This window comes from Mesorhizobium sp. W067 (genome assembly GCF_054719525.1).
Map to the genome: position 1 here is coordinate 2,195,574 of NZ_JBTTII010000001.1, position 450,838 is coordinate 2,646,411.

Sequence of the window (450,838 nt, forward strand, 5' to 3'; positions counted from 1 at the left end):
TCGCCGAGCTTCTCGCAGCCGCCAACCTGGCTGCCCTTGATCACTCGCGGCAGATCCGGGCGCTAGCTGAGGAGTTTCGGGTCGGTCGCAAACCCGTAAAGGAGATTAGCGAGTTCCTTGCCAATGCAACACAAGGCCAGGAGTGGAGCAATTCCGCCAAAGACGAGGAGATCGCGACACTGCGAACTCTCCTCCAGGCGCGCGATGATGGTATCGCCTGGCTGCAGGGCGAGATACAAGTCCTAGCCGGCGAGTACGAGCGGCGACGTACCAGCTTCCGCATTCTCCTGGCTGACCTGATCATCCTGATCCGGCGTAGATGGCCCTGGCTCCGGGGCATCGGAAAGGTCCTCCTTCCGCGTCGTCTACGTTTCAGGATATTATCCCGGGCGAATTCCTCGCCACTCCTGACGCTCGTAAATCGCGCCGGTGGTCAACCGCGGGCCGTCATGGCTCCAAGTGTTGCCAGGGCCGGGACACCGGGCGCGCCCGCGCCAGGAGCGGAGCACGCCGGTCTCCTAGACATAGTATGCTTCGCCAACATCGCTTGGTCAGCGCGTTACCAGCGTCCTCAGCAGCTAATGTCGAACCTCGCTGCCCGCGGCTACCGCGTGTTCTATATCGTACCCTCGCGCACGCCTCCATCGGGCCGGGATTACGACCTCATGGAGGTTGCGAACGGCGTCTTCGAGGTCTCATTGCGAGCCGACGGAGTGCAGGATTTCTACAGCAAATCTATGAGCCGTGGGAATCAGACAGCCTTCGGGGAAGCGATGTCGGCGCTCGCGCGCGATCTCAGGATTAAAACTGCGGTCACCGTCGTCCACCTCACATACTGGACGCCGCTAGCACTTGCGTTGCGGACGTCCCGCGGGTGGCACGTGCAGTACGATTGCATGGACGAGTGGGACAATTTCCCGAACATCGGCCGCGACCTCCTCCATGACGAGGAGACGCTGGTTCGTGAAGCCGACCTCGTGACCGTCACAGCCGCCCTGCTACAGGATAAGTGGCAAGCCAAGGCGCGCCGTTGCGCCGTCGTTCGCAATGGGGTGGACTACGCGTTCTTCCAAGAGCGGTGCGTTCCGAATGATCTCTTGGCAAGCATGAAGGCTCCGATCATCGGCTACTATGGTGCGCTCGCCGAATGGCTCGATTTCGAGCTAATCGCTGCCGTGGCCCGCCAGCGTCCCGATTGGTCCTTCGTTTTGATCGGCGATGATTTCTCCACTGACCTGGCCGGCCTCGACAGCCTTCCAAATGTGCATCTGCTTGGACTGCGTCCCTATAGTGAGATGCCTCAATACCTCTACTGGTTCGACGCATGTTTGATTCCGTTCCGGGTTTACAACGTCACGCATGCGGTCGACCCGGTGAAGTTCTATGAATACATGAGCGCCGGAAAGCCTGTAATCGCGACGCCGACTGCTGAACTCCAAGTCTACAAGGACTATCTCTCATTCGCGGCCACTCCTGATGAGACAGTGCAGGCCATAGAAGCAGCGCTTGCCGATAGTGACCAGGCACTGTCCCGCCGCCGACGGGAACTGGCGAAAGCTAATGACTGGTCCGAGCGGGTGGACGCCACGCTCACGGCCCTCCGTCACGGCTTTCCAGTGGTGTCAATCATTGTTGTTGCGTACAACAACATCGATCTCACTAAGGCCTGCATCGACAGCCTGATCCGGAATACCACTTACCCGAATTACGAGATCATCGTGGTCGACAACGCATCGGAAGACGGAACGCAGTCTTACCTACGACAACTATCCGGCTTGGAGCTGCCCGTCAGGATCGAGCTCAATCGGGATAACCGCGGGTTCGCTGCCGCAAACAATCAAGGCCTACGTATAGCGACTGGCGACGTACTCGTTCTTCTGAATAACGACACCCTCGTGCCGAAGGGATGGCTCGACCCCCTCATTCGTCACCTGGAAAATCCATCTGTCGGCCTTGTCGGTCCTGTCACCAACGAGATCGGCAACGAAGCGAAAATCTCGGTGGATTATGTAGACACGGAAGGCATGGAGGCGTTTGCAGATAAGAATGCGGCTCGTCACGCCGGTCAATCCTTCGACATTCCAATGTTAGCGATGTTCTGCGTCGCGATGCGTCGTGACACGATGGAGGCTGTGGGACCACTCGACGAGGCATTCGGGCTGGGGCTATTCGAGGACGACGATTATTCACGCCGCATTCATGAAAAGGGCTTGCGCACAATCTGTGCCGAAGACGCCTTCGTTCACCATATTGGTGGGGCAAGCTTCACCAAGCTCCCACAGGCGGAATACGCCGAGCTCTGGCAGCGCAATCAAGCCCAGTTTGAAAGTAAATGGGGCGGGTGGACGCCTCACCGCCACCGTGATGTTTAAGAAAATAATTGGCGGGGTGTGGCGGCAAGAACAAATGGCCAAGATTTTATGCGTTATCGGGTCTCAGGACTGGCAATCTCCAGCACCCATTTCCGGAGGAGTAACCGAATGGCCACTTCGATAGTGGCGACTGTGCATTTCGCACCAACTGAGAAGGCTCAACGTCGCGCTACTGAACCAAGGGGTTGGGAGTTCGGCCATCAGCTTCCTGTTGCTGACGTCGGTCGCCTTATTGAGAAGGGGTATTGCTTGGCTGTCAGGCGCCTCGGCCTATTCGCGCTAGGGCTTTGCACCCCCCTTCCGGACACTAAGAATAGCTCGTACAGTCTAGCATTCCTCAGCCCATCGACTGTGGGACCGGTATGGTGGAACAGCAGACGACCCGCCGGCTTTCGGCCATTCTAGCAGCCGACGTTGTCGGGTACTCCAGCATGATCGGAACCGACGAGGCCGGAACAGTGGCGGCGCTGCGGGAGGTTTGGCGAGAAACTTTCAACCCCGCTGTCACCGCGCGTCACGGCCGCATTGTAAAGATGATGGGCGACGGAGCGCTGGTCGAATTTCCAAGTGTAGTGGGTGCGGTCGAATGCGCAGCGGCGATCCAGCGAGCGATGGTTGAGCGAAATCTCGTCTCCACTCCCTCAATTCAATTTCGCATCGGCATTAATCTTGGCGACGTCATAGTAGAGGGCGATGACATTTTCGGTGACGGCGTGAACATCGCCGCGCGGATCGAGGCTATCGCCAAGCCCGGTGGCGTGTCGGTGTCCGCTTCTGTTCGGGAAAATGTCGGCAACAAGCTCGAATTGGCATTCGAAGATACCGGCGAGCACAGCCTTAAGAATATCGAGCAACCGATACAGGTCTACAATGTCCTTTTGGACAGCACGTTGCCCAAGGGCGCCGCCAGCGCGCGCGCTTCGGAAACGCGGACCAAAGGCAGCATAGCCGTGCTGCCTTTCTCCAACATGGGAGGAGATCCGGAGCAGGATTATTTTGCTGAAGGCATCGCGGAAGACATTCTGACCGAACTTTCGCGCTTCAGAAACCTGTTCGTGATTGCCCGGAATTCATCGTTCTCGTTCAAGGGTAAGGACGTTGGTACTCAGGAGATCGGAAAGGCACTGAATGTCGAATATATCGTAGCTGGCGGCGTGAGGCGCATCGGCAAACGGGTCCGCGTGGCGGCACAACTTATCCACAGCACTACTGGTCAGGAACTTTGGGCCGAACGCTATGATCGCGAAGTTGAAGATATCTTCGTCGTCCAAGACGAAGTTGTCCGAACCATCGTTGTCACGCTCGAATCGCGCCTTCAATTGGCCATTGCCAATGATGCGAGCAAGCGGAATCTCCCGAGCCTGGCGGCCTATGAATGCGTTCAATTGGCAAAAAAGTATGTTGCCCTGCATGATGCTGCACGAGCAATGCCATTTGTAGAGAGGGCTCTCCAGCTAGATGCTGAATACGCCGTTGCTTATGCTATGCGAGCCGCGACGTTCTACGTGCAGTACCTCGAAAACGCGCAAGCGAATACGCTCGACGAAATGGCGGCGGCCTCTCGAACCGCCATCGCTTTGGATGAAGGTGATTCCATAGGGCATGCGCTACTCGGAATGGCCCTGATTCTCAAAGGGCAATACGAGTTGGCAGCGTCTCATCTGGAACGGGCCATCAGCCTAAATCCGGCCAATTCTGTCGCCGTCGCGTATCAGGCAGAGTTGCTCTTGCGAAACGGTGACTTCGCCATAGCGCTCAAGACGATGGATGAGTTGCTTCAGCGCGATCCAATTCCGGCTACATGGCATTGGGAAATCAAGGGCATGGCTCTACTAATGCTGCGACGATATCAAGAAGCGATCTTGGCATTTTCTCGGCAGATCCATCCATTTTGGTACATTCATGGCGACCTAGCGATGTGCCATGCGCGCCTCGGTCACCTGGGTGAGGCGAAGGCGGAGGTTGAGAAGCTCATATCGGCAATGCCCGATATAACGATCAGCCGGTATGTCGAAATCGACCCATATAGAAATCAGCAGGATCGCGACTTCATCGTAGAGAGCCTTCGGCTGGCTGGGCTGCCCGAGTAGCGATGCCAGATTAGCGCTCGCGCGCTGGATTGCCGACCGCCCCGCAACCCTTGACGGGCGCAACCGGCCCCACAGGACCGACAGGAGCTACCGGTCCCGTCGGCGTGACGTTTGTGGCGACGCGGACGGCACTGAAGGCCGTCAACACCGGCACCACGATTCAGGTCTATCTGACCGAAGTCGGCCGCGAGGGTCGATTGAGGACGCTCTGCGCACCCACGGCCTCATCAACTAGGCCATTCCAACCAACGACAGGGCCTTTCGCTTGACGCGGCTTGCCAGAAGCAGCGCCACAGCTTTTGTTGACAGGATCGGTGGATGCACGGGTACCTCGATATGGACGGGTACCTCGATATAGACGGGTACCTCGATATAGATGGTCCTCGCCGGCATAGGCGGATTGCCGCTGCCAAACAGTTCTTGAGCCACCTCCGCGATCTGCCGTTGCGACAGTTCCAACCGCTTGGCATCGAAATCAGCCGATGACATCTTCGCAACCGGCGCGACCTTAAGCTGGACGATGAACTCGGATCCGTGGCTTTCCTCGAGACTTGTAATAGCCAGGCTGATCAGGCCCATTTGGCGCAGTTCAAGGACCAGCAATTCGAATGAAGCCGGAGTGAAGAACCAGGCGTGAGCATCGACATAGGGGCCATCGAGATTGGCGATGTCGGCCTGATAACATCCCCACGCATGGTCAAAATTCCCGGTAAAGCTCAGCGGCGCCTTCGACCCTGCAAGCCAAGAGCCGACGCTGTTTCTGTTAACGGAGCAGGCGCGGGCCTCAAAGAGAGTTTCCGGTGTGTGGCGGGTCCGCTTCTCTCGGTAGGCCGTCAGCACTTCGCGGATGCCGGTCGCCGGCTTCAGGACATCGAAGCACTTGCGCATGTCAGGTACGGCGAGAGAGACAATGCCCCCTGGCCGCAGAAGGCGTGATACCTGTTGCAAGAAGCTGACCAAATCGGGCGTGTGTTCAATGACGTGGCTGGCAATGAAAAAGTCGTAGCCGCCCGGCTTTCTAGAGAGTGCTAATGTATCTAGCGGCTCGCCTGACCAGACGATGTCGACATCTTCAATTTGATCGGCTCGCTTGCGTATGGCTTCGACTTTGTGATTGCGGGCCGCTGCGCGCAACGCTTCCCCATCCTGAAAATCGATTACCGTTGTTTTCCAGCCGTGGGCCTTCGGCGCAACGGGACTATAGAAAGGGCCGATCTCGACGCCGACCATAGTGCTCTTGTCGAGATTCCGCAGAAGCTCATCAAATCTCATCATGTTATCGCCACAACCTGATTGGTGTGGCGTTCTGTTCTCGTCATGATCAACCGTCGCGCCGGCTTTTCGATGCCGTAGTAGGTCAATGTAGCTGCCACGAGCGTACCGGCGAGGACCAATGAAGTGTAGAGGGCAGGATGTTCCGCGTAGCTGATCCAGCGTGTCAACTGCGCCATGACAGGCCAGTGCAGCAGATAGATCGAATAGGATATTTCGCCTAAGTAACGCGCGGGGCGGCTGCCAAGCGTCCTGGTTGCCAAGGGGGCCGAGATTGCGGTTTGTACGAGAAGGGCGACTGCAGCGAAATTCAGAGGGGATTTCCAGAAATCGAAAAAGTCTATGCCGAGTCGTTTCGACACTGCTGGCATTGCGGCAAAAAATAGGGCGACGGCTACGGCAAAGCTGGCGTTTGATGACGTGCGCGGCAGCAGCGAAACGCCAAGCCCGACCATAAAGTACGAGACGAAAAAGAGCCGCCCGCCGAAGGTATCGGACATTATCACCAGCAGGGGGATCGCCGTTAGCAGCATTAGGATCGATGCTAGCCTGTTGATCGAGAACATCAGCCAGATGAGGCCGAAAAGAGCGTAGAATTGAACCTCGATCGGGACCGTCCACAAGACGCTCGTCGCCTGAAAGAAGGTCAGGTGGGCTGCCAGGTTGGAGTGGTCGACGGCATAAAGAACAGGGGTTCCCGTGAAGTTCATTAGGACGAACGAAGCCAAAACTACCGCGAGATACATCGGAAACACCCGAGCGATCCGACGTCTGTAAAAGCCAGTCACTTCCGCCCCGCTGAACGGCAAGTTCAGGTACAGCATTCCCATAAGAAAACCGGAAAGGCAGAAGAAAAGTTGAACCCCGACCTGCGCACCACCGTCGCCGAAAACTCCAGGAAGGAAGCCGAGCACATTGCACACGTGGCCGGCGACCACCAACAGCGCAGCAAAGCCGCGCAGACCGTCAAGATTTTCTAGCCTTCCCATGCGGATTACGTGCCCTGAACGGCGGTAACATGCTACAGGGTATCAGAATTACTTCGCTGATTTCAGGTTAGGGCGGCAAAAAGGTCACACAGAAGCTGACTAGGTAAGCCGAGTAACCGGCTTCGTCGCTGACCGTCTTGCTCTTGCCCAAACCGGCCATCGGCACACCGTCAAAGCCTTGTAGCCAGGCATCGGCATGCTCCTGCCAGTAAGGCGGCACCGCGCGCTCCTTGCCATCCTTCTGCGCCTGCGCGCCATACATCCAGGCATAGGTGGCGCGCTCCTGATCCTTCTTAGCCACGGGCATCTGTGTCATCCTCCCGCAAATCCTGCAGAGAAGCGTGCCGCAAATCTTCCTCGCCGCGCAAGTGCTTCACTCGTCCGATGATGCCGGGCTTAACCCACTGTGTCGCCGGCCGCTTCATCCCCTTCGGTGCCGGCCCGGCGTGCTCCTGGACGCGCTTCCATAGCCGTTCGCGGATTGCCCGGCTGGAGTTGATGAACGCTGAGCCGACATACTCCCCGGTCTTCCGATCGGCCATCAGCGCAAAGGCCGGCTTACCGGGTTCCCGCTCGACTCCGAGCAAGTCGTATTCTTCCACCATGTAGCTCTTGATCTTCAGCCAGGCTGTCGACCGGCCGCTGCGGTATTTGCTGTCACGTCGCTTCGATACCATGCCCTCAAGGCCGGCTTCATCGATCAGGTGGAATATGGCTTTAGCGTCTCCGGGCAGCGCTTGGCTGAACTGGATGCGGTCATCAGGCAAGATGAGGCCTTCCAGGATTTCGCGTCGGTCTTCGAGATCCATGTCCCGCAGATCGTGACCGTTCAAGTGGAGGAGATCGAAGGCGACGAAGTAGAGATCATGCTGGCGGCTGGTGATGGCTTTGCGCAGCGCCTGATAGTCCGAAAGGCCGGCTTCGTTGAGTACGACTATTTCGCCGTCAATGATGGCATTCTCGACGCCAAGGCGTTTTGCGGCACCGGCCAGATCCCTGTATTTTGCCGTCCAATTGTGGCCGTTGCGCGTGAAGATGCGCACGTCATGATCGATGATGATTTGACTGCGGTAGCCGTCGAACTTGACTTCGTGAATCCATTCGTCGCCTTCGGGAGGCTTCTCGACCAGGGTCGGCAGCAAAGGCTCGACGAACTTTAGACGCATGAACTCACCCGCACCCCGCGATTCAATTAGCTTGTGCTGAAATGGTTCCGAAACCGGAAATCGGCTTTTGGTGCAACAAAACACGTCAACTCGACGTTGCGGGATGAGCGAAGGAGGAAACGATATGGCCGATGACAAGAGCAAGCGGGATTTCCGCGATCGGGACCGTGTCTCAGCCGACGAGGATTATGAAGTTGAATATTTCGCAACAAAGACCGGCATCACACCCCAGCAGGTCAAAGAGTTGATTGCGAAGCACGGCAATCAACGCGAGACGTTCGAGCGGGAAGCCAAGGCGCTGCGGAAACAATGACCAGGCTTTCGGATCTCGGCAGACCAATAATCGGTCACCGACATGACGGCCCGCTTGCGAGCGAGCTCGATCATTTCATCCTTGCCCTGTTTGCGGCCAACAGATCGACATGCGCGATTTTCGCCAAGTCGCGTATCATTCCGATCCGGATCACGATCAGCCTATCGAGCTAGACGCTTAGGAACACAAGTGCCGAAATACCACGTTGAGGAAATGGACGGCGATACCGTGACGGCTACCCACATCGGCCACGCGACAATGCCGATCAGGGCGGCGCGGGAAGCGACAGAGCGCGAGGTCACTATGCGCACCAGCGAGCCCATCTGATCAGGGTTGCCGATGAAAAGCGCGGCCAAAGATGCAATTAGAATTTAACTGTAAAAACCTACGACGCACTTATTGCACGAACGAAGAGGTTCGGAAGTTAACTTAAAGCAGTGGGGGGTTGACGGCACCGGGCTCCGGCCAAAACACAAAAAGCCCGTCACTGTGAGGCAGCGGGCCAGTAATTCTAGGCGGGATCAGCCACCTTCCCGTTCCTTCATGTTCTGCCGCTTTCCACGGACCCAACCGCAGCTTCTAAGGCGTTCGACAGAAGGGACGACGACCGTTTTCGCGCGGCTTCGACTGGATCTCTGCTTCCGACATCCGCAAACCATACGCGGATCGCTTCAGAATGGACCGGGTTATTGGGGTATGCTGCATCTGCCAATGAAGGCGCTGCGGCTGCGGAGAGCGGTTGTGTGCGTCAAGCCCGGGCCGCCGGTGAAAGAGATAGGCGTCCCGGGCGATCGGTCGCGATTACGCCCGCCTCGTCGCGCAAGATCTCGTCGGGCAGTTGAGGGCTGACCTGGCGGGGGTTCGGCACGCTTTGGGAACCAACCGCATTAGCTTGTAAGATTTTATTGACAAGGTCCCATGTACGAATATTTTCGATATTTTCAAATACTAGACCTCCGTTAGTATAAGTTTTGCTAACGTAAGTATTAGTCTTAGATCTGCCTATTTTTTGCGGAGCTGAGAGTGTCTTGATGACCAAATTTCCGCCGATCGGCTGTCGAAAAATCAGAAAAATGGTCTTTATATTACTGTGGTCCATTCAAATTTATAGCCCAATTCTCAGCTTTATGCGGCTGCGCTGCCGCCCCGCGATTAACCACTCCCGAATGAACACGGTTAACGATTCGCTAATTTAGTTGACTATGTTTTGCACAGGTATATTTTCGAAACGTTGGGATGTGCAATTTGGGCGAGCAATGGGCGATGGTGGCATCAGGCGCGTGACCGCGGTTTCGGGGCGTATCGGATGCTGAACGGCAGCTAATAGCCGCGTAGCACCGCCCAGCAACTCAAAAAGCAATCGACAGACAACAGGAGTGGACGATTCCGCGGGAGCGGAAGGTTTGTGACGTTCTCAGGAACGTCGCCCGGCAACGCTATGGCCGGCAGTAGTGTGCGCAGTGCGTAAGGGCGAAGGGGTGGAGTATGGGTAGAACTGTCAATGTTCTGAAACTCGGGGCCGGGAACACCCGAAGGGGCGCGAATTCCAATCGGGGTCGCGCGCTGGTTGCCGGTGGGGCAGGATTCCTGGGTTCGCATCTGTGCGAGCGTCTTTTGCGGGATGGTTACGACGTTGTCGTGTTGGACAATTTCCACACCGGCAAAAGATACAATCTCAACGCCCTCATGCGCGATCCGCGATTTACGTGCATCGAGCACGACATCGTCGACCCACTGCCCTTGGATCTCCAGGTCGATGAAATCTACAATCTCGCCTGTCCGGCGTCCCCGCCGCATTACCAGGCAAATCCGATCCATACGTTCAAGACAAGCGTGCTTGGTTCGCTGAACCTGCTCGAACTCGCGCGGCGGAACAATGCGAAGATATTTCAGGCTTCGACGTCCGAAGTCTACGGCGACCCCCTGGTACATCCGCAGCCGGAAGGCTACTTCGGCAACGTCAACCCGCACGGTCCGCGATCCTGCTATGATGAGGGCAAGCGTTCGGCCGAGACGCTGTTCTTTGATTATTCGAGAACGTATAGCCTCGATGTCCGCGTCGCACGGATCTTCAACACCTATGGCCGCCGCATGCAACCAGACGATGGCCGCGTCGTGTCGAACTTCATCGTCCAGGCTTTGCGCGGTGACGACCTGACCGTCTACGGCAGCGGCCGGCAGACCCGTTCATTCTGCTACGCGGACGACCTCATCGAAGGTTTTATCCAGTTGATGAACGCACCGAGCGCACCGCAGCACCCGGTCAATCTCGGCAACCCTGCCGAATTCACCATTCTGGAACTGGCGACACAGGTGCTCGAATACACCAACTCACGTTCGAAGATCGTGCATCGGCCGCTGCCGGTCGACGATCCCAAGCAGCGTCGGCCGGACATCTCATTTGCCCGGGAAAATCTTGGCTGGGAGCCAAAGATCAGCCTGAGCCAGGGGCTCGCGCACACCACGGCGTATTTTGACGCCCTTCTCTACCCGAACCGGCGCGTCAAAGAAGCTGCGATGTAATGAGCCGCCCGGCAATCCTGGTGACGGGTGGGGCCGGTTACATCGGCAGCCACACCTGCAAGCTGTTGTCAGCTGCCGGCTACCTGCCCGTCGTTTTTGACAATCTGAGCCGTGGCAATGAGAGATCCGTTGCCTGGGGGCCGCTTGTTGTCGGCGATATCCGGGACCGGGAGGCGCTACAGCAGGCGATCAGCACCTACCAGCCGCAAGCGATCATCCACTTTGCTGCGCTGGCTTATGTGGGCGAGTCTGTTCACGAGCCCGCAGAGTATTATTCGACCAATGTGTCGGGTACCATCGCGGTGCTTGATGCGGCACGCTCGAGTTCTATCGAAAACATTATCTTTTCAAGCAGCTGCGCGACATACGGCGTGCCCGAAACACTGCCCATTCGAGAGACCTCGGCGCAAAATCCAATCAGCCCCTATGGGCGAACCAAGCTGATGGGCGAGCAGATCATCAGCGACTACGCCAGCGCCTACGGAATGAAATATGCGATCCTGCGTTATTTCAACGCCTGCGGCGCCGATCCCGACGGCGAGCTCGGTGAGTGGCACTCGCCTGAAACGCACCTGATCCCGCGAGTGCTTATGGCCGCATCCGGCATCATCGACGAGATCGAGGTTTTCGGCGCGGATTATGACACGGCGGATGGCACTTGTGTGCGCGACTACATCCATGTCAGCGATCTCGCCCGCGCGCATCTGAGGGCTCTCATGTATCTGGAGGCGGGTGGCGAAAACCTGTCCGTCAATCTCGGCACCGGACGCGGGGTATCGATCAAGGAGATTCTCCAGGCGGTGACCCGGATGACGTCAAAATCGGTTCCGGCCGTCTTCAGGCCCGGGCGCCCGGGAGACCCGGCGGAGCTCTATGCCGACCCGATCAAAGCGCGCGAACACCTGGGCTTCGTGCCGGAACTTTCCGACATCGATACCATCGTCAGGACAGCCGCCCCGTTCTTCGGACTGGAGGCCACCGCGTTCACAATTCCGATGCCGATGGCGAGGCGCCGCCGGTCCACTGCGCCAGGAATGCCAAATGCATCGGAGGACATCACCAGCTCTCAAAGCTGGTAGTCGTCCCTCTTTGTCGCTTATCGGGGACGTGGCTCATTGAGGTGGGTGACAGCTTCTCAGCGAGCCTCAACTTTTGGAATCGATCGAGGTACGGATCTTGTCGAACTGCCCGCCCTTTGTATCGCCTTCCTCGAATTTTCGTTGCTCGTCGGAAGGGTCTCCCGGAGAGTGCCGGAAACTGTACCAGAGACCGTCCGGATCCTTGCGCTGTTCGAGGATCCCACTCCGGAAGCGGTGGCTGAAACACGTGCGGATCGGCGCTGCGGCGTAGGTCTTGGACCGCCAGACGAGATCCATGCACATCTTGCCATCGTTGCTCAGATGCCATCTGCCTTCGCCGACAGAAGCCGTGTCTTGCTCGGAGGTCCAGGCCCGGACCGGTCGATCCTTCTGTCCGAAATAGGCCGCTCCGTTTTCCCATATCCACGTGCGGTCAGCATAAACAAGCTGAAGTTGGAAAGCCGTGGGAACGGCAACGGCATCTGCAGGGCCGCTGTCTTTGGGACCAGCTGCGTGCGCGGCTCCGCAAAGCGCCATCTGGCACCAAATGGCCAGGACGGGCGCAAGCGAGATGGCAAGTCGATGGCGCCTCGCCCAGCTCGCTGACTCAAATGGCAATCCGGTCCTGTTCGTCATGCTGAGCGGTCGCATTCAATGTTCGCTTCCCAAGCGGGCGTCGACCGGCCGAGCATACCGCAAGAACGGGCCCGGTCCGTCCTGCGCTGACAAGTGGCTTCACGCTGGAACCGTCAGTATTTCGCATGCTAGTGAGTACCCCGCGAAGATGTCAACCGGTAGGACCGGGCAGTGTCTGTCGCGGCGCGCACGGGCTGCAAATCGAGGACGACGGTCTGCCACGCGGCACGCTATAGACATCCCTCGACGAACGGGCCGCTAACCCATAGCGAGCCGTTGCTGTACATGGCGGTCCCGTTGTCGTCGGTGTAGCCATGCGATTGCTCGTCGACATGCAGCCTGGTGGTTGGCACCAACTGACCGTTCACCTTGACGCTCTTGATGTACAGATTGCGATCACCTGCCTTGCCGTCTCCGCCCCACAGGTCGTTGGTGTAGCGAAGCTCGATCGTCTTCGGGTTAGGCACGCTGCTGAGATCGATGTGGAACGGCTTGGCCACGGTTGACGCCTGCATCAGCTCCGCCATGGCGGCTTCGGGCGTCGATGCGACGCTTTCATTCCCCGGGACGTCGATCTCGGCGATGGTCTTTCCGTCGACCACGACGTCGAACCGAGGTGCGCCCCGGAGATTAATGCCGGCAGCGTCGACCTCCAGACTGGTGATGGAGCACCGTCCTGTATCTTTCGCCGCGGCGGTCACCAGGTCGGCCATACGCTGCCTCTGCGACTGCACCCATCCGGCGATGGGCTGCAGCAGTGCGTTTCGGTCGCCGGTATCGACCTTGAAGAGGTTGGTTCGTTCGTCGGCATCGGCCTTGAGGTCGTATTCCTCCACCTTGCCGGTGGTCGCGTTGAAGATGATCTTTCGGTCGTTCTCACGATAGCCGAACAGGAAACCGGACCAGGGATTGAAGAAGAAGGTCTTGTTTGGCCGTTGCTCGCTGAACAGGCTGCGCCCCTGCCACTGCTTGGGCAGCGGAAGTCCGAGTATGTCGAAGATCGTCGGGGCGATATCGATGATGCCGCCGACCGGGTGCGCAACCTCGTCATGAAAGAGATACTTGTTGATCATGATGAGCGGGATGTGGATGTTTTCCTCGTAGATGGCGCTGGCATGAATGTAGTCGCCATGCTCCCCGAACGCCTCGCCATGATCGCCCAATATCACCACGAGCGTCGAATCGAGCTTGCCGGACTGCTTTAGCGATTCAAGGATCTCGCCAAGCGCTGCATCGCCGACCTTCAGGGCGTTGAGATAGGCATTGAATTTCTGGTCGTCCGAGTAGTGGACCAGCGTGTTGCCATCGGAGGAAGGCGCCATCTTCGAAAACATCGGGCTGTCGGTGATGTAGGGATAATGGGTCATCGCGGTGAACATGATGCCGAAGAAGGGTTTTCCCGCGTCCTTGTTCATCCAGTCGATGATCGACTGCGCCGTGCAAAGATCGCTGTTGTAATCCATGTTCTTCCATTGCTCGGAGCTGAGCTTGAAGGTCGGGGTGCCGCATTTCTGCCCCCGGTAGTCCTGGACCACATCCAGTCCCTTGTTGAGGAAAAACTCATCGACCCGTTGGAATCGGGAATCCGCGCTCCAGAAAAACCCTGTGCGGAAATTGTTCTTGGACAAGGTGTTGGAGATCGAGTCCAGCGGCAGATAGGGAAACCTTGCCGTCATGCCATAATATGAAATGTCGTTGTACATCGAGGTGAGCAGAGAAAATATCGAGTAATGCGTGGACGGTGCGTGCGCATATATGTTGTCGAATCGTATCGAGTCCTTTGCATACCTCTTCATATTCGGCGTGACCGGATACTTGCCGCCAAACGTCTCGATGTATTTGGATGGCACCGACTCCATCATGAAAATCAGCACGTTCTTGATTGGGTTTGGCGTCGGCGCCTTGAAGGTCGACGTTTCCGGCGGTCGCTCGCCGACGCTGGCGACATCCGGGTCATTGGTGCTGGCATTCATCGTCAGCACGACCGGCGTTGGATTGAGCAGGGCCGATTTAACAAAATACAGGATCGGATTGTCGATCTCGGCCGCCGGCAGCGCTTCCGCACGTACGTGGTGTCCACTACCGGCGATGGCAGCGCCGACACACACAACGAGCACGCCCAGGAAGGCCCCGTAGCCAGCGGCGCTCAGCCGCTGGCACAAACTGGCCGCGGCATAGCCAAGAATGAGCACCAGGATGACGGACCCGGAAAGGGTAGCGAAGTCCTTGATGTTGAGCGCGTCGCCCATCGCGTTCCTGGCATCGGCATTCTGCAGGAAGTCGCCATAGACCAGCCACTGGAACGTGAACGGTTCGCCCAGCATTTTGACGAGATTGATGTTGGCAAATCCCCAGCCCAGAGAGACCACGATAGCAACATAGAAGAGCAAGACGACGATTGCTGAGCCGAGACGGCTCGCCTTTGCCAGGAACAGCAGGATCAAAGTCGTCACAGTCAGGGACGTAACGACAATCAGGTCATAGTAGCTCGATGCCAATCCCTTGGGGACGGCCGCCAAAAGGCCTAAAACCGTGGTTTGCGGATCAATGATTGCGCCGCGGTAGACACCCAAAAACAGCCACGACAACAGGCCCGTGCAGATGACCCGCAGGCTCCTGCGCCGGAAGCGCACATTCTTCGCCGAAGCGGTCCCCGCCTTCGACTGCGTAAGGCCGCTCTCAGGTCGGCTCGCCGACCCCCTACTGCCGCCGATGCTCATACAAACTACCCGCCGCCAGTTTGCGCTTCGGCCCCAAACAATGGCCGACAGCCTTCAAACCCCCACCCGCAGAATCGGCTTGCGCTAAAAAAGAGTCAATGAAATGGAGCTTGCGTTAACCACGTCTCTTGAGAACTGGTTAATCCACGCGATAATCGGCGAGGCGTTGTGCCCAGGTGAGCTGTTCCATCAACTGGGCACCCGCCATATGAATTGACGAACGGCGGGCGCCGTCGACCGCCCGCCGTCATGACGTTTCAGTACTGCGCAGGCAATCAGCCGCCGCGCAGACGCGTTGGGCTCAGGCTCGCGACGGTCATGCCCTGCTGTTGGGAAGGACACGTCGGCAGAAAGCGGCTCGCATCCGCGTATGTCATGGTCGCGATGGAGCTCTTTAGCCCCCCACGCTTGGCGATCCAGCCGCGAACCCAGCCAGGGTAGTTTTTCATCATGAAATTTGCGGCCACCTGATTGCCGCGCGCAGAAACGCCATACGGCAGGTGAAAGCCGAACGACGCGCTCTGCGTAATGCACACCTTGCTCTTGGGCATCGACAGATAAAGCGTGCAGGCCGAGTCGCACGAACCGTTGAACCGCACAAAAGTGCCACTGCGACGCATTTTTAGCGCACGAATGGCATAGTCGATCACATAGCCGCCGCGATCGCCACTGATGGTCTTGACGTTGGCCGTGCCAAGGCTGATGCGCGGACGCAGCAATTCTCCTGCGGAGCTTGCCGAGACCAGTGCGCCGATCAAACCGAGCGCACCGAGAAACTTCATTGTCGTTTTCATTTGCGCCTCCTGCTATGCCGTCAATGACTAGCTGGGAGGCGTAAAAATTGAATATTCCGTGTCGCTAAATTTGAATCAGTCGATCGATTATGCAGTCGTTTTAGAACCTGATTGACGATTTGGTTTACCAATGACGCAGAAGCATGATCACTGAAAAGTAAACCTGTCGCAGGCATCATTGCAGATGACTGTGCTGCGTAGCGCAATCGGCGGATTTGGATCAGAGGAAGTCGGATGGCCGTTGGTGGCAAGGAGCGGAGGAGGTCAAAGGAAGGCAAGCCTCGCCGCGTCTGCGTCGTGACGAATGCGATCGACCATGGCGGCGAAGATGGCGCCATGGTCGAGTTGGCCAGGCTTTTTGCCGAAGAGGGGGACGACGTCACCCTGCTATGGGTTCCAGGCAGGGATGCTCCAACGGAGGAGGCCCCGCGCCACCGCGAGCTGGAGGCGGCATCGGTGCGGCTGGTGATTCTCGACAAGTCCGATCAGCTGCTTCCTTCGCTGACGACACCCGAGAGCCGGTCCGCCGCTGTGCTGCATTATCTCGAACGGTCCGGCCACGATTTGGTCTACGCGCCCCTTGAGGGCGGGCTGCCTTACTACACGCTGCTGGCTGTCGAGACTGCGGCTTTTGCCGCGCCGCCGATCGTGGTCGTCGCTCACGCTCCGGAAGAATGGGAACATGAAGCCGACAAGGCGTTCTTCGACAGCACGGAGGTGATTGCCGTCGCCTATATGGAGAAATACTGCGCCGAGATGGCGAACCGGACCATCTGTGTGTCCGCAGCCTTGCGACACTGGATGTTGTCGAAGGGTTGGAAGGTGAAGAAGGCGATCGTGACGCCGATGTTGCCGTTGCAGGATCGTCTCGCTCCAGCCGGTGCGCGATCGTCGACGGGCGGAGAACTTGCCGTCTTGGGCGGATGGCGCTTCCGCGATGGCCTGACGCTGCTTTGCGACGCGCTCGACATCATAGCGCCAATGGCGCCAAAAGGGCTGACGGTCACCGCATTCGGTCCATTTGGAAAGATCATGGGCGAGCACAGCGGTGGACTGCTGCTGAGACGCGCCGAGCGGTGGCCGTTCAAGGTCAACCTGTTGGCGCACGCAAGCCCCGCCGCAAAGCTCGACTACGTCGCGCGGGCCGGCGCGATTGCCGTCATCCCCGCCCGCGCCGCATCGACGGGCGGCACCGTTGCCGCATGCATCGAGGCGGGATTGCCTTTCGTTGCGACCAATGTCGACGCGAACGCCGAGCGCTGGAGTGCGCAGGCGAGGCAGCCGCGGCTGGTCGATCCTGACGCCGCCGCGTTGGCGCAGGCCATTTCGGCGGCGCTCGACGACCCGCCTCGCCCACTGCCTGTCGACAGCCTGAGCCAATGGCGGCAGTCCTGGCTGGATACGCGCAACTTGCCGACGCCAACTAGGCGCTGGCGCGTCGACAAAAGTGCCGGGTCGTCACCCCTGGTCTCTATTGTCATGGCCCATCGCAACCGGCCGCTCTATCTTAAACAGGCAATCGCTGCGATCGAAGCGCAAACCTATGATCACCTGGAACTGGTTCTGGTCGACGACGGAAGCGACCTGGATGAAGTCAGGCGATTGCTGGATACGCTGGAACCGACCTTCCGTCAGCGCGGGTGGAAGATTCTGCGCCGACCGCACAAGCACCTCGGTGCGGCGCGAAATGCCGGCATCCGCGCTTCGCATGGCGAGCTGATCCTGTTCGTCGACGACGACAACGCGCTGTTTGCGGAGGCCGTCGATCATTTCGTGCGTGCGATGGCTACATCGGGTGCCGACATCTGCACTGCGTTCCAACTGATCTTCTACGAGGATTTCGTGCCCGAAGATCGCGCCGACGGGCTGATCCAGTACCTGCCTCTGGGTGGTCCCGACGCGCTCGGCCTGATCCATAACGTCTACGGTGACGCGAATGCGATGATGCGCCGGTCTGCCTTCTCGCGGATCGGGTTCTTGATCGAAAAGCCGGGCTACGCCATGCACGACTGGGAATTCTTTGCTCGAGCCTCTCTCGCCGGTCTCAAGATCAGGACGATTCCAAAGCCGCTATACTGGTATCGCTCGAAACCGGATGGCATGTTTCGGACGTCGAACTGGTACGACAACCGGCTTCCCATCCTGGAGGCGTTCAGGTCGAGCCTGCCCGATGGCGCCCGCCTGCTGCATCATTTGGCCATTGCCCAGAACGCGCACCGGTCTGAAATTGAAAGTGCCCGCGAAAACCTGAAATATACCCCCGGCAATCGGAAGTATCTGGAGCTTTGCGACATCGAGCCGAACAGCGATGCGGCCATAGAGAAGCTTGCCAGCATTGCTGGGTCGATCGGCCGCCCCGATACGGCTGCCACTTTGCTTGGGCGCCCCGCCACAGACCACAATGCCGCCGACCGTCCTGATGTCGGCGGCGGCTCTATCATTCTCGACTACGACATGCTGCGGAGTGCGCGGTTGCTTACACCCCGCGTCTCGGCTCTCCCGCTGCTGCTTGTCGCACCGGACGACGGCGGGGTGTTCTTGCGTCCGCATGCGGACGGCCCAGTCGCTGCATCGCTTGATCATCATTTTCCAGCCTTCTTCCGGAAGGTTGAAGCATCCGTCGAAATCGCTCATGCCGATGCGCCGGCGATGGATTTTGCTCTCGCCCTTGCTCGACCCGACCAGCCCATAGATTGGCAACAGGACATCGGCAAGCAAACGATCGCCTTCTCAGGCTGGATGAGCATCGAAGACAGATTTGTGCGTCATCACTTGGTGGCAACGCTTCGCACACGAAGGAAGATGCTGCTTTCAATCGTTCTCGCCGTTCGTTTCACCGCAACGTCCAACGGTTTTCCCACGAATGCGTTCTTCCGCACGCTGACACTGTTCAGCGACTAAACGTCGATCCAACCAGGCAAGGGAGATCCGAGCGCAAGCCAAGCCCGTTCATCGGTCGTGCGCGTTAACCACGTTGGTGGAACCTTCCAAGAATGGTTGACAAAACGTTAACAGACGCTAATGTTTCAGTGGGTTGAGTAGGTGGGGTGCGTTATGCGTAGGATTCATTCTCTACTGTTGGGTGGACTTAGTCTGCTGGGGTTGAGCGTCGCTTTTTCTGACGCGGCGCAGGCCAAGACCGAAGTTGGCGTCAAGGAAGCCGAGCTTGCCTGCGAGCAGGCCCTTAAAACCGGCACCATCGAGGCACTTGAGGATTATCTGCACCGGTACCCGAACGCTCCGACAGCCTGCAAGGCGCTTGCTCTCAACAGTTTGGGCCAGTTTGCGGGCGGTGAAGAGGGCAAAGGCCACGGTGAAGGCGGCGGCCGCTACGGCGGATAAGCATCAGCCGGATTTTCCCTCAGTAGTTCGAGCACATCAGGTGGCGTAGTCGCTGCGCTGGTGTTGCATGGCCAGGGTCGAAACGAAACCGGCGAAGGGCTCCGAGGTCTTCATCCAGCCGAGTTCGACGAGTTGCGCGCCGTCACCCCGATAGCAGACGGAGCTTTGGTTCCGAAGCGCGAGTTTTGGATTGCGCTCCAAGGCCTCCATGTAGGCAGCGCGCTCCTCAAGCGTCTTTTCCTTGAGCTGCGCATTTTCACTCAGAGACGACGCTGATTTCTGGCGGAATCCCCAGACGAATTTGAAGTGCAGCAATGCGACGCGCAGTTCGCTGAATCGGACCTTGCTGATCGTGTGCTGTGCGACGTGATAACGCGTGCCGCGCCCCCATTTCACGATCGGCACCTTTGTCAGGCACGGGGGAAAAGTTTGCTTGAACCGGCCGTGCCAGAAGACCCGTTCCCTCACGCCACCGAACATCTGCTCGGGTGGGTACATACCGTCGCGCGGGCGCAGCCATCCCGGCTCCGGGTCGAAGTAGGGTGAAGCTTCAACAAGCGGGATCTTGCCATCATAGCTGTATTCGGCCAACGGGCCATCGGCGTACATGTCGATCATGGAGCCTATGACAGCGTCGACGCCGGTCGAATCGAGGTAGCTGCAAAGCTGCTGGAGATTTGCCCGCTCAAAATCGGGATAGACGAGAAGTTCGTCGGCGTCGATCGAAAGGCACCAATGGCCGGTGCCGAACACATTCATGAGCGTGTTGATCCATCGCGGCGGATCGATGTTTTCAGCGAAATGCGATCCTTCCGTGTGGAAGCAGTGGCTGTCCGGCTGCTCCAGGATCAATTCGCGGGTCCCATCCGTGGAGCCATTGTCCAGGAAGAAGAACCGATCGACGCCCAGGCCGCGGTAGTGGTCGAGAAGTTGCCGCAGCAATTGGGCTTCGTTGCGCAGTCCGACAAAGCACAAGATCTCGCCATCGGTCACGTCAATGGGCCGGTCGTCCAGTCGCGCGAGATGTTTTGGGGATCGAAGTTCAACCATCCGAGGTCATCAACCAGTTTACGCGAAAGGCAGGTACGCTGCTGAGAGTCCCGCGAAACGATTATCAAAGTGTTATCCAACTGTTGGCAAGACTGTTTCGAACGAAGCGGGCTGACAAGGGGGGGTCATTGAGCATTGGTTCCAAGGCAGGCGCCATGCCCACGGGCAAGCGACAGGCAAGCCAGAAGCCTCGCAATGTGTGTGTCGTTTCGGAGGTTGAGTTCGGCTCGACGGCGACTGGCGATCACGGGTCGGTAACCTACGCGCTGGCGCAGCATCTGGCCGGAACCGGCGATACCGTGACGCTGCTTTGGGCGCCGAGCCCGCTCGGCAGCCAGCCCGATGATCAGGAAATAGTCAGGCTGGGCAAATGGTGCTTCGACAATTTCCTGGTGCGGCTCGAATTGTTGCCGCCCTCGCCCGAGTTGCTGCGCGGCACGGAGTCCTGCGACAAGAACTCATTGGCCGTCTACCACTACCTCAAGCAGAATGCATTCGACGTCGTCTATTTTGCGCTTGAAGGCGGACTGGCGCATTTCTCCACCCTTGCGAAGCGCACAGGTGTCTTTCCCGATCCTCCTATGATCATCGTGCTCGCACATGAGCCCCTTGTGTGGAAGCTGGAAGCCAATTCACGGGCGGTCGAACGCAAGGAGCAGATGACCATCGCGCACATGGAAAAGAGGTCGGCCGAGACGTGCGACCATCTTGTCATCGCTGGCCAGTCGCTGCTCGACTGGATGGCCAAGGCGGGATGGAAGCTGCCCACCAGCCATCACATTGCTGCGCCCCTCGAGCCGGAGGAGTGGCGTTCCAACTTCGCTGTCGATCACTACAGGCCGCGGGATCGGCCAACCGCCGAAGTGATTCATTTTTCAGGCACAGAGGCGCGCGATGGGCTGACGCTGTTCTGCGATGCGCTCGATCGTCTGGCCGACAGCGGCGTCACCGATCTGACAGTGACGGTAGTCGGCGCGTTTGGTCATGTCCTGGGCGAGCATTCGGGTGGCATGATCGTTCGGCGTGCGCGGCAATGGCCGTTCAAATTGAAGCTCCTGCCCATTCGAGATGAGCCTGACATCTATAGATACCTGCGGCAGAGTCATGCTCTGGTGGCGATGACGCACTCAGCGGCTCAGCTGCCGCTGGAAGTGATGACGTGCCTTAACGAAGAGATCCCGTTCATTGCGACAGATGTCGGCAGCATTCGTGACGTGCTCCATCCGAAGTCGGCCGATGCCGTCCTGATGGATGCGTCGGCCTCCGCCATCGCGGCCAAAATTGCGTCTGTGCTGGAAAGCCGATCGTTTCGTCCGGCAAAGCCCCTGCAAAAGCGGGAAGCGCTCGAGAAAGCCTGGAGCGGGCTGCACGCGAAATTCTCCCGCGAACCCGGCAAGGTCTCCAGTCGCAGGCGGAGCCAACGGCCGCTCGTTTCGATCATCACTGCGCACTACAACCGGGTGCACCTGTTGCCGCAGGCGATTGCCTCGGTTCGACGCCAGGACTACCCCAACATCGAATTGATTGTCGTCGATGACGGCAGCACCGATCCCGATGCAATCAACCTGTTGGCGGAACTCGAACCGGAGTTCGAGCAGCGAGGATGGCGGATCATCCAGCAGAAGAACGGCTTCCTCGGCAAGGCGCGCAACACCGGTATCCGCGCCGCCAGGGGTTCGCTGATCCTGTTCCTGGACGACGACAACGTGCTGTTCCCAAACGCCGTCAGTACGTTCGTCGCCGGCATGCAAAATTCCGGCGCCGATATCTGCACGACCTTCGCCAAGTGGCTCAACGAGCCCTTCGTGCCGCCGGACACCAGGAGCGGCTATGTGCTCTACTTCCCGGTCGGCGGGCCGACGGACATCGCCATGCTCAACAATCCGTATGGCGATGCCAATGCGATGTTCCGGCGTGAGGTGTTCGACAAGATAGGTTACCTCAACGAAGAGCGGGGGTTTTCCGCAAGCGACTGGGAGTTTTTCCTTCGGGCGGATCTGGCAGGCCTGGAGATCGTCCCTGTCCCGGAGCCGCTCTATTGGTACCGGTCGGCACCGACGGGCATGAATCGAAATGCCGAGTGGCTAAGGAATCGCAAGCCGATCATCGCTGTCTTTCGAAAGCATCGATTCGCGAAAACGGAAATGTTCGTGCAACTGGCCATCAGCTCGAACACCGACAATCATGAGAAGGAGCTCAATCTCTGGAATCTGGAGCTGCGGGTTAACGACGAGCGGTATCTCAGGTTGAGTACAGGTCCCGCCAATACCGCGGACGCCATGCAGTTGCTGGCCGAGATCGCGGCACGCGAAGGCAGGGCGGATACCGCAATTTCGCTTCTCGCCCGTGCAGGGCGAAGCGACTTTGCTGTGGGTGTGGTTGAAATACTCAACGCTGCGACCGGAGAGACGGTGCCCGAGTTGAATTCCTCGCTGTACCGCGAGCAGTATCTTTCCGCCGAGCCCATGCGCCTGGCTCATGTCGGTTCGTATCCGGATGCCGATCCGGACCTGCTGAGCTATGTCGAACAGTCTCCAGACCAGTTGTTCCTCGAAGCAAGGGGCAGCAATGTCACCATGGCTTTGCTGAAGGGAGTCTGCCCGCCGGGCACCGTAGGCGCGACGTGTTGGGTTTACCTCGACGAGGAACTGACGGGCTCTGCGCAGTTTCAGCTCGCGATCGTAGACGCAGAAAACCAGACCTTCAGCAATCTCGCCCGGCTGCTTGAGGTTGGCAGCGGGAGCGGTTGGGCTGATGTCAGCCGACGGCACGAGGCGCGTGAGATAGGGGCGATGGTCAGTTCGCCGGCAACCGGCCGACGCGATTTGTTGTTGGCAGTCAAATGCGGCGGCAGCCGCCCGGAGGCGCGCGTCCTCGGCGGCTTTTCCAGCGTCCATATCCGCCATGTCGTTTCGAACGATGCCAGGCGCCCGCGCCTCAACGCACCCCAACAGCGCCAACGCACGCGCCGAATGACCAATGATGATCTGAAGCGTGCGGCGCTTGTGACGGATTATCCCTCCGAGCTGCCGACGCTGCTCATCGCGGGCGACAATGGGGGTATATTCCTGCGGCCGAACACGCACGGTCCGGTTGTTGCCGCCCTCAATTCGGCGTTCCCGGCCTTTGCCAGAAGTGTCATCGCGACAGTGGAGATCGCCCACGATGAAGCATCCCCATTCGAGTTCGCCATGGCGCTCGGCAGGCAAGAAGAAAAACTTGTGTGGAAACACGATGCACCTGTCGGCGCGCTGTCATTCTCGGGATGGACGCGCGTCTCGAGACCGTTCGAACTGCATGACCTGAAAGTTTCGACCCGGGAGGTCGATCGCAAGTGGCTGACGATCTACCTGGCAATCCGGCTGCCATCCGGCTCGAAGCCGATGCCGTCCAATGCTTTCTGGCGCAAGCTGTTGCTGGTGTGGGACTGAGGGGCGCGGGTTGTCGGGACGCGGTCGCGCCTTGTCGACGTTTAAGTGCGGTAGTAGATTAAGTCCGCGTGGAGGCGCCAAGACAATGAAGAAATCGCTGGGCCTTGTTCTGGCATTTATTGTCATTACCGGATGCGCAATGTCTTTCGGCGCGGCCGCCCAGGAACGCGACGTGGGGTCTAAATGCACGCAGTGGAATGCACATCGCGTCCTCTTCAAAAAAGGTGACGGCAAGATATCCGAGGAATCCGCGAAGGCCCTTGCGGCTTTCGTCAAGGATGCTGGGCACGATTGCGGCTACCGCCTTTACGCAACGGCGAGCAAGGAAGGCAACTACAAAAAAGCCTACGACATCGCTGGTCTCAGGCTCGATGCAACCGGCGATTTTCTCAAGGCGCAAGGCGTCAAGCCCGAAATGGTGCTGGTGCTTTCGCATTGGGTTGACGACGGCGCCGCCGACACCAATACGGCGCGGAGCGCGATACTGTACACGCTGCCAAAGCAAGGCATATCTTGCCGGCAATATGAGAAGCGCAGCCCTGTGCAGGTCGACCTGTTTTTCTATAGCCAGTCCTATGTGATCTCACCGAGGGTCAAGGCCGACCTCGAGAAGTTCGCCGCCAGGATCCGCAACTCACGTTGCAATGTCGAACTGACGGCTCTCGCGGCTACGGAATTCACCGGCGCCGACGCTGCAAAGACAAACAAGGAACTGGCCAAGCAGCGCCTGAAGGCGGTCGAGGATATCTTAACCGCAGCCGGGATCGAAAGCGATCGTCTGGTAGACACGAAAGTGGAGTACGTTGGCGACCAGAAGCCGAACGGCGTTCGCAATCGTCTGGCGACCGCATCCCTGATGTAAGCTTGCCAGATTAGCTGACCCGCGACGGACCCGCAACGATGTGGGCTACGGCGCACCACACCCGACGCTGGACGGCTGGAAGGCCCTCCTCGACCAGTTACTCGCGATCGGCACGGGCAAGGTCTATGTCGGGCGTGGGGATTTCCTCCGGGTGGCCGAGGCGGCCCAGCAGATCGCCTATGTCGACAAGCCGACGAGATCGTCACCGCCTATCACCCACGGCGTCAATGACGGCCCAGGGATCTGGTGGGCTTTTCTGCTGGTCAGGTGTTGAATGTGGGCCGATCGTACGTCCGCGATCAATCCGCCGCAGCTCGGCGGCCTTGACCACCCGTTGCAGCCCGCCGACGTCACGAAATGACGGGCGGGCACCAGGAAGTCCCACGGGTTGCCTCTTCACGCCAGCACGCCTGTGCCACCGTCGCTGCCTAAGAGGCGGCGACGGTGGCCGCTTGAAGCAGAACCCGCGCGCCGGTAACCGCGTGGGCAGGCTCCACATATTCCGCCTCGTTGTGGCTCAGCCCGTCACGGCACGGCACAAAGATCATCACGGCAGGCGCCACCCGGGCGAGGAACAGCGCGTCATGAAATGCACCCGAGATCATCTGTTTGTGCGGCAGCTTTAGGCTATTGGCGGCCTCCTCGACGGTTTTGACCATATCGGGAGAGAATGCCGCCCCCGGCATGTCGAGCGACCGACTGATCGTAACCGTGCAATGCTGAGCTTCTGCCTCCGCCGCGCACACCTGGCGCAGTTCTGCTTCGATGGCATCGAGCCGCTCTACCCGCGGATGCCTGATATCGACGGCGAAGACCACAGACTGCGGTATGGCGTTGATCGATCCCGGTTGGGCGGGAGCGGAACCTCTTTCCAGCCTTGGCCCGGCTGTCTGTGCACCCTGATGTTGGGCAGCCGGGCCGACGCCCTTCTGAATTCAATTATCGCCGGCGTCGCGGCTAACAGACGAAACCGTTATTTAGTCTGGTCCTCCCTGCCTTGGTGATCTCGCCTTTACAGATTCCAATCCTGGACGCTAAGCCAGCAGCGGCCACTCGCTGCTGTCAAATCAACAAGCCCCAAACATCAGGTCGCGGTTATATACAAAAAAGCCGGCCACCTTTCGGCAGCCGGCCAGTGCAAACAAGGAAGGGAACGTTGCACTGATGGGGCAGTGCACCGTCCGAAGCGTTTCCAGGCGACAATGTTCCACCGATCAGAGAACAAAGAAGGCTTCACCGCCAGCGCACATTCCCCTTAGCCGCGCTGTGTTGCCGTCGCCTGGTGTCTAAAGGCCTTTAACCAGCCACGGATCGGTGTCGTATCCGAGGCGCGGCTTTTCCGGCGTTCCATCGGCCGGCAATTTGGCGGTTCCGGTCGGCCTGCAGTCCAGCTCGAGCACCTGCTTCTTGGCCGAGTGCTTCGTAGAGCAAAGGTCCGTGGCGTGACTCACCACCACCTTCTTCTCCTTGGCAACAGCGACACCAGTCCCAGCGATCACGATCGCCGCGCAAAACACAGCTAATCTCATCATACTCCCCACCGTTGCTCCTCCCCAAAAACGCTGAGCATGACGTTACGGCACATTTAAATTAGCGCAAGCGAATATTAGCTGCCTAGTCCCTTCACATCGGCTCTGGTCGCCTCCCCCTTGCTGCCGGCGCCTTGCGATACCGGCAGCGCGATATGGTAGGATGGGCGCATGCCTGCTCATGATCGGAGGGCCGATGTACATGACTTGACCTACATCGCAGAGGGCTGCAACCGTCAAGTTTCCCAAGTCGTCGTGGCGATGAACGATCGCGTCGAGGATCGCTAGGTTCCGCTAGTCTAGCCCTACGCGATCACACCATAACCACGTGATGACAAATCAGCCATGTGTGTGGCGCGGCGGGCCTGTTCCGCTTGTGGCCGGCGCCTACCCACCCGGGTTCCCCAACCATGGCGTCGGCCATTTTCGTTCTCTCAGCTATTATAGGCCTTTGCTATCGGCCTATGTGTTGGCCTTGGATGGCGAGATCGCGGTTAGATCGCCTCGTTCGTTTGGATGTTTCGCTGGCGTTGGCAGGAGGCGCATATGTTCGCCAGCCGGCGGATACCACACCGCCCCACCGGTCAGGCCCAGCGCGTCCGCTGCAAAGTCCCCGCAGACCGCTGCTGGGCCGCTGGCGGGCAGCGGCTACTTGCTGACCATCCAATTTGAATGGGTCGAGCACACCTAGCTGTTCCTTGAAGAACGAAGGGAACGCCACCGGGAACTGGGTTCTAGCTAGCATGGCTAGGCTGAAGCGGCCCGCGCTACCCCACGAGGAAAGCGCGGGCCTGACCATTGCCGTCGGTCGGCAGCGGGAAGGCATCCACACCGAGCGCTGCGATGGACGAACTTTTCCATTTACGCGTCAGTTCAATAACAAATACTTGTTCAGAATCGGACGAGCCATCCTGGATGGGCAGTACCGAGGCTGGTTGAATGGCTAACTTGTCATGCCACCTTAGTCAGGCGAACCCTCCGGGGAACCTCCCATGAGATAGCCTCTGCTTCAGGTCGTTGGCATTCAGGATGGCTGCCAGCTCTTCGGCATACTCCATGTCGGGAAGGTCGATAGCCTCGCGGCCGCCGCCGTACTAGCAGCGGCTGGAACGGTGGCGCGGCGAATCGGTTGAGACGGCGAACAGCGGCTGCCGTGCCGAGGTTTCCCTCGGCGCCTGCTCGCGGCAATCTCCGGCCACTCACCCTTGGTCGTGGGCTACCTGCGGCCAGCGCTGCAACGCCGCATGGCCGCCTTCGGTCAGCGCGTAGACGCCGCGCTCGGCCCTCGCGAACCAGCCATAGACATTGTCCAAGAGGATGCTGGGCGCGCGTGGCGAAATCGCTTTCAGATCGCGCGGGCGTTTCGGCCCGTCGGTCATGGCTGCGGCGCAGGCCAGCGCATCCTGCCGGTAGGCCGTCATGATCGGGGCTCGCGAGCCACCGCCGACCACCGGATCGCCGCGCCGGCGCCGGTGTTCCTCCATCAGCCGCGAGCGCCGCTTCGGATCGCGACGCGGCGGCAGAGCGGCCGGGCTGAGCAGCAATTCGACCTCCCCCTTGCCGCTGACAGCCAGAAGCCCGAAGCCGAGCCGCCGGCACAGCGCGCGAAAACGGCGGTCGTGCTCGCGGCCTTTGCCACGCGCCGACATGCGCGCGGCCAGCCACACTTCGTCGCATGCCGCCGCGCGATCGACACCTTGCAGCACCAGTTCGAGGTTGAACTGCAATTTCAGTTCGCAGATGACCAGCACAGGCGGCTCGCCGTCGCGCACCGCCACGATATCGCAGTGGCCGACTTCGCCCTTCACCGTGAATTCCAGGCTCTCGAGAAACCGCTTCACCGGGATGTAGAGAGACGTTTCCTGCATCGCGCAGGCATAGCCGATTCGGATCGGGTCGGCACAGGGATCGCCGAGAGGCCGACGCCTTGCGCTAAACCGCGTCGATCCCACCATCTGCAAAAGCCATCCGTCAGGCAGGTTCTCCGGCGTGATGGGTCCCGCCATAGCGCTCGACGATTCCTTGGCGATGACCGACGTCGCCAGGGCCGAGCGCGACCAGTATTTCATCGCCTGTCTCGCGTTCAACAAGGCGCTCGCCGTGACTGGGACGGCATGATCGACAGCGCAAGGCCCGAGATCGTCGACGCCAAGACGGGTCCACGGTTGGCCACACAATGATGAGCGCGTGTGTGGTCTGTTTGAGGCTAGGGGCGGGTGCGCGTCCGGCGCTGCCCTGGTGCGGCATCGTCCGCCTTGAAATGCATCTCGTCCTGGACCGCGGCAAAAAACCGGCGGACATCGTTGGCCGCCGAAGCCGCATCGCAGCCGGCCGCGACCGCCTTGTCGAGGAGTTCGCGCGCCGTGGCCTTCCAGAACGACGTGGCCGTGTCGCCGTGTAGTCTGCCCAGCCTTGCGGCGACCTCGCGCACCAGCACGGTCTGCCGATCTAGCGGGAAGGTACGCACATTGGCTGAAGACATGTTCTGCACCATGAAACCGACGCAACGAATCAGACGCTGCTCTATGGCTCATGCCTAGCTGTGAAGTCGGAAACGGAACCTTAACGCCGCGGAGTCCGCGCCGATTGGAACGAGTCGGTTGGCCGGCCTCCAGACCAAGCAGAACTCTAGACCCTCAGGCCCCTCGCCTCGCCGGCGCGCTTGGCCGTAACCATCATGTCCCTGGCCAGCAGGCCACTGACCCGGCAAAACGCCATGAAGGCGCGCCAGGCGTCCTCAGTCCTGACCACATCCACCGTGGCCCCGAAACAGGCATTGAACGCCGCTTCATAGACCTTGCCCTGTCGCTTCTTTGGCCAGTCATGCAGGATATCCAGCGCCTGTTCGACGCTGTATATTTCCTCTACCGGCAGCCCGGGCGCGGGCGCGATGCGCACCGGCACCTCGAATTGCAATCTGTCCATTCTATATCTCCCGAACTGGCGTCGACCACAGCAACGCCGTTCGTCGTCAAAAGTTGCTTTGGCTGCTTTTGCGCGAAAATGTGTCGTCAGTGCGATCTCGGCATTCGGAGGAGATCGCGCACCTGGATGTCATCTGAGCGGCCGCGCAAGCCAGGAATATCGCCAGTATCAGTCCATTGCCGGCAGTTCTTCCTTGAACCTTGCGGCTTGCAGTGCCAAATCTGGGGAAATTTTCTAACGGGCTGATATGCGCCGCCCGCTTACAGGCAAACGGACACTATGGTCACCTATCTCGACGCCACCACGGCACCCCTCAGGAACACCGGCCAGATCCGCCTCTATGGCGAAGAAGGATTTGCCGGCATGCGCAAGGCCTGCGATCTCACCGCGCGCTGCCTTGATGAACTGGTGCCGATGGTCCAGCCGGGTGTCACCACCGAGACCATCGACCGTTTCGTCTTCGAATTCGGCATGGACCAAGGCGCGCTACCGGCGACGCTCAACTACCGCGGCTACACCAAATCGTCCTGCACCTCGATCAACCACGTCGTCTGCCACGGCATTCCAGACAACAAGCCGTTGAAGGATGGCGACATCGTCAACATCGACGTCACCTACATCCTCGACGGCTGGCACGGCGATTCCTCGCGCATGTATCCCGTCGGCACCATCAAGCGCGCCGCCGAACGCCTGCTCGAAGTCACCCACGAGTGCCTGATGCGCGGCATCGCGGCGGTCCGGCCCGGCGCCCGCACCGGCGCCATCGGCGCCGCCATCCAGACCTATGCCGAGGCCGAGCGCTGCTCGGTGGTGCGCGATTTCTGCGGCCACGGCGTTGGCCAGCTGTTCCACGACGCACCCAACATCCTGCACTATGGCACCGCCTCGGAAGGCGTCGAGATGCGGCCGGGCATGATCTTCACCATCGAGCCCATGATCAATCTTGGCCGGCCGCATGTGAAAGTGCTGTCGGACGGCTGGACGGCGGTGACGCGCGACCGCTCGCTGTCGGCGCAGTACGAACACACGATCGGCGTCACCGAAACTGGCTGCGAGATTTTCACCCTGTCGCCAAACAAGCTCGACCGCCCCGGCCTGCCAGCGGTCAGCTGAAAACAAGATCGCCTCAAGCCGCGGCTTTGAGGCGCCGTCGCCGAAAAAACTCGACCGCGCGCTGCTTACCGCTCTAATCTGCCGTCGAAGCCTTCGGGGAGTGTGGGGGGTCGATGGGGAAGAGCGGTGACGACGAACGGGGGTTCTTCTCCGAGCGGTGGCTTGAACCGCCGGCGAAGGACAAGGCACCAAGAGACAAATCGACGGAGAAGCCACACTATCACGGCCATCGCGACCGTTTGCGCGAGCGCTTCGTTGCCGGCGGCGCAGACGCCCTGCCCGACTACGAACTTCTCGAACTGCTGCTGTTTCGCCTGATCCCGCGCGTCGACACCAAGCCGATCGCCAAGGCGCTTTTGGCGCGCTTCGGCACTTTTGGCGAAGTGCTTGGCGCACCGGTGGCGCTGCTGCAGGAGGTGAAGGGCATCGGCCCCGCCGTGGCGGTCGACCTGAAGGTGATTGCCGCTGCCGCGCAGCGCATGGCGCGGACCGAGGTCCGCGACCGCGAGGTGCTTTCCAACTGGACGCAGCTTCTTGCGTACTGCCGCTCGGCGATGGCGTTCGAGAACCGCGAACATTTCCGCGGTCTTATGTAGCAAACGCACCAAGCCCGATGGGCGGGTAGGTGCGCGATGATCATTGGCGCTTTTCTGGGAGCGGTGCTCTGCGCTTCAATCGGCGTTGAAGTCTCCGTCGATTCCCTTTTGGAAACCAAGTTTGTTCGCCGGTGTATCTCCGTAACCGGGGCCGTAGGCCATGTTGCCCGGCATATCCGCTCTGACAAGCTCGATAATACCGCCGGTTTGGTGGCGCTCATCGGATACGACCAGCCAATAGTGAACGCAGATCGCCAGCCGGATAGGCGTTGGCGTCTGATCTTCCCAAACGTCTCGCTGGAAATTTTTCGAGATGGCGTCTGTTATGGATTTCTCGATTGTAAGATGGTGGACTTGCGTGATGTTTTTGCCGGGGAAAATGCTGGCGCCGAGGCTCTTCGGCATATGCTTATTCTGGCCGTAGATTTCGGCCAGAAGAGTGTCCCGGCGGTCGAGAAACGACACAAACGTGGCATTTATCCATACGCCTTTGGCCAACGTCCTGCCGATGTTTTTGACGGTGAATTTCACCGACACTTTCCCCTGCCTCTTTTCATGGTCCCACTTAAGCGGGGAAATAATCTCAATCCCTTCTATTTCGATCCAGGCTCTTTGATCGGCAATGAACGTCTGCCGGGAAAGTTGGTTCGCCTCGACGGCGGCGGCGGTAGCTTGCCGGTTCAATTCAAGGGTGCTTCTGACCAGCCACACAGCCCAAGTGCTAACGCCTACGCTGAAGAGAGCGGAGAAAGCTGCGATCCACTGTGCGTACGTATCAGACGGCGTAGTGTAGGCTTTCCAGAAGCCGGGAGGCTCGACTGGCTTTTCGTCCCCGCCGGTTGTCTGTTCGGCGTGTTGCTGTCCGTCCTTGCTATTGGTTGGATCACGAAACCCCGGAACCGCCCAGACAAGAACCAAAAGGGAAATGCCAAGGCCAACGACTAGGCCAAGTGCAACGTCTGCGAACCTATTGCGGTTAGACATTGCAGCAAGAACGCAGCACTAAAGCCCCCCCGGCTTATTTTGTTGTTCAAGTTACGCTCGGTTTCGTGAATGTCCATAGCCGCCAGCTTTTCGGCAAGTTGGGCATAGGTGACACCCTTCCGCTTCAACTCTGACTTCAAAAGGTTCTTGGCTTTCGTCTCGTACTCGACAGTCTGCGGGTCGTCCTTGCGTGCCATATCCTCGCCTCAAAAAATATCATCACATTCGATGATATAAGACCTTGTATTTGGCGATACAAGTCCGCATATACGGTGAACAATATCACCGGATATGATGACAATGGCCCAACACTTCCTCCTTTCCGCCGAAAGCCGCACCCTCTCTCTGAAGGAGATTTACAAGGGTGGCGAGGAAAAGGCTTACGACACGTTCAAGCGCCTTCGTTGGGCTTCGACGCAAGGCGAGCCTGTTTGCCCGAAATGCGGGTGCCTGGATCATTACGACATTCCGACCCGTCGCAAGTTCAAGTGCGCCGCTTGCGGTGCGCAGTTCTCGGTTACGAGCGGCACGATCTTCGCCTCGCGCAAGCTGTCGTTTGTCGATCTGCTTGCCGCGATCTGCCTGTTCGTCAACGGCGCGAAGGGCATGTCGGCGGTCCAGTTCTCTCGCGATCTGGACGTGCAGTACAAGACCGCCTTCGTGCTGGCTCACAAGCTGCGCGAAGCCCTGTCGGCTGAAACCAAGAACGAAACCCTCGAAGGCGAGGTCGAAATCGACGGCGCATACTTCGGTGGCGTGGTGCGCCCTGAGAACCGCATAGAGGACCGCAAGGACCGTCGCATGAAGCAGAACCAGTCAGACCGCCGCCGCGTTGTGATCGCCCTGCGCGAGCGCGCTGGCCGCACTTTGACGTTCGTCCGCAATCGCGAAGCCGAAGGCGTCGATATTGCCCGCGCTCGCATGTTGGCTGGGACCAAGCTGTTTGCGGATGAGGCGAGCCATTGGGACGTGCTGGAAGGCGAGTTCGCTTCGACCCGCATCAACCACTCGGAAAGCTACAGCGACGGCCACGGCAAGCACACCAACATGGTGGAGAGCTATTTCAGCCGCCTTCGCCGGATGGTTGCCGGTCAGCACCACCACGTCTCGCACCGCTACCTCTACCAGTACGCCAATCACGCCGCTTGGCTTGAAGATCACCGTCGCCGGTCGAACGGCGGCAACGCCTTCGCCCTGCTTGGTGGCGCGCTCAATCATTCGGTGAGCCGAGTTTGGGCCGGCTACTGGCAGAGAACCGCTGCTTAATTAATGATCGTTTGGAACAAGTCTCGTAGCTGGCGGTTCCCCCTTGACTATCTCGTGATCGTCAAGGGCTTGTTGGCGCCACAATCGGCCCCTATTTTAGGTCAGCACAGCTGACATTTAATTAACCGGAAACGTTGCGGCCGTAAGGGTTTCGCAACGAAACGAGTTGACATGTTGTCAACCTTTTGTTGTCTGTGCGGTATACAAGAGCAACCAACGCAACTGGGGTGATGGACATGACGAAGGACAAAAAGAGCCATTCGTTCTACACCGGAGAGACCGATCAGGGCGAGTTCCTGACGATCTCGACCGAGTCGCCCTACTTTTGCTTTCTCTCGGAAGCGGAAGATGAGGGCATAGCCAAGGCCAAGCGGGCACTCGATTTTTACCACAGCGTGGAAGCGTCTGAGGTGAAAAGAAAACACATCAGCCCGTCGAGGCGAATAACAACTTTTATCCCGAGCAGGCGTGAAGAACTGCTCGTTGCATGAGCGGATTTTACGTCTCCATAAATCATCTCTCGGACGCCCAGCTGGAATTCTATGGTTGGTTTTTCGTCCGAGAGAACGGTGAATTCAAGATATACGGTCGCCCCTACGATGGGGAGGAGCAGATCGTCTCGAAGGACAATCCGTTTTTGCTGGTCGATGATTACAATGATGCGATCTACATGAAGGCAGACACTATCATCGAGGTCCCGGAGCATCACGCCGACTAGCCCGCCTACGCCGCACCTTCGCGGTATTGACGCACTGCCTGACCCGCTCGACAAGCGACGGCTCCCAGCCCTTCATTGCGACAATGCGCTGGGCTGTCTCCTTGTTGGCCTTGCTGCCTTCCGCCTCGCACTTCAAAATCAGCCGGTAAAGCTCGCCCTTGCGGAAGCGGCTGGGCTGGCGTCGCAGCGGCGTGATCTCCGACGGTTCGCCCTTGTAGCCAAGGATCAGCAGCACCGCGTCTATGTGCTGTAGCTGGTCAGCCAGGTTCGCACCGTTGAACCGGATTGCGCCGGATATCTCCGCGCGCTTCGCGACCAGCGTATTGATGGCGTGTTCGTATCGGGTGGAGCGGACGATAGGGGCAACTCTGGGCATCCCCGGATTTTAGGGGAACGAGCTGCCGCGTGCTTGGTCTATCTTGGTGCGTTTGCTACATAAGACCGCATTTCCGCATCCTGTTCCTCGACAAGAAGAACGTGCTGATCGCCGACGAGGTGCAGCAGGTCGGCACCGTCGACCACACGCCGGTCTATCCGCGCGAAGTGATCAAGCGCGCGCTGGAACTGTCGGCCAGCGCCGTCATCCTGGTGCATAACCACCCTTCCGGCGATCCGACACCATCGCGTGCGGACATCGAAATGACCAAGCAGATCATCGACAGCGCCAAGCCGCTCGGCATCGCCGTCCACGACCACATCATCATCGGCAAGAAAGGCAATGCCTCGATGAAGGGCCTGCTGCTGATCTGAGCCCGACGCTCGCCGGCGCCGTCAACCCAAACGCACCGCTCGCGAGCCAATCAGCAACATTCCGCTTTGGCTCAAATGCCCACGGTTGCGGTGTAGAAGTGATATTGCGACGGAAGCGCCCGCTTCGGCGACAATGTGGTAGACCCGCGAATACGAAGCAGCCAGTTCCCGACAGCCATTGCAGGAGATCTATTCAATGACGCTCGAATGCATAAATCCAAATGATCTGCCGATTCCGGAAATGTACTCCCAGGTCGTCGTGGCGACAGGAAGCAAGCTGGTGTTCGTCTCGGGCCAGCAGCCAGAAGACATACACGGCAAGCTCGTTGGCCATGGTGATTTCGCAGTCCAGGCGCGCCTGGCGTTCGGGAATCTTGGCCGTGCGCTTGCTGCCGCCGGCGCTCGGCCCGAGCAAGTCTGCAAGATCACGATCTACATCGTCGATTACAAACGCGACGAACACGTGCCGATCATCGAAGCGGCCCAGATCGAGCTGTTCGGCGATCACAAGCCAGCAAACGTGGTGGTCGGGATAGCTGTAATGTCTCCTGGCTACTTGATAGAGATCGATGCGATCGCGGTGATCGACCCCGTAGGCTAGGCAAGGACGCCCAAAGGCCTGCTGCTCACCTGATCAACGTCGGAAACAGGAAACACGCAATGCCCCAGCCCGGCGACGAACCATGGCCGTTCGACAAGCCACGCGCAGCCCTCCTAGTCATCGACATGCAAAGCGACTTCGTCGATGAGGGCGCCGTCATGGAAGTGGCCATGGCCCGCCATCGCATTCCGGCGATGCGGCAGGTGGTCGAGCTTTGCCGCGCGCAAGGCGTCCCGGTGATCTACACCCAGCATGTGCTCAGCGACCATTTCGATATCTCGCCGCTGGAAACCAGCTATCAGCCGAAGCTGAAAACCAAAGGCATGCGGGAAGGCAGCGCCGGCGCCGAAATCGTCGCCGCGCTTGCGCCCTTGCCTGGGGATGTCGTCATCAAAAAGCACCGCTACGATGCCTTCCACAACACGCAGCTCGAGACCGTGTTGCGCAACATCCGTGGCGCAGGCCGGGTCGACACGGTGATCATCATCGGCACCGTGACCAGCATCTGCTGCGAATCCACCGCGCGGAGCGCCTTCATGCGCGACTACAAGGTGGCTTTCATCAGCGACGCCAATGGCGGACTGGACGAGGCATCGCACAATGCAACCCTCGACATCATAGGCAAGGTGTTCGGGCGCGTGATGACGGTTGCCGAGCTTGGGAACCTGTTGCGGAGCTGAGCCCGCGCGTCAGCTGGCGTGCGTCTCAAGCTCCGGCGACGAGCCTGCCCTCAAGAAGGTCGCGCCGCTGCTGCAATTCGCCGGAGACGAATTTGGTGAAGGCGTGGACGCGCGCCGTGCGGCGCAAATCGTCGTGCACCAGCACCCACAGCGCCGAGCCGATCTCCTCGATCAGCCCTCCGACCCTTACAAGCCCGGGCAGGCTGTCGCCGAGATAACAGGGCAGCGCCGCAACCCCGATTCCGGCGCCCGCCGCATACGACATCGTCACCAGGGAATCGGCGCGCATGGCGATCTCGACATCGGGCAGCGACGACCGCATCCAGCGGGCGACGCCGGTGTTGGCCAGGCTGTCGTCGGGCGCGATCCAGCGCAGCGCACCCAATCTCGGCTCCGGGGGTAGCGTTTCGGCGTAGGAACGTGTCGCGTAGGCGGCGAAGGCGACGCCCGAAATGCGCCGGCCCACCAGGATTTCCTGCGGTTGCGACACCGGCCTGATCGCCACGTCTGCATCCCTTTGCGTCAGGTTGGCGATGGAATTCTGCGTCATCGCCTCGACCCGTATGCCGGGATGGAGCTTATGAAACGCCGCCAGGATCGGCGGCAGCACCGACGCCATCAGCGTATCGGTGGTGGTGACCCGCAACCTGCCTTCGAACCTGAGATCCTGCCCCGACAGTTTGCGCGCCAGTTCATTGACCGTCTCGGCCATTGTGCGTGCCGCGCCCAGCAGTTCCTCGCCGCCCGCGGTGAGGGCATAGCCAGTCGGCAGCCGATCGAAAAGGCGGATACCCAGCCGCGCCTCGAAGGCGTTGACGCGCCGCAGCACAGTCGTGTGGTTCACGCCCAGGATCCGAGCCGCCGCCGCCAGCGAAGCGCCATCGGCGACGGCCAGCACCATGCGCAGATCTTCCCAGTCGATATCGCGTGAGCTGTGCATTCTTGCAGAAAGATAAAAGAAAGCGCTGCGCTCTGCGAGTCAAAATCACGCTTCGCTGTGCAAAAACGCAGAGCAAGCGGGCGAATCGGCATGTCGATCTGCGCATGCACGCACGCCATATGGACCGACGACAAAAGAAACAGTCGCGGAGAGAGCCATGACGCCGATAGAACTCTACACCTGCCAGACACCCAACGGGCACAAGGCCTCGATCATGCTGGAAGAGGTCGGCCTGCCCTACTCGGTCCGCTTGGTCGACATCGAAAGGGGCGACCAGACCAAGCCTGATTTCCTGGCGCTCAATCCCAACAACAAGATCCCGGTGATCGTCGACCGGGACGCCGGCCGCACGGTCTTCGAATCCGGCGCCATCCTACACTACCTGGCGCGACGGTCGGGCAAGCTTCAGCCGGTGGGCGCGCAGGAGGCGGACGATACGCTGACCTGGACCTTGTTCCAGGCGGCCCATGTCGGCCCGACGCTTGGCCAATTGTGGAATTACAAAATCTTCGCGCCGGAAAAAATCCCTTACGTGATCGAGCGTTTTGAGCGCGAAACCGGACGTGTCTTCCGCGTTCTCGATAGCCGGCTAAAGCACCATGAGCACATTGTCGGCAAAAGCTACGGCATCGCCGATGTGATGACATGGCCATGGATCAACGCGGCCGTCACCAGGCTCGGCCTCAGCCTCGATGACGCGCCAGACCTGGCGCGTTGGTATGCCGCCATAGGCCGACGCTCCGCAGTTGTCAGAGGCATTGCCGTTCCCGCCCTGCCCGAAGCATCGGCTGCCGCTTAGATCATGATGAGATTTGGTTGAAATCTCATCATGATCTAACCCTTTGTTGGAGCATGATCTTTTCCAAAAACCGGCCCCCACTTTTTGGGATCATGCCCTAGCCGCCGCACCCCGCATTCAAGGAATACGATCGTGGAAATCCTCTTCATCCCTCTGGCGCTTGCCGCCGGTGGCCTGCTCGCAGTGCAGGCTGGCGCCAACGCCCAACTTTCAAAGGCGGTCGGCTCACCCTTTGCCGCGACCACGCTTCAGCTCGCGGTCGGCGCCATCGTGCTGTTGTCGATCACGGCCCTCACCGGAACGACACCGGCTCTGCTTGCCGTTCGGCAAGCCGAATGGTGGCATGCGATCGGCGGCATGGCTTCGGCCTTCTACGTCGTTTCGACCATTCTTCTGTTCCCTCGCCTTGGCGCCGTCGTGTCCGTCGGGCTCTTCATCGCTGGGCAGATGCTTGCATCCTTCGCCCTCGACACGTTCGGCTGGCTCGGGATCCCCGAAGCCGGACTGCGAGCCGGGCCTGCCTTCGGCATGCTCGTCTTGCTTGCCGGGGCTGCCCTCATCGTTCTGGGACAGAAGGGCGCGGCCGACAATACCGCATCCTCAAGACCAGGGTGGATCGGACTGGCGCTGCTGGCAGGCGCCGTGCTTCCGGTGCAAGGCGCTGTAAACGCCTTGCTTCGGCACGACCTTGGCGGCGCGCCGTTTGCGGTCGGCACCATCTCGTTCCTGGTGGCGATGCTGGCCATGGCCGCGGTGCTTCTGATCGCGCTTGCCCTGACGAAGACGCCCCGCCCTCGCCTCGCCGGCCTGTCGTCGATGCCTTGGTGGGGCTGGCTCGGAGGTTTTGCCGGCGCCACCTATGTCACGACCGTGTTCACCGCCATCCCCGTCATCGGAGCGGCAGCTGCCGTCAGCCTGACGGTGGCCGGCCAGCAGGTCGCCGGCATCTTCGTCGACACCTTCGGCTGGTTCCGCCTGCCGCAGCGGCTTGTCTCCGGCATACGGCTCGCCGGCGTCGTGCTGCTTTTGGCCGGCTGCATCATCATCAAGGCGCTTTGATCCCGCTGGAACAAGGCAAGCCGAATCAAACCAGCCCCTGCCCTCCCTGATTTGGGAGGTCGGGTGTCGCTCCGGCGTCACCAACGAAGCAAGGTCCGGCGCCGCAGAAGCAATTTTTCGCTCCTTCCACAACCGGCTCTAGAATTTCGATCGCAAATCACGCATGATGCACTTGGTATTTTCCCGGGACGGCTTCGCGCCCCCTGAAATACCGGGAGGAACGGGACATGCCCATAGTGGTTGTACTCGTTTTGATCGTCGTGGGCTCGGTGTTGTTCCACTTCCTGAGCCCATGGTGGTGGACTCCGATTGCCTCGAATTGGGACTATATCGACAACACCATCATCATCACCTTTTGGATCACCGGCGTCGTCTTCGCCGCGGTCGTCCTATTCATGGCCTATTGCGTCTTCCGCTTCCGTCACGGCGAAGGCAACCAGGCGGCCTACGAACCGGAGAACAAGCGGCTCGAATGGTGGCTGACGATCGTCACCGGAGTGGGTGTTACCGCCATGCTGGTTCCCGGCCTGTTTGTCTGGAGCCGGTTCGTCAATGTTCCAAGCGACGCAACCGTGGTCGAAGTCGTCGGCCAGCAATGGCAGTGGAGTTTCCGCTTGCCCGGCAAGGACGGCAAACTCGGCACATCCGACACCCGCGACGTCACCGCTGAAAATCCGCTGGGCGTGATCGCCAAGGATCCCAGCGGCCAGGACGACGTCGTGGTCGAAGCGGCCGACCTGCATCTGCCGGTCGGCAAGCCGGTCAAGATGCTGCTGCGCTCGATCGATGTGTTGCACGATTTCTACGTTCCGGAATTCCGCGCCAAGATGGACATGATACCGGGCTCGGTCACCTATTTCTGGTTCACCCCCACCAAGACCGGGACCTTCCAGGTTCTGTGCGCCGAACTGTGCGGCCAGGGGCATCCGATGATGCATGGCATCGTCATGGTCGATACCGAGCAGGATTATGTGGCCTGGCTCGACCAGCAGCAGACGTTCGCGCAGTTGTCGGCGCCGCAGCAGACGGGCTCGGTGGAACAGGCGCCGGGCAACGCGACGGCGTCAGCTCTAGAAGTTGCGGCAAAACTCGAAACTGTCGGGTCCCGCTGAAGGGCACGGAGGTGCTCCGCCTATGGTCGATATCACGCCTGCAGATGCCGTCCCGCCCGCCGAAGTCGCGGAAATGGAGCTTTACCATCCGCACAGCTGGTGGACGAAGTATGTGTTCTCGCAGGACGCCAAGGTCATCGCCATCCAGTATTCGGCGACCGCAACGGCCATCGGCCTGGTCGCGCTGGTGCTGTCCTGGCTGATGCGGCTGCAGCTCGGCTTCCACGGCACGTTCGATTTCATCACCCCCGAGGCCTACTACCAGTTCATCACCATGCACGGCATGATCATGGTGATCTACCTGCTCACGGCACTCTTCCTCGGCGGCTTCGGCAACTACCTGATCCCGCTGATGGTCGGAGCCCGCGACATGGTCTTTCCCTATGTCAACATGTTGAGCTACTGGATCTACCTCCTTGCCGTGCTGGTGCTGGTGTCGAGCTTCTTTGCGCCCGGCGGACCGACCGGCGCCGGCTGGACGCTCTATCCGCCGCAAGCCATCATGACCGGCACACCTGGCGGCCAGGAATGGGGCATCATCCTGATGCTCGTCTCGCTGATCCTGTTCATCATCGGCTTCACCATGGGCGGTCTGAACTATGTCGTGACGGTGCTGCAGGCCCGCACGCGCGGCATGACGATGATGCGCCTGCCGCTGACCGTCTGGGGCATCTTCACCGCCACCGTCATGGCGCTGCTCGCCTTTCCGGCGCTGTTCGTCGCCTGCGTGATGATGCTGCTTGACCGCGCGCTTGGAACCTCCTTTTTCATGCCCGCGGTCGTCGAGATGGGGGAACAGCTACAGCACAATGGCGGCAGCCCGATCCTGTTCCAGCATCTGTTCTGGTTCTTCGGCCACCCGGAAGTCTACATCGTGGCGCTGCCGGCCTTCGGCATCGTCTCCGATCTGATCAGCACGCATGCGCGCAAGAACATTTTTGGCTACCGGATGATGGTCTGGGCCATCGTTGGCATCGGCGCGCTGAGCTTCGTGGTCTGGGCGCACCACATGTATGTCAGCGGCATGCACCCCTATTTCGGCTTCTTCTTCGCCACCACGACACTGATCATCGCCATCCCGACGGCGATCAAGGTCTACAATTGGGTGCTGACGCTGTGGCGGGGCGACATCCATCTCACCATACCGATGCTGTTTGCCATGGCTTTCATCGTCACCTTCGTCAATGGCGGGTTGACCGGGCTGTTTCTCGGCAACGTCGTCGTCGACGTCCCGCTGTCGGACACGATGTTCGTCGTCGCTCACTTCCATATGGTCATGGGTGTTGCTCCGATCGTCGTCATCTTCGGCGCGATCTACCACTGGTACCCGAAGGTCACCGGCCGGATGCTGAACGAGACGCTCGGCCGATTCCATTTCTGGGTTACATTTCTCGGCGCCTACCTGATCTTCTTTCCCATGCATTACATCGGCCTGATGGGCGTGCCGCGGCGCTATGCCGAACTGACCGACGTGACGGTCATGACGGAGTCGGCGCATCACCTGAACTCGTTCATCAGCATCATGGCGTTTATCGTCGGCTTCGCCCAGATCGTTTTCCTGTTCAATCTTATCTGGAGCATCCGCCATGGGCGCGAGGCCGGTGGCAATCCATGGCGAGCCACGACACTCGAATGGCAAACGCCGCAGACGCCACCGGCGCATGGCAATTTCGGCAAGGATCTGCCGATTGTCTATCGCTGGGCCTATGACTACAGCGTGCCGGGCGCCAAGGAGGACTTCATTCCGCAAAACATGCCGGGCACGTTCGGCCCCTCCAGGGAGCCGGCATGAGCGTCATCCTGGTCTTCCTTCTCGTGATCGCCGGCTTTGCCGGCTGGTGGCTCTCGCATCAGCGGCTGATGGCGAAACCATGGCTCGAGCAAGGTGTGGCAGGAGATTTTGTCGCCTTCGACCGATCGAGCCTGCCGACCGCCAAGATTGGCCTCGGTGTCTTCCTCGCCGTGGTCGGCTGCCTGTTTGCGCTGTTCACCAGCGCCTACTTCATGCGTATGGCGCTGTCGGACTGGCAGCCGCTGCCCATCCCACGCCTGCTCTGGCTCAACACCGGCATGCTGGTGCTGAGCAGCGTTGCCCTGCAATGCGCCTCGATCGCGGCGCGCAAGCGCCAGATGGACACGGTCAGGCTCGGCCTTGCCGCGGCTGGGCTCACCGCAATCGCCTTCCTCATCGGGCAGCTCATGGCATGGCGGGACCTGACCGCCGATGGCTATTTTCTGGCCTCCAATCCGGCCAACAGTTTTTTCTACCTGATAACCGGGATGCACGGCCTGCATATAGTGGGAGGGCTGGTGGGCCTGGGCAGGACAACCGCCGGCGCCTGGAACGGGGCACGGCCGGAACGGCTTCGCCTCAGCGTCGAATTATGCGCCATGTACTGGCATTTCCTGCTTTTCGTCTGGCTCGCCATCTTCGCTCTTTTAGCCGGCTGGGCCGCGACGTTCATCGATATTTGCCGGCAGTTGCTGACCTAGGAGGTCGAGGAGCATGGCAGAAACGACACTGACGCATACCGGCCAAACGGAGACGCGGCCCGCAGGCTGGCAAGGGATCGCCGCCGATTGGTCCTCGGATCAGCGCGCGTTCAAGAACGTGTCCTGGGGCAAGGCCATGATGTGGATCTTCCTGCTCAGCGACACCTTCATCTTCGGCTGCTTCCTGCTCTCCTACATGACCGCGCGCGTCTCCACACGTGTGCCGTGGCCCAATCCGAGCGAGGTCTTTGCGCTTCGCATCGGCGGTTCGGACATTCCACTGATCCTGATCGCCATCATGACCTTCGTGCTGATATCGAGCAGCGGAACGATGGCCATGGCGGTCAATTTTGGCTATCGCCGCGACCGCCGCAAAACCGCAATCCTCATGCTTCTGACGGCAGCGCTAGGAGCCACCTTCGTCGGCATGCAAGCCTTCGAATGGACCAAGCTGATTACCGAAGGCGTACGGCCGTGGGGCAATCCCTGGGGCGCGGCACAATTCGGCTCGACTTTCTTCATGATCACCGGCTTCCACGGCACGCATGTGACGATCGGGGTGATCTTCCTCATCATCGTGGCGCGAAAGGTCTGGCGTGGAGACTACGACGTCGGTCGTCCCGGCTTCTTCACCAGCCGCAGGGGTCGCTACGAGAACGTCGAAATCATGGGGCTCTACTGGCATTTCGTCGACCTGGTCTGGGTGTTTATTTTCGCATTCTTCTATCTTTGGTGAGAGGCTGACATGGCTGAAGCAACCGCAAACGGCCTCGGGCAACACGCGCTGCACTCTGATCATGCGCATGAAGGGCCACCGACCGGCGTCGCGGAGGTTCATCAGGAACATCCGATCAAGCTCTATCTGGTGGTCTGGGCATGGCTGTTCATCCTCAGCGCCTGCTCCTACATGGTCGATTATCTCGGCATCCACGGCTATCTCAGATGGTCTCTGATCCTGATCTTCATGATCCTCAAGGCCGGGCTGATCGTCGCCGTGTTCATGCACATGGCTTGGGAGCGGCTGGCGCTGACCTATGCGATCATCCTGCCGCCGCTTCTGATATTGGTGTTCGTGGCGATGATGCTCTTCGAAGCGGACTACACGCTTCTCACCCGGTTGTCCTTCTTCGGACCGGGGCCCTGACGCACAGCTTCATCTCCGGTCAAAGACCGGAGATGAAGCTTCCCATCAGCTGATCTGCAGGGTCAGAGGCCGACCCGCGTCGGGGACGATGGCGGCTCCACAACCTTGCGGTAGACATGCCAGGTGGCGTGACCCAGGATCGGCAGCACGACCGCCAGCCCGGCAAACACCGGCAGCGAGCCTATGATCAGGGCAACGGCGACAATCAGTCCCCAGACAGCCATGGGGATCGGGTTCGCCAGCACCGCTCGCACCGATGTGTGGATGGCTTCGTAGGCGCCGACGTCGCGGTCGAGCAGCAATGGGAAGGCGACAACCGTCGTGCACAACACCACCGCGGCGAAGACGAAGCCGATGGCGTGCCCCAGGACAATCAGAGACCAGCCGCGTCCGGTGGCAAATATTTCATTGATGAAGCCCGAAATCGATACAGGCGGAGCCGGGCCGAAGAGATATTCGTAGAACACCTGCGCCGCCAAAAGCCAGGCGATGAAGATTGCAACCAGCATGATCCCGACTGCGGCGATGGCTGGCAGGGCCGGAGAATTCCTGACCTCGAAAGCGTGCGTCCAGGAGGTGTCGAGCCCGGCTTCTCGTCTGCGGCTGATCTCATAGAGGCCGATCGCCGCGAATGGACCTATCAGCGCAAAGCCGGACACCAGCGGAAACAACATCGGCAACGCATTGGCGCCCGAAGTCCAGGCAGCGAGCACCACGCCGACAAGCGGATAGATCAGGCAGAGAAAGACGATGTGCGACGGTTTGACCATAAAATCGTCAACACCGCGCTTGAGCGCATCGAATAGATCGGAAACGCTGATTTTTCGGATTTTGGTGTGTTCCAGCGTTTCGCTGGCGCCTGCAATCACGTGAAAACTTGTCATGCCCGTTCCTCCAGACCAGGTCCGGCAAGGTCGCGGTTTCACGGTGCTGCCGTTCTGCATGACTGGCCACGCGAACCGCGACCTGCACCGCAATCAATATACTCCATTGACTGGAGCTTGTCGCCCGTTCTTACAAAAGGCTCCCGGAAGGCGAGGTTTCCGAACACAGCGTCATGCCGTCACCCTCCGGCTGACATGAACGCGCGTATCGCGATGGTATCGGCAAGCAGCACGGCAAAGATCGCGAAAAGATAGAAGATCGAATAGGCAAACAGCGCCTTGGCCGGCTTCATCTCCTTGTCGAGGACGACCAGGGCGTTCCAGGCATGCCAGATGAAACCCGAGCCCAATGCAGCCGAAACAATCCCATAGACCCCGCTCGTGAATCCGAACGCCCAGGGCAGCACGCCGATTGGTGCCAGGAGCAGTGAATAGGCGAAGATCTGCCTTCTGGTCGAGGCCTGGCCGGCCACGTTCGGCATCATCGGGATGCCGGCAGCGGCATAGTCGCCGGCCTTGAACAGTGCGAGCGCCCAGAAATGCGGCGGCGTCCACAGGAAAATGATCAGGAACAGGATCAGGCTTTCAATGCCGATGGCGCCGGTGGCCGCTGCCAGCCGATCATCGGAGGAAGCGCACCCGCCGCGCCGCCGATGACGATGTTCTGCGGCGTCGAGCGCTTCAGCCACATCGTATAGATGACGACGTAGAAAAAGATGGTGAAGGCCAGCAGTGACGCGGCAAGCCAGCCCACCAGCACGCCGAGCGTCATGACCGAAAGTGCGGAAAGCACCAGGCCGAAGCCGAGGGCTTCGCCCGCCGTGACGCGGCCCGACGGAACCGGCCGCTTTGACGTGCGCGACATCAGCGCGTCGATGTCGGCGTCGTACCACATGTTGAGCGCGCCGGCCGCTCCCGCTCCAACCGCAATCGCACCTATGGCGATCACGGCGATGACCGGGTTCATCGCGCCGGGCGCCACCATCAGACCGACGAAGGCGGTAAAGACGGCAAGGGCCATGACCCGAGGCTTCAAGAGCGCAAAGAAATCACTGGCCGTCGCTTCCGAGAGGCGGACGCCGGTATCCTTGAGGCTTTCCTTGACCGACATTTGAGACGACCATCGATGGAAACCGGGCAGCCTAGAGCAATTCCAGGAAAAGTGTATGCGGTTTTCCGTCCGGAATTGCGTAAGAACAAAGAGATCGAGCGGATCGCCGTTTCCGTGAAACGGTGAAACGCTCTGGCCGGCCGAAGAGCCAGGTTACGGGGAAAATTGCTTCAGATAGGCGATGACGTTGGCGACGTCCTCGTCCTTCTTGAGGCCGGGAAACGCCATCTTCGTCCCTTTGACCATTGCCTTGGGGTCGTAAAGATACGTCGTCAGTGTCGGCTCATCCCATTTGACGCCGGATGTGCCGGCCGCGATCATGGCTTCGGAATATTTAAAATCCGGATGCGTGCCGGCCGTCCGGCCGATAACGCCATGCAAAGAAGGGCCTATCTTGTTGGTGTCTTGGTCTGCGACGTGGCAGACCTTGCATTTGGTGAAGACCTTCTCGCCCGCCGCGGCGTCCTGTGCCCGCGATGGATTGGCGATGAAAGTTGCAACGGAAACGACGGCGAAAAACGCAACCAAGCGCATGGCATTCCTCCCTGATCGTCAAATTTGCCTGAGACGGTCTGCACATGCCGGTAGCACCAGCATGCGCCCTGCACGGCAGAATAGATTCTCCGCTCCTCCCCAGATGGAATTGCGGCACTTGTGTACCACAGAATCTGGCCGGTAGGTAGAACAGGTCGACCGTACAAAGGTTCAGGTGGGCTGCGGTGGCTCAAGGCACATCCGCCACAACGAAAAAGGCCGCCTCGAGGGCGGCCTTTTCTGATCTTGTCGTCAGGCGCTTATTCGGCGTCCTTGGCGGCCTTCTTTTTCGGGGCTGCCTTCTTCTTCGGCTCTTCCGCGTCGTCGGCCTTTTCAGCCTTGTCGGCCTTCTTGGCAGCGGCCTTCTTCGCCGGCTTGGCCTTGGCTGTATCGCCCTCTTCGTCGTCAGCCATCAGCTCTTCCTTGCTGACCTTGACGTCGGTGACCGAGATCTGGCTGAGCAGATGGTCGACGACCTTCTCCTCGAACATCGGCGCGCGCAGCGTGTTCAGGGCTTCCGGATTGCTGCGATAGAACTCGAAGGCTTCCTGCTGCTGGTTGGCCGGGTAGCGGCGCACCTGCTCGAACAGGCCGCGCTGCAGTTCCTCGTCGGAAACGGTGACGCCGGCCTTCTCGCCGATCTCGGCCAAAACCAGGCCGAGACGCACGCGGCGCTCGGCAAGCCGCAGATATTCGGCGCGTGCCTCTTCTTCCGTCGTCTCCTCGTCGGCGAAGGTACGGCCGGCGGCTTCGAGATCGCGGTTGACCTGGGTCCAGATGTTGTTGAACTCGGCATCGACGAGCTTCGACGGCGCCTCGAACGAATAGGCCGCGTCAAGCTGGTCAAGCAGCTGGCGCTTGACCTTCTGGCGGGTCATCGAACCGAACTGGTTCTCGATCTGGCCGCGCACCACGTCGCGCAGGCGCTCCAGCGATTCCAGGCCGAGGTTCTTGGCCATTTCGTCGTTGATTTCCAGCGCGCCGGGCTTGGACACTTCCTTGACGGTGACGTCGAAGGTGGCTTCCTTGCCGGCCAGATGCGCTGCCTGGTAGTTTTCCGGGAAAGTGACCGTGACCTGCTTCTCGTCGCCGGCCTTGGCGCCGATCAGTTGGTCCTCGAAGCCCGGAATGAATTCCTTGGACCCCAGAACCAGCGGCTGGTCGGTGCCGGCGCCGCCGGAAAAGGCCTCGCCGTCGATCTTGCCGACATAGTCGATCGAAACGCGGTCGCCTTCGGCGGCCTTGCCGGTCTTCGGCTCGAAGCTGCGCGCCGATTCGGCAACGCGCTGGACCTGCTCGTCGATCTCGCTGTCCGGCACTTCGAATACCTGGCGCGTCACCTTGATGTCGGAGAAATCCTTGATCTCGATCGCCGGGATGACCTCGTAGTTGAGGCGGAATTCGAAGTCGGCGCCGCCGGCCAGGATCTTCTCGGCCTCTTTCTCATCTTCCGTCATGATCACTTCAGGCTGCATGGCGGCCTTTTCGCCGCGCCCTGTGATGATCGAACGGGTCGAATCGTTGAGGATCTCGTTGACCACTTCGGCCATGAACGACTTGCCGTAGACCTTGCGCAAATGCTGCACAGGCACCTTGCCGGGACGGAAGCCGTTGATGCGGACCTTGTTCCTGGCGTCGGACAGCCGCGCCATCAGCTTGGCTTCCATATCACCGGCCGGCACGGTGATCTTGATCTCGCGCTTGAGACCGGAGTTGAGCGTTTCGGTGACCTGCATCGTAAAACCTTTATCTTCACCAAAGAGGCTGCCACGGCGTCTTGCCGTTCACAGCCTGCCGGTACAATCTTGCCGGGAATGGCTTTTGGTACGGAACCTGGCGATTTGACCGAAATTACGGCTCAAATTGTTCCAAACTGCGTTCCAAGATGTGAATAAGTTCTTGTTTTTCCTACTTCTTATCACATTCTGCAGAAGCGGATCGGCGCGTCCCGTCACATTTGACACGCCTTTTGTCACAGGCGAGGCCAATTTTCAACCATCTTCGCGTTGCAGCGAATGACCGCCCCAACGGCAGACATTTTCGCCCCGACATTGACAGAATGATGGCTACATGGGATTGCCGACAAATGCGGATGTGGCGGAACTGGTAGACGCCCTGGATTTAGGTTCCAGTGCCGAAAGGCGTGGGGGTTCGAGTCCCTTCATCCGCACCACCCTTCGCTCTATCGAGCTTCGGGTGGCAGGCCACCCAGGAGCTTGATAAAGCGAAGGGTGTCCTCCGAAGCCGTGGCGTAGGAGGACTGGCGGCGACGGCCTACACTTCAAACACTTGACCGGTAAACCACTCCGCCAATTTCGCCAGCTCCGGCCCCAGCACCCGGTCGGCGTCGACCGGCGGCACGATCTTCCTGATATCCGCCACAAAATCCTGCAATGCCGGCGGCGCGGCGCGTTCAGTCACGTACAGGGCCTGCGAGGCGATCATCGCCAGCATCGCCATTGCCGCATCGAGGCAGCGGCCGGCCGTCGCTTCCTTGGTCCAGGCGAAGAATGCGGTGGTGGCGACGTCGTCCTGGCCGGCGCCGGCCGATTCGGTGCCCGGAATGAAGGTGCGCTGCGCCGCGAGCTTGGCCTGTTCGAGATAGCCGGTGATCGCCATCGGGACATAGCCGACATTGCCATGGCCATCGCTGTCGGCCCAATGCCGCCCGGTCATCAACAGATCGGGCAGCAGCGACACCTTGCCGTTCAGCAGCTTTGAGGCGTGGCGGTCGCAAAGCAGGCAGAGATCGGCCCAGATCGCCGCCAGATCGTCCAATGCCGGTGTCGCCATGGCATTGTGGTAGCCGCCGGTGGAGATGCAGCGTCCCAGCGGATGCGCATCGTCGGGCGGGATATAGACCGGATTGTCCGAGATCGAGGCCAGCGACACGGTCGCCGCCTGCTCGGCGCCCGCCAGCGCCCGATGCGCATGGCCGAGCACGCGCGGCATGATGCGGTAGCTGACCGGCGCCTGATAGTTGCGCCGGCCGTCGCCGGCGCCAACCAGGTATTGCCGCAACCCTTGCAAGGCGGCCGCTTCGTGCGCGTCGCCCCACAGCCCGTCGAGCGCGGCATCATAATGCTCGAGCGGCGCACGAAAGGCTTCGATCGACAGCGCAAACACCTTGTGCGCCATCGCGACGCGACGGCGTGCGGCAAGTGCTGCGTCCGCCACAAGGGCGGCAGCGCAGGGCGAGCCGTTGATCAGCGAGCCCCGCTCCTTCACTTCGAGCTCCAGGCCAGCGGTAAGCGCGGCAAACAGCGGATAGAGCGCCAGGATCTCGCCGGCGCCGCCCTGCCCCTGCGACGACACCACCGGCATCGGTCCACCGTCGAGCATCGCCGCAACGGCTAGCGCGATGACCGGCGTGGTGGCGGCATTGCCTTCGATGAAATTGGTCAGCCGTGCCAGCACGATCGCCCTGACCACGCGCTCGGGCAACGGCTCCCCGAAGGATGTGGCGGCGGCAAAAGCCTTGATGCGCGCATGGCGGTCGCGCTCGTCAAGTTCGAGCTTGCGGCTTGCCAGCTCGCCCATGGCGGTGGTGACGCCGTAGATGACCGGCGGCGGATCGGACTCAATGAGTTTCAGGAACGAGGCGCGGCATTCGGCAATGCGTTGCAAGGCCTTGTCGCCGATTTCGACCGTGTCGTTTCTCCAGGCGACGCGCAAAACGGCATGGAGATTGATATCTTCGCGCGTCGTCACCGTAATCGGCATTGTCTTCGCCCGTCTGGTTTGCATGAGGGCGGAGCGATCGATCGTTGCCGAAATCCATGCCCTGGGTAATGTCTTCTAGTAGAGCGGTTCCTCAAACAATGTCTTGTCGCCGTCCATCAGCCCCTTGATCTGCGCCTGGCCACTGGCGGCGAGCGCGACGCGCACGCCGAATGGCCGCACCCGCATGTCGTTCTGGATCGCCATGCCCTGGCCCTCAGGTAGGTAGAAGCGGTCGATGCCGTATTGCGGTGCGATCGTGGATTCAGGATCAAGCGTCCAGCCCGGCGCGACCTGGCCGACAATATCGGCTTCATCGGCGGTCGCCGGCGTCGGAGCCCTGCCGAACCAGGCCGTGGTCGCATGCCAATAGCCGTCGGCGCCCGGCTTCAGCCGGACCACGATCGGCGTGTTCTCGCTCACGAGCTGGCCGGCCGGGATGTTGGCGATCAGCTTCACCGGCAAGCGCGATATTTCATAGCCGAGGATAATATAGTCGCCGCGCAGCAGATCGCGCGGATCGACCGGCTCGACTTTCAGCAAGACCTCCTTGCCGTTGCGCAGGATCGCCGCGCGGCCGGCGATGATCCAGCTCAGGAAGCCGATCTGGACGAGCGCCAGGACCAGCGCCGAGATGACAAGTTTCTTTCCCGACATCATGCTGCCGCTCCTTCCGGGGCCTTCATGCGTTTTTCCACACGGATGATGACGAGAGCCAGGATGCCGAACAGCACTGCGGCAGCCAGGAAGAAGCCGGCCGTGCCGAGCATCGTCTGCAAGGTCACGACATAGATAATGGCGAGCTCGAAGGCAAAGCCGGCATAGGCAACCCAGCGCAGCCCCCTGCTCTCGCGCCCGCCCAGCATGATCGCCGCGGCAATGCCGGCCAGTGCGATGACCGACGCAATGGCAAAGCCGTTGCTGAAGGCGTTGTCATCGCCCAGTTCGATCTGCATCATCGCCAGCCCGGTGAGAAAGCCGATCAAGGCGTGCAAAGGCAACCGCCCGCCGAGTTGCAAGATCCGGTCGGCCGGCCCAGCGGCGAAGATCGAAACCGCAAACAGCAGCGCCGACACCGCGACCAGAGGAATAGCCAGGGCGAGCGTGTTCTGGTCCAGGCCGCGCACCGCGATATAGAAAATGACCGAGAGAATGATCAAGTGGCGTGCCGGCTGGCTACGCGTCCAGAATGAGACGACAAAAAGCACCGGCGCCATCACGACGAAGAAATCCGGAAATACGGGGCGGTCATAAAAGTCGAACGCGCGCACGAACAGCCAGGCAATGGATATGCCGACGGCAGCGACCGTCAGCGGGTTCGAGCGCAACGCCACCGCGGCAAGTGCCGTGCCGATGCCCCAGGTGACGATGGCCGAGGCCTCGTCGCCCGTGAGATGGTACATCTGGCCGATCAGCGCGATCGATCCGCCGAAGGCCGCGGCGGCCACGATCCACAGCGCCTCGCCGATCGCCGCATGGTCGCGCATCTTCAACACCGCGCCGCCGACATAGCCGGCGAGAATGACGGCAAACAGTGCCGCGACCCGCACCAGCCGCGGGATGGCGTCCCAGTTGGCGGCGACGAAGAGCAGGATCGCGGCGCCGAACAGCAGCGCCGCCATCATGGCCAATATAGTGCCGAAGCTCAGCGATTTGCGCTCGTTTGCGTCGATGTCGCACTTAAGCGCATCGGCCGTCTTCGCGTCGATCAGGCCGGCCTGCAGCCACCGCCCGATATCGGCCCTCGCCCGTGACGAATAACTCGCCATGTCGCTTCTCCCCCAGCTTGGTCTTTCTGACAGCCGATCCGCTCAAATCGTTGACGCAACGTCATTTTCCGATTCGGGTCTCTTCATGACGAAGCCGTGAACGCGCGTTAATGTTGCATTGCACAATTTGCATTGCTGCCATGCGCCAACAGCACTTTTAAATCGATATTACCCAGCCTATTTACTGTTCGTACACAAACGGAATGATCCGAAGAAAGACGAAACGAGCACTACCATGAACCTGATCCGCAACTACCGCAACTGGCGCCGCTACCGGGACACCGTCTCCGAGCTGAGCCGCCTATCGAACCGTGAACTGACCGACCTCGGCATCAGCCGCAGCGACATCCACTACGTCGCCCGCAAGGCGGTCTAATCCTCTTCGGATCGCAAATGGTCCGAACCAGTTTTGAAAAAGAGAACGACAATGAACCTGATCCGCAACTATCGTAACTGGCGCGTTTACCGCGACACCGTTACCGAGCTGGGTCGCCTTTCGAACCGTCAGCTCCATGATCTCGGCATCGTCCGTGACGAGATCAAGATCATCGCCCGCAGGGCGACGATCTAGCCAGAATTTCGCCAGGGTCGACCTCCTCCCCGACCCTGACGGATACGGTCAGCCTTCACCTCCTCCCGAGGGTTGACCACCAAAACGGCGCCCGCCGCACCTCCTCCCGCGGCGGGCGCTGTTTCCAAAGCGAACGCAGTTCGTCTTTCCGAAGCGAACGCTAGTTCGTCTTCAAAGTGAACGCAGTTCGTCTTCCAGGGATTTCGCCTCCCTCGATCCGGCGAAAAGAATTTCGTCAAAGCCGACCTCCTCCCCGGCGATGGCGAATACGGCCGATCCCCACCTCCTCCCGAGGATCGGCCCCAAAAACGACACCCGCCGCACCTCCTCCCGCGGCGGGTGTTGTTGTTTTTGGGCAGGCTTTTCAATTGCGCATGCAGTCGATCGAGGCGCTTTACGCCGCCATCAGACCGTCGCCGCGGACATAAGAAAGTCGAGCTCCGTCGCTGCACGACAATGACCCACGCTCGCACCGGCCAATTGCAAACGGCGCGCCAAGCGATTATTCCGGCGCTCATGAGCAAAAATCCTATCCACGTCGTCGGCGGCGGCCTCGCCGGCTCCGAAGCCGCATGGCAGGCAGCGCAAGCCGGCGTTCCCGTCGTCCTGCATGAGATGCGCCCGGTGCGCGGCACCGATGCGCACAAGACCGATGGGCTTGCCGAACTCGTCTGTTCCAATTCCTTCCGCTCCGACGATGCCGAGAACAATGCCGTCGGCCTGCTGCATGCCGAAATGCGGTTGGCCGGCTCGCTGATCATGAGTGCCGGCGACGCCAACCAGGTGCCGGCCGGCGGCGCGCTGGCCGTCGATCGCGACGGCTTCTCCGACGCGGTGACGAAAAGGCTCGAAGCGCACCCGCTGATCACCATCGAGCGGGAGGAAGTGCCGGGCTTGCCGCCGGCGGAATGGGACCAGGCGATCATCGCCACCGGCCCGTTGACCGCGCCGTCGCTCGCCCAGTCGATCGCCGAGGCAACCGGCGCCGACGCGCTGGCCTTCTTCGACGCCATCGCCCCGATCATCCATTTCGACACGATCGACATGGACATTTGCTGGTTCCAGTCGCGCTACGACAAGGTTGGGCCCGGCGGCACCGGCAAGGACTACATCAATTGCCCGATGGACAAGGACCAGTATCTCGCCTTCGTACAGGCGCTGGTCGACGGCCAGAAGACCGAATTCAAGCAGTGGGAAGGCACGCCCTATTTCGACGGCTGCCTGCCGATCGAAATCATGGCCGAGCGCGGCGTTGAGACGCTGCGCTACGGGCCGATGAAGCCGATGGGGCTGACCAATGCCCACAATCCGACGGTAAAAGCCTATGCCGTGGTGCAGCTGCGCCAGGACAATGCGCTGGGCACGCTCTACAACATGGTCGGTTTCCAGACCAAGCTGAAGCATGCCGAGCAGGTGCGCGTCTTCCGCACCATTCCGGGCCTGGAAAACGCCGAGTTCGCCCGTCTCGGCGGCCTGCACCGCAACACCTACATCAATTCGCCGACCTTGCTCGACGCCTCGCTGCAGCTGAAGTCGCGGCCGGGCCTGCGCTTTGCCGGCCAGATCACCGGCTGCGAGGGCTATGTCGAGAGCGCGGCGATCGGCCTGCTCGCCGGCCGCTTCGCCGCCGCCGAGCGGCTCGGCCACGCGCCATCGCTGCCACCGCTCACCACCGCCTTCGGCGCCTTGCTCAACCACATCACCGGCGGCCACATCGTTTCCGACGACGAGCCGGGCAAACGCTCGTTCCAGCCGATGAACGTCAATTTCGGCCTGTTCCCGCCGGTGGAAGCACCGAAGACCGAAGGCAAACGCCTGCGCGGCAAGGACAAGACGGTGGCCAAGCGCCACGCGATCACCTCACGCGCGCGGGCAGATTGTCGGGAGTGGCTAGGGCTGCCGGCGCAAACATCGGAAGCTGCTGAATAGCCAAGTCTCAGAGTCCTAACGCGATTGACGTTAACGTCAACTCGCTGGCCAACCCCGCGTTGCGCGCCTGAGCAACAGCCAATGCCGGCGCAGAGCCGAAAGCCGGGCTGCGCCACCAAGCGGCGAGCGGCCATTGGCCATCTTGCCGAGATAGGCGCTGGTCAGCGCCAGCGGCAGGAACGCCGGACGCAGCGTTTCCGGAAGTGCGGACGCCCCTTGCTCGAAAGCGCGGAGATGCTCCTGCGCCAATGCAATCATCGCAGCCACCGCGCGCTGAGCGCCGGGGCCGTCGTCGCCGCCGACGAACTCTTCCGGCGATGAGCCTACCGCGGCAAGGATATCCGCCGGCACGAAGCATTGCCCGCGCCGGCGATGCAGCGGCAACAGCAGCAACAGGCCGGTCATCGCCTGGGCGCAGCCGGCCCTGCCCGCCAGTTCGGCAAAGGGCGGCGCCTGATTGGGATCGAGCACCATCGCCGCCAGCTGGATCAGCGCGGCCGCCGTCTCGCCGCAATATCCCTCGAGATCGGTGCGCGACGGCATCGGATCGTCATAGAGGTCGAAGATGCGGGCCTCGAGCATGTTGTCGAAGGCAGTTTTGGGCAGGCCATGGGCAGAAATCGTCGCCTTCAGCGCATCGGCGAGCGGGTTGCCTGTGGCTGCGGCTTCAGCAGCGATGACATCGCGCCACCATTGCAGCCTCACTTCGCCCGGCAATGCCTCGTGGATGCGGTCTCGGACAGACGCAATCTCGGCATTGAAGGCGTAAAGCGAAAACAGCGCCGCGCGCTTGTTGGCCGGTGCATAGAGTGCGCTGACATAGCGGTCATGGTCGCCGGCGCGCACCGTCTCCATGACGATGTCAGCTGTATCGGTCACGTCAGTCGACGGCGATCAGCGCCGCGGCCACGGCGCGGTCTTCGGCAAGCAGAACATTGTAGGTCCGCACCGCTGCCCCCGTCGACATCGGGTCGGAGCCAATGCCAGCCGCTTTCAGCGCCGCCCGAAGTGCTGTCGGCAAGGGCCGCAAATCCTTGCCTGTGCCGACCAGCAGGATCTCGACCTTGCCGGCCTCAGCCAGCAGCAGGTCGAAATCCGCCGCCGTCAGGGCCAGCGGATCGGCCGGCTCCCAGCCATGGATGCCGGAGGGCAGGCAAAGAAGCGAGCCGCGATGCGACATGTCGGCGAAGCGGAAGCCGCCATTGCCGTAGGCTTCGATCGGCGCCCGTCCGGGGAAATGCGCCTCGCGGATGACGATGCCTTTTGCCACCAGCGCAGCCGTCAGGTCGCCATGGCCTTGCCGCCACCAACCGGCTTCTCCTCATCGGCGCTCGCTCCCTGCGGCCTGAGCCTGAACAGGATCAGCAAGGGCGCTGCGATGAAGATCGACGAATAGGTGCCGAAGACGACGCCGAACAGCATCGCCATGGTGAACGAGCGGATCACCTCGCCGCCGAACAACACGAGCGCCAGCAGCGCCAGGATGGTCGTCACCGAAGTCAGCGTCGTTCTCGACAGCGTCTCGTTGATGGCGTTGTTCAACAATTGTGGGAGCGGCATTCGTTTGTATTTTCGCAAATCTTCTCGAACACGGTCATAGACGACGATCGTGTCGTTGAGCGAATAGCCGATAATGGTCAGGATCGCCGCCAGCGAAGACTGGTTGAACTCGAGCCCGGTGATGACGAAGAAGCCCAGCGTCATCACCACATCGTGCACCGTCGCCACGATTGCGCCGACCGCGAACTGCCATTCGAAGCGGAACCAGACATAGACCAGGATGCCGATCAGCGCGATGATCATCGCAATCGTGCCTTGCTTGGCCAGTTCGCCCGAAACGGTGGGACCCACCACCTCGACGCGGCGGAAATCGTAATTGTCCTGCAGCTCGCCGCGCACCTTGTCGATGACGGTCTGCTCGGCGTTCTCACCGCCATCCTGGGTGCCAACGCGGATCAGCACGTCATTCGGCGCGCCGAATTGCTGGACCTGCACTTCACCGATATTGAGCTCCGACAGCCGGCTTCTGATATCGCCAATATCGGCGTCGCCTTGCTTGGACTGCACCTCGATGATCGAGCCGCCCTTGAAGTCGATGCCGTAGTTGATGTCGATGGTCAGGAATCCGATAACCGACGCGATCGACAGCAGGCTGGACAGTGCGAACGTCCAGCGGCGGATGCCCATGAACGGGATTTTCGTGCCGGCCGGAACGAAGGTCACCGGCGCACGCGGCAATTCCTTCGGACGCGCACGGCGCAGCCAGATCGACACCAGCAGACGGGTGAAGGTGAAGGCGGTGAACACCGTGGTCAAAATGCCGATGGCATAGGTGATGGCGAAGCCCTTGACCGGTCCGGTGCCGAGATAGAACAGCACGACCGTGGCAATCAGCGACGTCACGTTGGAATCCACGATGGTCGCCAACGCCTTGGTGAAGCCTGTGTCGATCGACTGGATGACCGAACGGCCGGCCCGTCGCTCCTCTCGGATACGCTCATAGATCAGCACGTTGGAATCGACCGCCATGCCGATGGTCAGCACGATACCGGCAATGCCGGGCAAGGTCAGTGTCGCGCCAAGCAGCGACAAGACCCCGACGATCATCGCCACGTGCACGGCGAGCGCAATGTTGGCGAGGAAGCCGAGAAGTCCGTAGGCGACGAACATGAAGGCGACGACGAGAATGGAGCCGATGATGCCGGCGACCTTGCCGGCATGGATCGAATCCTGGCCGAGGCCCGGGCCGACGGTGCGTTCTTCGATCACGGTCAGCTTTGCCGGCAGCGCGCCGGCGCGCAGCAGCACGGCGAGGTCGTTGGCGCTTTCGGCGGTGAAATTGCCTGAGATCTGGCCGCTGCCGCCGAGGATCGGTTCGCGGATCACCGGCGCCGAAATCACCTGATTGTCGAGGATGATGGCGAACGGCTTGCCGACATTCTGCTGCGTCGCCTGGCCGAATCGTGTCGCACCGCGCGAGTTGAAGACGAACGAAACCACCGGCTCGTTGTTTCGGGAATCATAGGTTGCCGTCGCCTTGGCAAGATCTTCACCGGACACGATGACGCGATTTTCCACCAGATACGGAACCGGCGGATCGTCCTGCGAATAAAGCACCGAGGAGCCTGCCGGCGGGCGGCCGTTCAGCGCATCCTGCACCGACATCGAGGTATCGACCATCTGGAAGGTCATCTTGGCGGTCTGGCCGATGATCTCCTTCAGCCTTTGCGGATCCTGCAGGCCCGGCACCTGGACGAGTACACGGTCGTCGCCCTGCCGCTGCACGATCGGCTCGGTGGTGCCGAGTTCGTTGACGCGACGCTCGACGACTTCGATCGACTGCGCCAATGCGGCCGAGGTGCGGTATTTGATGCCGGCGTCGGTGACGGTGAATTTGAGCAGCCCGGCTTCGGAATCATCCAGGGACATCTCCTGGATGGAGCCACCGGTGAACAGGCCGGCGGCGACCGGATCGGTCAGCGGCTTAAGCGCCGCCTTGGCGGCATCGATCTGGGTTGGATCGGTGATGCGCACTTGTACGGTCCTGCCGGTGCCGCCAAGGCCGGTATAGCCCACCTTGGCATCGCGCAGCAGCGTGCGGATCTCGTCGCGCGTCGTTTCCAGCTGCGCCTTGACCAGGTCGTTCTGGTCCATCTGCAAGAGGATGTGCGAACCGCCCTGCAGATCGAGACCAAGCGTCATCTGCCGCTTCGGCACCCAGTTGGGCAATTGCGCCAATGTGCTGGCCGGGAAGAGATTTGGCGCGGCAAGGATGAATGTGACGGCCACGGCGATCCAGATCAGGATCATCTTCAGGCGCGAAAAATACAGCATATGGCGTTGTCCGTCAGGGCGTACTGGCGGATCGTTCCGCCGACAATTCGGTTATTTCTTGGCGTTCTTATTTGCCACCGGCTCGCCCTTAACCCGCACTTCGCCGATTGTCGAGCGCGCTGAGGTCAATTTGGCGCTGCCGCCGGCAGCGGTTTCGGCGTCAATCGCCTCTGTCGGTTCCATTCTAATTCTGATCACCGCCGGGCGCTATCGTGCGCTACTCGACTATTTTCAATTGTGCAGGCATCGGTCCGGAACGCAAAAGCAAGGCCAGATCATCGGCGTTCTCCTTTGTAAGGTTGCCCGATATCTGGCCGCGGCCGTTAAGAATTGGCTCGCGGACGACTGGCACCGAAAGCACTTGGTTGTCGAGGATCATCGCAAATAGCTTGCCGACATTCTGCGAGGTCGCCTGCGCAACGCGTGCCGTTGCCCTGGAATCGAAGGTGAACGAAACCGCCGGCTCATTTGTGACGGAGTTGGGAGTCGCCTGAGCATTGACAATGTCGTCACTGGAAACGATCGTTCGGCTCTCAACCAGATAGGGAACCGGTGGATCGTCCTTCGAATAAACCACCACCGAGCCAGCGGGCGTCCGGCCATTGATCGCATCAGCGACCGGCATCGACTCATCAACCCACTGAAAAGTCAGCATTCCGGTTCGGGTGAGAATTCTCCTCAGCCTTTGCAAATCCGCAACGCCCGAGGTCCGGACCAGCATACCGTCTTCGCCCTCTGGCCGCACTACTGGGTCGGCTACACCAAGATCACGCAGGCGATTCTTAATGACCACGATCGACTGCGCAAGCGCGATCGACATCCGATACTTGATACCTGTGTCTGTTACCGTGAACTTGAGCAACGCTGCTCCGGTATCATCCAGGATCACTTCCTGGACCGGACCAGCGCTGCCAAGGACAGGATCAGTCACCGCCTCCAATGCCATCTTGGCCGCGCCGACCTGAGCGGCGTCGGTGATATGCACCTGAACGGCCCGACCCGACTTAGCAAGACCAGTATAGCCGATCCTTGCATCGCGCAGCAGCGTCCTGATTTCGTCACGCGTCGCCTCCAACCGGCGATCGATCACATCGGTCGCGTCCAATCGAAGCAGCACGTCCGCGCCGGCAGCGTGAAGACTGGGCGCGTCGACGAGCATTGTGGCCATAGCAAGCCAGATCAGGATCATTTTCAGGCGCGAAAAATGGACCATACGCCGTCTTTTGTCAGAGCTCTGCCCGCGGATCGCTCCGCTTGGGAAACTGGCTTACTTCTTGGCGTTCTGGTTGGCCACCGGCTCGCCCTTGACCCGAACATCGGCGATCGTCGAGCGCAGCGCCGTCACCTTGGTGCCGCCGCCAAGGTCGATCTCAAGCTCATTGTCGTCGATCACCTTGGTCACCTTGCCGACGAAGCCGCCGCCGGTGATGACCGTGTCGCCACGGCGCACGGCCGAGATCATCTCCTGGCGCTTCTTCAACTGGGCGCGCTGCGGCCGGATGATGAGGAAATACATGATCACGAAGATCAGAACGAACGGGAGTATCATGCCGATATCCCCGAACGGACCAAGCGGAGTTCCGGTAGCTTGGGCGTATGCCGGTGTGACGAACATCAAGAACTCCTGGTTACGAAGAAGGCCGTAGGGCGGCCTCGCCAAATTTGGCCGGAATATAGTGGGTAAAGTTACCAATGCAACTGCGCGGCCGGGCTTTCAGCTGCTTTTCCGGCCGGTTGACCCGTGTTAGAGCATGCTCCCGGAATACGGGCGTGGTTTTCGCAAAAGATCATGCCCAAACAAAAGCTTGGAACCAGTTTCTATCTCGCCCGGATCAAGACGATTTCGGCCCCTACGCACGTTCGTGCGGAAACATAAAAGACGAGACATGACCGACAGCACCATCGAGGCCCTGAACCAAAAGCTCGACCGCCTGATCGAGGCGGTCACCCGCCTCGCCCCGCCGCCGGTGCCGCAAACCGATCTTGCGGTTGCCGATTGCTTCGTCTGGCAGGCCGACCCCGGCTATCTCGAGCCGGTGCGCAAGGTCAACCGCGTCGACATCGGCCTGATCCGCGGCGTCGACCGCGTGCGCGACATTCTGGTCGAAAACACGGAACGCTTCGCCGCCGGCCATGCCGCCAACAATGTGTTGTTGTGGGGTGCGCGCGGCATGGGCAAATCCTCGCTGGTCAAGGCCGTGCATGCGCAGATCAACGCCCAGGCCAAATCCGACCTGCCGCTCAAGCTGATCGAGATCCATCGCGAGGATATCGACACGCTGCCCAGGTTGATGGGCCTGCTGAAGGCGGCGCCGTTTCGCTTCATCCTGTTTTGCGACGACCTCTCCTTCGACCATGACGACACCTCCTACAAGTCGCTGAAGGCAGCCCTTGAAGGCGGCGTCGAGGGCCGCCCGGCCAATGTCATCTTCTACGCCACGTCGAACCGCCGGCACCTGTTGCCGCGCGACATGATCGACAATGAGCGCTCGACCGCCATCAACCCGTCCGAGGCGGTCGAGGAAAAGGTTTCGCTGTCCGACCGTTTCGGCCTGTGGCTCGGCTTCCACAAATGTTCGCAGGACGAATATCTCGACATGGTCAACAGCTATGCCAGCCATCACGGGCTCACTATCGACCCGGAGCAGCTGCGCGCCGAGGCGCTGGAATGGGCAACGACGCGCGGCAGCCGCTCGGGCCGCGTCGCCTGGCAGTTCACCCAGGATCTGGCCGGCCGGCTCGGCAAGCCGCTGAACGACTGATTGATTTCCGTCAGGTCACTGAAAAAGCCCGCCCCTTGCGGAGCGGGCTGAGCCGGCGGGCCGGACTGGAGGTCAGACGGCCTGCAAAACGTTTATTGTTCTATTCGAGATAGCCAGAGGGGTCGACCGGGGCCGAGTTCTTGCGCACTTCGAAGTGCAGTTTCGGCGAGTCGGTGGTCCCGCTCATGCCCGACAGCGCGATTTCCTGGCCGCGCTTGACCTTCTGGCCGCGCTGCACCTCGATCGACCTGGCGTGACCATAGACGGTGACCAGCCCGTTTTCGTGGCGCACCAGAACCGTATTGCCGAATTCCTTGAGGCCGTCGCCGGCATAGATGACCACGCCGTTTTCGGCCGCCTTGACCGGCGTCCCCTCAGGCACGGCGATGTCGACACCATCCTTGCCGCCACCAAAATTGGAGATGACGCGGCCACGCACCGGCCAACGCATCTTGCCGATGCCGGTGGCATCGGGCGCAACAGCATCGTCGTCCTCGGCCTGCTGGATAACCTTGGCGTCCTTCTTCGGCGGCGTGTAGGTGGCGAGTGTCTCCGTCGGCTTTGCCGCCGGTTGGGTGGTCGCGGTCGTCACCGGATCAACTTTGGCCGGCTTGGCGCTGGCGACCGTTGCGGTGCCACCTGCCGGAACCTTCAGCGTCTGGCCGATCTTGAGCAGGCCGTCCTGCATGCCGTTCGCCTGCTTCAGCACCACGACGCCAACGCCGGTCTTCCTGGCGATGGAGGACATGGTGTCGCCTGACTGGACCGTGTAGGTGCCCGCGCCGGCCTTTGGCGCGGCCGAGGCCGTCTGCGCCGGCTTGTCGGTCTTCGGCTTGTTCGCTGCCGAAGCGTCAACCTGCGCGGCGGACTTGCCGTCCTTGAGTTTCGGCTGCTGCGGCAGCACGGCGACCTTTTCCGGCGCCGGCGCCTTGGGGCTGTTTGCCGGCTTGCCGTCGGCAAGTTTCGGCTCTGTCCCCTTGCTTGAATAGGCATAGGCCGGGATGACCAGTTTCTGACCGGTCTTCAGCCCCTTGGTGGCGCTCAAGCCGTTGACCTTCATGATCACGTCGGCGGGCACATGATAGCGATGAGCGATGCCGGAAATGGTCTCGCCGTCGCTGACCACGATCTCGGTCGCATGCGGCGTACCAGCCGCAACTGGTTTCGGATCGGAGTCACCGGCATTCTTGAACGGCCTCGCCGGCTGGACGGTGCCGGTAGTCGTTCTGTCGACATGCGGTGCCGGTGCAAGCGCCGGCGCGGAAGCGGTACGCATCGGAGCAGCTTTGGGCGCGCTCGGCGGCGGCAGCTGCTGGACGGTGACCGGCTCCAGGCTGGAGCGGCTGACCGACTGGTTATGGCTGCCATCGACAGGTGCCGCAGCGATCGGCTCGGCCGCCACATCGCCCGGATAGGGCTGAGCGGTGCTCTGCTTGTCGATGATGGCGCGCTGATTGTTGGTCGAGGAGGTGAAGACGTCGTCGACACCATTGAACCGCGAGACTTGGGAGCTACACCCCGCCGCCACTCCGGCTAGCATGAGGACAGCGCAGCCCCGCGACAGAGTACGCCCGTTTGCCTTCAAAACACTGAATTGCATCGCACTAACCCGCACAGACCCGGTACACACTGGTCATGATTAAAGCGCGTTAATGTTACTGGCGGGTTAACCCCATAGAATCAGACGCAAATTTTCTTAAAACATTTTCGAACGCGCCGAAGGTGCGTTGAGATTCAGGTCAGGCCGAGTCGAAAATGACAGGTTCTGAGAACCGGCCTACGCCGGCCGTAGCCTTCATAGAGCGGAGGCATTTATGACGGCTTCGACCGGCGAAGGCCGGAGCGGAGCGTACTCAAACATGTGAGCACCGGAAGCGCAGGAACCTGCCATTTGCAGGCCGGCCTCACATGAATATCAGCGCACCTAAATAACCGCCGCGACGCTGCGCAGGATCGGCTGCAGGCGCACGGTGCCGATATCCTCGCGCTCGAAGCGGCTGCCGACCTTGGTCAGCTTGGCCAGCACCTGCTCGCCCTCCTCCGGCCCGATCGGGGCAATGACGATGCCGCCGCTCGACAATTGGTCGAGCAGGAAGCGCGGCAGGCTGTCGAAAGCCGCCCAGGCTACGATGCGGTCGAACGGCGCTTCATTGGCAAGCCCGTTGGAACCGTCGGCCTGGCGCACGATGACATTGCCGATGCCGAGCGCCTCGAAGCGTTGCCTGGCCTGCTCGGCCAGCGTTTTGTAGCGGTCGACGCTGACGATGCGCGCCGCGAGCCGCGACATCACCGCTGCCGTGTAGCCCGAGCCGGTGCCGATCTCCAGCACCCGGTTGCCGGGCTCTATTGCCAGGGCCGCAATCACCGCCGCCTGCAGATCGGCGCCCTCGATCGCCTCGCCGCATTCGATCGGCAGCATGCCGTCCGACCAGGCGATGGAATGGAACTGGCCGTTGAGGAAGCCGCGCCGCGGCGTCGCCTCGAAGGCTGCGATCAGCGCCTTCGGCACCGCGCCTTGGCCGCGCAGGCGCAGCAGGAAAGCGGCAAAACCCTCGCGATCGTCGAGCGGCAAGTTCATGCCAGAACCTTCTTCATGCGAACACCTTATTCAGACAGCGCCTTGGTCAGTTGGTCACGGATTTCATGCGCGGTGAGGTCAAGCTGCAGCGGCGTCACAGACACGAGCCGGTTGCGCAGAGCATGGAGATCGGTGCCCTGCTTGCCCTCGACCGGCTCGCGGCCGAAGCGCAGCCAGTAATAAGGCAGGCCGCGCCCGTCGCGGCGCTCGTCGACCCAAAGGCTGTGCACCAGCTTGCCCTGCGACGTCACGACGGTGCCGGCAACCTCGTCAGGGAGGCAGTTGGGAAAGTTGACGTTGAGCAGCACGCCGTCCGGCAGCGGCATGGCGACGAGCTTTTTCAGCAACGCCGGCGCCAGCGCCTCGGTGGTCTCATAGGGAACGACGCGGTCCTCGCCGACATAGGAATAACCCTGGCTGAGTGCGATCGAGCGGATGCCGAGCAGCGCGCCTTCCATGGCGCCGGCGACGGTGCCGGAATAGGTGACGTCGTCAGCGATGTTGGCGCCGGAATTGACACCGGACAGGATCAGGTCCGGCGCGCCAGGCAGGATCTTCTTGACGCCCATGATGACGCAGTCGGTCGGCGTGCCGCGCACGGCGTAGTGTTTCTCGCCGATCTTGCGCAGCCGGAGCGGCTCCGAGATCGACAGCGAGTGCGCGTAGCCGGACTGGTCCTGCTCCGGCGCCACGACCCAGACATCGTCCGACAGCGTGCGGGCGATGCGTTCGAGCGACGCCAGGCCCTCGGCATGAATGCCGTCATCATTGGTCAGAAGGATGCGCATTACTTCGATTCGATCTTCGCCAGACCGCCCATATAAGGCCGCAGCACTTCAGGAATGGTTACGCTGCCATCCTCATTCTGGTAGTTTTCGATGACGGCAATCAGCGCACGGCCGACAGCGGTGCCCGAACCGTTCAGCGTGTGCACAAAGCGGTTGCCGTTGCCGTCCCTGTCCTTGTAGCGGGCATCCATGCGCCTGGCCTGGAAGTCGCCGCACACTGAACAGGACGAGATCTCGCGATAGGCGTTCTGTCCAGGCAGCCAGACCTCGATGTCGTAGGTCTTGCGCGCGCCAAACCCCATGTCGCCCGTGCACAGGACCATGGTGCGGAACGGCAGCTCCAGTCGCTTCAGCACCTCTTCGGCGCACTGCGTCATCCGCTCGTGCTCGGCGAGCGAAGACTCCTGGTCGGTGACCGAGACCAGCTCGACCTTGTAGAACTGGTGCTGGCGCAACATGCCGCGCGTGTCGCGGCCGGCGGAGCCCGCTTCCGAGCGGAAGCACGGCGTCAGCGCCGTATAGCGCAGCGGCAGCTTTTCATGGGCCGTGATTTCTTCGCGCACCAGGTTGGTGAGCGGGACCTCGGCGGTTGGAATCAACCCGAGCCGGCCATCGCCATGCTGCACGAAGAACAGGTCGTCCTCGAATTTCGGCAGCTGGTTGGTCCCGAAAAGCACTTCGTCGCGCACCATCAGTGGCGGGATGACTTCTTCATAGCCATGCTCGGTCGTGTGCAGATCGAGCATGAACTGGCCGATGGCGCGCTCCATCCGCGCCAGCCCGCTCTTCAGCACGGTGAAGCGTGATCCCGACAGCTTTGCCGCCCGCTCGAAATCCATCATGCCGAGCGCTTCGCCGATCTCGAAATGCTCCTTCACCCAGTTCGGCCGAGTCGGCACCTCGCCGACGATATGCTTGACGACATTGTCGTGCTCGTCCTTGCCGACCGGCACGTCGTCGAGCGGCACATTCGGCAGCACCGCCAGCGCATCGTTCAGCGTCTTGTCGAGCTCGCGCTCGCGCGCCTCGCCATTCTGGATGAAGGTCTTGATATCGCCGACTTCGGCCTTGAGCTTTTCGGCAAGTGCCGTGTCGCCCGAACGCATGGCGTTGCCGATCTCCTTCGAGGCGGCGTTGCGGCGTTCCTGCTTGGTCTGCAGCTCGGTGACGTGCTCGCGCCGCGCTTCGTCCTTCTTGATCAGCTCATCGACCGTGGACTGCGCCTCGTCAGCCGACCACGAGCGCTTGGCCAGCGCCTCGACAAGGGCCTTCGGGTTGTCGCGAATCCATTTGATATCAAGCATGGTTGGTTCGTCCTCAGAATAAGGCTGAGGGGGTAAACCGCATCCTTCATCGATGCAAGATGAGGGTCAGCGGCTGTCGCGTTTTTCCGCTAACGCGGATACCCGAACGCGACAGCCTATGAACGAGCCTGCTTTGAGGACGCGTCCGCCGCCTTTTCGGCCACGGCTTCGGCGGCTTCCTGCTTCTCGCGCGCCAGCTTCTGTTTGACCTGATCGCGCTCGATCAGCCGGGCCGCCCAGATCGACACCTCGTAGAGCAGGATGGTCGGGATGGCCAAACCGATCTGGCTCATCGGATCAGGCGGCGTCAGCACCGCCGCGACGACGAAGGCGATGACGATCGCCCATTTGCGCTTCTCGGCCAGCGCCTTCGACGACAGCATGCCGACGCGCGTCATCAGGCTGGTCACCACCGGCAGCTGGAACACCAGGCCGAAAGAGAAGATCAGCGTCATGATCAGGCTGAGATATTCCGACACTTTCGGCAGCAGCGAAATCTGCACCTGGTCGTCGGTGCCGGCCTGCTGCATGGCGAGGAAGAACCACATCACCATCGGCGTGAAGAAGAAATAGACCAGCGACGCTCCCATCAGGAACAGGATCGGCGATGCGATCAGGAACGGCAGGAAGGCGTTGCGTTCGTTCTTGTAGAGGCCTGGCGCGATGAATTTGTAGATCTGCGTGGCGATCAGCGGAAAGGCGATGACCATGCCGCCGAACATGGCGAGCTTGACCTGGGTGAAGAAGAATTCCTGCGGCGCCGTATAGATCAGCTCGACCTTGTGCGGATCGAGCCCGGCCCACTGCGTGGCCCACTTGAACGGAACGACCAAAAGATTGAACAGCTTCTTGGCAAAGAAGAAGCAGACGAGGAAGGCGACGAAGAAACCGCCGATCGACCAGATCAGCCGCCGGCGCAGTTCGATCAGATGCTCCATCAGCGGAGCCGACGACTTCTCGATCTCGTCCTTTTCGCTGTCCGTAATGCTCACTTGGCGGCCCCCGCCGTCTTCTTGGACGCGGGCTTCGTGGCCGGCGCAGGCTTCGGCTCAGCCTTTGTGACTGCCTTCGGTGCAGCAGCCGGCTTGGTGGCGGCTTTTCCGGGTGCAGCCTTGGCGGGCGCCGCTGACGGCTTGGCCGCAACCTTCGCCGCAGGCGCCGGCTTTGCCGGTGCTGCCTTGGCTGCCGCTGTTTTGGTTGCCGGGGCCTTTGATATCGCAGCCCCCTTGGCGCGCGCGTTTCGTGGCGCTGCTGTTGCTGCAGCCGGTGTCACCACCGCCTCGTCGGTCATCGCCGGAAGGATCGGCGCCGCCGGCGCTGTTTCCGGTCCGTTGACGCCGGGCATCACCGTCGCGCCGTTCTTGAGCGGCTCGGCCGCCTGTGGTGTTTCTGCCGCCGGCGTTGCGGGGTCGACGGCGGGCTTCGGCTTCATCACCGCATCGACGCCGGAGCGAACCTCTGCTGCCGCCTGTTCGAACGGATTGAGCTGCTTGCGGATCTCGGCCGCCGGATTGAGGCCGCGCAGCGTATCGACCGACTTCTTGACGTCGTCGAGCTCGGCTTCCTTCAACGCCTCGTTGAACTGCTTCTGGAAGTCAGAGGCCATGGCACGCAGTTTCGCCGTCGTGCGGCCGAAGGTGCGCAGCATATTGGGCAAATCCTTGGGTCCGACGACCACGATCATGACGATCGCGATCACCAGCATTTCGGTCCAGCCGACTTCAAACATGGCAATCAGTTCCGACTAGTGCTTGTCGCCCAAAAGTGCGAAGCGGTTTTGGGACAACGACTTGCACAAAAGCAACAACCTTCGGCTCAGCTCTTGCTGGCCTTTTCCTTCACTGCCGAAACGGTCTCGTCCGGGCGGTGCTCGACGGTGCGCTTGTCTTCGGCGGTATCGTCATCGGCCATGCCCTTCTTGAAGCTCTTGATGCCCTTGGCCATGTCGCCCATCAGCTCGGGTATCTTGCCGCGGCCGAACACCAGCAGCACGATCACCAGCACGATCATCCAGTGCCAAATCGAAAATGAACCCATTGTAACTCTCTCTCGAATGTTTTCCCTGGCGATGATCTATGCGTTTTCGCGTTGGGATTCAAACACAACAGCGACAAAGTTTATGAAGGCGCGGCTTATGTCACGCATTTTCGGCAAAGCTGCCCGCTACCAATCGGCGCATCTACCGCAGCAATGCAGCTTTTTGACAGCGGCTTGCGGTCAATCTTCCGTGACGCGCGGCGTCAGCAGGCCGAGTTCCTCGAGATCGATGTCGGTCAACGCATCCTCGTCCTCGGTCAGCGCGTCCGGATCGGCCGGCGGCAACGGGATGGCGAAATTCGACGGCATGCGGCCGGAGAGCAGCCCTGCCCCCTTCAGTTCGTCCATCCCGGGAAGATCGCGGATCTCCTCCAGTGCGAAATGGTCGAGGAAAGTGTCTGTCGTGCCGTAGGTGACGGGACGGCCGGGCGTGCGGCGGCGGCCGCGCATGCGCACCCATTCCGTTTCGAGCAGCGTATCCAGCGTGCCCTTCGAGGTCTCGACGCCTCTGATGTCCTCGATCTCGGCGCGCGTCACCGGCTGGTGGTAGGCGATGATCGCCAGCACTTCGAGCGCGGCGCGCGACAGCTTGCGCTGCTGCACCGTGTCGCGGCTCATCAGGAAGGCGAGATCGCCGGCGGTACGGAACGCCCAGGCATCGCCGACCCGAACCAGATTGACGCCGCGCCGCGCATAGATCTGCTGCAGCTCAGCCATGGCAGCGGCAATGCTGATGCCATCGGGCAATCTGGCTGCGAGCTGCTTTTCGCTGACCGGCTCGGCGCTGGCGAACACGATCGCCTCGGCCATGCGTATGGCTTCGGCCATATGCAGCCGTTCGCCAGGATTCAGAAGCAGGGTATCAGTCGGGTCCTGGGCGATAATGCCCTCCTCGGTCTCTTCTTCGACCTTGAACGGAATGACCGAAGCGTTGGCGCGTTCGCTCATGATGCCACCTCGACTGCCTTGATTGGTTGCGCGCGGCCGCGCAGATAGAGCGGCGCGAACACCTGGTCCTGTCGCATCTCGATGCTGCCTTCGCGCACCAGTTCCAGCGACGCCGCGAACGAGCTGGCAATCGCGGTACGCCGTTCGTCCGGGCTGGTCAGGTAATTGATCAGATAGCTGTCCAGCGCCGTCCAGTCGCGCAGCGAGCCGATCAGCCGGGTCAGGATATCGCGCGCATCCTTGAGCGACCACACGCCACGCCGGGCAATTGTCACATTGGTGATCGCCTGTTTCTGGCGCTGCTGCGCATAGGCGGTGAGCAAATCGTAGAGCGAGGCCGAATAGGCGTTACGCTTCTCGACGATGACCATTTCAGGCATGCCGCGTGCAAACACGTCGCGGCCGAGCCGGTTGCGGTTGACCAGCCTTGCCGAGGCGTCGCGCATGGCCTCCAGACGCTTCAGCCGGAACTGCAGCACCGCGGCCAGTTCCTCGCCGCTTTCGCCTTCCTCGCCGGGCTGCTTGGGGATGAGGAGCTTCGACTTGAGGAAGGCCAGCCACGCCGCCATCACCAGGTAGTCGGCGGCAAGCTCAAGCCTTAGCGCCCTCGCCGTCTCGACGAAGGTCAGATACTGCTCGACCAGCGCCAAGATGGAAATCCGCGACAGATCGACCTTTTGGTTGCGGGCGAGATGCAGCAAGAGGTCGAGCGGACCTTCGAACCCGGCGACGTCGACGACAAGCGACGGGTCGCCGGTGACCCGTGAATCGTCGTTCTCGGCCCACAGACGGTCCATCGGTGCGGCCTTCGCAGCCTTGCTGTCCAATGTCTCCGCCACTTGTTCCTTTACCTCTGGTTAGAGCATGATGCCGAAAAGTGTGAAGCGGTTTTCGGACGACATCATGCTCTCTCTATCTAATTTAGAGACGGATTCAGATTTCAGGTCGAACAGACCTGAAATCATCCGTCTCTAGGCCACCGCATCGAAATAGGTGGCAAACTCGGCGCGTATCTCGGTTTCGTCGGCCCGGTCGCGATCCCTTATATAGGTCAGCGCCCGCTTGGCGCGCTCCAGCGATGTCCCTTCAAGTCCCGTGGTTCGCGATGCGATGCCCGCCATCTCCTCGAAAACGCCATTGCAGTGAAGGACCAGATCGCAGCCCGCCGCAAGGATCGAGGCCGCCTTTGTCGGGAAATCCCCAGAAAGTGCCTTCATCGAGGTGTCGTCGCTCATCAACAGCCCGTCGAAGCCGATCTCGCGGCGGATGATCTCGTCGATGACCTTGCCTGACGTGGTCGCCGGGTTGTTCGGATCGATGGCGCTATAGACGACATGCGCCGTCATCGCCATCGGCAGATGGCTAAGCTCGCGGAAAGGGGCGAAATCATGCCGCTGCAGGTCGCTCAGCGAGGCATCCACCACAGGCAGTTCGAAATGCGTGTCGGCAAAGGCGCGCCCGTGACCCGGAATGTGCTTCATGACCGGCAGCACGCCGCCCGACATCAGCCCTTCCGCCGCCGCGCGGCCGAGTTCGATGACCGGGCGCGGCTCCTTGCCATAGGCGCGCGCGCCGATGACGTCGCTGGCGCCCTCGATCGGCACGTCCAGCACCGGCAGGCAATCGGCAGAGATACCGTAGCGTAACAGGTCGAAGGCGTGCAGCCGCGCCATCAGCCAGGCAGCGCGGGTGCCGGCATCATGGTCCTTGCGCCACAATGCACCGAGCGCGCCGCCGGCGGGATAGTTCGGCGCCAGCGGCGGCCGCAGGCGCTGCACCCGGCCACCTTCCTGGTCGATGAACACCAGCGCATCGGGGCGCCCGATACAGTCGCGCATTTCGGCGACCAGATCGCGGATCTGCTCGGTTTCGCCGATGTTGCGCGCAAACAGGATGAAGCCCCACGGGCATTCATTGCGATAGAAACGGATTTCTTCGCGGGTCAGCGATTTCCCGGCACAGCCGAGGATCATGGATTTTGATTCGGTCATTCCACCAGTTTAGGGCTTCGCGCCGGCAAAGGGAATCTCCCCGGACGGCAAGCGCCTCAACCTCTCGCCCATCCACATGAAAAAGCCGGCGCGACCCTTGGGAACGCACCGGCTCTGATAATTGGATCCGGCCTTACCGCGAAACGAAGCAGTTGCCGCCGGCAGCCTTGTAGCTGGTGCACAGATTGATCGCATCGTTGCGCGATTGCGCAGGCACCCGGACACGGTAGAAGGTGCCCTTGCCGGCGATCTCCGCCTTGACGATGTTGGCGGTGCGACCGGCGAGCACATTTCCATAGCGGCGCTGCAGGTCGGCGTAGTTGGCCTGGGCGCTTTCGACCGTCGGCTGCGAAGCGATCTGCATCGACCACGAACCGCCCGATGTCGAAGCCGTCGCCGGGATGGAGGCAACCTGGTCGGGCTTGACCTCGCCGACCACGTCGACCGGCTGGTCGGACGGGCGCTGCGGCGCCACGGCAACCGTCTGCGGCGTGTTGGCGGACTGGGTCTCAGCCTTCGGCGTGGCCGCCGGCTTCACCGGCTTGACCGGCTTGGCGGTCTCGGCACTTGCCTGGTCGCTATTTGCCTGATCGGCAGGCGCCACGGTGCCGGTCTGCTCGGCATCGGCCGAAGGGGCGACGTGCTGCGGCGCCGGGTCAAGCGGCTCAGTCGCCGCAACCTGTGGCGCGGCCGGCGTCGAGTCCTCGCGGGCCACCAACGAGCCGTCGGGCTTGACCACCATGGTCCGCACCTTGCGCGGGGCAACGGCGACCGTATCGGGGTTCTTGTCGGCTTCCTGCAGCACCTGAGCGATGCGGTCCTCGGACTTTGGCGCCGGCGCGACAGCCGCGTCGGGGTTGACGGCAGCTTCGGGGTTGACGGCAGCTTCGGGGTTGCCGGCAGCGTTGGGGCCTGGGGCAGTATCGTCGGGCGACAGATCGACGACGCGGCTTTCAGGCTCCTGCGCCTTCACATCGACCGGCTCTTCGGTGTTGGTGACCAGCTTCTCCTGAACCGGCTCGGCCGGCTTGGTGCCCTTGGCGACCGCATCATAAACCTTGTTGTCCTGGTTCGGCACCACGGCGCCGCCCGGATTTTCGGGCTTGACCTTGATCGGCCTGTTGTCGGCTTTGACAATGACCGGCGCATCGCTGCCGCCCTTTCCGCCGAACGACAAGGCGAAGGCGCCAAGGCCGCCGGCAATCGCAACCGCAGCAACGACCCCCGCGACCAGCAGGCCGCTCCTGCGCGGCCGTGCGGCTTCCTGCTCGGCGAGGCCCGGCACCGCCATTGCCTCGTCCAGATCCGGATCGTAGTCGAGTTCGTCGACCGCGAAATCGTCGGCCTGCGAAACCGGCTGGCTGCCGGGCAGATCGTCCATGTCGAAGCCGCCGGCGGCATCGGCGTGGTGAGCTTGCGTGGCTGCAAGCACTTCGGCTGGCCGCGCCGCATAGGCGCGCTGGTCGAGCTCGTGGCCCGAACTGAAGCCGGAACTGTAGGAATCGTCATCATAGCCGGCACTGCGTGCGGCAGTGGGCGGCGCCACTTCCACCGCGTTCATCTCGTTGAGCATGCCGGCGAATTCGCCGTCGATGTCGTCATAGGCGGCCGGCTCGTCTTGCTCGAAGCTGAGTTCTGGAATGTCGAGGTCGTCGGCAATCGCCACCACACGCTCCGGCACATCGACCGTCTCGACATCCGGCATCTCGTCATAGGCCTGAGGCGGCGCCTGGCGCGATGGCGTCGGCGCCACATAGGCAGCAGCTGCAACCGGCTGGTCGCGATAGCTTGGCGCTGCCGCCGGCGGCATGGACGGCTTTTCTGCAAAAGAAGGTTGCGGCTGCGCTGCAAAGGAAGGCTGGGCCGGGGTGGGAGTCACGCGGCTCCACGAACGCGCCGGCTCCGGCGGCGTCGAGCGCCAATCGCCAGCGACCGGTGCTGCCGTGTCATTACCGAGATCGATGCCCTTGGCGAGCGCCGCATCGAAGGCATGATCATCGAACTCGATCTCGGGCTCATGGCCCTCGAGTTCGCCGGCAAGCAGATCGTCGAAATCGGCATCGTCCGCCCGGGCCTCCTGAGGAGCCGGCGCGTGTTCGTCCAGGTCCCAGTCGAGATTATCGACCGGAGCGACCGGCGTTGCGACGGACCGCTGCACCGGGGCAACCGGCTCATAAGTCCTGGCGGGCTCGATGGCGGCAGCCCTGGTGGGCTCGGTGACGACCGGAATCGGCGCGACTGGCGCCGGGCGTGGTGTGGTCATGGCGCCAAGCAGCGCGTTGAGTTCATCTTCCAACGTCCGTTCGTCAGCGACCGGAGCGGCCGGGGTCGCCATATTGGTAGGCGCCACATAGGCTGGTGCGACCGGAGTTGGCTGAACCGGAGTGGGTGCGATCTCGGCAACCGGCTCGTGATCGGCAAGCGCATCATCGATGCTCAGATCGAAATCGTCGAATGCTTCGTGCGCAGTCTCATGAGAGGGGCTGGCCTCCACAGTCCAGGCCGGCGTCTCGTTCACTTCCGGCGCATCCATCTCAACCGGCGCGCTGGCCTGCAGATCGCTGACATCCAGATCGCGCTCTTCCGGATCCTCGGCCTCAACAGGCTGAGCCTCGAAAGCCTGAGGCTCGAAATGCTCGGCCGCAAAATCCTGGGCTGCAAAATCCTGGGCCGCAAAGTCCATGTCGACATCGGCCATCGCGTCATCGAAATGACCCGCAAAATCCTCGTCGGCAACAGTGTGGTCGGCGACTCCGACGACCGGCGCCTCGGCTACTGGCGCGGCATACTGGTCCTGCGCCGGCGCAGGACCGTCCAGCGTCAGCTCGTCTTCCAGCGACATCGAGACGGCATTGTCGAAATCATCGTCGAACGCGACATCGTCGGCGGGCGCAGCAGCAACCTGGGCTACATCTGCGGCATGGGCGACGGTCGCATCGTCATCGAGCAGCAACCCCTGCTCGAGCGAAGCGGCAAGCTCGTCATCAATCGGCAGGTCGTCTTCGAGCGGCGATACGTTTTCCAGTGAACTGGCCACGGCATTGTCGAAATCGTCATCGAATGCAGCTTCGTCGAATGCGGGCTCGGCAAACCAAGGTTCGGCAACCGAGGGTTCAACGGGAGCAGCCGCAGCCTGCGGGGCAGCGCCGAAATCCAGATCGGCGGCATCGTCGAAGACGAAATCATATTCCAGCGAAGCAGCCAGCGCATCGTCCATCGCGGCATCGGTGGTTTCGAAAGCCGGCTCGCGAATCTCGGCAGCAGGTTCGTAGGGCTCAGCGGCAGGCTGGTGAACCTCGGGAGCTGGCTGGCTGGCCTCCATGGAACCGACTTCATCGCCGAATTCGCCCATCAACTCCTTCTCGAGGTCGATGTCGAAATCGCCCTCGTCCGCAGCCGTCTCGACGGCTGGCGCCTGCGGCTTGACCGGCTGGCGCGGATCGAAACCCATGATCCTGGTCAGTTCAGCGAACGGATCATCTTCGGCGATGTCGTTGTTGTCGGCTACTCTCAGCTGGGTTCTGTCTGCCATTATTGTTCCCGAACTCGCACTCATTCGGACGCCATGGACGTCGCGTAGGGTTGGCCCTTACCAGCGCAATGTGGGCAAATGGTGACAGGTGTTTTAGTTAAACCTAACGCATCTCAGTGGGCGCATCAGCCCCAATCAGCGTCAGGCCGGAGGTCAAAACATCCGAAACAGCCTGCACCAGCCCTAGTCTGGCATGAGTCAATTGTCGGTCGTTAACCTTAACAAAACGTAAGTCGGCATTCTCGGTGCCCCGATTCCAGTGTCCATGGAAGCTGGAAGCCAGATCGTAGAGGTAGAATGCCAGCCGGTGCGGCTCCAGCGCAAGGGCCGCAGATTCGACCAGCCGGGGATATTCAGCCAGCTTCCGGATCAGGCCGATCTCGCCCTCGTCGGTGAGCGACGCCGAGGCCGCGGCCAGGCTGTTGCGGTCGAAATTGGCCTCGCCCAGTTGCTCGCTCGCCTGCCGGAACACCGAATAACAGCGCGCCGAAGCGTACTGCACGTAGAACACGGGATTGTCCTTGGACTGTTCGGTGACCTTGGCGAAATCGAAGTCGAGCGGCGCGTCGCTCTTGCGGTAGAGCATCATGAAGCGGATCGCATCGCGGCCCACCTCCTCCACCGCTTCGCGCAAGGTCACGAAGTCGCCCGACCGCTTCGACATCCGAACCGGTTCGCCATCGCGAAACAGCTTCACCAGATTGCACAGCAGCACCGTGAGTTGCAGCTTCAGATCATCGCCTGCAATCGCCCGCGCCAGCGCTTCCAGCCGCTTGACGTAGCCGCCATGGTCGGCGCCCAGCACATAGATCAGGCCGACGAAACCGCGGTCGACCTTGTCCTTGAGATAGGCGACGTCGGCGGCGAAATAGGTGAACGAGCCGTCGGACTTGACCAGCGCCCTGTCCATGTCGTCGCCGACCGCCGTCGAGCGAAACAGCGTCTGCTCGCGGTCTTCCCAGTCGTCCGGCTTCTCGCCCTTGGGCGGCGGTAGCTTGCCCTTGTAGATATGGCCTTTCAGCGTCAGATCGTTGATCGCCGAGCGGATTTTTTTGGCATTGTCGGCATGCAGCGTGCGCTCGGAGAAGAAAACGTCGTGATGCACATTGAGCAACGCCAGATCCTCGCGGATCATCACCATCATGGCGTCGATCGTGCGGTCCTTGACGATTGCCAGCGACTCATCGTCGGGCATCTGCAAGAGCTTGCGGCCAAATTCGGCAGCCAGCGCCTGACCGACCGGCACAAGGTAATCGCCGGGATAGAGGCCGGCCGGTATCTCGCCAATGTCGTCGCCCAGCGCTTCGCGGTAGCGCAGGAAGGCCGAACGCCCGAGCACGTCGATCTGCGCGCCGGCGTCGTTGATGATGTATTCCTTGGTGACGTCATAGCCGGCGAAGGCCATCAGATTGGCGAGCGTGTCGCCGACAACCGCGCCCCGGCAATGGCCGACATGCATCGGCCCGGTCGGATTGGCCGAGACATATTCGACATTGGTCTTCTTGCCGCCACCAATGGTCGAGCGGCCGTAGTTTTGCCCCTCGCCGAGCACCGCGGTCAGATGTGCCTGCCAGAAAGCGTCCTTGAGCCGGAGATTGACGAAGCCGGGACCGGCGACGTCGGCTTCGGCAACATCGGCGTCGCTGCGCAGCACTTCCACCAGCCGCTCGGCCAGCGCCCGCGGGTTGTGCCCTGTCGGCTTGGCCAGTACCATCGCCGCATTGGTGGCGAGATCGCCATGGCTGGCGTCGCGCGGCGGCTCGACGGCGATGCGCGACAGGTCGGGCGAAACGCCATTACTGTCTTTCAAATCAAGCGCTTCGACGGCTTTTGTGATTCGCGCGCTGAAATCGGCGAAGATGTTCATGGGTCTTGCTCTGGCGGACTGTGCAGGGGAACCGGCTCATTGGCCGGCAAATCGCGCCCGCCCTAGCTTAAATCGGGCGTATGGTCAAACAGACGGCGGTGTTCCTTCAAGGCGTAGGTATCCGTCATCCCCGCGAGGAAATCGGCGACGCTGCGCGCCTTGATGCGGTCCTCCGCCCGGTCGAGCCCCTCCCGCCAGCCGTCCGGCATGGCGCGCGGATCGGCGTAATAGACATCGAACAGGTCGCGCACGATCTGCTCGGCCTGAGTGCGCACGCGCATCACCTCGTCATGCCGGTAGAGATGCTTGTAGAGAAAGGTCTTCAATTCCTTCTCGGTCGCCGCCACGTCAGCGGAAAAGGTCACCATCGTTTCGCCCGCCGCCCGCACCGCTTCGGCGCTGTCAGGCTTGATGCGCTCAAGATTGGCGGTGGTGGAAACAATGACGTCCTCGACCATCATCGTGATCTGCCGGCGCATCAGCTCATGGCCGGTGCGCACATCGTCCAGGCCCGGATAGCGCGCGCGCACGCTTGCCAGGATCGATCCCGGCAGCGCCACCGTTTCCAGCATGTCCAAGGTCAGGAAGCCGGAGCGCAGGCCGTCGTCGATGTCATGGGTGTTGTAGGCGATATCGTCGGCGATCGCAGCACATTGCGCCTCGATGCCGGCGAAATGGTCGAGTTCGAGGTCGTGCAGCTCGGAATAGTCGCGGATCGCCTGCGGCACCGGGCCTTTGAGCCCTTTTCCCTTGGCATCTGTCAGCGGCCCATTGTGCTTGACCAGCCCTTCCAGCGTTTCCCAGGTCAGGTTTAGCCCGTCGAACTCGGCATAGCGCCGCTCCAGCCGCGTCACCACGCGCAGCGACTGCGCATTGTGGTCGAAGCCGCCCCATTGGGCCATCCGCTCGTTCAGCGCGTCCTCGCCGGTATGGCCGAACGGCGTGTGACCGAAATCGTGCACCAAGGCGACCGCCTCGGCCAGATCCTCGTCGCCGCGCAGCGCTCGCGCCAGAGCCCGCGCAATCTGCGCCACCTCGATCGAATGCGTCAGCCGGGTGCGATAGTGGTCGCCTTCATGGGCGACGAACACCTGCGTCTTGTGCTTCAGGCGGCGGAAGGCAGTCGAATGAATGATACGGTCGCGGTCGCGCTGGAATGGCGTGCGAGTCGGGCTCTCGACCTCGTCATAGAGCCGCCCGCGCGACCTGGCTGGGTCGCTGGCATAGGCCGCGCGCGGCCGATAGCCGAACCCAATGTCGCCAAGCTCATTTGTCATGGCTGATGCCGCCGCAGTTGACTTGCCCCTTCCCGCTTCATACCTATCATGTGAAACTGAAAGCAAGGTGACGCCCATGGGCGCTGATGCCAAGACTGCCATGAAAGTCGAGATGACCGAGTCCGCCGCCAGGCGGATCGCGAAAATCGTCTCTGGCGAGGCCGGCAAGACGGCGCTGCGCGTCTCCGTAGAGGGCGGCGGCTGCTCCGGCTTTTCCTACAAGTTCGACCTGGTCAATACGCGCAACGACGACGACGTCGCCATCGAAAAGGACGGCGCCACCGTGCTGATCGACGATTTGTCGCTGGTCTATATGGGCGGCTCGGTGATCGACTTCGTCGACGATCTGATGGGCCAATCGTTCCAGATCCGCAACCCCAATGCAGTCGCCTCCTGCGGCTGCGGCACCAGTTTCTCCATCTAGGCAGATGTCCGGCGTCGGCGCGGTCCGTCAGGTCGCACTGTCGGCCGGGCGCGATCTCGACGTGACGCTGGCCTTCTGGCGCGATGTGCTCGGCCTCAACGTTCACGCCCGCTACGATCCGCCGGGCATCGCCTTCATCATGGCCGGTGATATCAGGTTGCTGTTCACCGATGGCGTTCCGGCCGGCACCGTCTATCTCGATATAGCCGGGCTCGAAGCCTTCCACGCCGAGGCGAAAGCGTCCGGCGTTCCCTTCACCGCACCGCCGGCGCTCGTCCACAACGACACCGAAGGCACGTTCGGAACGGCGGGGGAAAGCGAGTGGATGGCCTTTCTAAAGGACCCGGCAGGCAATACGATCGGGCTTGTCGAACGTCTTTCGCCCGAACATCCCTGAGGCCGCCCATGAAAATCGTTACCTGGAACATAAACGGCATTCGCGCCCGCATCGGCAACCTCACCCACTGGCTGAGCGAAAGCCAGCCCGACATCGTCTGCCTGCAGGAGATCAAGTCGGTCGACGAGCAGTTCCCGCGCGCCGAGATCGAGGCGCTTGGCTACAACGTGGAAACCCATGGCCAGAAGGGCTTTAACGGCGTCGCCCTACTGTCGAAACTTCCGTTCGACGAGGTTATCAGAGGCCTGCCCGGTGATGACGCCGACGAGCAGGCGCGCTTCATCGAGGGCGTGTTCTCGACCGACCAGGGCGCGCTACGCGTCGCCTCGCTCTATCTGCCCAACGGCAATCCCATCGATGACGAGAAGAAATTTCCTTACAAGCTGGCCTGGATGGAGCGGCTGCATCGCTGGGCCGAGCAGCGGCTGCTTCTGGAGGAGGCGCTGGTGCTGGCCGGCGACTACAATGTCATCCCCGAGCCGGTCGATGCGCGCTTCCCCGAGAACTGGCTTGGCGATGCGCTGTTCCAGCCGCAGACCCGGCAGGCCTTCCGGCGACTGAAGAATCTCGGCTTTACCGAGGCGGTGCGCGCCGTCACCGATGCCGCCGACGTCTACACCTTCTGGGATTACCAGGCCGGCGCCTGGCAGAAGAACAACGGCATCCGCATCGACCATCTGCTGTTGTCACCCGAAGCGGCCAACCGCTTTTCCTCGGCCTCGATCGAAAAGCATGTGCGCGCCTGGGAAAAGCCTTCCGACCACGTGCCGGTGGCGATCGATCTGGCGCTGCTGCCGGCTTGATATCAGCCGAAACCCTGATGTCGCCACAATCGCGCCATTCAGTCAGAGATCAGCATGGCGGCTGGGGTTCCATGGCACTACGATTCCTCCTTTGTCCAATCGGCCTGGCATTTGCCATGGCCTCCCCTGCAGCGGCACTTGCCGACCAGCAGTGCCTGGCCAATGGCAAGTCCTACCAGGTCGGCCAGGTCACCTGCCTGACGGTTTCAGACAAGAGCCATATGGCCCGCTGCGACCTGGTGCTCAACAACACCTCATGGACCAAGATCGGCGACAGCTGCCCCGACAGCACGATGAAGCCGCATCTGCACGTCACGCCGATCTCGATGCCGGTACACAGAGCGGCGCCGGCGGAACTCACCGAGAACTGATGGATGTGAGCTAATCTCCCCCCTTGAGGGGGAGATGGCCGGCAAGCCAGAGGGGGGCGCGAAGAAACGCGACCTTTCGGTCAAACAAGCTCACCCTCTCAGTCCAACCCGGGCAAACTTTAGTCAACTGAAATGCCAGCGGGACAGCGCCCCCCTCTGCCCTGCCGGGCATCTCCCCCTCAAGGGGGAGATTGGCAATTTCACTGGTCGCCGCCGCCCTTGGTCAGGATGTCGTCGGCAAGCGAAATGGCAGTGCGACGGTCGGCTTCGCCGGCGGCGGCAAATGCCTCTTCCTGCATGCCGCGGATCCACGGCTGGTCGCTCGGCGAGGCGCGTTCGAGCGCGGCGGTCATCATGGCCAGCCCGCGCACGATCTTGCCGCTCTGGAACAGAAGATTGCCGAGCGTCGCCTGGGCGCCGGCATGGCCTTTTTCGGCGGCGAGCTGGAACCAGCGGCCGGCCTGCTTGACGCTGGCCTTGACGCCGCCCTCGCCCTTCAAAAACATCTGGCCCATCTCGAACTGAGCGTTCGGGTTGCGGTAATTGGCGGCCGCGCGCATGTAATATTCCTGCGCCGCGACCTCGTTTTCCTCGACCGGGCTGCCGGGGATGCCTGTCCGGAGATAGTCGCCCAGCGCCACCAGCGCGTCGGAGACATAGCTTTCCTCCGGCGATCCCGGCTCGACATCCTGATCGACGATCTCGGAGAAGAATTTGAAGGCCGCATAGTCGTCGCGCGTCACGCCGTCGCCTTCGGCGTACATGCGCGCGAGCTTCCAGGTGGCGCCGATCTGGCCGTTCTCGGCGGCGTATTTATAGGCCTCGACCGCCTGTTCCTTATGGCCGCTCTTGTAGGCGGAGAAGCCGAACTGGAACACGGCCCATGGGCTCGATTGCGGCTTCACGCCGGTCTTGTCGTCGAACACCTTGTCGTCGAAGGCCATGGCCTGGCCCACGGCGCCAAAGATCGCAACAGCGACCAGTGCCGGAAGGACAGACGACCTCAACAACTCAGATATCCGCATAGCAATGTGTTTCTTTGGCACCGCCCGGATGGGTGACCGCGCCGTGGCGGGCAGGCCCTACCGTCTGTGCGTATTTCCAGATCGCGCCCGACTGATAGTCGGTCGTGCGCGCCTTCCAGGCCTTCGCCCTCGTTGCCAGTTCAGCCTCGGACAGGTCGACCTCGATCGTGCCTTTGGTTGCGTCGATCGAGATCACGTCGCCATCCTTCAACAGTCCGATCGGGCCGCCAACGGCAGCTTCTGGCCCGACATGGCCGATGCAGAAACCGCGCGTTGCGCCCGAAAAGCGGCCGTCGGTGATGAGGGCTACCTTGCCGCCCATGCCCTGGCCGTAGAGAGCCGCCGTCGTCGACAGCATCTCGCGCATGCCCGGGCCGCCACGCGGACCTTCATAGCGGATGACGAGAACCTCGCCTTCCCGGTAGTTGCGGTGCGTGACCGCCTCGAAACATTCCTCTTCCGAATCGAAACAACGTGCCGGGCCTGAGAATTTCAGCTCCGTCATGCCTGCGACCTTCACGATCGCGCCTTCGGGGGCAAGGTTGCCCTTCAAGCCCACGACACCGCCGGTTTGGGTGATTGGTCGGTTGGCGGGACGGACCACATCCTGGCTATCATTCCAGGCAACATGCTCCATGTTTTCGGCCAAAGTACGGCCAGTCACGGTCATGCAGTCGCCATGGAGATAGCCGTGGTCGAGCAGCGTCTTCATCAACAGCGGAATGCCGCCGGCCTCGAACATGTCCTTGGCGACATATTTGCCGCCCGGCTTGAGGTCGGCGATGTAGGGCGTCTTCTCGAAAATCGCGGCAACGTCGAACAGGTCGAACTTGATGCCTGCCTCATGCGCGATCGCCGGCAGGTGCAAAGCCGCATTGGTCGAGCCGCCGGTGGCCGAAACCACGGTCGCCGCGTTCTCCAGCGCCTTCAGCGTGACGATGTCGCGCGGCCGGATGTTCTTCGCGACAAGCTCCATGATCTTTTCGCCAGAGGCGAAATTGAAGCGGTCGCGCATCTCGTAGGGCGCCGGCGCGCCGCAGGAATAGGGCAGCGCCAAGCCAATCGCCTCGGCGACGGTGGCCATGGTGTTGGCGGTGAACTGGGCACCGCAGGAGCCGGCCGAAGGACAGGCGACCTGTTCGATCTCGAGCAGCTCGGCGTCGCTGATCGTGCCGACCGAATGCTGGCCGACAGCCTCGAACACATCCTGCACGGTGATCTGGCGGCCGCGATAGCTGCCGGGCAGGATCGAGCCGCCATAGATGAAGATCGACGGCACGTTGAGCCGCACCATGGCCATCATCATGCCGGGCAGCGACTTGTCACAGCCGGCAAGGCCGACCAATGCATCGTAGCAATGGCCGCGCATGGTGAGTTCGACCGAATCGGCGATGACATCGCGCGACACCAGCGACGACTTCATGCCCTGGTGACCCATCGCGATGCCGTCGGTGACAGTGATTGTGCAGAATTCGCGCGGCGTGCCGTTGGCTGCGGCGACGCCCTTCTTGACCACTTGCGCCTGGCGCATCAGCGAGATGTTGCAAGGCGCCGCTTCGTTCCAGCAGGAGGCGACGCCGACCAGCGGCTGTGCGATCTCGGCGGCAGACAGGCCCATGGCATAGAGATACGAACGGTGCGGCGCACGCGCCGGACCGACGGTCACATGGCGGCTCGGCAGCTTGGCCTTGGAAATGACTCTGGCGTCCATACTCTTCCTTGCCGCGGGCGGTGCGGCCTGCCCCATCGCCGAGCCTTCTGGCGCGTGTCCCGAGACAAATTCGAGGTGCGCCGGGTTTATGGCGGGAAATGGGCAATTTGGTCTGGCGGAGTTGTAGCGCGGGGGTTGTTCAGAAACTGTTGCCAAAACGTCACAATCGCGAGAGGCGACGCCAGTGCGGCGATCTGCAACGCTGGCGCGCCCGCCAGCGCAGGGCCAACTCTGTCCGAAAAACGTAAAAGGCCGGGCAACGCCCGGCCTTTTACCTGTATTTTCAGAAGCTTAGAACCTAATTTTAACACCGCCCGAAATGGCCGTGATCAGATCGTTGCCAAAGTCGTAGGTTGCGTCTGCACCAACGACTTTGCCGTTCTCGCCAATCATTATGCCGGAGTGACCGCTGGTCAGCACGCCGATTGCACCGCCCAACCGAACCTCGATGTTGGGCTGTGGCGTATAAGCGACGCCGCCACCCAGCGTCCAGGTATCGGACTGCGAACCATAGCCATGCGAGGTGCCGCGATCCCAGGAAATCTGGGCCGCACCGCTCCACTGATCGTTGAACTTGTGGCCGACGCCACCTGAAACGGTCCAGCCGTCGCGATACATCAGGTCAAGCGAGGTGACCTCTCCCGGACCATTGGTGTAGCAAAGTGACGATGGAGCAATCGTCGGGCAGATCGGAACGCTCTGCAGCACACTCCAGTTCACCCACTTGATCGAACCGAAGGCTAGCCATCCTGGAGCGATACCCGACTGCAATTTCAACTCCACGGTATCAGGCATGTACTGCGTTGAGCCGTAGATCGGGATAACGCCTTGGCCGACACTGGTGAGATCGAGTTCACCTGAGAGATTGTCGAGCTTGACTTTCGAATTGTAGACGAGGCTCGCGCGCAACGCGATGTCGGGGATTTCGTAGGCAACGCCGGCGCGCCAGCCCCAGCCGTTAGCCTCCAGATCGACACGACCTGTCAATACCGGGAAAACGCTTACCAAGCTTTCTTTGAAGCCCCCTATGTCCTGGTAAAACAACCCGCCGATAAAACGAAGCTGGCCCTTACCAGCATCAAATTTATATGAGCATGTACCGGCGTAGTTGTTGCTTTTGATATCGGTTTCCGTGTTGGAAAGCGCACCGTTCCATATACCAGGTGCTGTATGCGCACCCCAAGGCTGCGAATAGTCGACCATGCAGTCGACGCCCTGCACAACCTGAACCTTCATTCCTATGTGCGGTATCCAGTAACCCTCGGCTCCGTCGGCCGTCGTGCCAAGACCTAGGTTGGCGCCGTTCGGACCGGCCGCATTCTTGAACTTGCGATCCGGCATGACATAGGTCGCTTCAGCTTCCGTCGCAAACGGCGCTGGGTCGAAAAGCAGGTCGATGTCGTAGCCACCACGCTCCAGACCGCCGGCACGCGCCGGATGCATCGCGGAACCAATCAAAGCCAGCGAAAAACACCCCGCCCCCAGCAGTGTTTTCAAACGCAAATTGTTCATGGATGTCCTCCCCGAAATACAGTGCATCAAGCTAGAACCAATTCGGGTTAACGGTGCAACAATGAATTCACATAGCGTACATGTACACTCTTGCGGACCGCATTTCGAACACAGTGGCGGCTTGGCCGGCAGGTTCGAAAATGACCATTTGGGCGGCAGACTGGGGAACAAATCAGAAAAAACCGCTCAAAACGGCACCAAAACCGGCTATTTTGCCGGCATTCGGCCCCATTGTTACATTATGGCAACAATGGGGTCGAAACTTTCCGTTTACGTCAATATTAACGCAACGGAACGCCTATTTTTCGAGCAAAAGAACCTTCGCGAAGCGCTGCAAGCGTCTCGCGAATCCGGCGCTCAACCGGCGTCGCGCACCCTGGTCAGCGCCACCGAAAGCTTCTCCTGCTGATCACGGTATTCCGCGAGTTTTTCGCGCTCGGCTGCGACGATCTCTTCCGGCGCGCTGGCGACGAATCTCTCGTTGGACAGCTTCTTGTGCAACCGCGCGATCTCCTCGGTCACCTTGGCCAGTTCCTTCTGCAGCCGCGCCGCCTCGGCGGAGAGATCGATCAGGCTGCCGAGCGGCAGGCAGATCGTCGCCTCGTTGAGCACGATCTGGGCCGAGCCCTTGGGTGCGGCGTCCTGCAGCGAGATGTCGCCGGCCCGCGCCAGCCGCTGGATGGCGGAAGAATGGCGTTCCAGCCTCTGGTGGGTCTCGGCCCTGGCGCCGACCACCACCAGCGGCGCGATCGCCGCCGGCGGCACGTTCATTTCCGAGCGCACCGAGCGGATGCCGGAGACCAGATCGACCAGCCAATTGATGTCGGCGGCGGCGTCTGCGTCCTCGAAATCGGGTGATGGCCAGGCGGCGTGGCAAAGCAGCGTACCACGCGTCCTGCCCTCGCCTGCCGTCTGCGCCCACAATTCCTCGGTCATGAACGGCATCATCGGGTGCAGCAGCTTGTAGATCTCGTCGAGCACGAAAGCGACGCAGGCGCGGCTTTCGGCCTTGGCCGCTTCGTCGGAGCCCATGAACACCGGCTTCAAGAGTTCCAGATACCAGTCGCAGAAGAGGTTCCAGACGAAACGGTAGGCAGCGCCCGCCGCTTCGTTGAAGCGGTAAGAGGTGATGCCCTCGGTGATCGCGTGCGACGCCCTGGTCAGCTCGGTCAGGATCCAGCGGTTGACCGGCAGCCTGGCGTCGTTCAGCCAGAAATCATCATTGCGCGCGACCTCGTTCATCTCGGCAAAGCGTGTCGCGTTCCACAGCTTGGTACCGAAATTGCGGTAGCCGGCGATGCGCGCCGGATCGAGCTTCACGTCGCGCCCCTGCGCCGCCATCACCGTCAGCGTGAAGCGCAGTGCATCGGCGCCAAACTCGTCGATGAGGTCGAGCGGATCGATGACGTTGCCTTTCGACTTCGACATCTTCTGCCCGTTCTTGTCGCGCACCAGCGCATGCACATAGACGGTGTGGAACGGCTCCTCGTGCATGAGATGCAGGCCCATCATCATCATCCGGGCGACCCAGAAGAAGATGATGTCGAAACCGGTCACCAGCACGTCGGTCTGGTAATAGGTCTTCAGCTCCGGCGTGTGATCCGGCCAGCCCAGTGTCGAGAACGGCCACAGTGCGGACGAGAACCAGGTGTCGAGCACGTCCTCGTCGCGGCTCAGGATTTCGCCCGGCTTGAAGGTCTCGAGCTTGTCCTCGACCCAGGCCTTCCACGGGCCTTCCAGCGCCAGATAATATTCAATCGCGGCGCCCAGCGCCTCTTCCTCGGTCTTCTCGACGAAGACGCGGCCGTCCGGCCCGTACCAGGCCGGGATCTGATGACCCCACCACAGCTGGCGTGAAATACACCAAGGCTGGATGTTCTCCATCCAGTCGAAATAGGTCTTCTCCCAGTTCTTCGGCACGAAGTTGGTACGGCCTTCACGCACCGATGCGATCGCCGGCTTGGCGAGTTCCGCGGCGTTTGCATACCACTGCTCGGTCAGAAACGGCTCGATCGGCACGCCGCCGCGGTCGCCATGCGGCACGGCGTGGCGATGCGGCTCGATCTTGTCGAGGAAGCCGCCGGTCTCCATCAGCTCGACGATTTTCTTGCGCGCGACGAAACGGTCGAGACCGTCGAGCTCGTCCCAGACGGCCTGACGCTCCGGCGTCACGTCGAGCCCGGCGAGAAAATCCTCATTATCCCTGAGCGTTATTGCCGCCTCGATGGTCAGGATGTTGATCGCCGGCAGCTTGTGGCGCTTGCCGACCTCGAAATCGTTGAAGTCGTGCGCCGGCGTGATCTTGACCGCGCCGGAACCCTTTTCCGGGTCGGAATACTCGTCAGCCACAACCGGGATTTTCCGGCCGACGATCGGCAGCACGACATTTTTCCCGACCAGCTGCCGGTAGCGCTCGTCGTCCGGGTGCACGGCGACCGCCGTATCGCCAAGCATCGTCTCGGGCCGTGTCGTGGCCACGGTAATGAAGGTCGCCGAATTTTCCGGATCGAAAATCTCGCCCTCGATCGGATAGCGGAAGTGCCAGAGATTGCCGTTGATCTCCTGCGGCTCGACCTCCAGGTCGGAGATCGCCGTCAACAGCTTCGGGTCCCAGTTCACAAGGCGCTTGTCCTTGTAGATCAGCCCTTCCTTGTAGAGGCTGACGAATACTTCGAGCACGGCCTTGGACAGGCCTTCATCCATGGTAAAACGTTCACGCGACCAGTCGGCCGAGGCGCCGAGCCGCTTCAGCTGGTTGAAGATGGCGCCGCCGGACTCGGCCTTCCACTCCCAGACCTTCTCGATGAACTCCTCGCGGGTGAGATCGCGGCGATGGATCTGTTTCTCCATCAGCTGGCGCTCGACCACCATCTGCGTGGCGATGCCGGCATGGTCCATGCCCGGCTGCCACAGCACGTTCTTGCCGCGCATGCGCTCGAAGCGCACGAGTATGTCCTGCAGCGTGTTGTTGAGTGCGTGGCCCATATGCAGCGAGCCGGTGACGTTGGGCGGCGGGATGACGATGGTAAAGGCCTCGGCCCCCTCTTCCGCACCTGCGCCGGCGCGAAATGCGTCCGCCTCTTCCCAGATTTTGGCGATCTTGGGTTCGACGGTCTTGGCGTCGTAGGTCTTTTCAAGCATGGGAAAGTGGTCCGCGCGGTCGGGAGTTTTGCTGACCCGGTGTAAATCGGAAGGTTTTGGCCAAGTCAACCGCGAGGGCTGCCTCAGTCCTTCAACGCAAATAGGCGGGGCCCTGGTCATTTCAACGGGAAGGCCATGCCCGCACCTTCATCGTCAGCGATCCCGACGGGAAGCTGATCGCATTCGCGACATCAGCCGGACGCTGGCCTGCAGCGAGAAAGCGCCGCCCGAAGGCGGCGCTTTAATCCGGAACGGGCTGTGGTGATGCCTATTGCGCGCCGCGCGCGACGCGCTCGATTTCTTCGCGTACCAGGCGCTCGACCAGCGTCGGCAGGTTGTTGTCCAGCCAATCCTGCAGCATCGGCCGCAGCATCTCCTCGGCCATCTCGTCGAAGGTCTTCTTGCTGCGGCTGGCGAAGGCGTCGGAGAGCTCGCCGAAGGCGGCTGCGACCTGCCGTCCCGTATGTTCCGAAACGATCGCCGGACGGGCCGGGGTTGTATCGGCCGGGCGCGCGTGCTCGCTGCGCGAAGGACGAGGCTCGAAAGCCGGCTCGGCAGCGAGATCGTCTTCGAAAGCCTCGACCTCCGCGATTGCTGCCTGCCGATTTTCAGTCTCCGGCTGCCTGATCTCGGGCCGCCGTACTGTGTCAGCCGGTTTTGCCTGATTGCCAACGGCCGCGATTTCGCGGCGCCAATCCGTGACGATCGAGTCGGTGGTTTCCGTCTTTGCCCGCACTGCAGCTTCTGCCCCGACGGCGGGGGCAGGTTCACTGGCTATCCTGGCGCTCACTTCCGCCAGGGTCATTGGAGCATGCGCGGGTGGCGCGGCGGTCGTGGCATTTGCCGCAATGGCCGGCTTCACTGGCGACGGCTCGGAGCGCGGCTCCAGCCGCGCAACCACCGGCTCGGCCAGTTGGGCCTGCACCTCGGCCAGCGTCACCGGCTTCTTGCTTTCGGTCGAGCTGTGCAATTCGCTGCGGAAGGCCTCGACATCCGAAACAGGCCCGGCGGCCGGCACAAGGTCCTGCCGCAACTCATCGGCGTCGCCCTTGCGGCCGGTGTCGCTGTCTTCGATGATCCTCCTGATGGAAGCCAGTATTTCTTCCATGGAAGGTTCGCGCTGTGCGCTGCTTGCCGTCGCCATCGTCACATCCGCCGCCCCCGCGCATGATCCCGAAAATCGATCTTCGATTTTCGAAGAGGATCAGGCGCAAAATCAAAGTTCTACAGCCTCCTTTGCGCATCCATCGGACGCGTGGCGCTGTAGTGACCCGTTCCTGGATTCCTGTCCGGCAAAGCCGGATACGAATCATGGCGACAGCGTAGCCGACGGATCGCCATCCGAGAATCCCCAATCTCGGAAGACGCCGGATTTCAACAATTTAGGCTACAAAAGACAAACGCCGCGCATCCTTGGGAAGCGCGGCGCTACGATACTTTCAATCTTGGCGGGATTTGAACCGCTCAGTCGCGATCAACGACCGTCCGGCGTACGCAGCCCGATCCATTTGTCCTTGACGGCTCTGTAGTGCTCTTCAGGCTTGTACTTCACCACATTCAACGCCAGGCGATCGGCCGACAGGCGGCCCATGGCCGACAGGATGGCGTAGCTCGCTACAACCACATCGCGCTCGGAGCTGGCGAGGTCGATCTTTGCCGAGATGACGGCGTTCTGGGCATTCAACACGTCGAGCGTGGTGCGCTGTCCGACATTGCGCTCCTCGATGACGCCGTTGAGCGCCAACTGTGCGGCCGCGATCACCTGCCGATTAGCGTCGACGCTTTCACGCGCTGCGATGTATTGCGTCCATGCCGAGGTCACGGCCTGGCGCACCGAGTCACGGCTGACATCCACCTCGATGCGAGCCTGGCTGAGCGATTCCTTCGACTGACGAACGAGTGCGGAGGTACGGCCGCCCGAATAGATCGGAACGGTCAGCGTCGCGCCGACGGTGGCGGCATTGGAATCGCCGTCCGAATCCCCCGCGCCAGGTACGGTATTTTGATAGACATGGGAAAGGCCGGCACTGGCAGTCAACTGCGGCAGCAACGCACCCTCCTGCGTCTTTACATCAAATCCGGCTGCATCGACGGAATGTAGGGCGGCCAGGATGGCCGGATGCTCGTTCGATGCAATGCCGATCGCCGCCTCGAGACTCCTCGGCAACAGCTTCGCCAACGGCGACGCGGCCTTGAGCTTGCCCGGCTCGTCACCGACGATCTGATGATAGGTTGCCGCACTGGCCAGAGCCTGCGCACGGGCAGCACTCAATTGCGCCACCGCGGCCGAACGCGACGCGTCGGCCTGCGCCACATCGGTGCGCGTGCCCTCGCCGACCTCGAAGCGCGAGCGTGCCGCGCGCGCCTGCTCGGTCAGGAACTGCAGATTCTGTTCGGTCAGCACCGCCACCTGGCGGTCGCGAATCACGTCCATATAGGCGCTCGCCGCGTTGAACAGCGTGTTCTCTTCGGTGTTGCGCAGGCCCTCGACCGAGGCCCTCACCTGTGCAGCGGCCGACGCGACCCTGTTCTTGGTCTGGAAGCCGTCGAACAGCGTCTGATCAATCCGAACGCCGAAGCTGCCGGTGGTCAATGCCAGGCTCGCGTTCCTGCCGTTTAGGTGCCTGGAGGTGTAATCGATATCAGCCGAACCAGTGATCACCGGGCGATAGCCCGACTTGGCGATCGCCACGCCCTCATCGGTGACGCGCACGCCGGCACGGGCCGAATTCAGCGAGGAATTGTTCTGGTAGGCCTTGGAAAGCGCGCCGAGAATGGTTTCCGCCGAGGCGGCTATCGGCGAAAGCGCTGTCGCGGAAATGAGGACAGTAACAAACAAACTCTTGGCTAAGGACGGCACTTTATATCCCTCATTCGTTTTGCACGGGAACCACGCCACGCCAGCCCATCCCTAGGGATCGGCCAGCGCCGCGTCGATGTATCGTTCCCCCGCTGACAGCCTCCCGAAACCCCGGTTAACCAATCAGCAACGATTGTTCAATCGCAAGCCAACATGACAGAGTCTTTGCTGCAAGGCAAAATCACTTAGAACTCGAAGGCATGAATGCGTTCAAATCCGGGTAGTGGCTTAATTGCCGCATTAAATGCCCGTCTTCCGGTTACAACCCCCCCTGCATTGAAAAAGAGCCGGGCTACGCCCGCATTGCCCTGCCCTTCCACAGCCACCAGCCGGCCGCCTTCGGCAAGCTGGTCAAGCAGCGCCGCAGGCACTTTCTCGACGCTGCCGCCGATGAGAATCACATTGTAGGGCGCCTTGGCGGCATGACCTTGCGGCAGTGGGCCGGTGACCACGGTGACGTTATCGCAGCCCTGCGCCGAAAGCGCCGCTTTGGCTGCTTCCGCCAGTGTGGTATCGCTTTCCAGCGCCACGACGGATTTGGCCAGCTTGGACAGCAGCGCCGCGGAATAACCGGTGCCGCAGCCGACATCGAGCACCGAATCGCCGGCGTCGATCTCGGCCAACTGCAAAAGCTTGGCCAGTGGCGACGGCTCCATGAGGTAGCGCGCACCGCTGCCATCGGCGCCGTCGGAGATGCGGATATCCTCGTCGATATAGGCGAGAGCCTGTTGGCCGGCCCCGACAAAGGCCTCGCGCGGCACGGCAAGCATGGCATCGAGCAATGCTGCGTCGGTCACATCGGTGGTGCGGACCTGGCCGTCGACCATCTTGACGCGAAGTTCGGAGAAATCAGCGCTCATGTCCCAACCAATCCGTCAAAGCCAATGCGCTGAAATGCGCTTGTCGCGCCGACACTGCGGCGCATTCGACCGGAACTCAAGCCCCCGGCATGCGGGAGTTGAAGCGATTGGAGGCCTCGCCCGGAATCGAACCGGGGTGCAAGGATTTGCAGTCCTCTGCGTAACCACTCCGCCACGAGGCCTCATCGCTCCCGGCGAGCGAACTCAATATGGTGGCAGCGAAAGGTCGTCAAGCGTCCGCGCGGCATTCCGGCGCGCTTTCCTCATCAGCCGCCGCAACGTGGTTCCCGAGCGGTTTCAGCGCTTGGCGCACCGGCATATTGGCCGCTCCTCAAGCATGGCTGCGCGACCGGCGAAACTCGAACCCGCGGCTTTACGCAGCGGGTGCAAACTGGCTTCCACCGTAAACGCGCGGCTGACACCAGGGCTGCCGTTCTCAAGGAGATATTCGAGGGGAAGGTCTGCGAGGGGCTGGAAGCGAAGCGTCCGCTGAACCGGGACCGCGCGCCATCGCTTTCAATTTGGCCGGCGACGCCGTTCCCACCAGACGACGAACCGGCGCCGCAGGCGGCGCACCGCGGCAAATTCGTAGGAAAGCACCAAAAGGCCGAGCGGAATCATCCAGAAGCCGAGAATCGGCAGGAAACCGAGAAGGCCGAAAAACACCAGCACGATACCGATGGCGATCCTCAGCCCGCGCGAGCGCGGCATGGTGAACTCGCGCCCGAACACCGAGATTTTCCGCGCCGGTGCCTGGTTTTCGTCTGCTGCAGTCATGTCGAAAGTCGATCCGGTTGCCTTCGATAAAGCCATATGCGCTAAAGGCTGCAATCGCCTTTCAGGTTCCGCCGACCAAGGTCCGACGGCGCCCAAGACGGCTCATATGTGGTGTCATCCGGCGATTGCCAGAAACCATTGGGTGAAAATGCGCTAAAAAAATGCGAAATGCTTCTTTGCAAAGCCGAAAAGGGTTTGCTATAGGCTGCGCCACTCACATGAGAGCCTCTATTCCCCGGTAGCTCAGTGGTAGAGCAACCGGCTGTTAACCGGTTGGTCGCTGGTTCGAATCCGGCCCGGGGAGCCACCGCCTTATCTAAGCCGTGGTGCGATCTTGTACACTACAGTGCCATTGTCCGTGCACGTCGGTCCGCTTCGGTTCTGCCAGAACGGCTGGTAAACAGCTACGAAGCCGATCGAAGGCAGTTTGGTGGGCATCGCGCCCCTGCCCCCGCCCGAGGCAGCCTGATACGCCCTGTATCATCTATGAAAATACCCAAATCGGGAGGATGCCGGTGCAAACCAAGAAGATCATCAATGACGGCAATCGCGCCGTCGACGAGATGCTGGAAGGCATCCTGGCAGCGCATCCCCGCCATCTCAAAGCCGTTGACGGAAGCCCGCGCTCGATCATCGGCCGCGATGGACCGCGCCAAGGCAAGGTAGGCCTCGTCATTGGTGGCGGCTCGGGCCACGAGCCGAGTTTTCTCGGCTTCGTCGGCAAGGGGCTGGCCGACGCGGCGGCGATCGGCAATGTCTTCGCCTCTCCGCCGCCCGACCCGATCCTCGAATGCGCCAAGGCGGCGAGCGGCGGCGCCGGTGTGCTGTTCATGTACGGCAACTATGCCGGCGACGTCATGAATTTCGACATGGCGGCCGAGATGGCCGCGATGGACGACATCGAGGTGCGCACGGTGCTGAGCACCGACGACGTCGCTTCCGCGCCCGTTGGCGACAGGCACAAGCGGCGCGGTGTCGCAGGGAACTTCTTCATCTTCAAGGCGGCAGGCGCCGCTTGCGACCGCATGTTGTCTTTCGATGAATGCCAACGCATTGCCGGGAAAGCCAACGACCACACCTTTACCATGGGCGTCGCATTGGCGCCCTGTTCGTTGCCGCAAACCCGCCGGCCGAATTTCGAGATCGGACCCGACGAGATGGAGATCGGCATGGGCATCCATGGCGAACCCGGCATCGCACGCGGAAAACTCAAAACGGCCGACGAGATCACTGACGAAATGCTGGACAGGATTCTCGCCGAGATGGCGCCGGCACGCGGCGAGAAGGTCGCCGTGCTGGTCAATTCGCTGGGTTCGACGCCGCTGATGGAACTCTACATCATGAACCGGCGCGTGAAGCAGAGGCTTGACGATATCGGTGTATCCATTCACGCAAGCTGGGTCGGCAATTACTGCACCTCGCTCGAAATGGCCGGCGCTTCGATTACGCTGCACCACCTCGACGACGAGTTGCAAACGATGCTCGACCACCCTTGCGACTGCGCCATGTTTCGCGCCGGGTAAACTTGGTGAACGGCAAGGAACAAGAGATGACGACAATCGACACCACCCGCCTTGCCGCGATGTTCGCGGCCATCGCCGACGCCATGTCAGCCGACCGGGATCGGTTGTGCGCGCTTGACGGGGTGATCGGCGATGCCGACCACGGCATTGCCATGGAGCTTGGATTTTCCGCGGCACGCGATGCGGTGGCCGCATTGGATACCGGCACCACCGATCCGACCATCTTGCTGAACACGGCGGCGAAGTCGTTCCTCAATGCCGTCGGCGCCTCCTCGGGCCCGCTCTATGCCACGGCATTCATGCGCGGCGCGGCCGCCGTCAAGGGCAAGGCGACGCTCGACGACGCCGACGCGGTCGCTATGTTCCAAGCGATGGCCAGAGGCATTCAGGATCGCGGCAAGGCCGAGCCTGGCGAAAAGACGATGATCGATGCGTGGGCGCCGGCCGCGAGGGCTGCGGGCGAGGCACTGGCCGCCGGCAAGGGGCTGGCCGGCAGCCTCGCGGCTGCAGCCGAGGCGGCAAAGGCCGGCGCGGAGGCGACCAAGGCGATGATCGCCACCAAGGGCCGGGCCTCCCGCCTCGGCGAACGCTCGCTTGGCCATATGGATCCAGGCGCGGCGTCCGCCGTAACCGTCATCGAGGCGATGCGGATCGCCTTGACCGGCTAGGTCGGGAGCGAATCCTCAGCGCTTCGCGTCGAGCCTGTCGACAGCCTGCACATTGGCGGCAGAGGGACCGTTCGGATCGAACTCCGAGGCCAGCCAGGCGTCGGCGATCGATTTGGCCAGTTCGGGGCCGATGACGCGCGCACCCATGGTGATGATCTGGGCATTGTTGGATTTCGCAGCGCGTTCCGCCGAATAGGTGTCGTGGGTTAGCGCGGCACGGATTCCGGGCACCTTGTTGGCCGAGATGCTGACGCCGATGCCGGTGCCGCAAAACAGGATGGCGCGGTCGTAATTGCCGTCGACAATTTCGTGGCCGACCGCAGCGGCAATATCGGCGTAGAATCCGGCCTGGCTGAGATCGACGACCTGCAGTTCTGGCTTGGTGGCGAGATGCTTGGCGATGACATCGAGCAGCGGCTTGCCGGCGCTGTCGGCTCCGAGTGCGATCTTCATGGCAATGAACTCCTTCGTTTTCGTGGTCAGCGCGCGATGGCGGCCGCCGCCTTTTTGAGAATGTCGATATAGCCTTCCGCTTGCCATGCCGAGCGGCCGATGAACAGCCCATCGATATGCGGCTGGCCAATCAGTTCGGCCGCGTTGCCGGGATTGACGCTGCCGCCGTAGAGCACAAGCGGGGCGGTCGGCAACCGGGTTGCTGCGATCTGCTTGATCAGCGCCTGCTGCTTGTCGGCATAGTCGGCGCTGGCCGGAATGCCTTTCTCGCCGATCGCCCACACCGGTTCATAGGCAAAGAGTATCTCTGCCGACAACTCATTGTTTGCGAGACCCTGCAGCGCGCCCAAAACCTGCGCGGTCAGGATTTCGTCGGCGCGGCCGCCCTCGCGCTCGGCCAGCGTCTCGCCGACACAGATCAGCGGCACAAAGCCGTGCCTGACCGCCGCCGCCGTTTTCAGTCCTACGGTCCTGTCCGTCTCACCAAAATGCTCGCGGCGTTCGCTATGGCCTAGTTCGATCAGGTCGAGCCCGCAATCCCTCAGCATCACCGGCGAAATCTCGCCCGTCCAGGCACCGGCATCGGCCCAATGCATGTTCTGGGCGCCAACCTTGACGCGGGTGTTGGCGAGCGCCGCCTTGACCTGCCGCACCGCGGTGAAGGGCGGAATGACGAAAGGCTGTATCGCCGGATCGAAGCCGGGCGCGAAGGCAGCCAATGCCTCGGCGAACTGCAGCGCCTCCGCCAGCGTCTTGTTCATCTTCCAGCTGGTGCCGACCCAATATGGGGTCATTCTTTTCTCCTTCGATCCGAATTCGGATGATGCGTATTTCCCGACTTGTGCGCCGGCGTTTTGCGTCAGGCGCGAGGCTTGAGATCGTTGCGGCCGCTGTCGATGTAAGGCGCCCAGAAATCCACCGACTCGCGGATCATGGCAATAACTTGATGATCGACCGGTTCCCTCTCCCGGAAGGAAAGTTCAAGGCAGATCTCATTGTCGGTTCCGCCACCCGCCCGCACGGCATCGAGCAGCTTCTGCGGGATGATGCGGCCATCCTTGTTGTAGGCGGCGGTGAACGGCCAATGCCCGCCCTTGTTCATCGACGATTGCTTGATGTGGATGATCGGCGATTGCAACGGGAACGCTTTCGCCCAGGCATAGGGATCAGTGTCGTCAGGATTGGGCGAGGTCACGTCGCCATGGTCGATGTCGACCATCATCTGCATCGGGATCGGCAGCTTGGCCGCATCGATGGCGCCCTGCAATTCGACGCAGCTTTCGATCGTGTGGCCAAACTCGCGGCCGACCGACATCGGTTCCCAGAAAAGGTAGGTCAGGCCCGCCGCCTTGGCGTGCTCGGCCACTTCGCGCCAGCATTCGAGCGCGATGTTGAGAAGTGCTGCGCGCCGGGTTGGATCGTCAAAATCCTTGTAGGTGAATATGGCGAACTGCGTGCCCATGCCCGACGCGCCGAGTTCGGCGGAGATGTCGGCGAAGGTCTTGAACCAATCGACATAATAGCGGCGCACATCCGCGTCCGGATGGCCGAAATGATTGAGCCGGCCATAGGGACCGGTCATACCCGAAGTGATCCGCACGCCGGTCCGCGCCAGGGCGCTGTTGAACAGGCGAACGAACTTGGCGATCGTTGCCGCCGGCCAGCCCGGATTGACGAATTCATGCGTCAGCTGCACGTCGCGGATGCCGATGCCATAGGCAATGGCGTCGATCAGATCGTCGGGATCGGCGAAGCGATTGACCAGCGGGTTGGTGTTCAGCGAAAGCGTGAAGGCCATCAGTTCACCGCCGCCATTGTCTTTGTGCACCAGTCTTGGAATGTTTTCCGCTCGGCCGCATTGATATGCAGCCCGTGTTTGGTCCGGCGTTCGAGAACGTCGGCGGCGGTCATCGCCCATTCGGTCTCGAACAGGAAGACAGCTTCGAGCTCATAGAAATCCGGGCCGAAACGACGTCCGAGATCGGCTTCGCCTTTTACGCCTTTCAGCAAGGCGCGCGTGCGCGTGCCGTAGCTGCGGGCATAGTGCTTCACCAGCGACGGGCTAAGCCACGAAAACTCGGCGTGCAGATCGCCCAGGAACTGCTCGAAATCCGCGTTGGGCAGGTCGCCTCCCGGCAGGGGAATTTTGGCTGTCCAGGCCTTCTTCATGGTCGGAAAGAAGGGCTGGATCTTTTCCAGCGCATGTTCGGACAGTTTGCGGAAGGTGGTGATCTTGCCGCCGAACACAGAAAGCAGCGGCGCGCCACCGTTCGGGGCGTCGAGTTCGAAGATGTAGTCGCGCGTCACCGCGCTCGGGTTGTCGGCATTGTCGTCATAGAGCGGACGCACGCCCGAGAAACTGTAAACCACGTCTTTCGCGGTCAGCTGTCGCTTGAAATAGCGATTGACCACCTTGATCAGATAATCGATTTCGCTGGCCTCGGCCGCCACTTCTTCGGGCCGGCCCTCGTAGGGAATGTCCGTCGTGCCGATCAGCGCCAGATCGTTCTCATACGGGTTGACGAAGATCACCCGCTTGTCGTTGTTCTGGATCAGATAGGCCTGCCGCCCCTCCCAGAATTTCGGCACGACGATATGGCTGCCCTTCACCAGGCGAACGTTGCGGGTGGAATTCTGCCCGGCGACGCGGCTGACGATGTCATTCACCCACGGCCCAGCCGCATTGACCAGCCCGCGTGCGCGGACCTTCGTCACCGCACCGGTGCGGCCATCCTGCATGTCGATGGACCACATGCCGCCTTCGCGCCGGGCAGCAATACAGGCGGTGCGGGTGAAGACTTTTGCGCCGCGCTGACTGGCGTCGAGCGCATTGAGCAGCACCAGCCTGGCGTCATCGACCCAGCAGTCGGAATATTCGAAGCCGCGCTTGAATTCGTCCTTGATCGGCTCCCCTTCCGGCGCGGTCCTCAGGTTCAGCGTCCTCGTTCCCGGCAACCGCTTGCGGCCGCCAAGATGGTCGTAGAGAAACAGCCCGAGCCGAACCAGCCATGCCGGCCTGTCTTCGGGGCTGTGCGGCAGCACGAAGCGCATCGGCCAGATGATGTGCGGCGCCGCCTCAAGCAGCACCTCGCGTTCGATCAGCGCTTCGCGCACCAGCCGGAACTCGTAATATTCGAGATAGCGCAGACCGCCATGCACCAGCTTGCCGGAGCGCGAGCTGGTGCCTTGTGCAAGATCGTCCTTCTCGCACAGGATGACCGACAGCCCGCGACCGGCAGCATCACGCGCTATGCCGGCGCCGTTGACGCCGCCGCCGATCACGAAGAGATCGACAATATCTGACGTATCACTCAAGACTTTGCTCCTGTGCGGTGCGCCATGCCCTTCCACACCGGCCGCAGCGCCTGGCGCGCCGCGACGAAGGATGGAAACAGCGCATCGTAGGTTTGGGAAAGCGCCTCGTCATAGGCGTCGCATTCGCCCAGAAGCGGCGTCACCCATTCGGCGCAGCAATCATCCATGGAGCGATAGACGCCGAGCCCGACCGCGGCCATCATCGCCGCACCCGCGGCGCCGGCTTCCTGGCGGCTGCTGGTCCTGACTTGCGCGCGGGTCGCCGCAGCGATGATACGGCGCAGCGACGGGCTGCGCGCGGCGCCGCCAGACAGGCGGATTTCGCCGGGCACGCTGCCCATTGCCTGGTAGCAATCGCGGGCCGCGAAGGCCAATCCTTCGAGAACTGCGCGCGCCAGATCGCCAAAACCGTGCTTGACGGAAAGCCCGATGAAGCCCGCGCGCGCGTCTGGATCGACGAACGGTCCGCGTTCGCCGGCAAGCGAGATGTAGGGCTGATAGACCAGCGACCCCGGTTCCGATCCTTCGACCCAGACATCGAGCGCTTTCAGCAATTCGTCGCGCGAAGGCTTGGCGCCGCTGGCGGTCAGCACGTCGCGCGCCAGGCCGAGCAGCCAGTCGATGTTGAGCGTCGCCGCCATGTTGGATTGCAGTTGCGCATAGGCGCCGGGAACCGGCATGGCGATCGTGTAGCCGGACGCGTTGTCGTTGAGGATGACATCGTCGGCTGTGCGCGCCAGGCGCGTGTGGATGCCGGTCGAGCCGATGACCGTGCAGCCAACATTGCCGCTTGGATCATAGAGGCCGGCGCCGAGCGCGGTGCTGACCATGTCGACATAGCCCAGCACCACCGGCGTGCCCGCAAGCAGGCCGGTCTCGCCTGCTGCCGACGCAGAAAGCGGATGATGGTCGGTCGTGCCTTCGAGCATGGGGGGCAGCAGGCGGCGGTGCGACGTCAGATCGAGAATGTCGAGCACCTCGTCGGAATAGCTGCGCGCGCGGAAATCGCCGAAGGTGAATGTTCCCTCCGAAGGATCGGTGGCGCGCTCGCCGGTCATCTTGAAATAGAGCCAGTCCTTGCAGTGAAAGGCAGTGGCGGCGCGCTCCAGGATTTCCGGGCTGTTTTTCTTCAGCCAGCTGAGCTGAGCGCCCTGCTGGCAGGCGTTGAGCCCGGTGCCGGTGATCTCGAACCGCGTGCGATCCCGGGGATCGCCGCGCATCTCGTCCACCAGATGTCCGGCGCGCGCATCGAGCCAGAGCCACGCGCGCCCGACCGGCATGCCGTCGCCATCGATCAGCCAGGTGCCGTCGCCCTGCCCGGTGACCGCGACGGCCGCGGTTCGCCGCGCGAGGTCTGGAATTTTCGTCGCCAGATCGAGAACGGTCAGCACCATGTCGCGCCAGGTCTGATTAAGGTCCTGTTCGGCGCCGCCGCCTTCCAGCGTGACGAAGCTGTTGGTCACCGATGCCATGGCGAGCTGCCGCCCCGATAGATCGAAAGCGACCGATTTGATCACGGACGTTCCCGCGTCGATCCCGATCAGCAGGTCTTTCATGCCGCAAGTTCCGGATGGTTATGAAGGCAAGTCACAAGGAGCAGTCTTTGTTGTCTCGAAGCCATGGAAGAGCCAGGGAGTGTCCGCGAAGGACACCCCCTGAGCAGGTTTTTATTCCGACAGCACGAAGGGTGCGGTGTACTTGTCCACATTGTCCTTGGTGATGAGCAGGCAATCGAACAGCTGCTTCTCGCTGGTGGCGCCAGTAGCGCCCGACTTGATGAACGAGTCGGCCTGCTGCACAGCCTTGGCCGAGAAGATGGCCACCGGCTGAAGCACGGTGTACTGCAGTTCGCCGGACTTGATGGCCGCAACCGCATCCGGGGAACCGTCAAAGCCGCCGACCTTGATGCCGGCGAGCTTGCCAGCTTCCTTCAGCGCCGCAACCGCGCCAAGCGCCATTTCATCGTTGCCGCTGATCACGGCGATGATGTCGGGATTGGCCTGCAGCATGCTCTGCATCTTGTCATGGCCCTGGGTACGATCCCAGTTGGCGACCTGCGAAGCGGCCTTTTCGAGATCCGGATACTGGCTGAGCACAGTCGCGTAGCCGTTCGAGCGCGTGGCGGCGTTGTTGTCCGACGGGGCGCCGAGCAGTTCGACATACTTGCCCTTTTCACCGACCGCCTGCACCCACTGCTGGGCACCGAGAGCCGCACCCTGGGCGTTGTTGGAGACGAGCTGTCCCTTGGCAAGACCTTCCTGGTTGATCTCGGCATTGACGAGGAAAACCGGGATGTTGGCGGCAATCGCCTTCTTCACCGCGCCGACCGAACCATCGGCATTGGCCGGGTCGAGGATGATCGCCACCGACTTGTTGGTGATGGCGGTGTCGATCAGATTGCTTTCGGTATTGGTGTCGCCCTTGTGGGCGGCGACGTTGGCTGTATAGCCAAGCTTTTCGGCTTCGGCCTTGGCAACGTTGCCTTCGGTCAGCCAGTAGGGGTTGGCCGGATCGTTGACGATGATCGAGATCAGGCCCGCGGCCGATGCGGCTGCGCTAAACCCGACCACCATCGCGGCGGCAAGCAAACTTCTAAGCACGATTTTCATGTACATTCCTCCAATGATTTTACGCGGTCCTGCTGCCAGTCAGCTGGCAGTCTTCCCTTGGGCAGGATTGGCCGGTTCGGCCTTCCCCCGTTTCTGAGAAGTCGGTTGGCCGCCCGTCGAAGCTGGAAGCTTGCTACGGCGGCGATACTGAACGGCATTGAGGAGCACGGCGAGCACGATGACGGCGCCGGTGAACACTGTCTGCCAGTAGGATGAGATGCCGATGATCACCAGACCGTCGGACAGGAAGCCGATGACGAAGGCTCCGAGCAGGGTGCCGCGAATGTTGCCGCGCCCGCCGGTGAGTGCGGCGCCGCCGATGACGACGGCGGCGATGGCCGTCAGTTCGTAAGTGGTGCCAGCGGTCGGTCCGGCCGAGGTCAACTGCGAGGACAGGATCAGGCCGGCAATGGCGGCACAGATGCCTGAAAGCACATAGACCGAAATCTGCACAGTCTTGACCGGAACGCCGGACAGTTCGGCGGCGCGCTCATTGCCGCCCGAGGCGTAGAGCCAGCGCCCGAACGCGGTGCGGTTCAACACGATGCTGCCGATCAGCGCGATGACCGCCAGCACCACCACGCCGGTCGGCACGCCGAACAGACGGTTGAAGCCAAGCGCGTCGAAACCGGTGTTGCCCAACTCCGGCTTGCCGCCGAGATTGTTGTAGGTCAGGCCGCTGGTCATCAGCAGTGCCAGGCCGCGCGCCATGTACATGACGCCGAGCGTGGCGACAAAGGCCGGAACCTTGAACCGCGCGATCAGCACGCCGTTGATCAGCCCGACAGCGGCGCCCAGCATGCAGGCCAGCACCGCGACCACCCAGACCGGCGGATAGAGAACGACGCCGAGCCAGGTCAGCGTCACGCCTTGCATCAGAAAACCGGCGACGACGCCGGCAAGCCCGAGCGTCGACCCCACCGACAGGTCGATGCCGCCATTGAGGATGACGAGCAGCATGCCGATGGCGAGAATCCCGAAGATGGCGACATGCGAAGCCATGGTCAGGAAATTCGCCACCGAGAGGTAGTAGGGCGACAGGATCGAGAAGACGACAATGATGACGATCAGGGCAAAGAAGGCCCGGCCTTCGAGCAGCAGCTTGGCCACGTCGAAGCCCTCTCCGCCCGCATTGGGGCTGGACTGTTTGCTGGCCTGGCTGACATCGCTCATGGGTCGGGGCTCCGGAAATTCTGTGGTCAGGCGACCACGGCTTCGCCGGAGGCGGCCATGATCTGCTCTTTGGTGGCGTTGGCGCCGAATTCGGCTGAAATCTTGCCGCGCCGCATGACGACGATGCGGTGGGCGATGCTGAGGCACTCATTGACCTCCGAGGTCGAGAAGACGACCGCCAGGCCTTGCGCGGCACGCTCGCTGAGCAAGCGAAAGACTTCGGCCTTCGCGCCGACGTCGATGCCGCGGCTCGGCTCGTCGAGAAGGATGACCTTGGGATTCGTCGTCAGCATCTTGCCGATGACGACCTTCTGCTGGTTGCCGCCCGACAGCGATCCGATCATGGCGTTGCCGCCCGCGGTCTTGATGGTCACCTTGCGGATCGAATCGTCGATCAGTGCGCGCTCCCTCTGCCGGGAGAGGAAGAGCCCCTTGGCGAATGCCTCGATGCTGGCAAGCGACAGGTTGCGGCCGACGGTCATGGTCTGAACCAGGCCATCGCGCTGGCGATCCTCGGGGACCAGAACCAGACCTCGGGCGATGCGCTGCGCAATGGTCAGTCCCGAAACGTCCTCACCCTCCAGCAGCGCCCGCCCGCCCGCCATGGGCACACGGCCGGCGACGGCCTCCAGCAATTCCGTGCGGCCCGCGCCCATCAGCCCATAGATGCAGACGATCTCGCCCGCTTTGACATCCAGCGACAGATGATCGACGACGTAGCCTGAACCCGAAGCGTCGGTGACGCTGACATCCTCGATCGACAGCGCGACCTCACCAAACGCATGGCCGGTCGGCGGCGAGCCGAGGTCGAAATTCTCACCCACCATGTTGCGGACGATCCATTCGAGGTCGATGTCCTTGGCTTCGGCCGTCGCCGTGATCGCCCCGTCACGCAGCACGACGGCGTAGTCGGTGATCTGCAGCGCCTCTTCGAGGTGATGCGAGATGTAGACGATGGAGACACCGCGGCTGGTCAGATCGCGGATCACCTTGAACAGCACTTCGACCTCCGTGGCGCTCAGCGCGGAGGTCGGCTCGTCCATGATCAGGATGCGGCTGTCGACCGATAGCGCGCGTGCGATCTCGACGATCTGCTGCTGCCCCAGGCGCAGGTCCTCCACCAAGGTCATCGGATCGATGTCTTCTTCGAGGTCGGCCATCAGCGCCCGCGCTTGGCGCGACTCCTCGGCGAAGTCGAGGCCGGTTCTGGTGCGCAGTTCGCGGCCCATGAAGATGTTGTCGCGAACGCTCAGATTCGGCGCCAGGCTGAGCTCCTGGTGGATGATCGAAATGCCGCGGTCGCGCGCGTCCGAAGACGAGGAAAAGCTGACGAGATTGCCGTCGAGCACGATGTCGCCGGATGTCGGCGTGACCACGCCGGACAGGATCTTCATCAGCGTCGACTTGCCGGCGCCATTCTCTCCGAACAGGGTGGTGACCTTGCCGCGATGGATGTCGAAGTTGACGCCCTTGAGGGCGTGAACGCCGCCATACGACATGACGACATTGCGCGCCGACAGCACGGCGTCGCCAGTCGCGGGTTCTGTGCCGGAAGCCGAATTCATTTGACCTCCAGCCTCACCGGCGTAACCAGCCAGCTCTTCGGATTGACCAGCTTGAAGGCACCGACCACCGCTATGGTCTTGCCGGTCAAGGCGCTGGTGTCGACTTTCGCCAGCACCTCCTTCTTCATCTCGTTGTTCAGCGCCGAGCCGGCGTCCTGATACTCGATCTGGTTGGTGAACTGACCGAAGGTGATCTTGCCGGTGGCGTCGCGAAGCTCGGTTCCGTTGATCGCCGGCCCTGTCTGCACGCGGACCGTCAACGTGTCGGGCAAACCATCGACGGCGACCTTGTAGATGCCCGACTTTCCCTCACCGACGACGCCGGTGAACTTGACCGACATGACCGGTCCGACACCCGCAGGTACGCCATATTCCTTTTCGGCGGTCGCCCTGTCCTTGGCGATCGCAGTCGCGATCGTCGCGGCGTCGGCGGCACGCGCCTCGACATCGGCCTGCACCTTGGGAAACTCCGACTTGCCATAGTCGGCGGCGGAAAAGACGGCGTTGCGGACATCGCCGGCGGAGCCGATCTTGATCACCTTGGTGTCGAGCGCCATGGCGCCAAGCAGAACCACAACCGCGGCGCCGGCAAGTGCGCGGCGCAGGCCGGGCGAAGCTTGCCGGGCGGAGGCAGCGTTCGCGCTCATGATGCAACCGCCAGCGATGCGGATTGTCCGTTGTCACGCATTCGAAGATCCTCCGTTCACGCGGCGCTTCGTGGCACCGGCTGCATCATCGAGCCGGCTGAGTTCGACGAGCGCGCGCGCCGTGCATTCATCGGTGATCAGGCCGCTGAGATAACGGCTTTCGAGCACCGCCTTGATGGCGCGTACCTTCACCTTGCCGCCGGCGACGGCAACGATCCTGCGGCCCTTCAACTGGTCTCGCGGAAGCGCCAGGATTCTTTCCGACAGCGCTGTTTCGACCGGGCGCCCCTTGTCGTCGAAGAAATGCGCCAGCAACTCGCCAACGCCGCCGTCCCGTTTGACATCGTCGATTTCGGACGGCTCGATCATGCCTGTGGCAACCAGCGACGCCTCCCGCTCGGCCGTGCCTATTCCGACGAACATCAGGTCGGAGCGGCTAGCGAGAGCGAAGACATCGCTGATGCCGCGCTGACCAAGCAGCACCTCGCGGTCCTCGGCGGTGTTGGCGACAAAAGGCACCGGCATGACAAAGGCCTGCGCGCCGGTGCGCTCGGCCAGGCGATGCATGACGTCGTGCGGGTTGGCGGCGAATTTGCGCGTCACGCCGCCAAGCAGCGAGACGAAACGGATGTGGGCAGCAGTGGTGCGCGTCAGATACTCGACGCTGGCCGCTAGCGTGCGGCCGTGGCCGACGCCGATCAGCATGTCTTCGCCGCGATCGATTTCGCGCTTCAGGAACTGGGCGCCGGCGATGCCCAGCCCCTTCAACGGCAGTTCGTCCTGATCGAGATCGGGAACCACCTCGCAATAATCGAGCCCGTAGGCGGCGATCAGGCGCTGTTCAAGGTCGACGCATTCGGCGACCTCGCCGTCGATGAAGACCCTGACCAGACCTTCCTGGTTGGCCTTGGTGATCAGCCTATGCGCCTTGAGGCTGGTCAGGCCAAGCCGCTTGGCCACCTGGGCCTGGGTCAGACCACCGGCATAGTGGAGCCAGGCCGCGCGCGTGGCGAGGCTGGACTCATGGTCGCGGTTCGCGGATCCGCCGGAATTCAAGCCATTCCCTCCCCAGGGTGATAATATTATCTTTGTGTGCAAAAATTTTCATACCTTTGCATCGCTGTCAATCCCTCCGCAGATGGTAGCCTTCAGCCGACGTTCGGCGGCCAACGCGGCTATTAGAAGGTAAGCATATAATATGACCATATGGCGGCGTTATTTTCACGTCAATTTGTGTTATCTCATCCCAGTGGTGGCAAGAACCCGTAGGCGCGGGCAAAATCGTGGGTGTAAGATGGGAAGTTTGGAGCAACACGGCCCAACGAGGGCAAACCGATGGGTTGCCTCAGGAAAAGCTATCGGCGTCGGCAATGGAGCGATCAGTCCAGCCGCATCAGATTCCTGCCCTCGAGCTCGACAACAGCGGCTTCAACCTCCCGCGCGAGGCGCTCGGTGCTCCACCCCAACGCCCGCCCCGCGATCGCGGCAATCTCCTGCAGGTCGCGGCTCGTCAGCGAGCCGCCTATCGCCAACGTGCTGCGGCGCATAACGACATCGGCCAGATGTTCGACGAACTCGTTGCGCGCGATGTAGTCGATTTCCGCCTTGCCGTAGCCGCCGGAGTCCGGCAGGCAACCCTCATCATCCGACCCGTGCCTGGCGATCTCAACGGCTCTGGTCCCGTAGCGCGACAGCAATTGATCAAGGCGCCCTTCCCCGGCGCCCGTCGCCTGCTGTGCCTCAGCCAGCCAGTCCGCCCGCGCGGCGGCATTGGCCGGAAAATCCCGCCCACCGCCGATCGGCATGGCTCGCGTCGTCACCTTGCGGCTGCGCTGCAAGCGCTTGAGTACGGTATCAGTGACTTCCTCGGCAAAGCCGCGGAACGTCGTCCATTTGCCGCCGACCAGCGAAATGACTGCAAAGGGCCTGTTGCCGTCCGGCTCGGCAACGGGCGCTGAATGATCGCGGCTGATCAGTCCGGGCGTCGCTGCTTCAGACGTCGGCAGCGGCCGGATGCCGCTATAGGCGTAGACGATCTGGTCGCGCTCGAACGCCATGCCCGGCAGCAGCGTTCGCACGCTGTCGAGCAGATAGTCGACTTCTTCGGGTTCGCAGCGGACCGCGTCCGGATTGTCGGCCTTGATGTCGGTCGAGCCGACCAGCGCCAGGCCGAGATAGTCGTAGACCAGGCAGATGCGGCCGTCATCGGCCTCGAAATAGAGCATGCGCCCGGCGAGGCTTTTGACCAGTTCGTCATGCCTTAACAGGATATGCGAGCCCTTGGTGCCGCCGATCATCTTCGATGGAGCACCAAGCAGCGCGTTGACGTCGTCGATCCACGGACCGGCGGCGTTCACCACCAGCTTCGGCCGCACCGAAAAGGCCGCGCCGTTTTCCGGCTGGAATGTGAGCACGCCATTGGCTGAAGCCGCCAGTGTCGTGTAGTTGGCACCGGCAGACGCCGCGTGAGCCTGCAAGCCGTCGAGGATCAGTTCCAGCACCAGCCTTTCCGGGTGACTTATCTTGGCGTCGTAGTAGGTGCCGGTGGCGACGATCGCCGGATTGAGCGCCGGCATCTCAACAAGCGCCTGCCGCCGCCCGACCATGCGGTGGCGCGGCATGACCTGGTTTCGTGAACCGTAGAAATCGTAGATCATCAAGCCGATCTTGATCAGTATGGCGCCGCGGCTGCGCGGCGCGCTGGTCGAGCCGAACAGCGTTCGCAACGCCGCGAGCATGCCCTTGCTCCACGAGAAGATCGGGATGACGGTCGGCAGCGGGCTGACATAGTGCGGCGCGTTTTGAAGAAGCAGATTGCGTTCGAGCGTCGACTGCGCCACCAGCCCGAACTCGCCGGTCTCGAGATATTTCAAGCCGCCGTGGATGAGCCTCGACGGCGCGGCACTGGTGCCCGAGCCGAAATCCGCCTTTTCGACGATCAGGCAGCTGACACCTTGCGCGCACAGATCGCGAAACAGCCCAGCCCCGTTGATGCCGGCGCCAAGAATGACGACGTCGACTTCGCCGGTCCCGGCCATCGCGGCGAGACGCCCGGCGGGATTGTCCGCCCCGGCTCCATCTGCTGGGTTCATGGCGCCTTCGTCTTGACGATGCGCAACTTCACCCCCGCCCGTTCGAGGCTCTGCGCCTGCGCATCGCCCAGGCCCTCGGTCACCAGCACGGCGTCGAAACTGGTCAGATCGTCGAAGACATGCAGCGCGATCCGGTCGAATTTTGCGTGGTCGACCAAAAGGATGCGCTTCACGGAGGCGGTCATCATCGCCTGCTTGACCCGCACGACATTCGGATCCTGGATGAAAGCCGTGGTTCCGGTGACGGCCGAAGCCGAACAGATCAGCACATTGGCGCGCAACTGCGCCACGGCGTTCTCGCAGACAATGCCGATATAGGCATTGTAAGTGGGATGATACTGGCCGCCGAGGCAGATGAAATCCATATCGTCCACATTGATCAATTGGCCCGCCGTCGAGACGCTGTTGGAAATGACGGTCAGCGGCTTGACGTCGAGCAGCAGCGTCGCGACCGCGTTTGCCGTCGATGAATCGTCCAGCATCACCACCTGGCCGGCCTCGATATAATCCAGTGCCGCTCGCGCCAGTGCATCCTTCTCGGCTCGATTGACGGTCACCCGGTAGCGGAAAGCGCTCTCGTAGAGGCCGGAAGGCTGGACCGTCACCGCACCGTGCAGCTTGCGCAGCACGCCCTGCTGCGCCAGCCGGTCGATATGCCGGTGGATGGTCATGCGCGACACGCCGAAATGCTCGACCAGATCATCGATGCGCACCTGGCCGAGCTTGATCACATAATCGGCGATCTCTTCGCGTCGTTCGTCGGCCTTGATCATGCGTTTACCCCCGCCAGCCTTTCGATATCAGGCCAATGCCACTTCAGCTGCTCGGCTATGCGGCAGTAGAGCGAAAACCGCTCATTGAACACAGCACTGGAGGCGGGCACGGTTTGGTACGTCCGCTCCGTCATGCCGACCTGCCTGGCGCCCTCTTGCGGCGTCTTGAACAAGCCGACCGCAGCACCTGCGCAAAGCGCGGCACCGAGGGCCGCGGTCTCATCCGTCGAGGTGACGGTGACCGGGGCGTTCAGCACGTCGGCAAACATCTGGACGAAAGCAGGATTACGCGAGCCGCCCCCGGTCAGGCGGATCTCGCTGACGGCAAAGCCGTCGCGCAAGGCCTCGACATGGGTGCGGTGATTGAAGGCGATGCCTTCCAGAACCGCCTTCAGCATGTCGCCGCGATTGTGCCAGCCATGCAGGCCGACAAAGCTGCCGCTGGCCAAATCGCCATAGGGAGAGCCGAACAGATAGGGATGAAACAGGATGGTCGAAGGCTTCTTCAACGCCGCATCGATCTCTCCCGCCAGCAATTCGTGGAGGGAGCCGCGATCCGCGTTTGTCCTGTCTTGCTCCAAGCGACAGAAGGTGTCGAGAAACCAGTCGTAGTTCGCTGTCGAGGCCGGCGAGATCGACATGTTGTTCCAACGGCCCGCATCGATGGCGTTGCGGCAGAACCAACGTCGGTCGACGCGCGGTTGCGAAGAGACGACTTCGTTGATGGAATACGTGCCGGCCACGATGGCGAGCACGCCCTCCTCATGGCCGCCCATGCCAAGCGCCGAGGCGGCCACGTCGTGCAGGCCGCAGGCGACCGGTGTTCCCTTGGGAAGGCCGGTCTTTTCGGCGGCATCGGCGGTGACTTGACCGGCGACGTCAGCCGAATGCCCCACCGGCGGCAGCGCGTCGAACAGATCCTCCAACCCGAAGATGCGCAGCGCTTCAGGCGCATAGGCTTGCGTGCGAAAATCCGTGAATGAGGTGCTTGCCTCCGTGCGGTCGGTCCCGATCGTGCCGCTCAGGCAAAAGCGCAGCCAGTCCTTGCAGGCCAGCACATGGCCGATGCGGCCATAGCGATCAGGATCGTTCTGCTTGAGCCATGCCAGCAGCGCCGACGGTGCCGAAACATGCGGCGTCTGGCCTGTCGTCGCCAGCGCATCGGTGGAAACGGTAGCGGCGGACCACCTGTCGACAATGTCGCCGGCGCGGCTGTCGAGCGACAGGATGCCTGGTCCCAAAGGCTGACGATCATGATCGAGCAGATAGAGACCATCGCCATGCGCGGTCGCCGCCACCGCCTTGATGTCTTCCGCCGGCCTGCCGGAGAGCGCGATCGCCTCCTTGATGGCGTCGGCGGTTGCTTGCCACAGGCCTGACATGTCGCGCTCCACCCAGCGCGCGTGGGGCATCGATTGCGGCACCCGGCGACGCGCCACGGACAATTGCGTGCCGTCGGCATCGAAGATGACCGCCTTGGTGACCGTGAGGCCGTTATCGATTCCGAGCAGGCTGGGCATGATCACCGCCTCTTTCAGCAACTGGCGATTGCTACAGGGCGATCCTGCAGTCTGATGCAAGGGCGAAACACATGGCGACAACCCCGATTGAGCAAGGGGAAAAACGGCAAAAGCACCTCGCCGCAACAAAGAACTCATATCTTTATGTGAATTTAACGTCAACATACGCGACAAAAAGGCTTCGGCGCCAGGGAGCCACGGATGGATCTCGCGGTTGCCGGAGCGACGCGTTGTCAGCTGCTAAGGCCGTCGCGGATGGCGCTGAAATAGCGGTCGGTTCCAACCTGCCCGCCCTTGAGCGCCACCTCCAGCCCATCGATCGCCTCAATACGCGAGTGAGCGACGCAAAGCGGCGAGCCCGGCGACGCCGGCAACGGCATCCGCACGGTCAGCGCATCGACACCCATCTGGCCGAGCGCGTGGCTCGACGTATCGCCGCCGGCAACGACCACGCGCTGCAACTTCTGCTCGATGGTCAGCGCGCGAAGCAGTTCGCCGAGGCCCCGCCCGAGCTTGTGGCGGGCGCCTTCCTGGCGGTCGATTTCGCCCCCCCTATCGGCCGCGGGTCCAAGGGCCGTGTAGAGAACGACGCTGCGCCCGGCTTCCAGGCTGGCGCGACCGGCTGCCGTCGCGCGTGCGATCGCATCTCCGGAAGCTTCGGAGATCAGTTCGACGGGATCGACCTCGATGCCATCGAAGCCGTCGGTCAAAGCGTGCCGGATCTGTCGTTCGGTCGTCGGCGAACAACTGCCCGAGACGACCGCGATCCGGTCGGCAGCACCCGGCGGTGAAAATTTTGGTTCAGCTCTGACGGTCCCGTTCGACACCCATTCGGCCAGCAGCGCATATTCGATCCCGGACGAGCCGACGACGAACGAACCGCCCGGCTTGCGGGCGCGCCATATCTCCTTGCCGGCAAGCGCCTGCGTCTCGCGGCTGTCGACATCGACAAGTACGATGTTGGTCCCCTCGGCGAGCAAGCGGTCGAAGGCTTCCGAGCGCGACACCGACTGCAACGTCGCGAGATCGACCAGCCCCGACGTGAGCTCCGTCTGCCGCGACAGATGGATCAGCAGGTCGGATTCATCCATCGGCGTCGTCGGATGGCGGCTCATCACCGGATGGCGGTCGATGCGGAAATACTTTTCACGATAGGCGGCGAACAGATGGCCGAAGGCAGTGTAACGCTTGAGCTGCGGCGCCCCGACCAGCAGCGGCACGCTGTCCTGCGCGAAGACCGAGCGGCCGATCTCGATCGCCCGGCCGATGCTGCCGATCGCCGGGCTGGAATCGAAGGTCGAGCAGACCTTGTAGTGGCAGATTTGGGCATTCAGCGCCTTCAGCCAGGCGAAAGCGTCGGTGAGATGCGTGTCCATCCATTGCGGGGTTTCGCTGCGGCTGGTGCCGGCCAGGCCAATGGCTCGGCAATGTGCGAACTGCGCAAGCATGGCCGCGTCCGGCTGGCGCATAAACAGCACGGTCGGCACGCCGCCGAGTTCGAGCGCTTCCATGACGTCGGTCGAGCCGGTGAGGTCGTCGCCATAATAGCTGAGAAGCAGGTCTTGCATTGCTTCAGGCCGCTTTGCCGTCGCCGAATTTTTCGATCGACCGCGCCAGTTCGGGATGGCTCAAGGCGAACTCCGCCAGCGGAATGCCGTCGACCGCCGCCTGCCAGGCTTGCTGCACGGCACGCACCCCGGCGCCCGGTCCATCCGGATGGCTGACGATGCCGCCGCCGCACAGATAGAGCAGATCGACCGTCCGGCCGGTCCGTTCATAGGTCTCGGGCGCTTGCCCGCCCCATTGGCCGGAGCCCGCCACAGGCAAGGCGCAATCCTCAGGGGCAAAAATCGGCGTCGTCACCGCCTTGAAGGACTCGACGAAAGACGCGTCCGGCTCCCAGTATTTCGATTGGATGCCGTTGATCTGGAACTGGTCGACGCCGAGCAGCCGCCAGAACTGTTGCCAGACCTTGAAGTCCATGCCGAGGCCGGGATGGCGGGTGAGGATGTCCCAGCCGTTGCGATGGGCATGCAGCACCAGGCTGGAGCGTTTTCTAAGAAACGCCATGCCACCGAAGCCTATCGAATTGATGTTGACCACCGCGCAATTGCCGCCCGCCTTGGCCACCAGATCGTGGTTGCGCATCATCTCGTCCGGGTCGGCATGCGAGATGCCGAAGGCATACATCACCTTCTTGCCGGTCCTCTGCTCGTGGTCGAGGATCAGCGGCATGATTGCCTTCACCCGCTCCGCCAGCGGCGAATAGGCCGGGCTCATCAGCTTCTCGTCGTCCTTGATGAAATCGACGCCGGCGGCGATCAGCTCCCCCACCATTGCGGCGGTCTCGTGTGGCCGAAGCCCCAGCGCCGGCTTGACGATGGTGCCGATGATCGGTCGGTCCGTGACACCTGTCAGCCTGCGGCTGCCGGCGACGCCGAATTGCGGCCCTGGATGCGCGCCGCGGAATTGCTCCGGCAGCTTCATGTCGACAACGCGAATGCCGGACAGGCCCTTGATCGAATAGGCGCCGCCGATGGCAATGGTCATCAGAGCCGACAGGTCGTGGCCGATGGCATCGAATGGAAAGGCGATGTCGACATCCGCGCGCTTGAACGGCCCGTTACCGGCCTCGGGAATGGAGGGGCGAAGTGCGTCCGGCAGGTGCCGGATGGCCAGGACGCGCGCGGCCACCCGGGCCTTTAGTTCCTCGGTTTCGCCGGGCAGCGCGACGAAGGTTCCAGTCGACTGGTCGCTGGCGATCTTGGTCGCCAGCGCCTCGATGCTACCTGACGTTTCGATGCGGTAGGTGAGCGTGATCATGGTTCGTTGTCTGAGGCCGCGGAGGTTCGAAATGAGTTCCTTGATCGTCAGAATCTGGTATAATGAGTACATAAGCTTTGCAAGCAATATCCTGTCTTGCGGCTATGGCCGATCGGGGCGACGGCCATTCCGGGAATGGCTGTGGCAATGCTAGATAGAGACAGGTCAAGGGAGTGATTCGCGACGATGAACCGTTCGGAGCCGATCATCCGGCGCAAACTTTCCGACGAAGTGTTTTTGCGGCTGAAGCGCCTGATCACCAGCGGAGAATTGACGCCGGGCGACGACATGCCGTCGGAGCGCGAGTTGATGGAGCGCTTCGAGGTCGGCCGTCCCGCGATCCGCGAGGCGATGCAGGCGCTGAGCAATATGGGCCTCGTCGCGATCTCGCATGGGGAACGCGCCAAGGTGCTGCAGCTGACCGCCAAGTCGATCATCAAGCAGGTCGATGGCGCAGCCAAGATCATCCTGTCGTCGTCGAAGGACACGTTGGAACACCTGAAAACGGCGCGCATCTTCTTCGAGCGCGGTATGGTCAGGGAAGCCGCCGAAAACGCCACTGCCGAGGACGTTGAGCAACTGCGGGCCACAATTGCCGAACAGCGTGGCTTTCGCGGCGATTCCGAGGCTTTCATTTCAGCCGACATGAAGTTTCACACCCAGATCGCGGCCATTTCAGGCAACCCGATCTATATCGCCGTCAGCGAGGCGATGCTCGGTTGGCTGAAGGAATATCATACCGAAATGCTGATCTGGACCGGCAAGGAACAGTTCACGCTGACCGAGCATGAAGAGATCATCGGCCGCATCGAGAAGAAGGATGCCGACGGCGCCGAGAAGGCGATGATCAAGCATCTCGAGCGCTCGCGCGCGCTCTATGTGATGAATACCGAAAAATAGTTCAGCCGAACCGGGCAATCGCATAGGGCGCCATCACCAGTTGGCCTCGGCCAAACGCTGAGATGTCGACCGTCACGTCGTTCGCTGTCAGGTTCGCCAGCCACGCGAAGGTCTTGCCCGAAGCGGAGCGGCCGGCCAGCGCCAGCACCTTGGTCTCGTCGCTCGTCCTTGCCGCCACATACGCAAGGCCGGCCATTTCGCAAAGCCCCTTGATGGCATCGAAGATCGGCCGGGGCGATCCTTCCGCGACGGGTTCGCCGGATGCTGCCAGCACGCCGAACGGCCCGGCGAAGCCGGAGAGCGTGAGCAGTTCCAGCCCAGCCGGCGCCACGCGCGCGGCATAGCCGATCCATGCGGCAGCGAACAGGCCGGCATGACGAGGGTCGCGATCGGCCATGGCGATGCGCTGTCCCCCGGGATTGCCCTTCGTCGCGCCGCCATAGGGGTTCTGGCGCATGGCGATCGTCGACGGACCGATGCGGTAGGGCTTTGCCCCGAAGATCGCCCGCGTCGACGGGGTGATGAAGGGCAGCGCCTCCAGCGACTGCATGACGCTGAGATCGTCGGCAGCGTGCACGATCGGGCACGTGCAGTGGGTGACGAAATCGAGCAGGCCCGCCGGCACGCGCTTGCGGTTGAGCTCGGTGAAATAGCTGAACATGCCGCCGCCGAGCCGGATATCGGGAAAGGCGCGACGGGCCGCGGCATAGACGTCTTCGAGCGGCGGACAGTCCGGCCACGCGCTGCCCGGCGGTGTCGACTGCCGGTCAACCGAAGGCGAGACGGCAATGGCCGAAAGCTTCAACCCGGCTTGACGCACCATGTCGGCAACGCCTGACAGCTCGGCATCGAGGTCGCCCGCGCAGGCAACGACGCATTCCAGCGTCGTCTGCACCGGATAGGCGGCGGTGAGCCTTGCATAAGACTGCAATGCTTCGAGACCGTGGCCGCGCGTCGGATCGTAGTGGAAGACAAGTTGCTGCGGGCCGAGCTCGGTCAATGTCGAAAGATTTGCGAGCGCTGCTTCGACCTCATCCGGGTAGATGATCACGCCGAGATCCGGCAGCCTCTGCCCGGTCTCGCCGAGTTCGACGCTGACCGGTTCGGCGGCAGATGCTGCGGCCGGCATTCCCCCCTCGCCGGTGATGCGCAGGCTGACCGTCTGGCTTACAGTTTGGCCGGCCGGCAGCACATAGGGCCAAGGCAGCGCCAGTGGCCGCACATAGGTCTTGTAGGACGCGTCCGACCAGTTGCGCTGGTCCTCCATCTCGAAAGTGTCGCCCTCCATCCGGCATTCGGCAGTGATGCCCGGCCGGACCTCATGGGTGATCGCGCGCAAATCCTTGAAAGGCTGCCAGGGATCGATCAACAGCGGCAGTTTCGTCGCCACCACGCTGCCGTCGGTATGCTCGACCGTGACCGGGCTGCCGGCGAGGCCGGCGATCGGATGCAGGACGCAAAAACCGCAGCGATTGGTCTCGAAATCGCTTTCAGGGACCGCGCTGACGTCGAACACCAGGTGACCGTTGGCGGAGCCCTTGATCGTAGCGCGAAAGTCGAGCCGGCTTCCGCCCGGTGCTAAGCAAGTTGCGGAGTAGCTGACGGAGAAGCTGTCGGCGTCCTGATCGACGGCAAGGTCCGTCAGCGCCGGTTCATAGGTGCCCCAGTCGCGGTCGCGCACGATGTAGGCGATGGCGCGCAACACTTCGATGCCACCGTAACGGATGGTGCGCAGGTTGCCGTTGACAAAGTCGGCGCTGAGCAGACCGGCATTCAGCCTGACCGGCTCCGCCTCGACGGCATGCGTACCGTAGAGGAGGAAGGCGTCGGCTGTCATGTCAGCAAGCCATCCAGGTGGACAGGTTCGTGGCTCGCGGCGCCCAGATAGGCCGCCTCGACCAGCGCGAATGTCTTGAGGTTGTCGGCGCCCGAGGTCGCCGGCTCGGTTCCCTTTGCCAGGCAGTCGACCCAGTGCTGCTGGATGGCGACGACGCTCTCCTGGATGTTGTGCCATGGGCGCGATGCCCAGGCGAGTAAGGGCGGCGAAACGTCGGTGATCTTCGTGCCGCTCCTGCCGGTGACGGTGAGCCGATATCCCTGCGCCAAGCGGATCGTGCCGTCGCTGCCGTCGATCTCGATCAGCGTTTCGGGAAACGGTTCGGTGGCGAGCTTCGTCGCGTAGCTACAGTCGACCACTGACGTCGCCCCGCTCTTGTGGTCCATCAGCATCGTCGCGACATCTTCGCCCGCGATGCCGGGGTTGATGCGCGCGGTTCGCGTCGTGATCGTCGACACGTCGCCCAGTAGAAAACGGGCGATGTCGAGACTGTGGATACCGAGATCCTCGATGATGAAGCGCTTTCCCTTGGCGAGATAGGGCTGGCCGGAAAACACGTCATAGGCGGAGCGGAAGGAGATGCGCCCGAAGAACGGCGTGCCGATCTCGCCGCTGTCGAGCACGGCGCGCACCGCCTGGATCGCCGACTGCCAGCGAAAATTCTCATGCACCATCAGCGGTACGCCGGCTTCCACGCAGGCCCTCACCATCGCCTTGGCGTCGGCAAGCGTCGGCGCGAACGGCTTTTGGCAAATCACCGGCACACGGTGCAGCGCCGCCATCTCGACCAGCGGACGATGGCTGGGAACGGTGGTGGCGATATCGACGAAGTCGAGGCTTTCGCTTGCAAACATCTCTGCCGCGTCGGTGTAGCGCTTCGCAATACCGAACTGGTCGCCGATGATGCGCAGCCGCTCCGGGTCGCGGTCGCAAATGGCGACCATCGCGGCGCCTTCAATGTCGCGCCAGGCATGCATCTGGTTGATGGCAAAGAAGCCGCAGCCGATGAGCCCTCCCCGCAACTCCGCCATGCTCAGCCTGCCTTTGCCATCTGCATCAGCGTCACCCGGCTCTGCAGCCGGCGCTGCGCTTGGTCGACGACGACGGCGACGATGATGACAAGGCCCTTGATCACCATCTGCCAGAAGGAACTCACGCCCATCATCACCAACCCGTCCGAAAGAATGCCGATGACGAAGGCGCCGACAATGGTGCCGCCGATCGTGCCGCGCCCACCCGACATCGAGGTGCCGCCGAGCACTGCCGCCGCGATGGCGTTGAGCTCGAAACTTTCGCCCGTTGCCGGGTGCGAGGCCATCAGTTCCGACGAGATGATCAGGCCGACGATCGCCGCGCAGAAGCCGGAGAACATGTAGACAAACATTTTCACCATGTTGACACGAACGCCCGAAATTCGCGACGCCCGCTCATTGCCGCCGACGGCGAAGATGTGGCGGCCGAGCGGCGTGTATTTGGCGAGATAGGCCGCAGCCAGCGCGACGACGATCAGGATCCAGATCGCCACAGGCAGGCCAAGCAGCCGCCCGGCGCCGAGGAAACCAAACCCGGTGGTGCCGAGCTCCGGCTTGCCGACCAGGTTGGGGAAGGTGCGGCCATCCGACGACAGCAACGCCAGGCCGCGCGCGACATAGAGCACGCCGAGCGTGGCGATGAACGGCGCGACGTTCAGCCTGGTGATCAGCAGTCCGTTGACAGCGCCGATCAATATGCCGACCGCCAGCGTGATCAGCGCGATCTCGACGACGTTGAAATAGATGGTGTAGCCGAATTGCAGGTCGATGCCGTTCAGCACGAGGTAGCCGGCGACCATGCCACACAGACCGACGATCGAGCCGACCGACAGGTCGATGCCGCCGGTGATGATGACGAAGGTCATGCCCATGGCGAGGAAGGCGTTCAGCGCCACATGTTTCGACATCAGGATCAGGTTGGCGGTCGACAGGAAATTCGGCGCCGCGATCGAAAAGAAGATCAAGACGGCGATCAGCGCGATGAACGTCCTCGCCTTCATCAGCGTCAGCAGCAGCGAGCCGCTCGAGACGGAGGAGACAGCCGCCTTGGCCGGGATGTCAGTCATGGGCGCTTTTCTCCGTGTGCGGGGTCGGTCCGTGGCCAAGTGCCGAGGCGGCGACAAGGGCTGCCTCCGTCGCCTCGGAGCGATCGAACATGCCCGTCAGTTTTCCATTGCTCATCACCGCGATGCGATCGGACAGCGCCATCACCTCATCGAGATCCGAGGTGGCGAACAGAATACCGAGCCCATCGCGCGATAGTTTGCGCATGGTGCGGAAGACGTCGGCCTTGGCGCCGACATCGATGCCACGGCTGGGCTCATCCATCAGCAGCACCTTCGGCCCGGTGAGCAGCGCCTTGCCGATCACCACCTTTTGCTGGTTGCCGCCCGACAGCGATGAGACTTCCTGCGCCGGGTCGGCGACCTTGATCGCCAGTTCCCGCACCATCTGCGTCACCGCCTGCTTCTCGTGGCCGCCGCGAATGTGAAACAGGCGGACAAAACGCGACAGGCTGGCCAGTGTCAGATTGCTCGCGACGGACAGGATCGAGACTAGCCCTTCGCGTTGGCGGTCTTCGGGGATCAGCGCCAGCCCGCGCCGGATACGCCGCGTCGTGTCGCGCTCCTTGACCTTTTTGCCGGCGATGAAGATCGCGCCGGTAGCCTGGCCATGGCGGCCCATGATGCAGTCGAACAGCTCGCTGCGCCCAGCGCCCATCAGGCCGTATATGCCGAGGATCTCGCCGGCGCGCAGCGACAGCGAGACGTGATCGACCGCCAGTCCGCCGGTCGCGCGCGGCAGGCAGATGTCCTCGGCGCGGAATATCTCTTCGCCGGGAACATGGCCGTCGGCCTTGGCGAAATCCTTGGCGTCGGAGCCGATCATCTGCCGCACGATCCACCGGGTGTCGACGTTTTTCATCTCTTCCTGGCCGGTGATGTGTCCATCGCGCAGCACGGTGATGTAGTCGCCGATGCGGATCAGCTCTTCCAGCCGGTGCGAGATATAGACGATGGCCACGCCGCGCGCCTTGAGGTCGGCGATCACCTTGAACAGGATCTCGACTTCCGCCGCACTCAGCGCCGAGGTCGGCTCGTCCATGATCAGGATGCGTGCATCGAGCGAGACCGCCTTGGCGATCTCGACCAGCTGCTGCTGGCCGATGCGCAGATCCTCGACCAGCATGTCCGGCCTTATCCCGGCCTGCAGCCGTTCGAGAAATTGCGCCGCGCGACGCTCCTGTTCCTTGCGGTCGATCTTGCGGAACCGGTTGGTGATCTCGCGCGTGGCGAAGATGTTCTCGGCGACGGTCATATTGCCAAACAGGTTCAGCTCCTGGAACACCATGCCGATGCCGCGGTTCACCGCGTCGCCCGATGACGAGAAGGAGACCTCCTCCCCTTCCAGGAGGATCCGGCCGAGCGTCGGCTGTTCGACGCCGGCGATAATCTTCATCAGCGTCGATTTGCCGGCGCCGTTTTCGCCGACCAGCACATTGACCGCCCCCTTGCGTACCTCGAAATTCGCGCGCTTGACCGCGACGGTGCCGGAATAGACCTTCGAGACGTCTTCCAGCTTCAGGATGACATCGTGAGCGGCGGCGGCACTCATGGATTCGGCCCGATCTCTGCCTCCGCCGGTGTCACCAGCGGCAGGTCCTGGCCGCTTTCGAGCGTATAGGCACCGAGAACCTTGGCGGTCCGGCCTTCCAGGGCGTCACGCGGCAGTTTGGCAAGCACGGCCTTGACGGCATAGGCGTTGAACGCCTTGCCGAACTGGGCAAAGTCGATCTGGTTGGTAAAATCGTTGAACTGGATGAAATCGAGGCTGTCGCGCAGCGCGGTTCCCCGCATCGCCGGTCCGATCTGCACCCGCGCATCGGCCTTGCCGTCGCCGTCGACATCGACATCCATGGTCGCTGCCCGCGACTGCGTGTTGGCGGCGATGATCTTGCCCTCGACGCGAACCGCGAAGGTCCATGGCGAATTCGCCTGCTTGTTCGGATTGCCATATTTGGCGCCGGCGGAAGCAGGATCGGTTTTCGCCAGAGCGTGGACCTGGGCAAACGGCCCGGCTTTCTGCTGGAGGTAAGGTACGACCTTCGCGGCCCAGATCTCCTCGACCATCCTGTCAGGATTGAAGACGACGGCATTGCCGCTGTCCCCCGAAGCGGTCGGGAGGATCTTGCAGGCGGTCAGGCTGATGCCGACTGCAACGACAAGGATCGGCCAGTTCGGCTTGTTGTTCAGCATGATGGTTTGTTGTTCAGCATGGTGGTCGGCACCCACGGAAAATGGCGGCGAGGGACGACCCTTGGGTCGCCCCTCGCTATTCATGTCACGCCGGCTCAGTTGGTCAGCGCAAACGTTTCCAGCTTGGCAGCATTGTCGCCATTGACCAGGACGCAGTCCATCAGTTGCTTCTCCTTCTCGGGCGACTTCTTGTTCTTGATGAAGTCGTTGGCCTGCTCGACCGCCATCTGCGCCTGCGCATAGGCCGGCTGCAGCACGGTTGCCTTGATGCCGCCCGCGGTGATCGAATCGCGCACGTCGTTGGATCCGTCGAAACCGACGACGATGACGTCCTTGCGGTTCGCCGCAACCAGCGCCGCATACGCGCCCATGGCCATCGTGTCGTTGCCGGAGATGACGCCCTTGATATCCGGGTTGGCCTGCAGGATCGATTCCATCTTGGAATAGGCTTCCGTCTGGCTCCAGTTGGCCGATTGCTGGGCGACCATCTTCAGGTCCGGATAATCGTCGATGACGTCATGATAGCCCTTCGAGCGAATGCCGGCATTGGTATCGGATTCCTTGCCGACCAGCTCGACGAAATTGCCCTTCTCGCCCATCAGCTTGACGAACTCCTGCGCGCCGAGCTGGGCGCCCTGGTAGTTGTTGGAGACGATCTGAGCCACGGCGACGCCGGTGGCGTTGATCTCGCGATCGATCAGGAACGACGGCACGCCTGCGTCCTTGGCCTTCTGCACGGCAGCGACAGTGGCGTCGGCGCCGGCATTGTCGAGGATGATCGCCTTGGCGCCGCGACCGATCGCCGTATCGATCAATTCGGATTGCTTGTTGGCGTCGTCATCATGGACGAGCACAAGCGCTTCGTAGCCGAGTTCCTTGGCCTTGGCTTCGGCGCCGACGGCTTCCGCCTTGAAGAACGGATTGTCGTGCGAGGGCGTGATGATGGCAATGAGGTCGGCCGCATAGGCGGGTACCGCCGTGCCAAGCGCCAGCATGCCGGCGAACGCCGCAAGTGTCATTCTGCGTGTGAGTTTCATGATGTCCTCCCGTTTGAAAAATTGCCTTGATAAATCAAGGCCTCTGCATTCGAATTCATCGCGCAACGCGGGCCGCCGATCGGTTCAGGCTGAATGCCGGTGCCGGCTTCCAAACGATCGCTGCTCCCCCGCCGTCCCTCCACTCGCCCAGGCTTCGTACTTCCCGCGAACCCTTGCCCAAGCCATCAACAGCTAAGCCAACTGGTATGATGAGTCAATCACTAATTGAGGTGACATGTTCCCACTGAGCAAAACATCTGTTCGTAGTGGCGGGTGTGTCGAGCCATCGAGGCGCTCCGGCAAGCGCCCGACTCGGCCTGTCTCAGGTAATGCGCCGAATGCTCGCGGCGATCTCTTCGGGCTCGAACACCCGCTTCCAGTCGTCGCGCATCAGCACCGGCTTGCCGAATTCGATCGCCTTGTTGCAGGCATCCGAGAATACGCCCTTGGTCTCGCCGAAAATCACGGCGCCGAGCACGTTCATGTGGCCGAGCAGGAAGTCGAGCGCCGCCTGTTGGTCGACGCCTCGCGCGACGACCTCGTCGACGGCTTCCTTCATGACGACAAGCAGTGACGCGCACACCGTCTCCGATAGACCGGGCTCCAGCAGCGCCATCTGTTCGACAGTGACACGGTGCGAGCGCATGACCGGCGCCCAGATGATTTTCGCGACCGCCTCGCCCTTGGCGTAATCCGCTTCCGGTCCCTGCATCAGCGCGCTGACCATATGCTGCTTGGCCTTGACGCCACCAAAATAGTCCTTCTTGGCCGCTATGTCGGTCTCGTCGTTGAAGATCGGCGGATGACAGGGATGGGTGACGAAATAGGTCAGGTCCGGCCGGTTGGGCAGGTGGCCGGCGAAGGGTGCGGCCGCATCGAGCACTATCACCATTGTGCCTGGCGCCAGTTTGCTCTCGATATCAGCCGCCACCTTGCCGATATGCGTGTCGGGAACGGCCAGGATGACAATATCCGCCCCGTCGAGCGCCGCATCGGCACTGACCGCGTCGAAGCCCAGTCCGGTCTTCAGCCGCTCGCGGCCGGCCTCGCTGACCTCGACATGGCGTACCGTGTAGGGCGATCCGCGAAAATTGGTCGACAGGCGGTAACCCATTTTGCCGCCGGCACCGAACAGCGCAATCGTCGTCATCTATCCCTACTCCCGCATTAAACGACGGCCGCGCCGATCGTCATGTTATTAACTGGTATAATCACCTTACCACGAATTGAGGAGTTGAACAGGGCTTTGATGAGGCCATGCGGTCGTCTGTTTGGCATTCCGCTCGCACGTGGCGGGCCTATAGCTGCCTGGGTCCCTGGTCTTCCCAGCCCGAAAACGATCCCTGCGCTGCGACTCCTGGTAGCGCCTTCAGGATCCAGTCACGCGCCGGCGTCGTTCTTCAACCAAATGAAACCGGTAGCGATCGCGTATGAACTCGTTGAAAAATTGCCCTTTCGAGAAGGCGGCGCGGAACGCCGCGTAGGTCTCGGGCTCGACCTCCTCGTAGTCGTAGCGGGCTCCGCTCGGGACGAACCAGACCGAGAGGATTTTCGTCGACGGGTCGTAGTGGGTATTGCGGATGGCAGTGGACGGCATGTCGAAAATCCCGCTTCGTCCCCAAATCTTCTCCAAATCCTGCTTCGAACATGCGTAATGCCGCAACCATGCGGAGGTTCCGACAGGGAGGCGCACCACAACGCCGAAAATCTTGCCCGGGTGGCGAGGCTTCCTATCTCTCCGTCAGATGGCACAGACGAAATCCAGTACAACAGCGTATGCCAGCCAGGGCGATCTCTTCGGCGCGGCCGACACGCTGCCGGAAGGATTTTCTTACCGGCCTAGCCTGATCACAACGGACGAAGAGGCGGAACTGGTCCGTCACCTCAATGAACTGTCCTTCAAGCCCTTCGATTTCCACGGCCACCTTGCCAACCGGCAGGTCGCCGGCTTCGGCTGGCGCTACGACTACGACCGGCGCCAGGTCGTCGAAGCGCCGCCCATCCCGAAATTCCTGCTGCCGCTTCGCGACAAGGTCGCGGATTTTGCCGGCAGGCAGGCCACGGAATTCGCGCAAGTGCTCATCAACGAGTATCGGCCGGGCGCGGGCATAGGTTGGCATCGCGACAAGCCGCATTTCGATCTCGTCGCCGGCGTCTCGCTGCTGGCGCCCTGCAGCTTTCGGCTGCGCCGAAAAAACGGCTCGAAATGGGATCGCGAGACGATCGAGGTTCAGCCGAGATCTGTCTATCTCATTGACGGCCCGGCGCGCCACGAGTGGGAGCACAGCATTCCGCCGGTCGCCGGGCACCGCTATTCGATCACGCTGCGCACTCTGAAATAGGCCACACTCCAAGCCACGCAGCAGCCGCTCTGGAAGGCCGAGCGCAGTTGTGCTTGGATCGCACATGAGCGTGGATCGCAGCAGAGTTTTGGTTACCCGCGTGGCGCTCTTTCTGTGGGCATGCCTGTCCTGCGTTCTGGCTCTGCAGTGGCTCGTCGACCTTGGCATGGTCGGCTTTCCCGACGGATACATAACGCCCTATGCCCGAGCAACGAGCACGCTGTTACATGGCCTTGTCTGGGCATGCCTGGCTCAAAGTCTCTACTTCGCTTGCCGAGCCTTGTTTGGCAAACGCTTCGAGCCTGCTCCTCTCTTCCTGCAAATCCTGATCGCCGCCGCACTGACTGTCGTGCCGGTATTCATCGTAAAACACTGTCCGCGGTCCCAGGTATGCAGCAACATCTATGAAGCGCTCACGAATACGATGATGGACGACGGCACCGGCGGATGACGTTGTGTCTCCAGTAACTGACGAGAGTTAGAACCTTGGCGTCGCGCCGCGCGGTGGCGGTAAAACCTGGAGGAACCATGCGAAAGATCCTGGCATCGATGCTGCTGTTCGCGGCAGCGCTATCTGCAAACCCCGCTCGGGCGCTGGACAGTACCATCCCGCCGGTTGTCGTCACGCCGCTTGCCGATCGCAGCCAGACGGCGTCCGGTCAGCCGATCGTGCTGCCGCAGAAAAATGTCCAGGTCCTGGTTTCAACCTATGACATTGCGGTCGGCGCCACTCTGCCGGTGCACAAGCACCCGTTTGCCCGCTACGCCTATGTCGAGGCCGGGACACTCAAAGTGACGAATGTCGAGACCGGCAACAGCAACACCTACAAGACGGGCGATTTCATCATCGAGATGATCGGCCAATGGCACCAGGCCACCAACATCGGCGACGCCCCGGTCAAGCTGCTGGTCATCGACCAGGCCGAACAAGGCGCCAAGAACACGGTGCTGCAGAAACAATAGATCTCTCGCTACGGACCTAGGCAGGGTTGCCGGGCTGGCCCAAGCAGCGACGGGCTGTTCCGGCTTCCCCACCAACCGAGCCGATGCTAGGGCTGGCCGTCATGCAATCGTGAAGGATCGCCCCTTGGCCGGAAATGCTCGCCCCCTGATCGAAATCTGCGTCGAAGGCATCGATGGACTGCTGGCCGCGCAGGCCGCCGGCGCCGACCGGGTCGAGCTCTGCGCCAGCCTGGTCGAAGGCGGCATCACGCCCAGCCTCGGCACGGTGCGCGCCGCACTCGAGAGCGCGACCATTCCCTTCCATGTCATCGTGCGCCCGCGCGGCGGCGATTTCCTCTACAGCGAGGCCGAATACAGCTCGATGCTCGCCGATGTCGCAGCGCTTCGTGACCTCGGCGTCGCCGGTGTCGTCGTCGGTTGCCTCAATGCCGACGGCACCATCGATGAAACCCGCATGGGCGCGCTGGTCGATGCCGCCTGTCCGCTCGCCGTCACCTGCCACCGCGCCTTCGACATGACGCGCGACCCGGCCGAGGCGCTGGAAGCGCTGATCCGCTGCAAGGTCGGCCGCGTGCTGACCAGCGGCCAGAGGGACACCGCGGTGGAAGGCGCCGGCCTGTTGGCGGATCTCGTCCGCCAGGCCGACGGCCGCATCATCATCCTCGGCTGCGGCGCGCTGGACCCCGAAAACATCGCCGGGGTGCTGGCATCAACCGGGCTGAGGGAACTGCATTTCGCCGCGCTCAAGGACGTACCGAGCGCTATGGCCTACCGCAACCCGCAAGTCGGCATGGGCGGCGCCGATCTCGACCGCGAGTATCGCACCACAGTCACCGATGGGGCGCTGGTTGCGGCGACGATTGCGGCGGCCAGAGCATGATGAGCAAAGCCGTGACTGGGCCGTCGCCGATCAGCCGTGTCTCGCCTCAGGACGAAGCGGCCATCCTCGCACTCAACAACGAGCACGCCGCCGAACTGTCATGGCTTGAGCCGGAACGGCTCTCCTTCCTGCTTGGCGAAGCGTTTTACATCAGGCGCATCGGCGCGCTCGAAGCCTTCATCATGACCTTCGACCAAAATGCGCGCTACGACAGCCCGAATTTCCTCTGGTTCCGCGAGCGCTATCCACGCTTCGTCTATGTCGACCGCGTCGTCGTCGCGGCGCAAGCGCGCGGCCGCGGCCATGCCCGCCGGCTCTACGAGGATCTGTTCGGGGAAGTCACCCGCGCGGGCCACAGCATCGTCACCTGCGAGGTGAATGCCGAACCGCCCAATCCGGCTTCGGACGCCTTCCATGCGGCGCTTGGCTTCGGCGAGGTCGGCGAAGCGGCGATCCATGGCGGCCAGAAGACCGTGCGCTACTACCTCAGGCAGATCGCGGGCTGACACATCGCTGGGCGCCACAGGCCCTTGTGGCCCGCCTGTCACCAATTCCGGTTCAGCCAGGCCCGCGCGGGCTTCTCGACCAGATAGTAGCTGCATAATGCACAGGCGAAGACAGCCGCCAGCATCGGGATCGGTGCACTGCCCTGCTCGGCGACGAATTTGTAGAAGGGCTGTTGCCAGAGATAGAGCGAGTACGACCATAGCCCGATCATCACCATCGGCCTGGATGAAAGCAGGCCGGTAAGATGCCAGTTGCTGGTGTCCAGCGTATTGACGGCAAGCGCCAGCAACGGCACCGCCAGTAGGTAATGGATCGGCGTCGGCACCGGATCGAGGAACAGCAATATAGCCGCCGCCGACACGAGGCTGACATAGGGGCTCGTCAGGAATGCCGGCAGCCGGTCATCGTGCTTGAGCAGGCAGATCGATGCCGACAGCAGGATCGAGGCGATATGCACATCGGTGCGCCAATAGCTGTGCTCGTAATCCATGCCGAGTGCCCAGTACGAAATGGCGCCATTGGCCATCGCCAGCAGCGACAGCGTCACCAGCAGCCGAACGACATTACCCCGCCCGGTCACCACCACGCTGATCAGCGCCAGGATGATGTAGGCATGCTCTTCCACGCATAGCGACCAGATGTGGTCGAGCGCGCCGGCGCGGGTGATGAGAATTCCGGCATAGTTGTAGGTGAATGTCAGCGCCGTCAGCGCCGCCTTCCATTTGAAGCCGATAAAGGTGCCGGAGAGCCCGATCATGGCTGATGTCACGAACACCAGCAGCGCGGGATAGATGCGCGAAAAGCGGCGCTTGAAGAATTTTTTCAGCGGAAAGCGTTCGATGAACAGGATCTCGCCCATCAGCCGGCCTGAAAGCACGAAGAAGAACTCGACGCCGAGCACGCCGAGATTGATCCCGGGAACGGGGAAGAAATGGCCGATCAGCACCAGTGCGATCGAAAGCCCGCGCCAGCCATCGAGATAGGCCAGTCTTGCTCTGGCTGCTTTGTCGGCTGTGGCCCGCGGCAGGGCAACAGACGCTGCGGAGATGTCGGCCATGCCGATCCTCTACGACGCAAGATCTTGGCGCAGCTCACACCGCCGCGCGCAGAATCCACCCCGTGTTCCGCCAAGCTATACATATTGCAGTGCAATATCAGATTGTGCAAGTGCGAGAATGGGGCTGGGCAGTCCCTTGGGAAGTATGCGCCTGTTCTTGCACGGGAATTACCTGAAACAACGGATTTGCGCGTGGCAGCGAACCCGCAAGGACTGGGCAGTTACAGCCCGCCGCAGACGAACAAAGGGGCCGCGATGGCCCCTTTCCTTGTCAGTAGCTTTATGATGTCAGGCATTGGCTGCCGCCACCGCGCGCTTGGCCATCACGGCGATCAAATTGGCGCGGTATTCGGCCGAAGCGTGGAGGTCGGTCATCAAATTCTTAGCCGGCACTTTCACGCCGTCGAGCGCCGATGCGGCAAAATTCTTCGCCAGTGCGGCTTCGATCTCCTTCGAGCGGAACACACCGTCATCGCCGGCACCGGTGACGGCAACGCTGACCCCGTCCTTGCCCTTGGCCACGAACACGCCGACGATCGCATAGCGCGAGGCCGGGTTGCGGAATTTTTCGTAAGCAGCCTTGGCCGGCGCGGTAAAACTCACCGCGGTGATGATCTCGCCTTCTTTCAGCGCCGTTTCGAACAGGCCGGTGAAGAATTTCGCGGCTGAAACCTCGCGCTTGTTGGTGACGATGGTGGCGCCCAGCGCCAAGAGCGCCGCCGGATAATCGGCGGCTGGGTCGTTGTTGGCGACCGAGCCGCCGATCGTGCCCTTGTGGCGCACCGCCGGATCGCCAATCAGCGACGCAAGGTGCGCAAGCGCCGGACAGGCCTTCCGCAGCTTCTCGTCATTGGCGACGTCGTAATGGGTTGTGGCGGCGCCGATGGTGACGGTCTTGCCCGACACCTTGACGCCTTGCAACTCCCTGATCCGCGACAGGTCGATCAGGTCGGACGGTGCGGCGAGCCGCGTCTTCATCGCCGGGATCAGCGTCATGCCGCCTGACAAAAGCCTGGCGTCGCCGCTCTTCACCAGCTTGGCGGCGTCGACGACCGAGGCGGCGCGGTGGTAGTTGACTGCGTACATGGGATCCTCCCTTGAAGTGGTTAGGCAGTAGTGAGTAGGGAATAGGGACGCTGTCATCTCCGGCGATGCCCATTCCCTACTCACTACTCCCTACTCACTCATTTCTTCGCCCGTATCGCCGCCCACACCGTCGACGGCGAGGCCGGCATGGCGATGTCCACAATCCCCAAAGCGTCGGTGATGGCGTTGATGACCGCCGGCGGCGAGCCGATGGCGCCGGCCTCGCCACAGCCCTTGATGCCGAGCGGATTGCTCGGACACGGCGTGTTCGAGGTCGACACCTTGAATGACGGCAGGTCGTCCGCGCGCGGCATGGTGTAGTCCATGTAGCTCGCCGTCAGCAGCTGCCCGCTATCGTCATAGTGCGCGCCTTCCAGCAGCGCCTGGCCGATGCCCTGGGCGATGCCGCCATGCACCTGACCCTCGACGATCATCGGGTTGATGATGTTGCCGAAATCGTCCGCCGCGACGAACTGGACGATCTCGGTCGTGCCGGTTTCCGGATCGATCTCGACCTCGCAGATGTAGCAGCCCGCCGGGAAAGTGAAGTTCGCCGGATCGTAGAAGGCTGTTTCCTTCAGTCCCGGCTCCATGCCTGCCGGCAGATTGTGAGCGGTGTAGGCGGCAAGCGCCACCTGGAACCAGGGCAGGCTCTTGTCGGTGCCGGCAACCTTGACCTCGCCATTCTCGATGACGATGTCGCCCTCGTCGGCCTCGAGCAGATGGGCGGCGATTTTCTTGGCCTTGGCCTCGACCTTGTCGAGCGCCTTGGCAATTGCCGACATGCCGACCGCGCCCGAGCGCGAGCCGTAGGTGCCCATGCCCATCTGCACCTTGTCGGTGTCGCCATGGACGATCGACACCGAGTCGAGCGGCACGCCGAAGCGCTGGGTGACCAGTTGCGCGAAGGTCGTCTCATGGCCCTGGCCGTGGCTGTGCGAGCCGGTCAGCACCTCGATCGTGCCGACGGCATTGACCCGCACCTCGGCCGATTCCCACAGACCGACGCCGGCGCCGAGCGAACCGACCGCCGCCGACGGCGCGATGCCGCAGGCCTCGATATAGCAGCTCATGCCGATGCCGCGCAGCCTGCCCTGGCTGGCGGCCGCCGCTTTGCGCTTGGCAAAGCCGGCATAGTCGGACGCCTGTGTCGCCGCATCGAGTGAAGCTCCATAGTCGCCGGCGTCATAGTTCATGATGACCGGCGTCTGATGCGGAAACTCGGTGATGAAATTGGCGCGCCGAAGCTCCGCCGGAGACACGCCGAGTTCGCGTGCGGCGGTCTCCATTGTGCGTTCGAGCAAATAGGTCGCTTCCGGCCGCCCTGCCCCACGATAGGCATCGACGGGTGCCGTGTTGGTGTAGACGGTGCGCACATTGGCGTGGATCGTCGGGATGTTGTACTGGCCCGACAGCAGCGTCGCGTAGAGATAGGTCGGCACGCAAGACGAGAACAGCGACATGTAGGCGCCGAGATTGGCGATGGTGTCGACTTTGAAGCCGGTGATCTTGTTGTTCTTGTCGAACGCCATTTCGACCGTCGAGACATGGTCGCGGCCATGTGCGTCGGTGAGAAAGCTTTCGGTACGGTCGGCAACCCATTTGACCGGCACGCCGGTCTTCTTCGACGCCCACAGGCAGACGATCTCTTCGGGATAGATGTAGATCTTCGAGCCGAAGCCGCCGCCGACATCGGGCGCAATGACGCGCAGCTTGTTTTCCGGCGCGACATTGTAGAAGGCGCTCATCACTAGCCGCGCGACATGCGGGTTCTGCGACGTCGTCCAGCAGGTAAAATGGTCCTCGGCCTTGTCGTAATGGCCAAGCGCAGCGCGCGGCTCCATGGCGTTGGGAACCAGCCGGTTGTTGACGATCTTCATGCGGGTGACATGGGCCGCCGCCTGGATCGCCGCGTCGGTCGCCTTGGCATCGCCGATCTCCCAGTCGAAGATAAGATTGTCCTCGGCTTCGGCATGGACCTGCGGCGCACCTTTTTGCAGCGCCTTAGTGGCATCGACCACCGCCTTCAATTCCTTGTAGGTGATCTCGACCGCTTCGGCCGCGTCGCGGGCCTGGCCCTTGGTTTCCGCCACCACGATGACGACCGCGTCGCCGACATAGCGCACCTTGTCGACGGCCAGCGGCGACCACGCGCCCATCTTCATCGGCGAGCCGTCCTTGGAATGGATCATCCAGCCGCAGATCAGGTTGCCGATGCCGTCGGCCTTGAGCTCCTTGCCGGTCAAGACGCCGATGACGCCGGGCATCGCCTGCGCTCGTCTGACGTCGATCTTCTTGATCTGAGCATGCGCGTGCGGGCTGCGCACGAAAGCGGCATGCTTCATGCCGGAAACCACCATGTCGTCGACATAGCGGCCGGCGCCGGTGATGAAGCGTTTGTCTTCCTTGCGCACGACCCGAGCGCCGATGCCTTCAATGCCCATAGGAATTCCTCCGGAATAGCGAATAGTGAGTGGCGAATAGTGATTAGTGAGTAGGGAATTGTGCTCGGAGCGGTTCGGCTAAACCGACTACTCGCTACTCCCTATTCGCTACTCGCTTCTTTCTTACGCTGCCTGTTTCGCCCTGCCCTTCGGCACCTTCGCCATAGTCTGCGATGCGGCGAGGATCGCCTTGACGATGTTGTGGTAGCCGGTGCAGCGGCAGATGTTGCCTTCGAGCTCGGCGCGCACCGTCGCCTCATCGAGGCCTTCGGGATGGCGCGCGATCATGTCGGTCGCGGTCATGATCATGCCCGGCGTGCAGAAGCCACATTGCAGCCCATGATGTTCCTTGAACGCGGCCTGCATCGGATGCAGGTCGCCGCCATTGGCAAGCCCTTCGATCGTCACCACGGTCGACCCGGAGGCCTGCACGGCCAGCATCGAACAGGACTTCACCGCCTTGCCGTCGACATGCACGACGCAGGCGCCGCATTGAGAGGTGTCACAACCGACATGCGTTCCGGTGAGACCAAGATTTTCGCGCAGGAAATGAACCAGAAGCGTTCGGTCCTCGGCAGCGCCGCTGATCCGTTTTCCGTTCACGACAAACGAAACGTCCGACATGCATCCTCCCTGGGTATGACCTTGGTAGTCATGCTGCCGATGCGGCTTTGGCGCTCGGCCATGCGCTATTGGTACACTGCACAAAGCGCAAAAAACACACGGCGCTCATTGTACTTTCGGTCATGGAGAAAACGAAAATCATGGGCCTGTCCGCCCCATTGCCAAAGAGCGAATAGGGGGCAACAATGCCCTCGACGCCAGCGCGCCGAGAGACATAAAACGGGCGCGCGCAGGAAGCGTCGGAGGATATCGGGAGGAAGCCTCTGGCCAGTTCACGGACGAGCTATGCATCCGGTCTGTCGGCGCTCACCACCGACGAGCCCGACGCCGATGCATTCGCCCTGGCGGTCGCCGTCGAGGCCGCAGCCATCGATGCCGGCTTTGCCCTGCTGTTCTTCTCCCAGAGCCTGTTTGACGCGAGCGTCCTTTCGCAAGGGCTGAAGACCCACGCGCCGACGCTGGCCTACGCCGCCTGCTCGACCGCCGGCGAGATTACCCCCCAGGGCCTGGAGGAAGGCCATGTGCTGGCGCTGCTCTTTCCCTCCGCGTCGTTTTCGGCGGTCAGCACCATGGTCGACAATCTCTCCTCGTCGGGCATGGACAGGATCACTGATGAAGTCGAGGCCCTGCGGCGCCTACTGCGCGGGCGCCTCGGCTGTTGCCATACCAAAAGCACCTTCGCGCTCTGCTTCATCGACGGCCTGTCCTTTGCCGAGGAAGCGGTGACCTCGGCCATCCATTGGGGGCTGGACGACATCCCGCTGCTCGGCGGTTCGGCGGGCGACGACCTCAAATTCGAAACCACCAGTCTGATTTCGAACGGCAAGGTGGCGTCAGACAGCGCCATCATCGTGTTGATTGCTACCGAAATTCCCTTCCACGTCTTCAAGACCGACAATTTCATCCCCACCGACGAAAAGCTGGTGGTGACGGCATCCGACCCGGACCACCGCACCGTGCGCGAGTTCAACGCCACCAATGCGGCCGAGGAATATGCAGCCTCGGTCGGCATCGTTGCGCAGAACCTGACGCCGCTGAGCTTCGCCTCTCACCCCGTTGTGGTGAAGGTGGGCGGCGAATACTACTGCCGCTCGATCCAGAAGATGCATCCCGACGGCTCGCTGTCGTTCTTCTGCGCCATCGACGACGGCGTCGTGCTGTCCATCGCCCAGCCCAAGGACATGGTGGAATCGACGCGCGCCGCACTGCGCGACGTCGAGGAGCGGCTCGGCGGCATCGACATGATCCTCGGCTTCGATTGCGTGCTGCGCCGGCTCGACGCCCGCAACCGCCAGGTGTTCCGCGACATTTCGGAGCTTTACCGGGTCAACAATGTCATCGGCTTCGGCACCTATGGCGAACAGTATCGTTCGATGCACCTCAACCAGACTTTCACCGGCATCGCCTTCGGCGAACGCCAGGCGGCGGAATAGCCCATGCCGCTCAGGGACATCGACGACGTCGACAGGCTGAAGAAGATCAACGCCGCTCTGGTCAGCCGCGTCGAGCGCTCGATGGACCAGCAGGGCAATGCCTTCTCGCTGTTCCAGACTGCAATTTCACTGGAAAACCGGGTGCGCATGCGCACCGAGGAACTGCACTCGACCTTGCGCCGGCTGGAACAGTCGAACATCGACCTCAGCGCCGCCAAGGAAAACGCCGAGCTGGCGAACCTGTCCAAGACCAGGTTCCTGGCCGCCGCCAGCCATGACGTGCTGCAGCCGCTGAACGCCGCCCACCTCTCGGTCTCGGCACTGGCCGAAGTGCAGACCAGCGACGAGGGCAAGAAACTCGTCCGTCAGGTCGAGCGCTCGCTGGAGACGATGGAAGACCTGTTGCGCACGCTGCTCGACATTTCCAAGCTCGACGCCGGCGTGGTCCAGCCCGACATTGGCGACGTCAATCTGGAGACGTTGTTTTCGTCGCTGCGCTCGGATTTCAAGCCGGTTGCCAAGCTGAAGGGGCTGACACTGAAATTCCGCCCGGTCAGCGCCGTGGTGCGTTCGGACCGCACGCTTTTGCGCCGCATCCTGCAGAACATCCTGTCCAATGCGCTGCGCTATACCCGCTCGGGCGGCGTGCTGGTCGGCACCAGGCATCGCGGCGACACCATCCGCATCGATGTCGCCGACACCGGCTGCGGCATTCCCGACGACCAGCGCGAGGCGGTGTTCGAGGAATTCCATCGCGGCTCCGCCATTCCGGCCGATACCGGAATTTCCGGCGGCGGGCTGGGGCTGGGCCTTGCCATCGTGCGGCGCATGGCCGCCGCGCTCGGCCACCCCGTGACGTTTTCGTCGAAAGTCGGGCGCGGCACCATCTTCCACATCGATGTGCCGGTCGGCATCGGCGCCAGCGCCGACGCCATCGCCAGCCTTGCCGAGATGGAGCGGCCGCGCGGCTACGGCCTGTTCGGCACCAAGGTGCTGCTGGTCGAAAACGACGCCGATGTGTTGCAGGCGATGACCTTCCTGCTCGAGCGCTGGCAGTGCCTGGTGCGTGCCGCGACCTCGACCGAGGATGCGCTCAGCCTGCTCGGCGACACCGACTGGGTGCCCGACATCGTCATTGCCGACCAGCATCTCGACGACGGCGACCTCGGCACCGCAACAATAGCCGAAGTGCGCGATTATCTCGGCCGCGCCGTGCCGGCGCTGATCGTCACCGCCGACGGATCGGAGGCCGTCGCCAAAGCCGCCCGCGCCGCCGGCATCGAACTGATGCGCAAGCCGCTGAAACCGGCGCAGCTAAGGGCGCTGCTGGCGCATTTGCTGGCTTGAGCCCCATACCCTCCCCTCGATGGGGAGGGTCGGCGCGCAGCGCCGGGGCGGGGTGCAGCGCCAAGCTCCCCCACCCCGCTCCGCTTCGCGGATCGACCCTCCCCACAAGGGGGAGGGTAAAGATCAAAACCCGGCCTGATCGCGAAACAGCTCCGCATTGTCCAGCTTCGACACCTCAATCACCGCTTGCGTGCGGCTGTAGACGTTGAGCTTGCGCAGGATCTCCGAGACATGCGCCTTGACCGTGGTCTCGCCGACCTGCAGCTCGTAGGCGATCTGCTTGTTCAGCAGGCCCTGGCGCAGCATCTGCAGCACGCGCAGCTGCTGCGGCGTCAGTTTGGCCAGCCGCTGCACCATATCGGCGCGGTCGGCGCTGTCGGCGTCGGGTGGCTGTCCCTCATAGGTCTCCGGCACATAGATCGCGCCCTCCATCACCGAACGGATGGCGGCGGCGAGATCGCTCTTGCGCGCCGATTTCGGGATAAAGCCGGCCGCGCCATAGGACAGCGCCTCGGAGATGATCTTCGGCTCCTCATAACCCGACACGACGACCACCGGCAGCCGCGGATGGCGGGTCCTGAGCTGCAGCAGCCCGTCGAAACCATGGACATCGGGCATGTTGAGATCGAGCAGCGCCAGATCGAACGGTTTTATCCCACCCAGAAGATCGAGTGCCTCGGCGATCGAGCGCGCCTCCACCGTGTCGACTTCCGGATAGGCCATCTGCACGGCGCTGTGCAGCGCCTCGCGAAACAGCGGATGGTCGTCGATGATCAGAAACCGGGCGCGATCGTTGATTGCGGTCATGGTGTTCGTTTCAGTTCTCCGTGGGCACGATACTCCCGCTGGTATGGCCAGCTTATTGGCAAATAGTCTATCGCCATCTTAACCCCCGGAGGCGAAGCCGACTTTATCCGACAATCAAGGCGCAGCCGATGCTTTTGCTGGCGCTGACGCCTTGCCCGGCCGTCCAAATCGGTCGAATGTGCCGGCAACAACCCAGGCAGAGACCCCGCATGACAGACTTCGTCCTTCCCTTGCCCGCAACACCATCGGTCGCCATTGCAGGCTCGCCGGCACGCTTTGCGGTGCGCCGCATCTTCTGCGTCGGCCGCAACTACGCCGCCCACGCCCGCGAACTCGGCAATGACGAGCGCGACCCGCCCTTCTTCTTCACCAAGCCGGCCGATGCGGTGGTCGATAGCGGCACGACGATCCCCTACCCGCTTTTGACCAAGAACCTGCATCACGAGATCGAACTGGTCGCGGCGATCGGCAAGGCCGGCTTCCGCATTCCCCGCGCGCAAGCGCTCGACCATGTCTGGGGCTACGGCGTCGGCATCGACCTCACCCGCCGCGACCTGCAGGACGAGGCCAAGAAAGCAGCGCGGCCCTGGGACTGGTCGAAAGCCTTCGACCGCTCGGCGCCCTGCGGTCCACTGGTCCCTGCCGCACAATCCGGCCACCCGCAAAAAGGCCGCATCTGGCTCGCCGTCGACGGCGCGGTGAAACAGGATGGCGATCTCGCCGAGCTGATCTGGCCGATATCCGACATCGTCTCGATCTGCAGCGAGTCGGTTGCACTACAACCGGGCGACCTGATCTTCACCGGCACGCCGGCCGGCGTCGGCGCGGTCGCAGCCGGCCAGACGATGACCGGCGGCGTCGACGGCATCGGCGCCATCGAGATCACCATCGGCCAAGATCCCATCGGCCAAGATCCCATTGGCAAGTCGTGATCCAATGAGCGATCTCGTCCTCCACAATTATTACCGCTCCTCCACCTCCTACAGGGTGCGCATCGCGCTCGAGATGAAGGGCCTGACCTACGACTACGTGCCGCATCATCTGCGTCATGGCGACCATCTGGAGCCGGCCTACCGCGCGGTCAATCCGCAGGCGCTGGTGCCGGCGCTGATCCTCAGCGACGGCACGCTTTTGACGCAATCGCTGGCGATCATCGAATATCTCGACGAGACCAATCCCGAACCGCCGCTGCTGCCGAAGGACGCGCTCGACCGCGCCCGCGTGCGAATGCTGGCGCAGATGATTGCCTGCGACATCCATCCGGTGAACAATCTGCGCGTGCTGACCTCGCTGCGCACTTTGTTCGGCGCCGGCGATCAGGACGTCGTCAACTGGTTCCGCCACTGGGTGAACGAAGGTTTTCAGCCGCTTGAAAAGATTCTGGCTTCATCGGCGCAGACAGGCACCTTCTGCCACGGCGACTCACCGGGGCTGGCCGATATCTGCCTGGTCGCCCAGATCGCTAGCAACGCCCGCTTCGGCGTCGACCTGACGCCCTACCCCGAGATATCGCGCATCCACGCCGCCTGCATGGCGCTGCCGGCTTTCCGGAAGGCGGCGCCGGAGAATCAGATCGATGCGGAATAGGGAAGCCAAGGACGCGGATGAAGCCAGGACGCTTGCCGACATCGAGGAATATGGCTGCCATATCCTGTATGTGCTGGAAGAAGAGGAGCTTGCGCCCTTTGCCTATTCCGTCGGTATCGAACACAACTTCAAGGCACCCGAACTGATCGTGATCGGCCTGAAGCCGGAAATCTCCAAGTTCATCATCAACGAGTATTGCAGGCGCATCCGTGCGGGCGAGGTTTTCCAGCCGGGACAACGATCGTCGGGCTTTGTCGAAGGTTTCGAATGCCAGTTTGGCTCCGTGCACATCGACCACTACCGCGAGCACTTCGGCTGGGATATCTGGTTCTATGACGGGTTGGATTTTCGTGTCATGCAGCTGATCTATCCCACGGTCGAGGGCATCTGGCCCTGGGACGCCGAGGCAAGCGACTGGTTTCGGGCGTGGCAGCGGCTTCTCGAACGGCCGCCTGGCAACGCTGGGCACAATTGAACAAACCACAGTAAGGACCTGCCGATGAAAGCCGTCGTCTTCGAAAAATTCGGCGAAGCGCCGACGATCCAGACCGTGCCCGATCCGAAGCCGGCGCCGGAAGGCGTCGTTATCAAGGTTGAGGCGACGGGGCTGTGCCGCAGCGACTGGCATGGCTGGATGGGTCATGATGACGGCATCACGCTGCCGCATGTGCCGGGCCACGAACTGGCGGGCATCGTCGTTGCCGCCGGCAAGCGGGTGACCCGCTGGAAGGCCGGCGAGCGTGTCACCGTGCCGTTCTGCGTCGGCTGCGGCCGCTGTTTCGAATGCACCTCAGGCAACCATCAGGTCTGCGAGCATCAGTCCCAGCCGGGCTTCACCGCCTGGGGCTCGTTTGCCGAATATGTCGCTATCGACCATGCCGACACCAATCTCGTGCGCCTGCCCGGGGAGATGGAATTCGCCACCGCCGCCAGCCTCGGCTGCCGCTTCGTCACCTCGTTTCGCGCCATTGTCGACCAGGGCCGGGTGACGCCAGGCGAATGGGTGGCGGTGCATGGCTGCGGCGGCGTCGGCCTGTCGGCGATCATGATCGCCAGCTCGATGGGCGCCAATGTCATCGCCATCGACCTCACCGACGAGAAGCTGGAATTCGCCAAAAAGATTGGCGCCGTGGCGACCATCAACGCCTCGACGACGCCGAACGTGGTCAAGGCGGTCAAGCAGATCACCAATGGCGGCGCGCATATGTCGATGGACGCCCTCGGTCACCCCACCACATCGTTCAATTCGATTGCGAACCTGCGCCGGCGCGGCCGTCACGTGCAGGTCGGCCTGATGCTGGGCGAACATGCACGACCACAAGTGCCGATGGACAAGGTGATTGCCTTCGAACTCGAAATCCTCGGCAGCCACGGCATGCAGGCCTACCGCTACCCCGCAATGATGGAGATGATCCGCACCGGCAAGCTCAGGCCCGAGCTGCTGGTCGGCAAGAAGCTCAGCCTCGACGAGGCGCCCGCCGCGCTGATGGCGATGGGCGGGTTTGAGGGTATTGGTATTGGCGTGGTGACTAAGTTTTAGGAGCGGCAGCGCTGTCCGTCACTGGAAACTACCGCGCAAACTTTTTCGCCCCGAACACACAGGCCACCACGCCGAGCGTGACAACCACCATCAGCGGGCTGACCTGCTCGTGCAGCAGCGTCGCCGCCAGCGCCAGGCCGAAGAAAGGCTGCAGCAACTGCAATTGGCTGACTGCTGCGATGCCGCCTTGCGCCAGGCCGCGATACCAGAACACGAAGCCGATCAGCATGCTGAACAGCGAGACATAGGCCAGACCGATCCAGGCGTGGGAACCGACGGCGGCAAAGGATGGCGGCAGCGTCGCGAACGTCAGCACCAGCATGATCGGCAGCGAGATCGCCAGCGCCCAGCAGATCACCTGCCAACCGCCGAGCCCGCGCGATAGTGCGGCCCCCTCGGCGTAGCCCAGGCCGCAGACGATGATGGCGGCCAGCATCAGGCCGTCGCCGACCGGTGACGCCGTCACGCCTTGCATCAGGGCAAAGCCCGCGACCAGCGCGCTGCCGATGCAGGAAAACAGCCAGAAGGCTGGCCGCGGACGCTCGCCGCCGCGCAGCACGCCGAAGATCGCGGTGGCCAGCGGCAGCAGGCCGACGAAGATGATGGAATGAGCAGAGGTGACGTGCTTGAGCGCCAGAGCGGTGAGCAGAGGAAAGCCGACAACCACGCCAAGGGCGACGATCACCAGCGATACAAAATCGCTCCGCTCCGGGCGTTTCTGCCGGAACAGGATGAGCATCGCCAGACCGAGCAGTCCGGCAATCGCCGCGCGGGCAGAGGTCAGGAAGGTCGGATCGAAATCCGCCACCGCCACGCGCGTCGCCGGCAGCGAGCCTGAGAAGATCAACACGCCGATGAATCCGTTCACCCAGCCGCTCGCAGTCTTGTCCATTCCAGGCTCCATTGCTTTCGCCCTCTATCGGGCCGGCGCGTATGGCGGAGCCAGAGACAATGCGGTACAATTCGATCAAACTGTAATGGCCGATCGAGCAGTACGGATGACGGAACCCGCTTTGAAAACCGACGGCACACACAGCCTTGTCGCGACCACTTTGGTCGAGACTGTCATGGCGACCATCCGCCAGCGCATCGCCGCGCGCAGCCTGACGCCGGGCGCGCGGCTGCCCTCGATCCGCGCCTTCGCCAAAGCCATGCAGGTGTCCAAATCGACCGTGGTCGAGGCCTATGAGCGGCTTGCCGCCGAAGGCGCGATCCGCTCCCGGCCTGGCTCGGGATTTTATGCCGCCGGCTCACTGGCGCCATTGTCGCTGGCCGAGATCGGCCCGCGGCTCGACCGCGCCATCGATCCACTGTGGGTCTCGCGCCAGTCGCTGGAAGCTGGCGGCGAGATGCTGAAACCCGGCTGCGGCTGGATGCCGGCCTCATGGATGCCGCAATCCGCTCTGCGCCGGGCGCTGCGCACGGTGGCGCGCGCCGACGATGTCGACCTCGCCGACTACGGCACGCCGCTCGGCCTGCCACCGCTGCGGCAGTTGCTGGCGCGGCGCATGGCGGGGCACGGCATCGAAGTCTCGCCCGAACAGATCATGCTGACGGAATCGGGCACGCAGGCCATCGATCTTCTCTGCCGCTTCCTGATCGAGCCGGGCGATACCGTGCTGGTCGACGACCCCTGCTATTTCAATTTCCACGCGCTGCTGCGCGCCCACCGCGCCAAGGTCGTTAGCGTGCCCTACACTCAATCGGGCCCGGATATCGAGCTGTTCGCGCAGGCGCTGGCCGAGCACAGGCCGCGCCTCTACATCACCAATTCCGCCATCCATAATCCGACCGGCGCGATCCTGTCGCCGGTCACCGCGCATCGGCTGCTGAAGCTCGCCGACCAGTCGGACCTGACCATCGTCGAGGACGATATTTTCGCCGATTTCGAGCACAGCCCCGCGCCGAGGTTGGCCGCGTTCGACGGCCTCAACCGCGTCGTCCATATCGGCAGCTTCTCCAAGACACTGTCGGCCTCGGTGCGCTGCGGCTTCATCGCAGCACCCCGCGACTGGATCGAGCAACTCACCGACCTCAAGATCGCCACCACCTTCGGCGGCGGGCGGCTGGCGGCCGAGCTGGTGCTGGCGCTGCTCAGGGACGGCAGCTATCGCAAGCACATGGATCTGCTGCGGGCGCGCCTTTCCCGCGCCATGGGCGAGACGGGCGCGCGCCTGAAAACGATCGGCATCACGCCCTGGATCGACCAGCCGGCCGGCCTGTTTTTATGGTGCAGCCTGCCCGATGGCGTAGATGCGGCCGAAATTGCCCGCCGTGCACTGGCCGATAACATCGTGCTGGCGCCCGGCAATGCGTTCAGCCTGTCGGGAACCGCCAGCCGCTTCCTGCGCTTCAACGTTGCCCAGTGCGGAGACGAGCGGATTTTCAAGGTGCTTGAGGCGGCAATGGCGCATTGACGCCGCCAGTCACCGCGCAGACCTCCCGCACGCAGTCGCGCAACCAGCGTTGCGCCGGATCGGCGTCGAGCCGCGGATGCCAGAGCATCGAGATGGTCACCTCGACCGTGGGGACCGGCAGGGGAAAGCTGACCATGCCGGCCCGTCCGCTCTCTGTATGCCGTTCGGGCACGCTGGCGATCAGGTCCGACGCACGCGCCATGGCAAGGGCGGCCGAGAAGCCGGAGACCATGCACACGACGGTCCGCTGCAGGCCGAGCCCGCTTAAAGCCTCGTCGATCGGCCCCTTCTCGCGGCCACTCCTGGAAACGCTGATGTGGCGGCCGGCCGCATAGCGCTCCGGCGTCACCGCACCTTCGCCCAATGGATGGCCAGATCGCACCGCGCCGACGAAGCGGTCGCGAAACAGCGCCTGGATGCGCACCTCCGGTCCGGTTTCGCCGGCAACGCCGATTTCCAGATCGATCGCCGCGTCGCGCAGCGAGGCGACGTCCTTGTCGGATTTGGAGGCAAAGCGCAGCCGCACGCCTGATGCCTCGGCCTGGATGCGGGCGACCAGACGCGGCCCAAATTCCTCGACGAACCCTTCATTGGTGCGCAGTGTGAATATCTGGTCCAGCTTCGCGAGATCGAGCAGCCTTGCCGGGCGCAGCAACGTTTCTGCCTCCTGGACAACGCGGCCGGCCTGCTGCCGCAGTTCCTCCGCGCGTGGCGTCGGCACCAGACCACGGCCGGCGCGAACCAGCAGCGGATCGCCGGTCGCCTCCCGCAGCCGCGCCAGTGTGCGGCTCATCGCCGAAGGGCTGAGCCGCAGCCGCGTCGCGGCGCGCGCCACACTGCCTTCGGCCAGCAGGACGTCTAGAGCGAACAACAGATTGAGATCAGGCGAGGTCATCGTCGCACTATAGCATGACATGGCGTTTCATGCATGAATAACATGCAAATGCTGCGCCTTTCGCTATGCCACCTTAACGACTAGATCTCCGACAGATCCGGTTTCCGGGTCGACAAGAAGGAGATCGCCATGGCAATTGCTGAACAGACTGGAAACGAACGCGCATTGGCGCCGCAACAGGTCCAATCCCCAGTTCTGGCATTGGCCAGCCTGTCGCTCGCCACGCTGCTCTCCTCGCTCGGAACCAGCATCGCCAGCGTCGGCCTGCCTTCCCTGATGCAGGCCTTCGGCGCGTCGTTCCAGTCGGTGCAATGGGTGGTTCTTGCCTATCTGCTCGCCATCACCGCCCTGATCATCAGCGCCGGACGGCTGGCCGACATGTTCGGCCGCCGGCCATTGCTGCTCGGCGGCATCGCACTGTTCACGCTGGCCTCGGTGCTCTGCGGCCTTGCGCCGACGCTGTGGCTGCTGATCGCGGCGCGCGCGGTGCAAGGACTGGGCGCGGCGCTGATGATGGCGCTGACGCTGGCCTTTGTCGCTGAGACCGTAGCCAAGGAACGAACCGGCAGCGCCATGGGCCTGCTCGGCGCCATGTCGGCGATCGGCACGACGCTCGGCCCCTCGCTCGGCGGCTTGCTGATCGCCGGCTTCGGCTGGCGGGCGATCTTCCTCGTCAATGTGCCGCTCGGCCTCCTGACCTTTGCCCTCGCCTGGCTGGCCCTGCCTGCCCGCGGCAAGGCTGCGGGCGTTCAAGGCGGGTTCGACGCGATCGGGACGGTCTTGCTAGGCCTGACGCTCGCCGCCTATGCACTGGCCATGACGCTCGGCCACGGCCATTTCGGCGCCCTCAACACCGGCCTGCTGGTTGCCGCCGGCATCGGCGTCGTTCTGTTCGGCGTCGCGCAGAAGAGGGCGAAGAATCCCTTGATCCGGCTTGCCCGGTTGTACGACATCCGGCTCAGCGCCAGCCTCGCCACGAACCTCGTTGTCGCCACAGTGATGATGGCGACCCTGGTGGTCGCTCCATTCTATCTGTCGCGAGCGCTGGGGCTCAATGCTGCGATGGTCGGCGTGGTCCTGTCGACAGGTCCGCTGGTCTCCGCGCTCTCGGCGCTCGTCGCCGGCCGCCTCACCGATCGCTTCGGCGCGCACAGGATGATGGTCGTCGGACTGTTCAGTCTTGCCGTCGGAACCTCATTGTTGTCGCTCGCCGCAACAAAACTCGGCATTGCCAGCTATATCGTGCCGATCGCCGTCACCTGCTTCGGGTACGCCCTGTTCCAGACATCCAACAATGCCGCCGTCATGAGCGGTGTCGCTGCCGCCGAGCGCGGCGTGGTGTCCGGCCTGCTCAATCTGTCGCGCAATCTCGGCCTGATCACCGGCGCATCGCTTATGGGCGCCATTTTTGCGGCTGCCTCGACGGGAGAACGGCAAAGCCAGGACATGCTGACCTCAGCGGCAGCCGCGCACGGCATGCAGGTTACCTTTCAGACGGCAACGGTCCTGGCGGTGGCTGCGCTGTTGCTGGCACTGCTCTCGACCCGCGCCGGCGGCAGGGTGTCGGTGCGGCAACAGCCATCATGACCGAAGATAGGGAGCTTACGCTCCCGCCCGCTTGCGCCGCTCATAAAGCATGACCAGCGTTTCGGCGGTCAGCGCCGGCCTCTGTTCGCCCTCGATCTCGACCGTATTGGCGGCCTTCATCAGATACTGGCCCGGCCCCTTGTCCTCCACCGACAACAGCGTCGTGCGCAGCCGGATGCGTGCGCCGACCCTGACGGGCGCCAGGAACCGCACCTTGTCGAAGCCGTAATTGAAGGCGGCTTGCGTGTTTTCGGGTACGATGCCCATGCCCAGCGCCAGCGCGCCGATGATCGACAGCGTCAGATAGCCATGCGCGATCGTGGTGCGAAATGGGCTCTGCCGCTTCGCCCGCTCCGGATCGACGTGGATCCACTGATGGTCGCCTGTGCATTCGGCAAACTGGTTGATGCGGTTCTGGTCGACGGTCGTCCATTCCGACACGCCGAGCTCCTGCCCGGCCATCGCCCTTAACTGCTCGAAGGTCGGCGGCGTTTTCGGCCGTAGTTCCGTCATTCCTGCTTTCCCGGTGGCTCCCAGTGCCTCGGACCACGAACGGACGGCTCCTGTCAATTCGCCCGTTGCGATTCCGTTCCGCCATTTTCCGCCAAACAGCGTCCCTCGTCCATGCTCATGCGCCGCAACCGGCCCACTCCTCTCATGGTTGCGTTGAGAGTCACTTCTTGTCATAGCCCGAGCGGATTTCCTCCATCGCTTCCTTGATGCGGCTGCGCAGGATTTCGATCGATTCGGTGCCGGATTTCTTGACCAGCTCGGCCACTTCGCCGGCATTTTTCAGGGCGGCTTCGAAGGATTTCCTGGCGAACTCCGCCTGTTTTGTCATCAGTTCCTGGGGATTGCCCGGCGCCTTGTAGCTCTGCGCCATGTCGCTGACTTCACGCAGCGTGTCCTGCAGCATCTCGCGCTGTCTGGACAACAATGAGGTCGCGCCGGCAGCTCCCGCCCGCGCCGATCTTTCCAGGGCCTCGAGGTTCTTGCGATGATGCGCAAGGATCGCCTCGACATTCGGCACCTTCAGGTCACGGCCGAACCGGCTGAACATGTCCAGGAATGAATCCGAGTCGGGTTGTTTGGCCATTGCTCGTGCTCCCCAGTTGTCGCAAATGCTGAACCCTGTTCTGGACAATAGCACTCGCGCGCCGTGTGTCCATTCGGACGCCCAAGCAATTCAGCGGCAAATGCAGCATCAGCCAGCGAGAAACAGCCTCTCCGCCGTGTAGAGCACGAGACCGGCCAGGCCGCCAATAATCATGCCATTGAAGCGGATATATTGCAGGTCCCTGCCGATGTTCATCTCGATCAGCCTCGTCAGCTGGGCAAGGTCCCAGCGCTTGACCTGATCGGCGATGAACGTCGACACACCGCTCTTCTGGCTCTCGACGAATGACGACAGCGCCACGACAAAGCCCTGGTTCATGTCGGCCCTGATCTGCGGATCGCCTGAGAGATGGCGGCCGACCTCGACGAACATGTTGGCGAGATGCGCGCGAACAATCGAATTCTCCGCCTTGGCGTCCTGTTCGATGAACAGGCTGAGGCTCTGCCACATGTCGCCGGCGAGCGACTTCACTTCCGGCCGCGCCAGGAAATCGCGTTTCAGCTTCTCGGCCCGTTTGGCGTATTGCTTCGAGGTTCTGAGCCGCTCGATGAAGCTGTGCGCGAAACGGTCGAATTCGGCGCGCATCGGATGGTCGGGGTCGGCCCGCACCTCGTCAAGCAGCGAACCGGCGGAAGCGACTATCTTCTTCAGCAGATAGGCGTCGGCTCTGAACAGGTTGAACAGCGACGGCAATTCCTCGCGGATTTTCTCGCGCATGGTCGCCAGCGCCTCTTCATCGTTCAGGAACCGGCCGATCACCCTGGTGAATTCGTCGAAGAGTTTCTGGTGGCGGCGGTCGTCGGTCAGTGCCGACAGCAATTCGGCCGCGAGCGGCGCCAGCGGCACCTTGTCGATCTGCTCCAGCATGCGGCTGGTGACGAAGCCGCGCAGGCCGGATTGCTCGATCGCCGCAAGCGTCTGCGGGACCAGCCGTACGACGAAGCGTGACAGGCCGGCAGAGCGTTCGGCGTCAGTCAGCCAGTCGGCGACGAGTGCTGCAAAATCGACCTCGGCCAGCTTTTCCCGCACCGGCTCCGGCGCCAGAAAATTGACCTCGATGAAGCGGCCCAGATTATCGGCGATGCGGTTCTGGTTCGCTGGGATGATGGCGGTGTGCGGGATCGGCAGGCCCAGCGGCCGCTTGAACAGCGCCACCACCGCGTACCAGTCGGCCAGGCCGCCAATGGTCGCCGCCTCGGCGAAGGCCGCCACGAAGCCCAGCCACGGATACTTGGCCTCGGACGATTTGGCCACGGCAAAAACCACGACGCAAAGCACCAGCGCAGCCGTGGCGAGGAACTTTGTCCGCCGCAACGCGAAAAGCTTGGCGCCCGTCTCGGCATCAAAACCGCCAGGCGCCAGGGACGAAGCCGATTGGGACATGATACGCCGCTCCTCATCGATCTCTTGGCTATCTGGCATGGGCTATTTAGGGGGTGTTTGGGCCCGTAGCATGATCGGATGGGCCGATTTCGTCCGGGGATTGCCGGTTTCGCACGCAAAGTTGACAAGAATGTTCATCTATCATGCAATCCCAGTCTGGAATTGTTCCAAGGTATAGGCCATATTCCGATCAGGCCAGTGTGGGCGAATCCGAAACTCCGGGTGAGAAAGCCGCACCAGCACAATCTAAAATCTGGTGCAGTTCCAGCGCGCCAGCACTCGGGTGAGGAATTAAATGCGGCTGACGCGCCAGACCAACTACGCCATGCGCATCCTGATGTATTGCGCCGCCAACAACGATCGCCTGAGCCGCATCCCCGAGATTGCGGCCGCCTATTCGGTGTCGGAGCTTTTCCTGTTCAAGATCCTGCAGCCGCTGGTCGAGCATGGCCTGGTCGAGACGGTGCGCGGCAGGAATGGCGGCGTGAGGATCGGCCGCCCCGCCGAGCAGATCAGCCTGTTCGACGTCGTACGGGTGACCGAAGAGAGCTTCGCCATGGCCGAGTGCTTCGAAAACGACGCCGCCGAATGCCCGCTGGTCGACAGCTGCCAGCTGAATTCGGCGCTGCGCGAGGCGCTCAACGCCTTCTTTGCCGTACTCTCCCGCTACACCATCGCCGATATGGTGGCGGCGCGCCCGAATGTGCGTCATTTGCTCGGCATCGACATGCTGGTCCAGCGAGCTCCGGCCGCCTGAGTTTTCTAGTGCATGTCGCTCAAAAGTGGCCCCGGTTTTGAGACAACGACATGCATAAAAACAAAGACCTAAAGCGCGTCGCCTGAGTCCGTTCAAACGCGACGCGCTTTTAGGCGGCTGACTGCGGCAAGACGAACGGCATGCTCGCCGCCGGCAACACACCGACCCTTAGCCGACAATCGAACACCTTTTCGATCAGATCGTCGCTCAGCACCTCCTGCGGTGAACCGTCGGCGGCGAGCCGGCCGCGATGCATCACGAAAATCCGGTCGGCATACATGGCCGTCAGATTGAGGTCGTGCAGGATGGCGATCACACCGCCGCCGCGCCGGGCGAAATCGCGGGCGATGTTCATGATGATCAGCTGGTGCTTGATATCGAGGCTGGAGACCGGCTCGTCGAGATAGAGATAGCGCGGCTTGCCGTCGAGCACCGGCGCCCAGACCTGGCACAGCACGCGCGCCAGTTGCACACGCTGTTGTTCGCCGCCCGAAAGCTCCTGATAGAAGCGGCCGGCAAAGCCGTCGAGGTCGACCCGCACCAGCGCCCGCTCGGGCAGACGATCATCTTCGCCCGGCAGAACGCCGGAACGGCCGCCGATAAGGCCGAGCCTGACCACTTCGTGCACGGTGAAGGGAAAGGACAGCGTCGCGGCCTGCGGCAGCACGGCACGCACAGTCGCGGCCTCCACCGGCTTCATCGCGGAGAGGTCGCGCCCGTTGACGGCCACTGTCCCCGCAAACGCCAGATCGCCCGACAACGCCTTCAAAAACGTCGTCTTGCCCGAGCCGTTGGGTCCGACGATTGCCGCAATTTCGCCCGGCCGCGCGACGAAATCGACATTGGCAACAATGCGCTTGCCGCCGATCGCCACCGAGACATCGCGTGCTTCGATCATGCCGCCTCACAAGTCGATTACGCCGCGCTTGCGCAGCAGGATCCAGAGGAAGAACGGCGCGCCGGCGATCGCCGTGACGATGCCGATTGGCAATTCGGCCGGCGCCACGATGACGCGGGCAACTGCGTCGGCAAGAAGCAGCATCGAGGCGCCGAGCAGCGCCGATGCGAGCAAAAGATAGCGATTGTCCGGACCGATCAGCAGCCGCAGCAGATGCGGCACGACGATGCCGACAAAACCGATGCCTCCGCTGACTGCGACAGAGGCGCCGACCGCTGCCGAGACGCCGACGATCGCGGTGTATTTCAGCCGCTGTACCGGGATGCCGAGATGTCCGGCCGTCGCCTCGCCGAGCGCCAGGGCGTTGAGGCCTTTGGCCAGGAACGGCATTGCCGCAAGCGCCAGGATGATGATCGGACCGACGGAAGCGATCTTCGGCCAGGTCGCGCCGCCCAGCGAGCCCAGTTGCCAGAAGGTCAGGTCGCGCAACTGCCGGTCGTCGGCCATGAAAATCAGGATACCGGTCAGCGCCATGGCAAGGGCTGCGAGCGCATTGCCGGCAAGCAGCATGGTAGCGACCGATGTGCGCCCCTGCCGCGTGGCGACGCGGTAGAGCACCAGCGTGACCGCAAGGCCGCCGCAGAAAGCGGCGAGCGGCAAGGCCAGCCCGCCGAGCGCCAGAGTGAGCGGCGCCAGCCACGTCGTGCCGAGCACGATGACGGCGACCGCGCCGAGGCTCGACCCGGCGGAAACGCCAATCAGGCCGGGATCGGCGAGCGGGTTGCGAAACAGGCCTTGCATGACCGCACCCGATACGGCCAGTGCCGCCCCGATGAGCACACCGAGCAGTACGCGCGGCATGCGGATATCGTAGACGATCAACCGGTCGCGGGCACCAAGCGCGGCGTCGTCCGGCGTGGCGCCGGTCAGCCAGTCACGAATGACACCAACGGCCGATGCATCGGAAGCGCCCGACCTCAGCGACAGGAACATCGAAAGGGCAAGCGCCACACACAGGAGCACAATAACCAGGCGAGCGCGCCCGGAACGATCGCCCTCGGCCACCTTGCCCGCCGCGCCGGCGATCGACTGATCCACCATCGGCTCAGTCCGTGACCTGGCTGCCATAGAGCGAGGCGGCCAGATCGTGGATGGCATCGGCCGTGCGCGGCCCGAAGCCGAGGAGATAGCTGCCATCCATCAGGGTCAGCTTGCGGCCTTCGCCCGCCGGCGTCGAGGTGATCGACGGGATGGCGAACAGCTCGGCCTCCGCAATCGGCGGGCCGGCATTCTTCATGGCCAGGATCACGTCCGGCCTGGCAGTGACGATCGCCTCGTCGGACATCTGCTTGTAGCCGGAAAAACCTTCGACGGCGTTGACCGCACCGGCGAGCTTGATGATGCCGTCGCCGGCGGTGTCGGTGCCGGCGGCCAGGATCTTGCCGCCCTGGATCGACAGCACGAACAGGATGCGCTTGCGCTGCTTGATCGACGCCGTCTGCTTCTCGGCCGCCTTCAGCTTGGCGTCGGTCTCAGCCACCAGCGTCTCGGCCTTGGCGTCGACGCCAAGCGCCTTGCCGACGATGCGGATCTTTTCCAGGATGCCGTCATGGCTGTAATGCTCGGGCACGTCGATGAACGGAACGCTCGACTTTTTCAGCACATCGACCGCTTCCTTCGGCCCACTGCCATGCAGCGCCAGAATGCCCGAAGGATTGACCGACAACACGCCTTCCGGCGACAGCTGGCGCATATAGCCGACGTCGGGCAGCGCGACCGCGGCGGCGGGGTAGCGGCTGGTCGAATCGCGGGCGACGAGATGACCTTCCTCGCCAAGCGCGTAGACGATCTCGGTGATCGAACCGCCGATCGCCACGATCCGCGACGTGTCGGCCAACACGGCCACGTTCTCGCTGGCCGGCACTGGGGCGGCAATAAACAGCGACAGGCCCATGGCCGCGGCAAGCGTCCTGAACAGTGAAATCATCGTCGTTTCCTCAGGCTGCGGTCGGGCTTGGAATGCGCGGCAGGTTCTCGGCAAGGAACCGCCAGTCGTCGCGCTCGCCCTCGCCTTCACGGCGCTTGCCGAAGAACTGGATGATCATCTTGCCGTCGGCGCCATAGGCTTCGAGCGAGGTGACATGACCGTCCTTGGTCGGTTTGCGCACCGCCCACACCTCCTGGATGTGGTCGGTGCGCAGATGCAAATGGAAGGTCTCGTCCATGACGTTGATCCACGGCCCCATCGGCTTGATCGACTTGACCGGGCCGGAATGGATCTGGATGCAGCCTCGGTTTCCGACAAAACACATGATCGGCATGCCGTCGGCGGCGGCATGGTGGAACATGGCGCCGATGGCGTCATTGTCGAGCAGCCAGGCATAGTCCTGGCCGACCATGCGCACGGCCTGGCGGCGGCTGAGCTTCAGCGCTTTCAACATGCCAAAGAACTGGTGGACGTCGGTCAGCCGGCTCCAGCGGTCGCGCAGATCATCGATGTCTGCGGCAATGCCCGACGTCTCCGCGTCGTCGTCGGCCAGGCCTGCGATAGACACGGTCGCCTCCTGGTTCGGCGATTCGAGTGCGGCCACGAGCTTCTGGTAGGCATAGAGATTGGACGCCGGCCGCAGATGCACCTTGTGCACCGCATCGCCGGCCGCGTCGAAGAATTGCAGGCTGCGGCGGATGTCGCCACCGTCGCGCTTTTCCACGGCAAAGCCATGCGCCCAGACCTTTGGAAAGATACGCAGGTCGATGTTTTCGCCCAGCACCATGGCATTGTGCGCGCCTGTGACAACCTTGTCGTAGACGCCGATCTTCTCGTGCACCGCGCTTTCGTTGCGGGTCAGCGCCATCACTTCGCCGACGGCGTCGAGGCCGGTCAGAAGATCGTTGACCCTGGGCTCGACGCGCACGACACCGTCGCCGCAATGCGCGGCCACCAGCTCGGCTTCGGAAATACCGAGCTCGGCGGCAAGATCGCGCTCGCGCGCTTTCGGATTGTCTGCCCGCGCTCGCCGGATTTCATGCGGTGCGGGTTTTACGCGCTGGTCCATGTCCTGCTTACCTGTCCTGCCTGGCGTTTTGGCCTGCCTGGCTGTTTCGTCACTTGTTGAGGATGAGCTTGCCCTGGCGGGTGATCTTCAGCCGATAGAGCGCCCCATGGTGCTCGATGCCGATCTCGTGCTCGCCCTGGAACAGCGTGTTGGAGGACAGCGTCCGCACCGCCAGCGGCACCCGGTCGAAGCGGGTCGGCGTCTCCTCGGAACGGCGGACGCGGTAACGGAAGTCGTTGGGATTGTGGGTGTTCATCTCTTTCGATCCCTTTCCTGTGCCGGGCAACTGGCTAGCGTTGTAAAAATGCCGATTCATTTCTTGACTCGAATAATCATGTTTATTAGTCAGTGCAATACCGGACAAAATGAGTCAACATTTAAGACGCCGGACAGAATGAAAAATGCCAGCGAGCACCAAGCCAGCCAGCATCGAACCTGGAATTTTGGAGTTGGGGCATGGGCTTGGGAAATTGTGGACGACTGGGTCTGGCGAACGCCGATCCGGTGCATCGGCCTATGGCAAAGGCAATGGCAGCCTTGCTTGCGGGGGCAGCGACGATCGCGCTGCTGACATCGCCGGCCAGCGCTCAGCAGGCTGCTCAGCCGGCCGCTGACCAGGCCGACCAGACCAGGAAAACCGAAGACACCAAGCCGGCGCCCGCCGGCGCGACCCTGCTGGACAAGATCCTCGTCATCAGCCGCACCGGCGAGACGGCAATCGAATCGCTGGCCTCAGCCAGCCATGTCGACCAGGAACAGCTCGACCGCCGCATGGCGACGACGCCGAACGAAATGCTGCTCGGTGTGCCTGGTGTCGCCGTGCAGGCCGATGCGCGACGCGTCAGCTCCAGCATCAACATCCGCGGCCTGCAGGATTTCGGTCGCGTCGCCGTCATCGTCGACGGCGCCAGGCAGAATTTCCAGCGCTCAGACCACGGCACGCAGTCGACCTTCTATGTCGATCCCGAGCTCATCAAATCCGTTGACGTCATTCGCGGACCGACCGCCAACACCTACGGCTCCGGCGCCATTGGCGGCGTCGTCTTCTTCGACACCAAGGATGCGGTGGATTTCCTCAGATCGGGCGAAACCTGGGCCGGCTCCGTCACCGGGCGCTATGAAAGCAACGGCAAGGGCTGGACCGCCAGCGCCAGCGGCGCCTACAAATTCAACGACGATTTGGATGTGCTGGGCAACATCGTCTACCGCGACTACGGCGACTACAAGAATGGCAGCGGCGACACCGTCGCCGGTACCGGTTTCGACGTGCTGAGCGGCCTGCTCAAGACCACAATCCGCCCGAGCGAGAACAGCGAATTGAAGCTCGGCTGGGTCGGCTCGAGCGACGGCTGGACGGAAACCAGCGGCGGCGTGCCGGCCAACGACGTCGACCTGAAGTCGAACACCTTCACCGCCCGCTACAACATCACTGACGACGCCAAGAGCTGGCTCGACCTCCACATCAACGCCTCCTACAACAAGACCAATCTCGACCTCACCACGCTGGTCCCGCAGAACCGCTTCGATCCGTCGACCGGCCTTCCCGTGCTGCTGCCCGTCGGTTCGACCTCGACCTTCGACGTTGGCACGGCCGGCGTCGACATCTGGAACACGTCGCGCTTCGAAACAGCCGGTGTTGCGCACGAATTGACCTATGGCGGCGACTGGGTGGGTGACGATGTCGAGACCGGCGGCACCGCCGGCGGCGACAGCTTCTACACCCCATCGGGCAAACGTAGTGTTTCGGGCGCCTACATCCAGGACAAGCTCACCTGGGACTGGCTCGAGGTCATTGCCGGGCTGCGTTACGACAATTACAGCCTCGAAGACAGCACCCACGAAACGTCAGGTGATCGTCTGTCGCCGCGCATCACCGTTGGTGTCACGCCCTTCGAAAGCGCCAGCCTGGCGGGCCTGCAGTTCTATGGCACCTACGCGGAAGGCTACCGCTCGCCGTCGCTGACCGAAACGCTGATCAGCGGCAACCATCCGGCGGGCGTCACCTTCCCGTTCCTGCCCAATCCGAACCTGCGGCCAGAAACCGGCAAGACCACTGAATTCGGCGTCAACTACAAGCTGAACGACCTTATCGAGGCCGGCGACGCGTTCCGGCTCAAGGCCGGCTACTTCCACAACGATGTCGACGACTACATCGAAGGCGTCACGTTGTCGGCATTCGACCCGACCAGCGGTTGCCCGTTCGGCCCCGGCATCCCGATCTGCTTCCAGTACCAGAACGTCGCCCAGGCCAAGATCAACGGCTTCGAACTGGAAAGCGTCTACGATGCCGGCTGGGGCTATGCTGGCCTCTCAGCCTCGATCATCAACGGCCACACCATCTCCGATGAAGGCGAGCGGGCCGACCTTGCCACCATCCCGTCCTCGCAGGTCACCGGGCAGCTCGGCTTCCGCTTCCTTCAGGACAAGCTGACCGTCGGCGGCGAGGTGCAGTACAACGGCAAGCCGAAGGGCAACCCCGTGGCCAAGGATTATACTCTGGTCAACGCCTTCGCCAGTTACCAGGCCACCGACAATCTGAAGGTGGACTTCCGCGCCGACAATTTGTTCGACGTCAAATACACCAACCCGCTGAACGGCGGCACCACCGCCGTCATCTATGAACCCGGCATCACGCTGAAGCTGGCCGCAACCATGCGCTTTGGAGGCTGACACCCATGACAAGTTTGACGGCATCGCTTCGGCTCCTGACCTCGACGCTGGCGATGTCGCTTGACTTGATGCCGGCGTGGGCTCAGTCCGCGCCGGCTCCGCAACTCAGCCTCGAGCTCAATGCCGCGCAGCCCTCCGAAAAGGGTTGCCGCCTGACCTTCGTCGTCAACAATGCGCTCGGCGCCGATCTTTCCAAGGCGGCATTCGAAATCGCGCTGTTCAACGAGGCCGGCATTGTCGACCGCCTGAGCGTGCTCGACTTCAAGGACCTGCCGGCCGGCAAGACCAAGGTGATCCGCTTCGACCTCGCCGGCACCGACTGCACCAAACTCAGCCGCGTGCTGATCAACAGCGCCACCGAATGCGCCGGCGTCGAACCGGGCGCCTGCATGCGCGGCCTGAAGACGCAGACCAAGACCGGTATCGCATTCGGCGTTTGAGGTGGGTCTGCATCCCGCCTTCCTGCACGACAATGCGACACGACCCGTCGCAGCTCCGCCGTTATGGCCGGCAACCGATCTTGATTTGACAATCCCGCCGCGCTCGCGGCAGGTCTCGCCGCGAACCATGCAGGACATCACCCCCCTCCCCGACGCCGGCAACGAACCGGCGATAACAATGGACGAGCTCGTACAGCCGGCGGCCGCGGACCGCAAATGGACTGTGGCGATCGTCGCGTCCTGCCTGCTCCATGCCGCTGCCGCAGCGGCGTTCATGGTCGCACCCGCCGGGACATTCGATACCGGAAAGGCAATACAGGCCGAAGGCGCCGATCGATCAGGCGCAGACGTCCTCGGCACCGCTTTGCAAAACCCGGTACCCGACGCAGTGGATGTTACCCTGGTAACCGATCCTCAGCCGGCCAACCCCGTCCAACCCACGCCGCAAACCGAGGCGCCTCAAGCCGTAGAGGAGCCGGCGGCGCCCAAATCTGCGCCGGAAGCTGCCAAGCAGGTAGTCGTCGCTCCGGATGCACCGACGGCTGCCATCCCGGATGATCAAAGTGTCGCCCCGGAGGGTGAGACGCCTGCACCGTCACCGGTTCAAACGCAGAGTTCGGAGGCGTCTCCCGCCAATGAGCCTGCCGTTGAATTGCCTACCGCGAGGCCACCAGTCCCAAGCCCGAGGCCAAGTACATCAATATCAGGCGCACCAATACCGGGAGAGACTGGCGGCACGGCAGATGGCGAGGAGCGCGAGGCAACGGCGGTTGCCAGCAAAGGCGGAAAACAGGGCGCGGCGGGCAATTCGATGGAATCCGGCTACAGCGTTGAAGTTCAGAACAAGCTTGTCCGCGCCAACCGCCACGTTTCGAAGGCGGTTCAAGCCAAGGCTCGCAACAATGCCAGGGTCTATTTCGTCGTCATGGCCGACGGCAGCGTCAGCGACTTGCAGCTTGTCGAAAGTTCAGGGTCTGCCGAGCTAGACCAATTCGCTTTGAAACTGGTGCGCCAGCAAGCCCCGTTCCCGCCCATTCCACCCGAGACCGGATTATCAAGTTGGGTGTTCAGGGCGCGGATCGGTCCGTTTTAACCAGCTCGCAGACCTTCGCCAAATGTCGTCGTCCACCAATTCAAGAGGAAGCCCAATGTACATCGCCATGAACCGCTTCAAGGTCCAGAACGGCTCGGAGACTGCCTTCGAGGATGTCTGGAAGAACCGCGATTCCAGCCTTTCGAAGATGGAAGGCTTCAGGGAATTCCACTTGCTGCGCGGCCCGGTCAACGAGGCCGAGGGTTACACGCTGTTTGCCTCGCACACGGTGTGGGCAAGCCATGAGGATTTCGTCGCCTGGACCAAATCCGAGAATTTTCGCGCCGCCCATCGCAACACCGGCACCTCGAAGGTGCATTATCTCGGCCATCCGCAGTTCGAAGGCTTTTCGGTTGTCGAAGGCGCCTGATTGAGATTTCACCCGTCGACGAGATCTGACGACCTGCAGATGCCGTCATGTTCCGGTTGAATTCCGGCCGCCCAGTCGCCGAAGCCACTGGGCAATGTGCAGGCGCAGCCGCCGCCAGGGCTGTCCGCGTGTCAGGTAGCGCGCCAACCGCGGATCACCGGCCAGCTCCGGGAACTGGCGCACATGCTGCATCAGGAATGCAGGTATGAAATTTCGCCCGTTGAGATCGCTGAGCCAGGCAGAATTCGCCAGCAAATAGTCTGCGGCATCCGCCGCCAACACGCTCCTGTAGCTCCTGTATGCAGGCGTTTGCCGCACATTGCCGCCGGCAAAGGCAGTTCCGGTGGACAGGTTGGAGCCATGCAGGCGATAGAGGCCGAGACCTTCTGACAGGATGAGGCTGCCGCCGGCCTGGTGCGCGAGTGTCGCCGTCAGATAATCCGTCCCGACCTTGGCCTTGAACGGGAAGGACAATACCGGTTCCAGCGCGCCACGCCGGTACATGATCGCCGAGCATGGCGACCACAGCCAGCCCGTCACCGCAGGTGCGAAATAGGTTACCGGATGCTCCGATGCGTAGGCGATCCCGGGCGCCATGCCGGCAAGCCGGCCACCGGGCGCGATGGCGACGCCACTGCGATCCGCTCCGGACCGCGGTTTGCGCAAGGCAAGGAAGGTACCGCCCAGCAAGGTGCCGTCGCCATCGACAAGGAACACATCGGAACTCGACAGTGCGGCCGAATGCGTCGTGTTGAGGTGGGCGGACAGATGCGCCAGGAGAAAATCCGGCAGCCACACGTCATCGGAATCCAGAAACGCGACGAAAGGCGCGGCGGTTGCGGCAAAGCCGTCGCGGAATCCCGCGATCTGCCCACCATTCTCCGTGCGCGCCATCAGGCGCAGGCGCGGGTCGTCTATATCCCTTAGGAGCTGGCGGACTTGGTCGGCCGAGCCGTCCGTCGAGGCATCGTCGACGATGACGCATTCCCAATTCCGGTAGGTCTGCGCAAGCACCGAGCGGATCGCCTGTTCGACGTACGGCCGATAGTTGAAGCAGGTGATGACCACCGCCACCCGCGGCAGCTCAAACGGTCGGGACGTGTCTTCCATCTTTTCCGCTGCCCGCTCGAGTTGCTGTCTATCCCTTGCGCATACCCTTGCAAGTCGACGCAGGCAAGCGAGCCGCGAAAAGTCGCCTAGGCCGCCGCAAGCAGGCTGGCATTGCCGCCGGCAGCCGTGGTGTCGACGCAGACAGCGCGTTCATGCGCATAGGCCGCCGGGTTGAGCACCTCGCTGACCAGCGGCACGATCGGCCCGCTGCGGTCGGCAATGACCTTGCGCACGATCCGCGCCGCCTCGGGCCTGCCCGAGAAGGCGACGACATCGACGCGCAGCGAACGCGCTTCGACTGGGTCTGGCCGACCGTCTATGGCCGCCAGCGGCAGTCCCTTGCCGGTCAGTGCCGACAGTGCCGCCGGCGCGCCCGGCGCCACGGCCAGCACTGCATTGCCGGCGGCCAGCGCCTGGATCGTCTGGGCAAGCAGCGTTTCGGCGTCCGGACCGAGGCACAGCACCCGGCCGCGCGGCGACAGCGACAGCGTGTTGGCCTCGCCGGTCGGTCCGGGCAGGTCGACCTGGCCGAAATCAATGGCGGCTGCAGCGCCGATCGCTGCAGCGCCCTTGCCGCGCAGATGCTTTCTCAAGATGGCGATGCGGTCCGGCCGCGTCGACCAGCCGCCAAGCGTCGGATCGGGCAGATTGTCGGCCAGTTCGGTCGCCGTCACCTTGTGGCCCTCGGCAATCTCCGTGCCCGCCTCCGGCCCCTTGCGGAACCGCCGGAGATAATGCGGCCCGCCGGCCTTCGGCCCGGTGCCCGAAAGCCCCTCGCCGCCAAAGGGCTGCGAGCCGACGACGGCGCCGATCTGGTTGCGGTTGACATAGATGTTGCCGGCATGGATGCCGTCGACGAAATGCTGGACGCGGCCTTCGATGCGGGTGTGCAGGCCGAAGGTCAGGCCATAGCCCTTGCGGTTGATGGCGGCGATGACGGCGTCGATCCCGTCGGCGTCGAAGCTGGCGACATGCAGCACCGGACCGAACACTTCGCGCTCCATCTCCTCGATGCCTTTGACCCGGAACACATGCGGCGCAACGAAGCGGCCATCTTTGGGTGCTTCGAGCTTGGCGATCAGCCGGCCCTGCAGCCCCATCTTGGTGCAATACTCGCGGATCGATTCCTGCGCCTCGTCATCGATGACCGGCCCAACATCGGTCGAAATCTGCCAGGGATCGCCGATGGTGAGCGCTTCCATGGCGCCTTTCAGCATCTCCAGCATCTTCTTCTCGACATCCTTTTGCACGTAGAGCACGCGAAGCGCCGAACAGCGCTGGCCTGCACTCTGGAAAGCCGATGCCAGTATGTCGCGCACCGCCTGTTCGGGCAGTGCTGTGGAATCGACGATCATGGCATTGAGACCGCCGGTCTCGGCGATCAGCATGGCGTCCGGCGCGGCCGTCTCGGCCAGTTGCTTCTCGATCAGCTTTGCAACCTCGGTCGAGCCGGTGAAGCAGACGCCGGCAATGCGCGGATCCGCGGTCAGCGGTCCGCCGACCGCCGGACCGTCGCCCGGCAGAAGCTGGATGACATCTTCCGGAACGCCGGCCCCGCGCAGCAGCTCGACGGCGCGGAAGGCGATCAGCGGCGTCTGTTCGGCCGGCTTGGCAATGACCGAATTGCCGGTGACGAGCGCTGCCGCGATCTGGCCGGTGAAGATGGCGAGCGGGAAATTCCACGGCGAAATGCACACGATCGCGCCGCGCGCCTCGGTGCCCGCTTCGTTGTTGGCCGCTTCGGCAGCGTAGTAGCGCAGGAAGTCGACGGCTTCGCGCACTTCGGCCACGCCGTCGGCCAGCGACTTGCCGGCTTCCCTGGTGGCGAGCGCGAAAAACTCGACCGCGTTGGCCTCATAGAGGTCGGCCGCGCGGTTGATGATGGCGGCGCGCTCGGCGACGGGGCGTTTTGCCCAGGCCGGCTGCGCCTCCACCGCGAAGCGCACCGCGGTCGCGACCTGCTTGGCAGCGGCTTCGGCGACCGTGCCGACGATCTCGGCAGGCTTGGCCGGATTGACCACCGGGCGCTGCTTGCCGTAGCCGGCGGCGCGCGTGATCGGCTTGGCATGCCAGCGCTCGGGTCCGGCAAAGGCCGCCTTGGCATTGTCGATCGCCGCCAGCGTCACCGGATCGGTAATGTCGAACCCCTTCGAATTGCGCCGCCCAGTGCCGAAGATCGTCGCCGGACGAGCGATTGCCGGATTGGCGGCGGAGCCCTGGCTCTCGACCGTCTCGAGCGGATCGCGCGCAATATCCTCCGGCTCGACATCCTCATCGGTGAGCTGATGAACGAAGGAGGAGTTGGCGCCATTCTCCAGCAGACGTCGCACCAGATAGGCCAAGAGGTCGGAGTGCGCGCCGACCGGCGCATAGATGCGGCAGCGCGTGCCTTCGGCCCGGCGCACCGTCTCATGCAGCGCTTCGCCCATGCCGTGCAGGCGCTGGAATTCGAAAACGTCACGGTTGTCAGCCATCGACAGGATGGCGGCGACGGTATGGGCATTGTGCGTGGCGAATTGCGGATAGATGCGGTCGGTCATCGACAGCAACTTCCTGGCGCAGGCCATGTAGGAAACATCGGTGTTGGCCTTGCGGGTGAAGACAGGGTAGCCGGAAAGCCCGAGCGTCTGTGCCCGCTTGATCTCGGTGTCCCAATAGGCGCCCTTGACCAGCCGCACCATGATGTTGCGGTCGTACTTTTTCGCCAGCGCATAGAGCCAGTCGATGGTGAAGGCCGCGCGCGGGCCGTAGGCCTGGACGACGACGCCAAAGCCATTCCAGCCGGCAAGCTCCGGCTCGGACAACACACGCTCGATCACATCGAGCGACAGGTCGAGCCGGTCGGCCTCCTCGGCGTCGATGTTGAGGCCCATGCGCGAATGGCGTGCGGCCAGCGCCAGCGACAGCAGCCGCTCCGCCATCACCGGCAGCATCTTTTCCTTCTGTGCCTCTTCGTAGCGCGGATGCAGCGCCGACAGTTTGACCGAGATGCCGTGGTTCTGGCGGATATCGGGACCGTTGGAGCCTGAATCGAGCGAGGAGATCGCATCGGCATAGGCCTTATGGTAGCGCAGCGCGTCGGCCTCGGTGCGGGCCGCCTCGCCCAGCATGTCGAAGGAATAGAGATAACCTTTCTGGATCATCGACTTGCCGCGCTTGATGGCTTCCGCAATGGTGCGGCCGAGCACGAACTGCTCGCCCATTTCGCGCATGGCGGCGGCGACCGCCTTGCGGATCACCGGTTCGCCCAGTCGGCGAACCATCGAGCGCAGCGTGCCTTCAATGCCGCCCTCGCCTTCGTCGAGCACACGGCCGGTCAGCATCAGCGCCCAGGTCGAGGCGTTGACGAAGATCGAGCTCGAACCGCCCGAATGCGCCGACCAGTCATGCGGTGCGATCTTGTCGGCGATCAGGTCGTCCATGGTCTCGGTGTCGGGCACGCGCAGCAGTGCCTCGGCCAGGCACATCAGCGCCACGCCTTCCTTGGTGGAGAGGCCGTAGGCCGAGAGAAAAACCTCCATCAGCCGCGGGTCGGACGAGCCGCGCACCGCGCGCACCAGATCCGCGGCACGGGCCGAGACGGCTTTGCGGTCATCGGCCGAAAGTTCTGTCGCGGCAGCCAGGCGCTTCACAGCCGCTTCTTCGTCGGGCAGGTAGTTGGCGCGGATCTGCTGGCGGATGGTGTCGAGCGGCATGGCGGTCCTGCGGAGCAAGCATCTGGGAGCGGGCCGGCGGTCGCCGGACCGAATGGCGCAAGCTAGCACAGAGCCGCATTTTCGGCCGGTCCAAAGAAATCGACATGGCAGGCCGAATGATCTATCATTGCGGCTCAATTGTTATCAGATGGGCTGTGATATCCGTGACAGAAGACCAATTGGACCGCATCGACAGAAACATCCTGTCGGCGCTGGCGCGCGACGGGCGGCTGTCCATGTCGGAACTGGCCGGCAAGGTCGGCCTGTCGAAGACGCCGGTGCAGGCGCGGGTGAAGCGCCTGGAGAAGGACGGCTATATCAGGGGCTATCAGGCGATCATCGATCGCGAGCGCATGGGCGAAGGCCATGTCGCCTTCGTCCAGGTCAAACTGTCGGACACACGCTCGGCCGCGCTCGATGCTTTCAATCGCGCGGTGCAGGCCGTGCCGGAGATCGAGCAGTGCCACATGATGGCGTCGAGCTTCGATTATCTCCTGAAAGTCCGTACCACCGACATCGCCGCCTATCGCCGCGTGCTCGGCGAGCGCATCTCGGCACTGCCGCATGTTGCGCAGACCTCGACCTTCGTGGCTATGGAGACGGTGAAGGATCGCTAGCTCACTCCGACAGCGTCTTCAAAAATGCCACCAGCGCCGCGCGTTCGCGGTCCGACAGTTGCAACGGGTGCACTTCGGAGGTGCCTTCAACGGCCGCCTCCGCCTTCGCGTAGTGCGCCACCACCTCCTCCAGCGTGGAGAACTGTCCGGCATGCATATAGGGCGGCCGTGTCGCCGCGCCCCGCAGCGACGGCGTCTTGTAGGCACGCATCAGTTCGGGTGCTGCCTTGACGATGAAGCGCAGTTCTCCGCAGGCGCCGGCGTCGCCATCGCGGAAGGCGCCGAAGCAGTTGAATGGGTCGGCCTGAACCTGGGCCACCGCATCGAAACGGCCGCGATCCAATGGCAAATCCCTGACCGGCCGCACGCCGGTGTTGTGGAAAGCGTTGTCGGTGAAGCGCGGGCCGTTATGGCAGGTGACGCAATTGGCCTTGCCGATGAACAGTTTCAGCCCGAGCATCTCCTCCTGCGAAAAGGCATCGTCGGCTTTCGGCTTGGCGCCTGACGCAAGATCGATGGCAAAGCGGTCAAAGCGCGTCTGTGCCGGTTCGATCGACCGTTCGAAGGCGGCGATCGCCTTGCCGATGTTGGAAAAGACGCGGTTGACGTCGTCCATTTGGGCCGCGGTCATTGCCTTCCACGCCGCCTGCTCGGCCTCATTGCCGAGCGGGCTGGCGTTGGCCGGCACGGCGGAAAGATCCGGCAGTGGCCCGAAGATGCGCTCATAGCGCTCGCCGAACCGCTTCTGGATGTAATGCGCGAAGGCCGCGCGGTTCCCCGCCTGCTCAAGCGGGTTTTCCAGCGGCGTCAGCGCCTGCGCCCACAGGCTGTCGCGCCGTCCATCCCAGAAGAACCACGGATTGCGGGCAATGCCGGCCAGCGGCATCGAGCGCCTGTTGGTTCGGCCAACGCCGACGGATTGCGGCAGGTCATCCTGGAATTGCCGGTCGATCTTGTGGCAGGTCGAGCAGGATACGTTCCCGTCACGGCTCATCCCCTGATCGAAGAACAGAGTGGAGCCCAGGGCGGCGGCGGCCGGCACGTCGGCGAAGCGGTTGGTGGTGTCGGGTTTGAGCGCCGGCAAGGTGTTCAGCGCCAGCGAAGCGATGGTCTTCTTCTCGGCATCGGAAAAGTCCGGCTTGCCGCAGCCGGCAACGAGCAAAACCGCAGCCAGGGCCAGAAGGCGCAACAGGCGGTTCATCCGCTCACAGCACCACGTTGAAGACGACCGTGTCGGAACCGGCCGCGGCCGAAATGGCGAACCGCAACTGCCACACGCCGCTCATGGTGAATTTCAGCCCTTCGATCCGGTAGCGCCCCTCGCCAAGATAGTCGGTCGCCTGCGGACTGGTCGGCAAGCCGTGATTGTGCTGCGGCATGCCGCCGGACACCGAGATCGCCGCACCTTCCACGGAATCGCCCTTGACCGTCTTCAGGGTCAGCAACCAGGATTGCAGTTCGCCTTGCCGGATAACGCCGCGTTCCGGCTGAATGCTGGCGACAAACAAGCCGTTCGCCGTCTTCTTCGAGCGCGAAATATCCGGGCTCGGCGCCGACTGCGGCGCGGTCAGATAGACGATCGCCAATATGCCAGCCAGCAAGGCGGCCAGACCAACGCCCGCAAGAAGATAACGCCATATCGATGCCAAACCGGTTCCTCTTCTGGGCATAACGTCTCGGGAAGCAATTCGCGTCCCGCCGCTTCTGTGGGAAAACGCTTCTGGCGCAAAAAACCGCCGCCGCCAAGCATGGCGCTGCCGGCCGCAAAAAGCTACAGCAGCGAACTGATCCGGAGACAGATACATGGCAGCAGACGGCGTCGCTTCGATCGGTGAATGCATGCTCGAACTGTCGGGCCAGGCCGGGCCGAACTGGCGCATGGGCTTTGCCGGCGACACGTTCAACACGCTGTGGGCGCTGCATGCGCTGAGCGGCGAGCGGCCGGCGACCTATGTCTCCGCCTTTGGCGACGATCCCTTCTCGCAGGGCCAGATTTCGTTCTTCGCCGAAAACGGCATCGGCATCGGCGCCAGCCCGGTCATCCCAGGCGCGCGGCCCGGCCTCTACGCCATCACCTTGACCGGCGCCGAACGCGCCTTCACCTATTGGCGCAGCGACGCGGCGGCCAGGCGGCTTGCCTCGGACCCGGCCGCCTTGGCAAAAAGCCTTGAAAGCCAGGCGCTTGTGTATTTTTCCGGAATCACTTTAGCAATTCTGGATGCCGCCGCGCGCAAGACGTTGCTGGCAGAAGTGGCCAAGGCGCGGGCTGCCGGTTCGCTCGTCGCCTTCGACCCCAACTACCGGCCGCGCCTGTGGCAGAGCCGCGAGGAGGCGCAAGCCGCGATACTCGACGCGCTTGCCGTCGCCGACATCGCGCTGCCGACCTTTCCCGACGAGCAGATGCTGTTTGGCGACTCGGCACCGCAAGCGACCGCCGAACGGTTCGGAAAACTCGTCGGCGAAGTCGTCGTCAAGAATGGCGAGAAGCCCGCGCTGATCGCCACTGGCGGAGCCCTGCAGCCGGTTCCGGCCCAGCATGTCGCCACCCCGGTCGACACCACCGGCGCCGGCGATTCCTTCAATGGCGGCTATCTCGCCGCCCGGCTTGCCGGCCATGCCCCGGCGGATGCCGTGCAGCGCGCGCATCGCGTCGCCGCCGCTGTCGTGCAGGTGCGAGGCGCGCTGGCGCCGTTCGAGGTTCTAAGAACCGCTTTCGAGGGCTAGTCTAAGACCTTAGGGAAGCCTGAAACGATATTCCGTCACCTGATGATAGATCTGGCCCGGCCACAGCGTGGCCTGCGGGAAATAGGGCCGGTTCGGCGCGTCGGGCCAGGTCTGCGCTTCCAGGCAAAAGCCGGAAAACGCCTTGTAGCGCCGTCCGTCCAGGCCGCCCGAGGTCGGCGCGACATACTGGCCGGTGTAAAGCTGCAGGCCCGGCTCGGTGGTCCAGACTTCCATCTCGACGCCGGAATTGGCGCCTTGCGCCCACGCCACCTGGTGAAGCGGGCCCCGGGCTGACGCCAGGCAGAAATTGACGTCGTAGGGAAGCTGCTCGCCTTCCGTTTCCATCCGCAGCGGCCGCGCCTGGCGGAAGTCGAAGGGCGTGCCGTCGACAGGTTTGACGACGCCGGTCGGGATCATCTCGCCATCGACAGGCGTATAGGCGCCGGCGTTCAGCATCAGCCGGTGGTCGAGAATGTCGCCGGCGCCGCCATCGTCGAGATTGAAATAGGAATGCTGCGCCAGATTGCACAGCGTCGGCTCCTCGCAGGTGGCGGTCAGTTCCATCGAGAGCGTGCCGGGGATCTTCAGCCGGTAGGTGCAGGTGACGTCGAGCGCGCCGGGAAAGCCCATCGTGCCCTCGGGATCGTGCAGGGTCAGGGTGACAAAATCCCGGCCGTGCAGCGAAACCGTCCACGGCCGATGGAAGAAGCCCTCCGAGCCGCCATGCAGCGTGTGCTTGCCGAGGAAATTGCGCTCGGTCTGGTAGCGCTGGCCGGCAATGGTGAAGCGGCCGTCGCGGATGCGGTTGGCATAGCGGCCGACGACCGCGCCGAAGAAGGCCCGGTCAGTCTCGTAAGGCTCGAAGCGATCGTAGCCCAGCACCAGCGGCGCGTCGTGCCCGGCGAGCCGCAGATCCTGGATGATTGCGCCGAGCCCGATGATGTTGGCGCTGACGCCGCCGCCCCGGATGGTGAAACGGCGAACGGGTTCGCCTGCCTGCGTCGTGCCGAAGACTTCGCCGTCCTTCATCGCTAGGTCCAAATGCTAATTCGTCGATCTGTCGACTTAGGCCGGCTGAATGTCGTCTGGCAAGGGCAGGCGCGCGGCCTGCCCTGCCCGTCAATGATTTAGAGGCCGAGACCCCCGATGCAGACATATTTGGTGTCGAGATAGTCCTCGATGCCCTGATGTCCGCCTTCCTTGCCGAGGCCCGATTCCTTGACGCCGCCGAACGGCGCTTCCGGCGTGGTGATCAGGCCTTCATTGACGCCGACCATGCCGTATTTCAGGCCTTCCATGACCCGGAAGGCGCGGCCGAGATCGCCGGTGTAGAAATAGGCGGCAAGGCCGAACTCAGTGTCGTTGGCAAGCGCAATGGCTTCCTCCTCGGTCTCGAACTTGAACACCGGGGCGATCGGGCCAAAAATCTCTTCCTTCATGAAGCGCATGTCAGGCTTCGCGTCGGCGATGACGGTCGGCTGGAAGAATGAGCCGCCAAGCGCGTGGCGCTTGCCGCCGGCAACGACCTTGCCGCCCTTCGACGTGGCGTCGGCGATGAATTCCTCGACCTTCTCGACCGCCTTCACGTCGATCAGCGGTCCCTGCTGCACGCCCTCTTCCAGGCCCGAGCCAACTTTCAGCGCATTGCTGGCAGCGGCCAGCTTCTCGACAAACTTGTCGTAGATGCCGGCCTGCACCAGGAAGCGGTTGGTGCACACGCAGGTCTGGCCTGAATTGCGGTATTTGGCGGTGATGGCGCCGGCGACGGCGCGATCGAGGTCGGCATCGTCGAAGACCAGGAACGGCGCATTGCCGCCGAGTTCCATCGAGACCTTCTTGACGGTGACGGACGACTTCTGGATCAGCAGCTTGCCGATCTCGGTCGAGCCGGTGAAGGTGATCTTCGACACCAGCGGATTGGCGCAGATCTCGTCGCCGATTTCGCCGGCAGCACCCGTCAGGATGTTGATGACGCCCTTTGGGAAGCCGACTTCCTCGGCGAGCGCGCCCCATGCAAGGCCGGAATACGGCGTCTGCGAGGCCGGCTTGACCACGGCGGTGCAGCCGGCGGCAAGCGCGGGGCCAAGCTTGCGGGCAAGCATCGAGGAGGGGAAATTCCACGGCGTGATGGCGGCAATGACGCCGACCGGCTCCTTGGTCACCAGGATGCGGCGATCGCCCCATGGCGATGGCACGACATCGCCATAGGTGCGGCGGCCTTCCTCGGCAAACCACATGATGTAGGCGGCAGCCGAACCGATCTCGCCCTTGGATTCGGCGAGCGACTTGCCCTGCTCGATGGTGAGCAGTTCGGCCAGCACATCCTGATTATCCATCATCGCGTCATGCAGCTTGCGCAACAGCTTCGAGCGCTCCAGCGCGGTCGTCTTGCGCCAGGTCTTGAAGGCTTCGCTTGCGGCTTCGATGGCGCGGCGGGTTTCCGCCTTGCCCGACTTCGGCACGGTGCCGATCTTGAGACCGGTGGCCGGGTTGTTGACGTCGACCGTCTGGCCGCTGTCGGCCTGCACCCATTCGCCATTGATGAGATTGGCCTGGCGCATGAAATGGCTGGTTTTCTGCAGCATGGTCTAGCCTCCGTTCGGCGCACTGACGGGCCGGTTTCCTGGATCTCTTGAACGAGCGTGCACAATGGCGGCGGAGCCGACACGCTGAAGCCACTGCTCTTTACCTAGGGCAAGCCCGGCAAGCAATTGCAAGATGGCATATAGGCTTTGGGCCAGCCCAACGCCAGAGAAAATTCACATGTAAATTAGTTTGGGCCGCAGCCTTGCCAAAGACCAGCCTTGCCAAAGACCAGCCTTACAGAAGACCAAGCCTACCCAAAGACATGCACCACCACCGTCAGCCAAAAGGCGGTTGTAACAACCGCGCTTGCCGTGGCGATGGTCATCTGGTTCGACGCCAGCGCCTGGCCGGTGTTGAACTGCACGGCGATGAGATAGGAATTGATGCCGGACGGCAGCGCCGCCACCACGACCGCCACTTTGGCCGTCAAGGGCGGCAGGCCAAACAGCCAGACCAGGCCGAGCACCAGCGCCGGCATCAGGAACAGTTTCAGCGTCGACAGCGCCAGCGCCGGTCGGATGTTACCGGAAATGCCGAAACGGCGCAGGCTGAGCCCCATGGCGAACAGCGCCACCGGCCCGGCGGTGTTAGCCAGCGCATCGGCCAGTCGCATGGCAAGGTTCGGCAGCGGCGCGCCGGTGAGGCGCCATGCCAGCCCGGCCAGGATGCCGATGATCAACGGATTGGTGAACAGTCTTCTCAGAAAGCTCTGGATGATGCGCAGCGGGTGTACGGGCTCGCTGCCGCCGCGGCCAAATATCTCGAACATGATGATCGAAGCCATCATCATGGTCGGCAGATGCACGGAAACGAGCAGCGACAGCACTTCGAATCCGCTGGACCCGAATACGCCGAGAACGAAGGGAATGCCCAGCAACACCACATTCGAGAAGGATGACGACACTCCACCGACGATGCCGGTGCGCGCGTCCCGCCCAAAGATCCGTGTCGTCACCAGATGGCCGGCGGCCCATGTCATTGCAACCGCCGCGAAATAAGCACCCCACAGCGACCAGGGCGCCACGCCGTGGAAATCCGAATTCACCATCGTCCGAAACAGCAGCAGCGGCATCGCGACGTTGATGGCGAATTCGGAGATGCCGTCCCCGCTGGCCGGTTTCAGATAGCCGGTGAGCCCGGTGACATAGCCGAGCGCGACGAGGCTGAAGACGAAAAGAACGGTTTCGGTGAGCGGAGACATTTTTCAGGGATAGGCGAGCCCGGATTCCAGCGCAATCGCCATGATCTTCAGAAACTGATCCTCGATCCGCTCGGCGCCTGAATTTGATCATGGTCGGGTGGCAGCGCTATACAGGCTTGGGATCATCAGGGCGGACACACAGCGAATGGTTGCGACGCCGAAACAGCGTCATTTCAGACAGGCGTGGCTGACGGCTTTCGTCGCCGGGCTGTTTTGCCTTGCCGCGACGGTGCTTGCGGTTGCGGAGACCAAGAGCCTCAAGGGCGTGGCGCTGATCATCGGCCAGTCGAAATACGAGCACATCGCAGCCCTTGCCAACCCGGCCAACGACGCCCGCGACATGTCCAAGATGCTGACCGACCTCGGCTTCGACGCCCGCAACGTCACCGATCGCGATGCCGCCAAGCTGAAGCGCGATATCGATCGGTTTGTCGAGGACGCCGAAGGCGCCGACGTCGCCTTCATCTATTATTCCGGCCACGGCATCGAGGCGGGCGGCGAGAATTATCTGGTGCCGGTCGATGCCGACGTCTCGTCGTTGAAAAATGCTGGTGAGGCGCTGGTGCCGATTTCAGCCGTCATGGACGAGCTGAAAAAGACCGTGCCGGTGACGATCGTGCTGCTTGACGCCTGCCGCACCAACCCGTTTCCGCCGGACGCGGTCGTGCGACGCGGGCCGACGGCTTCCGCCGAGCCTGTCGGCGCCGGCGGGCTGGAACCGGTGCGCGGCGCAAAAGCCCTCGCCGATGCCTCATTGGATGATGCCAGCCTGGGAACCGTGGTCGGCTTCGCCGCCGAGCCGGGCCGACCCGCACTTGATGGCGCCGCCGGCGAAAACAGCCCTTACGCCGCCGCCCTGCTGCGCCACCTCACCGCGATGAAAGGCACGGAATTCGGCTCGGTCATGCGCATGGTCACCGAGGAGGTCTATCTCGACACCAAGGCAAAGCAGCGACCTTGGGTCAGCGAGAGCCTGCGTCGCCTGCTCTATTTCGGCGTCGCGCCGCCGGAACCGACCGACGACGACGGGCTGATCACCGGTGAGCGGCGGCAATTGCTGCTGACCATTTCCGACCTGCCCGATCCCAAACGGGCTCAGGTGGAGTTGGCTTCTCTCCAGGACGGCGTGCCCCTTGACGCGCTCTACGGCGTGCTCAAGGCGCTCGGCACGGAAAAGATCCCTGAGGATCCCAACGACCTGCAGAAGGTGCTGGACAGCCAGGCTGAGCGTCTGAAGAAGATGATGGCCGAGCGCGCCGCATTACGCACCGACGATCCCGAGATCAGTCGCCTGGTCGCATCCGCCGACAAGGCCATAGGCCAGGGCGCCATGGTGACGGCGCGCAAATTCCTCGACGACGCGGTCGGCCGGATCGAGGAAAACAGCGGTGCGGTCGACGAGGCCGAGGACCTGCTACGGCAAAAGCGCATCGCCGACGCCGCCATCTATGCCAAACGCGCCGACGCCGCCGCGCTGGTCTTCGACTACAAATCCGCCGCCAACGACTATGCCAAGGCGTATTCGCTGGTCGAGAAGTGGGACGAAAAGCTGCGCTGGAACTACAAGAACCAGGAGGCCGAGGCGTTGAACGCTCATGGCTACGCCACCGGCGACCTCGATGTGCTGCAGCACTCCATCGAGGCCTATCGCACCATCTTGAACTTCATCCCCAACGGCGAACAGAATCGCGACTGGGCAATCACCCGCAACAACATGGCGGTGGTGCTGCAGACCATTGGAGAGCGCGAAACCGAGACTGCGCATCTCGAAGAAGCGGCGGTGATTTTCCGCGATTCGCTGGTGGTGTTCGAGCGCGAGAAGGACGACCGCAACTGGGCCGCGGCGCAGAACAACCTGGCCAACGTGCTTCTGAAGATCGGCGAACGCGAGAGCGACCCGAAGCGTCTCAATGAAGCGGTGGCGGCGACGCGCGCCACCCTTGAGAAGCGTCCGCGCGACAAGCTGCCGTTGGACTGGGCCGGTTCGCAGAACAATCTAGGCCTCGCGCTCTATGCACTCTCCGAGCGTGAGCCTGCCGGCGAGCATCTCACCCAGGCGGAAGCAGCCTACCGGCTGGCGCTTGAGGAATACACACGCGAGAAAGCACCCGTGGAATGGGCGATGGTCGAGAACAATCTCGGCAACACGCTTGTAACGCTTGGCATCCAGCTCAACGACAAGGCGAAGATCAACGAGGCGGCCGACGCGTTTCGCGCCGCGCTGGAAGTGCGAACCCGCGAAACTTTCCCGGTGTCCTGGGCGACCAGCCGCCTCAACCTGGGCAATGCGCTGAGCGGTATCGCCCGCTTCGATATGGGCACGGCTACGCTCGAAGAAGCTGCTGCTGCCTATGACGACGCTCTGACGGTGTTTACCCGCAAGCGCTTCCCGATGGACTGGGCGTCAGCCCAGAACAATCTCGGCTCGATCTATCAGACGCTGGGCCAGCGCACGCGTGATGCGGCCAAGCTGGAACAGTCGGCGGCAGCCTTCCAGGCGGCACGGCAGGTCTATGTCAGGCGGAAGTTCCCGCAGGACTGGGCGATGAGCTACTACAATCTCGGCAACACGCTGCAGCTTCTCGGCGGCGTCACCGACAAGCCCGAGCATTACAGCGAGGCGGTCGACGCCTACGGCAATGCGTTGCGCGAGTACAAGCGCGAGACCAACCCGCGGCAATGGGCAATGGCCCAGGCCGACCTGGGCTCGACGCTGCACTGGTTGAGCATGAGCAATGGCGATGCCAAGACGCTGCAGGATTCGATTGCGGCGCGGCGGGCAGCGCTCGAAATACTCACCATCGAGGCCGCGCCGGTCGACTGGGCCAACGCTCAAAATGGCATCGGTATGAGCCTGCTCAATCTCGGCAATCTCCAGCGGACCGACAAATATCTCAACGACGCCGAAGCGGCGTTCACGGCGGCGCTGAAGGTGTTTACGCGCGAAAGTCAGCCGCTGCAGTGGGCCTTCGAGCAGAACAATATCGGCGACGTCCACTGGAACCGCGCCAGCTATGGCGCGGGCAAGCCGGAATATCTCAAGGCAATCGAATTCTTCGAGAACGCCAAGCAGGGCTTCACCGAAGCCGGCTACACGATCCCTATCCCGCTCACCGATCAGAAGATCGAGCTGGCGAAGAAGCAAATGGCGAAAATGTGAAGCGAACCGAGGGTTCGCCTTTCGCTTGTCTTTGTGCCGGCTTTCCGATCCCTATATCAGAATGACCGGAGCGGCATCCGGCTCCCGGAAAGGTTTCGATGATTCGATTTGTGCTGTCGCTGTTCCTGCTTGCTGTTCCCGCCGTCGCCCACGCGACCGACGCCGGCTGGGCGCTGCTGCGTGACGGCGGCCATGTCGTGCTGCTTCGCCACGCACTGGTCACCGGCACCACCGACCCCGCCAATTTCGACATCGACAACTGCGCCACCCAGGTCAACCTATCGGCGCGCGGCAAGCAGCAGGCGAGCAAGATCGGCGCGCTGTTCGGCGCCCGCGCCGCCCCCATCGAGCGGGTGCTGTCCAGCCGCTATTGCCGCTGCCTCGACACTGCCCGCATCGCCTTCGAAGCGGAGCCGAAGCTCTTTGCGCCGCTAGACCTCCTGAGGAGCGATCCGACCGAGAAGGCCGCGCAGCTCGACGCGGTGATGAAGGAAATCCGCGCCTACACCGGTTCCGACAATCTGGTCATGGTCACGCATCTCGAAAACATCGTCGCGCTGACCGGCGTCTCGCCGCGCGAGGGCGAAGCGGTGGTGGTCGAGCCGCAGGGCGATGGCTTGCGCGTGCTCGGCCGCGTCACGTTCTGAGAGAGCCAGTGGTCAAGCTCCGTGAAAACTAAGCTGACGTAACGTCAACTGGAAGGGCCACCGGCTTGTCGGGCGGCCCTTCTTGTCTTCACGGGAGGGCCATCCCACCTGCGCCCCGCGCATCAGGCCTTTTCCTGCCGGGAAAAACCGATTAGACAGCGCCCAAACCAGATGCGGACAGATTCCGCCCGCAACCGAAGGAAGAGCCCTTGTCCACCACGTTCGACAAAGTCGCCAAGATCATTGCCGACACCAGCGAGATCGATATCGACACCATCACTCCCGAGAGCCACACGATCGACGATCTCGGCATCGACAGTCTCGATTTCCTCGATATCGTCTTTGCCATTGACAAGGAATTCGGCATCAAGGTGCCGCTGGAAAAGTGGACCCAGGAAGTCAATGACGGCAAGGCTTCGACCGACGATTACTTCGTCATGAAGAACCTGTGCGCCAAGATCGACGCGCTGGTCGCCGCCAAGACCGCCTGATATCGGCTGGCGCGCGGCCTTGACGGGCTGCGCCGCCTGACCCACAAAGCCGCTCATGAGCAGCCGTCGCGACGTCGTCATCACCGGTATCGGCCTTGTCTCCTCGCTGGGAGAGGGTCCGGATACCCACTGGCAGAAGCTGGCGCAGCCCGGCTTGCAGCCGGTGCTCGAAGCCGCGCGCTTTGCGCCCTACACCGTGCATCCCATGCCGGAGATCGACTGGAACCTGCAGATCGCCAAGCGCGGCGACCAGCGGCAGATGGAAACATGGCAGCGGCTCGGCACCTATGCGGCCGGCATGGCGCTGGACGACGCCGGCATCAAGGGCAATGACGAGCTCTGCACGACCATGGACATGGTTGTCGCTGCCGGCGGCGGCGAGCGAGACGAGGCGGTCGATGCCGCCATCCTCGCCGCGTCCGAGAGCCGCAACGACCGCGACGTGCTGCTCAACGAGAAGCTGACCACCGAATTGCGGCCGACGCTTTTCCTGGCCCAGCTCTCCAATCTGCTCGCCGGCAACATCTCCATCGTCCACAAGGTGACGGGATCGTCGAGGACCTTCATGGGCGAGGAAGGTGCCGGCGTCGCCGCCGTCGAGACCGCCGCGGCGCGCATCCGCTCCGGACAGTCGACCCACATACTGGTAGGTGGCGCCTTCCAGACCGAACATTCCGACATGCTGCTCGGCTATGAATTGGCCGGCTATCTGCATCGCGGCCCATGGAAGCCGGTCTGGCAGAGACAGGGCGCCGAGGGCGGCGGCCTGGTCTCCGGCTCCGGTGGCGCCTTCCTGGTGCTGGAGCAGCGCGAACACGCGCAAAGCCGTGGGCGGAAAATCTATGCCGAGCTCGGACCGGTCGTCTCAGGCCGCGCCCGGCGCTCGCGCGGCGAGCTTGACGCGGAGATCGCGGCATTGCTCAAACAGGCGGCTCTCCCGAACGGCAAGTTGCTGGCCCTGTCGGGCGCCTCCGGGGCGCATACCGCAACGTCAGCCGAAAAGTCAGCGCTGGATGCCAATCCGGCGATATCGGCGCGCGGCTTCGCCACGCTGACCGGGCATATGAAGGAAGCGCAGTTTCCATTCGCGGTCGCCCTCGCCGCCCTGGCCGTCGACCGCAAGGCCGCCTACCCCGTTTTCGACGCCGCGGCCGAGAAGCCGTTCGAAGGCATTCCCGAAACCGTGCTCGCAACGGCGATCGGCTATCACCAATTCGAGGGCATGGCGCTGGTCAACGCTGCTTGAAGCAGCGCTGCGCGATCATGCTGCAAAGTTAAGAGGTTCCGGATGGCCAATCTCAGAGATCACATGGGCAGGCCGATCGTCGCCGTCACCGGCATCGGCGTGGTAACGTCGCTCGGCATCGGCAAGGCCGATAACTGGGCGGCACTGACCTCCGGCAAATCGGGCATCCACCCGATCACCCGCTTTCCCGTCGACCACCTCAACACTCGCATCTCCGGCATGGTCGATTTCCTCGACTCAAGCTCGAAAGGCGCCAGCCTGCTGACCTACGAACTGGCCGAAAGCGCCGCGAATGAGGCGGTGGCCGAATCCGGCCTCGATTCCTCTGATTTCGGTGGCCCGCTCTTCCTCGCCTCGCCGCCGGTCGAACTCGACTGGCACGACCGCTTCGCGCTTTACAATTCCGACGGCAAAGGCGCCGGCGCCGAAAGGCTGCTCAGGGTGGCGCGCGGGCTGAAGGAAACAGATACGTTCGCAAGCACGCAGTTCGGCGCGATCGCCGACCGGCTGGCCGACCGCTTTGGCACGCGCGGCCTGCCGATCACGCTGTCGACGGCCTGCGCTTCGGGCGCCACCGCCATCCAGCTCGGGGTCGAGGCGATCCGCCGCGGCGAATGCGACCGGGCGCTGTCGATCGGCGCCGACGGTTCGGCAACTGCCGAGGCGCTGATCCGCTTTTCGCTGCTCTCGGCGCTGTCGACCCACAACGACATCCCGGAAAAGGCGTCAAAACCCTTCTCCAAGGACCGCGACGGCTTTGTGCTGGCCGAAGGCTCCGGCGCTCTGGTGCTGGAATCGCTTGAGGCGGCCCTTGCACGGGGCGCGAGCGTTCTCGGCATCCTGCGCGGCTGCGGTGAAAAGGCCGACGATTTCCACCGCACCCGTTCCAAGCCCGACGGTTCCCCGGCGATCGCAGCAGTGCGCGCCGCTCTTGCCGATGCCGGCCTGAGCAAGGACGAGATCGACTACGTCAACGCTCACGGCACCTCGACGCCGGAAAACGACAAGATGGAGCATCTGTCGCTGTCGACCGTGTTCGGCGATCGCATCGGCTCGATGCCGGTCTCGTCCAACAAGTCGATGATCGGCCACACGCTGTCGGCGGCCGGCGCCGTCGAAGCGGCGTTTTCGCTGATGACCATGCGCGAAAGCGTCATTCCGCCGACCATCAACTACGACAATCCCGACCCGGCAATCGTGCTCGACGTGGTGCCCAACAAGAAGCGCAATGCCGAGGTTCGTAGCGTTCTGTCGAACTCGTTCGGCTTCGGCGGCCAGAACACTTGCCTTGTCATGGCGCGGGAACCGGTCTAAGCGACCTTTTTCAGCCAGACTGAACTGACAGGCCCCATGCGCGCACTGCAACTTATCGAGGACCGCCGTCTTGAAACGGTGGACCTGCCGCCCCCGCCGCCCCCCGCATTGGGCGAAGTCACGCTGCGCATCAAGGCGGTGGCGCTGAACCATATCGACGTCTGGGGCTGGCGCGGCATGGCCTTCGCCAAGCGCAAGCTGCCGCTGGTCGTCGGCGCCGAAGCCTCCGGCGAGGTCGAGGCTGTCGGCCCCGGCGTCTCCAGCCTGCTGCCCGGACAATTGGTGTCGATCTACGGCGCGCGCACCTGCGGCCTTTGCCGCGCCTGCCGCGAAGGCCGTGACAATCTCTGCGAACATGTCTCGGGCGTCCACGGCTTCCATCTCGACGGCTTTGCCCAGGAGAAGATCAACCTGCCGGCGCGCCTGCTGGTCCCTGCTCCTCCCGGCGTGACCGATGTCGGCGCGGCTGTCGCCCCCGTCACCTTCGGCACCGTCGAGCACATGCTGTTCGACAATGCCAAGCTGCAGCCCGGCGAAACCATCCTCATCCATGCCGGCGGCTCCGGCATCGGCTCGGCGGCGATCCAGCTGGCCAAGCGCATGGGTTGCACCATCATCACCACGGTCGGTTCCAACGACAAGATCGACAAGGCCAAGGCGCTCGGCGCCGACCATGTCATCAACTACCGCGACGATCGTTTCGAAGGCGTCGTGCGCAAGCTCACCAGGAAGAAGGGCGTCGACGTCGTCTTCGAACATGTCGGCGCCGACACCTTTGCCGCCTCGATGCTGTGCCTCAAGCGCGGCGGCCGCCTGGTCACCTGCGGCTCGACCTCCGGCGTGTCGACGCAGATCAATCTGATGCAGCTGTTCCAGCAGCAGCTGAAGCTGCTTGGGTCCTTCGGCTGCCGCATGGAGAACATGGCCAACGCCATGCAGAAGATGGCGGCGGGACAGGTCGCACCTGTCATCGACACCGAAGTCGGCTTCGACGGCATCGACGCCGCGTTGAAGCGCATGGAAGGCCGCGACGTGTTCGGCAAGATCATCCTGCGCGTTTCTTAGGACTATGGTCGGCAAGGTGTTCAAGAAAGCCCGCCGGGACTTCATGTTCCGCTATGGCCGAAGACTGCGCCAGATGGAGCACTGGCTGGTGGCGCGCGTGGCGATGACGATCATCTCGCTGCTGCGCCTCTTGCCCGCGGACAGGGCGCTCAATTTCGCCGACCGGGCGGCACGGCGCATCGGTCCGTGGGTCGGGCGCCACCGTGTCGCCATCAACAATCTGCGCCTTGCCTATCCCGAAAAGAGCGATGTCGAGATCGAGGCCATCGCCTCCGACATGTGGGGCAACATGGCCCGGCTCGCCGCCGAATACATCTTTCTTGACGCCCTCTTCGACTATGATCCGAACGCAGCGACGCCCGGCCGCGTCGAAGTCGGTGGCGCCGATCATTTCCATCAGATAGCTGGCGAGGACAAACCGCATATCCTGTTCACCGGCCATCTCGGCAATTTCGAGCTGCTGCCCGTGGCAGCCGCGACGTTCGGCATGAAGATCACGGCGCTGTTTCGTCCCCCGAACAATCCTTACCTCGCCGATTATATCCATTCGACGCGGCGTTCGAGCATGGGCGCCTTGCTGCCGTCTTCGACCGGCGCCTCCTTCGCGCTGGCGTCGATTCTGGAGAAAGGCGGCAATATCGGCGTTTTGGTCGACCAGAAATTCTCCAGCGGGCTGGAGACGATCTTCTTCGGTCGACCGTGCCAGAGCAATCCGGTTCTGGGCATGCTCGCCCGTCACTATGATTGCGACGTCTATCCGGCGCGATGTGTGCGGCTGCCAGGCAACCGCTTCCGCCTCGAGATCGAGGACAAGCTGACCTTGCCGCGCAATGAAAGCGGCAGCGTCGATGTCGCGGCCACCACCCAACTGCTCGCCGACGTGGTCGAGCGCTGGGTGCGCGAGGATCCGGGACAGTGGATGTGGTTCCACAAAAGGTGGGAAATCTCGGGCCGGCGTCGGCGCCGGCGCGGACAGGCCAACGCCACCGGCCAGCGGCAGCGTCAATCTTAAGTCGTCCATAGCCTCAGTTCGTAACAACGATCCGCGTATTGCCGAAGCCGACTTCGCGCACCATCGCATAGAACATCGCGGCATTGGCGGTGTGCAGCCGCACGCAGCCATGCGATGCCGGACGCCCTAGCTGCCTGACCGCGCCGGTGCCGTGGATGGCGTAGCCGCCATGGAAGAACACCGAGTAAGGCATTGGCGACATGTGGTATTTTTTCGAATACCACATCCGCGCCGTCCGCTGTGGCCGATAGGTGCCACGCGGCGTGAAATAGCCGCTGCGCGCGGTCGACACGCTCCAGCGATAAAGCACCTGGCCGTATTGGCTGACGGTCATGGTCTGCGACGAGACGTCGATGCTGGCCACCAGCGAGGCAGCCCTGCTTTCGATGGACGTGCCGAACAGCATCGCAGCAAAAGCAGCTGCCATGAGAACGATTTTAGTCATGAGATCAAACCCCTTTGATGCCCCTTGCCTGCCCTGTCATCACGCGGTTTTTCATCTTTTTAACGACAGGTGAGTGATCTAACACACACTCCTTGATAAATTCGCCAATCTAAAGCAGCGAATTTGAACGATTTTCCCGCCATAGTTGCCGCTGCGACACGAAGTTTCGGCGCCAGTGGCGCGATGCTTGCAAAACCACCCCCTTGCCTGCTCAAATCCGGGAATGAACGAACGACTCTTCAAAGCGATAGACGCCCGTGTTGATGACTTGGTCGCACTGACCGCCGACCTGATCCGCTTCCCGACCATCAACCCGCCTGGCGAAGCCTATCGCCCCTGCGCCGAATATATCGGTGCGCGCCTAGCCAGGCTTGGCTTCGAAACCGAATTCATCCGCGCCGAAGGCACGCCCGGCGACACCGACCGCTATCCCCGCGTCAATGTCGTCAACCGCTTCGACGGCCGCTCGCCTGGGGCCTGTGTCCATTTCAACTCGCACATCGATGTGGTCGAAGCCGGCGAAGGCTGGAGCGTCGATCCCTTTGCAGGCGTGGTGAAGGACGGCAAGGTCTACGGCCGCGGCGCCTGCGACATGAAAGGGGGCATGGCCGCCTCGATCATCGCGGCGGAAGCCTTCATGGAGGTTTTCCCCGACTTTCCCGGCGCCATCGAAATTTCGGGCACGGTCGATGAGGAGTCCGGCGGCTTCGGCGGCGTCGCGCATCTGGCGAAGCTTGGCTATTTCTCGAAACCCAAGGTCGACCACGTCATCATCCCCGAGCCGCTGAACAAGGACCGCATCTGTCTTGGCCATCGCGGCGTCTGGTGGGCGGAGATCGAGACCAAGGGCGAGATCGCGCATGGCTCGATGCCGTTCCTCGGCGACAATGCGGTGCGCCATATGGGCGCCGTGCTGCAGGCCTTCGAGGACAAACTGTTTCCGGCGCTCGACCGCAAGGTGACGCGCATGCCTGTCGTGCCCGAAGGCGCAAAGCGCTCGACCATGAACATCAACTCGATCCATGGCGGCCAGACCGAGGATTTCCGCCCCGGCCTGCCCTCACCCAACGTGCCCGACGCCTGCCGGCTGACCATCGACCGCCGCTTCTTGCTCGAGGAGGACCTTGCCACGGTCAAGAGCGAGGTGACCGATATCCTCGACCGGCTGAAGCGCGAGCGCAAAAAGTTCGACTACGAGATTCGCGACCTGATGGAGGTGCTGCCGCTGATGACCGAGCGCGACGCGCCGGTGGTCAAGGCGGTGGCGCAAGGCATCATGGCGATCTTCGACCGCGAGCCGGAATATGTCATTTCACCAGGCACTTACGACCAGAAGCACATCGCCCGCATCGGCCACATCTATGATTGCATCGCCTATGGCCCGGGCATTTTGGACCTCGCCCACCGGCCCGACGAATGGGTCGGTATCTCTGATATGGTGGAGTCGGCCAAGGTGATGGCGATCGGGCTGAATGTGCTGCTCAGGGGCACGGCCGCGGACTGAACCATCGACTTCGCTGAAAAAACATTCCTCCCCGCGCCGCTGCAGAGCACGAAACGCAATTTACTCCACCTCGAAATCACGCTTCTATCGCACCAGGGTTCGAGCATTTGGGAGTTGCACGATGAAATTGTGGAAAACCATTCTTGCCGCCGCGGTGCTGGCACTGGCCGGCAGTCAGGCATTTGCCGCACGCACCGACCTGGTGATCGGCATTACGCTCGAGCCGCCACATCTCGATCCGACCGCCGGTGCTGCCGCGGCGATCGACGAAGTGCTCTACGCCAACGTCTTCGAGGGCCTGACCCGCATCGGCCCGAATGGCGAAGTGCTGCCCGACCTTGCCGAGAGCTGGGCCATTTCCGACGACGGCAAGGTCTACACCTTCAAGCTGCGCACCGGCGTCAAATTCCATGACGGCAGCGATTTCGACGCCGGCGACGTGAAGTTCTCGCTCGACCGCGCCCGTGCCGACAATTCCGTAAACGCGCAAAAGGCCCTGTTCGCCGCCATCGATACGGTCGAAGTCGTCGATCCGACAACGGTCAAGGTGACGCTGAAGAACCCGCAAGGGTCGTTCCTTTACAATCTGGGCTGGGGCGACGCCGTGATCGTGGCGCCCGAGAGCGCCGACACCAACAAGGAAAAGCCCATCGGCACCGGCCCGTTCAAATTCCAGAGCTGGGCCAAGGGCTCGTCGATCACGCTGGTGAAATCGGACACTTACTGGGGCGCCCCGGTGTTCCTCGACAAGGCCGAGTTCCGCATCGTTCCCGACGCCGCTGCCGCCGTGCCGGCGCTGCTCTCCGGCGACATCCAGGCTTTCCCTTTCTTCGATCCCGACAGCGTCGCGCAGGTCAAGGACGATCCGCGCTTCAAGGTGGTGATCGGCTCGACTGAGGGCGAGACCATTCTGGCGATCAACAACAAGAAGCCGCCTTTCGACAAGCTCGAGGTGCGGCAGGCAATTGCCTTCGCGCTCGACCGCAAGGCGATCATCGACGGCGCCTCGGCCGGCCTCGGCGTGCCGATCGGCTCGCACATGTCGCCCGCCAGCAAGGCCTATGTCGACCTCACCGGCCTGTACCCGCACAATGTCGACAAGGCCAAGGAGCTGCTGAAGCAAGCCGGCTTCGAAAACGGCATCAATGCGACGCTGAAACTGCCGCCGCCTTCCTATGCGCGGCTTGGCGGCGAGATCATCGCCTCGCAGCTGCGCGATGTCGGCATCGACCTGGAAATCATTCCGGTCGAATGGGCGCAGTGGCTGGACCAGGTGTTCACCAAGAAGGATTACGACCTGACCATCGTCGCTCACACGGAGCCCAACGACATCGATATCTACTCGCGCAAGGATTATTACTTCAACTACGACAATCCGGCCTTCGACAAGATCATCGCCGAGCTGAACCTCACCTCCGACGACGCCAAGCGCAACACGCTGCTCGGCGAAGCGCAGAAGATCCTGGCCGACGACGCCGTGGTGGGGTTCCTCTATGAACTGCCGAAGGTCGGCGTCTGGGACGCCAAGCTGCAGGGCCTGTGGGAAAACGCGCCGATCCAGGCGAATGACCTGACCAAGGTGAAGTGGGCGGATTGAGGCGGCGGGCCAAAGGGCGGCGTTTGCGCTCCGTCACACCCCCCTCTGCCCTGCCGGGCATCTCCCCCGCAAGGGGGGAGATCGGGCTATCATCTCCGCTTTCGCCTATCGCGAACGTTGAACGCTGGTCGACGACACGGAAACTGCTGATCTGCCCCCTTGCGGGGGGTGAGGAGTGGTCCGCGCAGCGGACGGAAAGCCAACTGCTTGGCTTTCCGAACAACGAACGCCCGAAGCGACAGCGAAGGGCCGGGTCCGGTAGGACAGAGGGGGGTGTGACAGAACGCTGCCTTTGCTCAGTCATCGCACTTGGCAACGCACCATTCCCGCCGCAATGACCGCCTACCTCCTCAAACGCCTCGCCATCGCGATCGCAACCTTGATCCTGGCGTCGATGGTCGTCTTCGCCGTGCTCGAAGTCCTGCCCGGCGATCCGGCGCGGCTGATGCTTGGCCTCAACGCCAGCGCCGAGCAGGTCGAACTCCTGCGCAACCAGATGGGCCTCAACGCGCCGCTTCTCCTGCGCTACCTCCACTGGGTCGGCGGTCTGCTCAGCCTCGATTTCGGCCGCTCCTACACTTATTCGGTGCCGGTCATCGACCTTGTCCGCGAGCGCATGGCGGTTTCCCTGCCGCTGGCGCTGATCGCGCTGACGCTGTCCACCATCATTGCCATTCCGGTCGGGCTCTATTCCGCCAGTCGGCGCGGCCGCGCCGGTGACACGATTGCCATGGGCGCCGCGCAGCTCGGCGTCGCCGTGCCGAACTTCTGGTTCGCGCTGATGCTGATCTACCTCTTTGCCGTCTGGTTGCGGCTGGTGCCGGCCGGCGGCTTTCCCGGCTGGAGCGCCGGCGCCTGGCCGGCGCTGAAATCGCTGCTGCTGCCGGCCATCGCCCTCGCTCTGCCGCAGGCCGCGATCCTGGCGCGCGTTGCCCGCTCCGCGCTGCTCGAGGTGCTGAACGAGGATTATATCCGCACCGCCCGCGCCAAGGGCCTGCCCTATCGCGCCGTACTATGGCGGCACGCGCTGCGCAACGCGATGATCCCGGTTCTGACCATTCTGGGCCTGCAATTCGCCTTCCTGCTCGCCGGCACCATCATCATCGAGAACGTCTTTTATCTGCCTGGTCTGGGACGGCTGGTGTTCCAGGCGATCACTCAGCGCGACCTGATCGTGGTGGAAAGCATCGTCATGCTGCTGGTCGTCGCCGTCATTGCCGTTAACCTCGTCGTCGACGTCTCCTATGCCATCGTCGATCCGCGCCTTCGAGGCCGGCAATGACGCTGCACATCGACATCCCGCAGGAGACGTTGGGCAGCATTCTGGCCAAGGCCTTCCGCAACCGCTCCTTCCTCATCGGCTTCGCCATCACGGTGCTGGTGGCTGCAATAGCGGTCATCTCCTATGTCTGGACGCCCTACGACGTGACCAAACTGGTGATCTCGGACAAGACGCTGGCGCCCTCTGCGGCGCACTGGTTCGGCACCGATCATTTCGGCCGCGACATCCTGTCGATGATCATGGTCGGCGCCCGCAACTCGATTGCCGTGGCGCTGGTCGCGGTCGGCATCGGCATGGGCGTCGGCGTGCCGCTCGGCGCCTTCGCCGCGGCGCGCGGCGGGTTGGTCGACGAGGCGCTGATGCGGCTGAACGACCTCGTCTTCGCCTTCCCGGCGCTGCTGTCGGCGATCATGATCACCGCCATCTTCGGACCGGGCGCAATCAACGCCATCATCGCCATCGGCATCTTCAACATCCCGGTGTTTGCGCGCGTCGCCCGGGCCGGTGCGCTGGCGATCTGGCCGCGCGAATTCATCCTCGCCGCGCGCGCCGCCGGCAAGAGCAAGACGCAGATTACAATCGAGCACGTGCTGCCCAACATCGCCACGCTGCTTCTGGTGCAAGGCACCATCCAGTTCGCGCTCGGCATTTTGGCCGAAGCCGGCCTCTCCTATGTCGGACTCGGCGCCCAGCCGCCAATGCCGAGCTGGGGCCGCATGCTGTTCGACGCTCAGACGCGCATGGTGGTGGCGCCTTGGATGGCCATCTTCCCCGGCATGGCCATCGTCGTCACGGTGCTTGGGCTCAATCTGCTCGGCGACGGCATCGCCGACATACTCGACCCGAAATCGCGGCGGCAGCGATGAGCCTGCTGCAGATGGAGAACCTGTCGCTGGCCATCGGCGACACGCCGATCCTGAAAGGGGTCGACCTCTCCGTCGCGCCCGGCGAGGTGATGGGGCTGGTCGGCGAATCCGGCTCGGGCAAATCGATGACGGCGCTGACCATCATGCAGCTTCTGCCGCATGCTGCGCGCGCCACCGGCCGCGTGACCTTCGACGGCATCGATATTCTGGCCGCAACCGAGGACCAGATGTGCGCGCTGCGCGGCGACGACATCGGCATGGTGTTCCAGGAACCTATGACGGCGCTTAACCCGGTCAAGACGATCGGCGAGCAGGTCGCTGAAGGCATACGCTGGCACACCAGGGCAAGCCGCGCGGAAGCCGAAGACCGGGCGCGCAAAATGCTCGACCGCGTCGGCCTGCCCGAGGCCAAATTCCCGCTGTCGCGCTATCCGCACGAACTGTCGGGCGGCCAGCGCCAGCGCGTCGTCATCGCCATTGCCTGCGCATTGAAACCCAAGCTGCTCATCGCCGACGAGCCGACCACGGCGCTCGACGTGGTGCTGCAGGCGCAGATCCTCGACCTCTTGCGCGGCCTTGTCAGCGAAAACCGCATGGGCCTGCTGTTGATCTCGCACGATCTCGCGGTCGTCACCGAAATGACCGACCGCATCACCATTCTGCGCCATGGCGAGGTGATGGAAGCCGGCGACACCGCACGCACGCTGTCGGAACAGCTGCATCCCTACACGCGCCAGCTGGCGCTGGCCTCCATGCACGTGCCCGCCCGCGCCAAGGTTCACGCCGCCGGCCAGGGCAAACCGCTGCTTGAGGTCGAAGGCGTGACACGGGACTATCCGGGCCGGCGCACCTCCCTGTTCAAGTCAGCGTCTCCGATCCGCGCCGTCGACGACGTGTCCTTGTCGCTGGCGCCGGGCCAATCGGTGGCGCTGGTCGGCCGCTCCGGCTGCGGCAAGTCAACGCTTGCCCGCATGATCCTGGCGCTCGACAAATCGACATCGGGAACGATCCGCTTTCGCGGCGAGACCATCACCGGCAAAAGCGAGGCGGAGCTCAAAGCCGCGCGGCGCGACATGCAGGTGGTGTTCCAGGATCCCTACGGCTCTTTCGACCCGCGCCAGAAGGTCGAGAAACTGGTCGCCGAGCCGCTGCATGTACTGGAAAAGAAGCCGACACCGGCCGAGCGGCGCGAGATGGTGGCGCATGCGCTGCACGAGGTCGGCCTCGGCGTCAGCGACATGGACAAATATCCGCATGAGTTTTCCGGCGGCCAGCGCCAGCGCCTGTCGATCGCCCGCGCCATCATCACAAGGCCGAAGCTGGTCGTCGCCGACGAGCCGGTCTCGGCGCTCGACGTGTCGATCCGCGCCCAGATCCTCGATCTGTTCGCAGAGCTCAACCAGAAGCTCGGCATCGGCTATCTCTTCATCACTCACGATTTGACCGTCGCCCGCGCCATCACCGATGAGGTGCTGGTCATGCATGACGGCAGGATCGTCGAGCGCGGCAAGACCGGCGACGTGCTCGATCATCCGCAGTCGGAGGCGGCCAGGGCGCTGGTCGCGGCTGCGCCCGATCTGCATCGGGCGATCGCTCACCGTATGCAGGAACAGGGGTGAGTGACCGGTTCGCGCAGCGAATTCATCGTGCCAGTGGCACGATGAAAGGTCACGAACGCTGGGACGCTGCGAAGCAGCGGGGACCCGGCCGGGCGGCCGTTGCCCCTGGTCTGCCTCACTCCTCCGGCTTCACCACATCGACCGGGCTGATGTCGAGCAAATCGAGCGTGCGGCGCAACAGCCGCACTTCGCTCTCGGCCAGTTTGGAATCGGCTTTGGCGATCTCCGCCATGTGGAGCGCCAGCAACTTGCGCCGTTCGACATCGAGATCGCGGAACAGCGCCATGGCTTGCGAACCGTTGGTCTCGTAGCCGAAATCATTGAGATATTCGATGACCGCGTCGATGCTGGTTTCCGGGATGCCGAAGGCGTCCTTGCAGATGCGCCGGAAGGCGACCATTTCGCTCTCCGAAACCGAGCCGTCGGCCAGGATCATGCGAAACAGCATCAAGAGTTCCGCCGACAGCACGGGGTCGTCGGCAACCTTGCGCACGCCGGGGTCACCATCGAAGATCGAGCGTATCTGGTCGAGCAATGCCATCGCCAACAGTATCCCTTTTCCGAGTCCGCCCAGTGCATATGACCCAAAATTGCCCAGCGGTATTGGGATAATGACATGCACCACAGGAAATCCAAGCGCAACGCGCTTGGATGGACGTAGCGCGGAATCGGCCTTGCGCAAACCAGATGGCCATGAGAAGGCGCGGCATCACCTTTCCCGCCGGAATGTTCAGAAATCCCGATGCTCGACCTCGCTACCCACACCGTCATCATGCTTGCCTTGGCCGCCTTTGCAGCCGGCTTTGTCGATTCGATAGCCGGCGGCGGCGGGCTGATCACCATCCCGGCCCTGCTGCTTGCCGGATTCCCGCCGGTCGCAGCACTTGGAACCAACAAGCTGCAGGGCATTTTCGGCACCGCTTCGGCGACCATCCACTATGCCAGGAATGGCCGTGTCGATCTGCGTCGACAGCTGCCATCGGCGCTTCTGGCCCTTACCGGCAGTGCCGTCGGCGCCTTGCTGGCGGCATTCGTGCCAGGTGATCTCCTGCGGGCGCTGCTGCCGCTGCTTTTGATCGCCATCGCGATCTACTTCGCCGTGAAACCCAACATGAACGATGTCGACCGCGCCGAGCGCCTGTCGCCCTTCCTGTTCGGGCTGATCATCGCCCCTTTGGTCGGCTTCTATGACGGGCTGTTCGGGCCGGGAGCCGGCTCCTTCTATATGCTGGCCTTCGTCAGCCTTGCCGGCTTCGGCGTGCTCAAGGCTACGGCACACACCAAGCTGCTCAATTTCGCCTCCAACATCGGCGGCTTCATCGTCTTTGCCGTCGCCGGCGTCGTCTACTGGAAGATCGGGCTGATGATGGGCGTCGCCCAGTTCCTCGGCGCCCGGCTCGGCGCCAGCCTTGCCATCCGCATCGGCGCCCGGCTGATCAAGCCGCTGCTGGTGATCATCTGCCTGGCTCTGGCGGTGAAGCTGCTGGCCGACCCGGCGAACCCATTGCGCCAGCTGATTGGTGTATAAGCCTCACGCCTGATAGAGTGCCGTTGTACGAATCATGTTGGAGGGACCACACATGAATCTTAGTGCACCCACTCAGCTTGTTTTCATCATATCCCTTGTCATCGCCATCATCGGCGTGCTCGCCGCGCTTGGCGTTCTTGCGTTCATTCCTCTGGCTGCGGTGTGGATTGTCCTCATCGCATACATCGTGCTTGCCGCCGCCTGCCTGATGCGCGGCGCCTAGGCGCCCGCGACTTCTGCAATTCGAAGCGCCCGGTCAAAAGCCGGGCGCTTTTGCTTTGGATGCATGGTCCGTTAGGCTCTTCCGCGCGGAAGGATGACCATGTCCGGCGAGACGGAGCGCCACGATCAACAGCACCGCCCGGTAGCCGACCGGTTCGAGATGGTGCGGCGCGCGCCGGGCCTGCGGCTGCAGAACGCGGTCACCGACATTTGTGGCTATCGCGAAACGGCGCCCGGCCATTTTCGCAATGTCGAATACGCCTCGCTCACCGTCCCGCTGGTGATCAGTTTCGCAGAATCCTTCGCCATCGGCCTTGGTCCTTCAGCGCCGCGTCGAAGGGGGTCGGCGAAAGCGCCCGAACTTCGACATCCACGGAGTGGAAACGAAGCGGACGCGCAGACCCGAGGATGACGAAACGGTGGATGGTCCTACCTTGCTAACCCAAAAATCGCATCGCACTCAAGATGGCGCTCCATCTCGGTGGCGATCTCGTCCAGCGCTTTTTCCACCTCCGCGCGATAGTCGATGCCGCCGCCTTTCACGCCGAGGCTTTCCAGGAATCTCGCCCGGAAAGCGTCGGCGGAAAACAGGCCGTGCAGATAGGTGCCAAAAACCTTGCCATCGGCGGAAATGGCACCGTCGTCGGTCCCGTTGATCACAGCCGACGGCCGCGCCATGTCCGGCCCGGTGGTGCGGCCGAGATGAATTTCGTAGCCCTCGAGCGCGAGGCCGAACGGCACCGAGCGGGCGCTGACATTGCGCACCGTCTTTTCCGGCTCCATCACCGTCTCGATGTCGAGCAGACCAAGACCTTCGGCCTCGGTGACGCTGCCCTCGATGCCATCGGGATCGCGCACCAGGCGGCCGAGCATCTGGAAACCGCCGCAAATGCCGACGATATGGCTGCCGCGTTTGCGGTGGGCGAGGAGATCGCGATCCCAGCCATTCTCGCGGAACTTCATGAGATCGCCGATCGTCGATTTGGAACCGGGAATGACCACCAGGCCGGCATCCTCCGGCAAGCGCTGCCCCGGCGGCACAAACACCACTTCGACCTGCGGTTCGGCCTTGAGCGGGTCGAGGTCGTCGAAATTGGCGATGCGGCCAAGCATCGGCACGGCGACCTTCAACGCCCGCTTCTCGCCCGACGTCAGGCGTTCGAGCACGACCGAATCCTCGGACGGCAATCGCGCCGCCGCCTTCAGCCACGGCACGACGCCAAAGCAGCGCCAGCCGGTGAAGCTTTCGATCGACCGGATGCCGTCGTCGAACAGCGAGACATCGCCGCGGAACTTGTTGATGAGGTAGCCGACGATCATGCGCCTGTCTTCCTCCGGTAGGATCAGATGCGTGCCGGCGACCGAAGCGATGACGCCACCGCGGTCGATGTCGCCGACCAGAATCACCGGCACGTCGGCGCGTGTGGCAAAGCCCATATTGGCGATGTCGCGGCTGCGCAGGTTGATTTCGGCCGGCGATCCGGCGCCCTCGACGATGACCAGATCGGCGCCCTCACCGACCTTCGTCCAGGACTCCAGCACGGCGTCCATCAGCCCCGCTTTCATTGTCTGGTAGTCGCGCGCTCGCGCGTCGCCGAACACCTTGCCTTGCACGATCACCTGCGAACCGATATCGCTCTGGGGTTTGAGCAGCACCGGATTCATATGCACGGTCGGCTGAACACCACACGCCAGCGCTTGCAGCCATTGCCCACGGCCAATCTCGCCGCCGCCGGGGCGGTTGTCGCCCGGAATGTCGGCGACGGCGGCATTGTTCGACATGTTCTGCGGCTTGAACGGCCTGACTTTCAGCCCGCGATTCCTGGCCGCGCGGCAGAGCCCCGCTACCAGCACCGTCTTGCCGACATCCGAACCCGTGCCTTGCAGCATGATCGCCTTGGCCATGCTCAGCCCCTGCCCTGCGCGCCGGAAACGGTCGACTTCTGCGACAGCGGCCCGCCGCGCCAGATGTAGAGCGCCAGCAACGGTTCGCTGCCGGTGCGCATGGCATGGCTGACATTGGAGGCGTGATGGATAATTTCGCCCGCCTGGCGGATGTGAAAGCCGCCCTCGCCCATGCGCCATTCGGTGCCGCCGGTCAGCGGAATGTAGATCTCCTCGGCAATGTGATGATGGTCGGGATAGGTGATGCCGGGTCCCAGGATCAGCAATCCGGCCGCGACCTCTTCATTGGCGAAATGGCCGCGCGTGCCAAACACCTCCAGCCAGCCGTATTTCTGCAAGAACGCTTCACCAAAATCGCTCGCGTTGTAGGTCTGCCCCCAGCACAGATCGTCACGACGCTCCGCCAGCAGTTGCACCAGAGGCTGCGGGTCCGGCGGCGCCAGTTCGACAATGCGGTCGAGCAGACCAAGGCAAGGCAGCGGATGCGCTTCGAGCACGCGCACCGTCATATTCCAGCCGATCCGGGTCACGGCGTCCCGCACCAGCGCGTTGTCCACGCCCCGGAGATAGGCATGGAAGCGGTCGAGCAATTCGTCGAAATATGTCGGCACGCAATGCTCCGTTGATCCCATGCACAGCGGCTGCGCGGCGAGCCGGGTTGCGCGGCGGCATCATTGGTCTAGATTGAGCGGCGCGCAAAGCCAAAAACAACAGGCCAGCAAGCCAACCCCAGCTGGGGAACCACAGGGAGCACGCCATGGACGCCGCGGTCGATGCGAGCACCAGTCAGTTCGAGCTCAACGAGGAACAGCGCGCCATCCAGGAGATGGCACAGGCCTTCGCCGCCGATCGCGTTGCGCCCAATGCGCTCGAATGGGACCGGGCAAGACACTTTCCCGCCGATGTAATCCGCGAGACCGGCCCGCTTGGCCTTGGCGGCATCTATGTCAGGGATGATGTCGGCGGCTCGGCGCTCGGCCGGCTCGACGCCGTGCTGATCTTCGAGGCACTGTCGCACGCCGATCCGGCGTTTTCCTCCTTCATCTCGATCCACAATATGGCGGCGTCGATGATCGACCGCTTCGGCGACGACGAGCAGCGCCAACGCTTCCTGCCGAAGCTGACCTCGATGGAATGGCTGGCGAGCTATTGCCTGACCGAGCCGGGCTCAGGCTCGGATGCCGCGGCTCTGAAGACGCGCGCGGTGAAGAGCGGCGACGACTATGTGCTTAACGGCGCCAAGCAGTTCATCTCCGGGGCCGGCGACAGCGACCTCTATGTCGTCATGGCGCGCACCGGCGCCGACGGGCCGAAAGGCATTTCCACCTTCGTTGTATCAAAGGATGCGCCCGGCCTGTCCTTCGGCGCCAACGAGCACAAGATGGGCTGGCACATGCAGTCGACCCGCCAGGTGATCTTCGAGGACTGCAAGGTGCCGGCCGCAAACCTGCTGTCGGGCGAAGGCGCCGGTTTCGGCATCGCAATGGCCGGGCTTGATGGCGGCCGCCTCAACATCGCTGCCTGTTCGCTCGGCGGCGCGCAATCTGCGCTCGACAAGGCGCTGTCCTATACCGCCGAGCGCAAGGCTTTCGGCTCGAAGATCAACCAGTTCCAGGCGCTGCAGTTCAGGTTGGCCGACATGGAGACCGAATTGCAGGCAGCGCGGATCTTTCTCTACGCCGCCGCCTCGAAGCTAGACCGCAAGGCGCCGGACGCCGGCAAATGGTCGGCCATGGCCAAGCGCTTCGTCACCGACATCGGCTTCAACGTCGCCAACGAGGCGCTGCAGCTGCATGGCGGCTACGGCTATCTCCATGATTGCGGCATCGAAAAACTGGTGCGCGACCTGCGCGTCCACCAGATCCTCGAAGGCACCAACGAGATCATGCGCGTGATCATCGCGCGGGCGTTGATCGGACGCTGACGGCAACAATTCAGGAGAGATTGATGACCACCATCGCCTTCATTGGTCTCGGCAATATGGGCAACCCGATGGCTGCCAATCTCGTCAAGGCGGGGCATGCGGTGCACGGCTTTGACCTGATGCCGGAAAACCTCACCGTCGCCCACGAGCATGGCGTCATTGTCATGGCGAATGCCGTGGCGGCGGTGAAAGACGCCGATGTCGTGATCACCATGCTTCCCGCCGGCAAGCACGTGCTCTCGGTCTACGAGGACATCGCATCCAAGGCCAAACCAGGCGCCCTGTTCATTGATTCCTCGACCATCGATGTCGAGTCGGCCCGCAAGGCGCATGCCGTAGCAAGGAAGCAAGGGCTGCATTCGATCGACGCCCCCGTCTCCGGCGGCACCGGCGGTGCTGCTGCGGGAACGCTAACCTTCATGGCCGGCGGCGCCAAGGATGCCTTCGCTAAGGCCGAACCGGTCCTGAAGCCGATGGCAGGCCGCATCGTCCATTGCGGCGACGACGGCGCCGGTCAGGCAGCCAAAATCTGCAACAACATGATGCTCGGCATTTCGATGATCGGCGTCGCAGAGGCCTTCGTGCTGGCCGAAAAGCTCGGCCTCTCGCATCAGGCCCTGTTCGACGTCGCCTCGACCTCGTCGGGCCAGTGCTGGTCGCTGACCACCTATTGCCCGGTGCCAGGTCCCGTGCCGGCATCGCCGGCCAACCGCGACTACAAGCCGGGCTTTGCCGCGGCACTCATGCTGAAGGACCTGAAACTGGCGCAGGAAGCCGCCCAAAGCGCCGGCGCGGTGACGCCGATGGGGGCCGAAGCGGCCCAGCTTTATGCGCTGTTCAACGCCCAGGGAAATGGCGGCGACGATTTTTCCGGCATCATAAATTTCCTTCGCGGCAGTTCTCTATAAGTTTCGAATTTGGCAGCGCTTTTCTCGATTTTTATTGCGCGGAAAAATTGCAAATTTAGATTTGCTTAAGCTCTCGATAACCCGGCGGTAACGATGTGCCTATATAACGGATGGCGAGGCGGACATATCGCATCCGCCCGGCGCTCCGGATCAGGTCTCGCGTACCGGAGCCCGTAAGTTTCGCAAGTGTATGGTTGGCGAAATGCCATGCGTATCTGGCAAAGCCGCGTTCCCATGGAGCGCGGTTTTTGCGTTTTGCAGTACTATACTGCTCGGTCCAAATTATTATTCCGATTGCAGCGTTCGGAATTGCCTCATGGTCTTCATTGACCAGCACGATCGGTGCGCTGACCCCGTCGACCCTGACGATAAGCAGGCGCACAGTCCGGGCGCCCTGTTTGCAAGGCGCCCGGCGCTCGTTCCATCTACTTCTTGCGCAAATCCGCTTGCGCCAGATCCAGCGCTTTGGCGATGCGATCGCAAGCCATGTCGATCGTCGCGCGGGTCCAGATCAGCGGCGGCGACAGGATCATCGTGTCGCCGGTGGCGCGCAGCATCAGGCCTTGCGCGATGGCGTGGTCGCGGACGGTGACGGCGGCACTGCCCGCCGGCAGGAAGCGCTCCTTGGTCGCCTTGTCCTTGACGATCTCAACCGCGCCCATCAGCCCGATCGATCGCACCTCGCCGACCAGTTCGTGGCCGGCAATGCGCTCCTGCAGCGCCTGGGCGAAGTAAGGTCCAGTGTCGTTCCTGACCCTGTCGACTAGGCCTTCTCGCTCCATGATCTCGAGATTCTTCAGCGCCACCGCGCAGGCCACCGGGTGACCCGAATAGGTATAGCCGTGGTAGAATTCGCCGCCCTTTTCGACCAGCGTCGCCGCGATACGGTCGCCGACCAGCAGCGCCGACAGCGGCTGATAGCCCGAGGTCAGTGCCTTGGCCGTGGTGATGGTGTCCGGCTCGATGCCGAAGGTCTGCGCCGCAAACCATTCGCCGGTGCGGCCATAGCCGGTGATGACCTCGTCCAGCATCAAAAGCACATCGTATTTGCGGCAGATGCGCTGCACTTCCGGCCAATAGCTCATCGGCGGTATTTTCACCCCGCCCGCTCCCATCACCGGCTCGCCGATGAAGGCGGCGACCTTGTCGGCGCCGGCCTCCAGAATGGCATCCTCGACCGCCTTGGCCGCGCGCAGGCCGAAATCATGGTCGCTTTCGCCAGGCAGCGCCAACTCATAGGCATAGGGCATCATCACATGGACGATGTTGGGAACCGCCCCGCCGAGTTGCTTGTGCATCAAATCCATGCCGCCGAGCGACGTGCCGGCGACGGTCGAGCCGTGATAGGCCGACTTGCGCGAGATGATGCGGTTCTTCTCCGGCTTGCCTTCCAGCACCCAATAGTGGCGCACGAGCCGCAGCGCCGTGTCGTTGGCCTCCGAGCCGGAGGAGCCGTAGAAAACCTGGCTGATGCCCTTGGGCGCCAGCTCGGCCAGCTTCTTCGACAGCAGCACGGGCGTCGGCGTCGAGCATTTGAAGAAGGAATTGTAGTAGGGCAATTCCTTCATCTGCGCGTAAGCGGCGTCGGCCAGCTCGTCGCGGCCATAGCCGACATTGACGCACCACAGCCCGGCCATGCCGTCGAGTATTTCGGTGCCATCGGCATCGTAGATGAACGGGCCGTTGGCGTGGGTGATGATGCGCGAGCCGGTCTCGCGCAATTCCCTGTGGTCGGTGAAGGGATGCAGATGATGCGCGGCGTCAATCTGCTGAAGCTGCTTCAGCGAATAGTTCTGGTAAGTCATGGGTTTGCTCTTTCCTCTGGAATCAAACCGGCAAGCTGCCGGGGCGACTTCGTCAGAGGACGGCGGGCGGCGAATAGCCGATGCGGGCGCACAGCCTGAGCAGTTCGGCGCGCAGCGTGCGCGGCGACGGTGTCACCGCGACCCCGAAGGCGCCGGATGTGCTCATGTAGACCATGGCGGCAGTCTATGCCGCCCGAGGCCCGGAATTCAAGCGGTGCCGCTCAATACCCTTTGCAGGAACACGTATTTCATGGCGGTTTGCGCCGCTTGCGGCCGGCGGTCGCCGCGTCCGCCATGGCCGCCTTCCGTCTCCTCGAAGAACAACGTCTTGCCGTGACCTGCTTCCTGCAGCTTCGCCGCCATCTTGCGGGCGTGGCCGGGATGGACGCGGTCGTCGGCGGTCGATGTCGTGAGCAGCACCGGGGGATAGACGGCATCGGCCGAGACATGATGGTACGGCGAATAGGCGGCGAGCCACTTGGCTTCTTCCGGTTTTGCCGGATCGCCATATTCGCCGATCCACGAGGCGCCTGGCGGCAGTTCGGTATAGCGCAGCATGTCGAGCAGCGGCACCTCGATGATGACGGCGCCGAACAGTTCGGGATGCTGCGTCAGGGAAACGCCGGTAAGCAGGCCGCCATTCGAGCCGCCCTGGATGCCGAGGGAAGCAGCCGTGGCTATGCCGCGCCTGACGACGTCCTGCGCCACCGCGGCGAAATCGTCGAAGGCAGTCTGGCGATTGCCCTTCAGCGCGGCCTGATGCCAGGCCGGCCCGAACTCGCCGCCACCGCGGATGCAGGCCTGCACATAGGCGTTGCCCTTTTCCAGCCACAGCCTGCCGCGCACGCCGGCATAGCCGGGCAGCAGCGGTATTTCGAAGCCGCCATAACCATAGAGAAGCGCCGGTACCGGACCCTTCTGGTCGCGCCGCCTGACGACGAAATACGGGATCATGGTGCCGTCCTTCGAGCGCGCCTCGAACTGTTCCGAGACCAGCGGCGCGGCGTCGAACCGCGCCGGCTGCGATTTCACGGTGGCCAGCGTCACCCCGTCATCGTCCGACCAGATGATCGAACTCGGCGTCAGGAAATCGGTGAAGGAGAAGGAGACGCTGGAACCGAAATGCTCGGCATGCGCGATGCCGACATTGCCGTTCTCGGGCAGCGCCACCGGCTTCAGCGACCAGCGGTCGCCGCTGCGCTCGGCGACAACGACCTTGCCGCGCACATTGTCCATCAGATTGATGAACAGCCGGTCCTGAGTGCGGGCAATGCCGGCGACCGAAACACGGTGCGCTGGCGCGAGCATGGTTTCAACAGGGTCCAGGTCGCCGGTGTCGATCCAGTGTTCGAAATCGAAGGAATAGAGGCCGTCCGGCAAGCACTCAGTGCCGCCCGGCGCCGTCCATGGGCTGCGCACCCCGAACACGAACCGGCCCTTGAACAGCGCGGTGTCGGTGACATCGTCCGGCAGCGGGATGCGCCGGTTTTCGCCCGACGGCAGGCGCAGAAAACTGTGCGAGGAGAAGAAGGCGATCGTGCGGGCCAGAAACAAATACTGCCTGTCGCCATCATGCTCGACCCCCGCGCCGGCCGCGAGATCCTGCTTCTCGGCCTCGAAGATCGGCGTCGCCTCCTCCAACCGGGTGCCGCGCTTCCACAGTTTGACGACGCGCGGATAACCGGACTGGGTCTTGTCGTCTTCATTGAAGGCAGCCGAGACAATGACCGTGTCCTTGTCCAGCCAGGAAAAGCCGGATTTCGAGGCGGGAGCGCGGAAGCCGCCCTCGATGAATGATTTGGTCTCGATGTCGAATTCGCGCATCTCGCTGGCATCGCCGCCATCCGGCGACATCGCCACCAGGCAAAGGTTGAAATCGGGGTAAAGGCGGCTGGCGCCGCTGAACACCCACTTCACCCCCTCCTTGGCCGACAGCACGTCGAAGTCGATGATCGTCTCCCACACAGGCTTCTCGGTCTTGTAGGAAGCGACCGTCGTGCGGCGCCAGAGGCCGAGCACATTGGTCTTGTCCTGCCAGAAATTATAGACTTGGCCGTTGAGCGCGGCACCGACCGCAATGTTGTCCTCGGCCGTCATCAGGTCGAGCGCCGTCTCGAAGGCCGCCTGGTAGGACGGATCGCCCTGTAGTTCGGCCACGGTGATCTCGTTCTGGCGATGCACCCAGTCGAGCGATTCCTTGCTGGTCCGGTCCTCCAGCCAGAGGAACTTGTCCTCCACGGTGGCATCCGTCTGGCGTTTTGTCGTCGATTGGGTCACGCATGGTCTCCAGGCTAGTGGCGGGCAGCCCTGCCTACATCGCGTTGCAAGCGGTTCTATTCAAGATGGTACGTCAGGTCATCGGGGGAATGCGGCCTCAAACCATCCGCCGGCGCAGGACCGTGGCCACAGCCAGTGCCAGACAAATCGTGCCCAGCGTGATCGGCAGGCCGGAGGCGCCGATCACATCCATGACGCCACCCGCCAGCGGCGGCACCACGATGCCGCCGACGCCCCACATCAGGGAGAAGGCGGCATTGCCGGCGACCAGCGCCGAGCCGGTAAAGCGCTCGCCGAGCTCGATGATCGACATGGTGTAGATGCCATAGGAGACCGCGCCCCAGATAAAGACGCAAGGCCAGATCAGCGGCGTCTCGATGAGCAGCGGCAACAGGGCGCAGCCCAGCACCGTCACCACGACGCAGATGAATCGCACCAGCCGCGCCGTCAGCCGTTCCGCCAGAAAGCCGAGCGGCACCTGCATGGCGATGTTGCCTGCGATCATCACCGACAGCAGCGCCGACATGCGCGCTTCCGCGATGCCATAGTGCGTGCCGTAGACCGGCAGCAGCGCCAGCACGCCCTGTTCGAAACCGGCGGCAACGACCACCGCCGACAGCATTAGCCATGCCAGGGGCATGAAGCCCATGACCGAAACCCTGTGCCCGGCTTCGTCAACCTTCGGCAGTCGCGGCAGCACCGCCGCCAGGCAGGCGCCGCAAAAGATGAAGGCGGCGATCCCCACCAGGAATGGCGGCCATCCCACGGTGCCGACAGCGAGCAGGCAGAGCGGCCCGGCAGCGAAGCCGGCCGAGATGATGGTTGAATAGACACCCATGACGCGACCGCGGCGCGATGGCGGCGCCAGTGCAATGACCCAGATTTCGCTCAAGACATAGAGCGGATTGGTCACCACCCCGATCAGGAAGCGCAGCGGAAACCACAGATAGACATTCTGCGTCCACCCGATCAGCGCCAGAACGATCGCCGAAAGCGCCGCGCAGGTAAGCGCGGTGCGCCCTGCCCCGAACCGGCGCGCCAGTGCCGGGATCAGCGGCGACGAGACAATGAAGCCGATCGGCGTCATTGCCGCCGAGAGCCCGATGATGGCCGGCGAAACGCCCTGGCGTTGCAGGATGAAGCTCAGCAGCGGATAGGACAGGCCTTGCGCGATGGCGAACACCGAGACGGTCGCGATCACGCCGCTGATCGCCGCCCACTGCATCTTCTCGTTGTCAGCTTCCGCCAGGTTCACCATTGGCACCTAAACCAGGTTCAGGACTAGCTTTTCTGTCCGACGCGGGTAAGCCCCGCCCCGGGGAAAACCGTTTGCTCCAGACAAGGCCTGTCAGGAGTTTTTGGCCTGTCAGGAGTTTTGGGCGTCAGGAGTTTTGGGCCGTCAGGAGTTTTGGCGCTTGAACGATCGGTAGAGCGCGAAGCTCACCAGCAGCGCGTCGAGTCCGGCGATCACCACCGGCAGGCCGAGCGGACCGATGACCTGCATCAGCGCACCGGCGCCGGGCGGGCCGACAATGCCGCCGGCGCCCCACATCAAGGCAAAGGCGGCGTTACCGGCGACCAGCACGGTTCCCCTGAAGCGGCTGCCGAGCTCCACCAGCGCCATGGTGTAGACGCCGTAGCCTACAGCGCCCATGACGAGAAGGACGAGCCAGATCGCCGGCGTCGTGATCAGCAACGGCAGCAAAACCGCGCAGGCCGTTGTCGCCAACGCACAGAAGATGATCATCGCCCGCCCGCCGAAACGCTCGGCCAGCAGGCCGAGCGGGATTTGCAGGAAGATGTTTCCCAGCGACAGTGCCATCACCAGGGCCGCCAGCGTCCTTTCGGGCAAGCCATAGGCAGCACCGAAGACCGGCATCAAAGCGTAGGTGCCCTGCTGGACCGCCGCCGAAACCAGCACGGCAAACAACAGCGCCGGCGCCAGCCTGGCGAAACCGAAAAAGCCGCCGGGCAATTGGCCGTCATCCTCGAAGCCGGCGAGGCTTGACGAAACAGCACGAAGGATCGCGGCGCACAGGATGAAGCCGGCCATGCCGATCAGGAAAGGAACCCAGCCCGATATCCCTACCGCGGTCAGGACCAAAGGCCCCGCAGCATAGCCAGCGCCCAGCACGGTGTTGAATGCCCCCATCACCCTGCCGCGGCGCGACGGCGGCGCCAGCGACAGCGCCCATACTTCGCCCAGGATATAGAGCGGGTTGATGACGATACCGATGATGAAGCGGATGACGAACCAGCCCACCCAGTCCTGCAGGTAGCCGATGCCGAGGAAGCACAGCGCCCCAATCAATGAGCAACCCACAGCCAGGTTGCGCGCGCCGACCAGCCGAACGGCTGCCGGCACGAACGACGCCGAAAGGATCAGACCAAGCGGCATCATCGCTGCCGACAAGCCGATCAGCGCCGGCGACATGCCTTGCTTCTGCATCAGCAGCGTAAACAGCGGCGAGCTCAGCCCTTGCGCCGCACCGAACATCGCGAGGGCGGCAGTTACGCCGGCAAGCGCCGCCCATTGCGTCCCCGCTTCGCCATCGCTCGAACCGGTCGCAGCCATGATGCCTTCCACATGAACTGCCGGTCCATCCAGCGGCAAACCACTGAGCTAGCGGTTCGATTTAGGGAAAGGAAGGGCCGCGCCTGAAATCCCCTTGCGCCAAGAGCCGCAGTGGGCGCGTCCTGTCCGCCAATCTCCGGCAAGGTTGTCAGCTATCGGACTGCCGTTCGGGCATGTCGCTTCCCTCGTCCTAGTGGTCGCCGCCTCCGCAATGGCCGGACAGCCGCCGGTCCATTATGCCGCCCGCTACCAGCATCGTACGAGGACCATCATGACCGCCGCCCTGCACCCAGCCGAACCGCCTTTGGCAACCGACCGCGCCCGTCGCGGTGGCCGTGCGGGCAAGCGCGCCGGCGGCTCGGCCGCCTTCGAACAGCCGGCTTTTCGGCAACTGAGAAATCCGCTGACGCCGACCAAGCTGGTCTCTGACGACGAGCTGGAATCGATCCACCTCGCCTCGCTGCGCGTCTTGAGGGAAATAGGCGTCGACGTGCTGCATGACGAAGCGCGCCGCATCATGAAGGAAAATGGCGCTGATGTCCGCGAGGGCATTGAGCGCGTGCGCTTCGACAGCGACATGATCCTCGATCTCATCTCCAAATGCCCGTCGGAATTCACGCTCCATGCCCGCAACCCGGCGCACAATGTCCGCTTCGGCGGCAACAATGTGATCCTGTCGATGATGGCGTCGGCACCGAACTGCTCCGACCTCGATCGCGGCCGCCGTCCGGGCAACCAGCAGGACTACCGCAACTTCCTGCGCCTGGCGCAGATGCACAACATCCTGAACTGCACCGGCGGTTATCCGGTCGAGCCGACCGACATCCATCCATCCGTGCGCCACCTCGAATGCATCCGCGACCTCGCCACACTGACCGACAAGGTGTTCCATATCTATTCGCTCGGCAGGGAGCGCAATGTCGACGGCATCGAGATCGCCAGGATCGCGCGCGGCATCAGCCATGAGCAACTGCTGGAAGAGCCATCGGTGTTCACCATCATCAACACCAATTCGCCGCTGAAACTGGATGTGCCGATGATGGAAGGCATCATCCAGATGTCGAGCAAGGGTCAGGTCGTCGTCGTCACGCCCTTCACCCTGTCGGGCGCGATGGCGCCGGTGACCATCGCCGGTGCGCTGGTGCAGCAGAATGCCGAGGCGCTGTCCGGCATTGCCTTCGCCCAGATGGTGAGAAAGGGCGCGCCGGTTGGCTATGGCGGCTTCACCTCGAATGTCGACATGAAGTCAGGCTCGCCGGCCTTCGGCACGCCTGAATATATGAAGGCGCAGCTTGTCGGCGGCCAACTTGCCCGCCGTTACAAGATCCCCTACCGCACCTCCAATACCTGCGCCGCCAACACGGTCGACGCGCAGGCAGCCTATGAAAGCGTGTTCTCGCTGTGGGGCGCCATCCAGGGCGGCGGCAATCTGATGATGCACGGCGCCGGCTGGCTCGAAGGTGGCCTGCGCTGTTCCTACGAGAAGACCATCCTGGACATCGACCTGTTGCAGATGGTGGCCGAGTTCCTCACCCCGCTCGACCTGTCCGACGAAGCGCTCGGCTTCGACGCCATCCAGTCGGTCGGCCCCGGCGGCCATTTCTTCGGCACCCAGCACACGCAGGACCGCTACAAGACAGCATTCTACTCGCCCATCCTCTCCGACTGGCGCAATTTCGAGACCTGGGCCGAAGCCGGATCGCCGACCGCGCTGGAAAAGGCCAACAAGGTCTGGAAGGAGCGGCTGGCATCCTACGAGGAACCTTATATGGACCCGGCGATCCGCGAAGAGCTCAACGACTTCGTCGAAAAGCGCACGTCCGAAGGCGGCGCGCCGACCGATTTTTGATCAATGTTGTTGATGACCTGATCATTCATATGGATCTGATGAACAGTCGACCCCCACTCCGTCGAGCTGCGCTCGACACCTCTCCCCCGATCGACGGGGGAGAGGAAAGGCGCGAAGTTATGCGGGCTGGCTCCCTTCCTCTCCCTCCGGAGGGGGGAGAGGTGGCGCCGGGAAGCGGCGACGGAGTGGGGGAAGGCGCTGGTCAAACCCGCAGTCGCCGCAAGAATGGCACTACCCTGCGAGCCAGAAAACTTAGACGAGGTGACAATCAGGCCGAAGCTCTGCTTTGGCTTGAGTTGAAAGCCCGCAAACTTGGCGGCTACAAATTCACGCGACAGTTCTCTATCCGACCATACTTTGCAGACTTCGCCTGCCGCGAAAAATGGCTTGTCGTGGAAATCGACGGCCATCAACACGCCGGCAGCTCCTATGACTGTCGCCGTGGCGATTTCATGCGCGCGCGAGGCTATTCGATCCTGCGTGTTTGGAACCATGACGTCCTGAACCATCGCACTTCCGTCTGCGAAACCATCCTTGCCGCGCTTGATGGCAGGTTGGCCGAGAACGTCGCTGCGGCCGATCTCCGCTTTGTTTTCACGCCCCGCCCATTCGATTCAATCTCTTAAAAAACGGACCTATCTCTCATGAAATCTCACGTTAAAGCGGTTGTCATTGGCGGCGGCGTCGTTGGCTGCTCGGTGCTCTACCATCTGGCCAAGGCCGGCTGGACCGACATCATGCTGATCGAGCGGTCCGAGCTCACCTCCGGCTCGTCCTGGCACGCAGCCGGCGGCTTCCACACGCTGAACGGCGACCCCAACGTCGCCAAACTGCAGGCCTATACGGTGCAGCTCTACAAGGAGATCGAGGAAATCTCCGGCCAGTCCTGCTCGCTGCATCTGACCGGCGGCGTGATGATGGCCGATACGCCCGAGCGCATGGATTTTCTGCGCCTGGCCCACGCCAAGGGCCGCTATCTCGGCATGGACACCGAGCTGATCACGCCCTCCGAAGCCAAGGCGATGTTCCCGCTGATGGACGAGACCAATTTCGTCGGCGCCATGTGGGATCCGGTCGAAGGCCATCTCGATCCCTCCGGCACGACGATCGCCTACTCCAAGGCGGCCAAGAAGCTGGGCGCCGAGATCGTGCTGCGCAACCGCGTCGTCGACTTGACGCAGGAAGTTGACGGCACCTGGAACGTCGTCACCGAACAGGGCACCGTCCACGCCGAGCATGTCGTCAACTGCGGCGGCCTGTGGGCGCGCGAGATCGGCCGCATGGTCGGCGTCGAACTGCCGGTGCTGGCCATGGAGCACATGTACCTGCTCACCGAGCCGATGCCCGAGGTCGAGGAATTCAACAAATCGACCGGCCGCGAGATGATCGGCGTGCTCGACTTCAAGGGCGAGATCTACACCCGCCAAGAGCGCAACGGCATCCTGCTCGGCACCTATGAAAAAGCCTGCAAACCCTGGTCGCCGGTCAATACGCCGTGGGATTTCGGCCATGAACTGCTGCCGCCCGACCTCGACCGCATCGCGCCGTCGCTGGAGATCGGCTTCAAGCATTTCCCCGGCATCGAGAAAGCCGGCATCAAGCAGATCATCAACGGCCCCTTCACCTTCGCGCTCGACGGAAATCCGCTGGTCGGGCCGGTGCAGGGCCTGACCAATTTCTGGTGCGCCTGCGCCGTCATGGCCGGCTTCAGCCAGGGCGGCGGCGTCGGCCTCGCGCTGTCCAACTGGATGGTGCATGGCGATCCCGGCTTCGACGTCTGGGGCATGGATGTCGCCCGCTTCGGCGAGTGGGCCGGCCTGCGCTACACCAACGCAAAGGTGCGCGAAAACTATTCGCGCCGCTTCTCCATCCGCTTCCCCAATGAAGAGCTGCCGGCTGCGCGCCCTGCACAAACCACCCCGCTCTACGACACCATGCTCGCCAACAACGCCGTCATGGGCGATAGCTGGGGCCTGGAGACCCCGCTGTGGTTCGCGCCGAAGGGCAAGGAGCCGAAGGACGTCGTCTCCTTCCACCGCTCCAACGATTTCGGTCCCATCGGCGAGGAAGTGCGCGCCACACGCGAACGCGTCGGCGTCACCGAAATCGCCAATTTCGCCAAATACGAAGTGTCGGGATCTGCGGCTGAGGATTTCCTCAACCGGCTGATGACCAACCGCATGCCGAAGATCGGCCGCATCGTGCTGACGCCGATGATCAACGAGTTCGGCAAGCTGATCGGCGACTTCACCATCGCCAAGGCAGGCGAAGACAGATTTATGATCTGGGGTTCGTCCGCCGCGCAGAAGTACCACATGCGCTGGTTCGAAAAGCACCTGCCGAAGGATGGTTCGGTGCGCATCCACCGCTTCGATCAGACGCTCGTCGGCCTGTCGATCGCCGGGCCGAAATCGCGCGACCTCTTGCAGAAGCTGGTCGATGTCGACATCTCGACCAAGGCGTTTCGCTTCATGGATTTCCGCGAAATGGCGGTCGGCGGCGCGCCCTGCATGGTCAACCGCATCACCTATACCGGCGATCTCGGCTATGAAATCTGGATGGCGCCGGCCTATGAGCGTCTGGTCTACAAGGCGATCAAGGACGCCGGCGAGGAGTTCGGCCTCGTCGATTTCGGCATGCGCGCTTTGCTCTCCATGCGCCTGGAGAAGAACTTCCCGACCTGGTACCGCGAGCTGCGCCCGATCTACGGCCCGTTCGAAGGCGCGATGGACCGTTTCATCAAGCTGGAGAAGAACGACTTCATCGGCCGCGAAGCCGCCGCCAAGGAACAGGCGGAAGGGCCGAAACTGCGCCGTGTCTCCTTCATTGTCGATGCGGCCGACGCCGATGTCATGGGCGACGAGCCGATCTGGGCCAAGGTCGGCAAGGACTATGGCACGGTGGAAAAGCCGCATGGCTATGGCGCGCCGCGCTTCGATACGGCAGGCAAGGAAGTGCGTGGCTCAAAGGCTGCCGAAGGCGCTTCCGCCGTGCGCGGCATCGTCGACGGCGACTGGCGCGTGGTCGGCTGGGTCACCTCGGGCGGTTATGCGCACTATGTGCAGAAGTCGATGGCGCAGGGCTATGTGCCGGCGGCACTCGCCGAGGACGAAAGTGCCGGACTGTTCGAGATCGAGATCCTCGGCCACCGGCGTCCGGCGCGCATCAATGTCGAGGCGCCCTTCGACCCCAGCGGCGAGAAGATGCGGACCTGAAAAGGCGACAGGAAGCGTGAGATCGTGTAAGGGGCCTTCGGCAGTTGGCCGCAGGCATTTTCCCTCGATGAAAAGACGATCCCCTTGCAGTATCTAGAGAAATGGACGGACTGGCTCTGCGAAGGCAAGGTCGGTCCCTTCAACGCCGCGCTGGTCTGCGTCGCGGTCTATTGCGTCGTCCAGATCGTGGTGATGGCGCTGCTGTCCCATGTCGTAGGAACCGGTGTCGGCGTCGACGATTCCGAACAGCTGATGTACATGCACTACCTCTGGGCTGGCTATGGCGGCTCGCAGCCGCCGCTCTACACCTGGCTTGCCCGCCTCGTCGCCGCCGTGGTCGGAACGAACATCCTGGCGCTCAAGATCGTGAAGTACCTGCTGATCGGAGCGGCGCTGGCGTCGGTTTTCATCGCTGTCCGCCGCCTGGGCTATTCCAGCCGCGCTGGCGCCGCCGCATTGTTCGGCCTGCTGTTGTTTCCGCAGATGGTGTGGGAGATGCAGCACGCCCTCACCCACTCGATCGCCGCTTTCTGTTTTTCAGTGGTGCTGTTTCTTGCGCTCGTTGAACTGGTGCAGCGGCGTTCGCTGGCCACCTATGTGCTGTTTGGCGTGGCGATGGCCGCCGCCATCCTGTCGAAATACAACAACGCGATCTTTCTCGGCGCGCTGATGCTGTCCACCCTGTCGCTGCGCGAAACGCGCGGCGTCATCCTCAACCGCCGGTTTTCGATCAGCCTTGTCGTGGCGGTGCTGCTTTGCCTGCCGACGCTCTACTGGAACCTGACCTACACCGACCAGTTGCTGTCGCACAGCGGCGGCTTCGGCATGGGCAGAGGAGAAAGCGCCATACAAACCGCATTCTACGGAATGCGCGGACTGGGCAAGGCTATCCTGTATTTCGCCGTGTTGCCGGCCGGCATATTCGTCGCGGCTTTGCTCATCGCATGGAAAAAGCCGGCGCCGGCTCTGCAACCGGCGCCATGGACCGAGAAACTGGTGTGGCGCACCATCGCTTTTGCCCTGGCGATGACCATCGTGCTCGTCCTGGCGAGCAGGACGACGCAATTTCGCGATCGCTGGATGCTTCCCATTCTTGTGTTGCTGCCGGTCGAGCTGGCCTTGCGGATGGATGCCAGAGGCGACAAGGGAAGGAAGGTGGAGGACGTCGTCGTGTTTGTCGGCGCAACGCTTGCCATCCTCGTGCTGCCGGTGACCTGGTACACGCACCTCAATGGCGGCGACAGCCGCGGCAGCATCGTGCGTGTCGACTACCAGTCGCTCTATGGCCAGCTGACGGCAAACGGTCCGGTTCGCACGGCGATATCGAGCTGGCACTGGGTGGGAAATCTGCGTCTTGTCGATCCCGATCTGGTCGTGCTCGACGACGAGATGCCGGACTTCGGCCATTTGCTGATCGAGCCGGCGGTGCTCGTGATGGCCAATGACAAGGAACCTCCCGAGGGCATCCTGCGGGCCTTGAGCGAGGCCGGCTATGTCGCTGACGGCTCGCCGCAGCAGTTGGTCGTCCCGATGCTGTTCGACAGCGAGCCGCCCACCCGCACGCTGACGGTCACGCGGCTGAAGAAAGCGGCCGCGGGCGCAGCGCCACAGTAAGTCGGCAGGAGGCGTCGGGTGGAGAAACAAGGGTTCGGTCGTCATCGCAAGATCATGCCGTTCGAGCCCGGCTCGGTCGAAGCCTTGCGCGAAACCTCGCGCCAGAAGGCGGCGTCGCTGAACCAGCATGTGCTGGGCTATGGCGCGCTGGCTGAAACCGAATGGCAAGCGGCAGGCATCGCCGCGCCCGATCTTGCCGCTATGCGCCAATACCGGCTCGAGCGCATCCGAGCCGAACTGAAGCGCCGAAACTACGCCGGCGCGCTGCTCTACGACCCCGTCAACATCCGCTACGCCACCGATTCGACCAACATGCAGCTGTGGGTCGCGCACAATCCGACCCGCCACTGCTTCGTCGCCACTGAGGGACCCGTGGTGCTGTTCGACTATTTCTCCTGCGAGCATCTGTCCGATCATTCCGGCGTCGTCGACGAGGTGCGGCCGGCAGTGTCGTGGATGTATCTCTATGGCGGCGAGCTGACCGAGCACAAAGTCCGCCGCTGGGCGGCCGGCATCGCCGATCTGGTCAAGGAGCATGGCGGCGGCAACAGCCGCATTGCGGTCGACCACATCAACCCGGAAGGCGTCGAGGAACTCGCCCGGCTCGGCATTTCGATCGGCAATGGCGAGGCGGTGATGGAAAATGCGCGGCTGATCAAATCGCCCGACGAGATTCTCGCCATGCGCCGCGCCATCGTCGCTTGCGAGGCGGCGATGGGTGAAATGGAGAAGGCGCTGACGCCGGGCATTTCCGAAAACGAATTGTGGGCCGAACTCCACCGCGGCAACATTGCGCGCGGCGGCGAATGGATCGAAACCCGGCTGCTTGCCTCGGGGCCGCGCACCAATCCGTGGTTCCAGGAATGCTCGTCGCGGGTGATCGAGGAAGGCGACCTCGTCGCCTTCGACACCGACCTGATCGGTCCCTACGGCTTCTGCGCCGATCTCTCCCGCACCTGGCTTTGCGGTGACGCGAGACCATCGAACGAGCAACGGGACCTCTTCCACATCGCCGCCGACCAGATCGCCCACAACACGCAATTGATGCAGCCCGGCATATCCTTCCGCGACCTGGTCGAACGCTCGGTGGTGCCGCCGGGAGATTGCTTCCCGGCGCGCTACGGCGTGCTCTATCACGGCGTCGGCCTGGCCGACGAGTATCCAACCCTGCCACATGCCAGCGACTGGACGCCGGACACGCCCGACGGCGTGCTGGAGCCGGGAATGGTCCTGTGCGTGGAAAGCTATATCGGCCGTCTCGGCGGCCATGAGGGCGTCAAGATCGAGGAACAGATCCTGATCACCGCGACCGGCAACGAGCAGCTTTCAACCTACAAGCTGGATGCGAGGTTGCTCGGCTGATCCGGCAAGCGCCTCGCGCAGAGCCTTGAGCGTCTTTTCCGGCGTCGTCCTGGCGGTGATGTAGGGCAGGCCTTTGCGCCTTGCCGTCCAGCCGACAACAGCGACCTTGCGCGCCGCAGGTTCGAAACGCTGCGCCAGCGCCCAGCTCTCACAGTCGATGGCAGCTATATCCGCCTTGCCCTCGGCGACCGCGACGATCGAGCCGCGATGGCCACCGCTTTCGCTGCGCGAGGAAAAGATATCCAGGCTTTCGCCGGCGGCCTGCAGATCGCGCGCCAGTGCAATGATGCCCGACATCGAATCGAGGCTGTTGTAGGTAAAACTCTTGCCGCGCATCAGATCGAGCGGCAGCGAGGCTTTGCCATCCGCGGGCGAGCGAACCTCCGGTCCCTCGCCCGTCCGCATCACCAGCGCGCTCGAATAGAGTTCGCCTTCGCCGCCCTCGTAAGCGTCGTAGCTCGGCCGGCCGACCACCTGCACCTGTTTGGACAGGCCGAGTTCCATCGGCCCCCAGCAGGTCTGCGCGAACAGCAGCGCCGGATGCAGCCAAAGCTGGTGATGGTCGAGTTCGTCCGGCGGCAGTGTCGCCGGATCGGGTGCGATCAGTCTGCCCTGGGCGTCGTGGATGCCGCCCGGCACCGGCGGCAGGTCGCCATTGCGGCGCACGATTGTCTGCGGCGCATCGACGCCCTTGTGCCGAAAAGCCTCGCGCAACGCTGCCCATTGCGCGTCGACCTCGCCGCGCACTTCGGGCCAGTCGTACATCGGCAATGCCGCAACCAAATCACTCATGCCGACACTCAATCATCATGGCTCGGGAAAGGATCGCAAAAACGCGGCGTCCAATCAGAATTGGCCGACACGGGTTCGGGAAGTCCGGGGATTATTCCTTCGGCGGCTCGGCCGGAACCGGCGCGCTGCCAAGCCCGCTGATGCTGCGCGCCCTGATGCGCGGCTTGAACGCCCTGCCCGGCTCGGCCTGGCGGCGCAGCACCGGGTGCACGATCGGCTCCTTGGCCTTGAATGCGTAGGCTTTGATCAGTGCGAAATAGTTCGGATAGGCGTAGCCATTGTTCATCCGCAGCCACTCGTCGCGGCGGTCCGCAAACAGTTTTGGAAGTCTGTACCAGGCAACCGTCGGCGTCTTGTGGTGGACGAAGTGCAGATTGTTGTTGAGGAACAGGAACGACAGCGGCGAGCGCTCGATGATCACCGTGCGTCCTTCAGGGTGCTCGGACCACTGATGTTCGGCGAAAGTCCGGACCGCGATCAGCGACTGGCCGAGCCAGACCGGCACCAGAATGTAGAGCCATACGGGAATGCCGAAGCCGAACTGCACGATCGGCACTACGATTGCGAGGCCGATCGCATGCAGCAGCCATGCCTTGCCGATCACCTTGTCGCCGGCAATCACATGCCTGGCGTCGTCGACGAAGAAACCGACGCAGGACAGCCAGGGGCCGAGGAAGAAACGGCCGGCCATGGTGTTGTTGATCTTGAGCAGGAATTTCATCGTCGGCGGCAGATCGTCATGCATCCACAACGCCTGGTAATAGCTCTCGGGATCGTCGAGGGGATCGGTCAGGCGCTCGTCGGCGTGGTGGCGCAAATGAAGCGTCTTGAAGCGACGGAACGGCCAGACCAGGCCGATCGGCAGGAAGACGAAGGCTTCGTTGATGAGCGCGCTGCGCGTCGGATGGCCATGCAGCACTTCGTGCATGATCGACGACTGCAAGGCCAGGATGAAGCCGAGGAGAAGAAGTGCCGGGATCGGATAAGAGGGCCAGAGCAGGAGCCCAGCAGCGAGCCACATTCCGTAACAGAAGAAAGCGAGGACCACGGTCGGCCACTCGATGGCCGCTGCGTCGCGTCGCTTGATGCGCTTGCCTGTCATGCTATCGACCACTGTCCCTCAGTCGCCGGAATTGGTTCCTGACAGCATAGTGTCAGGAGAAGCGATTCCGCTCAACGAGACAAAGTGTACAAAATGTTGCGATTGCGCATTTTCGACCGCAGATGTTATACATTGTAAACAACCCTACGGATTCATTTACGCTGGAAGTGCTGATCCGACGGCTCGGGCGCAAATTTTTCCTAAGAGAGCGCGGAGAACGAACAGTGGACAAACGGGACCTTTCGGCAATCTTCCGGGAGCGCCTGAAGCTGCTCCTGACAAGGTCCGATCTCAACCAGTCGGCTTTCGCGTCAGCAGTCGGCATCGACCGGTCGGCTCTGTCGCAACTGATGTCCGGCGCCTCGACGCGCCTGCCACGCGCCGAAACGCTGCTCAACATCGCCGCCGAATTCAAGATCTCGCTGGACTGGCTGCTCGGCCTCTCCCAGGACGAAGGCGTCACCGGCGAAATCCGCGAAAGCCTGGAGATCGAAGAGGCGCCCGACGGCTTCGACCGCACGCTGCTCGCCAAATGGTTCGCCGAGGCCGCAGGCACCAAGATCCGCTATGTGCCGGCCGGCATTCCCGATCTCCTGCGCACACGCCAGCTGGTCGACTACGAAGCCAACATCACGAACCGCAGCCGTCTTGCGCAGGCCAGCGAGACGCAGTACCGCATCGAGTACAACCGGCGCCCTGAGACCGATATGGAAGTCTGCATGCCGCGCCACACGCTGGAGATTTTCGCCCGCGGCCTGGGCGTCTGGGACCGCTTTCCCGAGGCTGACCGCCGGCAGCAGCTTGCCCATATGGCGACGCTGCTTGACGATCTCTACCCCACCTTCCGCCTGTTCCTCTATGACGGCCGCATGCGCTATTCCATCCCGCTGACCATCTTCGGCCCTTATCGCGCCGCCATCTATGTGGGCGACATGTATGTCGTGCTGAACGCCACCCAGCCGGTCCAAGCGCTGACCCAGCATTTCGACAATCTGATCCGGGCCGCCGACATCAACCCGCATGAGGCCGCCGCCTACGCGCGCAATCTGGCCGGCGCGTCATTTCCATCGGGTTCTGCCTGATCCCCAACGCCCCGGAAAGGTGCGCCGCGCGGCAATTGCAGGTCGCAAACACATTGACTGGACATAAAGACTTCTTTATATCCTTATTCCATTCAAATATCTGAAAGTCGATCCGATGACCGCGAACAATCCCATCGATGCTCTGCTGGCCGAAAAGGGCGTGCTGCTCGCCGATGGCGCCACCGGCACCAATCTGTTCGCCATGGGTCTGGAGGCCGGCGAAGCGCCGGAGTTGCTGAACGAGGCAGCGCCCGACACCATCACGAGCCTGCACCAGAATTTCGTCGACGCCGGCGCCGATATCATTCTCACCAACTCGTTCGGCGGCACGCGCCACCGGCTGAAGCTGCACCATGCGCAGGACCGCGTGCATGCGCTGAACAAGCGCGCCGCCGAGATTGCCCGCGCGGTCGCCGACAAGGCCGGCAGGAAAGTCATCGTCGCCGGCTCGGTCGGTCCGACCGGCGAGTTGCTGGTGCCGCTCGGCGCCATGACCTATGACGAAGCGGTCGAGGCTTTTGCCGAACAGATCGAGGGTCTCAAGGAAGGTGGCGCCGAAGTCGCCTGGATCGAGACCATGTCTGCGCCGGACGAAATCCGCGCCGCGGCGGAGGCCGCCATCCGCGTCGGCCTGCCCTACACCTATACCGGTTCGTTCGACACTGCCGGCCGCACCATGATGGGCCTGCTGCCCAGGGATATCCACGGCGTCGTCGACGGACTTTCAGAGACGCCGCTCGGTGTCGGCGCCAATTGCGGTGTCGGCGCCTCCGACATCCTGGCCTCGCTGCTCGACATGACCGAGGCGAAGCCGGAAGCGACGGTGATCGTCAAGGGCAATTGCGGCATTCCCGAATTTCGTGGCACCGAGATCCATTATTCCGGCACGCCGGAGCTGATGGCCGACTATGTCCGGCTGGCGGTGGATGGCGGCGCGAAGATCATCGGTGGCTGCTGCGGCACGTCGTTCCAGCACCTTGCCGCCATGCGCAAGGCGCTCGACGCGCACACCAAATCCGAACGCCCGACCGTCGCGGGGATCGTCGAGCGCATCGGTCCGATGCGCAACAAGGTGGCGACGGAAAACACCGCCGAGACCAGCGAAGCCCGCCGCGAACGCCGCCGCAGCCGAGCCTGATATCGAACTTATTCGCTGTTTTCAGCGTAACGCGATAGCGCCGTCGTGAAATCCAGGGCGGTGCTGTCGGCGCTTTCATTCATCGTCACCAGGTCACCCGACGACTGCGGATTGCCGATCTGCTCCAGCATGACGCGAAAGCGGTCATTGGTCAGCGCCGACTTTGCGGTATTCCGGGCTGCGTCGACGTCATCCATGATGCGCCTGGATTCTGGCGACAGCGTTCCCGACGCCTGCGTGTGTCTCACCGCCGGCGTCGTGTTTCCAATGTTCATATCTGCAATTCCCGGCTCCCCAAGCCCAGTCCCGACCCCCGTGCAATAATAGCAGGGCATTGCGATGACGTTCCGGAAAAGCCGCGCAATTTAACGATCAGGCGGATCATCTGTGCGCTTCGGATCAATCGATCCGAAAAAAAGGCCGGCAGGGTTTCCCCCGCCGGCCTGCCTCACCCGCCCGTAGTCGGTTCCCCGTATCAGAACGACCCCCGTCTGAAAGGAACCGGCTGTATTGCCACTACCGGTTACCGCCCAGCGCCGAGGCAAGGCGCACAAGCGAAAGGAACTCGGACCTGTACCCAAACGGGTCGGCTCCTCGGGCGGCGGTGGCAATCTCCATGATCTTGTCGTAGCCGAACTTCGCGGTCGCATCCTCGTCGCGCAGCTTCTGGCCGAAGGCGGCGACAGCGACGGAGAAACGCTGGTCGGTGCTGGCCTGGTCGAAGGACGCGACCTCGTTGGCCGACGTCACCGGCGTGGTGATCAGCTTCGAGACGTCTTCGTTCGGCAGCTTGTAGCGGATTTTCACGAAGGCATATTCGTCGGCGTTGGCGACGCCGCCATTGTCGACCGCGGCCTGGCCGTAGCGCAGCGGATCCATCTGCTCGCCGCCACTGCCCTTCGGCGTGATCTCGTAGATGGCGGTCACCGAATGACCGGAGCCGATATCGCCGGCATCGACGCGGTCATTGTTGAAGTCCTCGCGGTTCAAGGCGCGGGTTTCATAGCCGATCAGCCGGTACTCCGAGACCTTGTCCGGATTGAACTCGACCTGGATCTTGACGTCCTTGGCGATGGTGAACAGCGTCGAGGAGGCATCCTCGACCAGAACCTTCTCAGCCTCGGCCAGCGTGTCGATATAGGCGGCGGTGCCGTTGCCGTTCTGGGCGATGGTCTGCATCATCTGGTCGTTCAGATTGCCGCGTCCAAAGCCGAACACCGACAGGAAGACGCCGGTCTTGCGCTCCTGCTCGATCAGTCGCTTCAGATCGTCGTCATCGGTCTGGCCGACATTGAAGTCGCCGTCCGTGGCCAGCATCACACGGTTGATGCCGTCCTTGACGAAGGACTGCTGGGCAAGCTTGTAGGCTTCCTTGATACCCGCCTCGCCGGCCGTCGAGCCGCCCGGCTGCAGATTGTCGATGGCGTTGAGGATCTTGTCCTTCTCGGTGACCTTGGTCGGCATCAGCACGGTGCCGGCGTCACCGGCATAGGTGACGATCGAGATGGTGTCGTCCGCCTTGAGCTTGCTGACCAGCAGCCGGAAAGCCGACTTGAGCAGCGGCAGCTTGTCCGGCTCATCCATCGAACCCGAGACGTCGATCAGGAACACCAGATTGGCCTTGGGCTGCTCGACCGGCTTGATGTCGAAGCCCTTGATGGCGACGTGCATCAGCTTGGTGTGCCCGTTCCACGGCGTCGGCATGACGCTGACGGTCGAGTTGAACGGCGTCGAAGCCGAGTCCGGACCCTTCCAGTCATAGGGGAAGTAATTGACCATCTCCTCGACGCGGACCGTATCGGCCTGCGGCAGGTAGCCCTGCTTCAGCGAGCCGCGGACGAAGGAATAGGAAGCCGTGTCGACGTCGATCGAGAAGGTCGAGACCGGATCCTGAAGGGCTGCATGCACCGGATTGGTCTTGAAATCCTCGACGCGGTCGCGGTTTGGCTCCTGCGGCGCAATCTGGTCGGCCGGCATCGTCGAAGGCTGTGCCAGGTACTTGGATTCGGTCGCGCCGGCCATGCGGTTGACCCGCGCGCCGCCGGCCGGAGCAGCGGTGCCGTCAAGCGAAAACTCGCGGCTCTCAACTGGCGCAGGCTCGGCCAACACGCCGCGTCCCAGCGCATCCTGCTGCGCCGGGGCGACAGCAACGGTCGATTCGGGCTTCGGCGGCGCGGGTGGCGTGGTGGTGTCGCGGCTTCGCACATCGGCGTCGGCCTTCTTGTCGCCTTCAGGCGCCTGCTTGTCTTTTACCGGCGCGTTGATCGCCGGCCCATTGGTTGCCGGCTTGTCGGCCAGCGTCTCAGTGATCTTCTCGTCGCTACCGAACGGCAACGGCTGTTCCCTCAGCATGTGGAAGGTGGCGTATCCGGCGATCGGCAGGGCGACGAGCCCGGCAATGGCTGGCGTGGCGATGAGTTTCTTTTGCATGATCTCGCTCCAGAGCTTTTGTGCTCGCTCTGTGAGACGAAGCCCGCCGACCGATCCTTGGGTGACGGCAGAAATATTTTCCTGATCATAGGCGCGCATGGCGGCTTCGAAGGCGCGTGCCTTCGCGCTTTCGCCTGGCGCCGGTACTGCTGCGTCGCGCAGCCTGTTGAGTTCGTTGTCGTCGACCATGGTCACACTTCCCCGGCTGAACGCATCAACGTCTTCAGCCGTTTCTTCGCTTCATGGATGTGCCAGGAAACCGTCGTCTCCGAGATTGCCATCGCCTCGGCGGCGGCCGCATGGCTCAACCCTTCGCCATAGACCAGAAGTACTGCGTCGCGCTGCTTGTCCGGCAATTGCCGCACCGCTACCCAGAGCGCCTCAGAGGGATCTTCGGGCTCGGCCGAGGCCTCTCCCGAAATCATGCTGTAGGCGCCGAAAGCCTCGGCCTTGACGTTTTCGCGCGTCGTCTTGCGCATCATGTCGCGCGCCGCGTTCAGCGTCACGGAATAGAGCCATGTCGTGAACGCGCCGCCGCCGCGGTAGTCGCGGATCGCCTTGCCGAGACGGACACAGACCTCCTGGGCGATGTCTTCGGCATCGGCCTTCTTTCCGCACCAGCGATAGGCGGCGCGATAGACGAAGTCGTAGTGCCGCTCCAGCAATTTGCCGAAGGCACCCCTGTCTCCGCCCTTCGCCCGCCCGATCAATTCGGCGTCGGAGGCTTCGCTTTCATCCAGCATCATCGCCATCATTTGCCTGTTGGACGAAGGCTAATGGCCAATCCTTGGGGTTATGGAAAGATTTTTTTCCCAGGCGACGGATACACGCGCAACAGGTGCGCTGAGATTCAGGTCAGGCCGAGCCGAAAACGATGGATTTCGAGAACCGGAGCGGAGCGTACTTTTGGTACGCGAGCACCGGAAGCACAGAAAGCCGTCGTTTGCAGGCCGGCCTCACCTGAATATCAGCACACCTGGCCCGAGGCCCAGCCGGACGACCAAGCCCACTGAAAATTATAGCCGCCCAGCCAGCCCGTGACATCGACGACTTCGCCGATGAAAAACAGCCCCGGCACGGATTTCGCCTGCATCGTCTTCTGATCGAGCCCGTTGGTATCGACACCGCCAAGCGTCACTTCCGCCGTGCGGTAACCCTCGGAGCCGGCCGGCTTGATGCGCCAGTCGTTGACGGCGGCTTCGACGGTTTTCATTTGCAGGTCTGTCAAATCAGCGAGATTGCCATCGATCCCACTGCGCTCGGCGACTGCTTGCGCAAGGCGCTTCGGCAAATGGTTTGCAAGCACCGTCTGCACCGCTTGCCTGCCGTTGACGCGCCGGGCGGCGCGAAGCAGTTCCGCCACATCCCTCCCCGGCAGCATGGCGATGCGGATCTCGTCGCCCTCGCGCCAATAGGACGATATTTGCAGGATGGAAGGCCCGCTCAAGCCGCGATGCGTAAACAGCATCGCTTCTGAAAACCGTGTCTTGCCGCAGGCGACTTCGGCATCGACGGCATTGCCGGCCAAAGGCGCCAGCCGCTCCAGCGTTCTTGCGTCGAAGGTAAGCGGCACCAGCGCCGGCCGTGTTACCACCACCGCAAGGCCGAATTGCGCAGCAAGCTCGTAGCCGAAACCGGACGCGCCCATTTTGGGGATCGACTTGCCCCCGCAAGCCACGACCAGAGAATTGCAGGCGACGCTGCCAGTGGAGAGCGTCAGCACAAAACCGTCCGCGGCCTTGCTGACGTTCCTCACCTCGGTCGACAGCGCAAGTTCCACGCCCCCATCCTGCATTTCGGAGACCAGCATGTCGATGATCAGCCGCGCCGAGCCATCGCAAAACAGCTGTCCCAGCGTCTTCTCGTGATAGGCGACGCCGTGGCGTTCGACGAGCCCGATGAAATCGCGCTGCGTGTAGCGGCTGAGCGCCGAAATGCAGAAATGCGGATTGCCCGAGATGAAATTCTTCGGGCTCGCATGGATGTTGGTGAAGTTGCAGCGGCCGCCGCCGGAGATGCGGATCTTCTCGCCGGGCTTTGTCGCGTGATCGAGCACCAGGACCGAGCGGCCGCGCTTGCCCGCCTCGATGGCGCACATCATTCCGGCCGCACCGGCGCCGATCACCACGACATCATAGGACTGCATCAGGCTGTTCGTTCCCGCTCGACTGGCGCTGTTTTAACAGGCCGCGCCAATCGTGCAGTCTCTACCCGTTCGTTGCGACTTCAGGCAACGCCTCGTTAGATCAGCGTCTCGGCGAACAGCGTCGTCAGTCGCTTCCAGTGGCGCTCGGCGCCGGCCGCGTTGAAGACGCTGTGATCCGACACGCACCAGCCATGCGCCATGCCGGCATAGTTTTCGATGACGTGGTCGACTTCCGCCACGCGCAGCGCCTCGGCCAGTCGAGCCGACTGCTCCGGCGGAAAGCTGCGGTCCACCCCAGACGTTCCGACATAGACCCGCGCCTTGATCATTGCAGCCTTGCGGTGCGGACTGTCGGCGGCATCGCTGGCCAGATTGCCGCCATGGAAGCTTGCCGCCGCCACGATGCGATCGGGATAGGTTGCAGCCGCATTCAAGGCCCGCGCCCCGCCCATGCAGTATCCGACGACACCGACCGGTCCGGTGACACCTTCAGCGGTAAGCGTGTCGAGGAACGCCCTGCTGTCGCGGATGGTCATGTGCTGTGTCGTGCCGTGGACCAACGCCGTCAGCGCGACCTTGGTCTCCTCGACGACGAAAGCGGTCTTGGGCTCGAACGGCCCGTAGGGTGCTTTGCGATAGAAAAGATCCGGCACCAGCACCGCATAGCCCTCACCCGCCAGCCGCTCCGCCATTGCGTCGAGCGCCGGTCGCGGACCGAAGGCGTCCATGTAGAGAATGATACCGGCCTTGACCGGGGAAACAGTCGCCGAACGGAACAATCCCGCCTTCGCCACGCCGTCCCCGGTCTTGATCTCAATGTCCTGCTTCGCCATGGCCCGCTCCGTTAAATGTCGTGCGATACATATAAGCAGGCACCGTCAGGGCAAGCCGTTCCCTGACAATCCCGTTCAACACTTTGTGCGGGCTTTCGACCCGGCTACAGGCCGGCAAACGCCGTCATGTGAAAGGCCTGAACCTCAGGCGGATAGCGATGGGCCGTGCCATACGGACAGGCGTTGCGGTCGAGGCAGCCGCCGCCGCGGCATGGTTCGCCCTTCGATCCCCGCACATGCGCCAGGCAAGCCTGATGAGCGAAACCATCCGCGGAATAGGCGTCAACCGGACAGGATTTCAGGCAAGGTTTTGCAACACAGGCGTCGCAAAGGTGAATCGCTTCGCGACGTTCAGGAAGCGCGATCTCATCCTCGAACAGCAACGCGCCGCGATAGGCATGCCAGAGCCCGTACTGCGGATGCATCAGGATGCCCAGCGGCGACGGTCTCAGCCCCTCCGCTCGCATCGCCCATTGCTGGAACGGCAGATAAGGTCTGTCCGAAGGCGAAACGGCGCGCGCGCCGAATTTCTCCGCCACCGCACCGATCACTGCGCGCGACCATGTGTCGAGCGGATTAGCAATGGTTTGCGGTTGCCGGTCGCGCCAGCGCAGGAAATGCGGCCAGGGTGCCGCTCCCGCCTGCCCCACCAACAGCACGGATTTGGCGGGGGCAACTGAAGGGCCATGCGGCGGCGTTTCGCTTGTTGCGAAATTGAAGCCGCCGCGCAGCATGAGGCCGTCGGCGGAAAGCGCGGCCGCTATCTCGTCAGCCCGGCGCCGCGCAATCATCCCTTCTTGTCCGGGTCGGAGAAAGCGCTCCGCCAGACTTCCTTGTGGATGATGTTGGCGACTTTAGCCCCGCCTGACTCGGGCTCCTTTCAGGTGAAGGCGTCAGCCATCGACGCCTTCTTCGTCGCGATGTAGTCCTTCAGCCCGTCGTCGATGCCCGGATCGAGATACGGCGCCTCATAGGTCTCCAGCCAGCGGCGGGCGAGTTCGTTGGCGCGCTGCGGCGCTGTCTTCTCGCCCTCGGCCAGCCACTGCTCGTAGGAATTGTTGTCGGCGATGCTGGAGCGGTAGAAGGCGGTCTGGAAATTGGCCTGGGTGTGGTCGCAGCCGAGATAGTGGCTGCCCGGGCCGACCTGGCGGATGGCGTCCATCGCCTGGCCGTTTTCCGAGAGGTCGACGCCTTCGGAAAACTTTTGCGTCATGCCGAGCTGATCGATGTCCATCATGAATTTTTCGTAGCAGGACGCCAGTCCGCCTTCGAGCCAGCCGGCCGAATGCAGGACGAAATTGGTGCCGGCAAGAATGGTCGAGTTGAGCGTGTTGGCGCTCTCGTAGGCGGCCTGCGCATCCGGAACCTTGGAGGCGCAGAGCGAGCCGCCGGTGCGGAACGGCAGACCGAGCCGGCGGGCAAGCTGTGCGGCGCCGTAGGAAACCAGCGACGGCTCCGGTGTGCCGAAGGTCGGCGCACCAGACTGCATGGAGATCGACGAGGCGAAGGTGCCGAACAGCACCGGCGCGCCGGGACGGATCAACTGCGTGAAAGAGGCGCCGGCCAGCACCTCTGCCAGAACCTGCGTCAGCGTGCCGGCCACCGTGACCGGGCTCATCGCGCCGGCAAGGATGAACGGCGTGACGATGCAAGCCTGGTTGTGACGCGAATAAACCTTCAGCGCGCCCAGCATGGTTTCGTCGAACACCATCGGCGAATTGGCGTTGATCAGGCTGGTCAGCACGGTGTTGTTTTCGACGAAATCGTCGCCGAACACGATCTTGGCCATGGCGACGGTGTCTTCGGCCCGCTCTGGCGCCGTCACCGAACCCATGAACGGTTTGTCCGAATATTTGATGTGGCTGTAGATCATGTCGAGATGGCGTTTGTTGACCGGCACGTCGACCGGCTCGCAAACCGTGCCGCCCGAATGGTGAATCGACGGCGCCATATAGGCGAGCTTCACGAAATTCCGGAAATCCTCGATCGTCGCGTAGCGCCTGACACCGTCGAGATCGCGCACGAAGGGCGGACCATAGACCGGCGCGAAGACCGTGGCGTTGCCGCCGATCTGCACCGAACGTTCGGCGTTGCGCGCATGCTGGGTGTAGATGGGCGGCGCGGTCTTCAGCAGCGAGCGGCAGAGGCCCTTGGGAAAATGCACGCGCTCGCCCTTGACGTCGGCGCCCGCCTCTTTCCAAAGCTGCAGCGCCTCGGCGTCGTCGCGAAAGATGATGCCGATCTCTTCCAGCACCGTATCGGTGTTGTTTTCGATAATCGCCAGGCCTTCCTCGTTGAGGACCTCATAGATGTTGATCTTGCGCTTGATATAGGTGAGCTGGGTGCCCGGTCCGCCGCCCGAGCGCGCCGCCCGCCTTGCAGCCGCGCCGCCGCTGGCAGCACGTCCACGTCGCGCATTGGACGCTTCCTGGTCGACTGACGCGTTTTCACTCATGATCGTTTTTCCCTAAAAACCGTTTGCGGCCGCGTAGGCGGCTTCTCGCCCGGATCGTAGCCATGCACCCTATTCGAAACGGCCCGCCAGCGCCAACGCCTGTCGCAAAATCGACAAGAATTCCAATAGATTTGCGGTCGCTTTCCTTTTGCGGGAAGTCGCAAATCAGCTATGGATACCTGCCCCCGCCGGGTTAGGTATTGACGCGATTATTTTAAGCCGCCGTGATCGCATCCGCGCGGCAAGGAGCCCGAGAAAAATGGCCGACGACGAGATCATCCTCTCCGAGCTTTCCGACGACGAGTTGGTGCAGCAGATGCACGACGATCTCTATGACGGACTGAAGGAAGAGATCGAGGAAGGCACCAACATCCTGCTCGAGCGCGGCTGGGTGCCCTACAAGGTGCTGACCGAAGCTCTGGTCGAAGGCATGCGCATCGTCGGCGAGGACTTTCGCGACGGCATCCTGTTCGTTCCCGAGGTGCTGCTGTCGGCCAACGCGATGAAAGCCGGCATGTTCATCCTGCGCCCGCTGCTGGCCGCCACCGGCGCGCCGAAGCAGGGCAAGATGGTGATCGGCACCGTCAAGGGCGACATCCACGACATCGGCAAGAACCTCGTCGGCATGATGATGGAAGGTGCCGGCTTCGACGTCATCGATCTCGGCATCAACAATGCGGTGGAAAAATACCTCGACGCCATCGAGCAGCACCAGCCCGACATTATCGGCATGTCGGCGCTTTTGACCACGACCATGCCTTACATGAAGGTCGTCATCGACACGATGAAGGAAAAGGGCATCCGCGACGACTATGTCGTCCTGGTCGGCGGCGCGCCGCTAAACGAGGAATTCGGCAAGGCCGTCGGCGCCGATGCCTATTGCCGCGACGCGGCTGTGGCGGTCGAGACCGCCAAGGACTTCATGAAGCGCAAGCATAACGTGCGCGCTTCAGCCTGATCTGTTACGCAAGGCGTCTGGGCCACAATCGAAAGCCGCGCCTTGCAGCGCGGCTTTTTTGTTCCAGCTATTGGAACGGATGGCTGCGTCAGGGTTTGGTGACGGTGTCGTCGACGGCTTTCGCAGTCGATTTGATATCCCGGCCGACACCACGGACGGTGTTGGCACAGGCCGTAAGCGCCAGGATGCAGGCAAGGATTGCAATCGGCGCAACGCGTAACAGTTTCATGGACGGTTTATCCCTCTCTCGATAGATTCGCCCCACAGCAACGAAGGCCGCTTCGACCGGGTTCCATGGCCAGAATGCAAAAAACGAAACCGAATCAGGACGACAGGCTGCTAGTCATCGCCTGCGGAATGATTGCGCGCGAAGTTTTGGCCGTCAAGGAGCAGCTCAAGCTCGACCATCTCGACCTGACCTGCCTGCCGGCGGAGTTCCATTTCTACCCCGACCGCATCGCACCGGCGATGGACAAGGCGATCGAAAAGGCCAAGGCGGAAGGCTATAGCAACATCTTCGTTGGCTATGCCGATTGCGGTACCGGCGGCATGCTCGACCGGGTCCTGGAGAAGCACGGCGTCGAGCGCATGGCCGGGCCGCACTGCTTTGCCTTCTACCAGGGCATGGACGCCTATGCGAAGGTCGCCGACGACGACATGATGTCGTTCTACATGACCGATTTCCTGTGCCGCCAGTTCGACGCCTTCTTCATGAAGCCGCTCGGCCTCGACAAGCACCCGGAGCTGATCAAGGACTATTTCGGCAACTACCAGAAGCTGATCTACATCGCCCAGACCGACGATCCGGAACTCGACAAGGTCGCCGAGAAGGCCGCGAAGATGCTTGGCCTCGCCTATGAGCGCCGCTCGACCGGCTATGGCGACCTGACGGCTGAATTGGCGCGGGTGGCGGCACATCCAGAAGAATTGCGTTAGGCGCCCGACTTCGGATTATTTGCTCTCCGGTTGCGGATCCGACACGAAATCGACAACGCGGCCGTTGTCTAACCGGATCGGCCCTCTTGCAGTTGGATCCTTGCGCAAAGCCTCTGCAAGCAGAGCGTCGACTGTGTCGAGATTGACCTGCAGAATTGTGCGGTCGCCCAGTTCCCAGTACTCGCCTTCATCGAAGACGTCGAACTTGTCGAAAAAAGGAGCAACTTTGCGAAGCAACTCGATGATCTCGATATGCGCCTCCGACCCCGCAAACTGGGTCTTGCAATATTGCTGCATGAAGAGGTCCCTGTCGAACTCGAACCTTAGGCGATCCGACTTGGGATGCGGCTGGCATTCTATCCCCAAGACCGGGCCGATATAGTCAACGCTGCGTTCGTCGATGACCCGGTTGAGAACCATTTCGGCCTCGTCTATCGGCCGAAATCGCCAGTCTCGAGCGATGGCAAGCGCTTCAACTTCCTGCAACAGCGCAACATATTGTTCCTCTCCGCGCAGTTGTCCCTCAAAATGGATTGTAACCCCCACGCGCACCTCCCGCGGAACATACCGCTGTTTAAGCACGGATGACAGGCCGCCGCGAATGGGTAAGTGTGCACTGGAAGATAGAATCGGCTGCTCCAGCCGCGCCAACATGGATACCACCGATGACCCCTCGCGTCCTGCTCGCCGCCCTTGGCCTCCTCTGCCTCGTCTTGCCCGCTCGCGCCGACGGCGAGGTGCAGAAGATCATCACGCCTGCCGACAAGGTTCGCCTCGACAAATATGGCGAGACCCGCAAGGCGGCGCTGGCCGAGGCAAAAGCGGGAGACCCGGCTGAGGTCAGCCAACTCGACGCGCTGCTGGCAAAGCCGATAGTGGCCTTTTCCGACAAGGACCTGAGCGGCAACTGGCAATGCCGAACCATCAAGGTGGGCCTGACCGGCCCGCTGGTCATCTATGGCTGGTTCAAGTGCAAGGTCACGGACGATGGCTCCGGCTGGCAGCTGGAAAAGGTCAGCGGCTCGCAACGCACCAAGGGCCGTTTCTTCGACGATAGCGAAAAACGCGCGATCTATCTCGGCTCCGGCTATGTCAATGACAACAAGCCAAAACCCTATGGCAGCGGCCCGGAAAGCGACCAGGTCGGCTATGCCTTCCGCACCAGCGCCAATGAATGGCGCATCGAATTCCCGGCGCCCTACTACGAATCGAAACTTGACATCATCGAGTTCAAGCGCTGATCCGTTGGTCTCTCGCTGGCCCGGCGGTCATCAAGATTTAACCTCGCCCGGCACAGAATTGAGCCGGGCGGCGCACGGCAAATGGTTGCGCGCCGGCAAGAAAGCGCGCCATGGCATCAGCGGTTGAAAAAAGTGCTGCGATCGTCATCGTCACCGAAGGCGGGCCGCACATCTGGGCCATCGTCAACGCCATCGCCGACCAGTTCGGTCCTGTCAGCGTCATCCTCGAAAGCCCTGAATCCAAAAAACAATTGCTGCTCGGCCGGGCGCGCCGCCAGGGCTTGTTTTCGGCCATCGGCCAGCTTGGCACGATGGTGCTGACCAGGCTCGGCAAACGCTTCTTCGCCGGGCACGCGGAGCGGCTGATCGCAGCGCAAAAACTGCAGACAGAGCCGAGGCCGGGACAAAAGATCATCCACGTCTCCTCCGCCGACGGGCCCGATTGCCTGCAGGCGGTCGCCGACATCCGCCCGGGCGTGGTGCTGCTCGCCGGCTGCCGGATTTTGTCCCGGCAGACGCTGGCGCAAATGCCCTGCCCGGTGCTCAACTACCACGCCGGCATCGCGCCCAAATACCGCGGCATGAATGGCGGCTACTGGGCGCTGGCCTCCGGCGATCTCCAGAATTTCGGCACCACCGTGCATCTGGTCGACGCCGGCGTCGACACCGGCGGCGTGTTGAAACAGGCGCGCGGCAAGCCGGAGCCCGGCGACATCATTTCGAGCTATGCGTTGCGCCAGGCGGCGTTCTCGCGCGACATCTGCGTCGAGGCGGTCCGCGACGCCTTGGACGGAAAGTTGGCCACGATCAAGCCGGACCTGCCCTCGAAACAATGGTACCACCCGACGATCTGGTTCTATCTCTGGACCGGCCTGACCAAGCGGGTTTGGTAGCCAGCCTTCCCTCGGAATCTCGCCTTTCTTTTTGCGACTCTCAATAGCGTCGCTTTTGAATGCGCGCGCGTCGTCCCATAACAAGCAGCCCCACTGCGCATCCGGCAATGCTCGCACCTGCTGGACAAAGTGGTGGAGCGTCGTTTCCCTCATGGACGCACGGCGCTCTACAGGGAGTGAGAGAATTCATGGCCGATCTGATCGTCGTCTATTGGCGCGACATCCCCGCCCAGGTCATCGTCAAGAAGGGCCGGCAGAACGCCAAGCGCGAACTGCCGCTGCGCTTCACCGAGGCGATCGATATGTGCGCCATGCGCACCGGCGCCGGCGGCACCGACGATTACCTCGCCGAATGGCGCAAGGCCGATCCGATCCCGGTCGGCGACGACCTCGAAGTCGAGGTCGAGAAGGCATTCAGCGACATCGACGCGAAATACGACCGCGAGCGGCTGGTCGCTCTGGTCAAGGCGGGCGGGAAAGAAAATGTCTGAAACCACTCCTGCCAAAGAGGGGCCAAGGGTTACCCAGCCGGTTACCCAGGCCACTCAGGTCAAGAAAGCAGCGCCGAAATCCGACTACAAGCCGGCCGACGTGTCGCCGCAGCGGCGCGTGCAGCGGTCGTTTGCCATCAGGCTGTGGTCCATTCGGCACTCGCGATTGCTCGAATGGTTCTACTCCAGGTTCGCCGACATGTTCCTGCTTCTTCATCCGCTTTGGAAAGGCCTCGGCTATGGGCGCGTCGAGGCGCCGATCAAGTTTGTCGAAAGGCGCGTCAAGGGCTTCATGTTCGACTGCCGCATGTGCGGCCAGTGCATCCTGTCCTCGACCGGCATGTCGTGCCCGATGAACTGCCCCAAGCAGCTGCGCAACGGCCCTTGCGGCGGTGTGCGCGCCAACGGCAATTGCGAGGTCGAGCCCGATATGCCTTGCGTCTGGGTTAAGGCCTGGGAAGGCTCGCGGAACATGGAGCATGGCGACAGGATCCTGACCGTGCAGAAGCCGGTCGACCAGTCGCTGCGCGAAACCTCGGCCTGGCTGCGGGTGACGGCGCAGTCGGCAGCGGCCCGTGAAGCAGCGGCCAAAGCCAACACTGGAGCGGCCGCGTGATCGGCCGCCAGCGCGATGAAAACCCGGCCGGCATCCATCTGCCGCTCGATCCCCTGCCCGGCCACTCCTCACGTGGCCGACTGGAGCGTGTGCTGCGGCGCGGCGAATTCGCGGTTACCACCGAGCTCAACCCGCCCGACAGCGCCGATCCCGAAGACGTCTATAACCGCGCGAAAATCTTCGACGGCTGGGTCGACGCCATCAATGCCGTCGATGCCTCCGGCGCCAACTGCCACATGTCCTCGGTCGGCATCTGCGCGCTTTTGACCCGCATGGGCTATGCCCCGATCATGCAGATTGCCTGCCGTGACAGGAACCGGATCGCCATCCAGGGCGACGTGCTGGGCGGTGCGGCGATGGGCGTCGCCAACATGCTGTGCCTCACCGGCGACGGCGTCCAGGCCGGCGACCAGCCCGGCGCCAAGCCTGTCTTCGACCTCGATTCCATGTCGTTGCTGGAAACCTGCCGCATCATGCGCGACAACGGCAAGTTCCTGTCCGGCCGCAAGTTGACGACGCCGCCGCAAATTTTCCTCGGCGCCGCCGTCAACCCCTTCGCGCCACCCTTCGATTTCCGCCCGATCCATCTCGGCAAGAAGATCGCCGCCGGCGCGCAGTTCGTGCAGACGCAGTATTGCTTCGACGTGCCGATGTTCAGAACCTTCATGCAGAGGGCGCGGGACTTGGGGCATACGGAAAAAGTTTTCATCCTGTGCGGCGTCGGCCCGCTGGCTTCGGCCAAGACGGCCAAATGGATCCGCTCCAACGTGCCGGGCATTCATATTCCCGATACCATCATCAAGCGGCTGGAAGGCGCGCAGGACCAGAAGAAGGAAGGCAAGCAGCTCTGCACCGACATCATCAACGAGGTGAAGGAAATTCCTGGTGTCTCCGGCATCCATGTGATGGCCTACCGCCAGGAGGAATATGTCGCCGAGATCGTCGATGAATCGGGTGTGCTGAAAGGCCGCCAGCCATGGAAACGTGAGATCCGCCACGACGATCAGATGGTCGCCGACCGGCTCGAGAGCATACTGCACGACGACATTACCGAAACGCAGGTGGAGATGGTGAAGACCGCGCACTGACAGCGCGGACGGCCAGCCATTCGCTTGAATGAAACCAGACAACGATATAAAGAAATCTTTATATCAGGCGGAGAGACTTCATGACCCGGACCATCGTCGCCTCGGCGACACGAGAGATCATCATCGGCTTCGACCAGCCTTTCTGCGTCATCGGCGAGCGCATCAACCCGACCGGCCGCAAGAAGCTGGCCGCCGAGATGATCGCCGGCAATTTCGAGACCGTCATCAAGGATGCGCTGGAACAGGCCGCCTGCGGCGCCACCATGCTCGACGTCAATGCCGGCGTCACCTCCGTTAATCCGAACGAAACCGAACCCGGCCTGCTCGTGCAGACGCTGGAGATCGTCCAGGGCCTTGTCGACCTGCCGCTGTCGATCGACTCGTCGGTGACCGCCGCCATCGAGGCAGCGCTCAAGGTCGCCAAGGGCCGGCCGCTGGTCAACTCCGTGACCGGCGAAGAGGAAAAGCTCGAAGCCATCCTGCCGCTGGTCAAGAAGTACAACGTTCCGGTCGTCGCGATCTCCAACGACGAGACCGGCATTTCGATGGATCCGGATGTGCGCTTTGCCGTCGCCAAAAAGATCGTGCAGCGCTGCGCCGATTTCGGCATTCCCGCGCATGACGTCGTCGTTGACCCGCTGGTGATGCCGATCGGCGCGCTCGGCGATGCCGGCCGCCAGGTCTTCGCGTTGCTGCGCCGTCTGCGCGAAGAGCTCAAGGTCAACACCACTTGCGGCCTGTCCAACATTTCGTTCGGCCTGCCGCACCGCCACGGCATCAACGCCGCCTTCATCCCGATGGTGATCGGCGCCGGCATGACTAGCGCTATCATGAACCCGGTTCGCCCGCAGGAAATGGAAGCCGTGCGCGGCGCCAATGTGCTCAACGGCACCGACGAGAACTGCACCAACTGGATCCGCACCTACAAGGATTACAAACCGGCCGAAGGCGGCCAGGCGGTCGCAGCGCCCACCGCCGTCAACGCTCCGGGCGAAGGCGGCGGCAATGGCGGTCGCCGGCGCGGCGGCCGTGAAGCCCGCATGGCCAGGGGATAAGCGCGCAATCGTGAACTCGCCTGCAAACATTACTGATCCGCTCGTGCTGTTCATGCCGTCAGGCAAGCGCGGGCGGTTTCCCGTCGGCACACCGGTGCTCGATGCCGCGCGTCAGCTCGGCGTCTATGTCGAGAGCGTCTGCGGTGGCCGCGCCACCTGCGGTCGCTGCCAGATCGAAGTGCAGGAAGGCAATTTCGCCAAGCACAAGATCGTCTCGTCCAACGACCACATCTCGCCCAAGGGCGCCAAGGAAGAGCGCTATGAGCGCGTCCGCGGCCTGCCCGAGCGGCGGCGCCTGTCCTGCTCGGCGCAGATCCTCGGCGACCTCGTCATCGACGTGCCGCAGGACACGGTCATCAACGCCCAGACCATCCGCAAGGATGCCGACACGCGCGTCATCGCCCGCGATGCGGCAATCCGCATGTGCTATGTCGAGATCGAAGAGCCCGACATGCACAAGCCGCTGGGCGATCTCGACCGCCTCAAGATCGCCTTGATGAAGGATTGGGGCTTTAAAAACCTCGAATTCGACTTCTACCTGATGCCGCAGGTGCAAGGCATACTGCGCAAGGGTAACTGGACCGCGACCGCGGCCATCCACAAGGATGCCGAAAGCGACATCGCCCGCGTCATAGCACTCTGGCCCGGCCTCAAGAACGAGGCCTATGGACTGGCCTGCGACATCGGCTCGACCACCATCGCCATGCATCTGGTGTCGTTGCTGTCGGGCCGCGTCGCCGCTTCGTCGGGCACCTCCAACCCGCAGATCCGCTTCGGCGAGGATCTGATGAGCCGCGTCTCCTATGTGATGATGAACCCGGACGGCCGCGAAGGCATGACGGTCGCCGTACGCGAGGCGATCTCGGGCCTGGTCGACAAGGTCTGCGCGGAAGGCAATGTCCAGCGCAACGACATCCTGGATTCCGTCTTTGTCGGCAATCCGATCATGCACCATCTGTTCCTCGGCATCGATCCGACCGAACTCGGCGGCGCGCCCTTCGCACTCGCCGTCTCGGGCGCGGTGCGCATCAAGGCCTCCGATATCGGCCTGAAGCTCAACCAGGGCGCCCGCCTCTATATGCTGCCTTGCATTGCCGGCCATGTCGGCGCCGACGCCGCAGCCGTGACGCTGTCGGAAGGCCCGCATCGCCAGGACGAGATGATGCTGATCGTCGACGTCGGCACCAATGCCGAGATCGTGCTTGGCAACCGCAAGCGGGTGGTCGCAGCCTCCTCGCCCACCGGTCCCGCCTTCGAGGGCGCCGAAATCTCCGGCGGCCAACGCGCCGCCCCCGGCGCAATCGAGCGCGTGCGCATCGACCCCGATACGCTCGAGCCGAAATACCGCGTCATCGGCTCTGAACTCTGGTCCGACGATCCCGGCTTCCTCGATAGCGTGCAGGCGACCGGCGTCACCGGCATCTGCGGCTCCGGCATCATTGAGATCGTGGCCGAAATGTACCTCGCCGGCATCATCTCCGAGGATGGCGTCATCGACGGGTCGCTGGCCGAGCGGTCGCCGCGCGTCACGGTCAACGGCCGCACCTTCTCTTATGTCTTGAAGGAAGGCGAACCCAAGATCACCATCACGCAGACCGACGTGCGCGCCATCCAGCTTGCCAAGGCGGCGCTCTATGCCGGCACCAAGCTTCTGATGGAAAAGCAGAACACCGAACACGTCGACCGCATCCATTTCGCCGGCGCCTTCGGCTCGTTCATCGATCCGAAATACGCCATGGTGCTTGGGCTGATCCCGGACTGCGACCTCGACAAGGTATCGGCCGTCGGCAACGCCGCCGGTGCCGGCGCGCGGATGGCGCTGCTCAACCGCGGCTATCGCCGCGAGATCGAGGACACGGTCAGCCACATCGAGAAGATCGAGACCGCATTGGAGCCGAAATTCCAGGAGCATTTCGTCTACGCCATGGCGCTTCCCAACAAGGTCGATCCGTTCCCGAAACTGTCGGCGGCGGTGAAATTGCCGCCACGCAAGACCGTCAGCGAGGATGGCGTCGCCGGCGACGCCGCCCCGCGACGGCGTTCGCGCGAAGGCCATGCCGCCAGGCGCAGCCGGGAATAAGCCGTCTTACGAAGGCCGCCAATTCGCCCAATTTCATTTGTATGCAAATGTTTCCAGATCGCACCGATCTGGAAACCGAAACGCTGTTTTGGCGCAATACGTCCGATACAGACGTGAAGCATTTAACGGACATCGAATGGCGGACCGGGCTATTCCGCCGCCACAACGCTCCAAAGGAGAATAGAGATGTTCGAGACCCTCGGCCGTTTTCGTGCGGTCATGAAGAATGCACAGGCCGTGCGCGCCATGAACAACCTGCCACCCGAAATCCAGAAGGACATCGGCTGGCCCGTGTCGCCGCGCATCGACGCCCAGACCAACCTGTCGCGTCTGATCCTGGGCTCGGGCCGCTGATGACCTTCGCCGACAAGTGCAAATTGCTGACCAAGCGCCGGGGCCGCCGCATGGTCCCGGCTGCGACCGACATCAAGCTGCGCGCCGCGCTGCTGCCCCGGCGCTGAGCCGCGCTGCGCAGAACCGCGGACGTGGCTGATCAAACAACCGTGTTGGCTTGGGCCAGAATCTTGACATTTCGGCTGGAGGTACGATCTTCGAGACAGTGGGGAATTCTCTTAGTCGGCTGCTGCCGAGCTTGTGTATTCGAATGCCCAGTTTCAAAAGCCACCTCGTTTCCTTCATCCTCCGGCACAGCCGCAAGAAGGCATTTGCCAGCCCGGAAAACCTGCAGCGCTGGATCGCCTATGCGCGCAAGACCGAGGATCATCATCCCCCGGCATTGCTGCGGGAGCGGCTCGATATCACCGAGCGCAGCGTCGATGGCTTCCCTGTCTACGAGATCGCGCCGAAGGCCGGCGAACGCAGGCGCATCCTCTACATGCATGGCGGCGCCTATGTCTTCCAGATCACATCCTATCATTGGGGGTTGATCGCCGAGATGGCCGAGCGCTTGGGTTTCGGAATCACCGTGCCGATCTATCCCATCGCGCCGGAGCATGATTTCCACGCCATGTTCGGCATGGTCGGCGACGTCTACCGGCAGATGCTGGATGAGACCGACGCTGAAGACATCGTCTTCATGGGTGATTCCGCGGGCGGCAACATGGCCGTCGTGCTGACCATGATGGCGGCTGAGGAAGGCCTGCCCTTGCCGTCGCGCCACGTGCTGATTTCACCCGGCCTCGACATGTCGCTGTCCAACCCCGAAGTGTTCGAGGCGGAACGCAACGATCCGTGGCTCGGCATTTCCGGCGGGCTGGAAGCGATCCGCATGTACAGTGCCGGCATCGATCGCAGCGACTGGCACATCAGCCCGCTCTATGGCGACCTCTCGGTGCTGCCGAAGACCCTGCTTCTGACCGGCTCGCACGACCTGCTCAGCCCCGACAATCTGATCTTCGCCAAAAAGGCGCGCGCTGCCGGCGTCGACGTCGAGGTCGTCTACGAGGAAGGCATGTTCCACGTCTGGCCGCTGATCGAGATGCCGGAGGCGCGTCGCGCCAGGGACAGCATCGTCACCTTCCTTGAAGGTGAGCCCACCAGGCGGCGCGCAACTGCGCGGCGCACGGCGCGACCCGCTCTCGCGGCGCGCCCCGCCCAAGCAGCGGAATAGCAGAGCAATTCCAGGAAAAGTGTAAAACGGTTTTCCCGGGAAAAGCGTGTAGCGCTTTCCCTTGGGAATTGCGTCAAAACAAGGAGTTAAAGCGGCTCGCGTTTCCGTGAAACGGTGAACCGCTCTAGAACTTGCCGGTTTCGCGGAAAAGCTCGAACGTCGCGCGGATATGGTCGGCGACGGCCTTGACCGGCGCGCTGGCGTCCGGCGACACCACCATCGCCAGATTGTAGGTGCCGATATCGGGCATGCCGTCCTTCGGGCAAAGCTCGACCATGTCGTTGCCCAGGAACGACTTCGGCAACGGTGCAACCGCGAGATCCGACATGATGGCGGCGCGCTGGCCGGCCGTGTGGGCGCTCATATAGGCGATGCGGTAATTGCGGCCTTCACGGCTCAGCGCATCGAGCGCGCCGGCCCGCCAGGCGCAGCCCTCTTCCCACAGCGACACCGGCAAAGGCTCGCGCAGATGCGCGCTGCCGCCCTTGGCGCCGGCCCAGACGATCGGCTCGGTGAGCAGCACCTCGGCGCCGAGTGCGCTGGTCTTGTAGGAATTGGTCAGCAGCGTGATGTCGAGCGCCCGGTCGTCCATGCGGCGGCGCAGATTGCTGCTCTGGTCGATGGTGACGTCGACGGCAATCGACGGATGCGACTGCGCGAAACGCTTCAGCACATGCGGCAACACGCGCTCGCCATAGTCGTCCGGCGAGCCGAGCCGCACCACGCCGACGATCTCGGGGATGATGAACTTCGACACCACCTCGCGGTTGATCGACAACAGCCGGCGGGCATAACCGAGCAGCATCTCGCCATCCGTGGTCAGCGTCACCGAGCGCGCATCCCGCGCGAAAACAGAGCGCCCGAGAATGTCCTCGAGCTTCTTGATCTGCATGGAGACCGCCGACGGCGTGCGGAACACCGCATTGGCCGCCGTGGTGAAACTGCCGGTCTCTGCAATGGCCACGAAGGTGCGCAAAACGTCGAGATCGAGCAGCGGCAGCGGATGATTGAGTGGGGCGTTCATCGGGATCGACCTTCAATTTTTCTGATGTGAAGCATCATTCCATTTCGTTTGATTGAACATCAGATTGGGATGATAGTCAACTCCATCGAAGGCAGGACGTGCCATGGCTCCAACGCTCCTGACACGGAATTGCACTCGATGCGGAATATCCAGGCGACGGAACGCGTTCATGCGGGACGTGCCACAACCAAAGGAGAATGAAATGTCTATCCTGTCATCCATCGGTCGGCTTGCGACCGAGTTCAGCGCGGCCCGCGCCCGCTTCCAGACCGAACGTGCGATCCGCTCGCTGCCGATCGAACTGCAGAAGGATATCGGCTGGCCTGAAGCTGCCGACACCAAGACCGGTGCACGCCACGGCGTCGGATCCTGGGCTGGAGCAAAGTAAACCATTGTGTACCTTGTGCTGAAGGCCTGCCGCGCAGACCAGCCCGGCAGGCCTTCTCTATTCGCCCTGCAGGCTTTCTCCAACTTATTTGCACTCAAATGATTTTCAGAGCCGTGTCGCCGCTGCATGGCGCATATGCGTCACTTGCATGGCGCCTCAATGTCGCCGGTAACACACTGTAAGTAATCGTAAATTTTGGGCACCATGCCCAATAATGTCGCAAACGATGTCGCATTTCCATTCAAGCGCTTCGCATTTGCGATTTAGTTTCTGCTCACGCAGGCCTATATCACCGTCAGCAAACGAGCTGCCCCACTCCATCAAGCGAAGGCGACCCGTCTGAGCAACCGATAGGAGATGATGATGAAGCTTTTTGCCCGCCTCTTTGCCCGCCGCGAAATGAACCTGACGACCGCTCTCGAGCGCCAGCGCCTTGCCAATACCATGCCCGGCCAGACCGGTGCCATGAATGCGGTGCGCCTCGGTTTCGTTGCCTGAGATAACGGCTAGCGCTCAGCGCTTCCCTGCCGCTGCCGATAGTCGATAACAGCGCCGCTTCGGCTTGACCGAAGCGGCGTTTCTCATTTTTGGCACCTATGCCGCCGCCACCATGCCCAATCCGTCGGCAGCCCGTGCCTGTCATCCCGGACGATTGCTCATTTGCGACCCATGTCGCAAATATAGTTTCCGCTTAGCCCCCTAGCCAATTGACAGGAATGGTTTTTCCTGATGTCGCTGTGCTGTTCGCGACATCCTGTTCGCGCCATGGCCGCGTGAGGTTCCCTTGAACGCCGTAAAGCATCCGATCAAGCGATCGTTTGTATTCTTCCTTGTCCCGGACTTCACCATGATCGCCTTTGCGACGGCGCTCGACCCGCTGCGCTCGGCCAACCGCATGCTCGGCTATGAGGCCTATCGCTGGCGCCTCGCCAGCATCGACGGCAAGCCGGTGCGCGCCTCCAACGGCGTCGAATGCGCCGTCAACACCTCGCTCGAGGAAGAGCGCAAGAAAATGGCCGGGCCGGATCGGCCGAACATGGCCATCGTCTGCAGCGGCATGAATGTCGAGCGCTACCAGAATAGGTCGGCCTTCGCCTGGCTGCGCGAGGAATACAACAGAGGCGTCGCGGTCGGCGGCCTGTGCACCGGCGCGCATATCCTTGCCGCCGCCGGCCTGCTCTCCAACAAGCGCTGCGCCATCCATTGGGAAAACCTGCCGGGCTTTTCCGAGGCCTTTCCCAAGGCCAATGTCTTTGCCGACCTCTTCGAGATCGACCAGAACATCTACACCTGCGCCGGCGGCACCGCCGCCCTCGACATGATGCTCAAGCTGATCGGCGACGATTTCGACGACAATCTGGTCAACCGCGTGTGCGAGCAGGTGTTGACCGACCGCGTGCGCAGCCCCACCGACCGCCAGCGCCTGCCGCTGCGCGCCCGACTCGGCGTGCAGAATTCCAAGGTGCTGACCATCATCGAACTGATGGAAGGCAACCTCTCCGAGCCGCTGTCGCTGATCGAAATCGCCGACCATGTCGACCTGTCGCGCCGCCAGATCGAGCGGCTGTTCCGCACCGAGATGGGCAGGTCCCCTGCCCGCTACTACCTGGAAATCCGCCTCGACCGCGCGCGACACCTTTTGATCCAGTCGTCGATGCCGGTGGTCGAAGTGGCGGTCGCCTGCGGCTTCGTCTCGGCGTCGCATTTCTCCAAATGCTACCGCGAGCTCTATGCCCGCTCGCCGCAGCAGGAGCGCGTCGACCGCAAGCAATTGCTGGCGGCCTGATCCGAAAACGCACTCAGGCTTCGGCGGGCTGCGCCTGTACTGTGCGCATCGCCTCGACGCGGATATCCTCGGTCAGCCGCGCCTTCAGGCCTGAGAATTCCGGGCTGGTCTTCAGCGTGTAGTGGCGTGGATGCGGCAGGTCGATGGCGACATCCGACTTGATGCGGCCTGGCCGCGCGCTCATCACGATCACCCGCGAAGCGATGAAGATCGCCTCCTCGATGTCGTGGGTGACGAACAGCACTGTCTTCTTGCGCCGCTCCCAGATGCCGAGCAGCAGTTCCTGCATCAGTCCGCGCGTCTGGTTGTCGAGCGCACCGAACGGCTCGTCCAGCAACAGGATTTCGGGATCGTTGGCCAGCGCCCGGGCGATCGCCGTGCGCTGCTGCATGCCGCCGGACAGCTGCTTTGGCCAATGGTTCTCGAAGCCCTTCAGCCCGACGAGGTCGACATAGGAAGCGACGATCCCGTCTCGCTCCTTTTCGGCCATGCTGCGTTCGCGCAGGCCGAAGGCGATATTCTGCGCCACCGTCAGCCACGGAAACAGCGTGTAGGACTGGAACACCATGCCGCGATCCGGTCCCGGCCGCGTCACCGCCTTGCCGTCAAGCAGCACACGGCCTTCGCTCGGCGCTTCCAGGCCGGCAACGATCCTGAGCAGCGTCGACTTCCCGCAGCCGGACGGCCCCAGAATGGTGATGAAGTCGTTGGCCGCGACCGCAAGGTCGACCGGCATCAGCGCCTTGACCGGCTGCCCGCCGCGCACGCCGGCGAAGGTTCGCGAGACGCCTTCGATAAGCAACTTGCTCATGCCAGGCTCCAGGGAAAGAGCCAGCGATTGAACGCCTTGAAGGCGAAGTCGGACAACAGTCCGATCAGCCCGATGACGATGATGCCGAAGATGATCTGCCCTGTCGCCAGCCGCGACTGGCTGTTGATGATCATGTAGCCGATGCCTGAGGACGAACCGATCAGCTCGGCGACGATGACATAGGTCCAGGCCCAGCCGAGCACCAGCCGCAGCGTTTCGGCAATCTCGGGCGCATTGGCCGGCATGATGACCCGTTTGACGATACCGTTGTTGGTCGAGCCCAGCGTATAGGCCGCCTCGACCAGATCGCGCCGCGTCGAGCCCACCTTGACCGCGACGATCAGGATGATCTGGAACACCGAGCCGACGAAGATGACCAGCAGCTTTTCCAGCTCGCCAATGCCGGCCCACAGGATGAGCAGCGGAATGAAGGCCGAAGCCGGGAGGTAGCGGGCGAAGGAGACGAACGGCTCCAGAAACGCCTCTATTGGTTTCCAGGCGCCCATGGCGATGCCGATCGGCACGGCGACGATCGACGCCAGCAGGAACCCGCCGAAGACCCGCCAGATGGTGATCAATATGTCGAGCCAGAAGCGGTCCTCGACCAGCAGCCGCCAACCATCCCGCAGCATCGACAGCGGGTCGGCGAGGAAGATGCGGTTGACGTGGCCGCCAAGCGTGATCCACGCCCAGAAGGCGACGAACAGCACGAAGAAGGAAATGCCAAGCACGGTTCGAATGCCCGGCGACACCGGATGCAAGGGGCGCATCTTCAGATCGTCCGCATCGTCAAATCGTCCCCATGCTCAGTCGCGTTGCCCGGTAGAAAGCGGCGGCGCGCTGGCACCGCCGCATGATGGTCAAAGGCCGGACTATCAGTTCGCCACCGCGCTGGTATCGGCAAGCGCTGCAACATCTGGCGCTTCCTTGATCAACCCCATCTGCAGCAGAAGCTCGCCGGCGGTCTTGGAAAAGTCCTGGAATTCCTTGGTGAAGAACTGCTTGTTCTCCGCCTTGTCGGCCCATTTCAGGTATTTCGCCGAATCCTCGAATTCTTTCGCAGACTGCTTCACGTCGGCGCCCATGATCTCGTAGGATCTCTGCGGATCGCTCTTGATCAGGTCGAGCGCTTCGAAATAGCTGTCGGCCAACGCCTTGGCGGCGTCGGGATTGGCGGTGAGGAATTCAGGCGTGCAGCCGACCGTGTCGAGCACCATCGGGTAGTCGAGCGTGGTCGCCAATATGTGGCCCTGATCGGACTTGTCGCGCACCGCCGAGATGAACGGCTCATAGGTGACCGCCACATCGTTCTGGCCGGCGAGGAAGGCTTGCGCCGCCGCATCCGGTTCCAGGTTGACGACGGTCACATCCTTGGTCGACAGGCCGTTCTTGTTCAGCACCCAGGCCAGCATGAAATAGGGCGACGTGCCCGGCGCCGAGGACGCGACATTCTTGCCCTTGAGGTCGGCGACGGTCTTGATGTCGTTGCGCACGACAATGCCGTCGGCGCCATAGGATTTGTCGAGCTGGAAGATCTGCTTGGTGGTGACGCCGCTGGCGTTCCACACCAGCCAGGTCTCGACCGTGGTGGCGGCGCATTGCAGATCGCCGCTGGCGATGGCGAGCGGCCGGCTGGCCTGCGGCACCTTCTTCAGGGTCACGTCGAGGCCATGCTTCTCGAAGATGCCGGCCTGCTTGGCGAGCGTCAGCGGCGCAAAGCCGGTCCATCCGCTGATGCCGATGGTGACCGATGTGGCAGCCTCGGCCGGCACGGATATTGCAGCCGCAAGCGCCAATACCGCGGCAGCGACGATGGTCTTGTTCATGTCGGTTCCCCTTGTTTTTTCGGATGCCGAATTGTGTCACAGACGCCCATGGGCTTGTCAATGAAACCGGCCCTTCACGGCAGCGTGATGATGCGAACGCTAACGCGCATCGAACATCCAGCTGCGGTCGCGCCACATCTTTTCGCCGACCTGGCAGTCGGTCGGCCGGTCCTGCGCCAGCACCACCGGCGGATGCCCGGCCTCCTCGCGCGCCCGTTGCGGCGAAGCGGCGCCGGCCAGCTCCAGCACCAGCTTGCGGCGGATGGCTTCGGGAAACTGCGTCCAGTCATTGACCGGGATCATGAAGGATCCGGGACCGCCGATGACGCAGTCGCTGTAGTAGCGGTCGAGATTGTTGACGTCATAGGCGCCGCCGAACCCGCCGCGCGTCATCAGCGGCAGGCCGTTGATGATGATGCCTTGCTTGACCACCGCGTCGCGGGTGATGTCGACGGGCGCGCCCTGGTTGTTGGGCCCGTCGCCGGAAATATCGATGACGCGCTTTGTCCCCTGAAAACCGCTTTCGGCGAACAGATCGCTGCCGAATTCCAGCGCGCCGGAAATCGAGGTGCGCCGGGCGCTGGCCGGCGGATGGGCGGAAAGCTGCGCGGCCACCCGCTCGGCATCGGCCCGGCTGGCGATCACCGTCCACGGCACGACGACCTGCTGCGTGGTCGCTCCCGCCCATTCGACATAGGTGACGGCGACCTTGCCGTAGGCGCCATCGGCGATGGCCTGCAGAACATTGTCGTGCGTCAGCGCAGCAGCATAGCCGTGACGCTGGATTTCAAGTTCGCCCGGCGACATCGACAGCGACACGTCGACGGCCAGCACCAGCTCGACGTCGACCGGCTCGGCGGCTTGAACCGGCGGCACAAGCCAGAGCACCAGCGCCAGTGCGGCGCTGCCTGAAAACAAATGTCGTGCGCAAGAAAATGCAGACATGCCCGAAGGTAAGCGAAAACCGGCTGCTGACAAAGCGAAAAGCCCGGCGAGGTGCCGGGCTTTTCGATGTGTTGGTTGGAACCTATGACGCTCAACTCCGCGGTTTCAAATTCTCCGGATCGTAGAGCGGCTTGTAGCCGACGGCAGCCACCTCGACCGGGTAGGTCTCGCCGAAATATTCGATGGCGAACTTGCGGCCCTCCTGGGCATGGGCCCAGGGCAGATAGGCGAGGCCGATGTTCTTGCCGATGGTCGGGCCATAGGCCATCGATGTGGTGAAGGAGCGGCGGCCGAGTTCGTCGACCAGCGTCTCGCCGGTCTTCGGATCCATCACCGGCATGGTGCCGACGGGATAGCGGGCAACACCCTTCGAATCGACGTTTTCCGTCATCACCAGCGTGCACAGGATCGCCGGCTGGTGCTCGCGGGCGCGGTATTCGACATGTTTTGCCTTGCCGCAGAAATCGTTCTCCTTGACCTTCGGTCGGGCAAGGTCGGCCTCGAGCAGATTGTACTCGGTCAGAAGGTCGGCGTTCTGCAGGCGCAGGCTCTTTTCCATGCGCCGGGTGTTGGCATAGGTCTCGACGCCGAACGGCATGACCCCGGTCGAGCGCAGCGCGTCCCAAACGGCCAGGCCGTCTTCGTAACGCATATGCAGTTCCCAGCCCTGCTCGCCGACATAAGAGATGCGGAATGCCGTGACGTCCTTGCCGCCGATCCTGACCGGCTTGATCGCCGCGAACGGGAAGTTCTCGAGCGAGAGACCATCCGGATTTTCGACCACTTTCTGCAGCGTCGCCCGCGCGTTCGGTCCCCAGATGCCGATGGTGACATATTTTTCCGTCACGTCGGTGATGGTGACGTCAAAGCCTTTGTCCTGCGCGGTGCGCTGCATGTAGCGGAAGTCGCGCGGACCGGCGTCGGCGCCGTCGATCAGCCGACAGCGGTCGGCCATGCGGATGACGGTGAAGTCGGCGCGCACCATGCCTTCCTCGTCGAGGAAGTGGGTGTAGATACCCTTGCCGATGTTGTTGTCGCCACCGATCTTGGCCGCACACAGCCACTCCAGCAGCGCGACATGGTCCGGCCCTTCGATGTCGTACATCGAGAAATGCGAGAGGTTGACGATGCCGCAATCTTCGCTCATCGCCAGGTGCTCGGCATTGGACACCCGCCAGAAATGGCGATTGTCCCACTCGTTCTCACGTATGGGAACCCGGTTGCCATACTTCTCCAGCAGATGCTCGTTGGCGGCATAGCCATGCGCGCGCTCCCAACCGCCCAGCTCCATGAAGTAACCGCCAAGCTCCTTCTCGCGCTCCCAGAACGGCGAGCGGCGGATGTTGCGGCCTTTGGAGAACGGCTCGCGCGGATGCACCGCCGGATTGTAGACCTTCATCGCCGTCTCGGTGCAGCGATCCCAGATGAACTGCTCTTTCGTCTGGTGCGGATAGAAGCGCGCATAGTCGATGGCGTGATGGTCGATTTCCGTGCGGCCGTCCGTCATCCAGTCGGCGATCAGCTTGCCCATGCCGGGGCCGTCCTTGACCCAGATGGCGACGGCGTACCAGAGGCCCCTCACCTTCTGGCTCTCGCCCATGGACGGGCCGCCATCGGCGGTCACCTGCAACAGGCCGTTGAAGGAATGGCTTTCGTTGTAGCCGAGTTCGCCCAGGATCGGAGTCAGTTCCATGGCGCGCTCCAGCGGCGCCAGGATCTGCTCCATGTCGAGATCGCGCTGCGACGGCGACAGCCGCGCCTGATCCTTTTCCAGCAAATCGCGCGGATGGCAAAGACGCGGATTGGTCTCTTCGTAGTAACCCCATTCGATCTGGCCGCCTTCGGCGGTCTTGGGATCGCCGGTGTCGCGCATATAGGCCGAATTGCCTTGGTCGCGCAACAGCGGCCAGCCGATCTCCTTGCCGGTGCCGGCGAATTGATTGTAAGGCCCGAAGAAGGTCAGCGGATGGTCGATCGGCATGACCGGCAGGTCTTCGCCGACCATCGCGGCGATCAGCCGGCCCCAGATGCCGGCGCAGACGATGACATAATCGGCCATGATCGTGCCGCGGTCGGTGACGACGCCCTTGATGCGGCCTTCCTCGACGATGAGAGATTTGGCGGGCGTGTTGGCGAAGGATTTGAGTTTCCCCGTAGCTTCCGCCTGGTCGACCAGCTTGCCGGCGACGATCTGCGAGCGCGGGATGACCAGGCCGGCGTCCGGATCCCACAGGCCGCCCTGCACCATGGACTCTTCGATCAGCGGGAATTTCTCCTTGATCTCGGCCGGTTCGATCAGCCGGGCGCGGGTGCCGAAGGATTTGGCCGAGGCGATCTTGCGCTTGATCTCGTCCATGCGGCTGTCGTCGGCGACGCGCGCCACTTCGAGACCGCCGATGCGGGCGTAATGGCCCATCTTTTCGTAGAAATCGATGGAGTAGAGCGTCGTCCAGCACGACAGGAAATCATGGCTCGTGGTGTAGCAGAAGTCCGAGGCATGCGCGGTCGAGCCGATATCGGTCGGGATGCCCGACTTGTCGATGCCGACAATGTCGGTCCAGCCGCGCTCGATCAGATGATGCGCGATCGACGCGCCGACAATGCCACCCAGGCCGACGATGACGACCTTCGCCTGTTTCGGAAACTCTGCCATTGCCGCGACTCCAAGGGGATAAAGCGGGCGCGTCCGCGCCCTTTCGAATGGCGCACAATATGCAGAGGACGTGGATGCAGCTACCGCCTGTTTGCGACACGTCGCAGATGCGACGCGACCCGGCGCGCCGGCGTGCCGCCAGTGGCGATCTATCTCAGGCGAAGGCCCAGATGTCCTCGGCCTGGAAGCCGACCTGATAGCCTGATGTCTTCAGCTTGACCACGACCTGGCCGATTTCGGCGGCCGGCAGCGCGCCGACCTCGACCTTGATCATGCCCGGACGATAGCGCTTGAGATCGAGCTGTTCGAAGACGATCCAGTCGGCGCCCTCGCAATCGACCAGGAAGGCGTCGATATGCGTGATGCCGTTGCGGTCAAGCAGCGTCTGCAGCGTTTCCGACGGCACCTCGATATCCCTCACGTGCGGCGCGAACTTGTTGAAATTGGCGTCGTCCTCGCCCCAGGCATTCTTGCCCGACATCAGATTGGTGTCGGTGACCGACGAGCAGCCGATGAACTCGATCGGCAGCGTGCCGGCCTCGAGTGCCGCGGCATCGAAAGTGTGGACGGTAATCGTGCCCTTGGTCTTCGTCACCGCGACCGGTTCGATGACGAAGCGTTCCGTGTCGGGATAGTTGGCGCGCAACCGCTTCTGATTGTACGGGATCGGCTCGACCAGCACGGCCCGCGCCCGCGGAATGCGGTGCAGCCACGGCGTGACGTCGTCGAACAGCGCGCCGTCGCAAGCGCCGACATTGACCATCAGGAAGGCTTGCCCACCGCCAAACCGCGCCTTCAGCGCCGCCTTGGCCAGGAATTTCGTGCCACGCAACGCCGGCCCGCGATCGAGCAGGCCGGCGGGCAGGCCGAGCGAAAGGGCGATGCGCGCCAGGCCGGAAATGGAACTCATGGCTTATCTCCAGGTATGGCCTGCAAGGCGATGGGCCGCCTTCCATTCAGGCTTGCCGACGCCCACAGCGCCATGATCGGGCCGACGAGCAAAAGGTAGGGCGGCAGAAGGTTCGGGAAGTAGATGCGGGTGTCGTGGATCGGAAAGACGGTGAATTTCGCCAGCACGCCAAGCACCAGTGCTGCAAGCAGGATGCCGGCGCGACGATCGAGCCGGAAGCCGGCGCGGCCGAGCGCAAACCACGCGGCCAGCGCCAGAACCGAGACCCCGACCCAGCTGTTGATGCTGATGGCGCGAATGAAGGATGCGGTAAACGCCTTGAGATAGGCGCCAAGCGAGAACGGCGGCTCGAAGCCATCCATATTGTAGTGCTGCTCGATGCTGGAGAACCACAGATGCGGCCACCAGCCGGGATGCTGGGCCCAGTGCGAAATCGCGAAATAGGCGACGAAGGACGCGGCAAAGCCGGCCAGCGCGCCCCATGCCCGCTGCCGGAAGACCAGCAGCAGCACGGCGAAAATGGCCAGGAACACGATGTTGTCCGGCCGCGCCATGAAGGCCATGAAAAGCAGGACAGCGGTCGCTGCCTCGCGGCCGCGCACATAAGCAAGCAGCCCGCCGAGGAACAGGGCCGAGCACATCAGATCCGGAGTCGAGGCGCGCGCCGCGTCGCCGAAATCGGCCATGATCAGTACCGCGCCGGCCACCGGCGCCAGCGCCAGCGCACCTTCGGTTCGCAGCCACAGCAGCGTGATCATCCCGAACAGCAGCACCGAGACCACCTGCAGCACCCGCATCGCCTCGACCGGCGACATCACCGAACTCATCGTCGAAAGAATCTCGGCGTAGAGGAACTTGATCCGGTACATGCCAAGCAGCGAGTGAAAGTCGGCGGCATTTTGCGCCATATGGCTGCGGAAACCGCCACCATCGTCGGTCAGCGTCTTGTAGTCGGCGGCCGACACGCCGGCCTGGACCGTGCTGTAGGCGTAGTCATGCAATGCCTGCGCATCGGGATAAGCGCCCTCCCCGGCGATTGCGAGATAAGGCAGCATGTCCCAATTGGCGTCGGGCATCGTCCAGGCCATGAACGCCGTCAGCAGGATATAGAGCGAAAACGCGATCGCGCCGATTGGCGCGGCCCATCGCGCATAAGTCCCCTCGCCCCACGCCAGAGCGGCCGCGGTCAGCCGGTCGAGTGTGTTTTGCGGGGCGGGAGACTTGCTCAGCATTGTCGGACTCGGGACTTCGCTCAACGGACTTCTTTTAACGGACCTGGCTTTTGACGAAATGCTTCACGATTCCCACAATGCCGCGCGACAGCAGGCTATCGAAAGCATCGACGAAACGGTCGACATGCTCGCGCTGACAGATCAGCGGCGGCTCGAGACGGATGACGTTGCGGTTGTATTCGGTGAAGGCGACGAGCACGTCATAGTCGCGCAGCAACAGCGCGCCGACGAAGCCCGACAGCGAGCCCTTCAGCTTGTCGTCGAGGACGCTGACGATCGGACGCAGCACCATCGGCAAGGTCTGCGAGAAGTCGTGGAACTCGAGCCCGACCATAAAGCCCTTGCCGCGCACATCCTTGATGATCTTCGGGTACTTCTCCTTCAGCGCCTGCAGACGCTGCAGCAGATAGTCGCCGGTCGTGGCGGCGTTGTCGATCAGCCCCTCATCATAGAGCACGTTGATGCCCTCGATCGCGGTGACGCAGGCCTCGCCCATGCCGCCAAAGGTGGCCATGGCATGGATCATCGCCGTCTTCGGCGTGCCATAGGCCTTCATATAGACCTCGCGCCGGGCGATCATCGCGCCGACCGCCGCCTTGCCGGCGCCGAGCGATTTCGCCAGCGCCGTCACATCGGGCACGACGCCATAATGCTCGAAGGCATAGAAGCGTCCCGAACGGCCATAGCCGCACTGCACTTCGTCCGCCACCCACAACACGCCATACTGGTCGCAGAGCACGCGCAATTTCTGCCAGTATTGCGCCTCTGCCTGGATGATGCCGCCGCCGCCCTGGATTGTCTCAAGCACTATGACGCCGACCTCCGGGTCGGAGCGGAACAGCCGCTCGACCGCTTCGATATCGGCGAACGGAATGCGAACGGTGTTCTCAGCCATCTTGAAGTCCGCGCGGTAGAGCTGGCCATCGGTAATGCCGAGCACGCCCTTGGTCTTGCCGTGGAAGGAATTCTCGGCATAGACGATTTTTGGCCTCTTCGGCCCGGCGGCGCGCTCGGCGAGCTTCACCGCCGCTTCCATCGCTTCCGAACCCGACGAGCCCAGAAACACCATGTCGAGATCGCCGGGCGAGCATTTGGCGATGTTGTGCGCAAGGGCCGATGCATATTGCGACATGAAGGCGATGGCGATTTCCTGGCGCTTCTCCTCCTGGAATTTGCGCCGGGCCTCCAGGATGCGCGGATGGTTGTGGCCGAAGGCCAGCGAACCGAAGCCGCCGAAGAAGTCGAGAATCTTGCGGCCGTTCTGGTCGATGTAGAACATGCCTTCGGCACGCTCGATCTTGATCTTGTGGAAGCCGAGCAGCTTCATGAAATGCAGCTGGCCCGGATTGAGATGCGCCTTGAACAGGTCGGTCATGCGCGCAACATCCATCGCCTTCGCCTGCTCGACGCTGATCAGGTCGGGCTTGGCGATGGCGGTAGGCGACAACGCCGGCGCGCCGACCATGGTGCGCGCGTTCGTCTGCTCAGGCTTGGCCATGACGGTCATTTCGGAGTTCTCCTGGTCGTCCCACCTATTCGGCGGGGACATGATTTGCGGTGACGGCAAGCCCGTCTTTCTTGGCGCGGTATTCGCTGTAGGCGGCGATCAGCATGTCCTCGTCGCGATATTGCGGCACCCAGCCGAGCTGGCGCTCGGCCTTGGATACGTCGAGCACGCACTCCTCATCGGCGATCAGATATTGTTCGGGATCCATGATCGGCATGTTCATGAGATCGAGCAGGTCGAGGGTGCGCTTGACCGCCCAGCCCGGCGTCGGGATCAGCAGCGACTTCGAGCCGGCATGCTTGATCAGGTCGCCCAGCAATTTCTTCACCGGCGGCGGATTGAGGGAGCCCAGATTATAGGCCTGGTTGGGCACGCCTGCCTTCCAGGCCGCGCGGGCAGCTTCCGCGCAATCGAACACCGAGATGAACTGATAGGGGTTCTTGCCCGAGCCGATCATCGGCACAGGAAAATTCCAGTCGATCAGTTTGAACAGCTTTTCCAGGATCCCGAGCCGGCCGGGACCGATGATCAGACGCGGGCGAAACAGCGAGATCGACATGCCGCGCTTGCGCCATTGAGCGGCGAGCTCCTCGGTCTTCTGCTTCGACCAGCCATATTCGCCGAGCGGCGCGACCGGGTGCTCCTCAGTCATCGGCTGGGTGACCGTGTGGCCGTAGATCATGTCGGTGGTGTAGTGGACGAGCTTGGACGCGCCGGCCTTGTCCATCGCCTGCATGATGTGTTCGGTGCCGTGGAAATTCACCGGAAAGAAGAAGTCGTGACGCTTGGCCCGCACCTGGATCGGCGACAGCATTTTGGCCGACAGGTTGTAGACCATGTCGTCGGCCTTCAATCCGATGTTGGCCACCGAGGCCGTATCCGTGACATCGCAGGTGACGAAGCGAACGTTGCGATAGTGCGTCAGGTCGCTCTTGACGATGTCGGCAACGACAACCTCTTCGCCATCGGCCACAAGCTTCGGGGCAAGATGACGGCCGACGAAGCCGTCGCCGCCGAAAATAACATGTCTCATCGAACGATCTCGCTGGTCTTGTCGGGGATGATGGAAGCGGTTTGGTCGTCATGCCCGCGCCCGCCCAAGTCTCGACCGCTTTGCGCGATCAGCACGGTGCCGACGCAGATGAAGGCGATGCCGGCAATGCGCCAGGCATTGAGGTCCTCGCGGAAGATGAAATAGGCGAAGATCGCAACCGCGACATAGGCAAGGCTGAGGAACGGATACGCAAAGCTGAGCTCGACCTTGGACAGCACATAGAGATGCGAAGCCATCGAGATGACGAAGGTGCACAGGCCGAGAAACACCCATGGGCTGAAAACGACCTGCAACAGCTTCAACAGCGGATTGGTGCCCTCGAACGAAATGGGACCGAGCGACATCATGCCTTGCTTCAGCATCAGCTGCGCGGCGGCATTGGTCATGACCGTGAACAGAATGAAGACGATGTATTTCATATTTTGCACCCGCCACTCGCAACGGTCCTATTACGAACCTGCAAACATTTCATGAAGTCACGACAATGCTTTGAGTAAACCACGGAACTTACGATCTATTCACCATGACTTATTCGGATTGTACCTATTCAGCTGCCTCGACACGCCCTGGCCGGACGTTGAGCTTTTTCGCCGTCCGCAGCCAGAAACTGGACACGAACGCCGGGTCGCGCAGCGCTTCAAGCCGCTGCCAATTCGGGAAGGAGGCCGCGAAAGTATCAGCGCCCATGCGCGCATCCTTGTACGGGTTGACCGCGCCGCCGGCCGCGACCGTGATGCGGTCGAGTTCGCTGAGCAGGGCCAGCGTCCGGTCGCCGCGATTGGGGAAATCCAGCGTCAACGTGAAGCCTGGCCGCGGAAAGGACAGCAGCCCCGGCGAGCGGATCGAGCCGAAGCGCTTCAACACGGTGAGGAAAGAGCCCTGCCCGGCCCGTCGCGCCGCCTCGAGCAGCGCCGGCATGGTCTGACGCGCGACATTTTCCGGCACCACGCTCTGGTGCTGGTAGAGACCTTTCGGGCCATACAGCCGATTCCAGTCGCCGACACCATCAAGCGGAAAGAAAAAGCCCTGGTAGCCGGTTTGGCTCGGCCCCGGCGAGCGCCCCTTCTTCCACCGATAGGCGGCGTTGAAGGCGGTGAGGAACGGCCGGTTGAGCACATTGAACGGCGGCTGGAACGGCACTGAAAAACGGGAGCCGGCGCGAGACGCCGCATGCGAGCCATACTCGGCATGATTGCCTGTCAACAACAGGCCGCGCCCGCGGCCATGGCCGCCGGCAAGCTGGTCGATCCAGGCGACGGCATATTCATTGGCCTGGTCGGCGGCCTCGGCCAGTTCGAAGAATTCGCCGAGATCGGCAAACCGCGTTACCTTCTCGGCGATATCGAGCGAATGCACCCGCATCAGCCGGATCGAGGCCGACAGGATCAGGCCGGTCAGCCCCATGCCGCCGATCGTCGCCGCAAACAGCCTTGCATTGTCGGTTGCCGAGCAGGTGTAGGTCCGCCCGTCCGAGCGCAGCAGGGTGAGAGACTCGACATGGCAGCCGAAAGTGCCGCGCCGGTGATGGTTCTTGCCATGGACGTCATTGGCGATCGCGCCGCCAAGGGTGACGAACTGGGTGCCTGGGACCACCGTGGGAAAGAAACCGTAAGGTGCAGTGTGCGCAATGATATCGGAGAGGAACACGCCGGCCTCCGCCTCGAGCAGGCCGGTCTCGGCATTGAAGGCGCCGATGCGGTTCAGCGGCCGCATGTCCACGACCGCACCTGGCTCGTTCTGGCAGGAATCACCGTAGGAGCGGCCATTGCCATAGGCGAGCAGAGCGTTCTTTGTCGCCTTGCCGCTTCGCATCAGCGCGATGGCATCGTCGGCCGCGATGGCTCGCTTTGCGGCCGGCGTGGCGAGGCCAAAACTCCGGTACCGTTCGCCGGCCATGCCCTACCAGCCTCCCGCGACCAGAAGGGCGGCGCCGATCACCACGACGATCTGGCTTCGCCAGTCGCGAATGATGAAGATGACCGGATCGTCATTCATCTCGTTGCGGCGCGCCAGGATCCAGACCCGCATGGTCAAATACAGCACGATCGGCGCCAGCGGCCAGACCAGCCAGGGATGCGGATAGAGTTCGCGTACCGCGACGCTGTCCATGTAGAGCGCCAGCACCAGCGCCGAGGAGAAGGCCGACGCCATTCCTGCCTGGGCGACGATCTCCTGATCTTCGATGCGGTAGCCGCGACCGGCAATGCGCTCGCCCACCGGAATGGCTGTGGTGCGCAGTTCGACATAGCGCTTCACCAGCGCCAGCGACAGGAAGAAGAAAATCGAGAAGGCGAGCAGCCAGAACGAGACTTCGACCCCGGTCGCCGCAGCACCTGCCAGCACACGCACCGTGTAGAGCCCGGCCAGCGTCAGTACGTCGGCCAGGAGCATGCGCTTGAACGACAGCGAATAGGCTGTGGTCACCACCAGATAGCCGGCGAGCACGCCCAGGAACTCGATCGGCAACAGAAGCCCGGCGGCAATGCCGATCGCCAGCAGCACCGCCATCGCGCCGAGACCGAACGGGATCGACAAAGCGCCGCTGGCGAAAGGCCGGTTGCGTTTGGTCGGATGCTTGCGGTCGAGCGCAAGGTCGAAGAAATCGTTGAGAATGTAGATGGCGGAAGCCACGGCGCTGAAGGAGACGAACGCCAGCAGGCATTGCCAGATCATGTTGATGTTGAAGTATTCATGCGACAGCACCATCGGCACCGCGATCAGCGAATTCTTCAGCCACTGATGCACCCGCAGCATCTTGACGTATGTCTTCAATGTCCTTTTCGGCGCCGGCATCCTTTCGGCGCTATGCGCGGCCTGCCAGCGCTTCGCATGGCGGTCGGGCGCCACGACGATGGCGTTGCGTGCGGCTCCGAAAACCTTGAGGTCGTGCCGGCTGTTGCCGGCATAGTCGAAACCGCCGTCGCCATAGGCGGCGATGAGCGCGTCGCGCTTGCGGCCCGAGGTCATGTTGTGGGGACCGTCGGTCGCCAGCACATAGTCGAAGACGCCCAGATGCGCGGCGATCGTCTCGGCGAACTTGCGTGGCGTACCGGTCGCCAGCACGATCTTGCGTCCGTCGCTATGGTCGGCGAGCAGCCGCTGCAGCAGCGCTTCGCGATAGGGCAGCGAGGCCGGATCGATGTCGATGCGGTCGGCGATGGCTTGTTTCAGCCGCGCCGGGCCGGCGGCCAGCCAGAACGGAACCAGGAAAACATAGAGCGGATTCTTCTTGAGCAGGATGAACAGGCCTTCCCAAAGAAGATCGGTCGCAATCAGCGTGCCGTCGAGGTCGACCGCAAGCGGGATTGCGTTCTTGTCCGACCGCGCATCCATATCTTTCCTGCTCAGCTCAAAAACCCGTCGCGCCACGTTTCGGCGGCTTGGTATCCGGCATAGCGAGCAACGGCGCAACGAACGTTAAAACGTCTGGTTGCAACGGATATGCGCCGGGGTATTTCCCTCGTCATCGTTAAGCAACCGTTGCCGTAGACGAGAAAAGGCCGGGCATTGCCCGGCCTCTGCAAGAGCTGCCTGCCGACTTTACTTGATGCGGGCAACGCCACCCGAGATTTCGACCGTTTCCGAGCCGGTCAGGGCCTCGAGGTCACCATTGGGCAAGGTGACGAAACAGCCGTTCGGGCAGAATTCCACGGTTTCGCCGGCCGCCAGCGCCAGCTCCGTCTTGCCGCCGCCTTCCGTCACGATCAGCGTACGGGTCTCAGCATCCTTGTTGACCGCGCTGGCGGCAAAGGCCGAGCCACTCGCTGCGGTAAGAGCGATGGCGACGACGAGCGACTTCCACATTTTGCAATCGGTGTTTCCACACCGCCTCTGTTGCATTTCGCAAGGCATTCTCGCCTTTGCATGTGAGCTTATATGAGATGCAAGCTGAACCGCAACTGAATGCCGCATTCATGCCGCAATCGGTTGGGAGGAGCTTGGGGCCCTAGCTGGGATCGGGTTTGCGGGCCTTGCGACCAGTCTTGGCCAGCCGCTTCGCCTCGGCGGCGGCTCTGGCCTCCGCCTGCTCCTTCTCGGCGAACTCGACTTCGATCTTGTCGTCGTCGATCGGCCATGCGTCGGTCTGCTTGACCTTGACCTCGGCGCGCGGCGTCGAGGGGATTTCTATGTGCTCGGCGTCAAAAGCATCGAGCACGGCAAAGCGGATATCGTTCTGAACGATGGCGCCGTTCAGCACATCGGCCAGGAACACGCGGATCTCGAACTCGAGTGCTGCCGGCCCGAAATTGGTGAACAGCACGAAGGGTTCCGGGTTCTTCAGCACCAGCGCATGGCCGCGCGCAATCTCAAGCAGGACCGCGTGTACCCGCTTGACGTCGCTGCCATAGGCGACCCCGACCTTGATCTCCACGCGTCCGAGCTTGTTGCGGTGCGTCCAGTTGCCGACGGCGTTGTTGATGAGGTTCGAATTGGGCAGGATCACCGACTGCCGCTGGAAGGTCTCGATTTCGGTGGCGCGCACGCTGATCTTCTTGACCGTGCCTGATGTGTCGCCGGCGACGATCCAGTCGCCGACCTTGAACGGCCGCTCGGCGAGAAGGATCAGGCCGGACACGAAGTTGGACACGACATTCTGCAGGCCAAAGCCGATACCCAGCGAGAGTGCGCCGGCAACGAGCGCCAAATTGGAAAGATCGATGCCCGCCGCCGAGATGCCGACGAGGCCGGCGAGCGCGACGCCGGCATAGCCGACCGCCAGCCGGATCGAGTTGCGCACGCCGGTATCGACCTTGCCGCGCGCCATAACCGAGCCGTCGAGCCAGCCCTGGAACCAGCGGGTCAGGAAATAGCCGATGATGAAGACGACGATGCCGGTGAGGATGCCGGTGACCGAAATCGTCACCGAACCGACGGTGACGCCTGTCGCCAATTTATAGCCCCAGGCCTGGATATCGCCGGGCTGGAAGCCCCACATCAACAGGATCAGCGGCAGGAACACCAGCACGATCATCAGGTTGATGGCGACGCTGACGACGAGGCCGAGCTGGTCGAGCGCGGTGTCCTCATAGCTGGAGTTGGTCTTCAGCCAGCGCCCAATCGAGGTGCCGGCGAAACCACCCTCCTCGCCGATCTCGCGCGCCGACAGGAAGCCGATATAGGCGGTAAGCAGGATGGTGCCGGTGACCACGACCTGCAACGAGACGAAGATGGCAAGACCGATATAGCCGAACAGCGCCGCCGCAATCGTGAACAGGCCGAGCGCGACACAGGTGTAGCGCAGCCAGGCCGGCCAGCGGCGCCAGCGCCCAGCGACGTCCTTGTAAGGCTTCAGCAGCGCCATCAGGATCAGGATGACCCCGACGATCACGGTGGCGACAAAACTCCTGGCCACCGTCAGCGACAGAGGCGAGCCCATCTTGTCGTTGACGATCGACAGGAAATTGTTGATGCCGATGACGACTGCCATGGCCGTCGTCAGTCGCACCAGCCAACGCGCCGGGCCGGTCTCGACCTGGATCAGGCGCCAGTTCGGCATGCTAGGCGACAGCGCCGCATTGGTCAGGCGGTTGACACAGAACACTATGGCGATGACGGCTGCCAGCGCGTTGAGGAACACGCCTATGTCGCCGCGCAGCACATTGTAATAATTGTACAGGAACACCGTCGAGGCGAGGAAGGCGCTGACCGCCAGCGTCGGCAGCAAGGTCGACCAGAACGCCACCGACAGGCGACTGAGATACGTCGGATCTTCAACCGACGCGTCGGCCTCGAAGATGCGCCCAAACAGGCGGCGCCCACCGACCAGAAGCACCACGGCCAACGCGAGCGCCATGAGGGTCGCCGCGAGCATCGCCTGGAACTTGAACTTGAAGGCAAAGCTCAGCCAGGACGACACCGCCCTGTAAAAATTGGCGTATTCGTCCCTGGCGTCGGAAAACACTTGCGGGCTCAGTGCATCGGACAGCACATAGCGCTTGGTCAGCCCGCTGCGAAACAGCTCGCTGCGCATATTGCCGATCTTCTCGATCAGCGCATTGATGCGGATCGACAGGTTCTGCGCGCCGGCGATGACGGCGTTGATCTCCGCCTTTTCCGACGCCAGCGCCTGGCGCTCGCCGGTCACGATGTCCGGTTCAGGGGGCTGTCCGGCAGCCGGCGGTGCGCCAAGCTGCTCGAGCCTCGAATTGATCTCTCCCAGCCGCGAACGAAACGCCAGCGCGCTGTTCAGCGCAGCGCGCGACAGCTCTTCCAGCTGCAGGCGGATCTCGACGAGGGTGGTGTCGTCGACGCCGTCCTCCTGGACTTTCTTCTCCAGAGCGTCGGTTTTCGTCGTCAAACCCTGCAGGATTTTCTGCTGGTCGGCGACCAGCCCGGCAGGCGCCTGGCCCAGCCCCTGCGCCATCGCGCCGAACGAATGCGGCGCCAAGGCAACGAGCGCGAGGACCAGGATCAGGCGAAAGAAGCGAAAAAACATAATGGTGGCGACTCAAAGGGCGGCAAAGGCCGCCTCTAAAGCGGTCCTTGATAGAGACGCTCATCCCGTGGGGCAAGTCGTGGCGAAGTCATGACAGTTGGGCGCCTTGCGGGAGTCGGCCAGTCGAAAAGCCATGGCGCAATCTTGGCTTTGCGCACGCCGCCTGCTCTATAGTCTGCCGCATCGCACCCGAGCCGGATGGCTTCAGGTCTGTTGGACCTGAAATCATCCGGCTCTAGAAATCAAAGATATAGAGCATGATGTCGTCCGAAAACCGCTTCACACTTTTCGGCATCATGCTCTAGGGATGACATGAAGAATGGCGGAATATTCAGCCCTTTCGCTTCTCACGAACGCGCTCAAGGGAAACAAGGACTGGAAGCCGGCCTGGCGCAAGCCCGACCCCAAGGCTTCCTATGACGTCATCATCATCGGTGGCGGCGGCCACGGCCTGTCGACGGCGTATTATCTGGCCAAGGAGCACGGCATCACCAATGTCGCGGTGCTGGAAAAGGGCTGGCTGGGTTCCGGCAATGTCGGCCGTAACACCACGGCGGTGCGCTCCAACTACCTTTTGCCGTCCAACACCCGCTTCTACGAACATTCGATGAAGATGTGGGAGAACCTTTCGCACGACCTCAACTACAACGTCATGTTCTCGCAGCGCGGCTGCCTGAATCTGGCTCACACGCCGGCCCAGTTCGACGACTTGGCAAGGCGCGGCAACGCCATGCGCCATCTCGGCGTCGATGCCGAGCTGATGAGCACCGCCGAGATCGCGCGCCTGGTCCCGGCGCTGGACATGTCGGCCTCCGCGCGCTTTCCCATCGTCGGCGGCCTGATGCAGCCGCGCGCCGGCACCGCCCGTCACGATGCGGTGGCCTGGGGCTATGCCCGCGGCGCCGACCGCCGCGGCGTCGACATCGTCGAGAATTGCGAGGTCACCGGCTTCCTGCGCGACGGCGACCGCATCACCGGCGTGCAAACGACGCGCGGAGAGATCCGCGGCAAGAAAGTTGCCGTGGCCGTTGCCGGCAGCACCGGACGGGTGATGCAGCTTGCCGGCATCGACAGGATGCCGATCGAGAGCCATGTGCTGCAGGCCTTCGTGACAGAGTCGCTGAAACCGTTCTGCAACACGGTCCTGACCTTCGGCATGGGCCATTTCTATATGTCGCAGTCCGACAAGGGCGGCCTCGTCTATGGCGGCGATATCGACGGCTACAACAGCTACGCCCAGCGCGGTAATCTGCCCATCGTCGACGAGGTGATGAGCGAGATGCTGGCGCTGTTTCCCGGCCTTGCGCGTGTACGCATGCTGCGCTCCTGGGGCGGCGTCTGCGACATGTCGATGGACGGTTCGCCGATCATCACCACCGGCCCGCTGCCGGGCATGTATCTCAATTGCGGCTGGTGCTATGGCGGCTTCAAGGCGACGCCGGCCTCGGGCTGGTGCTTTGCATACACCATCGCCAAGGACGAGCCGCACGCGTTCAACGCGCCGTTCACGCTCGACCGTTTTTATCGCGGCCTAGTGATTGACGACAAGGGCCAGGGCGCAACGCCCCGGCTGCATTAGGGTTCAAACAAATGCTTATCACTTGTCCCTATTGCGGCCCGCGCGACGTCATCGAGTTCACCTATCAGGGCGACGGCAACCGCGAGCGCCCGCAGCCCAACTCGCAGGACCTCGACGCCTGGAACGCCTATGTCTACGATCGGCTGAACCCGGCCGGCGACCACAATGAGATCTGGCAGCATTCGGGCGGCTGCCGCACCCATCTGAGGATGGTGCGCAACACGGTCACGCATGAGATTTCCAGCACCGGTTTCGCCCGCGGCGACCACAATGCCGCCGCCCGGCACAAAGCCGGAGGCAAGTCGTGAGCCCGCGCCGCACCGAGACCGGCGGCCGCGTCGACCGGCTGCGCACCATCCGCTTCACCTTCGACGGCACGCCCTACACCGGCCATGCCGGCGACACGCTGGCCTCGGCGCTGCTTGCTAACGGCGTCACGCTTTTCGGCCGCTCATTCAAATACCACCGCCCGCGCGGCCTGCTCTCGGCCGGCGTCGAGGAACCGAACGCGCTGGTGACGGTGCTGCGCGGCGAAGTGCGCGAGCCCAACATCGCCGCAACCATGGTCGAGATCTATGACGGGCTGGTGGCCGTCAGCCAGAACCGCTTTCCCTCGCTCGCCTGGGACATCAACGCCGTCAACCAGCTCGGCGGCAAGATCCTGGCCGCCGGCTTCTACTACAAGACCTTCATGGGCCCTGTCTTCGGCCCCCTGAAAGGCACCCGCTTCTGGATGTTCTGCGAGCATTTCATCCGCCGCGCCGCCGGCCTGGGCCGCGCCGGTATTGCCGCCGACACCTCGCGCTACGAGCGCATGAACGCGTTTTGCGACGTGCTGGTGGTCGGCTCCGGCCCGGCCGGCCTGTCAGCCGCCAAGGCCGCTGCCGACCAGGGCGCGCGCGTCATCCTGGCCGAACTCGAGCCGCGTTTCGGCGGCTCGGCCAACTGGTCCGGCGAGGCCATCGACGGCGCGCCGGCCGCCGACTGGGCGGCGCGCGCCGTCAGCCAGCTCGAAGGACATGACACGGTCCGCCTGCTGCCGCGCACCACGGTGTGGGGCTATTACGACGGCAACACGCTAGCCGCGCTCGAGCGCGTCACCGACCACAAGGAAACGCCCGGCAAGGGCGAGCCGCGCCATCGCTACTGGGCGATCCGCGCCAAGACGGTGGTGCTGGCCACCGGCTCTTTCGAGCGGCCGCTTGTGTTCCCCGGCAATGACCGGCCGGGCGTCATGCTGGCGCATGCCGCCGAGCGCTATGCTAACGATTATGGCGTGCTGCCCGGCGACAGGATCGCGCTGTTCACCAACAATGACAGCGCCTATCGCTCGGCGCTGGCGCTGAGGAAGGCCGGGGCGGCTATTGTCGCAATCGTCGATGTGCGCCCCGAGCTTTCGGCCGAAATGCGCAGCCTCGCCACCGAGGCCGAAGCCGAAATCCTCTCCGGCCATGCCGTGGTCGCCACCGAAGGCGGCAAGGCGCTCTCCGGCCTCAAGGTGCAGCGCTTCGACATGAATTCGGGCGCGCTCAGCGGTGACGCCCGCAGCATCCACGCCGATAGCCTGCTGATGTCGGGCGGCTGGTCGCCGACCATCCACCTCGCCAGCCAGGCTGGCGCGAGAGCCGAGTGGAATCCTGCCCGCCAGGCCTTCCTGCCGCCAAAGCAAACGCAACAGCGCTGGCCAAATCAGCAATGGATTGGTGCGGGTGCTTTCAACGGCAGCTTCTCGACCATCGAAGCGATCACTGAGGGCCGCGCAGCCGGCCTGTCCGCAGCGGGCGGAGCGGCTGCGCCGGCAGCCTTGCCGGATGTCGAAGCAGCCCCGGGAAACCCAGATCCGGCCCCGGTGTTCGAGATCAAGGCGAAAGGCAAAAGCTTCGTCGACTTCCAGCATGATGTCACCGCCGAGGACGTGCGGCTGGCGCATCGCGAAGGCTTCGTCTCGGTCGAGCACCTGAAGCGCTACACCACGCTCGGCATGGCGACCGACCAGGGCAAGAACTCCAACGTTCCGGGCCTCGCCATCATGGCCGAGGCGTTGGGCAAACCGATCCCCGAAGTCGGAACGACGCGCTTCCGCCCGCCCTATTCCGCGGTGTCGATCGGCTCGCTTGCCGCCGAACGCTTCGGCGATCTGAAACCCGAGCGCCTGACGCCCATGCATGACTGGCACCTCGCCAATGGCGCAACGATGTATTCCGCTGGCCTCTGGTATCGACCAATGATCTACGGCCTTGCCGGCGAGACGGTCGAGCAGGCTTATGTCCGTGAAGCCAGGGCGACGCGCGAAAGCGCCGGCATCGTCGACGTCTCGACGCTGGGCAAGATCGCCGTTCAGGGGCCGGATGCGGGCGAATTCCTCGACCGCGTCTACACCAACATGTTTTCTACCCTCCCCGTCGGCAAGGCCCGCTACGGCCTGATGCTGCGCGAGGATGGGCTGGCCTTCGACGACGGCACCACATGGCGGCTTGGCGAACAGGATTTCCTGATGACGACCACCACGGCCAACGCCGGCAAGGTGATGCAGCATCTGGAATATTTCCTCGACGTCATCTGGCCGGAACTCAAAGTGCATGTCACCTCGGTAACCGACGAATGGGCGGGCGCGGCCATCGGCGGGCCGAAGGCGCGGGCCATCCTCGCCGCCTGTGTCACCGGCACCGCGGTCGACAACACAGCCCTGCCCTTCATGGGCATCGTGCGCGGCGAGATATCAGGCGTGCCGGTGATGATTTGCCGGCTGTCCTTCTCCGGAGAAATGGCCTTCGAGGTCTATTGCGGCGCCGGCTACGGCACCCATGTCTGGCAAGCCCTTGTCGAAGCCGGCAAGCCGTTCGGCCTGGTCACCTACGGGCTGGAGGCGTTGGGCACGATGCGCATCGAAAAGGGCCATGTCACCGGCGCGGAGATCGACGGCCGCGCCACGGCGCGCGACCTGCATCTCGACTGGATGCTGTCGAAGAAGAAGCCGTTCATCGGCTCGGCGATGATGGACCGCGAAGGCCTGATCGCGGCCGAGCGGCTGCAGCTGGTCGGCCTCGTCTCGCTCGACAACCGGCCGTTCAATGGCGGCGCCCACCTCGTCGAGGAACTGGACGAAGCCAATCCGCACGATTCCATCGGCCACATCACCGCCTGCTGCTATTCGCCGGCGCTGGGCAAGCACATCGCGCTGGCCCTGGTCGAAGGCGGCAAGGCGCGCCATGGCACCCGCGCGTTTGTCTCCGATCCGCTGCGCAACCGGTTCGGGCCGGTCGAAATCGTCTCCAACCATTTCTACGACCCGGACGGGAGCCGCATGCATGGCTGAGCGCCAATCAACCGAACGCCAATCACCCGAGCGCCTCTCGCCGCTCGAGCCGGTGTTCCATCGGGGTTCGCACGGCAATTTCGAGCATGGCGTCGATGTCATCTTGACCGAAATCAGGCCAGGCTCGATCCTGCAACTGGCCGCATGGCCGGGCGCGGAAAAGCAGCTGATCGAGGCGATCGGCAAGGTCACCGGGCTCGCTTTGCCCGACGGTGCCGGCGGCGGTCTCGCCAAGTTCGGCAAGGCCGTGTTCGGTTTCGCGCCTGGAAAATTCACGGTCGTCGACGATGCCGAGGGCCTGGCGGCGCGTTTTGCCGGGGACGTAACCCCGGCAATCGGCACGATCACCGACCTGTCGAATGGCCGCACCGCTATCCGCATCGCCGGCCCTAAGGCCGAATGGGTGCTGGCGAAATTCTTCGCCATCGACTTTGCGCTGCCCGCCTTCCCCATAGGCTCCGGCCGTTCGACCACCCATCACGACGTCTTTGCGCAGATCCAGCGCACCGGCGCCGACCAGTTCGACATCTATGTCTTCCGCTCCTTCGCCCGCTCGTTCTGGAAGGCGCTCTGCCATGCCAGCGAGGAGGTCGGCTACGAGGTTCAGTAGGGCCGACAGCCGTTCTGGCCTCAAGGCCAGCCGGTTCTGCCGCTAGAGAATGCTCCAATGGAAGCCCATGGTGGGGAACGTGGCCCAACCGGCCCAGGGGATTAAAAAGATCCCGTCTCATAGTCGGCATCGTCGTTTGGTTCGAACATCCCCATGACCGCAGAACTATCCGCCGGCGCCACGGATCGCGCCGATGTGTCGGCTAGAGCCTTGCTCCTGCTGCCGCTGACGGTCGCCTGCGGCGTGTTCATGACCAGCCTCGACCAGAATGTCGTGGTCACCGCCCTGCCCGGTATCAGCGACAGCCTCGGCCGGCCGCCGAGCCAGCTCGGTCTGTTGATCACCGTCTATGTCGCCAGCCTGATCATCTCGATGCCGCTCGGCGGCTGGGCCGCCGACCGCTTCGGCCTGCGCAACGTTTACTGCTTCGCCTTGCTGGTGTTCGCCGCGTCATCGGCGCTGTGCGGATTGTCCAACGACATCTGGACGCTGGTCGGCGCCCGCGCGCTGCAAGGCTTCGGCGGCGCCTTGATGGGGACGCTCGGCCAGGTCGTCATCCTGTCGACCTTCCCGCGCAGCCGCACGCTGAAAATCAACATGTATATCTCACTGGCCGGCCAGTCCGGACCGCTGGTCGGCCCGCTCGTCGGCGGCGCGCTGACGACTTACATTTCATGGCGCTGGATCTTCTTCATCAACGTGCCGTTCGCGCTGGCGGCGGCCGTTCTTGCCGCCTCGCTGTTTCCGACGGTTACCAAACCGGTGCGCACGCAGTTCGATTTTCCGGGCTTCCTGCTGGTCGGCGGCGGCATGGTCCTGCTGGTCTTCGGCATGGATTCGCTTGCGGCCAAAGACGCTGCCGGCAGCATGATCGCGGCCGAGCTGGCGCTGGCGATCGTCATCCTGACGCTTGCCTCCTTCTACTGCCTGCGCGCCCGCAACCCCTTGCTTGACCTGAAACTCCTGCACATCCGCACCTTTCGCATCTCATTCCTCACCGGTGGTGGGCTGGACACGATCGGCCTGAGCTCGGTCGTTTTCCTTTTGCCGCTGATGTTCCAGCTCGGCTTCGGCATGAGCGCGGTGCAGGCGGGATCGCTGACTTTCGTCGCCGCAATCGGCTCGCTGATCATGCGTGTCTTCATGCCGCGCCTGCTCAACCGTTTCGGCTTTCGCCGCGTGCTGGTCGTCAACACGCCGATCGTTGCTGCCATGGTAGCGGGCTTCGCCTTGATTGACGCGACAACGCCGGTCTGGATCGTGCTCGTCTATATCTTTGCCTTCGGCGTTCTGCGCTCGGCGCAGTGGGCTTCGACCGGCAATCTCGCCTATTCCGACATCGCGCCCGACCAGCTCGCCCGCTTCAGCGCGCTCTACTACATACTGTGGCAGTTGGGGGTGGCGATCAGCGTCGGCCTGGCGGCGGCGCTGTTGTCGTTCCTGGCTGGCGGCAGGCCGGCGGTGACCAACGATTTCCGCATCCTGTTCGTGGTCGAGGGCGTCATCACGTTGTGCGCGCTGATCGCCTATCTCAGACTGACACCGCAGGACGGCGCCCATGTCAGCGGCCATGGCGCGCAGATGAACGTGGAATGAGGCCCCGGTAGCCGAGCCCTATCCGCTGAACGTCACCCACTCTTCCAGCGGCACGCGGTCGGTGCGGAAGTCGTTTTCGGGTTTCGACGTATCCTCGAGGCCGAGCGCCATGCCGCAGACGACGATCTCCTCGTCGGGGATGTTGAGCACCGGCCGGATCTGCCGGTGATAGGGCGCGAAGGCGGCCTGCGGGCAGGTGTGCAGGCCCCTGCCTCGCGCCGCCACCATGATGTTCTGCAGGAACATTCCGTAGTCGATCCACGAGCCCTGGTTCAGCCGCCGGTCGATGGTGAAGATCATGCCGACCGGCGCGTCGAAGAAGACGAAGTTGCGGTCGTGCTGGGCGCGCATCTTGTCGACCTCGCGGCGGCCGATGCCGAGTGCCCCATAGAGCCCGAAACCGTTGGCGCGGCGGCGGGTGAGATACGGCTCGAAGAACTGGGTGGGGTAATAGCGATACTCGTCCCAATCGGCCTTTTCGGCGCGGATACCGGAATTCAGGATGGCATCGGTGATCTGCTGCTTGACCTCGCCCTTGACGACATAGACCCGCCAAGGCTGCATATTGGTGCCCGAAGGCGCGCGCGAGGCGACGCCGAGAATGGCTCGGATCGTCTCGTCATCGACCATGTCGGGCAGGAAGGCGCGCACTGAACGGCGCGAGATGATCGCCTCGTCGACAACAGCGGCGTTATGCGCTGCCAGGCCGTTTTTTTCCAGCATGGGCCGTCCCTTTGCGCACACTTCGAAAGCCGAACCGGCTATCGGAGAAGACCTTGCGCAGATTTCAATCCTTGGTCGCCGACCCGCATTCCCACACCCGCCGCTCGTGCCAGAGCCTTTGCATGAACCGCCAAAATGGCGCAAGCAAATCTTGTGTGCCCATGAAAATCCGCTTGATTTTTTCACGGACATGAGCTCTCATGAAATTCATTTTCAGATTTTCATCAAGTGAGCGTTTTGGCCCCAGCTATTCCCAAAACATTGCAGGGACCTGACGAGCGCCTGCTGGCGAGCGACATCCGTGCGCTGCGCAAGGCGCGTGGTCTGACGCTGGCTGAGATCGCGCTGAAGCTTGGCCGCTCTGTCGGCTGGGTCAGCCAGGTCGAGCGCGGCCTGTCGATTCCTTCGCTCGGCGACCTCAGGGCCTTCGCCGATCTATTCGGCGTGCCGCTCAGCCTGTTCTTCAGCCACGACGTGCCGATCGAAAAGGAGCGCGGCGTCATCGTGCGCGCCGGCAGCCGGCGCACGCTTGGCACAAGCGAATCCGGCCTGGTGGAGGAGCTTCTGTCGCCCGATCTCGGCGGTAGTTTCGAGATGGTGCGTTCGATCTTCGCGCCGGGCGCCGAGATGAAGAGCGAGCAGCTGCGGCCGACCGAGGAAGCCGGCTACATCGCCTCTGGCATTTTCGAGATCGAGATCGCCGGCGTCTGGCACCGTCTTGTCGAAGGCGATTCCTTCCGCTTCGAGCGCAAGCCGTACCGCTGGCGCAATCCCGGCAGCGAGCCGGCCGTGGTCATCTGGGTGGTTTCGCCGCCTGTTTATTGAATGCATGTCGCCCAAAGTGTGCAGCGGTTTGGGAAACGACATGCATCAAGCAAAAAGATAGAAGCGCAGCGCGCTTCAGGTTTGGGAGAAGAATATGGCCGGTTTGCCGACCACGGCACGCGTGGTGATCATCGGAGGCGGTGTCGTCGGCACCTCCTCGCTCTACCACCTTTGCAAGGCGGGCTGGACCGATTGCGTGCTGCTTGAAAAGAACGAGCTGACATCGGGCTCGACCTGGCATGCCGCCGGCAATGTGCCGACCTTCTCGTCGTCCTGGTCGCTGATGAACATGCAGCGCTATTCGACCGAGCTCTATCGCGGCTTGGCTGATGCCGTCGACTATCCCATGAACTACCACGTTACCGGCTCGCTCCGCCTCGCCCACACGAAGGAGCGCATGCAGGAGTTCCAGCGCGCCAAGGGCATGGGCCGCTACCAGGGCATGGACATCGACATCGTCGGCCCCGACGAGATCAAGCGCCGCTATCCCTTCATCGAGACGCATGAATTGAAAGGCGCGCTCTACGATCCGAACGACGGCGACATCGACCCCGCGCAGCTGACGCAGGCACTTGCCAAGGGTGCGCGCGACATGGGGGCAAAGATCATCCGCTTCTGCCCAACCACGGGCGTGCGCCGCGAGAACGACGAATGGGTTGTCGAGACGCCGCAAGGCGAGATCCGTTGCGAGATCGTCGTCAACGCCGCCGGCTACCGAGCCGCGGAAGTCGGCAAAATGTTCGGCCGCGACGTCCCGATGATGGTGATGAGCCATCAGTACATCTTGTTCGAGGAAATCCCCGAACTGGTGGCCTGGTCGAAGGAGCAGGGCAAGAAACTGCCGCTGCTGCGCGACGTCGACACCTCCTACTATCTGCGCCAGGAAAAGAACGGCATGAATCTCGGCCCCTATGAGCGCAATTGCCGCGCGCATTGGGCGACCCACAACGACCCGATGCCGGAGGATTTTTCCTTCCAGCTATTCCCCGACGATCTCGACCGTCTCGAGCACTACCTTGCCGATGCCGTCGCCCGCGTGCCGATCCTGGGCACTGCCGGCCTGTCCAAGGTGATCAACGGGCCGATCCCTTACGCGCCGGACGGCAATCCGCTGATCGGTCCGATGCCCGGCGTTCCCAACGCGTTCGAGGCCTGTGTCTTCACCTTCGGCATCGCCCAGGGCGGCGGCGCCGGCAAGGTGCTGGCCGAATGGGTTACGCAGGGCCAGACCGAATGGGACATGTGGTCTTGCGATCCGCGCCGTTTCACCAGCTTTGCGGCCGCCCCCGACTATAGCGTCGCCAAGGGCATGGAGATCTACGGCAACGAATACGCCATCCAGTTCCCGCGCCATGCCTGGCCGGCCGGGCGCGACCGCAAGCTGTCGCCGATTCACGATCGCATCAAGGCGCTCGGCGCCCAGTTCGACGCCTATAATGGCTGGGAGCGTGCCACCTGGTATGCGCAACCCGGTGACGACACGTCGGAAGAAGCAACACTCACCTTCCGCCGCGACGGGCCGTGGCAGCACCGCGTGCGCGAAGAATGCCTGGCGGTGCGCGACGCCGCCGGCATTCTGGACCTGCCCGGCTTCTCGCGCTTCAACCTCGAAGGTCCTGGCGCAGCCGAATGGCTGGCGCTGCAGGTCACCGGCCTGGTGCCCAAGCCCGGCCGCATCGGCCTCGCCTATTTCGCCGACGACAAGGGCCGCATCGTCACCGAGATGTCGGTGGTGCGCCATGGCGAAGAGCAGATGACGCTGATCACCGCGGCGGTAGCGCAGTGGCACGATTTCGAATGGCTGAAGTCGCGCCTGCCGAAGGACGCGGCTTTCACCCTCACTGACAGAACCGAAGACTATTCGACGCAAATCCTCGCCGGCCCCAGTTCGCGCAAGATCCTGGCCGAGGTCTGTGGCGCGGATCTCTCGCTGCCCTGGCTGACGCATCAGGAAACCACCATCGCCGGCCGCTGGGCGAAGCTGGTGCGGGTATCCTTCGCCGGCGAACTCGGCTGGGAAATCCACACCAAGGTGGGAGACACCGCCGCCATCTTCGACGACGTCTGGACGGCGGGACAAAAACACGGTCTGAAACCGTTCGGCATGTACGCGCTGGATTCGCTGCGCCTCGAAAAGGGCTACCGGACCTGGAAGGGCGACCTGTCGACCGACTATACGGTCCTGCAGGGCGGGCTCGAGCGCTTCGTCAAATGGGACAAGCCCGACTTCCGCGGCAAGGCAGCCCTGCAGAACGAAAAGCAGCAAGGCGTGAAGAAGCGCTTCGTCACGCTGGTGGTCGAAAACCCAGGCGATTGCGACGCGCCGTCCGTGTCGACGCTCTGGCATGACGGCAAGATCGTCGGCGAGACGACGTCCGGCGGATGGGGGCATCGCATCGACAAATCGATCGCGCTCGGCATGCTGCGCGCCGACCTGGCTGAACCCGATACCGCGATCGAGATTGAAATTTTTGGCGATCGTTTCAGGGCGGTCGTGCAGAAAGACGAGCCGCTGTGGGATCCGAAAAACGAAAGACTGAGAGCATGAAGAAAGTCATTCTCACCGATGGCGGCATGGGCCAGGAACTGGTCCGCCGCAGCAGCTCCGAGCCGACGCCGCTCTGGTCGGCCAGGGTGCTGATCGACGAGCCGGATCTGGTGCGTGGCCTGCATGCCGAATTCATCCGGGCCGGCGCTCGCGTCATCACCATCAACACCTATTCGGCAACGCCGGAGCGGCTCGCGCGGGAAGGAGCAGAAGATCTCTTCAAGCCCTTGCAGAAGCGCGGCATCGAATTGGCAAGACAGGCACGCGACGAGGCAGGCGATGCAGCGATCGCCGGCTGCCTGTCACCGCTGTTCGGCAGCTATGCGCCGGCGCTGGCCATATCGTTCCAGGAGACGCTGGACATCTATCGCCGCATCGTCGCCGAGCAGGCCGATGGCGTCGACCTGTTCCTGTGCGAGACCATGGCCTCAGCCGAGGAAGGCCGTGCGGCCGTTACCGCTGCGTCGGAAAGCGGCAAACCTGTCTGGGTGTCTTGGACTCTCGCCGATCACGGCGCGCCGCGGCTGCGCAGCGGCGAAACAATAGCGGCAGCGGCGGACGCCCTCGACGGCCTGACGGTTGCAGCGCGCCTGGTGAATTGCTGCCGGCCAGAAGCTATCGCCGCGGCACTGCCCGAATTGATTGCTCTCGGCGGCCCGGTCGGCGCCTATGCCAATGGCTTCACCTCTGTCGAAGCGCTCAAGCATGGCGGAACGGTCGAAGTGCTGCACGCACGCCACGACCTTGATCCGGATGCCTATGCCGACCAGGCGCTCGGCTGGGTCGCCGCTGGCGCCACCATCGTCGGCGGCTGCTGCGAAGTCGGCCCTGCCCACATCGCCGCCTTGCGCGACTGGCTCGAACAGGCCGGCCACGAAATCTCGGGAGTATCCTGATGCCCAGACCGTCATCGCGCATTTCCGGCATCGTGCCTTCGGGCAAGGATGGCTGGGAGGTCCACACCGAGGCATGGGCCCGCAAGGAGGCGGGCCAGGACATCATCATGCTGTCGGTCGGCGACCATGATTTCGATACGCCGAGCCAGACCATCGAAGCCTGCGTGACGGCGGTTCGCGGCAGCAACCACCACTACACCCCGCTTCCCGGCGTTCCGCGCCTGCGCAGGGCGATGGCGGCGGCCTCGACCGCCTGCACCGGGGTCGAGACGAGCCCCGACCAGGTGATCGCCACGCCGGGCGGTCAGGCCGCCCTTTACGCGGCGGTGCAGGCCGTTCTCGACCAGGGCGACCACGCTATCGTGGTGGCGCCCTACTACGCGACTTATCCCAACACCTTCAGCGCCGCCGGCGCCAGCTTCACCGTCGTCGAGACGCCGGCCGGAGACGGTTTCCAGCCGCACGCCGAGATGATCCGCGCGGCGCTCAAGCCCAACACGCGCGCCATTTTGATCAACACGCCGAACAACCCGACCGGCGCCGTCTATTCGCGTGAGCGTCTGGAAGAGCTGGCCGAGATCTGCCGCGAGCACGATCTCTGGCTGCTGTCGGACGAGGTCTACTGGACGCTCGGCGGCGGCGAGCACATCTCGCCGCGCGGCCTGCCCGGCATGGCCGAGCGCACGCTGGTCATCAATTCGATGTCCAAGAGCCACGGCATGACCGGCTGGCGCATGGGCTGGCTGACCGGCCCGACGCAGATGATCACGCTGTTGACCAATCTCAATCTGGTGACGACCTACGGCCTGCCGGCCTTCATCTCGATCGCCTGCGCCGAGGCGCTGGAGAACCGCTATGGCGTGAAAGAGATCGCCGAACGCTATGCGGCGCGCCGCACCGTCCTGCTCGACGCCGTGCGCGGCATGAACAATATCAGCGTGCACGGCTCGGAGGGCGGCATGTATGTCATGCTCGACATCTCCGCCGTCGAGCCCGACGACGAGAAATTCGCCTGGGCCTTTCTCGACCAGGAGAGTGTCGGCGTCATGCCGGGTTCCAGCTTCGGCAAGGCCGCTGCCGGCCACATCCGCATCAGCCTCTGCCAACCGGAACCGGTGCTTCAGGAAGCCGCAAAACGCCTGCGCCGCTTCGCATCCGGCTATCGCCGCGAGGCCGCATGACCAGAAGCATTCCCACCAAGGCCCGCGCGGTTATTATCGGCGGCGGTGTCTCCGGCTGTTCGGTCGCCTACCACCTGGCCAAGCTCGGCTGGACCGACATCGTGCTGCTGGAACGCAAGCAGCTGACCTCGGGTACGACCTGGCACGCCGCCGGCCTGATCGGCCAGCTGCGCGGCTCGCAGAACATGACGCGGCTGGCTAAATATTCGGCCGACCTCTACGTCAAGCTGGAAGCCGAAACGGAAGTCGGCACCGGCATGCGCCAGGTCGGCTCGATCACCGTGGCGCTGACCGAGGAGCGCAAGCACGAGATTTACCGGCAGGCCTCGCTCGCCCGCGCCTTCGATGTCGATGTGCGCGAGATTTCGCCTGGTGAAGTCAAGGAGATGTACCCGCATCTCAACGTGTCCGACGTGGTCGGCGCCGTGCATCTGCCGCTCGACGGCCAGTGCGATCCGGCCAACATCGCCATGGCGCTGGCCAAGGGCGCCCGCCAGCGTGGCGCCGCCATCGTCGAGAATGTGAAGGTCACCAAGGTCCATACCAAGGCCGGTCGCGTCACCGGTGTGTCGTGGGCGCAAGGCGACGACCAGGGCACGATCGAGGCCGACATCGTCGTCAACTGCGCCGGCATGTGGGCGCGCGAGCTCGGCGCCCAGAACGGCGTCACCATCCCGCTGCATGCCTGCGAACATTTTTATCTCGTCACCGAGCCGATCCCCGGGCTCGGTCGTCTACCGGTGCTGCGCGTTCCCGATGAATGCGCCTACTACAAGGAAGACGCCGGCAAGATGATGCTCGGCGCCTTCGAGCCGGTGGCCAAGCCCTGGGGCATGGACGGCATAAGCGAGGATTTCTGCTTCGACCAGTTGCCGGAGGACATGGAGCATTTCGAGCCGATCCTCGAAATGGGCGTCAATCGCATGCCGATGCTGGCAACCGCCGGCATTCACACCTTCTTCAACGGCCCCGAAAGCTTTACCCCCGACGACCGCTACTATCTCGGCGAAGCGCCGGAGCTGTCGGGCTACTGGATGGCGACCGGCTACAATTCCATCGGCATCGTCTCGTCCGGCGGCGCCGGCATGGCGCTGGCGCAGTGGATCAATGACGGCGAAGCGCCCTTCGACCTCTGGGAAGTCGACATCCGCCGCGCCCAGCCATTCCAGAAGAACCGTAGGTATCTCAAGGAGCGTGTCTCCGAAACACTCGGCCTGCTCTATGCGGATCACTTCCCCTACCGGCAGATGGCAACGTCCAGAAATGTCAGGCGCTCGCCCCTGCACGAACAGCTGAAGGCGCGCGGCGCCGTGTTCGGCGAAGTCGCCGGCTGGGAGCGCGCCAACTGGTTTGCGCGAGAGGGGCAGGAGCGCGAATACCGCTATTCCTGGAAGCGGCAGAACTGGTTCGACAACCAGCGCGAGGAGCACCTGGCGGTCCGCAACAAGGTCGGCCTGTTCGACATGACCTCGTTCGGCAAGATCCGTGTCGAAGGCCGCGACGCCTGTGCCTTCCTGCAAAGGCTGTGCGCCAACGATATGGACGTGGCGCCGGGCAAGATCGTCTACACCCAGATGCTCAACCAGCGCGGCGGTATCGAAAGCGACCTCACGGTGTCGCGGCTATCTGAGACCGCCTACTTCCTCGTCGTGCCGGGCGCGACGCTGCAACGCGACCTCGCCTGGCTGCGCCGGCATGTCGGGGATGAATTCGTAGTCATCACCGATGTCACGGCAGCTGAGGCCGTGCTCTGCCTGATGGGTCCGGATGCGCGAAAGCTGATCCAGAAAGTCAGCCCCAACGATTTCTCCAACGACAACAATCCATTCGGCACCTTCCAGGAGATCGAGATCGGCATGGGCCTCGCCCGTGCCCACCGCGTCACCTATGTCGGCGAACTCGGCTGGGAACTTTATGTCTCGACCGACCAGGCGGCTCATGTCTTCGAGGCGATCGACGAGGCCGGCGGCGATGTCGGCCTGAAACTTTGCGGCCTGCACACGCTGGATTCCTGTCGCCTCGAAAAGGCGTTTCGGCATTTCGGCCACGACATCACCGACGAGGACAATGTGCTGGAGGCCGGCCTCGGCTTTGCGGTCAAAACCGCCAAGGGCGAGTTCATCGGCCGCGATGCGGTGCTGAAGAGAAAAGAAGCCGGCCTGTCGCGCCGGCTGGTGCAGTTCCGTTTGAAAGACCCTGAACCCCTGCTCTTCCACAACGAGGCGATCCTGCGCGACGGCAAGATCGTCGGCCCGATCACATCGGGGAATTACGGCCACCATCTCGGCGGCGCGATCGGACTGGGCTATGTGCCCTGCCAGGGCGAGAGCGAGGCGGATGTGCTGGCCTCGTCCTACGAGATCGAGATCGCCGGCGAGCGTTTTGCGGCGGAAGCATCGCTGAAGCCGATGTACGATCCCAAGGCGGAACGGACGAGGATGTAGCACCTTTTTACCCTCCCCCTTGTCGGGAGGGTCGGCTCGCAGTCGGAGCGAAGCGGCGATTGCGAGCCGGGGTGGGGGTGCGCCCTACGAGACCCCCCACCCCGCTTCGCAAATGCCGCCTTGCGGCATTTGCTGCGCGACCCTCCCCACAAGGGCGAGGGTGAAGAAGCTCAAAACCGCTCCAGCTTCGCCCGCACTTTCACCAGAAACGCCGCCCTCGTCCTTGGCGTCGAGGCGTCCATCAGGTAGTGCGCCAGGAAAAACGTCCGGCAGCGGCGGGCGCACAGCGCGCGCATACCGCGCAGCAAGGTCTTGCGGCCGGGCTGGCCGACGACGACGCTCCACCAGGTCGGCGCGCCGCAGGTGGTAATGACGCCGACCCTGGTGACATGTGTCATCAGCGACGTGATGCGCCCCTTGCCCAGCTTGAAGGCGACATCGGTCGCCCAGACCCGGTCGAGCCAGCCCTTCAGCATGGCCGGCAGCCCGTACCACCAGGTCGGATAGATGAACAGGATCGCCTCAGCCCAGGCGAGATGCTCGAAATGCGGTTTTAGGGCCGGATCCTCCGGCGCCCGCTCATTGTAGGCGCGTCGCTCTTCGCAGCCCATCACCGGATCGAATTTCTCCGCATAGAGGTCGAGCAGCCGCACCTCCCAGCCGCGTGCCTTCAGCACATCGACTGCGGCATCTCTGATGGCGGCGCAAAAGCTTTCGGGCACCGGATGGCAATAGACCACCAGCACGCGCATCAGAATTCATCCATCCCGGCCGCGACCTTGGCCATGAAGGCTGCCCGCGTCTCGTCGGTCGACAGGTTCATCGAATAATGAGCGAGGTAGGACACCGAGGCGCCGGGCCTGATCGTCGCGCGCAGCATCCGCTTGACCAATCTGCGTGGCGGATCGCCCATCAGCATGGCGCGGAAGCGGCTGCCGCCATAGGTGGTGACGGCGGTCAGCTTGCGGATGTTGTGGAGCGAAGGCTGCGCCTTGCCGTCGACCAATTTGAACGACACGCCGGGCAGAAACACGCGGTCGAAAAAGCCTTTCAGGATGGCCGGGAAGCCGTAGTTCCAGACGGGATATGACAGCACCAGCGCCTCGGCCTTGAGCAGCCGCTCGACATAGGGCGCGGCCGGGTCCGCAGGGCTGCGTTGGTTATGATAATCCAGCCTCTCCCCGCGCGTCAGCCTGGGGTCGAAATCCTCTGCATAGAGATCGCAATCGTCGACCTCATGGCCGGCGGCCGTCAGCCGCTCGACGATCGTGCGGTGCAGGCCTGCATTGAAGCTGGTCTCCACCGGGTGTGCGTAGAGGACGAGGACTTTCATGGGGAAATGCTTGCGAGGTGGGCGCGAGGCACCCCCCTCTGCCCTGCCGGGCATCTCCCCCGCAAGGGGGGAGATCGGACTGCCGCATCGCTTTCACTAATTGTCAGCGTGTCAGATTGGCCGCGGCGTTCAGGCTGCCAATCTCCCCCCTTGCGGGGGGTGAGAAGTGGTCGGCGAAGCCGATGGGAAGCCAATTGCTTGGCTTTCCAAACGACGAACGCCCGAAGCGGCAGCGTAGGGCCTGTGCCGGCAGGACAGAGGGGGGTGCTCAAGCTCAAACCTCTGCTCATTCTGCTGTCTGCAAACCCTTGAACAAAAAAGTCCGGCCCGAGCGATAGTCGTAATCCGGATTTTCCCAGGCGATCATCTTGCCGGGATTGAGCAGGCCTTGCGGATCGGTCTCGCGCTTGAAGGCGAGCTGGATTTCATCCGTCTGCTTCATGCCGCCCTCTTCCAGCGTGTAGCGGTGCGGGTTGAAGATCGGGCAGCCGTTCTCCTCATGCAGCCGGATGATTTCGTTGAGCCGCGCCTCGGTGGTGAATTTCACCAGCGGCAGGCCGAAGCAGGTGATGTTGCCGTCGAGGCGCACGAATTCGAGATGCGAAAAGACCTCGTTCGGAAACATCGCGTCCATCTTCTCCACCAGCGCCAGCTGGTTGGGAAACGGATAGAGCGATTGCAGATAGGTGATCGCGGGATCGACCCGCAGTGCCCTGAGCGTGGTGTGGTTCCACGCCAGTTCGAAGCCCGGCGGCAGGCCCTTTTTCTCTTCGTCCGTTGCCGTCGCCGCATTGAAGATGACTTCGCCGCCGGCGCGGCGGGTGAAGGCGAGGAACGCGTCTAGCCCATGCCGGGCAACCATGACGACGCAGATGCTTTGCCCGTCCCGGAAGAACTTCTGGTGGCGCTTGAAATAGAGCTGCGGCACGGGCGCGGCGATCGGCGTGATCAGCTTGGTCAGGATGCCGTCCTGGCGTGCCAGCGCGTTGCCGTAGCGGGCTGCCGGCATGAAAGCGTCGAAGCCGACGATCACGTCGATCCATTCATAGGCTGCAGTCAGCGGCATCTCGACCTCGGTGATGATGCCGTTGGTGCCATAGGCGTGGGTGACCTTGTGCAGGTCCTCGCCGGCGAGTTCGAGCGCCTTCGGCTCCGCCTCCATAGTGACGACGCGCAGGCGCAGCACATTGCCGAAATCACGCAGACCGCCGAAATTGATCGAGCCAACGCCGCCCGAGCCGCCGGCGATGAAGCCGCCGATCGAGGCGGTGTTGTAGGTCGACGGCGACAGCCGCAGTTCCTGCCCGGAATGCGCGCGCGTCGCTCTGTCGATGTCGGCGAGGATCGCGCCCGGCCCGGTGACGACGCGGCCCGGCGCTATGGCCTTGATCTCGTTCATCTCGGCAAGGTTCAAAACCACGCCGCCCGATAGCGGCATCGCCTGACCGTAATTGCCGGTGCCGCTGCCGCGCGGCGTCACCGGAACGCCATGACGGTGGCAAGCGGTAAGCACGCGGATCAGTTCGGCCTCGTTCCTGGGCGTCACGATCAGGTCGCCGGTGACGTGGTCGAGCTGCTGCTTCAGCACCGGGCTGTACCAGTAGAAGTCGCGGCTCTTCTGCTGGACGATGGCCGGATTGTCGTCGAGCTTTATCCCGTCGAGATCACGTTTGAGCGCCGAAACATCCATCATTCCACCATCAGTTCGTCGAGCTCGGCATAGTCGGGCAATTGCCTGTCGATCGCTCGGCCGTTGCGCACGACGATGCGATCCGATTCGGGCCGCGACAGCAATTCCGTCCAGCTCCGCCCTTTGAAGACGATGAAATCGGCGCTGCCACCGGCTGCCAGTTTCCCGACACCATCGAGCCGCATCACCTTGGCCGGCGTCGCCGCCACCGTCTGCGGCCAGTCGCCGACCGGATGGTCGAAATGCAGGATGCGCGTCGCCATGCGGTAGACCTCCAGCATGTCGAGATCGCCATAGGCATAGAAAGGATCGCGGGTGTTGTCGGAGGCGACCGCGACCGCAATGCCCCTCGCCTTCATCTCGTGCAGCAAGGTCACGCCGCGCCAGCGTGGCGTGGTCTGGTCGGCGCGCCGGTCCTGCAGATAGAGATTGCACATTGGCAGCGACACCACCGCCAGCCGCGCCTTGGCGACCTTGTCCAGCGTATCGAGCACGTCGAGGTCCGGCTGGCGCGCCAGCGAGCAGCAATGTCCCACCAGGATGTTGCCCCCAAAACCGTTCCAGAGTGCAGCCTCGGCAATCTTCTTCAGCGAGATCGCCGCGATGTCGTCGGTCTCGTCGGCGTGGAAATCGAGATCGAGCCCGTGTTTGTTCGCCTCGGCGAACACCTTGTCGAGAAGCTCTTCGAGATCCGGCACCATATAGGTGACGACGCCGAGGACGCCCTTGGCCGCAGCCACGCGCTTGGCCAATTTCTCGAACCACTTGCTGTCGCGCACGCCTTCGATGCCGAGCAGGCAGGCCGCCTGCAGTTCGATGCGACCGCGCCATTTCTCCCGCATCGCCTCGAACACCGGCCAGGAGATCTCCTCCTGCGGCGGCACGCTGTCGAGATGCGTGCGCAGCGCCTTGGTGCCGTGCGCGAAGGCCGAGCGCAAAGAGAAATCCATGCGCCGCGCCACGTCCTCGGCGCTCCAGCGCGCTGCACGGTCGGCGCCGGTGGCATTGAGCGCGCCCATGAAACTGCCGTCGGGATTGGGTTTGCGCGGCCAGATCTGGCCCTTGTCGATATGGGTGTGGCAGTCGACGAAGCACGGCAGGATGATGCGGCCGGCAAGGTCGATGGCGGTGGCTGGCGCTTTTGATTTCTTGTGCGCGGCGATGCTGGAGAGCTTACCGTCGGCGACGGCGATGTCGGCCAGCGCGAAGCCGTCAGTATCGTAAGTGGTGGCAAGACCTGATGTCAGCGACCGGTGAAGGCGGACGTTGGTGAGATGGTACGAGCCAGAGGTCGGTATCAAGGACCGCCCCCCTCTGCCCTGCCGGGCATCTCCCCCTCAAGGGGGGAGATTGGCAGCTTTTCCGACAGCACCCGTCTTCCAACGTCGATAATTGGCGAAATCCCGGATGACGTCCAATCTCCCCCCTTGAGGGGGAGATGGCCGGCAGGCCAGAGGGGGGTGTTTCGCGCCAGCATCTCAATCACGTCACCCAACCCCCTACCGCTCATGCTTCAGCGCGCTCTCGTGCCAGCGGCGCAGGATGAGATGCGACACGAGCGACAGCACCAGGAAGATCAATATGCCGGTGAGCGAGATCAGGATCAGCGCCGCGAAAAGCCTTGGCGCGTTGAGGCGGTAGCCGGCCTCGATGATGCGCGACGCCAGCCCCGACGACTGCCCCTGCGCGCCGGCGACGAACTCGGCCACCACGGCGCCGATCAGCGACAGACCGCCGGCGATCTTCAAGCCTCCTAGAAAATACGGCATGGCCGCCGGCAGTCTGAGATAGCGCAATTGCTGCCAGCGCGTCGCGCCGTTGAGCTTGAACATGTCGCGCAGATTGCGGTCGACCGAATTGAGGCCGAGCGTGGTGTTGGACAGGATCGGGAAGAACGCGACGATCCAGGCGCAAAGCAAAAGCTTCACCGTCTGGTTGTCCACATAGATGTTGATGAGCGGGAAGACCGCCACGATCGGCGTTACCTGCAGCACGATGGCGAAGGGAAAGAACGACATCTCCACCCATTTCGATTGCGCAAACAGCACCGCCAGTCCGACGCCGCCGACGACCGCGAGCAGCAGGCTGAGAAAGGTTATGCGCAACGTGACCAGCAGCGCGGAGAACAGGAGCCCGGCATCGCTATAGAGCGTCCACAGCACCACGCCCGGGCGCGGCAGAATATATTGCGGGATCGCGTTCCACACGCAGATGCGGTCCCACAGCCAGATCGCCAGGATCATGATCGCCAAAGGCAAGACCCACCGGCCGATCCGCTCCAGCCGCTCCTGGCGTACGCGGCCCGCCTCTTCCGCGTCGAGCGTTGCGGCATTCTGGTCAATGGCCGTCATGGTGCGGTCCGGCTGATGTGTTGATGGCGTTGACCAGGATGTCCGAGGCCTGGCGGCAGAGCGCGGCATAGTCGGGCGAAGTGCGGAAAACCTCGTCTCGCGGATAGGAGGCGTGGATGGCAAGCTCGGCATGGACGCGGCCCGGCCGCGCCGCCATGACGACGACGCGGTTTGACAGGAACACGCTTTCGAAGACGCTGTGGGTGACGAAGACGACGGTGAAGCGCTCGTCCTGCCACAGCTCCAGAAGGTCGTTGTTGAGCTTGAAGCGGGTGATCTCGTCGAGTGCCGCGAACGGCTCGTCCATCAACAGAATGCGCGGCTTCGTCACCATGGCGCGTGCGATCGAGACGCGCATCTTCATGCCGCCGGAAAGCTCGCGCGGCACGGCGTTTTCGAAACCGGTCAGGTGCACCCGCTCCAGCATCTCCGTCACCACCGGCGCCGCCTTGGCACGCGACACGCCTTTCAGCCTGAGCGGCAGCCAGACATTGTCGAAGACATCGGCCCAAGGCAGCAGCGTCGGTTCCTGGAAGACGAAGCCGATATTGGCGCGGTCGATCGAACCGCCCCAGTCGAGTTGACCGGATGTCGGCGTCGACAGGCCCGCGATCAGCCTCAACGCCGTCGACTTGCCGCAGCCGGACGGACCGAGCAGGCTGACAAAATCGCCCTCGCGGATGGCGAGATCGACGTCGCTCAATGCAGTCACGCCATTGGAAAACACCTTGCCGACATGGCGCAGCGTCAGCAGCATCGGGCCTTCACCCGATGCCGTCATGGGCGCCTGCGCCATCTTTTCCAGCTTCACGATTACTTCTTCAGCTCGATTCCGACACCTTTGTTGATGAAGGCCAGCGTATAGGCCTTCTCGATATCGATGCCCTCGGGCGTGACCTTGGCCTTGACCATCTTGTCATAAAAGCTCTTGATCCGGTCTTCGTTCATGGCGCCGATGCCGAGCTTTTCGGTGTCGCCGGAATCGGCCAGGCCGAACTTCTTCATCTGCTCGATCGAGAAGGCAATCTGCTCGTCGCTCATGTCGGGATTGTCTTTCTTGATCATCTCGTTGGCGGCCTTGTTGTCGCCGTAGAGGTAGTTGTACCAGCCCTTGGCCGAGCCATCGACGAAGCACTGGACCACCTCCGGCCGCTTGTCGATCGTGTCCTGCATCACCTCGATCGTCGTCGAATAGGTGTCCCAGCCATAGTCGGCGAGCAGGAACTGGTTGGGCACGAAGCCGCCTTCCTTCTTGACCGCAAAAGGTTCCGAGGTGACGTAACCCTGCTGGATCGACTTCTTGTTGGCCAGGAATGGAGCGGTGTTGTAGGTGTAGGGCACGCGCTTGGCGGCATCGAAACCGAGTTCGATGACCATCCACTGGAAGAAGGTCTGGACGCCCTCGTCGCCGAGAATGTACTGGTCGGCGTTCTTCAAATCCTCCCACTTGTCCAGCCCCTGCCCCGGGTGGGACATGATGACTTGAGGGTCCTTCTGGAAATCGGCGGCGACGACGCGCATCGGGATGCCCTGCTGGACGGCGTCGAAAGCCGACAGCAGATTGCCGCCCATGTAGAAATCGAGCTTGCCGGCCAGCAGCAGCGGCCGCCCGCTGACCTGCGGACCTCCCTGCGAAATCGTCACGTCGAGGCCACATGCAGCGTAGGTGCCGTCGGCGACGGCCTGGTAGTAGCCGCCATGCTCGGGCTCGGCCAGCCAGTTGGTGCCGAAGGTGACCTTCTCGTTTGCTGCCGCGCCGAACGTGCCGGCTCCAAGCAGCGCGACCGCAAGCGCTGAAATCTTCTGTTTTCCGTACATCGACACCACCCTTTGTTGGCTCCGGAGCGTCACGCGCCGGGCTCGACACCATTGATCCAAGAAGCAAGACACATGCCACCGCCCGGGCCGCCTGCTTGCGCGGCAGTCACTGCCAACACCGGACGGGTCATGCTGTGCGGGAGGCATCGTGCCTATTTTTTGGACGCCTGTCCACAATCGCCCTTGTGCCATGCACCACATCTTGAACGTACTATCGGTCACGTCTTAGGCTGCTCTCGCAGACAGGAGATTGCCATGTTCAGATACCTCGCGCCGAAGTCGATCAAGCCGCCTTTCGCCCGCTACAGCCACGGCGTCGAGGTGCCGCCAGGCAAGCGGCTGGTTCTGTGCTCCGGTCAGGTCGCCATCACGGCGGACGACCAGATCCCCGAGGATGCCGGCGCGCAGGCCGAGCTCTGCTTTCAAAACATAGCGGCGATTCTGGCTGAAGCCGGGCTGGGGCTAGGCGACATCGTGCGCATAAACGCCTACGTCACCGACCGCGCCTTTCTGCGGCCCTATATGGACGTCCGCGACCGCTTGTTTGCCAGCCCCGCGCCCGCCTCGACGCTGATGATCGTGTCAGGCTTTGCGCGGCCGGAGTTCAAGGTCGAGGTCGAGGCGATTGCGGCTGGGTGATCGACAGACGACGTTTGGCGCGCTAGGTCTCCCTCACAGTCAAGAGGCATGACATGACCGTTGCAAACAGACGCGTTTGGTGGGGCGACTACCGGACCACCGAATACGCCGCGATCGATCCGGAGGCGACGATTGCCGTGCTGCCGGTGGCGGCGATCGAGCAGCACGGCCCCCATCTGCCTGTATCAACCGATACCTCGATCATGAACGGCATGCTGGAGACGGTCATCGCCCGCCTGCCCGGCGATCTCGACATCCGCATCCTGCCGGTCCAAACGGTCGGCAAGTCGAACGAGCATCTGCAGGCGCCGGGCACGCTCACCCTGCCGGCGGCCACCCTGGTCGATGCCTGGACCGAGCTTGGCCTGTCCGTTGCCCGCGCAGGCGTAAGGAAACTGATCGTCGTCAACTCGCATGGCGGCAATGAAGAGATCATGGGCATCGTCACGCGCGAGCTGCGCGTGCGTGAGAGGATGCTGGCGGTGAAGACCAGCTGGCAGCGCTTCGGCCGCCCCGCCGGCATGTACACCGAGCTGGAAGACCGCCATGGCATCCATGGCGGCGACGTCGAGACCTCGTTGATGCTGCATTTTCGCCCGGAGTTAGTCGACATGGCCAAGGCCGACAATTTCGCCTCCAAGGTCGCCCGCGCCGAAACCGAATTTGCGCTGCTGCGCCACACCGGAACGCACGCTTTCGCCTGGATCGCTGGGGATCTCAACCCCAACGGCGTGGTCGGCGATGCCAGCATTGCCACGGCCGAGAAAGGCCGACTGACGGCGGAGCATCAGGCCGACGGCTTCATCACCCTGTTGAAGGATGTGCGCAAGGCGAAGCTTGCCGACTGGCTGGCATAGCGGGCCGCCTTAGCCGTCGATCTTCAACACGAAAGGCGTACCCTCAAAAGCATCGGCGCCGCGTCCGATCGCCTCGATCGCTTCGATCATGCGGCCTTGTCGTGAGAGCAGAGCATCCGCGACGGCGATCAACCGTGGATTGGGTGTCGCCGAGGGCGAAAGCTTCCGCAATGTCTGCGCAAGTTCGACTTCGTCGCGCTTCGGGGCGAGCGCCGCCGCAATGATATAGGCCGAGGCGGTCGAGCGGCTGATGCCGGCATAGCAATGGACGACCATGGGTTTGGCGCGGTCCCATTTCCGGGCGAAATCGAGCAGATTGCGCACATGGCCTTCGCCGGGCATGGTCATGCCGTCCTGCGCCACCGCGATGTCGTGCATGACCAGATGCAGGTGGTTTTCCCTCGCGATTGAGGCCGGCCGCGTCACCTCGGTGCCGGCAGCGAGCAGCGACAGCACGCGCTCGGCGCCGCTTTTGGCCACCGTCTCCTCAAGCTTTGCCAGCGAACAGATATGGATCATGGCGCGATCTCCTTCGACCCATCGTCGCGCCGTGCGTGCCAGTCGGCAAGCGCCGATTCGAGCCGCTGCCATTCCTCCTGACTTCCAGGCAGCCCCGCGCGGAGCACCTGGGGACGCTCGGAAAAATGCCTGAGCAATATGCCGCGCTCACCGAGCGTCGAAAACAGCCCCGGTGCATCGGCAAGCCGGAGATAGCGAAACAGCGTCGTGCCGCCGGCGACAGCAACGCCAAAGCGCGAAAGCAGCGCATCGAGCCGCGCCGCATCCTGCGCCAGCCGCCGCCGCATGTCGGCCTGCCAGCCGCTGTCGGCAAGCGCGCGGATGCCGTATTCGAGCGCTGGGCCGGCGACCGCCCAAGGGCCGAATTGCGTTTCAAGCCTTTCGACCGTCACCGCATCGGAAAGTGCGAAGCCGAGCCGCAGGCCGGCGAGACCGAAGAACTTGCCAAACGAGCGCAGCACGACGATGCCGCCCCACCCGACATCGCCGGCCAGGCTTTCCGCGTGCGGGCCGACATCCATGAAGGCTTCGTCGACGACCAGCAGACCGCCTATGGCGCGCAATGTCTCGGCAAGCCGAAGCAGCCTTTCCCGCGACACGACTCGCCCGTCGGGATTGTTGGGATTGACGACGATCGCAATTTCGGCTCCGGCAAGCGCCTCGAAATCGTCGACTTCCGCCACCGCATGGCCGGCAATCGCGGCGGCCCTGGCATGCTCGGCATAGGTCGGCCCGAGCACCAGCGCCTTGCCGGGGCTGACCAGCGAGGCGACGCGCGGCAGCAGGATCTGCGTGCCCGGGGCGACCGCCACATTCTCGGCCGAAGGCGCGCCATAGGCGCCGGCCGCGACCCTGGCCAGCTCACGCAGGCGCGCGGCCTCCGGCAATCGTGACAGGGCGGTGGCGGGCAGCTCGAAAAGCGGGTAGGAGTGCGGATTGATACCTGTCGAGAGATCGACGAAAGGTTGTGGCGCGTGAGGGAAGAGCGCCCTCGCCCGGCCAAGGGATCCACCGTGATCCACCACAGTAATCGCTCCATCAGAAAGCTTCATGTCGATCCTGATCGCTTTCCTGTCGCTGGCCATCGAACGCATCCTGGGTTACCCGGACTGGCTGTTCCGTGCCGTCGGCCATCCCGTCACCTGGTTCGGCAGGCTGATAGCCTTTCTCGACCACAGGCTCAACCGCGACACTGATTCCGACGCGCTGCGTCGCCGCCGCGGCGTGCAGGCGCTGCTGGTGATCGTGCTGGTGCCGGCGGCAATCGCCTTCATCGTGCAAATCCTGCTCTGGCAGCTCTTTCCTGCCGGCATGATCATCACGGCAATCCTGGCCTCGTCGCTGCTGTCGCAAAAGAGCCTTACCGAACATGTCGAGGCGGTGGCCGATTCGCTGGATACCGGCGGGCTGGCGCTCGGCCGCATCGCGGTTGCGCGCATCGTCGGCCGCGATCCCGAGAAGCTCGACCATGCCGGCGTCAGCCGCGCCGCCATCGAAAGCCTGGCCGAGAATTTCTCCGACGGCATCGTTGCGCCCGCCTTCTGGACAGGTGTCTGCGGTCTGGCCGGCGGCGTCGCCTACAAGGCCGCCAACACCGCCGATTCGATGATCGGCCACCGCACCCCGCACCACGAGGCCTTCGGCCGCGCGGCGGCACTCTTCGACGACTGGATCAACCTGCCGGCGTCCCGGCTGACCGCGTTGCTGATCGTTGCCGCCGCCTTTCTCGTTGACGGCGCCGATCCCCGCAACGCCTGGCAAGCAGTGCGGCGCGACGCCAAAAAGCACCGCTCACCCAATGCCGGTTGGCCGGAAGCAGCAATGGCCGGCGCACTCGGCCTGGCGCTCGCCGGCCCGCGCAGCTATGGCGGCGTTGTCGTCGAGGACGCCTATATGGGCGAAGGCGGCCGCCGCGAGGCCGACAGCACCGACATCCGGCGGGCGCTGAAACTTTACCAGATAGCAGACTATCTGCTGATCGCGCTGTTTGGATTGCTCTCCGCGGTCGTCATCTACCTGGATGTTTTGATCTCGCAGTAGATGCGCCGCCTGACTCACCAAGAGACACGGACTTCCTTGGCGTTTGAATCCACCGCCGCGCCAAATCTTTTGATCGCGTAACCGCCGGCGGCCACTGCCGAGGATTTCAGCACAGGCTCAATCACAAGGAAAAGCTTCTCGGCGTCTGGCCCGTACAGATAGAGGGTGCATTTGCCCTCGCCAAACTCGTCGCCATCAAATTCGCCGACATGCGCATTCGAAACAGCTTGTTCCAACCGATCCTCCAGAACTTGGACCGATTGCCGCTCTTCCGGCGCCCCGAACTGACCGCCGCTCAGAAGAAGATAGACAATTACCGCTTGTTCCAACGGTCATCTCCCGAAGTTAGACCCTCAAAACTCGATTCCCTGCTGCGCCTTAACGCCTGCGGAAAAATGGTGTTTGGTCACGCCCATCTCGGTGACGAGGTCGGCCGCCTCGACCAGCGCCGGCTTGGCATTGCGGCCGGTGACGACGACATGCAGGCCTTCGCGCCGCGCCTTCAGCGCCGCCACCACTCTGTCGAGATCGAGATAGTCGTAACGCAGCGCGATGTTCAGTTCGTCCAGCACGACAAGGCTGACAGAGGGGTCGGCGATCAGCTCCAGCGCCTTGGCCCAGGCGGCTTCGGCCGCCGCAATGTCGCGCTTCAGATCCTGCGTCTCCCAGGTGAAACCCTCGCCCATCGTGTGCCAGACGACACGGTCGCCGAACGCCGCGAAGGCGTCCTTTTCGCCGGTGTGCCATTTGCCCTTGATGAACTGGACGACGCCGACGCGCTTGCCATAGCCGAGCATGCGCAGCGCCAGCCCGAAGGCGGCCGTGGTCTTGCCCTTGCCGGGTCCGGTGTTGACGATCAGCAGCCCCTTCTCGACCGTCTTTTCCGCGACCTCGGCGTCCTGCACCGCCTTGCGTTTGGCCATCTTGGCGCGGTGGCGTTCTTCGTCTTTTGCGTCGATATCGGTCATCATTTCACCTTGAGCGGCAGCCCCGCCACCATCAGTAGCACCGTATCGGCAACCGCCGCGACCTGCTGGTTGAGACGGCCGGCGGCATCACGAAACCGGCGTGCGAGCGCATTGTCGGGCACGATGCCTTGCCCGACTTCGTTCGAGACAACGAGCCAGGGCCCGCGCGGCCGCGACAGCATGTCGGCTAGCCGCCGGCATTCCGCCTCGAGATCATGGTCGGAAAGCATATGATTGGTCAGCCACAGCGTCAGGCAATCGACGAGCACCGGCTGGTTGTCGGGCAAGGCTTCGAGCGCTCCGACAAGATCGAGCGGCGCGTCGATGGTCGCCCAGCCTTCGCCGCGCCGCGAGCGATGCAGCGCGATGCGCTCGCGCATCTCATCGTCATAGGCTTCGGCGGTGGCTATATAGGCCCATGGCGGCGGCAACGCCGTCGCCAGGGTTTCGGCATGCGCGCTCTTGCCGGAGCGCGCACCGCCGATGATAAAGGTCAAACTGCGATCAGGCAAAGCTGTCGCGCAGGCTGGTCGCCGAGCCGGTGAAGCGTTCGCGCACCACGCCAATGACGGCGCCGAGCACCAACCAGAACACCAGATTGGTCACCGTCACCGCCACCACGAACTGGTGATGCAGGCCTTCGGGGATCGGCGTCTCGAAACTGTCGGGCTGCGGCGCGCCGACAATATGCGGGGCGACGATCAGAACGACGGCAAGGACGGTCAGCGGCGCCGAGGTGCGGAAGGCGATCAAGGCAAGGCCAATGGCAGTCGCCACAACCGTCGCCACCCACCAGATCTGGCGCTGCATGAGATCGGCCGCCGGCATTGCCGGCAGTTCCGGCGGCAGGCCGAGGCCCGGAGCCAGCGTGAATACGGCAAAGCCGGCCAGACCCCAGAACACCCCCTGGCGCCAGTTGCCGATGCCGCCGGCGAATTCGGAGACCGCCACCAGGACCAGCGCGAAACCGATACCGGTGACGATATTGGCCAGCACGCTGAAGGCGAATCGCTCGAAGCCGTCGGCCGGCGCCCAGCCTTCGTCCTCCGCTGGCGCGGCAGCTTCAGCCGGTGCGGGTGCTGCGCTGCTCACGGCATTTTCCGCCGGCGCGGCGGTGCTCATGGCATTGGTGTCCGCAGCGTTGGCGGCGGGCGCCGCGGCATGCTCATGCTCATGGCCGCCACCAGCCTTTTGGTAGACCTCGGCCTTGAGGATCAGCGGCACGGTGGCGTGGGCCTGCATGCAGGCGAGAGCGACACCCGCCACGAGCCCTGCGATCGCCGCGATGAACACGACGTTGCGAAACAGGTTCATGATGTCAGATCCTCGTCAGTGGCAGGGAAACGCCATCGAATGGCGATAGTCGTGCGCCGCATTGTGGACCGCATCGATATGCGAGAAACCGACAACGCCGACGACGAAAATGCCCAGAAACGCGCTAAGCACGAGCTGCATGAAGCGCGACTGCGAGGAGACGGAAGCGCCGAGGGAGACGGAAGCGGTATTCATATCTTGTCCTTTCGCCCTCCACCCGAGGGCATCGAAGTCAGTTCCCTGTCGCCGGCAGGTCTCCTGGCTCGCGGATCAGCGCCCTTCCCCACCTTCCCGAGGAAAAAATCCTCAGTGGCTTGGAGAGGACTACCGCACACAGTTGCGGGGGCAGCCACGGCATTGGGCAACAAGTCAGCCCTCACCGCATTCCCTCTTGGTCCCTAACGGAACCGACGACATGCATGACTATAGGCTGAAACGGCCGCATCCGGCAAACCAAATTCCGCCGGCCAACAGCGCGAATGCGCCATGCGGCGTTACGGGTTCAACGCGGTGATCCGCTCGGCAACCAGCCGCTGCAGCCGCCACAGATGGCGATCGTGAATGCCGCGCTCTTCAAGGTTTTTCACCGTGTTGTAGAGATAGTCGGCGCCCGACCCCCAGTGCCCGCAGGACGTTGCCAGCCTTTCGACGACCTTGCCCTCGTCGAGCGGCCCTGAATAGGTCAGGCCGTTGCGGTTGATGACGAAGGCCAATGCCCTGAGCGGTCCGGCCTCGCTTGCAAGCTTCAGCATGCGCGGCCGGTAGCTTGTCGGCTTCAGCGTGACTTCGCGCCGGAAAAGCCGGCCCAACTGCCCGCGCCGGTTACTTTCGGTCAGCCGGAAGGCGACGCCCTTGCATTGTCCGCCACGGTCCAGCGCCATCATCAGGCCGGGGCTGTCCTTGGTGCCGCGCCAGCGCGTCATGTTCATGCAAAAGGACCGATGCCAGCCGCGCGCCAGCGCAACGCGGTCCTCGACATAATCTATTTCCGGTTTCCAGATCAGCGATCCATAGCCGAACAGCCATAGCGGTTCGCTATCCGGGAGTTCGACCTGCAATTCATCCAGCAGCGCGTCATAGTCGGCGTCATCGAGATGCATCGCGTCCGGATCCGGCCCGGGGTCCCTGATCTCGCGCCAGCAGCGCGCGACCAGCTCCGGCGTAAGCGACATCTGTCGTGCGGCCAATTTCCGAATCCCCCCAATTTCCGAATGTCCCATGTCCACGACATGATTATGCGCCGCGCCTGCAACCGGCAATGCGGCACTCTGATTGACAAACTATCTGCCGGGGTGTCGGCTGACGCTTCATAGGAAGCCAGCCATGCATCCCAACCCGAGCGAGCGCGACCCCTATAACGGCCTGAGCCGGGCCGAACCGACGCTACCGTCATCGGCCTATTGGGATAGCGAGGCTTACCAGCGCGATCTCGACGCCATCTGGTACAAAAGCTGGCTGCTCGTCTGCCGCGAGGCCGATCTTGCCCAGCCTTTGGCATTCAGGACATTCCGCGTTGGCACACAGGAAATCGTCGTGCTCCGCGACGACACCGGCGAGTTGCGCGCCTTCCACAACACCTGCCGGCATCGCGGCTCGCAGCTTTGCCAGGAAAGCGAGGGCCGGCTGAAAGCGCGGCTCATCACTTGCCCCTACCATGCCTGGTCCTACTCGCTGCGCGGCGATCTCGTGCGCGTTCCCTCGAAATCGCTGCCAGATGGTTTCGACAAGGCAGATCATCCGCTCTACCGGGTGGCGCTGTCGGTATGGCGCGGCTTTGTCTTTGTGAACCTTCAGCAGGCTGCGGCCGGCTCCGCCGGGACCTCCTTCGATCCCGCATCCGGCGACCTCGCCAACTGGCCGCTGGAAACTCTGGTATCAGGCCATGTCCTGCGCAAGGTGATGAACTGCAACTGGAAGATCTTCTGGGAGAACTTCAACGAGTGCCTGCATTGCCCAGGCGTCCACAAGGACCTGTCTCGGCTGGTGCCGATATACGGCCGCGGCCTGATGAGCCGGCACGACGACCCCGACTGGGTCCGCCATGCCGACAATGACGCACCGGAGTTTTCGGGTGGCCTGCGCGCCGGCGCCGAGACCTGGTCGCGCGACGGACATGCCCATGGCCCGGTCTTCCCGGGCCTGACGCCGGCCGAGCGTGCGGCCGGACAGACCTATGCCACCAGCCTGCCCTCGATGTTCATCGTTGGCCATGTCGATTATGTCAGGACGGTGCGACTGATGCCGCTCGGTCCCGAACAGACCGAACTCACCGCCGAGTGGCTGTTCGCGCCCGAGGCGCTGGCTGAGACGGACATCGACAATGTCGTCGCCTTCGGCACCCAGGTGCTGGAGGAGGATGCCGCGATCTGCGAGATCAATCAGAAAGGCCTGCGCTCGATGCGCCACCAGGCCGGCGTGCTAATGCCGGAGGAGTACGATCTGCACCGCTTCCACAACTGGGTGCGCGAGCGGCATGCAGCGCTTGAGGCAACCGCCTGATCGGCGACTAAAGCGACTTCGGCAGATAGCGCCAGGAGATAAAGCCGCAAACCGCGGCCAGAATGCCCAGCGTCACGAACACCGAGCCGAGGCCGAAAAACGCCAGCACCACCGAATAGACCAGCGGCGGCGTCAGCTCGGAAAAGTCGAGATAGGTGCGGTAGACCGCGGCCATCTGCGCCCGCTCATAGGACCGCACCGAGCGCATGAAGGCGGTCGAGCCCAGTGCATCGAGCGCGATGGTGAAGAAGGCGCCGCAGAGCAGGAAAAAGCCCGTAAGCAGCGGCGCGGTAGTGCCGACCGCGCCCGCCGCAAGCAGCGTCGCCGACATCGCGAAATAGGCGAAGGTCATGGTGCGCCGGCCGCCGAAGCGTTTTCCCGCTTTGCCCCAGAAGATCGCCATGAACAACAGCGCATTGCCGGCCGAAACCAGCAGGCCGCCGGCAAGCTTGCCCTCGCCGGTAATCACCATGAACAGCGGCCCGTAGACGAAGAACGTCGTCCAGAAGCAGGAGCGGCCGAAGGCGATCAGCCAGGCCAGCCTGAGCCTGGGTTGTGCTACGAAGCGGCCGATATTGGCCAGCGGATTGGCCGGCCGTGTCTTGCCCGGCCGGATCGACCGGTTGTCGCCCAGCCTGTAGGTCCAGAACAGCGCCAGCAAGGCCAACGCAAACACCGCGACCGCGCCATGCGCGGCATAGATGCCGTACCGTGTGTAGAGGAAGATGCCGAGTGTCGGCCCGCCGGTCCAGGCCAGCATCGACCACGCCATGCGCAGCGATTCGGCCTGCATGAAATCGGTCTTGCGGATGTGGTCCATGATGTAGAGGTTGAGCGTGATCGACAGGGCGCTCGCCCCCATCACGCGGCACAGCATGCCTGCCAGTTGCCCGGCAAGCGTGTGGGTGACGAAGAACAGCGAGCCCATCGCCAGCAGGCAGGCGCCGGCGGTATAGACCCAGCGCCGGTCAAACCTGCGGATCAGCATCGGCATGAACAAGGTCACCGACAGGCCGAGCAGCGCCACGATGGTGTAGAGGATCGAGACGATCTGCTCGTTGTGCAGAATCTCATAAGCCTGGATCGGGATGACGCTCGACACCGTGGCACGGGCGAAGGATTCGACCGCATAGAGCGAGGCAAAGGTGCGCGCATCCGCCGGACGCAGGGCTGGCAGCCAGATCGGATGGCGCACATGGGTGGACATTTGATCCCCAAATCAGACTCGCAGCCCAAATCTGCGCTGGCGCTTCCTCCGCCGGTAACAGGAAACCGACCCCTTCCCGGCAAAAAGCGAATTCGGCCAAAGGCTTTCCGGCTCTGGCCTAAAGCGCCGCGCGATGCAGCCGCACGGCGCGACCCGGAGCGTAGAGGGCGGCCTTCTTTTGTCCGGTGCAACCGTGATAGTCGTCTTTGGGGCTGAATCAGATCGCGAGACCATGAGCATCCATACCGCACCCCCTGGAGATCAACTGAAGCGAGATCAACCGAAGCGCATCGTCGCCATCGATGTCGTACGCGGCATCGCGCTGATCGCCATGGCGAGCTACCACTTCACCTGGGATCTCGAAAATTTCCACTACACCGATCCCGGCCTCACCGCCGTCGGCTGGTGGAAGATCTATGCGCGCTGCATCGCCTCGACCTTCCTGTTCCTGGTCGGCGTCAGCCTGTTTCTCGCGCATGGCAGGCAGATCCGCTGGACCGGCTTCTGGAAACGTTTTGCCATGGTCGCCGTCGCGGCCGCCGCTATATCGGCGGTCACGTACTTCATCACGCCGGACAGCTTCATCTTCTTCGGCATCCTGCATCAGATCGCGCTGGCCAGCCTGCTCGGCCTTTTGTTCTTGCGGCTGCCGTCCTTGCTGGCGCTTGTCGTGGCGGCGGTGGTGATCGCCGGGCCGATCTATTTCCGATCCGAAGCCTTCGATCATCCGGCGCTGTGGTGGGTCGGCCTGTCGGCGATCAACCCGCGCTCCAACGATTACGTGCCGCTGTTTCCCTGGTTCGGCGCCGTGCTTCTCGGCATCGCCGCGGCAAAGTTTGCGTCCACCACCGGCCTGCTGGCGCGGCTGGCCACGCTGGGATCAGGAAGCTGGACCAGGCCGCTCACCTTCATCGGCCGCCACAGCCTGGCTTTCTATCTGATCCACCAGCCGCTGCTGTTCGGCTGCGTCTGGCTGTTCTCGCAGATCGCGCCGGCGCCGGTCGAGACACGGGAAGTAGTCTTCCTCAAGGAATGCCAGGTATCCTGCGAACAGCAGCGCGACACGGAGTTCTGCACCAGCTATTGTGTGTGCATGCTGGACACGCTGCAAAGCGAAGCGGCATTCGACCGGCTCTACAATGGTGACCAGACCCCGGAGTTCAAAGCGCATCTCGGTGAACTCGCCGGCATCTGCACCGCAAGGACGGAGGAGAGTCCGATGACGCAGGGAGGGCAACAATGACCGACAAGCTCACAAAACCCGGGCTGGCAAAACCCGATCTACCGAGACCACGGCTGATCCCATGGCCGCCGCTGATCTACATCGCCGCCATTGCCATCAGCATCGCGCTCGGCCTGTTCTATCCCCTGCCCTGGATCGGCGACCTCTTGGGCGACCTTTTGTTTGCCGCCGGCTTTGTGGTGCTGTTTGCCGTCGCAGCCCTCTGGTTCACCGCTATCCGCACCATGATCGGGGCCAAAACGACGATGAACCCCAATGGCGTGCCGGATCATCTGGTGACGTCCGGCCCGTTCGGCGTGACGCGCAACCCGATGTATCTGGCCAACACGCTGCTTTTGATCGGCGTCGCCTTCGTCTCGGGGATCGTATGGTTCCTGCCGCTGGCTTTGATCGCGGCATTTGCAACGCAGAAGGTCGCCATCGAGAGCGAGGAGAAGGTGCTGTTCGCCAAATTCGGCAAGAAGTACCGCGACTATACGAAGCGGGTCAGGCGCTGGATCTGAGGCGGCGTGGCAGGGGTGTATACCTTGGCGATTAGCTGGCGCATCCGTTTCTTCGTCATCCACGGGCGGAGCAAGGAGCGTAGCGACGCAGCACAGACCCGAGGATCCATGCCGCGACTCCAGAGCGTTGCTATGGTCCAGAATTCGCTACCGCTGCACTCCACGACCGATGTCACGGAATGGATTCTAGGGTCTCCGCGACGGAGCTTCGCTCCTGCTTCGCCCTAGAATGACGAAGTGTGGAAGGCCTCCGCTAATCGCGAACGTTTGCGACGGGCGCGCAAACGCTCGACGGTCCGCTCAGGTATTAACCCCCAGCTCCACCAGCCGCTCGACGCAAGACTCCTCAGCCTGGTCGAGCTCCGCCAGCGTCTCCTCGAGATCGCGGCGCTTCTGCCTGAGATCCTCGCGCTTTTCCTCGATGCGCTTGATCATCAGCTTGAGTTGACCGACCTCGCCGGGCGGTTCCTTATACATCTGGATGATTTCGCGGATCTCGTTGATCGAGAAGCCGAGCCGTTTCCCGCGCATGATCTGGCGGATCAGATGCCGGTCAGATGGGCGAAACAGCCTTGTGCGGCCCCGCCGGACCGGTTGCACCAGCCCCTCATCCTCGTAGAAGCGCAGCGTCCGCGTCGACACGTCGAATTCGCGGGTCAGTTCGGTGATCGAATAATATTCCCGCATCTTTGCTCCAAATGTCGGAACATCGGAAAACGCCCGGTCGCCCGGGATTTCCAACGCATTCCGATCAACCCCGTTCCAAGCCGGACTCGGCATGAAACCCCGCGCAAGCCTCGCACCACATTTACGTAAAAGTCAATTGAGCCCGCAACGCCTCTTTCTCAAGGGATAGCGAACCACCAGGTGGCCAGCCCCAGGAAGGCAAAGAAGCCAACGACGTCGGTGACGGTGGTGACGAAAACCGCCGACGCCACCGCCGGATCGATCTTGAACCGGTCGAGCAATAGCGGGATCAGGATACCGGCAAGGGCTGCCACGAACATGTTGATGATCATCGCCGCCGCTATGATGCCGCCCAGATTGGCATCGCGGAACCAGACGGCCGCGACGATGCCGATCAGCACGGCGAAGATGATGCCGTTGATGGAACCCACGCCCATTTCGCGGCGGATGATGCGGCCGGCATTGTAGATGTCGAGATCCCTGGTCGCCAGCGCGCGTACCGTGACGGTCATGGTCTGCGAACCGGCATTGCCGCCCATGCCGGCCACGATCGGCATCAGCACGGCCAGTGCCACGATGTGCTCGATGGTGCGGTCGAACAGGCCGATCACCGACGCCGCCAGGAACGCCGTCAACAGGTTGACCAGCAGCCAGGGAACGCGCGAGCGCGAGGTCGAAAGAATGCTGTCGGACAACTCTTCGTCGCCGACGCCGCCCATGCGCAGCAGATCTTCCTCGGCCTCCTGCTGGATGACGTCGACGACGTCGTCGATGGTCAGCACGCCGACCAGCCGCTCGTTCTCGTCGACGACGGCGGCGGACAGAAGATCGTATTGCTCGAAGTCCCGCGCCGCCTCTTCCTGGTCCATGGTGGCCGGAATGGCGTGCCTCGTCTCGTGCATCACGTCTCCGACCTTGGTCGTGCGCTTGGTGCGCAGGATCTGGTCGAGGTCGATGGCGCCGAGCAACTTGAAGCTTGGATCGATGACGAAGATCTGGCTGAACCGCTCGGGCAGGTTCTTGTCTTCGCGCATGTAGTCGATGGTCTGGCCTATGGTCCAGAACGGCGGCACGGCGACGAACTCGGTCTGCATGCGGCGGCCGGCGGTCTCTTCCGGGTAGTCGAGCGAGCGGCGCAGCCTGATCCGCTCGGTGAACGGCAGCTGCGACAGGATCTCGTCCTGGTCTTCCTTTTCAAGATCTTCGAGAATGTAGACCGCGTCGTCGGAATCGAGGTCCTGCATGCCCTGGGCAATTTGCTCATTGGGCATATTGTCGACGATATCGCGGCGGATCGCCTCGTCGACCTCGGTCAGCGACGAGAAGTCGAAGTCGGCGCCGAGCAGTTCGACAAGGGCGCGACGCTGTTCGGGGTGCAGGGCCTCGAGCAGATCGCCAAGTTCCGACTGGTGCAGGTCGTCGACTTCGCGCTTCAGCGTCAGCGTATCGCGATCGGCGATCGCCGCCCCGATCTGGGCGAGGAATGATGACAGAACGGCGCCGTCCTCGCCATAGATGTCGGCATGGGCATCGTCAGCGGCTTTGGCGCCGGTCGTGTGGTCGTCCTGGCGTTCCACCAGCGGCTCCCGCCATGGGAATTTCGGAAAAGGTGCCTGTCAGGTCTAGCGCGCAACGCACGGTAATATCAAACGAAATGCGCCCCGCCCTGCATATGGGCGAGAGCGATTTCATCAGGATATGACGCCGCCCAGGATTCAGGCGGCGCGACAGCGCATGTCGCTGGGGAAAGAGCACCCCAGCACGGTTGGGGCAGAATTGTCATGATGCAGGTTCAGGCAAAGGCCGGACCCGCCCAGGCGACAACCAGAACAGCCGGAAGCCCTTGAAGATCAGGTCGCAGACGCAGAAAGCAATCGAGGAACGGCGCGTGCGCGTGGTCGTGGCCGAACGCAATCCGCTCGTGATATCGGCGCTGCGCGACATGCTGGACTGCGACGGGCGCTTCGAGCTCCTGGCCTGCGTGCAAAGCGGCAGGCATTTTCTTGAGTTGGCAGCGGAAGGCGAATTCGACGTCGCAATCATCGGGTGGAAGCTTGCCGACATGGACGGCGCCGATGTGCTGGCCGAGGTTCACAGCCGCAAGCTCGGCGTGCGCATCGCGGTGTTTTCCAACGACCACGACATCGGCATCCTGAAGCAGTGCGTGCGCCTCGGCGCCCAGGGCTACTGCTTCCAGTTCGACGATCCAGCGATCATCTTCGAGACCATCCTGGCCGTCGCGCATGGACGCATCTGCATCCCCTACATCGACATCAATAAGGTCAACGACACGCCCTTGTCGCTGCTCACCGTGCGCGAGCGCGAACTGCTGGCCGTGCTGTCCGACGGCTGGACCAATTTGCAGATCGCGACGCGTACGGGGATTTCCGAGAACACGGTGAAGTATCACCTCAAGAATCTCTACGACAAGCTCGACGTCCGCAACCGGGCGATGGCCGTCGCGCTCTATGCGCGCGAGCGGCGTACCCAGAAGCAGCCGTTCGGGTAGGAAAGCGATGAGCCGCGGGTAGGTCACCCGGGTAGGCAACCCCCACCCGCGCGCGGCAAGATGTTACCTCTTGAGGTGTTGTTGCCATTAGCCGTCGAAACGAAACTCCCCATCACCGCTTTGCTGGATCAGGAGGAGTTCGCGACATGGCCGGTTTCACCCATCTTTTCATTCCCGGACCGACCAACATTCCCGAACAGGTCCGCCAGGCGATGAACCTGCCGATGGAGGACATGCGTGCAGCATCCTTCCCCGATCTCACGCTACCGCTGTTCGAAGACATCAAGACGGTGTTCAAGAACGAGACCGGCCGCGTCTTCATCTATCCCTCCTCCGGCACCGGCGCCTGGGAAGCGGCGATGACCAATGTGCTCAGCCCCGGTGACCGCGTGCTGATGTCGCGCTTCGGCCAGTTCTCGCATCTGTGGGTCGACATGGCCGAACGGCTCGGCTTCGAGGTCGATGTCATCGACTGCGAATGGGGAACCGGCGTGCCGCTCGAGCTCTATGCCGAGCGGCTCAGGGCCGACAAGGCGCACCGCATCAAGGCAGTCTTCTGCACCCAAAACGAGACCGCGACCGGCGTGACCAGCGACGTCGCCGGCTGCCGCGCCGCGCTCGATGACGCCAACCACCCTGCTTTGCTCTTCGTCGACGGCGTCTCGTCGATCGGCTCGATCGACTTTCGCCAGGAGGAATGGGGCGTCGATTGCGCGGTCAGCGGCTCGCAGAAGGGTTTCATGCTGCCCGCCGGCCTCGGTTTCCTCTCCGTCAGCAAGAAGGCGCTGGTGGCCTCGCGGAGCGCCACCCACCGCCGCTGTTTCTTCTCCTTCGAAGATATGATCCGCGCCAACGACGCCGGCTATTTCCCTTATACGCCGGCTACTCAGCTGCTGCGCGGCCTGCGCGCCTCGCTCGACCTGATCGCCGAGGAAGGGCTGGAAAACATCTTCGCCCGTCACCATCGCCTCGCCGAAGGCGTGCGCAAGGCGGTCGACGCCTGGGGCCTGAAGCTCTGCGCCAAGACGCCTAAATGGCACTCCGACACCGTCAGCGCCATCCTGGTGCCGGACGGCGTCGACAGCGGCGATGTGGTCAAGCGCGCCTACCAGAAATACCAGACCGCGCTCGGCGGCGGCCTCAACAAGGTGATCGGCAAGGTCTTCCGCATCGGCCATCTCGGCTGGCTGAACGAGGTGATGGTGCTGGCCTCGCTCTCGGCCGCCGAAATGGCGCTGCTCGACTGCGGCGTACGGCTGGCGCCCGGCTCCGGCGTCGGCGCCGCCATCCAGCACTTCCGCGCCTCGGCCGCCGTGCCGGTCGCCGAAGCCGCCTGAGGAGCCGACAATGAGCCACACCATCAACCACCTCAAGAAATTACGGCTGCAGCGCAGCGAGCTGGCGGTTCCAGGCTCCAGCCCGGAAATGATCGACAAGGCGGCCAACAGCGCCGCCGACTTCATCTTCCTCGACATCGAGGATGCGGTCGCCCCGCCCGACAAGGAACGCGCCCGCAAGAACATCATCCAGGCGCTCAACGACATCGACTGGCGCGCCAAGGGCAAGACCGTCTCGGTGCGCATCAACGGCCTCGACACGCACTACATGTACCGCGACGTGGTTGACGTCATGGAGCAGGCCGGTGACCGGCTGGACACCATTTTGGTGCCGAAGGTCGGCGTGCCGGCCGACCTCTACATGGTCGAGGCCATGGTCAACCAGATCGAGATGGCAAAGGGTTTCAGGACCCGCGTCGGCCTCGAAGCGCTGATCGAGACCGCGCTCGGCATGGCCAATGTCGAGGCGATTGCCGCGACACCCGGCCGGCTGGAAGCCATGCATTTCGGCGTCGCCGACTATGCTGCAAGCTGCAAGGCGCGCACGGTCAACATTGGCGGCCTCAACCCCGACTATCCCGGCGATCAGTGGCATTTCGCTCTGTCGCGCATGACCGTCGCCTGCCGCGCCTATGGCTTGCGCGCCATTGACGGGCCGTTCGGCGACTTCTCCGATCCGGAGGGCTACATCGCTGGCGCCAGGCGCGCGGCGGCGCTGGGCATCGAAGGCAAGTGGGCGATCCACCCCTCGCAGATCGCGCTTGCCAACGACGTCTTCTCTCCACCGGAAAAAGAGGTCACCCGCGCCCGGCGCATCCTCGAAGTGCTGAAGGAGGCGGAGGCGCAGGGCAAGGGAGCGGCCGCACTCGACGGCAAGATGATCGACGCAGCGTCGGAACGCATGGCGCGCAATGTTCTGGTGGTCAACGAGGCAATCGAACGGGCCAGCCAATTCTCTAGCGAGCCGCGCGTCGCCACGCATTGACTGTTCAGGGAGGACAAAATGGACATCCACGAATATCAGGCCAAGGAACTGCTGGCACGCCACGGCGTGCATGTGCCGCGCGGCGGGCTGGCCTACAGCCCCGAGCAGGCGACCTACAGGGCCCGCGAGATCGGCGGCGCCAAATGGGTGCTGAAGGCGCAGGTGCATTCCGGCGCCCGCGGCAAGGCCGGCGGCATCAAACTGTGCGCCAATGACGAGGAGATTTCCAGCGCGGCCGAGGGCATGCTCGGCCGCAAGCTGGTGACACAGCAGACCGACCCGCGCGGCAAGCTGATTTCGCGCCTGTATCTCGAGGAAGCCGTCGATATCGCGCAGGAGCTCTATGTCGGCTTCGTGCTCGACCGCAAGGAAGAGCGCGTCATGATCGTGGCGTCCGCTGCCGGCGGCATGGAGATCGAGGACATCGTCGAGAAGGCACCGAACTCCATCCTGCGCACATCGGTCGATCCCGGCGTCGGCATGCAGCGTTTCCAGGCGCGCGAGATCGCCTTCGGGCTCGGCCTCGACCACAATCTGATCGGCAAGGCGACCGAAACCATCTTCGCCTGCTATCAGGTGTTCCGCGACTACGACGCCTCGATGCTGGAGATCAATCCGCTGGTGGTGACCCGCGACGGCAATCTGATCGCGCTCGACGCCAAAATGTCGTTCGACGAGAACGCGTTGTTCCGCCGGCCGGAAATCTCCGAGCTGCGCGACAAAAGCCAGGAAGATCCGCGCGAAACTTTTGCCAGCGACCGTGGCCTCTCCTATGTCGGCCTCGACGGCAACATCGGCTGTATCATCAATGGCGCAGGGCTCGCCATGGCGACCATGGACATGATCAAGATCGCCGGCGGCGAACCGGCCAACTTCCTCGACATCGGTGGCGGCGCCTCGCCGGAGCGGGTGGCGAAATCCTTCCGCGCCGTGCTCGGCGACAAGAATGTCGAGACCATCCTGGTCAACATCTTCGCCGGCATCAACCGCTGCGACTGGGTCGCCGAAGGCATCATCAAGGCGATACGCGAGGTCGGCGTCAACGTGCCGCTGGTGGTCCGTCTCTCCGGCACCAAGGCCGAGGAAGGCCGCCGCATCCTGGCCGATTCCGGCGAGGCGGTAATCGTTGCCGACACGCTGGCCGAAGCCGCCGAAAAAGCCGTCGCTGCCTTGCGCGCGGCCACCAAGAAAAAAGCAGCCTAGAGCCGGATGATTTCAGGTCGAATCGACCTGAAATCTGAATCCGTCTCTAAAATCAAACAGATGGAGCATGATGTCGTCCGAAAACCGCTTCACACTTTTCGGCATCATGCTCTAGGGAGGTCGAGAAAATGGCAATCCTGCTCAACCGCAGCACCCGCGTCATCGTCCAGGGGTTCACCGGCAAGATCGGCAGCTTCCATGCCGAGGACATGAAGCGCTACGGCACCAAGCTGGTCGGCGGCGTTACGCCCGGCAAAGGCGGCCAGAAGCATCTTGGCCTGCCCGTCTTCAACACGGTCAAGGGCGCGGTGCGCGAGACCCGCGCGGAGGCCAGCATCGTCTTCGTGCCGCCGCCTTTTGCCGCCGATTCGATCATGGAAGCGGCCGACGCCGGCATAAAACTCTGCGTCTGCATCACCGACGGCATCCCGTCGCAGGACATGATGCAGGTCAAGCGCTACATGCTGCGCTACCGCTACGAGGACCGCATGCGGCTGATCGGGCCGAACTGCGCCGGCGTCATCACGCCCGGACAGGCGCTGATGGGCATCATGCCCGGCAGCATCTATCTGCCTGGCCGCGTCGGCATTGTCGGCCGCTCGGGAACCCTGGGCTACGAGGCGGCGTCGCAGATGAAGTCGCTCGGCATCGGCGTCTCGACCAGCGTCGGCATTGGCGGCGACCCGATCAACGGCTCGTCCTTCAAGGACATGCTGAAACTGTTCGAACAGGATGACGACACCGACGCGGTGGTGATGATCGGCGAGATCGGCGGACCGCAGGAAGCCGAAGCCGCGATCTGGGCGCGCGATAATATGCGCAAGCCCCTGATCGCCTACATCGCCGGCCTCTCCGCCCCCAAAGGCCGCCGCATGGGCCACGCCGGCGCCATCATCTCGGCCTTCGGCGAGTCGGCGCAGGAAAAGGTCGAAATCCTGAAGGAGGCCGGTGTGATCATCGTGCCGACGCCGTCCTCGTTTGGTGAGGTGGTCGCCGATACGCTGTCACGTATGAAGAAGGCCGCCTGAACAGCGGCCTTCGCGTTCGACCGCGCCTCATGCTGCCTTGTCGGCTGCCGGCTTCGCGACCTTGGTGCGGGTGGCGCTGCGGCGGCCGTCGACGCTGACCGGAATGTCGCCGTCGACCGTGGCGCGACGGACCACCCGGTGCTGGTCGCCGTAATCGTTGACGGCGTAGTGCTGCGTCGCGCGGTTATCCCAGATCGCCACATCGCCGGCCTTCCAGCGCCAGCGCACGGTGTTCTCCGGCGCCGTGACATAGGACTGGAACACCTCGTAGAGCTTCGCCGAATCGCTTTTGGAAAGACCGATCAGCCGTTGCACGAAATTGCCGAGCAGCAGCGAGCGCTCGCCTGTTTCGGGATGGACGCGGACAACGGGATGCTCGGTCTCGTAGATCGTCGAGGTGAAGATTTCCTCGAAGTGCTTCTTTTCCGCAGCACTCGCACGCGGCCGCACCGCGGCGTAATCGTAGGCGTTGCTGTGCACCGCCCAGAGATTGTCGGCCAGCAGCTTCAACGGCTCGGGCAGGTCCTGATAGGCGGCCGCGGTGTTCGACCAGATGGTGTCGCCGCCGGCCGGCGGTATGACGACGCCGCGAAGAACGGAGAATTTCGGATAGGCGTCGACGAAGGTGACATCGGTATGCCATTGGTCGGCGCGACCGCCGCCACGGCTGGAATCGAGTTCGAGAATGGACGCCGTTCCCTTGACGGGACCTTGCGTCGGATGCGGGACGAGGTCGCCGAGACGCTGGGCAAAGCGCTCCTGCCCGGCATCGTCGAGATGCGCCTGGTCGCGGAAGAACACCACCTTGTGCCGCAACAGGATCTGGTTGATCGCCGCGACCGTCTGCTGCGGCAGGTCGCCGGAGAGCCGAATGTTCCTGATCTCTGCGCCGACGCGTCCGGTAAGCGGGACAATATCGGCATCCGGGATGATCTGCTCTACGGGGGTAAGTCTGGTCATGGGAACCTCTTCCTCTAAAGCCGCGGGGCTGCTGGCAATGCTCCGCCGTCTGCCGGCCGCACAGCGATCGGCGGAGCAACTCCCTCATCGGGAGCCGACTTGCTTGGTAACGAGAGCACTGATCTCAACTCAGGAGGCGAAGGCCGCCAAGGCCGGCGAGCAGTACCGAGATCCCATTCAAAGCGTAATTCTACAAATTCCATAGACATTTCTTTTCAAAGTTCGGCGGCCCTGAGAAAAATGCCTTCTGTCCAATTCGCTCGTGAGCAGCAGGCGGTGGAGCCCTGCGCGACGCGGCCCGCACCAGTAGTGACGCTGTCGTATCCCTTCGATATTGGAGATGGCGGGTGAATTGCATGCCTGATATTGATGGCTTCCACGCATCACGCAGGCGCCGAGATGACAGACTCCGATAAGGCTGACGCTGTCGAGCAATTGCTCGATACGCCTGACCTCGCCACCGCGCTGGAAAGCGACCAGTTCAAGAAATTTCTCGACCAGATGCCGATCGCGATCGCCGTCTCGGAATTGATCGCGAAGGAGCGTGTCGTCTACGCCAATCCCGAATTCGAGAAGCTCTCGGACCTCAAGGCGCCGAAGCTTGCGCGGGAAAACTGGGCGGCCCTTTCCGGCAGGGGGCTTCATCGGCAGAAGGACAGGCCGCTCGCCGAGGCTGTTGTTGAAGACACCGATTTCGTCGGCACATTTCGTCTTGAGCGCGGCGAGGACAAGCCGGCAATCGTCGACGTTTATTCCAACGTGATCGAGGACGACAACGGCAAGCTCTGCTTCCGGCTGGTGGCGCTTGTCGATGTCACGGCACACGGTGAGACCGAGGACGCGCGACCCGCGGAAGAGCTAATCCGGGAGAAGGACACCCTGTTGCGCGAACTGCAGCACCGGGTGAAAAACAATCTGCAGATGATCACCGCTTTGATCCGGATGGAAACCCGCAACGCCACCGAACCGGACCAGAAGCGTTTCGAAAGGCTTGCCGGCCGGGTAGACGCATTGGCAATCCTTTACCAGACCTTGTCGGCTGACCAGCAGAAGGATGAGGTGGATCTTGGTGTGTATCTTAGCCAGATCGCGTCCGCCGTCATGGCGTCGCACGCAGTCGAAGGTATCCGCCTCGACCTTAAGGTGGATACCTATCCGGTATCCATCAACGTTGCCATGCCGACAGGCCTGGTCGTCAATGAGTTGCTGACCAACGCTCTCAAACATGCATTCGTCGGGCGCGAGGGCGGCACGATCACGCTGCACAGCGTCGTCAGCGGCGATGGTTGCCGGGTGACTGTCGCCGATGATGGGATCGGTCTGCCGACGGGTGAGACCTGGCCCAGGCCCGGCAAGCTCGGCTCCCTGATCGCGCGGTCGCTGACCGAAAATGCCAAGGCGCAATTCGACGTCAAGTCGAGTGCCGGCGAGGGAACCAGGGTCACCATCGTCTTCAAGCGATCGGCGGCGACGGACTGAGGCTATGCAACGACGCGCCGGCAAATCCCGGCCGGACAGGTGCTTCGGGCGCTCGCGGGTGTGGCCTTAAGTCGCAAACGATTTGGCTTCAGAAGCGGGGCGCCGGGCTTCTTTGACGGTGCGATCAGCACCATATGTGGTCCACAGCCTCCAAAACGAGAGAAGCTCGCTCCGACGGGTCGCATCGCGGTCGTCAGCCGGCAAGGGCTATGAACCAGGAACTGAAAACCATCATGCGTGAAAATATCCGACCAGCGTCGAGAGACGTCCCCCTCATTCAGCTAGGCCTCAACCAGTGCCGCTTCCCGGTGAGCGAAGACCGCTCGGTACCCGGAGGTTACCGGTTTTGTGCCGGGCCGACGTCGCCGGATCGCGTCTACTGCGATCACCACCACACCGTCGTGACGGCCGTTGACCCTCGTCGAGCCCGTCCGGGTCTCCATTTCCCGCAACGACGCGCCGCTTAGGTCACCCACATCCCCTGCCCCGCCACCGTTAAAGCCGGGGACTCGGTGCAGGAGGCTGGCCGGTGCGAGCCAAATGGCGTTCGCGTGCGGCTTTGCGACCTCTTGTTGCAACTCTGCTGCGGCCGGTTCAAGCGCCAAAGGCGATGATTTGGCGTCGACGGCCTGAGAAGCCGCAATGATTTCAATGGCCGAAAAATTATGGTGCGGTCGAGAAGACTCGAACTTCCACGGGTTGCCCCACAGCGACCTCAACGCTGCGCGTCTACCAATTCCGCCACGACCGCCCGTGGTAGGAGCCGGAACGAACCGGCTCGCGGCGTGTAGCAAATCGTTTCCGGCGAAACAAGGGCGCGGCGCGCAATAATCGCCGCAAATTGGCATATCGGCCTCTACAGCGCCGCGCGTCCTGTGGGACGCGCAAAGGACGCTGCAGCACTTTGATTTGGCGCATGATCCTTTCCGAAGATCGTTCCTATCTTCGGGGTCGTGCGCGAAGGCCGAAATGCGTGGCGAACTGGACGTTTCAGCCGGATACCGCCATATGAAGGGCAAATGCATTTGGCCCCAGAGCGCAAGCCGGTTTCGCCAAGCCGGCGTGCGTCACGCGAAAAACGAAAAAGCCATGACCGAACGCAGCCAGATCGCCACGTCGTTCCTGCCCTTGCCGGGTTCGGCGCCGGTCGAATGGCGCATCGAGCCCGGCCTGACCGGCTACACCGATGCGCTGGCCCTGATGGAAGCGCGCGCCGAGGCGATCCGCACGGGTGCGGCCGCCGAGATGGTCTGGCTGGTCGAGCATCCGCCGCTTTACACCGCCGGCACCAGCGCCCGCATCGAGGACTTGATCGACCCCGACCGTTTCCCGGTCTTTGCCGCGGGGCGAGGCGGCGAATACACCTATCACGGGCCGGGGCAGCGGGTTGCCTATGTCATGCTTGACCTGAAGCGCCGGCGCGAGGATGTGCGCGCCTTCGTCGCCGCGCTCGAGCAGTGGATCATCGGCACGCTTGCCGCCTTCAATGTGCGCGGCGAACGCCGCGAGGACCGCGTCGGAGTCTGGGTGGTGCGGCCCGAGCGCCCGTCCCTGCCCGACGGCTCGCCGGCTGAAGACAAGATCGCGGCCATCGGCATCCGGCTGCGGCGCTGGGTGAGCTTTCATGGCATTGCCGTCAATGTCGAGCCGGATCTCAGCCATTTCAGCGGCATCGTGCCATGCGGCGTGCCGGATCACGGCGTCACCAGCCTCGTCGACCTCGGCCTGCCCGTGACCATGGGCGATTTCGACCTGGCGCTGAAATCCGCCTTCGAGGATGTTTTCGGGGCAGCGGAGTCAACTTCTGCAGAACCGGCTCGCAAGGCCGGCTGAGTCTCGCCTCGACCAACGCTCAAAGCAACCGCGCCGAGGCCCACAACAGCCCGAAACCGTGAATGGCGAAGACGGCCAGCAGCGCGCCGGCCATGGCGAAACGGTCGAAGATGCGGATCGGCTTCAATTCGTGGCGCGGTTTTACCCCGCTACCCACTGTCATCAGGCTGAGGATGGCAAAGACGGCGCCCGCCACCAGCAGAAAGCTTTGGGAAAAGCCGGCCAGCCAGCCAAGCCATAGCAAGGCCGAGAGCAGGGAAAACGAGGCGAGCGCCAGGGCGACCGGCCCCGGGCAGATCTGGCGCAGCACCTGACCGCCGTCGAATTTCCACACCGGCACCAGATTGGCGATGTTGAACAGCGCGGCAAAGCCGGCAAGCGTCGCCAGAAGGGCCGCGGCGAGCCGATGTCCCTCGCCGGATGCGAGCCCGCTGGCGACGATCAGCAGCGGTACCAGGAACGCGGAAAAACCAGCGCCCATCAGCGCCACGAAGGCGACCTCGAAGCGGCTGTCATAAGGCCGGCCGCCAATGGCGATGCCGCCGAGCAGCGGGATAAAGATCATCCGCGCCTTGCGATGACCGGTTAGCCGAAAGGCCGCCATGTGGCCGAGCTCATGCAGGGCAACCACCGAGGTCAGGATCGCGGCCAGCGCCAGGCCGCCGAGATTGAGCCCGAAGAACGGCCAAAGGATGAAAGCCGACAGAACGGCGAAACCGACCTGGCTCAGCGGATGCTCGAACCAGCCGCCCTTGCGATACTGTCCGGTCCTCGCCCAGATCTCCAGCTTGCCGAGCTCGCGGCGCATGGCGAAGTAGCGGAACACCAGGAAGGCGACGCCGCGATAGCGATCGGTCTGGCTGAGCGTCACCCGCGTGCCGGCACCTTCCGAGGTGAGTTCAGTGGTCTCGTAAAAATCCTTCCAGAACGACGCGTCGAGCGCGGTATCCTCGATGACCCGCATCGAAAAACGACTGCCTTCGACGACGTCCTCGAAGCGCGACCCGCGCTCGATCGGCTGGCCGTCGCGGCCTTCCCAGGACAGCAGGATGCGGGTCGTGCCCTGCCCGTCCAGCGGCTGGGCCGAGAGTATCTCGCCGGACCAGCCGGCATCGCTGCCGAGCGGCCACAGCGCCTGCCAGAGGCGCTGCCGGTCCATTGCGACCACGCGGCTGAGCCTCACCGTGCGCAAACCGAGCGGCGCGGTCATCAAAAGGAAAATCAATCCGAGATTACCGGCCACGAGAAGGGACGTCACGATCGGCGACACCTGAGGTTTTGCTCCCTGTATTTGGCAGGGCACCCTAGCGGCACGGCGGCAAGAAAGGCTTAACGGCACAACGCCCTCCTGCCCGCCTAAAACACTGCGGCGAACAGCAGTTGCATCACATGGCGCCGATCCAGACGGCCATGGAAACCAGAAACGCACTCATGCACACCAACGAAACGACGTCCTGAACAAGATCGCTCATAACTCTCTCCTGTTGTTGCTATGTTCGTATTTTGTTCTAACTTTGTTCGAAAGTCAATGAGCGGAAAGTGGCATGCCGACAAATCCTGACAGCCGGTTTGGGCAGGGTTAAGGAAAGGTTGACGGGGTGACGGCAGTGCTGACGGAGGGCGCATCGCATGCCTTTGCGATCGGCCGACACGCACCAGTTGGGGCCTACAACGGAACGACCTTGCCGTCCGCCAGCGTCACCCGGCGGTCCATGCGCGAGGCGAGCTCGTGATTGTGGGTGGCGATCAGCGCGGCAAGGCCGGACTGCTTGACCAGCGCGCCAAGCGCCTCGAAGACATAGGACGCGGTGACCGGGTCGAGATTGCCGGTCGGCTCGTCGGCCAAAAGCAGCAAGGGCGCATTTGCGACCGCGCGAGCAATGGCGACGCGCTGCTGTTCGCCGCCGGACAGCTCCGACGGCCGGTGCGACGCGCGCTTGCCAATCTGCATATAGTCGAGCAGCTGTGCTGCGCGCTCCGACGCCTCCTTGCGCGAAAGCCCTTTGATCAGCTGCGGCATCATGATGTTTTCCAGTGCCGAAAACTCCGGCAGCAGATGATGGAACTGATAGACGAAGCCGACATCGTTGCGGCGGATTGCCGTGCGTTCGTCGTCGGAGAGCCGTCCGCAGGCGCGGCCGGCCAGAATGACGTCACCGGCGTCGGGGCGCTCGAGCAGGCCCGCCGTGTGCAGCAGCGTCGACTTGCCGGTGCCCGACGGCGCCACCAGCGCCACCATCTCGCCGCGCTTCAGCGAAAAGTCGGCGCCGTTCAAAATGGTGAGCTTGCGCGGCCCCTGGACATAGTGCCGCTCGACGCTCTTCAGCTCGATAATGATCTCGGACTTCATTCGTATCTCAAGGCCTCGACCGGATCGAGCCGTGCGGCGCGCCATGCCGGAAACACGGTTGCAAGGAAGGACAGGCCGAGCGCCATCAGGATGACGTAGGTGGTCTCGCGTGGGTCCATCTTTGCCGGCAGTTGGCTGAGGAAATAGAGTTCCGGATTGAACAGCACCTTGCCGGTCATCCAGGAGAAGAACTGGCGGATCGATTCGATGTTGGTGCAGATGAGCACCCCGAGCAGCACGCCGGCGAGCGTGCCGGTTACGCCGATCGCAGCGCCCGTCATCAGGAAGATGCGCAGGATGGCGCCGCGCGAGGCGCCCATTGTGCGCAGGATGGCGATATCGTGGCCCTTGTCCTTCACCAGCATGATCAGGCCGGAGATGATGTTGAGCGCCGCCACCAGCACGATCAGCGTCAGGATCATGAACATGACGTTGCGCTCGACCTGCAGTGCTGAAAAGAACGTCTCGTTGCGCTGGCGCCAGTCGACCATGTCGATCGGCCGTTGCGCCGCCGCATCGACCAGCGGTTTCAGCGCGTCGACATTATCGGGATTGTCGACATAGATCTCGATCGTCTGCGCCCTGCCGTCCATGTTGAAATAGAGCTGCGCTTCGGAAAACGGCATGTAGACGATGGAGCTGTCATATTCCGACATGCCGACCTCGAAGATCGCCGCCACCTTGTAGCCCTTCAGCCGCGGCGTCGTGCCCATCGGCGTGACGTCGCCATCCGGCGATATCAGCGTGATGGTGTCGCCAAGCACAAGGCCGAGATTTTCCGCCATACGCTTGCCGATGGCGACGCCCTCGCCGGAGTCGAAACCGTCAAGCGTGCCTTGTTTGACGTTTTTGGCGACGATGGCGATCTTGCCGAGATCCTCGGCGCGTATGCCGCGCACCAGCGCGCCCATGCCGCCGCCGACATTGCCTTGCGCCAGCACCTGGCCGTCGATCAGCGGGATCGCGTATTTGACGCCGGCCACGCCGTTGATGCGGGCTGCGACCTGCGCATAGTCCTCAAGCGGCGAATCCAGCGGCTGCACGATCAGATGGCCGTTGACGCCGAGGATGCGGGTCAGAAGTTCGGCTCGAAACCCGTTCATGACAGCCATGACGACGATCAGCGTGGCGACGCCTAGCATGATGCCGAGGAAGGAGATCGAGGCGATGACCGAGATCACCGTCTCCTTGCGGCGCGACCGCAAATAACGCCAGGCGACCATGCGTTCGAACATGGAGAACGGGCCGGCGACCGGAGATTTGGCGACCGGAGACTTGCCAACCGGAGACTGGGCTACCGAAGACTTCGCTGCCGCGGCTTCGCTCATGCGGTTGCACCGAAGCGTTTCCTGGCCTCCGCGACCGGCAGCGTCTCGCGCTCGCCGGTCCGGCGGTTCTTGATCTCGATCTCGCCGGCGGCCACGCCGCGCGGCCCGACGATCACCTGCCAGGGCAGGCCGATCAGGTCTGCGGTGGCGAACTTGCCGCCCGGCCGCTGGTCGGTGTCGTCGTAAAGCACATCCTTGCCGGCGCTGGTGAAGGCGGCGTAGAGCTCGCCGCAGACGCGGTCGCACTCGGCGTCGCCGGCCTTCATGTTGATCAGGCCGATGTCGAACGGCGTCACCGCTTCCGGCCAGATGATGCCGTTATCGTCATGGCTGGCCTCGATGATCGCTGCCACCAGCCGCGACGGACCGATACCGTAGGAGCCGCCGGAAACGAAATGATCCTTGCCGTCGGGCCCGGTCACCTTGGCGCCCATGGGCTTGGAATATTTGTCGCCGAAATGAAAGATGTGGCCGACCTCGATGCCGCGTGCCGAGACCCGGTCGGCTTCGCCAAGCTTGTCCCAGGCCGCCTCGTCATGCATCTCGTCGGTGGCGGCGTAAGGCGTCGTCCACGTTTTGACGATGTCGGCGATCTCGCCGTCATTGCCGAAGTCGGTTTTCTCGCCGGGCACCTGGAGCGACAGATATTCGCGGTCGCAATAGACCTGGCTCTCGCCGGTGTCGGCCAGGATGATGAATTCATGGCTGAGATCGCCGCCGATCGGCCCGGTGTCGGCCCGCATCGGAATGGCCTGCAGCCCCATGCGCGTGAACGTCCTGAGATAGGATACGAACATGCGGTTATAGGCGGCCTTCGCGCCCTCGAAATCGAGGTCGAAGGAATAGGCATCCTTCATCAGGAATTCGCGCGAGCGCATGACGCCGAAGCGCGGCCGCACCTCGTCGCGGAACTTCCACTGGATGTGGTAGAGGTTTAGCGGCAAGTCCTTGTAGGACTTGACGTAGGCGCGCACGATCTCGGTGACCACTTCCTCATTGGTCGGACCGTAAAGCATGTCGCGGTCCTGCCGGTCCTTGATGCGCAGCATCTCCTTGCCGTAATCGTCATAGCGGCCGCTTTCGCGCCACAGATCGGCCGACTGGATGGTCGGCATCAGGATTTCCAAAGCGCCGGCGCGGTTCTGCTCCTCGCGGATGATGCGGCAGACCTTGTCCAGCACCAGCTTGCCCAGCGGCAGCCAGGAAAAGCTGCCCTGCCCCTGCTGGCGGATCATGCCGGCACGCAGCATCAGCCGGTGCGAGACGATCTCGGCCTCGCGCGGATTTTCTTTCAGGATGGGCAGGAAAAACTGCGACAAACGCATGGACAGGTCCGTGAGAGAGGAGGCTGCGCCGGAATCGGCGCGGCTGGCTTGCTTGCCCCGGCTTCATAGCTATTTCGTGACGGAATGGAAACCCGACCGGCCGCATCGGCCGGAAATCGCAAAAATCGATTCTTCTTCCAAAGACCTTCGCACCGAAAACGATAATGCTTTTGATACAAAATGATGACCTGACTCCGAAGTGCTCACACACGCTTTGCGCGTCCGGGCGACGCGGCACACCTGACCAGATTAAGGCGGCAGCCCCGGTGTTGTTCGTTTCGCAAGCAAAGCCTGCCGCACTATTGTGCACTGCAGCACAGATTGCCCGATTGCGGGCAAAATTCTGCGTGACAATTTCATCAGGGTTAGGCTAGTGTGCCCCGATAACCGAGAGGGTGGAGAAAAATCTGCTCTCCTACGCGGTCAAAGTCTTGGGAGGATGCGATCTAGGCGCGGTTACCCGCTGCCGCCGGAAACCGGAAAACAGATCGGAACGCGTTTAAATTGCAAGGCCTTGTGCCTTGCATTTTTTTTGCCCGATCATCTGGTTAGATCAACCTGTTCCCAAATCACGTGAGCTTGCGTCAGCCTGATGCCCAGTCGTGATTCTAATACGGGTGGGCCATGCCTGGCCGCCTATTGCGCATCGCAGGCTGGTGAGACAAAACCTGAGTTTGGCGCTTCGAAAACAGGCACGAACACCCCACCCGATCTGTCGGCGGGAAAGTGGTTAGTTAGCCGGTGCCCGGCTGGCTTCGGGGATGATGTGCGGGACTTCGTCGAGGCTGTAGCCCAGCCCGTGCGTCAGGCTGTAGAAAACCCCCATGACGACAGCCGTGACGATGGTGGTGCGGATCACGGCGCGCAGCATATGCGGTCCGCGCGGCGCGCTCGCAACCGTGCCCAGCGTCACGTCCTGGTCGTCATCCTGCGTCTTGACGCTGAACGGCAGCACGATGAACAGCATCAGCCACCAGGTGATGAAGAACAGGGCGGCAAACGAAATCCAGCTCATGCCTGCTCCAGTTCGACCAGCGTGCCGAAGAAATCCTTGGGATGCAGGAACAGCACCGGCTTGCCGTGGGCGCCGGTTTTGGGATTGCCGTCGCCCAGCACGCGGGCGCCGCTCGCTTTGAGGTGATCGCGCGCGACAAGGATGTCGTCGACCTCGTAGCAGACATGATGCATGCCACCCGAGGGGTTCTTCGCCAGAAAGGCCGCGATCGGCGACCGTTCGCCCAGCGGCTCCAGGAGTTCGATCTTGGTGTTGCCGACATCGACGAACACCACGGTAACGCCATGCTCGGGCAGCGCTTGCGGCGCGGTGACCTTCGCGCCAAGCGTATCGCGATAGGCCGCAATCGCCGCGGCCAGGTCCGGCACGGCAAGCGCTACATGGTTCAGGCGTCCGAGCATCGATGCTCCGTGGCTAGTGGGTGAATGGTGAATACCAATCTCGATCAGCGCAGCACGTCGACCCTTCACTATTCACTATTCACTATTCACTATTCACTATTCACCATCCACTACCTCGTCACAAACACCGTCACCAGCGGCTTCTTGCCCCAGGCTTCGTTGGCGGCGCCGCGCACGGCGCGGCGCACCGCTTCCTGCACCAGGTCGAGGTCCTTGCGGCGCTGGCGAGGGATCGAGTCGACCGCGCCGACGGCCGCGTCGAGCATCAGATCTTCCATGTTTTCGCCACGGGCATCGGCCTCGGCGACGCCGATGGCGACCAGGTCGGGATCGCCGGCGAGCTCATATTTGTCGTCGAGCACGACATTGACCGCGACATGGCCGGCAAAGGATAGCTTGCGCCGGTCGCGTATGCCCATCGCCTGGTCGGTGCCGATCAGCCTGCCGTCCTTGTAGATGCGGCCGAACGGCACCTGCTCGATGATCGTGGCCGGACCCGGCGCCAGCCGCAGCATGTCGCCGTCGCGCACTTGCGCCACCTGGCCGATGCCCGACGTCGACATCAGCGACCCCTGCGCCACCAGATGCGCGGCTTCGCCGTGCACGGGAACGCCGATCTGCGGCCGCACCCATTCATACATCCTGCGCAATTCGCTGCGGCGGGGATGGCCGGAGACATGCACCAGCGCGTCGCCATCCTCGATGATCTTGATGCCGAGGTCGATGAGGCGGTTCTTGATCTCGAGGATCGCCTTCTCGTTGCCGGGAATGGTGCGTGAGGAAAACACCACCGTGTCGCCGGCCGTCAGCGACACCGACTTCATCTCGTCGCGCGACAGTTTTGCCAGCGCTGCCAGCGCCTCGCCCTGGCTGCCGGTGCAGATGATGACCAGGTTCTCGCGCGGGATGAAGCCGAAATCCTCTTCGGCGATGAACTCCGGCAGCCCGTCCATGTAGCCGAGTTCGCCGGCGACATCGATGACCCGCTTCAGCGAGCGGCCGAGCACCAGGCACTGGCGGCCGGCATCGCGCGCCGCCTTGGCGATGGAGACGATGCGTCCGACATTGGAGGAGAAGGTGGTGACGGCGACACGGCCGACAGCGCTCTGGATGACGCCCCTGAGGCCTTCGCCCACCGCCACTTCCGACGGCGATTCGCCTTCGCGCAGCGCATTGGTGGAATCGCAGACCAGCGCCAGAACGCCCTTGTCGCCATAGGCGCGAAACCGCGCCTCGTCGGTCTTGGGGCCGATCGTCGGTTCCGGATCGATCTTCCAGTCGCCGGTATGGATGACGGTGCCGGCCGGCGAGGTGATCGCCAGCGACATCGGCTCGGGGATGGAGTGCGCAACCGGAATGGCCTCGATCGAGAACGGGCCGACGGTGAATGTCTCGCCTGCCCGGTAGATCGTCACCGGAATTTTCTTCGGCGCGCCCTGCTCGCCCTGGCGCTTGGCGTCCAGCAAGCCGGCGCTGAACGGTGTCATCCACACCGGCGCCTTCAGCTTTGGCCAGATGTCGAGCAGCGCCCCGTAATGGTCTTCATGCGCGTGGGTGATGATGATGCCGCGGAGGCCGGCGAGGTTCTCCTCGATGAAGCGCGTATCGGGCAGGATCAGGTCGACGCCCGGATGCGCCGCGTCGGGAAAGGTCACGCCGACATCGACGACGATCCACTCGCGCGCGCTAGGCGGCCCATAGCCGTAAAGGGCGAAGTTCATGCCGATCTCGCCGACGCCGCCGAGCGGCACGAAGACGAGTTCGGCGTTTTGCGCTTTCGCCATCAATTTTCCCTTCCCGGCCCTTGCGACCAGCTCTAAATCTTTGCCGACGCGACGGCGCCGAAATGCACGTCGCCGGCGGCTACCGTCACGACTGACCCCTCATCATCGCGGATCACGAAACGGCAGTCCGCGTCAATGGTCTCGAAGGTACCGCGCACCACATTCCCGTCAATCCTGACAGCAACCTCGCCGCCAAGCCCCGCCGCGCGCGCCAGCCAGCGACGCCGGATGGCGTCGAGCCCGCGTCCGTCATCCCACAGCCGGGCATTGTCGGTCCAGGCATCGGACAGCGCCAAGAACAGCGTTTCGGCGTCGCATGTCGCGCCCAGCGCCTGAAGCGATGTCGCCGGATACGGCAAATCCGGCGGATGCGCCACCACATTGACGCCGATGCCCACCGCCACCGCGAAACGGCCGCCATCGAGAATGGCCGATTCCAGCAGGATGCCGGCCAGTTTGGCGCCGGAGGCAAGCACATCGTTCGGCCATTTCAGCTCGAAGCGGTTCTGCCCTTGGCTGGCGCCGTCGAGGCCGATGGCGATCCTGCCCTTCGGCACCACGGCGTCAAGCGCATCGGCCAGCGACAGGCCGGCGACGAAGCCCAGCGTCGCCGCCAGACGCAACTCACCGCCGGTGATGACCAGCAATGTCGCCGCCAGATTGCCCTCGGGAGATACCCAGGCCCTGCCGCGGCGGCCACGGCCGCTTTCCTGCTTCTTGGAAACGACCCACAATTTGCCGGGGTCGCCTGCCCTTGCATGGTCCAGCGCAAGCGTGTTGGTGGAACCCACGCTGTCATGGGCCTCGAGCCGGAACCCTTCCGTCTCAGAGGTTGGAGCCAGCCGAAATGCCATCCGGTCAGAAAAATGTCTTGGCGGCGGCTTCGGCGTAGGTCGCGATCGGACCGCCGATCAACACATAGAACAGCACGAAAGCGCCGGAGACACCAAGCACGAGGCGCAGCTCAACCGCCATCGGCACGAAGCCACCGGCCGGTTCGTCGAACCACATGATCTTGATGATACGCAGATAGTAGAAAGCGCCCACGACGGAGGCCAGCACGCCGATGATCGCCAGCGCATAGAGGTTGGCGTTGATGGCGGCGAGGAACACGTACCATTTCCCCCAGAAACCGGCGAGCGGCGGGATGCCGGCCAGCGAGAACATCAGGATGGTCAGGATCGTCGCCATGATCGGGTTGGTCGACGACAGACCGGCGAGATCGCTGATCTGCTCGACATTGCCTTCCTTGCGCCGCATGGCGAGGATGAAGGCGAAGGTGCCGAGCGTCATGACGAGATAGATCAGCATGTAGATGGCGACGCCGCGCACGCCGGCCTGGCTGTTGGCGGCTAGGCCGACCAGCGCGTAGCCCATATGGCCGATCGAGGAGTACGCCATCAGCCGCTTGATGTTGGTTTGGCCGATCGCGGCGAAGGAGCCGAGCGCCATCGAGGCGATCGAGATGAAGACGATGATCTGCTGCCAGTCGGAAGCGATCGGCTTGAAGGCGCCCATGGTGACGCGCACGATCAGCGCCATTGCCGCCATTTTGGGGGCAGCCGCCAGGAAGGCGGTGACCGGCGTCGGCGCGCCCTCGTAGACATCGGGCGTCCACATGTGGAACGGCACCGCGGAAATCTTGAAGGCAAGACCGGCCAAAACGAAAACCAGGCCGACGACGAGGCCGAGCTGGCGCTCACCGCTGCCAAGCGCCGAGGCGATTTCCTGGAAGCCGACATTGCCGGTGTAGCCGTAAATGAGGCTGATTCCGTAAAGCAGCATGCCCGACGACAGCGCGCCGAGCACAAAATACTTCAAACCGGCCTCGGTCGAACGCAGATTGTCGCGATTGATCGCCGCCAGCACGTAAATCGCCAGCGACTGCAGTTCGAGGCCGAGATAGAGCCCGATCATGCCGTTGGCCGAGATCATCAGCATCATGCCGAGCGTGCACAACAGGATCAGCACCGGGTATTCGAACTTGTCGAAATGCTCCTGCCTGGCGAAGCGCATCGACATCACCAGCGTCACCGCCGAACCGATCAGCGACAGCACCTTCATGAAGCGGGAGAACGGATCCTGGATGAAGGCGTTGCCGTAGGCGCTCCCCTGCCCCGTGGGAAAGATCAGCCATAGGCCTGCGATCACCAGCACGGCGACGGCAAGGCCAGTCACCAGAATGGCAGTGTTGGCGCGCGAATAGGCGCCGACCATCAACAGCGCCAGCGCGCCGATGGCGAGGATCAGCTCCGGCGTCGAGAGCGAAAGACTGGAGTAAAGGTCCGGCGTCATGGTTCGCAAAACCTCTGGTCAGTTGGCCGCCGCGGTCTGCGCGGCGCCGATGGATGCGGTGACATTGGTGACGAGCGCCTTGACCGACTGGGCCGTGGCATCGAAGACGGGAGCGGGATAAACGCCGAAGAAGATGACCAGCACGACCAGCGGGTAGATGATTGCCTTCTCGCGCGTCGACAGATCGAGCAGGCCCTTCAGGCTTTCCTTGGTCAGCGCGCCGAAGATCACCCGGCGGTAGAGCCAGAGCGCGTAGGCCGCCGACAGGATGACGCCGGTGGCGGCGAAGAAAGCCACCCAGGTGTTGACCCGGAACACGCCGAGCATGGCCAGGAACTCGCCGACGAAACCTGACGTGCCCGGCAAGCCGACATTGGCCATGGTGAAGATCAGGAACACGGTTGCGTATTTCGGCATGTTGTTGACCAAGCCGCCATAGGCGTCGATCTCGCGAGTGTGCATGCGGTCGTAAATGACGCCGACGCACAGGAACAGCGCGCCCGAGACGAGGCCGTGGCTCAGCATCTGGAAGATCGCGCCCTGCACGCCTTCCTGGTTCATGGCGAAGATGCCCATGGTGACGAAGCCCATATGGGCGACGGAGGAATAGGCGATCAGCTTCTTCATGTCCTCCTGCATCAGCGCCACCAGCGAGGTGTAGATGATGGCGACGACCGACAGCGTAAACACCAGCGGCGCGAACATTTCCGAGGCCAGCGGGAACATCGGCAGGGAAAAGCGCAGGAAGCCGTACCCGCCCATTTTCAACAGGATGCCGGCCAGGATCACCGAACCCGCCGTCGGCGCTTCGACGTGCGCATCGGGCAGCCAGGTGTGCACCGGCCACATCGGCATCTTCACCGCGAAGGAGGCGAAGAAGGCTAGAAATAGCCATGTCTGCATGTGGGCCGGGAAGTTGTGGGTCAGCAGTGTCGGGATGTCGGTGGTGCCCGCCTGGAAGAACATCGCCATGATGGCGAGCAGCATCAGCACCGAGCCGGCCAACGTGTAGAGGAAGAACTTGAACGAGGCATAGACGCGGCGCTTGCCGCCCCAGACGCCGATGATGATGAACATCGGGATCAGGCCGGCCTCGAAGAAGACGTAGAACAGCACGATGTCGAGCGCGCAGAACACGCCGATCATCAGCGTTTCCAAGAGCAGGAAGGCAATCATGTAAGCCTTGACTCGCTTGTCGATCGCTTCCCACGACGCCAGGATGCAGAGCGGCATGAGGAATGTCGTCAGGATGACGAACAGCATCGAAATGCCGTCGACGCCCATATGGTAGGAGATGCCGGAATCCAGCCAGGCAAACTTCTCGACGAACTGGAAGCCGGCTTGCGAATTGTCGAAGCCGGTCCAGATGAACAGGGAGATGATGAAGGTGGCCGCTGTCGTCGTGAACGCGATGGCGCGGATGTTGCGACGCGCATTCGGGCTGTCATCCCTGATGAACAGGATCAGCAGCACACCTACGAGCGGCAGGAAGGTGACCAGCGAGAGGATTGGCCAGGCGGTCATCAGAGCATCATCCAGGTGACGAGTGCGGCCACGCCGATCAGCATGGCGAATGCATAGTGATAGAGATAGCCGGTCTGCAGCTTGACGACGCGGTCGGTGACGTCGACGACGCGCGCCGAAATGCCGTCAGGACCGAGCCCGTCGATGATGGTGCCGTCGCCGGTCTTCCACAAGAACCTGCCCAGCGCCTTTGCCGGCCGCACGAACAGGACGTCGTAGAGCTCGTCAAAGTACCATTTGTTGAGCAGGAAGGCATAGAGCAGCCGATGGTTGGCGGCGACGCTCCGGGGCAGTTCCGGCGAGCGGATGTAGAACTTCCAGGCGACGGCAAAGCCGATGACCATGGCGACGAACGGTGCCAGCTCGACCCACAGCGGCAATTCATGGATCTCGTGCAGGATGTGGTTGTCCGGCAGCGTGAACAGCGACGCCTTCCAGAATTCGGCATAGGCTTCGCCGATGAAGGCGCCATGAAAGATAACGCCGGCAAACAGCGCGCCCGCGGCCAGGATGAACAGCGGCACCAGCATCACCGGCGGCGATTCATGGACATGGTGCATGACGTCGTGGCTCGCCCGCGGCTCGCCGTGGAAGGTCATGAAGATCAGCCGCCAGGAGTAGAAGGAGGTGAAGCAGGCGGCGATGACCAGCAGGACAAAAGCGAGGCCGGCGACCGAATTGTGGCCGGCAAAGGCAGCCTCGATGATGGCATCCTTGGAGAAGAAGCCGGCGGTGCCGATGACGGTCACCGGAATGCCGACGCCGGTCAGTGCCAGCGTGCCGATCACCATCATCCAGTAGGTCTTCGGAATGAGCTTCCGCAGGCCACCCATCTTGCGCATGTCCTGCTCGTCGGACACGGCATGGATGACCGAGCCGGAGCCCAGGAACAGCAGCGCCTTGAAGAAGGCATGCGTGAACAGATGGAAGATCGCCGCGCCATAGGCGCCGACGCCGAGCGCGACGAACATGTAGCCGAGCTGCGAGCAGGTCGAATAGGCGATGACGCGCTTGATGTCGTTCTGGACCAGGCCGACGGTCGCCGCGAAGAAGGCGGTGAAGGCGCCGATGAAGGTCACCACGGTCAGCGCCGAATGCGACAGTTCGAACAGCGGCGACAGCCGGGCCAGCATGAACACGCCGGCCGTAACCATGGTGGCGGCATGGATCAGCGCGGAAACCGGCGTCGGGCCTTCCATGGCGTCCGGCAGCCAGGTGTGCAGCGGCACCTGCGCCGACTTGCCCATGGCGCCCATGAACAGCAGCAGGCAGACGATGGTCATGGCCGCCTGCTTGTCCAGCGCATAGCCGAGGAAGGTCAGCACGGCGGCGCCTTGTGGTGCGCCTTCGGCCGGAATGAACGTCGCGGCATTGGCGAAGATGGTGCCGAGATTGACCGAGCCGAACAAAACGAAGACGCCGAAAATGCCGAGCGCAAAGCCGAAATCGCCGACGCGGTTGACGACGAAGGCCTTGATCGCAGCGGCATTGGCCGACGGCTTCTTGTACCAGAAGCCGATCAGCAAATAGGAGGCGAGACCCACCCCTTCCCAGCCGAAGAACATCTGCACCAGATTGTCGGCCGTCACCAGCATCAGCATGGCGAAGGTGAACAGCGACAGATAGGCAAAGAAGCGGGGCCGGTTCGGATCGTGGTGCATGTAGCCGATCGAATAGATGTGGACCAGCGCCGACACCGTGTTGACCACCACCAGCATGACCACCGTCAGCGTGTCGATCCTGAGCGCCCAGGACGCGTCCAAGCCGCCGGATTGGATCCAGCGCAGTACCGGCACGGTGAACACCTCGCCTTCGCCGAAGCCGACGGAGAAGAAGGCGACCCAGGACAGCACGGCCGAGATCACCAGGAAGCCCGAGGTGATGTATTCCGATGCCTTGGCGCCCAGCGAATTGCCGAACAGACCGACGATCAGGAAGCCGAGCAGCGGAAGGAAGACGATCGCTTGATACATGTTAGCCCCGTCAACCCTTCATCTGGTTCACGTCTTCGACCGCGATCGAGCCGCGGTTGCGGAAGAAGACGACGAGAATGGCAAGACCGATGGCCGCTTCAGCGGCGGCGACCGTCAGCACGAACAGGGCAAACACCTGGCCGACGAGATCGCCCAATGCCGCCGAGAAGGCAACGAAATTGATGTTGACCGCCAAAAGAATCAGCTCGATCGACATCAGGATGACGATGATGTTCCTGCGGTTCAGGAAGATGCCGAACACGCCCAGCGTGAACAGGATCGCCGATACGGTCAGGTAATGTGCGATGCCGACGACCATGGCCAGATCAAACCTTTCCCGGCATTTGTTGAATCATTGAACGCGCGGATACGATGGCGTCCAAAAGGCTGTCTATGGCAGAAGGCTCGAAGATAACTGTTGCATCATTCCGGCCTGCCCCCTGAACGTATGTGAAATCTTCGCTCTTGATGTTCAGCGTAAGATTCCCGTCGCGATTCCAGACGAATACCCAGGCCTTCTCAGTCGAATCAACCCGCCAAGAGGCAACCTGCTCTCCCCAGTATTTTTTCTTCAAACGACCGAACATCGTCAGAGCCCCTCGCCCGACTTGACCTTGCGGATTTCCATGCCTGTCGCCGGCGTGCGGCCGACCTGGGCGGCGATCGACTGCCGCTTGACCCCTTCCTTGTGGCGCAGCGTCAGGACGATGGCGCCGATCATGGCGACCAGCAGGATGAGGCCCGAAATCTGGAAGTAGTAGAGGTAGTCCGTATAGAGGATGTCGCCGAGTGCTGCGGTGTTTGTCCGCGCGGCAAGATCCGGGATGGGTTTGGAGACCGTCGAGGCCAGTTGCGGCGCGAAGGTGTAGCCGCCGAGCACCACGATCAGCTCGGCCGCCAGGATCAGCCCGACCAGCGCGCCGATCGGCGCATATTGCAGGGCGCCTTCCTTCATCTCGGCGAAGTCGACATCGAGCATCATGACGACGAACAGGAACAGCACCATGACCGCGCCGACATAGACGACGAGCAGGATCATCGCCAGGAACTCGGCGCCGGTCAGCATGAACAGGCCGGCGGCGTTAAAGAAGGTCAGGATCAGGAACAGCACGGAATGCACGGGGTTGCGCGACGAAATGACCATGAAGGCCGACGCCACCGCGACAAAGGCGAAGAGGTAGAAAAAGGCCGCCTCTAGTCCACTCAGCATTGGGGATCCCCCGGGTTCCTGTCCAAACAGGACATCCGTCCTGTTTGATTTCTGCGACCGCCTCCGGCCGGCAAGTTGCGTTGTCCTTAGACGAGGCCCCTCGCCCCGTCCATGCGTCAAATGTCAGCGGTAGGGCGAGTCCAGCGAGATGTTGCGCGCCAGTTCGCGTTCCCAGCGGTCGCCATTCGCCAGCAGCCTGTCCTTGTCGTAGTAAAGCTCTTCGCGCGTCTCCGTCGCGAACTCGAAATTCGGCCCCTCGACGATAGCGTCGACCGGGCAGGCTTCCTGGCAGAAGCCGCAATAGATGCACTTCACCATGTCGATGTCGTAGCGCACGGTGCGGCGCGTGCCGTCATTGCGGCGCGGGCCGGCCTCGATGGTGATCGCCTGCGCCGGACAGATCGCTTCGCACAATTTGCAGGCGATGCAGCGCTCTTCGCCATTGGGGTAACGGCGCAAAGCATGCTCGCCCCGGAAGCGCGGGCTGATCGGCCCCTTTTCGTGCGGATAGTTGATCGTCTCCTTCGGCGCGAAGAACTGGCGCATCGACAGGAAGAAGGCGCTGACGAAATCCTGCAGCAGCAGCGATTTTGCGGCTTGAGCAAGCGCACTCATTCGGCACCCCCAAAAATCTGTATTGCAGCGATGGCGCCGACAAACCCAAACAAAACAGGCATCAGGAAACGGTAAGCAAGTGTCGTCAGAGCAGCCAATTTCTGCTTGTCCCAGCTAAACACCGGGGCTCGGTAGTTTGCTGCCAACCTTTGTTCCTGTTGCCGCAAGACGTAAGGAAGCACGACCAGATTGCCGAACAACGCCACGACTACGCCGGCAACTGCTCCCAAAAAACCAAGGGTGAAATCGCCCATCACGCCATCCCCGTGATCTTGAGGAAGGCCGCGGTGGCAACGACCATGAACAGCGAGATCGGCAAAAATACTTTCCAGCCGAGCCGCATCAGCTGGTCGTATCGGTAGCGCGGCACGAAGGCCTTCACCATGGAGAACATGAAGAACATCAGGCAGATCTTGAGCACGAACCAGATCACGCCGGGCACCCAGGTGAAGGGGGCGAAGTCGAAGGGCGGCAGCCAGCCGCCGAGGAACAGGATGGTGGCCAGCGCGCACATCATCACCACGGCGACATATTCGCCGAGGAAGAACAACAGGAACGGCGTCGAGGAGTATTCGACCATGTGGCCGGCGACGAGTTCCGACTCGGCTTCCACCAGGTCGAAGGGCGGGCGGTTGGTCTCGGCCAGCGCCGAGATGAAGAAAATGACGAACATCGGGAACAGCGCCAGCCAGTGCCAGTCGAGGAAGCTGTTGGGCAGGCCAAGCTTGGTGCCCAGACCGTCCTGCTGCGACAGCACGATGTCCGACAGGTTGAGCGAGCCGACGCAGAGCAGCACGGTGACGATGACGAAGCCGATCGAGACTTCGTAGGACACCATCTGCGCCGCCGAGCGCAGCGCGCCGAGGAACGGGTATTTCGAGTTGGACGCCCAGCCGCCCATGATCACGCCATAGACCTCGAGCGAGGAGATGGCGAAGACGTAGAGGATGCCGACATTGACGTTGGCGATCCCCCAGCCGGCATTGACGGGAATGACCGCCCAGGCCGAGATTGCCAGCACGGCCGACACCAGCGGCGCCAGCAGGAACACGCCCTTGTTGGCGCCGGACGGAATGACCGGTTCCTTGAAGACGAATTTTAGCAGATCGGCGAAAGCCTGCAGCGTGCCCCACGGGCCGACGACGTTCGGGCCGCGGCGCAATTGTACCGCCGCCCAGATCTTGCGGTCGGCGTAAAGCAGGTAGGCAACCCCGATCAGCAAAACGACGATCAGCACGACCGACTTCAAAAGGATGATCAGCGTCGGCAGCACGTAGAAGGAGAAGAAGGTGTCCATGTCTACTCTGCCGCCTGCCTGAAGCCGTTTTTCGCCAGCGCCGAGCATTCCGCCATGACGGCGGAGGCCCGCGCAATCGGGTTGGTCAGATAGAAATCCGTGACCGGCGAGGTGAAAGTGCCCTTGTTCAGCCGCCCGCCGAGCTTCGCCACCCTAGCGACGTCATCGGCATTGCCGGCTTCGACATGATCGATGCGGGCGAGATGCGGGTATTCGCCATAGAGTTTGGCGCGCAACTGCTGCAGCGAATCGAAGGGTAGTTTCTTGCCCAGCACATCGGACAATGCCCTCAGGATCGCCCAGTCTTCGCGCGCGTCGCCCGGCGCGAAGCCCGCGCGGTTGGTCTGCTGCACGCGTCCCTCGGTGTTGACATAGGTGCCGGACTTTTCGGTGTAAGCGGCTCCCGGCAGGATGACATTGGCGCGGTGCGCACCGGCGTCGCCATGCGTTCCGACATAGACGACGAAGGCGCCGCCGGTCTTGGACATGTCGATCTCGTCGGCGCCGAGCAGGAACAGAACCTCGCTCTCACCCAGCATGCCGGCAACGTTCTTGCCGCCCTTGCCAGGCACGAAGCCGACATCGAGACCGCCGACGCGCGCGGCCGCAGTGTGCAGCACGGCAAAGCCGTTCCAGTCGGCGCGGGCAGCGTTGACGGCGGTGGCGAGTTTCGCCGCCTGGCCGAGCACCGCCGCGCCGTCGGCACGCGACAGCGCGCCCTGGCCGACGATGATCAGCGGATGCGTCGCCTTCTTCAGCACCTGGAAGAACTTGCCATTGCCGTCGGCCAGGTCTTTCAGCGACTCCGGACCGGCGCCGAGCTGTTCGTAGTCGTAACGCGTGTCGCCGACCTCGCCGATGACGCCGACCGGCAGATTGCCGATCCGCCAGCGTTTGCGGATGCGGGCATTGAGCACCGAGGCCTCGAAGCGCGGATTGGCGCCGATGATCAGCACCGCGTCGGCCTGCTCGATGCCCTCGATGGTCGGGTTGAAGATGTAGCTGGCGCGGCCGAGCGCGGGATCGAGTGCGGCGCCGTCCTGGCGGCAATCGGTGTTCCTTGAGCCCAACGCAGCCATAAGCTGCTTCAGTGCGTAGATTTCCTCGACGGCGGCAAGATCGCCCGCAATCGCGCCGATTTTCTCGGGCGCCGCATTCGACACCGCATCCCTGATCGCAACGAACGCTTCGGCCCAGCTGGCCGGCGCCAGCTTTCCGTCCTTGCGGACATAGGGGCGGTCGAGGCGCTGCGTGCGCAATCCGTCCCAGATGAAGCGGGTCTTGTCGGAAATCCACTCCTCGTTCACCGCTTCATTGACGCGCGGCAGGATGCGCATCACCTCGCGGCCACGGCTGTCGACGCGGATTGCCGAGCCGACGGCGTCCATGACGTCGATGGATTCTGTCTTGGTCAGCTCCCACGGCCGCGCCTGGAAGGCGAACGGCTTCGACGTCAGCGCGCCGACCGGGCAGAGGTCGATGACATTGCCCTGCAGCTCCGAGGTCATGGCGCTTTCGAGATAGGTGGTGATCTCGGCATCCTCGCCGCGGCCGATCAGGCCAAGCTCGGAAATGCCCGCAACTTCCGTGGTGAAGCGAACGCAGCGCGTGCAGTGGATGCAGCGGTTCATAACCGTCTTGACCAGTGGGCCGATATACTTGTCTTCGACCGCGCGCTTGTTCTCGTGATAGCGCGAGGAATCGACGCCGAAGGCCATCGCCTGGTCCTGCAGGTCGCATTCGCCGCCCTGGTCGCAGATCGGGCAATCCAGCGGATGGTTGATCAAAAGGAATTCCATCACGCCTTCGCGGGCCTTCTTGACCATCGGCGTGTTGGTGAAGATTTCAGGCGCCTCGCCATTCGGACCCGGACGCAGGTCGCGCACATTCATGGCGCAGGAGGCCTGCGGCTTCGGCGGCCCGCCCTTCACCTCGATCAGGCACATGCGGCAATTGCCGGCGATCGACAGCCGCTCATGGAAGCAGAAGCGCGGCACTTCCGCGCCGGCGTCCTCGGCCGCCTGCAGCAGCGTGTAGTGGTCGGGTACAGTGATCTCTTTCCCGTCGACCTTGAGCTTTGCCATCAATTGCCCCCGGCGGTCTGCGCCGTCTCATATGCCTGAAACAGATCGCTCAGCCTGATGCCATTGATCATCATGCCGGCGACTTCAGCGTTTTCTATCTTCAAATTGCTCATATTCACATTGCTGAAAAACGCGTCCGAGAGGTTCGCGTCGTCCACAACGGCCGCCGACAGGTCGACGTTGTGAAACTGCGTGTTCGACAAGTTCACATCGTCAAATCTGGAGTTGCTGACGATGGCATTGCGCACATCGAGAACATCGCTCCTGTCGTGGATCTCCATGCCTGCCACCCCTACTTCTTCGCCTTGGCGGCCAGCGTCAGCGCCGCGGCCTGGCGGGTCCACTCGTCGCGGCCGATTCGGCCGGTGAGCGACAGGTAGTCCTCGACCCAGGCGATCTCTTCCGGCGTCCACGCCGCGATCTGGGCAAAGGTCCAGATGCCGAGGCCGTTCAGCACTTTTTCCAGCTTCGGTCCAACGCCGGTGATCGCCTTGAGATCCGACGGCTTGGCCGGACGAGCCACGGCCTTGGGCTGTCTGAAATCCTCCGGCATCAATCCGATCGTCGCGCCTTCGGCGACGGCATCGGTCTTCTCCGGCTCGGCATCGACGGTGCGAGCGGCAATATCGGTCACATCCTGGGCAAAACTCTGCGCCTCGGCGATCAGGGTTCTGGTCGCCGCGCGCGCCTTGGTGGCCGGCGCGGTCTCGGAGAACTCTTGGGTGCGCTGCTCGAAATCGTCGATGATCGGCTGGAAAATCCGCTGCGATGCCTCGGCAGCACCCGACAAGGCGCCTAGCCACACGCCAAAGGCATGGTTGGCAAGGCCGAAGCCCAGCGCCGACATGGCGGCGGCACCCGCGACAGGATGCGCGAGAAGGTTGACGGCGCTGGCCATCTCCTTCGGCATCATCCTTGTCAAATCCTGGTTCATCTTCTCAAGCTGGTCCAAATTGGGCATCAAAGGGTTCGAATAGGGCGCCATAGACATCTCCTGGTCGTTTCTTCGTCAGCCCCGCCCCTATATTTCCGTCCGGGGCTTGCGCCCGATTTCAATCTACTCAGCAGCCACCATCACCGGTTCGGCCCGGTGCGCGTTGCGCGAAAACTCGTCGATGCGCCGCTCCACCTCGCCGCGGAAATGCCGCATCAGGCCCTGGATCGGCCATGCCGCGGCATCGCCCAGCGCGCAGATCGTATGACCCTCCACCTGTTTGGTGACGTCGAGCAGCATGTCGATCTCGCGCTTCTGCGCCTCGCCGCGCACCAGCCGCTCCATCACCCGCCACATCCAGCCGGTGCCTTCGCGGCATGGCGTGCACTGGCCGCAGCTCTCATGCTTGTAGAAATAGGAAAGCCTGGCGATCGCCTTCACGATATCGGTCGATTTGTCCATGACGATGACAGCCGCCGTGCCAAGGCCGGATTTCAGGTCGCGCAAAGCATCGAAATCCATCGGCGCATCGATGATCTGCTCGGCCGGCACCAGCGGCACCGAAGCGCCGCCCGGAATGACCGCCAGGAGATTGTCCCAGCCGCCGCGAATGCCGCCGCAATGGGTTTCGATCAGCTCGCGGAACGGGATCGACATCGCCTCTTCGACGGTGCACGGATTGTTGACGTGACCCGAGATGCAAAACAGCTTGGTGCCGACATTGTTGGGCCGGCCAAAGGACGAGAACCAGGCGGCGCCACGGCGCAAAATGGTCGGCGCGACCGCGATTGACTCGACATTGTTCACGGTAGTCGGACAACCGTACAAGCCGACATTGGCTGGGAATGGCGGCTTCAGCCGGGGCTGGCCCTTCTTGCCTTCGAGGCTTTCGAGAAGTGCTGTTTCCTCGCCACATATATAGGCGCCGGCGCCGTGATGCATGTAGATGTCGAAATCGTATCCGGACGTGTTGTTCTTGCCGATCAGCCTGGCCTCGTAGGCCTCGTCGATGGCGCGCTGCAGCGCCTCGCGCTCACGGATGAACTCGCCGCGCACATAGATGTAGGCGGCGACCGCGCCCATGGCGAAGCCGGCGATGAACGAGCCCTCGACCAGGGTGTGCGGATCGTTGCGCAGGATATCGCGGTCCTTGCACGTGCCGGGCTCGGACTCGTCGGCGTTGACAACGAGATAACTCGGCCTTCCATCGCTCTGCTTGGGCATGAACGACCATTTCAGCCCGGTCGGGAAGCCGGCGCCGCCACGGCCGCGCAGGCCGGACGCCTTCATCTCATTGACGATCCACTCTCGCCCCTTGGCGATGATGCCGGGCGTGTTGTCCCAGGCGCCGCGCGCCATCGCGCCGGCCAGTGACTTGTCGAAGAGCCCGTAGATGTTGTTGAAGATGCGGTCTTTGTCAGCCAGCATGACTTACCTCTTTCCCCGCAAGACGATCGAGACCCACACCAGCACGCCTATGCCGGTCGCGGCCATCGATTCCAGGGTATCCGAAAACGGCAATTCGACGAGGCGCCGAAGCCCCTCCAGAAGGATGTTGGCAGCAGCGATGCAGACAACGCCGATGACAATGCTGCGCAGCGACAGCAAAGATCCGGTGCTTTTGCGCTTCAGCCATCAACGTGGCTCCTTGCCGAAGACGCGGATGTATTCGGCGACGCCGCCCTTGGCGAGCGCCTTGGCCTGCTTGCCCCAGTCGTCGCGCTCGATGCGGCCCTGGAAAGCGAGATATCCATCCACCCAGTCGCGCTCGGCCTTATTCCAGGATGCGACCTGTGTGAAGGTGAAGATGCCAAGCGAATGAAGGATGCCCTCGATCTTCGGGCCAATGCCCGAGATCAGCTTGAGATCGTCGACCGCAGCCGGCCTGTCGATTCCGGCCGGACGGTTCTTGTCCTCGAGCGACGGCTTTGCGGGTCTGGCTGTCGGCGCCTTGACGGTCGGGGCCACCGGGGCGTTGGCCGCTGGCGCCTTGAATTCCGGAGCGATGAAGGCAGCTGCCGGCGTGGAGGTGGTCTTCGGGCCATTACGCTGCTTGGCGACCTTCTCGACTTCAGGCGCCGCGGTGTTGGCGTTGGCGGCCGAATGCAGGGGCGCCGGGACGCTCGCCGCTTTTTCCGCCGCCGGTGCAACCTTGGCCCTGGAGGGCGACTTCAACGCCGAGCTGGTTTCCGGCGCATCGGTCTTCGGCTTGCCGGCGTTGGATGGCGCGACCGGGGCGGCCGCTGCAGGAGCGGCAGGCGCCGGAACAGGCGCTGCAATGATCGCGTCGGGCGCCGCGTGGGCAGCCTTGCTCGCCGCCCTGGCTTCCTTGTCGCGCGTCGCTTTGAGGATCGCCTTTTCGCTCTTCAGCGTCGTCAGGCCAGGCGCCGGCTCCGAGCCGGTTCTGCCGTTTTGCGGTCCCGTGGGAACCGAGGCCCCCTTGCCTGCATCATAAAGATCGATGATTTCGGCCAGCCGCTCAGGCGTCAGATCCTCGAACGTGTCCTTGAAAACCATCACCATCGGCGCGTTGACGCAGGCGCCGAGGCATTCGACCTCCTCCCACGACAGCGTGCCCTTGTCGTTGGTGTGGAACTGGTCGTGATGGATTTTCGAGCGGCACACATCCATCAGCGCTTCCGAGCCGCGCAGCATGCAGGGCGTGGTGCCGCAGACCTGGATATGCGCGCGCGTGCCGACCGGATTGAGCTGGTACTGCGTGTAGAAGGTCGCGACTTCGAGCCCGCGAATGCGCGGCATGCCGAGCATGTCCGAAATCGTCTCGATCGCCGCCTTGGTGACCCAGCCTTCCTGCTCCTGCGCAATCATCAGCAAGGGAATGATCGCCGACTGCTCCCGGCCCTTCGGATATTTCTTGATCCATTGCTTCGCAACCGCCGCATTCGCCCGGTTGAAGGCGAAGGTGGCTGGCTGGACGCTTGCATCTGCGAGACGGCGGACTGACATTTAGCGATCGGGCCCCTGCTCTGCTACGAGAGCTATTGCGGTTTCACATTCTTTCTGATGAGAAAACGGAATGCGTTCGGCAGATCGAGCAACACTCGCAAATCGCTCTGCGGGCAACATGTATTGCCACAGCCCCAGAACAGTTTGCCTTACTTGAGGCGAGATCCATGCCATGACCGCATCAGCGTCGATGTCATCGTCGAACAAGTGCTCGTAAAAAGCGACACCAGCCGCATTCCAAATCTGTTTGTTCGGGTGAACGGCAGCCCATTGGGCGAACCCATGCATTCTACCCAGCTTGTCCATGTCATTGTCGCGGTGGGCAAGGCGCGTCTTGGGTAGCAGGGTAAAAAAGAAGTCATAGATGGAACAGTGCTGAGTCGAGTTGTAAGAAGCCTCGGCGAACTCGACCGGCAGCATGGCTTTTGCCAATTCGCGCCACCGCGGTAGGGCAGCGTCCGCATTCCCTCGAACACCGACCTGAGAGCGCACTGTAGGATTGGCTGCCGCCATCACCGATCAACCTCCCCGAAGACGATATCGAGGGAACCCAACACGGCGGTGACGTCGGCCAGCATATGGCCGCGGCAGAGGAAATCCATGGCTTGCAGATGCGCGAAGCCGGGCGCGCGCAGCTTGCAGCGGTAGGGTTTGTTGGTGCCGTCGGAGACGAGATAGACCCCGAACTCGCCCTTCGGCGCCTCGACGGCGGCATAGACCTCGCCGGCCGGCACGCGATAGCCCTCGGTGTAGAGCTTGAAGTGATGGATCAGCGCTTCCATCGAGCGCTTCATCGCCTGGCGCTTGGGCGGCACCACCTTGCCGTCGAGGTTCGACACGGGCCCGGTGCTTTCCTTGCCGAGCAGAAGGTCGACGCACTGGCGCATGATCTTGGCCGACTGGCGCATTTCTTCCATGCGCACGAGATAACGGTCGTAGCAGTCGCCGTTCTTGCCGATCGGGATGTCGAAATCCATCTCGGAATAGCATTCATAAGGCTGCGACTTGCGCAAATCCCAGGCCGCACCCGAGCCGCGCACCATGACGCCGGAAAAGCCCCAGGCCCAGGCGTCGGCAAGCGACACGATACCGATATCGACATTGCGTTGCTTGAAGATGCGGTTGCCGGTAAGCAGCCTGTCGAGGTCGTCAAGCGACTTCAGGAACGGGTCGATCCACTTGCCGATGTCCTCGACCAGCTTCGCCGGCAGATCCTGGTGCACGCCGCCGGGACGGAAATAGGCCGCATGCATGCGCGAACCGGAAGCGCGCTCATAAAACACCATCAGCTTTTCGCGTTCGACGAAACCCCACAGCGGCGGCGTCAGCGCGCCGATATCCAGCGCCTGCGTCGTCACATTGAGGATGTGCGACATGATGCGGCTGAGCTCGGAATAGAGCACGCGGATCAACTGGCCGCGCTTCGGCACTTCGATGCCGAGCAACCGCTCGGTGGCGAGCGCGAAGGCATGCTCCTGGTTCATCGGAGCGCAATAATCGAGCCGGTCGAGATAGGGCACCGCCTGCAGATAGGTCTTGTGCTCGATCAGCTTTTCGGTGCCGCGATGGAGTAGGCCGATATGCGGATCGACGCGATCCACGACCTCGCCGTCCAGCTCCAGCACAAGACGCAAAACACCGTGCGCCGCAGGGTGCTGCGGTCCGAAGTTGATGTTAAAGTTGCGGACGGAGGTTTCAGCCATTCTGGCGCCTCTGGCGAAGAGTCAGTAGTGAGTAGTGAGTAGTGATCATCAATCTCAATGCCTGCTTCATTCCGCCTGCTTGGCCTGCACCGTTCGGATAAGAGATCTCATCATTTTTCCAATCTCTTCGCATCGCAGCAGCAGCTCAATCTCATTGTCTTTTCGCAGCAGGCCAACCCGACATGCCAGCAGTATGTGTGTCTCCAGTTCCTTCAACGAGCCTTGCGCCATGCGCAAAAATTGAACGAACGACCCTCTGTTCTCCCGACCGTATCCCTCCGCGACGTTCGCTGCGACCGAAACCGCCGATCGGCGCATCTGAGAGGTCATGCCGTAAATCTCATCCCTCGGAAACTCTTTGGTGAAACGGTAGCAATCCTCAGCAAGCGTCATCGCCGATTGCCACACCTTCAAGTCGCGATAAGATTCGATCCGTTGCTCCAAATCTTTTGCTACTGACTACTCACTACTTCCTACTCACTGTTTCGCCTTCTCATCGCCCGGCAGGACGTAATCCGTCCCTTCCCATGGCGAAAGAAAATCGAAATTGCGGAATTCCTGCTTCAGTTCCACAGGCTCGTAGATGACGCGCTTGGCTTCGTCGTCGTAGCGAACCTCGACGAAACCGGTCAGCGGGAAATCCTTGCGCAGGGGATGGCCCTCGAAGCCGTAATCCGTGAGGATGCGGCGCAGGTCCGGATGGCCGGAGAACAGCACGCCATAAAGGTCATAGGCCTCGCGCTCATACCAGTCGGCGCCGGGATAGACAGCGGTGAGCGACGGCACCAGCGTCTCTTCGTCGGCCTGGACCTTGATGCGGATGCGCAAATTCTGCTTCGGCGAAAGCAGATGATAGACGACGTCGAAACGCTTGACGCGCGACGGGTAGTCGGCGCCGCAGATATCGATGATCGAAATGAACTGGCAGCCCGAATCGTCACGCAGGAAGCTTGTCACCTCGATCAGATTGTCTGTAGCAACCGAGATCGTCAGTTCGCCATAGGCCAGCACCGCATCGGACACGCGGCCCGGCAGCTTTTCGCCGAGATAGGTCGACAGTTCGCTCAGAGATGCGGCCATGGTCTTACCGTTCGATCGTGCCGGTGCGGCGGATCTTCTTCTGCAGGAGAAGAATGCCGTAGAGCAGAGCTTCGGCGCTTGGCGGGCAACCGGGCACATAGATGTCGACCGGCACGATGCGGTCGCAGCCGCGCACCACCGAATAGGAATAGTGGTAATAGCCGCCGCCATTGGCGCAGGAACCCATCGAGATGACGTAGCGCGGCTCCGGCATCTGGTCGTAGACCTTGCGCAAAGCCGGGGCCATCTTGTTGGTCAGCGTTCCCGCCACGATCATGATGTCGGACTGGCGCGGCGACGCGCGAGGAGCCACGCCAAACCTTTCAGAATCATAGCGCGGCATCGAGGTGTGGATCATCTCGACGGCACAGCAGGCGAGACCGAAGGTCATGAACATCAGCGAGCCGCTGCGTGCCCAGGTGATCAGCGCCTCGGTCGAGGTGACCAGAAAACCCTTGTCGGCCAGTTCATTGTTGATCTCGAGGAAGAACGGATCGTCGGAACCGACCGGACGTCCGGTATTGGGGTCGATCAGACCTTTGGGCTTCGGCGCGACGAGCGTTCCGGAACTGTCGTTCAATCCCATTCCAGCGCTCCTTTTTTCCATTCATAGGCAAAGCCGATGGTCAGCACCGCCAAAAACACCATCATCGACCAGAAACCGAGCATGCCGATCTTCGAGAACGACACCGCCCACGGAAACAGGAAGGCCACTTCCAGATCGAAGATGATGAACAGGATCGACACGAGGTAGAAGCGGATGTCGAATTTCATCCGGGCATCGTCGAACGAGTTGAACCCGCACTCGTAGGCGGAAAGCTTCTCCGGATCGGGATTGCGATAAGCCACCAGGAACGGCGCGATGATAAGCGCCAGGCCTACAACCGCGGCCACGGCGATGAAGAGGACGATGGGCAGGTATGAACTGAGGAGTACGTTCATGCTCGGCTTTCCGTTGGCGGCCAATCCACTTTGATTACAGCAACCAACCCTAATGCGGAAGCGCGACAGTTTAACCGCTGAACCGTTTTAGGTGCCTTTGCTGCAACGCGGCGAGGGTTAGCGCACGGCTTTCAGCGAAGCAAGTCAAACCTTGTTCAAAAGACAGTGCTGGACGGCAGGCCGGGAAAAACTGGTCCGATCTCCTCCTGTTTGATTTCCTTCACCTTTCACTCCACTTTTGTCTCCTGACACATCTCCCGCCATTTGCCTGCTAGCATGACCGGAATCGCCGGCTAAATTCGGGAAAATGGTTCGAGGCAAGACACTTTGACGAAGGACAAAATCTCACTCCCCACGGCCAGGCGCATCGGGCTCGCCGCGCAAGGATTTCTCGATCCCCGCCCGGTCGGCACGCCCGATCGCCGCCACCTCGCCCGCGTGCTGTCGCGCACCGGCCTGCTGCAGATCGATTCCGTCAGCGCCGTGGTGCGCGCCCACTATATGCCGCTCTATTCGCGCCTTGGCCCCTACCCGCTCACCCTGCTCGACAATGCCGCAATCACCCGCAAGCGCACCGTGTTCGAGTACTGGGCGCATGAGGCCTCGTTCCTGCCGGTCGAGACCTACCCGTTGATGCGCTGGCGCATGCAGCGCGCCGAGCAGGGCGACGAAATGTATCTGGGGCTGGCCAAATGGGGCCGCGAACACGCCGCCTATATTGAAGACATCTACCGCGCGGTCGCCGAGCGCGGCCCGATTGCCGCTTCGGCACTGGAGGGCCAGAAAGGTTCGGGCGGCTGGTGGGGCTGGAGCCACGCCAAGCACGCCTTCGAATGGCTCTTCTGGGCCGGACGCATCACCACGGCGCACCGCCGTGGCTTCGAGCGCTTCTACGACCTGCCCGAGCGCGTGCTGCCGCAGGCGATCCTCGACCTGCCGGTGCCGGCGGCCGAGGACGCGCACCGCGAATTGCTGCGCATTTCCGCCCGCGCCCACGGCATCGCGACGTCGGGTGACCTGCGCGATTATTTCCGCTTGTCGCCAGCCGACATGAAGGGCCGGTTGGAGGAACTGGTCGAGATGGGCGAGTTGCTGCCGGTAAACGTCGAAGGCTGGGACAAGCCGGCTTACCTCTATAAGGACGCCCGTCTGCCGCGAAAGATCGACGCCCGCGCGCTACTGGCGCCCTTCGATCCGGTGGTCTTCGAGCGCTCGCGCACCGAGCGCCTGTTCGATTTCCACTACCGCATCGAGATCTACACCCCGGCCGACAAGCGGCAATATGGCTACTACGTGCTGCCCTTCCTGCTCGGCGACCGGATCGTCGCCCGCGTCGATCTGAAGGCCGACCGGCCTGCGAGTGTCTTACGCGTCCACGCCGCCTATGCCGAAGCAGGCGCACCGCCTGAGACCACCGCACAGCTTTTCGAGGAACTAAAGCAGATGCAGGGCTGGCTTGGCCTTGAGCGCATCGAAGTGACGCCGGCCGGCAATCTGGGGAAACCCCTGGCCGACATCGCCATGTCGTAGCAGCGCGTTGACACAACTCCCCGCAACGGCCTAAATCCGCTCCAGACGGTCCCCTGCCCGCAACGGCAAGGGCCAAGAGGGAATGCGGTGCGGGACAAAATCCCAAATCCGCGGCTGTCCCCGCAACTGTAAGCGAAGAGCCAAGGCCGAATGCCACTGGGTAACACCGGGAAGGCGGCTAACCAAGGCGATGACCCGCGAGCCAGGAGACCTGCCGTCTGAGACAAAGTATCCGATCGCCTGGCGGGTTTCCGGGCAAGGAGCACGGTTTTTGGACCAGAACAGCAGTTTTTCGGCTGGCACAGCGGATGTTTCGTCTGCCGATAGCGACGCGTTGGCCGGCGTGACCGTCATCGTCTGCGCCTCATGCCGCGATGAAACCGGCTCAGACGCTCACCCCCGCGCCGGCGAACTGCTGGCCGACGACACGCGCCTCGCCGCTGCCGGCGATATCCGGGTCCGCACCGCCGAATGCCTCGGCAATTGCAAGCGCCGGCTGAGCGCTGCCATCCTGCGTGACGGCTGCTGGAGCTATGTCTTCGGCGATCTGACCGCAACCAGCGGCGCCGACCTCGTCACCGGCGCAAAGCTCTTCGCGACCTCGACCGACGGCCTCATCCCGTGGCGCGGCCGGCCCGATAGCCTCAAGCGCGGCCTCGTTGCCCGCATCCCACCCCTCGATATGCTGAAGGACTGACGATGAACGCTTCAAACCCGGCCGCCAACCTCTCCCGTGTTCCCTGCACTGTCGTTACAGGCTTCCTCGGCGCCGGCAAGACGACGCTGGTCCGCCATCTCCTGGAAAATGCCGGCGGCAAGCGCATCGCCATCATCGTCAACGAGTTCGGCGACATCGGCATCGACGGGGAAATCCTGAAAGGCTGCGGCATCGACACCTGCCCCGAGGAAAACATCGTCGAACTGGCCAATGGCTGCATCTGCTGTACAGTCGCCGACGATTTCGTGCCCGCCCTCGACAAGATCCTCGCGCTGACACCGAAGGTTGACCACATCCTGATCGAGACCTCGGGCCTGGCTCTGCCCAAGCCGCTGGTCCAGGCGTTCCAGTGGCCGAGCGTGAAGAGCCGGGTAACCGTCGACGGTGTCATCGCCGTGGTAGACGGCCCGGCGCTGGCCGAAGGCCGCGTCGCCAACGACATGGACGCTTTGCAGGCACAGCGCGCTCAGGACGAGACGCTCGACCATGACGATCCTGTCGAAGAAGTGTTCGAGGACCAGATCGCCTGCGCCGATTTGATCATCCTGTCGAAGAGCGATCTGATGGACGCCCCCGGTTCGGCCCGCGCCAACGCCATCATCAATGAACATTCCGCCCGCGCGGTAAAAATCGTGCCGACTGCGCATGGCAAGGTCGACCCGTCGGTGCTGCTTGGCCTCGGTCTCGCCGTCGAAGACGACATCGAGAACCGCAAGTCGCATCACGACGGCGCTTTCGATCATGAGCATGACGATTTCGACACCTTCATCGTCGACATCCCCTCGATCGCCAATCCCGACGACCTGGCCAAGCGCGTCGCCACCGCCGCCGAACAGGAAAACGTGTTGCGTGTAAAAGGCTTCGTCGACGTCGGCGGCAAGCCGATGCGGCTTTTGCTGCAGGCCGTCGGCCCACGCGTCAACCATTACTATGACCGCGCCTGGACGGCCGAGGACGATCGCCGCTCGCGTCTCGTCGTCATTGGCCTGAAGGGGCTGAACCGTCCGGCGATCGAGCGTATACTCGCCGGTTGATCTCAGGCACGAGCCGCGATGCACATACTCACCACGACCTCCGCCTCGCTCGACGATCTCGCCGAGCCGGTTGATCTCCGGCAGACGCCGGCGGATATCGTGGCGCTGTCCTTCACCGACAGCGACCTCGCCGGCCTCGCGGCGGCCTGGAAGGCCGATGCCGCCCGCCTGCCGTCGATGCGGCTGGCGGCGCTGCGCGACCTGCGCCATCCCATGTCCGTGGACCTCTGGTTCGACAGCGTCGCCCGCCACGCCAAGGTGATTTTGGTGCGCATCCTCGGCGGCTACGACTGGTGGCGCTATGGCTGCGACCAGCTTGCCGCGACTGCCCGTGCGAACGGCATCAAGCTGGCGCTGCTGCCTGGTGAAAGCCACGACGAGGATCTCAGGCTGATCGAAGCCTCGACGCTGCCGCGCGAGGAGTTGGACGGCCTGCTTGGTTATTTCCGCGAGGGTGGCCCGGAGAATATGACGGCGCTGGTGCAGCGGCTAGCGGGGTTGGCTGGGTCCGATGTGGCGGCGGCTGAGCCGGTCAGCGTGCCGAAAGCTGGCTATTACGAGCCAGGCTGCGGCGTCGTAGGCAAGTTGGATTTGGCCGATGTCGGCGTTCCTTCACACCCCCCTCTGTCCTGCCGGACATCTCCCCCGCAAGGGGGGAGATCAGCCGGCGCGGACCTCGGCACTTTTTCTGCCCAGCCGATAATAGATTCCTCTGCAACATCCCCGATCGGCGAAAGCGTCGATGACAGCGCAATCTCCCCCCTTGCGGGGGAGATGTCCGGCAGGACAGAGGGGGGTGGGCGGGAACTCGGCGCAGACAACATCAACCCTCCCATCATCCCCATCCTCTTCTACCGCTCGATGCTGCTGGCCGCCGATGTCGCGCCAATCGATGCCCTCTTTGATGCACTCCGCCAGCGCGGCATGAGACCGATCCCGATCTTCGTCTCCAGCCTCAAAGACCCGACCTCCCTGGCCTTCGTCGAAACTGCTCTGGCCGCGCTCAACCCCGCCGCCATCATCACCGCGACCGCCTTCGCTTCCGGCGCCGAACCGGGCGTCGAAACCTTGTTCGACCGCGCCGGCGTGCCTGTCTTCCAGGTCATCGTCGCCACCACCCGCCGCGACGTCTGGGACAACAACCAGCGCGGCCTGGCGCCCGCCGACCTCGCCATGCATGTCGTGCTGCCCGAACTCGACGGCCGCATCCTCGCCAGCGCGATTTCCTTCAAGGGCGAGAGCGAGACCGACCCGGCGCTCGGCCACCGCGCCTTCGCCAACCGCCCGGAACCGGATCGCGTGGCGCAAGTGGCGGACAGGCTAGCGGCGTTCACACGGTTGCAGCAGACGCCCCGCGCGACGCGTAAGTTGGCGATCCTCATTCCGGACTATCCGAGCGCGCCCGGCCGCACTGGCTATGCAGTGGGCCTGGATGTGCCGTCCAGCGTGCTGGCCATGCTGCATGACCTGAAGGAGCAGGGCTATCGCGTTGACGGGATTCCAGAAACGCCGCGTGCGCTGCTGGACGCGTTGGAGCGGAGCGATGGTGGGCTGGGGCTGGAAGAGTATCTGGACTTCTCGAAGGATTTGCCGGCTGAGGCACTGGCTGCAGTCGAGGCGGCATGGGGTGCTCCTTCACGCTCCCCCTTGTGGGGAGGGTCGGTTCGCGACATTCGCGAAGCGGATGGCGCGAAACGGGGTGGGGGTAGCGGTGCACCACCCCCACCCGGCCCTGCGGGCCACCCTCCCCACAAGGGGGAGGGCAAGAGCGGCTTCCCTTTCCGCGCCGCCACCTTCGGCAACATCACTGTCGCTCTCGCCCCCGACCGTGGCCGCTCGGCCGACCGCCGCGCCGACTACCACGACCCGACGCTGCCGCCGCGCCACGATCTGCTGGCCTTCGGCCTGTGGCTGCGCAAATCGCTCCGCATCCATGCTCTCATCCATGTCGGCGCCCATGGCACGCTGGAATGGCTGCCCGGCAAGACGGTAGCGCTCTCACAAAACTGCTTCCCCGAGATCGTCACCGGCTCGTTGCCCGTCATTTACCCCTTCATCGTCTCCAATCCCGGCGAAGCGGCGCAGGCGAAGCGGCGTATCGCCGCCGTCACGCTTGGCCATCTGCCGCCGCGGCTGACCGGTGCCGGCCTCGACGAAGGGCAGCACAAGCTCGAACGCCTCGTCGACGAATATGCCCAGGCCGACGGCCTCGACCGCCGCCGCCGCGATCGTCTGGCCAAGCTGATCGTCGACACGGCGCAAAAGACCGGCTTCGCCTCCGAAGCCGGCGTCGCCGGAACCGATGCGCCCGACGAGGCGCTGCGCCGCATCGACGCCTGGCTCTGCGACCTCAAGGATTTCGCCATCAAGGACGGCCTGCATATTTATGGCCGCGCGCCAGACGACGAACCCGACGCCATGCGCCGGCAAAGCGCCGAAGCCGAGAAGGCCGCGCTGCTGGCGGCGCTCGACGGCCGTCACATCAAGGCGGGTCCGGCGGGCGCACCGGCGCGTGGCCGCTCCGACGTGCTGCCCACCGGCCGCAACCTGTTCACCTCCGACCCGCGCACCATGCCGACGCCGACCGCCTACGATCTGGGAAAGGCGGCGGCAGAAGAAGTCGTGCGCGGCTATATGCAGTCGCATGGCGACTGGCCGCGCTCGCTGGTCATCGACCTCTGGGGCTCGGCCTCGCTGCGCACCGGCGGCGAGGAGATCGCGCAAGGCCTGGCGCTGATGGGCTGCCGGCCGCAATGGGATTCGGCCACCGGCCGCATCACCGGCATCGAAGTGCTGCCGCCGGCCACGCTCGGTCGCCCGCGCGTCGATGTCACCTGGCGGATTTCGGGTCTGTTCCGCGACATGTTCCCGACCCAGATCGCGCTGATCGACGCCGCCGCCAACGCCGTTGCCGCGCGCGACGAGGACGATTCGGAAAACCCGCTCGCCGCCAGAACCCGTGCCGATGGCAAGATCGGCCCGCGCATCTTCGGCACCTCGCCCGGCACCTACGGCGCCGGCGTCGAGGACCTGCTGTCCAGCGGCGACTGGGTCGGGCGCGAAGAAATCGGCCGCGCCTATCTCGATGCGACATCACATGCTTATGGCGGCGCAGAGGGCGAAGGCATCGCCTCCCCCGGCGCTTTCGAGACCCGCGTCGCCGAGGCCGATCTGCTCGTCCACACCGGCGACGATCCCGGCCGCGACATTCTCGAGGGCTCCGCCGACGTCGCCTTCATCGGCGGCTTTTCGGCTGCACTTGCGACGCTCGGCCGAAATGCCGACGTCATCGTGCTCGACACCACCGACCCGCACAAGCCGAAGCCGCGCTCGGTCGGCGAGGCTGTGTCGCGGGTTGTGCGGGCGCGAGCCGTCAATGCGCGTTTCATCGCCGGCCAGATGCGGCACGGCCCGCGCGGCGCCTCCGAATTCGCCGAAACGGTCGACCGCCTCATCGGCTTCGCTGAAACCACGCACGCCATTTCAGGCGCGCTGATCGAGGCCGTGCATGATGCCTATGTCGGTGATCCCGATGTCCGCGCCTTCATCCTGCGCGAAAACCCGGCCGCAGCCAAAGTCATCGCCGAACGCTTCCTGTCGGCGCGCCGGCGTGGTCTCTGGCATCCCTTGCGCAACGCGATCGACGACGATCTCGCGGCGTTGATCGCCGAGGCCGAGGCGCTCGGGGTCGCGGCATGAACGCCTTCTCGCGCCGCGGCGCCTGTCCGGCTCTCTCGGCGCCGATGCAGACCGGCGATGGCCTGCTGGTGCGGCTCAACCCGGTTGCTGGAGGGCTTTCCCCCAAGTCGCTGATCGGACTCTGCGAATCCGCCTTGAAGCGCGGCAACGGCATCATGGAAGTGACCGCACGAGGCAGCCTGCAGATACGCGGCCTGACGGCGGAAAGTGCGGTGCTGTTGGCGGCGGAGGTCGATGCACTGGGGATTGCAGTGCGTACCGGCGTGCCGGTCGAGACCGGGCCGCTGGCTGGCATCGATCCGCGGGAGATTGCCGATCCGCGATCTTTGGCTGAGCGGGTCAGGGCTGCGGTCGAGGAAGCTGGGCTGACGCCAAGGCTCGGGCCGAAGGTTTCGGTGGTTGTCGATGGCGGCGGGCAGTTGACGATGGATGGGGTGACGGCCGATGTCAGGCTGAAGGCGGTGCGATTCAGCGCTAGCGTTCTGTGGGCTTTGTCTGTTGCCGGCGATGGCCAAAGCGCGAGGCCGCTTGCGACGGCCGATGAGGATGCAGCGCGCGATATTGCGGTTGCTGTGCTGAGGATGGTTGCCGAGAAGGGGCGTGACGCACATTCTCGGGATTTGTCGGAGAGGCAATTGGCCTCTCTCGCAAGCTGGCATTCCTTCGCACCCCCCTCTGTCCTGCCGGACATCTCCCCCTCAAGGGGGGAGATCAGCAGGGTCGCCGGCGGCTCTCCACTTTCGACGCTGAAAATTGGCGAAATCGCCCACGAAGACGCAATCTCCCCCCAAGCGGGGGAGATGTCCGGCAGGACAGAGGGGGGTGTGCAGGATCGCCGGCCTATCGGTCTTTTCCCCTTATCCAACGACACCACCGCTCTCGGCATAGCCCTCCCCTATGGCAGCATGCCGGCCGAAAAACTCATCGCCCTCGCCCAAAGCGCCCTGTCCCTCGGCGTCGCCGAAATCCGCCTCGCCCCCGGCCGCGCCTTGCTTTTCCTCGGCCAACCATCGTCCGCAAACCACCTCCTGCAAGCCACCGCCACCGCGCTCGGCTTCGTCACCACCGCCGCCGACCCGCGCACCCGCATCGCCGCCTGCCCCGGCACCCCTGCGTGTGCCTCCGGCCGCATCGCCACGCGCGACATCGCCGAGACAATCGCCGCCGAAAACGCTGATATCCTCGACTTCACACTGCACATTTCCGGCTGCGCCAAGGGCTGCGCTCACCCCGGCTCTGCCGCGCTAACAATCGTCGGCGGCGAAAACGGAGCCGGACTTGTCGTGAACGCGACGGCAAAGGCCCTTCCTGCGGGCTACAGGCCGGGCTATGACGCCGCACGCGGCGTCAGTCGCGTCGCGGCGATGGTCCGCAGCGCACGATTTCAGGGCGAAACCGCCGCCGCTTGCCTGACAAGGCTCGGGCCGGCGGCAATCGCCGAAAGCTACCGACAGGAATAAGCATGGCCGCCTACGATTACATCCATGACGGCAACGCCATCTATGAGCGCTCTTTTGCCATCATCCGCGCCGAGGCCGATTTGTCCCTCTTTTCCGAGGCCGAGGCCGACGTCGCCATCCGCATGATCCATGCCTGCGGCCAGGTCGAAGCATCAAGTCATTTTGTCTTCTCCAGCGATTTCGTCGCCGCCGCCCGCAGCGCCTTGGCGGCCGGCGCGCCGATCTTCTGCGATGCCGAAATGGTCTCGCATGGCGTCACCCGCGCCAGGCTGCCGGCCGGCAACGAGGTGATCTGCACCTTGCGCGACCCGCGCACGCACGACATCGCCAAGGAGATCGGCAACACCCGCTCGGCGGCGGCAATCGATCTGTGGGGCGAGCGTATGGCCGGTTCGGTGGTCGCCATAGGCAATGCGCCGACGGCACTGTTCTATCTCCTGGAAAAGTTGCGCGACGGCGCGCCGAAGCCGGCAGCCATCATCGGCATGCCGGTCGGCTTCGTCGGTGCCGCCGAATCCAAGGATGCGCTGGCCGAGAATTCCTATGGCGTACCCTACGCCATCGTGCGCGGCAGGCTTGGCGGCAGCGCCATGACCGCAGCCGCGCTCAATTCGCTGGCGAGGCCCGGCCTGTGAACGCAGCCGTCAAAGAAGATCTGGCAAAAGGCCGTCTTGTCGGCGTCGGCACGGGGCCTGGCGACCCCGAGCTGCTGACGCTGAAGGCCGCGCGCGTTCTGGCCGAGGCCGATGTCGTCGCCTACTTCGCCAAGCGCGGCAACAACAGCAACGCGCGCGCCATCGTCGAGGCGCGTTTCCGGCCGGATATGCTGGAACTGCCGCTTCTCTATCCCGTCACCACCGAGATCGACAAGGATCACGACGACTACCGTTCGCAGATCACCGATTTCTACGAGGAGTCGGCCGAGAAGGTCGCCGAACACCTCGAAGCCGGCCGCATGGTCGCCGTGCTCTCCGAAGGCGACCCGCTGTTCTACGGCTCCTACATGCACCTGCATGTGCGCCTCGCGCATCGCTTCCGAACCGAAGTCATCCCCGGCGTCACCGCCATGTCGGGCTGCTGGTCGCAGACCGGCGTGCCGATCGTCCAGGGCGACGATGTGCTGACGGTTTTGCCCGGCACGATGAGCGAATTCGAACTGACACGCCGTCTCGCCGACACCGATGCCGCCGTCATCATGAAGGTCGGCCGCAACCTGCCCAAGATCAGGCGGGCGCTGGAGGCCACCGGCAAGCTCGCCCGCGCCGTCTATGTCGAGCGCGGCACCATGGCCGGCAGCATCACGATGAAGCTTGCCGACAAGCCGGACGACAAGGCGCCCTATTTCGCCATCGTGCTGGTTGCCGGCTGGTCCGGCCGGCCTGGCGTCATGGGAGCCAAGCCATGAGCGGCCGCCTCACCGTCATCGGCCTTGGGCCCGGCAATGCCGATCAAGTGACGCCGCAAGCCAGCCGCGCCGTCGCCGAGGCAAAGTTCTTCTATGGCTACAAGCCTTATCTCGACCGGCTGGAGCTGCGCCCGGACCAGGCCCGCGTCGCCTCGGATAATCGCGAGGAACTCGCCCGCTCCAAGGACGCGCTGGTCAAGGCCGCCGAGGGCCATGACGTCGCCGTCGTTTCCGGCGGCGATCCCGGCGTCTTTGCCATGGCCGCCGCGGTCTGTGAGGCGATCGAGGCCGGTCCGGCCGAATGGCGCACCGTCGATGTCACTGTCGTGCCCGGCGTCACTGCCATGCTGGCGGTTGCCGCCCGCATCGGCGCGCCGCTCGGCCATGATTTCTGCGCCATCTCGCTATCCGACAATCTCAAACCGTGGGAGCTGATCGAACTGCGCCTGCTCGCTGCCGCCGGCGCCGGCTTCGTCATCGCGCTCTACAATCCGATCAGCAAGGCGCGCCCTTGGCAGCTTGGCCGTGCCTTCGAATGCCTGCGCGCCATCCTGCCCGGCACCACGCCGGTCATCTTCGGCCGCGCCGCCGGCCGCCCGGACGAGCGTATCGAGGTTTTTCTGTTGGCCGATGTCGAGGCGGAAAGGGCCGACATGGCGACCTGCATCATCATCGGCTCGCCGGAGACAAGGATCATCAAGCGCGGTGACAAACCGGCGCTGGTCTACACACCGCGTTCCGCGACGGGGTCGAGACCATGATCGATCATCGCGGCCAATGCTTCGACAGTTTCGGCCGACGGCACCTCCGGCAGGATGGGCCTGCGCACCATCACCACCTCGATACCGAGCGCCCGCGCCGCCGCGATCTTGCCGTAGGTGGCCTCGCCGCCGCTGTTCTTGGATACGACGACATCGATGCGGTGCTCCTCGAGCAGCGCGCGTTCATCCGCCTCGCGAAACGGCCCACGCGCCAGCAGGTAGGTCGCATCAGGCACCGCCAGTTTCGGCTCGACCGGATCGACGCTGCGGACAAGGTAATGATGCTGCGGCGCCGCCTCGAAAGCCGCGACCTCCTGCCGGCCGAGCGCCAGGAAGGCACGGCGCGGCGGCGATCCAAGCGCGTGCACCGCATCGCCTGTCGTATCGACCTGCGTCCAGCGGTCGCCATCTATTGGCTCCCAGCCAGGGCGGCGCAAAGCAAGGATCGGCACAACCGAAGTGCGCGCGGCTTGCGCCGCATTGGCGGAAATTCGCGCGGCATAGGGATGCGTCGCGTCGATCAGCAGATCGGTTCGCGTCTCCTTCAGATAGGCCGCCAGCCCGTCGGCGCCGCCAAAGCCGCCGCTGCGCACCGGCACGCCTTGCGCGACCGGGCTTTCGGTACGGCCGGCCAGCGACAGGGTGACGAGGAAATCTTCCACCAGTTTTCCGGCCAATTGGCGCGCTTCTGTCGTGCCGCCAAGGATCAGAATCTTCTTCATGAGCACCATGTTGAACAGCGTCTGCGCTGCCCCTCACCCCTACCCTCTCCCCCTGAAGAACGGGGAGAGGGAGGCGTCAGCGCCGGAGCGTCTCCCTTCTCCCCGTCACTACACGGGGAGAAGGTGCCGGCAGGCGGATGAGGGGCGGCGCGACATGTCAAAAAAACAGCCCACGCCAAAATGGCTTGCAATCGTCGGCATCGGCGAGGACGGTTTAGCGAGTCTCGGCGACGAGGCCAAGCGGCAGATCGCTGACGCCGAGACCGTCTTCGGCGGCAAGCGGCATTTGGCGCTGGTGGCTTCGCTCATCAAGGGTGAGCAGCGCCCATGGCCGGTGCCATTCGATGCCGGCATGGCAGACGTGCTGGCGCTGGCCGGCCGGCGCGTCTGCGTGCTCGCCTCCGGTGATCCATTCTTCCACGGGGTCGGCGCCACCCTTGCCCGCAAGGTCAAGCCTGAAGAGATGCATGTCATCCCCGCGCCATCGGCGATTTCGCTGGCTGCCGCCCGGCTCGGCTGGGCGTTGCAGGACATCGAGACGATCTCGCTGCATGGAAGGCCGCTCGACCTGATCCGGCCGCTGCTGCATCCCAGGGCGCGCATCCTGGCGCTGACATCGGACGGCGACGCACCAGCGACAATAGCGCGCCTGCTCGTAGAGCTCGACTTCGGCGCTTCGCGGCTGACGGTTTTGGAAGCGCTGGGCGGACCGAACGAGAAGCTTCGCTCGGCACGTGCCGACGCTTTCGACGTCAGAGACATCAATCCGCTCAACGTGCTGGCGCTTGAGCTTGAATCGACACAAGAGGCCCGCATCCTGCCGCTGAGCGTTGGCCGCGCCGACCATCTGTTCGAGCATGACGGCCAGATCACCAAGCACGACATCCGCGCCATGACGCTTGCGGCGCTGGCGCCGAGGCGTGGCGAATTGCTGTGGGACATCGGCGCCGGTTCCGGCGCCATCGGCATCGAATGGATGCTCGCTCACCCCTCGATGCGCGCCATCGCCATCGAGGCCAACAGCGACCGCGCCGCCCGCATCGTCCGCAACGCCGCGCATTGCGGCGTGCCCGGTCTTGTCGTGGTGGAAGGGTCGGCGCCCAAGGCACTGGCCGGGCTGGACACGCCGGATGCGATCTTCATCGGCGGAGGTGGCAGCGACGCCGGCGTACTGAACGCCGCCATCAAGGCGCTGCCATCCCGTGGCCGTCTCGTTGCCAATGCGGTGACGCTGGAGATGGAGGCGCTGCTTCTCGCGGAGCACATCAAGCGCGGCGGCGACCTTACCCGCATCACCATTTCCCGCGCTTCTCCTGTCGGTTCGATGCAGGCCTGGCGCCCGGCCATGCCGGTCACCCAGTGGAGCTGGGTGAAGCCATGATGGTGGCGGGCATCGGCAGCCGGAAGGGCGTGAGCGTCGAAGACGTGCTCGCGGCGATCGAAACCGCCCTCGAAGCGCACGGGCTGGCGATAACGGCGCTGTCGGCCTTGGCGACCGCCGCGCTCAAGAAAGACGAAGAAGCGATCTCTGCCGCTGGCCGCACGCTCAACCTTCCCGTCATCATCGTTGATGACGCAGCACTTCAGGCCGTCTCGTCGGAGGCACTCAGCAAATCCGATCTCTCGCAGGATCTCGCCGGCACACCCTCCGTCTCAGAAGCCTCCGCCCTTGCCGTTGCCGGCCCCGGTGCAAAGCTGCTTGGTCCACGCACCGTGCTCGGCCCGGTCACCTGCGCCATCGCCATCAGCGGAGACGCGCCATGACCGTGCATTTCATCGGCGCCGGTCCCGGCGCCGCCGACCTCATCACACTGCGCGGCGCCAAGCTGCTGGCAAGCTGCCCGGTCTGTCTGCATGCCGGCTCGATCGTCGCGCCGGAATTGCTGCAACACTGCGCACCGGGGACCAAACTGATCGATACGGCGCCGATGTCACTCGACGAAATCGAGGTCGAATATGTGACAGCCCACCAGGCCGGCCACGATGTCGCCCGCCTGCATTCCGGCGACCTCTCGGTGTGGAGCGCCGTGGCCGAGCAGATCCGCCGGCTGGAAAAACACGGCATTCCTTACACGCTGACGCCGGGCGTTCCCTCTTTCGCCGCCGCAGCCGCAGCCCTTCGCCGCGAACTGACCATTCCCGAGGTGGCGCAAAGCCTGGTGCTGACCCGCGTCTCCGGCCGCGCCTCGAAAATGCCGCCGGGCGAAACGCTGGCCGGCTTCGGCCGCACCGGCGCCACACTGGCCATTCATCTCGCCATCCACGCCATCGATCGCATCGTCGCCGAATTGTCGCCGCATTATGGCGGCGATTGCCCGGTGGCGATCGTCTTTCGCGCTTCATGGCCGGACGAGCGCGTGCTGACCGGCACGCTAGCGACCATCGAGGCACTGCTCGCCGCCGACCCGATGGAGCGCACGGCGATCATCTTCGTCGGCCGCTCGCTGGCAGCGAAAGGTTTTGGCGAGAGTTCATTGTACGACGCCCACTATCAGCGGCGTTTCCGGGGACGGGACGGATTGTGAGCGGTAAAAGCGAAAACACCACGCTCGAACAGGCCCTTGCCCGGCTGAACTTCAAGCCGCGCCGGCTTGAGCCGGGCCATGTCTGGCTGGCCGGCGCCGGCCCCGGCGATCCCGGCTGCCTGACGCTGGAAGTGCTGGCGGCATTGGCCGAGGCCGACGCTGTGGTCTATGACGCGCTGGTCTCCTCTGACGTTGTCGCCGTTGCGGACAATGCCCAGCTGTTCTTTGCGGGAAAGCGCGGCGGCAAGCCGTCGATGAAGCAGGACGACATCACCGCTTTGCTGGTGCGGCTGGCGCGCGATGGCCGCCGCGTCATCAGGCTGAAGGGTGGCGATCCCTATATTTTCGGCCGTGGCGGCGAAGAGGCGCTGGCGCTGGCGCGCGAAAAAATCCCGTTCCGCGTCCTGCCCGGCCTGACATCGGGGCTGAGCGCGCTGGCCGCCACCGGCATTCCCGCAACCATGCGCGGCATCAACAAGGCGATCATCCTGGCGACAGGTCATGCCGCCGGCACAGATGACGATCTCGACTGGGGCGCGATCGCCCGCACCGGCCAGCCGGTGGTCATCTATATGGGCATGGCCAATCTGCCTTTTATCGCCGCGTCGCTGCTCGAAGGCGGGCTGGCGCCGTCGACGCCGGCGGCTGTCATCGTTTCGGCGACGACACCGCAGGAGCGGACCGTCGTCGCGACACTCGCCACCATTTCCGAAGCGGCCGCCGCGGCGGAATTGGCCTCGCCGGCCCTCATTGTCGTCGGCGGCATCGTCGCCATGCGCGCAGCACTGGCGGGTAACGCATGACCCGCGCCATCATCATCGGCGCGCCGCGTTCCGGCTCCGGCAAGACCAGCGTCACCATCGGCATTTTGCGCGCGCTCGCCCGGCGCGGCATCAAGGTGCGCGGCGCCAAGTCCGGCCCCGACTATATCGATCCGGGTTTTCATACCGCCGCCACTGGCCTGTCCGGCGTCAACCTGGACAGCTGGGCGATGTCGCCTGACCTGCTCAACGCGTTGGCCGGCAATGCCACCGAGGACGCCGATTTTATCTTCCTCGAAAGCGCCATGGGCCTGTTCGACGGCATCCCGGCCGGACAAGGCCGCACCGGCTCGGCCGCCGATCTGGCGCGGCTCTACCACCTGCCGGTGCTTTTGGTGCTCGACGTCTCGGGACAGTCGACGACGGCGGCCGCCGTCGCGAAGGGTTTTGCCACCTACGACCCGGATGTGCGCATGGCCGGAATCGTGCTCAACCGTCTCGGCAGCGAGCGCCACCGCAAGCTGTGCAGCGAGGCGATCGAAACGCTCGGCCTGCCGGTCGTCGGCGCCATCCTGCGCGATCCCACGCTCAATTTGCCGGAGCGCCATCTCGGCCTCGTCCAGGCCGGCGAATATGCCGACCTGATGACGCATCTCGACCGCCTCGCCGACATGGTCGAGAAATCCCTCGACCTTGACGCCATCATGGCGCTGGCCGCGCCGTTTTCGCCGGCATCAGGCAGTTTCGAACATGCCTTGCAGCCGCCCGGCCAACGAATCGCGCTCGCCGAAGACGCCGCTTTCACCTTCCTCTATCCGCACGTCGCCGCCCACTGGCGTCAGGCCGGCGCCGAGATCGTGCCGTTCTCGCCGCTCGCCGACGAAGCACCGGCGCAGGATTGCGATGTCTGCTGGCTGCCCGGCGGCTATCCCGAGCTTCACGCCGGCAGCCTCGCGGCCGCAACCAATTTTCGAGCTGGCATGGCCAGGTTTGCCGAGACCAAGCCGATCCATGGTGAGTGCGGTGGCTTCATGGTGCTGGGCGAAGCGCTGGAGGACGCGGCCGGCGAGACGCACGCCATGCTTGGCCTGCTCGGCCATTCCACCAGCTTTGCCAAGCGCAAGATGAACCTCGGCTACCGCGAGGCACGCCTGCGCGCCGCCTGTCCGCTGGGGCCGCAAGGCGCGCTGATCCGCGGCCATGAATTCCACTATGCGCAGATGATCGCCACCGGCAATGACGAGCCGCTGGCCGACCTCGCCGACGGCCAGGGCAATCCGCTCGGCGCCTCTGGCTACCGGCGCGACCATGTCAGCGGCACCTTCTTCCACGCCATTGCGAGGAGTGCATGACCTCCGTGCCCTCGCCCCGGCAAGCGCTCGACGACATCGCGCTTTGCCTTGTCTTCTTCACCCGGCTGCCATTGCCTGTGTTCGACTTTCGCGGCCGCAGCCTGGCCGATGCGATCTGGGCCGCGCCTGTCGCCGGCCTCGCCGTCGCTTTGGTCGGCGCTGTCGTCTACGCTATCGGGATTAAGCTCGGCCTCGCCGCTGGGCCGGCGGCCGCCCTTGCGCTTGCAGCAACCCTGCTCGCCACCGGTTGCCTGCATGAGGACGGGCTGTCGGATGTCGCCGACGGTTTTGGCGGCGGCAAGACGCGCGATAAAAAACTGGAGATCATGCGCGACAGCCGCATCGGCACCTATGGCGCAGCAGCTCTTGGCCTGTCGATGCTCATCCGCTGGAGCGCGCTGTCGCAACTGGCGAATCCGACAAGCGTGCTCTTCGCGCTGATCGCCGCCCACGCCGCATCGCGCGGCCTGCTCGGCGCGTTCATGCATCTGGCGCCGGCGGCGCGCAGTGACGGCCTGTCTGCCGGCGCCGGGACCGTCTCGACCCAGACAGCTGTTCTCGGCGCCGTGCTCGGGGCCATCCCGCTTCTGACCCTGGGGCTCGGCGGCGCCTTTGCCGCACTGACCCTGCTCGCTCTCGTGTTCAGCGCCTTGCGCGCGCTCTGCCTCAACCAGATCGGCGGCCACACCGGCGACACGATCGGCGCCCTGCAGCAGCTAGGCGAGATCACTGTCCTGCTCGTCGCTTCCGTTTCCCTGTCCTGATTCTTCCCCGGAGATTCCTTCCCCATGCCATTCAAATCATTCGACGAACTGCGCGCCGCCTGTCTCGATCTGCCTGCCGGCAGCGATACCGCCGCCAATGCCGTCGCCCGCCGCCAGGACACGCTGACGAAGCCGCAAGGCAGCCTGGGCCGGCTGGAAACCCTCGCCGCCTGGCTGGCGCGCTGGCAGGGCCGCGACATGCCGAAACTCGACCGCGTCAAAGTCTTCGTGTTCGCGGGCAACCACGGTGTGACAGCGCAAGGCGTTTCAGCCTTTCCCTCGGAAGTGACCGTGCAGATGGTGGCGAATTTTGCCGGCGGCGGCGCCGCCATCAACCAGCTTGCCCGCATCGCCGGCGCGGAACTCGACGTCATCCCGCTCGATCTCGATCAGCCGACCGGCGATTTCACCGACGTGCCGGCGATGGATGAAAAGACGTTCCTCGCCGCCGTCTCGGCTGGCTATGACGCGGTGACGAACGACCTCGACCTCGTCTGTTTCGGCGAGATGGGCATCGGCAACACCACGCCGGCGGCCGCCATTTCGACCGCCCTGTTCGGCGGTGGCGCTGAAAAATGGACCGGGCGCGGCACCGGCGTCGACGATGCCGGCCTGAAGCGCAAGGTCACCGCCATAGAATCCGGCCTCAAGCGCCATGCCGACGCGCTGTCCGACCCGCTGAAGATCGCCGCCGCCCTTGGCGGTCGCGAACTCGCGGCCATCTTCGGCGCCACGCTCGCCGCCCGCCACAACAATGTGCCGGTGCTGCTCGACGGTTTCGTCTGCACGGCCGCCGCAGCACCCCTGGCGCGACTGCACCCCTCAGGCCTCGCCCACACCATCGCCGCCCATGTCTCAGCCGAATCCGGCCACCGCCGCCTGCTCGAAGCGCTCGGCCTGCCGCCGCTGCTCGACCTCGGCATGCGGCTCGGCGAAGGCTCCGGCGCCTGCCTCGCCGTCAACATCGTCCGCTCGGCACTGGAATGCCATGTAAGGATGGCGAGCTTTGCCGAGGCTGGCGTTTCGGAGAAGTAGCTCGAGCGATTTGACGGGAGGGCGCCGGCCCGAACCTTCACTGACCATCGTCGGGCCGGTCACTGGCATTCCGGGCTGGTGGCTCGAACAGCACGGCCGCTGAAAGATTCCCCACCTGGGGGTTGGCCCGCTGCTTCTGTGGTGGGCTCTTTTTACTGGCACTATTCGCCGCCGTTGCCGACAAAATGTGATTGACGTAACGGTGACCAGGCGCAATCATTACGGATTGTGCAGGGGTGAGGGCGTTTTCAATGAAACTCGTTGTCTTTGGCGTAGCAATAGTATTGGCCGCTACCGGAGCAGCTGTTGCGAAAGAGAAGAAAAAGATGGCCACCGCTCAGGCTACAACCTCGTGTTCTACAGCTCATAAGAAGGCTGGCAGCAAGCCGACCGCGAAACCGGATTGCAAATCGACAGGCACCGTGGTTGCGCGACCGTCAAATAGGGCCGAAAACTTCCTGGATCATTATAATCCGCGCTTAGGGTATGACACCAGTCCGTGGTTTCAAACTGGCTTTAATTGATGGCGGCTTCGGCTTCCGGGCCTTTCTTAATCCAGCGCGGCCTTCCCTCCTTCGCCAAATAGCGCACCGGCTTACCGGCCGCCGAGTTTAAGGCAAACCTGCCCCATGATTGAGGCATGTCGAGGCGCGTCAACGCGTCCGGCATTCCAAGGTCTTCCACCAACTTTTCTAGAAATTTGGTGGGTGCGCACAGGATTGAACTGTGGACCCGCTGATTAAGAGTCAGCTGCTCTACCAACTGAGCTACGCACCCACTCGACCGGTAAAACCGGCGTTGGCGGGCATATAGCCGCCGATACCGGTCCTGTCCAGCCCTGCCGGAATCATTTCCCGACAAATCGCTGAACTGCCGCTGGCGGTCACACGAACAGCCTGCCTTCCGCCACCTTGATGGCATGGCCGCCAATGCGCGCGGAGGCCAGTTTTCCGCCTTCGACAGTGAGTTCCAAGCGGATACGTGACGGGCGGCCCATCTCCAGCCCCTGCTCGATCCACAGCTGCGAAATGCCGTCGGTGGGCGCATCGAACTGCATGATGGCGCCGGCAAAGGCCGCCGCCGCCGACCCGGTCGCCGGGTCTTCATAGGACGGCGTGCCCGGCACGATCATGCGGACATGGAAGGCGCTGTCACGGTTCACCGTCTGGCGGCAATAGACATACGGGCTGGCGAAGGCCCATTCGCTCTTGCGCGGCGCCAGTTCCGACCAGGCCTGGTTGTCGAGCTTGATCCGGCCGGCAGCCTCCAGATTGGCAACCGGAATGGTGACGTAAGGCACGCCTGCCGACCAGAACGACACCAAGTGATTCTCGAAGCCGATCTCGTGCGGCGCCAGCCCGAGGGCGGCGCCGATCGCCTCCGGGTCGGCATCGAGCTTCAGCGGCTCCGGCAGCTTCGCCAGGTCGAACTCGGCAAAGGTGGCGCCATCGTGCCGGCTGACGGCGCAGCGCACCGGGCCGATATTCTCCTCCAGCACGAAGATGCCGGCTTCGCCCTCGCCTGTCAGTTCGGCCAGCGCGATCGCGGCGCCAACTGTCGGATGTCCGGCAAACGGCATCTCATAGTCGGGCGTGAAAATGCGGATGCGGTTGCGATGTTTTGGATTGTCCGCTGGCAGCACGAAGACCGATTCGGACAGGTTGAACTCACGCGCAATAGCCTGCATGGCGGCTGTATCCAGCCCTTGGCTGTCGAGCACGACAGCCAGCGGATTGCCGGCCAGCCGCTCCGTCGTAAACACATCGTAGAGCAAGTAATTGCGGGTCTGCATCTTGAAAAACCTTCCGCCTCAATCCGAACATGGCCGAAATTTAATTTGATATTCGAACCACCAAGCCTGATCTGTGCACAACTAGGGACATTACGCTTTCATAGGGGTCCGGCGTGGACCAGCTTGTCAATCTGCCAAAGACGGAATCGGATTCCGCCATCGAGGCGGCGCTCGGGCTTGATCAGAGCGGCGTGCGCAAGACGCGCCGCCGGGGCTGGCTTTACTCGCTGCTGGCGCTGATCGCACTTGCCGCCGGGTTGGCTGGCTACCAGTGGTTTGCCGGCTCCCCGGCCAAGATCGACTACACCACCACGCCGGCTACCATTGCCGACCTCACCGTCGCGGTTTCGGCGACCGGCACGCTGCAGCCCCTCACCCAGGTCGACATTTCAAGCGAACTGTCCGGCATCATCCGCTCGGTGTCGGCCGAAGAGAACCAGCAGGTCAAGAAGGGCGACGTGCTGGCGACGCTCGACACGGTGAAACTCGAGGTCCAGATCGAACGCGGCGAAGCCTCGGCCAAGGCCGCTGCCGCCAATGTCGAGGACGCCACGGTAACCCTGAAGGAGAACGAAAGCGCCCTCACCCGCGCGGCCGAACTGACCAGGCGTGGCATGGCGACCGATCAGTCGCTCGAGGCGGCGACTGCCACGCGCGACCGCTCCAAGGCGGCGCTCGATAGTGCGCAGGCCAATCTCGCCATCGCCCAGGCCGATCTCAAGGCGCAGCAGACCGACCTTGCCAAGAGCACCATCTATGCGCCGATCGACGGCATCGTCTTGACGCGTTCCGTCGACCCCGGCCAGACGGTCGCCTCCTCGCTGCAGGCGCCGGTTCTGTTCATCATCGCCGCCGATTTGAGGAACATGGAATTGGTGGCGGCGGTCGACGAGGCCGATATCGGCGCGGTCAAACCAGGCCAGCATGCACGCTTCACCGTCGATGCCTTTCCGGAGCGGCCGTTCGACGCCGAGATCCGCGACATCTCCTACGCCTCGGTCACCACCGACGGCGTCGTTACCTACAATGCACGGTTGGAAGTCAACAATAACGAGCTTTTGCTGCGGCCCGGCATGACCGCCACGGTTTCGGTCGTCACCAGGCAGGCCAAGAGCGTGCTCACGGTGCCGTCCACCGCTTTCCGCTACCGCCCGGCGCAGCAGGCCGCGCGCGCGTGGAGCCTCAGCGATCTGTTCACCGGCCGCATGGGCCGTGGCGGCAACCGCCGCCAGCCGGTGAAGGCGCCCACCGACGGCTCACGCACGCTCTATGTGCTGGAGAACGGCCGGCCGCACCCGGTCAACGTCAAGATCGGCTCCACTGACGGCGAACTGACCGAGATCACGTCCGGGCTGGACGAAGGTGCAGAGGTTATCACGGCCTCGCAGCTGCGGAGCTGACGCCATGGCTGCGGGCCTCATCGGTTTCGACACGGTCTGGAAGAGTTATGGCCAGGGCGAAGCCAAGGTCCATGCGCTGGCCGGCGTCGACCTCGCCATCCAGCGCGGCGAATTCGTCGCCATCATGGGCCCGTCCGGTTCGGGCAAATCGACCGCGATGAACATCATCGGTTGCCTCGACACACCGACTGCCGGCACCTATTCCTTCATGGGCATCGACGCCGGCCGGCTCGACCGCAACCGCCGGGCGCTGCTGCGCAATCTCTATATCGGCTTCGTCTTCCAGGGCTACAATCTGTTGCCGCGCACCACGGCGGCGGAAAATGTCGAGCTGCCGCTGATCTATCGCGGCGCGCCGGCCCGCGAGCGCCGCGATCTTGCCATGCAGGCGCTGGCGGAGGTCGGCCTGGTCGGGCGCGAACACCACACGCCGGCCGAACTCTCCGGCGGCCAGCAGCAGCGCGTGGCGATCGCGCGCGCCATCGTCACCAGGCCGACGCTGCTCGTCGCCGACGAGCCGACCGGCAATCTCGACACCGCCCGCACGCATGAGATCATGGAACTGTTGACGCGGCTGAACCGCGAGCTTGGCCTGACCATCGCCATGGTCACCCACGAGGCCGATGTGGCCGATTATGCCGAGCGCACCATCCGCTTCCTCGACGGCCACGTCGCGTCCGACACGGCCAAGTCGGAGTTGGCGTCATGATCTGGGAAACCGTCCGCCTCTCACTGCGCTCCATCCGCCGCAATGTGCTGCGCTCGTTCCTGACGCTGCTCGGCATCGTCATCGGTGTCGCCGCCGTCATCGCCATGCTGACCATCGGCTCGGGCACCACGGCCAAGGTCAAGTCGGACATCGCCAAGCTCGGCTCGAACCTGCTCGTCGTCCGTTCCGGCCGCCCGGCAGGCAGCGGCGGACCAGGCGGGCTCGACCAGGCGGTACGGCCTCTGGCCGACAAGGATGTAGCCGCCCTCGTCGCACATCTGGCCGGGGCGCGCGCCATTGCGCCGGCGTCGCAGAAACAAGTCCGCGTCATTTTCGGCACCGAGAGCTTGACCTCGGGCGTCACCGGCACCGACAGCGCCTATCTCGACGCCCGCGACTGGAAGCTGGTGTCGGGCCGCCCGTTCTCGGATTCGGAAACACGCTCCGGCACCGGCGTGTGCCTGATCGGCGAAACGGTGCGCCAGCAGTTCTTCGGCGCCGGCGAACCCGAGGGCGAGATCATCCGCGTCAACCGCACCTCGTGCAAGATCATCGGCCTGCTCGAACCCAAGGGCTATACCGGCTTCGGCCAGGACCAGGACAATGTCGTCTTGATGCCGCTTGCCGCCTATCAGCGCCGCATCGCCGGCAACCGCGACATCGACAACATCTACGTCGCCGCCGACGACCGCACCCCGACCACCGAATTGCAGCCGCGAGTCGAGGACATTTTGCGCGACACCCGCCGCATCACGCCGGACCGCGAAGACGATTTCTCGATCCGCGACATGACCCAGATCGCCGACGCCATGGCCAGCGCCACCACCACCATGACCGGCATGCTGGGCGCCGTCGCGGGCGTCAGCCTGCTGGTCGGCGGCATCGGCATCATGAACATCATGCTGGTCTCGGTCACTGAGCGCACCCGCGAGATCGGCATCAGGCTCGCCATCGGCGCGCATGAAAAGCACATCCTCATCCAGTTCCTGGTCGAGGCGACGGTGCTGTCGCTGCTCGGCGGCATTATCGGCATCCTGATCGGCCTGGCGCTGGCCGGCCTCGCCTCGGCAACGCTGGCCATACCGTTTGCGCCGAGCCCGGTGGTCATCCTGCTCGCCGTCGGTTTTTCGGCGCTGATCGGCATGGTGTTCGGCTTCTTCCCGGCGCTGCGCGGCGCCAGGCTCGACCCGATCGACGCGCTGCGCCACGAATAAGCGCCAGATCAGCTCCACCGCAACCAACCGCTATCCACAAGCATGGGTGCTTGTCGACATCGGCAATACTTGTTGTCGTCCGGTCTGCGATGCTAATTTTAGAGCAAAGCATCTGGTCAAGGAGTGGCAATGAGCAAGAAGGCGCGGCTGATTCTGACGATGGTGATCATCGAAGGCGCCCTTGCGGGACTTTGGTGGTATCTCGCCCGCTACGGCATGACCAATCCCGATCGTGTCACCGCCGATTTTCAGGCAGTCGTCGGCCAGACGATGGGCATGGTCATGGGTGGATTGCTGGGCATCGGCGTCATCCTGTTCCTCGTCGCCGCCTGCAACGACCGCAAGGCTGCGCAGAACAATCCGCGCCGTTAGCCCCCGCCACCGCCAAAATGCCACTCGACCAGCGGCTTCATATGCGGCGCCAGCCCTTCCGGCAGGTCGGCGGCGTGGCGGATGATCACCGGCCCCTCGATCTCCGGCTCGGTCTCGGTCGCGATGAAGGCGCTGATGCGCCGCGCAATCTCGTCGGCCGGCAGGTCGACGTGGTAGCGGCGGAAGAGGACCGTGCCGGTCGAAGTCGACAGCGCATGGTAGCGCTTGCCGCGCGCAGCGCCTGTCAGGTCAAGCCCGGTCTCCTCGCGCACTTCACGGATCATGTTGAAATCGACATCGACGCGGCCATCGCGAAAATCGATCGGCTCGAACGAGCCGGCAGCGAAGTAGACACTACCGGCCGGGACCGTGTGCGCGCCCATGCGGATCGCCACCAGGGCGTTGTCGCCGGCGACCAGCATGGCGTGGCCATAGGCATGCTCGGCGCCCGTCCCCTGCCGGTTCTTTCGCCACAGCAGGAAGGTCGAGTACTTCACCGCGTGACAACGCCCGACGATCCGGTTGTCGCGCCAGGCGAGCGCCGAGAGCAGCACCACCGTGCCGTCGAACAGCGCCGGATTGGCCGTAACCTCACGCCGCCAGTTGTCAGTTATCGCCTGCGCGTTGTCGCGCTCGAACGGATGCGGGCCGGGGTCGAGCCGGACGTCGATTTCGTCGACGGGCAGGATGACGTTGCGCGGCAGGTCGAAGCTCACCGCGCTCAAGCCATGTCCAGGCTAATTGCGACGGGACAATGGTCCGACGCCTTCGGCCGGTCCCAGCCGGCGCGCGGAAAGCGCTCCACCGCCTGTCCGGCCGGAAAGATGGTGCGCCAGGGCTGGCCGTTGCGGATGATGTCGGGAGCCGCCGTCGCATTCTTCGCCGCCAGCCCTTTCGACAGCAGGATGTAGTCGAGCTGGCACAGATGCCGCTCTTTCGGCCCGCGCGTGTGGTAGAAACTCCAGCGGTCCATCTCCGGCCGCCGCTCGACGACATTCTCGCAAAAGCCGCCGGCGGTGAGCACATCGATACAGGACTGGCTCTCGTCGATCACCTGGAAGCGGTAGCCGTCGACGGCGTCGCCCTCGATCTTCACCCGCTGGCGGTAGTCGTTCATGTCGCCGCAGATCGCCCAGTTTTTATCGGCTGCGTGCTCTTTGCCGAAGCGCTCCTCGATGATGCGGCGCACGGCTTGCGCCTCGGCGATGCGCACCGGCATCGTCGCCTCGCGTCCGTCGAGCCCGTTGCGCGGCGAGCCCATCGATTTGAAATGGACGAGGTAAAGCGTCAGCGGCACGCCGCCGACCTTGATGTCGACCTCCAGGCAATCGCGCCGGAAGATGCGTTCATTGGCCAGGTTGCCGAGCGCCTCGAGTTCAGGCGTGTGCAATCCGAACTGCTCGAACGTGACATAGGCATGGCTGGTCATGCGCACGAATTCGATCGGCTGACCTTGCGCTGTCTCGTTGCGCATCATCAGGGCAACGTCGATGCCGCGCGAATCATTGCCGGCGGTGGTGTATTTCTGCCGGTAACCCTCGCCCACCATCTTGAAGAGATAGCCATACTCGAACGCCTTCAGCGCCTCGATGTTGTCAACCTCCTGCATGCAGATGATGTCGGCGCGGGTGGCGGCGATGGCGAGCGCGGTCAACTGGCGCGTATCGTCGGACTGTGCGATGGCGCGCGCCTGCTCCAGCATCCGGTATTCGGCTTCGCTCTGGATGTCGAAAAGCGCCAGCGTGCGGTCTTCGTTGAGCTGGTTGCGGAAGCCCGAGAAATCGAACCTGTTCATCAGGTTTTCGACATTGAAAGTGGCGAGGCGCAGCGACATGGGCTGACCTTTGCCTGCAAGCGCCCATGAAAACAAGGGCTGCTCGTCATGGCTGATGGAACCTTTCCGTTCATCCTCCGTTCAGACGCCAAGGTCCATCAATAGGCCACTTCCCTGGGGTATCCGGGCGTGGGGCCTGTATCACTTGGAGAGTGCAATGAGCTCGCTCTTTTCGTCCACAGTCAAATCCGGGCTGTTAGCGCTCGGTCTTTTCTCGGGTCTCACGGCGCCATCCGCCGCGGGCCCGATCCTGCAGCCGGACTTGTCGGTGCCGGCAAGCACCGCATTGTCTGACATCACACCGGTTCGCGACAGCTGGGCGGGCGGCAATGACCGCCGCTCCTTCAACGATTGGCAGTGGCGCCGCCACGACGGCCGTCGCTTTGCCCGGTCAGGCAACTGGAACAACGGCAACTGGAATGGCGGCAACTGGAACGGCGGCGACAACTGGCGCTGGCGCCATCACCGCCACCATCGCGGCCGTGATTTTGACACCGGCGCCGCAGCAGTTCTCGGCCTCGGCCTGGGTCTCGGCCTCGGCAGCATCTACAACAACGGCTACTACAACAACGGCTATTACAATGACGGCTATTACGTGCAGCCGGCGCCCCGCCGCTATTACCGCACGCAGCGTCTGTCCAGCGCCCATGTCCAGTGGTGCTACGACCGCTATCGGTCCTACCGGGCCTGGGACAACACGTTCCAGCCCTATGGTGGCCCGCGCCAGCAATGCTGGTCGCCCTACAGCTGAACTATAAACGACAATACACGACGGCGCCGCCCCATCGCGGCGCCGTTTTCATTTGGGAAAGACGGCTGGTCTCGGTCACCGCTAACCATATGTTTATCGGCTCAGCCTATCCGTGATATCGTGCCCCATCTGACGATCGCGCCGATCCGGTCGCGAAGGACGTGCCGTCATGGCCGACAACGAATTGCGAAACAAACACCGGCAGCGCGTGCTGAAAGGCGCGACGATTCTGACCGGCCTCACCAATTCCGAGGTCAAGTGCACGGTGCGCAACATGCATGCCGGCGGCGCCGAGCTGAAAGTGTCTATAGACGCGCGCGTGCCGGACGAGTTCCTGCTCTATGTGCCGGTCGACGGCATCGGCTACAAGGCCATCGTGCGCTGGCGCCGCGACGACCGCATCGGCGTCGAGTTCACCGGCACCGAGCCGAAGCCGCATTGGCACTATGGCTGAGCGTCCTGATCAATAAACCGGCATGAAAGAGCCGGCGGATCGCTCCGCCGGCTCTTTGCTCCCAATCCCGACGACTGCGGGTTAGTTCTTGGCCTTGTCGACCAGCTTGTTCTTGGAAATCCAGGGCATCATGGCGCGCAGCTTGGCGCCGACTTCCTCGATCTGGTGGCTGTCATTGTTGCGGCGGATGCCCTTGAAGCGCGACATGCCGGCGCGGTATTCCTGCATCCACTCCGAGGTGAATTTTCCGGTCTGGATGTCCTTCAGCACGCGCTTCATCTCGGCCTTGGTCTCGGCGGTGATAATGCGCGGGCCAGAGACATATTCGCCCCATTCGGCCGTGTTCGAGATCGAGTAGTTCATGTTGGCGATGCCCCCTTCATAGATCAGGTCGACGATCAGCTTGACCTCGTGCAGGCACTCGAAATAGGCCATTTCGGGCGCATAGCCGGCTTCCACCAGCGTCTCAAAACCGGCGCGGATCAGTTCGACCAGGCCGCCGCAGAGCACGACCTGCTCGCCGAACAGATCGGTCTCGCATTCCTCGCGGAAATTGGTCTCGATGATGCCCGAACGGCCGCCGCCGACACCGCAGGCGTAGGACAGAGCGAGATCGAGCGCATTGCCGGAAGCATCCTGGTTGACGGCGACCAGGCACGGCACGCCGCCGCCCTTCTGGTATTCGCCGCGCACCGTGTGGCCGGGGCCTTTCGGCGCGATCATGACGACATCGACGGTCGACTTCGGCTCGATGAGGCCGAAATGCACGTTGAGGCCGTGCGCGAAGGCAATCGCGGCGCCGTCACGAATGTTTGGCGCGATTTCGTTTTTGTAGATGTCGGCCTGCAATTCGTCAGGCGTCGCCATCATCATCAAATCGGCCCATTTGGCAGCGTCCGCCACGCTCATCACTTTCAGGCCATCAGCCTCGACCTTCTTGGCGGTCGCCGATCCCGCCTTGAGGCCGATGGCGATTTCCTTGGCGCCGGAATCCTTGAGGTTGAGCGCGTGCGCCCGGCCTTGGCTGCCATAGCCGATAATGGCGACCTTCTTGCCCTTGATCAGATTGAGATCGGCGTCGCGATCGTAATAGACACGCATCTTTTGCTTCCTTCCCACAGAGATTAGAGGCCTTGCGGCCCGGTTTTTGCTCCATAAAGAGCGAGAAACTGCTGCGTCGCCCGGGCGGCATCGCCGCCGATCGCCGCTTCAGTCAATTCCAGCCTGTCGCCGAGCAGCAGACGGATCTGCACGTCGCGGGCGACCAGCCCGAAAAAGGTCCGGAACGCCATTTCGGCGTCCGTAAAGTCGAGCAGTCCGGCCTGCTTGCCGGCAAGCAGCACCGGCTTCAGCCGTCTGGCCAGCGCGAAACGGCCATTCTCCAGCACGATGGCGCCGAGATCGTCCTTTCCGGATCCGGCATGGCCGACCGCGACGCGGTTCAGCGCGATCGAGGTATCGCTCGAAATCACCTTTAGCCAGTCCGAGGCGAAGCCTTCCAGGCTTGCCGTCATCGAGGCAAGAACGAGCCGCTCACCGTCGACCGGCACCACGCGCACTTTCGATGCCTGCCACTGCACGGTCGCCGTCAGCAATCCGTCGCGGTCGCCGAACCATTTGTAGAGCGTTTCCTTCGAGCAGCTGGCGCGCCGCGCCACCGCCGTCATGGTCAGATTGTCGCCCTCCTCGACCAGCAGCCGCAAAGCCGCGTCCAGGACGGCCGTTTGCCGCTCTGTCAGCACTTCGCTGGTATCGATCTCGGCACTCGCCTGCAACAATTTCCTGCCCATTCGATGAGGTCGCCGGGTCGCCTCAAACGGCGTACCGTACGTTACGGTTCGGCATATTGCGCAATCCTGTGCTCGACGCAAGGGGTTAGGTAGAAAAATCGTCGACGTGAGAGCCGCCGGGCAAACCACGAGATTCTGACGGATCAATCATCGGCGGGCGGATGGCGCAGCTCTCCAAGCAGGCTCGCCAGTATCTTCAGCTCCTCGGCGGAGAGTTTTGCGCCGACCAATTCCGCAATAGACCGTCCATAGACAGCCCACATCCGTCGCCGCGTCTGACGGCCCTTGGCCGAGATGCGGATGGTCTGGCCGCGGCCGTCATCGGCAGCCCTGAGCTTCTCGACCAGTCCGTCTGCCTCGAGGCGCGCCAGAAGCCGCGAGATGTTATACTGCGCAAACAGTGTGCGCTCGGTCAGCTGGAATGGCCGCAGCCCGCCCTCACCCGCCTCGGCGAGTTCATGCAGCACGTCATACCAGTCGAGCGGCGGCAAGCCGCTAGTCTTCAAAGCCTCTTCCGCCTTTTCGATGAGCTGGCGCGAAACCCGCATCAGGCGGGCCCAGGCCTTGACGGCTTCGGGCGAAGGCGTGGTTGTTTTGGTCATGACCCACCCTAGGCGGTAGATGCAGTTGCATCAAGCTTGACGGTCAATGCACTTGCATCTATATGCATGCAACTGCATCGGTCCGGGAAAGATCCATGAAACACGAAATTTGCAAAGTCGCCGACGTCCCACAGACGGGCAGCCTGATCGCACCGTTCTTCGGCCGCGAGGTCCATGTCTGGCGCAGCGGCGAGCGTGTCCGTGCCGCGGCCAATGTCTGCCTGCATTTCGGCGGGCCGCTCGACTGCAAGGACGGCAAGCTGGTCTGCCAATGGCACGGTCCCGCCTTCGATATGGAAAGCGGCGATCGGCTTGAAGGTCCGGCGCCAAAAGCGTCGCGACTGATGTTCCTGTCGACGCGCGTCGAGGACGGCGCGTTGAACTATGTCTGGGGAGAGTGACATGCCTGAGAAGAATGAAATGCCTGAGAAGAATGAAATGACTGGCAAGCTCATTCTCGTCAGCCATCATCTATGCCCCTATGTGCAGCGCGCGGCGATCTCGCTGGCCGAGAAAGGCGTGCCGTTTGAGCGTGTCACCATCGACCTCGCCAACAAGCCGGACTGGTTCAAGGCGATTTCGCCGCTGGGCAAGGTGCCGCTGCTGATCGTCCAGGCAAATGGCGAGGAGACAGTGATCTTCGAATCCGCCGTCATTCTCGAATTCCTCGAGGAGACGCAAGCCAATCCTCTGCATCTGGCCGACGCCTACGCCCGTGCCCGGCATCGCGCCTGGATCGAGTTCGGCTCGGCGACATTGAACGCCATCGGCCGGTTCTACTCGGCTTCGACGGAGGCCGCCTTCCTGGCAGAGTCCACGGCACTTTCGGCCATGTTCGATCGTCTGGAGGACGAACTGGCCGACCAGGCCGGACCGTGGTTCAATGGCGAGTGCTTTTGCCTCGTCGATGCCGTCTACGGCCCGGTCTTCCGCTATCTCGACGCCTTCGACCGGATCGGCAATTTCGGCATTCTGGACGGCAAGCCATTGGTCCAGGCCTGGCGCAAGGCGTTGAGCGAACGCGCCTCGATCAAGGGTGCCGTGGCGCCGGACTATCCGCAGCGGCTGCGTCTATTCCTGCGTGCGAGAAATTCGCTTCTCTCGACCCTGATCCCGCCGGATGATCTGGCCAGTGCACCTCCTCTAGCCCGATCCGCCTGAACGGATCGATCAGCGTGCCGGCCACCATCGAGGCAAGCACGCTTGGCACTGGCGGGATTTTGGCGATGGTTGCCACCAGCCTGTCGCGGAAGAAGGGCAGCATCGTGCCGTCCGACTGGTAGAACGGCGTCAGCGCCAGCGACAGCAGCTGGAAGATTCGGACATGCCATCGCCGCGCCCGGGCGTAGCTTTCCAGCGCTGCCTCGACGTTGCCCGTTTGTGCCAAGGCATGGCTGAGTGCTGCCGCGTCGAGCAACGCCATGTTGGCGCCTTGCCCGAGCTGCGGGCTGGTCGAATGCGCGGCATCGCCGATCACGGCCAGCCTGCGGCCGGCCGGCAGCTTCATCGTGTGGTGGCCGTAGCGCGCCAGCGACAGCTGGTCGAAGCTGTCGATCTGGCTGGTGAACGCCTCGCATTGCGGCCACAGCGAGACCAGTCTCGCCTTCCAGGCGTCGAGCCCTGCCGCGCGCACGTTTTCGGCATCCGCCGGCTTCAGGCTCCAGAAGAACGCCGCCATCTTTTCCGCGCCCGGTTCCAGTCGGCCGATCGGCAGGACGCCGATCATCACGCTGGCCTTGTCGTAGAGCTGCAGCAGCGCATTTTCGTCGAAGCCTTGGCGCCAGCCGAGCGAGGCCCAGAACGCGCCGTAAGTGAGCTGCCGCGGCTCGGCCGGATCGTTGAGGCACCGGCGCAGCTTCGAACGCGAGCCGCTGGCGTCGACGACGAGGTCGAACGGCCCTGCCCTGCGGCCCTCCACCGTTCGGCTCTTGTCGAAGATCAGGCTTGCCCGCTCACCGACGTCCAGCGCCTCGATCTCGACACCGGTTTCCATGGCGATGCCTTGGCGGTGCGCGGCGCGGAACAACACGTTGAACAACGCCGCCCGGTGCACCGCCAGCCCGAAACGGCCGCCAGGCTGCGCATCGTAGCGCACGGCGAGCACGGTGCGGCCGGTCGAGGCATCGGCGCCATGCAGACGCTCGATGCGGCTCCCCAGCGCCAGAATGTCGTCCAGCAGGCCGAGATCTGCGAGCACGCTCAGCCCGGTCGGCTGCAGGATCAGTCCGGAACCGACGGGCTTGGGTTCCTCGAAACGTTCGAAGATGGTGACGTTGTGGCCCGCGCGCTTGAGATATAGCGCGGTGGCGAGCCCCGCCGGGCCGGCGCCCGCAATCGCGATGTCTAGAGATTTTTCCATTGCCCGCCCAACCACTGGCGGGACAATCCTTCAGCGCCATTGTCAAATCAAGCCGCTGCTGCATGGACCAAAATATCAGCCACCGGCGTCGAAGGCAGCGCGCGCCTTGCGCACCGCACCATGGTTGAGTTCGGCCCACAGGATCAATTGATGCAAGGCGCCGAACATCGAACGGCCGAGATCGGTCAGGCTGTATTCGACGCTTGGCGGCTTGGTCGGGAACACTTCGCGATGAACAAAGCCGTCGCGCTGCAGATCGTGGAGCGTCTGGGTGAGCATGCGCTGCGAGATGTCGGGCACCAGGCGCCGCAACTCGCCGAAACGATAGGGCTGCTCGGCGAGCGCCGCCATCAGCAGCGAACTCCATTTGCCGTTCACGCCCTGCATCACGTCGCGAACCGGGCAATCGGCAATGTTTGCGCCATCGCTGGTGGCTTTGAATATATTGAGCTTGGTTCTCAGATTGACGACCTTGCCGTCCATGGCTGCTGGTTCCCTGGCGGTGCCTACCTCCCTAAAAACTGCCTTCTTTACGGTGGCCGGTCAATTCTTATTTTAGTGCTGGTCTCTTTTTGAGACTGTCAGAAGCACCCGCCACCCGGCGCAATTTCAGGGATCCCCCATGACCGCAACCCTTCTCGTCACCGGCGCTTCCGGCCAGCTTGGCCGCGGCGTCATCAACCACCTGCTGGACACATTAAAGATCCCCGCAAACCGCATCATCGCCACCACCCGTACACCCGCCAACCTTGCCGATCTGGCGGTGCGCGGCGTCGTCGTCAGAGCCGCTGACTTCAACGACCCGCAATCGCTTGCCGAGGCCTTCGCGGGAGCCGACCGGGCACTCGTCATCTCGACCAACGAACTTGAGGTACAGGGGAAGCGGCGCGAGCAGCAGCTTGCGGCGGTGACGGCGGCCAAACAGGCTGGCGTCGGCCACCTGCTGTACACCTCGATGCCCAACCCCGAGCCTGGTTCGCCGGTTGTTTTCGCGCCCGACCACTACGACACCGAACAGGCGATCAAGGCGAGCGGGATCCCCTACACGATCTTCCGCAATGGCTGGTATAACGAGAACCTGTTCATGGCGTTGCCGCAGGTTCTGGCGTCGGGTCAGTGGTACACCTCCGCCGGCGACGGCGCCATTTCCTACGGCACGCGTGACGATTTCGCGGCGGCCATCGCCGCGGGGCTCGCCTCGGACAGCAGCGAAAGCGAGACTTACACGCTGACCGGCCCCAGTGCGTATACGGCTGCCGAAGTGGCGGCGTTGGTCACCGAGGTCACCAGCAAGCCGATCCAGGTCATCCAGCTTTCCGACGAAGCCCTGACCGCGGGAATGAAGTCGGCCGGCCTGCCTGAACCCTTCGCCAAGGTGCTGGTGTCGTTCGACGCCGCCGCCCGCGCAGGTGACCTCGGCATGGTGACCGACGCGGTCGAAAAACTCTCCGGCCGAAAGTCGGTGCCGCTGAAGCAGTTTCTGGAGACGAACAAGGCTGCACTGGCCGGCTGAAAGCTGCCGTTGCGGGACGCCGAGCCCTTACGATTCGGCCTCCTGCACAATTACTTACGTCGCTTGACCAGTCCCAGCCGGATCAGGCTTTCGCCCGTGGCAGTCAACGCATCTTCGCGCGAGCGTGGCGCCCAGCCGAGCACGCGCACCGCCTTGGCGTTGGTGGCGTTCTTGATCTTGCCCAGTTCCGTTGCGAGTTGTGCCGCTTCCGGATTGAACAGCCCGATGATGCGCACCAGCCAATCGGGAAACTCCCGCGTCGAGACGCGCGACGCCGCCGGCCCGAGCCGCGTCTTCAGGGTCTGCGCGATCTCGCGCACCGTCATGAAATCGCCGGCGACAGCGAGGAACCGTTCGCCCTTGGCGGCGGGGTGGGTCATGGCGCGAACATGCAGATCCGCCACGTCGCGCGCGTCGACGACGCCGAAGGACAGGCGCGGCAGCCCAGGCACGGCGCCGTTCAGCATGCGCTGGACAAATTCGGTCGAGGTCGAATGGTCCGCGCCGAGCACCGGTCCAAAGATGCCAACGGGATTGACGACCGCAAGCTCCAGCGCGCCGCCCTGCTCGGCGATGAAATCCCAGGCCGCGCGCTCGGCGAGCGTCTTGGACTTCACATAGGCGCTGACCTTGCCTGCCGGATCGGTCCAGTTTTCCTCGTTGAAAGGCTGCCCATCCGCGCGCATCTTGCCATAGCCGACGGCCGCGAAGGATGAGGTGAGCACGACGCGCCTGACCCCGGCATCCCGCGCCGCCCGCAGCACGCGCAACGCGCCCTCGCGCGCCGGAAGGATCAGGTCATCCTCATGCGTGGGCACGCCGGGCGGAAAAGGCGATGCGACATGCAGCACGTAATCGCAGCCGGCCACCGCCGCCGGCCAGCCTGCGTCGGCCATCAGATCGGCATGGGCGAATGAAAGGGCGTCACCGGGCTCCGTGCCACCTGCCTTGAGCATGGCGAGCACATCGGCTTCGCGCCTGGCCGATCGCACGGAGGTGCGGACGCGGTAGCCGGCCTTCAACAGTTCGAGGATGCAGTGAGCGCCGAGGAAGCCGGACCCGCCGGTGACCAGCACCAATTCGCCGCTCATATTAGCCTCCTCGACGATTTATCCCTTCGAGACCCCTCAGATCGCCACCTGCGTGCCGATCTCGACCACACGTCCGGTCGGGATCTGGAAATACTCCGTCGCATCGGCCGCCGAGCGGGCGAGCCCGATGAACAGCTTGTCCTGCCACACCGGCATGCCGGAATTGGGCGATGCCTTGAGCGAGCGCCGCGACAGGAAGAACGACGTCGTCATGATGTCGAACTTCCAGCCCTGCTTGCGGCAGATCGCCAGCGCGCGCGGAATGTTGGGCTGCTCCATATAGCCGAAGGTCAGCGTCACCCGCATGAACAACTCGTTGACTGTCTCCATCTTGACCCGCTCGCTGTCGGGCACCAGCGGCTGCGGTGCGGTGACCACCGACAGAATGACGTTCTGCTCGTGCAGCACCTTGTAGTGCTTCAGGCTGTGCATCAGCGCTGTCGGCGCGCTTTGCGGATCGCTGGTCAGGAACACGGCGGTGCCGGACACCAGCTGCGGCTTCTTCTTCAGCAGATTGCCGGCGAGGAAATCGAGCGGGATTTCGTTGCGCCGGGTCTTGTCGAACAGATAGCGGCTGCCGCGCACCCAGGTCCACATCGCCAGAACGATGGTGAAGGCCACCGCAAGCGACGCCCAGCCGCCCTCGAACACCTTCACGATGTTGGAGGCGAAGAAGCCGATGTCGATGAAGCCGAACAGCGCCGTCATGGCGACGGCCACCCACAGCCGCCATTTCCAGATGCGGGTCATGACGACGAACAGCAGCACCGTCGTCACCAACATGTTGCCGGTCACCGAGATGCCATAGGCAGAGGCGAGCTTGCTCGATTCGCCGAAACCGACGACCAGCAACATCACCGCCAACGCCAGCAAAACATTGACGCGCGGCATGTAGATCTGGCCCGACTGCCGTTCCGACGTGTGCAGGATTTCGAGGCGCGGCAGCATATTGAGCTGCACCGCCTGCCTGGTCAGCGAGAAGGCGCCCGATATGACCGCCTGGCTGGCGATGACCGTCGCCGCGGTTGCCAACACCACCATCGGGATCAGCGTCCAGCCTTCGTTCATCTCGAAGAATGGATGGCCGACGTGACCGTTCTTCGCCAGCACGAAAGCGCCCTGCCCGGCATAGTTTAGCAGCAGGCAGGGAAACACGATGGCCAGCCAGGCGAGCACGATGGGCTTGCGGCCGAAATGGCCGAGATCGGCATAAAGCGCTTCGGCGCCGGTGACGGCGAGGAAGATGGCGCCGATGGTGACGAAGGCGACATCGGGCGAATTGATCAGGAAGGCGACGATGTAGTGCGGGCTGACCGCCCACAGGATTTCGGGATCGGCGATGATGTGGTTCAAGCCCGAAAGACCGATAGCCAGGAACCAGACCGCCGTGATCGGGCCAAAGATCAGCGCCACACCGCCGGTCCCGAAGCGCTGCACCGAAAACAGGATCGCCAGGATGACCAGCGTCAGCGGCACGACGTAGGGCTGGAAGGTCGGGGTAACGACATTCATGCCTTCAACCGCCGAAAGCACCGAGATTGCCGGCGTGATGACGGCGTCACCGAAGAACAATGACGCGCCGACAATACCGATGGCCAGGATGATCGCCGAGCGGGTCGGGAAACTGCCGCGCGCCAGCGCCATCAGCGACAGCACGCCGCCCTCGCCTCGGTTGTCGGCTCTGAGCACGAACATGATGTATTTGATGGTGACGATAATCGTCAACGACCAGATGATCAGCGACAGCACGCCCAGAATATCGCCGCGCTCGGCGATTTCGCCGCCGGAGGACGCAACAAGCGCTTCCCGGAAGGCGTAGATCGGGCTGGTGCCGATGTCGCCATAGACCACACCGAGCGCGCCCAGCATCAGAACTTTGGTGCTGTGCTGTTCGATTTCGGGATGGCTCGATTGTTCGACGGGTTCTGCCTCAATACCAGCATTGGTAAGGGCCATGGACGACACTCCGATAAGCGCGCGGTGCTCTACGCTTGCTGCGATGCAATATCAAGTGCCGTGACGGTAGGGCTACCATGTTCCCAGCGCAGGGCTTGCCCCGCAATGACCGGTGCGTGGCGTCAAAGGCTGCCGGAAACCTCAGATCGCCACCTGCGTGCCGATCTCGACCACACGTCCGGTCGGGATCTGGAAATACTCCGTCGCATCGGCCGCCGAGCGGGCGAGCCCGATGAACAGCTTGTCCTGCCACACCGGCATGCCGGAATTGGGCGATGCTTTGAGCGAGCGCCGCGACAGGAAGAACGACGTCGTCATGATGTCGAACTTCCAGCCCTGCTTGCGGCAGATCGCCAGCGCGCGCGGAATGTTGGGCTGCTCCATATAGCCGAAGGTCAGCGTCACCCGCATGAACAACTCGTTGACTGTCTCCATCTTGACCCGCTCGCTGTCGGGCACCAGCGGCTGCGGTGCGGTGACCACCGACAGAATGACGTTCTGCTCGTGCAGCACCTTGTAGTGCTTCAGGCTGTGCATCAGCGCTGTCGGCGCGCTTTGCGGATCGCTGGTCAGGAACACGGCGGTGCCGGACACCAGCTGCGGCTTCTTCTTCAGCAGATTGCCGGCGAGGAAATCGAGCGGGATTTCGTTGCGCCGGGTCTTGTCGAAGAGATAGCGGCTGCCGCGTATCCAGGTGGTCATGATCAGCCCCATGAGGCAGGCAACGGATATTGACACCCATCCGCCTTCCACGATCTTGACGACATTCGCCAGGAAGAAACCCATGTCGATGGTGCCGAACAGCAGCGCCAATGCCAGGGCGAGCCCAAGCTGCCATTTCCACAAATTGCGCATGACAACGAACAGCAGAATGGTTGTCATCAGCATCTCGCCGGTCACCGAAATTCCGTAAGCGGAAGCCAGCGAACTCGAGCTGCCGAAGCCGACAACCAGCAGCATCACTCCCATGGCGATGAGCAGGTTGACGCGCGGCATATAAATCTGGCCGCTCTGCATTTCGGACGTGTGCTGCACCTCGATGCGGGGCAGCAGGTTGAGTTGCACTGCCTGACGTGCCAGCGAAAAAGCACCCGAGATCACCGCCTGACTGGCGATCACGGTGGCGGCCGTTGCCAAGCCGACCATTGGCATCAGCGCCCAATCCGGCAACATCTCGAAGAATGGATTGGTCGGCCTGCCGCCATTCGCCAATACAAAGGCGCCCTGGCCGAAGTAGTTGAGCAGCAGGCAAGGAAACACCACGGAAAACCACGCGAGCACGATCGGCTTGCGCCCGAAATGTCCAAGGTCGACATAAAGCGCCTCGGCCCCCGTTACCGCCAGGAACACTGCACCAACGGTCACGAAAGCGGCGGTCGGCGTGCCGGCTAAGTAGGCGATCGCATAATACGGGTTGATCGCCAACAGCACCGAAGGATCATCCATCAGGTGGTAGAGCCCGGAAACGCCGATGGCCAGGAACCATAGCGCCGTCACCGGCCCGAATACTGCCGCCACCTTCCCCGTGCCGAAGCGCTGCACGGAGAACAGAAATGCCAGGATGACCAAGGTGATCGGAACGACATAGGCCTCCAGCGTCGGTGTCACCACTTCCAGGCCCTCAACTGCCGACAGCACGGAAATGGCCGGAGTTATGATAGCGTCTCCGAAAAAAAGCGACGCCCCGCAAAGTCCGATGCCGAGGATAAGCTTGGCGCCTTTTGGATAGGCGCTGCGCGCCAGCGCCATCAGGGACAGCGTGCCGCCCTCGCCCTTGTTGTCGGCGCGAAGCACGAAAGCGACGTATTTTATGGTGACGATAATCGTCAGCGCCCAGACGATCAGCGACAGCACGCCCAGGACATCTATACGCGTGTCGGTACCAGGCGAAGCGTGAAGCGCCTCGCGGAAGGCATAGATCGGGCTGGTGCCGATATCGCCATAGACGACGCCAAGCGCGCCCAGCATCAGAACTTTGGTGCTGTGCTGTTCAGTGTGGGAGTGGTTCGGTTGTTCGACGGGTTCAGCCTCGCTACCGATGCTGGAAAGAGCCATCGACTACTCCCCGATCACCGCGCGGTGCGCCTTGCTTGCTGTCATGCGATATCACCTTCGACACGAGCCTTCCACCGCTACCAACCGCAAGCCTTCAGAAACCGCCCCACCGTGCCGGCCATGCCATACTCCAACGCATCGGCTGTCAACCCGTGTCCGATAGACACTTCGGCCAATGCCGGAATGCGCTTTGCCAATGCCGGAAGGTTGTTCACCACCAGATCGTGCCCGGCATTGACCTGGAGCCCGGCGGCGACTGCGGCATCCGCGGTTTTTCCCAATCTTTCCAGCTCCTTCCGCGCCTTGGCGGAATCGGAATGGTAGCTGCCGTAGGGCCCGGTATAGAGCTCGATGCGGTCGGCGCCGGTGTCGCGCGCGGCATTGACGCCGGTGGGATCCGGATCGGAAAACAGCGACACGCGGAAGCCCCCTTTTTTCAGACGCTTGACGATCGGGTTAAGGAACGCCGCCTCGGCGGCAAAGTTCCAGCCATGGTCCGATGTCGCCTGCGCCGGATCGTCGGGCACCAGCGTCACCTGCTCCGGCTGGTGCCTTTCCACAAGCGCCAGAAAATCCTCGGTCGGGTAGCCCTCGATGTTGAATTCCGCCTTGGGAAACTCGTCGTCGATAAGCGCCCGGATCTCCGGCAGGTCGGAATGCCTGGTGTGGCGCTCGTCGGGCCGCGGATGAACCGTCAGCCCGTGCGCGCCGGCCGCCAACGCCAGGCGGCCGAGCCCGGTGACGCTGGGCCATGGCAGGTTGCGGCGGTTGCGCAGCATGGCGATGGCGTTGAGATTGACCGAGAGTTTCGCGGGCATGGCGTGAGGTCCGGCTGTTTGTGCAGCGCATCTATACTGCCTTTGATGGGAACAGACAGGGGCTTTCGGGTGTTCCAGTGATGACATCTGCTCGCAAGGGGGAACCCAGCCAATGAATTTTCTCCAGTCCGTGCCCGCAATCCGCCGCCTCGAAACCGACCGTGAGGACCTTTTCGCCATCGACGTCGTCGGCCATGTCTCTGCCGCCGACGGCGAAAATCTGTTCGGATTGCTGGAGGCTGCCTACGCGCTGCACCCGAGGATCGACGTCTTGGTGCGGCTGGTCGACCATGAGGGCGTCGACTGGATCGATATGGACGACGAGACGCTGAAACAAGGTACGGTTCATGCGCTAGAGCATATCGCCCGGTGCGCGACGATCGGTGAGCCCGACTGGATAGCGGATGCGCGGAACTTCCTTCCGGCTTCGCCACCCATCGAGTTCAGGCACTTCGCGGCCGAGGATGAAGCGGATGCCTGGCAATGGCTGGGTGCGACGCCACTCAGCCCTGCTGCGCCGGCTGCTACCTGACGCCAGCTATCTAACGCCAGCTATCTAACGATCGTCAGGCGCTCTGCCGCCCGCGTGATGGCGGTATAAAGCCAGCGCTGGCGGGTTTCCTTGAACGCCCAGCTCTCGTCGAACAGCACGACATCGTTCCACTGCGAACCCTGCGCCTTGTGCACGGTCAGCGCGTAGCCATAGTCGAAATCGTCAAAGCGCTTCTTCTGCTGCCAGGGGATATCGGCGTCCGGATCCTCGAAAGCCGACTTGAGCAGCTTGATCTTGGCGACGCCGCGGTCGGGATCGTCCTCCTCGGGCGAGACCAGAAGGTTGATGCCCGGCTTCACCGTTTCGCGCGACGAGGTCATTACCTTCCACAGCGAACCGTTGAGCAGGCCCTTGGCGGGGTCGTTGCGCAGGCAGACCAGCTTGTCTCCGGCCTGCGGATAATCGGCATTGAAACCCTTCAGCTCGCGCAGGCGCTGATTGTAGCGGCGGCGTGTGCGGTTGGTGCCGACCAACACCTGGTCCGCCTTCAGCACCAGCTCCTGGGTGACGTCCTCCTTGCCGATGACCTGCGCGGTGCCGTAGTCGCCACGCATGAACTCGCGGCCCTCGCGCACGTCGAGCGCCAGCTGGATGATCGGATTGTCGCGCGCCTGGCGGTGGATTTCGGTCAAGAGCACATCCGGCTCATGCTCGGTGAAAAAGCCGCCGCCCGAGATCGGCGGCAGCTGCGCCGGATCGCCAAGCACCAGGATCGGCGTGCCAAAACTCAGAAGGTCGCGGCCAAGCTGCTCGTCGACCATCGAGCATTCGTCGATGACCACCAGCTTCGCCCGTGAAATAGGACTTTGCCGATTGAGCGAGAAGGTCGGCGACATCGAGGTCTTGCCGGTCACCTCGTCCGACACCGATTCCTCGCCCTTCGGCCGGTAGATCAACGAATGGATGGTGCGGGCATTGACCGCGCCCTTGGAACGCAGCACCTGCGCCGCCTTGCCGGTGAAGGCGGCGAACTGCACCTGCCCGTCGACATGCTCGGCAAAATAGCGCGCCAGCGTGGTCTTGCCGGTGCCGGCATAGCCGAACAGCCGGAAGACCTGCGGCCGGCCCTCTTTCAGCCAGCGCGCCACCGCCTTCAACGCCTCATCCTGTTGGGGAGAGAATTCCATCGATTCGACAGACCGGATTCGCGAGAGAAAGACAAGCTTGGTGCCAACCACCGCTTAAAACGATGGGATTGCCTCACCTTCAACGGGACAAACTAGCAGGCGCAAATGCGAACGTAAAGTGAACATGCAAGCGGATAACGAACGATTTGAATTCAGGCATTTGAACCTAGATCGGGCAATGCCACTATCACGGACATGATCGAGATGCAGATCGGCGCAGACACCTATAAGCGAGGATATTGATGAGGTCGTTCGCAGACAGGCTGATCGGAAAGTCGATAAAGAAGATCGAAATCGGCGAACCTGGTTATGGCATCGTTGTCTCCTTGTCGGATGACGCAGGGTTCGCGATATATACCGAGGTCACGGCCTGTCTGAGTGACGAAAATGCCAGAACCATAGAACGTGTTACCATCAGCGACGAGCAAGTGATCCTCCACTTGGCTGACAACGACTTCGTCGCCATTTCCAAAAACCGTGGCCGCTTCGCCGTCGTTGAGGCGTTTGTCTATGGGGACGACGAAGGCATGGTCGTCGAAAATTAGTTGTATCGGCCGCCAGATTTCAAACACCAACCACAGGCGGACTATATGTTCGCGCCGCCGCCGCTACCTCTGGTCGGCCCGGGATCGTTCTCCAACAAAATCGGCTTGCCGTGCGGGGTTGCATGCGCGGCGCGTTCCCAGGCGGCGGCGAGCGTGTCGACGTCACTTTTTCCCGCGACGCCCTTGGCCTCCAGCAGCGTCTCCAGCGCAGCCAGCCAATGCTCGTAGTAGTCGTGGCCGTCGCTTGCGGCGCCCGGCTTCTTCACTTGCGCCGACAGCGCATCGGCCCATTCGCTCCACGAAAACAGGCCCTTGTCATGCAGCGCCACCGTCATGGCGAAGGCTTCGGCCTGCCAGGGTTCGGCGAATACCGGTTCGTCCAGACCCGCCGGCAATGCACCTTCAGGCCGGCTCAAGATAGCTCTCCCAGGCATCGATCGAGACGGTCAGCGTCGGGTCGGCGCCCTCGCCCCAGATTTCCGAGCCATCGAAGACCACGGTATAGACCCATTGCGGGTTTTCACCGTTGCCATGCGCGTTGCTGTCGGGGAACACAAAACCGTCACGCACGGCCTCGACAACTCCGTGCTTGCCGCGCGCATAACGCGGCAGCCTCGTGTGGGCGGTGGGATTGAAATTCCTTGTCCGCACCGGGTCGCCGGCCTTGAAGCGCGGCGCCGTCTCGACCGGCCGGTGGCAGGGACTGCCCTTGGCCAGCACCGCCGGAACGTTTTCGGCCTTCAACACCCTTTTGGGCGTCGCCGCCGGATCGACCGCCCGACCTTCCGTCAGATCGCGCTCGCTGACGAAGCCATGGCGCTTCAGCAGCACCTCGAGCGCTTTGATCCATATCTGGTAGTAGCTTGAGGAATAATAGACGGCCGGATGCAGCGATTCCCTGGCGTGCCGGCTCTCGTCGATGTTCCACGCGCCCATGGCGCCGGCAGTCAGCGTCACGCCGAGCGCCCGCCTCTCCCAATCCGCATGAAAATACGGTTCGTCCTTTTCGGGCGCGACCGGCCCGAAACCCATCTGCCCACCGAGATCCTGCGGCCCGTTCATGCCGGTACCTTCTTTGTCCCGGGTTCTTTGGCCACCGCCGTGCCGATCATCGCATCGCGGCTGACCAGTTCGGCGAGTTGGTCCTCACTCCAGCCTTCGGTACCGTCAGGCCGCATCGGCACCACGAGATAGCGCAGTTCGGCAGTCGAATCCCAGACGCGGATGTTTTTCTCCGCCGGCAAGGTCAGCCCGAACTCCTCCAGCACGCCGCGCGGATCGATAACCGCCCGCGAGCGATAGGGCGGCGCCTTGTACCAGACCGGCGGCAGCCCGAGCACCGACCACGGATAGCAGGAGCACAGCGTGCAGACGACGAGGTTGTGCGTCTCGTCGCTGTTGAACACCGCCTGCATGTGCTCGCCCTGGCGGCCGCTATAGCTCAGCGAAGCGATCGCTCCCGTCGCATCGCGCTTCAGCCACTCGGCATAGGCCGGATCGCTCCAGGCTTTCGCCACCACCCTGGCGCCGTTGCGCGGCCCGATCTTGGTCTCATAGGTGTCGACGATGACGTCGATTGCGGCCGGATCGATCAGGCCTTTTTCGGTGAGGATGGTCTCCAGCGCGCGCACGCGCGCCGCAAACGGGTCGAGCTCATTGTCGTGGTCATGATCATGGGACATGACCTCAGATTAGGATCGGCGGCACGCGGCCGCAAGTATGACAGCTTGGGCCACGGGCTATCGCCTATTCGGCGGCGGCCTTTTGCGGCTCGAGCCGATCCTCGGGACCGAACAGCGAGGCCTGCTCGCCGCTCTCGACCGCATGCAGCTCCGGCCTGTTCTTTTTCGAAGAGAAGAAGCTCACCAGCCAGCCGGAGAAATTCTCGAAATAGACATAGATGACAGGGGTGACGAACAGCGTCAGCGCCTGGGAAGCGAGCAGCCCGCCGACGACCGCGACACCGAGCGGCTGGCGCAGCTCAGCACTGGCGCCGGTGCCGAGCGCGATCGGGAACGTGCCCATCAGCGCCGCCAACGTCGTCATCATGATCGGCCTGAAACGCATCAGGCACGCCTTGTGGATGGACTCCTTGGCCGACATGCCTTCTCGTCGCAGCTCCAGCGCGACGTCGACCATCATGATGCCGTTCTTCTTGACGATGCCGATCAGCATCAGGATGCCGATCACCGCGATGACGGACAGGTCCATGCCGGCAAAGCGCAGCGCCACCACCGCGCCCAGCACCGCCGAAGGCAGGCCGGTCAGAATGGTCAGCGGATGGATGAAGCTCTCATAGAGGATGCCGAGTACGATATAGATGGTCAGAATGGCGCCGCCGATCAGCAGGCCCTGATTGGCCAGCGAATCCTGGAAGGTCTTGGCGGTGCCGGCAAAGCTGGTCGAAATCGCCGGCGGCATGCCGATCTGCTCCTTCAGCGCGGCGATGCGGGCCGTGCTGTCGCCCAGCGCCACGCCTTGCGGCAGGTTGTAGGAGATGGTCACCGCGGGCAGCTGGCCGAGCTGGTTGACCGTCAGCGCGCCGGCGGTGCGGTCGACGCGGGCAAAGGCGCCGAGCGGCACCAGGCTGCCGCTTGCCGTCCTGACCTGGATGGCCAGCATGCGCTCGGGCGACCATTCGATGTTGGGATCGAGCTCCATGATGACTTCGTAGCTGTCGGCCGAGCCAAAGATCGTCGAGACCTGCTCCGTGCCGAAGCCGCCATAGAGACTGGAACGCAGCGTGTCGGTGTCGATGCCGAGCGACGCCGCCTTGTCGCGATCGACCACCAGCGTCGCCTGCAATGAATTGTTCTGCAGATCGCTGGTGACGTCGGTGAAATTCGCATGATCGGCCGCCATCGCATCGTTGAGCTTTTGCGCCCATGTGTCGGTCAGGCCGGTATCGAGGCCCTGAACGACGAGCTGGTAGGCGCTGGCGGAAGAACGCGCGCCAAGCCGCAGGTTCTGCACCGGCTGCATATAGGCATCGATCCCCGGCACAGTGGCCAGTTGCCGCCGCAGATCCGACAGCACCTTGTCGATGTCGGGGCGCTGGCTCTTGTCCTTCAGCTGCACATAGAGCTGGCCCTGGTTCAGCGCATTGTTGCCGCCGCCGGCTGACCAGGCGACATGCGAGACATAGGGCGAATGCGAGAAGACACTTGCCGCCTGGTTCTGCAGCTTGACCATGGCGTCGTAGGAGATGTCCTGCCTGGCGATCGTCGTAACCGAGATCTGGCCGATATCCTCTTGCGGGAAAAAGCCTTTCGGCGAGACCTCGATCAGCCAGACCGACCCTGCCGCCGTGCCGGCGAAGACGAGGAACACCAGAAAAGTGTGGCGCAGGCAGAAGGTCAAAAGCCGGTCATAGCCGCGGGTGACGATATCCTGCTTGTGGCCGGGGGCATGCTTGTCGCGATCGGCCTTGGTCACCGACAGCAAGCGCGAACACAGCATTGGCGTCAGTGTCAGCGACACGAACATCGAAGCCAGGATGGCGACCGTCACCACGACGGCGAATTCGTTGAAGATGCGGCCGATGACGCCGCCCATTAGAAGCACGGGGATGAACACCGCCACCAGCGAGATCGAGATCGAGATGATGGTGAAGCCGATTTCGCGCGCGCCCTTCAGCGAGGCATCGAAGGCCGAGAGACCGTCCTCCTCCATGTGGCGAAAGATGTTTTCCAGCATGACGATGGCGTCGTCGACGACGAGGCCGACTGCGAGCGTCAGGCCCATCAGCGAGATGTTGTCGATGGAAAAGCCGAACAGGAACATGGCGCCCAGCGTCGCGATCAGCGAAATCGGCACCGCCACGGCCGGGATGATGGTTGCGGTCACCCGGCGCAGGAAGACGAAGATCACCATCACCACCAAAGCGATGGTCAGAAGCAGCGTGAACTGGACGTCGTCGACGGCCTGGCGGATCGAGGTCGAACGGTCGTTGAGCAGCTTGATGTCGGCAGCGGCCGGCATTTGGTCCTTGAACGACGGCAGCATCGCCTTGACCTTGTCGACGACGTCGACCGTGTTGGCGTCGGGCTGGCGCTGCACCGCCAGGATGATGGCGCGCGTGCCGTCATACCAGCTTGCGGTCGTCGTGGTCTCGACCGAGTCGATGACGCGCGTCACCTCGCCCAGCCGAACGGGATGGCCGTTCTTGGTGGCGATGATGAGGTTGGAAAATCCCGCCGCATCGGTGAGCTGCGTATTGGCCGTGATGGTCAGCTGCTGCTTGTCGTTCTGCAAGACGCCGAGCGGCGTGTTGGAGTTGGCCGACGCGATTGCCGTCTGCAGCTGGTCGATCGAAATGCCGCGCGCCGCCAGCGCCGTCGGGTCGATCTGCACGCGCACCGCATATTTCTGCTGGCCGAAGATCGACACCTGCGCCACGCCGTCGATGGTCGACAGCGAGGGCGAGATGACGTTTTCGGCGAAGGCGTCGAGGTCGGTGAGCGGAACCGTGTCGCTGACCAGCGACATCAGAAGGATCGGCGCGTCGGCCGGATTGACCTTGCGATAGCTCGGCGGCGCTGTCATCTCGGGCGGCAGTTGCCGCTGCGTGCGTGCGATCGCCGCCTGCACGTCGGCGGCCGCCGCGTCGATATCCCGGTTGAGCACGAACTGGATGGCAATGGACGTGCGTCCCAGCGAATTGCTGGTCGAGATGGAATCGATGCCGGCAATGGTGGCGAACTGCTTGATCAGCGGCGTCGCCACCGAAGTGGCCATGGTTTCGGGTGACGCGCCGGCCAGGTTGGCCGAGACATTGACGACCGGGAATTCGGCGCTCGGCAGCGCCGCCACCGGCAGGAACTTGTAGGCAAACAGCCCGCCCAGCACGAGGGCGAACGACATCAGCAGCGTCGCGACAGGCCTTCTTATGCAGAATTCTGAGATCATTGGGCAGCTCCGCCGGCTTTGTCGGCTTCCGCCACCTTAGGCGCTGCCTGACGGCCGGCAGTTGCCTTGCCTTCATGCACGCTGGCGCCGTCCTTCAGCCTGGTTTGGCCCTCGACGACAACCTTCTCGCCCGACTTGACGCCCTCGCTGATGGCGCTGTTTTCGCCTTCGGTCAGCGCCACCTGCACCGGCCGCATCTCGACCGTATTGTCCGGTTTCACGACATAGACGAACGGCCCCTTCTGGCTGGGCTGGACCGCGACCGTCGGGATGGATGTCATCTGCGGCATGATGCCGGCGTCGAGCACGACATTCACATACTGGCCGGGCCACAGTGAAAGATCGGCGTTGGGAATGCTCGCCCGTGTCGCGATGGTGCCGGACGCGGTGTCGACGCTGGAATCGACGAAGTCGAGCGTGCCCTTGCCGATCGGCGTCGGATCGCCATCCTTGGTCAGCGTCACCGCGCCTTGCTGCGGGTTGGCCAGCGCCTTGTGCAGCAGCGCCAGGTTGCTCTCCGGCAGGTTGAAGTTGACTTGCAGCGGATCCATCTCGGTGATCGTCACCAGCGGCGTGGCCGTGCTCGAGTTGCCGTTGCTCAAGGTAACGAGGTCACCGACCGAAACGTTGACCGCGCCCAGCCGGCCGGCAATCGGCGCCTTGATGCTGGCAAAGCCGAGCTGGACATTGTCGGCGTCGATCGTCGCCTTGTCGGCATCGACCGTCGCCGCGGCAGCCTTTTGCGCCGCCACCGCCTGGTCGTAGGTCTGCTGCGTACCGGCCTGCTTGGCGACGAGATCCTTGGCGCGCTGGAGGTCGGAGCCCGAACTGGTCAGCAGGGCCTGGTCCTTGGCGAGCGTCGCCTGATCCTTGGCAAGCTGCGCCTTGAGCGCCCGGTCGTCGAGCGAGAACAAAAGGTCGCCCGCCTTCACCATCTGGCCGTCGTTGACGTCGATCGACACGATCTGGCTGGACACGCGGGCATTGATGTTGACCACAGCCGGCGAAGACACGAAGCCGATGGCGTAACGGCGGATCGGAAAATCGGCCATTGTCGCGGTGGCCGAGACGATCGAGGCCGAACGGGCGGCATTACCGCCGGCGCCGGATTTGCCCCCAGCCTTGTCGGCCGAAGCCTTGTCCGATCCAGCCGGCTTGTCCGTTGCTGCCGCCTGCCTGGCGTCCGGCAGCATCTGCTGCAGACTGCTCATTGCCGCCGGCGAAAAATAGACCCATGCCGCGGCGACACAGGCCGCCGCCACCACCACCGCCAGAACGACTTTTCCGCGCATCGACTAAAAGCCCTATGATCCGACACGCCGAACCCGGTGGTCTCATTCTACCCAATCACGGCGCTTGCCGCGATCTCGCCGAAGTAGATAGAACGCACATTTGTCGGAAAAGGGCCAAAACACGGCATTACGAAGATTTAATGTGCACTGCACAATGACTATGCAGCCGGCTCAGCAGTCGGAAAACCAGCCAGGATGCGGTTGAGATTTCAGGCCGGATGGGTCTATTTCAGCATCGGCCAGAGCGTCGCCGCCAAGAGCACGCCCATGGCGATGTTGAACCATTTCAGCCGCACCGGATCCGACAGGAATCCGCGCAGCGCTGTGCCGAAGCCGGCCCACACCGAGACGCTCGGCAGGTTGACGACGGTGAAGGCGATCGCGATCAGCGCCACCGACAGGAACGGGTGGCCCGGATTGGAGTAGACGGCCATGGCGGTGATCGCCATCACCCAGGCTTTCGCATTGACCCACTGGAATGCGGCTGCCTCGATGAACCGCATCGGCCGTGCCTCCGTCTCACCCTTGCTGGACAGCGAGCGCGACATGGCTATCTTCCAGGCGAGATAGAGCAGGTAGGCGCCGCCGGCGATCTTCAATCCGGCGTGCAAGGCCGGAAACGCCGTCAGCACCGCGCCCAGGCCGAAGCCGACGGCAAGCAACAGCACCAGGAAACCCATGCTGATGCCCAGCATATGCGGAATGGTTCTGACGAGGCCGAAATTCACGCCCGACGCCAAGAGCATGACGTTGTTCGGCCCCGGCGTGATCGAGGTCACGAAGGCGTAGACCAAAAGGGCAAGGAAAGCGTCGAGGGTCATGACGGCTCACAAAGGTCAGCAATGCTGACTTAAGTCGACAGGGCGTTGGACGCAACTTCATTCGATTGATCCAAAGCGCTCCGCCGTGATCCGTCTATCCGAGCCAGCCACGCCGGCACAGTCTACCTGCCGTGGGGCCGCGCCGACAACAGGCTGGGAGCGGCGGCCGCCTCCTGACGGCCAGCCACACGCCGCAGGCCTTTGCGCCTCGGCGTGTTCCCGGGAAGCTTCACGCCATGCGCGAGGCCGAGGGCAGCCAGGATGCGGATGAAGAGCCAGCCGAGATCGATCTGCCCGCGTTCCAGGCCGAGCTTTGCGGATTCGGGAAACGCATGGTGATTGCCGTGGAAACTCTCGCGCCGAGCAGCAAGAAAAGGATCGCCCACGGCAGTTGCTGCAGCATCCAGGTCCGCTCGACGAATTTGTAGAAGCGGTCGTTTCTGATCGACGGCTCGATGACGAAGTCAGGCGGATTGCGCAACGCTACGGCGCAATGCATTTGCCAGAAAGCGTCGGTGAAGAAAGGCCGGCGGTGGGCGTGCAGGTCGTGACAAGCCGTCTGGCGCTGCGCCCAGTCTCGTATGTCATGCGCATAGATCATGCCGAACGGACCGGCCATGCCGACGAGCGTGCCGAGATAGACCAGCGCGTGTTTGAGCCAGATGTGAACCTTGAACGAGCGATGGATGAGCAGGCGATGCATGCCGACCGAGTGTCCGGCGCAGATCGTCACCGCCGTCGTCGCTACGAACAGGGCGAAAGCGCTCCAGCTGAAGGTCAGCGGCCCGAACACCAACGCAATCAGCGTCATCGCACCGACCCAGATCGACTTGGCCGGCATCCAGACGACCTCGCCATCTTCGGCATCGCTCAAGGGCTGCGAGATCATTCTGCCTGTGGATATGGTCTTCATCGGTACCCCTCCTCTGCAGGAAACATTTCCGGACCAAAGAGCCTTGCCTTCCGGCGCGCCGGCGCTTATTTAGGCAATAAGCTAACTATCTACTATTCCGATTTAGGTATTTAGGCAATAGACTAAATACCGGAAGCGAAACGACAGAGGCAGGCGGTGATCGAAGACAATGCAGCGGATGGCGACACGGCTATCGGGGCAAGCAGCGCCATACAGCGCGTGTTCGAGGCGCTGTCATCGCAGCCGAGGCGCAAGATCCTCGCCTATCTCGCCCACTCCTCGCTGACCGCGGGCGAGATCGCGGCGCGCTTCGACATGTCGAAGCCGTCGATCTCGCAGCATCTGAGCATCCTGGAGACGGCCGGCCTCATCGCCAGGGAGCGGCAGGGACAATTCATCCGCTACTCGCTGGTCCAGAACAATCTGGTTAACACGCTGAACGGCTTCGTCCAGGACGTCTGTCCGGTATCGCGCCCGATCAAAAGGGAGAGTAAGAATCTGGCGAGCGGCAAGGTCGATCCCAAGCCGGTAAAATAGTTGGACTGAGACTACATCCCTTGCGGGCCGCGGTTCATCGCCGCCACGCCGGTGCGGCAGATCTCGACCAGGCCGAGCGGCTTCATGATGGCGATGAACTGGTCGAGCTTCGAACCCTTGCCGGTAATCTCGAAGATGAAGTGCTCGGTGTTGGCGTCGATGACCGAAGCGCGAAAAGCGTCCGCCAGACGCAGCGCCTCGACGCGGGCTTCGCCGGTGCCGGCGACCTTGACCAGCGCCAACTCGCGTTCCAGCGGCCGCTCCTGGCCGAACTCGTGCGAGCGCACGGTGAGATCGACGACGCGATGCACCGGTACGATGCGTTCGAGCTGGTGCTTGATCTGCTCCAGCACATGCGGCGTGCCGCGCGTCACGATGGTGATGCGCGACAGGTGCTTCTCGTGTTCGGTCTCGGAGACGGTGAGGCTCTCGATGTTATAACCGCGGCCGGAAAAGAGGCCGATGACCCGGGCAAGCACACCGGGCTCATTGTCGACCAGCACGGAGAGCGTGTGGTTCTCCGGCTTTTCCGTTTCCTTGGCGATGAAATAGGCGGAGCCGGTCGGTTGAAGCTGTGCGTTCATGACATGAATCTCGATTTCAGACTTTGAGCTAATTCTCTGTTTGCGCACGGCTTCTCGCGACAGCCCTGCCCCGGCTTGGACCTAGACCAGTTCCCTGCCCTTGGCGTCGATGGCGTTGGCCACGGCTTCGTCGGTCGCCTCGTCGGGCAGGAGCATTTCATTATGCGCCTTGCCCGACGGGATCATCGGGAAGCAGTTGGCGAGCGTCGCCACCCGGCAATCGAACAGCACCGGCTTCTTCACCGCGATCATCTCCTTGATCGCATCGTCCAGCTCGTCCGGCTTCTCGCAGCGAATGCCATGGCCGCCATATGCGTCGGCCAGCTTGACGAAGTCGGGCATCGCTTCGGTGTAGGAATGCGACAGACGGTTGCCGTGCAGCAGCTGCTGCCACTGGCGCACCATGCCCATATACTGGTTGTTGAGGATGAAGATCTTGATCGGCGCATTGTGCTGCACCGCCGCGCTCATCTCCTGCATCGTCATCTGCACCGAGGCATCGCCTGCGATGTCGATGACCAGCGCATCCGGGTGCGCGATCTGCACGCCGAGCGCAGCCGGCAGACCGTAGCCCATCGTGCCCAACCCGCCCGACGTCATCCAGCGGTTCGGCTTCTCGAAATGATAGTGCTGCGCCGCCCACATCTGGTGCTGGCCGACCTCGGTGGTGATGTAGGTGTCCATGTCCTTGGTCAGTTCGTAGAGCCGCTGGATGGCATATTGCGGCATGATCACATCGTGGTTCATCTTGAACGCGAGCGAGTCACGCGCGCGCCATTTGGCGATCTGCTCCCACCAGGGATGGAGCGCCTTCTTGTCGGCCTTGGCGCTCGCCCGCCACAGCCGCACCATGTCCTCCAGCACCCGGCCGACATCGCCGATGATGGGCACTTCCGTGTGCACGTTCTTGTTGATCGACGATGGATCGATGTCGATGTGGATCTTCTTCGAGTTGGGCGAGAAGGCGGTCAGCCGTCCGGTGATGCGGTCGTCGAAGCGCGCGCCGATGCAGATCATCACGTCGCAATCATGCATCGCCATATTGGCTTCATAAGTGCCGTGCATGCCCAGCATGCCCATCCAGTTCTTGCCCGATGCCGGATACGCGCCGAGGCCCATCAGCGTCGAGGTGATCGGGAAGCCGGTGAGGTCGACCAGTTCGCGCAGAAGATGGCTGGCCTCCGGACCGGAGTTGATGACGCCGCCGCCCGAATAGATGATCGGCTTCTTGGCGCTGGCCATCAGTTCGACGGCGGCCTTGATCTTTTCCAGGTCGCCCTGGACCTTCGGCTGGTAGCTGGTGCGCGGCGCCGCCTGCGGCGGCACATAGATGCCTTTGGCGAACTGCACATCCTTCGGAATGTCGACCACCACCGGGCCGGGGCGGCCGGTCGTCGCGACATGGAAGGCCTCATGGATGGTGGCGGCCAATTCGTTGACGTCCTTCACCAGCCAGTTGTGCTTGGTGCAGGGGCGCGTGATGCCGACCGTGTCGCACTCCTGGAACGCGTCGGAGCCGATCAGCGAAGTCGGCACCTGCCCGGTCAGGCAGACCAGCGGGATCGAATCCATCAGCGCATCCTGCAGCGGCGTCACCGCATTGGTGGCGCCCGGGCCGGAGGTCACCAGCATGACGCCGGCCTTGCCGGTCGAGCGGGCATAGCCTTCGGCCGCATGCCCTGCGCCTTGCTCGTGGCGGACGAGGATGTGCTCGACCTCGTCCTGCTGGAAGATTTCGTCATAGATCGGAAGCACCGCGCCGCCGGGATAGCCGAAGACATGCTTGACGCCATTGTCCTTCAGCGCCTGCACCACCATTTCGGCGCCAGTCATTTCCCTGTTTGGCATTTCGCGCCGTTCGTTCTGTCCGTTGCTCATCGGTCTGGTCCCGTACTTCTAGCCATGAGGCGATTGCTGGTCGTTTAGTCGTGTTTCGGGCAATAAAAAAGGCCCCCGATGGGAGCCTGTGTGTTGCGCATGGGAGGTTTTCGCCCGGCGGTTACACCGCCTTGCCCACGCGCTTTCCTACGAGAATGAGTGCCTTTTTCATCGTGGCGGACACTACGAGGGTGAAAGGCAAGGTGTCAACGGGAAAAACGCGCGATGCGAAAGACAAAGCAAGTGGCCCGCCGCCTCTGGTCGGCGGGCCACCGCGGCGCATACGATACCCCTCAATCGCACCGCGCCGGGAACAAGAGCCACTGCCGTGTCACGTCAGGATCAGCACGATCTTGTACGTATCCGGGTCGACGATGACGATGCGCCCGTCGGCCAGCACGAAGTACTCATAGGATTCGTAAGCCGGGACGATCTTGACAATGCGCGCCGGCAGACGGTGCAGGCGCACTTTGTGCCGCGGCACCTCGATGCCGACCGAAATGTCGAAGTCGACGTTCTTCACCGGCTCAACCCTGGTCTCGTGGATGATCTGCGTGACCTGCGTCTTCTGCTCGACTGTCACGTTGTTGATCGAGGCCGTATTGCCCTGGTCGGTCTGGACGTTTGTGTTGCCCTGAGCGTTCTGCTCGGTGGTGGTCCCGGCCTTGCCCTGGGCCTGCTGGTCCGTGCTGGTGCCGGTCTGGCCCTGAGCGTTCTGCTCGGTGCTGGTCCCGGCTTTGCCCTGAGCCTGCTTCTCGGTGCTGGTGCCGGTCTGGCCCTGAGCGTTCTGCTCGGTGCTGGTCCCGGCCTTGCCTTGGGCCTGTTCATCCGTCTTGAGCTTGGCCTTGCCCTGAGCCTGCTTCTCGGTGCTGGTGCCGGTCTGGCCCTGAGCATTCTGCTCGGTGCTGGTCCCGGCCTTGCCCTGGGCCTGTTCATCCGTCTTGAGCTTGGCCTTGCCCTGAGCCTGCTGATCGGTCGTGGCGCCGGCCTGACCCTGAGCATTCTGCTCGGTACTGGTCCCGGCCTTGCCCTGTGCCTGTTCATCCGTCTTGAGCTTGGCTTTGCCCTGAGCCTGCTGATCGGTCGTGGCGCCAGCCTGGCCCTGTGCATTCTGATCGGCCTGTGACTTCATCTTGCCTTGCGCCTGTTCGCCGGCCTTGCCGCCCTTCTGGCAATCGGCCGCGCCAGCGGCGCAGTTGTCGCCGCCGCTCGGCTGCACAGCCTGGGTCTGGGCGATCGCGGCGCCGCACCCGACGCCAAGCGCAATCATGCTCGTGATCAACACATGTTTCATCTGCTTTCTCCTTAAAGAGTCGGTCCCTCAGCCTAGCCAACTCTGTCAAAAATACTTTGTTCCGCATTTTGCGAATAAAATCGGGCTTCTAAGAAGACCAATAAATGTAGGCAGTAGTTTTGCCAACAATCAGCTACAAATTGCATCAAAAAATTAATGCAACGCAAGATTTTTGCTTTTTTCTGAGCTTGTGATCCCATAGCGATGACACCAGCCTCACAAGCTTAGAAGTACTCCCGTCGTCATGACCAGGATGGCTACCCCGAAAACAGGCAAGAGCAACCATCGTGCCTGATGGACGCTGTTGTCCATTAACGCCTCCCACAAGTGCTGATCTCAACGATGCCGAGAACCCTGTGTTCCGCCCTGAGGAGGCTCTAGGACCTCTACAGCCTGGCACCAGACTTTGGTCCCTCTCCCTATAGTCCATTGGCCCGATGACGCCCGGACCGAAGCCCCACGCGGGAACGCAGCCGCGAAAAGCCCGTTCGGCTTGCGGTGTGCATCAACCTCACCAACAACCACCGTATCGGAATCGAGCTCGCGCAAGATGCATGAGCGTTGATGAAGGAGAGAATCATGACGACCATGTACCAGTCGACCGCAATTGCCGGATTCTTGCTGCTCGCGAGCGCGGGCGTAGTTGCCGCTCAAGACGTCATCATCGCGCCGGAGCAGGAAACGGTTGTGCGCGAATACGTGAAAAAGCAGCCCCTTGCGTCGGTGAAGATTCCAGGTGTCGAATTGAACGTGGGGACCGCCATTCCCGACACGGTGGAACTGCATGAAGTGCCGAGCGTCAAGTATCGCTACGTTGTGGTCGACGGGCGAACCGTGCTGGTCGACCCCGGCACGCGGAAGATCGTCAAGATCATACAGTAACGCTGATCCCACCGCCGTTCCCCGCGGGTGGCGGTGGGATCATGCCCTGAAATTGCGGTTTCCCCGGCAATTCAACCTAGCGCTTGCTCGCACCATCGACCGTTCTAGATGTAGGATGGCTTAGGCATTTTGGCGCGGCCAAAGTCGCGGGGTCGGTTGAGACGTGCGCTACATTGATAGTCTCTATCAAAACTGGAACAGGCTATCGTTGGCTTGGCAGTTCATCATAGTCGGAAGCATTGGGCTGCTGTCGCTGATGCTGGTCGTCGGCCTATGGGTCACCTCGCAAATACGAGATGGAGTGATCCGCAACTCTGCAAGCACGACCGCGCTTTACGTCGACAGTGTCATCGCGCCAATCCTGCCGGATATGCGCAAAAGCCAGCAGCTCAGCGACACCGTTAAACGGGCGCTCGATGAAACCCTGGACCAGGGTGCTCTCGGCAAAAAACTGGCGTCGTTCGTGCTTTGGCGGCGTGATGGCAAGGTGCTGTACGCCAAAGACGCGGCTCTTATCGGCCAGACCTTCGAGCCAAATGCGAACTTGCTGCATGCGTTCGGTGGAAACGTGGTGGCGCAATTCAATGATCTGGACGAAAATGAAAGGAAGGAACGGAAGAGCCCCACCGCCTCGCTGCTCGAGATCTACAATCCGGTTCGAGAGCCGTGGTCGGGCGATGTTGTGGCCGTTTCCGAGTTCTACGAGATAGCCGACGATCTTCAGGGCACTTTAAACTCGGCACTATGGTCGAGCTGGCTGCTCGTGGCTGGCGCGACCGCGGTCGCCTTGGCGATGCTCTCGGGAATCGTGCTTCGCGGCAGCAGCACTATCGAAACGCAGCGTTCAGCGCTTGAGACACAAGTGGCCGAACTTCAGTTGCTTTTGGAGCAGAATTCCGCTTTGCGGGAGCGCGTCCAGCAGGCGTCGCGCCGCGCAACGGCAATCAACGAGCGTTACTTGCGTCGCATCGGGTCTGATTTGCATGACGGTCCAGCTCAGCTGGTCGCACTGGCTGCGCTGCGCATGGACAGCCCTCTGCTGCTCGATCCCGCCGCATCCCCAAGCCACCGGAAGACCGAGATCGCCGATATCCATCATACGTTGGACGAGGCGATGCGGGAGATCCGCGCCATCTGCACCGGCCTCGTGCTGCCACAGATCGAAGCTTCGACAGTCGCGGAGATATTGCGGCTTGCGGTTGCCGAACATGAACGCCGGACGGCCTCCTCCGTATCGCTTTCACTGCCATCTCGCCTGCCCGACCTGGGGACGTCCGAGAAAATAAGCATCTTTCGCTTCGCGCAGGAGGGGCTGAACAATGCCTGGCGACACGGTCTGGGCAAGGGGCAGGCTGTCAAGGCGAGAGTGACGCAGGGCAAGCTCCTCATTCAAGTGCTTGATCACGGCCCTGGATTCCAGTCGGGATCGTGTGAAGGACTTGGACTCGCCGGTATGAGGGAACGTATCGAAAGTATCGGAGGTCACTTCGAGACCTTTTCGAGCCCCAGGGGGACCCGGCTGACCATAACGCTCAACATCGAGGACCAGAAATGACCGCTCCCATAAGGATTGCCATTGTTGATGATCATCCGCTGTTTCGCGAGGGTGTGGCTCGCAGCCTCGCCGAAATCGGCGGCTTCGAAGTCGTTGGTGCGGGCGAAACCGCGACGGATGCCGAACAGCTTGCGGCCTTGGCAAATCCCGACATATTGCTGCTAGACATCAGTTTGCCGGGAGGGGGTCTGGCGGCAGCGGAAAATATTCTTGCAACTCAGCCTGACTGCAAGATCGTCATGCTCACCGTCTCGGAGGCGAACGCCGATTTGGCAACGGCGCTCAGGCTGGGCGTACGCGGATATGTGCTGAAAGGGATTGGGGCGGCATCGCTGGCCGAGGTGCTGACTTATATAGCCGCAGGAAAAAAATATGTTTCGCCGACCCTGTCAGCGCAGCTTTTGAATGAACTGATCCGGCCGGAAAAGCGCACAACCGATCTCGTTGCCAATCTCTCGGGACGCGAGCTTGGGATAATCTCCTTGGTAGGCGAAGGACTGAGCAATAAAGAAGTCGCCAAACGTCTCAACCTGCAGGAGAAAACCGTAAAACACCACATGACTCGGATATTTCAAAAGCTAAAGGTGCGAAACCGCACCGAAGCAGCCATTCTTATGCACGCGCCCAAAACGGGTCTTGTATAGGGAGATCGGGGCTTGTCTGAAGGTCGGATGCTGGTTGGCGAACCAACAGTTACAGCCCTTTCAGACGAGCAATGTCGGAGGCCCTTACGGCGCGTTCGACAATTGTCCTTCCAAGCGGATCCTTCATAGTGAAGCGGCCGGCCTCGATGCTTTCGCTGAATCCATCGCGATGCACGACCTGGATTTTGGCGCCCTGTACCGTCACCGTGTCGCCAGCGGCATTGACTTGGCTACTGGGAGCTTGGCTACCGGCGGCGTTGTCGCCGGCACCATTTTTTCCCTTTCCGTTGGCGTTGCCATTCCCGGCGTTGCCGCCTGAGCCATTACCGTTACCACTACCGTTGCCACCACCGTTACCATTGCCATTGTTTCCGCTCTTGGCGCTGGCAGCGGCGAATTCGATCTTGTAACCGTCGACATGGCTCAACCGCAGACCAAGCACCGGCATCGTCACCGCAACCGCCGCGAATACGCGCAAGCTAAAGTACGCCCGGCGACGCACGGATGAAAACAGGGGCTGCCTTTCTCCATTCATGCCACCATCACATCATGATGTGTCACGGTATTCAAGAATGAACAGCCCAAAATTGCGGCTCACAAACGCTGAGGAAACTCTCCTTTCGTGCTTGCAGCTCGATTCTCAGACCTTCGTCTGAGTCAAATATACACCGAAGTCTGACCTACTGATCTTGGGCCGCGCCGACGGATGTCGCAATAAAATCCGCGGTGACAAGGCTCGTCACCGGTAGGGATCGGCAGCGAGGCGCGAGCGCCTGCCCACGCAGACGCTCGCGGCAAGTCTGCGGCGGCATACGGTTAGCGCATGTTTGCCGTCGAAACGGTGCATATGCCGTTCCTTCCCCGGATTGCGATCAGGCGCGATTGGCGAAGTCGCGGACAACCCGCTGCAGCAGCGGCATGTAGTCGCGAAATGCCCGGGTCTTCATGTTGGCGATCTTGCCGGCCTCGTCCCAGATGCGAACCCGCACCGCTTCCTCGTGGAACGGGTTCTTGCGGAACTCGGCCACCTCTTCGGCATTCATCGGCCCGCCTTGCAGCGACAGCGTGTGGACCGAGGCCTGCGACAGCCTGCCGAAATAGGTGGGGTCGGTAGCGCAGAGGTAGCGCTTGGCCGCGACATGCAGCCTGACGCATTCGACGATCACCGGTGGAAAGAACGGCGCCAGCACCTCGCCGCCGGCTTCGTCATGATGCTTGTCCTCGACATCGTCGGGCGAATAGGTGCCGAACTCGCTGGTGTAGTGGCCGATATCGTGCAGCAGTGCTGCCGCCACCAGCACATCGGGCGCGCCGTCCTTTTCGGCGAACCAGGCGCCCTGCAACATGTGCTCCGACATGGTGACGGGTTCGCCGAGATAGGATTCAGCCCCTCGGCGTTCGAAAATATCGGCGATGAATTCGACGATGTTGCTCGCGTTCAAATCCTGGCTGCTCATTCCGCTGCTTCCTTGAATTCGTGTTCGATCGCCGACAGCGTCGACAAAAGGCCATCCTTGTCGGCGTAGCAGCCCTGCAGCCAGCGCTTGCCGGCGCCGGAGAACTGCTTGCGGGCATGCATGACGCGGGTGTTGTCGACGATGAAGGCCTGGCCCGCCTCGAGCTTGAAGGTCACTTCGAAGGACGGATCCTCGATCAGTTCGGCAAACCGGCGATAGGCGGCGTAGTAGGCCTCCATCTCCGCGAACGGCACATCGACGGTCGGCGCCAGCGAGCGGTTGTTGAAGCGGATGGCGATGAGTTCGCCATCCGGCCCGAGCTCGATCATCGGCCGCTTGGCCTGCAATCGCACGCCCGACGAGCCGGCATATTCGAAGCGCGCCGGGTATGAACTCAACAGCCGGAAGCCTTCGGGGTTTTCGGCCTGCAGCGCGGCCGCCACGGCAAAACCATCGACGACGCTGGATTCGCCGCCCTCGACCGTGTTTTCGATACACGACAGGATCTGCAAGGTCGGCACCGGATCACGATAGGGGTTGTCGGTATGCGCCTGCAGGCCAAGATTGGTGTAGGCCAGATTGGTTGGATTGACCTCGGCGCGCACCTCGAACCAGCGGCCGTAATTGGTCTCCCTGATATAGCCGAACAGATCGGACACTTTGCACAGCGCCCCGGATTCGGCCGGCAGATCGTCCATCACCGCGAAGCCGTAGGTCTTCACCGCCGACAGCCATTGCCGCAAGACGGCGCGGTCGCGGCTGGCCGCGACATAGCCGGCGCGCGGCACCGAATTCTGCATAGAGGCCCTGGTCCATCGCACGGTGCCCTCGCCTGTCCAGCCGGGCTGTCGGGCGGCATCGCGGTCATAGGCATTGGCGCTCAGCCATGCCGCAGGAAAGCGCACCGTCTTTCCCTCCGGTTCGAAACTGACTTCAAGCGCATCGCCCTTGATCGCGGCTGCGCCGATCCGCGTTTGCGCCGGAATGTCGAGAATGGTGATCAGCCGCTGGCCGTTGCCGGCGCTGCGCGTCTTGTCGTCGAGCGCATTGTCGCGCAACCACATGGCGTGAAAGCGAGTGCGCGCGCCGTCCTTCCAACCGAGGTCGATCGTTCTTCCTTCGTCGCCGATCAGCGCCTGGGTAAGCATGGAGATCCGTTCCTGTCCGCTGCGCCCCGCAGCCAACTCCGCAGGGTTTCCGGTTGCATCGTGATGATGTCGAAGGCATAACTCAAATTATCATTTTGCGGCCAAAGGCCATAAACGGTTTATGCCTCAAACAACCCTGCCCTTGCCGCCGCTCGACTGGCTGCGGAGTTTCGAGGCCGCCGCGCGGCTGTCGAATTTCACCGCCGCCGCGGCCGAGCTTGGCCTGACCCAGGCTGCGGTCAGCCAGCACATCCGTTCTCTCGAAGAGCGGTTGAAGCAGCCGCTGTTCATCCGCCTGGCGCGCGGCGTCGAATTGACGCCGGAGGGTGCCGCCTACCTGCCGCATCTGCAATCGGCCTTTGCCGTGATCGCCAACAGCACGCGCGAGTTGTTCGAACCCAAGACCGTCCAGAGCGTGACGATACGCTCGCCGATCTCGTTTGCCGTGCTGATGATCGCGCCGAAGCTGCCGCAAATGGCCAAGGACCTGCCCTTCGTCCAGCTGCAGATCGAGACCATCCACACACCGGCCGATTACGGCGAGCGCTTTGTGGGTCTCGACATCCGATTCGGCATTGGCTCCGGCTCCTTTGCCGGACGGCAGGCCGACCGCCTCACCCGCGAAACCTTAACGCCGATGGCGTCGCCAAATGTCGCCAAGGCCAAGGATTGGACAGGATTGCCGAGACTTACAGTGGTCGGCGCGCGGGAAATGTGGGGCGAGTGGTTCGCCGTCGCCCGGATGAAGCCGGCGCTCGGGCCCACGCACAAATTCGACAGTTTCGTTACCGCGTTGGAGGCGGCGAAGCACGGCGCCGGCATGGTGCTGGGATCGCGACCGTTGGCCGACGCGGCACTGCGCGAAGGATCTCTCGTTACCCTGTCCGGCTTTACGCTGTCGAGCGGTGCCGGCCACTATCTGACCGCACCTTCGGGCGCGCATCTGAGCCCGGCCGAAGAAGCGGTCCGCCGCTGGTTCGCAACGGTCTTCGGCGTCCCGATTTCCCGATAAGCCCCTGAATACGCGGCAAACTATTGGACGACGTGACGCGGCGCATAATTTGTCGCGATACTGCGCCAGGCCGGACGTCAAGCTTCGGCAGGGTTCCGCTCGCTACAGGCGGCCAAGAAAAATCGCGGAGGAAATTCAATGCTCGACAAGGCCCCCAACAAGAAGCTTTCCGACCTGCTCGATCGCTTCGGCGCGGCACTCGCCGCCGGTGACATCGACAAGGCGGTCGCCTGCTTTCAGGAGGATTGTTTTTGGCGCGATCTCGTCAGCTTCACCTGGAACATCAAGACCATGGAAGGCCGTGACCAGGTGCGCGACATGCTGGTGAGCCAGCTGGCCAAAACCAACCCATCGAACTGGGCGATCGCCAGGGGCGAGGACGCCACTGAAAACGATGGCCTGCTCGACGGCTGGATCAGTTTCGAAACGTCTGTGGCGCGCGGCTTCGGCCACATCCGGCTGAAGGACGGCAAGATCTGGACGTTGCTCACCACCATGGTCGAGCTGAAGGGCCATGAGGAGCCGGCCGGTTTCGACCGCCCGCTCGGCGCCAAGCACGGCCATGGCAAGAACCGCCCGACCTGGAAGGAGGAGCGCGAGAAGGAGGCCGCCGAGCTCGGCTTCAAGACGCAGCCCTATACGCTCATCATTGGCGGCGGCCAGGGCGGCATCGCGCTCGGCGCGCGGCTGCGGCAGCTCGGCGTGCCGACCATCATCGTCGAGAAGAACGAACGGGCCGGCGACAGCTGGCGCAAGCGCTACAAATCGCTCTGCCTGCACGATCCGGTCTGGTACGACCATCTGCCCTATATCGACTTTCCCAGGAACTGGCCGGTCTTCGCGCCCAAGGACAAGATCGGCGACTGGCTGGAAATGTACGCCAAGGTAATGGAGCTGAACTACTGGTCGTCGACCGAGGCCATGAGCGCTGTCTATGACGACAGCAAGAAGGAATGGACGGTGGTGGTGCGCCGCGACGGCAAGGACATCACGCTGAAGCCGAAACAATTGGTGCTGGCCACGGGGCAATCCGGCAAGGCCAACATGCCGAACTTCAAGGGCATGGACACATTCAAGGGCGACCAGCATCACTCCTCGAAGCATCCGGGACCCGATGCCTATGTCGGCAGACAAGCTGTCGTCATCGGCTCGAACAACTCCGCCCACGACATTGCAGCAGCCCTTTGGGAGGCCGGCGCCGACGTCACCATGGTGCAGCGCTCGACCACGCACATCGTCAAGTCGGACACGCTGATGGAGATCGGCCTGGGCTCACTCTATTCGGAAAAGGCGGTTGCGAGCGGCATGACCACAGCCAAGGCCGACCTCGTCTTCGCCTCCCTGCCCTACAAGATCCTGCACGAATTCCAGATTCCGGCCTATGCCGAGATGAAGAAGCGCGACGCCAACTTCTACAAAGGCCTGGAGAAGGCCGGCTTCATGCTCGACTGGGGCGACGACGGCTCCGGCCTTTTCATGAAATATCTGCGACGCGGCTCGGGCTATTACATCGATGTCGGCGCCTCCGACCTGATCATCGACGGGTCGATCAAGCTGAAAAGCGGTGTCGACGTGAAGGAGATCAAGGAGCATTCGGTCCTGCTCAGCGATGGATCGGAACTGCCGGCCGATCTCATCGTCTACGCCACCGGCTACGGTTCGATGAATGGCTGGGCGGCCGATTTGATCTCACGGGAGGTCGCCGACAAGGTCGGCAAATGCTGGGGCCTCGGCTCCAACACCACGAAGGACCCAGGCCCCTGGGAAGGCGAGCTGCGCAACATGTGGAAGCCGACGCAGCAGGAGGCGCTGTGGTTCCATGGCGGCAATTTGCACCAGTCGCGCCATTACTCCCAGTTCCTGGCGCTGCAGCTGAAGGCGCGCATGGAAGGCATCGCGACGCCGGTCTACGCGCTGCAAGAGGTTCACCACAAGGCTTAGGCAGCGCCGCCGATGCGCTTCCAGTAGATGAGCGTGCCGGTCAGCCCGCCATGCGGTTTCAGGGCAAAGTCCGGTATTTCGCCAGTGAGCGTGAAGCCGAGTTTTTCGTAAAGGCTGGAAGCGCCCTCCTCGGTTGCGGTGTCCAGCACCAGAAGCGTGCGGCCTTTCTCGACGGCGAGCGTTTCGGCCGCCCGCATCAGCCGGCTCGCTATGCCCTTGCCGCGGTGTTCGACGCGGGTCATGAGCTTGGCGATCTCGGCCCGGTGCGGCTGATTGACCGGAAAGTCGAGCAGCAAGGTGACGGTGCCGATCAACGCGTCGCCATACCAAGCACCCAGCACCGCTCTTTCACCTCTCTCTGCTGCCATCAACGAGTTGCTCCAGAAGGTTTCCGCCGCTTGCCTGGATAAGGGATGCATGAAGCTGACGGAGCCGCCGGCCGCGACCGTCTCGATCAGGAGGTCGGCCAGCATGTCGCGTGTTTCCGCAGTCAGCGACCTGATTTCGATGGGACTCACCTGCACTTTCCCTTGCTAATCCAGACGCGCGACGCGGCGCCGCTTTCGTCTCGCCTTGATCGCGGCGATGCGATCGGTGTCTTTCGGCTGCAGATGCAGCCCGCGTTCGAGGATTTCGAGCGTGTATTCCTCATAGGTCAGGCCAAGCCGCTCGGCCTTTTCCATGCGCATCAGCATCACGTCACGGCTTGGCGCCTTCCACGCCTTGGCATGCGCTGCCTGCCAGGCCAGGAAGATGTAGGGATCGCCCCTGCCCCATGGCGGACCCTTGTAATCATCGAGCGGCGGTCCGCCATTGTCGGAGCGCTTGGGACGTCTTGCCACGATTTCAGCCCCTGACCAGCGCAACCAGATAGTCGGCCGGCTGCGGTCCGACGGCATGGAACGTGCAGTCCGACGGCGCGCCGAGCGCCAGGCAGTCGCCGGGCTCGAGACTATGCACCATATCACCCTCGGTGAACTCAAGTCGCCCGGAGATCAGCCACATCTGCTGCTTGATGAAGGCATAGGACGCCGCCGGGAAACTCACACTGGCGCCAGCCGGCAGTTGCACCCGGATCAATTCGAGCGGCGTGTCGGAAACCGGCGACAGATGCCGGCGGACATAGCCCGTACCGGGGTCGCGCCAAACCGGCTGCTCACTCTCGCGCAGCAGGCCGCCACCTTGCTGCTCGGCGCGTGCAATCAGCGTCGACAGCGTCATGCCGAAAGCAGCGGCGATGCGCACCAGTAGCGCGGCCGTCGGGCTGGTCATGCCGCGCTCGATAGTGCTGAGCATGGCTTTGGAGACGCCGGAGCGGTTCGCCAGGTCGGCCAACGACCAGCCCCGCAAGGCTCTTTCGGCGTGGATTCGTCTGCCTATCGTGGCCGACATGTCATTCGCTATATCAGTCATTCGTCCAATATATCGAATATTTGGATTCGGAAAAGAGGCCGGCCGGTTGAATTTTCGCTGACGGGTTAACCCCTGCTACACCATCCCGCATCACGCCACCTTAACCCCGTCTGTGTAGGATCGAGGCTCCACGAGAATGGGGATCGGATCGTATGTTTGTCGAGCGCGAAGCCTCCGTCGGCGAACCGACCTCGCAGGAGCGCCGCCGCGCAGAGCAGAGCGACAAGCGCATTCTCGGCAACGTCGTGCAGTGCGACGGTGCGCGCGCCACCATCAGCGCCTATGCCGACGACATCGAAGGAGCGGTCACCGGCCTGTGGACCGTCGGCAAGATGATCTCCATCAATCTCGGGACATCGCGCACCGTTGGTCTGGTCTACGAAATCGGCAAGTCGGATCGCGCCTGGAGCAATGAGGGACAAAATCCCATCGAGGTCAGCGTCGAACTAATCGGCGAAGTGCGCGACGGCGCGGAGCCCGGCGCCAAACCGGTGTTCGACCGCGGCATCACCACCTATCCTCATATCGGCGCCATAGCGCACCGCATCCGTACCCGTGACCTGCAGGCGGTCTACGATCTCGCCGGGCGTCATTCCATCACCATCGGCACGCTGTCGCAGGATGAGTCGATCGACGCCAACATCGCCATCGACGACACGCTGGCGCGCCATTTTGCCGTTGTCGGCACAACCGGCGTCGGCAAATCCACCGCCATCTCGCTGCTGCTGCGCAAATCGATCGCCGCCCGGCCCGATCTGCGAATCCTCATTCTCGATCCGCACAATGAATTCGCGGCATCCCTGCCTGAGTTCTGCGTCCGGGTCGATTCCAAGACGCTTGACCTGCCGTTCTGGATGTTCAGGCTTGAAGAATTCGCCGAAGTGCTGTTTCGCGGCCGAGAGGTCGTGCCGGAAGAAGTCGATGTCCTGCGCGACCTGATCCCCGCCGCCAAGAACCTCTATCGCAATCCCAATTCAGGCTCTTACGTGCGCCGCGGCAGCGATGCGCTGACCGCCGACACGCCGGTGCCCTACCGCATGGTCGATCTCATCAAGCAGATCGACGAGCGCATGGGCCTCCTGGAAAGCAAGAACGACCGCCCGACGCTGAAATCGCTGAAGACGCGCATCGAGTCCGCCGCGTCCGACCCGCGCTATCGCTTCATGTTCAATTCGCGGCTGATCGAGGACACGATCCACGAGACGATCGGCAATATTTTCCGTGTGCCGCATCATGGCCGCCCGGTGACCTGTTTCGAGATGGCCGGCATGCCGTCCGAAGTGGTCAACTCCGTCTGTTCGGTGCTGGCGCGCCTGGCCTTCGACCTTGCGCTGTGGAGCGAGGGCCGGCTGAAGCTTTTGCTGCTGTGCGAGGAAGCGCACCGCTATATGCCGGCCGATCCGCGCCTCGGCTTCGCCCCGACAAGGCATGCATTGTCGCGCATCGCCAAGGAAGGCCGCAAATATGGCTGCTATCTCGGCGTCGTCACCCAGCGCCCGGGTGAACTCGATCCGACCATCCTGTCGCAATGCTCGACCTTCTTCGCCATGCGGCTGGCCAACGAGCAGGACCAGGCAATCATCCGCTCGGCGATCGCCGATTCCTCCGCCTCGACGCTGGCCTTTCTGTCCTCCATGGGCCAGCGCGAAGCCATCGCCTTCGGTGAAGGCGTGGCGACGACCATGCGGCTGAAGTTCGAGAAACTGGCGGAGAACCTTATCCCCGGCACCGCCAAGCGAGAGCAGGACGAGTTCTCGCAGGACGGCAACGACGTCGATCTCGCCGCCATCGTCGAGCGGCTGCGCAACGTCCCGAAACCGCAGCAGCAGATGGCCTTCGCCGAGGTCGTGGACTCCGGCCGCCAGGCCGGCGATCCCGATTACCGCAAGCCGGCCACCGCCCAGCGCGTCCAGCCCGACGACGATTTCGACCTGCGCTACGGCCTCAAGCCCACAACCTTCGGCATGCGCCCGCAGAACGATTGACCTTCAGCGTAGCGACTTTTTTGCCGGCCAATTGAGAAGCCGCCGGAGCGCCAGGGCTCGGCTTCGTTGGCCGCTTGGGTAAATCACGCCAGAAAATTCGTCAGGCTGAGTCGGTTGGTGTCGACTTCGAGAACCGGAGCGGAGCGGACATTGATTCCGTGAACACCGGCCTACGCCGGCCGTAGCCATAGCTGCCGCCACCACCTCATGAGTGCTTCGGCCGGCGAAGGCCGGAAGCGCAGAAGACGGCATCAAACGGCCAGCCTCACGGATTTAATGCCGGGATTTTAGGCGCAGACGCGGTTGCGGCCTTGCCTCTTCGCCTCGTAGAGCTGGCGGTCGGCGCGGCGGTAGAATTCCTCGGCCGTTTCCTTCCGATCCCAGACGGCAAGACCGACGCTGGTGGTGATCTTGAGGCGGACATTGCCCGACAGCACCGACATGTTGGCAATCGCCTTGCGGATGCGTTCGGCGAACTTCCCCAACAACTCCGCGTCCATGTTGGGGGTGACAACGGCGAACTCTTCGCCGCCGAGCCGCGCCACCACGTCGTGATAGCGCGTCATGCCTTTGAGGCAATTGGCGACTGCCCTCAGCACCTCGTCGCCGACATCGTGGCCATGCGTGTCGTTGACCTGCTTGAAATGATCGAGGTCGAGGATCATCAGCCCGACGGGCTTTTCGATGCGGCGGAATTCCTCGAGATATTCCTTCAGCGCATCGTCGAAATAGCGCCGGTTCTGCATGCCGGTAAGGCCGTCGGTCAATGCCGCATGCTGCAGCGTTTCCGAGCGGGCGCTGAGCGAAACCGTCATGGCGCGCAGCTTGCCCTCTTCCGTCGCCTGCCTACGGATCAACGGGTAGATGAAGAACACGCCGAAGAACAGCGCTGTCGCCAGCAGCACCCCGGTGACAAACAGCAGCGTGTTGAGATAAGCGATCCTCTCGACTCGGGAAGTCGTATCGTGACCGACCGCGATGGACTGCAATTGACCATAGGCATAAAGCGTCACCAGGCCTGCGGCCAGGATCACGAAAATAAAGACGAAAAATGCGGATTCCGCCTTGTGGAAACGCATCTGCTCCCCGTTGGAAAAGTACCCCCCGGATCTATGGCATGCCGGCGCCTTACGGACGGTTAATCCAGACAACCGGAGCGGGAATGTTCATTCCTACTTCTGTTTCTTTAATTGTATTGGCAGCACGAAAATCAAATCACGGCTTGCAGGCCGTCGCCGGGCTGCAATCTCAGCCATTCCGGTCCCAGCTGATGGCGAAACCACGTCGTTTGCCGTTTGGCATATTGCCGCGTCGCTGCCTTGCAGCGCTCGATGGCCTGAGGAAAGCTGATGTCACCGGCCATGGCGGCCGAAAGTTCGCGAACGCCGATCGCCTTCATCGCCGGCAGCTCGGGATCGAGGCCAAGCGCCGCAAGCCGTTTGACCTCATCGAGCGCGCCGAGATCGAGCATGCGGTCGAACCTTGTTTCGATCCGCTCGACAAGGGCGGCGCGGTCCGGCTCGATAACGAAGAACCGAGCGCTGTCGCGGTCGATCAGCGGCCGGCCGCGCGCTGCCTGCCATTCGAGGATGGAGCGGCCGGATGCATCGAGCACCTCCAGCGCCCGCACGATGCGCTGGCCGTCGGTCGGCTTCAGCTGCATGGCGACCGCCGAATCCTCATGCATCAGGATGCGGTGCAGCTTGGCTGCGCCTTGCTCCTTTAACTCGTAGCGCCAGCGGTCGCGTACCTGCTGCGGAATGTCGGGCATTTCCGAAATGCCCTCGGCAAGTGCGCGAAAATAGAGCCCGGTGCCGCCGACGAAAATCACCGGACGTTCAAAGGCGGCGTCGTCGGGCTGTCGGGCGAGCGTGCCGTCATCGATCAGCTTCATCACGTCGCGCAGCCAGGCGCCGGTGGAATAGGCGGTGGAGGGATGCACATGGCCATAGAGAAAGTGCGGCGCGCGGCCGAGTTCGGCGGCGCTCGGCCGCGCCGTCAGCACATCGAGCACCGAATAGCCCTGCATGGAATCGGTGTTGACGATGACGCCGCCCTTGCGCTCGGCGAGATCGAGCGCCAGCGCCGACTTGCCGCTGGCTGTCGGCCCGGCTATCAGGATCGCGTTCTTCACGCGGCCCTCGCCCGCCTGCCCGCCCTCGCCTAGCTGCTTGGAAGTCTCGATGCCGCTCATTGCCACGCTTGTGTCCCACCCCCTCCGCCGCGCGATGTCGGCCTCGCTTGCGAATATCGCCTCACGGTCGGTCGGTGCAAGCGCTGTTCGCTGGCTGGGCGATGGCGTCGCCTGCGACCTGGTGCTGCCCGAGGGGGCAGAAGCCGCCGAGGCAAGTGCCGCCTTGCGCACAGCACTTGGCTCCGAGCCGGTCGACGTGATCGTTCAGCAGGCCGAAAGCCGCCGCAAGACAATCCTGCTTGCCGATATGGATTCAACCATGATCGACCAGGAATGCATCGACGAACTCGCCGACGAGATCGGCGTCAAGGACCGCGTTGCCGCCATCACGGCACGCTCGATGAACGGCGAGATCGCTTTCGAGCCGGCGCTGCGTGAACGCGTGGCGCTGCTGAAAGGCCTCGATGCCGCCGTCGTCGGCCGCATCATCGCGAACCGCCTGACGCTGGCGTCGGGCGGCCGCGCCCTGGTGCGGACGATGCGCGCCAATGGCGCCTGGACGGCGCTTGTCTCGGGCGGCTTCGACGTCTTCACCAGCCGTGTCGCCGCCATGCTCGGGTTCCAGGAAAACCGTGCCAACCGCCTGATCGAGGAGAACGGGCGCTTTGCCGGCCTTGTCGCCGAGCCGATCCTCGGCCGTGCCGCCAAGGCCGATGCGCTGAACGATATCTCGGCCCGCCTCGGCCTGACCCCATTCGATGCGATTGCGGTCGGCGACGGCGCCAACGACCTCGACATGATCCGCCTGGCCGGCACCGGTGTCGCGCTCCACGCCAAGCCGGCCGTTGCTGCCGAAGCCAAGGTCCGCATCGACCATGGCGATCTCACCGCGCTGCTTTATCTCCAGGGCTACCGCCAGGAAGAGTTCGCCCAATGAAACCGATGCGCACCGAGCGCCTCATCCTGCGCAACTGGGAAGACCGCGATCGCGAACTCTTCCACCGCATCAATTCGGACGAGCGGGTGATGGAATTCTTTCCGTTCCGCCGCGACCGCGCCGAGACGGATGCCAAGATGGACGAGTTTCGGGGCTGGATCGCCGAGGACGGCTTTGGTTTTGCCGCCGCCGAGATCGCCGCGACTGGGGAATGCATCGGCTTCGTCGGTCTCTTAAAGACCGATCACGTGCCGTCCCTGCCTTCCGATACGATCGAGATCGGCTGGCGGTTGGCGCCGGAATTCTGGCGCAAGGGCTATGTCACGGAGGCCTCCGAAGCCTGGCTCGCCTTTGGCTTCGAAACGCTTGACCGGGACGAGATCGTCTCCTTCGCCGTCGCGGCCAACCGCCGCTCGACGGCCGTCATGGAGCGTCTTGGCATGAGCCCTGACCCGGCTCGCGATTTCGACCACCCATCCATCCCTAACAGCCACCCGCACCTCAAGCGGCATGTCCTCTACAAACTGTCGCGGACGGACTGGCAGGCACGAAAAAGGGCGGCTCGCTAGCCGCCTTTTCCCTGAAAACAACCGGTTATGGGGCTTTCCGGACTCAATCCATCCGGATCGTCACGAAGCGCAACTCGCCGGTCTTCGAGGCCAGCATCAAGAGCGCGTTCTTGCGGCCCTGCTCCTTCAGCGCGCCGATCCGGTCCATGACGTCCTTCGGGGTCGCGACCGATTCCTGGGCGATTTCGGTGATCACCTCGCCGGCCTGGATGCCGCGCTCGGCGGCGGCCGAATCCTTGGTGACGTCGGTGATGACGACGCCGGAGACGTCGGCCGCGATGCCGAATTTTTTCCGTGTGTCGTCATTGAGCTCGCCGACGGTCATGCCGAGCACCGAGGCCGTGGAGACCGCGGGCGCCTTGTCGCCGCCCTTGTCCTCATCGGTAGTGCCGTCCTCACCGGCGGCGACCTTCTCGCCGTCCTCAAGCCGGCCGAGCGTCACCTTTACCGTCTGCTCGAGGCCCTTGCGCACGATAATCACGTCGACCGCCTTGCCAACCGGGCTTTCCGCCACGACGCGCGGCAGGTCGCGCATTTCATGGATGTCCTTGCCGTCGAACTTGATGATGACGTCGCCGGCGAGAATTGTGCCGTTGTCGACCGGTCCGCCCTTGATGACTCCGGCCACCAGCGCGCCCTTGGCGGTGGCCATGCCGAGGCTCTCGGCGATGTCGTCGGTCACCGGCTGGATGCGCACGCCGAGCCAGCCGCGACGGGTCTCGCCGAACTGGCGCAGCTGGTCCACGACGCCCGAGGCAAGCTGCGAAGGGATGGAGAAGCCGATGCCGATCGAGCCGCCCGACGGCGAGATGATCGCCGTGTTGATGCCGATAACCTCGCCCAGGCTGTTGAACAGCGGTCCGCCGGAATTGCCGCGGTTGATGGCGGCGTCGGTCTGGATGAAGTCGTCGTAGGGGCCGGAATTGATGTCGCGGTTCCGGGCCGAGACGATGCCGACCGTCACCGTGCCGCCAAGGCCGAACGGATTGCCGATCGCCATCACCCAGTCGCCGACGCGCATCTTGTTGGAATCGCCGAACTTCACCGCCGTCAGCTTGTGGCCCTTCGGGTCGACCTTGAGCACCGCCACGTCGGTCTTGGTGTCGGTGCCGACCAGCGTCGCCTTGAGCGTCACGCCGTCGGAGAAATTCACCTCGATATCGTCTGCATCGGCGATGACGTGGTTGTTGGTGACGACAATGCCTTGCTCGGCGTCGACTACGAAGCCGGAGCCCAGCGACTGCACCTTTTGCGCGCCGCCATCCTTGTCGCCGCCACGGTTCTTGAAGAAGTCGTCGAAGAAATCCTGGAACGGCGAACCCTCCGGCAGCTGCGGCATCGGCACCGCGCCCGGACCTTCCGTGCCCTTCACGGTCTGCGAGGTCGAGATGTTGACCACCGCACCGAGCAGGCCTTCGGCGAGGTCGGCAACCGAAGCCGGTCCGTCCGCGGCCACCGTCGGCGTCACGAAAGCCGGAACGGCAAGCGCGCCGACCATAAGTGCCGCAGCACCTGCGATGAACGTCCGCCGCGCCGCGCGCAGAAGGGTGTTGGATGTCATCGAAAGCCTCCCGGAATCTGAAAAGAAAAAGCGCTTCGGCAAAACGCCGCGTCGCGTCATGTTGGCAAGAAATACGGCACGTTTGCGGCTATGGCCACATCAGGAGGATAAATCCTCCGTTACACCTTAGAGCGGTTCGCCGTTTCGCAGAAACGGCGAACCGTTCAATCCCTTTGCTTTTACGCAATTCCGGACGGAAAACCGCTCACACTTTCCTGGAATTGCAGATCAGCGGTCCTCAGCCACGCACCAACCAGACGATGCCGACGCCGATGGCGATCGCCACCAGCCCGACGATGCGCAGCGCAATTTCCGGCGTCGACAGCACTTCGCCGGCAAGACGTTTGGCAAGGCCGGGAAAGCCGCCATAGACCAGACCCTCTACGACGAGGACCAGGCCTATGGCCGCAAGGAAATCCTGCACCGCCCTACTGGGCGGGTGCAGGTTGTGCAGCCGGCGCGGCAGGTGCCGTCGCCGGAGCCGCAGGTGTCGCCGGCTTCGCGTCCGTCCCGTCCGGATTGCGGAAGAAGCGGAAGAACTCCGAGTTCGGCGACAGCACCATCGTCGTCCCGGAGTTGTCCAGCGCCGTGCCATAGGCATTCATCGACCGGTAGAAGTCGAAGAACGCCGGATCGCGTTTGTAGGCGTCGGCAAAGGTCGCGCTGCGCTGGGCTTCACCTTCACCACGCAGGATTTCCGATTCCTTGCGCGCTTCGGCGACGATTTCCACCACTTCGCGGTCGGCGCGGGCGGTGATGCGCTGCGCGGCCTCCTTGCCGCGTGCTCTCAGCCGTTCGGCCTCGGCCAAACGTTCGGCCTTCATGCGGTCGAAGGTCTGCTGCGAAACCTCAGCCGTCAGATCGGTTCGGCGGATGCGCACATCCTCGATCTGCAGGCCGAGCGAGGTAGCGTCGGGCCGCAGCTGATCGCGCACTTCACGCATCATCACGGCCCGCTCTTCCGAGAGCGCCGCCTCGAAGTCGCGCAGACCGTAGACGCGGCGCAGCGCCGCATCGAGACGCGTCCTCAGTCGTGCTTCGGCCAGTGTGATCTGACCGGACACGGCTGAGCGGAACACCCGCGGATCCGAGATGCGGTACGCGATGAAAGCGTCGACCTCGTAGAACTTGCCGCCCGAAACCTGGACGCGGATGTTATCGAGATCGAAGCGCAGCACCCTGTTTTCGATCAACTGCACGCTGTCGGCGTCGAAGAAGGCGAAAGGCGCCTTGAAATAGATGCCGGGTTCATTCTTGACGTCGACGATCTCGCCGAACCGCAGCACGAGCGCCTGCTGGCGCGCGTTGACCACGAAGACCGAGGAGTAGAGCAGGAACAGAAGCACGGCCGCGATGACCGCGATGATGGGAAGACGATTGGCCATCACTGGGCTCCTCCCGTGGTCGCAGGCGCCGGCGCCTTCGGCTGCAGTGCCGGCAGCGGCAGATAGGGAACGACCCCTTGCCCATTGCCCTGTTCGACGATGACCTTGTTGGAATCCTTCAGCACCTTCTCCATCGTTTCCAGATAAAGCCGCCGGCGCGTCACGTCGGGCGCCTTGGCGTATTCGTCATAGACCGAGATGAAGCGCTGCGCCTCACCTTCGGCTTCCTGGACGACACGGTTCTTGTAGGCTGCCGCGTCCTCGCGGATCTGCGCCGCGGCGCCACGCGCCTGGCCGAGCTTCTGGTTGGAATACTGGTTGGCCTGCTCGACGAACTTGTCTTCGTCCTGCTCGGCGCGCTGCACTTCGTCGAACGCGTCGGCCACTTCACGAGGCGGCGCCGCGTCCTCGATCGAAACCGCGTTGACGTTCAGGCCGGCCTTGTAGCCGTCAAGCGTCGTCTGGATGATTTCACGCACCGACGCCGCAATGCCCTGGCGATCGTCCCGGAAGATGTCCTGGGCCGGTCGCCGGCCGACCGCTTCGCGCATGGCGCTCTCTGCGACCTGCTGCAGCATGCCTTCTGGGTCCGAGACGTCGAACAGATAGGCCCGGGGATCGGAGACCTGGTAGGCCACCGAAAACTGGACGTTGACGATATTCTGGTCGCCGGTAAGCATCAGCCCCGACGAGTTGCCGCTCGTCGCGCCGCCACCACCGATATCGACGAGTTGTTCGGCGATGTTGGCCGTCTCGACGGTTTCGACGGGCCACCAATGGAAATGCAGACCTGGCTGCGACAGCTCCGCCTTCGGCTTGCCGAAGCGCAGCTCGACCGCAACCTCGTCCGGCTGCACGGTGTAGACCGCCTTGAACGCCCACAGCACGATCAGAGCCGCTGCGATCAGCGCAAAGACGGCCGGGCTGGGGCCGCCGCCACCGGGCAGCGCGCGCCGCAGCCGGTCCTGGCCGCGGCGGATGATGTCTTCGAGATCGGGAGGTGACCCCGGCGGGCCGCTAGGCCCCTTCGGTCCCTGCCCCCAGGGTCCCTGATTGTTGCCGCCGCCGCCCCATGGGCCGCCGCCGCCGCTCTTGTCGTTCCAGGGCATGAATGTCCTTTCGCTTGGGATTCCCTCAGCGCCGACGTTGCGGCGCAAAATCCAGTTGTTCTTCTATAGGGACGCAGCGATGCGCTTTCAACGCGATCCGCTGCCGAGCATGTCCGTTTTGGACGTTCGCGACCCTTTTATCGTCTCAATGCACGCCGCGGCGTCGCTCGTAAACCGAATAGCGCGTCGCATGGCTGTCCTTTTCACCGGCCGGAACGTCCTGAGCGCTGACAAGGCGCCACAAATCCGGATCGATGTCGGGAAAATGCGCGTCGCCATCGACCGCCGCCAGCACATGGGTGACGTGCAGCCGGTCTGCCAGCGGCAGCGCCTGCGCATAGATCTCGCCGCCGCCGATGATGCAGATTTCGTCGACGCCGGCCATGCAACGCCCGCGCACCGTGGCCAGCTGGATCGCTGCCTCCAGCGAGTGCGCCACCTCTATGCCCTCGGCGCGCCAGGCCTTGTCGCGGGTCACCACGATGTTCAATCGGCCCGGCAGCGGCCGGCCGATGCCTTCATAAGTCTTGCGGCCCATGATGACGGGCTTGCCCATCGTATCGGCCTTGAAGCGCTTGAGATCGGTGGACAGCCGCCACGGTAAGCCGCCGTCGCGCCCGATGACGCCGTTCTGCGCAATGGCGACATAGATCGCGACGTCCATCAGTTGGCTCCCCCGGTGCCGTCATCCGACGGCTCCAAAAGCAATATGTCGATGTTGTGCTCGGGATAGAGATCCTGCGCCGCCGTCTCGAAGGTCGTCGGCCCGACTTTCTTGACATTGTCGCCGCAAAACGAGATCAGCGCTTTCGGATTGCCCTTGTCGACGGTTAGCTTGAACTTGCCGATGCTGCCATTGGCCCAGTTGCCGCCGGTGGTCAGGATATAGGCTATGCGGTTCTCGTAAAAATGCGGATAACCGTCGGCCTTGGCGGCCTGCCGCACCGCATTCTCGAAGCTGTCGTCCATGCAGTAGCGGGTCTTGTAGGTCGTGTACTGGCTGCCCTCGGTGAACTTGCCGTCATAGAAGAAACTCACCGATGACGTGCCGCCGACGCTCGGTTTGTAGCGGTGCGAGACGTGGACATCCTTGTTGGCCGGAAATATCGCGCGCCACCAATAGGTCGAGCGCAACTGCCACCACGGCGTATAGACCTTGTTCGCCTCGGTACCGTCGCTGCCCGTATCCTCGATGATGATGCCGCGGTTTTCCCAATCCTCGGAGACCGTTTTCGGCAGCTTCGCCAGGGCCGCCTTGGCCGCATCGCCGAACGGATTGAACGGCACGTTCTGCGCCTTCAGATCGGCGCCGATATCGATGCCGACAGCGAACACTTTCTGCTCGAGCTGCGGCTTTGCCGGCGCTCCGTCGATCGTCACCTCGAAGCCAAGGAAATTGTCGCTCTGGTTTTCCGGGATGGCCGGCATTTCCTCCGGATTGCCGTCGATGTCCGGCAGCGGAAAAGCGACGATGGCATTTACATCCTTGTCGGTGTTGTTGTGGAAGACGTAGTCGACCGTGATCTTTTCCGGCGAGATATAGAGGTCCTCGCTTTGCATCGACACCGCGTCGCTACGCGACAGGATCAGGCCACCTGTGCCGAGTTCGGCGGTCGTATCATTGGCCAGCGCGGGCACGGCTAAAAGCGCCAGCGCTACGGACAGAACATATTGCAACATCGAAGCCCCTCGCCAAAAATGCCGCGACCCTAGCCGTTTCAATGTGGCGTTTCAAAGCCTTCCGTCTCCCAGCAGGACGCCACAGTGTCTGGACACGCCAATCGGCGGTCTGGACTAACAGGTTTCGATCGGGCAGGAGTTCGCGTGATGCGCAAGCTTCTCGTCATCGGCATCGGCGCCGGCAATCCCGACCATATGACCGTGCAGGCCATATCAGGCCTAAACCGGGCGGACGTCCTGTTTATCCCCGACAAGGGGGCGAAGAAGAACGACCTTGCCGAATTGCGCCGCCATATCTGCGACCGTTTCGTCAGCAATCCGAAATCGCGCCGCGTCGAGTTCGACGTGCCGGTGCGCGCCGAGCCGGCGCCTTCCTATCGCTCAACCGTCGATGACTGGCACGAGGCCATCGCCCAGATCTATGAGAGCCTGGTCCGCGACGAACTTGCCGAGGACGGCTGCGGCGCCTTCCTGATCTGGGGCGACCCCTCGCTCTATGACAGCGCGCTGCGCATCCTCGCGCGCGTACGACTGAGGGGCAATGTCGCATTCGAACTGGAGGTCATTCCCGGCATCACCGCCGTCCAGGCGCTAGCCGCCGGCCACAAGATGGCGCTGAACCGCATCGGCGACCCCGTGCAGATCACCACCGGCCGCCGCCTCGCCGAACAAGGCATGCCGCACAATGCCGGCAGCGCCGTGGTCATGCTCGACGGCAAATGCGCCTTCAACACGCTGGCAGACAAGGATCTGATCATCCATTGGGGCGCCTATCTCGGCACACCGGACGAGATCATCGTTTCCGGTCGCCTGGGTGATGTCGGCGAGGAGATTGAGAGGACGAGAGAAGAAGCCCGGAAAAGAAAGGGCTGGATCATGGACACCTATCTGCTGCGTAAAGCAGGAGAGCCCGAGGAATAGCGCGCTCAAAGGTCGAGTTCCTTCGCGCCCCCCTCTGTCCTGCCGGACATCTCCCCCTCTAGTGGGGAGATTGGCCGTCACGGAGGATTTCGCCAATCGCCTAACAGATTAGCGCCCGTCTACGGGCTAGCTGATCTCCCCCCTTGCGGGGGAGATGTCCGGCAGGACAGAGGGGGGTGTGACGGATCGCAAGCTTCAACCCTCACCCAGCATCGATCTCCGCCTGCAAGGCGTCCATATGCGTGGCCGCCGCTGCCGCCGCAGCGCGCTCGATAGCGCGAAAACGGCTGACAACTGCAAGGCCAACTGAGGTCAGCTGTGCGCCGCCACCCTTTTTGCCGCCGGTCTGCGCCGCGACCAGTGGCTTGCCGAACACACGGTTCATATCTTCCACCAGATCCCAGGCGTGCTTGTAGGACATCTCCATGCCGCGTGCCGCAGCCGAGATCGAGCCGAAAGTGGCGATCTGCTCCAGCAATTCGATCTTGCCCGGACCTATGCGCCCGTCCGGATCGAGATTTATCCGCAGGCTCAGCGACGGCATCTCTTGTCCTCCACAGTCACACTTGCCCCTCTCGACCCATAGCGCTATTCCAAAACGATATAGCGGTTATCAGCCATCCGCTTCGGCCGGCAGCCCGGCGCCGGTGTTGGCACGGTCGAAACTGACCGTCTTGATCACCGCGAAGACCTTGCCGCCGAGTTGAAGGTTCAGTACCTGCCTGGATTGTTCGGTAATGCGCGCAAGCACGGTTGCGCCATTGCAGTCGATGCCGATTTCGACCGTCGGCCCCTCGCCCGAGCCGATTGCGACGATGGCGCCCGGCAGGATGTTGAGCGCACTGAGACCTTTCGGCTGTTCGGTGGCGATCATCACGTCGCGGGCGCGGATTCGGATGCGCACAGGCGCGCCGACCGAGACCGCCAATTGCGGCACCCGGATTTCGCCCGCCGCCGAGCCGAGCACGGTCATCCCGAAGATCTCATCATGGCGCAGCACCTTGGTGTCGAGAACCGCGCCGCCCTCGCCGCGTTCCTCCGCCGGCAGCAATTCGAGCCGTTGCATGATCGCGCCGGTCGGGCCTGAGGCAGCGACCTTGCCTTGCGCCATCACCACCACGTCGCTGGCCAGCCGCGCCACCTCGGCGACGGAGTGGCTGACATATACGATGGGCAGCTTGGTCTCGTCGCGCAGCCGCTCGATATAGGGCAGGATCTCGGCTTTGCGCGCATCGTCGAGCGAGGCCAGCGGCTCGTCCATCAACAGCAGTTTCGGGCTGGCAAGCAGCGCCCGGCCGATCGCCACGCGCTGCTTCTCGCCGCCCGAGAGCTTTGCCGGTCGCCGGTCGAGCAGAGGACCGATGCCGAGCAGTTCGACGACCGCGTCGATATCCGCATAGCGCTCCGCCGGTGGCGTGAACCAGCGGCCATAGCGCAGATTGCCGGCCACGCTCATATGCGGAAACAGCCGCGCGTCCTGGAACACCATGCCGATCCGGCGCTTGTGCTTCGGCACGAAAATGCCGGCATCGGTGTCGACCAGCACACAGCCGTCGACCGCGATACGGCCCTTGGTCGGCCGGATCAGGCCGGCGATCACGTTGATCAGCGTCGTCTTGCCGGAGCCCGATGGCCCGAACAGCGCCGTCAGCCGCCCGGCGCTTTCGAAACGCGCGTCGACGGCGAAACCGCCGAGCCGATGGCTGATGTCCACCAGCACGCTCATTCGATGTCCATCCGCCGGCCGACGCGCCGCGCCAGCACTTCCGAGGCGACCAATGCGGCCATCGAGATGACGATGGAGATCAGCGTCAGCCTGAGCGCCCCGTCATCGCCGCCAGGCACCTGCGTGAAGGTGTAGATCGCCGAAGGCAGCGTCTGCGTCTCGTTGGGAATGTTGGAGACGAAGGTGATGGTGGCGCCGAACTCGCCCATCGCCTTGGCGAAGGACAGGATCGAGCCGGCGATCAGCCCGGGCAGGATCAGCGGCAGCGTGATGGTGGCGAAGACCCAAATCGGGTTGGCGCCGAGCGTTCCCGCCGCTGCCTCCATTTTGCGGTCGACCGCCTCGATCGACAGCCGGATCGCCCGCACCATCAGGGGAAAGCCCATGATACCGCAGGCCAGTGCGGCGCCGGTCCAGCGAAACGAGAAGACGATGCCGAAATGCTCGGCCAGGAACGCTCCCGCCGGCCCGCGCCGGCCGAAGGTAAGCAGCAAGAGATAACCTGTCACCACCGGCGGCAGGATCAACGGCAGGTGAACCACGCCGTTGAGCAGCGTCTTGCCCCAGAATTTTCCGCGGGCCAGCAAAAGCGCCATCAAGATGCCCGGCGGCAGGCTGAACAGCATCGCCACCGTCGCCACCTTGATCGACAGCCGGACCGCATTCCATTCGTCGGGAGTGAGGTCCAGCAGCCAGTTCATGCGTCAGCCGCTACCTTAATTGCTCGGCGTGAGCACGGTGAAACCCTGATCCCTAAACAGCTCCACCGCCTTGGCGGACTGCAGGCACTTCAGGAAAGCCGGGGTATCCTTGTCCTTCGAATCGGTGGTCTGGGCAACCGGATAGATGATCGGCGGGTGCGAATCCTCCGGGAAGGTGCCGACCACCTTGACTCCCTTGTCGGCATGCGCGTCGGTGGCATAGACGATGCCGAGCGCGGCCTCGCCCGTTGAAACCAGCTTGAGCGCGGCGCGCACATTCTCGGCCTGCGCCACCTTGCCTTCGACCGACGACCAGACGCCGAGCGATTCAAGTGCCGCCTTGCCGTATTTGCCGGCCGGCACCGCCTTGACGTCGCCCATGGCAAGCCTGCCGTCGCCAACCAGCTTGGCCAGGTCGAAGCCTTTCTCGATCCTGGTCTCAACCTTGGAATCCTGTGGCGCCACCAGCACGATCTGGTTGCCGAGCAGTTTCACCTCGGTTTCCGGCTTGGTCAGTCTCTTGTCGGAGAGGTACTTCATCCAGTCGAGATCGGCCGAAATGAACACATCGGCGGGCGCCCCGCTTTCGATCTGCTTGGCCAGCGCCGAGCTCGCGGCGTAGGAGACGGTCGCCGCTTCTCCGACATCGGCTTCGCAGGCCTTGGTGACGGCGTCGAGCCCGTCCTTGAGGCTGGCTGCGGCAAACACGATCACCTTGTCTCTCGCGTGAGCCGCCGGCATCACGGCCATCAGAGCTACGGCAAAGCCGCCAATCGCGATTGCCCTCATACCAAAACCTTTGTGCCCCAACATGAAAACTCTCCCTGGGCTTGAAATCTGCTGGCTCGACTCCTGCCGACCGATATATCTGGATGAATATAACAAGGGAAGGCCGCCTCCTGCGAAAGCGTATGTTCGGCATCGATTGTTCTGGTTTGGACGTGCACCGAAACCCGGAAAGGAACTCCGATGAAGATCAGCGCCCGCAACATCCCTCAAGGGAACGATCGTCGAGATCGTCAAAGCACCTCGCCTGTCCGCGGTGATGTCGCCGGCTCCGTCGTCACGCTTCGATCACCAACGAGGCCGTTGCCGATCTCAAGCTCGAAAAAGGCAAGCAGCCTATGCCATCAAGGCAACCGACGTCATGGTCGACATCGATTGAGGGTCGGAATTGATTGACGGTGGACGGATCAGACCGCGATCGGCGCCTTGATCGACGCGTCGGCAAAATAGTTTTCCAGCCGGAAATCCTCGAAGCGGAAGGCGAACAGGTCCTTCACCTCCGGATTGATCCACAGCGTCGGCAGCGCCTTGGGTGTGCGCCGCAATTGCTCGCGCGCCTGCTCGAAATGGTTGGAATAGAGATGCGCATCGCCCAGCGTATGGACGAACTCGCCGGGCTTCAGCCCGGTCACCTGCGCCACCATCAGGGTCAGCAGCGCGTAGGAAGCGATGTTGAAGGGTACGCCGAGAAAAATGTCGGCCGAGCGCTGGTAGAGCTGGCAGGACAGCTTGCCGTCCGAGACGTAGAACTGGAACAGGCAGTGGCAGGGCGGCAGCGCCATCGCCTCCACTTCGGCCGGGTTCCACGCCGAAACGATCAGCCGGCGTGAATTCGGATTCCTGCGTATCTCCTTCAGAACATTGGCAATCTGGTCGATCGACCCGCCACGGCCATCCGGCCAAGAGCGCCACTGCTTGCCATAGACCGGGCCGAGATCGCCATTCTCGTCGGCCCATTCGTCCCAGATCGAAACGCCATGATCTCTAAGGTATTTGATGTTGGTGTCGCCGGCCAGGAACCACAGGAGTTCATGGATGATCGACTTCAGATGCAGCTTCTTGGTGGTGGTGACGGGAAAGCCGCGCGACAGGTCGAAGCGCATCTGGTACCCGAACACCCCACGCGTGCCGGTGCCCGTGCGGTCGCCACGGTCGGCGCCATTGTCCAGCACATGCTGCAAAAGGTCGAGATACTGGCGCATCGGCTTCGCCTCGATTCGGGGTTACCGCCATCATAACCGACTGGCCGCCGGCCGAACACAGCAAAAGGACCAGAACGCGGCTTGCCCATCACTCTTCAAGGGTTAGCGCTGCCCCTCACCTGCCTGCCGGCATCCTCTCCTCGTATAGGGACGGGGAGAGGGGCGCTGTCATCAGCGGTTTCGCCAATCACAAGCTTGTTCGAGAGAGAGAGCCAAGGCTGCGGTCAGCCCTTTCTCCCCGTCACTATACGGGGAGAAATGCCCGGCAGGGCAATAAGGGGCGGTGCTGACCTCCGGTGAGGAGCAAAATCAAACGCGCGCTCTGCCTATCGGCAATAATCTCTACAAAGAGCCGAGCTTCCCCAGATCCTTGGCGACCAGATAGTAGAAAGTCACGCGGCTCTTGGAGCTGTCGGCGGCCAACGCCTTGCAGGTCTTCTCGATCGCTGAGTCGGCTTTCGCCCCGTCGGTCACGCCGAGTTTCTTGGCAACCCAGTTGGTCTTGACGCGCTCCAATTCCTTGGGGTCGGTGCAGGATACCAGCGAGGAATCGCGGTTGCGCAACGCAATGCCCAGATGTTTCACAATCTTGGCAACCACATCGGCATTTGCGGCGGCGTCGTATTTCTTCACGTCTGCGAGATAATCGGCCATCAAATTTCCCCATGTCGGCGCCACGGGATCCGATCGATGAGGGCTGTGGCGCGCTGCCGCAACTTGTGCGCTCGGTCGATACTCCTCACCATCGCAAAGCTTCGGTTGAGACCGCGCGCGAGTCAACCCTCGGCGCCGCAGTTTGGTGCGGCCAAGAAGTGTCATTGCGGCCTTTCATTTTGTGCGCCCGCCCCCTATATTCGTTTTGTCGGCTTGACCGACTATGGCGATAAATGGGCGATGTAATAAGCCGTTCGGACCCGGGGGCGGTACCCGGCGCCTCCACCAAGAACCGCTCTGTGATCAGAGCGGCTGTTGCTGGGGGCGAAATAGGATCGACGAAGGTGTAAAGATCGTACTTTTGCCCGGCATGGTACCACCGTCATCGGGCTAAACCTGTAGTTGCAAATGACAACTATGCGGAAGCACGTCTCGCCGCGTAAGCGGTGCGATAGCTTCAAATCAAGCCCTAGAGGTTCGCACTTCTAGGCGGGGTTCGGAGGTACCTGGCAACAGAAACCTCCACTTCTCCCCTCCTCGATATCGTACGCTCAATGCCGGCTGCCGCTGGCCGGATTTCGCATGACGATGGGCCGCGAAGCCTACACCAAATTGAGCCATGAGCTGGTGCAATTTGCCGCTGGCGTCGGTCGAAGGCCGTGGTTCTGTGAACTGACCCCATAAAGTAGGACGGTTCATTGAGTTGGCAGGTTTAAGGGCTGGTTCCTGTATTGCACAGGGGCCAGCCCTTTCAGTTTCAGTTTGATGCGGCGGTGGTTGTAATAGTCGATGTAGTCCGTGATGGCGTCGTCCAGGCTTTGAACGGTGTCGAAGGTTCCGGGATGGAAGAGCTCGGATTTGAGGATGGCAAAGAAGCTCTCCATTGGGGCGTTGTCGAGGCAATTGCCTTTGCGTGACATGCTCTGTTGGAGGCCTCTGGCTTCCAGCCTGCGTTGGAATGCCGACATCTGATACTGCCATCCCTGATCGGAATGCAGGATCGGCCTTTCGTTCTCACCAAGCCGGGCGAGGGCTTTGGTCAGCATATTGTCCACCATTTTGAAGCGTGGCCGCCGCGCCGTCTCGAACGCGACGATCTCGCCATTGTAGAGATCCATGACCGGGGACAGATAGAGCTTGTCGCCGGCCAGGCTGAACTCCGTCACGTCGGTCACCCATTTGCGGTTGGCGCGGTCGGCGCCGAACTTGCGCTGCAACAGATCGGGAGCGGTCCGCCCAGCCTCACCCCTGTAGGAGCGATACTTCTTCGGCCTGACCAGCGACTTCAATCCCATCCCGGCCATCAGGCTCTGGACGGTCTTGTGGTTGACGCGCCGGCCCAACCGGTGCAGTTGCGCAGTCACCCGGCGATAGCCGTAGCGACCCTTGTGGCTGTCGAAGATGGCCTTGATCGCCGCCTTCAGCGCCGCATGGCGGTCCGAGCGCTTCGCTGCTTTCTGTCTGTAATAGAACGTGCTGCGCGCAAGCTTCGCCAGTTCGAGCAGCCCCTCAAGCGAATGCAACGGCCTTAACGCCTGGACGGCTTGCGCTTTTTGAGCGCATGTCCCTGCGTTAAGGCCTCCAGTTTTTTTAGGTAGTCGTTCTCCATCCGCAGATGCTTCAGCTCAGCCAGCAGTTCTTCGCGGCTTTTGGCCTCGTCACTGGCTGCAACAGGCACTGCGGGGGACGGCGGCTTTGACATGGGTCGTCCTCTGGGACGCGGGCCGAGCGCCTCTATCCCGCCCGCATGATAGCGCTTCTCCCAGCCCGTCAGGCAACTGGCATTGCGGATATTGAACAATGCAGCCGTCTGCCGATACGACAGACCTTCCTCCCACATTCGCTCAAGCACCGACAGCCTGAACGCCGCGTCGTAACGACCGTACTTACCAGATAGCCCGGCATCGCCATGCGCCTGGTACAACGCAACCCACTTGCGAACAGTGGCCGCATCAACGCCATGCATCGACGCCGCACTCGCGTAGCTCTCATCCCCGCCTAAATAGCTATCGACAACCGAGCGCTTGAAACTCTCGCCGTGTCTGGACATGCAAAACCCCCGAAGGTTGTGTCCAACTTTCGGGGGTCAGTTCATCTGGCCGGGGCCGGATTACCCCAGACGTGAAAAAGGCCGGGATGACCCGGCCTTTCCGGTCGATTGCGGTCAGCTTACTCGGCCGGCGCTTCAACGGCTTCGCGCGAGCGGCCAAGCGTCAGTTTGGCCAGCGTGAACGAGATCACCGCGCAGAGCGTGATGCCGGCCACCATGGGCAGCGGGGTGCCGTCGAAGAAGATGCCGGCGACGCCCATCGCCAGCGCACCGATGGCGAAGTGCAGGGTGCCCATCAGCGCCGAGGCCGTGCCGGCGATCTCGCCATGCTCTTCCATGGCCAGCACCGACGTCGTCGGGATGACCAGGCCGAGGAAGCCGTAGCCGACGAACAGCAGTGCCGCCATAACATCGAGCCGGTCGACGCCGGTCGCCATGACTGCGAACAGCACAACCATCGTCGTGGCATAGCCGGTTACCGCCACCCAGACGACGCGCTTCAGCCCGAAGCGCTCCGACAGCATCCCCGTCAGTTGCGACATGCCGATGAAGGCCACCGCATTGATCGAGAAGAACACGCTGTAGACGGAAGGCGACAGCCCGTAATGGTCGATCAGGATGTAGGACGAACTCGAGAGGTATACGAAGAAGCTGGCGATGCCGAAGCCGGCGATCGCCACCAGGCCGAGGAAATTGCGGTCACCCATGAGGAAGCGATAGCCGGCGAGTGCGGTTCCGAAGGACGAACCGACGCGTTCTTCCGCCGGCCGCGTCTCCTTCAGCGAGGTCGCCAGCAGAATGGTGGCCAGAAGGGCCGCGCCCGTCACCGTCCAGAACACGGCGCGCCAGCCAAAATTCTCGATGATCTGGCTGCCGGTCAGCGGCGCCAGGATCGGCGACACCGAAAACACCAGCATCAGCAGCGACATCAGCTTGGCGGCTTCGGTGCCGGTGTGCAGGTCGCGCACGATGGCGCGCGGCACCGCCATGCCGGCGCTGGCGCCCAGCCCCTGCAGGAAGCGGAAGGCGATCAGCCATTCGATGGTCGGGCTCATGGCCGAACCGATACCGCCGACCATGAACAGCGCAAGGCCGCCGTAAAGCGGCAGCTTGCGGCCGACCATGTCGGAGATCGGTCCGACGACGATCTGGCCGAAGCCCATCGACAGGAAGAAGATCAAAAGGCTCATCTGAACGGCGGCGGTGCCGGCATGCAGATCCTCGCCGATCGAAGGCAACGCCGGCAGATACATGTCGATGGCGAAGGGGCCGATAGCGGACAACAGGCCGAGCACGACCGCGATGCGGAGGAATTTGGGACTCATGATAAAGGCTTCTTTCAAGTCTGGTTGGCGCCGCCAACGCGACGACTAACCCTAGGACGTTCCATCCCGTTGAAATCCGACGGCTCAGAGCGAGATTATTCGTCTCTACGGAGCGAATTCACCATTTGTTGTGTCCACAAATTTAGACAGCCTTGTCTAATTCGTCAATCACCTCTATATAGATTTCTATGAAGCTTGCCGTTTCTCCTGACATTTTCCCGCCACGCGGCCACGAGGCCAAGCGTATGTCGATTATCGATGCGGCGGCTTCGGTCTTTTGCCGGGAAGGCTTTGCCGGCGCCAATATCGACCTGATCGCGGTGGAGGCCGGCGTGTCGCGCCAGACCATCTATAATCACCACCGCGACAAGGAAAAGCTCTTCATGGCTGTGGTGCGCGATCTGACGGAGCGCTGCAATGCCGGCATCTTCGCCACCTTCGCCTCTTTCCCAGACCAGCCGAAGGATCTGGAAGCCGACCTGATCGGCTTTGCCGTGCGCATGAATCAGAACTGCATCTGCAACCGCGACGGACGCTTCCTGCGCAAGCTGATCCAGACCGAAGGCGAGCGCTATCCCGAGCTCTTCGCCGAATGGCGCGACCAGGGGCCGGGCCGGACCTGGCCGGCACTTGCCGCCCGTTTTGCCCGCCTCGCCCATGCCGGCCATCTCGCGGTCGACGATCCCGATGTCGCCGCACGCCAGTTCCTGGCGCTAGCCAACGCCGAACTGCAGACCACCTTCATGCTCGGCGGCATGCCGTCGGAAGATGAAGTGCTGCAATCCGCGACCCACGGCGTGCGCACATTCCTGCGCGCCTTCGGCAAGCGCAGATCAGCGGCAGCGGTGGAAAAACAGCTGGCCAGCGCCTGAACGCCAAAGCAGGCGATCAAATCGTCCGTTACGGGCTTCGCTTCGGCGCATCAGCGATCTATATCCGGTTTACGCCGCGCTCAAGCTTGATTACAGCTATGCGGACGATTCAACGGAACCCGACCAGCACATGGCCGACGACCACATCCGCTACGACATTCTGGCCCAGGAGGCATTGCGCGGCGTCATGCGCAAGGTCCTGGCCGAAGTCGCGCGCACCGGCCTTCCCGGCAATCATCATTTCTTCATCACATTCCTGACCGGCGCGCCGGGCGTGCGGGTGTCCTCCAGGCTGCGCGAGCGCTATCCCGAACAGATGACCATCGTCATCCAGTTCCAGTATTGGGACCTCAAGGTGACCGATACCGGCTTCGAGGTCGGGCTGTCCTTCTCCGACGTGCCGGAGAAGCTGGAAATCCCGTTCTCGGCCGTACGCGGCTTCTACGACCCATCGGTCAATTTCGAACTCGAATTCGACGTTAAGACCGACGTCCCGGCGGAAGACGATGCAGCCGCCCAGCCGGCTGCCGAGCCTTTGGCTATCGTCTCCGAGAAAAAACCGAAGGCCGAGAAGAAGGCAGCTGCCACTGAGGCGGAGAAAAAGCCCGCCGTGGCCGATGCCGCCGCCGGCAAGGGCGCCGACGTCGTGTCGCTCGACGCCTTCCGCAAGAAGTAGTGGGACGGTCGGCGCGACATGGGCGAAATCGTCAACCTTCGCCAGGTCCGCAAGCAGAAGGCGCGCACCGAAAAGGAAAAGCTCGCCGGCGAGAACCGCGCTCTGCACGGCCGTTCCAAAGCCGAAAGAACTCGTGACCGTCTGACATCGGACAAGGCCGAAAAATTCGTCGCCGGCCACCGCCGCGAACGCCCGGAAGACCAGGGCGATTGATGGACCGCCTGCGGTGAGCCCGGTCGAAAAACGCTCCGTGACCATCCGCGGCCATCGCACCAGCTATTCCCTCGAAAAACCCTTTTATGACAATCTCGTCGCCATCGCCGCCGCGCGCAAGCTGACGCTTGCTGCCCTGGTCGCGGAGATCGATGAGACAAGACCGCGCGATGCGAACCTGTCCTCGGCGCTCAGGCTTCATGTGCTGGACTGGGCCAAGCGCGGCGCGGTCTGAATGGTTCTTAATTGCCCAGCGACTTCAGCAGATTGTCGACGGAGAACGGATTTGTCCTGGGCTTCGGCGGCGCCGGGGCCGAACCGTCACTGACACCGGGAAGTGAGCGGTCGACCTTCGGCGCCTGCTCCTGAGCCTTGCGCTCGGCCTCCAGCCTGGCTTTTTCCTGCGAAGCGATCCGAGCCTGTTCGGCCTTCTTCCGTTCGTTCTCGGCCTTGGCGGCGTCTTCGGCAGCCTGCTCTTCGGCCTGCGCTTTCGCGTCCGCATCCGCCTTGGCCTTGGCGTCAGCCTCTGCCTGCGCTTTCGCATCGGCATCGGCCTTTGCTTCGGCATCCGCCTTGGCCTTGGCATCCGCTTCAGCCTGTGCCTTCGCATCGGCCTCGGCTTTGAGCCGTGCCGCTTCCTCCTGCTTGCGCAATTCCTCGGCCGCGTTGTCGCGCTCGGTCTGCAGGGCGGCGTAGTAGCGCACCTCGCGCCGCAGCCGCTGCTTCTCGAGCAGTGCTGCCTGCATCGCCTCGACCCGCTGCTGCTCCTTTTCCAGCGCGCGCTGGGTCAAAAATTGCGCCAGCGGCTCGCTGTCGAACTGCTTCTTCAGCGCCCCGAACGGCCCATCGACGCTGAAATTGACCGTCGGATCGGAGCCGACCAGCGCCTCGACGCCAGGCTTGTAGGTGACCGCGCCCTTGGTGGCGACGGTACCGGTGTTGAGGTCGGCCGTGATGTCGGCAGACAGCGTCGCCGCCTGGTTTTCGAATTTGATCGGTGGTGCCCGCAACGTGCCGCCGGCGACCGTGAAGGCGATGTCGGCATCGCCGGCAGCAAAGCTGCCGTCGCCGGCAATCTGCGGCGCAAAGCCCGCGGTCTTGGCCACGTCGATGTCGCGCCCGATCGCTTCGGCCTTGGCAATCAACGCACCGAAGGCATCGGGATTGACGCCGGCAATGGTGAGGCCTTTCAGCGCCGCCGTGCCCGAGCCGGAGAGTGCGGCAATCATCGCGTCGACCGATTTGCCGCTGGTCGACAGCCCTGTCGAGAAGTCGCCGTTGCCACTCAATCCGGCAGCCGGCAGCACAGTCGCCAGGTCAGCGCCGGCAAGCCTCATCTGGCCGGAGAACAGGCCCGTGCCGTCTGTGTTCTTCAACTCGAACAATCCGGTGAGCGCGCCGCCGAGCAGTTTTGCCTTCAGGTCCGAAACGCGGATGCCTTCCTGGTCCAGTTTCAATGACAGCGACGCATCATAGGCTGTCGCCAGCGGTCCGGCGGCAAGCGTCGCCGTCGTCAGATCGAGATCGGCGCTGAACGGCAGGCTGGATTTCTGGCTGAATGGCGCCGTCGGCCAGTTCGCATTGCTGCTGAGGAACGACTGGTCACCGAACAGCGCAACCGCAATCGGGTCGAGGTCCAGTTCGTCGAGCGCCAGCGCACCGGCAAAATGCGGCAGCCCCTGCTTCGCATCGATGTTGACGTCGCCCGAAATCTCCGACTCGTTGATGGATCCGCTGAGGCCGCTCAACACCAGCAGGCCATTGCCGAAATCGGCATCCGCGCTGAGCGAGGTCGAGGTGCCCGTTCCCATACCCGGCAGGCCGGCGCCGGTGGTCATCAGCCACGGCTCTATATCGGAGGCGTCGAGGCCGATCTTGCCCTTGGCGGTGGCGCCTTGCGGTGTCTGAGCAACGGTGCCGTCGAACGTCGCCCTGAAGTCGTCGGCGGCGAAATTGAAGCTCGTCGCCAGGCCACCGCCAAACGTGCCTTTGGCCGAAATATCGGTGCTTGCCTGGCCGAGCATGCCGAGCGGCAGCGCCGGCAGGCCGTAGAGCGCCAGCAGCACGGTGGCGTCGGGATTTTTGGCGTTGAAGGTCAGCGTCACCGGCGCGTCGAGCAACTGGCCGACGGCACCCTTGCCCGACAGCGACGCCGAAAAGGCCGAACCGCCGGCCTTGCCTTGTCCGCTTACCGCCAGCCCGGTCGTGCCGTCGCCATTGTCGGCGGCGCTCGCCACCAGATCGACGCGCGCGTCCTGGAACAGTTCAGGATAGGCGGCCGTGCGGCCAGCCAGCCCCTTCAGCACCTGATTGTCGGGATAATGTTGCGCGGCAATGTCGATCAGCGGCTTCAGATCGACGGCGACCACCGAGGCATCGAGCTTGCCGGTCGGGCTTGCCGGAAAATCCTTGATCCGGCCGGTGGCGCTGATCGAGGCGCCGGCAAGGCCGCCAATCGACAGCCGGTCGATTTCGAGCAGCCCGTCGCGGAGCCGGAGCGCTGTGTCGACCGTGTCGGCGGTGAGCCCGCCGGCATTGACCGGCCCTGCCTTGATCTGAAAATCGAGGTCACGGTCGGAAAAGCGGTTGGCGCCCTTGTCGCTGACGAAGATCGAGGCGAAGGCCGTCAGCCCGTCGACATCGAGTTCGCCGCCCGCGAGCCGCATCAGCACCGAGGACTTGGCGTCGTCGGGCTGGTTGGAATCGATGCGGCCGGTGAACTTCGACTTGCCGAGGATCAGTTCGAGATCGCTGAACGCCTGGCGCTTCTCCGACAGGTCCACCTTGGCCTTGAAGCCGGCGGCCGGCAGCCGGCGGATCGCCTCGTCGACATCTTTCGACAACCAGGCAGCAAAGCCGGAAGGCTGCGCCACCGCCAGCAGCATGGAGCCGCTGAAACCGAAATGATCTTCGACGCTGAGCATGCCGCTGGCTTCCAGCGTCGTGCGCCCGGGCAAGGTCGCGGCCAGCGATTTCACCGACCAGCCGCCCTCGACCGGCTCGGCCGAGAGATGCACGTCGCGCACCGTGGTGTCGCCGGCCACCACCGCCGGCAGCTTGACCTCGACAGTGCCGGGGATGCTCGGCTTCGGCAGTTCGAGCAGCGCCTGCTCGATTCCGGCAATGCGCTGGTCCAGCGTCAGGCCGGCGCCCTTCTCAGCGCCCACCGCCTCGTCCAGTTGCACCTGCGCGCCATTGGCCTCGATGGCGAAGTTCGGCCTAAGGCCGAGATCGACCGAAGCCTTGCCGTCGGCTGTGTAGGGATTGTCGAGCGGCCCGGTCTCGAAGCGGAATTCGTCGACGCCAAGCTTCTGGTGGTCGAGCGAGAACTTGCCGTTCAGCCTGAACCCCGGATCGGGTTTGCCGGCTCTGATTTTGACGCTCTCGCCATCGCCGCCGCGCAGTTCGGCGCTGTTTTTGTCGTTGCCGGAAATCTTGAACTGGCCGGAATAGACGGCAGCCCCATTGACGATGCCGGCATTGCCGTCGGTTTCGATGACCAGTGGATAGGCATCGGGATCGACCTTGAGCCTCAGCCGCATCTGGCCGCTGCCTTCGGCCTTGCCGGTCGAAGCCGCAACCGTCGAACGCAGTCCGTCGAGCAGCAACGTTCCGTCCATGCGCCACGGCCCGGCCAGCGACTTGGCAGAGATGGTCGAATTGATCTCGGAAATCAGATGGCTGCGCCCGCCTGCGGCATGGCGGAGCGCAATTTCTCCCTCCGTCACCGTGAGCTTCTCGATCGAGATCTGGTTGAGATCGAAGGGCGAGGACGGCCGTATCGCCCAGTCGACCGTGCCGTTATCGGCGATGTCGATCGTCGCCTTCGGATGCACCAGCCGCATGTCGAAAATCAGCACTTCGCCACGCAGGAACGGCGCCAGTTCCGCGTCCATCGAAAAGGTCTCGACGGTCATTGCCGGCTGGCCGCCGGGGCCGCCGGCGACCGTGACGTTTGAGAAGGTCACCGAGGGGAACGGCAACAGCCGCGCCGTGGCGTCGCCTTGCACCGTCACCTTGCGGCCGAGAATGGCGCTCGCCTCGCGCTCGAATTGGGCGCGGTACCCGGTCCAATCGACAAAATACGGCACCACCAGCGCCGCTACCAGCACCAGCACAAACAAGCCACCGAAGATCACGAACAGGCGTGCGAGCATCAGCTCCGAACGGGTTGATTGAAAGTCAGCCGCACTCTACCCGCATCAGCGTGTCGATAAAGAGGCAATTCATCCAGAGTTGCTTGATCTCTGATGTATCTGGAAGAGCAGAGATTTTTGGACGCCTTTGACCGCGGTCCGGCCTGTGCGTAAGAGACTATCCTGCCATGGCCCGTCGGTGATATTCGTTCAGCAGCACCACCATCTCCTCGGGGGACAATGTCCAGCCCTGGGGTAATGCGGCTTCGGCGAGGCTTTTGGTCACGCTGCCCATGACGGAGCTTTTCTTGACCCCCGGTGCGAAATTGTACCCGATCATATCGCCTATCCTGCGCCGGCGATGGACGACGAAGAAGCTTTCGATATCCTTCCAGGGGACCAGCTTGGGCGATCGAACAAGGCCTCCGCCGAGACTGAAACCTTGTCCGTTCAGCACCAGAATCTGCGGCCGCACAAGCTGCCAGGCAAACACCAACGCGACCAGCCCGAAAAAGGCCACGCACCACCAAAGGCCGGCGGTGTCGCCGTCCTCGGAGACATAAATCAGGAAAGCGCAGGCCAGGACAAAGAAGAGGCTGGCCGACAGCAGTAACAGTGTCTTGCCAAGCGATGCCCTTATAATCAGAGTATCCATTGCCGCTCCTCACATTTCGGCTATGCAGGTAATATCTTGCCTGGGTTCATGATGTCTTGCGGGTCGAGCGCTTTTTTTATGGAGCGCATGATGTCGACAGCATGGCCGAGCTCATGGCGCAGGAAGCCGATCTTGCCCTGGCCGATGCCGTGTTCGCCGGTGCAGGTGCCGTCCATGGCGATCGCCCGCATGTTCAGCCGCGAGACGAATTTCTCCGCTAGCGCGATCTCTTTGGGGTCGTTGACATCCATCAGCACCAGCACATGGAAATTGCCGTCGCCGGCATGGCCGACGATCGGCGCAACCAGGCCCATCTCGGCAATGTCGGCCTCGGTTTCGGCAACGCATTCGGCCAGCCGCGAGATCGGCACGCAGACATCGGTCGACAGGCCCTTGGTGCCCGGCCGCAGCGTCAGCGACGCCCAATAAGCATCGTGCCTGGCCTTCCAGAGTTTCGTGCGCTCCTCGGCGACGCTCGTCCACAGGAATGGCCCGCCGCCATTGTCTTCAGCAATGGCACCGAAGGTTTCGGCCTGTTCGGCGACACCGGCATCGCTGCCGTGGAACTCGACGAACAGGCACGGGCTCTCGGAGTAATCGAGCTTCGAGTAATTCTTCATCGCCCGCATCTGCAGTCCATTCACCAGTTCGATGCGCGCCACCGGAATGCCCATCTGGATGGTCGCGATGACCGCGTTGCAGGCCGCCTCGAGGTTTGGAAACGGGCAGACGCCGCCGGAGATCGCCTGCGGAATGCCTTGCAGCTTCAAGGTCAGCGAGGTGATGATGCCGAGCGTGCCTTCCGAGCCGACCAGAAGCCGCGTCAGATCGTAGCCGGCCGAACTCTTTTTCGCCCGCTTGCCGGTCGTCACCGTCTCGCCATCGGCCATGACGGCCGTCAGCGACAGCACGTTTTCACGCATCGTGCCGTAGCGCACCGCATTGGTGCCGGAGGCCCGCGTTGCCGCCATGCCGCCGAGCGAAGCATTGGCGCCGGGATCGATGGGGAAGAACAGGCCGGTATCGCGCAGGTGCCGATTCAAATCCTCGCGCGTTACGCCAGGCTCGACCGTGCAGTCGAGATCCTCGGGGTTGACCGACAGGATGCGGTTCATGCGCGAGGTGTCGACCGAGATGCCGCCACCCGGCGCGTTGGTGTGGCCCTCCAGCGAGGAACCGACGCCGAAGGCGATGACCGGCACGCGGTGCGCGGCGCAGGCACGTACGATCTCTTGCACCTCTTCTGTCGTCTCCGGGAGCGCGACACCGTCAGGCGCCTGCGTCGGAATATAGGTGGTGGTGTGCGCATGCTGCGAGCGGATCGCCGCGCCGGTCTGGAAGCGTTCGCCGAACTGCTGCTTGAGGATGCCGAGCACCGCCGCAATGCCTTCCTCGTTGCGTTCGACCGGATTGAGGTCGCTCAGAGCCATGAATTCCTCCGCGAATGGACCAGCGTCCATGCTTGTTATGCGATTATGGATGCACATGACGCAATTCCAGGAAAAGTGTGAAGCGGTTTTCCGTCCGGGATTGCGTCAAAACAAAAACTAAAGCGGTTCACCGTTTCCGCGAGACGGTGAACCGCTCTAGTCTCAGCGGCCACGCCCTGTCCAGCACCTGAACTCGGTCCAGCACCAGAACAAGGAAGTTTCCATGCCCATCCCTGCCCCCTTCGTTTCCAAACCGATGGACATCGAGAAGGACTGGATCGACTACAACGGCCATCTCAACATGGCCTATTACAACGTGTTGTTCGACCGCTGCTCGGATGAGGCGTTCGAGGCGATGGGCATGGGGCTGGACTATGTCAAAGAGCGGCGCCTGACCATCTACACGGCCGAAGTCCATGTTTGCTATGTCCAGGAACTGCACCTCGAACACAAGGTCGTCGTATCCTTCCAGCTGATCGATCACGACGACAAGCGGCTGCGGGCCTACCAGGAAATCCGCCATGTCGATGGCTGGCTCGCCGCCACTTCCGAAACCCTGTCGCTGCATGTCGACATGTCCGGGCCGAAAGTCGCGCCCTTCCCCGCCGACGTGCAGGCCAAGGTGGAAGCGATGCGCGCCGCCCACTCTGCACTGCCGATGCCCGAACGCGCCGGCCGTTCGATCGGTATTCGCCGCAGGACCGCTTGAAGCGCTGCTGCGCCCGCGTTAACCTTACCAAGGTTTTAACGTGAACAAGCCATTTGAGCCATTGAACGACTCAGCGGACCGTTTGAGAACGGTGCCATGCGAGTTGCGATGCGGGCGGCGGGCAACAGGCGGTTCGAGGAACGTGCATGAAAACCGACATCAAGGTCGAGGTGGACAGGCTGGCTGCCGATCCGCGCATCACCGACTATGATTTCTGGCGCTCGTTGAAGAACGTCAACAACGAGATCTTCCACATCGCCAACAACAACGAGCCTATCCCCTTCGACATGATCCGCTGGCGCGCCATCCTGAAGCAGGCGCGCATGAAGCGTGGCCACGCCTGATGTTTCCGCTGTTCTGAGAAAGCCGCCACCGGCGAGCGCCGCCACGGACCATTGCGACCTGATCATTTCCAAAGGTCTGCGCCAGCCCCGCTTTCAGCGAATCGGCTGCATCCGACAACCTTCAAAAACCGTTCATTTCGACAGTTTGCGCAACCGGCGATTCGGTTTCGCAAACGGCTGCCTGCGACAAGAAGATCAAGATTGAACCAATTCCACGTCTAAGCCGTTGTGACCCCTGAAAAACGGCTTGGAGTGAAAGCATGGACTGGAAAAGGACCAGGGAACCGGCCGACGCATGGCACATGACGGACAATCTGCATGCCGAGCACGGCAAGGGCGATCCGTTCGCGGCCGCCATCCGCGCCACCCGCATGTCGATGGTCATCACCGATCCCCGTCAGGCGGACAATCCGATCGTCTTTGCCAATGACGCGTTCCTGCGCCTGACCGGCTACGAGCGCGACGAGGTCATGGGCAAGAACTGCCGCTTCCTGCAGGGGCCAGAGACAGACAAGGCAGCTGTGGCTAGCGTGCGCGACGCGATAGCAGCGGGAACCGATATCGCCATCGATCTGTTGAACTACCGCAAGGACGGCTCGACATTCTGGAATGCGCTCTACATCAGCCCGGTTTCCAACGACAAAGGCGAACTCCTGTTCTTCTTTGCCTCACAGCTCGATGTCTCCGATCGCAAGCGCTCGGAGGATCGCATCACCGCCGACAAGAACCGCTTTGAAAAGGCTGTCAAGGAACGCACGCGCGAGCTTGAGGCCGCCCTTGAGGCGCAGACCACGCTGCTGCACGAGGTCGACCATCGGGTGAAAAACAACCTGCAGATGATCTCCTCGCTGATCATCATGCAAAGCCGGGCAATCAAGGATGAAGCGACAAAGCGATCGCTGGCCACCATGCTGGAGCGCATCGAGGCGCTGAGCACGGTGCATCGCCGTCTCTACCAGTCAAAGGATGTCAGCCGCTTCGATGTCTCGGATTTCGCCAGGGATCTGGTCACCGACCTGCTGACCGCATCCGGACGCGCCGAGATCAAGCCGACGCTGGACCTCGAACCCATCGTCATTCCGGCCGAAAAAGCCACGCCTGTTGCCTTGATGGTCAATGAGCTTGTCACCAACGCGCTGAAGCACGCCTTCAAGGCAAAGCCGGACGGCACCACCGCGGGGCGCATCGGCATCAAGATGAGCCAGCCCGACGGCCACTTCAACATCGAGGTTTCCGATGACGGCGTCGGCATGGCCGAGGCCAGTGGCGATGCTTCCTTCGGCATGCGGCTGATCAAGTCGCTTGCCCGGCAGTTGCATGCCGACATCGAATGGCGCGACGCCGGCCCGGGCACAAAGGTCGTCATCTCGATGCCGAACGAACCGCAGCAGAAAGGGAAGCTGTCATGAACGAACCGCTCAAGGTCCTGATCGTCGAGGACGAGGCGTTGCTGGCGATGGAACTGGAAAGCCTCGTCGAGGAAGCCGGCCACAGCGTTGTGGGTTGGGCGACATCCTTGGCCGAAGCAAGAGGTATGATTGATACCGCCGATGCCGATATTGCCTTTGTCGATATCCACCTCGCCGACGGACCAACCGGGGTCGAGGTTGCCGAGCATATCCGCGAGGGTAACCGTTCCATGGTGGTGTTCATGACCGCCAATCCAAAACGCATCCCCGACCATTTCGCCGGCGCGATCGGCGTCATCGCCAAGCCCTACACGATGAACGGACTGGTGTCGGCGTTGCGCTATCTGCAGGAGGGCGTGCGGCGCCCGCCCCCGGTCTCGGTGCTGCCGGCCGGTTTTACGCTGTCGCCGGCCTATGAAAGCGTATGGGCGTCGTCGGCGGCCTGAAGCCTACGCCAGCTTCTCCTTGAGGAAAGCGATCGTCCGTCCCCAGGCGAGATCGGCTGCCTTCTTGTCGTAGCGCGCGGCCGAGGTGTCGTTGTTGAAGGCATGGTTGACGCCGTCATAGACATAGAGCGTGTATTCGACATGGGGGGCGTCGAGCGCTTTCTTGTAGGCATCGATGCCGGCGTCGATGCGCTCGTCGAGCCCGGCATAGTGCAGCAACAGCGCCGCCTTGATCTTCGCCACATCCTCGGCCTTCGGCTGCATGCCGTAATAGGCGACGCCGACGGCGAGATCGGGCGCGTTGACCGCCAGATTGTTGACCGTGCCGCCGCCCCAGCAGAAGCCGACAGCACCGACCTTGCCGTTGCCGTCCTTCTCGCCCTTGAGATAGGCGATGGTCGCCAGGCCATCGGCGGTGACCTGGCTGGCGTCGAGCTTGGTGAACATGTCGCGCGCCTTGTCTTCGTCAGCGGGCGTGCCGCCGAGCGGCGACAGGAAATCCGGCGCCAGCGCCACGAACCCTTCCAGCGCAACGCGCCGCGCAACATCCTTGATATGCGGGTTGAGCCCCCTGTTCTCATGCACCACGATGACGGTGCCGAGCTTGCCGGACTGGTCCGCCGGCCTGACCAGATAGCCCTTCATCTCACCGCTGCTGCCGGAATAGGTGATATCTTCAGCTTTCACGCGCGGATCGTTGTCGGCGACGATTGCCGCCTGCGCCGAATTCGCCGCAAGCAGCGGCGCGATCGCGGCCGCCGCCGCGCCCGATCCGGCAAGCCTGGTCAGCTGTTCCATGAAGCGGCGGCGGTCGAGCGTCAGATGCGTGTATTCGTCATAGGCATCGATCATCGCCTGGGTGATGGCAGGTTTGGCAGGTTTGACGGCTTCGGCGGTGGGTTTCGTCATGGCGTGCTCCTCGTTAGGAGATGATCTCACGGTCACTCCGGGATGACCTCATGGTCACTCCGGGATGACCTCGCGGTCACTCCGGGATGACTCGCGGATCAAGATAGGGTGCAAGCTCGCACGGTCCAGTCTCGGATGGGTGACGCTTGCGCCATCGAACGATGCGGCCGCCCCGCCGAACGCGCCCATCACATTTTGGTCATTTCAGAGAATGTCGATGGTGCCGCCACAATATGGAAGGAAGCTGATGATGGTCTCGCTCGTAGCGGCGAGCCCGACGAGAAGGAACAACGCCATGACCTTGTCTACTCCGATCCTTGCAAGCGCGCTCGTGCTTGCTGTTGCTGCCTTGCTGGCAATGCGCTCCGCTGCTGCCGCAGCCGCCGCTCGGATGGTGAAGGTCCGCGTCGACCGGCGTCGGCCGGCACCACGCTGATCCAGCAGGCCGAAACAGGGCCGCAGCTAACCAATGAAGTACTGGGCTCCGTGCCCAGCCTCAAAGGCCATCTCTTACGCAAGCTGACCAAGGCTGCTGCTGCCCTCATCGCCCTGCCGGGCACTTCTCCCCGTATAGATGCCGGCAGGCAGATGAGGGGCGGCGCGACAGAATATCTGCCGGGCCGATCACTTACCTAAGTCACATCGCTGCTACTTCGGCAGCGTATAGGCCATCACATAGTCGCCGGGCTTGGTGCCGACCGAGCCATGGCCGCCGGCGACGATGACCACGAACTGGCGGCCGTCGGCGACGGTGTAGGTCATCGGCGTCGACTGCCCACCGGCCGGCAGCCTGGCCTGCCAAAGCTGCTTGCCCGATGTCAGGTCATAGGCGCGCAGATAGTCGTCGACCGCCGCGCCCAGGAAGACGACGCCGCCGGCGGTGATCATCGGCCCGCCAATGCCGGGAACACCGACCTTCAGCGGCAAGGGCAACGGCGTCATGTCGTAGACGGTGCCGTTGCGGTGCTTGTAGGCGATCTTGCCGGTTCTGAGGTCCGCTCCCGCCACATAGCCCCATGGCGGCGCCTGGCAGGGCACGCCGAGCGGCGACAGGAACGGCCCCATCACCACCGCATAGGGTGCGCCCTCATTGCGGTTCAGCCCCTGCTCGCTGCCGCGCCCCTCATCCGGCGGCGGCACCTGGTCGCGCGGAATGAGCTGCGATTTGAACGCCAGATAGGTCGGCATGCCGAACATCACCTGCCGCACCGGATCGACGGCGACGCCGCCCCAGTTGAATGTGCCGAAATTACCGGGATAGACCAGCGACCCCTGCACCGATGGCGGGGTGTAGCGGCCCTCGTAGCGCAGGCCCTGGAATTCGATCCGGCAGGCCAGCTGGTCGAACATGGTGATGCCCCACATGTCGGCGCCGGTCAGCGGCCTCGGATTGAAGGAGAGATCCGAGACCGGCTGCGTCGGCGACGTGTGATCGCCCTCGACAGCGCCGCCCGGCGCCGGCACTTCCTTGATCGGGATGATCGGCTCGCCGCTGCGCCGGTCGAGCACGTAGAGGTCGCCCTGCTTGGTCGGTCCAACCAGGCCCGGAACGACGCCGGCAGCGGTGGTGATGTCGACCAGGGTCGGCTGTGCCGGCACATCCATGTCCCAGAGGTCGTGATGCACGGTCTGCCGCACCCAGCGCACTTGTCCGGTGGCCAGATCGAGCGCGGTGATCGAGGAGGAAAACTTCTCGACATTGGCGCTGCGGCCCATCCCGAGCTGGTCCGGCGTCTGGTTGCCGAGCGGCACATAGAGCAGGCCGAGCTTCTCGTCGGCGCTTGCCGTCGACCACATGTTGGGCGAGTTGTGGGTGTAGGTCTGGCCTGCCGCCAGCGGCGTTGTCTGGTCCGGATTGCCGGAATCCCAGTTCCACACCAGGGCGCCGGTGTCGACGTCGAAGGCCCGGATGACGCCGGACGGCTCTTGCGTCGAATAATTGTCGTTGACCGCGCCGCCGATGATGATCTTGCCGCCCGCAATCAGCGGCGCCGAGGTCGAGTAATAATAGCCCGACTTCGGATACGGCATGTTGGTCAACAAATTGAGCGTGCCGGCTTCGGCGAAGGACGGGCAGACCTGGCCGTTGGCGGCGTCGAGCGCGATCAGCCGCGCATCCGAGGTCGGCAGATAGACGCGCGTCGCGCAAGGCTGGCCGGCGGCGATCTTTGCATCGGCATAATAGGACACGCCGCGGCAGGTCTGGTGCTGGCGGTCCTTGTCGAGCTTGATCTTGGGATCGAAACGCCATTTCTCCTTGCCGGTGGCGGCATCGATGGCGATGGCGAAATTGTGCGGCGTGCAGATATAGAGCGCATCGCCCACCTTCAGCGGCGTCACCTGGTAGGTGGTTTCGCCGACATCGTCCGGCCCTTTCACGTCGCCGGTCTGGTAGATCCAGGCCGGCTGCAATTTGGCGACATTGTCGGGCGTGATCTGGTCGAGCGGCGAATAGCGCTGGCCAAATTGCGTACGGCCGTAGAAATGCCATTCGCCCGGAGGCACATTGCCGCCGAGATCGGCAGTCGGCGTCACCTTGTCGGCGCTGAGGTCGCCGGCGATGTCCTTGGGATCGGCCGTCATCGAATAACCGGCGACGGCGAGCGATGCGAGCACGGCCAGAATGAGCGGCGCGCGCGCGTCGGGGCCGATCAGGCCCCGCCTTGCCCAAGGCGTCAGCAGCCACAGCGCCAGAAGCACGATGATGCCGCCGCGCGGTCCGAGTTCCCACCAGTCGAAGCCGATTTCCCACACCGCCCAGGCCAGCGTGCCGAGCACGATCGCCGCGTAGAGCCAGAGCGCCGTCGATTTGCGCCGGAAGAGCAGCCATGCGGCGATGAGGAAGGCGAGACCGGTGACGACATAGTACCAGCTGCCGCCCAGCATCGCGAGCCAGACGCCGCCGCCGCCAAGCGCGAGGCCGATGAGGAACAGGATGAGGGAGGTGATGACGACAGCCAAGACGATACTCCTTCGACTGATGCGCATTCCGCGGCGCGGCCATGGGCAAAGGTATGCCAATCCTGCCCCCGGCGGTACAACCTTCTCCCGCCCGCCGTGCCTGTCAAGCCGCCGGGGAGCGATCCATGGCGAAACCAAACGGCCATGCCGCAGGCTCCGCGCACAGGGCGTTTTTTTCGAGGCCACACGCCCAGGTGGCAATCCCGCCTTGCCGGCATCCGGGTTTTCCAGCAGTCTGCTTTCGACCAACCATCAGGAGCAACCAGAGTGATGTCATTCGCCTCGCCTCTGACGCGAGTAGTCCTTGTCCTCTGTAGCTTCGTCGCGCTCACGGCCGGCACAGTGGCCGCGCCGGCACAGACGCTGAGCGAGATCAACAAGGCAAACGGCTTTCACGAGATGCTGATGGGCATCGGTCCCGGCATCGCCGCAGCCACGAAATCCATACCCGAACCGTTACCGGCAAATTTCCAGGACGCCTTGTCGGTCGCGCTGGAAGGCGCCTTCGACGCAGTCAAAATGGAGACTGCCATCGAATCGCGGATGGCGGACAGGCTTTCGGCCACCGATCTGTCCGACCTCGCAGCGTTTTACGCTTCCCCGTTGGGCAAGCACGTCACCGCTTTGGAAATTCAGTCGTCTGGCCCGGAAGGCAGGCAAAGCAAGAAGACAGAGGGCAAGCAAATCCTCGCCGAGCTTCCGACCAAGGATCCAGCCCGGCTCGAATTGTACCGCAAGATCATCGACGATATCAGCGCTGTCGACACCGGCGAGGCGATAGCGCTGAACATGAGCTACGCGATGGTTACGGGGATGCTGGGCGCAGCCGGAAAGCCTCTGTCGGACGAACAGATCATGGCGCTGGTGCGTCAGCAATCCGTGAAAATTCGCCAGAACATCGAACAGAATGCCATGCAGGGTAGCGCTTATACGTACCGGGATCTCCCGCTCGGCGATCTCAGACTGTACTCGACATTCCTGGCGTCACCCGCGGGCAGCCGCTATTACGACCAGATGCTGACGGCCTTTGGCATGGTGATGACAGAGGAAGCGCGCTCGTTCGGACATCGATTGTTCGTCGCGCTCGGTTACCGAAAGGCCTGAGCCGCAGTATCGGGCACTTTAGCAGAACAAAACGTAGACACTTCTGGTCTTTCGCTCCCGAATCACTACATTCGGGGGAGATGTCCGGCTTTGCGGAAGAAATGCCCTTTTTCGACGAACCCAATGCGCGGCCCGCGGCCCCGTCGGGCATAGCCGCGCGCGCCATGGCGGCCCGCAGCGGACCCAACAGCGCACCCGATTATCTCAACGGCCTCAACCCCGAGCAGCGGCTGGCGGTGGAAACCACCGAAGGCCCGGTCCTGGTGCTGGCCGGCGCCGGCACCGGCAAGACCCGCGTGCTGACCACCCGCATCGCCCATATCCTGGCCACCGGCAGGGCTTTCCCCTCGCAGATCCTGGCGGTGACCTTCACCAACAAGGCCGCGCGCGAGATGAAGCAGCGCATCGGCCATCTCGTCGGCGAAGCCGTCGAGGGCATGCCGTGGCTCGGCACCTTCCACTCCATCGGCGTCAAGCTCTTGCGCCGCCACGCCGAGCTGGCCGGGCTCAAATCCGATTTCACCATCCTCGACACCGACGACGTCGTACGGCTGATCAAGCAGCTGATCCAGGCCGAAGGCCTCGACGACAAGCGCTGGCCGGCCAAGCAGTTCGCGCAGATGATCGACGGCTGGAAGAACAAGGGCCAAGGCCCGGCCGACATTGCCGAGGGCGATGCCCGCAGCTTCGCCAACGGCAAGGGCCGGGAACTATACAAGGCCTATCAGGAGCGGCTGAAGACGCTGAACGCCTGCGACTTCGGCGATCTGCTCTGCCACCCGATCCGCATCTTCCGCGCCAATCCGGACGTGCTGAAGGACTACCACAAGCGCTTCAAATACATCCTCGTCGACGAGTACCAGGACACCAACACCGCGCAATACATGTGGCTGCGGCTGCTGGCGCAAAGGCCAAGTGCGCCACAACCGCCAAGTGAGCCACAACCGCCAAGAAGTGGCGTTCCAGGTGGCCGCGTTCCAAGTCCTAGCCCGTCCAGGACTCCTGATCGAACTGAGGCGGGCAACTACAAACCTGCGGCGTCAAAAGACGATCCTTCGGAAGAAGGTAACTACGTTAGACCAAACACCTCCTACCGCTGGAATGTTCCGGCCGAAGGCCGCAAGCCCGACCGGGCGTCCGAGCCGTTGCGAGGCCCCCGCGGAGGGCCCGCGCCGGCAGGCGCGGAACAGCCCGTGAGCGTGAATATTTGCTGCGTCGGCGACGACGACCAATCGATCTATGGCTGGCGTGGCGCCGAGGTCGACAACATCCTGCGCTTCGACAAGGATTTTCCCGGCGCCACCATCATCCGTCTGGAGCGCAATTATCGCTCGACCGCGCACATCCTCGGCACTGCCTCGCACCTCATCGCCCACAATGAGGGCCGCTTCGGCAAGACGCTGTTCACCGAGAAGGTCGCCGAGGACGACGAGAAGGTGCATGTCCACGCCGCCTGGGATTCCGAGGAGGAGGCGCGCGCCGTCGGCGAGACCATCGAGACCTACCAGCGTGCCAAGCACAAGCTCAATGATATGGCCATCCTGGTCCGCGCCTCCTTCCAGATGCGCGAATTCGAGGATCGCTTCGTCACGCTCGGCCTCAACTACCGCGTCATCGGCGGCCCGCGCTTCTATGAGCGCATGGAAATCCGCGATGCACTGGCCTTCTTCCGCGTCGTCGCGCAGGGCGCCGACGACCTCGCCTTCGAGCGCATCGTCAATGTCCCCAAGCGCGGCCTGGGTGAAGCCACCATCCGCCAGATCCACGACACGGCGCGGAGCTTGCGCATCCCGATGCTGGAGGCAGCCGCCAAGCTCGCAGAAAGCGACGAGCTGAAGCCCAAGCCCCGCGCGGCCTTGCGCGAAGTGGCGGCCAATTTCGAGCGCTGGCAGAAGGCGCTGGAAACCACGCCGCACACCGAACTCGCCGAGACCATTCTGGAGGAGAGCGGCTACACCGACATGTGGAAGAACGACCGCTCGGTCGAGGCGCCGGGCCGGCTGGAAAACCTGAAAGAGCTTATCCGCTCCATGGAGGAGTATGAATCGCTGCGCTCCTTCCTCGAACATGTCGCCCTGGTCATGGACGCCGAGCAGAACGCCGAGCTTGACGCCGTCAACATCATGACGCTGCATTCGGCCAAGGGCCTCGAATTCGAGACCGTGTTCCTCCCCGGCTGGGAGGAAGGCCTGTTCCCGCACCAACGCGCGCTGGACGAAGGCGGCCGCTCCGGCCTGGAGGAAGAGCGCCGTCTCGCCTATGTCGGCCTGACCCGGGCCAAGAAGAACCTGCATCTGTGGTTCGTCTCCAACCGCCGCATCCACGGCCTGTGGCAGTCGACCATCCCGTCGCGCTTTCTGGACGAACTGCCGGAAGCCCATGTCGAGGTCGCCGAAAGCGGCAACTCCTATGGCGGCTACGGCAATTCCTATGGCGGCGGTTCGTTCGCGTCGGGCCGTGGCGGCCAGGGCGCAGGGCGGCAGAACCCCTACGGCGCCTCGCGCTTCGACAATGTCGGCGCGGAAAAATCCGGCGCCTTCTCCAACACCTATGCGACGCCCGGCTGGCAGCGCGCGCAGGCCAACCGCACCGAGGCGACCGACCGCAACTGGGGCTCGCGCTCCGGCCACCAGGTCGAGCGCATCGGCTATGGCGAGACCGACTCCGGCTACGGCGCCGGCCGAACCAGCGTCAAAGGCCGCACCATTGACGGCGAACTGGTCGCCAAATCCGTCGCCGACACGCCGTCGCCCTTCAGCGTCGGCGACCGCGTCTTCCACCAGAAATTCGGCAACGGCAACATCTCCAACATCGAAGGCAACAAGCTGACCATCGACTTCGACAAGGCCGGCCAGAAACGCGTGCTGGACGGGTTTGTGGCGGCGGTGTGAGCGCCCGCTTGTCCTGTTGTCCTACAAGCGACCACATTGTTGTAGTCTGGCGGAGCCCTCCCCGCCTCGTCATCCACGGGCGGAGCAAGGAGCGTAGCGACGCAGCGTAGACCCGAGGATCCATCCCGCGTCTTCAACGCGTTGCCACGGTGCGGAATCCTGCGCAGCTGCACGCCAAGGTCGCGGAATGGGTTCCAGGGTCTACGCGACGGAGCTTCGCTCCTGCTCCGCCTTAGAATGACGAAGCGACGGGCGTCTGCCCAGTCGTCGGGGCATGCGGCCGCAACATGAGCGTCCCCGTCAATTTAGCCCGCCCCTCACCTGTACCGCGCCTGGTTCCACTTGTGCCCCAGCAGCGACAGGATGATGATCAGCCCGTTGAAGAACTGGACGTAGAAGCCGCTCAGGCCCGCCGCCACGACGCCGGTCTGGATGAACGACACGGTGACCGCGCCGATCGCTCCACCGGCAACCGTACCGATGCCGCCCCAGGTCGGCGTGCCGCCGACGAACACCGAAGCCAGCACCGGCAAGAGATAGCCGTCGCCCGCGGTCGGCCACCAGGTGAAGTTGATCATCACCGAAAACGTGCCGGCGATCGCGGCCCCGATGCCGGTGAAGATGAACACTTTCACCCGCACACGCTTGACGTCGATGCCCATTTGCTGGGCGCTGTCGGGGTTGTCGCCGACGACCCTCACCTGCGCGCCGAAGCGGTGCCGGTTGTAGAGCATTGCCGAAAAAATGACGAAGGCGAGTGCCCATAAGACCTGTACCGGAAAACCCCACACCTGACCGGAGAAGATGGTGTACGCCCAGCTGTCGCTGAGACCGGTCAATGCCGTCGATCTGCCCTCGTTGATGATCTGGATCAGTCCCCGCAGCAGGAAATTCATGCCGAGGGTGGCGATCAGCGACGACAGCCCGCCATAAACGACCAGGGATCCGACGAGAAAGCCGAGCAGCGTGCCGGTGAGAATCGCCGCTGCGATGCCGAGAAACGGATCGTAGCCGGCCTGCACCACCAGCGCGAACACCCAGGAGGCAAAGCCCATGGTTGCGGGAAACGACAGGTCGATCTCGCCGCAGGTGACGACGAAGACCAGCGGCACCACCACGAACAGGGCAACCGGCAGCGTGGTCAGCACGGATCTGTAGAGATACCAGGTGGTGAACACGGTCGGGTTGGCGATCAGGAACGCCGCCATCATGATGATGAACACGGCGAGCGTGCCGAGCGCTGCGCGGTTGTCGATGACGAAACCGCGCAGCCAATGGTCGGACGGGTGCTTCCACTCAGGCCGGGCCGCCTTGCCGCCGAGCGGGCTCTGCAGATCGGGTTCCATGGTCTTGCTCATCGTGCTGCCCTCTCCGCGTCGCCGGCCTCGTGCAGCCCCGGCAATCCTCCGGGATGCGCAACGTCTTCCATGAAATTGATCAGCTCTTCGGCCGACTTGACCTCGGTGCGATCGGCGGTCAGCGCCACCTTGCCGCGGTCAATCACCACGAAGCGGTCGGCGATGTCGAAGACATGGTGGATGTTGTGGCCGATGAACAGGATCGAACGGCCGCTCGCCCGCACCTGGCGCACGAAATGGAAGACCTTGGCGGTCTCGGTCAGCGACAGCGCCGTCGTCGGCTCGTCAAGGATGATCAGCTCGGCCTGCTTGTAGATGGCGCGCGCGATCGCCACGCCCTGGCGCTCGCCGCCCGAGAGCTGGCCGACGATCGAGTGCGGCGTGAACACCTTCGAGGTGAAGCCGATCTCGCGCATCAGCCGGCTCGCCTCCTCTATCTCTTTATTGACCTTCAGAAAGCCCATGAAGCCGGTGAGTTCGCGGCCCATGAAGATGTTGCGCACAATGGTCTGCTGCACGGCCAGCGCCCGATCCTGGAAGACCGTCTCGATGCCGGCGTCGCGCGAGCGTGCCGCACTCCAGCCGGTCACCGGCTTGCCGCGCACCAGGATCTCGCCGCTGGTCGGCTTGACGACGCCGGACAGGATCTTGATCAGCGTCGATTTGCCGGCGCCATTGTCGCCGATCAGGCCAACCACCTCGCCGCGGTCGACCGAGAGATTGACCCCGCCCAGCGCATAGACCTGGCCATAGGATTTGCTGATGTCGCGCAGTTCGATGATGCGTTCGGCCATGGCGATCCTCGCTCCTGTGGTATCATCCCGGCCTGGTGCCGGCGGTCCTGCCGGCCGGGCTTGCGCCCAGCCGGCAGTTTGGGAGGTCAGCGCAGCGCCTGCTTGGCGAGCTCGGCGACGATCTCGTAATTCTGCGGCGTGACGAAGCCCGCCCCGGTGTCGACATTCATCGGCGCCAGGCCCAGCACCACCTGCTGGCAAAGGCTGAGGATCGGCAGATAGCCTTGCAGAAACGGCTGCTGATCAGCCGTCAGCTGCACCCAGCCGCCCTTGAACGCCTCGACGATCTGCGGGCTGGTATCGAAGCCGAAGTTGAAGATGTCGCCGGGCTTGCGTCCTGCCGCCTGCATGTAGGTGGCGACGTTGCCCAGCATCTGGCCGCCGGGATAGCCGACCGCCTTGACGTCGGGATTGTTGAGCAGGGCCGCGGTGATCACCGGTATCGCCAGATTGGGGTCGGACGCCCATTCGCCGCTCGGCGGCGACGACAGCTGGATGACCTCGACGCCGGCTTCCTTGAGTGCTGCCACCGTGCCGCGCTCGCGCGCGCCGCGGGCCTCGTTCTCGAACGGACCGATCATGATCGCCTTGTCGCCGGACTTGAGCTTCCCGAGCTTGAACGCCTCAGTGCCGAGCGCGCGGCCCTGCTGCTCCTGCTGGGCGCCGACATAGCCGCCGCCGAACGCGTCCACCACCTTCGGCACCGGCACGTTCTGGTACATCATCTTGATGCCGTCCTTATGCGCCTGTTCGGCCAGCGGCATGATCGCGGCGTCGCCCGGATGGCCCATCATGGCAATGCCGTTTGGCTTCACGGCGACGGCCTCACGCAATTGCTGCACCATCTTCTCGACGTCCCACTGCGAGAAGATGTAGTCGACCTTCGGCCCGAGATCGGACGCCGCCTGCTTGGCGCCATTGTAGACGATGGTGCCGAAAGCGTCGCCCTCGGCGCCGCCGACGAAAAAGCGGATGTGGACATCCTTGCACCACTGGGCGTCGAGCGCCTGCGCCGGCAGAGTGGAGATGGCAGCGCACAGCGCCGTGGCGGCGGCCACGACGGTCGAGCGCAGAAGTGTCGTTCTCATTGCGATGCTCATGCACGTTCCTCCCTTTTGTCCTCGGTGAGCTGAGGGGTTTCGTCGTTCGCCTGTCGGCAGTGCTTGTCGGCAGTGCTTGGCAATCTGTCAGGCCGGCTCCTCCCACCGGCCCTCGGTCACGCCGGGTTCGGCAGGTAGGTCGCTCCTCCCCGGCATTGCTTGAGGTATTCCAGCCCGCGCACCTGGCCTGTGATTTCGAGGTCGCCGCGATAGACCGGGTCGTGCCAGCCCTCGATGTCGATGGCGCCCTTGTAACCGGCCAGCCGCAATTCGCTGATCACCCGCGTCCAGTCGCTGTCGCCAAACCCGGGCGTGCGCATCTGCACGAAGGGCAGCTTGCCGAACACGCCGTGCTCGCGGATCACATCCCAGCGCACCGTCGCGTCCTTGCCGTGGACATGGAAAATGCGCGGCGCCCATTTGCGGATCTGCGGCATCGGGTCGATGAGGTAGACAAGCTGGTGGCAGGGCTCCCATTCGAGGCCGAGATTGTCGTCGGGCAATTCGTTGAACATCAACTCCCAGGCATCGGGATTGTGGGCGATGTTCCAGTCGCCGGCCGCCCAGTTGCCATCCATGGCGCAATTTTCGAAGGCGATGCGCACGCCCTTGTCTGCAGCGCGCCTGGCCAGCGGACCCCAAACCTCACGGAAGCGCGGCAGGCTGTCTGTCAGCTTCTTGCCACGCAGACGTCCGGTGAAGCCGCTGACGATCGAAGCGCCGAACAGATGCGCATTGTCGATGACGGTTTCCCAGGCCGCGAGCACGCCGCGATCGACCTCGCCATCCTCCAGCGGATTGCCGAACACGCCGATCGACGACACGGCGACATCGGCATCGCCGATCGCCTCGCCAATCTCACCGGCGAGCCGCGCCAAATCCTTGCCGCCCAGCGTCTGCCAGAAGAAGGGCTGGATGCTCTCGAAGCCGAGCGGCAGAATCTCTTTGATGTAGGCGGCCGGGTCTTCGAGATTGGCCCGCACCATGGTGCCGATGCGGATGTCGAGAAGCGGGTTTGGCATCATGATGCTTCCTGTGTGATTGCGACGCGCCGTCCGGTCTCGGCGCTTTCGATGGCGCCAAAAACCATGGCCAGGCTTTTGATGTTGTCGCTGCCACGGGTTTCCGGCTCGCTGCCGGTCTCGATGGCGTGGATGAAATCCTTGATGATGCCGAGATGACCGCCGACGCGGTCGGCGGAATCGAGCGGCGGTACTGTGATGGGCTGGGTCAGGTCGAACAGGCCGTCGCGGACCGACAACACAACTTCGGCCTTCAGTCCGTCCTCGCCGTCCCAGACCAGGCTGCCGTGCTCGGCGACGATGCGCCACGTGCTCTCCCAGCTGGTGCGGAAGCCCGCCGCGCACCAAGAGCCTGCATAGGTGAACACCTTGCCGCCGCCGAGATCGAAGATAGCGCTGGCCGACGATCCCTGCCGGTACCAGGAATTCGCCGGCTCCCATTCCTGGCAAAAGACGCCGGCGGGATCGCCTGCGACCATGTAGCGGGCGGCGTCGAATGTGTGGATCGCCATGTCGAGCAAAAGCACATGCGCCATCTCCTCGCGAAAGCCGCCGAAATGCGGCGCGACGAAGAAATCGGCATGGATGCTGGTTGGCTTGCCGATGGCGCCGGAGTCGAGAAAGCGCCTGATGCGCCGGACATTGGCGACGTAGCGGCGGTTCTGCACGACCGCATGGACGCGCCCCGCGTTACGCGCCGCATCGACGATGGCGCGCGCATTTTCCGGAGTATCGGCCAGCGGCTTTTCCGTCAGCAGATGGCAATTATGGGCAAAGGCGGCAAAGGCGACATCACGCCGGGCGGCTGGAACCACGACATCGAACACCGCGTCGGGCCTGGTCTGGTCGAGCACCGCGTCGAGGCTGGTGCCGATTACCGCGCCGTCGAGCCCGTATTCGTGCGCCCTCGCCTTCGCCCGTTCGGCGTCGAGATCGACAAGGCCGACAATGGCCAGCCCGTCGATCTGCCTCGCGGCATCGAGCCAGGCCTTGCTCATCGCACCACAGCCGACGAGGACGGCATTCATCATCCGGCATTCCTCCCGTCCGGTCCCTCCAGACCGAATGTCACGGCATTTCCGGCATCACCGTAAACGTTTCTCCGTAAACGTTTACGAGAACACACCCGATGGCGTAGAATGTCAATCGGCTGCCAGCGAAAATCATCCCGAAGCCTTGGCCTGGGCGGCAGCCGGTGCTAGCCAAGACAGGGGGAGAACTGTCCTTGGCGTCCAGCATCCATGACCTTGCGCGTCACCTGAACATTTCGATCGGCACCGTGTCGCGGGCGCTGAACGGCCGCGCCGACGTCAATGCCGACACCCGCCAGCGCGTGCTCGCCGCCGCCAAGCAATTGAACTATTCGCCCAACCAGTCCGGCCGCAGTCTGCGGCAAGGCACCACCCATTCGATCGCCTTCATGCTGCAGCCGCATCCGGGCGACCAGCAATATGGCGAACCGTTCTTCATCCCGTTCCTGATCGGTCTGCAGGGCCGACTGGCCGAGGATGACCTGGATCTGATGGTCGTCATGGGCGAGCCCGGCCAATATCAGCAGGAGAGGCTGCGCCGCGTGGTTGAGACGCGCCGAGCCGACGCGGTCGTGTTGGCCAATACACGGCGGGAAGACGATCGGATCGACTATCTCAGCAAGGCTGGCTTTCCCTTCGCCACGCTTGGCCGAAGTCAATCCGGCGACGACACCTATCCTTCGCTCGATATCGATTTCGAGAGGGCGGGTGATGAAGCCGTCGACCGGCTGGTCGCGCGCGGCCACCGCCGCATTGCCGCCATCCGCCCTTCGCTGGATCTCAACTTCGGCTACCTGTTCCTCGACGGCTACCGCAAGGCGCTGGGGCGGCATGGCATCGAAGTCGACCCCGGCCTGATCGCCGACGGCTTCATCAACGAGGCCGGAGGCTACCAGGTGACGCCGCGCGTGATGCTCTCCAGGGACCGGCCCACAGCCATCATCTTCAACAATGACGCAATGGCGCTCGGCGGCTGCAAGGCACTGGCCGAGATGGGCATCAGGCCCGGCCACGACATCGCGGTGATCGTCATCGTCGACACGCCGCTCTGCCGCTATTTTTCACCGGCGCTGACCGCCTTCCGTCCGTCGCTGGAGCCGATGGGCCGGCGACTGGCCGAAATGCTGCTGGCCTCGCTTCCCGCCTTTGCCGGCCCGGAAGGTCCGCGCATCATCCGCGAAGTCTGGCCGCTGGAGCTGATCGCCCGCGACAGCGATTGATCCGCCGCGGAGGAAGGCCGGCGGGCCTCAATCCACCTTCTTCTCGCCCCGCTCGCCGGCCTTGACGATGTCGCCGGTGGTGAACAGGATTTCCTTCAGTTCCGCGCGCCAGTCTTTCTTCTGGCGCAGCAGGAATTCCAGATCCATGCCGAAATGCTTGAACTCCTCGCCTTGCGCGTTCTTCATGATCGCCTTGGCCTGAGGGTCTTTCTCGACCGACATGCGCTGTTCGTACCAGCTGATCGCCTCGGCCTCTTCGATCAACGAGGTGATCATGCGGGCAAAGGTCCGCACCTCCTGCGTCAGTTCTTCCGGCGGCTCGTGATACTGATCGAAACCCATTTATCCCTCCCAGGCCCGGGGCTCGACCGGCCATCGCAGGCGACGCTTGGGCTCGCGTGCAACGGATCAGGCTGGAAAATGGTTCCGGAGCGAGTGCGACAAGGTCTGTCACGCAACTATCATCTTCGCGTCCTAGACCGCTCATCGGTGGGCGCGGCATCGTCGATTGCGGCGGCTTCGTCATCCGGCCGTTCCGGCCCGTTCCGTCACAAGAAGGATCTCCATGAAAAATCTGCACCGAACCGTGTCGCTCGGCGCCGCATTGGCGCTGTTTACCGCCCTGACCCCTGCCCTTGCCGGCAGCACCGCCACCGTTGGCGGCTTCGTCAACAAGGGCCTGGTCGGCGTCGGCCGCATTCCGGCCGATCAGAAGGACAAGTTCGGCGAGACCTTCGGCTCCGGCTCCGGCATGTCGATCGACGCCGCAAGCTGGACCCATGGCGCGGATGGCTACAAGGGTTCGCTGTGGCTGCTGCCGGATCGCGGCTACAATGTCGTCGGCACCACCGACTACCGGCCGCGGCTCAACACTATTCGCATCGAGTTCACGCCGACCGCACTGGGCGCCACGCCCGCTGCCGGCCAGGAACAAACAGGCGTCAAGGCGACGCTAGCCGATTCGCTGCTGCTCACCGACGACAAGGGCGCAGACGCCACCGGCCTCGATCCGCTCAACGGCGTGCGCGCGGCGAGCGGCGACCTGCCGATCCTGCCCGAGGCCAACGGCAAGCTGGCGCTCGACAACGAGGCGATCGCGCGGCTGCCCGACGGCACCATGTTCATCTCTGACGAATACGGCCCCAACATCTACCGCTTCTCGGCCGACGGCCATCTGTTGTCGGCAACGCAGCCGCCGGCCGCTTTGGTGCCGATGCGCAAGGGCGGGCCGAACTTCGCCTCCGACAATCCAGGCCCCGGTGCAGCCGAACCCGATCCGAAGGATCCCGAAACCGGCCGCCAGAACAACCAGGGCCTCGAAGGCATGGCGCTGACGCCGGACGGCAAGTCGCTGATCGCTGTGCTGCAGTCGGCGCCCCGCCAGGATGGCGGCGATTCGCCCGCGACGCGCCAGAACACCCGCGCCCTGGTCTACAACGCCTCCGACCCGGCCCATCTCAAGCTGGTGCATGAATATGTCGTGCCGCTGCCGGTGTTCAAGGTCACCAAGGACAAGACCAAGGTCGCCGCGCAGAGCGAGATCATGGCGCTGTCCGACAAGACCTTCCTGATGCTGGCGCGCGACAGCGGAAACGGCCAGGGGGTGAAGGGCGATACTTCGCTGCTGCGCCAGATTTTCGTCGTCGACGTCTCTGGCGCCACCGACATTGCCGGCGGCGCCTTCGATGCCGCCGACAAGCCGCTGGCGCCCAAGGGCGTGCTCGACCCCTCGGTGACCCCGGCCAAGCTGACGCCGTTCATTGACATCAACGACAACAAGGAACTCGGCCGTTTCGGCCTGCATGACGGCAAGCCGAACGACAAGAACAATCTCTCGGAGAAGTGGGAAGCAATGTCTGTGGTCAGCCTGCTCGATCCGGCGCTGCCCGACGACTATTTCCTGTTCGTCGGCAACGATAACGACTTTCTCACCCAGGACGGTTTTCAGGTCGGCGCGCCCTACAAGGCCGACGACGGCGCCGATGTCGACACCATGTTCCTGGTCTATCAGGTCACGCTTCCGGGCCTCGCCAAGAAGTAGCCGTTTACGGAAAGGCGGACGCGCCCGGCGCGTCCGCCTCTAAACGTTTGTCGGCGATCAGCGATGCCGTGAAGGCACCTATTTCAAAATCTCCGCATCCCTTGGCACGCCGGCATCGATCGGCTCGGCGGTCCGGCTCGACACGGCCATGATCTTGCCTGCGGCCGACAGGTTCGGGCGCACATAGACCTGGGCTACGCCGTTGACCCGGCTGTAGAGGTCGATAATGTCCTGGTTCATGAAGCGCACGCAGCCCGACGACGCGTTCTTGCCGATGGAATCCCATTCCGGCGTGCCGTGCAGCCGGTACATCGTGTCCTTGCCGTCGCGGAACAGATAGAGCGCACGCGCGCCGAGCGGGCTCTGCGGTCCCGGCGGCATGCCGTCCTTATATTTCGCCAGTTCCGGCCGGCGCTGGATCATTTCGGGCGGCGGCGTCCACACCGGCCATTTCTTGCGCGCCTGGATCACGGCGCTGCCGGTCCAGCCAAACCCGGCCTTGCCGAGGCTGACGCCATAGCGCATTGCCTTGCCGCCGTCGCGCACCAGATAGAGAAAATGCTCGGATGTATCGACGACGATCGTGCCGGGTTTTTCGCCGGTCGGATCGTCCACGATCTGGCGCACGAACTTCGGATCGAGCTTGGCCACGGGGATTGCCGGCAATGAAAAGCCCTCATCGACGCGCGCCGAATACATGGTGGCGGCATCGCCCAGAGCCGGTTCGGGCGCCGGAGCGGGCGTTGGCGGCACCACGACGTCGGTCGTGGTGCAGGCTGAAAGCGCCATGGAAGCGGCACCCAAAGCGGATATTCCAAGAAACGCGCGCCGGTTCAGGCGCTCGGAAAAAAGCGGATTGTCGGACATGATCCCCCCAGCCTATTCATCATATCCAACAGGATATGCGACCCCACGCGGCGACGACCCATATCCCATTCCGAATGTTTTGAGAACTGATTAGCTTGAAGCCGCCAGGTGGCATGTTCCAATGCCGCATCGACCTTGTCCGTCAAATCGGCGATCATTGCCGGGCGGACTTTGAGATGAACCTTCGCCGAACAGCCCATGGACGAAAAAATACCACCGCGCCGGCGCACCGGCGACCTGACCAGCGGCCCGATTCCGCGCACGCTGCTTTTGTTCGCTCTGCCGGTGCTCGGCTCCAATGTGCTGCAGTCGCTCAACGGTTCGATCAACGCTGTCTGGGTCGGCCGCTTCCTCGGTGAATCGGCGCTGACCGCCACCTCCAACGCCAATCTGGTTCTGTTCCTGATTCTTGGCACCGTATTCGGCATCGGCATGGCCGCCACCATCCTGGTGGCGCAATCGGTCGGCGCCCGCGACCTGCCCGAGGCGCGGCGCATCGTCGGCACCAGCGCCAGCTTCTTCTTCCTCGTCTCGGCTATCTTCGCCGTCTGCGGCTGGATCTGGGTCGACGCCATCCTCAACACACTGGGCACCCCGCCCGATGCGCTGCCGCTGGCGCGCTCCTATCTGCGTATCATCTTCGTCGCCGTGCCGATGATGAACCTTCTGTCCTTCGTCATGACGGTGCTGCGCGGTGCGGGTGATTCGCGCACGCCATTCTTCTTCATGGCGCTCGCGGTCGTGCTCGACATCATCCTCAATCCGCTGCTCATTCGCGGCATCGGCCCCTTCCCCGAACTCGGCATCGCCGGCTCCGCCACCTCGACGCTGATCGGCCAGACGGTGAGCGTGATCGCCATCCTCGTCGTGCTTTATGCCAAAAAGCATCCGTTGCGGCTCGCCGGCGCGAACCTCGCTCTGCTGCGGCCGGATCCGGCGCTGCTCAGGATCGTCGTCTTCAAGGGCGTGCCGATGGGCCTGCAGATGATCGTCATTTCGGCGGCGGCGCTGACCGTGATGGGCATCGTCAACTCCTACGGCTCGCAGGTCGCCGCCGCCTACGGCATCGCGGCGCAGCTGTGGACCTATATCCAGATGCCTGCACTGGCGATCGGAGCCGCAGTCTCGTCGATGGCGGCCCAGAATGTCGGCGCCGGGCGCTGGGACCGCATCGGTCGCATCGCGGCGTCCGGCGTCGGCTTCAACCTGGTGCTCACCGGCGCCCTGGTGGCGCTGCTGTTCCTCTTCGACAGGCCGGTGCTCGGCCTGTTCCTTAGCCGCGACAGCACCGCAATCGACATTGCAGCCCACATCAACAAGGTGGCGTCCTGGTCGTTCATCCTGTTCGGCGTCACCATCGTGCTGTTCGCCACCGTGCGCGCCACCGGTGCCGTGATGCCGCCGCTGATCATTCTGGTGATTTCCGTGCTGGTCGTGCGTACCGGCTTTGCCTACTTCTTCAGGAGCTACATCGGCGAGGAAGCGCTGTGGTGGAGTTTTCCGGCGGGATCGATCACCTCGCTGGTGCTGGCCGCCGCCTATTATCGCTTCGGCCGCTGGCGCACCATGCACATGATCGAGGACCGGCCGGCCGCCGGCGAGCCGCCCGACACCGGCCTCGGCATCCCGCGCGGACGGGCAAACATGGCGCCCGAGACGCCAAACGGGTGAGGCTCAGCGCGCGTATTTGACGCCGAACCCCAGCGCTACGACAGAGAACAGCGTGATCATGCCGGCGAAGGCCAGGCTTGCCGTCGTCGGAGTGGCCCAACTCGACAGCAGCCCAATGCCGATCACCGGCAGCGCATTGCCGCAGAAGCAGCAGATGAAGAACGCCGACACCAATTCGGCGCGACGCTCGGCAGGTGCGATCTGGCTCACCACCTGCAGGCCGCCGCGATAGCCGAGCGCCGCCGCCACGCCGCACACAGCGGTGGCGGCAACCATCAGGGACATCGACGCGAAAAACTGAGCAGCAACCATCAGCCCTACGGCCGGGATCATCAGCGCCAGCGCGGCCAGCATGCCGGCGCGACTGGACAGTCGGGTCGTGGCCAGAATGGTCGCGGCCGCAACGATCGACAGTTCAAAGAACAGCCCGCCGGCCTCGGCATGGTTGGCCACATGCAGCTGCTGCGCCAGGATGCTCGGCGCCAGGGCTGCATAGAAGCCGACCAGCGCCATGGCGCCGAAGCCGGTGACGGCCGGCGCCACGAAAGCGGCGCGGATATCAGCGGGCACCGACAGCCGCGGCCGCAGCGAAACGTCGACCAGCCTTCCCGGCCGCGAAACGGTTTCCCTGGTGCGCCAGATCAACAGCGTCACCACCACGAGCAAGGCAAGATAGACCGCAAACGTTAGTCTCAACGGCCAGGGCGCATATTCGGCGAGCAGGCCCGATGCCAGCGCGCCGAGGCCAAGGCCAACGAAGTTGGTGCTGGTGGCGATGATTGCCGCGCGCGATTTGTCCTTACCCTCGATCAATTCGGCAAGCCAGGCCGTGCCGGTTCCCGCGCCGACGCCGATGCCAAGGCCGCTCAATATGCGGGCGACATCGAGCCATGCGACGTTCTCGGCCAACAGGAACACCAGCGCGCTGACCACCGCTATGGCCATCGACGCCAGCGCCGCAGGACGGCGGCCAATGCCGTCGGACAAGCGCCCGAACATCAGCAATGCGCCGAGATTGCCGACGACATAGACGGCGTAGACCAGCGTCAGCGTGATCTGCGAGAAACCGAAGGCCTGCTTGTAGATGACGTAAAGCGGCGTCAGCACCGTGCTGCCGGCGAACAGAGCGGCGATCATGGCGGCAACCGCGGCCATCGCGGGCCGGCCATCGAGTCCGTTGTCGCGCGTTATGGTCTCGGCATAGCTGGTCATGGCAACCTCCGGCCAATCGCCCAACGCCCAATTGCGCCCCAACGTCCATGTAAGGATGGCCGTTCCACGCGCCGAACTTCATCCTGACAACCTTGTCAGGATGGTCTTGCCCGAAATCCTCGCTTAACGTCTTTCCATCGAGAAGGAGAATCCATGGGAAAAGGCAGAGTCGAGGCATTCACCGATGGGGTGGTCGCCATCATCATCACCATCATGGTGCTGGAGCTGAAAGTGCCCCATGGGGAGGATTTTTCAGCGCTTCTGCCGCTGTGGCCGATCTTTTTCAGCTATGTCTTGTCGTTCATCAATGTCGGTATCTACTGGAACAATCTGCACAACATGTTCCACACCGTCCAAAGGGTCGACGGCCGCGTGCTGTGGGCCAACCTCAACCTTCTGTTCTGGTTGTCGCTGATGCCGGCGACGACGGCCTTCATGGGCGAGAACCATTTCGCGCCGGTCCCCGTCGCCGTCTATGGCATCGACCTGGTGCTGTGCGCGGTCGCCTACACCTTTCTCGCCACCAAGCTGCACCATTTGCACGGCAACGACACCGCCTTCGCCAAGGCGCTGGGCAATGACCGCAAGGGCAAGATCTCGGTGGCCCTCTACGCCGCCGCCGTCCCGCTTGCCTTCGTCAACCAATGGATCGGCGTTGCGATCTTCGTGCTGGTGGCCGCCGTCTGGTTCGTTCCGGACACGCGTTTTTCGCGGGTGCTGGAAAAGTAGCGTAGGACGCCTCTACTTGCGCATCGCCTTCAGCTTTTCGGCAACCGACGCGGCTAGGTCGGCATAGCGCTCCTCCAGCCGCTCGGCCGCCTTGATGATCGAAAAATCATGGCCGAATTTTTCCAGCGCCATGCGCAATTTCTCGACGAACTCGGCCTGTTTTTCGAGTGCCGAAAACAAGGTCTTCACCTGCGCTTCGCTTATGTCCGGATTGGCAAGCATCTGTGGCACCTCGCGGCCCATCTGGTCGCCGGTGGCGGTCTGCTCCTTCAGGATCGCAACCCAGTCGGTCAATCGGCAGTCTCCTGTTCAGCCGCAGCATGCACAGCCGCCGTTGATGCGGTCAACCCGAACACGCGGGACGGCCTTGCACGATGCGCGTCCCGCGCTAAGTTCGGCGCCACCCGAACCCTAGGAAAAAGATCATGACCTCCGACGCCGAAATCCAATCCGCTTTGCCCGCCCTCAGCCGAGGCAACGTCGCCGTCATCACCGGGGGCGCCAGCGGCATCGGGCTTGCCGCCGCCAAAAGGCTGGCGGCTATGGGCATGAGACTGGTGCTGGCCGACATTGGCGGCGCGCGCCTCGATGCGGCCCGCCAGGCAGTCGCCGCGATCGCCGGCGAGAATGCCGTGCTTGCGGTCGCCACAGACGTCTCGAAGGCCGACGAACTCGGCCGGCTGGCGGAAAAGACGCATGCCGCTTTCGGCGCCGTATCGCTGCTGATGAACAATGCCGGCGTCGGCAACAATCCGGGAAAACCGTGGGAGAACGGCGACGCCTGGAAGCGGCTGATCGACATCAATTTCTGGGGCGTCGTACATGGCGTCGAGGCCTTTGCGCCGGCCATGCTGGCCTCCGGAGAGCCGGGCCTGATCATCAACACCGGCTCCAAGCAAGGCATCACCACGCCACCCGGCAATCTCGCCTACAACGTATCCAAATCGGCATTGAAGACGTTCACCGAAGGCCTGGCGCACGCATTGCGCAACGAGCCGGGCGCGAAGGTCGCGGCGCATCTTCTCATTCCCGGCTTCACCTTCACCGGCCTCACCGAAGGAGCGGTCGAAAAACCCGCTGGCGCCTGGACCGGCGAGCAGGTGGTCGACTTCATGCTGGCTTCGCTGGCGCGCGGGGACTTCTACATCCTGTGCCCCGACAATGAGGTGATGCGGCCGACCGATGAAAAGCGCATGGCCTGGGCGATCGGCGACATCATCGAGAACCGGCCTGCTCTCTCGCGCTGGCACCCCGACCATAAGGACGCTTTCGCGGCCTTTATGGGAAACTGATCGTCGAACTCAGCCAAAGCCGAGACTCAGGCGGGCGCGCGTTTTTTCGCGGTGCGCTTTTGCGCGACGGCCTTCTTGCCCGCCAGTTCGGCGAGCTCGTGGTCATGGCGTTTTGCCGCCCGCTCGCATTTGTCTCTGATCTCCTCGACCTCGGATTCGGTCAGGTGCTCGATGCCGATGAAATGATTGTGGCCCTCGCTGACGCGGATCAGTTCGTCGAGCTTGGCCTGAACCGCGGCGCCGTCGCGGTTCTGGGTGTTCTGAATCAGGAACACCATCAAAAAGGTGATGATCGTCGTTCCCGTGTTGATGACGAGCTGCCACGTATCGGAGAAGCCGAAGAATGGCCCGCTTACCGCCCAGACGATAACGATGGCGCAACAGGCGATGAAAGTCGGCGGCAGGCCCGCCAAGTGCGAAACGGTGTTGGCGATTCTGGTAAACAGCTTTTCGATCATTCACATCCTCAACCGTTCAAAGCGCGACGAGCTGACCAAGGCCGCATTCATCGCTCCAACAATAAACAACCGGCAGCCGCTTCCGGTTCCCTGTCGCAGAGGGCATCGCTGGTGCAATTGTATGCACGCCAAAGGCGCAGCGCCGTGAAAAGCCGCCTTATCGGTTTGTTGCCATTAGTCACCATGCAGGCCAAAACCTGTTCGTTCCGCTTCACGGCGGATTTGTCTCCAAGCCCCTTCCGCTGCGCCACCCCCGCATGGCGGAAGGGGTCCGTTGCGTTGCCGCAGACCGGCGGAACTCTTCCCGACACGTGCCGTTCAGAATTTTGGCGCCAGGATTTCGGCCAGCCAGTCGATGAAACCGCGCACGCGCGGCGAGCTCTCAGGAATGCTCTTGCTCCCAACGATCGAGGAAATCCTCAATCGGCAAGGCCTGCATGTCGGGAACCGCTTTGGCGAGTTTCTCCGGCGGCCAGTCCCACCAGGCAAGGCTTTCGATCCGCGCCGCGATCTCGGAGGGAAAGCGCATGCGCAACGGCTTCGCCGGTACGCCGGCGACGATTGTGTAGGCCGGCACATCCCGCGTCACCACCGAATTGGCGCCGATGATGGCGCCATTGCCGATGCTGATCTCGGGCATGATGACGGCGCCATGGCCGATCCAGACATCATTGCCGATGCCGACCGCCTTGGCCTGCCGCCGCGCGCGGAACGCCGCGTCGACGCCCAGCCAGCGGAAATACTCGTTCGGCCGGTAGCTGAGCTTGTGCTGCGTGATCCGCTCGATCGGATGCTCCAAGGCATTGATGCGGCTGTTGGCGGCGATCGAGCAGAATTTTCCGATCGTCGTGTAGATCGCCTCGGCGTGGCGCTCGAAATAGGAGAAATCGCCGACATTGACCTCGCGCAGCACCACCCGTTCGCCGATCGAGGCATAGCGGCCAAGCTTGCACGCTTTCAGCTCCGCGGTCGAATGGATGCGCGGCTCGGGATCTTTCAGGACGAGGTTTTCGGTACGGTCCATCTGGCGGATTTACCCCCGCGCAATTGCGGAAGCAATTGTCGCGTTGCGCCCGGAGGATCGTTATTTCGGCTTGCCGCCGGTCCACACCACGTTCTGGCCGAACAGCGGCACGGTCGTCACCGACATTTTCGCCGAGCCGTCCTGCACTTGGCGCGAATGCGAGAGATAGATCAGCGTCTCGTTCTTCTTGTCGTAGATGCGGTTCACCACCTGCTTCTTCCAGATCAGGCTGATGCCTTGCTTGAACACCTCTTCGCCGCCCTCGCTCATGTCGATGTCGCCGATGGTGATCGGCCCGGTCTGGCGGCAGGAGATCGAGGAATCAGACGGATCCTCGAACCAGTTGCCCTTGTGCAGCCGGTCGATGACGCTGCGGTCGAAATAGGAGACATGGCAGGTCACGCCGTCGATCTTGGGATCCTTGATCGCCTCGACGATGATGTCGTTGCCGACCCAATCGACGCCGACCTTGCCGACTTCCTCTGCCGCTGCGGCACCGGCGCCAAGGGCAATGCATGCGGCCAGCGCGCCGCCGATCAGTTTCTGCCCAATCCGTCTCTGCCCAGTCCGTCTTTGCAAGGGAGCCTCCTCAGGTTCAGTTTGCCGGTCTCAGGTGGGATAAGGGCCAGCTGTTTGCAAGGTAGCGCCCAGCCCGGTTGCGGCAACGCGGCATCTTTGCCTTGCCCCCTGCGACCGGCTAAGACTGCCGGCAGAGAGGCGCCGATCCGGCGCTCGATGATTTCTGCTACGGACAATTCCTGATGATGCGTTCAATTCTGGTCGGCATTCTCGTTCTGATGGCGGCGGGCATCGGCTGGCTCACCTTTGACTTCTATCGCGGCCACTATGGTGGCGAACCGTATGGCGCGCCATTCACGCTGGTCGACCAGAAAGGCGCGCCAATCACCGAAGCCGCCTTCCGGGGAAAACCCAGCATCGTCTTCTTCGGCTTCACCCATTGCCCGGAAGTCTGCCCGACCACTTTGTTCGAAATGGCCGGCTGGCTGAAGACGCTGGGCGACGACGGCAAGAACCTCAACGCCTACTTCGTTACCGTCGATCCAGAGCGCGACACGCCGCCTGTGATGAACACTTACGTCAGCAATTTCTCCGACCGCATCGTCGGCATATCGGGCGATCCCGACAAGGTGCACGCCATGGCGAAGTCCTTCAACATCTACTGGAAGAAGGTCGACACCGGCGACGGCGATTATACGATGGACCACACCGCCTCGGCGCTGCTGCTCAATGCCAAGGGCGAGTTTTCGGGCACCATCGCCTATGGCGAAAGCGCCGATACCGCGATTGCCAAGCTGAAGCGGCTGGCAGCAGGCTAGGCATGATCCCTAAATGTGGAATCCGGTTTTCTCGGACAGAAAAGTGTTGTCCAGAGATCATGCTCAAGCAAGAGACCAACTGATGGGTCAGACCAGGCTCCACTTCATCGCTGGGAAGATCGAGGCCGACCGCATCTTTGCCGCGCTCGAGCCGGCTTTCGAGGATGAAGGCCTGCCGATCGCCGTGCTCGAAGTCGATGAAGACCGCGACATCTATGAGGTTTCGCTCTACACCGACGGCAATGTCGACGCGGTTGAGGCGCGGCTAAAAGACAGCCTTGTGGGACTGTCCCTGTCGAAGCCGATCGAGCGCGAGGTTTTGCCCGACATCGACTGGGTGGCGCGCTCGCTGGAGGGACTGAAGCCGGTGCGCGCCGGACGTTTCTTCGTCCATGGCGCGCATGACCGCCGGAAGCGCCACAGCGGCGAACTCGCCATCGAGATCGAGGCCGGCCTTGCCTTCGGCACCGGCCATCACGGCACCACGGCCGGCTGCCTCGAAATGCTGGAACGGGTCGTGCGCCGCGAACGTCCCAGGAATGCCCTCGACCTCGGCACCGGCAGCGCGGTGCTGGCAATCGCCGTCGCCAAACTGGCGCATATTCCGGTGCTGGCGACCGACATCGATCCGATCGCCGTCAGGGTCGCCGCCGCCAATGCCCGCCTCAACCACGTCAAGGCGCTGGTTGAAACGGTGACGGCGCCCGGCTTCCACCACCCGATCTTCGGCAAGCGCGCGCCTTTCGACCTCATCGTCGCCAACATATTGGCGCGGCCGCTGATGCGGCTGGCGCCTGAGATGGCCAGGCACATCAGCCTCGGCGGCTCGATCGTGTTGTCCGGCATCCTCGAGCGCCAATGCAATGCGGTGATCTCGGCCTATGTCGGCCAGAATTTCCGGCATGTCAGGACCTTGCATCGCGAAGGCTGGGTGACGATCCACCTGAAGCACTGAGACGCAACGCGCTTTGGACCAATCCGAGCCTGTTGCGATTGGCGAAAATCGATTCCGGTTTTCCGGGTCATGCGCTACGGTCGCGCCCGATACAGGAGGCATACCATGTTCCAGACCTTCGATTCCGCAGGCGACCCGAGCGTCGGCAAGCCGCGCGTGACGTTGCTGCGGCGATGGCTGGCGGATAATGGCCTCGACGGTTTCCTGGTGCCGCGCGCGGACGAGCACCAGGGCGAATATGTCGCCGATCGCTCGGCGCGGCTGAAATGGTTGACCGGCTTCAGCGGCTCGGCCGGCGTAGCACTTGTGCAGCGTGACCGCGCCTTCATGTTCGTCGATGGCCGCTATACCTTGCAAGTGCGCCACGAAGTCGATCTCGACATTTTTGCAATCGAGAGTCTCGTCGACAACCCGCCGGCCTCCTGGATCAAGGACAATCTCGGCAAGGGCGCCAGGCTTGGCTTCGACCCCTGGCTGCACACGATCGCTGAGGTCAAGGCGCTGAAAACCTCGGCCGAGCAATCCGGCGCGACGCTGGTGCCGCTCGACAGGAACCCGATCGACATCATCTGGAAGGATCAGCCGGCACCACCAGCGGCGCCAGTCGAAATCCACCCGATCGGCTTTGCCGGGGAACTGGCGAAGGACAAGCTGGCGCGGCTGGCGGCGGCAATCGGCAAGGAGGGCGCGACGCACGCCGTGCTCACCGACCCCTCCTCGATCGCCTGGGCCCTCAACATCCGTGGCGGCGACGTGCCGCACACGCCGCTGGCGCTCGGCTTTGCGATCCTTGCAGCAGATGGCAAGCACCAGCTGTTCATGGACCAGCGCAAGTTTTCGCGCACGGTTGCCGCCTATCTCACCCAACTCGCCGATCTGTACGAGCCCGGCGAATTCGAGGCGGCGGTCGCAGCCCTTGCCAAGGGCGGCGCCAAGATCGCGCTCGATCCGGTACTGGCGGCGGAAAAGCTGAGAATGCTGGTCGAGGACAATGGCGGCACATTTGTTTCAGCAGCCGATCCCGCCCGCATTCCGCGCGCCACCAAGAACCAGGCGGAAATCGCCGGCAGCCGCGCCGCGCACCGCCGAGACGGGGCGGCGGTGGCGAAACTGCTGTGCTGGCTGGAACGGCAAAAGCCGGGCACGCTCGACGAAATAACCGTTGTCACCAAGCTGGAGGAGGTGCGCCGGCAGACCGGCGAGGAAACGCAGATGCCGCTGCGCGACGTCTCCTTCGACACCATTTCCGGCAGCGGTCCGAACGGCGCCATCATGCACTACCGCGTGTCGCGCGCCACCAACCGCGAGCTGGCAAAGGGCGAGCTGTTCCTGCTCGATTCCGGCGCCCAGTATCAGGACGGCACCACCGATATCACCCGCACGGTGCCGATCGGCCAGCCGACCGAGGAGATGCGCGAGCGCTTTACGCTGGTGCTGAAGGGCATGATCGGCATTTCCACGCTGCGCTTTCCCGCCGGCACGCGCGGCTCGGAAATCGACGCGGTGGCGCGCATGGCGCTGTGGAAGCATGGCTGCGACTTTGCCCACGGCACCGGCCACGGCGTCGGCTCGTATCTGGCCGTGCATGAAGGGCCGCAGCGCATCGCCCGCACCGGCACCGAAAAGCTGCTCGCCGGCATGATGCTGTCCAACGAGCCCGGCTATTACAAGGAAGGCTCCTACGGCATCCGCATCGAGAACCTGATCCTGGTGACGCCGGCTGAACCGGTGGAGGGCGGCGACATCGCCATGCACGGTTTCGAGACGCTGACGCTGGCGCCGATCGATACCAGGCTGATCCGCACCGACCTGCTGACGCGCGAGGAGTTGCACTGGCTGGATACTTACCATGCCTGGGTGCTGGCCGAGATCGGCCCGATGCTCGACGGCGAGACGCTGGCCTGGCTGGAGAAGGCAACAGCGCCGCTGCCGCACGACGCGAAGATCTGAAATGAGCTTCTTTCTCCCCGTCACTATACGGGGAGGTGAGGAGCGGTCCGCGAAGCGGACGAAAAGCCAATTGCTTGGCTTTTCGAGTGACGAACGCCCGGCAGGGCAATGAGCGGCGGCGCCGACAGTTCGAAACTGTTCCGCGCGCAGGCGCCCTATGCCACAAACTGCCGGGCGAGGATCAGCACCACCGCCCCGGCCAGAAACATCGCCATCAGGCCGCCGCGCAGCGAGACCACAGCCGCGACGACCAGTGCCGCCCATTCCGCCGGTCCGGCGCTGAGTGCGGCGGGCGCCACCAGCGTCGTCAGCACCGCCGCCGGCACTGCGTTCAAGCCGGCCTCGACGCGTGGATGGATGTGGTCGAAACGCGAGATCACCAGATGGCCGCCGACGCGGGTGAGATAGGTGGCGAGCGCGCCGGCAATGATGATCCACAAAGTCGCGCTCATCGTTTTGCCTCCACGCCGCTATGGTGCGGCGGCAGGATGACGGCCAGAAGCACGCCGGCAGCGGCGCCGACGGAGACGTGCCAGGGCGATCCCACAGTTTGGTAGGCAATGATCGACGCGGCGGCGCTGGCGATCACCACCGGCAGCCAGAGCGGCCGCTTGCGAAAGCCCATGACCAGCCCGAGGAAATAGATCGGCAGCAGGAAATCGATGCCGAGCGCATGCGTGTCGGGGATCAGCTTGCCGAAAACCGCGCCCAGCGCGCTTTCGATCCCCCAGAACACATACACCGGCAGGCCAAGGCCCATATACCAGGCAAAGCCAACGGTCTCGCCGGCTTCGGCCCTGCGCTCGGCCACCGCGAACTGCGGATCGGTGAGCACGAAATAGCCCAGCGCTTGGCTGATAACCGGCCAGTGCGCGATTCGCCGGCCGATGCTGGCGGAGTAAAGCACGTGACGGAAGTTTACCGCGAAGATCGACAGCACGATCAGCCATGGCGCGACATGCTGGCCGAACAATTCGATGCCGACCATCTGGCTGGCGCCGCCGAAGATCAGCGCGCTCATCAAGAAAGCTTCGAGAACGGAAAAGCCGTTGTCGACGGCGATGGCGCCGAACAGCAGCCCAAATGGCGCCGCGGCGACAACCACCGGCATCGACAGCCGCACGCCGTCCCAGAAGTCGCTGGCCACGGAATTTTCGCTTAAGGTCTCTGCCGACATGTCACATTCCCATCTCGCGCTGCTATGTAGGAGCCGGCGTTTGAAAAGTCAGACGAATTCGCTTGAGCCAACAAATCAGCGAAACTGATGTTGTAAAAACAGGTAAGGGGTTCGGATGATCGCTTATGATTTCACCGGCAGGCACGCGGTCGTCACCGGCGCCGGTGGCGGCATGGGCGAGGCGATCTCGCTGGCGCTGCTCGAGGCCGGCGCCTCGGTCACCGCCATCGACGTCAAGCCGCGTCCGGCGTCGCTTGCCGCCTATGACGACCGGCTCACCTTTGCCCAGGGCGACCTCACCGACGCCGCCTTTGTCGAGCAGACCATCAATGCCGCGGGCCGCGAGCGCGGCGGCATCGACTATCTCGCCAATGTCGCAGGCGTGCTCTGGTTCGGCCGCGACAAGTCGGCCCTCGAGATGGACCTTGATGTCTGGGACCAGGTCTTCAACATCAATCTGAAATCCTTCGTGCACACGGCGCGTGCCGTCGTTCCGCACATGCGCGCTGGCGGGCGCGGCGGCGCCATGGTGCATTTTTCCACCATCCAGTGGTATCGCGGCGACCCGACCCCGCAGGATGCCTACCAGGCCTCCAAGGCCGGAGTCTGTGCACTGTCGAAGTCGCTCGCCATGCAGCTTGCCGGTGACCGCATCCGCTCCAACTCCATCTGCCCGGGCATGGCGTTGACGCCGCTGCAGGCGCGCTGGGACACCGAGGAGAAACGCGCGGCCGTTGCCAATTATGCGCCGCTCGGCCGCATCGGCACGCCGCAGGACATGGCCAATGCCACGCTCTTCCTGCTTTCCGATGCGGCAAGCTACATCACCGGCATCGAGCTGGCAGTCGACGGTGGGCTTTTGATGCGGATGTAGCCGTGCAGTGCGCCGGGCTGATTTAGCTCCGCGGTGCCGTGCCCTGGATCGCCCTGCCCCAGTCGAGCAGCGGCTTGGCGCGCAAGGCGAAATCGACAAGCTCGTCGACCAGCGTCGGCGCGTGAATTCCAGCCGGATCGATCATGTGCTGGACATAGAAGTGCCGGTTGCGGATGGCGTCGACAAGATCGGGTTCGTTGACCTGCTCGAAGCCGCGCGGCGTGCGCTTCATGCGGCCCTCGGTTTCGAGTTCGAAGCCGTTTTTCCTAAGGGTTGAAAGCAGTTTTCGGAAGTCGGCCGGCCGGGCGATGATCGCCTTGCGCATCGCCAGCAGCAGGGACGGCTCCGGATTCCACCAGGCGACATCGGCAAAGCAGCGGTCGATCCCGACATAGACGAAGAACACGCCCTGCTCCATCTTGGTGCCATCCGGTGACAGCATGGCCGACAAATGCTGGTTGTAGGGCCGTTTGTCCTTGGCGAAGCGCACGTCGCGGTTGATGCGAAACAGCGATTTCTTGCGGTCTCCGCGCAAGCCCAGACCCGCCGCCGCGAAGCGCTCGGTCAGCGTCTCGACCAGATCGCAGAACGGCTCATGCAACTCGCTGTCGTAAAGCGCGCGGTTTTCCTGGAACCATTCGCGGCTCTGGTGGAAGTCGAGCGCCTTGAGGAACGGGATGGCTTTTTGCCCGAACCCTTTGAACGAACCGGCGGTCATGCCTTGCCGACCCTTTGCAGCCAGGTGTCCTCGTCGATGACTTCGACGCCGAGTTCGCTGGCCTGCTTCAGTTTGGAGCCGGCGCCCGGCCCGGCCACCAGCAGATCGGTCTTCGCCGACACCGAACCCGCCACCTTGGCGCCGAGCCGTTCGGCCATCGCCTTGGCTTCGGAGCGTGTCATCTTTTCCAGCGTGCCGGTGAAGACGATGGTCTTGCCGGCAACCTCGCTGTCGGTCGACACGGTGACGACATACGGCTTCGGCTTGACCTGTTCGAGCAGTCTGTCGAGCACGTCGTCATTGCGTTCATTGCCGAAGAAATCGCGCAACGCATCGATCACTGTATCGCCAATGCCGTTGATGGAGGGGAAGACGCTGTGCGGATCCTCAGCCGCCGCCGTTTCCTTGCCGACGCGGATCAGCTCCTCGATGGTCGAAAACGTCCGGGCAAGCACGGCCGCCGTCGTTTCGCCGATATGGCGGATGCCGAGTGCGAAGATGAAGCGGTCGAGCTCCGGCTGGCGGCGCGAATCGATGGCCGCGAACAGCTTGTCGAGACCTTCATAATTGCGGTCCTCGACACCGCGCACATTCTTGCGCGCCTTGCCCGATGCCGCCTCGCGCAGCCGCGCCTGCTCCTCGCGCCGCTCGGCCAGCGCCCTGGTGACGGCCGGGCGGCGATCCCTCAGGGTAAAGATATCGGCGGAGGTCTTGACCAGTCCCGAATTGAAGAACAGGTCGATATTCTCGGCGCCCAGCCCCTCGATGTCGAGCGCGCCGCGCGACACGAAATGACGCAGCCGTTCCACGGCCTGGGCGGCGCAGATCAGCTCGCCGGTGCAGCGCCGGCGCGAATCCTCCTTGCCGGTCTTCTCGTTGATTTCGCGCGTCGCCGGCGAGCCGCAGACCGGACAAATGTGCGGGAATTCGTAAGGCACCGCATCAGCCGGCCGCTTGTCGACGACGACGCTGACGATCTGCGGAATGACATCGCCCGCCCGTTGTATGACAACCGTGTCACCGATGCGGACATCGATGCCGTCGCGAATCGGCAAGCCGTTGCTGTCAAAACCCTTGATGTAGTCCTCATTGTGCAGCGTGACGTTTTCGACCACCACGCCGCCGACCGTGACCGGCGCTAGCCGCGCCACCGGCGCCAGCGTACCGGTACGGCCGACCTGGATGTCGATCTTCTGCACCGTCGTCATCGCCTGTTCGGCCGGGAATTTATGCGCAACCGCCCAGCGCGGCTCGCCGGTGACAAAGCCCCAGCGACGCTGCAATTCCAGCTGGTCGACCTTGTAGACGACACCGTCGATGTCGTAGCCGAGCGACGAACGCAGCTCCTCGATCTTGTGGTAGTGCGCGATCAGCTCCTCGACAGACTTCGCCCGCACCATCAATGGGCTGACCTTGAACCCCCATTCGGCGAATTTCTGCACCGAATCATATTGGGTCGGCGCCGGATCCGCTGTCGTATAGCCCCAGGCATAGGCAAAAAATTTAAGATTGCGGCTGGCGGTGACGGACGCATCCTTCTGTCGCAAGGAGCCCGCTGCCGTATTGCGCGGATTGACATAGTCCTGGCCGCCCACCGCCGCCGAGCGGGCCTTCAGTGCCTCGAATTCCGCATAGGTCATGTAGACCTCGCCGCGGATCTCGATGGTCTCGGGCCAGCCCGATCCTTTGAGCTTGGCGGGGATGTCGGCGATGGTCCTGAGATTGGCGGTGATGTCCTCGCCGACAGTGCCGTCGCCGCGCGTAGCACCCTGCACGAACACACCGCGTTCATAGCGCAGCGACGCCGACAGGCCGTCGATCTTCGGCTCGGCCGTAAACGCGATGTCGAGATCCTTGTCGCGGTCGAAGAAGCGCCGGCCACGCTCGATGAAATCGGTGACGTCCTCGTCTGTGTAGGCCTTGGCGAGGCTGAGCATCGGCACCGCATGGCGCACCTTGGCAAAGCCTTCCGCCGGCGCGGCGCCGACCCGCAGCGAGGGCGAATCCTCGCGCACCAGACCGGGAAACCGCTCCTCGATGGCAAGATTGCGCCGCCGCAGCGCGTCATATTCCGCGTCCGTAATCGTCGGCGCGTCCTCGGCATGATAGCGCGTGTCATGACCGGCGATCTCCTCGGCCAGCCGCTGGAGCTCATCCGCGGCTTCGCTTTCGCTCAACGATTCGACTGGTTTTTCAGACATGCAGCGGTCCCTGGACAGTGGCGCGACACCATAAATCAGGATTTCGGAAAAATCATTCCTGAACAGCGGGATGGAGCCATCTACTGACTCTGTCCGAAAGCCTTGCGACGACTACGCTGCAGCAATATTCTCGCGTAGCAGCCGTTCGGCGGCTGCGCGCGCCTCTTCGGTGATGGTGGCGCCGGCCAGCATGCGCGCAATCTCTTCCTGGCGCGCCGCCCGGTCCATTTCGGCGATGCCGGTGGCGACCCTGTCCGAGCCGCCGGATTTGGAGATCAGGAAATGCGTCGCAGCACGTGCCGCCACTTGCGGAGCATGCGTGACCGACAGCACCTGCACGCGCTTCGACAGCCTGGCCAGCCTTTGGCCGATCGCATCGGCCACGGCGCCGCCGACGCCGGTGTCGATCTCGTCGAAGACCAATGTCGGCGCCGAGCCACGGTCGGCCAGCGCCACCTTGAGCGCCAGCAGGAAGCGCGACAGCTCGCCGCCGGAGGCGACCTTCATCATCGGCCCAGGCCTGGTGCCGGGATTGGTGCGCACCCAGAACTCGACCTGGTCGATGCCTTCTTCCATGCGGTTCTCGCCATCGCTGGCCAGTTCGACGATGAACTCAGCCCGTTCCAGCTTCAGCGCCGGCAATTCGGCCATCACAGCCTTGGTCAGGCCGACCGCGGCCGCATGGCGAAGGGCGGAGAGCTGGGCTGCGGAAATATCGTAGGCTTCGCGCGCCGCTGAGGCCTGCTTTTCCAAGAGATGCAGGCGCCCCTCGCCGGCATCAAGATCGGCGAGATCGGCGGACATGGTGTCGCGCAGTTGCGCCAGATCGTCGACGGCCACACTGTGCTTGCGTGAGGCCGCACGCAGCGAAAACAGCCGCTCCTCCGCCTTCTCCAGCCGCTGCGGGTCGTATTCGGTAGCGCGCAGTGCCGCCTCGACGCCCGATTGCGCCGCATCCAGCGACAGCATCGCCTCGTCCAGCGACTTCACCACATCCTCGAGCAGTCCCGGCGCTTCGCTGGCCTTGCGCTGCAGGCGCCTCAACAGGCTGGCCAGTTGCGGCAGCGGCGAGGACGGGCCTGACAGCACATCCTGTGCGTCGTGTATTTCCGAGGCGATCTTTTCCGCCCGCATCATCGTTGCACGCAACTCCGCCAGTTGCGTATCTTCGCCGGGCTGCGGATCGAGCTTTGCCAGTTCCGCCACCGAGGCCCTGAGGTAATCGGCCTCACGCGCCGCTGCCTCGACCTTGGCGCGGTGCCTGACGAACTCCTGCTCGGCGCCACGCCAGTAGCGCCACGCCTCGCCGGTCGCGCGGGCAGCGCCCAGATGGCCGCCAAAACTGTCCAGCAATTCGCGATGCGCGCCGGGGTCGACCAGAGCCCGCTCGTCATGCTGGCCGTGGATCTCGACCAACGCATGGCCGATGTCGCGCATCAGGGTGACGCTGGACGGCTGGTCGTTGACGAAGACGCGGGTGCGGCCATCCGCGGTCTGCAGCCGGCGCAGGATGATGTCGCCGTCATCCTCGATGGCGTTTTCGGCCAGCAGCGCGCGCACCGGGTGGTTGCGCGGCACATCGAAGACGGCAATGACCTGGCCTTGAGCCGCGCCGTGGCGCACCAGCGAGGCGTCGCCGCGCGCGCCAAGCGCCAGCGACAGCGCGTCGAGCAGGATGGACTTGCCGGCGCCGGTTTCACCGGTCAGCACGGAAAGGCCGGGCTGGAAGTCGATATCCAGCTTCTCGATCAGGACGATATCGCGGATCGACAGTCTGGAAAGCATCAGAACCCGGACCTCAAGCAATTCCAGGAAAAGTGCGTAGCGGTTTTCCGTCCGGAATTGCGTAGAACAAAAAGTTAGGACGGTTCAGCGCCTCAATCAAACCGCTGAACCGCTGTGAAGCGGCATGCGACCGATGGAGTCGCAGCGCCGCACTATCTTTTTGTTTGAGCGTCGGATCAATCCGAAAAGCGCGTTCCGCCTCAGTCGATGCTCGGGCGTCAGGCGCCGGTGATCAGCTTGCCGGCCTTGGATATCCACGATCCGGCATTCTCGCGCGGCTCAAGCCCGTTGCTCTGCAACAGCTTGTAGGTATCCTTGTACCATTGGCTGTCGGGATAATTGGTGCCGAGCACAGCAGCGGCGGTTTGCGCTTCCGAGGTCAAGCCCATGGCGTAATAGCTTTCGGCCAGACGCGCCAGCGCCTCTTCGACATGGCGGGTGTTGGAATAGTTCTCGACCACGTTGCGGAAGCGCTTGACGGCAGCAATGTATTCGCGCCGCTCGAGATAATAGCGGCCGATCTGCATCTCTTTGCCGGCCAGCTGGTCGTTGGCGAAACGGATCTTTTCCTTGGCGTCGTCGACATATTCCGACGTCGGCCAGCGCGTCACCAGATCCTGCATCGTCTGCACGGTCTGGCGTGCTTCCTTCTGATCCTGGGTGACGTCCTTGATCTGCTTGTAGTAGCTCAGCCCGATAATATACTGGGCGTAAGCCGCGTCGTCGGTCGACGGATAAAGCGTCAGATAGCGCTTTGCCGAGCCGATCGCTTCGTCATAACGGCCGGCGCGGTAGTCGGCGAAGGCGCCCATCACCATCGACTTGCGGGCGAATTCCGAATAGGGGTGCTGGCGGTCGACGGCGTCGAACTTCTTGCTCGCCTCATCCAGGCGGCCGGCATTGAGATTGGCAAGGCCTTGATTGTAAAGGACGTCGGCCGGTTCGGTCTGGTCGACATAGGTCGACAGGTCGACGTCTTTCTCGGACGACATGCAGGCCGAGAGGAACAGCGATGGCACAACCACCGAAAGCGCCAGGAAAACAGCCCGATACGGCGCTTTCGATTGACCAACTCGCTTGACGAACATGATTGGATTGCGCCCTTTCGGCGTTAGTTCAATGCCTTTCGCATGGCGTTCCCTCAAAACTGATCCCCACTTTTGAGCGACATGCGCCTAACAGACGGCAGCAGCCATAAACCATAACTGCCTTGCCCAGCAACGCTATGTCTAGCCAATCGCACATTTTTGTGGCGGCTTGGTGTTGCCCGGAAAGCTATGCACTTTCACCGCCGGTGATGCATCCGTGCAACACCGGCCAGCGTTCAGAAAGCCAGAAATACGTTAAGAATCAGATCACCCAGGGTGCAAAGACAGGGCCGGTGACGGCGCTCATCTCGGCGGTGCGGCCGCGCTCGCGGCGCGTGGTCTCGACGACCTCGAAGGCCGAACGGTCGGACAGAAGTCGCCGCAAAGCAGCCGCATTCATCCGGTGACCGCCGCGATAGGAGCGGAAGCAACCGATGAAACGGGCGCCGGCCAGCGCCAGGTCGCCCATCGCGTCCATCGTCTTGTGGCGAGCGAACTCATTGGGATAGCGCAGGCCACCCATGTTGATCACCCGGTTGTCGTCGCCGATCACCAGCGAGTTCTCCAGCGAGGAGCCCAGCGCATAGCCGGCCGCCCACAGCCGCTCGACATCCTTCATGAAGCCGAAGGTGCGGGCGCGCGCGATATCCTGGCGAAAGATGTCGGGGTTGATGTCGGAGGCGAATAGCTGGCGGCCGATCGCCGGGCTTTCGAAATCGATCTCGACCTCGAAGCGCGTGCCGCTATAGGGCCTGAACTCGGCCCAGGACGCGCCATTCTCGATGCGGACGGGCTTGACCACCCTGATGTAGCGGCGCTTGACCGCCAGCGTCTCGATGCCGGCTTGGTCGATGGCTTCCACGAACGCCACCGCACTGCCATCGAGGATCGGAACCTCATGACCGTCGATCTCGATGACGATGTTGTCGATGCCGAGCCCGAAAAGCGTCGCCATCAGATGTTCGACGGTGGCGATATGCTCGCCTGCCGGATCGCCGAGCATGGTGCAGAGATCGGTCGCGCCGACTTCAGCAACCAGCGCGCGGAACTCGCGGCTCTCGCTTCCGTTCGAAAGGTGGAAGAGCACGCCGGTGTCGGCGTCCGCAGGGAGGAAATTGACGGTGACCGGTTTGCCGCTGTGAACGCCGGTACCGATCAGCGTTGCACGCGATTTCAGTGTCGTCTGATAGTCTTGCAAGACAAACCCCATAGCCCAAACGCCTAAGTCCGCTTTAACCCAAAAGGCGCGGCTCTTTTTTATCGGCAGGCAGGGCCACTTCCCCGAATCCCAGCACACCGAAAGTGCTGCGGCAAAGATAATGGTCTGTCAGGGAGACTCCAAATCACGGTTTCTTACTCTGTGTAACCGCGACAGACCTTGAGCGTCACATCGTAACGCCTTGTTATTAAACCACTTTAAATGTTAACAGGCAGACAATCTCTCGTCTGCCTGTTAACAAGTGTTACATACCGTTAACGGCTCAGTTGGCCTGGCGGCGCAGGAAAGCCGGTATCTCCAGCTGGTCGTCTTCCTGGGTCGACCTGGTCTGCGGCGTCAACCGGCCCTGATCGTCGAGCTGGCCGCGGCGCGGCGCGTAAAGCTGCGGATCCTGGCTGGCAAGGCGGCGCATTTCCGGCGCCGCCTGGCGCAGTTTCGGTTCGCGCGGCTGAGCCGGCTGCAACCGGGCCGGCTCTTCTTCGCGGCGCGTCAGCCCGTTGGTCAGCCGCTTGAGCAGCCCCATCGGCCCGCTGTTTTCATGGTCGGCCGGACGGCCCTTGGCTTCCACCTCGGCCCGCACCACCGGCGGAAAATCCTCCACCCGCGGCATGCGCTGCGGTGCGGCAGCCACCGGCTGCGGCATTTCCCGCATCGGCGCCGGTTGCATCACCTGCTGC

423 protein-coding genes, 5 tRNA genes, 1 other RNA gene, 5 pseudogenes and 2 riboswitches (2 of these 436 only partly in view) are annotated in these 450,838 nt (G+C 63.0%); of the genes and pseudogenes, 181 read left to right on the forward strand and 253 right to left on the reverse strand.

The genetic code is table 11. The annotated features are described in order from the left end of the window. Together ACYG97_RS10905 and ACYG97_RS10910 are read left to right on the forward strand one after the other, a co-directional pair. A protein-coding gene (locus ACYG97_RS10905) for a glycosyltransferase (RefSeq protein WP_023734482.1) crosses the window boundary here: on the forward strand, positions 1–2,372 show its 3' portion. Its footprint begins 175 nt before the window's first position; the window shows 2,372 of its 2,547 coding nt (coding positions 176–2,547); its start codon lies beyond the left edge, outside the window; the stop codon is at positions 2,370–2,372. A gap of 362 nt (positions 2,373–2,734) precedes the next feature. Continuing rightward, entirely contained in the window at positions 2,735–4,462 is a 1,728-nt protein-coding gene (locus ACYG97_RS10910) for an adenylate/guanylate cyclase domain-containing protein (RefSeq protein ID WP_023734483.1), read from the forward strand. A 231-nt stretch (positions 4,463–4,693) separates the two neighbouring features. Here ACYG97_RS10910 and ACYG97_RS10915 read toward each other — a convergent pair whose 3' ends face one another. From ACYG97_RS10915 to ACYG97_RS10930, 4 genes are all read right to left on the reverse strand, one after another. Next, positions 4,694–5,737, reverse strand: coding sequence for a class I SAM-dependent methyltransferase (locus tag ACYG97_RS10915; protein WP_023734484.1), 1,044 nt, complete (start codon positions 5,735–5,737; stop codon positions 4,694–4,696). Then, on the reverse strand, positions 5,734–6,723 hold the full coding sequence (locus ACYG97_RS10920) for an acyltransferase family protein (RefSeq protein ID WP_084023787.1): 990 nt from the start codon (positions 6,721–6,723) through the stop codon (positions 5,734–5,736). Before ACYG97_RS10920 ends, ACYG97_RS10915 begins: the two co-directional genes overlap by 4 nt. Before the next feature lie 67 nt (positions 6,724–6,790). Beyond that, positions 6,791–7,039: a hypothetical protein gene (locus tag ACYG97_RS10925; protein ID WP_245260879.1), complete on the reverse strand. Its 249-nt coding sequence runs from the start codon at positions 7,037–7,039 to the stop codon at positions 6,791–6,793. Next, a complete protein-coding gene (locus ACYG97_RS10930) occupies positions 7,017–7,889 on the reverse strand; it encodes an ATP-dependent DNA ligase (RefSeq protein ID WP_023734488.1) in 873 nt (290 codons plus the stop codon). The genes ACYG97_RS10925 and ACYG97_RS10930 overlap by 23 nt, the downstream gene beginning before the upstream one ends. Before the next feature lie 124 nt (positions 7,890–8,013). Between ACYG97_RS10930 and ACYG97_RS10935 the strand changes: the two genes are divergently transcribed. The 4 genes from ACYG97_RS10935 (at position 8,014) to galE (ending at position 11,804) form a co-directional block, all read left to right on the forward strand. Beyond that, on the forward strand, positions 8,014–8,202 hold the full coding sequence (locus ACYG97_RS10935; protein WP_023734489.1) for a DUF3606 domain-containing protein: 189 nt from the start codon (positions 8,014–8,016) through the stop codon (positions 8,200–8,202). Between the two features lie 189 nt (positions 8,203–8,391). After that, positions 8,392–8,529, forward strand: coding sequence for a hypothetical protein (locus ACYG97_RS10940; RefSeq protein ID WP_023734491.1), 138 nt, complete (start codon positions 8,392–8,394; stop codon positions 8,527–8,529). A gap of 1,158 nt (positions 8,530–9,687) precedes the next feature. Further along, a complete protein-coding gene (locus ACYG97_RS10945; protein WP_023734492.1) occupies positions 9,688–10,725 on the forward strand; it encodes a UDP-glucuronic acid decarboxylase family protein in 1,038 nt (345 codons plus the stop codon). Next, the gene (gene galE, locus ACYG97_RS10950) at positions 10,725–11,804 is read left to right on the forward strand and encodes a UDP-glucose 4-epimerase GalE (RefSeq protein ID WP_023734493.1); all 1,080 of its coding nucleotides are present in this window, start codon (positions 10,725–10,727) and stop codon (positions 11,802–11,804) included. The genes ACYG97_RS10945 and galE overlap by 1 nt, the downstream gene beginning before the upstream one ends. Positions 11,805–11,870: 66 nt before the next feature. Here galE and ACYG97_RS10955 read toward each other — a convergent pair whose 3' ends face one another. The 3 genes from ACYG97_RS10955 to ACYG97_RS10965 form a co-directional block, all read right to left on the reverse strand. After that, positions 11,871–12,440 carry a DUF995 domain-containing protein gene (locus ACYG97_RS10955; protein ID WP_023734494.1) on the reverse strand — a complete coding sequence of 190 codons (570 nt, stop codon included), beginning with the start codon at positions 12,438–12,440 and terminating at the stop codon, positions 11,871–11,873. Positions 12,441–12,670: 230 nt separating this feature from the next. After that, complete coding sequence (locus tag ACYG97_RS10960) at positions 12,671–15,160, reverse strand: sulfatase-like hydrolase/transferase (RefSeq protein WP_023734495.1); 2,490 nt, start codon at positions 15,158–15,160, stop codon at positions 12,671–12,673. A 275-nt stretch (positions 15,161–15,435) separates the two neighbouring features. After that, complete coding sequence (locus tag ACYG97_RS10965; RefSeq protein WP_023746383.1) at positions 15,436–15,954, reverse strand: hypothetical protein; 519 nt, start codon at positions 15,952–15,954, stop codon at positions 15,436–15,438. A 234-nt stretch (positions 15,955–16,188) separates the two neighbouring features. On the opposite strand from ACYG97_RS10965, the gene ACYG97_RS10970 reads away from it, so the two are divergent. Together ACYG97_RS10970 and ACYG97_RS10975 are read left to right on the forward strand one after the other, a co-directional pair. Then, positions 16,189–18,855: a DUF6212 domain-containing protein gene (locus ACYG97_RS10970; protein ID WP_023734496.1), complete on the forward strand. Its 2,667-nt coding sequence runs from the start codon at positions 16,189–16,191 to the stop codon at positions 18,853–18,855. A gap of 201 nt (positions 18,856–19,056) precedes the next feature. Further along, positions 19,057–19,296, forward strand: coding sequence for a hypothetical protein (locus ACYG97_RS10975; protein WP_023670631.1), 240 nt, complete (start codon positions 19,057–19,059; stop codon positions 19,294–19,296). A gap of 36 nt (positions 19,297–19,332) precedes the next feature. Here the strand turns inward: ACYG97_RS10975 and ACYG97_RS10980 are convergent, their stop codons facing one another. Continuing rightward, positions 19,333–20,346, reverse strand: coding sequence for a glycosyltransferase family 2 protein (locus ACYG97_RS10980; RefSeq protein WP_027049390.1), 1,014 nt, complete (start codon positions 20,344–20,346; stop codon positions 19,333–19,335). A 128-nt stretch (positions 20,347–20,474) separates the two neighbouring features. On the opposite strand from ACYG97_RS10980, the gene ACYG97_RS10985 reads away from it, so the two are divergent. The 3 genes from ACYG97_RS10985 (at position 20,475) to ACYG97_RS10995 (ending at position 24,913) form a co-directional block, all read left to right on the forward strand. Beyond that, positions 20,475–23,777, forward strand: coding sequence for a DUF6212 domain-containing protein (locus ACYG97_RS10985; protein ID WP_156937231.1), 3,303 nt, complete (start codon positions 20,475–20,477; stop codon positions 23,775–23,777). Between the two features lie 85 nt (positions 23,778–23,862). Continuing rightward, positions 23,863–24,639: an OmpA family protein gene (locus ACYG97_RS10990; protein WP_023734498.1), complete on the forward strand. Its 777-nt coding sequence runs from the start codon at positions 23,863–23,865 to the stop codon at positions 24,637–24,639. 40 nt (positions 24,640–24,679) lie between these two features. Then, entirely contained in the window at positions 24,680–24,913 is a 234-nt protein-coding gene (locus tag ACYG97_RS10995) for a hypothetical protein (RefSeq protein WP_023734499.1), read from the forward strand. A 154-nt stretch (positions 24,914–25,067) separates the two neighbouring features. Here the strand turns inward: ACYG97_RS10995 and ACYG97_RS11000 are convergent, their stop codons facing one another. From ACYG97_RS11000 to ACYG97_RS11020, 5 genes are all read right to left on the reverse strand, one after another. Further along, positions 25,068–25,457, reverse strand: a complete 390-nt coding sequence (locus tag ACYG97_RS11000; protein WP_023734500.1) for a M20/M25/M40 family metallo-hydrolase — start codon at positions 25,455–25,457, stop codon at positions 25,068–25,070. Positions 25,458–25,925: 468 nt separating this feature from the next. After that, positions 25,926–26,171: a hypothetical protein gene (locus ACYG97_RS11005; RefSeq protein ID WP_460221577.1), complete on the reverse strand. Its 246-nt coding sequence runs from the start codon at positions 26,169–26,171 to the stop codon at positions 25,926–25,928. A 1,196-nt stretch (positions 26,172–27,367) separates the two neighbouring features. After that, the gene (locus ACYG97_RS11010) at positions 27,368–28,036 is read right to left on the reverse strand and encodes a DUF2161 domain-containing phosphodiesterase (RefSeq protein WP_023705981.1); all 669 of its coding nucleotides are present in this window, start codon (positions 28,034–28,036) and stop codon (positions 27,368–27,370) included. Between the two features lie 338 nt (positions 28,037–28,374). Then, positions 28,375–28,650 (reverse strand): DUF6074 family protein, encoded by a 276-nt coding sequence (locus ACYG97_RS11015; RefSeq protein ID WP_023681621.1) that lies wholly within the window; start codon positions 28,648–28,650, stop codon positions 28,375–28,377. Between the two features lie 146 nt (positions 28,651–28,796). Then, positions 28,797–29,093: a DUF982 domain-containing protein gene (locus ACYG97_RS11020; protein WP_023688240.1), complete on the reverse strand. Its 297-nt coding sequence runs from the start codon at positions 29,091–29,093 to the stop codon at positions 28,797–28,799. Positions 29,094–29,372: 279 nt separating this feature from the next. On the opposite strand from ACYG97_RS11020, the gene map reads away from it, so the two are divergent. Further along, the gene (gene map, locus ACYG97_RS11025; RefSeq protein ID WP_023733674.1) at positions 29,373–30,206 is read left to right on the forward strand and encodes a type I methionyl aminopeptidase; all 834 of its coding nucleotides are present in this window, start codon (positions 29,373–29,375) and stop codon (positions 30,204–30,206) included. 113 nt (positions 30,207–30,319) lie between these two features. Then, positions 30,320–30,790: pseudogene (locus ACYG97_RS11030) on the forward strand (UPF0758 domain-containing protein); the annotation flags it as partial. An 87-nt stretch (positions 30,791–30,877) separates the two neighbouring features. Here ACYG97_RS11030 and ACYG97_RS11035 read toward each other — a convergent pair. Both ACYG97_RS11035 and ACYG97_RS11040 read right to left on the reverse strand, forming a co-directional pair. Continuing rightward, a complete protein-coding gene (locus ACYG97_RS11035; protein WP_023733676.1) occupies positions 30,878–31,720 on the reverse strand; it encodes a hypothetical protein in 843 nt (280 codons plus the stop codon). Positions 31,721–31,743: 23 nt separating this feature from the next. Continuing rightward, a complete protein-coding gene (locus ACYG97_RS11040; RefSeq protein ID WP_023733677.1) occupies positions 31,744–31,983 on the reverse strand; it encodes a DUF6471 domain-containing protein in 240 nt (79 codons plus the stop codon). Positions 31,984–32,086: 103 nt separating this feature from the next. Here ACYG97_RS11040 and ACYG97_RS11045 point away from each other — a divergent pair, with 103 nt between their 5' ends. The 3 genes from ACYG97_RS11045 to ACYG97_RS11055 all read left to right on the forward strand — a co-directional run bounded on the left by ACYG97_RS11045 (position 32,087) and on the right by ACYG97_RS11055 (position 33,770). Then, entirely contained in the window at positions 32,087–33,052 is a 966-nt protein-coding gene (locus ACYG97_RS11045) for an IS1595 family transposase (protein WP_023733678.1), read from the forward strand. A 236-nt stretch (positions 33,053–33,288) separates the two neighbouring features. Further along, entirely contained in the window at positions 33,289–33,543 is a 255-nt protein-coding gene (locus ACYG97_RS11050) for a hypothetical protein (protein ID WP_156937186.1), read from the forward strand. Continuing rightward, a complete protein-coding gene (locus ACYG97_RS11055; RefSeq protein ID WP_023733680.1) occupies positions 33,540–33,770 on the forward strand; it encodes a hypothetical protein in 231 nt (76 codons plus the stop codon). The genes ACYG97_RS11050 and ACYG97_RS11055 overlap by 4 nt, the downstream gene beginning before the upstream one ends. On the opposite strand, the gene ACYG97_RS11060 is transcribed toward ACYG97_RS11055, so the two are convergent. Continuing rightward, positions 33,739–34,146, reverse strand: a complete 408-nt coding sequence (locus ACYG97_RS11060; RefSeq protein WP_023733681.1) for a hypothetical protein — start codon at positions 34,144–34,146, stop codon at positions 33,739–33,741. The two genes, ACYG97_RS11055 and ACYG97_RS11060, sit on opposite strands and share 32 nt — an antisense overlap. A gap of 62 nt (positions 34,147–34,208) precedes the next feature. On the opposite strand from ACYG97_RS11060, the pseudogene ACYG97_RS11065 reads away from it, so the two are divergent. The 3 genes and pseudogenes from ACYG97_RS11065 to ACYG97_RS11075 form a co-directional block, all read left to right on the forward strand. Next, a pseudogene (locus ACYG97_RS11065) lies at positions 34,209–34,520 on the forward strand (JAB domain-containing protein); the annotation flags it as partial. Positions 34,521–34,716: 196 nt separating this feature from the next. Beyond that, positions 34,717–35,121 (forward strand): RidA family protein, encoded by a 405-nt coding sequence (locus tag ACYG97_RS11070; RefSeq protein WP_023733683.1) that lies wholly within the window; start codon positions 34,717–34,719, stop codon positions 35,119–35,121. Positions 35,122–35,180: 59 nt separating this feature from the next. After that, on the forward strand, positions 35,181–35,801 hold the full coding sequence (locus ACYG97_RS11075; RefSeq protein WP_023695467.1) for an isochorismatase family protein: 621 nt from the start codon (positions 35,181–35,183) through the stop codon (positions 35,799–35,801). Positions 35,802–35,826: 25 nt separating this feature from the next. Here the strand turns inward: ACYG97_RS11075 and ACYG97_RS11080 are convergent, their stop codons facing one another. After that, entirely contained in the window at positions 35,827–36,741 is a 915-nt protein-coding gene (locus ACYG97_RS11080) for a LysR family transcriptional regulator (RefSeq protein WP_023695468.1), read from the reverse strand. 157 nt (positions 36,742–36,898) lie between these two features. Here ACYG97_RS11080 and ACYG97_RS11085 point away from each other — a divergent pair, with 157 nt between their 5' ends. The 7 genes from ACYG97_RS11085 to ACYG97_RS11115 all read left to right on the forward strand — a co-directional run bounded on the left by ACYG97_RS11085 (position 36,899) and on the right by ACYG97_RS11115 (position 43,348). Continuing rightward, positions 36,899–37,540 (forward strand): glutathione S-transferase family protein, encoded by a 642-nt coding sequence (locus tag ACYG97_RS11085; protein ID WP_031194779.1) that lies wholly within the window; start codon positions 36,899–36,901, stop codon positions 37,538–37,540. Positions 37,541–37,672: 132 nt separating this feature from the next. Next, the gene (locus ACYG97_RS11090) at positions 37,673–38,599 is read left to right on the forward strand and encodes a DMT family transporter (protein ID WP_023733685.1); all 927 of its coding nucleotides are present in this window, start codon (positions 37,673–37,675) and stop codon (positions 38,597–38,599) included. 227 nt (positions 38,600–38,826) lie between these two features. Beyond that, positions 38,827–39,711 carry a cytochrome c oxidase subunit II gene (locus tag ACYG97_RS11095; protein ID WP_023733686.1) on the forward strand — a complete coding sequence of 295 codons (885 nt, stop codon included), beginning with the start codon at positions 38,827–38,829 and terminating at the stop codon, positions 39,709–39,711. 22 nt (positions 39,712–39,733) lie between these two features. Beyond that, complete coding sequence (locus ACYG97_RS11100) at positions 39,734–41,503, forward strand: cytochrome c oxidase subunit I (RefSeq protein ID WP_023733687.1); 1,770 nt, start codon at positions 39,734–39,736, stop codon at positions 41,501–41,503. After that, complete coding sequence (locus ACYG97_RS11105; protein ID WP_023688233.1) at positions 41,500–42,204, forward strand: cytochrome c oxidase subunit 3; 705 nt, start codon at positions 41,500–41,502, stop codon at positions 42,202–42,204. The genes ACYG97_RS11100 and ACYG97_RS11105 overlap by 4 nt, the downstream gene beginning before the upstream one ends. 13 nt (positions 42,205–42,217) lie before the next feature. Next, complete coding sequence (locus ACYG97_RS11110) at positions 42,218–42,940, forward strand: heme-copper oxidase subunit III family protein (protein WP_023667664.1); 723 nt, start codon at positions 42,218–42,220, stop codon at positions 42,938–42,940. A 9-nt stretch (positions 42,941–42,949) separates the two neighbouring features. Then, the gene (locus tag ACYG97_RS11115; protein ID WP_023733688.1) at positions 42,950–43,348 is read left to right on the forward strand and encodes a cytochrome C oxidase subunit IV family protein; all 399 of its coding nucleotides are present in this window, start codon (positions 42,950–42,952) and stop codon (positions 43,346–43,348) included. A gap of 62 nt (positions 43,349–43,410) precedes the next feature. Here the strand turns inward: ACYG97_RS11115 and ACYG97_RS11120 are convergent, their stop codons facing one another. The 4 genes and pseudogenes from ACYG97_RS11120 to tig form a co-directional block, all read right to left on the reverse strand. Continuing rightward, positions 43,411–44,232: a DUF2189 domain-containing protein gene (locus ACYG97_RS11120; RefSeq protein WP_023667666.1), complete on the reverse strand. Its 822-nt coding sequence runs from the start codon at positions 44,230–44,232 to the stop codon at positions 43,411–43,413. A 179-nt stretch (positions 44,233–44,411) separates the two neighbouring features. Further along, positions 44,412–45,343, reverse strand: a pseudogene (locus tag ACYG97_RS11125) (heme o synthase). A gap of 153 nt (positions 45,344–45,496) precedes the next feature. Beyond that, positions 45,497–45,877, reverse strand: a complete 381-nt coding sequence (locus tag ACYG97_RS11130; RefSeq protein WP_023733689.1) for a c-type cytochrome — start codon at positions 45,875–45,877, stop codon at positions 45,497–45,499. 260 nt (positions 45,878–46,137) lie between these two features. Continuing rightward, the gene (tig, locus tag ACYG97_RS11135; protein WP_023681635.1) at positions 46,138–47,613 is read right to left on the reverse strand and encodes a trigger factor; all 1,476 of its coding nucleotides are present in this window, start codon (positions 47,611–47,613) and stop codon (positions 46,138–46,140) included. Positions 47,614–47,965: 352 nt separating this feature from the next. Between tig and ACYG97_RS11140 the strand changes: the two genes are divergently transcribed. Then, positions 47,966–48,050: transfer RNA gene (locus tag ACYG97_RS11140), tRNA-Leu, on the forward strand. 101 nt (positions 48,051–48,151) lie between these two features. Here the strand turns inward: ACYG97_RS11140 and ACYG97_RS11145 are convergent. From ACYG97_RS11145 to ACYG97_RS11155, 3 genes are all read right to left on the reverse strand, one after another. After that, entirely contained in the window at positions 48,152–49,600 is a 1,449-nt protein-coding gene (locus ACYG97_RS11145; RefSeq protein WP_023733690.1) for an aromatic amino acid lyase, read from the reverse strand. A 75-nt stretch (positions 49,601–49,675) separates the two neighbouring features. Next, on the reverse strand, positions 49,676–50,257 hold the full coding sequence (locus ACYG97_RS11150) for a GDYXXLXY domain-containing protein (RefSeq protein ID WP_023733691.1): 582 nt from the start codon (positions 50,255–50,257) through the stop codon (positions 49,676–49,678). Further along, a complete protein-coding gene (locus ACYG97_RS11155) occupies positions 50,254–51,366 on the reverse strand; it encodes a DUF2157 domain-containing protein (RefSeq protein WP_023733692.1) in 1,113 nt (370 codons plus the stop codon). Before ACYG97_RS11155 ends, ACYG97_RS11150 begins: the two co-directional genes overlap by 4 nt. Positions 51,367–51,601: 235 nt before the next feature. Here ACYG97_RS11155 and ACYG97_RS11160 point away from each other — a divergent pair, with 235 nt between their 5' ends. The 3 genes from ACYG97_RS11160 to trmFO all read left to right on the forward strand — a co-directional run bounded on the left by ACYG97_RS11160 (position 51,602) and on the right by trmFO (position 53,866). After that, complete coding sequence (locus tag ACYG97_RS11160) at positions 51,602–51,742, forward strand: DUF1127 domain-containing protein (RefSeq protein ID WP_006335194.1); 141 nt, start codon at positions 51,602–51,604, stop codon at positions 51,740–51,742. Positions 51,743–51,793: 51 nt separating this feature from the next. Then, a complete protein-coding gene (locus ACYG97_RS11165) occupies positions 51,794–51,937 on the forward strand; it encodes a DUF1127 domain-containing protein (protein WP_023667673.1) in 144 nt (47 codons plus the stop codon). A 516-nt stretch (positions 51,938–52,453) separates the two neighbouring features. Continuing rightward, positions 52,454–53,866, forward strand: coding sequence for a methylenetetrahydrofolate--tRNA-(uracil(54)-C(5))-methyltransferase (FADH(2)-oxidizing) TrmFO (trmFO, locus tag ACYG97_RS11170; protein WP_023733693.1), 1,413 nt, complete (start codon positions 52,454–52,456; stop codon positions 53,864–53,866). Between the two features lie 36 nt (positions 53,867–53,902). Here trmFO and ACYG97_RS11175 read toward each other — a convergent pair whose 3' ends face one another. From ACYG97_RS11175 to yajC, 5 genes are all read right to left on the reverse strand, one after another. Beyond that, on the reverse strand, positions 53,903–54,721 hold the full coding sequence (locus tag ACYG97_RS11175; RefSeq protein WP_023733694.1) for a phytoene/squalene synthase family protein: 819 nt from the start codon (positions 54,719–54,721) through the stop codon (positions 53,903–53,905). A 25-nt stretch (positions 54,722–54,746) separates the two neighbouring features. Continuing rightward, positions 54,747–55,136, reverse strand: coding sequence for an Mth938-like domain-containing protein (locus ACYG97_RS11180; RefSeq protein ID WP_023688226.1), 390 nt, complete (start codon positions 55,134–55,136; stop codon positions 54,747–54,749). Positions 55,137–55,147: 11 nt separating this feature from the next. Next, positions 55,148–57,700, reverse strand: coding sequence for a protein translocase subunit SecDF (gene secDF / locus ACYG97_RS11185; RefSeq protein ID WP_023667677.1), 2,553 nt, complete (start codon positions 57,698–57,700; stop codon positions 55,148–55,150). A 217-nt stretch (positions 57,701–57,917) separates the two neighbouring features. Beyond that, the gene (locus ACYG97_RS11190; protein ID WP_023688225.1) at positions 57,918–58,913 is read right to left on the reverse strand and encodes a SecDF P1 head subdomain-containing protein; all 996 of its coding nucleotides are present in this window, start codon (positions 58,911–58,913) and stop codon (positions 57,918–57,920) included. A gap of 54 nt (positions 58,914–58,967) precedes the next feature. Next, a complete protein-coding gene (yajC, locus tag ACYG97_RS11195) occupies positions 58,968–59,315 on the reverse strand; it encodes a preprotein translocase subunit YajC (RefSeq protein WP_023667680.1) in 348 nt (115 codons plus the stop codon). Between the two features lie 271 nt (positions 59,316–59,586). Here yajC and ACYG97_RS11200 point away from each other — a divergent pair, with 271 nt between their 5' ends. Then, on the forward strand, positions 59,587–60,462 hold the full coding sequence (locus ACYG97_RS11200) for an ATP-binding protein (protein WP_023688224.1): 876 nt from the start codon (positions 59,587–59,589) through the stop codon (positions 60,460–60,462). A 100-nt stretch (positions 60,463–60,562) separates the two neighbouring features. On the opposite strand, the gene ACYG97_RS11205 is transcribed toward ACYG97_RS11200, so the two are convergent. From ACYG97_RS11205 to ACYG97_RS11265, 13 genes are all read right to left on the reverse strand, one after another. Further along, positions 60,563–62,062, reverse strand: a complete 1,500-nt coding sequence (locus ACYG97_RS11205; protein ID WP_023688223.1) for a peptidoglycan DD-metalloendopeptidase family protein — start codon at positions 62,060–62,062, stop codon at positions 60,563–60,565. Between the two features lie 324 nt (positions 62,063–62,386). Next, entirely contained in the window at positions 62,387–63,040 is a 654-nt protein-coding gene (locus tag ACYG97_RS11210) for a protein-L-isoaspartate(D-aspartate) O-methyltransferase (RefSeq protein ID WP_023667683.1), read from the reverse strand. Positions 63,041–63,066: 26 nt separating this feature from the next. After that, positions 63,067–63,828: a 5'/3'-nucleotidase SurE gene (gene surE, locus ACYG97_RS11215; protein ID WP_023710683.1), complete on the reverse strand. Its 762-nt coding sequence runs from the start codon at positions 63,826–63,828 to the stop codon at positions 63,067–63,069. Continuing rightward, positions 63,828–65,132, reverse strand: a complete 1,305-nt coding sequence (serS, locus tag ACYG97_RS11220; protein ID WP_023706002.1) for a serine--tRNA ligase — start codon at positions 65,130–65,132, stop codon at positions 63,828–63,830. The genes surE and serS overlap by 1 nt, the downstream gene beginning before the upstream one ends. Before the next feature lie 116 nt (positions 65,133–65,248). Then, positions 65,249–66,124: a twin-arginine translocase subunit TatC gene (gene tatC, locus ACYG97_RS11225; protein ID WP_023667686.1), complete on the reverse strand. Its 876-nt coding sequence runs from the start codon at positions 66,122–66,124 to the stop codon at positions 65,249–65,251. Next, the gene (tatB, locus tag ACYG97_RS11230; protein WP_023688218.1) at positions 66,121–66,861 is read right to left on the reverse strand and encodes a Sec-independent protein translocase protein TatB; all 741 of its coding nucleotides are present in this window, start codon (positions 66,859–66,861) and stop codon (positions 66,121–66,123) included. The genes tatC and tatB overlap by 4 nt, the downstream gene beginning before the upstream one ends. 86 nt (positions 66,862–66,947) lie before the next feature. Then, positions 66,948–67,169 carry a twin-arginine translocase TatA/TatE family subunit gene (locus ACYG97_RS11235; RefSeq protein WP_023681650.1) on the reverse strand — a complete coding sequence of 74 codons (222 nt, stop codon included), beginning with the start codon at positions 67,167–67,169 and terminating at the stop codon, positions 66,948–66,950. A gap of 180 nt (positions 67,170–67,349) precedes the next feature. Then, positions 67,350–68,117: an SMC-Scp complex subunit ScpB gene (scpB, locus tag ACYG97_RS11240; protein ID WP_023667689.1), complete on the reverse strand. Its 768-nt coding sequence runs from the start codon at positions 68,115–68,117 to the stop codon at positions 67,350–67,352. Beyond that, positions 68,114–68,914 (reverse strand): segregation and condensation protein A, encoded by an 801-nt coding sequence (locus ACYG97_RS11245; protein WP_023667690.1) that lies wholly within the window; start codon positions 68,912–68,914, stop codon positions 68,114–68,116. Before ACYG97_RS11245 ends, scpB begins: the two co-directional genes overlap by 4 nt. A gap of 174 nt (positions 68,915–69,088) precedes the next feature. Beyond that, positions 69,089–70,108: a beta-N-acetylhexosaminidase gene (gene nagZ / locus ACYG97_RS11250; RefSeq protein WP_023681654.1), complete on the reverse strand. Its 1,020-nt coding sequence runs from the start codon at positions 70,106–70,108 to the stop codon at positions 69,089–69,091. Positions 70,109–70,241: 133 nt separating this feature from the next. Then, a complete protein-coding gene (locus tag ACYG97_RS11255) occupies positions 70,242–73,640 on the reverse strand; it encodes an SPOR domain-containing protein (RefSeq protein WP_023733695.1) in 3,399 nt (1,132 codons plus the stop codon). Between the two features lie 103 nt (positions 73,641–73,743). Continuing rightward, positions 73,744–75,507 (reverse strand): arginine--tRNA ligase, encoded by a 1,764-nt coding sequence (argS, locus tag ACYG97_RS11260; RefSeq protein WP_023733696.1) that lies wholly within the window; start codon positions 75,505–75,507, stop codon positions 73,744–73,746. A gap of 62 nt (positions 75,508–75,569) precedes the next feature. Continuing rightward, positions 75,570–76,784: a deoxyguanosinetriphosphate triphosphohydrolase gene (locus ACYG97_RS11265; RefSeq protein WP_023688214.1), complete on the reverse strand. Its 1,215-nt coding sequence runs from the start codon at positions 76,782–76,784 to the stop codon at positions 75,570–75,572. Positions 76,785–76,860: 76 nt separating this feature from the next. Between ACYG97_RS11265 and erpA the strand changes: the two genes are divergently transcribed. The 4 genes from erpA to ACYG97_RS11285 all read left to right on the forward strand — a co-directional run bounded on the left by erpA (position 76,861) and on the right by ACYG97_RS11285 (position 78,779). After that, positions 76,861–77,208, forward strand: coding sequence for an iron-sulfur cluster insertion protein ErpA (gene erpA / locus ACYG97_RS11270; protein ID WP_031199080.1), 348 nt, complete (start codon positions 76,861–76,863; stop codon positions 77,206–77,208). A 4-nt stretch (positions 77,209–77,212) separates the two neighbouring features. Beyond that, positions 77,213–77,605 carry a VOC family protein gene (locus ACYG97_RS11275; RefSeq protein ID WP_023691101.1) on the forward strand — a complete coding sequence of 131 codons (393 nt, stop codon included), beginning with the start codon at positions 77,213–77,215 and terminating at the stop codon, positions 77,603–77,605. Between the two features lie 8 nt (positions 77,606–77,613). After that, positions 77,614–78,408 (forward strand): exodeoxyribonuclease III, encoded by a 795-nt coding sequence (xth, locus tag ACYG97_RS11280; protein ID WP_023667698.1) that lies wholly within the window; start codon positions 77,614–77,616, stop codon positions 78,406–78,408. A gap of 116 nt (positions 78,409–78,524) precedes the next feature. Next, on the forward strand, positions 78,525–78,779 hold the full coding sequence (locus ACYG97_RS11285) for a hypothetical protein (protein WP_245260192.1): 255 nt from the start codon (positions 78,525–78,527) through the stop codon (positions 78,777–78,779). Between the two features lie 200 nt (positions 78,780–78,979). Here the strand turns inward: ACYG97_RS11285 and ACYG97_RS11290 are convergent, their stop codons facing one another. The 3 genes from ACYG97_RS11290 to ACYG97_RS11300 all read right to left on the reverse strand — a co-directional run bounded on the left by ACYG97_RS11290 (position 78,980) and on the right by ACYG97_RS11300 (position 83,027). Next, positions 78,980–79,804, reverse strand: a complete 825-nt coding sequence (locus ACYG97_RS11290) for a tetratricopeptide repeat protein (RefSeq protein ID WP_023667701.1) — start codon at positions 79,802–79,804, stop codon at positions 78,980–78,982. Then, the gene (gene ilvD, locus ACYG97_RS11295) at positions 79,791–81,515 is read right to left on the reverse strand and encodes a dihydroxy-acid dehydratase (RefSeq protein WP_023733697.1); all 1,725 of its coding nucleotides are present in this window, start codon (positions 81,513–81,515) and stop codon (positions 79,791–79,793) included. The genes ACYG97_RS11290 and ilvD overlap by 14 nt, the downstream gene beginning before the upstream one ends. A gap of 291 nt (positions 81,516–81,806) precedes the next feature. Continuing rightward, positions 81,807–83,027: an OmpP1/FadL family transporter gene (locus ACYG97_RS11300; RefSeq protein ID WP_023667703.1), complete on the reverse strand. Its 1,221-nt coding sequence runs from the start codon at positions 83,025–83,027 to the stop codon at positions 81,807–81,809. A gap of 148 nt (positions 83,028–83,175) precedes the next feature. Between ACYG97_RS11300 and ACYG97_RS11305 the strand changes: the two genes are divergently transcribed. Continuing rightward, complete coding sequence (locus ACYG97_RS11305; RefSeq protein WP_156937187.1) at positions 83,176–83,436, forward strand: hypothetical protein; 261 nt, start codon at positions 83,176–83,178, stop codon at positions 83,434–83,436. On the opposite strand, the gene ACYG97_RS11310 is transcribed toward ACYG97_RS11305, so the two are convergent. The 6 genes from ACYG97_RS11310 to ACYG97_RS11335 all read right to left on the reverse strand — a co-directional run bounded on the left by ACYG97_RS11310 (position 83,385) and on the right by ACYG97_RS11335 (position 90,665). Beyond that, the gene (locus ACYG97_RS11310) at positions 83,385–86,168 is read right to left on the reverse strand and encodes a valine--tRNA ligase (RefSeq protein ID WP_023733698.1); all 2,784 of its coding nucleotides are present in this window, start codon (positions 86,166–86,168) and stop codon (positions 83,385–83,387) included. The genes ACYG97_RS11305 and ACYG97_RS11310 overlap by 52 nt on opposite strands. A gap of 268 nt (positions 86,169–86,436) precedes the next feature. After that, positions 86,437–87,312 (reverse strand): PopZ family protein, encoded by an 876-nt coding sequence (locus ACYG97_RS11315; RefSeq protein ID WP_023710692.1) that lies wholly within the window; start codon positions 87,310–87,312, stop codon positions 86,437–86,439. A 330-nt stretch (positions 87,313–87,642) separates the two neighbouring features. Continuing rightward, on the reverse strand, positions 87,643–89,028 hold the full coding sequence (locus ACYG97_RS11320) for a TolC family outer membrane protein (protein WP_023691095.1): 1,386 nt from the start codon (positions 89,026–89,028) through the stop codon (positions 87,643–87,645). A 185-nt stretch (positions 89,029–89,213) separates the two neighbouring features. Continuing rightward, on the reverse strand, positions 89,214–89,888 hold the full coding sequence (locus ACYG97_RS11325; protein WP_023733699.1) for a protein-L-isoaspartate O-methyltransferase family protein: 675 nt from the start codon (positions 89,886–89,888) through the stop codon (positions 89,214–89,216). Positions 89,889–89,996: 108 nt separating this feature from the next. Next, positions 89,997–90,070: transfer RNA gene (locus tag ACYG97_RS11330), tRNA-Cys, on the reverse strand. A 334-nt stretch (positions 90,071–90,404) separates the two neighbouring features. Then, on the reverse strand, positions 90,405–90,665 hold the full coding sequence (locus ACYG97_RS11335) for a PGPGW domain-containing protein (protein ID WP_027050334.1): 261 nt from the start codon (positions 90,663–90,665) through the stop codon (positions 90,405–90,407). Between the two features lie 232 nt (positions 90,666–90,897). Between ACYG97_RS11335 and ACYG97_RS11340 the strand changes: the two genes are divergently transcribed. From ACYG97_RS11340 to dhaL, 3 genes are all read left to right on the forward strand, one after another. Further along, a tRNA-Asn gene (locus ACYG97_RS11340) sits at positions 90,898–90,972 on the forward strand. A gap of 208 nt (positions 90,973–91,180) precedes the next feature. Continuing rightward, positions 91,181–92,188 carry a dihydroxyacetone kinase subunit DhaK gene (locus ACYG97_RS11345; protein ID WP_023733700.1) on the forward strand — a complete coding sequence of 336 codons (1,008 nt, stop codon included), beginning with the start codon at positions 91,181–91,183 and terminating at the stop codon, positions 92,186–92,188. 26 nt (positions 92,189–92,214) lie between these two features. Next, positions 92,215–92,856, forward strand: coding sequence for a dihydroxyacetone kinase subunit DhaL (dhaL, locus tag ACYG97_RS11350; protein ID WP_023688204.1), 642 nt, complete (start codon positions 92,215–92,217; stop codon positions 92,854–92,856). A 15-nt stretch (positions 92,857–92,871) separates the two neighbouring features. On the opposite strand, the gene derI is transcribed toward dhaL, so the two are convergent. The 15 genes from derI to oiaX form a co-directional block, all read right to left on the reverse strand. After that, on the reverse strand, positions 92,872–93,309 hold the full coding sequence (gene derI, locus ACYG97_RS11355; protein ID WP_023688203.1) for a D-erythrulose-4-phosphate isomerase: 438 nt from the start codon (positions 93,307–93,309) through the stop codon (positions 92,872–92,874). A gap of 26 nt (positions 93,310–93,335) precedes the next feature. Next, the gene (locus ACYG97_RS11360; protein ID WP_023733701.1) at positions 93,336–94,103 is read right to left on the reverse strand and encodes a triose-phosphate isomerase; all 768 of its coding nucleotides are present in this window, start codon (positions 94,101–94,103) and stop codon (positions 93,336–93,338) included. 65 nt (positions 94,104–94,168) lie between these two features. Continuing rightward, complete coding sequence (locus tag ACYG97_RS11365; protein WP_023733702.1) at positions 94,169–95,107, reverse strand: sugar phosphate isomerase/epimerase family protein; 939 nt, start codon at positions 95,105–95,107, stop codon at positions 94,169–94,171. Next, on the reverse strand, positions 95,107–96,624 hold the full coding sequence (locus ACYG97_RS11370) for a glycerol-3-phosphate dehydrogenase (protein WP_023714403.1): 1,518 nt from the start codon (positions 96,622–96,624) through the stop codon (positions 95,107–95,109). Before ACYG97_RS11370 ends, ACYG97_RS11365 begins: the two co-directional genes overlap by 1 nt. Continuing rightward, a complete protein-coding gene (locus ACYG97_RS11375; RefSeq protein WP_023730751.1) occupies positions 96,621–98,180 on the reverse strand; it encodes an FGGY-family carbohydrate kinase in 1,560 nt (519 codons plus the stop codon). The genes ACYG97_RS11370 and ACYG97_RS11375 overlap by 4 nt, the downstream gene beginning before the upstream one ends. A gap of 111 nt (positions 98,181–98,291) precedes the next feature. Next, positions 98,292–99,233, reverse strand: a complete 942-nt coding sequence (locus ACYG97_RS11380; RefSeq protein ID WP_081725422.1) for a D-ribose ABC transporter substrate-binding protein — start codon at positions 99,231–99,233, stop codon at positions 98,292–98,294. 39 nt (positions 99,234–99,272) lie between these two features. Beyond that, entirely contained in the window at positions 99,273–100,406 is a 1,134-nt protein-coding gene (locus ACYG97_RS11385; RefSeq protein WP_023681691.1) for an ABC transporter permease, read from the reverse strand. Positions 100,407–100,432: 26 nt separating this feature from the next. Then, positions 100,433–101,971 carry a sugar ABC transporter ATP-binding protein gene (locus ACYG97_RS11390; RefSeq protein ID WP_023733703.1) on the reverse strand — a complete coding sequence of 513 codons (1,539 nt, stop codon included), beginning with the start codon at positions 101,969–101,971 and terminating at the stop codon, positions 100,433–100,435. After that, positions 101,968–102,618: a DUF2291 family protein gene (locus ACYG97_RS11395; protein WP_023733704.1), complete on the reverse strand. Its 651-nt coding sequence runs from the start codon at positions 102,616–102,618 to the stop codon at positions 101,968–101,970. The genes ACYG97_RS11390 and ACYG97_RS11395 overlap by 4 nt, the downstream gene beginning before the upstream one ends. Before the next feature lie 33 nt (positions 102,619–102,651). Continuing rightward, positions 102,652–103,674, reverse strand: coding sequence for a sugar-binding transcriptional regulator (locus ACYG97_RS11400; RefSeq protein WP_023733705.1), 1,023 nt, complete (start codon positions 103,672–103,674; stop codon positions 102,652–102,654). Between the two features lie 323 nt (positions 103,675–103,997). After that, entirely contained in the window at positions 103,998–105,710 is a 1,713-nt protein-coding gene (locus tag ACYG97_RS11405) for a glycerol-3-phosphate dehydrogenase/oxidase (protein ID WP_460221578.1), read from the reverse strand. Next, positions 105,707–106,483, reverse strand: a complete 777-nt coding sequence (locus ACYG97_RS11410) for a DeoR/GlpR family DNA-binding transcription regulator (RefSeq protein WP_031201827.1) — start codon at positions 106,481–106,483, stop codon at positions 105,707–105,709. Before ACYG97_RS11410 ends, ACYG97_RS11405 begins: the two co-directional genes overlap by 4 nt. Beyond that, positions 106,480–108,003, reverse strand: coding sequence for an FGGY-family carbohydrate kinase (locus ACYG97_RS11415; protein WP_023733707.1), 1,524 nt, complete (start codon positions 108,001–108,003; stop codon positions 106,480–106,482). Before ACYG97_RS11415 ends, ACYG97_RS11410 begins: the two co-directional genes overlap by 4 nt. Before the next feature lie 233 nt (positions 108,004–108,236). Next, positions 108,237–109,571 (reverse strand): four-carbon acid sugar kinase family protein, encoded by a 1,335-nt coding sequence (locus tag ACYG97_RS11420; protein ID WP_023733708.1) that lies wholly within the window; start codon positions 109,569–109,571, stop codon positions 108,237–108,239. 4 nt (positions 109,572–109,575) lie between these two features. Continuing rightward, positions 109,576–110,826, reverse strand: a complete 1,251-nt coding sequence (gene oiaX / locus ACYG97_RS11425) for a 3-oxo-isoapionate-4-phosphate decarboxylase OiaX (protein ID WP_023733709.1) — start codon at positions 110,824–110,826, stop codon at positions 109,576–109,578. A gap of 186 nt (positions 110,827–111,012) precedes the next feature. On the opposite strand from oiaX, the gene ACYG97_RS11430 reads away from it, so the two are divergent. After that, complete coding sequence (locus tag ACYG97_RS11430; protein WP_023733710.1) at positions 111,013–111,726, forward strand: transcriptional regulator NanR; 714 nt, start codon at positions 111,013–111,015, stop codon at positions 111,724–111,726. 1 nt (position 111,727) lies between these two features. Here the strand turns inward: ACYG97_RS11430 and apnL are convergent, their stop codons facing one another. The 8 genes from apnL to ACYG97_RS11470 form a co-directional block, all read right to left on the reverse strand. Next, entirely contained in the window at positions 111,728–113,563 is a 1,836-nt protein-coding gene (apnL, locus tag ACYG97_RS11435; protein WP_023733711.1) for a D-apionate lactonase, read from the reverse strand. Continuing rightward, positions 113,560–114,594, reverse strand: coding sequence for a Gfo/Idh/MocA family protein (locus ACYG97_RS11440; RefSeq protein ID WP_023733712.1), 1,035 nt, complete (start codon positions 114,592–114,594; stop codon positions 113,560–113,562). The genes apnL and ACYG97_RS11440 overlap by 4 nt, the downstream gene beginning before the upstream one ends. A 2-nt stretch (positions 114,595–114,596) precedes the next feature. Beyond that, positions 114,597–115,661, reverse strand: a complete 1,065-nt coding sequence (locus ACYG97_RS11445) for an ABC transporter permease (protein WP_023681701.1) — start codon at positions 115,659–115,661, stop codon at positions 114,597–114,599. After that, entirely contained in the window at positions 115,654–117,210 is a 1,557-nt protein-coding gene (locus ACYG97_RS11450; protein ID WP_023710720.1) for a sugar ABC transporter ATP-binding protein, read from the reverse strand. The genes ACYG97_RS11445 and ACYG97_RS11450 overlap by 8 nt, the downstream gene beginning before the upstream one ends. Continuing rightward, the gene (locus tag ACYG97_RS11455) at positions 117,207–117,851 is read right to left on the reverse strand and encodes a DUF2291 family protein (RefSeq protein WP_023733713.1); all 645 of its coding nucleotides are present in this window, start codon (positions 117,849–117,851) and stop codon (positions 117,207–117,209) included. Before ACYG97_RS11455 ends, ACYG97_RS11450 begins: the two co-directional genes overlap by 4 nt. Before the next feature lie 95 nt (positions 117,852–117,946). Then, entirely contained in the window at positions 117,947–118,888 is a 942-nt protein-coding gene (locus ACYG97_RS11460) for a D-ribose ABC transporter substrate-binding protein (RefSeq protein WP_023733714.1), read from the reverse strand. A 322-nt stretch (positions 118,889–119,210) separates the two neighbouring features. Next, entirely contained in the window at positions 119,211–120,038 is an 828-nt protein-coding gene (locus ACYG97_RS11465) for a phosphogluconate dehydrogenase C-terminal domain-containing protein (protein WP_023733715.1), read from the reverse strand. A gap of 219 nt (positions 120,039–120,257) precedes the next feature. Beyond that, on the reverse strand, positions 120,258–120,485 hold the full coding sequence (locus ACYG97_RS11470) for a KTSC domain-containing protein (protein ID WP_023672615.1): 228 nt from the start codon (positions 120,483–120,485) through the stop codon (positions 120,258–120,260). A gap of 148 nt (positions 120,486–120,633) precedes the next feature. Here ACYG97_RS11470 and ACYG97_RS11475 point away from each other — a divergent pair, with 148 nt between their 5' ends. The 5 genes from ACYG97_RS11475 (at position 120,634) to ACYG97_RS11495 (ending at position 123,579) form a co-directional block, all read left to right on the forward strand. Next, entirely contained in the window at positions 120,634–121,230 is a 597-nt protein-coding gene (locus ACYG97_RS11475; RefSeq protein WP_023730738.1) for an alpha-ketoglutarate-dependent dioxygenase AlkB, read from the forward strand. 64 nt (positions 121,231–121,294) lie between these two features. Next, entirely contained in the window at positions 121,295–121,681 is a 387-nt protein-coding gene (locus tag ACYG97_RS11480; RefSeq protein ID WP_023733716.1) for a hypothetical protein, read from the forward strand. A 77-nt stretch (positions 121,682–121,758) separates the two neighbouring features. Further along, positions 121,759–122,193, forward strand: a complete 435-nt coding sequence (locus ACYG97_RS11485; protein WP_023730736.1) for a cupin domain-containing protein — start codon at positions 121,759–121,761, stop codon at positions 122,191–122,193. 124 nt (positions 122,194–122,317) lie between these two features. After that, on the forward strand, positions 122,318–123,073 hold the full coding sequence (locus ACYG97_RS11490) for a copper homeostasis protein CutC (protein WP_023733717.1): 756 nt from the start codon (positions 122,318–122,320) through the stop codon (positions 123,071–123,073). Next, positions 123,073–123,579: a GNAT family N-acetyltransferase gene (locus ACYG97_RS11495; protein ID WP_023733718.1), complete on the forward strand. Its 507-nt coding sequence runs from the start codon at positions 123,073–123,075 to the stop codon at positions 123,577–123,579. Before ACYG97_RS11490 ends, ACYG97_RS11495 begins: the two co-directional genes overlap by 1 nt. Positions 123,580–123,617: 38 nt before the next feature. On the opposite strand, the gene ACYG97_RS11500 is transcribed toward ACYG97_RS11495, so the two are convergent. The 4 genes from ACYG97_RS11500 to ACYG97_RS11515 all read right to left on the reverse strand — a co-directional run bounded on the left by ACYG97_RS11500 (position 123,618) and on the right by ACYG97_RS11515 (position 128,791). Next, the gene (locus ACYG97_RS11500; RefSeq protein WP_023672621.1) at positions 123,618–124,637 is read right to left on the reverse strand and encodes an acyltransferase family protein; all 1,020 of its coding nucleotides are present in this window, start codon (positions 124,635–124,637) and stop codon (positions 123,618–123,620) included. Positions 124,638–124,925: 288 nt separating this feature from the next. Then, positions 124,926–125,723: an FAD binding domain-containing protein gene (locus ACYG97_RS11505; protein WP_023733719.1), complete on the reverse strand. Its 798-nt coding sequence runs from the start codon at positions 125,721–125,723 to the stop codon at positions 124,926–124,928. A gap of 98 nt (positions 125,724–125,821) precedes the next feature. Continuing rightward, positions 125,822–128,167, reverse strand: a complete 2,346-nt coding sequence (locus ACYG97_RS11510) for a xanthine dehydrogenase family protein molybdopterin-binding subunit (RefSeq protein WP_023707866.1) — start codon at positions 128,165–128,167, stop codon at positions 125,822–125,824. 123 nt (positions 128,168–128,290) lie between these two features. Continuing rightward, a complete protein-coding gene (locus tag ACYG97_RS11515) occupies positions 128,291–128,791 on the reverse strand; it encodes a (2Fe-2S)-binding protein (RefSeq protein ID WP_023681712.1) in 501 nt (166 codons plus the stop codon). A 341-nt stretch (positions 128,792–129,132) separates the two neighbouring features. Here ACYG97_RS11515 and ACYG97_RS11520 point away from each other — a divergent pair, with 341 nt between their 5' ends. Together ACYG97_RS11520 and ACYG97_RS11525 are read left to right on the forward strand one after the other, a co-directional pair. Continuing rightward, positions 129,133–130,224, forward strand: a complete 1,092-nt coding sequence (locus tag ACYG97_RS11520) for an FIST signal transduction protein (protein ID WP_245260442.1) — start codon at positions 129,133–129,135, stop codon at positions 130,222–130,224. 3 nt (positions 130,225–130,227) lie between these two features. After that, entirely contained in the window at positions 130,228–131,571 is a 1,344-nt protein-coding gene (locus ACYG97_RS11525) for a hybrid sensor histidine kinase/response regulator (protein ID WP_023672626.1), read from the forward strand. A gap of 123 nt (positions 131,572–131,694) precedes the next feature. Here the strand turns inward: ACYG97_RS11525 and ACYG97_RS11530 are convergent, their stop codons facing one another. Next, positions 131,695–132,378, reverse strand: a complete 684-nt coding sequence (locus ACYG97_RS11530) for a response regulator (protein ID WP_023672627.1) — start codon at positions 132,376–132,378, stop codon at positions 131,695–131,697. A gap of 209 nt (positions 132,379–132,587) precedes the next feature. Here ACYG97_RS11530 and ACYG97_RS11535 point away from each other — a divergent pair, with 209 nt between their 5' ends. From ACYG97_RS11535 to ACYG97_RS11550, 4 genes are read left to right on the forward strand one after another with little or no spacing between them, the layout of a single operon-like run. After that, complete coding sequence (locus ACYG97_RS11535; RefSeq protein ID WP_023733720.1) at positions 132,588–133,310, forward strand: fumarylacetoacetate hydrolase family protein; 723 nt, start codon at positions 132,588–132,590, stop codon at positions 133,308–133,310. A 4-nt stretch (positions 133,311–133,314) separates the two neighbouring features. Continuing rightward, positions 133,315–133,965 (forward strand): maleylacetoacetate isomerase, encoded by a 651-nt coding sequence (gene maiA, locus ACYG97_RS11540; protein WP_023733721.1) that lies wholly within the window; start codon positions 133,315–133,317, stop codon positions 133,963–133,965. After that, the gene (locus tag ACYG97_RS11545; RefSeq protein ID WP_031262190.1) at positions 133,955–134,440 is read left to right on the forward strand and encodes a DUF4262 domain-containing protein; all 486 of its coding nucleotides are present in this window, start codon (positions 133,955–133,957) and stop codon (positions 134,438–134,440) included. Before maiA ends, ACYG97_RS11545 begins: the two co-directional genes overlap by 11 nt. 24 nt (positions 134,441–134,464) lie before the next feature. Further along, positions 134,465–135,505, forward strand: a complete 1,041-nt coding sequence (locus ACYG97_RS11550) for a zinc-dependent alcohol dehydrogenase family protein (protein WP_023733723.1) — start codon at positions 134,465–134,467, stop codon at positions 135,503–135,505. 28 nt (positions 135,506–135,533) lie between these two features. Here ACYG97_RS11550 and ACYG97_RS11555 read toward each other — a convergent pair whose 3' ends face one another. Further along, on the reverse strand, positions 135,534–136,397 hold the full coding sequence (locus ACYG97_RS11555) for a DMT family transporter (RefSeq protein ID WP_023733724.1): 864 nt from the start codon (positions 136,395–136,397) through the stop codon (positions 135,534–135,536). A gap of 106 nt (positions 136,398–136,503) precedes the next feature. On the opposite strand from ACYG97_RS11555, the gene ACYG97_RS11560 reads away from it, so the two are divergent. Beyond that, positions 136,504–137,922 carry an aminotransferase-like domain-containing protein gene (locus ACYG97_RS11560; protein WP_023733725.1) on the forward strand — a complete coding sequence of 473 codons (1,419 nt, stop codon included), beginning with the start codon at positions 136,504–136,506 and terminating at the stop codon, positions 137,920–137,922. Here the strand turns inward: ACYG97_RS11560 and ACYG97_RS11565 are convergent. Further along, positions 137,891–138,817 (reverse strand): LysR family transcriptional regulator, encoded by a 927-nt coding sequence (locus ACYG97_RS11565; RefSeq protein WP_023733726.1) that lies wholly within the window; start codon positions 138,815–138,817, stop codon positions 137,891–137,893. The two genes, ACYG97_RS11560 and ACYG97_RS11565, sit on opposite strands and share 32 nt — an antisense overlap. A gap of 129 nt (positions 138,818–138,946) precedes the next feature. Here ACYG97_RS11565 and ACYG97_RS11570 point away from each other — a divergent pair, with 129 nt between their 5' ends. Further along, positions 138,947–140,404 (forward strand): MFS transporter, encoded by a 1,458-nt coding sequence (locus ACYG97_RS11570; protein WP_023733727.1) that lies wholly within the window; start codon positions 138,947–138,949, stop codon positions 140,402–140,404. Between the two features lie 15 nt (positions 140,405–140,419). Here the strand turns inward: ACYG97_RS11570 and ACYG97_RS11575 are convergent, their stop codons facing one another. From ACYG97_RS11575 to ACYG97_RS11585, 3 genes are all read right to left on the reverse strand, one after another. After that, the gene (locus ACYG97_RS11575) at positions 140,420–140,917 is read right to left on the reverse strand and encodes a MaoC family dehydratase (protein ID WP_023681725.1); all 498 of its coding nucleotides are present in this window, start codon (positions 140,915–140,917) and stop codon (positions 140,420–140,422) included. 160 nt (positions 140,918–141,077) lie between these two features. Next, the gene (locus ACYG97_RS11580) at positions 141,078–141,500 is read right to left on the reverse strand and encodes a phasin family protein (protein ID WP_023672638.1); all 423 of its coding nucleotides are present in this window, start codon (positions 141,498–141,500) and stop codon (positions 141,078–141,080) included. A gap of 108 nt (positions 141,501–141,608) precedes the next feature. Continuing rightward, complete coding sequence (locus ACYG97_RS11585) at positions 141,609–142,904, reverse strand: DUF445 domain-containing protein (protein ID WP_023733728.1); 1,296 nt, start codon at positions 142,902–142,904, stop codon at positions 141,609–141,611. Positions 142,905–143,199: 295 nt separating this feature from the next. On the opposite strand from ACYG97_RS11585, the gene rirA reads away from it, so the two are divergent. Next, a complete protein-coding gene (gene rirA, locus ACYG97_RS11590) occupies positions 143,200–143,661 on the forward strand; it encodes an iron-responsive transcriptional regulator RirA (protein ID WP_023672640.1) in 462 nt (153 codons plus the stop codon). Positions 143,662–143,770: 109 nt separating this feature from the next. On the opposite strand, the gene ACYG97_RS11595 is transcribed toward rirA, so the two are convergent. From ACYG97_RS11595 to hemP, 5 genes are read right to left on the reverse strand one after another with little or no spacing between them, the layout of a single operon-like run. Next, a complete protein-coding gene (locus ACYG97_RS11595) occupies positions 143,771–144,559 on the reverse strand; it encodes a heme ABC transporter ATP-binding protein (RefSeq protein ID WP_023681728.1) in 789 nt (262 codons plus the stop codon). Between the two features lie 6 nt (positions 144,560–144,565). Continuing rightward, complete coding sequence (locus tag ACYG97_RS11600) at positions 144,566–145,660, reverse strand: FecCD family ABC transporter permease (protein ID WP_460221579.1); 1,095 nt, start codon at positions 145,658–145,660, stop codon at positions 144,566–144,568. 4 nt (positions 145,661–145,664) lie between these two features. After that, positions 145,665–146,546: a heme/hemin ABC transporter substrate-binding protein gene (locus ACYG97_RS11605; protein WP_031194752.1), complete on the reverse strand. Its 882-nt coding sequence runs from the start codon at positions 146,544–146,546 to the stop codon at positions 145,665–145,667. A 10-nt stretch (positions 146,547–146,556) separates the two neighbouring features. Beyond that, positions 146,557–147,615 carry a hemin-degrading factor gene (locus ACYG97_RS11610; RefSeq protein WP_023681730.1) on the reverse strand — a complete coding sequence of 353 codons (1,059 nt, stop codon included), beginning with the start codon at positions 147,613–147,615 and terminating at the stop codon, positions 146,557–146,559. Positions 147,616–147,664: 49 nt separating this feature from the next. Then, complete coding sequence (gene hemP / locus ACYG97_RS11615) at positions 147,665–147,871, reverse strand: hemin uptake protein HemP (protein ID WP_023673860.1); 207 nt, start codon at positions 147,869–147,871, stop codon at positions 147,665–147,667. A gap of 272 nt (positions 147,872–148,143) precedes the next feature. On the opposite strand from hemP, the gene ACYG97_RS11620 reads away from it, so the two are divergent. The 4 genes from ACYG97_RS11620 to ACYG97_RS11635 all read left to right on the forward strand — a co-directional run bounded on the left by ACYG97_RS11620 (position 148,144) and on the right by ACYG97_RS11635 (position 152,188). Beyond that, positions 148,144–150,285 carry a TonB-dependent hemoglobin/transferrin/lactoferrin family receptor gene (locus ACYG97_RS11620; RefSeq protein WP_031209530.1) on the forward strand — a complete coding sequence of 714 codons (2,142 nt, stop codon included), beginning with the start codon at positions 148,144–148,146 and terminating at the stop codon, positions 150,283–150,285. A 5-nt stretch (positions 150,286–150,290) separates the two neighbouring features. Continuing rightward, positions 150,291–150,725, forward strand: coding sequence for a hypothetical protein (locus tag ACYG97_RS11625; protein ID WP_023733729.1), 435 nt, complete (start codon positions 150,291–150,293; stop codon positions 150,723–150,725). Positions 150,726–150,852: 127 nt separating this feature from the next. Next, complete coding sequence (locus ACYG97_RS11630) at positions 150,853–151,818, forward strand: energy transducer TonB family protein (RefSeq protein ID WP_031199096.1); 966 nt, start codon at positions 150,853–150,855, stop codon at positions 151,816–151,818. 55 nt (positions 151,819–151,873) lie between these two features. After that, a complete protein-coding gene (locus ACYG97_RS11635; RefSeq protein ID WP_023688161.1) occupies positions 151,874–152,188 on the forward strand; it encodes an antibiotic biosynthesis monooxygenase family protein in 315 nt (104 codons plus the stop codon). Positions 152,189–152,233: 45 nt separating this feature from the next. On the opposite strand, the gene ACYG97_RS11640 is transcribed toward ACYG97_RS11635, so the two are convergent. Together ACYG97_RS11640 and putA are read right to left on the reverse strand one after the other, a co-directional pair. Next, positions 152,234–153,298, reverse strand: a complete 1,065-nt coding sequence (locus ACYG97_RS11640) for a glycosyltransferase (RefSeq protein ID WP_023710744.1) — start codon at positions 153,296–153,298, stop codon at positions 152,234–152,236. An 86-nt stretch (positions 153,299–153,384) separates the two neighbouring features. Next, positions 153,385–156,993 carry a bifunctional proline dehydrogenase/L-glutamate gamma-semialdehyde dehydrogenase PutA gene (putA, locus tag ACYG97_RS11645; protein ID WP_023733730.1) on the reverse strand — a complete coding sequence of 1,203 codons (3,609 nt, stop codon included), beginning with the start codon at positions 156,991–156,993 and terminating at the stop codon, positions 153,385–153,387. 164 nt (positions 156,994–157,157) lie between these two features. Between putA and ACYG97_RS11650 the strand changes: the two genes are divergently transcribed. Beyond that, positions 157,158–157,610: an Lrp/AsnC family transcriptional regulator gene (locus ACYG97_RS11650; protein WP_023681737.1), complete on the forward strand. Its 453-nt coding sequence runs from the start codon at positions 157,158–157,160 to the stop codon at positions 157,608–157,610. Position 157,611: 1 nt separating this feature from the next. Here the strand turns inward: ACYG97_RS11650 and ACYG97_RS11655 are convergent, their stop codons facing one another. Both ACYG97_RS11655 and ACYG97_RS11660 read right to left on the reverse strand, forming a co-directional pair. Further along, the gene (locus tag ACYG97_RS11655; protein ID WP_023733731.1) at positions 157,612–158,811 is read right to left on the reverse strand and encodes a cytochrome-c peroxidase; all 1,200 of its coding nucleotides are present in this window, start codon (positions 158,809–158,811) and stop codon (positions 157,612–157,614) included. 4 nt (positions 158,812–158,815) lie between these two features. Then, the gene (locus ACYG97_RS11660) at positions 158,816–159,259 is read right to left on the reverse strand and encodes a FixH family protein (protein ID WP_023691049.1); all 444 of its coding nucleotides are present in this window, start codon (positions 159,257–159,259) and stop codon (positions 158,816–158,818) included. Between the two features lie 154 nt (positions 159,260–159,413). Here ACYG97_RS11660 and ACYG97_RS11665 point away from each other — a divergent pair, with 154 nt between their 5' ends. Further along, the gene (locus tag ACYG97_RS11665) at positions 159,414–160,334 is read left to right on the forward strand and encodes a sugar kinase (protein WP_023691048.1); all 921 of its coding nucleotides are present in this window, start codon (positions 159,414–159,416) and stop codon (positions 160,332–160,334) included. Positions 160,335–160,343: 9 nt separating this feature from the next. Here the strand turns inward: ACYG97_RS11665 and ACYG97_RS11670 are convergent, their stop codons facing one another. The 3 genes from ACYG97_RS11670 to ACYG97_RS11680 all read right to left on the reverse strand — a co-directional run bounded on the left by ACYG97_RS11670 (position 160,344) and on the right by ACYG97_RS11680 (position 164,121). Continuing rightward, on the reverse strand, positions 160,344–161,363 hold the full coding sequence (locus ACYG97_RS11670) for an aldose epimerase family protein (RefSeq protein WP_023733732.1): 1,020 nt from the start codon (positions 161,361–161,363) through the stop codon (positions 160,344–160,346). 98 nt (positions 161,364–161,461) lie between these two features. Further along, positions 161,462–162,919, reverse strand: coding sequence for an NAD-dependent succinate-semialdehyde dehydrogenase (locus ACYG97_RS11675; protein ID WP_023670445.1), 1,458 nt, complete (start codon positions 162,917–162,919; stop codon positions 161,462–161,464). A 251-nt stretch (positions 162,920–163,170) separates the two neighbouring features. Next, entirely contained in the window at positions 163,171–164,121 is a 951-nt protein-coding gene (locus tag ACYG97_RS11680; RefSeq protein WP_023681741.1) for an AEC family transporter, read from the reverse strand. A gap of 145 nt (positions 164,122–164,266) precedes the next feature. Here ACYG97_RS11680 and ACYG97_RS11685 point away from each other — a divergent pair, with 145 nt between their 5' ends. From ACYG97_RS11685 to ACYG97_RS11715, 7 genes are all read left to right on the forward strand, one after another. Further along, positions 164,267–167,281: a caspase family protein gene (locus ACYG97_RS11685; protein WP_023733733.1), complete on the forward strand. Its 3,015-nt coding sequence runs from the start codon at positions 164,267–164,269 to the stop codon at positions 167,279–167,281. Positions 167,282–167,379: 98 nt separating this feature from the next. Beyond that, a complete protein-coding gene (locus ACYG97_RS11690; RefSeq protein ID WP_023733734.1) occupies positions 167,380–167,928 on the forward strand; it encodes a histidine phosphatase family protein in 549 nt (182 codons plus the stop codon). Positions 167,929–168,137: 209 nt separating this feature from the next. Further along, on the forward strand, positions 168,138–168,419 hold the full coding sequence (locus ACYG97_RS11695; RefSeq protein ID WP_010909964.1) for an acyl carrier protein: 282 nt from the start codon (positions 168,138–168,140) through the stop codon (positions 168,417–168,419). A gap of 55 nt (positions 168,420–168,474) precedes the next feature. Further along, a complete protein-coding gene (locus ACYG97_RS11700) occupies positions 168,475–169,665 on the forward strand; it encodes a beta-ketoacyl-ACP synthase (protein ID WP_023733735.1) in 1,191 nt (396 codons plus the stop codon). 42 nt (positions 169,666–169,707) lie between these two features. Then, positions 169,708–170,979 (forward strand): beta-ketoacyl-ACP synthase, encoded by a 1,272-nt coding sequence (locus tag ACYG97_RS11705; RefSeq protein WP_023733736.1) that lies wholly within the window; start codon positions 169,708–169,710, stop codon positions 170,977–170,979. 36 nt (positions 170,980–171,015) lie between these two features. Further along, positions 171,016–172,044 carry a zinc-binding dehydrogenase gene (locus ACYG97_RS11710; protein ID WP_023733737.1) on the forward strand — a complete coding sequence of 343 codons (1,029 nt, stop codon included), beginning with the start codon at positions 171,016–171,018 and terminating at the stop codon, positions 172,042–172,044. A 4-nt stretch (positions 172,045–172,048) separates the two neighbouring features. Beyond that, the gene (locus tag ACYG97_RS11715; RefSeq protein ID WP_031242599.1) at positions 172,049–173,056 is read left to right on the forward strand and encodes a lipid A biosynthesis lauroyl acyltransferase; all 1,008 of its coding nucleotides are present in this window, start codon (positions 172,049–172,051) and stop codon (positions 173,054–173,056) included. A gap of 13 nt (positions 173,057–173,069) precedes the next feature. Here the strand turns inward: ACYG97_RS11715 and ACYG97_RS11720 are convergent, their stop codons facing one another. Further along, entirely contained in the window at positions 173,070–173,501 is a 432-nt protein-coding gene (locus tag ACYG97_RS11720; protein ID WP_023681747.1) for a L,D-transpeptidase, read from the reverse strand. A gap of 223 nt (positions 173,502–173,724) precedes the next feature. Between ACYG97_RS11720 and ACYG97_RS11725 the strand changes: the two genes are divergently transcribed. The 5 genes from ACYG97_RS11725 (at position 173,725) to ACYG97_RS11745 (ending at position 180,369) form a co-directional block, all read left to right on the forward strand. Beyond that, positions 173,725–175,005, forward strand: coding sequence for an acetylornithine deacetylase/succinyl-diaminopimelate desuccinylase family protein (locus ACYG97_RS11725; RefSeq protein ID WP_023733739.1), 1,281 nt, complete (start codon positions 173,725–173,727; stop codon positions 175,003–175,005). Between the two features lie 121 nt (positions 175,006–175,126). Next, complete coding sequence (locus tag ACYG97_RS11730) at positions 175,127–176,602, forward strand: ABC transporter substrate-binding protein (RefSeq protein WP_023733740.1); 1,476 nt, start codon at positions 175,127–175,129, stop codon at positions 176,600–176,602. A gap of 334 nt (positions 176,603–176,936) precedes the next feature. Beyond that, positions 176,937–177,884: an ABC transporter permease gene (locus ACYG97_RS11735; protein WP_023725623.1), complete on the forward strand. Its 948-nt coding sequence runs from the start codon at positions 176,937–176,939 to the stop codon at positions 177,882–177,884. Next, the gene (locus ACYG97_RS11740) at positions 177,881–178,750 is read left to right on the forward strand and encodes an ABC transporter permease (RefSeq protein ID WP_023733741.1); all 870 of its coding nucleotides are present in this window, start codon (positions 177,881–177,883) and stop codon (positions 178,748–178,750) included. The genes ACYG97_RS11735 and ACYG97_RS11740 overlap by 4 nt, the downstream gene beginning before the upstream one ends. Further along, the gene (locus ACYG97_RS11745) at positions 178,747–180,369 is read left to right on the forward strand and encodes an ABC transporter ATP-binding protein (RefSeq protein ID WP_023733742.1); all 1,623 of its coding nucleotides are present in this window, start codon (positions 178,747–178,749) and stop codon (positions 180,367–180,369) included. Before ACYG97_RS11740 ends, ACYG97_RS11745 begins: the two co-directional genes overlap by 4 nt. A gap of 115 nt (positions 180,370–180,484) precedes the next feature. On the opposite strand, the gene ACYG97_RS11750 is transcribed toward ACYG97_RS11745, so the two are convergent. Then, positions 180,485–180,916: a TerB family tellurite resistance protein gene (locus ACYG97_RS11750; protein ID WP_023691035.1), complete on the reverse strand. Its 432-nt coding sequence runs from the start codon at positions 180,914–180,916 to the stop codon at positions 180,485–180,487. 195 nt (positions 180,917–181,111) lie between these two features. On the opposite strand from ACYG97_RS11750, the gene ACYG97_RS11755 reads away from it, so the two are divergent. The 3 genes and pseudogenes from ACYG97_RS11755 to ACYG97_RS11765 form a co-directional block, all read left to right on the forward strand. Continuing rightward, positions 181,112–181,897: a TSUP family transporter gene (locus ACYG97_RS11755; RefSeq protein ID WP_023733743.1), complete on the forward strand. Its 786-nt coding sequence runs from the start codon at positions 181,112–181,114 to the stop codon at positions 181,895–181,897. Between the two features lie 52 nt (positions 181,898–181,949). Next, complete coding sequence (locus ACYG97_RS11760) at positions 181,950–182,120, forward strand: hypothetical protein (protein WP_023670429.1); 171 nt, start codon at positions 181,950–181,952, stop codon at positions 182,118–182,120. Between the two features lie 99 nt (positions 182,121–182,219). Beyond that, a pseudogene (locus ACYG97_RS11765) lies at positions 182,220–182,438 on the forward strand (AraC family transcriptional regulator); the annotation flags it as partial. 110 nt (positions 182,439–182,548) lie between these two features. On the opposite strand, the gene ACYG97_RS11770 reads toward ACYG97_RS11765, so the two are convergent. Further along, a complete protein-coding gene (locus ACYG97_RS11770) occupies positions 182,549–184,024 on the reverse strand; it encodes a cobyric acid synthase (protein ID WP_352916806.1) in 1,476 nt (491 codons plus the stop codon). A gap of 2 nt (positions 184,025–184,026) precedes the next feature. Then, positions 184,027–184,635, reverse strand: coding sequence for a dimethylsulfonioproprionate lyase family protein (locus tag ACYG97_RS11775; RefSeq protein ID WP_023733746.1), 609 nt, complete (start codon positions 184,633–184,635; stop codon positions 184,027–184,029). A gap of 146 nt (positions 184,636–184,781) precedes the next feature. Here ACYG97_RS11775 and ACYG97_RS11780 point away from each other — a divergent pair, with 146 nt between their 5' ends. After that, a complete protein-coding gene (locus tag ACYG97_RS11780) occupies positions 184,782–185,948 on the forward strand; it encodes an isobutyryl-CoA dehydrogenase (protein ID WP_023733747.1) in 1,167 nt (388 codons plus the stop codon). A 23-nt stretch (positions 185,949–185,971) separates the two neighbouring features. Further along, complete coding sequence (gene mmsB / locus ACYG97_RS11785) at positions 185,972–186,856, forward strand: 3-hydroxyisobutyrate dehydrogenase (RefSeq protein ID WP_023733748.1); 885 nt, start codon at positions 185,972–185,974, stop codon at positions 186,854–186,856. Between the two features lie 425 nt (positions 186,857–187,281). Here mmsB and ACYG97_RS11790 read toward each other — a convergent pair whose 3' ends face one another. From ACYG97_RS11790 to ACYG97_RS11810, 5 genes are all read right to left on the reverse strand, one after another. Continuing rightward, a complete protein-coding gene (locus ACYG97_RS11790) occupies positions 187,282–188,661 on the reverse strand; it encodes an aspartate aminotransferase family protein (protein ID WP_023733749.1) in 1,380 nt (459 codons plus the stop codon). A 52-nt stretch (positions 188,662–188,713) separates the two neighbouring features. Beyond that, positions 188,714–188,836 carry a hypothetical protein gene (locus tag ACYG97_RS11795; protein ID WP_023670422.1) on the reverse strand — a complete coding sequence of 41 codons (123 nt, stop codon included), beginning with the start codon at positions 188,834–188,836 and terminating at the stop codon, positions 188,714–188,716. A gap of 32 nt (positions 188,837–188,868) precedes the next feature. After that, entirely contained in the window at positions 188,869–190,938 is a 2,070-nt protein-coding gene (locus tag ACYG97_RS11800; RefSeq protein ID WP_023733750.1) for a prolyl oligopeptidase family serine peptidase, read from the reverse strand. A gap of 97 nt (positions 190,939–191,035) precedes the next feature. Beyond that, complete coding sequence (locus ACYG97_RS11805; protein WP_460221580.1) at positions 191,036–192,196, reverse strand: MFS transporter; 1,161 nt, start codon at positions 192,194–192,196, stop codon at positions 191,036–191,038. A gap of 141 nt (positions 192,197–192,337) precedes the next feature. After that, positions 192,338–193,513, reverse strand: coding sequence for an MFS transporter (locus ACYG97_RS11810; protein ID WP_023733752.1), 1,176 nt, complete (start codon positions 193,511–193,513; stop codon positions 192,338–192,340). 271 nt (positions 193,514–193,784) lie between these two features. Here ACYG97_RS11810 and ACYG97_RS11815 point away from each other — a divergent pair, with 271 nt between their 5' ends. From ACYG97_RS11815 to ACYG97_RS11835, 5 genes are all read left to right on the forward strand, one after another. Beyond that, complete coding sequence (locus tag ACYG97_RS11815) at positions 193,785–195,362, forward strand: trimethylamine methyltransferase family protein (RefSeq protein ID WP_023733753.1); 1,578 nt, start codon at positions 193,785–193,787, stop codon at positions 195,360–195,362. Between the two features lie 161 nt (positions 195,363–195,523). Further along, positions 195,524–195,988, forward strand: coding sequence for a DUF559 domain-containing protein (locus tag ACYG97_RS11820; RefSeq protein WP_156937189.1), 465 nt, complete (start codon positions 195,524–195,526; stop codon positions 195,986–195,988). An 18-nt stretch (positions 195,989–196,006) separates the two neighbouring features. Then, positions 196,007–198,577, forward strand: coding sequence for a GcvT family protein (locus ACYG97_RS11825; RefSeq protein WP_023733755.1), 2,571 nt, complete (start codon positions 196,007–196,009; stop codon positions 198,575–198,577). 84 nt (positions 198,578–198,661) lie between these two features. Then, on the forward strand, positions 198,662–200,191 hold the full coding sequence (locus ACYG97_RS11830) for an ArnT family glycosyltransferase (RefSeq protein WP_023733756.1): 1,530 nt from the start codon (positions 198,662–198,664) through the stop codon (positions 200,189–200,191). 54 nt (positions 200,192–200,245) lie between these two features. Next, entirely contained in the window at positions 200,246–201,553 is a 1,308-nt protein-coding gene (locus tag ACYG97_RS11835) for a M24 family metallopeptidase (protein WP_023733757.1), read from the forward strand. Here the strand turns inward: ACYG97_RS11835 and ACYG97_RS11840 are convergent. Beyond that, positions 201,518–202,345, reverse strand: coding sequence for a phosphate/phosphite/phosphonate ABC transporter substrate-binding protein (locus tag ACYG97_RS11840; protein WP_023733758.1), 828 nt, complete (start codon positions 202,343–202,345; stop codon positions 201,518–201,520). The genes ACYG97_RS11835 and ACYG97_RS11840 overlap by 36 nt on opposite strands. 91 nt (positions 202,346–202,436) lie before the next feature. Next, entirely contained in the window at positions 202,437–203,447 is a 1,011-nt protein-coding gene (locus ACYG97_RS11845; protein WP_031262199.1) for a fatty acid desaturase, read from the reverse strand. A 224-nt stretch (positions 203,448–203,671) separates the two neighbouring features. Between ACYG97_RS11845 and ACYG97_RS11850 the strand changes: the two genes are divergently transcribed. Together ACYG97_RS11850 and bmt are read left to right on the forward strand one after the other, a co-directional pair. Further along, positions 203,672–204,529, forward strand: a complete 858-nt coding sequence (locus ACYG97_RS11850; protein ID WP_023681768.1) for a helix-turn-helix domain-containing protein — start codon at positions 203,672–203,674, stop codon at positions 204,527–204,529. 115 nt (positions 204,530–204,644) lie between these two features. Then, complete coding sequence (gene bmt / locus ACYG97_RS11855) at positions 204,645–205,667, forward strand: betaine--homocysteine S-methyltransferase (protein WP_023733760.1); 1,023 nt, start codon at positions 204,645–204,647, stop codon at positions 205,665–205,667. Between the two features lie 8 nt (positions 205,668–205,675). Here the strand turns inward: bmt and ACYG97_RS11860 are convergent, their stop codons facing one another. The 7 genes from ACYG97_RS11860 to ACYG97_RS11890 all read right to left on the reverse strand — a co-directional run bounded on the left by ACYG97_RS11860 (position 205,676) and on the right by ACYG97_RS11890 (position 213,531). After that, a complete protein-coding gene (locus tag ACYG97_RS11860) occupies positions 205,676–205,942 on the reverse strand; it encodes a hypothetical protein (RefSeq protein ID WP_023724232.1) in 267 nt (88 codons plus the stop codon). A 241-nt stretch (positions 205,943–206,183) separates the two neighbouring features. Beyond that, positions 206,184–208,286 carry a vWA domain-containing protein gene (locus ACYG97_RS11865; RefSeq protein WP_023696455.1) on the reverse strand — a complete coding sequence of 701 codons (2,103 nt, stop codon included), beginning with the start codon at positions 208,284–208,286 and terminating at the stop codon, positions 206,184–206,186. Between the two features lie 2 nt (positions 208,287–208,288). Beyond that, complete coding sequence (locus tag ACYG97_RS11870) at positions 208,289–208,849, reverse strand: RNA polymerase sigma factor (protein ID WP_023733761.1); 561 nt, start codon at positions 208,847–208,849, stop codon at positions 208,289–208,291. 215 nt (positions 208,850–209,064) lie between these two features. Beyond that, positions 209,065–210,243, reverse strand: a complete 1,179-nt coding sequence (locus tag ACYG97_RS11875; RefSeq protein ID WP_023733762.1) for a BaiN/RdsA family NAD(P)/FAD-dependent oxidoreductase — start codon at positions 210,241–210,243, stop codon at positions 209,065–209,067. Between the two features lie 95 nt (positions 210,244–210,338). Next, entirely contained in the window at positions 210,339–211,076 is a 738-nt protein-coding gene (locus tag ACYG97_RS11880) for a dienelactone hydrolase family protein (RefSeq protein WP_023725602.1), read from the reverse strand. A gap of 104 nt (positions 211,077–211,180) precedes the next feature. Beyond that, positions 211,181–211,867, reverse strand: coding sequence for a hypothetical protein (locus ACYG97_RS11885; RefSeq protein ID WP_023700324.1), 687 nt, complete (start codon positions 211,865–211,867; stop codon positions 211,181–211,183). Between the two features lie 89 nt (positions 211,868–211,956). Then, on the reverse strand, positions 211,957–213,531 hold the full coding sequence (locus tag ACYG97_RS11890; RefSeq protein ID WP_023670403.1) for a trimethylamine methyltransferase family protein: 1,575 nt from the start codon (positions 213,529–213,531) through the stop codon (positions 211,957–211,959). A gap of 259 nt (positions 213,532–213,790) precedes the next feature. Between ACYG97_RS11890 and ACYG97_RS11895 the strand changes: the two genes are divergently transcribed. Continuing rightward, entirely contained in the window at positions 213,791–214,489 is a 699-nt protein-coding gene (locus ACYG97_RS11895) for a corrinoid protein (protein WP_023688118.1), read from the forward strand. 88 nt (positions 214,490–214,577) lie between these two features. Here ACYG97_RS11895 and ACYG97_RS11900 read toward each other — a convergent pair whose 3' ends face one another. After that, entirely contained in the window at positions 214,578–214,718 is a 141-nt protein-coding gene (locus tag ACYG97_RS11900; RefSeq protein WP_023688117.1) for an entericidin A/B family lipoprotein, read from the reverse strand. 65 nt (positions 214,719–214,783) lie between these two features. Between ACYG97_RS11900 and ACYG97_RS11905 the strand changes: the two genes are divergently transcribed. Further along, complete coding sequence (locus tag ACYG97_RS11905; RefSeq protein ID WP_023733763.1) at positions 214,784–215,425, forward strand: DUF1638 domain-containing protein; 642 nt, start codon at positions 214,784–214,786, stop codon at positions 215,423–215,425. Positions 215,426–215,440: 15 nt separating this feature from the next. Here ACYG97_RS11905 and ACYG97_RS11910 read toward each other — a convergent pair whose 3' ends face one another. Then, positions 215,441–216,079, reverse strand: coding sequence for a hypothetical protein (locus tag ACYG97_RS11910; RefSeq protein WP_023733764.1), 639 nt, complete (start codon positions 216,077–216,079; stop codon positions 215,441–215,443). An 11-nt stretch (positions 216,080–216,090) separates the two neighbouring features. On the opposite strand from ACYG97_RS11910, the gene ACYG97_RS11915 reads away from it, so the two are divergent. The 9 genes from ACYG97_RS11915 (at position 216,091) to ACYG97_RS11955 (ending at position 224,459) form a co-directional block, all read left to right on the forward strand. Then, positions 216,091–216,666 carry a DUF4893 domain-containing protein gene (locus tag ACYG97_RS11915; RefSeq protein WP_023670399.1) on the forward strand — a complete coding sequence of 192 codons (576 nt, stop codon included), beginning with the start codon at positions 216,091–216,093 and terminating at the stop codon, positions 216,664–216,666. Positions 216,667–216,776: 110 nt separating this feature from the next. Then, entirely contained in the window at positions 216,777–217,559 is a 783-nt protein-coding gene (locus ACYG97_RS11920; protein WP_023733765.1) for a formyl transferase, read from the forward strand. A gap of 188 nt (positions 217,560–217,747) precedes the next feature. Further along, positions 217,748–218,050, forward strand: coding sequence for a virulence factor (locus tag ACYG97_RS11925; protein ID WP_023733766.1), 303 nt, complete (start codon positions 217,748–217,750; stop codon positions 218,048–218,050). Then, the gene (locus ACYG97_RS11930; protein WP_023688112.1) at positions 218,043–218,666 is read left to right on the forward strand and encodes a methylenetetrahydrofolate reductase C-terminal domain-containing protein; all 624 of its coding nucleotides are present in this window, start codon (positions 218,043–218,045) and stop codon (positions 218,664–218,666) included. Before ACYG97_RS11925 ends, ACYG97_RS11930 begins: the two co-directional genes overlap by 8 nt. Continuing rightward, positions 218,663–219,754, forward strand: a complete 1,092-nt coding sequence (locus tag ACYG97_RS11935) for a methylenetetrahydrofolate reductase (protein ID WP_023733767.1) — start codon at positions 218,663–218,665, stop codon at positions 219,752–219,754. The genes ACYG97_RS11930 and ACYG97_RS11935 overlap by 4 nt, the downstream gene beginning before the upstream one ends. Positions 219,755–219,834: 80 nt before the next feature. Then, positions 219,835–220,809 carry a methyltetrahydrofolate cobalamin methyltransferase gene (locus ACYG97_RS11940; protein WP_023670394.1) on the forward strand — a complete coding sequence of 325 codons (975 nt, stop codon included), beginning with the start codon at positions 219,835–219,837 and terminating at the stop codon, positions 220,807–220,809. Continuing rightward, the gene (locus tag ACYG97_RS11945) at positions 220,760–222,889 is read left to right on the forward strand and encodes an ASKHA domain-containing protein (protein ID WP_032905612.1); all 2,130 of its coding nucleotides are present in this window, start codon (positions 220,760–220,762) and stop codon (positions 222,887–222,889) included. Before ACYG97_RS11940 ends, ACYG97_RS11945 begins: the two co-directional genes overlap by 50 nt. A 186-nt stretch (positions 222,890–223,075) precedes the next feature. After that, complete coding sequence (locus ACYG97_RS11950) at positions 223,076–223,243, forward strand: hypothetical protein (protein WP_198029700.1); 168 nt, start codon at positions 223,076–223,078, stop codon at positions 223,241–223,243. A gap of 250 nt (positions 223,244–223,493) precedes the next feature. After that, complete coding sequence (locus tag ACYG97_RS11955) at positions 223,494–224,459, forward strand: alpha/beta hydrolase (protein ID WP_023733769.1); 966 nt, start codon at positions 223,494–223,496, stop codon at positions 224,457–224,459. A 124-nt stretch (positions 224,460–224,583) separates the two neighbouring features. Here the strand turns inward: ACYG97_RS11955 and ACYG97_RS11960 are convergent, their stop codons facing one another. Next, entirely contained in the window at positions 224,584–225,483 is a 900-nt protein-coding gene (locus ACYG97_RS11960) for a LysR substrate-binding domain-containing protein (RefSeq protein WP_023670389.1), read from the reverse strand. A 202-nt stretch (positions 225,484–225,685) separates the two neighbouring features. Between ACYG97_RS11960 and ACYG97_RS11965 the strand changes: the two genes are divergently transcribed. The 3 genes from ACYG97_RS11965 to ACYG97_RS11975 all read left to right on the forward strand — a co-directional run bounded on the left by ACYG97_RS11965 (position 225,686) and on the right by ACYG97_RS11975 (position 227,657). Next, complete coding sequence (locus ACYG97_RS11965; protein ID WP_023700331.1) at positions 225,686–225,871, forward strand: hypothetical protein; 186 nt, start codon at positions 225,686–225,688, stop codon at positions 225,869–225,871. A gap of 363 nt (positions 225,872–226,234) precedes the next feature. Beyond that, positions 226,235–226,369: a hypothetical protein gene (locus ACYG97_RS11970; protein WP_023681787.1), complete on the forward strand. Its 135-nt coding sequence runs from the start codon at positions 226,235–226,237 to the stop codon at positions 226,367–226,369. 349 nt (positions 226,370–226,718) lie between these two features. Then, entirely contained in the window at positions 226,719–227,657 is a 939-nt protein-coding gene (locus ACYG97_RS11975; RefSeq protein ID WP_348524244.1) for a GlxA family transcriptional regulator, read from the forward strand. Between the two features lie 13 nt (positions 227,658–227,670). Here ACYG97_RS11975 and ACYG97_RS11980 read toward each other — a convergent pair whose 3' ends face one another. From ACYG97_RS11980 to ACYG97_RS12045, 14 genes are all read right to left on the reverse strand, one after another. After that, positions 227,671–228,468, reverse strand: coding sequence for an ABC transporter ATP-binding protein (locus ACYG97_RS11980; protein ID WP_023688108.1), 798 nt, complete (start codon positions 228,466–228,468; stop codon positions 227,671–227,673). Next, entirely contained in the window at positions 228,465–229,238 is a 774-nt protein-coding gene (locus ACYG97_RS11985; protein ID WP_023670383.1) for an ABC transporter permease, read from the reverse strand. Before ACYG97_RS11985 ends, ACYG97_RS11980 begins: the two co-directional genes overlap by 4 nt. A gap of 105 nt (positions 229,239–229,343) precedes the next feature. Further along, a complete protein-coding gene (locus tag ACYG97_RS11990) occupies positions 229,344–230,294 on the reverse strand; it encodes an ABC transporter substrate-binding protein (RefSeq protein WP_023733770.1) in 951 nt (316 codons plus the stop codon). Positions 230,295–230,393: 99 nt separating this feature from the next. Beyond that, complete coding sequence (locus ACYG97_RS11995) at positions 230,394–231,239, reverse strand: DUF1194 domain-containing protein (RefSeq protein WP_023733771.1); 846 nt, start codon at positions 231,237–231,239, stop codon at positions 230,394–230,396. A gap of 91 nt (positions 231,240–231,330) precedes the next feature. Beyond that, entirely contained in the window at positions 231,331–233,892 is a 2,562-nt protein-coding gene (locus ACYG97_RS12000; protein WP_023733772.1) for a GcvT family protein, read from the reverse strand. Positions 233,893–234,046: 154 nt separating this feature from the next. Next, positions 234,047–234,802 carry an FkbM family methyltransferase gene (locus tag ACYG97_RS12005; protein WP_023733773.1) on the reverse strand — a complete coding sequence of 252 codons (756 nt, stop codon included), beginning with the start codon at positions 234,800–234,802 and terminating at the stop codon, positions 234,047–234,049. Beyond that, the gene (locus ACYG97_RS12010; protein ID WP_023681792.1) at positions 234,799–236,034 is read right to left on the reverse strand and encodes a hypothetical protein; all 1,236 of its coding nucleotides are present in this window, start codon (positions 236,032–236,034) and stop codon (positions 234,799–234,801) included. Before ACYG97_RS12010 ends, ACYG97_RS12005 begins: the two co-directional genes overlap by 4 nt. Before the next feature lie 34 nt (positions 236,035–236,068). Continuing rightward, positions 236,069–237,499, reverse strand: coding sequence for an aspartate aminotransferase family protein (locus tag ACYG97_RS12015; RefSeq protein ID WP_245260818.1), 1,431 nt, complete (start codon positions 237,497–237,499; stop codon positions 236,069–236,071). A 67-nt stretch (positions 237,500–237,566) separates the two neighbouring features. Continuing rightward, the gene (locus ACYG97_RS12020) at positions 237,567–238,574 is read right to left on the reverse strand and encodes an NAD-dependent epimerase/dehydratase family protein (protein WP_023688098.1); all 1,008 of its coding nucleotides are present in this window, start codon (positions 238,572–238,574) and stop codon (positions 237,567–237,569) included. Continuing rightward, the gene (locus ACYG97_RS12025; RefSeq protein ID WP_023699265.1) at positions 238,571–239,014 is read right to left on the reverse strand and encodes an EamA family transporter; all 444 of its coding nucleotides are present in this window, start codon (positions 239,012–239,014) and stop codon (positions 238,571–238,573) included. Before ACYG97_RS12025 ends, ACYG97_RS12020 begins: the two co-directional genes overlap by 4 nt. Before the next feature lie 124 nt (positions 239,015–239,138). After that, positions 239,139–240,491: an FAD-binding oxidoreductase gene (locus tag ACYG97_RS12030; RefSeq protein ID WP_023733774.1), complete on the reverse strand. Its 1,353-nt coding sequence runs from the start codon at positions 240,489–240,491 to the stop codon at positions 239,139–239,141. A 3-nt stretch (positions 240,492–240,494) separates the two neighbouring features. Next, the gene (locus ACYG97_RS12035; RefSeq protein ID WP_023733775.1) at positions 240,495–241,928 is read right to left on the reverse strand and encodes a UbiA family prenyltransferase; all 1,434 of its coding nucleotides are present in this window, start codon (positions 241,926–241,928) and stop codon (positions 240,495–240,497) included. Positions 241,929–242,135: 207 nt separating this feature from the next. After that, positions 242,136–242,399, reverse strand: a complete 264-nt coding sequence (locus tag ACYG97_RS12040; RefSeq protein ID WP_023670370.1) for a hypothetical protein — start codon at positions 242,397–242,399, stop codon at positions 242,136–242,138. Positions 242,400–242,541: 142 nt separating this feature from the next. Continuing rightward, entirely contained in the window at positions 242,542–245,031 is a 2,490-nt protein-coding gene (locus ACYG97_RS12045) for a mechanosensitive ion channel family protein (RefSeq protein WP_023733776.1), read from the reverse strand. 319 nt (positions 245,032–245,350) lie between these two features. Here ACYG97_RS12045 and ACYG97_RS12050 point away from each other — a divergent pair, with 319 nt between their 5' ends. The 5 genes from ACYG97_RS12050 (at position 245,351) to ACYG97_RS12070 (ending at position 252,132) form a co-directional block, all read left to right on the forward strand. Continuing rightward, positions 245,351–246,610: a sarcosine oxidase subunit beta family protein gene (locus ACYG97_RS12050; protein ID WP_023733777.1), complete on the forward strand. Its 1,260-nt coding sequence runs from the start codon at positions 245,351–245,353 to the stop codon at positions 246,608–246,610. Between the two features lie 11 nt (positions 246,611–246,621). After that, positions 246,622–246,918 carry a sarcosine oxidase subunit delta gene (locus tag ACYG97_RS12055; RefSeq protein ID WP_023670367.1) on the forward strand — a complete coding sequence of 99 codons (297 nt, stop codon included), beginning with the start codon at positions 246,622–246,624 and terminating at the stop codon, positions 246,916–246,918. Next, on the forward strand, positions 246,915–249,926 hold the full coding sequence (locus ACYG97_RS12060; protein WP_023733778.1) for a sarcosine oxidase subunit alpha: 3,012 nt from the start codon (positions 246,915–246,917) through the stop codon (positions 249,924–249,926). The genes ACYG97_RS12055 and ACYG97_RS12060 overlap by 4 nt, the downstream gene beginning before the upstream one ends. Then, entirely contained in the window at positions 249,919–250,536 is a 618-nt protein-coding gene (gene soxG / locus ACYG97_RS12065; protein ID WP_050590390.1) for a sarcosine oxidase subunit gamma family protein, read from the forward strand. Before ACYG97_RS12060 ends, soxG begins: the two co-directional genes overlap by 8 nt. A 153-nt stretch (positions 250,537–250,689) precedes the next feature. After that, complete coding sequence (locus tag ACYG97_RS12070; RefSeq protein ID WP_023733780.1) at positions 250,690–252,132, forward strand: MFS transporter; 1,443 nt, start codon at positions 250,690–250,692, stop codon at positions 252,130–252,132. 18 nt (positions 252,133–252,150) lie between these two features. Here the strand turns inward: ACYG97_RS12070 and ACYG97_RS12075 are convergent, their stop codons facing one another. Further along, positions 252,151–252,855: a nitroreductase gene (locus tag ACYG97_RS12075; RefSeq protein WP_023733781.1), complete on the reverse strand. Its 705-nt coding sequence runs from the start codon at positions 252,853–252,855 to the stop codon at positions 252,151–252,153. Between the two features lie 282 nt (positions 252,856–253,137). Between ACYG97_RS12075 and ACYG97_RS12080 the strand changes: the two genes are divergently transcribed. The 5 genes from ACYG97_RS12080 to ACYG97_RS12100 all read left to right on the forward strand — a co-directional run bounded on the left by ACYG97_RS12080 (position 253,138) and on the right by ACYG97_RS12100 (position 260,749). Further along, on the forward strand, positions 253,138–253,680 hold the full coding sequence (locus tag ACYG97_RS12080) for a helix-turn-helix domain-containing protein (protein WP_023733783.1): 543 nt from the start codon (positions 253,138–253,140) through the stop codon (positions 253,678–253,680). 94 nt (positions 253,681–253,774) lie between these two features. Next, positions 253,775–256,228 carry a GcvT family protein gene (locus tag ACYG97_RS12085; protein ID WP_023733784.1) on the forward strand — a complete coding sequence of 818 codons (2,454 nt, stop codon included), beginning with the start codon at positions 253,775–253,777 and terminating at the stop codon, positions 256,226–256,228. Further along, the gene (locus ACYG97_RS12090; protein WP_023685239.1) at positions 256,225–257,124 is read left to right on the forward strand and encodes a homocysteine S-methyltransferase family protein; all 900 of its coding nucleotides are present in this window, start codon (positions 256,225–256,227) and stop codon (positions 257,122–257,124) included. The genes ACYG97_RS12085 and ACYG97_RS12090 overlap by 4 nt, the downstream gene beginning before the upstream one ends. Then, complete coding sequence (locus tag ACYG97_RS12095) at positions 257,124–258,305, forward strand: pyridoxal phosphate-dependent aminotransferase (RefSeq protein ID WP_023710797.1); 1,182 nt, start codon at positions 257,124–257,126, stop codon at positions 258,303–258,305. Before ACYG97_RS12090 ends, ACYG97_RS12095 begins: the two co-directional genes overlap by 1 nt. Next, entirely contained in the window at positions 258,302–260,749 is a 2,448-nt protein-coding gene (locus tag ACYG97_RS12100; RefSeq protein ID WP_023733785.1) for a GcvT family protein, read from the forward strand. The genes ACYG97_RS12095 and ACYG97_RS12100 overlap by 4 nt, the downstream gene beginning before the upstream one ends. 170 nt (positions 260,750–260,919) lie before the next feature. Here ACYG97_RS12100 and ACYG97_RS12105 read toward each other — a convergent pair whose 3' ends face one another. From ACYG97_RS12105 to ACYG97_RS12135, 7 genes are all read right to left on the reverse strand, one after another. Then, positions 260,920–261,501: an NAD(P)H-dependent oxidoreductase gene (locus ACYG97_RS12105; RefSeq protein ID WP_023690990.1), complete on the reverse strand. Its 582-nt coding sequence runs from the start codon at positions 261,499–261,501 to the stop codon at positions 260,920–260,922. Next, on the reverse strand, positions 261,501–262,082 hold the full coding sequence (locus ACYG97_RS12110) for an NAD(P)H-dependent oxidoreductase (protein ID WP_023700354.1): 582 nt from the start codon (positions 262,080–262,082) through the stop codon (positions 261,501–261,503). Before ACYG97_RS12110 ends, ACYG97_RS12105 begins: the two co-directional genes overlap by 1 nt. Before the next feature lie 286 nt (positions 262,083–262,368). Continuing rightward, positions 262,369–263,772 carry an FAD-binding oxidoreductase gene (locus ACYG97_RS12115; RefSeq protein ID WP_031262203.1) on the reverse strand — a complete coding sequence of 468 codons (1,404 nt, stop codon included), beginning with the start codon at positions 263,770–263,772 and terminating at the stop codon, positions 262,369–262,371. Then, positions 263,772–265,073: a cytosine deaminase gene (locus ACYG97_RS12120; RefSeq protein WP_023733787.1), complete on the reverse strand. Its 1,302-nt coding sequence runs from the start codon at positions 265,071–265,073 to the stop codon at positions 263,772–263,774. Before ACYG97_RS12120 ends, ACYG97_RS12115 begins: the two co-directional genes overlap by 1 nt. A 198-nt stretch (positions 265,074–265,271) precedes the next feature. Continuing rightward, complete coding sequence (locus ACYG97_RS12125; RefSeq protein WP_023690276.1) at positions 265,272–266,123, reverse strand: ABC transporter permease; 852 nt, start codon at positions 266,121–266,123, stop codon at positions 265,272–265,274. Beyond that, entirely contained in the window at positions 266,110–266,934 is an 825-nt protein-coding gene (locus ACYG97_RS12130) for an ABC transporter ATP-binding protein (protein ID WP_023733788.1), read from the reverse strand. The genes ACYG97_RS12125 and ACYG97_RS12130 overlap by 14 nt, the downstream gene beginning before the upstream one ends. Before the next feature lie 2 nt (positions 266,935–266,936). Continuing rightward, positions 266,937–267,941, reverse strand: a complete 1,005-nt coding sequence (locus ACYG97_RS12135; protein WP_023733789.1) for an ABC transporter substrate-binding protein — start codon at positions 267,939–267,941, stop codon at positions 266,937–266,939. A 255-nt stretch (positions 267,942–268,196) separates the two neighbouring features. On the opposite strand from ACYG97_RS12135, the gene ACYG97_RS12140 reads away from it, so the two are divergent. Both ACYG97_RS12140 and ACYG97_RS12145 read left to right on the forward strand, forming a co-directional pair. Continuing rightward, complete coding sequence (locus ACYG97_RS12140) at positions 268,197–268,580, forward strand: RidA family protein (protein ID WP_023670775.1); 384 nt, start codon at positions 268,197–268,199, stop codon at positions 268,578–268,580. A gap of 53 nt (positions 268,581–268,633) precedes the next feature. Then, positions 268,634–269,437, forward strand: coding sequence for a creatininase family protein (locus tag ACYG97_RS12145; RefSeq protein WP_023670776.1), 804 nt, complete (start codon positions 268,634–268,636; stop codon positions 269,435–269,437). 9 nt (positions 269,438–269,446) lie between these two features. Here the strand turns inward: ACYG97_RS12145 and ACYG97_RS12150 are convergent, their stop codons facing one another. Both ACYG97_RS12150 and cobD read right to left on the reverse strand, forming a co-directional pair. Then, the gene (locus ACYG97_RS12150; protein WP_023690280.1) at positions 269,447–269,956 is read right to left on the reverse strand and encodes a tyrosine phosphatase family protein; all 510 of its coding nucleotides are present in this window, start codon (positions 269,954–269,956) and stop codon (positions 269,447–269,449) included. Then, entirely contained in the window at positions 269,953–271,008 is a 1,056-nt protein-coding gene (gene cobD / locus ACYG97_RS12155) for a threonine-phosphate decarboxylase CobD (RefSeq protein ID WP_023733790.1), read from the reverse strand. Before cobD ends, ACYG97_RS12150 begins: the two co-directional genes overlap by 4 nt. Here cobD and cbiB point away from each other — a divergent pair. Next, positions 271,007–271,996, forward strand: coding sequence for an adenosylcobinamide-phosphate synthase CbiB (gene cbiB, locus ACYG97_RS12160; RefSeq protein ID WP_023733791.1), 990 nt, complete (start codon positions 271,007–271,009; stop codon positions 271,994–271,996). The genes cobD and cbiB overlap by 2 nt on opposite strands. A gap of 14 nt (positions 271,997–272,010) precedes the next feature. Here cbiB and ACYG97_RS12165 read toward each other — a convergent pair whose 3' ends face one another. From ACYG97_RS12165 to ACYG97_RS12190, 6 genes are all read right to left on the reverse strand, one after another. Next, positions 272,011–272,325, reverse strand: a complete 315-nt coding sequence (locus ACYG97_RS12165) for a hypothetical protein (RefSeq protein ID WP_023670780.1) — start codon at positions 272,323–272,325, stop codon at positions 272,011–272,013. A gap of 24 nt (positions 272,326–272,349) precedes the next feature. After that, positions 272,350–272,964, reverse strand: coding sequence for a cob(I)yrinic acid a,c-diamide adenosyltransferase (cobO, locus tag ACYG97_RS12170; RefSeq protein ID WP_023733792.1), 615 nt, complete (start codon positions 272,962–272,964; stop codon positions 272,350–272,352). Beyond that, entirely contained in the window at positions 272,964–273,476 is a 513-nt protein-coding gene (gene cobU, locus ACYG97_RS12175) for a bifunctional adenosylcobinamide kinase/adenosylcobinamide-phosphate guanylyltransferase (RefSeq protein ID WP_023690284.1), read from the reverse strand. Before cobU ends, cobO begins: the two co-directional genes overlap by 1 nt. Next, positions 273,469–274,278, reverse strand: a complete 810-nt coding sequence (locus tag ACYG97_RS12180) for a CbtA family protein (protein WP_023733793.1) — start codon at positions 274,276–274,278, stop codon at positions 273,469–273,471. The genes cobU and ACYG97_RS12180 overlap by 8 nt, the downstream gene beginning before the upstream one ends. A 15-nt stretch (positions 274,279–274,293) precedes the next feature. Beyond that, positions 274,294–274,473: a CbtB domain-containing protein gene (locus ACYG97_RS12185; RefSeq protein WP_023670784.1), complete on the reverse strand. Its 180-nt coding sequence runs from the start codon at positions 274,471–274,473 to the stop codon at positions 274,294–274,296. Between the two features lie 36 nt (positions 274,474–274,509). Continuing rightward, positions 274,510–274,705: riboswitch (cobalamin riboswitch) on the reverse strand. 67 nt (positions 274,706–274,772) lie between these two features. Continuing rightward, positions 274,773–275,465, reverse strand: a complete 693-nt coding sequence (locus tag ACYG97_RS12190; protein WP_031203234.1) for a gamma-glutamylcyclotransferase — start codon at positions 275,463–275,465, stop codon at positions 274,773–274,775. 136 nt (positions 275,466–275,601) lie between these two features. On the opposite strand from ACYG97_RS12190, the gene ACYG97_RS12195 reads away from it, so the two are divergent. Next, positions 275,602–276,777, forward strand: coding sequence for an aromatic ring-hydroxylating oxygenase subunit alpha (locus ACYG97_RS12195; RefSeq protein ID WP_023733794.1), 1,176 nt, complete (start codon positions 275,602–275,604; stop codon positions 276,775–276,777). A gap of 7 nt (positions 276,778–276,784) precedes the next feature. On the opposite strand, the gene ACYG97_RS12200 is transcribed toward ACYG97_RS12195, so the two are convergent. After that, positions 276,785–277,984 (reverse strand): MFS transporter, encoded by a 1,200-nt coding sequence (locus ACYG97_RS12200; RefSeq protein ID WP_023733795.1) that lies wholly within the window; start codon positions 277,982–277,984, stop codon positions 276,785–276,787. 232 nt (positions 277,985–278,216) lie between these two features. Between ACYG97_RS12200 and ACYG97_RS12205 the strand changes: the two genes are divergently transcribed. Together ACYG97_RS12205 and ACYG97_RS12210 are read left to right on the forward strand one after the other, a co-directional pair. Continuing rightward, positions 278,217–279,227, forward strand: coding sequence for a heparan-alpha-glucosaminide N-acetyltransferase (locus tag ACYG97_RS12205; RefSeq protein WP_023733796.1), 1,011 nt, complete (start codon positions 278,217–278,219; stop codon positions 279,225–279,227). Further along, positions 279,224–279,730 (forward strand): methyltransferase family protein, encoded by a 507-nt coding sequence (locus tag ACYG97_RS12210; RefSeq protein WP_031244029.1) that lies wholly within the window; start codon positions 279,224–279,226, stop codon positions 279,728–279,730. Before ACYG97_RS12205 ends, ACYG97_RS12210 begins: the two co-directional genes overlap by 4 nt. 300 nt (positions 279,731–280,030) lie before the next feature. On the opposite strand, the gene ACYG97_RS12215 is transcribed toward ACYG97_RS12210, so the two are convergent. Both ACYG97_RS12215 and mgtE read right to left on the reverse strand, forming a co-directional pair. Beyond that, positions 280,031–280,417 carry a MerR family transcriptional regulator gene (locus tag ACYG97_RS12215; RefSeq protein ID WP_006203215.1) on the reverse strand — a complete coding sequence of 129 codons (387 nt, stop codon included), beginning with the start codon at positions 280,415–280,417 and terminating at the stop codon, positions 280,031–280,033. 158 nt (positions 280,418–280,575) lie between these two features. Further along, the gene (mgtE, locus tag ACYG97_RS12220; RefSeq protein WP_023670790.1) at positions 280,576–281,994 is read right to left on the reverse strand and encodes a magnesium transporter; all 1,419 of its coding nucleotides are present in this window, start codon (positions 281,992–281,994) and stop codon (positions 280,576–280,578) included. A gap of 266 nt (positions 281,995–282,260) precedes the next feature. Here mgtE and ACYG97_RS12225 point away from each other — a divergent pair, with 266 nt between their 5' ends. The 5 genes from ACYG97_RS12225 to sucD all read left to right on the forward strand — a co-directional run bounded on the left by ACYG97_RS12225 (position 282,261) and on the right by sucD (position 287,479). After that, positions 282,261–282,926 (forward strand): response regulator transcription factor, encoded by a 666-nt coding sequence (locus ACYG97_RS12225; RefSeq protein ID WP_023670791.1) that lies wholly within the window; start codon positions 282,261–282,263, stop codon positions 282,924–282,926. Positions 282,927–283,072: 146 nt separating this feature from the next. Continuing rightward, complete coding sequence (locus tag ACYG97_RS12230; protein WP_023731220.1) at positions 283,073–284,263, forward strand: aminotransferase class V-fold PLP-dependent enzyme; 1,191 nt, start codon at positions 283,073–283,075, stop codon at positions 284,261–284,263. A gap of 10 nt (positions 284,264–284,273) precedes the next feature. Then, on the forward strand, positions 284,274–285,248 hold the full coding sequence (locus ACYG97_RS12235) for an HpcH/HpaI aldolase/citrate lyase family protein (RefSeq protein ID WP_023670793.1): 975 nt from the start codon (positions 284,274–284,276) through the stop codon (positions 285,246–285,248). 18 nt (positions 285,249–285,266) lie between these two features. Further along, positions 285,267–286,451 (forward strand): malate--CoA ligase subunit beta, encoded by a 1,185-nt coding sequence (locus ACYG97_RS12240; protein ID WP_023733798.1) that lies wholly within the window; start codon positions 285,267–285,269, stop codon positions 286,449–286,451. A gap of 128 nt (positions 286,452–286,579) precedes the next feature. Then, positions 286,580–287,479: a succinate--CoA ligase subunit alpha gene (sucD, locus tag ACYG97_RS12245; protein ID WP_023670795.1), complete on the forward strand. Its 900-nt coding sequence runs from the start codon at positions 286,580–286,582 to the stop codon at positions 287,477–287,479. A 27-nt stretch (positions 287,480–287,506) separates the two neighbouring features. Here sucD and ACYG97_RS12250 read toward each other — a convergent pair whose 3' ends face one another. Continuing rightward, positions 287,507–288,439, reverse strand: coding sequence for a TauD/TfdA dioxygenase family protein (locus ACYG97_RS12250; protein WP_023727685.1), 933 nt, complete (start codon positions 288,437–288,439; stop codon positions 287,507–287,509). 399 nt (positions 288,440–288,838) lie between these two features. Between ACYG97_RS12250 and ACYG97_RS12255 the strand changes: the two genes are divergently transcribed. Next, positions 288,839–289,918 carry a sensor histidine kinase gene (locus tag ACYG97_RS12255; protein WP_023690969.1) on the forward strand — a complete coding sequence of 360 codons (1,080 nt, stop codon included), beginning with the start codon at positions 288,839–288,841 and terminating at the stop codon, positions 289,916–289,918. 134 nt (positions 289,919–290,052) lie between these two features. Then, a complete protein-coding gene (locus tag ACYG97_RS12260) occupies positions 290,053–290,385 on the forward strand; it encodes a GcrA family cell cycle regulator (protein ID WP_081731649.1) in 333 nt (110 codons plus the stop codon). Positions 290,386–290,584: 199 nt separating this feature from the next. Here the strand turns inward: ACYG97_RS12260 and ACYG97_RS12265 are convergent. Beyond that, a tRNA-Leu gene (locus tag ACYG97_RS12265) sits at positions 290,585–290,669 on the reverse strand. Between the two features lie 338 nt (positions 290,670–291,007). Here ACYG97_RS12265 and lipB point away from each other — a divergent pair. Next, positions 291,008–291,751 carry a lipoyl(octanoyl) transferase LipB gene (gene lipB, locus ACYG97_RS12270; RefSeq protein ID WP_023670798.1) on the forward strand — a complete coding sequence of 248 codons (744 nt, stop codon included), beginning with the start codon at positions 291,008–291,010 and terminating at the stop codon, positions 291,749–291,751. Between the two features lie 19 nt (positions 291,752–291,770). Here the strand turns inward: lipB and ACYG97_RS12275 are convergent, their stop codons facing one another. The 29 genes from ACYG97_RS12275 to ACYG97_RS12415 form a co-directional block, all read right to left on the reverse strand. After that, complete coding sequence (locus tag ACYG97_RS12275; protein ID WP_023733800.1) at positions 291,771–293,021, reverse strand: peptidase M50; 1,251 nt, start codon at positions 293,019–293,021, stop codon at positions 291,771–291,773. A gap of 396 nt (positions 293,022–293,417) precedes the next feature. Next, complete coding sequence (locus ACYG97_RS12280) at positions 293,418–294,101, reverse strand: ABC transporter ATP-binding protein (RefSeq protein WP_023685211.1); 684 nt, start codon at positions 294,099–294,101, stop codon at positions 293,418–293,420. Continuing rightward, complete coding sequence (locus ACYG97_RS12285; protein WP_023731225.1) at positions 294,098–295,429, reverse strand: lipoprotein-releasing ABC transporter permease subunit; 1,332 nt, start codon at positions 295,427–295,429, stop codon at positions 294,098–294,100. Before ACYG97_RS12285 ends, ACYG97_RS12280 begins: the two co-directional genes overlap by 4 nt. Next, a complete protein-coding gene (gene proS, locus ACYG97_RS12290; protein WP_023670802.1) occupies positions 295,426–296,754 on the reverse strand; it encodes a proline--tRNA ligase in 1,329 nt (442 codons plus the stop codon). Before proS ends, ACYG97_RS12285 begins: the two co-directional genes overlap by 4 nt. Positions 296,755–297,484: 730 nt before the next feature. Further along, positions 297,485–297,769 carry a DUF1467 family protein gene (locus ACYG97_RS12295; RefSeq protein WP_023698332.1) on the reverse strand — a complete coding sequence of 95 codons (285 nt, stop codon included), beginning with the start codon at positions 297,767–297,769 and terminating at the stop codon, positions 297,485–297,487. Then, complete coding sequence (gene mce, locus ACYG97_RS12300; protein ID WP_023685207.1) at positions 297,766–298,170, reverse strand: methylmalonyl-CoA epimerase; 405 nt, start codon at positions 298,168–298,170, stop codon at positions 297,766–297,768. Before mce ends, ACYG97_RS12295 begins: the two co-directional genes overlap by 4 nt. A gap of 110 nt (positions 298,171–298,280) precedes the next feature. After that, positions 298,281–299,954, reverse strand: a complete 1,674-nt coding sequence (locus ACYG97_RS12305) for a ribonuclease J (RefSeq protein WP_023733801.1) — start codon at positions 299,952–299,954, stop codon at positions 298,281–298,283. Between the two features lie 32 nt (positions 299,955–299,986). Beyond that, a complete protein-coding gene (locus tag ACYG97_RS12310) occupies positions 299,987–300,808 on the reverse strand; it encodes a biotin--[acetyl-CoA-carboxylase] ligase (protein WP_023670806.1) in 822 nt (273 codons plus the stop codon). 4 nt (positions 300,809–300,812) lie between these two features. Next, complete coding sequence (gene nuoN / locus ACYG97_RS12315; protein WP_023731229.1) at positions 300,813–302,249, reverse strand: NADH-quinone oxidoreductase subunit NuoN; 1,437 nt, start codon at positions 302,247–302,249, stop codon at positions 300,813–300,815. 18 nt (positions 302,250–302,267) lie between these two features. Next, positions 302,268–303,773: an NADH-quinone oxidoreductase subunit M gene (locus tag ACYG97_RS12320; protein ID WP_023733802.1), complete on the reverse strand. Its 1,506-nt coding sequence runs from the start codon at positions 303,771–303,773 to the stop codon at positions 302,268–302,270. After that, complete coding sequence (nuoL, locus tag ACYG97_RS12325; RefSeq protein WP_023733803.1) at positions 303,773–305,746, reverse strand: NADH-quinone oxidoreductase subunit L; 1,974 nt, start codon at positions 305,744–305,746, stop codon at positions 303,773–303,775. The genes ACYG97_RS12320 and nuoL overlap by 1 nt, the downstream gene beginning before the upstream one ends. Positions 305,747–305,756: 10 nt before the next feature. Then, positions 305,757–306,065: an NADH-quinone oxidoreductase subunit NuoK gene (gene nuoK / locus ACYG97_RS12330; RefSeq protein ID WP_023670810.1), complete on the reverse strand. Its 309-nt coding sequence runs from the start codon at positions 306,063–306,065 to the stop codon at positions 305,757–305,759. Positions 306,066–306,072: 7 nt separating this feature from the next. Beyond that, positions 306,073–306,333, reverse strand: coding sequence for a hypothetical protein (locus ACYG97_RS12335; protein ID WP_023670811.1), 261 nt, complete (start codon positions 306,331–306,333; stop codon positions 306,073–306,075). A gap of 2 nt (positions 306,334–306,335) precedes the next feature. Beyond that, positions 306,336–306,956 carry an NADH-quinone oxidoreductase subunit J gene (locus tag ACYG97_RS12340; protein ID WP_023690957.1) on the reverse strand — a complete coding sequence of 207 codons (621 nt, stop codon included), beginning with the start codon at positions 306,954–306,956 and terminating at the stop codon, positions 306,336–306,338. Between the two features lie 123 nt (positions 306,957–307,079). Beyond that, a complete protein-coding gene (gene nuoI / locus ACYG97_RS12345; protein WP_023670813.1) occupies positions 307,080–307,571 on the reverse strand; it encodes an NADH-quinone oxidoreductase subunit NuoI in 492 nt (163 codons plus the stop codon). Further along, positions 307,568–307,825 carry a hypothetical protein gene (locus ACYG97_RS12350; protein ID WP_023670814.1) on the reverse strand — a complete coding sequence of 86 codons (258 nt, stop codon included), beginning with the start codon at positions 307,823–307,825 and terminating at the stop codon, positions 307,568–307,570. The genes nuoI and ACYG97_RS12350 overlap by 4 nt, the downstream gene beginning before the upstream one ends. Beyond that, positions 307,825–308,868, reverse strand: a complete 1,044-nt coding sequence (gene nuoH / locus ACYG97_RS12355; RefSeq protein ID WP_023670815.1) for an NADH-quinone oxidoreductase subunit NuoH — start codon at positions 308,866–308,868, stop codon at positions 307,825–307,827. Before nuoH ends, ACYG97_RS12350 begins: the two co-directional genes overlap by 1 nt. A gap of 2 nt (positions 308,869–308,870) precedes the next feature. Continuing rightward, entirely contained in the window at positions 308,871–310,952 is a 2,082-nt protein-coding gene (gene nuoG / locus ACYG97_RS12360) for an NADH-quinone oxidoreductase subunit NuoG (protein WP_023670816.1), read from the reverse strand. Next, positions 310,952–311,233 carry a pentapeptide repeat-containing protein gene (locus ACYG97_RS12365; protein ID WP_023690954.1) on the reverse strand — a complete coding sequence of 94 codons (282 nt, stop codon included), beginning with the start codon at positions 311,231–311,233 and terminating at the stop codon, positions 310,952–310,954. The genes nuoG and ACYG97_RS12365 overlap by 1 nt, the downstream gene beginning before the upstream one ends. A gap of 11 nt (positions 311,234–311,244) precedes the next feature. Then, positions 311,245–311,937, reverse strand: a complete 693-nt coding sequence (locus ACYG97_RS12370; RefSeq protein WP_023690305.1) for an NADH-ubiquinone dehydrogenase subunit — start codon at positions 311,935–311,937, stop codon at positions 311,245–311,247. A gap of 72 nt (positions 311,938–312,009) precedes the next feature. Further along, a complete protein-coding gene (nuoF, locus tag ACYG97_RS12375; RefSeq protein WP_023670819.1) occupies positions 312,010–313,314 on the reverse strand; it encodes an NADH-quinone oxidoreductase subunit NuoF in 1,305 nt (434 codons plus the stop codon). 3 nt (positions 313,315–313,317) lie between these two features. Next, positions 313,318–313,494 (reverse strand): hypothetical protein, encoded by a 177-nt coding sequence (locus ACYG97_RS12380; protein ID WP_023733804.1) that lies wholly within the window; start codon positions 313,492–313,494, stop codon positions 313,318–313,320. Positions 313,495–313,521: 27 nt separating this feature from the next. Next, positions 313,522–314,853 carry an NADH-quinone oxidoreductase subunit E gene (locus ACYG97_RS12385; protein WP_023733805.1) on the reverse strand — a complete coding sequence of 444 codons (1,332 nt, stop codon included), beginning with the start codon at positions 314,851–314,853 and terminating at the stop codon, positions 313,522–313,524. Further along, positions 314,854–315,366: a DUF7674 family protein gene (locus tag ACYG97_RS12390; RefSeq protein ID WP_156937191.1), complete on the reverse strand. Its 513-nt coding sequence runs from the start codon at positions 315,364–315,366 to the stop codon at positions 314,854–314,856. Further along, a complete protein-coding gene (locus ACYG97_RS12395) occupies positions 315,366–316,556 on the reverse strand; it encodes an NADH-quinone oxidoreductase subunit D (protein ID WP_023685196.1) in 1,191 nt (396 codons plus the stop codon). Before ACYG97_RS12395 ends, ACYG97_RS12390 begins: the two co-directional genes overlap by 1 nt. Positions 316,557–316,622: 66 nt before the next feature. Beyond that, positions 316,623–317,000: a four helix bundle protein gene (locus tag ACYG97_RS12400; RefSeq protein WP_031193090.1), complete on the reverse strand. Its 378-nt coding sequence runs from the start codon at positions 316,998–317,000 to the stop codon at positions 316,623–316,625. 33 nt (positions 317,001–317,033) lie between these two features. Beyond that, positions 317,034–317,636, reverse strand: a complete 603-nt coding sequence (locus ACYG97_RS12405) for an NADH-quinone oxidoreductase subunit C (protein ID WP_023733807.1) — start codon at positions 317,634–317,636, stop codon at positions 317,034–317,036. A 4-nt stretch (positions 317,637–317,640) separates the two neighbouring features. Then, the gene (locus tag ACYG97_RS12410) at positions 317,641–318,222 is read right to left on the reverse strand and encodes a NuoB/complex I 20 kDa subunit family protein (RefSeq protein ID WP_023670824.1); all 582 of its coding nucleotides are present in this window, start codon (positions 318,220–318,222) and stop codon (positions 317,641–317,643) included. After that, positions 318,213–318,578 carry an NADH-quinone oxidoreductase subunit A gene (locus ACYG97_RS12415; RefSeq protein WP_023670825.1) on the reverse strand — a complete coding sequence of 122 codons (366 nt, stop codon included), beginning with the start codon at positions 318,576–318,578 and terminating at the stop codon, positions 318,213–318,215. Before ACYG97_RS12415 ends, ACYG97_RS12410 begins: the two co-directional genes overlap by 10 nt. A gap of 327 nt (positions 318,579–318,905) precedes the next feature. Between ACYG97_RS12415 and ACYG97_RS12420 the strand changes: the two genes are divergently transcribed. The 8 genes from ACYG97_RS12420 (at position 318,906) to ACYG97_RS12455 (ending at position 329,185) form a co-directional block, all read left to right on the forward strand. Next, positions 318,906–320,108 carry a winged helix-turn-helix domain-containing protein gene (locus ACYG97_RS12420; RefSeq protein ID WP_023733808.1) on the forward strand — a complete coding sequence of 401 codons (1,203 nt, stop codon included), beginning with the start codon at positions 318,906–318,908 and terminating at the stop codon, positions 320,106–320,108. A 29-nt stretch (positions 320,109–320,137) separates the two neighbouring features. Beyond that, a riboswitch (cobalamin riboswitch) is annotated at positions 320,138–320,341 on the forward strand. Between the two features lie 38 nt (positions 320,342–320,379). After that, positions 320,380–320,805, forward strand: a complete 426-nt coding sequence (locus ACYG97_RS12425; protein WP_023733809.1) for a DUF1636 family protein — start codon at positions 320,380–320,382, stop codon at positions 320,803–320,805. Positions 320,806–320,807: 2 nt separating this feature from the next. After that, a complete protein-coding gene (cobW, locus tag ACYG97_RS12430) occupies positions 320,808–321,860 on the forward strand; it encodes a cobalamin biosynthesis protein CobW (RefSeq protein ID WP_023733810.1) in 1,053 nt (350 codons plus the stop codon). A gap of 18 nt (positions 321,861–321,878) precedes the next feature. Beyond that, positions 321,879–325,559: a cobaltochelatase subunit CobN gene (gene cobN / locus ACYG97_RS12435; RefSeq protein ID WP_023733811.1), complete on the forward strand. Its 3,681-nt coding sequence runs from the start codon at positions 321,879–321,881 to the stop codon at positions 325,557–325,559. Next, complete coding sequence (gene cobG, locus ACYG97_RS12440; RefSeq protein ID WP_023733812.1) at positions 325,556–327,019, forward strand: precorrin-3B synthase; 1,464 nt, start codon at positions 325,556–325,558, stop codon at positions 327,017–327,019. The genes cobN and cobG overlap by 4 nt, the downstream gene beginning before the upstream one ends. Before the next feature lie 2 nt (positions 327,020–327,021). Next, a complete protein-coding gene (locus ACYG97_RS12445) occupies positions 327,022–327,654 on the forward strand; it encodes a precorrin-8X methylmutase (protein WP_352498758.1) in 633 nt (210 codons plus the stop codon). After that, a complete protein-coding gene (locus tag ACYG97_RS12450; RefSeq protein WP_031262210.1) occupies positions 327,651–328,424 on the forward strand; it encodes a precorrin-2 C(20)-methyltransferase in 774 nt (257 codons plus the stop codon). The genes ACYG97_RS12445 and ACYG97_RS12450 overlap by 4 nt, the downstream gene beginning before the upstream one ends. Further along, on the forward strand, positions 328,421–329,185 hold the full coding sequence (locus ACYG97_RS12455) for a precorrin-3B C(17)-methyltransferase (RefSeq protein WP_023733814.1): 765 nt from the start codon (positions 328,421–328,423) through the stop codon (positions 329,183–329,185). The genes ACYG97_RS12450 and ACYG97_RS12455 overlap by 4 nt, the downstream gene beginning before the upstream one ends. Here ACYG97_RS12455 and ACYG97_RS12460 read toward each other — a convergent pair. Next, positions 329,149–329,907: a cobalt-precorrin-6A reductase gene (locus tag ACYG97_RS12460; protein WP_032905140.1), complete on the reverse strand. Its 759-nt coding sequence runs from the start codon at positions 329,905–329,907 to the stop codon at positions 329,149–329,151. The genes ACYG97_RS12455 and ACYG97_RS12460 overlap by 37 nt on opposite strands. 154 nt (positions 329,908–330,061) lie before the next feature. On the opposite strand from ACYG97_RS12460, the gene ACYG97_RS12465 reads away from it, so the two are divergent. The 8 genes from ACYG97_RS12465 to ACYG97_RS12500 all read left to right on the forward strand — a co-directional run bounded on the left by ACYG97_RS12465 (position 330,062) and on the right by ACYG97_RS12500 (position 336,868). Then, positions 330,062–331,288, forward strand: coding sequence for a bifunctional cobalt-precorrin-7 (C(5))-methyltransferase/cobalt-precorrin-6B (C(15))-methyltransferase (locus ACYG97_RS12465; protein WP_023733815.1), 1,227 nt, complete (start codon positions 330,062–330,064; stop codon positions 331,286–331,288). Beyond that, on the forward strand, positions 331,285–331,671 hold the full coding sequence (locus tag ACYG97_RS12470; RefSeq protein ID WP_023690940.1) for a cobalamin biosynthesis protein: 387 nt from the start codon (positions 331,285–331,287) through the stop codon (positions 331,669–331,671). Before ACYG97_RS12465 ends, ACYG97_RS12470 begins: the two co-directional genes overlap by 4 nt. After that, the gene (gene cobM, locus ACYG97_RS12475) at positions 331,668–332,432 is read left to right on the forward strand and encodes a precorrin-4 C(11)-methyltransferase (protein ID WP_023733816.1); all 765 of its coding nucleotides are present in this window, start codon (positions 331,668–331,670) and stop codon (positions 332,430–332,432) included. Before ACYG97_RS12470 ends, cobM begins: the two co-directional genes overlap by 4 nt. Further along, positions 332,429–333,235: a uroporphyrinogen-III C-methyltransferase gene (gene cobA, locus ACYG97_RS12480; RefSeq protein ID WP_023733817.1), complete on the forward strand. Its 807-nt coding sequence runs from the start codon at positions 332,429–332,431 to the stop codon at positions 333,233–333,235. The genes cobM and cobA overlap by 4 nt, the downstream gene beginning before the upstream one ends. Further along, positions 333,232–334,545: a cobyrinate a,c-diamide synthase gene (locus tag ACYG97_RS12485; RefSeq protein WP_023733818.1), complete on the forward strand. Its 1,314-nt coding sequence runs from the start codon at positions 333,232–333,234 to the stop codon at positions 334,543–334,545. Before cobA ends, ACYG97_RS12485 begins: the two co-directional genes overlap by 4 nt. After that, complete coding sequence (cobS, locus tag ACYG97_RS12490) at positions 334,542–335,309, forward strand: adenosylcobinamide-GDP ribazoletransferase (RefSeq protein ID WP_031262211.1); 768 nt, start codon at positions 334,542–334,544, stop codon at positions 335,307–335,309. The genes ACYG97_RS12485 and cobS overlap by 4 nt, the downstream gene beginning before the upstream one ends. 24 nt (positions 335,310–335,333) lie before the next feature. Further along, positions 335,334–336,344 (forward strand): nicotinate-nucleotide--dimethylbenzimidazole phosphoribosyltransferase, encoded by a 1,011-nt coding sequence (cobT, locus tag ACYG97_RS12495; RefSeq protein WP_023733820.1) that lies wholly within the window; start codon positions 335,334–335,336, stop codon positions 336,342–336,344. A 251-nt stretch (positions 336,345–336,595) separates the two neighbouring features. Continuing rightward, entirely contained in the window at positions 336,596–336,868 is a 273-nt protein-coding gene (locus ACYG97_RS12500; protein WP_156937192.1) for a hypothetical protein, read from the forward strand. 177 nt (positions 336,869–337,045) lie between these two features. Here ACYG97_RS12500 and ACYG97_RS12505 read toward each other — a convergent pair. Then, a tRNA-Lys gene (locus tag ACYG97_RS12505) sits at positions 337,046–337,121 on the reverse strand. Positions 337,122–337,227: 106 nt separating this feature from the next. Further along, on the reverse strand, positions 337,228–338,136 hold the full coding sequence (locus tag ACYG97_RS12510) for a PhzF family phenazine biosynthesis protein (protein WP_023733821.1): 909 nt from the start codon (positions 338,134–338,136) through the stop codon (positions 337,228–337,230). A gap of 113 nt (positions 338,137–338,249) precedes the next feature. On the opposite strand from ACYG97_RS12510, the gene ACYG97_RS12515 reads away from it, so the two are divergent. From ACYG97_RS12515 to ACYG97_RS12530, 4 genes are all read left to right on the forward strand, one after another. Continuing rightward, a complete protein-coding gene (locus ACYG97_RS12515; RefSeq protein ID WP_023733822.1) occupies positions 338,250–339,536 on the forward strand; it encodes an efflux RND transporter periplasmic adaptor subunit in 1,287 nt (428 codons plus the stop codon). A 4-nt stretch (positions 339,537–339,540) separates the two neighbouring features. Next, positions 339,541–340,245: an ABC transporter ATP-binding protein gene (locus tag ACYG97_RS12520; protein ID WP_023685174.1), complete on the forward strand. Its 705-nt coding sequence runs from the start codon at positions 339,541–339,543 to the stop codon at positions 340,243–340,245. Continuing rightward, complete coding sequence (locus ACYG97_RS12525) at positions 340,242–341,459, forward strand: ABC transporter permease (RefSeq protein ID WP_023739155.1); 1,218 nt, start codon at positions 340,242–340,244, stop codon at positions 341,457–341,459. The genes ACYG97_RS12520 and ACYG97_RS12525 overlap by 4 nt, the downstream gene beginning before the upstream one ends. A 129-nt stretch (positions 341,460–341,588) precedes the next feature. Then, on the forward strand, positions 341,589–341,831 hold the full coding sequence (locus ACYG97_RS12530) for a hypothetical protein (protein ID WP_023733825.1): 243 nt from the start codon (positions 341,589–341,591) through the stop codon (positions 341,829–341,831). On the opposite strand, the gene ACYG97_RS12535 is transcribed toward ACYG97_RS12530, so the two are convergent. Continuing rightward, positions 341,828–342,547, reverse strand: coding sequence for an NUDIX hydrolase (locus ACYG97_RS12535; protein WP_023733826.1), 720 nt, complete (start codon positions 342,545–342,547; stop codon positions 341,828–341,830). The two genes, ACYG97_RS12530 and ACYG97_RS12535, sit on opposite strands and share 4 nt — an antisense overlap. Positions 342,548–342,552: 5 nt before the next feature. Continuing rightward, positions 342,553–343,665: an endonuclease/exonuclease/phosphatase family protein gene (locus ACYG97_RS12540; RefSeq protein WP_023733827.1), complete on the reverse strand. Its 1,113-nt coding sequence runs from the start codon at positions 343,663–343,665 to the stop codon at positions 342,553–342,555. Between the two features lie 157 nt (positions 343,666–343,822). On the opposite strand from ACYG97_RS12540, the gene ACYG97_RS12545 reads away from it, so the two are divergent. Together ACYG97_RS12545 and ACYG97_RS12550 are read left to right on the forward strand one after the other, a co-directional pair. Then, positions 343,823–344,416, forward strand: coding sequence for a BA14K family protein (locus ACYG97_RS12545; protein ID WP_023733828.1), 594 nt, complete (start codon positions 343,823–343,825; stop codon positions 344,414–344,416). A gap of 169 nt (positions 344,417–344,585) precedes the next feature. Then, positions 344,586–344,870: a PilZ domain-containing protein gene (locus ACYG97_RS12550; RefSeq protein WP_023685169.1), complete on the forward strand. Its 285-nt coding sequence runs from the start codon at positions 344,586–344,588 to the stop codon at positions 344,868–344,870. An 81-nt stretch (positions 344,871–344,951) separates the two neighbouring features. On the opposite strand, the gene ilvC is transcribed toward ACYG97_RS12550, so the two are convergent. The 3 genes from ilvC to ACYG97_RS12565 form a co-directional block, all read right to left on the reverse strand. Next, positions 344,952–345,971, reverse strand: coding sequence for a ketol-acid reductoisomerase (gene ilvC / locus ACYG97_RS12555; RefSeq protein ID WP_013531065.1), 1,020 nt, complete (start codon positions 345,969–345,971; stop codon positions 344,952–344,954). A 23-nt stretch (positions 345,972–345,994) separates the two neighbouring features. Further along, complete coding sequence (locus tag ACYG97_RS12560; protein ID WP_460221581.1) at positions 345,995–346,660, reverse strand: TetR/AcrR family transcriptional regulator; 666 nt, start codon at positions 346,658–346,660, stop codon at positions 345,995–345,997. Positions 346,661–346,803: 143 nt separating this feature from the next. Continuing rightward, on the reverse strand, positions 346,804–347,262 hold the full coding sequence (locus ACYG97_RS12565) for a MarR family winged helix-turn-helix transcriptional regulator (protein WP_023668376.1): 459 nt from the start codon (positions 347,260–347,262) through the stop codon (positions 346,804–346,806). 95 nt (positions 347,263–347,357) lie between these two features. Between ACYG97_RS12565 and ACYG97_RS12570 the strand changes: the two genes are divergently transcribed. Beyond that, positions 347,358–347,663 (forward strand): Rieske (2Fe-2S) protein, encoded by a 306-nt coding sequence (locus tag ACYG97_RS12570; RefSeq protein ID WP_033003984.1) that lies wholly within the window; start codon positions 347,358–347,360, stop codon positions 347,661–347,663. A 1-nt stretch (position 347,664) separates the two neighbouring features. Further along, entirely contained in the window at positions 347,665–348,423 is a 759-nt protein-coding gene (locus ACYG97_RS12575; protein ID WP_023733831.1) for a glutathione S-transferase family protein, read from the forward strand. Here the strand turns inward: ACYG97_RS12575 and ACYG97_RS12580 are convergent. After that, a pseudogene (locus ACYG97_RS12580) lies at positions 348,386–349,621 on the reverse strand (FAD-dependent oxidoreductase); the annotation flags it as partial. The gene ACYG97_RS12575 and the pseudogene ACYG97_RS12580 overlap by 38 nt on opposite strands. 75 nt (positions 349,622–349,696) lie before the next feature. Further along, positions 349,697–350,104: a winged helix-turn-helix transcriptional regulator gene (locus tag ACYG97_RS12585; protein WP_023690335.1), complete on the reverse strand. Its 408-nt coding sequence runs from the start codon at positions 350,102–350,104 to the stop codon at positions 349,697–349,699. Positions 350,105–350,243: 139 nt separating this feature from the next. On the opposite strand from ACYG97_RS12585, the gene ACYG97_RS12590 reads away from it, so the two are divergent. Beyond that, the gene (locus tag ACYG97_RS12590) at positions 350,244–351,134 is read left to right on the forward strand and encodes an SDR family oxidoreductase (protein WP_023727713.1); all 891 of its coding nucleotides are present in this window, start codon (positions 350,244–350,246) and stop codon (positions 351,132–351,134) included. A 50-nt stretch (positions 351,135–351,184) separates the two neighbouring features. Here ACYG97_RS12590 and ACYG97_RS12595 read toward each other — a convergent pair whose 3' ends face one another. From ACYG97_RS12595 to ACYG97_RS12610, 4 genes are all read right to left on the reverse strand, one after another. Next, positions 351,185–352,225, reverse strand: coding sequence for an SDR family oxidoreductase (locus ACYG97_RS12595; RefSeq protein ID WP_023668370.1), 1,041 nt, complete (start codon positions 352,223–352,225; stop codon positions 351,185–351,187). A 36-nt stretch (positions 352,226–352,261) separates the two neighbouring features. Next, positions 352,262–354,181, reverse strand: a complete 1,920-nt coding sequence (locus ACYG97_RS12600; RefSeq protein WP_286459217.1) for a potassium transporter Kup — start codon at positions 354,179–354,181, stop codon at positions 352,262–352,264. A gap of 141 nt (positions 354,182–354,322) precedes the next feature. Then, the gene (locus tag ACYG97_RS12605; protein WP_352519585.1) at positions 354,323–356,236 is read right to left on the reverse strand and encodes a potassium transporter Kup; all 1,914 of its coding nucleotides are present in this window, start codon (positions 356,234–356,236) and stop codon (positions 354,323–354,325) included. Positions 356,237–356,313: 77 nt separating this feature from the next. Next, a complete protein-coding gene (locus ACYG97_RS12610) occupies positions 356,314–357,054 on the reverse strand; it encodes a pyridoxine 5'-phosphate synthase (protein ID WP_023714735.1) in 741 nt (246 codons plus the stop codon). Between the two features lie 112 nt (positions 357,055–357,166). On the opposite strand from ACYG97_RS12610, the gene ACYG97_RS12615 reads away from it, so the two are divergent. Next, positions 357,167–357,586, forward strand: a complete 420-nt coding sequence (locus tag ACYG97_RS12615) for a SpoIIAA family protein (protein WP_023682069.1) — start codon at positions 357,167–357,169, stop codon at positions 357,584–357,586. A gap of 20 nt (positions 357,587–357,606) precedes the next feature. Here ACYG97_RS12615 and ACYG97_RS12620 read toward each other — a convergent pair whose 3' ends face one another. Then, on the reverse strand, positions 357,607–358,734 hold the full coding sequence (locus ACYG97_RS12620) for an ATP-dependent DNA helicase (protein WP_023668361.1): 1,128 nt from the start codon (positions 358,732–358,734) through the stop codon (positions 357,607–357,609). Between the two features lie 242 nt (positions 358,735–358,976). Between ACYG97_RS12620 and ACYG97_RS12625 the strand changes: the two genes are divergently transcribed. Beyond that, positions 358,977–359,279, forward strand: a complete 303-nt coding sequence (locus tag ACYG97_RS12625; RefSeq protein WP_023714736.1) for a hypothetical protein — start codon at positions 358,977–358,979, stop codon at positions 359,277–359,279. A gap of 41 nt (positions 359,280–359,320) precedes the next feature. Here ACYG97_RS12625 and ACYG97_RS12630 read toward each other — a convergent pair whose 3' ends face one another. The 7 genes from ACYG97_RS12630 to ACYG97_RS12660 form a co-directional block, all read right to left on the reverse strand. Then, positions 359,321–359,695: a nitrile hydratase accessory protein gene (locus ACYG97_RS12630; RefSeq protein ID WP_023714737.1), complete on the reverse strand. Its 375-nt coding sequence runs from the start codon at positions 359,693–359,695 to the stop codon at positions 359,321–359,323. Further along, on the reverse strand, positions 359,682–360,341 hold the full coding sequence (gene nthB, locus ACYG97_RS12635) for a nitrile hydratase subunit beta (protein ID WP_023733833.1): 660 nt from the start codon (positions 360,339–360,341) through the stop codon (positions 359,682–359,684). Before nthB ends, ACYG97_RS12630 begins: the two co-directional genes overlap by 14 nt. Continuing rightward, positions 360,338–360,961, reverse strand: a complete 624-nt coding sequence (gene nthA / locus ACYG97_RS12640) for a nitrile hydratase subunit alpha (protein ID WP_023733834.1) — start codon at positions 360,959–360,961, stop codon at positions 360,338–360,340. Before nthA ends, nthB begins: the two co-directional genes overlap by 4 nt. Before the next feature lie 64 nt (positions 360,962–361,025). Then, positions 361,026–364,187: an efflux RND transporter permease subunit gene (locus ACYG97_RS12645; RefSeq protein WP_023733835.1), complete on the reverse strand. Its 3,162-nt coding sequence runs from the start codon at positions 364,185–364,187 to the stop codon at positions 361,026–361,028. Then, entirely contained in the window at positions 364,184–365,479 is a 1,296-nt protein-coding gene (locus ACYG97_RS12650; RefSeq protein ID WP_023733836.1) for an efflux RND transporter periplasmic adaptor subunit, read from the reverse strand. Before ACYG97_RS12650 ends, ACYG97_RS12645 begins: the two co-directional genes overlap by 4 nt. A 224-nt stretch (positions 365,480–365,703) precedes the next feature. Further along, entirely contained in the window at positions 365,704–366,300 is a 597-nt protein-coding gene (locus ACYG97_RS12655) for a LysE family translocator (protein ID WP_023733837.1), read from the reverse strand. Positions 366,301–366,529: 229 nt separating this feature from the next. Beyond that, complete coding sequence (locus ACYG97_RS12660) at positions 366,530–367,213, reverse strand: hypothetical protein (protein WP_460221582.1); 684 nt, start codon at positions 367,211–367,213, stop codon at positions 366,530–366,532. A gap of 156 nt (positions 367,214–367,369) precedes the next feature. On the opposite strand from ACYG97_RS12660, the gene ACYG97_RS12665 reads away from it, so the two are divergent. Next, the gene (locus tag ACYG97_RS12665; protein ID WP_023702997.1) at positions 367,370–367,750 is read left to right on the forward strand and encodes a metalloregulator ArsR/SmtB family transcription factor; all 381 of its coding nucleotides are present in this window, start codon (positions 367,370–367,372) and stop codon (positions 367,748–367,750) included. Between the two features lie 11 nt (positions 367,751–367,761). On the opposite strand, the gene ilvN is transcribed toward ACYG97_RS12665, so the two are convergent. The 3 genes from ilvN to ACYG97_RS12680 form a co-directional block, all read right to left on the reverse strand. Continuing rightward, positions 367,762–368,334: an acetolactate synthase small subunit gene (ilvN, locus tag ACYG97_RS12670; protein WP_023668352.1), complete on the reverse strand. Its 573-nt coding sequence runs from the start codon at positions 368,332–368,334 to the stop codon at positions 367,762–367,764. An 81-nt stretch (positions 368,335–368,415) separates the two neighbouring features. Then, positions 368,416–370,212 (reverse strand): acetolactate synthase 3 large subunit, encoded by a 1,797-nt coding sequence (locus tag ACYG97_RS12675; protein WP_023668351.1) that lies wholly within the window; start codon positions 370,210–370,212, stop codon positions 368,416–368,418. A gap of 331 nt (positions 370,213–370,543) precedes the next feature. Beyond that, entirely contained in the window at positions 370,544–371,506 is a 963-nt protein-coding gene (locus tag ACYG97_RS12680; RefSeq protein WP_023733838.1) for a DUF1236 domain-containing protein, read from the reverse strand. A 579-nt stretch (positions 371,507–372,085) separates the two neighbouring features. Between ACYG97_RS12680 and ACYG97_RS12685 the strand changes: the two genes are divergently transcribed. The 3 genes from ACYG97_RS12685 (at position 372,086) to ACYG97_RS12695 (ending at position 374,587) form a co-directional block, all read left to right on the forward strand. Then, positions 372,086–372,388: a DUF1236 domain-containing protein gene (locus tag ACYG97_RS12685; RefSeq protein ID WP_023731684.1), complete on the forward strand. Its 303-nt coding sequence runs from the start codon at positions 372,086–372,088 to the stop codon at positions 372,386–372,388. 163 nt (positions 372,389–372,551) lie between these two features. Further along, positions 372,552–373,943 (forward strand): sensor histidine kinase, encoded by a 1,392-nt coding sequence (locus ACYG97_RS12690; RefSeq protein WP_023690914.1) that lies wholly within the window; start codon positions 372,552–372,554, stop codon positions 373,941–373,943. Beyond that, complete coding sequence (locus ACYG97_RS12695) at positions 373,940–374,587, forward strand: LuxR C-terminal-related transcriptional regulator (RefSeq protein WP_023668347.1); 648 nt, start codon at positions 373,940–373,942, stop codon at positions 374,585–374,587. The genes ACYG97_RS12690 and ACYG97_RS12695 overlap by 4 nt, the downstream gene beginning before the upstream one ends. 49 nt (positions 374,588–374,636) lie before the next feature. Here the strand turns inward: ACYG97_RS12695 and ACYG97_RS12700 are convergent, their stop codons facing one another. From ACYG97_RS12700 to tmpA, 3 genes are all read right to left on the reverse strand, one after another. Beyond that, the gene (locus tag ACYG97_RS12700; protein WP_023731683.1) at positions 374,637–375,065 is read right to left on the reverse strand and encodes a hypothetical protein; all 429 of its coding nucleotides are present in this window, start codon (positions 375,063–375,065) and stop codon (positions 374,637–374,639) included. Between the two features lie 394 nt (positions 375,066–375,459). Further along, positions 375,460–376,044 (reverse strand): (R)-1-hydroxy-2-trimethylaminoethylphosphonate oxygenase, encoded by a 585-nt coding sequence (gene tmpB / locus ACYG97_RS12705; RefSeq protein WP_023707734.1) that lies wholly within the window; start codon positions 376,042–376,044, stop codon positions 375,460–375,462. Further along, a complete protein-coding gene (tmpA, locus tag ACYG97_RS12710; RefSeq protein ID WP_023682082.1) occupies positions 376,041–377,192 on the reverse strand; it encodes a 2-trimethylaminoethylphosphonate dioxygenase in 1,152 nt (383 codons plus the stop codon). The genes tmpB and tmpA overlap by 4 nt, the downstream gene beginning before the upstream one ends. A gap of 121 nt (positions 377,193–377,313) precedes the next feature. On the opposite strand from tmpA, the gene ACYG97_RS12715 reads away from it, so the two are divergent. Both ACYG97_RS12715 and ACYG97_RS12720 read left to right on the forward strand, forming a co-directional pair. Continuing rightward, positions 377,314–378,204, forward strand: a complete 891-nt coding sequence (locus tag ACYG97_RS12715) for a LysR family transcriptional regulator (protein WP_023682083.1) — start codon at positions 377,314–377,316, stop codon at positions 378,202–378,204. 138 nt (positions 378,205–378,342) lie between these two features. Beyond that, positions 378,343–380,145, forward strand: coding sequence for an NAD(P)/FAD-dependent oxidoreductase (locus tag ACYG97_RS12720; protein WP_023668342.1), 1,803 nt, complete (start codon positions 378,343–378,345; stop codon positions 380,143–380,145). On the opposite strand, the gene ACYG97_RS12725 is transcribed toward ACYG97_RS12720, so the two are convergent. From ACYG97_RS12725 to ACYG97_RS12735, 3 genes are read right to left on the reverse strand one after another with little or no spacing between them, the layout of a single operon-like run. Further along, complete coding sequence (locus ACYG97_RS12725; protein WP_023733839.1) at positions 380,142–380,663, reverse strand: GNAT family N-acetyltransferase; 522 nt, start codon at positions 380,661–380,663, stop codon at positions 380,142–380,144. The two genes, ACYG97_RS12720 and ACYG97_RS12725, sit on opposite strands and share 4 nt — an antisense overlap. A gap of 15 nt (positions 380,664–380,678) precedes the next feature. After that, the gene (locus ACYG97_RS12730; RefSeq protein WP_023668340.1) at positions 380,679–380,987 is read right to left on the reverse strand and encodes a hypothetical protein; all 309 of its coding nucleotides are present in this window, start codon (positions 380,985–380,987) and stop codon (positions 380,679–380,681) included. A 4-nt stretch (positions 380,988–380,991) separates the two neighbouring features. After that, positions 380,992–381,558, reverse strand: coding sequence for a helix-turn-helix domain-containing protein (locus ACYG97_RS12735; RefSeq protein WP_023733840.1), 567 nt, complete (start codon positions 381,556–381,558; stop codon positions 380,992–380,994). Between the two features lie 152 nt (positions 381,559–381,710). Here ACYG97_RS12735 and ACYG97_RS12740 point away from each other — a divergent pair, with 152 nt between their 5' ends. Beyond that, positions 381,711–383,543 carry an ATP-binding protein gene (locus ACYG97_RS12740; RefSeq protein ID WP_023668338.1) on the forward strand — a complete coding sequence of 611 codons (1,833 nt, stop codon included), beginning with the start codon at positions 381,711–381,713 and terminating at the stop codon, positions 383,541–383,543. A gap of 287 nt (positions 383,544–383,830) precedes the next feature. On the opposite strand, the gene ACYG97_RS12745 is transcribed toward ACYG97_RS12740, so the two are convergent. Both ACYG97_RS12745 and miaA read right to left on the reverse strand, forming a co-directional pair. Continuing rightward, the gene (locus tag ACYG97_RS12745) at positions 383,831–384,622 is read right to left on the reverse strand and encodes a GGDEF domain-containing protein (RefSeq protein WP_023690907.1); all 792 of its coding nucleotides are present in this window, start codon (positions 384,620–384,622) and stop codon (positions 383,831–383,833) included. Positions 384,623–384,753: 131 nt separating this feature from the next. Then, positions 384,754–385,737 (reverse strand): tRNA (adenosine(37)-N6)-dimethylallyltransferase MiaA, encoded by a 984-nt coding sequence (gene miaA, locus ACYG97_RS12750; protein ID WP_023733841.1) that lies wholly within the window; start codon positions 385,735–385,737, stop codon positions 384,754–384,756. Between miaA and serB the strand changes: the two genes are divergently transcribed. Continuing rightward, the gene (serB, locus tag ACYG97_RS12755; RefSeq protein WP_023705524.1) at positions 385,727–386,614 is read left to right on the forward strand and encodes a phosphoserine phosphatase SerB; all 888 of its coding nucleotides are present in this window, start codon (positions 385,727–385,729) and stop codon (positions 386,612–386,614) included. The genes miaA and serB overlap by 11 nt on opposite strands. Next, on the forward strand, positions 386,611–387,183 hold the full coding sequence (locus ACYG97_RS12760; protein WP_023733842.1) for a GNAT family N-acetyltransferase: 573 nt from the start codon (positions 386,611–386,613) through the stop codon (positions 387,181–387,183). Before serB ends, ACYG97_RS12760 begins: the two co-directional genes overlap by 4 nt. A 43-nt stretch (positions 387,184–387,226) precedes the next feature. Here the strand turns inward: ACYG97_RS12760 and ACYG97_RS12765 are convergent, their stop codons facing one another. The 6 genes from ACYG97_RS12765 to ACYG97_RS12790 all read right to left on the reverse strand — a co-directional run bounded on the left by ACYG97_RS12765 (position 387,227) and on the right by ACYG97_RS12790 (position 392,918). After that, entirely contained in the window at positions 387,227–388,744 is a 1,518-nt protein-coding gene (locus ACYG97_RS12765; RefSeq protein WP_023733843.1) for a DegQ family serine endoprotease, read from the reverse strand. 238 nt (positions 388,745–388,982) lie between these two features. Then, positions 388,983–389,168, reverse strand: a complete 186-nt coding sequence (locus tag ACYG97_RS12770; RefSeq protein WP_023668333.1) for a DUF2065 domain-containing protein — start codon at positions 389,166–389,168, stop codon at positions 388,983–388,985. A gap of 4 nt (positions 389,169–389,172) precedes the next feature. Continuing rightward, on the reverse strand, positions 389,173–390,129 hold the full coding sequence (gene hflC, locus ACYG97_RS12775; protein WP_023733844.1) for a protease modulator HflC: 957 nt from the start codon (positions 390,127–390,129) through the stop codon (positions 389,173–389,175). After that, complete coding sequence (gene hflK / locus ACYG97_RS12780; RefSeq protein ID WP_023733845.1) at positions 390,129–391,238, reverse strand: FtsH protease activity modulator HflK; 1,110 nt, start codon at positions 391,236–391,238, stop codon at positions 390,129–390,131. Before hflK ends, hflC begins: the two co-directional genes overlap by 1 nt. Positions 391,239–391,383: 145 nt before the next feature. Next, complete coding sequence (locus ACYG97_RS12785; RefSeq protein ID WP_023667408.1) at positions 391,384–391,902, reverse strand: dihydrofolate reductase; 519 nt, start codon at positions 391,900–391,902, stop codon at positions 391,384–391,386. Beyond that, the gene (locus ACYG97_RS12790) at positions 391,902–392,918 is read right to left on the reverse strand and encodes a DUF4424 domain-containing protein (protein ID WP_023733846.1); all 1,017 of its coding nucleotides are present in this window, start codon (positions 392,916–392,918) and stop codon (positions 391,902–391,904) included. Before ACYG97_RS12790 ends, ACYG97_RS12785 begins: the two co-directional genes overlap by 1 nt. A gap of 147 nt (positions 392,919–393,065) precedes the next feature. Between ACYG97_RS12790 and cobF the strand changes: the two genes are divergently transcribed. Further along, positions 393,066–393,839, forward strand: a complete 774-nt coding sequence (gene cobF, locus ACYG97_RS12795; protein ID WP_023733847.1) for a precorrin-6A synthase (deacetylating) — start codon at positions 393,066–393,068, stop codon at positions 393,837–393,839. Positions 393,840–394,041: 202 nt separating this feature from the next. Here cobF and ACYG97_RS12800 read toward each other — a convergent pair whose 3' ends face one another. The 6 genes from ACYG97_RS12800 to ACYG97_RS12825 all read right to left on the reverse strand — a co-directional run bounded on the left by ACYG97_RS12800 (position 394,042) and on the right by ACYG97_RS12825 (position 398,908). Continuing rightward, positions 394,042–394,383, reverse strand: coding sequence for a winged helix-turn-helix domain-containing protein (locus ACYG97_RS12800; RefSeq protein WP_023667411.1), 342 nt, complete (start codon positions 394,381–394,383; stop codon positions 394,042–394,044). A gap of 69 nt (positions 394,384–394,452) precedes the next feature. Beyond that, positions 394,453–395,565, reverse strand: a complete 1,113-nt coding sequence (gene modC / locus ACYG97_RS12805; RefSeq protein WP_023668327.1) for a molybdenum ABC transporter ATP-binding protein — start codon at positions 395,563–395,565, stop codon at positions 394,453–394,455. After that, entirely contained in the window at positions 395,562–396,266 is a 705-nt protein-coding gene (gene modB, locus ACYG97_RS12810; RefSeq protein WP_023667413.1) for a molybdate ABC transporter permease subunit, read from the reverse strand. The genes modC and modB overlap by 4 nt, the downstream gene beginning before the upstream one ends. A 15-nt stretch (positions 396,267–396,281) precedes the next feature. Then, complete coding sequence (modA, locus tag ACYG97_RS12815; protein WP_156937194.1) at positions 396,282–397,076, reverse strand: molybdate ABC transporter substrate-binding protein; 795 nt, start codon at positions 397,074–397,076, stop codon at positions 396,282–396,284. 383 nt (positions 397,077–397,459) lie between these two features. Continuing rightward, positions 397,460–398,254 (reverse strand): thymidylate synthase, encoded by a 795-nt coding sequence (locus ACYG97_RS12820; RefSeq protein ID WP_023733849.1) that lies wholly within the window; start codon positions 398,252–398,254, stop codon positions 397,460–397,462. A 342-nt stretch (positions 398,255–398,596) separates the two neighbouring features. Further along, positions 398,597–398,908, reverse strand: coding sequence for a DUF2853 family protein (locus ACYG97_RS12825; RefSeq protein WP_023668323.1), 312 nt, complete (start codon positions 398,906–398,908; stop codon positions 398,597–398,599). Between the two features lie 168 nt (positions 398,909–399,076). Here ACYG97_RS12825 and ssrA point away from each other — a divergent pair. After that, positions 399,077–399,435: a transfer-messenger RNA gene (gene ssrA / locus ACYG97_RS12830) on the forward strand. Positions 399,436–399,603: 168 nt separating this feature from the next. Here the strand turns inward: ssrA and ACYG97_RS12835 are convergent. Together ACYG97_RS12835 and ACYG97_RS12840 are read right to left on the reverse strand one after the other, a co-directional pair. Beyond that, positions 399,604–400,958, reverse strand: a protein-coding gene (locus ACYG97_RS12835) for an IS3 family transposase (protein ID WP_460221583.1) whose coding sequence is annotated in 2 segments (ribosomal slippage) — positions 399,604–400,479 and positions 400,482–400,958 — 1,353 coding nt in all. Because the reading frame shifts where the segments join, the coding sequence is not laid out codon by codon here. 119 nt (positions 400,959–401,077) lie between these two features. Beyond that, a complete protein-coding gene (locus ACYG97_RS12840; protein ID WP_023733053.1) occupies positions 401,078–402,283 on the reverse strand; it encodes a multidrug effflux MFS transporter in 1,206 nt (401 codons plus the stop codon). Positions 402,284–402,471: 188 nt separating this feature from the next. On the opposite strand from ACYG97_RS12840, the gene ACYG97_RS12845 reads away from it, so the two are divergent. The 4 genes from ACYG97_RS12845 (at position 402,472) to ACYG97_RS12860 (ending at position 404,279) form a co-directional block, all read left to right on the forward strand. Continuing rightward, the gene (locus ACYG97_RS12845; protein WP_023668320.1) at positions 402,472–403,155 is read left to right on the forward strand and encodes a TetR/AcrR family transcriptional regulator; all 684 of its coding nucleotides are present in this window, start codon (positions 402,472–402,474) and stop codon (positions 403,153–403,155) included. 130 nt (positions 403,156–403,285) lie between these two features. Further along, positions 403,286–403,831 carry an SspB family protein gene (locus ACYG97_RS12850; protein ID WP_023667419.1) on the forward strand — a complete coding sequence of 182 codons (546 nt, stop codon included), beginning with the start codon at positions 403,286–403,288 and terminating at the stop codon, positions 403,829–403,831. A gap of 18 nt (positions 403,832–403,849) precedes the next feature. After that, positions 403,850–404,044, forward strand: a complete 195-nt coding sequence (locus ACYG97_RS12855) for a DUF4169 family protein (protein ID WP_023667420.1) — start codon at positions 403,850–403,852, stop codon at positions 404,042–404,044. Between the two features lie 13 nt (positions 404,045–404,057). After that, the gene (locus ACYG97_RS12860; protein WP_023733054.1) at positions 404,058–404,279 is read left to right on the forward strand and encodes a ribbon-helix-helix domain-containing protein; all 222 of its coding nucleotides are present in this window, start codon (positions 404,058–404,060) and stop codon (positions 404,277–404,279) included. 7 nt (positions 404,280–404,286) lie between these two features. On the opposite strand, the gene ACYG97_RS12865 is transcribed toward ACYG97_RS12860, so the two are convergent. The 3 genes from ACYG97_RS12865 to ACYG97_RS12875 all read right to left on the reverse strand — a co-directional run bounded on the left by ACYG97_RS12865 (position 404,287) and on the right by ACYG97_RS12875 (position 410,265). Beyond that, positions 404,287–408,201 carry an AsmA family protein gene (locus ACYG97_RS12865; RefSeq protein ID WP_023733055.1) on the reverse strand — a complete coding sequence of 1,305 codons (3,915 nt, stop codon included), beginning with the start codon at positions 408,199–408,201 and terminating at the stop codon, positions 404,287–404,289. Between the two features lie 157 nt (positions 408,202–408,358). Next, the gene (locus tag ACYG97_RS12870) at positions 408,359–408,835 is read right to left on the reverse strand and encodes a hypothetical protein (RefSeq protein ID WP_023733056.1); all 477 of its coding nucleotides are present in this window, start codon (positions 408,833–408,835) and stop codon (positions 408,359–408,361) included. 20 nt (positions 408,836–408,855) lie between these two features. After that, positions 408,856–410,265: an FAD-binding oxidoreductase gene (locus ACYG97_RS12875; protein ID WP_023733057.1), complete on the reverse strand. Its 1,410-nt coding sequence runs from the start codon at positions 410,263–410,265 to the stop codon at positions 408,856–408,858. A 223-nt stretch (positions 410,266–410,488) separates the two neighbouring features. On the opposite strand from ACYG97_RS12875, the gene ACYG97_RS12880 reads away from it, so the two are divergent. From ACYG97_RS12880 to ACYG97_RS12900, 5 genes are all read left to right on the forward strand, one after another. After that, entirely contained in the window at positions 410,489–410,974 is a 486-nt protein-coding gene (locus ACYG97_RS12880) for a thioesterase family protein (protein WP_023712460.1), read from the forward strand. Positions 410,975–411,120: 146 nt separating this feature from the next. Continuing rightward, complete coding sequence (locus ACYG97_RS12885) at positions 411,121–411,318, forward strand: hypothetical protein (RefSeq protein WP_013531006.1); 198 nt, start codon at positions 411,121–411,123, stop codon at positions 411,316–411,318. After that, on the forward strand, positions 411,305–411,523 hold the full coding sequence (locus tag ACYG97_RS12890) for a hypothetical protein (protein WP_155929625.1): 219 nt from the start codon (positions 411,305–411,307) through the stop codon (positions 411,521–411,523). The genes ACYG97_RS12885 and ACYG97_RS12890 overlap by 14 nt, the downstream gene beginning before the upstream one ends. Positions 411,524–411,578: 55 nt before the next feature. Beyond that, entirely contained in the window at positions 411,579–412,727 is a 1,149-nt protein-coding gene (locus ACYG97_RS12895) for a histidine kinase dimerization/phosphoacceptor domain -containing protein (RefSeq protein WP_023682107.1), read from the forward strand. Beyond that, positions 412,724–413,173: a response regulator gene (locus ACYG97_RS12900; protein WP_023668313.1), complete on the forward strand. Its 450-nt coding sequence runs from the start codon at positions 412,724–412,726 to the stop codon at positions 413,171–413,173. Before ACYG97_RS12895 ends, ACYG97_RS12900 begins: the two co-directional genes overlap by 4 nt. 3 nt (positions 413,174–413,176) lie before the next feature. Here the strand turns inward: ACYG97_RS12900 and ACYG97_RS12905 are convergent, their stop codons facing one another. Beyond that, a complete protein-coding gene (locus tag ACYG97_RS12905; RefSeq protein WP_023733058.1) occupies positions 413,177–414,082 on the reverse strand; it encodes a dienelactone hydrolase family protein in 906 nt (301 codons plus the stop codon). 135 nt (positions 414,083–414,217) lie between these two features. Between ACYG97_RS12905 and ACYG97_RS12910 the strand changes: the two genes are divergently transcribed. After that, positions 414,218–414,718 (forward strand): hypothetical protein, encoded by a 501-nt coding sequence (locus ACYG97_RS12910; protein WP_155923825.1) that lies wholly within the window; start codon positions 414,218–414,220, stop codon positions 414,716–414,718. 12 nt (positions 414,719–414,730) lie between these two features. Here ACYG97_RS12910 and ACYG97_RS12915 read toward each other — a convergent pair whose 3' ends face one another. Further along, a complete protein-coding gene (locus ACYG97_RS12915; protein WP_196814830.1) occupies positions 414,731–417,070 on the reverse strand; it encodes a glucose/quinate/shikimate family membrane-bound PQQ-dependent dehydrogenase in 2,340 nt (779 codons plus the stop codon). Between the two features lie 243 nt (positions 417,071–417,313). Between ACYG97_RS12915 and ACYG97_RS12920 the strand changes: the two genes are divergently transcribed. Beyond that, a complete protein-coding gene (locus tag ACYG97_RS12920; protein ID WP_023712457.1) occupies positions 417,314–418,147 on the forward strand; it encodes a DUF2059 domain-containing protein in 834 nt (277 codons plus the stop codon). Positions 418,148–418,227: 80 nt separating this feature from the next. Continuing rightward, positions 418,228–421,038 (forward strand): ATP-dependent helicase, encoded by a 2,811-nt coding sequence (locus ACYG97_RS12925; RefSeq protein ID WP_023712456.1) that lies wholly within the window; start codon positions 418,228–418,230, stop codon positions 421,036–421,038. 317 nt (positions 421,039–421,355) lie between these two features. On the opposite strand, the gene ACYG97_RS12930 is transcribed toward ACYG97_RS12925, so the two are convergent. From ACYG97_RS12930 to ACYG97_RS12950, 5 genes are all read right to left on the reverse strand, one after another. Beyond that, positions 421,356–422,396 (reverse strand): ABC transporter permease, encoded by a 1,041-nt coding sequence (locus ACYG97_RS12930; RefSeq protein ID WP_023682111.1) that lies wholly within the window; start codon positions 422,394–422,396, stop codon positions 421,356–421,358. Continuing rightward, on the reverse strand, positions 422,393–423,190 hold the full coding sequence (locus tag ACYG97_RS12935; protein WP_023668308.1) for an ATP-binding cassette domain-containing protein: 798 nt from the start codon (positions 423,188–423,190) through the stop codon (positions 422,393–422,395). The genes ACYG97_RS12930 and ACYG97_RS12935 overlap by 4 nt, the downstream gene beginning before the upstream one ends. Before the next feature lie 86 nt (positions 423,191–423,276). After that, positions 423,277–424,290, reverse strand: a complete 1,014-nt coding sequence (locus ACYG97_RS12940) for a substrate-binding domain-containing protein (protein WP_023699592.1) — start codon at positions 424,288–424,290, stop codon at positions 423,277–423,279. 116 nt (positions 424,291–424,406) lie between these two features. Continuing rightward, the gene (locus tag ACYG97_RS12945) at positions 424,407–425,315 is read right to left on the reverse strand and encodes a sugar phosphate isomerase/epimerase family protein (RefSeq protein ID WP_023832879.1); all 909 of its coding nucleotides are present in this window, start codon (positions 425,313–425,315) and stop codon (positions 424,407–424,409) included. Then, positions 425,312–426,343: a Gfo/Idh/MocA family protein gene (locus ACYG97_RS12950; protein ID WP_023733059.1), complete on the reverse strand. Its 1,032-nt coding sequence runs from the start codon at positions 426,341–426,343 to the stop codon at positions 425,312–425,314. Before ACYG97_RS12950 ends, ACYG97_RS12945 begins: the two co-directional genes overlap by 4 nt. Before the next feature lie 194 nt (positions 426,344–426,537). Here ACYG97_RS12950 and ACYG97_RS12955 point away from each other — a divergent pair, with 194 nt between their 5' ends. Continuing rightward, complete coding sequence (locus ACYG97_RS12955) at positions 426,538–427,563, forward strand: LacI family DNA-binding transcriptional regulator (RefSeq protein WP_023733060.1); 1,026 nt, start codon at positions 426,538–426,540, stop codon at positions 427,561–427,563. Between the two features lie 27 nt (positions 427,564–427,590). Here the strand turns inward: ACYG97_RS12955 and ACYG97_RS12960 are convergent, their stop codons facing one another. Continuing rightward, on the reverse strand, positions 427,591–427,905 hold the full coding sequence (locus tag ACYG97_RS12960) for a ferritin family protein (RefSeq protein ID WP_023668303.1): 315 nt from the start codon (positions 427,903–427,905) through the stop codon (positions 427,591–427,593). Positions 427,906–428,128: 223 nt separating this feature from the next. Between ACYG97_RS12960 and ACYG97_RS12965 the strand changes: the two genes are divergently transcribed. Continuing rightward, positions 428,129–429,604: an esterase-like activity of phytase family protein gene (locus tag ACYG97_RS12965; RefSeq protein WP_023733061.1), complete on the forward strand. Its 1,476-nt coding sequence runs from the start codon at positions 428,129–428,131 to the stop codon at positions 429,602–429,604. A 78-nt stretch (positions 429,605–429,682) separates the two neighbouring features. Here the strand turns inward: ACYG97_RS12965 and ACYG97_RS12970 are convergent, their stop codons facing one another. Further along, positions 429,683–430,471, reverse strand: a complete 789-nt coding sequence (locus ACYG97_RS12970; RefSeq protein ID WP_023668302.1) for a L,D-transpeptidase — start codon at positions 430,469–430,471, stop codon at positions 429,683–429,685. Between the two features lie 198 nt (positions 430,472–430,669). Between ACYG97_RS12970 and ACYG97_RS12975 the strand changes: the two genes are divergently transcribed. Then, entirely contained in the window at positions 430,670–432,142 is a 1,473-nt protein-coding gene (locus tag ACYG97_RS12975; RefSeq protein ID WP_023712449.1) for an MATE family efflux transporter, read from the forward strand. Between the two features lie 3 nt (positions 432,143–432,145). Here ACYG97_RS12975 and ACYG97_RS12980 read toward each other — a convergent pair whose 3' ends face one another. After that, positions 432,146–433,354, reverse strand: coding sequence for an MFS transporter (locus ACYG97_RS12980; protein WP_023712448.1), 1,209 nt, complete (start codon positions 433,352–433,354; stop codon positions 432,146–432,148). 153 nt (positions 433,355–433,507) lie between these two features. Here ACYG97_RS12980 and ACYG97_RS12985 point away from each other — a divergent pair, with 153 nt between their 5' ends. Continuing rightward, entirely contained in the window at positions 433,508–434,083 is a 576-nt protein-coding gene (locus ACYG97_RS12985; RefSeq protein WP_023682120.1) for a TMEM175 family protein, read from the forward strand. A gap of 12 nt (positions 434,084–434,095) precedes the next feature. Here ACYG97_RS12985 and ACYG97_RS12990 read toward each other — a convergent pair whose 3' ends face one another. Next, on the reverse strand, positions 434,096–434,377 hold the full coding sequence (locus ACYG97_RS12990) for a hypothetical protein (RefSeq protein WP_023668298.1): 282 nt from the start codon (positions 434,375–434,377) through the stop codon (positions 434,096–434,098). Positions 434,378–434,508: 131 nt separating this feature from the next. Between ACYG97_RS12990 and ACYG97_RS12995 the strand changes: the two genes are divergently transcribed. Beyond that, on the forward strand, positions 434,509–435,375 hold the full coding sequence (locus ACYG97_RS12995; RefSeq protein ID WP_023682121.1) for an SDR family NAD(P)-dependent oxidoreductase: 867 nt from the start codon (positions 434,509–434,511) through the stop codon (positions 435,373–435,375). Between the two features lie 26 nt (positions 435,376–435,401). Here ACYG97_RS12995 and ACYG97_RS13000 read toward each other — a convergent pair whose 3' ends face one another. The 3 genes from ACYG97_RS13000 to ACYG97_RS13010 form a co-directional block, all read right to left on the reverse strand. Continuing rightward, positions 435,402–435,833: a low affinity iron permease family protein gene (locus ACYG97_RS13000; protein ID WP_023750938.1), complete on the reverse strand. Its 432-nt coding sequence runs from the start codon at positions 435,831–435,833 to the stop codon at positions 435,402–435,404. Positions 435,834–436,215: 382 nt separating this feature from the next. After that, positions 436,216–436,857, reverse strand: a complete 642-nt coding sequence (locus tag ACYG97_RS13005; protein ID WP_023733062.1) for an LbetaH domain-containing protein — start codon at positions 436,855–436,857, stop codon at positions 436,216–436,218. A 60-nt stretch (positions 436,858–436,917) separates the two neighbouring features. Beyond that, the gene (locus ACYG97_RS13010) at positions 436,918–437,436 is read right to left on the reverse strand and encodes a CreA family protein (RefSeq protein ID WP_023753104.1); all 519 of its coding nucleotides are present in this window, start codon (positions 437,434–437,436) and stop codon (positions 436,918–436,920) included. Between the two features lie 182 nt (positions 437,437–437,618). On the opposite strand from ACYG97_RS13010, the gene ACYG97_RS13015 reads away from it, so the two are divergent. From ACYG97_RS13015 to ACYG97_RS13025, 3 genes are all read left to right on the forward strand, one after another. Next, entirely contained in the window at positions 437,619–438,194 is a 576-nt protein-coding gene (locus tag ACYG97_RS13015; RefSeq protein ID WP_023697009.1) for an SCO family protein, read from the forward strand. Positions 438,195–438,276: 82 nt separating this feature from the next. Continuing rightward, positions 438,277–439,149: a 50S ribosomal protein L11 methyltransferase gene (locus ACYG97_RS13020; protein WP_023733063.1), complete on the forward strand. Its 873-nt coding sequence runs from the start codon at positions 438,277–438,279 to the stop codon at positions 439,147–439,149. A 105-nt stretch (positions 439,150–439,254) separates the two neighbouring features. After that, positions 439,255–441,099 (forward strand): aminopeptidase P family protein, encoded by a 1,845-nt coding sequence (locus ACYG97_RS13025; RefSeq protein WP_023733064.1) that lies wholly within the window; start codon positions 439,255–439,257, stop codon positions 441,097–441,099. 155 nt (positions 441,100–441,254) lie between these two features. Here ACYG97_RS13025 and ACYG97_RS13030 read toward each other — a convergent pair whose 3' ends face one another. Together ACYG97_RS13030 and ACYG97_RS13035 are read right to left on the reverse strand one after the other, a co-directional pair. Continuing rightward, the gene (locus ACYG97_RS13030; RefSeq protein WP_023688042.1) at positions 441,255–441,551 is read right to left on the reverse strand and encodes an AzlD family protein; all 297 of its coding nucleotides are present in this window, start codon (positions 441,549–441,551) and stop codon (positions 441,255–441,257) included. Continuing rightward, positions 441,548–442,276 carry an AzlC family ABC transporter permease gene (locus ACYG97_RS13035; protein ID WP_023733065.1) on the reverse strand — a complete coding sequence of 243 codons (729 nt, stop codon included), beginning with the start codon at positions 442,274–442,276 and terminating at the stop codon, positions 441,548–441,550. The genes ACYG97_RS13030 and ACYG97_RS13035 overlap by 4 nt, the downstream gene beginning before the upstream one ends. Positions 442,277–442,391: 115 nt before the next feature. On the opposite strand from ACYG97_RS13035, the gene ACYG97_RS13040 reads away from it, so the two are divergent. Then, entirely contained in the window at positions 442,392–443,150 is a 759-nt protein-coding gene (locus ACYG97_RS13040) for an SDR family NAD(P)-dependent oxidoreductase (protein ID WP_023733066.1), read from the forward strand. Positions 443,151–443,172: 22 nt separating this feature from the next. Here ACYG97_RS13040 and ACYG97_RS13045 read toward each other — a convergent pair whose 3' ends face one another. The 6 genes from ACYG97_RS13045 to ftsZ form a co-directional block, all read right to left on the reverse strand. Beyond that, positions 443,173–443,868 carry a DUF2461 domain-containing protein gene (locus ACYG97_RS13045; RefSeq protein ID WP_023733067.1) on the reverse strand — a complete coding sequence of 232 codons (696 nt, stop codon included), beginning with the start codon at positions 443,866–443,868 and terminating at the stop codon, positions 443,173–443,175. Beyond that, a complete protein-coding gene (gene ligA, locus ACYG97_RS13050) occupies positions 443,865–446,069 on the reverse strand; it encodes an NAD-dependent DNA ligase LigA (protein WP_023733068.1) in 2,205 nt (734 codons plus the stop codon). The genes ACYG97_RS13045 and ligA overlap by 4 nt, the downstream gene beginning before the upstream one ends. A 111-nt stretch (positions 446,070–446,180) precedes the next feature. Further along, positions 446,181–447,854 carry a DNA repair protein RecN gene (gene recN / locus ACYG97_RS13055; protein ID WP_023733069.1) on the reverse strand — a complete coding sequence of 558 codons (1,674 nt, stop codon included), beginning with the start codon at positions 447,852–447,854 and terminating at the stop codon, positions 446,181–446,183. A gap of 218 nt (positions 447,855–448,072) precedes the next feature. Next, positions 448,073–448,942 carry an outer membrane protein assembly factor BamD gene (locus ACYG97_RS13060; protein ID WP_023733070.1) on the reverse strand — a complete coding sequence of 290 codons (870 nt, stop codon included), beginning with the start codon at positions 448,940–448,942 and terminating at the stop codon, positions 448,073–448,075. Positions 448,943–449,204: 262 nt separating this feature from the next. Next, the gene (gene lpxC, locus ACYG97_RS13065; RefSeq protein WP_023733071.1) at positions 449,205–450,152 is read right to left on the reverse strand and encodes a UDP-3-O-acyl-N-acetylglucosamine deacetylase; all 948 of its coding nucleotides are present in this window, start codon (positions 450,150–450,152) and stop codon (positions 449,205–449,207) included. Positions 450,153–450,423: 271 nt separating this feature from the next. Continuing rightward, a protein-coding gene (gene ftsZ, locus ACYG97_RS13070) for a cell division protein FtsZ (protein WP_023705548.1) crosses the window boundary here: on the reverse strand, positions 450,424–450,838 show its final stretch. Its footprint extends 1,244 nt past the window's final position; 415 of the gene's 1,659 nt are visible here — the last part of the coding sequence; the start codon falls outside the window, past its right edge; it ends in the stop codon at positions 450,424–450,426.

What these genes read in the sequence shown, in the direction of transcription:
- ACYG97_RS10910 (WP_023734483.1), top strand. Translation starts at nt 2,735, where the DNA reads ATGGTGGAACAGCAGACGACCCGCCGGCTTTCGGCCATTCTAGCAGCC.
- ACYG97_RS10915 (WP_023734484.1), bottom strand. Translation starts at nt 5,737, where the DNA reads ATGATGAGATTTGATGAGCTTCTGCGGAATCTCGACAAGAGCACTATG.
- ACYG97_RS10920 (WP_084023787.1), bottom strand. Translation starts at nt 6,723, where the DNA reads ATGGGAAGGCTAGAAAATCTTGACGGTCTGCGCGGCTTTGCTGCGCTG.
- ACYG97_RS10925 (WP_245260879.1), bottom strand. Translation starts at nt 7,039, where the DNA reads ATGACACAGATGCCCGTGGCTAAGAAGGATCAGGAGCGCGCCACCTAT.
- ACYG97_RS10930 (WP_023734488.1), bottom strand. Translation starts at nt 7,889, where the DNA reads ATGCGTCTAAAGTTCGTCGAGCCTTTGCTGCCGACCCTGGTCGAGAAG.
- ACYG97_RS10935 (WP_023734489.1), top strand. Translation starts at nt 8,014, where the DNA reads ATGGCCGATGACAAGAGCAAGCGGGATTTCCGCGATCGGGACCGTGTC.
- ACYG97_RS10945 (WP_023734492.1), top strand. Translation starts at nt 9,688, where the DNA reads ATGGGTAGAACTGTCAATGTTCTGAAACTCGGGGCCGGGAACACCCGA.
- galE (WP_023734493.1), top strand. Translation starts at nt 10,725, where the DNA reads ATGAGCCGCCCGGCAATCCTGGTGACGGGTGGGGCCGGTTACATCGGC.
- ACYG97_RS10955 (WP_023734494.1), bottom strand. Translation starts at nt 12,440, where the DNA reads ATGACGAACAGGACCGGATTGCCATTTGAGTCAGCGAGCTGGGCGAGG.
- ACYG97_RS10960 (WP_023734495.1), bottom strand. Translation starts at nt 15,160, where the DNA reads ATGAGCATCGGCGGCAGTAGGGGGTCGGCGAGCCGACCTGAGAGCGGC.
- ACYG97_RS10965 (WP_023746383.1), bottom strand. Translation starts at nt 15,954, where the DNA reads ATGAAAACGACAATGAAGTTTCTCGGTGCGCTCGGTTTGATCGGCGCA.
- ACYG97_RS10970 (WP_023734496.1), top strand. Translation starts at nt 16,189, where the DNA reads ATGGCCGTTGGTGGCAAGGAGCGGAGGAGGTCAAAGGAAGGCAAGCCT.
- ACYG97_RS10980 (WP_027049390.1), bottom strand. Translation starts at nt 20,346, where the DNA reads ATGGTTGAACTTCGATCCCCAAAACATCTCGCGCGACTGGACGACCGG.
- ACYG97_RS10990 (WP_023734498.1), top strand. Translation starts at nt 23,863, where the DNA reads ATGAAGAAATCGCTGGGCCTTGTTCTGGCATTTATTGTCATTACCGGA.
- ACYG97_RS11005 (WP_460221577.1), bottom strand. Translation starts at nt 26,171, where the DNA reads ATGATGAGATTAGCTGTGTTTTGCGCGGCGATCGTGATCGCTGGGACT.
- ACYG97_RS11010 (WP_023705981.1), bottom strand. Translation starts at nt 28,036, where the DNA reads ATGCAGGAAACGTCTCTCTACATCCCGGTGAAGCGGTTTCTCGAGAGC.
- ACYG97_RS11015 (WP_023681621.1), bottom strand. Translation starts at nt 28,650, where the DNA reads ATGTCTTCAGCCAATGTGCGTACCTTCCCGCTAGATCGGCAGACCGTG.
- ACYG97_RS11020 (WP_023688240.1), bottom strand. Translation starts at nt 29,093, where the DNA reads ATGGACAGATTGCAATTCGAGGTGCCGGTGCGCATCGCGCCCGCGCCC.
- map (WP_023733674.1), top strand. Translation starts at nt 29,373, where the DNA reads ATGGTCACCTATCTCGACGCCACCACGGCACCCCTCAGGAACACCGGC.
- ACYG97_RS11040 (WP_023733677.1), bottom strand. Translation starts at nt 31,983, where the DNA reads ATGGCACGCAAGGACGACCCGCAGACTGTCGAGTACGAGACGAAAGCC.
- ACYG97_RS11045 (WP_023733678.1), top strand. Translation starts at nt 32,087, where the DNA reads ATGGCCCAACACTTCCTCCTTTCCGCCGAAAGCCGCACCCTCTCTCTG.
- ACYG97_RS11050 (WP_156937186.1), top strand. Translation starts at nt 33,289, where the DNA reads ATGACGAAGGACAAAAAGAGCCATTCGTTCTACACCGGAGAGACCGAT.
- ACYG97_RS11055 (WP_023733680.1), top strand. Translation starts at nt 33,540, where the DNA reads ATGAGCGGATTTTACGTCTCCATAAATCATCTCTCGGACGCCCAGCTG.
- ACYG97_RS11060 (WP_023733681.1), bottom strand. Translation starts at nt 34,146, where the DNA reads ATGCCCAGAGTTGCCCCTATCGTCCGCTCCACCCGATACGAACACGCC.
- ACYG97_RS11070 (WP_023733683.1), top strand. Translation starts at nt 34,717, where the DNA reads ATGACGCTCGAATGCATAAATCCAAATGATCTGCCGATTCCGGAAATG.
- ACYG97_RS11075 (WP_023695467.1), top strand. Translation starts at nt 35,181, where the DNA reads ATGCCCCAGCCCGGCGACGAACCATGGCCGTTCGACAAGCCACGCGCA.
- ACYG97_RS11080 (WP_023695468.1), bottom strand. Translation starts at nt 36,741, where the DNA reads ATGCACAGCTCACGCGATATCGACTGGGAAGATCTGCGCATGGTGCTG.
- ACYG97_RS11085 (WP_031194779.1), top strand. Translation starts at nt 36,899, where the DNA reads ATGACGCCGATAGAACTCTACACCTGCCAGACACCCAACGGGCACAAG.
- ACYG97_RS11095 (WP_023733686.1), top strand. Translation starts at nt 38,827, where the DNA reads ATGCCCATAGTGGTTGTACTCGTTTTGATCGTCGTGGGCTCGGTGTTG.
- ACYG97_RS11100 (WP_023733687.1), top strand. Translation starts at nt 39,734, where the DNA reads ATGGTCGATATCACGCCTGCAGATGCCGTCCCGCCCGCCGAAGTCGCG.
- ACYG97_RS11105 (WP_023688233.1), top strand. Translation starts at nt 41,500, where the DNA reads ATGAGCGTCATCCTGGTCTTCCTTCTCGTGATCGCCGGCTTTGCCGGC.
- ACYG97_RS11110 (WP_023667664.1), top strand. Translation starts at nt 42,218, where the DNA reads ATGGCAGAAACGACACTGACGCATACCGGCCAAACGGAGACGCGGCCC.
- ACYG97_RS11115 (WP_023733688.1), top strand. Translation starts at nt 42,950, where the DNA reads ATGGCTGAAGCAACCGCAAACGGCCTCGGGCAACACGCGCTGCACTCT.
- ACYG97_RS11120 (WP_023667666.1), bottom strand. Translation starts at nt 44,232, where the DNA reads ATGACAAGTTTTCACGTGATTGCAGGCGCCAGCGAAACGCTGGAACAC.
- ACYG97_RS11130 (WP_023733689.1), bottom strand. Translation starts at nt 45,877, where the DNA reads ATGCGCTTGGTTGCGTTTTTCGCCGTCGTTTCCGTTGCAACTTTCATC.
- tig (WP_023681635.1), bottom strand. Translation starts at nt 47,613, where the DNA reads ATGCAGGTCACCGAAACGCTCAACTCCGGTCTCAAGCGCGAGATCAAG.
- ACYG97_RS11145 (WP_023733690.1), bottom strand. Translation starts at nt 49,600, where the DNA reads ATGCCGATTACGGTGACGACGCGCGAAGATATCAATCTCCATGCCGTT.
- ACYG97_RS11150 (WP_023733691.1), bottom strand. Translation starts at nt 50,257, where the DNA reads ATGATGTCGGGAAAGAAACTTGTCATCTCGGCGCTGGTCCTGGCGCTC.
- ACYG97_RS11155 (WP_023733692.1), bottom strand. Translation starts at nt 51,366, where the DNA reads ATGGCGAGTTATTCGTCACGGGCGAGGGCCGATATCGGGCGGTGGCTG.
- ACYG97_RS11160 (WP_006335194.1), top strand. Translation starts at nt 51,602, where the DNA reads ATGAACCTGATCCGCAACTACCGCAACTGGCGCCGCTACCGGGACACC.
- ACYG97_RS11165 (WP_023667673.1), top strand. Translation starts at nt 51,794, where the DNA reads ATGAACCTGATCCGCAACTATCGTAACTGGCGCGTTTACCGCGACACC.
- trmFO (WP_023733693.1), top strand. Translation starts at nt 52,454, where the DNA reads ATGAGCAAAAATCCTATCCACGTCGTCGGCGGCGGCCTCGCCGGCTCC.
- ACYG97_RS11175 (WP_023733694.1), bottom strand. Translation starts at nt 54,721, where the DNA reads ATGGAGACGGTGCGCGCCGGCGACCATGACCGCTATGTCAGCGCACTC.
- secDF (WP_023667677.1), bottom strand. Translation starts at nt 57,700, where the DNA reads ATGCTGTATTTTTCGCGCCTGAAGATGATCCTGATCTGGATCGCCGTG.
- ACYG97_RS11190 (WP_023688225.1), bottom strand. Translation starts at nt 58,913, where the DNA reads ATGGTCCATTTTTCGCGCCTGAAAATGATCCTGATCTGGCTTGCTATG.
- yajC (WP_023667680.1), bottom strand. Translation starts at nt 59,315, where the DNA reads ATGTTCGTCACACCGGCATACGCCCAAGCTACCGGAACTCCGCTTGGT.
- ACYG97_RS11200 (WP_023688224.1), top strand. Translation starts at nt 59,587, where the DNA reads ATGACCGACAGCACCATCGAGGCCCTGAACCAAAAGCTCGACCGCCTG.
- ACYG97_RS11205 (WP_023688223.1), bottom strand. Translation starts at nt 62,062, where the DNA reads ATGCAATTCAGTGTTTTGAAGGCAAACGGGCGTACTCTGTCGCGGGGC.
- ACYG97_RS11210 (WP_023667683.1), bottom strand. Translation starts at nt 63,040, where the DNA reads ATGAACTTGCCGCTCGACGATCGCGAGGGTTTTGCCGCTTTCCTGCTG.
- surE (WP_023710683.1), bottom strand. Translation starts at nt 63,828, where the DNA reads ATGCGCATCCTTCTGACCAATGATGACGGCATTCATGCCGAGGGCCTG.
- serS (WP_023706002.1), bottom strand. Translation starts at nt 65,132, where the DNA reads ATGCTTGATATCAAATGGATTCGCGACAACCCGAAGGCCCTTGTCGAG.
- tatB (WP_023688218.1), bottom strand. Translation starts at nt 66,861, where the DNA reads ATGTTTGAAGTCGGCTGGACCGAAATGCTGGTGATCGCGATCGTCATG.
- ACYG97_RS11235 (WP_023681650.1), bottom strand. Translation starts at nt 67,169, where the DNA reads ATGGGTTCATTTTCGATTTGGCACTGGATGATCGTGCTGGTGATCGTG.
- scpB (WP_023667689.1), bottom strand. Translation starts at nt 68,117, where the DNA reads ATGAGCGAACGCGCCAACGCTTCGGTCATTCCGTTCAAGGTCGAAGAA.
- ACYG97_RS11245 (WP_023667690.1), bottom strand. Translation starts at nt 68,914, where the DNA reads ATGGACCGTCTGTGGGCCGAGAACGACGATTCACGGGTCACCGGCGAC.
- nagZ (WP_023681654.1), bottom strand. Translation starts at nt 70,108, where the DNA reads ATGACCGAATCAAAATCCATGATCCTCGGCTGTGCCGGGAAATCGCTG.
- ACYG97_RS11255 (WP_023733695.1), bottom strand. Translation starts at nt 73,640, where the DNA reads ATGGCAGACAGAACCCAGCTGAGAGTAGCCGACAACAACGACATCGCC.
- argS (WP_023733696.1), bottom strand. Translation starts at nt 75,507, where the DNA reads ATGAACATCTTCGCCGATTTCAGCGCGCGAATCACAAAAGCCGTCGAA.
- ACYG97_RS11265 (WP_023688214.1), bottom strand. Translation starts at nt 76,784, where the DNA reads ATGACAAATGAGCTTGGCGACATTGGGTTCGGCTATCGGCCGCGCGCG.
- erpA (WP_031199080.1), top strand. Translation starts at nt 76,861, where the DNA reads ATGGGCGCTGATGCCAAGACTGCCATGAAAGTCGAGATGACCGAGTCC.
- ACYG97_RS11275 (WP_023691101.1), top strand. Translation starts at nt 77,213, where the DNA reads ATGTCCGGCGTCGGCGCGGTCCGTCAGGTCGCACTGTCGGCCGGGCGC.
- xth (WP_023667698.1), top strand. Translation starts at nt 77,614, where the DNA reads ATGAAAATCGTTACCTGGAACATAAACGGCATTCGCGCCCGCATCGGC.
- ACYG97_RS11285 (WP_245260192.1), top strand. Translation starts at nt 78,525, where the DNA reads ATGGCCTCCCCTGCAGCGGCACTTGCCGACCAGCAGTGCCTGGCCAAT.
- ACYG97_RS11290 (WP_023667701.1), bottom strand. Translation starts at nt 79,804, where the DNA reads ATGCGGATATCTGAGTTGTTGAGGTCGTCTGTCCTTCCGGCACTGGTC.
- ilvD (WP_023733697.1), bottom strand. Translation starts at nt 81,515, where the DNA reads ATGGACGCCAGAGTCATTTCCAAGGCCAAGCTGCCGAGCCGCCATGTG.
- ACYG97_RS11300 (WP_023667703.1), bottom strand. Translation starts at nt 83,027, where the DNA reads ATGAACAATTTGCGTTTGAAAACACTGCTGGGGGCGGGGTGTTTTTCG.
- ACYG97_RS11310 (WP_023733698.1), bottom strand. Translation starts at nt 86,168, where the DNA reads ATGCTTGAAAAGACCTACGACGCCAAGACCGTCGAACCCAAGATCGCC.
- ACYG97_RS11315 (WP_023710692.1), bottom strand. Translation starts at nt 87,312, where the DNA reads ATGGCGACGGCAAGCAGCGCACAGCGCGAACCTTCCATGGAAGAAATA.
- ACYG97_RS11325 (WP_023733699.1), bottom strand. Translation starts at nt 89,888, where the DNA reads ATGAGCGCTGATTTCTCCGAACTTCGCGTCAAGATGGTCGACGGCCAG.
- ACYG97_RS11335 (WP_027050334.1), bottom strand. Translation starts at nt 90,665, where the DNA reads ATGACTGCAGCAGACGAAAACCAGGCACCGGCGCGGAAAATCTCGGTG.
- dhaL (WP_023688204.1), top strand. Translation starts at nt 92,215, where the DNA reads ATGACGACAATCGACACCACCCGCCTTGCCGCGATGTTCGCGGCCATC.
- derI (WP_023688203.1), bottom strand. Translation starts at nt 93,309, where the DNA reads ATGAAGATCGCACTCGGAGCCGACAGCGCCGGCAAGCCGCTGCTCGAT.
- ACYG97_RS11360 (WP_023733701.1), bottom strand. Translation starts at nt 94,103, where the DNA reads ATGACCCCATATTGGGTCGGCACCAGCTGGAAGATGAACAAGACGCTG.
- ACYG97_RS11365 (WP_023733702.1), bottom strand. Translation starts at nt 95,107, where the DNA reads ATGGCCTTCACGCTTTCGCTGAACACCAACCCGCTGGTCAATCGCTTC.
- ACYG97_RS11375 (WP_023730751.1), bottom strand. Translation starts at nt 98,180, where the DNA reads ATGAAAGACCTGCTGATCGGGATCGACGCGGGAACGTCCGTGATCAAA.
- ACYG97_RS11380 (WP_081725422.1), bottom strand. Translation starts at nt 99,233, where the DNA reads ATGAAAATCGTGCTTAGAAGTTTGCTTGCCGCCGCGATGGTGGTCGGG.
- ACYG97_RS11385 (WP_023681691.1), bottom strand. Translation starts at nt 100,406, where the DNA reads ATGAGCGATGTCAGCCAGGCCAGCAAACAGTCCAGCCCCAATGCGGGC.
- ACYG97_RS11390 (WP_023733703.1), bottom strand. Translation starts at nt 101,971, where the DNA reads ATGAATTCGGCTTCCGGCACAGAACCCGCGACTGGCGACGCCGTGCTG.
- ACYG97_RS11395 (WP_023733704.1), bottom strand. Translation starts at nt 102,618, where the DNA reads ATGAGCGCGAACGCTGCCTCCGCCCGGCAAGCTTCGCCCGGCCTGCGC.
- ACYG97_RS11405 (WP_460221578.1), bottom strand. Translation starts at nt 105,710, where the DNA reads ATGAACCCAGCAGATGGAGCCGGGGCGGACAATCCCGCCGGGCGTCTC.
- ACYG97_RS11410 (WP_031201827.1), bottom strand. Translation starts at nt 106,483, where the DNA reads ATGATCAAGGCCGACGAACGACGCGAAGAGATCGCCGATTATGTGATC.
- ACYG97_RS11415 (WP_023733707.1), bottom strand. Translation starts at nt 108,003, where the DNA reads ATGCCCAGCCTGCTCGGAATCGATAACGGCCTCACGGTCACCAAGGCG.
- ACYG97_RS11420 (WP_023733708.1), bottom strand. Translation starts at nt 109,571, where the DNA reads ATGCAAGACCTGCTTCTCAGCTATTATGGCGACGACCTCACCGGCTCG.
- oiaX (WP_023733709.1), bottom strand. Translation starts at nt 110,826, where the DNA reads ATGATCACGCTCACCTACCGCATCGAAACGTCAGGTAGCATCGAGGCG.
- ACYG97_RS11430 (WP_023733710.1), top strand. Translation starts at nt 111,013, where the DNA reads ATGAACCGTTCGGAGCCGATCATCCGGCGCAAACTTTCCGACGAAGTG.
- apnL (WP_023733711.1), bottom strand. Translation starts at nt 113,563, where the DNA reads ATGACAGCCGACGCCTTCCTCCTCTACGGTACGCATGCCGTCGAGGCG.
- ACYG97_RS11440 (WP_023733712.1), bottom strand. Translation starts at nt 114,594, where the DNA reads ATGGCGGAGTTGCGGGGAGGGCTCATCGGCTGCGGCTTCTTTGCCATC.
- ACYG97_RS11445 (WP_023681701.1), bottom strand. Translation starts at nt 115,661, where the DNA reads ATGACTGACATCCCGGCCAAGGCGGCTGTCTCCTCCGTCTCGAGCGGC.
- ACYG97_RS11450 (WP_023710720.1), bottom strand. Translation starts at nt 117,210, where the DNA reads ATGAGTGCCGCCGCCGCTCACGATGTCATCCTGAAGCTGGAAGACGTC.
- ACYG97_RS11455 (WP_023733713.1), bottom strand. Translation starts at nt 117,851, where the DNA reads ATGCTGAACAACAAGCCGAACTGGCCGATCCTTGTCGTTGCAGTCGGC.
- ACYG97_RS11460 (WP_023733714.1), bottom strand. Translation starts at nt 118,888, where the DNA reads ATGAAACTCACACGCAGAATGACACTTGCGGCGTTCGCCGGCATGCTG.
- ACYG97_RS11465 (WP_023733715.1), bottom strand. Translation starts at nt 120,038, where the DNA reads ATGACGACGATTGCGCTGTTCGGTGCCGGCGGCAAAATGGGTTACCGC.
- ACYG97_RS11470 (WP_023672615.1), bottom strand. Translation starts at nt 120,485, where the DNA reads ATGCCGTCCACTGCCATCCGCAATACCCACTACGACCCGTCGACGAAA.
- ACYG97_RS11475 (WP_023730738.1), top strand. Translation starts at nt 120,634, where the DNA reads ATGGCACAGACGAAATCCAGTACAACAGCGTATGCCAGCCAGGGCGAT.
- ACYG97_RS11480 (WP_023733716.1), top strand. Translation starts at nt 121,295, where the DNA reads ATGAGCGTGGATCGCAGCAGAGTTTTGGTTACCCGCGTGGCGCTCTTT.
- ACYG97_RS11485 (WP_023730736.1), top strand. Translation starts at nt 121,759, where the DNA reads ATGCGAAAGATCCTGGCATCGATGCTGCTGTTCGCGGCAGCGCTATCT.
- ACYG97_RS11495 (WP_023733718.1), top strand. Translation starts at nt 123,073, where the DNA reads ATGAGCAAAGCCGTGACTGGGCCGTCGCCGATCAGCCGTGTCTCGCCT.
- ACYG97_RS11500 (WP_023672621.1), bottom strand. Translation starts at nt 124,637, where the DNA reads ATGGCCGACATCTCCGCAGCGTCTGTTGCCCTGCCGCGGGCCACAGCC.
- ACYG97_RS11505 (WP_023733719.1), bottom strand. Translation starts at nt 125,723, where the DNA reads ATGTACGCAGTCAACTACCACCGCGCCGCCTCGGTCGTCGACGCCGCC.
- ACYG97_RS11510 (WP_023707866.1), bottom strand. Translation starts at nt 128,167, where the DNA reads ATGGGCATTGAAGGCATCGGCGCTCGGGTCGTGCGCAAGGAAGACAAA.
- ACYG97_RS11515 (WP_023681712.1), bottom strand. Translation starts at nt 128,791, where the DNA reads ATGTCGGACGTTTCGTTTGTCGTGAACGGAAAACGGATCAGCGGCGCT.
- ACYG97_RS11525 (WP_023672626.1), top strand. Translation starts at nt 130,228, where the DNA reads ATGCCGCTCAGGGACATCGACGACGTCGACAGGCTGAAGAAGATCAAC.
- ACYG97_RS11530 (WP_023672627.1), bottom strand. Translation starts at nt 132,378, where the DNA reads ATGACCGCAATCAACGATCGCGCCCGGTTTCTGATCATCGACGACCAT.
- ACYG97_RS11535 (WP_023733720.1), top strand. Translation starts at nt 132,588, where the DNA reads ATGACAGACTTCGTCCTTCCCTTGCCCGCAACACCATCGGTCGCCATT.
- maiA (WP_023733721.1), top strand. Translation starts at nt 133,315, where the DNA reads ATGAGCGATCTCGTCCTCCACAATTATTACCGCTCCTCCACCTCCTAC.
- ACYG97_RS11545 (WP_031262190.1), top strand. Translation starts at nt 133,955, where the DNA reads ATGCGGAATAGGGAAGCCAAGGACGCGGATGAAGCCAGGACGCTTGCC.
- ACYG97_RS11550 (WP_023733723.1), top strand. Translation starts at nt 134,465, where the DNA reads ATGAAAGCCGTCGTCTTCGAAAAATTCGGCGAAGCGCCGACGATCCAG.
- ACYG97_RS11555 (WP_023733724.1), bottom strand. Translation starts at nt 136,397, where the DNA reads ATGGACAAGACTGCGAGCGGCTGGGTGAACGGATTCATCGGCGTGTTG.
- ACYG97_RS11560 (WP_023733725.1), top strand. Translation starts at nt 136,504, where the DNA reads ATGACGGAACCCGCTTTGAAAACCGACGGCACACACAGCCTTGTCGCG.
- ACYG97_RS11565 (WP_023733726.1), bottom strand. Translation starts at nt 138,817, where the DNA reads ATGACCTCGCCTGATCTCAATCTGTTGTTCGCTCTAGACGTCCTGCTG.
- ACYG97_RS11570 (WP_023733727.1), top strand. Translation starts at nt 138,947, where the DNA reads ATGGCAATTGCTGAACAGACTGGAAACGAACGCGCATTGGCGCCGCAA.
- ACYG97_RS11575 (WP_023681725.1), bottom strand. Translation starts at nt 140,917, where the DNA reads ATGACGGAACTACGGCCGAAAACGCCGCCGACCTTCGAGCAGTTAAGG.
- ACYG97_RS11580 (WP_023672638.1), bottom strand. Translation starts at nt 141,500, where the DNA reads ATGGCCAAACAACCCGACTCGGATTCATTCCTGGACATGTTCAGCCGG.
- ACYG97_RS11585 (WP_023733728.1), bottom strand. Translation starts at nt 142,904, where the DNA reads ATGTCCCAATCGGCTTCGTCCCTGGCGCCTGGCGGTTTTGATGCCGAG.
- rirA (WP_023672640.1), top strand. Translation starts at nt 143,200, where the DNA reads ATGCGGCTGACGCGCCAGACCAACTACGCCATGCGCATCCTGATGTAT.
- ACYG97_RS11595 (WP_023681728.1), bottom strand. Translation starts at nt 144,559, where the DNA reads ATGATCGAAGCACGCGATGTCTCGGTGGCGATCGGCGGCAAGCGCATT.
- ACYG97_RS11600 (WP_460221579.1), bottom strand. Translation starts at nt 145,660, where the DNA reads ATGGTGGATCAGTCGATCGCCGGCGCGGCGGGCAAGGTGGCCGAGGGC.
- ACYG97_RS11605 (WP_031194752.1), bottom strand. Translation starts at nt 146,546, where the DNA reads ATGATTTCACTGTTCAGGACGCTTGCCGCGGCCATGGGCCTGTCGCTG.
- ACYG97_RS11610 (WP_023681730.1), bottom strand. Translation starts at nt 147,615, where the DNA reads ATGGACCAGCGCGTAAAACCCGCACCGCATGAAATCCGGCGAGCGCGG.
- hemP (WP_023673860.1), bottom strand. Translation starts at nt 147,871, where the DNA reads ATGAACACCCACAATCCCAACGACTTCCGTTACCGCGTCCGCCGTTCC.
- ACYG97_RS11620 (WP_031209530.1), top strand. Translation starts at nt 148,144, where the DNA reads ATGGCAGCCTTGCTTGCGGGGGCAGCGACGATCGCGCTGCTGACATCG.
- ACYG97_RS11625 (WP_023733729.1), top strand. Translation starts at nt 150,291, where the DNA reads ATGACAAGTTTGACGGCATCGCTTCGGCTCCTGACCTCGACGCTGGCG.
- ACYG97_RS11630 (WP_031199096.1), top strand. Translation starts at nt 150,853, where the DNA reads ATGCAGGACATCACCCCCCTCCCCGACGCCGGCAACGAACCGGCGATA.
- ACYG97_RS11635 (WP_023688161.1), top strand. Translation starts at nt 151,874, where the DNA reads ATGTACATCGCCATGAACCGCTTCAAGGTCCAGAACGGCTCGGAGACT.
- ACYG97_RS11640 (WP_023710744.1), bottom strand. Translation starts at nt 153,298, where the DNA reads ATGGAAGACACGTCCCGACCGTTTGAGCTGCCGCGGGTGGCGGTGGTC.
- putA (WP_023733730.1), bottom strand. Translation starts at nt 156,993, where the DNA reads ATGCCGCTCGACACCATCCGCCAGCAGATCCGCGCCAACTACCTGCCC.
- ACYG97_RS11655 (WP_023733731.1), bottom strand. Translation starts at nt 158,811, where the DNA reads ATGAACCGCCTGTTGCGCCTTCTGGCCCTGGCTGCGGTTTTGCTCGTT.
- ACYG97_RS11665 (WP_023691048.1), top strand. Translation starts at nt 159,414, where the DNA reads ATGGCAGCAGACGGCGTCGCTTCGATCGGTGAATGCATGCTCGAACTG.
- ACYG97_RS11670 (WP_023733732.1), bottom strand. Translation starts at nt 161,363, where the DNA reads ATGAAGGACGGCGAAGTCTTCGGCACGACGCAGGCAGGCGAACCCGTT.
- ACYG97_RS11675 (WP_023670445.1), bottom strand. Translation starts at nt 162,919, where the DNA reads ATGCTGCAGAAAACCAGCCATTTCATGCGCCAGGCCAATCTCATCAAT.
- ACYG97_RS11680 (WP_023681741.1), bottom strand. Translation starts at nt 164,121, where the DNA reads ATGTCTCCGCTCACCGAAACCGTTCTTTTCGTCTTCAGCCTCGTCGCG.
- ACYG97_RS11685 (WP_023733733.1), top strand. Translation starts at nt 164,267, where the DNA reads ATGGTTGCGACGCCGAAACAGCGTCATTTCAGACAGGCGTGGCTGACG.
- ACYG97_RS11690 (WP_023733734.1), top strand. Translation starts at nt 167,380, where the DNA reads ATGATTCGATTTGTGCTGTCGCTGTTCCTGCTTGCTGTTCCCGCCGTC.
- ACYG97_RS11700 (WP_023733735.1), top strand. Translation starts at nt 168,475, where the DNA reads ATGAGCAGCCGTCGCGACGTCGTCATCACCGGTATCGGCCTTGTCTCC.
- ACYG97_RS11705 (WP_023733736.1), top strand. Translation starts at nt 169,708, where the DNA reads ATGGCCAATCTCAGAGATCACATGGGCAGGCCGATCGTCGCCGTCACC.
- ACYG97_RS11710 (WP_023733737.1), top strand. Translation starts at nt 171,016, where the DNA reads ATGCGCGCACTGCAACTTATCGAGGACCGCCGTCTTGAAACGGTGGAC.
- ACYG97_RS11715 (WP_031242599.1), top strand. Translation starts at nt 172,049, where the DNA reads ATGGTCGGCAAGGTGTTCAAGAAAGCCCGCCGGGACTTCATGTTCCGC.
- ACYG97_RS11720 (WP_023681747.1), bottom strand. Translation starts at nt 173,501, where the DNA reads ATGACTAAAATCGTTCTCATGGCAGCTGCTTTTGCTGCGATGCTGTTC.
- ACYG97_RS11725 (WP_023733739.1), top strand. Translation starts at nt 173,725, where the DNA reads ATGAACGAACGACTCTTCAAAGCGATAGACGCCCGTGTTGATGACTTG.
- ACYG97_RS11730 (WP_023733740.1), top strand. Translation starts at nt 175,127, where the DNA reads ATGAAATTGTGGAAAACCATTCTTGCCGCCGCGGTGCTGGCACTGGCC.
- ACYG97_RS11735 (WP_023725623.1), top strand. Translation starts at nt 176,937, where the DNA reads ATGACCGCCTACCTCCTCAAACGCCTCGCCATCGCGATCGCAACCTTG.
- ACYG97_RS11740 (WP_023733741.1), top strand. Translation starts at nt 177,881, where the DNA reads ATGACGCTGCACATCGACATCCCGCAGGAGACGTTGGGCAGCATTCTG.
- ACYG97_RS11745 (WP_023733742.1), top strand. Translation starts at nt 178,747, where the DNA reads ATGAGCCTGCTGCAGATGGAGAACCTGTCGCTGGCCATCGGCGACACG.
- ACYG97_RS11755 (WP_023733743.1), top strand. Translation starts at nt 181,112, where the DNA reads ATGCTCGACCTCGCTACCCACACCGTCATCATGCTTGCCTTGGCCGCC.
- ACYG97_RS11760 (WP_023670429.1), top strand. Translation starts at nt 181,950, where the DNA reads ATGAATCTTAGTGCACCCACTCAGCTTGTTTTCATCATATCCCTTGTC.
- ACYG97_RS11770 (WP_352916806.1), bottom strand. Translation starts at nt 184,024, where the DNA reads ATGGCCAAGGCGATCATGCTGCAAGGCACGGGTTCGGATGTCGGCAAG.
- ACYG97_RS11780 (WP_023733747.1), top strand. Translation starts at nt 184,782, where the DNA reads ATGGACGCCGCGGTCGATGCGAGCACCAGTCAGTTCGAGCTCAACGAG.
- mmsB (WP_023733748.1), top strand. Translation starts at nt 185,972, where the DNA reads ATGACCACCATCGCCTTCATTGGTCTCGGCAATATGGGCAACCCGATG.
- ACYG97_RS11790 (WP_023733749.1), bottom strand. Translation starts at nt 188,661, where the DNA reads ATGACTTACCAGAACTATTCGCTGAAGCAGCTTCAGCAGATTGACGCC.
- ACYG97_RS11795 (WP_023670422.1), bottom strand. Translation starts at nt 188,836, where the DNA reads ATGGTCTACATGAGCACATCCGGCGCCTTCGGGGTCGCGGTGACACCG.
- ACYG97_RS11805 (WP_460221580.1), bottom strand. Translation starts at nt 192,196, where the DNA reads ATGGTGAACCTGGCGGAAGCTGACAACGAGAAGATGCAGTGGGCGGCG.
- ACYG97_RS11810 (WP_023733752.1), bottom strand. Translation starts at nt 193,513, where the DNA reads ATGGCTGCGACCGGTTCGAGCGATGGCGAAGCGGGGACGCAATGGGCG.
- ACYG97_RS11815 (WP_023733753.1), top strand. Translation starts at nt 193,785, where the DNA reads ATGACCGCCGCCCTGCACCCAGCCGAACCGCCTTTGGCAACCGACCGC.
- ACYG97_RS11825 (WP_023733755.1), top strand. Translation starts at nt 196,007, where the DNA reads ATGAAATCTCACGTTAAAGCGGTTGTCATTGGCGGCGGCGTCGTTGGC.
- ACYG97_RS11835 (WP_023733757.1), top strand. Translation starts at nt 200,246, where the DNA reads ATGCCGTTCGAGCCCGGCTCGGTCGAAGCCTTGCGCGAAACCTCGCGC.
- ACYG97_RS11840 (WP_023733758.1), bottom strand. Translation starts at nt 202,345, where the DNA reads ATGAGTGATTTGGTTGCGGCATTGCCGATGTACGACTGGCCCGAAGTG.
- ACYG97_RS11845 (WP_031262199.1), bottom strand. Translation starts at nt 203,447, where the DNA reads ATGACAGGCAAGCGCATCAAGCGACGCGACGCAGCGGCCATCGAGTGG.
- bmt (WP_023733760.1), top strand. Translation starts at nt 204,645, where the DNA reads ATGACCGCGAACAATCCCATCGATGCTCTGCTGGCCGAAAAGGGCGTG.
- ACYG97_RS11860 (WP_023724232.1), bottom strand. Translation starts at nt 205,942, where the DNA reads ATGAACATTGGAAACACGACGCCGGCGGTGAGACACACGCAGGCGTCG.
- ACYG97_RS11865 (WP_023696455.1), bottom strand. Translation starts at nt 208,286, where the DNA reads ATGGTCGACGACAACGAACTCAACAGGCTGCGCGACGCAGCAGTACCG.
- ACYG97_RS11870 (WP_023733761.1), bottom strand. Translation starts at nt 208,849, where the DNA reads ATGGCGATGATGCTGGATGAAAGCGAAGCCTCCGACGCCGAATTGATC.
- ACYG97_RS11875 (WP_023733762.1), bottom strand. Translation starts at nt 210,243, where the DNA reads ATGCAGTCCTATGATGTCGTGGTGATCGGCGCCGGTGCGGCCGGAATG.
- ACYG97_RS11880 (WP_023725602.1), bottom strand. Translation starts at nt 211,076, where the DNA reads ATGGCGAAGCAGGACATTGAGATCAAGACCGGGGACGGCGTGGCGAAG.
- ACYG97_RS11885 (WP_023700324.1), bottom strand. Translation starts at nt 211,867, where the DNA reads ATGATTGCGCGGCGCCGGGCTGACGAGATAGCGGCCGCGCTTTCCGCC.
- ACYG97_RS11890 (WP_023670403.1), bottom strand. Translation starts at nt 213,531, where the DNA reads ATGAGTGAAAACGCGTCAGTCGACCAGGAAGCGTCCAATGCGCGACGT.
- ACYG97_RS11895 (WP_023688118.1), top strand. Translation starts at nt 213,791, where the DNA reads ATGGCCGACGACGAGATCATCCTCTCCGAGCTTTCCGACGACGAGTTG.
- ACYG97_RS11900 (WP_023688117.1), bottom strand. Translation starts at nt 214,718, where the DNA reads ATGAAACTGTTACGCGTTGCGCCGATTGCAATCCTTGCCTGCATCCTG.
- ACYG97_RS11905 (WP_023733763.1), top strand. Translation starts at nt 214,784, where the DNA reads ATGGCCAGAATGCAAAAAACGAAACCGAATCAGGACGACAGGCTGCTA.
- ACYG97_RS11910 (WP_023733764.1), bottom strand. Translation starts at nt 216,079, where the DNA reads ATGTTGGCGCGGCTGGAGCAGCCGATTCTATCTTCCAGTGCACACTTA.
- ACYG97_RS11915 (WP_023670399.1), top strand. Translation starts at nt 216,091, where the DNA reads ATGACCCCTCGCGTCCTGCTCGCCGCCCTTGGCCTCCTCTGCCTCGTC.
- ACYG97_RS11920 (WP_023733765.1), top strand. Translation starts at nt 216,777, where the DNA reads ATGGCATCAGCGGTTGAAAAAAGTGCTGCGATCGTCATCGTCACCGAA.
- ACYG97_RS11925 (WP_023733766.1), top strand. Translation starts at nt 217,748, where the DNA reads ATGGCCGATCTGATCGTCGTCTATTGGCGCGACATCCCCGCCCAGGTC.
- ACYG97_RS11930 (WP_023688112.1), top strand. Translation starts at nt 218,043, where the DNA reads ATGTCTGAAACCACTCCTGCCAAAGAGGGGCCAAGGGTTACCCAGCCG.
- ACYG97_RS11940 (WP_023670394.1), top strand. Translation starts at nt 219,835, where the DNA reads ATGACCCGGACCATCGTCGCCTCGGCGACACGAGAGATCATCATCGGC.
- ACYG97_RS11945 (WP_032905612.1), top strand. Translation starts at nt 220,760, where the DNA reads ATGGCGGTCGCCGGCGCGGCGGCCGTGAAGCCCGCATGGCCAGGGGAT.
- ACYG97_RS11950 (WP_198029700.1), top strand. Translation starts at nt 223,076, where the DNA reads ATGTTCGAGACCCTCGGCCGTTTTCGTGCGGTCATGAAGAATGCACAG.
- ACYG97_RS11955 (WP_023733769.1), top strand. Translation starts at nt 223,494, where the DNA reads ATGCCCAGTTTCAAAAGCCACCTCGTTTCCTTCATCCTCCGGCACAGC.
- ACYG97_RS11960 (WP_023670389.1), bottom strand. Translation starts at nt 225,483, where the DNA reads ATGAACGCCCCACTCAATCATCCGCTGCCGCTGCTCGATCTCGACGTT.
- ACYG97_RS11965 (WP_023700331.1), top strand. Translation starts at nt 225,686, where the DNA reads ATGTCTATCCTGTCATCCATCGGTCGGCTTGCGACCGAGTTCAGCGCG.
- ACYG97_RS11970 (WP_023681787.1), top strand. Translation starts at nt 226,235, where the DNA reads ATGAAGCTTTTTGCCCGCCTCTTTGCCCGCCGCGAAATGAACCTGACG.
- ACYG97_RS11975 (WP_348524244.1), top strand. Translation starts at nt 226,719, where the DNA reads ATGATCGCCTTTGCGACGGCGCTCGACCCGCTGCGCTCGGCCAACCGC.
- ACYG97_RS11980 (WP_023688108.1), bottom strand. Translation starts at nt 228,468, where the DNA reads ATGAGCAAGTTGCTTATCGAAGGCGTCTCGCGAACCTTCGCCGGCGTG.
- ACYG97_RS11985 (WP_023670383.1), bottom strand. Translation starts at nt 229,238, where the DNA reads ATGCGCCCCTTGCATCCGGTGTCGCCGGGCATTCGAACCGTGCTTGGC.
- ACYG97_RS11990 (WP_023733770.1), bottom strand. Translation starts at nt 230,294, where the DNA reads ATGAACAAGACCATCGTCGCTGCCGCGGTATTGGCGCTTGCGGCTGCA.
- ACYG97_RS11995 (WP_023733771.1), bottom strand. Translation starts at nt 231,239, where the DNA reads ATGTCTGCATTTTCTTGCGCACGACATTTGTTTTCAGGCAGCGCCGCA.
- ACYG97_RS12000 (WP_023733772.1), bottom strand. Translation starts at nt 233,892, where the DNA reads ATGGCAGAGTTTCCGAAACAGGCGAAGGTCGTCATCGTCGGCCTGGGT.
- ACYG97_RS12005 (WP_023733773.1), bottom strand. Translation starts at nt 234,802, where the DNA reads ATGAGTTCCATTTCCGGCCTGGCGCGCATCGCCCTTTCGCTCGGCCTG.
- ACYG97_RS12010 (WP_023681792.1), bottom strand. Translation starts at nt 236,034, where the DNA reads ATGCTGAGCAAGTCTCCCGCCCCGCAAAACACACTCGACCGGCTGACC.
- ACYG97_RS12015 (WP_245260818.1), bottom strand. Translation starts at nt 237,499, where the DNA reads ATGGTCGGCGCGCCGGCGTTGTCGCCTACCGCCATCGCCAAGCCCGAC.
- ACYG97_RS12020 (WP_023688098.1), bottom strand. Translation starts at nt 238,574, where the DNA reads ATGAGACATGTTATTTTCGGCGGCGACGGCTTCGTCGGCCGTCATCTT.
- ACYG97_RS12025 (WP_023699265.1), bottom strand. Translation starts at nt 239,014, where the DNA reads ATGAAATACATCGTCTTCATTCTGTTCACGGTCATGACCAATGCCGCC.
- ACYG97_RS12030 (WP_023733774.1), bottom strand. Translation starts at nt 240,491, where the DNA reads ATGGCCGGCGAACGGTACCGGAGTTTTGGCCTCGCCACGCCGGCCGCA.
- ACYG97_RS12035 (WP_023733775.1), bottom strand. Translation starts at nt 241,928, where the DNA reads ATGGATGCGCGGTCGGACAAGAACGCAATCCCGCTTGCGGTCGACCTC.
- ACYG97_RS12040 (WP_023670370.1), bottom strand. Translation starts at nt 242,399, where the DNA reads ATGTGGAAGTCGCTCGTCGTCGCCATCGCTCTTACCGCAGCGAGTGGC.
- ACYG97_RS12045 (WP_023733776.1), bottom strand. Translation starts at nt 245,031, where the DNA reads ATGTTTTTTCGCTTCTTTCGCCTGATCCTGGTCCTCGCGCTCGTTGCC.
- ACYG97_RS12050 (WP_023733777.1), top strand. Translation starts at nt 245,351, where the DNA reads ATGGCGGAATATTCAGCCCTTTCGCTTCTCACGAACGCGCTCAAGGGA.
- ACYG97_RS12055 (WP_023670367.1), top strand. Translation starts at nt 246,622, where the DNA reads ATGCTTATCACTTGTCCCTATTGCGGCCCGCGCGACGTCATCGAGTTC.
- soxG (WP_050590390.1), top strand. Translation starts at nt 249,919, where the DNA reads ATGGCTGAGCGCCAATCAACCGAACGCCAATCACCCGAGCGCCTCTCG.
- ACYG97_RS12070 (WP_023733780.1), top strand. Translation starts at nt 250,690, where the DNA reads ATGACCGCAGAACTATCCGCCGGCGCCACGGATCGCGCCGATGTGTCG.
- ACYG97_RS12075 (WP_023733781.1), bottom strand. Translation starts at nt 252,855, where the DNA reads ATGCTGGAAAAAAACGGCCTGGCAGCGCATAACGCCGCTGTTGTCGAC.
- ACYG97_RS12085 (WP_023733784.1), top strand. Translation starts at nt 253,775, where the DNA reads ATGGCCGGTTTGCCGACCACGGCACGCGTGGTGATCATCGGAGGCGGT.
- ACYG97_RS12090 (WP_023685239.1), top strand. Translation starts at nt 256,225, where the DNA reads ATGAAGAAAGTCATTCTCACCGATGGCGGCATGGGCCAGGAACTGGTC.
- ACYG97_RS12095 (WP_023710797.1), top strand. Translation starts at nt 257,124, where the DNA reads ATGCCCAGACCGTCATCGCGCATTTCCGGCATCGTGCCTTCGGGCAAG.
- ACYG97_RS12100 (WP_023733785.1), top strand. Translation starts at nt 258,302, where the DNA reads ATGACCAGAAGCATTCCCACCAAGGCCCGCGCGGTTATTATCGGCGGC.
- ACYG97_RS12105 (WP_023690990.1), bottom strand. Translation starts at nt 261,501, where the DNA reads ATGCGCGTGCTGGTGGTCTATTGCCATCCGGTGCCCGAAAGCTTTTGC.
- ACYG97_RS12110 (WP_023700354.1), bottom strand. Translation starts at nt 262,082, where the DNA reads ATGAAAGTCCTCGTCCTCTACGCACACCCGGTGGAGACCAGCTTCAAT.
- ACYG97_RS12115 (WP_031262203.1), bottom strand. Translation starts at nt 263,772, where the DNA reads ATGGATGTTTCGGCGCTCAAACGTGATCTCGACGGGATAAAGCTCGAC.
- ACYG97_RS12125 (WP_023690276.1), bottom strand. Translation starts at nt 266,123, where the DNA reads ATGACGGCCATTGACCAGAATGCCGCAACGCTCGACGCGGAAGAGGCG.
- ACYG97_RS12135 (WP_023733789.1), bottom strand. Translation starts at nt 267,941, where the DNA reads ATGTACGGAAAACAGAAGATTTCAGCGCTTGCGGTCGCGCTGCTTGGA.
- ACYG97_RS12140 (WP_023670775.1), top strand. Translation starts at nt 268,197, where the DNA reads ATGTTCAGATACCTCGCGCCGAAGTCGATCAAGCCGCCTTTCGCCCGC.
- ACYG97_RS12145 (WP_023670776.1), top strand. Translation starts at nt 268,634, where the DNA reads ATGACCGTTGCAAACAGACGCGTTTGGTGGGGCGACTACCGGACCACC.
- ACYG97_RS12150 (WP_023690280.1), bottom strand. Translation starts at nt 269,956, where the DNA reads ATGATCCATATCTGTTCGCTGGCAAAGCTTGAGGAGACGGTGGCCAAA.
- cbiB (WP_023733791.1), top strand. Translation starts at nt 271,007, where the DNA reads ATGTCGATCCTGATCGCTTTCCTGTCGCTGGCCATCGAACGCATCCTG.
- cobD (WP_023733790.1), bottom strand. Translation starts at nt 271,008, where the DNA reads ATGAAGCTTTCTGATGGAGCGATTACTGTGGTGGATCACGGTGGATCC.
- cobO (WP_023733792.1), bottom strand. Translation starts at nt 272,964, where the DNA reads ATGACCGATATCGACGCAAAAGACGAAGAACGCCACCGCGCCAAGATG.
- ACYG97_RS12180 (WP_023733793.1), bottom strand. Translation starts at nt 274,278, where the DNA reads ATGAACCTGTTTCGCAACGTCGTGTTCATCGCGGCGATCGCAGGGCTC.
- ACYG97_RS12185 (WP_023670784.1), bottom strand. Translation starts at nt 274,473, where the DNA reads ATGAATACCGCTTCCGTCTCCCTCGGCGCTTCCGTCTCCTCGCAGTCG.
- ACYG97_RS12195 (WP_023733794.1), top strand. Translation starts at nt 275,602, where the DNA reads ATGCATCCCAACCCGAGCGAGCGCGACCCCTATAACGGCCTGAGCCGG.
- ACYG97_RS12200 (WP_023733795.1), bottom strand. Translation starts at nt 277,984, where the DNA reads ATGTCCACCCATGTGCGCCATCCGATCTGGCTGCCAGCCCTGCGTCCG.
- ACYG97_RS12205 (WP_023733796.1), top strand. Translation starts at nt 278,217, where the DNA reads ATGAGCATCCATACCGCACCCCCTGGAGATCAACTGAAGCGAGATCAA.
- ACYG97_RS12210 (WP_031244029.1), top strand. Translation starts at nt 279,224, where the DNA reads ATGACCGACAAGCTCACAAAACCCGGGCTGGCAAAACCCGATCTACCG.
- ACYG97_RS12215 (WP_006203215.1), bottom strand. Translation starts at nt 280,417, where the DNA reads ATGCGGGAATATTATTCGATCACCGAACTGACCCGCGAATTCGACGTG.
- ACYG97_RS12230 (WP_023731220.1), top strand. Translation starts at nt 283,073, where the DNA reads ATGGCCGGTTTCACCCATCTTTTCATTCCCGGACCGACCAACATTCCC.
- ACYG97_RS12235 (WP_023670793.1), top strand. Translation starts at nt 284,274, where the DNA reads ATGAGCCACACCATCAACCACCTCAAGAAATTACGGCTGCAGCGCAGC.
- ACYG97_RS12240 (WP_023733798.1), top strand. Translation starts at nt 285,267, where the DNA reads ATGGACATCCACGAATATCAGGCCAAGGAACTGCTGGCACGCCACGGC.
- sucD (WP_023670795.1), top strand. Translation starts at nt 286,580, where the DNA reads ATGGCAATCCTGCTCAACCGCAGCACCCGCGTCATCGTCCAGGGGTTC.
- ACYG97_RS12250 (WP_023727685.1), bottom strand. Translation starts at nt 288,439, where the DNA reads ATGACCAGACTTACCCCCGTAGAGCAGATCATCCCGGATGCCGATATT.
- ACYG97_RS12255 (WP_023690969.1), top strand. Translation starts at nt 288,839, where the DNA reads ATGACAGACTCCGATAAGGCTGACGCTGTCGAGCAATTGCTCGATACG.
- ACYG97_RS12260 (WP_081731649.1), top strand. Translation starts at nt 290,053, where the DNA reads ATGTGGTCCACAGCCTCCAAAACGAGAGAAGCTCGCTCCGACGGGTCG.
- lipB (WP_023670798.1), top strand. Translation starts at nt 291,008, where the DNA reads ATGACCGAACGCAGCCAGATCGCCACGTCGTTCCTGCCCTTGCCGGGT.
- ACYG97_RS12280 (WP_023685211.1), bottom strand. Translation starts at nt 294,101, where the DNA reads ATGAAGTCCGAGATCATTATCGAGCTGAAGAGCGTCGAGCGGCACTAT.
- ACYG97_RS12285 (WP_023731225.1), bottom strand. Translation starts at nt 295,429, where the DNA reads ATGAGCGAAGCCGCGGCAGCGAAGTCTTCGGTAGCCCAGTCTCCGGTT.
- proS (WP_023670802.1), bottom strand. Translation starts at nt 296,754, where the DNA reads ATGCGTTTGTCGCAGTTTTTCCTGCCCATCCTGAAAGAAAATCCGCGC.
- ACYG97_RS12295 (WP_023698332.1), bottom strand. Translation starts at nt 297,769, where the DNA reads ATGAGCTGGATTTCGTTTGCCGCCCTGTTCTTCATCACCTGGTGGCTG.
- mce (WP_023685207.1), bottom strand. Translation starts at nt 298,170, where the DNA reads ATGCTCGGACGCCTGAACCATGTAGCGCTTGCCGTGCCGGACCTGGCC.
- ACYG97_RS12305 (WP_023733801.1), bottom strand. Translation starts at nt 299,954, where the DNA reads ATGGCGAAAGCGCAAAACGCCGAACTCGTCTTCGTGCCGCTCGGCGGC.
- ACYG97_RS12310 (WP_023670806.1), bottom strand. Translation starts at nt 300,808, where the DNA reads ATGGCATTTCGGCTGGCTCCAACCTCTGAGACGGAAGGGTTCCGGCTC.
- nuoN (WP_023731229.1), bottom strand. Translation starts at nt 302,249, where the DNA reads ATGACGCCGGACCTTTACTCCAGTCTTTCGCTCTCGACGCCGGAGCTG.
- ACYG97_RS12320 (WP_023733802.1), bottom strand. Translation starts at nt 303,773, where the DNA reads ATGACCGCCTGGCCAATCCTCTCGCTGGTCACCTTCCTGCCGCTCGTA.
- nuoL (WP_023733803.1), bottom strand. Translation starts at nt 305,746, where the DNA reads ATGTATCAAGCGATCGTCTTCCTTCCGCTGCTCGGCTTCCTGATCGTC.
- nuoK (WP_023670810.1), bottom strand. Translation starts at nt 306,065, where the DNA reads ATGGTCGTCGGCATCGCACATTACCTGACCGTATCGGCGATCCTGTTC.
- ACYG97_RS12335 (WP_023670811.1), bottom strand. Translation starts at nt 306,333, where the DNA reads ATGTTCGGTCGTTTGAAGAAAAAATACTGGGGAGAGCAGGTTGCCTCT.
- ACYG97_RS12340 (WP_023690957.1), bottom strand. Translation starts at nt 306,956, where the DNA reads ATGCTGAGTGGACTAGAGGCGGCCTTTTTCTACCTCTTCGCCTTTGTC.
- nuoI (WP_023670813.1), bottom strand. Translation starts at nt 307,571, where the DNA reads ATGAGTGCGCTTGCTCAAGCCGCAAAATCGCTGCTGCTGCAGGATTTC.
- ACYG97_RS12350 (WP_023670814.1), bottom strand. Translation starts at nt 307,825, where the DNA reads ATGGGCGATTTCACCCTTGGTTTTTTGGGAGCAGTTGCCGGCGTAGTC.
- nuoH (WP_023670815.1), bottom strand. Translation starts at nt 308,868, where the DNA reads ATGGACACCTTCTTCTCCTTCTACGTGCTGCCGACGCTGATCATCCTT.
- nuoG (WP_023670816.1), bottom strand. Translation starts at nt 310,952, where the DNA reads ATGGCAAAGCTCAAGGTCGACGGGAAAGAGATCACTGTACCCGACCAC.
- ACYG97_RS12365 (WP_023690954.1), bottom strand. Translation starts at nt 311,233, where the DNA reads ATGGAGATCCACGACAGGAGCGATGTTCTCGATGTGCGCAATGCCATC.
- ACYG97_RS12370 (WP_023690305.1), bottom strand. Translation starts at nt 311,937, where the DNA reads ATGGCGCCCTATTCGAACCCTTTGATGCCCAATTTGGACCAGCTTGAG.
- nuoF (WP_023670819.1), bottom strand. Translation starts at nt 313,314, where the DNA reads ATGCTGGCTGACAAAGACCGCATCTTCAACAACATCTACGGGCTCTTC.
- ACYG97_RS12385 (WP_023733805.1), bottom strand. Translation starts at nt 314,853, where the DNA reads ATGTCAGTCCGCCGTCTCGCAGATGCAAGCGTCCAGCCAGCCACCTTC.
- ACYG97_RS12390 (WP_156937191.1), bottom strand. Translation starts at nt 315,366, where the DNA reads ATGGCGGCAGCCAATCCTACAGTGCGCTCTCAGGTCGGTGTTCGAGGG.
- ACYG97_RS12395 (WP_023685196.1), bottom strand. Translation starts at nt 316,556, where the DNA reads ATGGCTGAAACCTCCGTCCGCAACTTTAACATCAACTTCGGACCGCAG.
- ACYG97_RS12405 (WP_023733807.1), bottom strand. Translation starts at nt 317,636, where the DNA reads ATGGCCGCATCTCTGAGCGAACTGTCGACCTATCTCGGCGAAAAGCTG.
- ACYG97_RS12410 (WP_023670824.1), bottom strand. Translation starts at nt 318,222, where the DNA reads ATGGGATTGAACGACAGTTCCGGAACGCTCGTCGCGCCGAAGCCCAAA.
- ACYG97_RS12415 (WP_023670825.1), bottom strand. Translation starts at nt 318,578, where the DNA reads ATGAACGTACTCCTCAGTTCATACCTGCCCATCGTCCTCTTCATCGCC.
- cobW (WP_023733810.1), top strand. Translation starts at nt 320,808, where the DNA reads ATGAACGCTTCAAACCCGGCCGCCAACCTCTCCCGTGTTCCCTGCACT.
- cobN (WP_023733811.1), top strand. Translation starts at nt 321,879, where the DNA reads ATGCACATACTCACCACGACCTCCGCCTCGCTCGACGATCTCGCCGAG.
- cobG (WP_023733812.1), top strand. Translation starts at nt 325,556, where the DNA reads ATGAACGCCTTCTCGCGCCGCGGCGCCTGTCCGGCTCTCTCGGCGCCG.
- ACYG97_RS12445 (WP_352498758.1), top strand. Translation starts at nt 327,022, where the DNA reads ATGGCCGCCTACGATTACATCCATGACGGCAACGCCATCTATGAGCGC.
- ACYG97_RS12455 (WP_023733814.1), top strand. Translation starts at nt 328,421, where the DNA reads ATGAGCGGCCGCCTCACCGTCATCGGCCTTGGGCCCGGCAATGCCGAT.
- ACYG97_RS12460 (WP_032905140.1), bottom strand. Translation starts at nt 329,907, where the DNA reads ATGAAGAAGATTCTGATCCTTGGCGGCACGACAGAAGCGCGCCAATTG.
- ACYG97_RS12465 (WP_023733815.1), top strand. Translation starts at nt 330,062, where the DNA reads ATGTCAAAAAAACAGCCCACGCCAAAATGGCTTGCAATCGTCGGCATC.
- ACYG97_RS12470 (WP_023690940.1), top strand. Translation starts at nt 331,285, where the DNA reads ATGATGGTGGCGGGCATCGGCAGCCGGAAGGGCGTGAGCGTCGAAGAC.
- cobM (WP_023733816.1), top strand. Translation starts at nt 331,668, where the DNA reads ATGACCGTGCATTTCATCGGCGCCGGTCCCGGCGCCGCCGACCTCATC.
- ACYG97_RS12485 (WP_023733818.1), top strand. Translation starts at nt 333,232, where the DNA reads ATGACCCGCGCCATCATCATCGGCGCGCCGCGTTCCGGCTCCGGCAAG.
- cobS (WP_031262211.1), top strand. Translation starts at nt 334,542, where the DNA reads ATGACCTCCGTGCCCTCGCCCCGGCAAGCGCTCGACGACATCGCGCTT.
- cobT (WP_023733820.1), top strand. Translation starts at nt 335,334, where the DNA reads ATGCCATTCAAATCATTCGACGAACTGCGCGCCGCCTGTCTCGATCTG.
- ACYG97_RS12500 (WP_156937192.1), top strand. Translation starts at nt 336,596, where the DNA reads ATGAAACTCGTTGTCTTTGGCGTAGCAATAGTATTGGCCGCTACCGGA.
- ACYG97_RS12510 (WP_023733821.1), bottom strand. Translation starts at nt 338,136, where the DNA reads ATGCAGACCCGCAATTACTTGCTCTACGATGTGTTTACGACGGAGCGG.
- ACYG97_RS12520 (WP_023685174.1), top strand. Translation starts at nt 339,541, where the DNA reads ATGGCTGCGGGCCTCATCGGTTTCGACACGGTCTGGAAGAGTTATGGC.
- ACYG97_RS12525 (WP_023739155.1), top strand. Translation starts at nt 340,242, where the DNA reads ATGATCTGGGAAACCGTCCGCCTCTCACTGCGCTCCATCCGCCGCAAT.
- ACYG97_RS12530 (WP_023733825.1), top strand. Translation starts at nt 341,589, where the DNA reads ATGAGCAAGAAGGCGCGGCTGATTCTGACGATGGTGATCATCGAAGGC.
- ACYG97_RS12540 (WP_023733827.1), bottom strand. Translation starts at nt 343,665, where the DNA reads ATGTCGCTGCGCCTCGCCACTTTCAATGTCGAAAACCTGATGAACAGG.
- ACYG97_RS12545 (WP_023733828.1), top strand. Translation starts at nt 343,823, where the DNA reads ATGAGCTCGCTCTTTTCGTCCACAGTCAAATCCGGGCTGTTAGCGCTC.
- ACYG97_RS12550 (WP_023685169.1), top strand. Translation starts at nt 344,586, where the DNA reads ATGGCCGACAACGAATTGCGAAACAAACACCGGCAGCGCGTGCTGAAA.
- ilvC (WP_013531065.1), bottom strand. Translation starts at nt 345,971, where the DNA reads ATGCGTGTCTATTACGATCGCGACGCCGATCTCAATCTGATCAAGGGC.
- ACYG97_RS12560 (WP_460221581.1), bottom strand. Translation starts at nt 346,660, where the DNA reads ATGGGCAGGAAATTGTTGCAGGCGAGTGCCGAGATCGATACCAGCGAA.
- ACYG97_RS12565 (WP_023668376.1), bottom strand. Translation starts at nt 347,262, where the DNA reads ATGACCAAAACAACCACGCCTTCGCCCGAAGCCGTCAAGGCCTGGGCC.
- ACYG97_RS12570 (WP_033003984.1), top strand. Translation starts at nt 347,358, where the DNA reads ATGAAACACGAAATTTGCAAAGTCGCCGACGTCCCACAGACGGGCAGC.
- ACYG97_RS12575 (WP_023733831.1), top strand. Translation starts at nt 347,665, where the DNA reads ATGCCTGAGAAGAATGAAATGCCTGAGAAGAATGAAATGACTGGCAAG.
- ACYG97_RS12585 (WP_023690335.1), bottom strand. Translation starts at nt 350,104, where the DNA reads ATGGACGGCAAGGTCGTCAATCTGAGAACCAAGCTCAATATATTCAAA.
- ACYG97_RS12590 (WP_023727713.1), top strand. Translation starts at nt 350,244, where the DNA reads ATGACCGCAACCCTTCTCGTCACCGGCGCTTCCGGCCAGCTTGGCCGC.
- ACYG97_RS12595 (WP_023668370.1), bottom strand. Translation starts at nt 352,225, where the DNA reads ATGAGCGGCGAATTGGTGCTGGTCACCGGCGGGTCCGGCTTCCTCGGC.
- ACYG97_RS12600 (WP_286459217.1), bottom strand. Translation starts at nt 354,181, where the DNA reads ATGGCCCTTACCAATGCTGGTATTGAGGCAGAACCCGTCGAACAATCG.
- ACYG97_RS12605 (WP_352519585.1), bottom strand. Translation starts at nt 356,236, where the DNA reads ATGGCTCTTTCCAGCATCGGTAGCGAGGCTGAACCCGTCGAACAACCG.
- ACYG97_RS12610 (WP_023714735.1), bottom strand. Translation starts at nt 357,054, where the DNA reads ATGCCCGCGAAACTCTCGGTCAATCTCAACGCCATCGCCATGCTGCGC.
- ACYG97_RS12615 (WP_023682069.1), top strand. Translation starts at nt 357,167, where the DNA reads ATGAATTTTCTCCAGTCCGTGCCCGCAATCCGCCGCCTCGAAACCGAC.
- ACYG97_RS12620 (WP_023668361.1), bottom strand. Translation starts at nt 358,734, where the DNA reads ATGGAATTCTCTCCCCAACAGGATGAGGCGTTGAAGGCGGTGGCGCGC.
- ACYG97_RS12625 (WP_023714736.1), top strand. Translation starts at nt 358,977, where the DNA reads ATGAGGTCGTTCGCAGACAGGCTGATCGGAAAGTCGATAAAGAAGATC.
- nthB (WP_023733833.1), bottom strand. Translation starts at nt 360,341, where the DNA reads ATGAACGGGCCGCAGGATCTCGGTGGGCAGATGGGTTTCGGGCCGGTC.
- nthA (WP_023733834.1), bottom strand. Translation starts at nt 360,961, where the DNA reads ATGTCCCATGATCATGACCACGACAATGAGCTCGACCCGTTTGCGGCG.
- ACYG97_RS12645 (WP_023733835.1), bottom strand. Translation starts at nt 364,187, where the DNA reads ATGATCTCAGAATTCTGCATAAGAAGGCCTGTCGCGACGCTGCTGATG.
- ACYG97_RS12650 (WP_023733836.1), bottom strand. Translation starts at nt 365,479, where the DNA reads ATGCGCGGAAAAGTCGTTCTGGCGGTGGTGGTGGCGGCGGCCTGTGTC.
- ACYG97_RS12655 (WP_023733837.1), bottom strand. Translation starts at nt 366,300, where the DNA reads ATGACCCTCGACGCTTTCCTTGCCCTTTTGGTCTACGCCTTCGTGACC.
- ACYG97_RS12660 (WP_460221582.1), bottom strand. Translation starts at nt 367,213, where the DNA reads ATGAAGACCATATCCACAGGCAGAATGATCTCGCAGCCCTTGAGCGAT.
- ilvN (WP_023668352.1), bottom strand. Translation starts at nt 368,334, where the DNA reads ATGAACGCACAGCTTCAACCGACCGGCTCCGCCTATTTCATCGCCAAG.
- ACYG97_RS12675 (WP_023668351.1), bottom strand. Translation starts at nt 370,212, where the DNA reads ATGAGCAACGGACAGAACGAACGGCGCGAAATGCCAAACAGGGAAATG.
- ACYG97_RS12680 (WP_023733838.1), bottom strand. Translation starts at nt 371,506, where the DNA reads ATGAAACATGTGTTGATCACGAGCATGATTGCGCTTGGCGTCGGGTGC.
- ACYG97_RS12685 (WP_023731684.1), top strand. Translation starts at nt 372,086, where the DNA reads ATGACGACCATGTACCAGTCGACCGCAATTGCCGGATTCTTGCTGCTC.
- ACYG97_RS12695 (WP_023668347.1), top strand. Translation starts at nt 373,940, where the DNA reads ATGACCGCTCCCATAAGGATTGCCATTGTTGATGATCATCCGCTGTTT.
- tmpB (WP_023707734.1), bottom strand. Translation starts at nt 376,044, where the DNA reads ATGAGCAGCCAGGATTTGAACGCGAGCAACATCGTCGAATTCATCGCC.
- tmpA (WP_023682082.1), bottom strand. Translation starts at nt 377,192, where the DNA reads ATGCTTACCCAGGCGCTGATCGGCGACGAAGGAAGAACGATCGACCTC.
- ACYG97_RS12715 (WP_023682083.1), top strand. Translation starts at nt 377,314, where the DNA reads ATGCCTCAAACAACCCTGCCCTTGCCGCCGCTCGACTGGCTGCGGAGT.
- ACYG97_RS12720 (WP_023668342.1), top strand. Translation starts at nt 378,343, where the DNA reads ATGCTCGACAAGGCCCCCAACAAGAAGCTTTCCGACCTGCTCGATCGC.
- ACYG97_RS12735 (WP_023733840.1), bottom strand. Translation starts at nt 381,558, where the DNA reads ATGACTGATATAGCGAATGACATGTCGGCCACGATAGGCAGACGAATC.
- ACYG97_RS12740 (WP_023668338.1), top strand. Translation starts at nt 381,711, where the DNA reads ATGTTTGTCGAGCGCGAAGCCTCCGTCGGCGAACCGACCTCGCAGGAG.
- ACYG97_RS12745 (WP_023690907.1), bottom strand. Translation starts at nt 384,622, where the DNA reads ATGCGTTTCCACAAGGCGGAATCCGCATTTTTCGTCTTTATTTTCGTG.
- serB (WP_023705524.1), top strand. Translation starts at nt 385,727, where the DNA reads ATGCCGCTCATTGCCACGCTTGTGTCCCACCCCCTCCGCCGCGCGATG.
- miaA (WP_023733841.1), bottom strand. Translation starts at nt 385,737, where the DNA reads ATGAGCGGCATCGAGACTTCCAAGCAGCTAGGCGAGGGCGGGCAGGCG.
- ACYG97_RS12760 (WP_023733842.1), top strand. Translation starts at nt 386,611, where the DNA reads ATGAAACCGATGCGCACCGAGCGCCTCATCCTGCGCAACTGGGAAGAC.
- ACYG97_RS12765 (WP_023733843.1), bottom strand. Translation starts at nt 388,744, where the DNA reads ATGACATCCAACACCCTTCTGCGCGCGGCGCGGCGGACGTTCATCGCA.
- hflC (WP_023733844.1), bottom strand. Translation starts at nt 390,129, where the DNA reads ATGGCCAATCGTCTTCCCATCATCGCGGTCATCGCGGCCGTGCTTCTG.
- hflK (WP_023733845.1), bottom strand. Translation starts at nt 391,238, where the DNA reads ATGCCCTGGAACGACAAGAGCGGCGGCGGCGGCCCATGGGGCGGCGGC.
- ACYG97_RS12785 (WP_023667408.1), bottom strand. Translation starts at nt 391,902, where the DNA reads ATGGACGTCGCGATCTATGTCGCCATTGCGCAGAACGGCGTCATCGGG.
- ACYG97_RS12790 (WP_023733846.1), bottom strand. Translation starts at nt 392,918, where the DNA reads ATGTTGCAATATGTTCTGTCCGTAGCGCTGGCGCTTTTAGCCGTGCCC.
- cobF (WP_023733847.1), top strand. Translation starts at nt 393,066, where the DNA reads ATGCGCAAGCTTCTCGTCATCGGCATCGGCGCCGGCAATCCCGACCAT.
- ACYG97_RS12800 (WP_023667411.1), bottom strand. Translation starts at nt 394,383, where the DNA reads ATGCCGTCGCTGAGCCTGCGGATAAATCTCGATCCGGACGGGCGCATA.
- modC (WP_023668327.1), bottom strand. Translation starts at nt 395,565, where the DNA reads ATGAGCGTGCTGGTGGACATCAGCCATCGGCTCGGCGGTTTCGCCGTC.
- modB (WP_023667413.1), bottom strand. Translation starts at nt 396,266, where the DNA reads ATGAACTGGCTGCTGGACCTCACTCCCGACGAATGGAATGCGGTCCGG.
- ACYG97_RS12820 (WP_023733849.1), bottom strand. Translation starts at nt 398,254, where the DNA reads ATGCGCCAGTATCTCGACCTTTTGCAGCATGTGCTGGACAATGGCGCC.
- ACYG97_RS12825 (WP_023668323.1), bottom strand. Translation starts at nt 398,908, where the DNA reads ATGGCCGATTATCTCGCAGACGTGAAGAAATACGACGCCGCCGCAAAT.
- ACYG97_RS12840 (WP_023733053.1), bottom strand. Translation starts at nt 402,283, where the DNA reads ATGAGTCCCAAATTCCTCCGCATCGCGGTCGTGCTCGGCCTGTTGTCC.
- ACYG97_RS12845 (WP_023668320.1), top strand. Translation starts at nt 402,472, where the DNA reads ATGAAGCTTGCCGTTTCTCCTGACATTTTCCCGCCACGCGGCCACGAG.
- ACYG97_RS12850 (WP_023667419.1), top strand. Translation starts at nt 403,286, where the DNA reads ATGGCCGACGACCACATCCGCTACGACATTCTGGCCCAGGAGGCATTG.
- ACYG97_RS12855 (WP_023667420.1), top strand. Translation starts at nt 403,850, where the DNA reads ATGGGCGAAATCGTCAACCTTCGCCAGGTCCGCAAGCAGAAGGCGCGC.
- ACYG97_RS12865 (WP_023733055.1), bottom strand. Translation starts at nt 408,201, where the DNA reads ATGCTCGCACGCCTGTTCGTGATCTTCGGTGGCTTGTTTGTGCTGGTG.
- ACYG97_RS12870 (WP_023733056.1), bottom strand. Translation starts at nt 408,835, where the DNA reads ATGGATACTCTGATTATAAGGGCATCGCTTGGCAAGACACTGTTACTG.
- ACYG97_RS12875 (WP_023733057.1), bottom strand. Translation starts at nt 410,265, where the DNA reads ATGGCTCTGAGCGACCTCAATCCGGTCGAACGCAACGAGGAAGGCATT.
- ACYG97_RS12880 (WP_023712460.1), top strand. Translation starts at nt 410,489, where the DNA reads ATGCCCATCCCTGCCCCCTTCGTTTCCAAACCGATGGACATCGAGAAG.
- ACYG97_RS12885 (WP_013531006.1), top strand. Translation starts at nt 411,121, where the DNA reads ATGAAAACCGACATCAAGGTCGAGGTGGACAGGCTGGCTGCCGATCCG.
- ACYG97_RS12895 (WP_023682107.1), top strand. Translation starts at nt 411,579, where the DNA reads ATGGACTGGAAAAGGACCAGGGAACCGGCCGACGCATGGCACATGACG.
- ACYG97_RS12900 (WP_023668313.1), top strand. Translation starts at nt 412,724, where the DNA reads ATGAACGAACCGCTCAAGGTCCTGATCGTCGAGGACGAGGCGTTGCTG.
- ACYG97_RS12905 (WP_023733058.1), bottom strand. Translation starts at nt 414,082, where the DNA reads ATGACGAAACCCACCGCCGAAGCCGTCAAACCTGCCAAACCTGCCATC.
- ACYG97_RS12910 (WP_155923825.1), top strand. Translation starts at nt 414,218, where the DNA reads ATGGGTGACGCTTGCGCCATCGAACGATGCGGCCGCCCCGCCGAACGC.
- ACYG97_RS12915 (WP_196814830.1), bottom strand. Translation starts at nt 417,070, where the DNA reads ATGCGCATCAGTCGAAGGAGTATCGTCTTGGCTGTCGTCATCACCTCC.
- ACYG97_RS12920 (WP_023712457.1), top strand. Translation starts at nt 417,314, where the DNA reads ATGTCATTCGCCTCGCCTCTGACGCGAGTAGTCCTTGTCCTCTGTAGC.
- ACYG97_RS12925 (WP_023712456.1), top strand. Translation starts at nt 418,228, where the DNA reads ATGTCCGGCTTTGCGGAAGAAATGCCCTTTTTCGACGAACCCAATGCG.
- ACYG97_RS12930 (WP_023682111.1), bottom strand. Translation starts at nt 422,396, where the DNA reads ATGAGCAAGACCATGGAACCCGATCTGCAGAGCCCGCTCGGCGGCAAG.
- ACYG97_RS12935 (WP_023668308.1), bottom strand. Translation starts at nt 423,190, where the DNA reads ATGGCCGAACGCATCATCGAACTGCGCGACATCAGCAAATCCTATGGC.
- ACYG97_RS12940 (WP_023699592.1), bottom strand. Translation starts at nt 424,290, where the DNA reads ATGAGCATCGCAATGAGAACGACACTTCTGCGCTCGACCGTCGTGGCC.
- ACYG97_RS12945 (WP_023832879.1), bottom strand. Translation starts at nt 425,315, where the DNA reads ATGATGCCAAACCCGCTTCTCGACATCCGCATCGGCACCATGGTGCGG.
- ACYG97_RS12950 (WP_023733059.1), bottom strand. Translation starts at nt 426,343, where the DNA reads ATGATGAATGCCGTCCTCGTCGGCTGTGGTGCGATGAGCAAGGCCTGG.
- ACYG97_RS12960 (WP_023668303.1), bottom strand. Translation starts at nt 427,905, where the DNA reads ATGGGTTTCGATCAGTATCACGAGCCGCCGGAAGAACTGACGCAGGAG.
- ACYG97_RS12965 (WP_023733061.1), top strand. Translation starts at nt 428,129, where the DNA reads ATGAAAAATCTGCACCGAACCGTGTCGCTCGGCGCCGCATTGGCGCTG.
- ACYG97_RS12970 (WP_023668302.1), bottom strand. Translation starts at nt 430,471, where the DNA reads ATGTCCGACAATCCGCTTTTTTCCGAGCGCCTGAACCGGCGCGCGTTT.
- ACYG97_RS12975 (WP_023712449.1), top strand. Translation starts at nt 430,670, where the DNA reads ATGGACGAAAAAATACCACCGCGCCGGCGCACCGGCGACCTGACCAGC.
- ACYG97_RS12980 (WP_023712448.1), bottom strand. Translation starts at nt 433,354, where the DNA reads ATGACCAGCTATGCCGAGACCATAACGCGCGACAACGGACTCGATGGC.
- ACYG97_RS12985 (WP_023682120.1), top strand. Translation starts at nt 433,508, where the DNA reads ATGGGAAAAGGCAGAGTCGAGGCATTCACCGATGGGGTGGTCGCCATC.
- ACYG97_RS12995 (WP_023682121.1), top strand. Translation starts at nt 434,509, where the DNA reads ATGACCTCCGACGCCGAAATCCAATCCGCTTTGCCCGCCCTCAGCCGA.
- ACYG97_RS13000 (WP_023750938.1), bottom strand. Translation starts at nt 435,833, where the DNA reads ATGATCGAAAAGCTGTTTACCAGAATCGCCAACACCGTTTCGCACTTG.
- ACYG97_RS13005 (WP_023733062.1), bottom strand. Translation starts at nt 436,857, where the DNA reads ATGGACCGTACCGAAAACCTCGTCCTGAAAGATCCCGAGCCGCGCATC.
- ACYG97_RS13015 (WP_023697009.1), top strand. Translation starts at nt 437,619, where the DNA reads ATGATGCGTTCAATTCTGGTCGGCATTCTCGTTCTGATGGCGGCGGGC.
- ACYG97_RS13020 (WP_023733063.1), top strand. Translation starts at nt 438,277, where the DNA reads ATGGGTCAGACCAGGCTCCACTTCATCGCTGGGAAGATCGAGGCCGAC.
- ACYG97_RS13025 (WP_023733064.1), top strand. Translation starts at nt 439,255, where the DNA reads ATGTTCCAGACCTTCGATTCCGCAGGCGACCCGAGCGTCGGCAAGCCG.
- ACYG97_RS13030 (WP_023688042.1), bottom strand. Translation starts at nt 441,551, where the DNA reads ATGAGCGCGACTTTGTGGATCATCATTGCCGGCGCGCTCGCCACCTAT.
- ACYG97_RS13035 (WP_023733065.1), bottom strand. Translation starts at nt 442,276, where the DNA reads ATGTCGGCAGAGACCTTAAGCGAAAATTCCGTGGCCAGCGACTTCTGG.
- ACYG97_RS13040 (WP_023733066.1), top strand. Translation starts at nt 442,392, where the DNA reads ATGATCGCTTATGATTTCACCGGCAGGCACGCGGTCGTCACCGGCGCC.
- ACYG97_RS13045 (WP_023733067.1), bottom strand. Translation starts at nt 443,868, where the DNA reads ATGACCGCCGGTTCGTTCAAAGGGTTCGGGCAAAAAGCCATCCCGTTC.
- ligA (WP_023733068.1), bottom strand. Translation starts at nt 446,069, where the DNA reads ATGTCTGAAAAACCAGTCGAATCGTTGAGCGAAAGCGAAGCCGCGGAT.
- recN (WP_023733069.1), bottom strand. Translation starts at nt 447,854, where the DNA reads ATGCTTTCCAGACTGTCGATCCGCGATATCGTCCTGATCGAGAAGCTG.
- ACYG97_RS13060 (WP_023733070.1), bottom strand. Translation starts at nt 448,942, where the DNA reads ATGTTCGTCAAGCGAGTTGGTCAATCGAAAGCGCCGTATCGGGCTGTT.
- lpxC (WP_023733071.1), bottom strand. Translation starts at nt 450,152, where the DNA reads ATGGGGTTTGTCTTGCAAGACTATCAGACGACACTGAAATCGCGTGCA.